We start from the raw sequence: 461,373 nt of genomic DNA on the forward strand, positions 1-461,373 counted from the left end.
GGAGGCTCGAGAGGGTCGCGTTGAAGACGGCGACCGGCACGTTCCCGCGCGCGGCGGCCGTCATTGCGACGGAGGAGGAGACCGTCGACGGCAGCGCACATAGGTAGAAGAAGCCGAGCCGGAGGTCGGGTGCCAGCCAGCGGCCGGCGAGCCAGAGCATCCCCAGGCCGAGGATCGGGAAGAAGAGGAACGTGCAGCCCTGAACCAGGAGATGCAGCGGCCAGCGCAGCGTCCCCGCCTTGAGGGCGTCGAACGAGAGCGCGACGCCGTGGAGGAAGAAGATCAGGGCCACCCCGGCCTTGTTGAGGATCTCGGGGTGCAGGAACCCCCCATGAGCCCCGGGGCCGGGGACGACGCAGGCGAGGCCCACCGCCACGAGCATGCCGATCAGGAACCAGTCGGATTTCCACTTCATGTCGTGACGATCTCGAGGGCGGGTTCAAGGGGAGGCCGGGCGCCGATCACGAGCCGGGGCGGGCGTGGAGCGCCACCAGCGAGCGGGCCGTCCTCAGGCCGTCGACCGCGGCGCTGACGATGCCGCCGGCATAGCCGGCGCCCTCGCCGCAGGGGTAGAGGCCGGCGACTGCGGGGCTCTGCCTCGAGATCGGATCGCGCGGGATGCGGACGGGCGAACTGCCCCGCGACTCGGGGCCGGAGAGCGTGGCGCCTCGGAGGAAGAGCCCCTGGAAGCGGCGATCCATGATCGGCAGGCCGCGCTCGAGGACTTGCAGCACGATCGGTGGCAGGATCGCGCCGAGGTCGATGGGCACGGTGCCGCGCGGGTAGCTGCTCGGGAGCTTGCCCCGGCTCGGGCGATCGGCGAGGAAGTCGCGGGCGTACTGGATCGGCGCGGCGTAGCTGCGGCCGCCGACGAGGTACGCCAGACGCTCGGAACGCTGCTGGAAATGGACGCCGGCCAGGGGGTGGCGGCTCCCCGTGTCCTCCGGAGAGATGGTCACGACGAGTCCGCTGTTGGCGAAGGGGGAGTCGTGTCGGCTCTCGCTCATCCCGTTCGTGCAGAAGTAGCCGGGCTCGCTCACGCTGGGCATCACATAACCGCCGGCGCACATACAGAAGGTGAAGAGGTCTTTATCCCCCGCCCTCGCGACGAGGTTGTAGTCGGCCGCGCCCAGGGCCGGGTGCTCGGCGTTGGCACCGTAGCGGGCGACGTTGACCTGCTCCTGCGGCTGCTCGATCCGGACGCCGAGCTGGAAGGGCTTGGCCTCGAGCGGGACCCCGCGGCGCAGGAGCATCCCGTACGTGTCTCGGGCGCTGTGGCCGACGGCGAGGATTGCCACGTCGGCCCTGATGTAGCCGGAGCTGGTGCCGAGGCCCCGGAGGCGGCCGTCGACGATGTCGAGGTCCTCGACCCGGCAGGAGAATTTGACTTCGCCGCCGAGCTGCTCGAGCTTGCGACGCAGGGTCCGGACCACGAGCGGGAGCCGGTTCGAGCCGAGGTGGGGCCGCTGCTCGTAGACGATCGAGGGCTTGCCGTGGCAGTCGGCCAGGATTTCGAGCACGCGCTGGATGTCGGGGCCGGTGTTGCGGCTGGTGAGCTTGCCGTCGCTAAAGGTGCCCGCCCCGCCTTCGCCGAAGAGGTAGTTGCTCTCGGGGTCGAGCGCCCCGCCGGAGTCGAAGCGGCGGACGTCGGCCACGCGGTCCTTGACCTCGCGGCCTCGCTCGAGGACGAGCGGGCGATAGCCGTCGAGCGCGAGCAGGTATCCGGCGAAGAGGCCGGCGGGGCCCGCGCCGATGACGACCGGGCGATGTTCCATCGGGGCCGAGCCCGGCTCCGGCCAATCGAACCGCTCGGGCTCGAACCGCTCGACCCCCGAGCCATGCTGGCCGGCGATCCGGCCGTCTTCCTGCTCGGGCAGCTCGACCTCGGCCGCGTAGATGAAGTGCAGATCGTCATGCCGACGCGCATCGAGGCTCTTGCGGAGGATCCGCCAGCGCCTGATGTCCTCGCGGCCGACACCCAGCCGGGCCGAGAGCTTCTCCGGGAGGGCCTCTTCGGTCTCGTTCAACTCGAGCCGGACGTTGGAAATCTTCAGGGTCATGGAAGGAGGTCGAAGCTTTCAGTCAGGGTGCTGGCGGCGGTCGCACGAGATCGGTCGGGAAGGTCCATCGGAGGACGCCTTTTCCCGTCATTATACCTACGCGCGTCGAGGATCACGACGCACGTCGCGGCCGGGGAACGGGAACGGCTCAGGGCTTGGTCGGGCCGAAGCAGATGAGGGTGATGTCGTCGGCCTGGGCGTGCCCGGCCGAATACTCGCGGATTTCCTGGAGGATGGCCCTGCCGACGGCCTCGGCCCCGCCCGTCGACTCGGTGAGCCTCTTGAGGAGCCGGCGGTTGTCGCGGGAGTCGTATAGCTCCTCGCGCATGTTGCGCGAGTCGGTGACGCCGTCGGAGTAGACCACGGCGATGTCGCCGGGTGCGAGCACGATCTCGGCCTGCTTGTAGTCGGAGCGGTCGATGATGCCGAGCGGGAAGCCGGCGATGTCCTCGCCCACTTCTTCCACCACGCCGTTGGCCCGGCGGACCAGGATCGGCAGGTGCCCGGCCGAGGCGAACGTGAGCCGGCCGGTCGTCTGGTCGAGGACGCTCAGACTCAAAGTGATGAATTTCTCCTCGATCCCCGCCGCGTAGAGGAGCCGGTTCAGCTCATTGGCCGCGGTCGCCACCGAGTCCTGGGTGAGGATGCAGAAGCGGGTGTCGCCCGAGAACTTGGCCATCATCAGGGCGGCCGCGACCCCCTTGCCCGAGACGTCGCCGAGGGCGATCGCCAGGCGCGTGTCGGAGAGCTTGACGAAGTCGTAGTAGTCGCCGCCGACCTCGTACGCCGGGTGGTAGTGGGCGAAGAACTCGTACCCGGGGACCTTGGGCACGGACTGGGGCAGGAACCGCTTCTGGACCTGCTCGGCAAGCTTCAGGTCGCGCTCCATCCGCTCGCGCTCGATCAGGGTCTCGTGCATCGCCGCGTTCTGGATCGCGACGGCCGCCTGGCTGGCGACGGCCGCTAGGACGTCGAGGTCTTCCTGGAGGAACTGCTTGCGGTCGCTCGTGTCGAGTTGGAGGATGCCGAGTGCCTGGCCGTCCGGGGCGAGGAGCGGCACGCACATGACCGACCGGATCTTCAAATCCGCGATGGAGGCGCTGGTGGGGAGGTTCTTGTCGTTGCCGGCGTCCTGGCTGAGCACGGCCTTCTTCTGGCCGAGCACGTAGTTGACGATCGACCGGCTGATGCTCATCGGGATCTCGTCTTCCGGCACGGAGGCGAAGGACGAGGTCTTGCGGCTCGGGCGGAACTTGAACGCCTTGCGGACGAGCCGGTTCGTCGCCGGATCGTTGAGGATCAGGAAGAGCCGCTCGGCCTGGGGGAAGAGCTCGAGCAGCGAGTCGAGGATCTTCGGGGCGACGGCGTCGATCTTCAGCTCGGTCGAGAGGTTGCGGGTGATCTCGAGGATCGCCTTGAGCTTCACCTCCGGGCGCACGGCGCTGGCCATCGCGCTGCTGCGCGAGGCGTCGAAGGTGTGCATGTTCGGGTCGTCGGCGTCGTCCCCCTCGGTGACGAGCATGATGTCCCCGTCGCCCCGGCTCGACCCTTCCTTCGGCGGTGCGTTGAAGTAGATGAACTCCACGTCGCAGATGTTGATGCGGTCGCCGGGGCTGAGGTGGTGATCCTTCCCCGGCTCGACGCGCGTGTTGTTGACCTTGGTCAGGTTGCGGGAGTGGAGGTCGGCGAGGAAGAACTTCTCGCCGACGCGCCTGATCTCCGCGTGTCTCCGGCTGACGCCGTTGGGGTCGAGCACGATGTGACACTCGGGAGAACGGCCGATGACGGTCAGGTCCCCCTTCAACTCGATGATCTGACCGGCGGCGTGGCCGGTAACCCGTTTCAAGATCGCCATGGAATCAGCTCCGTGACGCGACGGTCCGCGGAAGGGATGACCGGGATGATGACTTCGCTCTCGATCGGTTCGATCGCTGGCACTCACTCGTATGTTACTTCGTCCGCCGCGGGGCCGTCGGGCCCATCGGATCGCGGAAGTCCTGATTCAGGTTCTTCCGGATGATCTGATCCCGGGTCGCCTGGAACTTGCGCTGGAGGACGGTCGAATTCGCCTTCCTCGCCGCGACGAGCGCCTCGTCGGCGACGGCCAGGGCGAGGTCGAACAGGCCGGCATCGGTGAGGGCGGCGACGCCATATTCCTTGTTCTCGAACTGGACGGGCACCCCGTCGAGGTCATCGTCGACCGCGCTCAGGGCGGCCTGGACCAGGACGGCGAGCTCCTCGCCGAGCGTCTTGCCCGCCTTCCAGCCGCCGATCTCGGGGGCGAGGGAGCGCAGGCGTTCGACATCGTGTTGTTTCAGCAGTTCCCTGGTGAGCTGGATGTAGGCCTTCGTGCAATAGTCGCGATCTTCGGGGTAGTACCCGGGGACGGCCAGCCAGGCCGCGACGCGGTCGCCGTGGTTGCCGATGAGCTGGGCGTGGTGGTACTGCGCCTCGGCGTCGGGCTGCTTCTCCACCAGCGACGACCATTCGGGGACCATCCAGAGCCCCGGCATGCCCGTCGACGTCGGCGCCGTCTTGGCGAGGAGGTCCGGCGGCCTCGTGAACCAGCCCCAGGCGAGCCCGGCGATCAGCGCGATCGTCGCCAGGGCAATGCCATGCCGGCTCCCGAACGAGGGTCGAGGGGCCCCGTCGACCTCGGTGGCCTGTATGGCCGGAGGCGCCGTCCTGATCACGCCCGACGGAGGGGCCGCGGGCGTGACGGCGGTGGAACCGTGGGGGACGACGCTCATGCTGGGCGACGTGATCGCGATCTCGGGCTCGCCGACCGCCATCGAGACGGTCTGCATGGTCTCGCGGATCTTGTTCAGGTCGCGGAGCAGCTCGGCGGCCGACTGATAGCGCTGGTCGGGCCTCTTGGCCATCAGCTTCATGACCAGGTGGTCGAGCTCGACCGGGATGTCGGGCCGATGCACGATCAGGCGGACGGGCGTGTCCTTGACGTGCTTCATCGCGACCGCAATCGCCGACTCGGCCCGGAACGGCGGGGCGCCGGCGATCATGTGGTAGCTGGTCACGCCCAGCGAGTAGAGGTCGCTGCGGTGGTCGAGCGAATGCCCCTGCGCCTGCTCGGGGCTCATGTAGATGGGGGTACCCATCGTCACGCCCGGCTGGGTCAGGTGCAGGTGGTCGGAGTCCTGGTCGCGGCAGAGGCCGAAGTCGGCGACCTTGACCTGCCCCTTGCGCGTCAGCAGGAGGTTCTCGGGCTTGATGTCGCGGTGGACCAGGCCGATCTCGCCGGCGGCGCCGATGGCCACGGCCGCCTGCTTCATGATCCCGAGGGCCTGCGAGAGTTCGAGCGCCCCCTTCTTCTGGAGGTACTCACGCAGGTTCGTCCCCTGCACGTACTCCATGGCGATGAACCGATAGCCGTCGACCGAGCCGAGCGTGTAGACGTGGACGATGTTCGGATGGTTGAGCTTGGCCACCATGGTGGCCTCGGCCTCGAACCGGCCGATGTAGTTCGGCTTGGAGAGGAGGTCCGGGCGCAGGACCTTCAGGGCGACGGGCCGGCTCAGGCTGAGCTGGCGGGCGAGGTAGACCTCCCCCATCCCTCCGCGACCGAGCAGGCGCTCCACCTGGAAGTCCCCGAGGACCATCCCGGTCAGGTCGCGCGCCTCTTCGGTGGCGACTTTGAGCGTTGGTGGGTGAGGCTTCTCCGACTCGCTCATGACCCCCCCGGCATCGGTGGGAACATCGCATCCCCCCATCATCAAGACTCTTCGCGCACGCCCTTCCAGTGTACGTCAAGGCCGGCGAGCGCGCAAAGTCAGAAGCCAGCCCCGAGTGCGGCGATCCTCAACCCGACTTCCCGGGTCAAGATATCTGGAAGGGACGGGTTGCCCCCTTCCTCGTCGGAACTTTGCGACTGCTACGCTGGAAGCCTCGATTTCGTTCGGATCATACCGACTTTCTCCGCCTCGTTCCCAGACGTTCGCCCTCCGGGTTAACGCCTCTCCGTCGAAAAACTTTGGAGGAGACAATCTTAAACGAATATCGAGCCCCGACACTCCCCGATCCGCGCGTCGAGACGCCATCCAACTCCGACGCCCCGATTCTGCTCAAGTGCATCGATGCGTTCGTGTTTGGATGAGATTCGCACGCGTCAGGCCTTTGGAGCTGGGCGGGAGTTGAGAGCCGCCGCCCTCGTTTGCATTGACCGGGTAATGATGGTATGGAAGGAGACTCATGCGACACCCCTTCAGGACGTCTCCCTTGCAATCGCCACAACTCGCCCACGTGAAGGATCGCGGCGTGAGGTCTCGCGACCGATCCTCGACATCGAACCGGCTCGAGAACCTCTCCCATGGCTGATCGGAGCGAGTCGTCTCGCGACCTCCTCTTCGGCATGATCGCCCTGGAGGGGGGATACCTCGACCAGGCTCAGCTCGTGGCGGGGTTCCGGGCCTGGAAGGCCGACCCGAAGCGTTCGCTGGCGTCGATCCTGGCCGAACAGGGGACGCTGTCGGAGTCGACGCGCACGGTCGTCGAGGGGCTCCTCACCGAGCACCTCGCACCCCGGCCCCGTCGAGGCTCGAAGCGGAAGGCCAAGACTCTCGACGAGCCCATGCCGACCGTCACCCACGAGGGCCCGGCCTTATCGAAGACCGGCGAGGTCGCGACCGGCCTGGAGTCTCCGGCCGAGGCCTGGAGCGGGCGGTTTCGCGTCTTGCGACCGCATGCTCGCGGAGGGCTGGGCGAGGTCTTCCTGGCGCTCGACCCGGAGCTGAACCGGACCGTGGCCCTCAAGGAGTTGCAGGCGGAGCGGGCCTTCGACCCCGGCAGCCAGGCCCGGTTCTTGCTCGAGGCCGAACTCACGGGTCGGCTCGAACACCCGGGGATCGTCCCCGTCTACGGGCTCGGTCGCTACGCCGACGGCCGCCCCTACTACGCGATGCGATTCATCGAAGGGGAGACCTTGCGGGCGGCGATCGAGCGGTTCCACCAGGGGAAGGACCGCAAGGCCGCCGCGAATAGCATCGAGCGGGAGCTCGCGTTCCGCCGGCTCCTCGGGAGCCTCATCGACGCCTGCAACGCCGTGGCCTTCGCCCACAGCCGGGGCGTGGTGCATCGCGACCTCAAGCCCGAGAACATCATGCTCGGGCGATTCGGCGAGACCCTCGTCGTCGACTGGGGGATCGCCAAGCCGCTCCAGCAAGAACGCGCGGGGGGCGAGGACGCGAGAGACTGGCCGACCCTGGAGAGCCGCGCGGGGGAGGCCTCGCTCACCAGGCCCGGCGCCATCGTGGGGACCCCTCGCTACATGAGCCCCGAGCAGGCCGCCGGGGACCACGACCGGGTCGGAACCGCCAGCGACATCTATAGCCTGGGTGCCACCCTCTTCTGTCTGCTGACGGGCAAGCCCCCCTTCACCGACAACGACGTCAAGCGCGTCCTGCACAAGGTCAGTCACGGTATTTTCCCCGCGCCGAGGCGCCTGAAGCGCGACCTCGACCCCGCGCTCGAGGCGACCTGCCTGCGTGCCATGTCGTTGAAGCCCGAGGAACGCCACGCCTCGGCGCTCGACCTCGCCCGTGAGCTCGAGGCCTGGCTGGCCGACGTCCGCTATCGAGGGGAGCAGGAGCAGGCCCTGAGCCAGATGAAAGGGTCGCTGGCCCGTCTCTGCCTCGAACGCGCCTATGCCCTCTTCCAGCGAGAGATGCAGGCCGAGGGGATGCTCTGGCTGGCGAGGGCGCTCGAGCATGCCCCGCCCGAACTTGAGCGTCCCGTGCGCACGGGTCTGTACGGCTGGCACTCCGGCGAGAAGTTGCTGGAGCGATCGCTGAAGCATGGCAGCGGGGCCATCCACCACCTCACCTTCTGCATCGAAGGCAGGCGCCTGGCCACGGCCGGGATCGACGGCAAGGCCCAGCTCTGGGACGTCGCCACCGGCACCCTCCTCTTCGCCCCCCTCGAGCATCGAGGCCCGGTCCGCTCGGTCGCCTTCCACCCCGACGGCAAGCGCCTCGCGACGGCCAGCGAGGACGGGACGATCCGGCAATGGAGCCTCTCGAGCGGCGAGCCCGAGGGGGCCCCGCTTGTCCTCAAAGCCCCCGTGACCCTGATCGCCTACAGCGCCGACGGTTCGACCCTGGCGACGGCCTGCGACGTCGTCGGCACGTTCCTCTGGGAGACCGAGACCGGCCGGCCCATCTCCCCGGTCGCGAAGCACGGGAGCCCTCTGCGGACGTTCGCTTTCGCCCCCGACGGCGCGACGCTGGCCGTCCCGAAGGATGATCGGGGCGTGGCCCTCTACGAGACCGCGACGGGTCGCCTGATCGACCTGCCGATCCCTCACGAGGCCGAGGTCACGGCCCTGAAGTTCAGCCCCGACGGCCGCAGCCTCCTGACGGGGGGCCTCGATGGCAAGGCGCGGCTCTGGGACCTCGAAGGGGGCGTCGCCCGGGTGACGATCGACCACCGTTCGCCGCTCGCCTTCCTCGACTTCGACCCCGACGGCACGGTCATCGCCGCCGCCGGGGACGACTCGCACGCACGCCTCTGGAACGCGGCGACCGGCCGTCCGATCGGCGAACCCTTGACGCACGAGCTCCCCGTGAGCTGCCTGTCGTTCACCCCCGACGGCTCGACCCTGGCGACCGGCAGCCAGGACGGAACCGTGCGGCTCTGGGACGCCGCCACGGCCCTCCCGATCTCCCCCGCCCTGCTCCACCGCGGGGCCATCACCGCCCTCTCCTTCACCCTCGACGGCCGTCGGCTCGCGACCGCCTGCGCCGACGGCTTCGCCCGCTGCTGGCAGATCCCTATCCCGCTCGAAGGCCCCGTCGAGCGGATCAGTTGCTGGGTTGGCGTGACGGGCGACCTCGAGTTCGACGAGGGGGACGCTATCCGCCGCATGGACGGCGCCACGAGCTGGACCATGCGCCGACGCCTCGTCGAACTGGGCGGCCCGCCGGTCCGGGACGTCACTCGCTGAGGTCGCAACCTTGGCGAGAACCCGGCTCATGCCAGGCTGTCATCAAGACTTGGCCTTCTCTTCATCCTCGTCCGCGTCGTCGTCGTCTGCCTTCTTTTCTGAGGCCTTCGGCTTCTTCGGCTCCTCAACCTTGACTTTGGAGAGGAAGCTGACGACCCGCAGCTTCTTGGGGTCGGGCTTCAGGATGCCGAGCTCGATCTTGAACCGCCAGGACGGGAGGGAGATCAGGCCGGTGACCTTCTCGTCGGAGGTCGTGATCACGGTGCCGGGGATCTGCGGGCCGTTGGGGCTTTGCTGGATCGTGGCCCCCTTCTCGAACTGGATCGCCTTGACCTTCTCGGGCTTGATCTCGTACTCGCCGATATCCCCCTCGACCATGATGTTGTAGAGCGAGAGCGACCCCGAGACGACGCGGTCGCCGTCGAGCTCGGCCTTGATGTTCCACTCCTCGGGGGGCGTCTGGGGTACCATGCGGCCGTTCCTGGCCATCATGCCTCCCATGCCCATCCCCATGCCCATGCCTCCCATGCCCTGACCTCCACCCATCCCCCCGCCCATGCCTCCCATGCCGCCGAACTGGGCGTGGGCCGAGGTGGAGCCAAGCAAGACGACGACCAGGGCGAACAGGCTCGATCGCGACATAGTCAGAGATCCTTTTCCTGGAACGTGGGGACGCACAAGTCCGCTCGAAACGACGAGGACCCCGAGGGCGTCCATAACGGCAACGATGCGGACCCGCCGATCGGAGGACGACCACGAGGACGAGTTTCCCATGTCGGAGCCTCGTCCACGAGTCGGCTCTCACCCCTCGGGCCGCTTTGTCATGGAGGAGTGGTCGTTCAAGCGAGAGTTATTTCATCTTTTCCCGGGAACCGTTTCCGTCACTCCCTCGAAGCTTGGCAATGCTGACGCGTCCGGCACTCCCGAGACTCATGAGATCTACCCTGAAATTCTACACCGAATTCTCTCGTTGAATCCGAACCTTTCCGCCTCGTAGAACCTCTGTCGGAGAATAATCGTCCCCGCGAGGCTCGATTTGCCGAACGATGTTCCTTACATAATCGAAAATCGCGAACGATGAGATTGACTTTGAGTGCCGTCCTGACAAAGATTCTCCCGTGCGAGGAGAATCCAGAATGATCGACGAGATCGACCGTCAGTTGCTGAACTTCCTTCAGGCGGATGCCCGGATATCGAACGCCGAGCTGGCTCGCCGGGTGGGGATGGCCCCGTCCGGCGTTTTGGAGCGGGTCAAGAAGCTGGAGGAGCGTGGGCTCATCCGGGGCTTCGAGGCCAGGCTCGATGCCAGGAAGCTCGGATCGGGGCTCGTCGCCTTCGCGTTCGTGAAGTCGGACGACCGCGTGGGGGGCATCGAGTCGGCGCAGGCCCTGGCCGCGATCCCCGAGGTGCAGGAAGTGCACCACATCGCGGGCGAGGACTGCTATCTGATCAAGATCCGCGTGTCGGATGTCGAGGCGTTGGGCCGCCTGCTGCGCGAGAAGGTCGGGGTCATCCCGACCATCCGCTCGACGCGCACGACCATCGTCATGGAGACGCTCAAGGAGACGGCGACGGTGCAGATCCCGGGGTCGGGGTCGCCTGAAGGGGGCAGCGATGCAGTTTAGTCGACGAGAGTGGCTCACCATCGCGGCGTTTGCGGTGGTGTACCTGGTTTGGGGTTCAACGTATCTGGCAATCCGGATCGGCCTGGAGACCATGCCGCCGATGCTCATGGCCGGGGTCAGGTTCCTGATCGCCGGGACCATCCTCTGCAGTTGGGCATTGGCGAGGGGGGCGAAGTGGCCCACCCGGGGCCAGTGGCTGCGGTCCGCGCTGGCCGGCTTCCTCATGCTCGTACTGGGCAACGGCGGCGTGACCTGGGCCGAGCAGTACGTTCCTTCCGGCATCGCCGCGTTGCTGGTCGCCTCCGAGCCCTTCTCGCTGGTCTTGCTCTCCTGGGGCTTCTTCGGCGGGCGACGCCCTGGACTGAGGACGACGGCGGGCCTGATGATCGGCCTGCTCGGGGTCGCCTTGCTCATCATGCCGGAAGTGGGCGACGCCAAGACGGGGGGCCTGATGCTCGCAGGCTCGATCGCGATCATCCTCGCGGCCGTGGCCTGGGCGGCCGGTTCGCTCTACCTGCGCAAGGCGGACCTGCCCGAGTCCTCCACCCTCTCGACCGGCATGCAGATGCTGATCGCCGGGGCGATGCTCGGCTCCTTCGGCCTGTCCCGGGGCGAGGGGAACGCCTTCGACCCCGCGAAGTTCTCCACCCACTCGCTGCTGGCGTTCGGCTACCTGATCTGCTTCGGCTCGATCCTGGCCTTTTCCGCCTATAGCTGGCTGATCACGGCGACGACCCCCGCGCGGTTGAGCACCTACGCCTACGTCAACCCGGTGATCGCCGTGCTGCTCGGCAGCGTGGTCGCCCACGAGCCCATCGCCCCGCTGGCCTGGGTGGCGATGTTCGTCATCGTGGCGTCGGTGGCCCTGGTCACGACGGGCGAGGTCGAGGATCTTCAGGAAGGCCACGAGGATGAAGTCGTGGTCCTGCCGGGCACCCTGGGCGAGCAGACCTGATCGCCCGGGGCATGATCCCTTCAGCCCGATATCAAGAGCCGGAGACGAGCCCCGGGGATCCCGCGAGATCCTTGGGGTCGACTCTGACCTGCTGCGACTGGGCCCGACGCTGGATGGAGTCGGAGATCCGCCGTCCGAGGAGCCGTCCCGGCTGCTCGACGATGATGGACAGGATCCGCGCCGCAGTTATGGTCAAAGCGCAGGTGACGACCAGCGAGACAACCGAGACGAAGGGGTTGCCCGAGTATGAGGTGATCTTCTTCTCGACCAGGTTGAGCACCAGGAACTGGATCAGGTACATGCCGTAGGAGAGCCGGCCGATGGCGACGAGGGTCGGCCTTTGCAGCGTGCGCTGGATGGGGCCGTTCTCCATCAGGATGACCACCATCGTCACGGCGACCATGAAGCTGTAGACGAATCGCAGGCCGTGGTTCCAGGGGTCGGGGATCCGGCCGATGCCCATCTGGAAGAGCAGGAAAGCCGCCACGAACGCGATCGCCACGCGAGGCCGCCCAAGCCAGGCCAGGCGGTTGTACGTCGCCCGGTCCTCCAGCAGGAAGGCCGTGGCGCAGCCGATCAGGATGTGCGCGTAGGGCTGGATGAAGTACCCGAGCTTCGAGCTGACGAGCGCCGAGGCGATCGTCAGTCCCGTCAGCACGACGGTCCCCAGGAACCGAATCTTGCCGAGCCCCTTCAGCATGACGAACGCGAAGAGGGGCCAGACCAGGTAGAACTTCTCCTCGATCCCGAGCGTCCACGTGTGGCCGAACGGGGCGAGGCGGCCCGTCTCATAGAGCCCCTGGAAGAAGGGCCATTCCTGGAAGTAGATCAGGTAGTACGGGAGCGAGGAAGCCAGCAGCCCTCGCTTCTCGGGCGCGATGCCCAGCCCCAGGATCAGGACGCAATAGAGGGCCAGGACGAAATAATAGAGCGGGAAGAGGCGGAAAAAGCGGCGGATATAAAAGGCCTTGAGGTTGACCGCCCCCCTGGCCCGCTCCTCGCGGATGGCCAGCATCGTGATCAGGTACCCACTGAGCACGAAGAAGATATTCACGCCCAGCTCGCCGGAGAGCCATCCCCAGATCCCGCTCTTGATATGGAAGGCCACCACCATGAGCACCGAGATCGCCCGAATCCCGTCGAGTTCGGGGAAGTACGACCGGCGCTGATAGGCGTCGAAGCCGGAGGTGGGATTGGCGAGGCTATCGAAGGGCCCGCCCTCGACCGGTTGGGTATCAGCCTGCATTACGTCACCAGCACCTGTGCGGGGAGCCAAGTCGGGAGGCCGCGTAATTGGTGATTTCATTGATAGGTGGCCAAAGGGGATCCTGTCAAGATAGGCGGAGGGCGTCGAGCGTTATCGGGGCAAGAGTTAGCGGTGTGTTGTCTGATCTCACCGTGTGTTGACAGAACGCATTGATTGAAAATCATTTACTTGAATGCGCCAGGACTGCCGATGTGCGGATGCCGCCGCTCGATTTCGCCGTCGGTTTCCGGGGGGGAAGGGATAGCGTGTGTGCCCGAACCGGGGTGGTTCGGCACGGCCCCGGCGCCTCCTTCGGGACGGTTCACGGTCCTTGAGGGATCCTTTCCGATCTCTTACGATGGCGCCCACTCATAAAGCACTCTAGAACGCGGTTCGTGCAGAGGGGCGGCGACGTGATCAGATTTTCGAACGGGGCCTGTCTGGCCGGCCTGCTCCTCCTGCTGGGATCGGCGAGCACATGCCTGGCCCGCGACGGGGGCGGATCCGGCGTCTCAACCGACCAGTATCCGACGATCCAGGCGGCGCTCGACGCCAACCCGGGCAAGGTGATCGAGGTCTCCCCCGGCGTTCACGAGATCAAGGAGGCTCTCCGAATCTCGACCCCCGGCGGCGGCCTCGTTGGCTCGGCGACGATCGTCCAGACCGACCCCGCGCATAGTCTCGTGCGCATCGACCACGCCCAGGGTGCCATCCTCAAGGGCCTGACCCTGACTCGCCCCGAGGGACGCAGAGAGACCAAGGTCGAGGCCGTGGTCGCCCTCGACTCGCGCGACGTCTCCCTCGTCGACCTCCGCGTCATCGACAACCAGACGAGGGCCTCGGCGATCGAACTGCGGAACTGCGTCGACAGCCAGATCCGCGACTGCCTGGTGCAGAACTATCAGCGCGTGGATATCGACGACCGCACGGATACCCCCGACCAGGGCTATGCCTTCCGCTGCGTCATCGGCACGGGGATCCTGATCCGGGAGTGCCAGGGGATCCTGATCCAGGGGAACAAGGTCCGCGAGGATCGGCTCGTCGCCACGCCCGAGGTGAAGAAGGAATTCAGCCTGGGCAAGTACACCAAGAAGAACCCGGCCCGGGGCCGGATCACGAACGCCCGCGACTGGGAGCGAGGCGAGACGGACAACTGGATGCAGGGGACGGCCATCCACATCGGCTCCCCCGAGGTCACCGACGGCGTCCAGGTGATCGGAAACCTCGTGGAGCGCGCCGGCCAGGGGTTCGACATCCACGCCGACCACGTGACCCTCTCGCAGAACATCGTCAACGACGCCCTGATCGGCATGAAGGCGATGCACGGGTCGAAGCACGTGATCGTGATGGGCAATCAGTTCATCAAGAACACGCTCTGGAGCATCGGCATGATGCCGGGCGCGGCGTCGCTCCCCGCGAAGGCCGCCGAGGGGGGCAAGCCCGCCCGACCGGCGAACGTCGACGGCGGCTCGATCATCGCGAACAACATCATCACCGACTTCGGCCTCGGCCAGACGCGCTGGGTCTGGGGCGACGACAACCTCGGCTGCCCGATCCGGTTCGACCACGCCCAGGTCCCGGAGAACCCTCCCCTGACCGACGTGATCATCATGGGCAACGTCGTGTATGACACCGGCCGAGACACCATCATCAAGGACGGCAAGCCCGAGATCGTCCCCCCTCGCTACCGCTACGCCGTCCTGGTCGAACCCGGCCAGAGTGCCCCGCTCGGCCTCCACTTCTCGAACAACGTCTTCCACCCCGGCACGCAGGGGATCTCCAACGTCGACCTGGAACCTTGACGCCGGCTCCTTCGATCGATCGGGGCTCAGGCGTCGAGAGCCTGATCGCAATTCTCGCGCTGCCCGCAGTGGCGACATTGAGTCGCCCTCGGGCGGACCGGGATCGGCTCCTCGATCGCCGCCCTCGCCCGGCGGATCTCGTCGACCATCCTGAGCACCCAGGCCCGCAGGCTAGCGTCATTGTCGATCCGATGTCGCGACCCGTCGCCGCAGACGATGAACCCATGCGAGGGCCTCGACCTCATCTGCTCCTCGACGAGCAGGAAGTACACCCCCATCTGCGCCCTGTGCGAGTCCTGCACCCGGAGCGACGACTTCCACTCCTCGATGATGATCTCGCCGCCGAACCTGACGATCCGATCCGGCCGCCCCGTCAGCCCGTGCCGGTGAGACGTGAGCGTGACCCGATCGAGCGAGACCGTCCTCCCCTGCCCCAGCCCTCGACGACGGCGCAGCCGTCGCCCCCTGGCCCTCAGCAGAATACCCAGAACCGCCAGCGCGAAGGTGAGGCCGACCAACCATTCGGTCGGCAACTCCGGCTTGTTTATCGCCATGAGAGCACCAGCAGTCCCAACACGCCCAGGGCGATCAGCAACCCTCCCAGCGCGATCAGCAGCTGTGCCAGCCGCTCCACGCCGGCCTTGCGTCCATGATGCCTACGCCCTGCTTCCCGAGCCGCCCGATTGCTTGCGGGCAGCCCGAGCCCGAATTCGAGCCGCCACTGCTCGGGGCAATAGACGTAAGCCGCCACTTCCGTGGCCGAGATCAGATCCTTGGGGCGTCGTCGTCCTTGCGATCGCATGGGCATGCTCCTCAGGCCGAGGAGAATGCCCGATTTTTGCCAGTCTGTCCACCCATACATCAGATGGGATCGTCAGACCTGGATCGCATGCGAAGGAGAGGATATGCTGTTCGCAACGGTCAATTGATGGTGGCAACGTGACGACTGCGGGGACCGCCTGAGGAGTAAGATTTCATAGCTTGATGGGGATCTCAATGGGCGACATAGGATTCAGGAACGCTACCCTCACGGACGCGGAGCTGCTTTTCGCATGGAGGAACGACCCGGAGACGCGGGAGCATAGCCACAACACGGGGCTACTCGAGTTCGAGAAGCACGTGGCTTGGCTCGAAGCAACCCTGGCCAATCCTCGCCGGGATCTCAGGATTGCGGAATGGAAAGGGATTCCCGTAGGAACCGTTCGGATCGATCTGCTGGATGATGGCTGCGAATTGTCCTGGACGGTCGCTCCAGAATCGCGGGGGAAAGGTATTGGCAAGCAGATGATCAAATCTGCCGTGGAAGGTCTTTCGGGGGCAGTCTTTGCAGAGATCAAGGCGGGAAATATCGCTTCCAGCCGCATGGCGGAATACGCGGGGATGGAACTGATCAGCGAAAAGGACGGAGTTTTAACCTATCGCTCGTTGAAATGAGCTGGTGGCCATGCCGCCCGATGATTCGCGGGCACTCCCGGGGCTGAGATCAGGCCATTGGGGCGTCGTCGCATGGGCATGCTCCTCCGGCCGAGGAGCATGCCCGATTTTCGCGAATCTGTCTACTTGTACAGATAGCTGGCGTCAGACCTGGGCGGTGCCGCCGTCGACGAAGAGCTCGCTGCCGGTGACGAAGCTGGAGTCGCTCGAGGCGAGGAAGAGTGCGGCGGTCGCGATCTCCTCGGGGCGGCCCATGGTGCCTCGGGGGATCATCTTCACGAACTCGGCGAGGGCGTCCTTGGGCACGCCCTCGAGGATCGGGGTGTCGATGGTGCCGGGGCTGAGGACGTTCACGCGGATGTTGCGGTGCTTCAGGTCGAGGGTCCAGGTCCTGGCGAACGAGCGGAGCGCGGCCTTGCTCGCGCTGTAGACGCCGAAGGCGGGGAAGCCCATCGAGCCGGCGATCGAGCCGTTCATGATGATCGAGCCGCCGTCGTTGAAGAGCGGCAGGGCCTTCTGCACGGTGAAGAGCGTCCCCTTCACGTTCAGGCCGAACGTCTTCTCGTACTGCTCCTCGGTGATCTCGCCGATGGGGGCGAATTCGCCCGTCCCCGCGCTGGCGAAGAGGACGTCGATCTTGCCCTTTTCCGCCTTCACCGTTTCATAGAGCCGGTCGAGGTCGGCGAGGTTGCTGGCGTCGCTGCGTACGCCGGTGACGTTGCGGCCGATCGCCTTCACCGCGTCGTCGAGATTCTGCTGCCGACGCCCCGTGATGAAGACGTAGGCTCCTTCCTCGACGAAGAGCTTCGCCGTGGCCAGCGCCATCCCGGACGTCGCGCCGGTGATGACGGCGACCTTGCCTTCGAGCTTGCCCATGAGTCTCGGCCTCCTGTTGGTTGAGCCTTCTGCGGGTCTGGATCTCGGTCTCTGGCTGATATCGTTCTCGGCGATCGGGCCGGTCAGCGGCCGTGGAGGGTCAGACCTGCGCCATGCCGCCGTCCACCGTCAGCTCGATCCCTGTGATGAAGCTGCTGTCATTGGAGGCGAGGAAGAGTGCTGGCTTGGCGATCTCATCGACGTGGCCGATCCGGCCCAGCGGAACCACCTGCGAGAAGTTGGACTTGAACCCTTCAACCTGCTCCTCGCTCATGCCCGTCTTGCCGAAGATCGGGGTGTCGATCGGCCCGGGGGAGATGACGTTGACGCGGATCTTCCTGGCCTTGAGGTCGGCCGTCCACGTGCGGGCGAACGATCGGATCGCCGCCTTCGTGGCCGAGTAGACGCTGAAGGCCTCGACCCCCTTATAGCCGGCGATCGAGCCGTTCATGATGATCGAGCCCCCGTCGGGGACCAGCGGCAGGAGCTTCTGAACCGTGAAGAAGGTCCCCTTCACGTTGACGTCGAAGGTCAGGTCGTACTCCTCCTCCGTCACCTGCCCGAACGGCTTGACGACACCGAGCCCCGCATTCGCGAAGATGATGTCGAGCTTGCCGTGCTTGCTCCGGATGTGGTCGTGGAGCCGGTCGAGGTCGGCGAACTTGGAGATGTCCCCCTGCACCCCCTCGGCACCCTCGCCGATGCTCTTGACCGCGTCGTCCAAATCCTTCTGACGCCGGCCCGTGATGATGACCTTCGCCCCTTCCTGGGCGAAGAGACGCGCCGTCGCGAGGCCCATGCCGCTGTTGCCGCCCGTGACCAGGGCGACCTTCCCCGAGAGTTTTGACATCGCAATGCTCCCCCCAAGACGCCGGCGAAATCTTTTAGTTCCGAACTCCCGAACTTTAGGATTGATGGACTATAGGGTCAAGCGTCCCTACACTTTTTTCATGCGACCGCTCTATCATCCGCCCCTCTCCGAGATCACCGTGCGGGGGCTGCTCCATGCCCTGTCGGACCCGGTGCGCGTCTGCATCTACAGGCGGCTTTCGGGCGCGGATCGCGTCAGGAATTGCGTGACATTTGCGCATGTTGGGGACAAGCTGCTGCCCAAGTCGTCGCTTTCACAGCACTTCAAAGTCTTGCGCGAGGCCGGGCTCATCCGTAGCGAGCGCAAGGGGGTCGAGCTGCACAACCAATCGAGGGGCGACGAGCTCAAGGAGAAGTTCGGCCGGATGATCGACGCGATCCTCGAGGCCTACGAAGACGAGGCGGGCGCTTCGAAGACGTGAGCCGTCGCCTGCTGCCCTCGACTTCAATTCCCTGGCGCGTCCCAGGGGGGGGCCGCGAAGGTCGGGGGCGCGGGGGCGGGAGTTGGTGTCGGATCGGCCTCGTCCGACTCTCGGGTCCGGGGTTCGAAGTAGGCCGTGACGACCCCGCCGACGTAACCGAGCAGGAGCGTCAGGAGCATGTGGCCGATCCGCGTCGTCGCGACGACCTCGTGGCTCGACAGGCTCCCCTCGGTCGGCCTCCCGAAGTAGAACCAGACGGCGAGGTCGTCGAGGGCCCGCGACGTGATCAGGTTCTCACCCCTGCCGAGGTTGGCGAGCAGGAAATAACCCCAGCCGACGACGGCGAAGCCGAACCAGAAGGCCCCGCGACTCCTCGCGGCGATCGTGGAGACGATCAGGCTCGCCGCCACGATCGAATAGAGCCCCTGGTAATAGAGGAAATACGTGCTGTACCCATCATGGATCGATCGGACCGAGGCCAGCGCCAGCCCGATCGGGATCTGGGAGATCGTGAAGGCTCGGACGAAACGATTCGGTCCATTCATGGGCCATCCGACTCCCTGCTTATTAAATCCTCGTGGGGACCCCGATCGGAGAAGATCCCGAGAGATCGGCTTCGCGTGGGTTGTCGCTTCGAGTTCTGCTTTCCTATAACTTATAGGCGAACCCTGACGCACGGTGACACCGGAGTTATCGCGGGGCTCGATTTGGTGAGCCCTACTCACATTCCTGGCGATCGGGGGGCGTCATTTCGGGGGCTGGACCTTCTCGCTGCTGAAGACGACATAACGGCCGCCGGGCGAGAAGATGGGGTCGGAGAGGGCGATTCCGTATCCCTTCCTCTCGTACGGCCTGGGTTTCTCCGACCGTCCTGGGTGGAACGAGTAGAGCGTGCCCGCAGGGTCGTGCGATCGGGGCCGCCCGATGAAGATGCACAGATCGGTCTCGGGCGAGTAGATCGGATACACGGGCCTGGTCTCGAGCTCCGGGCCCCGCTTCCAGAGGACCTTCTTGATTTTGGCCTCCTCGGGCTTGGAGATGTCGACGAGCGCGATCGAGTCGGACTCGGCGTCGCCGACGGCCGCGATGAGGGTGTCGCTCCCGGTCCCGTACCAGGTGGGCGTGGTGTAGATCTTCGGCTCGGCGAGCGAGACCTGATGCGGCTCCCCCGTCTTGATGTCGATGAGCGAAAGCTGCGTCGGGTCGGCGAAGCTGACGATCAGGAGCCGCTTGCCGTCGGGCGAGATCTTGGGCCGGCCGAACTCGCAGAGGAACCGTCGGTTCTGCCCGGTCGCTTGCATGATCCAGGTCCCCGGCTCGGCGTTGGCCACGGCGCCCGGGTTCAGCAGGAAGATGACGCGGTCCCCTTCCGGCGTCAGCCCAGGGCAGTTGCCCGGCCCGAGGTCGCTGAGCTCCGGCGTCTTCTGGCCGGCCTCGAAGAGTTGCAGTCGCGACTTGTCGAAGGCATTGCCGGGGGCCGGGGTGACGTCGAAGAGGAGCCGCGTGCCGTCCTGGGACCACTCGGGGGACCCGCCGTAGACCAGGCCCTCGTCGGGCTCGTCGACGATGAGCGTGGCGTCGCCGGTCTCGGCGTCGAGCAGGTAGAGGACCCGCCCCTCCTTCGCCTTGGACGGGACCGCGGGGTGCGCCTTGAACTGCCCGGCGAGCTTCTCCACGGCCGCGGCTACGGCCTTGTTCTCCCCGATCGGCGCCGCCTTCACGCCCGGCGATTGTGGAGGTTCCGCCTCCAGGGCGGCGGCGAAACCATTCAATGCCAACGCGAGTCCCATCAGCGTTCCGACATGGACCTTGACGCGCATGGTGGATTTCCCCTGCAATGACCGGGTGGCCTCGACGGCTCGGCACCCGGCCTCGGTTTCTTCGCGGCGACGACCCTTTTTCAGGTGGGATCAAGAGATCCCGTTGAGATCATCGAGGATCGTCGAGTGAGTTGCAATCATCCCCTTGCGCGTGCCATCCTGCCCGGGGACGTTCGAGCCCAGGGGCCTTTCCTGCGGTTCAGGTGTCGAGGATGGGGTCGTGCAGGGGGTGTTCGGGCGAGCGGTGCCTTTCCCCCTTCTCCCCGGACACCCAGCCGAAGAGCTCCAGCTTCTGCGAGCGGGCCATGTCCTGCCAATGGCGGAGGTCGTGGGCGGCCCTCTCCCAGGTGATCCCGCGGATCTCCCGATATCGTCTTGTGGCCTCGAGCTGCTTTCCCGAGAGGATCAGGAGGTCGAGCTCGGCGATCCGCCCGGAGGCTTCCCTGACCTTGGGGTGATCGGGCAGGCCGTCTTCGGGGGGGATCCAGCCGAAGCGAGCCAGCTTCTGCGACCGCTCGAGGTTCTGCCAGCCCCGCATGGCGGCGACGGCCTCGTCCCAGGTGGATTTGCTGAGTTCCCGATAGCGCCGAGTGGCCTCGGCCTGCTTGTCCGCGAGGACCAGGCGGTCGACCTCGTAGACGTGCCTGGCCGCTTCCTTCGCCCTGGGGTGGTCCGGGAGGTCGTACTCGGGCCCTTCACTGAAGATGATCCACTGCTGCCTGGCGAGCTCGGTGCCGTGGTCCACGATCAGCTTGCCGAGCGCCGCCGGATCCATCTTCCCCCAGACATGGCCGCACGATGCGCAGGCCTGGACCCCCCGAATCGTGACGCCGATCCCCTGCTGCAGCAGGGGTAACTGGCGGTGGGGGAAGAAGTTATTGGGCCCCTGGCCGTTGGCCATCGAGCCGACATGCCCCGCGACGAGGTTCTCCGAATTGCAGGCCGGACAGCGAAGGTCTTCCACGGCGGTTCCGCCCCTCGGGTTCTCAGGTTCGTGTGGATGATGGCAGGTTCGATGTGACGACACCTGCCGGTCGCGAAGGGATTCGCCGGCCGAGCCCCCGCATTCGAACCCCGTCCCCGAGGTTTTCACCACAAGTACTCCCTCGGGAGCTCCGAATTGTTCCCGAAAAGTTTCTGAACGTATTGTCAAAAATCGACGGCACGTCAAAATTGATTCGAGGTTGGTTCGGATCGTCTCGTGAAGTAGGCGAGGATATCCGGATGCTGGATCTCCCGGGCCAGTCGGTCTTGCCGATCGGCTTGGCGTGTCTAGGCTTGTGGATTGACCTGGCGGCGAGTAGGTTCATGGTGCCTCGCAATGCTCATGTCACCTCTCGTCGCCTTGCGTTAATAGCGAATGCGCGATGAGCTCGGCGGCCCGGCGGCGATGGAGGGTGAACCCTTCGCGACCTTCGGGACTCGGCCCGACCGTCCGGATTTCTGAGATAGATCACGAAGGGGATAGCGCCGGCCCATGAACTCGAAGAATCGCCGACCATATCGAGCCCTCTGGAATCTGGCCGCCTGCCTGACTTCGGCCGTCGCCATGCTGGCCCTGGCCGGCTGCCAGAAGCCGCAAGCCGTGGCCACCCCACCCCCCCCGACCGTCGGCGTGATCGACTCGATCCGGAAGACGGTCCCGATCCTGGCCACGCCCAACGGGACGACCCGGGCGCTCGAGGACGTCACCATCCGGGCCCGGGTGCGCGGGTTCCTGCGGGAGCGGCACTTCCAGGAGGGGACGCTCGTCAAGAAAGGCCAGCTCCTCCTGGTCATCGACGAGGAGCCGTATCAAGTCGCGCTGAAGTCGGCCCAGGCCAAGCAGGCGGAGGCCGAGGCCTCCGTGAAGAAGGCCGAGCAGTCCAAGGGACGCGAGGTCAGCGGGGCCCAGCTCGCCCTCGACAAGGCCCAGCTCTTCCTGAACACGGTCGAGGAGAAGCGCAGCCGGGCGCTCCTCGTCCGCAACGCGGGGACCCGCGAGGACCTGGACAAGGCCGAGGCCGAGCGCAAGAAATTCGAGGCGCAGGTCGAGGCCGACAAGGCCAACCTCGACCAGGCAAACGCCGACTACGAGGTGGGGATCCTCAGCGCAAAGGCCCAGCTCGATGCCGCCAAGGCCGCCGTCCTCAACGCCGAGCTCGACCTCGGGTATTGCCGGATGTTCGCGCCGATCGACGGGCGCATCGGCGAGGCGATGGTCAAGGTCGGGAACCTCGTGGGGCCCGATTCGGGCGGCGGCGGCAGCTTCTCGGAGCTGGCCACGATCCAGCAGCTCGACCCGATGGGCGTCGACATCCGGATCAGCTCCCGATACCTCGACCGAGCCACGGAGCTCACCGGCAAGGGGCTCACCGCCCGCTTGATCCGCCCGGGGCTCGTGGGGGACCAGGAGCACCCGTTCGAGGGGCGATGCTACTTCATTGATAACAAGATCGATGAGACGACCTCGACCTTCCTCGCGAAGGCGACGGTGCCGAACCCGACCGGGAGCCTCCTGCCGGGCGAGTACGTCAAGCTCCGGCTCGTCGTCGACCGCCTGGACAACGCCGTCGTCGTGCCGACGCCGGCCGTGATGGAGACCGACGCGGGCGCGGTCGTCTACATCGTCGACAAGGACGGCAAGGTCGCAATCCAGCGGGTCGACGCCGCGCAGACGTACGAGGGCTATCGGGTCATCACCAAGGGGCTGGACGCGGGCGTGCCCGTGATCGTCGAGGGCCTGCAAATGATCCGCCCGGGCATACCCGTGAAGACTGAAGCGGCCGTGCTGCCCAGGCAGACCCAGGACGCGTCGAAGCGAGACACGCCGAGGCCGACGAGCGAAGAAGGGGCGTCCTCGGCCTCAAGGCCGGCGCCCGACAACCAGCCGGCGTCCCCCCCGACCCCGGGCGGCCCCCGCTCCGCCGTCGAGGAGGCCCGGCGCACCGATCGGCCCGCCGCGACGACCCCCGCCCAACCCCCGGGCGAGAACAAGCCGCCCCAGGAGTGACCGACGGCCCTCGACGCTCCGAGCCTCGACACGGAACCATCCCCAAAGTAAAGTGCCGCGAGCCCAACGCCCCCATGGTTAACTTCTTCATCCGCCGGCCGATCTTCGCCACGGTCCTGGCCCTGCTCATGCTGCTGATCGGCGGCATCAGCGCGATGACGCTCCCCATCGCGCAGTACCCGCAGATCGCCCCGCCTCAGGTCCAGGTGACGACGACCTACACCGGTGCCGACGCCCTGAGCGTGGCGAGGACCGTCACCACGCCGATCGAGCAGCAGATCAACGGCACGAAGGGGATGATCTATTACAGCTCCGACTCTACGAGCAATGGCGTCTCGAACATCGTCGCCACGTTCGACGTCGGATTCTCGCAGGACCTCGCCGCCGTCGACATCCAGAACAAGGTCCAGACGGCCGAGCCCCAGCTCCCCCCCGAGGTGAAGCAGTACGGCGTGACGATCAAGAAGACGTCGACCGACATGGTCTGCGTCGTGAACCTGATCTCGCCCGACGGCCGGTTCGACGCCACCTTCCTCGACAACTACGGCCAGATCTACATCTCCGACGTCCTCAAGCGCATCCCCGGCGTGAGCGACGTCAGCGTCTTCGGGCGCAAGTATGCCATGCGGATCTGGATGGACCCCGATCGCCTGGCGAACATGAAGATCGCCCCGACCGAGGTGATCCAGGCGGTGCAGCAGGAGAACGTCCAGGCCGCCGCCGGCAAGATCGGCGGCCAGCCCGTGCCGACCGGCCAGGACTTCGAGTTCCCGATCACCGTCAAGGGGCGGCTCGAGAAGGCGGCCGAGTTCGAGGAGATCATCGTCAGGCGTAATAACGACGGCTCGATCGTCCGGCTCCGCGACGTGGCCCGCGTCGAGCTCTCCTCGGAGAACTACGAGACCGCCGGCTACCTCGACGGCAAGCCCGCCGGCGCCATGCCCGTCTACCAGTACGCCGACGCGAATGCCCTCGCGATCGTCGCCCAGGTCAAGTCGCAGATGGACCGGCTCAGGAAGAGCTTCCCGGAAGGGCTCGACTATCAGATCGCCTATAACACGACCGAATATGTTCGCGAGAACATCGACGAGGTCGAGCACACGCTGATCGAGGCGTTCGCGCTCGTCATGATCGTCGTGTTCATCTTCCTCCAAGGGTTTCGCGCGACGATCATCCCGATGCTGGCGATCCCGGTGTCATTGATCGCGACGTTCGCGGCGATGTCGGTGTTCGGATTCTCGCTCAACTCGCTGACGCTCTGCGGCCTGGTGCTGGCGATCGGCCTGGTGGTCGACGACGCGATCATCGTGGTCGAGAACGTGGACAAGTTCCTCGAGCGCGGGATGCGGCCGATCGAGGCCGCGAGGGCGGCGATGGCCGAGATCACGACGCCGATCGTGACCATCACGCTCGTGCTGGCGGCGGTGTTCGTCCCCGTCGCATTCATCCCCGGGATGACGGGCCGGCTCTACAACCAGTTCGCCCTCACGATCGTCTTCTCGTTCGTCTTCTCGGCCTTCAACTCGCTGACGTTCACCCCGGCGATGTCGCGCCTCTTCCTCAAGGCCAAGCACGGCGAGACGAAGTTCTTCCTCTTCCGCTGGTTCAACGCGGGGCTCAAGTGGATCGAGGACTCGTACGACTCCTTCCTCGACTTCACCGCGCACCACTGGTGGACGATCGTCATCCCCTCGGCCGGCCTGCTCGCCCTGACCGGCTGGATGCTGGTGGAGCGGCCGAAGGCGTTCATCCCGACCGAGGACCAGGGGTACGTCATCATCGCGATCCAGACCCCCGACGGCACCAGCCGCGAGGCCACGGCGAGGGTCGTCAAGAGGATCGAGGAGATCGCCCGGAAGGAGAAGGGGGTCTTGCACACCGTCACGCTCGACGGCCTCAACGTCATCAGCTCGACGAACCAGAGCAATAGCGCGGTGGTCTTCGCCACTCTCGAGGAATGGTCGGAGCGTCGCGAACCCGAGCTCCGCGCCCAGGGGGTCGTCAGCAAGCTCCAGCGGATCATGTCACAGCAGATCCGCAACGCGATGGTCCTCGTCATCCAGCCGCCGCCGATCCGAGGTCTGAGCCAGACCGGCGGTTTCGAACTGATGATCGAGGACCGCTCGGGCAAGGGCGTCGAGTCCCTCCAGCGCGTGGTCGACCAGTTCCAGAACGAGGCGAGGAAGCGGCCCGAACTGGCCGGCGTCTTCAGCACCTTCACCGCGCGAGTGCCCCAGCTCAAGTTCGACCTCGACCGCACCAAGGCCCGCCGCCTGGATGTGCCGATCTCCGACGTCTTCGCCACGCTCCAGACGAACCTCGGCTCTTACTACATCAATGACTTCGACCTCTACGGCAAGGTCTGGAAGGTCATGCTCCAGGCCGAGGGGGACGTCCGGACGAAGCCCGAGGATATCCTGAACCTCTACGTACTGAATCGGCAGGGGAATCGCGTCCCGCTCAGCTCGCTGGGCGAGGTCCGCTACGCCCTCGGGCCGATCGACGTGCCGCACTACAACCTCTATGCGTCGGCCAAGATCAACGGCGGCCCGGCCCCCGGCTATAGCTCGGGCCAGGCGCTCACCGCGATGGAAGACGTCGCCGCCAAGGTCCTGCCGGAAGGCTTCGGGTTCGAGTGGACCGGCACCACCTTCCAGGAGCAGAAGACCGGGAACCAGGCGACCTCCATCTTCGCCCTCTCGATCCTTTGCGTCTTCCTGTTCATGGCCGCGTTGTATGAGAGCTGGGTGCGGCCGATGGTCATCATTCTGACCGTGCCCCTCGCCATGTTCGGCGCGGTCGTCGGGCTCTGGTTCTATAACATGCCGCTCGACGTCTTCGGGCAGATCGGCCTCGTCATGCTGATCGGCCTGGAGACGAAGAACGCGATCCTGATCGTGGAGTTCGGCATCGAGCTCCGAGAGAAGCGCGGGATGAGCATCATCGACTCGGCCAAGGAGGCCTCGCGCCAGCGACTGCGGCCGATCCTGATGACTTCATTTGCGTTCGTCATGGGCGTCTTGCCGATGGCCAGGGCCACGGGCGCCGGGGCGTATAGCCGGAACTCGCTCGGCATCGTGATCGCGTTCGGCATCGCCGTCAGCACGATCCTGGGCCGGTTCGTGATCCCGATCTATTACGTCCTGGGCGAGCAGATCATCGACTTCTTCGGCCGACTCCGCGGCATCGACAACGAGCCCGAAGGCAATGAGCATGGGCTCGAAGGTGATGACGATACCCCGCCCGGACTTCCGTCCGCGGAACCGACCCACGCCTGATCTCTGAGGGCGGGGCGCTCTGCCCCGCCCGCTTCATCCCGGAGCGTGCGGGCCTTCGGGGAATTCGGGTCAACCCTCACATCCCATGCGGCTCAGGCGATGAGTTCGCGGCGGAAGGACTTGAGCCAGGAGACGACCGGCTTGGGGGTGTGGTTGGTGCGGAAGAGGCCGGCGTGCGGGAAGAGGTGGGGCGGGTTATCGCTGGCCTGGGCCCACGTCACCGAGCGGACGAACGGCTTGGCCACGGCGAGGGCCACCCACTTGGACGCCCAGTGGGCCTGGGTCGCCTCGTCGGGCGGGGTCGGCCACTGCGATGTCTCAACCCGCACGGTCGGATCCGCCTTCGGGTCGGGCGTGCTGGCCGACGGGATCGCCATCGTGATGTAGAGCGGCAGGTTCAACAGCGCGTAGAGGTCGAGCAGCTTCGAGAAGTCGAAGAGGTCCCGGATGTGGCTCCCCGGGCTCGAGTAGCCCGGGGCGATCTCGAGCATGATCCCGGCCACGCCGATGTCGGCCCTGACGAGGTAGTCGGCCAGGTGCAAGGGACCGAGCTGGAAGGGGCTCGAGCCCATCCATTCCGCCCAGGGGCGCTCGACGCCGATCGTGAATTGGGCCGAGGGGTCGGCCTGGCGGGCCACCTGCACGGCGCGGGCGGTCAGTCGGATCTGCTCTTCCTCGGAGAGCCCGAGGAATTCGGTGCTGGCCGGGCGATGGACCAGGTGCCAGACCGGGACCTTCCCCCGGTATCGCGAGACCGTCTGGCGGACGAGGTCGACGACCAGGCCGAGGATCGTGTCGAAGTCCCCTTCCCAGAGCCAGATCCAATCCGGAACGGCGCTCGCGTGGAATTCGAGGAGCGGGCCGGCCTGCGGGGCGAGCCTCTGCTTGCGACACCAGGCAAGCTGGGCGTCGAACTCATCCCAGCGGAACTGCCCTTCGGTGGGTGCCAGCGACTTCCAGGTGCAGCGGGCCTGCGCCGAGCTGAACGTGCCGGCCAGCTCCGAGGCCCAGGGGGCCTGCTTGGGGTCGCCGTCGAGCACGCCGCCGAGCCAGGTCGGCAGCTTGGCCGAGCCGGCGAGCCTCGTGTGCAGGACCTGGCTTGTGTACGTGTCCACCAGCAGGTTGCCCGCCTCCCAGACGGTGGCGAGGCAGCTCTGCGCGGCGACGTAAGACGCGGCGAGGTCGGTCCCCGAGGTGGCCGCCTTCACGAACGAGCGGTGGGCCTTCGCCAGCAGGGCGGAGAGCTCTTGCGGCACGCGCAGGCCCATCTGCTGCCAGTCGGCCAGCTGGTTCCGGACCTCGTTGAGCTTGCCGCGGGCCAGCTCGACGGCCAGGTTATACGCGTCGACGCGCTCGGCCAGGGTCGCCGTGCCGACGATGGGGGCGCCGAAGCCGTCGATGGCCCAGGGGACGAAGAGCCGTCCGCTCTCGTTGCTGTCGCGGTGACAGGTGAGGATCCCGTTGCGGACCTCGGTGCTGAGCCGGCTCGGCGTCCGGTCCAGCCCCGTCACGTACGCCTTGCGCAGCTCTGCGGCCCGCGTCGCCGGCATGGGCGATGTCAGTCGAAACTTGAGCACGCCCATGCACCTTGCCCCGGTCCGCCACGGAAGAGTTATCTCAGCACATGATCGGCGAACTCAGGCCGATCCCTCAAGTCAGATCCCCGCTCCGGCCGCAAACTCGAGGAAACATTTGGCGAGGTCGGGTCGGAGAAGGCTACTCTGGCTCTGGGCCGCGAGGCGGATTCTCCGGTTTTGATGCCCTCGACGGTTCAGGCCCCTCGACGTGTCCGCGATCCACCCTGGGTGATCCGCCTTCGCCGGTCAGACTTCGCTCAGCCCTTCCAGGCCTCGGGATTGACGAGGTTGGGGGGACGCTTGCCCTGGAGCGCCGCCACCAGGTTCTCCCCCGCGATTCTCGACATAGCCGCCCGCGTCGCGACGGTGGCGCTGCCGAGGTGGGGCAGGAGCATGGTGTTGGAGCAATCGGCGAGTCCCTCTGCCATTTTCGGCTCGTCTTCGTAAACGTCGAGCCCCGCGCCCGCAATTTGGCCGGATTTGAGGGCCTTGACGAGCGCCTTCTCGTCGACGACCGGGCCCCTGGCCGTGTTGATCAGGTAGGCCGTGGGCTTCATCTTCGAGAGCGCCCGGGCGTCGATCAGGTGTTTGGTCTCGGGGGTGAGGGGGACGTGCAGGCTGACGAAGTCGCTCTCGGCAAGGAGCTCGTCGAGCGGGACCTGCCTGGCCCCCAGGGCGTCGAGTTCCGGGTTCGGCCGCCTGCCGTGATAGAGGAGCGGCATCCGGAATCCCTTGGCACGCTCGGCCACCGCAGTGGCGATCCGGCCGGGGCCGACGAGCCCCAGGGTCCGCCCGCTGACGTCGCCGCCGAGCATGTACATCGGCCCCCAGCCTGGGAACCGGCCCGCCCGCATCTCGACATCGCCTTCGGCCGCGCGCCTGGCGACGCCGAGGATCAGGGTCCACGCGATGTCGGCGGTCGCCTCCGTGAGCACGCCCGGAGTGTTCGTCACGAGGATCCCGCGCTTCGTGGCCGCGGCGACGTCGACGTTGTTGTACCCGACCGCCATGTTGGCGAAGACCTTGCAGCCCTCGGCGGCTTCGAGCACCGACTCATTGATCGGGTCGGTCAGGAGGCAGAGGACCGCGTCGCGGCCGGCGACCTTCGTGCGTAACTCCTCCGCCGAGAGGATGCGATCGTCCGGGTTCTGCTCGACGAGCTCGGCGACTTCCTTCACCAAGCTCGGTCCCGGCTCGGGAATCGGCTGGGTGATGTACACACGTCCGGGCACTGCGCGGCCTTTCTGCAGATCAACTCTGCCGGGGAAGCGTTCCAGATGGAACGTTGAGCATAACGGCGGCTCAACACGTTGCCTAGTGTCCAACTTCGCGGCCCGGGCCCTGTTCAAGTCGTCGGGCACGACCGATTGACGACGATCGTCGTCGCGAGGGCCCGTCGCGGTCGCCATGCGCGACCGCGACGAGGTCTCTCTCCGGGCTCAGTCCTGGACTTCGAAGATGGCCTCGATCTCGACGGCGATGCCGCCAGGGAGGGCGCCCATGCCGACGGCGCTGCGGGCGCCGCGGCCGGCCTCGCCGAAGACCTCGACCATGAGGTCGGAGAAGCCGTTGATGACCTTGGGATGATCGAGGAAGTCGGGGGTGCTGTTGACCATGCCCAGCACCTTGATGATCCGCACGACCTTGTCGAGCGAGCCGAGGTGGCTCTTCAAGGTCGACAGGATCGCGAGCCCGGTCTGCTTGGCGGCGGCCTGGCCGGCGGGGATGTCGAAGTTCGCGCCCAGGCGGCCGATGATCAGCGAGCCGTCAGACTGGAGCGGGCCGTGGCCCGAGACGTACAGCAGGTTCCCCTGACGGACCGCCGTCAGGTACGTGGCCACGGGCTTCGGGGCGGGCGGCAATTCCAGCTTCAATTCGGCGATGCGGGCTTCAGCACCCATGGGACGTATCCTAGCTCGTGTGGTTTCGATGTGACGATTGGCGGAGCGCGAACGCGGCCCGAACTTCCAGGAAGGCTAACGTTTGGCCTGCCGTGAATCAACCGTCTCGCCCGCACGCGGCCACGGCTCTCCGCATTCCTTAAGCGATTCGCACTTCCATCGGCCAGGCCCCTTGACCGTCGCCGCTCTGATGAAATACATTGGCTGTCTGTTGAGACTGAATCTCAATTTCAGAGGTTTCCCCATCGATCCCGTCCTGGTCCGACCGGGTCGAGACCTCCTGCCGCGGGATCTTGCCGCAATGACCTGAGCCTTGAGCCTGGTCCTTCAACTGAGGCCCTGGCTTCGTCGATCCCTTTCCATTTCGGGCGATTCGAGGCGTCGAGATCGGGCCAACCCCCCCCGGCCCGGTCGTCGGCCGCGACGGATACCCCTCTTCAATGATGCCGAGCGATAGGCGATCAAGGCCGCGTGCCGGCGCGGTCTTAGTCGAATCAGTGATTATCAGCCGAGCGAGGGTTCTCTCAATGTCAGACGTGGAAACGGCCTTGCCGGAGGCCCGCGAAGAAAGCCGGACCGTGACGAAGCGCTCGGCGAGTTCCCGGGCTCGCTTCAACCGCGTCATGAAGTGGGTGCGGCGGGCTCACCTCTATGCCGGCCTCTTCATGACCCCCTGGGTCTTCCTCTACGGGGTCACCGCCCTGCTCTTCAACCACCCGGATGCCTTCCCAGACGCCGACTTCGTCCGGTTCGGACGAGCCCAGACGGTCGGCACGGTGTTCGAGAAGGCCCCGCGTCCCAACGAGTTGGCGGCGAAGGTCGTCGATGCGCTGAACCAGCCAGGCCCGAACGGGGCCAAGGCCCCGGCCTATCGGCTCGTCCGGCCCGTGGAGGCCCGCTACGCCCGAGAATACTTCGCGTCGCTCAAGGGGGACGGCCAAGAGCAACTGCTCCGGATCGACCTGGAGAACGGAGAAGGCTCGATCCGGACGCAGGTCAAGACCACGGAGAAGCCCGCACCGTTCGTCCGCAAAGGAGGGCTCAAGCTGACCCCGCCGCCGATGGAGACCCTGACCAAGGGGCTGCCGGCGGCCATCGAAAAGCTTGGCGCCGGCAAGGATCAGGTGGTGGAGCGGACCCTCGCCCCCGACCTCTCCTTCCTGATGGAAGGGGAAGGCCGCACCTGGCGCGTGACCTACAACGGACAGACCGGGCTGATCTCCGGCCGCTCCGAGGCCGAGCGCAATCCCCTCTCGACCCGCGGCTATTTGCTCCGCCTACACGTCGCCCACCAGTATCCCTCCGAACTGAACTCGAGGTGGTTCTGGGCGCTGGCGGTCGACGCGATGTTCGTCTCGATGGTCGGCTGGGGGATCACCGGCCTGCTCATGTGGTGGCAGATGAAGAACGTTCGCAAGATCGGGATCGTCGTCCTGATCTTCAGCGTCATCGCCGCGACGGCGGTTGCGTTCGGCATGCACCGAGCCCTGACGGCCTGACCCTTTCCCTTCGCCCTCATCTCCGACGGCACGACACCCGGCCCGGCCGTCGGAGCCTCTCACCCTACCGGTTCAGCGATGCTGACCCTTCATGAAGGTGCTCAGTTGCTGCTGGGCGGGTTCCCACTGCCCTTCCCTGGCCTTGGCGATGACGGCGTCGAGGGTGCCCGAGGCCCCCTCCGAAAGCTTGCCCGAGCCCTTCAAGGCCTTGAGCCTGGCGCTGCAGTCCTCGACTTTCGGCAGTTCCCTGAGGCTGACGGCTGTGTAGAGGGCCTCGACGGTCTTGTATGATTCCTTGTCGTCGCCGATCTGATGCTCGCCGCATCCCGAGAGGCCGAGCAGGATGACCAGCGTCGCGACGAGGGTTGAGCCACTGGCCCGCTTGCCGACCCTCGCAGGCCGAGGATCGGCCGGATTCATACTTTTCATGTGCTGACGTGCTCGCCTCATCAATAGTCGCCGCTGATGACTTCGCCCTTGTTCCGCGTCGAGAGGGCGACCCAGGTCCAGGGGTAGATCGACTCCTTGATCCACTTCACCGAGCCGTCGCCGAAGAGGATGTTGCAGCCGTTGCCGTCCTCGGAGTACATCTCGTCGGTGTGGCGGAACGGGTGATTCGGGGCGTGGATGATGACCTGGGGATGGTCGTGCATGTCGGGCCCGCTGTGGGCACCCACGAGGTCGCCGCCGCTATTCGGGTCGGAGGGCAGCCCCGGCTTGGGCACGACGATCGAATAAGGCACGACGCCGACCCAGGTGTTGTCGGAGACGCACGACGAACGCTCGCCGATGAACACGGTGTTGGAGAGCCCGTCCGTGACCATCGAAACGGTGGTGTGCGAGTTCTTGTAGAAGGGCCCGTCGATGATGAGCGGGGGCAGGCCCGGAATCGGCTCGGCGATGTCCATGTTGTACGAGTATTGCTTGGGCCGACCCCAGGGCTGATTGATGCCGGCGTTCGTCACGTAGTGGCTGTGGGCGAACTTGATGGCGGGGTCGAACGGGCCTCCGTCATTGGGGGCCTGGGCGTCGCCGTTCGTGTACTTATGAAGGTTGAAACCGTCGCTCCCCCCCGTGGCCGAGGGGCACAGGAAGATGGACAGCTTCGTGCGGGCCGAAGTGCTGTTGTCGGGGGCCCAGCAGGCGACGTTCGTGTTGAAGCTGGCATAGAGCGGGGACTGCTCGACGAACGGGAGGATCAAGGTCCCCCAGGCGAAGCCGGGGAGCGTGTTGATCCCATCATCCGGGTAGCTGATCCCGAAGGCCGAGCCGACCGCCTTGGGATCGGCCACGTACGCCGGAGGATACACGCCGAGCGCCGACTCGTAGTTCGCCAGCCCCAGCCCGATCTGCTTCAGGTTATTCACGCACTGCATGCGCCTCGCCGAGATCCGGGCCGCCTGCACGGCCGGCAAGAGCAGCCCGATCAGCACGGCGATGATGGCGATGACGACCAGCAGTTCGATCAACGTAAAACCACGCCTCGCGGGTGTTCCCTGCGACTCCACGGCGTTTCTCCCCATGCAAGGTTGAGTTTTTGGTCTTCCTAAAACTGTCTTTGGGAGTGTATCGAGCCGTGTTGGGAAGATCAATCAGATTTTTTGGTGAATAGAAAAATTGGTCGTGGTTTGGCAAGAGACGGGTTTGGTGGAATCGAATGGATTTGCAAAACCATGAGGAGTCGGATTTTAGATCCGGGTCTTGGAAGACTTGAGGTTTGGGCCGGGCACGGGGCGATTTGCCGCTCAGGAACGTGTGGATATCGCCATCGCCTCCTCGAACGAAGTGCCGCCCGCCCGCTCGAGGTTCCCTTCGTCGGGTCGATCACGGCGCCTGGCGAGAAGGTTGTGAATCGCTGCGTTGCGGCGGATGTGAGGATTTCGGGGATCCGGCAAAGAAAGAACCCCAGGCTTGCAGCAAGCCTGGGGCGGGCAACGAACCAGTAGTGAGGAGGCTCGTTCGAGCGCGAGCGTGGGTTTACGGCTTCGCTTCGAGGAGTTTCGCGGCCGATTTGAGGGCTTCCTCGAAGGTCCCGACAAAGGCGACATTCCCCTGGCGGTCGAGGACCGCGGCGCTGGGGATGGAGTTGACGCCGAAGGCCTCGAACGTCGCCCCGAAGCTGACGTCATCGGCGGAGGCCCGGTCGATGGCGAGGGGATACTCGATCTTGTGCTCGCGGGCGAACTTCGCCACCGCGTCGGGCGTGCCGCTGCTGTCGTGGAGCCCGAGGAAGACGAGGCCCTTGTCGCGGAAGTAGTCGAACGCCTCGCGGACCCGAGGCACCTGTGCGACGCAAGGCCCGCAGCCGACCCCCCAGAAGTCGATGAGGACGACCTTGCCCGCGAGTTCCAGCGGCTTGGTCTCCCCTCGAGCATCGAGCCACGAGGCGGGTGCGATCGCCGGCGCGGGGACTCCCGTCTCGATCAAGGGGCGCCGCGGCGTCTTCGTCTCGCGGCGACGATCGGCGTAGGCCACCACGTCACCGACCTGAGCCGTCAGGAACCCTGCATAAGAGTCTGGGGATTTGGCTTCATTCCGATGATCCAGAACCATGGTTCCTGCCGGGGCTGCGAAGACGAAGGTCTCGGGGGGGATCGGTGAGTCGAAGTCGATGCGATCGATGCGACGGATCTCGAAGATATCGATCGACCCTTCAAGTTCTCTCCACTCCAGGGTGACGCTCGGAAGGATCAGACCATGCGGATCGGCTTTGGGGCCGAACTGCCAATTCTCCGAGTGCACACCACCGGGAACTTGTCGATGTGAGTAGCAGTAGATGAATCCCGTCTTCTCGTCCGCCAGAGTATGCTGCGTGTGGTGATAGTCCACCCCGCCGATGGTGTTGATGATCTCCATCGATGCGTCAATACGCCCCTCATGGTGTTTCACATTAACGGTTTCGTTCGTTCCGCCGTGGCGAGGCGGGTCGAACGGTGCCAAACAGTAAGTGGCCAGGGACATCTCCCCGAAGTGGAGACCGTCGTAGATATCAGCCTGGCAATTGCTATCGCCGTAATGGACCGCTTCTTGGGCGTTGAAGAACATTCGGGATCTGTCGTGGCCCGAAGGTTTAAGTTCGTCGGTTCTCGATTGGAAGCTTCGATTCCCATCGATTGCATGCACATAGGATGTAGTGGACAGGAGTAGTTTCCCTGGGAAGCGCGCCTCGAGGAGCGCCGGGAGGTCGTGATCCCGTTCCGGGTCAAGCGACCCGAGGAATCGACGCACCTCGTCGAGATCGATCTCCGGCATATACGAGCTGAACTTGCGGCCCTGGAACTGACAATGCCTGCTAAGACGGTCGTGGAGGCGTCGGCGATCCTGGGCTTGCTGTTTCGACGGATCGGCCTTCGAGTCGTCCTTCATTGCCTCTTTAGATTTCTCGAGGACGAACCGGACCGGGGTCGCGGTGCCGGCGGCCAGCGCCAACATCGGGGTCATCTGCTCGCTGTGTTGATAGGTTCGTGACGGATCCTTGATGCTGAACCGCGTCGGCCCGGGCGGCAGCACGGCGCGAATGACGCCTCGCCCATCGGTCGCCACATGATCCACGAATCCGACCTGGCTTTGCAGCTCGCGTGGTTTGCGGTCTGACGCGGTGACGTAGGAGATCCGAACCCCTTCGACTCCTGCCTGGGTCTCGCGGTCGATGGCCTTGATCTCGACGATCGCCCCTGGATCGACCTGAGTATTCAGGATCTGCTCCATGGGAGCCTCAGCGACCGTGAGGTTCTGCTCTTTCTGGAGCGAGCACATCCCAAACGGAGGTTCGAGCCTGAGCTGATACTCGGCGGGGACAAGGCGGAGCGTCGCCTTGCCCTCGTCGTCGGTCGTGGCGATGGCTCCGGCCATCCGCAGTTTTTGGCTGAAGGCACGGACCGTTACACCAGCGGCCGGGGCTCCGGATTCGGCATGATCCACCTTCAAGCGGACCAGGCGAGGGGCCTTGAACGTGTGGTCGAAGGTGCCGTCGGTGGCCAGGCTCAGTGCTCTGGCGACGGGCCGCGTCGAGGTAACGATGGTCTCGCTGATTAGGTCGTAGGTCGGATCGGGCGTCGCCTGGAAAATGAAAAGGGCTTCGCGAGGCAGGCTGTCGAGTCGGTAGGACCCATCTTCGGCGGTCGTCGTGCTTCGGATTTCTTCGGGCAATTCCTGGATGCCGTTGAAATCAGCTCCACGACTCCCATCGGGATTGAGCGCGATGCATTCATACATACCGGAACCCTCCGGTCTCCGTGGATCAATCACGTACCCGGCCTGGACCTTGACCCCGGCCATGGCCCGGCCGGTGTCGTCGACGAGCTTCCCGTGGATTGAGGCGGGAGGCCCGAAGCGCAGGTCTTGCTCGATGGGCTCGCCGAGGTAGGAGAGAGTCCCCGTTTCGATGGTCGGGGCCTTCATCGGGCGTTCGGCCGGGCGGTAGGTGTGGGTTGTCCGCCAGGTGAAGCCGAAGCCATCGGCGGTGCCGGAGACCTGGAAGATGCCTTCGTCCCCCTTCGGCACGGGATCTTCGGGGAACGACCAGACGGGAAGCGGCATCTCCTGCAGGCGGAATTTCCCCTCGGCGTCGGTCTTGGTGGTGCCCAGGAGGCGCGTGGGGCCCCTCCAGGTTCGATTTGCATCGGTGACGCGGATCACGGCCCCGGCGACCGGGCGACCGGCCTCGTCGAGGGCCCTGCCATGGATGGTGATGGGCACGAGCCGCCGATCGTCGGGGCGGCGTTTCCGGGCGGGCTTGGCCTTCGGTTCAGGCGAGGCCGGCTTCGAGGCGGGCGGGTCGGCCGCGGCGATCAAGGTGGGCTTGGCGAGAGGTTGCCGGGGCGTCGGCTCCTCGCCGCGGCGCTGCCCCAGGGCCGTCGTCAGGCCGAGCCCGAGGACGAGCGTACCGATCAAGGCCAGCGCGACGACCCGCAGGTGCGAGAACGCCAGCGACTTCATCACCCCTCGCGCCAGCAAGGCCACGGTGCCCGACTTGAGCGTTGTCTGCCGGGCGAACGTGGTGGCCGAGGCTACGAGAGCCTCGGGAAGCGAGACTCGGGCCGCGCCCAGCGAGATGCCCCAGCCGCTCGAGAGCGTGACGCCCCGCCTCGTGAGGCCGAGCCTCAGACGCTCGCGGGCCCGGGAGAGCCGGCTGTGGATCGTCCCGACGGCGCAGTCGAGCCGGCTGGCCGCCTCCTCGGCGTCGAGCCCTTCGAGGTAGCAGAGGACGATGGGAACCCGGAACTTCTCCGGCAGGCGGCCGATCTCCTCGTAAAGCTCGGGCCAGGGCTCGTCGCGAGCTTCTTCGAAGCTCGTCGAGGCGGCCTCGGCCCGCTGCCGTTCGTGGAGCCGGCGCCTGGCTTCTCCCCCCTTGAGATTGCTGGCAACGCGCTGGGCGACCCCGAAGAGCCAGCTCCCCAGGGCGTCGGGCTTCCTGATGGCGTGGGCCCGGCAGGCGAGGACGAGGAAGGTGGCCTGGAAGGCGTCGTCGGCCTCGTGGACGTCGTCGAGCACGCCCCGGCAGACCCGGAAGACCATCGGCCCGTGCCGACGCACGAGGGCCTCGAATCCCAGCTCCGAGGCCCTCCCCCCTTTGCTGGCGAAGGCGTCGAGGAGCTGCCGATCCGACATCCCCGCCGTCGACCCCGCCGCGAAGAGGGTTCGGATGTGTTCCTGAGACTGACAGGCCGGCTCGCTCGACATTGGTCCCGCCCCTCGACGAAGATCCGCGTTGCGTCCCCTCCACCTCAAGTAGTGTGACGACCCCCTCCGCGGCTTCCCGGAATTTGCGAGGACATCGGCCGATCGCCGCAAGCTCGCTACGAGGCAGCCAGTTCGGGCCGACGCCCGGCGCGGAAGGGCTGGAGCTTCCAGTACGTCAGGGATCGCCAGAGCCACTCGGCCGGGCCGAAGCGGAAGTGCCGGAGCCAGATGGGGCTCATCCAGAGCTGGAACGACCAGATCGCCACGACGATCGCGTAGAGCGCCGGGCGCCCGAGCGTGCCGAAGAGGTCGAACCCGTAGCCGTAGAAGATCGTCGTGCAGACGATCGAGTCGAACAGGTAGTTGGAAAGCGCCATCCGTCCCGCCGCGGCGAGGCGCCGGGTCAGCCAGCCCAGGGCTCCCGATTGATAAATCAGCATCACCGCGCCGATGTGGCCGAAGACGATCGGCATGCTGCCGTAGAGCGTCAGGAGTGGCCACCCCTCCATCGCGTGAGAGAGGCGATGATTGAGAAAGAACCGGTTCTGGATCTCGTGATAGGCGTCGAAGGCCAGAAGCGGCAGCCCGATGCCGTAGCCGAGCACCGCCATCCAGAGATACGTGCGCCTCGAGAGCGACGCGGAGAAGACCCCGAGCTTCATGAGCCCCATGCCCAGCAGCATCCGCCCCCCGGCGAACCAGAGCCCGCCGAAGACGAAGCCGAGGGTCTGCCCGATGAACAGGTCCTGGGCGCGATGGCGGACGATCTCGACATAGGTCGAGCGGTAGGCGGCGATCTCCTTGAGGAAGTCCTCTCGCTTGTTCTCATCTTCCTTCTTAAGTTCCACCCAGATCTCACTCGTCGCCTGCTCCCACCAGGGGGGCGTACGGCCGGCCTTGGTCTCGGCCTCGACGTGCGCGGTGGCCCGCTTCATATACGGGACGGCGTAGAGGTTCCCGAGGACGATGATCGGCACCAGGATCAGGTTCAGCGCAATCCCCAGCACGATCAACTTCCAGGGAGACGCGTGCCGGAACGGATAGAGGAAGAACCCGCATGAGGCGTAGAGCACCAGCACGTCGCCGTCCCAGATCAGGTACGAGTGGATGAGGCCGATGACGAGGAGCCAGAAGATCCGGCGATAGAAGAAACCCCGGATCCCGGCCTTGCGCCCGTCCGCCCTGTCGGACATCAGCACGAGCCCCGCGCCGAAGAGCATGGAGAAGAGCGTCATCATCTTCGTGTCGAAGACGAGGTGGTTGAATGCCCAGAGCGCCGTGTCGGCATGGCCCGCGTTGGGGTCGAGGATCGGGATCTCGTAGACCCCCCACGGCCAGGCGAAGCCGACGATGTTCATCGCGAGGATCCCCATCAGGGCGACCCCCCGGATCAGGTCGACCGACGCCACGCGCTCCGCGGCTTCCACCGGCTTTGCGGTTGTCGTTGGTGTCAGTGCCGTGCTTGCCGGGTCGTCGGTCATGAGCGGGAACCCATCGACGCTCGCGGGCGTCGCCATCGTCGTCGATGGTGAGGGGCTCGCGGCCGTCGGCTCTTGGTGCGACATCAACGCCTTCCTTTGCGGCTTGGCTCTGGGATGGGGAGAGTGCTGGCTTCCAGACGCGAACACCTGACCCCGGGTTCAGGGCTTCGCGGCCGGCTTGAGGATCTTCTGGTCGCGGAGCCAGTCTTCGCAGCGGCTCGTCCAGGCCGAGACGGGGTGTTCCCCCTTCCGCATGCCGAAGCCGTGCCCGCCCGTGGCGAAGACATGCAACTCGGCCGGGACTCCCGCACGCTTCAGCGCGAGGTAATAGGCCACGCTGTTCTCGGGGGTGTGGCGGTCGTCGCCGGCATGCGCCAGGAAGGTTGGCGGGGTCTTCGCGGAGACCCGGATCTCCTTTGCGAGCTCGCTCGTCCCCTTCGCCAGCAGATACGCAGGGTAGATCAGGGCGGCGAAGTCGGGGCGGCTGTTGACCTTGTCGATGTCGTCGATGGGCTCATAGCCGCGACGCTCATAGTTCGTCGAGAGCCAGGCGCCGAGGTGACCTCCCGCCGAGAACCCGAGGATCCCGACCTTCGCGGCGTCGATCCCCCATTCGCCCGCCTTGCTGCGGACGAGGCTCAGGGCCCGCTGCGCATCGGCGAGGGCCTGGGGAGGCGGCTCGTCCTTGGCGGTCGACCCCCTCCGAGGAATGCGATATTTGAGCACGATCCCCGTCACGCCGAGGGTGTTGAGCCACTTCGCGACCTGCTCCCCTTCATGGGCCCAGGCCAGGGAGTTGTAGCCGCCTCCCGGGAAGATGATCAAGGCGACCCCGCTGTTCGTTTCCGGGGCCGGACGGAAGACCTTGATCGTCGGCTTCGTCACGTTCGAATAGCGAACGATCGTCGCGGGGTCGGCGGCCTTGGTCTCGACCTTCTCCTCCCCTATGGATCCATCGTCGCCGGGCGCGGATCCCGGCCAGATGTCGAGCGTCAAAGGCTCGTCGGCCCGGCTCGCGCCGGCGAAGGCGATTGTGAAGATGATGAAGGTCGCCAGACTGCGCATGCGGGTGTCTCCCATGGGCTGGATTCAGGTCGGCCCGACGGCGGGGCTCGTCGGCTCGTCGGCCTGCGCGCGAGGGCTCGAACGAATAAGCCGTCGGAGCCCGAAGGCCGCGACCGCCGCCAGCGCGTACAACTCGAGCCCATCGACCCTCGGCAAGCGGTAAGGCCGCTGGGCTCGTTCATTGAGGACCTCGCGGATCATCCCACGGCCTCGAGTCTCGACAGGTCCGGCGGCTTCCGCATCAATGCGAAGGCGAGGGCCGAGAGCGAAACCAGGATCAGCAACGACCGGATTCGAAGGCCTGTCATGGTTTGGAACTCCTCGGGTGATGCCGCTTTGATCGGCTCTGCCTCGCATGTCGACGGCCCCGATCTTACTGCAAAGGGGCCCGCCGATCCCAGGGATCGACGCCGGGTCGCGGGGTCTTGACCTCTCTGATAGGATGGAAAACGTCGCCGAAGTGACTACCTGAAGGGGTTTACAGGGGGATGTTCGCACGATGAGTCGACCCGCTCGACCATTCACGATCGCGTTGGTGCAGATGCGGTGCTCGACAGATCCCGATGACAACTTGCGCCGGGCCTGCGAGATGCTGCGCGAGGCCGCCGCGAAGGGGGCGCAGGTCACCTGCCTGCCCGAACTTTTCCGCTCGCAGTACTTCTGCCAGGTCGAGGACTCCAAGCTGTTCGACCTCGCCGAGCCGATCCCGGGGCCGACCACCGAGGCCCTCGCGAAGGTCGCGAAGGAGACGAAGACGGTCGTCGTCGGCTCGGTCTTCGAGCGCCGGACGGCCGGGGTCTACCACAACACCGCGGTCGTCTTCGACGCCGACGGCTCGACCCGGGGCATGTATCGGAAGATGCACATCCCCGACGACCCCCTCTATTACGAGAAGTATTACTTCACCCCCGGCGACCTCGGTTTCCAGGCGATTGAAACTTCGGTGGCCAGGGTGGGCACGCTCGTCTGCTGGGATCAGTGGTATCCAGAGGCCGCGCGCCTGACCGCCCTCAAGGGGGCCGAGGTCCTCTTCTACCCGACCGCCATCGGCTGGCACCCCGCCGAGAAGGCGGAGTACGGCGAGGCCCAGGCCTCGGCCTGGGAGACGATGCAGCGCGCCCACGCGATCAGCAACGGCCTCTTCGTCGCCGCCGTGAATCGGATCGGCCACGAGGGGCCGAGCGAGGGGGGCCTCGAGTTCTGGGGCGGCTCATTCGTCGCCGACCCCTTCGGCCGGATCCTCGCCCGCACCAGCCAGGATAAGGAAGAGGTCCTGGTGGTGAAGTGCGACCCTCGCCTGATCGAAGAAACCAGGCGAAACTGGCCCTTCCTCCGCGACCGCCGGATCGACGCCTACGGCCCGATCACGCAACGCTTCCTGGATCCGACCTCATGAGCCAGCCCCCCGTCGAAACCCCCGCGTCGCTCGGATACCGGATGCCAGCCGAGTGGGAGCCGCATGAGGCTACCTGGATTGCCTGGCCGCACAACCGCGAGGACTGGCCCGGCAAGTTCGCGCCGGTCCCCTGGGTGTATGTCGAGATCGTCCGCCTGCTGACCAAGGGCGAGCGGGTCAACATCGTCATCAAGGGGCGGAAGCGTCGCGAGCGCGTGGCCGAGCAGCTCGACGCCCACGGCGTCGACATGGAGCGAGTCACGTTCTTCAAGGCGGCCACGGACCGGGTCTGGCTTCGCGACTCCGGTCCGACCTTCCTCGTCAATGACAGGGCCGAGGCCGACCGCGTCGCCCTGCTCGACTGGAAGTTCAACGCCTGGGCCAAGTACGACAACCACCTGCACGACGACAGGATCCCGTCGAAGGTGGCGGATAAGCTGGCCCTGAAGCGCTGGGAGCCTTATTTCGAGGTCGAGGGCCGGCCGGTTCGCGTCGTCCTGGAAGGGGGCGCGATCGACGTCAACGGCAAGGGGACGTTACTCACCACCGAGGAATGCTTGCTCAGCGAGATCCAGGCGCGCAACCCGCTCCTCGACCGCACCGACATGGAGCGTGTCTTCGCCGACTACCTCGGCGCCCGGCACGTCATCTGGCTCGACCGCGGCATCGACGGCGACGACACGCATGGGCATGTCGATGACCTGGCGCGTTTCGTGGATCCGACCACGGTCGTCACGGTGGTCGAGCACCGCGAATCCGACCCGAACTACGAACCGCTCCAGGACAACCTCAGGCGCCTGCAAGCGGCCCACGACCAGGACGGCCAATCGCTCCGCGTCGTGACCCTGCCGATGCCGTCGCCCGTCGTCTTCGAGGGGTTCCGGCTCCCGGCGAGCTATGCGAATTTCTACATCGCCAACGGCGTGGTCATCGTCCCCACCTTCAACGACCCCGCCGACCGCCTGGCGTTGAACACCCTCGCCGACCTCTTCCCCGGCCGCGAGGTCGTGGGCATCCACGCCGTCGACCTCGTCCTGGGCCTCGGAACCCTGCACTGCCTCTCCCAGCAGCAACCCGCTCCGCCCCCGCCGGTCGCCTGACCGACCGTGGCGGTTCTCGGTTTGAAGGCCGGCGGCTTACTTGTCGCCGGCCTTTTCCTTTGTCGGCTCGTCCAGCTTGCCTTCGCCCTTCTTCGCCTTCGCATAGGCCTCCCACGCTTTGTACTCGGGCGAGGCGACGAAGCCGGCGTATTCGGGGACGGTGGACAGGTCCTTGAAGACGATGCCGAATTGCTCGCGAAGGATCTTCAAGGAGCTGAGGGTGCTGTCGTACTTCTTGAGGGCGAGCGAGAGGTCGAGCTGGGCCTCATAGGCCTGGAAGAGGGTCGGTTCGCGCTTCATGGCTCGGGTGACGTCCTGCCAGGCGACATCGAGCTTGTTCTCGGTGCGGTGGAGGCCGACGCGAAGTACGTCAAGATAGGGGTCGCCTCCCAGCTCCTTGTCGACTCGATCGATGCAGGTCATGCACTTGTCAAATTCTTTGTTCAAGAGGAAATAATCGATCGAGAAGATGTCGACGCACGGGTCTTTGGGGTGCATGATACGGAAGGTCTGCAGCGACTCATGATAGACCTTGTCGTCGTTCGCCCCCTGGGCGGCCTGGATGCGCAATAGCAGCATGTACTTGTCTTTCCGGAGGCTGGGCGGCAGCTCGAAATAGGCGTCGAGGGTATCCTGGAACTTGCGCTCGTTGATGCCGTGAGTCATCTTCTTGACCGTGTCGAAGGACTTCACGAGGTCCTTCTCGGGGCCGCTGAACTTCGAGAACGGATTCTGCGGCACGCTGGCGGCGACTGGGAGGTAGAACCGACGCAGGGTCTGGCTCATGGTCTCGCCGGACAGGTAGACGTAGAGATCGGTCGCATGGACGCCTCCGTCGGGTTTCCTGGCGAGGTAGTACTCGTGATAGTTCACGCCCGACTCTTCCGGCAGGATCATCCGGAACAGGGCCGTCTTGCGCTGATCGCGCGAGTGGAGGCGGAGGAACGTGTAACTCCCCCCCCGGCTCACTTGCTCGGCGATGCGCTCGAAGATTCCCTGGTCCCCCTGGAGGCTTTTCAGACTTCTCTTGTGGAAGTCCTCGCGGAACTCATCGGTGGTGGGTATCCCATCGCTCATGGCCTCGAGCATGGCGTTGAAATCGAAGACTCGGTTGAAATCTTCGAAATCCTTGGCACCAATCGCCTCCGAGATCTTAGAGGCGAGTTCGAGGCACTCGGCATCCTCCAGCGGCTTGACCTTGCCCCCCTTCGGGGCGGTCACCTGCTTGATCTTCGAGTTGCCCGGCGACGCCTTGGTTTCCTGGCCCAGGGCGGGCCCGGAGGCCGTCGCGAGGACGACCGCGGCGAGGAGGGGGAACGCGTTGAGTCGAACTCTGCTCATGGGAACCTCCGTGATCGGCCCATACCTGATCAATCAGATCTCTCTGAGTTTGATTGACGCGGACTCAAGCCATGACCCGTCCAGGCCTTTCCGTATCGTATCGGACGTGCTTCCCTGGATCCTGAATCGTGGAGCTTGGCCGGGATCCTCTGCACGAAAGGGATGATTGCCCCAGAAAACGTACTTCAGGTGTCGGAACGATGCCAGGGCCCGTTGATTCGAGCGTTCTGCACTGCCTTGCGGCAGACGTGTGTTGAGATCGGGAAACATGGAGCATGGACGATCGACGAATACACCGCGTCGAACCAGGAGGCTCGAAATGTCATCGTATGGACACTTGAATGCGGGCTACCGCTTCTCGTTCGGAGTGTGGGTGTTCTCCGTCGACTCTCGCTGGCGAGTGCCCAGGAATTCATGAAGTCCCGCCTCCGCTGCGAACCGCTGGGGTCTGGACAGAGGGTTGGGCGGACGGCTAGGATGTGGAATTCAAGGAACGCCGGACTGGCGTTCGTCTTTTTTGCGCGGACCGCAAGGGTCCGAGCTCGGCTTGCTCTTAAGGATCGAGATTCTCATGGCCAATCGTCGTCCTCCGCACGGGGAGGGACAAAGACGCGGCCCCGCTCGTCGCCAAAGCCCGGCGGGCCCGCCCCGACCGGCTCAGTCGTCGTCGTCCAAACCCAGGCCCAAGGCCAAGCCTCGCAATGCCGAGGCCGATGGCGGGTTGGACCGGCTCCAGAAAGTGCTGGCCCATGCCGGGGTCGGCTCGAGACGCGCGTGCGAGGAACTCATCCTCCAAGGGCGGGTCACGGTGGATAATCAGGTGGTCCGCGAGCTCGGGACTCGCGTGGACCCCGAGAAATCGAAGATCGCCCTCGACGGCCAGCGGATCCAGCCCGAGCGGATGGTCTACTTCGCCGTTTCGAAGCCCAAGGGCTACGTCTCGACGAACAACGACCCCTCGGGCCGCCCCCGCGTCGTCGACCTGCTCCCCGAGATCCCCCAGCGCGTCTACACGGTGGGCCGGCTCGACGAGATGAGCATGGGCCTCATCCTCCTGACCAATGACGGCGAACTCGCCAACAAGCTGGCGCATCCGAAGTTCGGCGTCGAGAAGCTGTATCGCGCGGTGGTGGCCGGCACGCCCGAGCGCGAGGTGCTCAACAAGCTGACCGAAGGGGTCTGGCTCGCCGAAGGCAAGGTGAAGGCCAAGCGGGTCAAGGTCGTCGGCAAGAGGGGCCAGGCGACCATCCTCGAGATGGTCCTCGCCGAGGGCAAGAACCGCGAAGTGCGCCGGATGCTGGCGAAGCTCGGGCACAAGGTGATGTCGCTGACCCGCATCGCCGTGGGGCCGATCACCTTGAAGGGGCTCGCCCCCGGCGAACACCGTTCCCTCTCCCGCCTCGAGATCGAGCTCCTGCAGAAGGTCGCCGCCGGCATCGCCGTCGCGCCGCTGCGATTCTCGAACGCCCGGCCGACCCGGACGCCGACGAATCGGCCGCGTCCCGGTGCGGGTGCCGGCGAAGGCGGGCCCCGGAGCCGCGAAGGGGCCGAGCCTCGCTATGGTCACGACCGACCCGGTCCCAACGCGGGTCCGCCCAGGAACCGCGCGGGGGCCTCGAACGCGGGCAGGAGCCGTCGCCCCGGCGGTCCTTACGCGGGCGGGCCGGCGCGTCGGCCGAACGGCCCCGGTGCCCCTCAGGACCGAAGGCCTCGCCCCGCCCGGACGCCGTCGGGCCAGCCCTATCAAATGGACGAGATGGACGATGGGCCGCAGAAGCGAGTCCCCGTGACCCGACCCAGGGAACTGCCGCCGTCGCAGCGTCGAGCCGTAGCCGGTTCCGGCCCCGCCCCGCGACCCGGTTCCGGTCCTCGACCTGGCACTGGTCCCGGCCCGCGACCCGGCCCTGGAACTGGCTCGCGACCCGGCCCCGCCCAGAGACCGGGCGGTGAAGGCTCGCAGGGCCGTCCTCCGGTGCCTCGCCCTTCGGGCCCGCCCCCGTCGCAGCGACGACCCCAGCCCCAGTCGGGGCCGGCGTCGAAGCGTCCCAAGCCCCCAATCGACGAGCCCCCCACGCGGCGAATCATCGGGCTCGACACGGGCTCGGGTCCGCGTCGTCCCCGCCCCGAAGGGCGTCGCCCCATGCCGAAGGGGCGTTTCCCGAGGGCCTCGCTCGGCCCGAGGCGCCCGCGCCCCGCGGACGACGGCGACCAGTAAGATCCCTGAGCCTTCGCGTCGCGATCCAACCCGACCTGGCCTCGCCTCCTGGCAGGGCCGGTCGGGACCCTGGATTCGCCCCCTGCGGAACCCTCGCAACACCCCGGCGGATACCGTCCGGACGCCTTTGAGGGAATCCGATCGCCCTTATCTAGCTAGCCGAGGGAATCGAGCGTGGAAGCGGTTGCCCCTGCGTGCGTGGCCCAGCGGAGTGTGACGGTCCTCGAGAACGTCGAGGTCGCCCGCGACACCTACCGGATCCGGCTCGATGATCCCGAGATGGCCAGGTCCATCCTCCCCGGCCAGTTCCTCATGATCCGGCCGACCGAAGAGACCTCGCCCCTGCTGGGGAGGCCCTTTGCGGTCTACGACGTGGCCCGGGATTCGAACGGGGATCCCTGCGCGGTCGACGTCGTCTACCTCGTGATCGGCAAGGGGACGTCGGCCCTGGCCAAACGTCGGCACGGCGATCGGGTGACGACCTGGGGACCCCTCGGCCATGGCTTCGGCGCCCCGCCTCAGGGGGATGTCGTCTTCGTGGCGGGCGGGATCGGCCAGACCCCTTTCCTGGCGCTCGGCCGCTGGTGGCTCGGAGCCGCCGAGTATGGCGTGAGCCTGCCCGACACGCCTCGCGGCGGTCCCTATGCGACGTCGACCACCCTACTCTACGGCGTCCGCACCGCGGCGCTCGCCGCCGGGGTCACCGATTTCGAGGCTGCCGGGATTGCCGTCGAACTCGCGACCGATGACGGCTCGGCCGGGCATCACGGCTTCGTCACGCAGCTCTTGCAGGCGAAGCTCGAGCGAGGAGCGCGGCCGGCGATGGTCGTCGGTTGCGGCCCGCCCCCGATGCTCGCGGCGCTGACGAGGCTCGTCGAACAGTACGGCGTCCCTTGCCTGCTCTCGCTCGAGAACCACATGGCCTGCGGCTTCGGCGCCTGCTTCAGTTGCGTCGCGCCGATCCGTCAGGAGGATGGTTCGGTCGACCTCCGCCGCGTCTGTGTCGAGGGGCCGATTTTCCCCGCCGCCAGCGTCGCCTGGCCCGCTTGAGGTTGGAATCCGAAGGGCCCGAGCCTCAGCGTCGGGCCCTGGCTCGGATCTGGTCGCGGAGCTTGGCGGCGCGCTCGTAGTCCTCGTCGGCCACGGCCTCGTCGAGCTGCTCTTTGAGCGTCTTCTGGACCGAGAAGTTCTTGCGGATGTCTTGCTCGAGGATCCGGAGCTGCTCGATGAGCGGTTGATTGGGGGACTCCCCCGATTCCGCCTCGTCCTCGTCCTCATCCTCATCGGCGTCGTGCCTGGGCGGGGTCGTGAGCCGGTCGATCCCCTCGCGGACGATGTCGACGGCCTCTTCGGGCTTGCGCCGTTCGAGAGCGAGCGCGGCCAGGGCCTGGGTGCGGTGGAAGAGGACGAGGGGCCTCAATCGCTCGTGCGAGGCGATGTACTCCGCGTCGTTGCTGTGTTCCGCGATGAAGTCCATCATCGCAAGCGTGTGTTCGGCGTCGAGGAGCGCCTTGTCGTAGCGCTGCAGGGTCAGCCAGGCGAGCCGGCGATGGTGGAACTGCATCAGCTCGCGGTCGGCGGCCGTGCAGTGTTCGGTGGACATCGTCCACGCCGAGGCCCGGCTCGACTTGGCGTTCCCCTTCCCGGCGGCCCGATAGCGCAGGTATTCGAGGTAGGTGGCGAATCCGTGCGGCTTGAGGCCGTCCGGACGGCCGCCGATCTCCATCTGGAGCACGCCCAGCTCGACCCGGACCTGGATCACGGTCCGGCCGTCTCGCGCACGGACCTCGCGAGCGATGACCTCACCTGGCTCGGGTTCGTAGGGCCAACCCTGTAGCGTGTCGTCCAAGTCCCGGCGCATCGCCTTTTGACTCTCAGGGTGAGCTGAACCTGGAGAATTCCAATCCCCTTCACTCGCTTTGATTATATCAAGCCGACCCGGTCGAGCCTATTGGCATCTCGTATTCCTTCATACTGCCGGCCTGCGGAAGCATGACCTTCCCCTCGTGTTTTGGGTCGTTTCATCGCTCAATGAAAACCTTCGAAAAGTCCGGGACTAGGGTCTTGTAATTTGGCCTCCGCCGGCTGATAATGTTCTCTCTGGCTACGACAGTCAGTCGCCTCCCTAGCTCAATTGGCAGAGCAGCTGACTCTTAATCAGCGGGTTGTAGGTTCGAGTCCTACGGGGGGCACTAGCGCAGGGCCACGCGGGCCGGCGCAAAGCCCCGCAAGCCAACCTCTTGCGGCGAGAATCCCGAAAGTTATGAGAAAGTGTTGGTGGTGTGTAAGTCCACACTATCACACAGGTTTGCGATCATTTCTTGTCTCAGCAATATCAGTCGACGGATAAGGGCCGGGTCATCCCGGCCTTTCGTCGTTCATTGGTTCATTGGCGTCGCAGCCTCTCTTCTCCCCTGAAATCCATTGCCCCTCGATGCGAATGATTGGGACTGCAAACGCCTCGTTTGTACGGGGCGAGTGCGGCCGTGTCGTTGTTATCGGACTTTCATTTTGACATTTAGTTGAAATAGAGAAGTAAAGCTCTGAGAGGCCAGATCTCATTGGCCTGAGAGGCTACGAGGAACCTCGTGTCACCAGATGTGGCAAGGACGCGTGGGGCGTGGATTACCAGGCGGAGCCGGTCGAACGAGGTAGTCACGGCGTGGCTTGCTCGGCGGGTTGCTCGTTCCCCCCTCCCGGTTCGGTGATTGCCTCGCTGCCGACGGGCGGCTCGACGGGTGAGTCGTGCTCGGGCGCAGGGGGCGCGGCTTCGTGATGGAGTCGGAGTCCGTCATCGAAGGCGGCGAGGAACTCGGCGTAGAGCTTGGGCCCGATATCGGGGCCGTAGCGGATGATCAACTCGTCCTTGACCGGCCGCAGGATCAGGCGATCCAATTCGGAGGGGCACATCGCCAGCTCATCCACCAGTCCGCCCAGCGATTCGGCCCTCGCGATCATCTCACATTTGACTCGAGGGTTCTCCGTGTCGCGGCGATAGCAAATCATGATGGAGACGCCCCGGGCGATCACCGCCCGGATCTGCTGATCATTGTACATGCCGTGCATCCCCAGGGCGGATCGGAGGACTACGGGATGTCTTCCCTCAAGGAACTTGACGATATCGCTATGGCTAGCGAATTCGGGAAATCACCTAGACAGAAATTCGACAAGCTTTATATAAGTCTATAGGGTGTTGAGAATTTATAGTCGGATTGCCTTCGCTAAGGCAAGAGGACTTCGCCTTGCGAGCCACTCCCGAGGCGGATTCGCCGCATCATCGACGATGAGCTGGATCGTCCGACTGCCCGCACGCGAGATGAATGGGGCGTCGATCATGGCCGATCGGGGAGAAATTGGAAGGAGAAAGACTCTCTGCGGCCGAGGGATGGAATAGGCCCGGAATGCGTCATGTTATGAGTGGTAAAAATTATTATTTTTCATATTTTTTATACTTGTAAAGTTATGGTCGCGGCTTCATGGAGTCGCAACTTCGAACGGTGTGGATCTCGTCCATGCTGCCTTTCTCCCGCCCGTAATCAGGATTTATGATGACGACGTGAGCCGGGCCCCGCCCCTTGCGTTACGTCGACCGGCGTTGGATCATGACGGCGGTCCTGTTCGCCGGAGTGGAAAGTGGGTCACGTGCGGGGCGGGCCGTTTCGGCCTACCCGGTCCCCGATGCGTCGAATCTGGCCAGACTTGCCCTCGGGCTCGCGAGCGATCCTCGCGGCGCGAGGGGTATGACTTCCGGCGGGATATGATCCACGTGCATCATCCAAGAGGCCTGGCGCCTGGAATGGGAAAGGGGACGACATCGTGCGATCCGGTTCGACCTTGAGGACGGCTGCGGCGATCGCGGCGGGGGCGTTGTTCGGCTGGCTCGCGGCCAACGGGCAGCCGAGGTTCATCCGAGGCTCCGAGACCACCCCGAAGGCGACCCGCGTGGCCGTCGCCCCCGCGCCGGTGGAGGCGGAGGAGACGCCGCCCCAGCAGTGCTCCACGGCCTCGCGCCGGGAGATCCTCCTGGCCTCGGCCGCCGCGCAGCAAGGGCCATCGGCGGCTCCCAGGGCCGAGGGTGGCTCGAAGAAGCCGAACATCCTCGTCATCTTCGGCGACGACATCGGCACGACGAACATCAGCGCCTACAGCGACGGCCTGATGGGGTTCGAGACGCCGAATATCGATCGGATCGCCAACGAGGGGCTCCGATTCCTCCACTACTATGGCGAGCAGTCATGCACCGCGGGGCGTGCGGCCTTCCTCACGGGGCAGCACGGCATCCGCACGGGGCTCACGAAGGTCGGGTTCCCGGGCGCCCCGATGGGGATGAGTCAGCTCGATCCGTCCATCGGCGGCCTGCTCAAGAACCTCGGCTATGCCACGGGGCAGTTCGGCAAGAACCACGTCGGCGATCGCAACGAGACCCTGCCGACCGTCAACGGCTTCGACGAATTCTTCGGCAACCTCTACCACCTGAACGCCGAGGAGGAGCCCGAGCTGCCCGACTATCCCAAGGACCCGGCCTATCGCGCCAAGTTCGGCCCTCGAGGCGTGCTCAAGTGCAAGGCCAGCGACAAGGACGACCCCACGGTCGACCCTCGCTTCGGCAAGGTCGGCAAGCAGGTCATCGTGGATAGCGGCCCGCTCACGAAGAAGCGGATGGAGACGATCGACGACGAGACCTCCGCCGCCGCCATCGACTACATGAAGCGCCAGCACTCGGCGAACAAGCCCTTCTTCTGCTGGTTTAACGCGACCCGGATGCACCTGCGTACGCATGTCCGCCCCGAGCATCGCGGCCGATACCAACACGGCAACAGCGAGTACGTCGACGGCATGATCGAGCACGACGAGACCATCGGCTCGATCCTAAAATCCCTGGATGAGATGGGGATCGCCGACGACACGATCGTCGTCTACACGACCGATAACGGGCCGCACATGAACACCTGGCCTGACGGAGCGATGACGCCGTTCCGCTCGGAGAAGAACACCAACTGGGAGGGGGCCTTCCGCGTCCCTTGCATGGTCCGCTGGCCGGGGGTGATCAAGCCGGGGACCGTGACGAACGAGATGATGAGCCACAACGACTGGATCCCCACGCTCTGCTCCATCGCGGGCGAGCCGGAGATCGCCAGCAAGCTGGCGGAAGGGTACGCGGCCAACGGCATCAACTACAAGGTGCATCTCGATGGCTACGACCAGTCGAAGTTCCTCCGCTCTGTGACAGGCACGGCGGCGAACAACAACGGGGCCAAGAGCGCCCGCAACAGGTTCTTCTACGCCGACGACGACGGCCTGCTCGTGGGCCTGCGGATGGGCGACATGAAGTACGTCTTCGCCGAGCAGCGCCTCCAGGGGACGCTGGGCGTCTGGGCCGAGCCGTTCACCAAGCTCCGCCTCCAGAAGATCTTCAACCTCTACCAGGACCCGTTCGAGCGGGCGGACATCACGTCCAACACCTACTGGGATTGGCTGCTCAACCAGATCGGCGGCGTCTACGGGACGATGGAAGAGGTCGTGAAATTCGCATCGACGTTCAAGCAGTTCCCGCCTCGTTCGATCCCGCCGAGCTTCTCCGCCTACACGATCCTGGAGGAGACCTTGAAGGAGATCAAGGAGGCCAAGGAGCGGGCCGCCGAGAAGGTGAAGTGACGACCCGATCGCGTCCGCGTCGCCCAGGGTGGAGCGGACGCTTCGACTTGTCCCGCAGGCTCAACGACCGACGGGCAGCGTGAGGAATGGCCCGCCCGGTTGCTGGCGGGCGAAGTCGAGGCGGCTGAGCGACAGCGCCAGGGCGAACGTCGCCTTGCTCTGCTGATCGCGGTCGTCGATGTAATACCAGTAGTCGCGGTATTTCACGGCGACGAAGGCCGTCGGCGGCGGCTTGTGTCCCCGGCAGGCGTGAACGGTGAAGAGGTCCTCGGTGACGGCCCTCTCATCGAAGGGGAGCCCGTCCGGGCCCGTCGGGAGTCTCACGAGCCCCGCGTCGAGGTGGTCGCAGGGGACCTCGACGCCGTTGGCCAGGTAGAAGTAGACCTGCGCCGTCGACCGCAGGCTGACCTGGCATTGGTTCGAGGGAGGAGTCGGGACCCGGAGCGGGTCCGGCATGTTCCCTCGCACGACGACGACCTCGTAGCGGGTCCGGCCCGGCTGGAGATTCAGCAGGCCGACCATCTCCTCGATGACTGGGTGGCCGAGGGCGTGGGGATGCAGTTCGATGACGAGCCGGCGCTCCTTGCGGAGGAGGGACCAGGTCGTCCCGTCGCCGCGAGGTCGATATTCGAGGCTGTTCTTCGCCGCCTCGACGGCCGCCGTGGCGACCATGGCCGATTGCGGCAAGGGGCCTCCGACCTCGGCGAGGTGTTCCTCGGGTTTCACCTCGGCGAGGCCCAGGTCGTAGGACGCCTGGATCAATTCCGTCACGCGGCGGAATCGCGCGAAATCGGGGACGATGTCGCGCTGGGGGCCGCTGGCGGTGACTGCGTTCGGCAGGCCGTTGACCCGCTCGACCCAGAGGCGCAGGATCGTCGCCGCCGGCCAGCTCGTCTGCTGGAGCAGGATGAACGTCTCGATCGAGATCGGCGTGAGGAACTTCTCGACGGCCGCCCCGTTGTCCGACGGGAGCAGGGTCACGGTCGGCCGGTTGGCCCCGCTGACGTTGATGTCGGGAAGGATCGACGTGAAGGACCGGAATGTGCTGCCCGAGGGATTGGGGGCCTCGAAGAAGGGCCTCGCCTCGGCACCGCCCGCGAGCTCATACTGCGCGGCGATCGACGAGACGTTGAGGTTGAGCGGCACCTCGTTGTAGCGCATGTGGACGAGGTTGCGCAGGAGCTGCTCCTCTTCGACCTTCCGGACGGCCTCGTTGTATCGGCCGTGCGAGCGCTCCAACGCGAACGGCCCGAAGGCGCAGCCCGAGCAGGCGAGCGCGATACTCATCGCGATCGCGGCGGAGAGACGCGGGATGGTCCTCGGTCCTGGATGGAACACATCCCGATCCTTGGTCCGAGGCGTCACCGGCCGCGACTCGATCCATCGAGAGGCGTAGACCCCGGCGCCTGGGCATTGTCGGGAAACCGCCGGGGTCGTCAAGGCGAATCGGCCGCCTCGCGGCTCGACCTCTGCCGTCGGGCCTCGATCCCTCGTCAGATCGTCCTCAAGTCAGGCCTTGATGCTCCATTCGAGGGTCCCGCCCGCCCACATCGGGATCACGTTGCCGTAGGAGCTGGGGATGGCGAACGGCTCCCTCACGAGCCTGACGGTGCGTTTGGGCGGGGTGATGCCGTAGATCCGGCGGGCGTTGTCGCTGAGGAAGGCCTGGAGCATGTTCTCCTTGCCCGCACTCGCGAAGACCTGGGCATAGAGCTGGATGGCGATCGGCGCGGAGAAGACGCCGGCACAGCCGCAGGCCACCTTGCGGTCCTCGGTGTGCGGGGCCGAGTCGGTCCCGGCCATGATCTTCGCGGGGTGATCCGAGAAGCACGCCTGCAGGAGGGCGTCGCGATCCTCGGGCCGCTTGACGCAGGGCATGCAATACAGGTGCGGGTTGAACGGCGGGCCGAACCAGTCGTTGCCGGTCGTCATCAGGTGTTGCGGCGTGATCGTGGCGTGGACGTTCGGGAGGTCGAGCAAGGCGACGCTGTGGCGGTCGGAGAGGTGCTCGAGGATGACCTTCAGCTTCGGGAACCGGCGGACCCAGTCGCGGACGAACTTGCCGAAGAGCTCCTCGCGGTCGTGGTAATAGCCCTCGGCCTCCGGGTGGACGGAGAGGGGGATCCCGAGTTCCTCCATACTGGCGAGCACATCGTAGACGCCCGGGTCGGCCGGGTCGCAACCGTGGCTCGAGTTCGTCGTCATCCCCCGCGGGTAGAACTTGATCGAGAGGATGTGCGGCTTCGCGTCCGCCAGGAAATCCCGGGTATAGTGCGTCTGGAAGTAGAGGGTCGTATAGGCCTCGAATGGCTCGTCCGAGCCTTCCTTCGCCGCCTCGAGGATCGCCGCGCGGTAGGCGACCGCCGCGGCCGGGGAGTCGACGATGGGGGAGAGGTTCGGCATCGCCATCACGCCGGCCCACGACCGCGACGTGAGGGGCGCGACGAGGCGGAGCATCTCGTCTTGCCGGAGATGCGCGTGCATGTCGAGGGGGCTATCGATGACGATTTCGTCGACCATGTCTTCCTCGGGAGATTGCCACGGGGCGGGCCGCGATGGACGACCTTGCCTCGGCCTCGGCATCGCCGGGCGGCCGACTCGGCCCGAACTGACAATCGTGTCACGTTCCGCCCCGCGTTTCCACCTCAAGTCGACGCCGAGACCGCCCCGGATTTGATCGTCGCCAGATTCATGCGGGCGGCGTGAAGGCGTCCGGCCAGGAGTTCATCCAGCCCGCGAAGTCGGTGGGCGGGATCGGGCGGCTGAAGAAAAAGCCCTGGGCTCCGTCGCAGCCCATCGACGTGAGGAGGTCGGCGGTCTCCTGGTCCTCGATGCCCTCGGCGATGACGCTCAGGCCGAGGCCGTGGCCCAGCTCGATCACCGATTGCACGATGTGGGCGGTCTTGGCGTTGGTCGTGATGTTCTTCACGAAGGAGCGGTCGACCTTCACCTCGTCGACGGGGAGATCCTTGAGGTAGGCGAGGGAGGAGTAGCCGGTGCCGAAGTCGTCGATCGCGATCCGGACTCCCATCGCGTGGATCTGGCTCAGGACCTCCATCGCCCTCGACGGCTCCTCGATCATGGCGCTCTCGGTGATCTCGACCGTCAGCCAGGCCGGATCCGCCTCGGCGCCGCGGAGGATCCGGGCGATCGTGGGCAGGAGGTCGTGGTCCTGGAGGCTCACCGCGGCCAGGTTGACGGCGACGTTGAGCCCCATCCCCCTTCCCTGCCAGTCGCGGCACTGGCGGAGTGCGGCGTCCAGGGCCCAGAAGTCGAGGGGGCGGATCAGGCCCGTCTGCTCGGCCAGGGGGATGAAGGCGTCGGGAGGCATCAGGCCTTCGCGAGGGTGCGACCAGCGGATCAGGGCCTCCGCCCCGAACGGCTGCATCGTGCAGAGGTCGACCTTGGGCTGATAGTGCAGCAGGAGCTGGTCCCGCTCGACGGCCCGACGCAGCTCGGAGATCAGGGGGAGCCGCCCCGGATTGTACGGGGAAAGCTCGGGCGAGAAGACGGCGAGGCCGCGATGGGCCCGCTTGGCCGCGTACCTCGCCACGTCGGCCCGCCTTACGAGCGTGATCGAATCCCTGCCATGCCCCGGGAAGAGGGCGATCCCGATGCTGCCGCTGACCTCGAGGCTCTGGTCGTGCACCTCGATGGGGGGGACCAGGCATTCCAGCAGCTTCCTGGCGACCTCCAAGGCGCCCGCCTCGTCGGCGTCGGGGAGCAGGATCCCGAACTCATCGCCCCCGAGCCTGGCGATGGTATCGGCCCGCCGCAGCACCTGCCGGAAGCGCGGGTGGAGCTGCTGGAGCGCGAGGTCGCCGTAATGATGCCCGAAGGTGTCGTTGATCTCCCGGAATCGGTCCAGGTCGATCAGGAGCAAGGCGAGGGTCTGCTCGGGCTCGGTGGCGTTCCTGATCGCCTGCTCGATCCTGCGCTGGAGGAGCATCCGGTTGGGTAGGCCCGTGAGGGCATCGTGGTTGGCCTCGTGCCGCAGCCGCGTCTGGGCCTCGAGGCGCTGGACCTCGGCCATTGCGACGCTCACCAGCACGTTGCGCAGCGACGCCGCGGCCTCGACCTCGCGGGCCGACCACGGCAGCGACTGCCCCTGGAGGAGCTGCTTCCAAGCCTCGAACGACTTCCTCGGGCCGATCCGGGTCGATCCGTTCTCGACCGTCGTCGACCTGGTCGGGTCGCCCCCCCAGGTCACCGTGCGGACGACCTCGGGGCGGAACCAGAGGACGTGTCCCCGCTTCTCGCGGACGACCTCCACGGCCAGGAGGCCGCAGGCGAGGTCCTTCCACAACTCCGCGGGCGCGTAAACGGATGGGAGAGAGTGGGAGTGGAAGATCGGGGCCTCGGGACCGGCCATGAGCCACTGGCGGAGGGCCTCGAGCGCGTTGCGATCGGGGGTCGCCCCGGCGACCGCGCAGCGGTCCTCGAAGAGCACCGCGACCCCGGCCGCCTCGACGTAGTCGAGCAGGTTCGGGGCCGCCCCTGTCAGCGTGTCGCCGAAATGGTCGCCCGAGGCGATCGCTTCGAGGAACTTCGACTGGAGCGCCGTGCGTTCGTCCCGATACCGGGAGAGATCGGCGGCCTCCCTGGCCTCGATCTGCGCCGAGACGAGCCGGCCGAGCAGCTCGCAATTCTGGCGGGTCGAGTAGGCGAGGTACCTCGGGGCGTAATGATGGCAGGCGACCAGGGCCCACAACTGCCCCTCGCGGACGAGCGAGAGGCTCATCGAGGCCGCCACGCCCATGTTCCGCATGTATTCCAGATGGACCGGCGATACGCTGCGGAGCACGCAAGGGCTCATGTCGAGCTTATCGTCGCCGCCGAGGACCGCCGCGGGCTCGTAGGCCGCGTCGGGGATGATGCGTACGTAATTGTGAATGTAGAGCTGCCTGGCCTGCGGCGGGATGTCGCCGGCCGGGAAGTGGTGGCCCAGGAACGTCGCGACCGCCTCGTTCCTGGCCTCGGCGATCACCTGGCCGTTCCAGTCGGCGTCGAACCGATAGATCATGACCCGGTCGAAGCCGGTGAGCCGGCGGACCTCGTCGACCGTCGTCTGGCAGAGGGCCTCGAGACTCGCGGCCGCCTGGACCCGAGCGAGGGACCCCCGGAGGGTCGCCAGCGACGCCGCCTCTCGTTCCCGAAGGTCGAGCGACCGCGGCTCCAGCTCGAGGATGGTCTCATCTCCCCCGACGTGGAGGATCGCGTCGAAGTCACTCTGCGGGGAGGCGAGGAACCTGGCGACGGCGGGGTTGATCTCATTCGCGTCGCCCTGCCGCAGGGCCTCGACGAGGCGGCCGATCAGGCCTTCCTCGACGAATTCGGCCAGGGGCCGGCCGATGAGCCGATCGGCGTCGATGCCCAGGAACCCGGGCAGATTGGCGCTGACGCGAAGGATCGTCAGGTCGTCCGACCTCAACGTCAGGAGGAAACCATGCGGCTGGATCGCGCCGGGAATGTGGATCGGCTCCCGGTCGCATCTCGTCAGCTTGAGGTCAACGCGAGCGAATCCCGCATCCGACATGGAACGCATGCCCCCTCAGAAGATTCCAAGACACCGCTTGGCTTGCGTCTCCCTCGATACTCCTGTTCCGTCTTTCCAGGATTGCCATAATTGCAAAAAGCACCCCAGATTGCCAGAAGCACTTGCTCGTTTGACTGGAATTTCATGAGACCGGGGATCGAGGCTTTTGATATATCGACCCGGGTGACGATACATTGGCGTTTTTGGCTTTTCAAGGCATGAATGCCTTGCGAAGAGGCGAGAGGTGGGGTCGGTCGAGCCGAAAATGGCGAAAACCGAGCGGTCGGTCACGCCTGGGACCGACCGCTCGGTTTCTTGTTGGGAGGCTTCGGGATCCTGCTCGGATGCTTCGGATCAGGCGATGATGTCGTGGACGACGTTCCCTTTCACGTCGGTGAGGCGATAGTCGCGGCCGGCGTGGCGGTAGGTCAGGCGGGTGTGGTCGATCCCGAGGAGGTGCAGGATCGTCGCGTGGAAGTCGTGGACGTGGACGGGGTTCTCGGCGACTCTGGCCCCGAGCTCGTCGGTGCAGCCGTAGGTGTAGCCCCCCTTCACCCCGCCGCCGGCGAGCCATGATGAGAAGCAGGCGCTGTGGTGCCCGCGCCCCTTGGTGCCGTCGATGCCGGGGGTGCGGCCGAACTCGGTCGTCCAGACGACGAGCGTGTCGTCGAGCATCCCCAGCCGCTTGAGATCTTTCAGGAGCCCGGCGATAGGCTGGTCGATGGCCTTAGCCCTCGGGCCGTGGTCGGCCATGTCGCCGTGCGAGTCCCAGTTGGCGCTCGAACTGCCGTCGATCAGCTCGACGAAGCGGACCCCTCGCTCGACGAGGCGTCTGGCCACGAGGCACTGCCAGCCGAAGCTATCGGTCTGGCCTCGCTTGAGCCCGTAGAGGTCGAGGACCTTGTCGGATTCCTGGTTGATCTCGAAGGCGTCCTTCGCCTCGGTCTGCATGTGGAAGGCGGTCTCGAACGTCCGGATCCGGGCGGCGAGCTCCATGTCATTGCCGTGGCGCTCGCGATGGCGGCGGTTGAATGCCTCGGCCAGGCCCAGCTCCATCTCCTGGATCTTGGCCTGGGGCGTCCTGCGGTCGAGGTTCGCGATCGGCGTGGGGCCGGGGACGATCCGGACCCCCTGGTGGTAGGCCGGCAGGAAGTCATTGGCATACACCTGCGTCCCGGCGTAAGGCAGGTGGGGAGCCAGGACCATGAACGACGGCAGATTCTGGTTCATCGTCCCCAGGCCGTAGCTGACCCACGACCCGATGCTAGGCCTGGAGAAGAAGAACGAGCCGGTGTGGATCGCCAGGGTGGCCTGGTAGTGCTCGTTGTCGTCCGACTTCATCGAGCGGATCAGGCTGATGTCGTCCATGCAGTCCCGGATATGCGGGAAGAGGTCGCTGACCTTCGTGCCGCTCTTGCCCCCCGGCTGGTACTTCCACAGGGGCTTGAGCAGGACGCGCTGCTCGTTCGAGAGCCCGCCGCCGACGCCCGTCATCTTGCCGTCGGCGGCAAACAGCTTGGGCTTCTCGTCGAACGTGTCCATGTGCGACACGCCGCCGGTCGAGAAGAGGAAGATCACCCGCTTGGCCTTGGCCGCGAAGTGCGGCGACTTCGGGGAAAGCGGGTCGAGGGGCCCCGCGCCTGCGGCTCCTTGCGGGACCGACTCGGCGAGGAGCTGCGAGACGAGGCCCGGCAGCAGCAAGGAGCCGCCGACCATGCTCCGCAAGACCTCGCGACGTGGGAGATTCGGTTGCCGGTCTCGCATCGGGTTCCCTTCTTTCTTTCTCGCCTCGATTGATCGGAGTCTTATGTGAAACCGGTTGGAAATCAGTCGATGTAGACGAACTCATTCAGGCGGAAGAGGGCCCTGGCGAAGGCATGCCAGGCCTGCGGCTCGACCTGATCGGCGGCGGTGCCCGCGGAGTTCAGCTCCTGGCGGACCGACCGGAGGAAGGCCAGGCTCGTCTCCGCCTCCTCCGGCTCCGGCTTCCGCCCCAGGGCCAGGAGGTAGGCCCGCTCGAGGCGTGCGTGGTCGTCCCCCTTGATGTTCAGGAGTCGCGAGGCGAACTTGCGGGACTGCTCGTGGACGAACGGGTCATTGAGCAGGTAGAGGGCCTGGAGCGGGGTCGTGCTGGTGATCCGCTGGGGGGTGCTGACGCTGGGGTCGGCGCCGTCGAAGATCGCCAGGTACGGATGGCGCTGGATCCGCTGGGTCATCAGGTAGACGCTGCGGCGGTTCGTCTCATAGATGGCCTTGAACGGGTTGTGCTGGGTGTACTTCCACTGCGACTGCGGCGGGAACGGATGCGGGCCGCCGGGGCCCGGCTCGAGCCCCTCGGCGAGGGTCAGCAGCGTGTCCCGGATCGCCTCGGCGTCGAGCCTCCGCCTGGGGAATTCGCCCAGCAGTTCGGGCTTGGCCGGGGGCTCGTCCGGCTTCGCCTCGTGGTGGCTGGCGAGCCGGTACGTCCTCGAGAGCATGATCGTCCGGTGCATCTCCTTGACCGACCAGCCCGAGGCCACGAACTGATTGGCGAGCCAGTCGAGCAACTCGGGATGCGTCGGGGCCCTCCCCTGGCGGCCGAAGTCGTTGGGGGTCGGCACGATCCCCTTGCCGAAGTGGTAGAGCCAGAGGCGGTTGACGACCACCCTGGCCGTTAGCGGGTTCTTCGGGTCGGCGATCCACTCGGCCAGCTTGAGCCGGCCGCTCGTGCGGTCGTCGTCGGGCAGCTTGGCGCCGCCGAGGATCGTCGGGAAGTGACGGGGGACGAGCGCCCCCTTCTTGTTCGGATCCCCCTTGATCTGCACGAACGTGTTCTCGGCCGCGCCCGTCTCGGAGACGGCGTAGGCCTGGTCGAAGGGCAAGGCGTCCTTCTCGAACTCCTCGGCCTTCGCCTTGGCCTTCCTCAAGGCCTTGTCGAGCTTGTTGCGGGCGTCCCCCCTGGCGGCGTCGCGATCCTTCTCGACCCGATGGACCTCGGCGTCGAGCTCCTTCTGGCGAACCTTCTTCGCGGCGATGGCGGCGTCGACCTCGGCGGGCGGGACGAGCGGCACGAGGTCGCGCTGGGACTGCTCCAGCTCGATCCCCGGCCAGGGATAGCGCGTGTTCTGGAAGAAGCCGTAGAGGGCGTAATAGTCCTCGGTGCCCAGCGGGTCGAACTTATGGTCGTGGCAGCGGGCGCAGTTGATCGTGAGCCCGAGGAAGGCGCGGCCGACGTTGTCGATCGTGTCCTCGATCGTCAGGTGCTGCGGGTAGTCGGAGACCCTCGAGCCGAACCGCCGGGCGTTGGCGATGTAGCCCGTGGCGATGGTCTGCTCGTTCTTCTGCGCCCGGTCTGCCGCGGGCAGGAGGTCGCCGGCAAGCTGCTCTTTCACGAATCGGTCGTACGGCAGGTTCCGGTTGAAGGCAGCGATGACCCAGTCGCGATACTTGACCATCTGGGGGATCGGGAAGTCGGAGTTATCCCCGGCCGTGTCGGCGTAGCGCACGACGTCGAGCCAGTACCTCCCCCAGCGCTCACCATACCTGGGCGAGGCCAGCAGTCGATCCACCACGCGGGCGAAGGCGTCGGGGGCCTTGTCGTTGACGAAGGCCTCGATCTCCTCGGGTGTGGGGGGCAGGCCGGTGAGGTCGTAGGTTGCCCTGCGCATCAAGGTCGGGCGATCGGCCTCGCCGACGGGGTTCCTCCCCTCGCTTTCGAGTTTGGCCAGGATGAAGTGGTCGATCGCGTTGGCCGGCCAGTCCTGCTGGCGGACGGCCGGCGGCTGGGGCGGGCTGACCGGCTTGAACGACCAGAACTCGCGGGCCTTGGCCCAGTCGATCGCGTACTTCGACTTCTCCTTCTCCGTGGGCGCGGCGACCTCGGTCCTGGGGTCGGGAGCCCCCATCTTGATCCAGGCCTCGACGTCGGCGATCTCATTGGGAGAGAGCTTGGATTTGGGCGGCATCCGCAGGCCGGGGTCGGTCTGGCGGATGGCCGTCATCAGGAGGCTTGCCTCAGTGTCGTAGGGGACGATGGCGGGCTCGGTGTCGCCCCCCCGCTCCAGCGCCGGTCGCGAGTCGACCTGCAGGTTCCCGCCGATCTTCTTCGAGCCCGCGCTGTGGCACGAGTAGCAGTGCTGGACCAGCATCGGGCGGATCCTGGATTCGAAGAATTGCAACTGCTCGGGCGTCGCCGAGGAACTGGCTGATGTCCTGGGTACTTCCCCCTGCCCCGTCCAGACCTCGAGCCCCGACAGGTTCGCGTCCCCGCCCCTGGCCGAGAGCTTGATCCGACCCTTGCCCTGGGTGACGTCGACCTTCCAGGGGCCGAGCCTGGCCCAGATCCCCTCGCCGCGGCTGTTGTACGAGTCGACGACCGGCCTGTCGTTCACGAGGATTTGGAACCGGGTCGGGTCGTTGTCCTCCCAGACGTAGAGGAAGACCTGATAGATCCCGTCGGGGACATCCGTCAATTCCACGTCGATGTTATTCCCCCAGCGGCTGCTCCGGATCATCCGGGCGTGTTCGGGGTCGCAGTTCGGCTTGAGGCCGACCTTCTGATTCTCGAACGACTGGCCGTTGCAGAGATAGTGCTGGGCGTCCTTCCCCTCCCAAGCGTGCCCGTCGATGACGAGTCCCGGCCCGTTCAGGCAGATGCCGCGGTAGAACTTCGCCGCCCCGACCTCGTTCTCGGCCGCGTCGCCGGTCGACGGTAGGAGCGCCGTCAGCAGCAGGATGAACCACCAAACCCGGTGGAGACGCCTCGAAGTCATCGGAATGAGTCCCCGGTCTTTACCGCCGCTGGAATGGTCGTTGAGAGTCGTCGGCGGGGTTTCCAGGATCAATTCAACGTTTGACCACCCTCTGCCGCCATGCCAGAATGCGCAAATCTCTTGTCGATTTGCGACACGCCCTCGTGATGCCCCGGGTCGACTCATGCCCTCCGAAAGCATTCGTGTTGGCCTTGTGATGGCGCATACCCTGGCCTTCTACCGCGAGATCCTGCGCGGGATTAAATCGTTCGCCGAGGAGCGGAGCGACTGGATCCTGACCCCGATCGCCCCCGAGAAGCGGGCGATCGGCCTGGCGAAGTCGCTACGGTGTGATGGCTACATCGGGCACCTCTTCAACTCGCCGATCGCCGAGGCGGTCCTCGCGCTGGGGAAGCCGGTGGTCAACGTCTCCGGGGTCCTGCCGGGGTTGCCGATGCCTCGCGTGGTCGTCGACCACGAGGAGGTCGGCCGGATGGCGGCTCGCCACCTGATCGAGCGCGGGGTGCGGACCTTCGGGTTCGTCGGCTACCCCGAGCACGATTTCTCGCTCGGCCGCGAGCGCGGCCTGATCGAGATCGCGGAGGCTGCCGGGTTCACGGTCTCGGTCTTCCACGATGATGTCCATCGCATTCAGGATCCGACGGGGATGTGGTTCTGGAACCGCCCCCTGCTGCAATGGCTGACCTCCTTGACGAAGCCGGTCGGCCTCCTGACCAGCCACGACACGCAAGGCGCCCAGGTCTCGGAATACTGCCGACAACTCGGCTTCTCCGTCCCCGACGACGTGGCGATCGTCGGGGTCGACAACGACGACCTGCTCTGCGAGATGAGCCGGCCCTCCCTCTCCAGCGTCGCCCTCCCCGCCCAGCGGATCGGCTACGAGGCCGCGACATTGCTTGACCAGCGCATGCGGGGTCAGACCCCATCAACCTCAGTCGTCGTGCTCCCGCCCGTCGGCCTGGTCGTCCGGCAGTCCTCGGATCTGATCGCCGTCGCCGACCCCGACGTCAGCGACGCCGTCCGGTTCATCCAGGAGCATGCTCACCAGCCGATCCGGGTCCCCGACGTGCTCGAGGCCGTCCCCGTCGCGCGGAGGTCGCTCGAGCGCCGGTTCCGCAAGTGGCTGCAGCGGAGCATCTCCGAGGAGATCTGCCGGGTCCACATCGAGCGCGGGCGGGACCTGCTGATGAAGACGAACCTGTCGATGTCGGCCATCGCGGAGCTCTCCGGATTCACCGACGGCCGCCAACTGTCGATCGCCTTCCGCCGCGAGACCGGCATGACCCCCTCCGACTATCGCCGACGCTTCCGTCTGCGCCCCTGAGCCTCCCGACCTGCGATGGAATGCAAACGGCCGACGGCCCTTTTATAATGCCAGGCGAGGCCGCGGCGACATCGCCCGTAACCCAAGGGTCGTGCCCGGGCACCGCACGCGCGAGGTCGGCCTCCTATTCATTCACGAAGCATTTCGAGGGATCATCATGGGATTCATCGATATTTTTGAGCATCCGCCGATCGAACCCGTCCCCGGCTGCCGGATGAGGACGCCGTACGGCAAGAACCTCATGCTCTCCTACCTCGAGATGGACGAAGGGGCCGAGATCCCGTCGCACTCGCACCCCCACGAGCAGGGCGGGATGCTCATCAAGGGGGTCGTCGACCTCACCATCGGCGACGAGACCCGCCGCGTCTCGCCGGGCGCGATGTTCCTGATCCCCTCGGGGGTCCCCCACCGCGTCATCGTCGTCGAGGGGCCCGTCGTCATCCTCGACACCTTCAGCCCCATCCGCGAGGACTACGCCGAGCTCGCGAACCGATACATCCCCAACCGCCCGTGAGCGGCCCCTCCAGGCCCTGGCGGTCGCTTGATAGTTTTGAATGAAACTATTTGACTTCGGAAGTTCCTCGGCTTACCATTCGCCGAGGACAGTGATGGACGACCTTTGCGGGACATTCGGGCGGCTCTGGCGTCTGATGGGCCTGATCATGGAGGAGGCCGAGCCGGGCCTCGATGCGTTGGGCCTCCAGCCCAAGGCGTTTCTCCTGCTGGCCGCGGTCGAGGAGTCGCCGTATCCCGCAGAACTGGCCAGGATCTTGGGCCTGCCGCCCCCGACGGTCACGTATCTCGTGAAGCCGTTGGAGGCGAAGAACTACCTGCTCCGGACGAAGGAACCGGGGGACCTCCGCCGGTTCCGGCTCGCCCTGACGGACGAGGGCCGCGAGGCCGTGCGCCTCGGGACGGCGGCGATCCACGCGGCCTTCGAGGAGCGCCAGCGCCGGCTCCGCCCTGGGGAGATCCGGGTCTTCGACCGACTCGTGCAACGCCTGGCCTCGACGGATTCGGGGTCGGCCTGAATCAGGGTACGTATCGAGATATCTTCGAAACATGGAGTGAAGGGTAAAACATGCGATATCAGCTCCTGGGTCGGTCGGGCCTGCGCGTCTCCGAGCTCTGCCTGGGGACCATGACATTCGGCGAGGAGTGGGGCTGGGGGTCGGCCAAAGACGAGAGCCGCAAGATCCTCGACACCTTCTTCGAGGCCGGCGGCAACTTCATCGATACGGCCAACGTTTATACGAACGGCACCAGCGAGACCCAACTCGGCGAGTTCCTCGAGGGGAACCGCGACCGCGCGGTGCTCGCGACCAAGTACACCAACGCGATGCCCTCGCCCGACAACCACGTCAACTCGGCCGGCAACCAGCGCAAGAGCATGATGCAGTCGGTCGAGGCCAGCCTCAAGCGGCTCCGGACCGACTACATCGACCTCTACTGGGTCCACATCTGGGACCGGATCACGCCGATCGACGAGGTGATGCGCGGGCTCGACGACCTCGTGCGGCAGGGGAAGATCCTCTATGCGGGGATCTCCGACATGCCCGCCTGGCTGATCGCCCGGGCCAACACGCTGGCCGAGCTGCGCGGCTGGACCTCGTTCGTCGGGCTCCAGATCGAATACAGCCTCGTCGAGCGCACCGTCGAGCGCGAGCTCCTGCCCATGGCGCAGGCCCTCGGCATCGGCGTGACGGCCTGGTCGCCCCTGGCCGGCGGGCTCCTGACGGGCAAGTACCTCAAGGAGCGCGCGGAGGGGGCGGAAGGCCGCTTCGGCACCGACATGATGAAGCCCATGCTCCGGACGTCGGAGCAGGTCGACGCCACCGTCCGCGAGGTCCTCGCCGTCGCCAACGAGTGCGGCCGATCCCCCGCGCAAGTGGCCCTGGCCTGGCTCCGCCAGCGTTCGCAGCCGATCATCCCGATCGTCGGCGCCCGTCGGCTCGACCAGTTCAAGGACAACCTCGCGAGCCTCGAATTGAAGCTCGATCCCGCCCAGGTTGAGCGGCTCGACAAGGTGAGCCGCGTCGAACTCGGGTTCCCGCACGACTTCTACGATCGCGACATGGTCAACCAGATCGTCTACGGCGGCTTCCGCGACAAACTCGACGTTTGATGGTATGAGCCTGGGTTCCCCCCGGCGTTGCAACCGCCGGGGGACCGATCAGGCCTTCCCTCCTCCGCCCCGATCGGTTGGAATGCGGAGAATCCCCATTCGAGTTGATTGGACGCCTGCGCGAACTCGCGAGGCGTCGGGTGCGTTCTTTGCTCATCGCAAGGGCTGTAGGTCGTTCGATGGGGACGAGGAGGCTTCGCGTTGGGTTCATCGAGGCAGGAAGCGAACTGGAACGCCCTGAGGAGGTCGCCGGGCCTGGATCTCGAGGCCTGGACCTCGTCATGGACCTCGCACGCCCAGACGCGGCACACGCACAATCAGGTCCAGCTCAGCCTGACGCGCGAGGGCTCCGGCTCGTTCTGGATCGGCGAGAGCCGCACGGAATCCCCGCCCGGACACCTCGTCATCATCCCGCCCGGCCAGGTCCATTCCCTCTCCCCGGCAGCTTGCGAGGCCTGGCGGTTCGACACCGTCTATCTGCCCGAGGCCTCATTCGCGGAAGTCGCTCCCGGCACTCGCGCCGACCCGGCCCTGGCGAAGACGTTCCTCCGGGTCCATGACGCGATCGCCCGGGACACCTCGCGCCTGATGCTGGAGGTCGAGATCCTCGACCTCGTGGAGTCGCTGGTTCGCGGAATCCATGAGCGTAGCCTCATCGCCCCGAGGTTGCCCGAGCGCGGCCATGCCTCGCTCGAGCGCGTCCGTGACTATCTCGAAAGCTGCCCCTATGACGGCGTCGACCTGGCCCAACTCGCCGCGATCGCCGGCCTGAGCCCCTACCATTTCTCGCGGTCGTTCCGACGCGCCTTCGGCATGCCCCCGCACGCCTATCTCCTGCAGGCCCGAGTCTCCCGGGCTCGCGTCCTCTTGAGACAAGGGGAGCCCGTCTGCGAGGTCGCCGCCCGGCTTGGCTTCGCCGACCAGGCGCATCTGACCCGGCATTTCCGGCGTCTCACCGGGGTCACGCCGGGGCGTTATCGCGACGCCAGCAAGAACGTTCAAGACGGTCGCGTGGTCCCTTCCTAAACTTGGGCGATCCCACGAATCGGCCGGGCGACGGCGGGCAGTCCGTCCGCCGCAACGGGCCATTCCTCCGACCGCCAGGGCACGCGCATGAACGCCGAAACCCAACGCCGCCTGATCCTCGAGCAATTCACCAGGCAGGCCGTCCCGTTCAAGGAATTCCCGGCCCACTCCAACGAGTCGTCCCTCGAGCACGTCCTGCGGGCCTCCGCCGTGCAGCCGACCGACGCCGTGCTCGATGTCGCCTGCGGCCCCGGCCTCGTCGCGACCGCCTTCGCCAAGTTCGCCCAGCATGTAACGGGCATCGACCTGACACCCGCCATGATCGAGCAGGCAAGGGAACTCCAGGCCTCGCGCGGCCTGACCAACGTGGACTGGCGCGTCGGCGACGTCACCGCCCTGCCCTTCGAGGACGCCGCCTTCGACCTCGTCTTCACGCGCTATTCGTTCCATCATATGCTCGAGCCCCGCCGCGTGCTCGACGAGATGGTCCGCGTCGGCAAGCCCGGCGGCCGCGTGGTCGTGGTGGACGTCTACTCGCGAGATCCCGAGCAGGGAGAAGCCTACGACCGCGTCGAGACGCTCCGCGACCCCTCCCACGTCCGCGCCCTGGGCCTCGGCGAGTTCGCGGACCTCTTCCGCGACGCCGGCCTCGTCGACGTGGAGGTCGGCTTCTACGGCCTCGAGGTCGTCCTCGAAGACCTCCTCGCCGGCTGCTTCCCCAACCCGGGCGACGACGACAAGGTCCGGCAAATCTTCGCCGACGACATCGGCCACGACCGCCTGGGCGTCGGGGCCTATCGTAAGGATGGGCAGATCCGCTTCAGCTTCCCGATCGTCGTGCTCGTCGGCCGCAAGCCGGAGTAATCCCCCACGCCCCGACTCATTCGCCGGACCGAGCCCTCCAGACCGGAGGCTCGGTTCGCTCCCTTCGAAAATTCGACGATGCCGCCCCCTTCCCTCCTTGATCTTCCCGCCGATCTCCCTAAAATAGACAGACCTGTATGTATGGAGGGTCAATGAAGCGATCGTCGAAGCGGGATGAACTTGTCGAGACGGCGCGGGGACTCTTCTACGAGAAGGGGATCCTCGCCACCGGCATCGACACGATCCTGGCCGAGAGCGGCGTCGCGAAGATGACCCTCTACAAGCACTTCAGGTCCAAGGATGACCTGATCCTCGCCGTCCTCCGCGACAACGAGGCGAGGTGGCGGGAATGGTTCCGCACGGAGGTCGAGCGCCGGGCGAGCACGCCCAAGGAGCAGTTGATCGCCGTCTTCGAAGTCCTGGCCGCGTGGGTCAACGGCAAGGATTTCCGCGGCTGTCTGCTGTTCAATGCGGTCGCCGAATGTCGGGGCCTGGATCTTCGGATCCAGGGGGTCGAGCTCGAGTTGCGACAGGGCCGACGCCTCTTCCTCGAGAGCCTCGCCGCGGCCGCCGGTGTGCAAGATCCGACGCTTCTCGTCTCGCAACTGTCCCTGCTGATCGAGGGGACGATCTCGATGACCCTGATCCATCGCGATCCCCAGCATGCCGCGACGGCCTGCACGACCGCCGCGCTCCTCATCCGTGACGCCACGGCCCGGCCGAAGCGTCGCCCGACGAAATCCGCTTGAGATTCGCATGTCGGCGAATCTCAACCTGGCCTCAGTCAGTCCGTCAGAAGGTTTCCACTGCCGACGTTCTGGACAGACTTGTCTGTCAATTCGGGAGCTATCCATGCCGACCGCGAAAGATGCCATCCGAGCCTCGATGGGGATGGGCGAGTATCTGCTCAAGCTCTACTTCCAGGACCTCACCGACGAAGAACTCGCGGCCGTGCCGGTCTCGGGGATGAACCCCGCGGCCTGGCAGATCGGCCACGTGATCGCGGTCGAGCACGGGGCCATCGAGAAGGTCCGCCCCGGCTTCTGCCCGCCGCTCCCAGAGGGGTTCAAGGAGGCCCACGCCAAGGAAGTCATGCAGAGCGGAGCCTTCAAGCCCGCCCTCAGCAAGGAGGAATACCTCGACCTCTGGGCGAAGACCCGCGCCGGGTCTTACCGGGCCCTCGACGACTTGACCGATGAGGATATGAACGCGGAGACCGGGTCGAAGTTCGTCCCGACCGTCCTCGCGCTCATGAGCCTCGTCGGGACCCATGCGAGCCTCCACGCCGGCCAGATGGTCGCCGTGCGCCGGAAGCTCGGCAAGCCGGTCTTGCTCTGATCTTGCCGTTCTTGAGCCTCGCGTTTTCCCCGCAGGACGTGCCGCGCCGGCGAGTGCGGCCCGTCCTCTTTGCGTGTTCGAATCGTCGGTTCGATCCCGACGCAACTCGCCAAAGGGTGAGGATGTTTGGTGGATCCTGTTCCGAGCCCCTGGAGAAAAATTGCGACCTCCTCCTCATGACTCGGCCCCTCGAGCGTTAACGAGATAGCGACGATGCGGGCCATGACCGATTTCTGCGAACCCGGAACTTCGCCGCGACTCGGCACGTCCAAGGGAACGAGTCGCTTCGATGCTGGTGCCCGCGCTCCCGTCCTTCGAGGAGGTGGTCCGATGTTCAAGCGGTTTGCGATGCTGGCCCTGGCGGCCCTGGCGGTGCTGAGCATCGTCTGGGAGTCTTGCCGTTCCGTCGTCTCGGTGGCTCTCGCCGATGAGCCTCCCCCCGCTCAGAAGGAAGTCGGCGAGGCGAAGGCCGACCCAGCCCCCACGGTCTGGACCACGGCTGTCCCGCCCAAGGCCCTGAGCGATCACGTGGCGAAAGGCCTGGCCTGGCTGGTCGAACACCAGCACCCCAACGGCGGCTGGAGCCAGGGGGAAGAGGCGGCGACCATGCACCCCGGCGGCGGCAAGCAGTTCACCGACACCCCCAACGTCGCCGACACCTGCATCGCCGCGCTCGCCTTGCTCCGAGCCGGCCACACGCCGGAGAGCGGCACCTACAAGGAGGCCGTTGCCAGGGCGGTCAAATACGTGCGGTCCCAGGTCGACGCCTCGGCCCCCGACTCGCTGGACGTCTCAAACGTCAAGGGGACCCGCGTCCAGATGAAACTGGGTCCAAATATCGACACATTCCTCGCCTCGTTATTCCTCGCCGAGGTCAAGGGCCGCATGCGTGACGAGCAGGCCAACCGTGAGGTCAACCAGTCGCTCGACAAGGTCCTGGCCAAGATCAAGAAGCACCAGAAGGCCGACGGCACCTGGGATAACGCGACCGGCTGGGCCCCGATCCTCGCGCAATCGGTCGGCGGCAAAGGGCTGAACCGAGCCGCGCAGGCCGGTGCGAACGTCCCGGCCGAGGTCCTCGCGAAGACCGAGAGCTTCGCCGTGGCCCAGTCGAACGCCGCCTCCGCGAAGCCGGCCACGGCCGCCGCTCCCCCGGTCGAGACCGTGGCGCTGCTGGAATCCGCCCCCGGCGAGACCGCAGGTACCAGGACCGCCGGTCGGGCCAAAGTCTCCGGCATGTCCAGGGCGGGAGGCATGGGCATGGCGGGCATGATGGGAGGCGGCCGCGGCTTCGCCATGGACGGAGCCGCCGGCGTCGAGCTCTACGCACGGGCCTCGAACCTGAGCACCCTGCAGGACTCGGTCAACACCAACGAGGCGGCGGAAGCCAAGTTCCGCATGATGTACGACACCGCCAAGAACGACAAGGATCGCAGCTTCGCCAAACGCGGCCTGGACCGCGTCGAGAATACTCGCAAGGCCCATCAGGAATCGCAGAAAGCCCTGCTCGGCCGCCTCGACGACGCCGGCTTCGTCGCCGGCTTCGGCTCCAACGGCGGCGAGGAATTCCTCAGCTACATGAACATCAGTGAGAGCCTGGTTCTCAAGGGCGGCCATGACTGGAAGCGCTGGGACGACGCGATGGCCAGCAACCTCGACCGCATCCAGAACCAGGACGGTAGCTGGTCGGGCCACCACTGCATCACCGGCAAGACCTTCTGCACCTCCACCGCGCTGCTCGTCCTGATGGCCGATCGCACGCCCGTCCCCGTGAAGGCAAAGCCGGCCGCCGAAGCGAAAGAGTCGGTGCATTGAGCCTGTGCAGAAATCCGTTGAAAAATAGCCAAGAGTTAAGAAAATAGATAAGTAAATAAGTCGCCGTGTGAGGTGCTGGCAAATTTCGCTCAGCACCTCACGCGTTCCCAACTCCGTGGCGTGATCGGAATCTCATCATGGCAACGGGGTCAATGTATGAAGAGACCGTGCCCTCTTGTCGTCATTCCCTTCCCAAAGCATCGATCAGCCGTCGTCTCGCCCTCTCGATGATCTCGATGGGCCTTGGCGTGTCGGGTTGCAAGGCCCGCCGCAGGACGCTGCTCGAGGAGATGGACGCCGCCCTCGCCTCGGGCCTTCGAGCCCTCATTGGAGCTCAATCAAGCAATGGCTCCTGGTGTTCGAAGACCTATGGAGCCCTGAAGGACGGCCTCTCGCTGACGGGCCCCGTGCTCAAGGCGATCCTTTATGGCCCAAGCGTGCCAGGATCCGAACGAGCCAGGCGGCTCGGCGCCGAGTACCTCGCTCGCCGCGTTCGTCAGGACGGCTCGATCGACTACGGCCCGTTCGGCGCGATCTATCCCGTCTACTCGGCATCGACGGCTGCCATCGTCCTCAGCCGATACGACACGGGCAGTGGCACACGTCCGCGCGACGCCTGGCTCGCCGACCTGCAATCGAGGCAGCTCACCGAGGACCTCGGCTGGACCCCGGACGACCCGGCCTACGGCGCCTGGGGCTACGCGACCTTCCCGACGAGCAAACAATCCATCGATGCGAACGCAGGATCACCGGCCGACGCCGACCTCTCCTCCACCCTCTTCGCCCTCGGGGCCCTCGGGATCTCCGGTTCATCGAACGATACCCCGGCCATCCAGAAGGCCCTACAATTCGTGCAGCGCTGCCAGAACTTCGACGAGCACCATTCTCGCTTCGCCGACGGCGGCTTCTTCCTCTCCCCCACCGACCCCGTGCGGAACAAGGCGGGCGTGGCTGGGGTCGACTCAGATGGTCGCGAGCGTTACCACTCCTACGGCGGCCCGACCGCCGATGGCCTTCGCGCCCTCCTGCGCTGCGGGCTCTCGGCCAAACATCCACGCGTCATCGCCGCGCGAGCCTGGCTCGAGAACCACTTCGACCCCAGTCGCAACCCGGGGACCTTCGAACCAATACGCGAGGTCGAGCGCGACGCCACCTATTACTACACGGCCTGGTCGACCGCCCATGCCTTCCGGGCCCTCGGCACCTCTCACTTCCGCTCCCAGGGCCGCGATGTACCCTGGACCGAAGAACTCGCGAAGGCCCTCATCGAGCGCCAGAGGCCCGACGGCTTCTGGTCGAATCGCTGGCAAGCGTCCAAGGAAGACGACCCGCTCATCGCAACCCCACTGGCCCTCGGCGCCCTTGGGATTTGCCGGATGCTGACACCAACACATCCTTGATCAATAAGTATCGGATCGTGTGCAGGGCTCTCATAACGTGGTCGTGCGAATTGCCTTTCGCGAGCGTTGACGGTTGTGGGAGTCATGCCCGATGATGGCTGCCCGTGAAGGTGAGCACTCGTGGCATCGACCGCCTCGCGACCCCGATACCTTCGGATGCCGGACCAAAGCGATGGAGTTGTTACCGGCGATGAGACGACGTTTCGCGGTCGTGATGTACGCCCTCGCGGCGTGGTCCCTTGTCGAAGGGCCCGCGGAGGCTGGGATGCCTTCGCCGTTCGCGACGCTGGAGGATCTCGCCAGGCTTCGCCTCCAGAGCATCTCGTTCTTCCTCGCGACCTTCCTGGTGTGTGCCTGGCTGTTCCAGCGGATCTGGAATGGCCTGACCGGCGATTTCCCGAGACTGCCTCGGCTCTCCTTCCGCAGGGCGATCGGCGTCATGACCCTCTGGGGCCTGCTGTTCCTGATCGTTCTGACCATGATTTCCGGCGCCCGTGAGTTGTTGACGCCGGGAGCCTGGCGCAAGGACGGGCTCACCTACAAGCTTGATGAGGCCAAGACGAAACCGGCTCCAAACCCGGACCCTGCGAAGCTCTCCCTTCGGCGCCAGAAGTTGGAGAGCCTGGGGCTCCTCCTCTCGCATTACGCCGAGAGTCACGGCGGGCAATTCCCTCCCGACGCCCAGGTCGCCGAGATCCCCGAGAAGGCCTGGGTGGTCCCCGACCCGTCCGAGATGAAATATCGATATATCCAGGGGCAACGCCAGGGCGGCGATGAACGTCCCCTGGCCATCGAGCCTGCGATTTTCGATAAGCATCCCCTCGTGCTCTTCACGAGCCTGGCGGTCAGGCCGATGACGTTCGAGCAGATCAAGAACCTCCTGGCATCGGGAGGGAAGTGATGTCGAGACTCACCTTGATCATCATCGCCTTCGTCGTATCCATGCTCCTGATCTGCATGGGGATCATCCTCCCGTTCGACCTGGCCCTCAACCTCGCATTCGGCTGGGCTCCCTTCCTCTACCGCGTCATCCCCCAATTGACGCTGAATGTCGGCAGCGTCCTCGCGGCGACCGCGGCGGTGGTCGCGTTTGCGCTAGGCCTGCACGGGTTCCTGACCTGGCTCGTGCCCCGGTTGGCCGAGGCCGGTTCGAACTCGCAATGGCGTTGGAGGAAGCGCTGGACGGCCGCGGTCGTGGGAGGCGTGGTCATCCTGTTCGCCTCGGGCGTGGCGACGGTCGGGGTCGTCCATCAACTCGGCTGGCTGCTGGCGTCGAAGGACCGGCTCCTCACATTCGGAGGGTCGCCCGCCGTGAGCCGGGTTAGGTCGGTGAATAACCTCAAGCAGATAGGGTTGGCCTTCTACAACTACAATCAATCAATCGGCACGTTCCCGCCCGGCTCTACGTTCGACCGCACGGGGAGGCCCCTCCATAGCTGGCAGTCGCTCTTGCTGCCCTTCATGGAAGAGACCGCCCTCGCCGAGCAGATTGACTTCCTGTCGCCCTGGGATGAGCCTGTGAACGCGAGGGCATTCCAGACGCCGCTTCGAGGGCTCCTGAACCCCGAGTTCGGCTCCCCCGAGGAGAAGGATGCGGCGGGATATGCCCTCACGCACTACACGGCAAACGTAAGGGTGCTCGGGAATGACAAGGCATTGCGGATCGAGGACTTCAAGGATGGCACGAGCCAGACCCTGATGGCGGGCGAGGTTGCCGAGGGCTTCAAGCCCTGGGGCGATCCGATGAACCGGCGTGATCCCGGTTTGGGGATCAATCAATCGCCCGAAGGGTTCGGGAGTCCCCAGAAGACCGGCGCCCTGTTCCTCTTATCCGACGGCTCGGTCCGCTTCATCAGGACGGGCGTCAAGCCGAGCCACCTGAAGGCATTGAGCACCCCCGCCTCGGGCGAGGTGATCCGACCCGAGGACGAGTTCTGAATCAAATGATGTGATCAGTTCGTCATTAACGCCGTTTCCTGATCGAGCCGACATCGCAGGCGCCGGGCCTGCGATGTCGACGCGAGGCAAAGTCAGTCCTTGAGCCAGGCCTTGCGATGTGCCTTGGCTGGGTCGCCGGCGTCGGGGTCGATCTCCCACTTCCACGCCGTGACCGGCTCCTTACCGAACGTGGTCGCGATCCGCATGAGGCGGCCCCGGCGGGCGATGAGGATGGAGACGCGATCTTGCGGCCGGAATTGCTCCATGCGCCGGGACCACTGCTCGGGCAGGATGCGTTCTTCGTCGATGCCGACGATCTCGTCCCCCACGTTGAACCCGAGGGCGTGCCCCGGGGTCTCGCGCTTGACCCCCGTCACCATGAGCTTGCCCCCTTCGGGTTTGGTGACGAGGCCGAGCCAGGCCTTCTCGGGAGCCTTGTCGTTCACCTTGCCCTTGCTGCCCTTGCCGAAGCGGAGGCCGTACCAGCCGGAGGCCTGGGAGTAATCAAGCTCCTCGGTGGTCTCGAGGGCGAGGCGGAACCACTCCTTCAGATCGACGCCGGCGACTTCCTGGGCGGCGGCCCGGAACTCCTGCGGCGTGTACCCCTTCTCGCCCGAGTAGCGGGAGTAGACGAGCCGCATGACGTCGTCGAGGCTCTTCGCCCCATCGGTCGCCTGGCGGATCTTGGCGTCGAGCAGGAGCCCGACGACGGCCCCCTTGGTGTAGTAGCTGATCGCCGTGTTCGGCGTGTTCTCGTCGCGGCGGTAGTACTTGATCCAGGCGTCGAACGAGGCCGTTTCAAGCGGCTGCACAAGCCTCCCGGGCGTCTCCTGGAGCTTCTCGATGTCGCCCTTGGGCTGGTCGGAGTCAGAACCAGGCGGCGGCTGGTCCCCGGTCAAATACTCCTCGACCGTGCTGAGCCCGGCCCGACGCACCGTAAGGCGGTCGTAATAGCTGGTGATCCCCTCGGCGATCCAGAGGCTCCTGGTGAGGACTTCCCCCTCGTAGTCGAACGGCCCCAGCTCGACGGGGCGCATGCGCTTGACATTCCAGGTATGAAAAAATTCATGCGCGACCAGGTTCAGCCATGAAAGATAATCGGCGCGCCGACGAGTGGCCCAGCGGCTGGCCATCAGGAGCGTTGAGTTCTTGTGCTCGAGGCCGCCGGAGCCCTCGACCAGCATATTGAAGAAGACGTACTTGTCGTAAGGCAGGTGGCCCCAGAGGTCGCGCTCGGTCCGGACGATCGCCTCGACGTCCTTGGCCGACTTGGGCCCGTCCCAGATGCCCCCTTCCCCTTCGTTGACGAGGAAGTGCTTCTTGCCGTCGACCTCAAACTCATAGATCGCAGGGTTACCGGCGTAGATTGGGGAGTCGACCAGCGTGTCGAAGTCCGCGGCGACGTAGCGGTGGCCGGGAGGACCGGGGATGTCGGGCAGTCCCGTGACCGATCGCTTCCAGTTCGGCGGCAGGACGAGCGAGACCTCGTGCGGCCGGACGGTCGACCCGGCCAGGGTCAGGAACGTCGCCGCGCCGTTGAGCATGGTGAAGGATTCGTCGATCCAGTTCGACTGCACCGTCATCTCGCGGCCATAGACGCGATAGAAGACGCTGATCCGTTCGGCGTCGGGCGTCCCGATCTTCCAGCGGTTCTTGCGGGTCTTCTCGATGGTCAGGCTCTTGCCTTCGGGGGTCTTCGCCGAGAGGCCTTCGACGTTCCTGGCGTACTCGCGGACGAGGTACGACCCGGGCGTCCAGACGGCCATCATCAACTCGACCTCGGGCTTGCCGTCGGTGGGGACGGTGGCCTCGACCTCGACGTAATGCGTCTGGGGGGCGGGGAAACGAAGGGTATAGCGGATCGGCTCGGCGGAGAAACTCGGGCTCGAATGCAGGAAGAGGACCGCCAGGAGTGGGGCGAGGAGGTAGGCGAAACGCTGGGGCATCGGAACCTCAAAATCCCAGTTGATGAGTGTCTTTTGACGCCCGGAGAAGGCGAATCGGGCCCCGGGCGGGGAGGGCTTGCCCGGATTCGAGGCCGTTCGCCCGGGAGAGCCCCGGGACCTCGCCTTCTCGAACGACCACATGATACACGGTGATATCGCCGCGGGAATCGGGTCGGCCTGAATTCGGACTGGAGAGACAAGCCAATGCCGGGAGCGGAGATCGAGCGTGATCGAGCCGGATTTGGCGAGGACCTGCGAAGGCGGTCACGTTTCAGCCCATTCATACGTAGCAGAACAGGACACATTTGGTTCGGTGAGTGCGAACCCGGACCAAACTCGCCTCGTATGAGCAGGTAGAAGAACACGTTAAGAGCCTCTCGAATGAGGCGGGGATTCGCGGTCGGGGCGCAAGGGGGAGCACTCCGCCGAGGGCCGAGCTCGGTGCACAATCGGTGCCGTCGAATGCTCGCCCGCGGGGGTGGAAGGGGACTTCGTCGAGGGAGAGTGCCGGGGTCGGAGAAAGAAGAGATCAGGATCCTTGCAAACGTTGGCGAAAGATCGCCCCTCTCGCAAGTCGCGATAGCGAGGCACGGACAGTCGATCGGGAATTGGTCCGGGCGGAAGCGTGTTCCGGAGGATTCCGGCGGAACGCCGGCGAAGACCGGTCGGGAATCAGGGTGAATACGCGACCCATCAAACGACCAATATTCTCCCCCACGTCGTAGAAAGACCGAACGGACGCTCGACCGAAGTTATGGCGAGGCCTGGGCGTCTCCAATGAAAGATCAACTTCAGGGAGCCTGGCAATGCTAGTCCGATCGATGCTCTTGGCGGCAGTGGTGGCGGTCGCATCCGTAACTCCCTCGTTCGCTCGAGGCGGCGGCGGCCATGGCGGCGGCGGAGGCCACATGGGTGGCGGTCACGTGGGTGGTGGCCATGTCGGCGGTTATCACGGCGGCGGGGGTTATTACCACGGTGGTGGCGGCTACTACCATGGCGGTGGCGGCTATTATCGCGGCGGCGGCTATGGTTACCGCAGTGGCTACGGCGGCCTGGGTTACTACCCGTTCTATGGGCTCGGCTACGGCTTGGGCTATGGCGGGTATGGTGGATACGGCTACGGTTCTGGCTACGGGTACGGCAACAGCGGGTACTATTCCGGCTACTCGTCCCCGAGCTACAACTACTCAAGCGGCTACAGCGGCTATGGCACGACCGCCGGTGCCCCCTACTTCACGGGCCAGTATTACACCGTGAATGGCTACCAGTATCCCGTGTACTACAATCCGGCGAACGGGACGTATATCTACTATCCCTGACGTTCGCCAGTCCGACGGTTCTCACCGTCCATAGCGGCGACAAGCCCCGCCCGGTTCCCCGGTATGATACCGGGGAATCGGGCGTCTTTGTTTGCTCTGGGAAGCGCAAGAACGAGTGGATCGTGAAGTGTTGGAAGATGCTAAGCGGAAGCTCGAGAACAAAAAAAGCCGCCCCGGGTCACCTTTGGGGGTGACCGGGGCGGCTTGTGGGATTCCGGCGATGACCGACTTTCGCGCCAAGGGCACTATCATGGGCCTGACGGGCTTAACGGCCGTGTTCGGGATGGGAACGGGTGGGACCCCGTCAGTATGGTCGCCGGAAATTCGTCCGCCGGGCGTTGAGGCCCGGCGGACGCGTTTCGGTGGATCCGGTCACGCGTCGAATGGACCGCGGCGGGCGGGCACACCCGAGGACCTCGACGACAGCAGATCCTTATAGATCCGTATGTCACATGGTCCGGGTGATGTGTGAACCACACTCCGGATCTCATCCTTCGCCATCGGCTTCATGCGAAGCCGGTGGAGGCGGACGGATCGGGGTGGTCAAGCGGTCGGCTGTTAGGACCGGTCGGCTGCGGCGATCGCTCGCCGTGCACTCCCGGCCTATCGACCTGGTCGTCTTCCAGGAGCCTTCGCACTTTCGTGCCGGAAACCTCGTCTTGGAGGGGCTTCGCGCTAGATGCCTTCAGCGCTTATCCGGTCCCGACCTGGCTACCCGGCGATGCCCCGAGCGGGACAGCCGGCACACCAGAGGTCGGTCCTCCCCAATCCTCTCGTACTAGGGGAGACGCTCCGCAAGTTTCCTACGCCCACGGCAGATAGGGACCGACCTGTCTCACGACGGTCTGAACCCAGCTCGCGTACCGCTTTCATTGGCGAACAGCCAAACCCTTGGGACCTTCTCCAGCCCCAGGATGCGATGAGCCGACATCGAGGTGCCAAACCTCCCCGCCGCTAGGGACGCTCGGGGGAGATCAGCCTGTTATCCCCGGAGTACCTTTTATCTGTTGAGCGACGGCCTTTCCATCCAGCACCGCCGGATCACTAACGCCGACTTTCGTCCCTGCTCGACTGATGGGTCTCGCAGTCAGGCACCCTTCTACGTTTGCGGCTCGCGTTGCCCGATTGCCGACCGGGCCGAGGGTACCATTGCACTCCTCCGTTACTCTTTGGGAGGAGACCGCCCCAGTCAAACTGCCCGATGAGCATGGTCCCGGCCCGGGCTACGGACCGGTGAGGATCAGGGTCATTTCAGGGTGGTATTTCACCGATGGCTCACCGACGGCTGGCGCCGCCGTGTCGCAGCCTCCCACCTATGCTACACAGAAAGGACACTGACCCAATGCCAACCTGCAGTAAAGGTTCACGGGGTCTTTCCGTCTGACCGCGGGTACGTGGCATCTTCACCACGGCTACAGTTTCACCGGGTCCCTCGTGGAGACAGTGCTCCAGTCGTTACGCCATTCATGCAGGTCGGAACTTACCCGACAAGGAACTTCGCTACCTTAGGACCGTCATAGTTACGGCCGCCGTTTATCGGGGCTTCGGTCGGCAGCTTCGCTCGCGCTGACCGCCTTCCTCAACCTACCGACACCGAGCAGGCGTCAGACTCTATACGTCCTCTTGCGAGTTGGCAGAGTCCTGTGTTTTTGATAAACAGTCGCTAGAGCCGATTCTCTGCGGCTCACCTTGCGGTGAGCACCCCTTATACCGAAGGTACGGGGTCATTTTGCCGAGTTCCTTCACGAGGGTTCTCCCGAACGCCTTCGGATGCTCGCCTAGCACACCTGTGTCGGATTGCGGTACGGGCCGGTCATGTCGTCCCCGCGGGGCTTTTCGTGGCCGGGAATTCAAAGAGCTTCCAGATCGAATGCTGTCGGCCTTGCGGCACGGGGGTATCTAGCGCCCCGACTCTCCTCGTCCCGGCGTCCTCCGCGGCTCAACCTTCATGACGGGTGGCGGAATATTAACCGCCTGTCCATCGGCTACGCCCTTGGGCCTCGCCTTAGGTCCCGACTGACCCTGGGCGGATTGACCTTCCCCAGGAAACCTTGTGCTTTCGGCGGATGGGCTTCCCACCCATCTTATCGTTACTCGTTCCGGCATTCGCACTTGCCCGCGCTCCACCGGTCGTTTCCATCCGGCTTCGCGGCGGCGGGCAACGCTCTCCTACCATCGTTTCCGATCCGCGACTGCGGCGCGACGCTTAGTCCCCGTCATTTTCGGCGCGGGATGGCTCGACCGGTAAGCTGTTACGCACTTTTGAAATGGTGGCTGCTTCTAAGCCAACATCCCGGCTGTCACCGCGATCCCACTTCCTTTGCCACTGAGCGTCGACTTGGGGGCCTTGGTCGGCGGTCTGGGTTGTTTCCCTCTCGAACGTGAAGCTTATCCCCCACGTTCTGACTCCCGGGGTCCGCCCTGCGGTATTCGGAGTTGGGTTTCGGCGGGTAGGCGGGAAGCCCCCCGACCGAATTCCGTCGCTCTACCCCCGCAGGGTATGTCCCGAGGCTGGCCCTAAAGCCATTTCGGAGAGAACGAGCTATCTCCAGGTTTGATAAGACTTTGACTCCTCCCCACGGGTCCTCCCCCAGTTTTTCAACACTGGTGGGTTCGGTCCTCCACGGCCGGTTAGGGCCGCTTCAACCTGCCCATGGGTAGTTCACCTGGTTTCGCGTCTACTGCACTCGACTATGGCGCCCGATGAAGACTCGCTTTCGCTGCGGCTCCTCCCTGAAGGGATTAACCTGGGGCCGAATACAGTAACTCGCCGGATCATTATGCAAAAGGCACGCGGTCAGGCTGGCCGAGGCCAATGCCCTCCCACCGCTCGTAGGCACGGGGTTTCAGGTTCAGTCTCCTCCCCTCATCGGGGTTCTTCCCACCGTTCGGTCGCCCTACTGGGTTCGCTATCGGTCGTCATCGAGTGCTTAGCCTTGCGGGATGGTCCCCGCCGATTCAGGCCGGGTTTCACGTGCCCGACCCTACTCGGGTACCGGATAGGGGAACTCGCATCGTCGCCTACGGGACTCTCACCCGCTACGGTGTCCAGTTCCAAGGAACTTCGGCTGACGCTCATTCATCCCACGACTCCGGCCCCACGACCCCGGGTGGTGTCCCACCCGGTTTAGGCTGGTCCCCGTTCGCTCGCCGCTACTGAGGGAGTCTCGGTTGATTTCCTTTCCTCCGGGTACTGAGATGTTTCAGTTCCCCGGGTCTCCTCGGGCATTCCGGGATCGACGCTCGTTCGGCAGCTCCCCCGGACATTTCGCAGCCTTCCACGCCCGAATCTCTGATGACGCCTAGGCATCCCCCCCGTGCCCTTAGGAGCTTGACCACGCCGATCCGGCCGCCGCACGGGTGCGACAGTCGATCCGGCATGGGTCACGTTCCCGCTTGGTGAGTCGGCGTCTCGCGACGCGGCTTCACCACCGTGTAACGATACTTGCGAGACCTGTCCGCCTCTCGGCGTGTCAGTCTCGCGATCCGTAAGGGTTCCACTGTTGTGGAGATACTTGGTATGCCACTACCATTGCTACGGTATTCTTGCGTGACCAAATCACCGAATTGTCAAGGAGCGATCGGCGCCCGGCAACCCGGGGCCTACCTGGCCGCTGGCCAGGGGGCGAAGCTGTCTGATGACAGCACCGCCCCGCACCCAGCGGGACTTCGAATAAGCGATAGAGCAGAGGTGGGATGATCGCTCATCCCACCGTCACCCCATCAGATTTTCATCTGAGACGGTCGATCGTTCGTGGTGTTGCGTTACGGACCCGCGTGGGAAGCCGGCGTCAAGCGTCGAGAACTAGGGACGGTGCCGATGCGGCCTTTCCGACCGGACGACGCGAGATAACTCGCACCGCTTTGGCCCGGTCTCGGGCCGAGATTTTCCAAGGAAATCCTTAGAAAGGAGGTGATCCAACCGCAGGTTCCCCTACGGTTACCTTGTTACGACTTAGTCCCCATCACGGGTTTCATCTTCGGCGCCTGCCTTGCGGCTCCGGCGACTTCGGATGCCCCCGCTTTGGTGGCTTGACGGGCGGTGTGTACAAGGCTCAGGAACACATTCACCGCGGCATGCTGATCCGCGATTACTAGCGATTCCAGCTTCATGCGGGCGGGTTGCAGCCCGCAATCCGAACTGAGGGGCGGTTTTTGCGATTAGCTTGTCCTTGCGAACTTGCGACGCTCTGTCCGCCCCATTGTAGTACGTGTGCAGCCCCAAGCATAAGGGCCATGAGGACTTGACGTCATCCCCGCCTTCCTCCGGCTTAACGCCGGCGGTCTGTCTAGAGTTCCCGCCATGACGCGCTGGCAACTAGACACAGGGGTTTCGCTCGTTAGGGGACTTAACCCAACACCTCACGGCACGAGCTGACGACAGCCATGCAGCACCTGTGCACGTTGTACCTTGCGGCCTCACCGGCGTTTCCGCCGGCTAATCCGTGCATGTCAAGCCTGGGATAAGGTTTTGCGCGTAGCCTCGAATTAAGCCACATACTCCACCGCTTGTGTGAGCCCCCGTCAATTCCTTTGAGTTTCAGCCTTGCGACCATACTCCCCAGGCGGGGCACTTCACGGTTTCCCTACGGCAGGGAGCCCATCGGCGAGCCCCCTACCCAGTGCCCATCGTTTACGGCCAGGACTACCGGGGTATCTAATCCCGTTCGCTCCCCTGGCTTTCGCGTCTCAGCGTCAGTAAACGTCCAGGACCTCGCTTTCGCCACGGGCGTTCCTTCCGATCTCAACGCATTTCACCGCTCCACCGGAAGTTCCAGGTCCCCCTACGTTCCTCCAGAAGAGTCGTATCCGCGCCCGTTCCACGGTTGAGCCGTGGGATTTCAGCGACGGACGTGCCCTCCCGCCTACACGCGCTCTAAGCCCAGTGATTCCGAATAACGTTCGCACGGTTCGTCTTACCGCGGCTGCTGGCACGAACTTAGCCCGTGCTTCCTCCAGGGTTCAGTCAACCTTTCGGCTTCTTCCCCCTCGACAGGAGTTTACAACCCGAAGGCCTTCGTCCTCCACGCGGCGTCGCTCGGTCAGGCTTGCGCCCATTGCCGAAGATTCTCGACTGCAGCCTCCCGTAGGAGTCTGGGCAGTGTCTCAGTCCCAGTGTGCCGGGCCACGCTCGCACGCCCGGTAGGCATCGCAGGCTTGGTGGGCCGTTACCCCGCCAACTACCTAATACCACGACGGCCCGTCCCGGAACGCCGGAGCTTTGGCGAGGCCTCGATGCCGAGTCCTCGCGTCGCTGGGGATTACCCGCAGTTTCCCGCGGCTATACCCATTTCCGGGGTTGGTTACCGTCGCCTTACTCACCCTTGCGCCACTGGCCTTGCGGCCCGTACGACTTGCATGCCTAATCCACGCCGCCAACGTTCATTCTGAGCCAGGATCAAACCCTTCAAAATTGGTCCGACTCACCATCCGAAGATGACTCGCCGATCCTCTCCCTCTGGGTCGAGGAAATAACTGACTGGTCGCAGACGATTTTCATTGGGATTTGCATCCCGGAATCGTATGCCGGTTGGTGCTGCCGTCCCTGCCGCCATCCTCCCCAACCGGGAGGGGACGACCCCGACGGCTTCACGCCGGCTTCCCTCGAGGGTCCACAACGATCCACCACGATCGACCGAATTGTCAAAGAGAGCCCCCGACGATGTCAGCGGCCGGAGCGACCTGCCTCTTGGGGCGAGTCATTCCGGCCGAACACCAACGCAGGGATACGCGACCCACAGTTCAGTATCGGTTGTCCGTTACCGTCCTGTCGGCCGGTGGTCGTCACCCGCGTTGTCACAGGCGACAGGGATAATAATACCTGGGAATTCCCGGACGTCAACATGCCGGTCCCGAATTCTTCGTTTTTTCTTCTCGGGGCCCTCCCCTTCCCTGCTGGGAGCTTGGTGACCCCCTTCCCCGTGAGTCACTTTTTCCCCTCCTCAGGGGTCGCATTCCCGAGGAGCGGGCGGATCGCGTTGCGGAGGGAATCCTCGAGGTGCGGGCCTCCGCCGACGAAGAGACGCGAGATGGTCCCATCTTTGGCGATGACGACGGTCTGCGGTATGGCCGTGGCTGCGTACTTCTCGGCGACGGCTCCTGTCTTGTCCAGGGCGACCGTCACCTTGAGCTTGTGCCGCTCGAGCATCGACGTGATGGCCTTCGCATCTTCCTGGAGATTCACCGCAACGAGCTGGACCCCCTGATCCTCGAACTCGTGCGCGACTTTCTCCACCTGGGGCATGGCCTGGAGACAGGGGCCGCACCAGGTGGCCCAGAAGTCGAGGACGACGACCTTCCCCTTGGCCTCGGCCAGATGGAATTTCTTGCCTTCGAGGAGGTCGAGCGTGAAGTCGGGGGCGGGCTTGCCGACGAGGGGCGACTCAGTGCCGCCGTTCTCCCCTCCCGAGGATGAGCCACCGTCGTCCTTCACGAACTTCGGCTCGGGGGCATTGCGGAGCTTCCATTGCTGATAGGCGAGATGGGAGACCTCCTTGTCGATGGCCGAGCCGATCAGCAACTGGTCGACTTCATCCAGGCCGATCTTGCAAAGCCCTAGCACGTCGCTCTGGCCGCTGAGAGTCTTCCCTTCCACCTGTTTGGGATGGAAAGTCATCCGGGTGCCGTCGTTGCGGACGGCCTGAACCAGGGTGTTCTTGGGCGAGGGCTTGGCGTCGTCGGGCTTTTTCGCCCCTTCGATCTCGTCGGGGTGGAGCCAGATAATTCGGGCCACGCGATTGCGGGGGACCTGCTTCGTTTCCAGCCGGACCTCCAACTCGATATTCTCGTCGTCCATCTTCACGACGCGCCCGCGGAGGTAGTCGCCGTTCTTGGATCGAATCAGCTGGAGGGGCGGGCTCTCCTTCTGCATCCGGGGGAGCGTGAGGAGGCGATCACGTTTGGATCGGGTTAATTTGACGACGCTCACCGACTCGGGGGCGAGCTCGGCGGCCTTGATCTTGTCGTGGGGGACCAGGGCACTCTCGGAGACGGGCGTGCGGATCGAGACGCCGGTCTCGTCGATCTTGAGGACCTCGCAGGGGATGACATCGCCGGTGCGGAGGTGGAGCGCCCTGGGCTTCGTGCCCCCCTGCCGACCGAGCTGATTCCCCGAGTAGGCGGAGAGGAACCCCTGGAGGGCCCCCACTTGGGCTTGCCGCTGGATGACCACGTTCGGGTTGGCGTCGGGCTTGGGTGCGGGGGGCGGAGGTTCCTTGTAGATGATCCGGGCCGAGGCCCCCGCCTTGAGGGGGCTGCCCGTGGCGCTCGCCAGCGGATGCCAGACCAGGCAGGTCGCCCCCCCCTGCTCCCGACCATCCTCGAGTTTCCCGCTGATCCGCGTCCCCTCGGTTTCCAGGCGGGCTGGCGGCTTATTCTCTGCGTCCTTGTCGGTAGGGGTGGGCTGGGATCGGAGGACGACGAGCGAGCCGACGTCCTTCAAGGGGCGACCGACCTTCTCCTCGATCCCCGGCACCGAGAGCCAGAGCTTGCCGTCTTCCACCTTGTTGAGGTCTCCGCTCAGGCGGGTGCCGTCGCGGAACGAGGCGACGACGGCCCTTGCGGGCTGATCGGCCGGGAACGAGAGGAAGACGCTGCCGATCTCGTCGGCCTTGATCCGAGACTCTGCGGTGTCCTGGCGGACGACGAACTCCCTGGTCGAGGGATCATATTTCGAGATCTGACCATAAATCGTCGAGCCGTCGTTGCGGTGGACGCGGGCCTGATCGGCCTTGGTGTCGCGAGGGGCCTCGCCGTTCCAGCGGCCGATCTGGAGCCGTTCGAGCCGGACGTCCCCACGGATGTTGCCCAGGTAGATGCCGGGGAGGGTCATTGGCTTGGCGGGGGCGACCTTCATGTCGGCCAAGCGTGCGCCGCTGGGCGAGTAGACGACGAGCCGGCTCTTCTCCTGGTCGAGGTAGGTGACGAGGTGGATCCGCCCGGCGCCGTTCTCGACCTGACCGACGGAGACGACGTCGGCCTCGTCCTCGGCCTCGCGGTGGACGACGATGTCCTTGCCCCAGGCTTCGAAGCGGAAGGCCCGCGCGAGGTTCTTCTCGTCGCCATCGACCCCCAGCGCGAGGAGGAAGTCCGGCTTGTCCTTCCACGAGAGCTCGAACTCGATCGTGGCTCGCGAGGGCAAACCCAGATCCTTGCGGATGGACGTGCCCGGGGTGCTGGTGACGATCTGCCCGGTCTCCTCGCGCCAGGAATTGGCGGCGGGAGACGCCTGCCAGCCTTCGAGCCCGTTCGGCCCGAGGTAGATGAGGTCGGCGTTCAGGTTCCACCGCTGAATGCGATTGATCTGCGACCGCTCGACGTGCAACTGGCCGAGGTTGGGGATCTCGAGCACCGCGACCTTGTCGTCGAGGCCGGCGAGCGACCCGTAGAGGACGCCCCCTCCCGCCAGTTCGAAGCAGTAGTCGCCGGTCGGCTTGGGCGACTCTCCCCCCGAGGGAAATGCCAGGGACTGGACCGACTTGAGGTCGAATTCGAAGGGGGCGACGAAGGCGTCGGCCTGCCAGCGCACGACGTTGGCCTTATCGCTGTCCTTGATCTCGCCGGCGACGAATCCGCCGTCCGAGAGGTTAAGCACGGCCGATTTGGGGGCTGGAGCCGGCTCGCCGGGGGCCGCCGCGATCGAGCAGGCAGCCAGCAGGGCGAGGCCCGCGCCCCCTCGCCGGAAGACGCGGGTTCCCAGGATCAACAACACGCGTTGGTTTCGCATGGGGACTCCACGTTCTAGCGTTCGTAAATCGGGAGGAATCGGAAGTTGAGCGCCAGTGCCAGCAGGGACATCGAGGTGCCCAAGCCCGTGCCGTACTGGCCGGGGAAGCTGCCGTCGGCTTGCTGGGCCTGCTTCAACTGGCGGACGAGGAGCTTGTTCCATTTCTCCCAGGAGTCGAGGTCTCCCTGGAAGAGGGCCTGCGCCTCGTAGTAGCGGGTGTACTCGGGCCACTGAGGTGCCACCTGGTCGAGCTTCCCCTTGAGGTAGCCGAGCGTGGCGCGAAACTCGGGCATATCCTTACGCCTGGCGATCGCGTAGACGAGCGTTCCGATGGAGATGCGTGCGATCGATTCGTCGAATCCGCCGATGCCCCCGGCGTAAGCCACCTGCCCCGAGCTCGCGGTCATCTGCTTATAAAAGGCGATGGCCTTATCAATACAATCATCCGGGACCTCGATCCCCGCGTTCCGTGCTGCAAGCAGGCCCATCAGGACCGAGCCGCTGACCGAGGTGTCGGCGTCGGTCGACTCGGGGGAGTATCGCCAGGCCCCCGTCGGGTTCTTCTTCTGCGAGGTGATCGCCGCGCGGACGGCGAGTTCCAAAGCCTGCCCGACGGTGCGCTGGTTGGACTTCGGGTCGGGCCAGAGATTGCGGTCGTCGACGGTGCCATAGGCCTCGGCCAGGGCGAGCATGGCGAAGCCATGGTGGTACATGCTCTGGCCGATGTACCCGGTGCCGGCGTTCTGCGACATGATGATGCTGCGGAGGGCCTTGCGGACGTGGTTGCTGTAGAGGCCGAAGTTCGGGTCCTCGCCCGAGGCCAGCAGCGCCATCAGGCAGAGCCCTGTGATGCCGGGTCCGTTCTCCCCCTGCTGCCCGGCCCAATCGCCGTTGTCCGTCTGGGCGGTGGCGAGGTACTGGACACCGCGGTCGTACATCTCGCGGACGTCGCGCGGGACGACCTCGCCGTATCGGACGTTGGGGGCCTGGGCGTTCGCGTCACTCCCGACGACCAGGCCGATGAGGGCAAGTAGGAGGCCGGCCCGGGACAAGTTCCGGGGGAAGGTGAGCCTGCGTATCTGTCCCGACTTCATGGCAAAGACTCCGCTCCGCATGGGGGGCGATTCGGCCCTTCGTTCGCATGGACGACATCCCGCCCTGCCGGTCGCAGGATCACTGCGGGGTCGACTCCCTTCTCCGTGAGCATCTCGAGCCCGGGGCCGCCGCCTCCGTAGTTTTCCCGAGTTTGCCGCCGGAAGTGCTCCATCAAGTGCCACTGCTCGTCGTCGAGGATCGCCTTGACGGAGGCCTCGGGGAGCCGCCAGGCCTGCGAGACCAGGCTCATCGGATCCTTGAAATCAACATCGACTTGCTTGAGCTGATCGGCATGCTTGCGGAAGAGCGAGAGGAACTGGCCTCGCTGCTCGTCGTCGAGCCCGATGGCCGCGTCGAGGACGGAGATGGCCTGCTCCAGGGCCGCGCGGATCTGGAACTCCTCGCGGGCCTTGAGGCCCTCTTCATAGCGGCGGTATTGCTCGGGCGAGAGGATCGCCTTCGTCGTCTTGCCGAAGATCGACTTCGCGTCGAAGACTTCCAGGGGGGATCGATAGGTCAAAGCCTGGAGGTCCGAGGTGATCTGCGAGCGTTTCGCCTCATCCTTCAAAAATCGCCGGAAGAGGACCTTCTTCTCCTCGACGAGCTTGAAGTGGCGCTCAATGTCCCCCCTGCCGGAGAGCTCGAGCTTTCGCTTCTGGGCGGGCGAGATCCCGCAGGTCTGCTCGATGTAGTTGACCCGAAGGGCGAGCCCCTGCTCGAGTTGCCTTCGCAGGATCGGGGCCGAGGACTCGATCATCCGCATCCAGTAGTTGAAGACGCCCTCGGCCTGGTTGATCTCGGCGTCGACTTCGGGTTTGGCCGGGGCCTCGCCGTCGTCGGCCTCGAGGTCCGGATCATTCCCCGGTTTCCCCTCCGGATTCGCCGGTGCGGCCGCCTCGATCACGTCCTCAACCTCGATCGGTAGCTCCTGTTGGGCGAGGGCGGTACCCGTCGTCATCGAGAGCAGGAGCAGGATCGCGGCGAGGCCTGCCGGGCAGGCGCGGCCTGGCCCGTTCGAGCGAGAGGCTCGGAGGCGGACGCGCGGCTCGCGGCGTTTGAGGGGCCTCACGGGGTCACGTCCTGACCTGGCTGGGGTTCAAGTGCGGGGGGGGCCGGAGCCTGGACCGGCTTCGCCGGCTTGCCGACGTGGAGGTCCGACATGATCGCGACGACCTCGTCGTAGGGGCCGCCCAGTCCGTTTTGGAACAGGTTGAACTCGGGGTCGTCCCAGACGGCCTTCTGGGCCTGCGTGAGGAAGGGGAGGATATGTTTGTCCGGGATCTCCCAGGCCTTCTCATCCCCCTCCATCGCGGCGAAGAGGCTCGGCCACCAGGGTTCGGTCATATGACCGGAGAGTTCTTTCTCGATCGCCGCATGTTGCGCCTGGCCCAGGAAGAGCCGCTGATCGAGCTCCGCCAGGATCATGCGGAGGACCACTCGCCGATGGGACGCATCTCGCCTGTCCTTCTCGGCCGCATAAAGTCGACGCTGGTCGTCCGTGAGAATGGGGATGACATGCTTGAGGATATGATCCTGGATAGACTTCCGGTAATTCGGCCCGGGCGCCGCTTGCCCTTCGAGCTCCACCTTCTCCGCGGTGGGCTTCTGATGCTGATATTCTCCCAGGAGCGCGATCATGATCGCGGCGGCTGCCCGGTCGATCGACGCTTGCTGCTCCTTCGGAGGCTTGCAGGCCTGGCGGATCACGTTCAACTCGGCGAGGAGGACCGGGCGAATCCTCCCGAGGAAGATCTGCTCCTCGTCCTCAAGGATTTCCTGAATGGCCGGCGGCGGAACTTCGACCTCCACCTGGGGGGCGTCGGGCATGGGCGGCGGTTCCTCGGGATCCTGGGCCGAGGCCCACGCGAAGGGCGAGAGCATCAGCCCGAACGCGACGTTGCGAGCGATGTTGGCAAGCCTCCCCTCCGTCATGGCGTTGATCCTTCTCCAAGCCGTCGAGGTCGCCGCGATTGCGGCCCTTGCATCGAGTCGATTCGAGTAGGGGAGTTGCGAGGCGCCCGCCCTACTTCTTATTGACGTTCGCGACGAAGCCGCCATTCTGTAGAAATGGTCCCATTCCTCGAGCTTGCTGGATTTGGGCGCTGAGGATGCGCCACTGCACGGGGTCGAAGAGGGGGCGGAGCTTGTCTTCGGGGATCCTCGACGCCTGGTAGAGCACGGCGTAATAGTCCCACTGGCCGAACTTCAGCGGGGGCTCGACCTCGTCGGAGAGCAGCTTGATGAATTGGGTGCGTTGCTCGGCGGTCAGCCCGATCGCCGCGTCGAGCGTGCCGACCACGAGGTCGACCTTGGCCTTGTAGCGGAACCATCGGCGTTCCCGCATCAGTTTCTCGAACTGCTTGGCCTGGTCGCCGCTGAGCGTGTTGCCGACGGTCTTGGCGAAGATCGAGCCTTCGCCGAAGATGCCGGACTTGAAGGACATCTGCAGAGGCTGGATCTCCTGGAAGACCTCGCCCAGCTTGTTCTGATCCCCCTTGATCGCGTTGAAGTGCTCGCGAGACTTCTCGTAGCGGTCGAAGAAACGCTTTAGGTCCCCTTCTCCGGCGAGGTGCAGCTTCTCGCGCTGCTCGGGCGTGAGGGTGCAGACTCGCTCGAGATATCCCATCTGCAGCTTCAGGCCGGCGTCGATGTGCTTGCGTCCCTCATTGATCCCGCCGGTGTTGCCGAAGACCCATTGGTTGAACATGTGCTCGGTATAAATCGGCCGGTGGATGACGAAGGCGTTGTTCGCCCCCTGGGCCTGCGCCTGTTCGTCCTCGACGATGTCGTCGTCCTGGGCGTGAGCCGGCAGGCTCCCGCCGATGAGGAGGAAGGCCAGGAGGGCAGCCATCGAGCCGAGGGGCGTGGTTCGGATCATGCGAGTCTCTCAGTCGAGGAGGATCGGCCGGGCGATCCGATGTTGCCGCGCCGGGGATTACCTGGCCCCATTCGGGCTGGGCGGCTTGACATCGGAGTCTTCCTCCTGGAAGGCCGTCTCGGCGACCTGGATCTGCCTGGGATTGCCGATGCCGAGGAAGATGCGCTGATTCTTCGGGATCTTGTGATAGAGGACTTTCTGCATGTCGTCGAGATGCGACGAGACGAACCGATCGGGGATGTCGGGGAAGTAGCGGTCGAAGTACTGGATGTAATCCAGGGACTGGCACCAGTTGTCTTTCCAGTTCGCCGTGAGCTCGGCCGTGATCTTCTCGCGCTGCTCGACCGTGAGGATGAGGTCCTGGTCGAGCCTCGCCACGAGGTTACTGACGGCGATGGTCTTGAGGTTCTCTTTCCGCTTGGTGATCTCGTCGCGATAGCGGGCGAGCTGGGCCTCGGTCAACGCCGGCTTGAGCATCTCGAGGAAGATCTCCTCGATCACGGTCCGGGGGTCGGGGATGACCCCGGGCATCTGGCCCATGTTCATCTGCTGTTGGAGCTTGCCGAAGCGGGTGGCGAGCTCCTTGAGGGCGGGTTCCCCCTTCTCGGCCAGGATCTTGCGCTGGTCGGCGTCGGGCTCGCAGACCTTGCGGATGAAGTGCTGCTCAGAGAGCATCACCGTCTTGAACTGCTGGGTGAACTGCGCGATGAAGGGATCGAGGTTCTGGCCATTCACGATCCTGGCCCTACGCCCGACCACCACGTTGTTGAGCTGGATCTGCGCCCTCTTCATGGCGACGGCCGCTTCGGCAGGCTGGGCATTGACCGGACGGCCGGGGTTCGGCTTCGGATCACGGTCGGCGACGACCGCCTTGATCGGCGCGAGGAGCGCCTCCATCGCCTGATTGGCCCGTTCTTTATCATCGAGGTCGCGCGGGCGGGACAGGTCGAAGGCCCGCACAGGCCGGGCGGCTACCGCGCGGACGGCCTCCGTGCGTATCTCGATCATCTGTACTGGCGCGGGCACTTCCATCTTCTGCACTTGGGTGATGAGCGTGATCTGCCCCGAGGCCTGCGGCACCACGAGGTTCGATCCGAGGCCGAGGGCCAACGTCCCGAGGCAGACCGGGATTCGTGAGGGAAGTCTCATGATAAGGAACTCCCGACTTCGTCAACGGATCCGAGGAGATGAGCTCGCAAGATCCGACCGCCGGGCCGAGGCATCAGCCCGACGGTCCTGATCCGAACGGAACTCACTGGCCTCCCGGCGCACGATCGAGGCGGTTGAAGTATTCATCCAGGCCGGCCCGGAACTCCTCGGGCAGCGAAGCCCCCGAGTCCCCGGTGGCCTGGGAGATGCCGTGGTCCTCGCGGACTTCCTTCTGGTTGGTCCCGGTGCCGACGAGGGTCAGGGCCGAGTCCTTGGTGTCCCCGGTTCCGCCGCCGCCGGGGCTGGCACCGCCACCGCCGCCCCCCTTGGGGTTGATCCGACGCGACTGGAGGAGCAACTCGATCGCCTCGGTCTCGGCCGCGATCGCCGGGCCGCTCGTGTTGGGCTGGGCGAGGATCCCCTGGGCGTCCTTCATGACCATCGCCACCTGGCCGAGGAGCTGGATCTCCTTGGGGAACTCCTTCTCGCCGTCGGGCAACTCGCGAATGCGCTGGGTGACCTTCTCGGTACGGTCGCGGAGGCTGTCCTGGGTCGTAGAGAGCCCGTTCGCCTGCTTGCCGTACTCCTCGGAAGTGACCGCCGCGCGGGCCTGCTCGGTGACTCGGGTCTCCTCGCGGAGGTTGATTTCCGACTCGAGGATCTGGAGCACCTCGAGGACGACCGACGGCGGCAGGCTGGCCTTCGACTTGGAGCCCGGGCAGGCCCCGCAGTTCGACGGGTCGACGAGGTCCTCGGCCCAGCGGTCGAGCGTGTCCGACCAGTACTCGCACTGGGAGATGGCCAGGCCGTTCTCTCGCTTGAGGTCGTCGCCGAGCAGGCGGAGGTTGCCGATCACGTCCTGCGCCTTCATCTCGTCGAGCACCGACTTGAACTTCTGGAACCGGCGACGCTCGAAGTAGGCGTGCATGTCGTCCATGATGATCGAGACGTCATGGCTCCCCTTGGCCTCCTGCTGGGCCATCTCGCCGAGGGTCTTCAAGGGCTTCTCGGCGTGTCGTGACGAGGGGAGGCCGAACGTGCCGTCGACGTGGTCGGAGATCTTGCCGGCGATGTTGGCCTGGAGCCGAGAGGCTGCCTTCAGCCGCTTGACCAGGGTGCTCCCTTCGAGGTTGGCGAGAACCTTGTTCAGCTCCTCGGAGATCTTCTCGAACTCGGCGAGCAGATCCTGCTGCTTCTTGACCGCCTCCTCCATATCGGGGTTGGCGGGGGGAGTCGGCAGCTCCTCGCCCGGCTTGCTTTTGCCGGCCAGGGTGGTCGTCGGGAGCCGCAGGCTCGGGCTCGACGGCTTCTTTTTGCTAGCGGCCTTCGGATCCTCATTCTTGTCGGGGGGCTGCTGCGACGACTCGCCGTCGGCGATCAGGGGGATCTTCGTCTCGGGCTTCTTGGGGTCGGGAAGCGTTTCCGAGGGCTTGCCAGCGGGGTTCGATCGCGACTGCCCGGCCATCGGCCCTGTTTTGCTCTTGGCGTTGGCCGCCATCTGCTGGGGCGGGGCCTGGGCGGCCTGCTTGAGCAGGTCGGCGACGGAGGGCATGCGGTTGCCCGAGATGTCCTTGAGGACCTGGAGCATCTCGGCCCAGCGCTCGAGGTGCCCGACGCCGAACTCGGGGTTGCGCATGGCCTGCTTGACCAGATCCTCGCCCGAGACGACGAGGCCCGACAGCCGACGCCCGTTGGCCCGCTCGGCCGCGGATTGGGACTCGATCTTGCGGCGGGTGTCCGGCCGGTCGAGCTCCTCGGCGGAGAGGTCACGCAGTTGCTTGTTCGTTTCGAAGAGTTGCATCTCGCGGTCGCGGACTTCCAGCGACTGGCGATGCCACTTGCTCAGTTGCTCGGTGAGCCAGACGGCGTGCTGCTCGGCGTTGAGGACGTAGAGCATGTAGGCCGCCGAGTAGACGCGTCCCCGGCCGGGGAGATAGTCTTCGGTGAAGACCCGGACGTTGACCGGCTGGGGCTCGATGCCGAGTGCCTTGGCCGAGAACGTGCCGTCGACCTCGAGGTTCTCCTTGTCATTGCCACCGGCGGCGAGGGCTCGTTCCCCCTCGGCGGGCGCCGAGACGACTGCCCCCTCGACCCCCTGCCAGGAGATGCCGACCCGCTTGATGCCGAAGTCATCCTGAGCGCGGACCTTGAAGCCGAGCTGCTCGGTGTCGAGGACGACCTTCTGCCGGGGCAGGCCCTCGACGATCAGCGAGGGGGCCTCGTCGTCCCGGCCGGTGATGGTCAGCACGAACGGCTCTTTCCCCTCGAGCCCGAACTCGTCCTGCCAGCGGAACTCGATCTTCTTGGAACCGTCGACGTGCGCAGGGGGGCTCGTCACGCTGGCTCCCTCGGGCTGGACCTTCTTGCCATCGACCTGGCCGCTCGCGAGTTCCCGGCTCGCCGTGATCGAGATCCGGGCCTGGCTCCCCTTCACCAGGGAGATGGAGCCGCCTCGCACGTCCTTGCTCTGCGGCTGGGGTCGGCCGAGGTACTTGGGCAACGTCACGTCGGCGGCGACCGAGGTCAGTTCCGGCCGGAGCTTCGGCTCGACGCGGACCTTATGGACCGAGTCGCCGATCCGGACGACCATGTTGCTGGCCTGGAGCTGTGAGGGGAGATCGAACGTGTAGCGGCCATCACGTAAGGTGCCCACGACCGGATGCTGCTGGCCGATTTCGGCCAACCCTTGCTTCGGCTTCCAGGCTGTTTTCGAGGTGAGCTTCGCCGTGAAGGCGAAGGGCTCGCCGTGGGCGACATACAGCTCCTTGGGGATCGGCTGGAGCGCGGCGAACGTGTACCGGGCGGTGGCCTGCCAGGGGGCGATGAACCGGACCCAGGCGTTGGCCGCGGCGTCGGGGACGAACGAGAAGAGGGCCATGACCAGCGCGGTGGGCGCGGCGACGACCCAGGCCCAGGTCCGATGCCTCGGGTTCGGCACGGCGTTGCGGAAGTCGCGATGCTGGGCATCCTCGGCAACCTGCCGGATCGCCGCCTCGCAGAGGGCACGCGACCGGGCTTGCTCCGAGTCGTCGCGGACGAGCTCGATGATGCCGAGGAGCTGGTCGCCGACGTTCGGGTGCTTGCGGCTCAAGAGGCGGGCGAGCTGCTCGAGGTGCCGGTTCCGCCAGACCCAGCGGTAGGCCGCGATCGGCACGAGGGTGCATCCCAGGACGCCGATCGCGAAGAGCGCGAGGCGAGGCCAGTCCGGCGTATCCCAGACCCGGTCCAGGCCGAACATCACGAGATAAGATATGAGGACGACGAAGGCGGCCGCCGCCACGGCCTCGAGCATCTTGACCGACCAGACACGCTTGCGGAACCCGAGTAACTGGGCTTCCAGCGACTCCGGCAACTTCAGCCGATCATGCGATGGAGCGAGGCTCATGTCGACCTCACGATCTGATTTAAGTTAAGGGGGCGTCGCGACTTCCCTACAAAGTTCGTTCGACTTAAGGGGACCCGAGTGGGTCATTTGAGCGGGACGACGAGTGTCGTCGTGGAATTCAAGGGCCCTTCGAGACGTCCTTCCGCATTAAGCTGACTCGAATCGGGCCGCCAGTCATTGTGACCAGCCCGCCCCGATTCTGCGAGCCAAATCGAACGGAGTCGGATTCGAGGCTTCCGTTAGATCAGGCCGATCACTTTGCGGCCGACCCAGAAGACGCCGAGCAGGACGACGAGCCCGGCTGCGAACGCCGGGTGGCTCCACAACTGCACCCGGCGCACCGACGGGGGCGGGTCGGGCAGTTCGGCCAGGAGCCGGACGATCTCGTCGAGCTTGCTCAGTTCGACGACCTTCCCCTTCGAGACCCGGGCGAGTTCCTCGAGCACTTCCGGCCGCGCCGGCTTGCCGACTCGCTCGGCCGCGGCCCCCTGGACGAAGAAGTTGGCCTCCAAGGTGGCGTTGGTCTGCTTGCAGACGAGGGTGACCTGGTGCTTGCCCGGCTCGGTCGCGTCGTACTGGCCGCTGAAGACCCCCCACTCGTCGCCCCCCGACTGGAGCCGGATCGTCTCGGTGTTGCCCGAGGGGGCCTTGATCCGCGCCGAGACGTCGCCGCCATGAAGCGGCTCGCCGCCGCGGTCCATGACGTTGGCGTGGAAGGTCAGGGTCTGGTTCATCTTGGGCTGGTCGGGGACGTAATACAGCCGCATCGTCTCCCCCTTGGCCATGTTGCGCTGATAGGCCATCCAACGCACCACCTGCCCCCAGAACCGGTAGTGGTACTTGTCCTCGACCCCCTTGCGCCAGCGCCAGGCGCCGTCGGTCCCCATGAACAGGACCTTGCCCGCCCCGAACGTCCTGGTGACGAGCAAGGGCAAGCGCCCGTATTCATTAGTCGCTGACTCGTGGACGCAGAGGATGTCGCTCCCCGCCTTGGCCCGGAGCACCGGGGCATACCACTGGAATCCCGGCAGGCCTTCCCAGACCTCGGCGTTATCATCCTGGGTGTCGGCGAGCTTGGTGAGCAGGCTCTTACGCCCCAGTTCGGTCAACTCGAAATGGTTCGGAGTCCGCGATCCCCAGCCGCCCGGCTGCGACGTGTCGAACATGACGGGGCAGAGATCCCCAAGCTCGGTCTCCATGAGCGAGGATTCCCTCCCCTGCAACCCCGGCATGAAGACGAGGCCGCTCGCCTGGTGCTCGACGAGACCTTTGATCAGGCGGCATTGCTCGGCGGTGAGCTGGCCGTCGTCGAGGCCCACGTCGCCGAGAAACACGACGTCATATTTGGAGAGCTCGTCGAGCCCCGCCGGGAACTGCTTGATGTAGTCCTTGTTCCCGCCGCCCCCCTTGCTCAGTCCTGGGTGGAAGAGGAGGCAGGAGACCTCGATCCCTGGGTCACGCGAGAGGGCGTTGCGGAGGTAGCGGTACTCCCAGCGCGGGGTGGATTCGATCACCAGCACCCGGAGCTTCTCCTCGCGGATGGCGATGGGCGCGTTGATCTGGTTGTTATCCACCAGGGCTTCGTCGGCATGCTTGGGGACGTTGAGACTCAAGGTGAAGTCGCCGGTCGCCTTGGGCTTCCAGACGACCCAGTCGCTAGTCCGTCCCATCGGGGCGATGCGGATCTCTTTGGAGACCTCGTCGCCATCCGATGTACGCAAGGTCACGGTGGTCGTGTATTCGCGAGGCAGCGAGCTCTCGATGGTGAACGGGATCCGCACTGCCTTGCCGGCCACGCCGAACGTCGGCGCATCGAGGCTCAGTAGTTCGATATCCGGCAAGCGCGTCGGGCTGCCGACGGGGACCGTGAAGACGGGAACCCCCTTCAAGCGAAGCTGGGCCGCCGCCTGCACCGGGGGCTGGCCATCGTTCCAGTCGCCGTCGCTCGCGAGCACGACCCCTCGCAGGTTGCGGATCTTCTCGGGCGCCGAGGCGAGGGGATCGAAGAGGTCCGTTCCCCGGCCGGGCTGGGGGGCCGAGATCGGCTGGATGACGACGTTCATCCGCTCCTGGAGCTTCTTCCAGGAGCCCGGATCGGTGAAGGGTCGGAGGGCCTCGGCCCGGGTGAGTGCACTGGAGCCCCCCTGGTCGTTGCGGAGGACGTCGCGCGTGTCCATGCTGCTGGAGGCGTCGAAGAGGACGGCGATCGCCGGCTTCTCCTCGGGGCGGAACTCCTCGATCCACTCGGGCTGGTTCAGCATGACGGCCGCGAGTGCGACGATCCCGACGCGCAGGAGCTCGAGGAACCCCATCGCCGGGCGATATCCGCTCCGACGCCAGGCGACGAACGCGAAGCCGGAGGCGACGAGCACCATCAGGATCGACAGGCCGATCGACCAGGGGGTCCAGAGGAACGTGAGCGACCGCGACACGTTCATGACGCGACTCCCGGGGCCCGGACCGGCTTGGGCAGGCAGAGCCCGGCCTCGACCAGCATGGCCAGCATCGTGGCTATCAAGAACAAGCGCCAGACCTCCTGGATCAGGGAGCTGATATTCCCCGCCTTATCGTCGACGCGGGCGAATTCGAGCCCCCGGAAGAGGCCGTTGATCCGGTCGTCGGCCAGGATGCGGGCCCCGTCCTCCGCCGCCGGCCGATTCACCGCGAGCAGGCGATCGCCCGAAGCATAGACGCCGCCGTGGAGCACATAGTCGGTCGAAAGGGCGTCGTCGGCCCCGGCGAGCCGTTTCCAGCGGGCCGGGTCTTCTCCCGAGGCATCCCCCGCGACGAGCCGACGCGTGCTACCGAGGACCTCGGATCCCAGCGCCGAGGCTCGCTGGACGAGGACATAAAGCACCACCCCCCCCGTCGCCATCGACGAGTCGGCCGGGGCCGGGGTCGTCGCGCAGAAGTAGGCTCCCCCCCGGTTCGTCGCCACTCGGGCGAGGAGCGGGCTCCCCCCGCGCAGGCCGGCCAGCGGTGTGAACTCGCCGGTCAGGCCGCAGTAGCGACGCACCTGGAGCTGGCCGACGGGCAAGGCCGTGCCGCTTTGCGTGTTCGCGAGCAAGTCCTGATCCCCTCGCCAGCTCTCGACCGCGACCTCCTTGCCGTCGTCCTTCCAGCCCGACCAGCGCACGCCGAGGAACTCGGCCTGCCCCGGCTGCTTCGGCGGGAAGAAGAGGACGTAGCCACCGCGGTCGATGAAGGCCTTGATCTGCTTGGCCGCGTCCCCTTCGGGCAGAGGCGCCTGCCAGAGGATCAAGGAAAGCTTCTCCCACTCGACGGTGGGGAGCTGCTCCGTCGCGATGATCTCCGAGGCGGTCTGCACGGTCGGATCGGGCGCGATCGCCGCGGCCAGTTCGAGCGGGCGGGCCGCCTGCGGATCCTCGGCCACGACGATCGCCTTGCGCGGGGAGGGCTGGTCGAAGACGAACCAGGCGTCGTTGTCGCCGGGGTTCGCGTCGGCGGAGATCGAGACGCGCCCCCAGCCTTTTTCCTGGGTCCGCTCCAGCGGGATGCGGTGATCCTTCAGCTCGAAGTGCGGGCTGGCCATCTCGACCGTGACCTCGGAGCGGGCCCCGCCGATGTCGAAGTGGAGCGGCACCGAGAGTCGGTCGTTGCTCCCCCCTTCCCGGTTCAGTCTCACCGTCAGGAGCAATTCGGAGCCGTCGGCCGTCTTCTGGCGGCGCACGTTATCGACGCGTACCGAGAGGTTCCCGGGGTCGGACTGGGGATAGGCCAGGAGGTGGAATCGGATCGCCTGAGCCTGCTCGAGGAAGCTATCACGCAGGGCCTGCCAGTGTCCGCTCTCGGCGTTCCAGTCATTCTCGCGGATGTCGGAGCAGATCCAGACCTCGGTCTGCCCCGACTTGTTGGCCCGGATGTAGTCGCGGGCCGACTGGAGCATGGCCGGGAGGTCGGACGATGCGCTCGTCGCCTCGCTGCTGGGCGATTCCAGGATAGCGTCGATCTTCTCGATCTCGCGCGGCTTGTTCGTGGAGCTCTCGATCAAAACCCAGCGCGACGAGCCGACGGTCTTCAACGTCTCGACGAGTTGCCTGCGCCCGGTCTCGAGCTTGGACCCCCCTCCCCCGAGGCTCCGTTGCGTCATGCTCGGCGAGCGGTCGAGTAGGATGATCGTGGTGTCGACCCGGCCCCCGGCCGTGACCCCGAGCCAGCCGCCGGCGAGGGGCCGGCTGATCGCGAAGATCAAGGTCGCAATCACGAGCATGCGGAAGGCCATGATGAGCCACTGGCGGAGCCTCGCGTAGCCGCGCGACATCCGGTTCGCCGCCAGCAGGAACATCATCGCGGCCCAGGGCATGGTCTGGTAGCGGCGCTGATTGATCAGGTGGATGACGATCGGCAGCGCGATGAGCGGGAGCGCGGCCAGGAGCATCGGCTGGAGGAAACTCATCGCACCCCTTTCGCCCGCGTCCGGCCGACGAGGAACCTCATGAGGACCTGCTCATAATCTTCGTCGATGGTGACCCGGTGGTAATCCACGGCCGACTCGAGCACGACCTGACGCAGCGACTCGAGGTAGCCCCCCAGCGCTTTTTGATAGCGGTCGGCGATCTCGTTCGGCTCGGCGAAGATCGCCGGGCCCCCTTCCATGTCGAGGAACCGGATCGGCCTGCGGAACTGGAAGCGGATCTCCTGCGGGTCGAGCAGGTGGAAGACCGCCACGTCGTGGCGCCTGAAGCGGAGGTGCTGGAAGCAGCTTCGGAGCAGCTCCGGCTCGACGAAGAGGTCGGAGATGATCACGATCAAGGCCCGCTGGCGGATCGTCTCGGCGAGCTCGTGCAGGACGGGGACGATCTGGGTCTCCCCTTGCGGCTTGACCTGCTCGAGGATGTCGAACAGGCTCATCAGGTGCGCGGGGTTGCGCCGAGGGGGGATGTTGCGGACGAGCCCCTTGGCCACGCAGGAGAGCCCGACGGCGTCCCCCTGCTGCAGGGCGAGGTGCCCGAGCGCCGCGGCGATCTTGCGGGCGTACTCGATCTTGGATCGTCCCTCGGAGCCGAAGGCCATCGAGCCGCTGGTGTCGAGCACGACGCAGCAGCGCAGGTTCGTGTCGGCCTCGAACTCCTTGACGTAGAAGCGGTCGGAGCGGCCGAAGGCGCGCCAGTCGAGCCGCCTCAGATCGTCGCCGGGGACATATTTGCGATATTCGGCGAATTCGACGCTCGAGCCCCGGTGCGGGCTCGGGTGCCGGCCCGAGACGTTCCCCTGCATCGGCTTGCGCGCGAAGAGGGGTATGCTCGCCAGGCGAGAGAGGACCATCGGGTCGAGGAAGCTGCGGGGTCGACGGTCGGGGAACATCGTTGGGCTGGTTCCACCAGGAGGGCTTGGGCTGATCGGGCCGTTACGCCGGGCTCCTCGTCGCGTCTTCTATCTTCGTCGTCGCCGCCCGGTTCGTTCGATCCTCGCGAACCGAAACGGCTCCGCCCGACACCCCCGGATCAGCGGGGAGGTCGGGCGGATGTACTTTAGCCGGTCTGCTCGGCGAGTGTCTCCTCGACGAGCCGGCGGACGATGGCCTTGGCGTCGATCGCCTCGGCCTGGGCCGCGAACGTCGTGATCACGCGATGCGTGAGGACGGGGATCGCGACCTGCTGCACGTCCTCGAGCCGCACCATGTAGCTGCCGAGCAGGGCCGCGCGGGCCTTGGCCCCGAGGATCAGATACTGCACGGCGCGGGGCCCGGCGCCCCACGAGACCAAGGGCTTGAGCCAGGCCGGCGCGGTCGACCCGCCGGGCCGAGTCTTGCGGACCAGGCGAGCGGCATATGTATAAATGTGGTCGGGAACCGGGACGCGGCGGACCAGTTGCTGGAACTGGATGATGTCCGTCGGCGTCAGCAGGTGGTCGAGCTTCGGCAGCGGCGCCCCCGTCGTGGTCCGGGCGATCTGGATCTCCTCGGCCTCGGACGGGTAGTCGAGCTCGATGAGGAACATGAACCGGTCGAGCTGGGCCTCGGGGAGCGGGTAGGTCCCTTCCTGCTCGACGGGGTTCTGCGTGGCCAGCACGAGGAACGGGGGCTCGAGCGGGAAGCCCTTCCCCAGCACGGTCACGTGGTGTTCCTGCATGGCCTCGAGCATCGCCGCCTGCGTCTTCGGTGGGGCGCGGTTGATCTCGTCGGCTAGGACGATGTTGGCGAAGACGGGGCCGTAGATGAACTGGAACTCGCGGCGGCCGTCGGCCGTGTCCTGCAGGATGTCCGTCCCCGTGATGTCCATCGGCATCAGGTCGGGGGTGAACTGGATCCGGCTGTATTTCAGGGACATCGTCTCGGCGACCTTGCTGACCAGCAGGGTCTTGGCGAGGCCGGGCACTCCCATCAGCAGGGCGTGGCCGCGGGCGAAGAGGCAGATCGACAGGCGTTCGATCACATCCTTCTGGCCGACGATCACTCGGCCCAGCTCATTCTTCAGGCGAGCATAAGCCTCGCGCAATTGATCGATGGCCTGTACGTCGTTATCGCTGAGCGGCTCGTGCGGCGTCGAGGCCGGGGGTTGCGACATGAAATCGCTCCAGGGTTACGATCGAGGGCACCGTACCTTGCGGGGATCGTGTCGGCCGGGTTCATCCCCAAGAGGTTTGGGCCGGTCTATCCCAGGGCGTATCGAGACATTCCATGCTTCGACACGTATCATCGCTTCGCAAAGACTTTCGCGATTCAGGAGAGGCACGCCGATTATCAGTGATCCTTTGAAAGATTGCTAGCGTGGGGCTCCGAAATCTCTAACACCGGCGCGAGCGAGTCTCCCCATCGTGAATGCCAGGAGCCCGAGCCCGGGAGAGCCGGAGGCTTACTCCGGCTCTCCCGTTAGACGCGGCTCACTCTAGAGAGTTGCCGCCGTTGACCGAAATCTTTTGCCCGGTGATGAATTTTGCCCCCTCGGTGGCGAGGAAGGCCACGGTCTCGACGATATCCGCGGGCTCTCCCATGTGCCTCATGGGGACGGCGGCGGCGTAGGCGTCCTTCATCTTCTGCGAGTCGTCGACGTGCCGCTCGGTCGGGATCCAGCCGGGCGCGACGAGGTTGACGGTGATGCCCCACTCGGCGAACTCCCTCGACCACGAGCGGGTCAGGCCGAGCTGCGCCCCCTTGGCCGAGACGTAGTTCGAGAATTTGGGAACGCCCATCTCGAGCACCTCGGAGCCGATCTGGATGATCCGCCCGTAGCGCCGTTCCTTCATCGAGCCGATCACGGCCTTGGTGAGAAGCACCGGGCTCTTGACGAAAAACTCGAGCTGATCGAGGCAGTCTCGCCAGGTGAGATCCTCGATGGGGATGAACGGCTGCGGGCCGGTCGCGTTGATGACCAGGATGTCGATCGGCCCGAAGCGGGAGACGACGTTGGCCGCGAGCTTCTCGACCTCCGCCTCGTCGCGGACGTCGGCCTTGAAGATGTCGGCCTCGCCGCCGCTCTTGCGGACGGCCTCGGCGACGGCCTTCGCCTTCTCCGGGCTGCCGAAGTAGTTCACCGCGACCTTCGCCCCGCGCTCGCCGAGCGAGCGGGCCATGGCCTCGCCGAGACCACGAGAGGCGCCGGTGACGAGCGCGACTTTTCCTGACAGGACTCCTGGCATGGCGTCTCCCCCCTTCGATTCGATCTGATCCGATGGCTGATTGGTATAAACTACGTAAGCACGGGGAAACCCCCGCCAGGCCGGGGCGAAACGTCCGGGTCGGTCGAATACCAAAGACTACGGACGTCGTCGCTCAGGCGTCCAACGGAATCCCGAGCAATCCCGCGATTTCCGGGACCGACGCGGTGCCGGTCGTGCCGAGCTGATGCACGACGATCGAGGCCCCCGCCATGGCGATCTCCATCGCCTCGCGGAGGTCCGCCCCCCCGGCCAGCGCCGCGGCGAGGTTCGCCGTCACCGAGTCTCCGGCCCCGACGATGTCGATCGGCCCGCGAACCGGGTGCGACGCCACGTGCTCGGCGCCCTTGCCCGACAAGGCGCCCACGATCCCGCGCTCCGCCAGGGTCACGAAGACCGGCTGCCCGTTGCGCCCGGCGAGCGTGGCGGCCTGGGCCCGCACGTCGGCCAGGTCCGTCACCTGTGAGCCGAGCATCTGGCCGAGCTCGTTGGCGTTCATCTTGAAGCCGAGCGGCGGGTAATCCTTCACCCCCCTGCGGCTGTCGGCGAGGACGATGAGGTCCTTGCGGTCGCGGAGGGCCTGGAGCGCGGCCTCGCAGACGAGCGAGGTCACGACGCCGCTCTCGGGGATGTCCACCTGATCCATCAGGATCAGGACGTCGACCACCTTCGAGAGCGAGATGACGCGGGCGGCCAGCTCGCGCTGAAGCTCGATCGGCGTCGGGGTCCAGTTCTTGGAGTCGAACCGGTTCAGCTCGCGAGGGGGCTGTCCGGGCTCCATGACCAGGGGCTTGCAGTAGACCGGGGTGCGGCGGAGGTCGGACTTGATAAAGTGCTCGGAGTTCACGCCGGCCCTGGCGGCCAGGGCCCGGCGCAGCTCATAACCTTCGCCGTCGTCGCCGCAGAAGCCGACGGGGAAGATCTCGCCGATGCCGAGGGCGACCAGGTTATTCAGGATCGTCCCGGCGGCACCTGGGTTGGCCCGCACGGCCTCGACGTTGTACACGGGGAGGCCCGTCTCGATCGAGATCTCCCCCTTGGCGGGGTCGATCTCGAGGTAGCGGTCCAGGAAGAAGTCGCCCACGACGCCGATGCGGAGCGACGGATAACGCGCCGTGATGGCGGAGAAACGATCGCCGGTCATAGACGGTCCAACTCGCGATACAGATGGTGGACGAAGGTGGCGTTGTCGCACTGGGCGTAGTGCATGGCCCCTCCCATCCGGGAGTAGCTCTTGCAGAAGCGGAGGTAATAGGCCGGGTTCGTCTTGGGAGGCTCCCCCTGGGTCCAGTCCCAGCCGCCGCCGTCCTGCAGATCCACGATGTAGAAGGAGTGGCCTTTGACGACATCCTGCCCCGCCTGGAGCCTCAGGTTATTCACGCAGCTCAGGCTCTTCTCGAAAACCTGCGGGCCCATGATGGCCGAGCCGATCGAGAGCACGACCCCCCCCTCGAGGTTCGCCACCGAGCCGCCGAAGAGCTTGAAATCGAGCTCCGCCGCGCGGCCGATCGCCGACCCGCTGAAGACCGGGTGATTGGCGATGATGTCGTAGCCGATCCCCGGATGTACCGTCATCGGCACTTTATGTTTGTACGCCTGGGCCAGGATCGATGAGGTCTTGCGGCGATGCTCGATGTGGAGTGGACCCGAGGGCCAGCCCTGTTCGCCCATGGCCTTGAGCAAATCAACGCGGGCGCCCGTGAGGGGATGCCTCGGATCCTGGGCGATCGCCGCGGTTAGCTCATCTTCGGTCGGGACCGTGCCGCCGTCCTGGAGGATGTAGCGGCCGAGTGCCTGGCCGTATCCGAGGCCGTCGAGGGCCCCGATCATCAGGGCCCGGTGGATGTTGGTCGCCGTCTCGTCCCAGGTGCCGAAGTTGCCGCCGGCCACGCCATTCTCGACGCTCTCGGTCGAGGCGCCGAACCAGGAATATTCCCAGTCGTGGATCGTCCCGGCGCCGTTGGTGGCGAGGTGGGTGAGCCAGTCGCGGCCCATCATCCGCTCGAGCAAGAGTGCCGTGCCGTTGCGGAGCAGGTGCGCCCCGTAGATCAGCATCACCGTCGCCCCTCGCTTGCGGGCGCCGGCGATCGCCTCGGCGCACCCCTTGATGTGCCGCGCGGCCTCGTCGGAGCAAGGCTTCGGGGCCGAGTCGGGGTCGATCAGGATCTCGTCGGCCTTCGTCAAGCTCCGTCGCTCGGCGAGGGGGAAGACCTTCAGCTTCTTGAGGTCGAGGGGCTGCACGTTCACGGAACCTCATCCTCGCGGGCAATCATAATATCTGAATGTGGTTCAGCTTTGCCGGATGCGAGCATGACGGAGGCGCGAGCCCCGGATCCCTGGTTTCCCGAGGCATCCGGGGCTCGCTCTTCATGTGCCCGCCTGCTCGCCCGATCAGCGGCCGAGCAGGTAGTCGACGAACGCCGGTGTGTCGCGATAGTCGGGGATGACGGCGTCGGCGCCGACGCCCATCAGGCGCTGTCGCTTCCACTCGTCGATCTGACCGGAACCGTTGTTCGCCTCGTCGCTGGCGACGGCCACGGCGAGCCCGCCGACCTGCTTGGTGTTCTCGATCTCGACGTATCCGTCGCCGAACGAGAGGAGCTGGCGGCCGGTGATCGAATGCTCCTTCAAGATCCGGTCGATGACCATCTTCTTGGAGAAGTTCTTGTAGTCGTCCTGGGCGCCATAGATGTGCGGCCCGAAGAATTCGGTGATCCCGAGGAGTTCGGCCTCGTACTTGACGAACTGCTCGTCGGTGCCGCTGGCGAGGTAGAGCTGGAGCCCGCGATCACGCAGGTGGCTGAGCAAGGCCCTGGAACCGTGGACGAGGTACTCCTCGGCGAGGATCGAGCCCCCTTTGAGGCCGGTCGTGCGGGCCCCGATGTGGGAGTCGAGCCGGCGGAGGTACTCATGCTTGTACGCGAGGGGCTCGAGCGGCTCGCCGCCACGCTCGCGGATCCGGTCGGCGAGCTGGATCATCTGGTAGATGGTCTGCTTGCCGTTGAGCCGCATGATGTCGTCGAGCACGAGCTGCCTGGCGGCATCCTCGGTCTCCCCTTCGAGTCGAGGCAGGACCTCGATGAACATGGGGACCATGACCTCGGGCCACCCCTGGCGGATCAGGGAGAGGGTGCCGTCGAAGTCGAAGAGGACGTGGCTGATCTCGGGCCTGGGCTCGACGTGGGCCGGCAGTTCGATGCTAGGCCAGCGTCGCGCCCCCTTGGGCTCGGCGATCGAGTCTTGTGCTCCGCTCATGACCGGGCTCCCAGGACGTCCGCCTTTTCCATGAATGCGTAGGCCAGCATGTGGCAGATCGTCATCTGGGCGTCTTCGACGCGGCCGTAGTGGGTGTCTTCGATCACCAGGACGTGCTCGGCGATCTCCGCCAGGGCGCCCCGCTTGGCCCCGACGAGGGCGATGGTGGAGAGCCCTTGCTCCTTGGCCCACTTCGTGGCCTTCACCAGGTTCGGCGAATTGCCGCTGACGCTCATGCAGAGCGCCACGTCGCCCGGGTTGGCGTAGTTCTGGAGCTGCCGGAGGAAGACGTCCTCATACGAGTAGTCGTTGCCGATGGCGGTCATCCAGGCCGTGTTGTCGTTGAGGGTCAGGATGCGGAACCGGGTCCCGAGCTTGTCGGACGAGCCCTTGCCGACGTCGGTCACGAAGTGCGAGGCGTTCGCCGCGCTGCCGCCGTTGCCGAAGACGAAGACCTGGGCCTTGCGGCTCCAGGCCGAGTGCAGCACCTCGATGATCCCGGCGATCTGGTCGAGGGGCAAGGCGGCGTAGACCTCCGTCTGCTTCTTCGTGTAATCCGACAACCAACTCGTCAGCTCTTGCATGTGACTATCCACGTCTCTCGACGTCTCATCGTTCCTGGGGAAAGGCCTGTTGATCGAAGCTCCTGGCGGAGCGTTCCGGTCGAGGCGGGTGATCGATCGGGCCGACCGGGGGCGGAACGGCTTCGAGGGCCGTCTCATCCCCGATCGGCATCATGTCAAAAGGTGATTATCTGTTTAGAATTATCGGCCGCCTCGGGCTCAGACCTTCTCGGGGACGACGAACGGCTTGCGATACTCGCGGGTCAGCATCTTGTTCGCCTGCTCGTCGCCGACGAAGGTCTCGGCCGAGGGGTCGAACTTGAGCCGGCGGCCGAGCCGGTACGAGATGTTGCCGAGGTGGGCCAGGGCCGAGCTCGTGTGCGCGGTCTCGACAGGCCCGCGGAGGATCGACGGGTCGCGTCGGCGCACCGCGTCGATGAAGTTCGCGAAGTGCTTGCCGACCGGATCCCCGTCCTTGCCTTTCGGCCCGGGCTCGCCCTTGGGGCCGAGGTAGATGTCGTAGTTCGAGTAACCCTTGATGACCAGGTAGCCTTCGGAGCCGTAGAAGATGTTGCCGACGCCGGCCCCCCCCTCGGTATTCGTGTACCAGGGGCGGACCTCGAACTCGATCATCTGCTTCTGCTCGGGGAAGAGGTAGCTGCTGGTGAGCACCTCGGGGGTTTCCTTGTCGTCATCCCAGAGGAACTTGCCCCCCATGGCGACGACCTCGCTCGGCAGGGTCTCGAGCCCGAGGCCCCAGAGACACATATCCGTCTCGTGGACCCCCTGGTTGCCGACGTCGCCATTGCCGTAATCCCAGTGCCAGTGCCAGTTGTAATGCACGAGCCTCGTGGAGAAGGCACGCTCGGCCGCGGGACCTTGCCAGAGGTTCCAGTCCAGCGTGCCCGGCGCGGTGTCCGGGTCCTTGGCGTGGCCGATCGAGGGCCGGGAGCGGAAGACGAGACCGCGGGCCATGTAGACCTTGCCGATCGTGCCCTTCCGCAGGTGGTCGACGGCCTCGCGGATCGCGTCGGAGCTGCGGAGCTGGACGCCGTGCTGGACGATCCGGTTGTACTTGTGGGCCGCCTCGACCATCTTCCGGCCTTCGAAGATGTTGTGGCTGCCCGGCTTCTCGACGTAGACGTCCTTGCCGGCCTGGCAGGCCCAGATGGTGGCCAGCGAGTGCCAGTGGTTCGGCGTGGCGACGCTGACGACGTCGACGTCCTTGCGGTCGAAGACCTTGCGGAGGTCGGTCTCGGTCTCGACCTTGTAGCCGTACTCGCTCTCGAACTCCTTGGCCCGCTTCGCGAGGAGCTGGGCGTCGGGGTCGCAGAGGACGACGACCTTGACCCCTTCGGTCTTCATGAAGGCCTTGACGTGGGCACCCCACCCCCGGCCGTTGATGCCGAGGACGGCCGCCCGGATGGTGTCATTGGCCCCGCCGGCGGAGGCCCTCGCCGCCAGGCTCGCGGTGGCCACGGCCCCCGCACTCGTGCTGAAGAACGTCCTGCGGCTCAACTCGGACATGATGGCAACCTCGTATGGCCTTGCGACTCGTGACCGGAAGTCGTTGAACGCATTCTCCAGCGGTCCTCGGCATTGAACTGAATGTCGAGGAGGAAGGTGGCGATCGGCGTTAGTCCTGCGGAGGGCCCTGGATGCCCCAAAGACATCGCTTCGGTGGGAAAGCGGAGGTTCCCCGCGTTCGTCTCGCTGGCTCTCTTGAGAAATCGCGATCCTGTTCCTGGGAGATTCGACGGCCCATCGTTGGCCCCCTCAGTCTAGAGCCTCGGGCCTCCCGGGACAACAGGGCACCGGAGCCTCGCCAGCCTCCCCAAAGCTTCACAAAGTCCGCCTGGCAACTTCGGAAGGAATTCGTTCATCATCCCAGTCATGGGACCGAGATTCGTCGATCTAAAACATGTCTGGTATAGAAATACGCGGAATTCGGCCGACGGCGGGGCTCCGGCGTAGCTATTGCGATGGATCGTAACGGATGTGTGGGATGTGTTGTCGCAGGGCTCCGTCCAATCGAGGCAACGACATCCTGCCGGGGCCTTGGGCCGCCTCTCGGGTCGATTTCGCGGCCGCCATCCCGCGACCGATTCGAGATCAAACGCCGGATTGGCACAGGCTGTGCTGTCAACAATGCTGCGGTTTTGGAGGGGAGCGTTTCGCGATCTTACGCCGGAGTCCAGGGAGCGATGAAAGTTTTCCACTGTGGTCATTGCGACCAACTTGTCTTCTTCGAGAACACTACGTGCGTCAACTGTGACCACATCCTGGCCTTCCTCCCCGACGTGGCTGAGATGGGGGCCCTCGAGCCCGAAGATGCGAGCAAGGGCCTCTGGCGCCTGATCTCTTCGGATTCCAAGCCGCGCTCGTACCGGCTCTGCCAGAACTACAGCCAGGAGAACGTCTGCAACTGGGCGGTGCCCGCGGACGACCCGAATGCCTTCTGCCGATCCTGCCGGCTGACGCGCACCATCCCGATTATCCAAGGCCCCTCCGACCGAGAGAACTGGGCTCGGGTCGAGACGGCGAAGAGGCGTATGATTTATAGCCTCCTGCGCCTGAATCTGCCGGTGCTCACGAAGGCCGAAGACCCTGAGCATGGCCTCGCCTTCGACCTCCTCAGCGAGGTGCCGGGCGGGCCCCCCGTGATGACCGGGCACGATAACGGCGTCATCACCCTCAACATGGCCGAGGGCAACGACGCCGAACGCGAGCGCCGCCGCCTCCAGATGAACGAGCCTTACCGCACGCTCCTGGGCCACTTCCGCCACGAGATCGGCCACTACTACTGGAACGTGCTCATCGACGGCACCGATTGGATCGATCAGTATCGATCCCTCTTCGGCGACGAGCGAGAAGACTACGGCGAGGCCCTCAAGCGGCACCACGCGAACGGTGCCCCGGCCGACTGGGTGAACTCCTACGTCTCCGCCTATGCCAGTGCCCATTCGTGGGAAGACTGGGCCGAGACCTGGGCCCACTACATGCACATCTCCGACACGCTCGAGACCGCCGTGGCGTCGGGCCTGTCCCTCCGCCCTCGTCGCTCGGACGAGCCGGCGCTCAAGCCGAACATCAAGGTCGTCGGCAAGTGGTCCGCCTCGTTCGACGAGCTCATCGAACGCTGGTTCCCGCTGACCTACGCCCTCAACAACCTGAGCCGAGGGATGGGCCTCCAGGACATCTACCCGTTCGTCCTATCGCCCCCCGCCATCGACAAGCTCCGATTCGTCCACGAAGTCATCACGGAGACCGCCTCCACGGCGCGACCCGCTGCGCTGGCGACCGCCGCGAGCTGATTTGAAGTCGAACAGTGGCAACCAGCGGGCGTCGCATCTCGGTCTTCGGGCCGGGGCGTGACGCTCGGTTCGTTGAAGGCCTTCGTCAGACCGGCATACTCGTGAGGAGCCCCTTGATCGTCTCAGGGTCGACGGGCTTGACGAGGTGGTGGTCGAACCCGGCCTCGCGGGAACGGAGCCGGTCCGACTCCTGCCCCCAGCCGGTGAGCGCGACGAACATGGTCCCCTGCGCCTCGGGGGTCGGCCGGAGCTGGCGGACGACCTCGTATCCGTCCATGCCCGGCATCCCGATGTCGAGCAGGACGAGCTCCGGGCGGAAGTCCCTGGCCGTTTCCAGGGCCGACATGCCGTCGTAAGCGACCCGCACCTCCTGGCCGTGGAGCCGGGAGAGGAGCCGCGCCAGGGTCCTCGCCGCGTCCTCGTTGTCATCTACGACCAGGATCCGGCGGCAAGGCAAGGCCGAAACAGGATTTGCGACCTCGGTCTTTCGATCCGGCGCGGGAGCCGGGGTCGGGTCCTGACGCGGTGCGTCGATCGACGGGTCGTAGGGCAAGGCCGGCAGCCTGAACTCGAAGAGACTCCCTTGTCCCGGACCATCGCTCCGGGCCGTCACCACGCCGCCGTGGAGTTCGACGAGGGTCTTCACCAGCCCCAGTCCGATGCCGAGGCCCCCCTGGGCACGGCTCCCTCGCTTGCCGGCCTGGACGAACATCCCGAAGATATCCGCGAGCATCTCGGGTTCGATGCCGATGCCCGAGTCGCGGACACGGACGAGGGCATCGCCACGGTCACGCTCGGCGGAGATCCAGATCTTGCCGCCGACCTCGGTGTACTTGATCGCGTTGCTCAGGAGGTTGTCGAGCACCTGTTCCAGGCGGGTCGGGTCGGCCTCGAGCCGAATCCGCTCGCGAGGTAAGTCGACGGTCAGCTCCAGCTTGCGCTCGGAGAGGCTCCCTCGGCTCGCCTCGATGGCCTGGTTCAGGATGGTGCCGAGGTCCACGGTCTCCTTGCGGAGCTCGATTTTCCCCTGACTGATCCGGGAGACGTCCATGAGGTCGTCGACGAGCCGCGCGAGATGCACGACCTGGCGCTCGGCCATCGACCGCTCGGCCTCGAAGTCGCTTGGGTTCGCGAACGGCTGCTTCATCAGGTGGAGCGCGGTGCGGACGGGGGCCAGGGGATTCCGCAACTCGTGGGCGAGGACCGCGAGGAAGTCATCCTTGCGCAGGTCCGCTTCCCGCAGTGCCGCCTCGGCCCGCTTGCGCTCGACGATCTCGCGCTCGAGTTGCACCTGCTTCTCGCGGGCCTCCTCGGCGCTATCCTCGGCCCGGCGTCTGGCGGACCACATGAACCCGCCGAGGGTGGATATGGCCAGGCCGACGATCATGTACACCCAGAGCCCGACCTCGGAGGCGGGGTCCATCACCCAGAATGAGCCCATCGGCTTGAGGATCAGGAATCGCAGGGCCAGGCCGCTCATCGCGAGCGCCGCCAGCCCCGGCCCGAGGCCCCCCGTCCCGGCGCTGAAGACCAGGGCGATGAAGTAGAAGATGTACGGGAAGCGTTCGCCGAGGATGGGATTGAGGCTGACGCGGATCACTGTCGCCAGCGCCACGCTCGCCAATCCGGTCGCGTATCGGGAGAAGGCCGAACGCTTCGCCATCGCCATAAAGGTCTCTGTGGGAGTGGCCTGCATCGAGCGAGACTGCTTCGACCTCCGAAAGACCCCGGGAGATCGAGAGGGGGATCGCGAATCGTTTCGATTCGATTCTAGCAGGAAGAGGCAATCGCTGGATGGGCTGGGGGGCTTGAATTTCTACGTGTTTCGATCAGTCATCATGGACTCGGCTTGCGTCCATCGAAAGCCGAGCGAACTCTGACGCCTCCGCGGGAAAAGTCAAACAAAGTTTGGCTTGCCGATTCCTTTTTTCACCGGGTTCGGGTAGGAGGATACTTACCGGGTCATTATTTCGATGGGTCCACAATACCCCAGGGATGGCAAATCCTTGCGAGGAGATGGTCCATGGATCGCTATCGACGTCGAGAGTTTCTCGCGGACGTGGGGCGAGGCATGCTGGTCGCCAGTGTGGGTTCGGTCCTCGCGCAAGACCTGGGCCTGGCGCCTGCTGCCCTGGCCGACACGGAAACCGGCCGTCTGAGCTTCGGCACGCTCGAGCCGCTCGTCTCCTTGATGCAGGAGACCCCCGCCGACAAGCTCCTGCCCGCCGTTTTGGAGCGGATCAAGCACGGGACGGAGCTCCGCGAACTGGTCGCCGCCGCCGCCCTGGCGAATGCGCGGACCTTCGGCGGGCAAGACTATGATGGATATCATGCGTTCATGGCGCTGGCCCCGGCCTTCCACATGTCGCATGAGATGCCCGAGTCGGAACGGGCCCTCCCCGTCATGAAGGTCCTCTATCGCAATACCAACCACATCCAGAAGATGGGTGGCTGCGAGCACGAGGTCTTGCACGTCGAGAACGCGTCGGCCAAGCCCGGCGAGCAGTCCGCCGCCGAGACACTCCGCGACGCCGTGCGCCGGAAGGACATGGAAGGGGCCGAGCGGACTTTCGCCGCCCTCGCGCGAGGGCCCCTGAACGACGCCTACGACGACCTGCAATATATCGTGCAGGACGACGCCAACGTCCACCGGGTCGTCCTCGCCTGGCGGGCGTGGGCCCTGCTCGACCTCACCGGCAAGGAATATGCCCATACGATGCTGCGGCAGTCGGTCCGGTTCTGCGTGAACGAGGAATCCTCGGCCCGCCGCAACAGGATCGCCGAGCCGCTTCGAGAGCTGCTGCCCAAGCTACTAGACCGCTACGGCCTGGTCGGCAAGTCGGTCGGGGATCGCAAGCCGGACGACCAGTGGGTCGACCACCTCGCCCGGACGATCTACGCCGGGAACCGGGAGCAGGCGGCCGACACCATGGCGCAGGCTCTGGCCGAAGGGATCGCCCTCGAGTCGGTGGGCGAGGCCCTCTCGCTCGCCGCCAACCTGCTCGTGCTGCACGACCCCGGCCGGAAGAAGGAGGAGCCCGGCGGGAAGCCGGTCGGCAGCGTCCATGGGGCCTCGGTCGGCGTCCACGCCTCCGACGCCGCGAACGCCTGGAGGAACATCGCCCGCGTGAGCAACCATCGCAACTCGCTCGCCAGCCTCATCGTCGGTGCCTATCACACCGCCGGCCAGGCCGGATCGCTCAACCCCAAGGCGTACCCGCTCGAGGAGCATCGCGAGGCCGTCAAGGATGTCTCGCCCGACGCCCTGCTCTCGGAGGCCGAGGCCGCCATCAAGGCCAAGGATCAGGCTCGCGTCTGTGCCCTGATCCACCGCTACGGCGAACTCGACCGCCCGGCACGCCCGGCGTTCGACCTCATGCTCCGCTACGCGATCAGCGAGGACGGGGCCCTGCACGCCGAGAAGTATTACCGCACGGTGACCGAGGAATTCGCCTCGAGCCGCCCGTCCTTCCGCTGGAGGCACCTCACCGCCCTGGGCCGCGTGACCGCCAGCGAATACGGCTTCGCCGCCCCGGGCGTGGCCGACGCCCGCCGCCTCCTCGGGATCTGAACCGATCCGGCAACAAAACGAGGCCTCGCGACCCTGGTGGGGTCGCGAGGCCTCGTGATGATCCCGAGTTGCGTCGAAGGGCTCAGGGCTGCGCCGGGGCTTCGGCGGCGGCCTCGTCCTTGGTATCCTCGCCATTCTGCGGCCGGATCAGCTCGAAGTAGCGGCGGATCGTCTGGCGATGGCCGAGGGGGATCGGCTCGCTGTCGAGCACGGCCTCGGACATCTTGCGATACTTCTGATACGAGTCGCGATAGCCGCGGGCGGCGGTCTGCCGGCCCTCGGCGGAGTGGGTCGTCTCGACCTCCGACGGGCCGTCATCGCCGGGCTGTCCGGTCGTCTCCTTGATGTCGCGCTTCGAGGCGAGGTTCGTCTTGTCCCCGTCGATGTTCCCGCTGATGCCGAGGCCGGCACTCTGGTTGGGAGCGTTCGACTTCTGCTTCAGTCGCAGGCGGGCGGTGTTCTGGCAGTTGCCTTTGCACTCGCTGAGCTTGTCGATTTCCTTGGCGAGTACTTCAAACATCTTCTTCCGCTTGCCCTGCCCCTTGGCGAGCTTGGCGATCCCCTTGGCCCCCTTGCCGATCTTGCTGTTCTGGCCGTCCTTGATCCCCTCGGCCATCTCCGAGGCGGCCTCGCCGAGTTCACCCAGGCCGACCTCGCCCATCTGCTTGGCGGCTTCCGACAGCTTCTCCTCGACCGCCTTGGCTTCCTTGCGGTCGAGCTCGGGGTTCTCGAGCTCTTGCAGGGCCTTCGCGGCCTGCTCATATTTCCCGTCCTGGAGGGCCTTGCCGGCGGCCTCGAGGGCCTGGGCCGAGACCATGGCATCGCCCAGCGACTTGAGCTGGCCGTCGACGATCCCCACGTTGTACTGGGCCTGCTGGGCGGCGATCGCCGCCTGCATTTCGGAGAGCTTGGCCAGGGCCTCCTTGGTGTCGACGCCCGGCTCCTTCATCTCCTGGGCCTTCTGGCGGAGCTCCTTGATCAACTCCTTCAGGGCCGGGTCTTCTTCCTTCTTCGCCATCTCGTCGAGGGCCTTGAGATCCTCTTCAATCTTCACGGCCTCGAGCACGATGTGCTCGGGGGCCGGCGAGATGCTGGCGCGTGCGGGCTTGGGGGCGAGCGGCCAGGCGAGCAGGCCTACGGCGATCGCCAGGAGCCCCACCGCATACGGCACGACCCTGGGCATGCGGAACGGCACGACCGCGCGGGGCTCGATCCCTTCGAGGTGTTCCTCGGCGTCGGCGACCTGGAGCCGGTGCAGTTCGCCGGACTTCGCCCCCGTCAAGAAGGCGAGCGCGGTGACCGTACGATCCTTGAGACGATGATGGGCGTCGACCGAGGCCGCGGCCTGTCGCCAGCTACCGAAGCGGAGGGCGGCGACGAGCATCCCCAGGATAGGACCCAGGGCGAAGACCCCTGCGATGACCGACGGGGCGATCGGGCGACCGGTGATCCATTTGGCCAGGCCGAGCGCGACGCCGGCGGCCGAGGCGGCGAGCAACCCGAAGGCCGCTCCCCTCAATAGCAAGACCCCACGCTGGCGAAGCACGACGGGACGTAACCGCTCATGAATCCGCTGACGCATGGAAGGAGCCTCTTACTTAAATGGAAGCCTCGTCCGCAAAGATTGGCGGACGCCGATCATTCTCCCCGAGAGGTCGGGACAATTGTACGATCAGCCGCGGGCCGCGCGAAGGGGAGATCGGCCGGGGACCCGGCCGAAAACCAGGGTGAAATCAATACGCCGGAGTGCGACGTCGATCACAAAGATGAGCAAAGCTGCCACCAGCAGATAAGGCCAGAGCGGGACGGCTCGCAGGGCCGAGCGATCCGAAGGGGCGAAGACCTCCTCCGGCTTCGGGTCGTGCCGTCCCTGCGACACCTTCGAGACGGACTTGAGCAGGTCGACGTTCGTGGGCCTGAGCCGGAGCTCGTCCGGGTATCCCACGGAGAGCCCGCGCGACTGCTGGTAGAGCAACTGCCCTCGGTACTTCTGGGCGAACTCCAGGTGGTAGGAACCGGCCAGCGGCGTGTCGAACTCGGCCTGATACCGGCCGGGAGCCGTCTGGGCCATCGGCAGCTTGAGCTTGCCGAGTTGGGCGTCGATGACCGTGAGCTCGGTCTCGGCGTCGTTGAGGTATCGTCCCGAGGGGTCGATGGCATCGAGCGTCACCGCGGCGTGGCGGTTCTTGTGATCCACCTGGACCACGACCCCCTTGGCGTCCGACTTCCGCATCGCGTGGCGGATCACCTGGGCCCAGAACCGGCCGTAGCCGGGCCAGGGCAGCCACTCCGCCGCCCAGCGCGGCTTGGCGTCGGAGGTGAACGCGACGCTCATCCCCAGGCCGTAACGCCACCAGGTGAGCAGCGGGTCGCCCGCCTCGCTGGCGAGGATCAGTTCGCTCGTCGGCTTCGGCCGCGTGACGACGTAGCCGAGCAGCGGCGGGGCCGCGCCGAAGTCGAGCTCGGCGAGGGTCTGCGTCGGGCGGATCACCTGCGGGTTGAACGGGATCTCGTTGATGGCCGACTTGCTGGCCGCGACAGTCTCCTTGGCGAAGATCTGGGGGACCGAGGCTGGGTCGTCGGTGAAGTAATAGCGGCCGTTGCCGATCCGGGCGATCTCCTCGAGCAGGTTCTGGTCGGCCCCCTCCCCCACGCCGACGGTGGTGATGGTGATGTGGGCCGAGGCCATCGACGCGGCGACCCCTTCGAAGTCGCCGGGGGTCGAGATTCCGTCGGTGAGCAGGATCACATGCTTGAGCTTGGCGGGGACGCGCTGGAGGGCGTCGAAGGCCTCTTCCATCGCCGGATGCATGTTCGTGCCGCCGCCGGCCTCGATCGTGGCGACGCGGTCGATGACGAAGCCTTTATCCGTGCAGGGGTGCAGCTCGCTGATGAGGAAGGGCTCGCCGTCGAAGGCGATGACCCCGACCTTGTCGTTGGGCCCGAGCAGCTCGATCGCTCCCTTGGCGGCGTCCTTGACGAGCTCGATCTTGTCGCCACCCATCGAGCCCGACTTGTCGATGACGATCATCATCGCCAGGCTCGGCTTCTCCTTCTCCTTCTCGAAGTCGCTCCGCACCGGGAGGATCTCTTCGAGGGCCGTCTTGTAGTACCCGCCTAGCCCGAACGACTGGTCGCCGCCGAGCATGATCAGGCCGCCGCCGAGGTCGCGGACGTAGGTGCGGGCCAGGTCCATCTGCCGGGTCGTCAAGGACGTGGCCGGCACGTTGGAGATCATCAGGAGCTCATAATTCTGGAGGTCGGCCAGCGAGTCGGGCATCCCCTGCGGGGGCCGGACGTCGACCTGGATCTCCTGCTCCTCGAGGGCCCAGGTCAGGTCCTTGGCATCCTTGGGCTCGCTCTCGATCAGGAGCACGCGCGGCTTGCCCGAGGCGAAGACGAGGCCCGACTCCGAGTTGTTATCCTGCTGCTCGTCGCGGAAGTTGCGGGCGCGGGCGGTGTAGGTCGCGAGCCGATCCTGCTCGATCGACTGCTGGAACCGGAACCGGTTCTCCCCCTTCTTGATCTTCTTCCGCTCCGAGGCGACCTTGATCGCCCCCTTGTAGACCTCGATATCCCCCTCGTCGTCGTGGTTCGCGTCGACCACGACCTCGACGTAGAAGGGCTCGCCTTGCAGCACCTGCGCCGGGACCTTGACGGCGGAGACCTGGACCTCGGGCTCTTGTCGGGTCTTGAGCGGCACGGTGTCGATGGGCACGCCGGCTCGGAGCGCGGCCTTGACCGCGTCGCCGGCCGTCTGGTTGCCGTCCGTCACGAGGACGATCCTGGGGACGTGGAACGGCGGGCAGGCGGCCGTGGCCACCTCGATGGCGGCGGCCAGGTCCGTCCCCTTCGGCTCGGCCACGGGGTTCTTCTTCGTCGGGTCGTCGCTCACCACGCCGGGCGAGGCCGCGAACGGCACGACCGCCGCCTTGTGCCGCCCCTGGCTTTCCAGGGCCTTGCCGATGAACTTGTCCGCGTCTTTGCGCGAGTCGTCGCCGACGCTCAGGCTCTGGTCGACCGCGAAGACGACGAACTGGTCCTTCGTCGGGCTCAGGAGCGTCAGGCCCGCCAGCGACAGGACCAGCAGCGCGGCGATCAAGACACGCAAGGCCAGTGAGATCAGGCGCTGGCGCGTGGCGAAGTCGACGAGGCTGTGTCGGAAATAGTAATACAGGATCGGCAAGGCCAGCAGGCCGAGCAGCCAACCGGGGCGGATCAGTTCGAGTTGATATCCGAGGGCACCCATATTTAGCTAATCCAGCGCCTTTGATAGCAGACCCATTCCCCGGTCGCCAGGATCCAGGCCAGCACGATCATGGCGAACCAGATCGGCCACCCGCCGAAACCCGCCTGGGCGACATCCGCCTTCGCCTTCAAGCCTTCGGGGGCACGCAGGTCGCTCTCCCTCGCGTTGGCGAGGTTGCACGCGACCTCGAGCACCGATTTCTCAGCCTCACCCTTCTTGGCGTCAACCTTCGACTTGTCCGCATTCTCGCCGGGCTTCCGGACGAGGCTCCAGATCCCGCAATGGTCGAGCGGTCCGATCGTGGCCTTCTGTCCGTCCATGGGGACCGGCTGGCTGACGCCATCCGGTGCGCGGAGGGCGATCGTCCCTTGGCTATCCACCACGCCGGGCTGTGAAGGCAACTCCAACTCGGCCACCGCGCCCGTGGATCGAGCCTCGAGCAATTCCCCCTTCGTCCCCGCGAACCACCCGAGGGCGTTGGCGACGAGGATCGGGAAGGCCGTCTGCAGTGGTAGGTCCCCCTTGTCGAGGTTGACCGAGAGGACCAGCACCTTCCCCTCGGGCCGCTCGAAGGTGCACAGCAAGGGATCCCCCTCGACCGAGACCGCCAGCAGCTTGGCCGTCCCCTTGGGCGTGAGCTTGCGGGCTTCCGGCATCAAGACGTTGTCGAGCCGGACGTTCGCCATCAGCGGCGAGTCCTTGTCCTGCTTCGTCACGATCGGGTTCAGGAGCGTCTCGCCGAGATCCCAGAGGTCGCACGAGCCGGCCGGCTCGATGACGAGGACCGGGCCGCTCGGCAACTTCTCCGGCACCTTCTTGTGCAGGACGGTGATGGCCCCGACCGAGATGGACTTCGGCAGGTCCTTGCTCGTGTCGAGCTTCACCAGCGGGTTGGCCTCGAGCACCTTCTCGACGAAGAGGTTCCCGTCGGTCACGAGCTCGACCTGCTTGATCTCGCGTTTGGGAAGCAAGGCGGTTGCCTGGTTATCGGTCGCCAGCGCATCCTTGTGGTCGAGCTTGACGAGGAGCTTGCCCCCCTCCGTCGACGTCTTCTCGAACGTCTGGCTCCATTTGCCGTTCGGCGCAAGTTTCAAGGGGACGACGTCGATGATCTCCTGCTCGAGCGAGACTTCGAGGCGGCACTGCACTTCCTGATCGGACGAATTCGTGACCTCCGCCAGGATCTGATAGCCGACGGGGTCGAGCAGGCTCCGCCTGGCCTGGAGTCGGGTGATCCCGACGTTCCCGGCCTTCGTCCCGATCGAGACGATCTCCACGTCCTGATCCTTGGAGAGCCCTGTCGCGTCATCGAAGGCGGCGTCGCTGAGGATGACCACCTTGCGGTTCTTGTGGTCGGCAAGGAGCCTCCTCGCCAGGGCCACGGCCTCCTTGACGTGCGTCGGCCCATCGGTGGGCTGGATCGCGTCCACGGAGGTCCGCAACGTGCGCTGATGGCCCGTCAGGCCGCAGTAAACCCGGGGCTCCGAGCCGGCCGAGACGATCGCGACCTCGTCCATGAACCGCAGGTCGTCGATGATCGTCTTCGCCTCGGCCTTGGCCTTGGCCAGACGCGTCGGCGCGACGTCCGTCGCGTTCATGCTCGCCGAGTTATCCACGACGAGGACGAGGCGCCTGGCCTGCCTCAATTCCCAGCGGAAGAAGGGCTCGCAGAGGGCGAAGACCAGGAGCATCAGGAAGGCGAGCTGCACCAGCAGCGAGACGAGGTGCCTGAGCCGCTGCCAGATCGAGCGAGGGCGCTTCTCCTCGAAGATCTGCTCCCAGAAGAGGATCGTCGAGACCGGGACGCGGCGCAGCCGGATCTTCAGGATGTAGAAGATCACGATCGGGATCGCCAGGGCGGCCCAGGCCAGTGCGAGCGGATGAGTCAGGTTCATAATCGCGTCATCACGTCATTCGCCACGAAAATTGAAGGTTACTGGACGGCGCCCGCGGTGCGCATCATCTTCAGGATCAGATCGTCGAACGGGATCTCGGTCGAGCTCTGCGTGCACCCGAGCCCATACGTATGCCCATAATCGCGCACTGATGTCAGGAACTTGCCGAAGATCTCGCGGTACAGTCTAAGGCTCCGCTCGGTCACGGTCACCTTCCGCACCCCGCCCCCTTCGACATCGAGCAACTCGAGCTCCCCCTTCAGCTTCGGGTCGGCCTCGGCCTGGTCGTAGACCTGGACCAGATGCGGCTCATACCTGTGATGCCGGAGGAGATCGAGCCCGCGATGATAGCCGGAGGGGTCGAAGAGATCGCTGACGATCACCGCCAGCCCGTGCCTCTGGTTGCGATGCACGAAGCCCGAGATAACTCGGTTGAGGTCCGTGACCTCCCCTTGCGAAGAGAGCCCCTCGAGGAACTTGAGCAGCGACAGGATCCGCGACTTGCCTCGCATCAACGGCAGGTCGGCCACGATGTCCCCCGCGAAGGCGACGATCGCCACCCTGTCGAGATCCGCCAGCGCGATGTACGCCAGCGCCGCGGCGATCTGGCGGGCGAAGTTGAACTTGGGCGGGTCGCCGAAGTCCATGCTTTTTGAACAATCGAGCAAGATATAGACGTGAAGGTCTTCCTCTTCCTGGAAGCGTTTCAGGAGCAGCTCGTCGTGCCGGGCGTAGACGTTCCAGTCGAGGTAGCGAAAGTCGTCGCCGGGGGCGTACTCGCGGTGGTCGGCGAACTCGATCCCGCCGCCGAGCTGGCGGGTCCGCCGCTGGGCCAGGATCGAGCCGCGGAAGACCCGCTTGGAGACGAGCGAGAGGTACTCGAGCTTCTTGAGAAACTCGGAGTCGAACAGGGGCGCATCGGCTGGCGCCGTCTTCGTCGGGGCGGTCGAGCGAGCCACCGGACCTCCTGATTCCTCGCGTCTGTGCGGGCTACGCCAAATGGGGACGCCGCGTCATCTTGTTCGGATCGGCGCGGATGGGCTGATCCGAAATCGGCTCAGACGAGGGCCGGCGACTCGATCGAGTCGAGCGCGTCTTCGATGATGTCGTCCGCCTGGATGCTCTCGGCCTGCCCCTCGAAGTTGAGGATGAGGCGATGGCGGAGGGCCGAGGGGGCCACCGCGCGGATGTCCTCGCGGGCGACGTGGTAGCGGCCGTCGAGGATCGCCCGGATCTTGGCGGCGAGGATGAGAGCCTGGGCACCTCGGGGGCTCGATCCGTAGCGCACGTAACGCTTGGCCATCTCGGTGGCCTGCTCGTTCTCGGGATGGGTGGCGAGGACCAGGGCGATCCCGTAGCGGCGGAGTTCGTCGGCGATCGGGATCTGCCGGGCGAGCCGGTTCATCGCGAGGATCTTCTCGCCGTCGAAGACGGGCTCGGCGTGGGGGTCGACGGCCTCGGTCGTGCGGTCGAGGATCTTCTCGATCTCCTCGGCGCTCGGGAACTTGACCAGCAGCTTGAAGAAGAATCGGTCGAGCTGCGCCTCGGGGAGCGGATACGTCCCTTCCATTTCGAGCGGGTTCTGCGTGGCGAGGACGAAGAAGGGGCGTTGCAGTTGGAACGTCTTGCCGGCGACGGTCACCGAGCGTTCCTGCATCGCCTCGAGCATCGCCGACTGTGTCTTGGGCGTGGCGCGATTGATCTCGTCGGCCAGCACGAGGTTGGCGAAGATCGGCCCCTGCTGGAACTCGAACTTCCGGCCCCCTTCGGGGGTCTCGAGCACGACGTTGGTGCCGATGACGTCGGCCGGCATGAGGTCGGGGGTGAACTGGATGCGCTGGAACTTGAGGTGGAGGGCCTCGGCGAGCGTCCTCACGAGCATCGTCTTGCCGAGCCCGGGGACCCCTTCCAGCAGCACGTGCCCGCCGGCAATGAGCGCCGTGAGGGTCCCCTCGATGATCTCCCGCTGGCCGACGATGACCTTGCCGATCTCGTCTCGCAGCCGGTTGAATCCCGAGCGGAACTCCTCGACCTGCGCCTTGACCTCGTCCACATCCGCCATCGTCGACCCTCCTGACCTCGGGTTCGTTACCCCTGGGATTCCGACCGCTTCGGAGGCTCGGCCCGGTCCGCGACCTCATTTTTATGAGAGGTCTGGTCTCAAGCCGTGTTGAATTTTCCTTCGCGTTCCCATGTGGATTTTTTCGGAAGTTATCCCGAACGAATTCGTGAGTCAAACAAATTCAACTTCTGACGGACAATTTTTCTGACAGTCGTCAGAGGTCGGTTTTCGTAACCTCCTTGTGCGGCTCATCTCGAGCGTTCTGGAGATGTCTAATCCCGAATCCTTGCCCGTTCGGCGCATCGCCCTGACACCTTCGGCGTTTGCGAGGAAAGCCTATCCGAAGCCGTGCGGATTTGACTGGGATCATGGAGTGAGAGAGACAGATATGTGATGCTGTGGCGATTGGGCTATGGATGATCAGGCTTGTGCCCGATGTGGATGCATCTCCGGTCCGAACCACCGGGTTAGCGCCTCCGGCAATCCCTCCGCCGTCCCATCGTTCGAAGAACGGATCCAGGCGGCGTGTCCATCGGGACGGATCAGGACGCTCCCGATCCCCCGCCATTCCATCGGAGCCGCCTGGACGAACGCGACACGATCCGACCAATTCGAGGCGATGTCGCACAACTCGGGCTTTCCCCCGAGATCGAGCAGGACGCCGCGGCCGGGATGGAGCAGACTCGAGAGCTTCCGCGGCCCTTGGGCTGTCTCCAGCGTGACATTCGGCGCGAGTCGGCCGAGCATGGGGTGGGCATCGGCGTCCGGTACTCCCATGTCGTAGCGAGTGCCAACGCCCGTCACCATCTCGGCGAGGTGGCGTCGGACGGGCGCCAACGCGGCCAGTTCCGACATCAGCGCCCGGAGCGGGTCGAGCCGGTCCTGCGGCTCGGCGAGGGCGACCTGGGCCCTCGTATTGAGGAGCAACTTCGCCCCGACAGCATGACGCTCGGTGTGGTACGACTCCAGCAATTCGCGAGGGGCCTTGCCCTGGACGTTGGCGGCCAGCTTCCAGCCCAGGTTGAAGGCGTCTTGCAGGCCGATATTCAATCCCTGGGCCCCTGCGGGCGGGTGAATATGGGCGGCGTCGCCGGCCAGCATGATCCGGCTCGAGACGTACCGCTCCGCCTGCCTTGCGGCGTCCCCGAATCGCGTGAGCCACCTCGGTTCGACGAACTCAACCTCACGCCCGAGGGCCTGGCAAACGGCTTCGCGGAATTCGTCGAGCGTGACGGTCGCGTCGCGGTGCTTGGGCATCGTTCGCTCGGCCGTGATGACGCGGACGTAGCCCGGCCGGGGGATGACGACGACCGACCCATGCTCCGTGCGGTGCGAACCGACCGTGAGGCTCGTCGGGTCGGCCACCACCACGTCGCCCAGCAGCCAGGTCGTGGTCGCGTCCGTCCCCGGGAAGCCGATGCCCGCCCCCTTTCTCACCGTGCTCCGGCCGCCGTCGCAACCGGCGAGATATGATGCACGCAGCGCGTAGATGCCCTCGGGGCCGCGGACCTCGATCGACACTCCGCCGTCATCCTGCTCGGCTCCGATCAACTCGTGGCCCCTGCGGACCGGCACGCCGAGTTCGATGGCGTGGGCCTCGAGCAGTTGCTCGGTGCGTGTCTGCGGGATGCCGAGTGTATAAGGATGGTCGGTGTCGAGGGTTGCCAGGTTCAAGGGGGCCTCGAGCCCGGCGAAGCTCGCGATCGGCACGCGGTACCCCTCGGCCAGGAACCGATCCGCGAGCCCCCGGCGGTCGAGCAACTCCAGGCTCCGCGCATTCAGGGTGAAGCCCCGGCAGTAGGGAGGTTGCTCGGCATGGCGCTCGAGCAGGACGGCGCGGACGCCCGCGAGGGCCAACTCGCACGCGAGCGTCAGACCCGTCGGCCCGCCCCCCGCGATGGCGACGTCGAACGTTTCAACCCTTCGATCGTCGTTCATGACTTCCTCCCTGGCTTCGGCTTGCGTTGAGTCTGAGACTCCTTCTTCGGCGACGCTTCGTCTCCCGGGCCGTCGCCCGCCGTATCTCGGGCGGATGATGGGGTCTCGGGCGTTGGTAGGTCGTCGATGGCGCGTTCGGACTCCTCATGCCAGCGCAGCTCCGCCTCGATCTGCATCTCGCGGCGGCGGAACATGAGGCTATCCAGCGGCCCAATCTTCCCCTCGAGCCGGAGTCGGGACCCCTCGGCGCGGATGCCGGCGAGGGCCCCGGCGAGCTTCGACCTGCGCTCGGCGAGGAGTCTCAGCAACTCGGCCTTCGCCCAGGTCCGGCCGAAGATCAGGGCCACGCCGAACGCGTCGGGCCCGAACTGGAGTTCGCGGATCGCCTCCTCTCGAAGGAGGCCCAGGTTTCGAAGCCCCGCGTCGGTGATCCGATAGACGGTGCGGGTCGGCCTCAGCCCCACCTGCTCCGTCCGGACCGGCTCGACCAGCCCCTCTTCCGCCATGCGCCCAATTTCGCGATACAGAGCCCCGACGCTGACCCCGCCCCAGTTGGAGACATTCGTCTGCTCGGCCTCGCGTCGGATCTGGTGCCCGTGCCGGGGCCCCTGGCTCGCGAGCAGTCCCAGCACCATCAGTCGTGAGAGATTCATGAAATTAGTATCGGGAGACTAATCTCGTATGTCAATCGCTGCCGTCAAGGTTTGAGACGGGTTGAATCGGTGTCGATCGGGGTGGTCGAACCCAAGGCGGAGGCCCCCAAAAACCGTTCACAAGCGTCGCCGGTGTGTCCCGGGGAGTTATGGCCGATACGAAGGCGTCTAGTGCGAGCGAAGATCGTCCTTATCGTCAAGGATCGCCGTGCCTTGGGGAGCGTAACGGCGTCCGGAGAGTCACGGTGGAAATCCAGTCTGTGGAAATGAACAATGCGAATGAAATTGAGAAACGAGCATCTCTTGAAAATGCTCGGATGGGGTCGTTCTCGACAATTGACAGGGTTAGTTCAGGGGTTTACCTTGCAGTGACGAGGTATTGCGAGAACTGTCTTTAACGGTTTTACAATTCTTCAAGGAAGGTGACCTCCATGTCGCATCGACCCTGGCACATCTTAATTCTGCTGGCATGGTTGCTAATAAGTATGCCGTCAATTGCCTCGGCCCAGAGGCCCAGGAAAGAGGCCGAGCCGAGTGCGGAGATATCGGCCGAAGAGACGCGTGAGCGTACGATCATTGACCGGTTCGTCACGCTGCTGGAGAAGAACCCGAGGCGCGGCACGGCCCTCGACCGGATCTATGGCTATCACGTCGAACGCGGCTCGATCGACGCGTTCCTCAAGCCCTATCAGGATCGCGTGGCCAAGGATCCCGAAGACGGCGCCGCCTGGCTGATCCTGGGCCTGTTCGAGTCCCAGCGCGGGCGAGACGCCGCCGCCGTGGCCGCCTTCAAGCAGGCCGAGGCGAAGAGGGCGGCCGACCCCCTGCCCTGCTACTACCTGGGCCAGGCCCTCATCCTCACCGGTCAGCCGGAGGCCGCCGCCGAGGCGCTCGAGCGGGCCATCGCCCGCAAGCCGACCCGCGCGGACATGCTCGAGATCTACCAGGCCCTGGGGCGGTCGTATCAGCGGACCCGGCAGAATGAGAAGGCCCTGGCCGTCTGGAACCGGCTCGAGGCCCAGTTCCCCAACGACCTCCGGGTCAAGGAGCAGGTCGCCGACGCCCTGGCCGAGGAAGCCCAGCCTGCGCAGGCGTTGACCCGATACGAGGCGCTGGCCAAGGCCGTCAAGGACAAGTATCGCCAGGTCCGGTTCCAGATGGAGGCCGCCGAGCTGAAGGTCCGGCTCGCCAGGTCGGCCGAGGCCCTTGATGACTTCGAGCGCATGCTCGGCCAGCTCAATCCCGATAGCTGGCTCTATCGCGAGGTCCGCCGCAAAATCGAGGAAGTCTTCCTCCGCAACGACGACCTCGCCGGGCTCGCCGCTTATTACGAGCGCTGGATCAAGAAGACCCCGGACGACGTCGAGGCCTTCTCCCGACTCGGCAAGACGCTGGCGAACCAGGGGCGCACGGCCGATGCCCTCGTCTGGTTCGAGAAGGCCGTCAAGCTCGCCCCTTCCCGGAGAGAACTCCGCAAGGCCCTCATCGATCAGTTGATCCAGGACGGAAAATATGCGGATGCATCCAAGCAATATGAGGAGATCCACAAGGCCGACCCCAAGAACCTCGACGTGGTCCGCGAGTGGGGCCAGGTGCTCCTGAAGGACGAGACGAAGCCGGAGGCCGCGCGCAAGCAGACGGCCTCGGAGATCTGGATCAAGCTGACCGAGGGCAAGGAGCCCGACCCGCTGATCGTCTCCCAGGTCGCCGACCTCTTCCGCCAGGCCGAGATGCCCGACCAGGCGATCAACCTCTACAAGAAGGCGATCGCGCTGGCCCCCGAGGCCACGCAGTATCGCGAGTATCTCGGCGAGTTCCTCCACACCTTGAAGCGTCCCGACGAGGCCAAGGCCGTCTGGGGCGAGATCGCCGCCGGGTCCCGACACAACGCCAAGAACCTCGCTCGGCTCGGCGAGGTCCTCGCCGGGTTCGGCTATCGCAAGGAGGCCGTCGACGCCTTCGCCGAGGCCTGCAAGCTCGACGACAACGAGTACGACCTCCGGGTCAAGTATGCCGATGCCCTGTTCCAGCTCGATCGCCACGACGACACGCTCGCCCAGCTCGACGCCGCCGACAAGCTCGCGACCGACCCCGAGCAGTCGGAGGCCGTGCTGGAGCGTCGGATCAAGACGTACCAGGCCGCCAATGCCCTACTGGCCCAGGCCGATGCCTTGCAGAAAGAGCTCGACGGCGGCAAGGAACCGACGGCGACGCGATGGCTCCGGCTGGCTCGCTACCTCGAGGCCGAGCAGAAGCCGGCGGAGGCCTCGAGCGCGATCAAGAAGGCCATGCAGGCCGATCCGAAATCGGTCCCGGTGCGCACGGCCGCCTCGCGGATCTTCGAGATGGGCGGGGACCTCGGCGCGGCCACGGAGGTCCTCAAGGAGTTGACCAGGCTCGATCGTCGAGGACGATCGGGCTACTTCGCCAGCCTCGCCAAGCTCGAGGCCAGGCTCGGCCGTCGCGAGGCCGCGCTCGCCGCGGGACGCGAACTCCTGGCCGCCTCGCCCGGGAACCCGGAAACGTATCAAGATTATTCCGACCTTTGCTTCCAACTCGGCGAGGTCGAGGAAGGGCTCGACGCCCTCCGTCGCTCGGTGAGGGCCAACCCCTCCGACCCCAAGGTCGCCCTGACGTTGGCCGAGGCACTCGCCCGGCAATTCCGCACGGATGAAGCCATCGAGCTTTTCTGGCGAGCCTTCGAGAAGTCGGCCGAGCTCGACGCCAAGGTGGGCGTCATCGCGAGGCTCACCGAGCTCTACCTCCTGCGCAACCAGTTCGACCGCCTCGTCTCCAGGCTCGAGCGTCTCCAGGCCGAGCCCGACAAGCAGCGCGAGATGAGCCTTTGCCTGGCCCAGGCGTATGCCTCGGCGGGGGACCTCGGCACCGCCCGCCAGGAGCTCGAACGGCTCCTCGCGACGAACGCGCGTGACGCCCAGATCCTCGGCCAGCTCTCGACGCTGAGCGAGAGCGAGAGTGACCTGGCCGCCGCCGTCAAGTTCCAGAAGCAGCTCGTCGAGATCACGCCCACCGAGGACGCGCAGCTCCGCCTGGCCCAGCTCCACCTCCAGGCGGGCGAAGGGGCGGAGGCCGAGGCCATCTGGTCGCGACTCGCGGCCAGCGACAAGGATTCGGCCCGCTCGCTTCAGGCGGTCGATAGCCTCCTCGGGGCCAACAAACGCGAGGCCGTGCTCACGCTGACCGATCGACTGATCCGCCGGAAGCCCGACGACTGGGAGGCCCTCTTCCGCGAGGGGCTCGCCCTCTCGGGCCTGAACCGGGACGAGGAGGCGGCCCGCCGCTTCCGCTCGATCCTCGAGCTCCACACGAACGACGACGAGATCGGGGCGCTCGCGAAGTCGCGCATGAGGAACAATTCGAATCGCCCCGCGGGAGCCTTGCCCACGACTGCGGCGGCGGCCATGCGTATCCGCACGATCCCGCTGCAGGACCGGGTCTATAGCGCCAGTCAGGCCCGGATGGCGGTCGGCCTGGATAATCGGTACTCGTATGGGCTCTCGAGCAATTACGTCTGGTCTCCCTTCGATTACGGGCAGGCCCGGATGGCGGCGCTGGCCTGGCTCTATCACCAGGCGGAGAAGAGCAAGGCGCAGGACAATTACCTGAAAGAACAACTCGCCGCCCGCGACAAGAACCCCGGCGACCCTCGGCTTGCCTGGGATTGGTATCTGCTCCAGCTCGTCCTCCAGGATCAGACCCAGACGTATGACGCCGCCAAGGAACTCGCTCATCGGTTCCCGAGCGACCCGTCGGCACTCTGGGTCTACCTCAACTCGCTCTCGTCGCGCACCTCCGGCACCGGCGTGAACGTGCGGATGGCCGCTCGCGCGGGTTCGGCGTCCGACCCGACCCCCGCCCTGTCCGCCGAGGAACTCGACCAGGTCGTCTCGGCGTTCCAGGGGCTGCGAAAGCGTCGGCCGGACTGGATCCAGGGGACCGTGCTCCCCAACGTCCTCGTGGAATTGAAGCGGGCCAAGCGCACCGAGCAGGAGACGGCGGTCTATCGCGAGGAGCTCGACACGGCGCAGGATCCGGGGACCATCGCCTCGCTGATCCAGGCCGCCGGGACCCGCGGGGATGTCGACGCCCTGATTGCCCTGATCGACAGGTCGGAGAAGCTCCAGGCCAATCGCACGAGTTCCTCGATGATGTATTACTCACCGACGAGCCATCTCGCGGCGATCTCGCAGACGATCTCCGCCCGGGGCGATGCCAAGTCGTACGCCGACATCCCCAGGTTGATCGATCAGCAATTGCTCATCGCCCGCAGGGCTCGACAATCTGGCAAGCGCAATCGGACGGCCGCGAGGAGTTCGGCCAATGTCGCCATCAGTTCGCGGATCGTGATCTATCAGGCGAACGGCCAGGCCCGGAGCATGCAGGTCGACTATCCCACACCGAACGCCTATCTCGACCAGAGCGGGATCAGTACGCTCCGCAATGCCTTCGATATCTACAAACGTGACGACCTTCTGAGCGACCTGCTGGGCTATTACCGCAAGCGGGCCGAGAAGGCCGAGTCGGCCCAGGACCGCCTCGACGCCTCGCTCGTCCTGAGCGCCCTGGACTGGTGGGACGAGAACAAGGATACCGCCGTCGCCGACCTCAAGAAGGCGGTCGAGTTCTCGGGCGGAGACAACGAGCTTGCGCTCGCCCTTGCCGCCCTCTACGAGCGGCAAGGGGAGCCGGATGAGGCGATGGCGACCCTCGACGGCATCGAGGCGCTCGACAACACCACGGTGCAGAACCGCGAGCTCGCCGCGCTCCGGCTCGCCGTCTCGACGGGCAACCTCGACCGCGCCCGGCTCGCCTGCGACCGCCTGTTCGGCCTCCGGCTCGACGCGGCGACGCAGACGATGCTGGCCGGGCAGATGCACCAGCTCGGCATGCACGACCAGGCCGAGTCGGTCCTGGCCAGGGCCCAGCGCAGGGCCGGGCAGCAGACCTCGACCCTGGTCGTGCTCATGTCCGAGTATCAGCGGCAGGACAAGGCCGACCAGGCGACGCAGATCGCCAGCCAGATCCTCCGCCGGGGGAACCGACGCACGCTCCCCCCCGGCTATTACAACGAGGAGGAATCGGCCCGCGACGAGGCCATCCGCGTGCTGGGGCGCTCGGGCAAGCTCAAGGAGCTGATCGCCAGGCTCGAGGCCCAGGCCGAGCGCTCGCCGAAGTCGTTGCAGATCCTCCAGAGCCTCGCCGATTATTACAGGGCCGCCAACGACCGCGCGAAGGAAAAGGCGACCTATGATCGTATCATCAAGATCAAGCCCGATGATGCAAAACTGCGATTCCAGCTCGCCACCCAGCTCTCGCAGACGGGGGACTTCGCCGCGGCGGTCGAGCACATCCGCGAGGCGGTGAAGCAGGAGCCGATGCTACTGGCCAACAACGGCTTCGACTCGGTGATGAGCATCTACCGCCAGGCGAGGAAGATGGAGGAGCTGGCCACGCTCCTCGATTCGATCGACCTGAAGTCGATCAGCCAGCCCTATTACGTCGGCCAGATCCTCCAGGGCCTGCTGGCGGATCCGAAGACCAAGGATCAGGGCCGGAAGCTCCTCAAGAAGGCCTGGGATGTTTTCGCCGATCAACGTTCCCAGATCATGGCGTATCTGGATAACAATGAATCCTGGTGGAACGAGCCCGAGGCCTACGAGATGTGCGTCTCGGCGCTGATCCCCAACGCCGCGAAGGTCCGGCGCGATCCCTGGACGGGGCTCTATGAGATCTCGATGTACCAGGGGGACGGCCGGATCGTCGGCATGCTGACCCGGGTCATCTCGGCGGCGAAGCGGCTCAACAAGCTCGATGAACTCGGCCGGCAGGTCGACGAGAGCCTCAAGCAGTTCCCCCAGTGGTCGGGCGGGAAGGCCATGTCCGCCATCCTGCTGGCCCACTCGAATCGCGTCGCCGAGGCCCGCGCACGCCTCAAGGATCTCCTCGACGAGGAAAACAAGGGCGTGCCGACCCAGATGCGCTGGGTCGTGGCCCAGGAGCTGGAGGACGTCCCCTCGCTGCAAGAGGACGTGGTCAAGCTCTACGAGCGCGAGATCAAGGATTCGCTGACCTCGAATAACCGGAGCAATGGGCTGCAGTACAACACCCCGATCCTCCGCCTGATCGCGATCTACAAGCAGACGGGGAGGTCCGAGCAGGCTCGGAACTGGCTGCGGAAACTGTCGGAGGTCAAGCCCGACTACTCGGGCTATCCGATCCAGTACCTTGCCAGCCAGAAGGCCAACGATCTGAACGAACTCGCGGCGCAGATGCTCCAGCTCGACGCGACGATCGACGCCGTGCGGCTCTACGGCGAGATGTTCGAGGCCGCCGCCAACATCCCCGCCGACTCGAACTATTACCCCAGCCGCGAGAACGCCACGAACATGGCCCAGCAGGGGCTCGAGCAGGCGTTCAACTCGATCAAGGCCGACGCCCTGGGCGCCTGCTTCGCGGGGTTGCTCGAGCCGAAGCCGAACCCCAAGCCCGGCGAGCCGCAGCTGAACCTGATGCTCGGCGTCAGGCCTCGGGCGCTGGATCGGGCCGCGGTCTTCAGCTTGGCCGATGTCCTGATCGCGGCGACGACCACTCGACCGGAGGCCCGCGCGGCGGTCCAGGCCTCGCTGGCGAAGGCCGCCGAACGGGCCCCGGATGACATCTCGGTCCAGGTCGGGCTCGCGCTCGTCGCCTTCGCCTCCGGCTCGGCCGAGGGCATCGACCAGTCGACCAAGAACCTGGCCGACCTGATGGCGAAGACTCCCCTGGAAAACCTGCCCGCAGGAACCCGGGCCAACGCCCGGCAACGCGAGGAGGCCGCGAGGCAGATGGGCCTCTGGCTCGTGGCCCGGGCCTGCTGGACGGTGGATTCGGTCCGGGATCGCGGCGACGTCTTCGCGACCCGGGCCTTCGAAGCCGCGCAACGCCAGGTCGACACGTACCCGGCCCTGGCCATGCTCCGGGAGTGGGGACAGGTGGCGCTCGACCGCGGCGACCGCCCCACGGCCGAGGCCCGCTGGTCCAGGATGCTCGCCATGATCACCGTCAAACCCACCCCCGCGAAGTCGGCCAGGAAGCCGGCGAGGCCCGACGGGGTGCCCGTGCCTGCGCCGGCACCGGCTCCGGCGGCCCCCGCGCCGGCGCGACCGACGGTCGGGGTCAAGAAGGTGAGTCAGCTCGTCGTCACGACGCCCGCCGCGCCGCAGGCCGCGCCTTCCTCGATCTCGTCGCTGACCTCCGAACGGTTCGAGCAGGCCGCCCAACTCGCCAAGCTCGCCGCCGAGAAGGGGATGAATGACCTCTCGCTCCGCGCCGTCCGCGAGGCGATCAAGAGCGGTCCACCCATGAACCCGACCTTGCCCGACGCGTCGATGAGCATGTCCGTCCGATCCAGGAGGGGCATGGCGACGACGAGTGCGAATGCGGCCGACCCCCTGGTCGAGCGCCAGCTCACGACGCTCGTCCCCTTGTGGAAGCGGTCGGGCGTGACACCGGCGCAGATCTACGAGATCCTGCGCGACGCGGTCCTGCCCGAGTCGCGCCCGCAGGAAGTCTTCCTCTATGCCCAGCCGCTCGCGAATCCGGAGTCTTACGGCAACACGTCGCTGCCCGAACCGAGGAATCTCGGGTCCCTCCTGGTCCAGGCCGCGATCGACGCGAAACAGACGGACGACCTCCGGAAGGTGCTCGAGCCGCGACGGGGCCAACTCCTCGCCGAGCCTTCCGCCTCGGTGCTCCTGTCGCTCCTGGGGATCGGCCTGGAGGATGATGCGTTGGCGGGGCCGGCGCTCGATGCCCTGGTGACGCGGCTCCAGCGCGATTCGCTCCTGAACTCGGCGACGCTGGCTTGCCAGGTGGCGATCCCGGCGCTGGGCCGTCAGGGCCTCGCCCCTCGCGGCGAGGCCCTGCTCGAGGCCGTCCTGAAGCACCTGGGCACTCAGCCCGAGGAGGAGCCGCGCAACTCGTTGCAAAGGCTCCTGGCCCGCCACTGGTTCGCGAAGAAGGAGCTGGAGAAAGGCCGGAGGCTCCTCGAGCAGTCTCTCTCGGCGACCGAAGGGGGGCTGGCGGCCTCGCGGAACAACGTTGATTATGTGTTCTACCGACGCAAGATGATCTTTGCCAACTTCGCCGACGAATATGCCCGCGCCGGGCAAGTCGATGATGCCCTGGACCTCCTGGGTCGCTATAGCGACCTGCCGCAGAGCCGGTATAACTACGGCGACTCGCGAAGCCTGGGCGTCACGCTCGTCCGCCAGATCTCCCAACTCCCCGCCGCGGAACGATACGAGAGGCTCAAGGTTTGGACCCTGCCCACCGCGTCACGGACCACCGTGCGGCTGCTGGGAGAGTCGATGGCATACGAGCCACTCCCGGCCATCTTCACCCCCCAGCCGATCCCATCCGCCTGCTTTTCGGATTCGCTCAGTACGGCCGACCTGCTCCTCGAAGCGGCGAAGGAGGCCGGCAAGCTCGACGACCTCGACGCGGAGTTGCAGAAGGCCGTCGAGAAGAAGCAGGACGGGGCCGAGATGCTCTGGCTCCTGACGAGGATCGCCCGGGGGCAGGCCGACACGGTCGCCGACCGCCTCACTCGCCTGGCCGACGAGTACCGGACGAAGCTCGCCGAGAAGCCCGCCCCCGACGAAACGAACCGGTACAGCCCATCGCGGCCGACCTACGAATGGCCCGCTTACCTCGTCGCGAAGGCCTGCCTGGCCGACCCCAAACTCGCCGAAATCGGCGAACGCATGGGAAAGGACCTGGTCAAGCTCGCCTTCCCGCCAGCCCAGTTCGATGCCAACCTCGCGCAGTTCCTGCAACTCGACCTCGCCGAAAGCGCCTGGCAACGAGCCGCGGGCCAGGGGTCGAAGCTGGATCGCGACCCCGGGCTCTTGCACTGGCCGAACGATCATTTGTCGAATTCGACGCAGGGGGGATGGGCCTTGCAGGATGGGCTCCTCTCGTCCTTCGGGGGGACCCCGACGACGCTCCGGCTCGGATTCCCGGTGGCGGGGACGTTCACGTTCTCGTTCGACGCATTCCTGGATGACGATCATGGCGCCGGCATCGCCTATGGAGGGTTGAACGTCGGCGTCCAGGGCAAGGTGAAGAAGGTCCCCGTCCAGGGTGAGGCCCCCAGCGTGAGGCAGTGGGTGAGGCCCGGGGCATTCAACCGCATCACGATCGCCGCCGAGCCGGAGAAGGTCCGGGCCTTGGTGAACGGACACGTCATCCAGGAGACCAACCGGTCGGCCGACTCGGCCCCCTGGCTGGGCTTCCTACATTCGCCTAAAGCCGTCTACCGGAATCCGGAGTTCTCCGGCAGCCCGGAGATCCCGCGATCGGTCAGCCTCTTGAGCAAGGATTGGACGTCCTACTGGCATTCCCTGAGCTATCGCGACACGATCGCCCCCCAGGCCGAGAAGAACCCGTCGCTCCTGAAGCTGCCCGCCCCGCCGGTTCGCTCCGAGGATTACGACTGGGCGCTCGTCGGCGACGAGATCGTGGGCCGCAAGGTCGAGAGCCTCTCGGGCGTCCGCAAGGTTGTGCAGAGTGCCCTCGCCTACATCCGACCGTTCCAGGATGGCGAGACCCTGAAATACCAGTTCTACTACGAACCGGGGCAGGTCGCCGTGCATCCGGCCATCGGCCGTCTCGCTTTCCTGCTCGAGCCCGAGGGCGTGCGGCTCCACTGGATTACCAAGGAGGGAACCGACGACTGGACGGGGATCGAGCCCAATAACGCGGTCGACGTGCCGGGCGATCGGCGAGGCCCGTCTCCCCTGCCCCTGAAGGCCAAGGAATGGAACGCCATCAAGCTCGCCCTGGCCGATGGCAAGATCTCCATCACGCTCAATGATGCCCTGATCTATGAGCGACCCCTCGAACCCGAGAACTCTCGGACGTTCGCGTTCTATCACGAGAAGGATCGGACCCAGGTGCGCGTCCGCGGCATCGTCCGCGAGGGCGCCTGGCCGGAATTCATCCCCGCCGAGCTGTTCGCGCGGAAGGGCGAGGACGGTCCTCCCGAGCTCCGTCGGGCTCGCCTGGCCGTGATCGGCGAGGAGGCCCTCGTCAAGCAGGCCGATCAGGTCCTGAAGCGAGCCGCCGCGAAGTCCCCCGCCGAGCGTTATGAGATGCTGGCGGCCTGGGTCTTGCCCGGCGAGGATCACGCGACCTTCCGGCTCCAGGGGGATCTCACGCCCGCCGATCCTGCCCCGCCCGTCGCATCCGGCAAGGTCGCGGGGGGCTCGGTCGTCGCCCCGGCCCTCGAACTCGTCGCCGAGGCCAAGGCCCTCGGCAAGCTCCCGGAACTGCTCGAGCGGGCTCGAGGCTTCGGGGCGAAATCCGACCAGGACCGTCGCGGGCAACTCGCGATCGAGGCCCTGATCCTCGCGGCGCAGGGGAACGATGCCGCGGCCTCGGCCACGCTCGAGAGGCTCAACCCGCTCCTGGCGAAGGTCCCGGCCGACGCCCCCGAATGGCAACGTTGGCCCGAGATCGTCGCGGTCGCCGGCCTGCCCGAGTCGCTTCGCCAGGGGAAGGCCGCCTTGGCCCTGCTCGACGCCCTGGCCGACGCCCCTCTGAAGCTGGAGAAGGATGCGATCCCGCCGCGCTGGCTCCGGCATGCGAGGCATGAGCGGGCCCTGGTCCAGGCGGTGAAGCCCGGGGGCTCTCGCGAGATCACCGGCTGGCTCGCCGTGGCTCCAGGGTCGGCCGAGGCTCGCGGCAGTGGGCTCGCCGCACCGTTCTGGACGGCACGCGAAGGGCTCTGGACCCGCTCCCCCGGCGAGGCCGACGACAGCCTCATCTTCCGCACGCCCCTGAAGCCCCCCTTCGTGCTGGCCGCCGAGCTTCGCGCTTCGGATCAAGGGCAGACGATGCTCTCCTACGGTGGGATGCAACTTGGCCTCAACGCCAAGGGGACGGCCCTGCTGGCCTCGTTCGGCAGCGCGTCCTTGCCCGACGTGACCCTGCCGGAAGCGGCGAAGGGGAGCGAGGGCTGGCGGGCGATCCGGATCGAGGCGAAGGACGCCAAGCTGATCGTGTCGGTCGACGGAGCCAGGGTCTGCGAGCAAGCTTTGACCGGCTCCTCCGACCCCTGGCTGGCGATCGCGACCAGGGAACGCGGCTCGGCCTCGATCCGCAACGTGGCGATCTCGGGCGAGCCGACGGTGCCCGAGTCTATCGACCTCGGCGACTCGCTGAACCTCGCCGGCTGGTCGGCCCGCTATTACGACGAGGCCACGGCGGGGCCCCCAACAGCCTGGGAGAAGCGGGGCGACGAGATCCTCGGTGCCCGCCTCAAGCCGCCGCCCGATCAATCGAACGAGGCCATGCGATATTCCAGGAGTCAGGCCGCGGTACGTCCCGAACGCCATGCCGTGGTCGGGAGCCGTAGTGAGAGCCTCGTGCGTTACCACACGCCGCTCCGCGAGGACGGCTCCATCGAGTGTGAGTTCTTTTATGAACCCGGCCAGACCCTGGTCCACCCCGCTCTCGGGCGTCTCGCCTTCATCCTCGCCCCCAAGGGGGTGAGCCTCCACTGGCTGACCGATGGCGAATACGACCGCACGGGCCTCGCACCCGGCAATGAAACGCCAGACCCCTCGGGGCGTCGCGGCCCCGAGCAGCTCCCCCTCAAGGCGGGCGACTGGAACCGCCTGAAGCTGACGGTCGAAGGGAACAAGGTCGGCCTGATCCTCAACGACGTACCGATCTACGAGCGCGAGCTGGAGGCCGACAACTCGCGCCTCTTCGGCTTCTTCCACTATGCCGAGGAGACCGACTGCCGCATCCGCAATGTCCAGCGGCGAGGCAACTGGCCCCGCTCGCTGGGCAAGCCGGGCAAGGCCGCCCGTTGATCCGACCGGGAAACAAAGACGGCCCGGGCCGGCGAGTTTGATCCTCGCGCGACCCGGGCCGTCGTTTCATTTCAACACTTCAACAAGGTGCTCAGGCCAGGAGCTGCTTGACGACCTTGCCGTGGACGTCTGTCAGGCGGAAGTCGCGCCCCTGGAACTTGTAGGTCAGCTTCGTGTGGTCGATGCCGAGGAGGTGCAGGATCGTAGCGTTGAGGTCGTAGACCTCGACCGGGTCCTTCACGATGTTGTACGAGAAGTCGTCGGTTTCGCCCAGCGTGAGGCCCGGCTTGATGCCGCCGCCGGCCAGCCAGATGCTATAGCAGCGCGGGTGGTGATCGCGGCCGTAGTCGGTCGCCGTGAGCGCCCCCTGGGAATACACCGTGCGGCCGAACTCGCCGCCCCAGACGACCAGCGTGTCTTCGAGCAGGCCGCGCTGCTTGAGGTCGGTGATGAGAGCGGCGGAGGCCTGGTCGGTATCGCGGCACTGGCTCCGAATCCCGTTGGGTAGGTCGCCGTGCTGGTCCCAGCCCATGTGATAGAGCTGGATGAAACGGACCCCGCGCTCGGCCAGGCGGCGGGCCAGGAGGCAATTCGCCGCGTAGCTGCCCGGCTTGGTCACGTCGGGCCCGTACATATCCAGGACCGACTTCGGCTCGGCCGACATATCCGTCAGGTCGGGGACGGACGACTGCATCCGGTAGGCCAGCTCGTACTGGGCGACCCGGGTGAGGATCTCGGGGTCGCCGGTCTGGGTGTGGTGCAGGTTGTTGAGCTCGCCGAGGTCGTCGAGCATCTGACGGCGGGTCGCGGGGGAGCAGCCGGCCGGGTTGGCCAGGTACAGCACCGGCTCCTTGCCGCCGCGGAGCTTGACCCCTTGATATCGCGTGGGGAGGAAGCCGCTGCCCCAGAGGCGGTCATAGAGGGGCTGGTCCGTCCGCCCTCGGGAGAGGAGCACGACGAACGAGGGCAGGTCCTGGTTCATGCTACCGAGGCCGTAGGCCACCCACGAGCCCATGCTCGGGCGTCCCGCGAGCTGCGAGCCCGTCTGGACGAAGGTGACGGCCGGGTCGTGGTTGATCGCCTCGGTCTGCATGGACCTGACGATGGTGATATCGTCGGCGATCTTCGAAGTGTGCGGCAGGAGCTCGCTGAGCCAGGCCCCGCTCTGTCCGTGCTGCGCAAACTTGAAGATCGACGGGGCGACGGGGAAGTTCTTCTGCCCCGACGTCATCGTCGTGATCCGCTGCCCCATCCGGACCGAATCCGGCAGCTCGATCCCGCGCTTGTCGGCCAGGTGCGGCTTGTGGTCGAACAGCTCCATCTGCGACGGGGCGCCCGACTGGAAGAGGTAAATCACCCGCTTCGCCTTGGGGGCGAAATGCGGCAAGCCCGGCAGGTTGCCGATCGCCGCCTCGGGCGAGGCCCCGGCCGAGGGGCTCGCGCCACGGGCCTGGTCCTGGCCCAGGAGCGAGCCGAGCGCCATGCTGCCGAGGCCCACACCGGAGCGAGCCAGGAAGAGTCGTCGATTGAAGGCTTGCGCGGCCTTGAGCTCGTCCATGGTCGTCACTCCAGTGTGATGGTTTCGTCGAGGTTGAGGATGACGCTGGCGGTGGCGGAATAGGCCGCGAGGTCCTTGGCATCGATCCCCGGTATCAAGGGGCTGTCGCCGTGGCCGACGAACTTCGCCGCCGCGTCCGCGTCGGTCTCGTAGGTTTTCCGGTAGCGCTCGAAGCCTCGCTTGAGGACCTCGAGCTCGCGCGCCGTCGGGGGCCGGGAGATCGCCCGTCGGAATGCATACGCAATCCGGTCGTCGATGGTTTGGCCCCCCTCCGTCAGCATGAGCCGGGCGAGCTGCCGCGCCGCCTCGACGTAAGTCACGTCGTTGAGCAGCTCGAGCGCCTGGAGCGGCGTGTTGGTCCGGGGCCGCTTGACCTGGCAGACCTCGCGGCTCGGCGCGTCGAACGTCGACATCGTGGGGTGCGGGACCGTCCGCTTGCGATAGATGTAGAGGCTTCGGCGATAGAGGTTCGGCCCCTTGTCCTGCACATAAGGGGCTTCCCCCGCGCCTCCCGCCAGCTCTTCCCAGAGTCCCGCAGGCTGATAGGGCTTGATCGAGGGGCCGCCGAGCTTCTCGGTCAGCAGGTCGCCGATCGCCAGGGCGTTGTCGCGGACGACCTCGGCCGGGAGCCGGAACCGAGGCCCGTGGGCCAGGAGTCGATTCTCGGGGTCGCGCTGGGTCAGCTCGGCGCTGGCCTGCGACCCCTGGCGATACGTCGCGCTCGTCACGATCAGTCGATGCAGGGCCTTCACGTCCCAGCCGCTGCGGATGAACTGGATGGAGAGCCAGTCGAGCAACTCGCGGTGCGACGGCGGCTCGCTCTGGAGCCCGAAGTTCTCGGCCGTCTTCACCAGGCCGTTGCCGAAGTGCTGCTGCCAGAAGCGGTTGACCGTCACGCGGGACGTCAGCGGGTTCTCGGGCGCGACGAGCCAGCGGGCCAGCGCGAGCCGGTCGCGGCGGGCGTCGGAGGGGAGCGGCGGCAGGCAGTCGGGCACCCCCGGCTGGAGCTTCTCGGTCGTGTCCGGCATCTCGTACCGGCCACGCTTGAGCAGGAACGTGTCGCGAGGCTGGGGCTGGTCTTCCATCACCATGACGGTGGCCACCTGGCCTTCGAGCGCGGTCCGCTCCTGCCGGACCTTGGCCAGGGCGGCGTCGGCGGCCACCAACTCGGGCGAGAGCCGCTCTCTGGCGAACTTCGCCAGCCGAGCCTGTTGCGTCGGGGTCCGCTCATTGGCCGGTGTCCGGGCGAGCTGATAGGCCGGGGCATCGATCAGGGTCAGGACTTCCTCCCGGCTCAGCGTGCGTCGGTAGATCCGCACGTCGGCGATCTCGCCGTTGAAGGGAGAGCTCGCCGACCTCTTGCCGAGCCGGAGCGGCTGCGCGGTGACGATCGTATCCTTGAGGGTATCGGCCTCGACCGCGAGCTTGGCGGGCACGCCGTTGACGTAGACGACCACGCCCGCGGCCTTGCTCGAGCCGTCGTACGTGACGAGGACGTGCGACCAGGCATCCCTCGGGAGCGGCGTCTCGGTCGTGACCTTGATGGCGTTCTGCGGCCAGGCGTTGACGAGGTGGACGGCGAGCTTCGCGTCGCCGACCATCACGTCGATCCCTCGATAACCCCCCGCCTCATCCATCTTGCTCAGGATGGTCCCGTCGCCGACGGGCTTCACCCAGGCGCCGTACGAGAAGCGGCTCGTCCGCTCGAGGTCCACAACCTGGCCCGCGTCGACGAACGAGGTTGGCTGGCCGTCGAACTTCACGCCCTTGCCGGCAGGTCCTTCGACCCAGTTCGGCTGGCCGGCTCCCGCAAACGAGGGGTCGGCCGGATTGCCGACAGACGAGAGGGCCTGGAGCGAGCCGTCGAGGGGAATCCGCAGGGCCCAGTCCTTCGGGTCGGGGGAGTTCGGCGCGACGCGTTGCTCATAGATCCAGCGAGCCAGGCGGGCGGCCATCCCGGCCTCGTGCTGCTTGACCAACTGCTCCGCGGCGGTGATCGCCGACGCGAGTTGAGCCAGGCGAGCCTCTTCCTCGGCGCTGGGGACCTGGAGCATGGGCGGGACGTTCCCGCGGGTCTCTGTGTAGACCCCCTTCTCGTTGACACTGTTGAAGAAGCCGAGGAACTGATAGAACTCTTTCTGCGTGACCGGGTCGTACTTGTGGTCGTGGCAGCGGGCACACCCCAGGGTGAGGCCCATGAAGACCGTCGCCGTGGTCTCGACCCGGTCGACGGCGTTCTCGATCCGCCACTCTTCCTCGATCGAGCCGGCCTCGGTCACGGTCCGGTTGTTGCGGTTGAAGCCGGTCGCGATCCTCTGGGCCCGGGTCGCGTTGGGCAGGAGGTCGCCGGCGAGTTGCTCGATCGCGAACTGGTCGAAGCGCTGATTGCTGTTGAACGCGTTGATGACCCAGTCACGCCAGGGCCACATCGACCTCGCGAAGTCATTCTGATACCCGTTGGTGTCGGCGAACCTCGCCTGGTCGAGCCATTCCATCGCCTGGCGCTCGCCATAGCGGCTCGATTCGAGCAGCCGATCGACGAGCCGGTCGTAGGCGTCGGCCCTCGTGTCGGCGAGGAAGGCGTCGACCTCCTTGGGGGTCGGCGGCAGGCCGGTCAGGTCGAGCGAGACGCGGCGAATCAACGTGACCTTGTCGGCCTCGGGCGTCGGCCGGAGGTTCTCGGCCTCGAGCTTGTGCAGCACGAACTGATCGATGGGGTTCCTCGGCCAGGCCGCGTCCTTGACCTTGGGGGGCTCGGCGGCCCGGGGTGTTTCCAGGGCCCAGTGCTTGCCCCACTTCGCCCCCTGGTCGACCCAGCGCTTGAGGGCCTCGACCTGCTGGATGGTCAAAGTATGTCCGGACTTCGGAGGAGGCATGACCTCTTCCGGGTCTTTGCTGATGATGCGGTGGATGAACTCGCTCTCCCCGCTCTTGCCCGGCAAGATGACCGCGTCCTGAGTGCGCAAGGCCCCTTCCCTGACGTCGAGCCGGAGGTCGGCCTGGCGCGTCTTGGGGTCGGGACCGTGGCAGAGGAAGCAGTTGTCGGAGAGGATGGGCAGCACGTCTCGGCTGAAGTCGACGGAGCCTGAATCCTCAGCTCTGGAAGGAGTTACGGCTGCAAGCCAGGCGAAAGTCGCCAGGAATAGGGCGATCCATCGACGGCGATCGATTGAGAGTTCCGTTCGCATGACTTCCTTCGGAAGATTCACGAGGGCGGGGGCACGATCGGGGAGGAGCTTCGCCCCTTATTATCGTCGCAAGTGGGACTTCTCCACAACAGGGAAACATCCTTCGAATGAGGACTACTGCCGTCGTGGGTTTCGCGTCCCCGAAGGACTCGAGGACGCGTCGACGGGCCCGATTGAAGTCGAGGGAATTACGCGAATGCTCGACCGCTATGGTCTGTCTCCGTCTATGACAGAGAAAGGGTGGACCACTTTAAAAGTGGTACTATGTTATAGTGCTGATTTTCTAATGCTGATATCGCCGCGGATCCGGAGGATTATATCTCTCGAAGGGGAGAACCTCATGGATCAAGCGGGTGGAGGACGTAGGGTGGGGCGAAGCAGTGTAAGTCTCTGATGGGCGAGGTCGCGGGGTGTGGAGTTATGCCAGCGAGCGTGTTGTGGAGTCTCGTGGTTCGAGTCTGGTTGGGCGGGGTGGAGGCGGGGCGATTGGGACTTGCCTCGAGAGTCGGGCTCGAGCCCTATCACCGAAGGGGGTGGTCACCGGTGTGTGGCCCGAGGCAAGGGGAGAGGTCGCGTGGCATGACGTCAGACTTCCAGGGTGCGGCCGATCATCCGTCGGACGCGACGCAGGGCGTCTTCGATCTCGACGAGCCCGCCGACCTGGATCAGGGAGAAGATGATGCGGTCGATCTCGCCCTCGGCCTTCATCAGGATTCGATCTCGCTCGGACGTCCGCGACGGCTTCACCTTCGAGTGGTTGGTGTGGACGCCATTCGAAGACGCCAAGGACTTGGAGGCCGCGGGCGCGGCCGTCGAGGCTTCCTTGGTTGCGGAGGCGGAAGACCTGGTTGACTTCGACTTCTTCTCTCCGGAGGTGCCCTTCGTCCGAGAGCGGAGGTTCCCCGCGAGGCCGAGCTCGGCGCGAATCTTGTGGACGAGGGTCCCGCTGATGGAGCCCTCGTGCCCCGCATCCTTCCAGGCCTGATTGACGAAGACGGGGTTGGCCTTGGGGTTCTTCTGCAGCACGTCGACGACGAAGGCTGTCTTGTTGGTGCCGTTATTTGTTGCCGCGACCATGGATTCCTCTCCACAGGTTTCATGACAGGCCGACGAGAGCGACGAGTGTAGCATAGCTCACGCGGATAATTACACCGAAGTCTCCCTCAAAATATCAGAATCTGCCGTAAGTTTATTTATGGTCGTGTCATTTCGTTGAGATTAAAACGAGCGATGGTGCCTCCCTCTCCGACCGCCCATCCTAACGAATGTGAGCTTCGGAAGTCCGCCGCGTGAAAACCGCGTAAATTCAGCGGAATCCAGGTCTCCCCATCGTCCCGAGAGACCTCCCCTCCCTCTGGCCCGACTGTAACCCACGCGAAGGGGCCCGCGCCCGGCAGCGACACGATCGCGGAGCGAAAGCTAAGCCCAGGTTCCTTCGCGATCAAACTCCACGTCCGCCCGCCATCGATCGTCTTAATCAAATTGGGGGCCGGTTGTACAGCATTACGATAGTCGCCCCCCACGGCAATTCCATGGTCGGCGTCGCGAAAGGCGAGCGAGAAGATCCCTTTCGATGGAGAATTGGCCGGCAGTGGTGTTTCATGGACGGTCCATGTCCGCCCTCCATCGACCGAGCGGAAGACGCGAGACGTGGCAGCCCCGCCGGTGCCGAACCAGGCGTTGCGATCCCCCTGCACCGCGAGGCACGTCCCGCTCGCCGCGAAGGCCCCTTCCTTCGCCAGTGCCAGGGGCATCCCCTCAGGCGCGATCGGAGCCCAACTCTTCCCGGCGTCGTCGGTCCTGAGGATCATGAACCGGCCATCGACGGGGTCGCCCATGGCGATACCGTGCCGGTCATCCCAGAAGGCGATGGCGTCGAGGAAACCGCGGGGATCCCGGTTGATGAAGGACGCAACCCACGACCGGCCGCCGTCCGTTGTCGCGTAGATCCTCGACTGTTCGCCGGGGCCGATGGAGAGCAGGCAAGCATGATCCGCCGTGAAAGCATGAACATCACGGAAGTCGAGCCTGGACCCGTCGGGGACTTGCAGCCGCTCCCAGTGGTCCCCTCCATCGACGGTCCTGAGGCACGTCCCGTCCGCCCCGCTCGCCCAGGCCACCGACGGCCCGACCATGCACAAACCTCGGAGTCGGCTCGTCGTCCCGCTGGATTGGAGCGACCAGGGAGGCTCGGCCCCGGAACTCGTTGTGCTCACAACACATGCGATAGCCAGGAGGCACGCGGACCAACGCGAGGTGTATTGGAACTGGAGCATAATCAACCTCGGAGCGGACTCGGGATGCAGGATGCCGACGATCCTCGACGAAATGCCACCGTAGAGCAAGGAGGCATCCGTCAGTGACTCCACAGGATCACTGGTAAATCGGCAGGATGGCGAGAGGTTGGTGTGATGTTAATGAGATATGTGTTTTTAAATGTGTGTCGTATTCAGCGGGGGGATCATCATGATGGAAATATCATGAGCGATGATGTTCGGATTGCCTCATCGTCGTGATAGGCCGGATCGCGCCGGTTTCTCCGGGCTCGGCTCCGATCGCCGGCAGGCTACTCTTCCTCGAACCGGATCGAGGCTTCATACCGGGATCTCGTCGCCCTGCGATAGGCCCAACGCAGGATGATCAGCATCACGAAGAACAGGCAGACCACGGCGAAGACGGGGAGCAACACGGCGAAGATGGTGACGAAGATCGAGGCGAAGAACTCGAAGACGGACAGGACCGGGTTGGCCAGACCTCCGGTCGTTGCGGTGCTGGCCCCTCGGCCAAGCGCCAACGAAGACCTCATGGCCGCCGCGGTCCCGCCTCCCGCGATGATGGCGAGCGTGTACCGGGCGAAGGGATCGAGTTCGGCGATCGCCCCGGCCGTGAGGACGGTCCCCGCAACCGCCGAGGCCGGAAGGGCCATCGCGTCGAGCGCGTGGTCGACCATCGGGATCAAGTAGCCCAGGAACTCGACCGCGGTCGCGACCGAGAGCACGACCAAGGCTGGCGTCGAGCCCACCCACCGGAAGCTCTCATGCGGGCTGATGTAGCCGAGGTGCATCCCCAAGCTCATGATCAGCAACGGCACAAACACGCGGAACCCGCTGGCGGCGCTGAGGCCGATCCCCATCGAAAGGCCGATGATCGTTTCCATGACATCTCTATGGGTTTGGCGTCAAGCTTCATGCGTATGTCAAACTTTCAAAACTCAAGACTAACCATGGTCTTGATTCCCGTCCACTTCGTATTGATTGAAAGAAACCCAAACCATGCAAATGGTTGAGTTTGCCCTGAGTTGGCTCCAGCCCCTTTTGTCAGGGGTTTTGTGTTCCATGGACCTCAAAGAACTGATCTCTGAATGCTCTTTTCTATTTTCTTCCAATGAGGTTGTGCCAGCCGTAAGCGGAGATAACTCCACGATGCTTGTTGCACACTGTTGTAGCAGCCTTTGATTTCGCTCGCAGAAGCCTAAGTCGTGAAATCGGAATAACCTGCGATGTTCAGCCCGCTCGAGTTCGTGGAGAAAGACTGCGTGTTGCACGCATAGAGAATTGCCCTGGGAATTCTTGAGTCGCGCCTGCACATCAGATCGAGGACAATTGTATAAAATGGGCAAGTGCGGCCGAATGAGGGTGGGAATGTCGTCTAAGTTGGAGGCGAATCGTGATCGTCAAATGGCAAGTCCAATCAGAACTGGACGGGCTCACAGCAAGAGGTGCTGAGCGGCATAACCGTGAACGAACCTTGAGCTATATAGAGGATCAGGCGTCGTGTGGATCACGAAAGTAGAAATGATCAATCTTTTAATGAATTGGATTTGAAATTGAATTGTGGGTTGTGTGCTATGGCTTGCGAGCGTTCGGGGTCCGCAGGATGCGTTCGGGCAAAAAGGATGGGGTGGCCTGTCGCTTCGGAGACATTCCCGGCTCGTTTGGGATAGAATCGAACCTAAACCAATCGAATGAAGAAGGAGTCCGCGTGCGAGCGGACGCGGGAGTGGTACTGATGACGACGAAAGACGAGATCGTGAAGGATTGGTTGCCTCGATACACCGGGCGCCCGCTGGATTCCTTCGGGCGTTACATCCTGCTGAGCAACTTCTCCCACTACGTCGAGCTGTTCGCGGAGCGATTCGGGGTCGAGATCCTGGGGCGTGACCGGCCGATGCAGACGGCGACCGCCAGGGACATCACCATCATGAACTTCGGGATGGGGAGCGCCATGGCGGCGACGGTCATGGACCTTCTCTCGGCCATTTCGCCGCTGGGGGTGCTCTTCCTCGGCAAGTGCGGCGGCTTGAAGAAGGCCAAGGTCGGCGACTTCATCATGCCGATCGCGGCCATCCGGGGCGAGGGGACGAGCAACGACTACCTGCCCCCCGAGATCCCCGCCCTGCCCTCGTTCCGGCTCCAGAAGTCCGTCTCGGCGATGCTCGTCAAGCACGGCCACGACTACTGGAGCGGCACGGTCTATACCACCAATCGCCGCGTCTGGGAGCACGACGACAAGTTCAAGGAATACCTCCGTACCAGCCGCGCCTCGGCCATCGATATGGAGACGGCCACGATCTTCGTCGTCGGCTTCGTCAACCGCATCCCCAAGGGGGCCCTGCTCCTCGTCTCGGATAACCCGATGGTGCCGGAAGGGGTCAAGACCTCCCGCAGTGACATCGGCGTGACCGAGAAATACGTCAAGACGCACCTCGAGATCGGCGTCGATTCCCTGATCGAACTGCGCGACTCGGGCGAGTCGGTGGAGCATCTCCGCCTCGAGTGACCTGAACGACTCTTACCGCCGCGAGGCCCGCTTCTTCACGAACGTCGTCACGTCCTTTCGACCCGCGGGCGTCGCGAGGTAGCCGCCGAGATAGCCGGCCAGACCGACGCCGACGCCCGCCACGAGGAGGATCAACCGCTCGACCTTCGACGCCGACGAACTGGGGGAAGGGATCAAGAGCGAGCCGAGCCCGGTCGTCGCGAACAGGAGCGCCATGCCCATCAACGGGGGGAGTAGTGTGCGCCTGAGGTAGGTCGAGACGCGGATGTCGAGCGTGCGGAAGAGGTAGATCCCCGGGATCAGGAGGTTGGAGATGAGGGTCGTCGACACCGTGCCCCAGATCACCCCGACCACCCCGAGCCGGAGCGTCAGGTAGTAGCTCAGCGGGAAGTTGACGAGCGAGCCGATCAGCGGCGAGATCGACACCACTCGCATTTTGCCCACGCCGAGCGCCATCTGGGAATGCACCGAAAGCGCCAGCGGCAAGGTCGCGATGAGGAAGAGCCGGAGCCAGGGGGCGTACGGGGCATAGCGAGGGCCGACCCATAGCTCGAGGAAAGGCCTGGCGAAGATCCCCGCCAGCAGCGTGATCGGCAGCAGGAGCCCGATCAGGAGCCGAGGGGCGTCGTACTTCACCCGGTCGAGGCCCTTGAGGTCCCCCGCGGCCTCGAGGCTCGCGACGGCCGGTAGCACGAGATAGGCCAGGGTCCAGCCGAGCTGGCGGATCTGGATGAAGGGCTTGCTGATGTTCTGGTAGATCGTCAGCGACGGACCGGTATCCGCGTCCGGGAGCGCGTAGCCGAGGATCGTCGTGTCGAGCTTGTCGGCGAAGACGACGCTCAACTGCATCAGGAACATGTAGAAGCCGACATGGAACAGGGCGCCGAACTCGGCCGAGGTCGCCCCGCCGAAATGGGGCCTGTAGCCGAGCTCCCGGGTCATCACCCGCAAGCTGGGCCCGAGGGTCAGCGCGACCTGGACTATGGCGTGCGTGGCGATGATCCAGACGAAGTCGACGCCCAGCCTCAGCCCGACCAGCAGGATGAGGAACCGGAGCGCGAGGAAGAGGAGCTCGAGCCTGGGGAGGTACTCATAGCGCCTGGCGGCCTGGAGCACGCTCGACGTGACCGTGATCAGGCCGTACATCGGGGCGGATAGCGCCTGGACCCAGAGCAAGCCCACGATGATCCTGCGAGGCTCCCCCTGGAACTTGAGCGGCAGCCCGAAGTAAGCGACCGAGAGCAGGATCGCCACCTGGACCATCGTCACGGCCATGTAGAAGGTCGTCCCGCAGGCGATCAGCCGGTTGACGCGGTCGCGATCGTTGCGGGTCCAGGCCGCGGTCATCTCGCGCTGGAGGGCGGAGTTCATGCCGAACTCGAGCAGGAGCTGGACGAACCCGAACCCCGACGCGAAGACGAAGGCGTCGTTGGCCGGGAGCCCGATCGAGTTCTGGACGAGCGGGATACTCCAGAACGAGGTGACGATCAGCAGCGGGGTCTTGAGCGCGAGCCAGAACGTGCCGTGCAGGAGCTTCCGCAGGACCGGCGGAGGAGCGGATTGAGAAGGCGGGGACGCTGGAACTGTCATGTCGGCTCGGATCTCTTGCGGGGCGGAGGCACGGCGACTCCTGGACTTGTTTCGCGAGATGATATCCGCGACCGACCGTCGTCAGGCGCGTCGAATTCCTTCGGCGACGGCGATCAGATAATACGGCTTCTCGCCCCCCCAGACCGATCGGCGGCGGACCCGATAAGGGTCGAAGAGCCTGGCCGAGGGGGATTCCGCCGCGAGGATGCTCGCCCCGGCCGAGTCGCGCGCCTCCTTCGAGAGCTCGCTGCGCTTCGCCGGACAGAACCACGTCGATAATCGCCAGAACCCCTTGATCCGGAGCCAGGCCGATTGCTCGGCCGCGATCGACCTTAGGCTCCACCAACCGGCCGATTTGGGGAACTGCGTGAAGAGCTCGATCGTCTCGAAGTATTTCGAGAGCAGGACGACGAATTCGGCCTCGTCCAGCTCGTTCTCGTGGAAGGGGTTGTGCTTCCCCTGGTCGCTATAGACCGGGCGGTTGGGCGTGGAGACGATGAGCCGGCCCCCCGTGGCGAGGATCCGGACGCACTCGGCGAGGAACGCGGGCGGGTCGTTGAGGTGCTCGAGCGTCTCGAACGAGACGATGAGGTCGACCGACGCGTCGGGGAGCGGGATGGCCTCGGCGTTGCCCTGCCTGGCGTCGATCCCGTACTTGCGGTGCGCGTGCAGGCAAGCCTCTTCCGCGATGTCGACCCCGATGACGGAGGAGGCACCGGCCTGCGCGAGGGCTGCGGCCCCGTAGCCTTCGCCGCAGGCGATGTCGAGGACGCGCCGGCCTTTGGCATAGTCCCTGGCGAAGCGATAGCGGCCGACATGCTCCCAGAAGGTCCGGGCGCTCGCCCGCTCGGGGACCATCCGTTCGCCCGTGTAGTCCATCGCCGAGGCGTCGTCGTGCATGCGAAATCAGCCAGGAGCGTGACGATTCGTGGCAACCCGCGTCGAGATATGCCACGGGAACGAGGCCCTTCGGCGGGCGCATCATAAAGTAGAATAACACCCTGCGACAATGGGAGCCCTCGGAGAATCCTCGCCGAGCGTCGTCGCCGGCCGATCTGTGCCTCGATTGCCACAACGGTTAGAATCTGCCGGGAAGCTCGGAGGCTTCTCCCCAGGGAAGGCGCGATCCTCGACGATCCTCTCGGAAGGAAATCAAAGTGGTCCCCTCCTTCGACCAGATCCAGCGCGCGGCGTATCTACGCTGGGAGCGGCGGTCTTATCAGCATGGCCAGCACACGGAAGATTGGCTTGCTGCCGAACAGGATCTCCTGTTCAGCCTGAATTACGAAGTCTTCGCCTATTATCCGATCGCCGACGGCGAGAAACGCCTGATCGGCAACAAGGCCCGCCCGGTCTGCCGCTTCTGCGAGCGGACTGCGCCCGGCGTCTCGTTTCGTAATGATGCCCTCGCCCTGCCCCAGTTCCTCGGGAACACCTCCCTCTTCACGACCGAAGAGTGCGAGGAATGCCAGGGCCTCTTCGCCGAGGAGGTCGAGGGGGAACTCCAGGCCTTCCTCTCCCGTTTCCGCGCGGGCTCGTCGGCGGGGGCTCGCGAGCGTTCGCGCCTGCCCGTCCCCATCGCGGCGCTCAAGGGCCTCACCAAGCTCGGCCTCTCGATCCTGCCCCGGCGGGAGCTCCAGGGATTCGAGGGGGCGATCGAGTGGGTCAGTAACTCCGACCATGACTTCGACTCGAACCTCTTCACCGAGGCCCACGGGTTCTTCCACGTCCTGAACCAGCCGATCTCGCAGCCCTGGGTGGCGCTCGCCAGGCGGACCGATGCCGACGCCCCCATGCCCGCGATCTTCTTCTTCCTCGGCACGGGGCACCTCGTCGCGCAGGTGGCCTTGCCCCTGAACGACCAGGACGAGGAGCTCGACGGCATGGAGATCTCGGTGCCCACGGTCAGCTCGCCGCTGGGTCCGGATCGGATGGAAGGCATGGTCGCGCGGGTGTCATTGCCCATCGCGCTGGCGGGTGCACGCCCCGTCGCGTTCTCCCGCTAGATTTCGCATGTGGTCGCCTCCGAATCCCGCGAATCCCTTGTGAGGGCGAATCCCGCCGATCGACTTCAACTCGCCGTCGTGGTACCAAGGTAGGGCATCGAAAAGATGCGAGGCCCGAAAGGCCTCCCCACGTAGTCGAGGCTGACCGCGATTCCCACGCGGAACCGTGCGGTCGTCGGAATTCGAGCCCCCGAGGGAGACGGCCGATGCCGATGTTGGAGTATCCGAGGCTGTACTGGGCCCTGGCGATCGGCCTGGCCATCTTCTCCGCACGCGCGACGCTGGCGGCTTCCGGCGAGGAGGCGAAGTCCCCGGGCGTCATCAAGTCCGAGTTCCTCTACGAGAAGGCGTCATTCCCCTCCTGCCACGCCTCCACCATCGCCGAGTCGCACGGAGGCCTCGTGGCGGCCTATTTCGGCGGCACGGATGAAGGCAAGCCGGACGTCGGCATCTGGGTGTCTCGCCTCGGGCCCGAAGGGTGGTCGCAGCCGGTCGAGGTCGTCAACGGCAAGCAGGCGGACGGCAAGCAATTCCCCTGCTGGAATCCCGTGCTCGTGCCGATGCCCGACGGCCGCCTCGTGCTCTACTACAAGGTCGGGAAGACGGTCCCGGTCTGGTGGGGGATGCGGACCACCTCCACCGACGGCGGCAAGACCTGGGGCACGCCCGAACGCCTCCCCGAAGGGATCCTCGGGCCGATCAAGAACAAGCCGATCTTCCTCCGCGACGGGACCCTGCTCAGCCCCTCGAGCACCGAGCACGCGGGCTTCCAGATCCACGTCGAGCGCAGCCAGGACGCCGGGGCCACCTGGACCCGCACGGCCTCGCTGAATGACGGCAAAACCTCGGGCCTGATCCAGCCGACGTTCCTCACCTACCCCGACGGCCGCATCCAGCTCCTCTGCCGGAGCGAGCAAGGCCGGATCTACGAAGCCTGGTCCAGCGACCAGGGGGTCACCTGGACCCCGCCCGAGCCCACCAAGCTGCCGAACCCGGACAGCGGCATCGACGCCCTCACCCTCAAGGACGGCCGGTCGATCCTGATCTACAACGATACGCCCAAGGCGCGATCCCCCCTCAACGTCGCGACCTCCAGGGACGGCAAGACCTGGACCCCGGGGCCGGTCCTCGAGAACGTTCCGGGCGAATACTCCTACCCCGCCGTCATACAGACGGCCGACGGCCTCGTGCACGTCACGTACACCTGGAAGCGCAAGCGGATCAGGCACGTGGTCATCGATCCTGCCTTGATCAAGTCAGTGGAATGATAGGTTAATGCCGGGGCTGGAAGAGGCCTCGGCACCTTCAGCATCAGGTGAGTCAGCAGGGAGACGACAGATGAAAGCGAAAGTATTGTTCCTGGGGGCCGTCCTGGTCTCGGGCCTGGTCTCGCCCGCCCTGGCGCAGGATCAGCCGAAGGATGAGCGTATCTTCACCCGCATTCATGACGTGATCTACGGGCGGAAGTTCGGCACGGCGCTGACCCTCGACGTCTTCACGCCGAAGGCCGGGACGAACGGGCTGGCGATCATCTGGGTTGTCAGCGGCGGCTGGTTCTCGGCCCACGAGTCGATCACGCCCGGGTTCATCGATGAGTACCTGAAGCGGGGCTACACCGTCTTCGCCGTCGTCCACGGCAGCCAGCCCAAGTTCACGATCCCCGAGGCCATCGCCGACATGAAGCGGGCGGTCCGATACATCCGCGCGAACGCGAAGGAGTATCACATCGACCCCGACCACATCGGCGTGACCGGCGGCTCGGCGGGAGGCCACCTCTCCTGCATGCTCGGGACCGACAGCGATCCCGGCGATCCGAATGCGAAAGACCCCGTCGACCGCGTCTCGAGTCGGGTCCAGGCGGTCGCCTGCTTCTTCCCCCCCACCGACTTCCTCAACTACGGCAAGACCGGCGAGGACGCCATCGGCCGGGGCATTCTCGCCGGCTTCCACGCACCGTTCGACTTCCACGAGTTCGACCAGAAGACCAAGTCGTTCGTCACCATCACGGACGATGCCAAGATCCGCGAGCTCGGCAAGCAGATCTCGCCCATCGAGCATGTCACGTCCGACGACGCCCCCACGCTCATCATCCACGGCGACGAGGACAAGCTCGTCCCGATCCAGCAGGCCGAGACCTTCATCGCCAAGCTCAAGAAGGAAGGCGTCGACGAGAAGCTCATCGTCAAGGCGGGCGCCCAGCACGGCTGGCCCAACCTCCTGGGCGACATCCCGACCCTCGCCGACTGGTTCGACGACCACCTGAAGCCCAAGAAGGCGGCCCCGGAAACCGCCCCGAAATGACGTGAGCCTCTGCCCTCGGCTTCTTCGCCGAGGCTGGTGATGCACCGAGCGAATCGAGCGGGCCGCCGGGGCGATCATGCCGTCCCGGCGGCCCGTTCGTCGCGATGGCGCCGTTTTGAAGGGCTGCCAGGCGGGCTCCGTCCAGTTCCGCTCAAGGGCGGTGCCGGGCCCTGCCGACGTTCACGATAGCGAATTCACCTCGAAACACATCGCGATTCCTTTTGCCCTCGACGCAGCGAAAGGAACCGCTTTTTTTTACGCCTTCAGATTTGGATGGGTCGGATCCTTCTGGCGAGAGTCGGCCTATTTGCCTGGTTATCGAGGCTCCGCAGGTTGGGGAAGATCTTGGCGCGCGGAGTGCGAGCAATAAGTCCGTGGCCCGCGAGGGCCTTCGGGGATTCCCGGGGACGAGACGATTTGCTCGATTTCCGGATGACGAAGGAACCGAATTCCGTCGGACGCCGTAACAAAGGATAGGGAAGCCGGGGTCAGCCCCGTCACGTCGGCAGGTCGAGAGAGGGTCCGCTCTCGAGGTATGGGTCCGCCCGGAGGGCGAATCATCTCATCGTCCCGCAGCGACTTGCGAGCCGCAAGCGACGGCCCGGGCGTGGGGACTGCGTACCCGGCGATCGAAGTCCCCTCATTTCCGCGGGGGAAACCCCGAAACATCCGCGCCGAGCGCCGACGCCGATATTTCGGATGTCAGCATCGGGATTCGGCCTGGTCGAGGCTATCCATGAACCTCCTGAACCTGCGAGAGCCGGTCAGTGCGCTGACTCACGGGGCCTGGTTCCTGATGATCGTGCCGGCCGCCGTGCTCCTCTGCCGACGGGTCGCTGGCAACCCGGCCCGCTGGGCTTCCATGGTCGTATACACCGCCTGCCTCGCCTTCTGCGCCCTGGCGAGTACGCTCTATCACGCGGTCGTCGTGACCAGGGATCAGATCCCTTATTATCTTCTGCTTGATCATGTGGGGATATTTTTGTTGATTGCCGGCACCTTCACGCCGATCGCGGCGGCCATGCTGCATGGCCCCTGGAGGCGCTGGAGTCTGGTGGTGACTTGGGTGGTCGCGGCCCTCGGGATCTGCCTCAGGCTCTTCATGATGACCCTGCCGAACTGGCTGACCACGTCGATCTACCTGGCGATGGGCTGGGGGTCGCTGATCTGTTACCTGGAGCTGACGCGGCATTACTCCCAATGGACGTTGTGCCCGATCCCCATCGGCGGCCTCATCTACAGCATCGGCGCGGTCTTCCATGTGTTCCACTGGCCGGTCATATGGCCTGGATATGTGGGGGCCCACGACCTTTTTCACGTCTTGGTCATGGCCGCGAGTGCGGTGCATTTCGCCTTCATCCTCCGGGTCGTGGCGAATCTCGAGAGCGTGCCCGACCTTGCGGTCCCCGCTACTCCCGCCGAGGCCCCGGCGACTCGCCCCTTGGTGGCGGCGGAGGGGAACGCCTTCGTCATCGAGGTGCCGCGCCGATCCGGCGTCGAGAGGCCGCACGTCCACTTCCCCAACATGTTGCGGTCCAGGCGTCGACCCGGCCAGGCCGGTTGATCGAGCCGGTGAGCCCGGGGACGAACGAGCCGGACGTCAAATCAAGGAGGACGCCGACAGTTGCCTTGCGGCGGCCGTCGGCGTCCTCCTCGTTGCTGAAACGATCACGTTTTGGGATCGCGATGGGAGCGATCCGGCGATGCGAAGGAATCCCCTCCGTTTACTTGGCCGCGAGCGACAACTCTTCCATGGGGGCCGCTTCCGAGAGGGCGTTGGTGTCCTGGTCGGTCCGGCGCTTCATGAGCCAGTGGCCGCAAGGGACGAGCACGGGTCGGACGAGGATCGCGTCGATGGCGATCCCGACGACCAGGGCGAAGCCGAGTTGCCGGATCGACCCCAAGGGGCTGAGCATGAACGAGGCGAAGCTGCAGGCCGTGATCGCCGCGGCCGAGCTGATCAGGCCCCCCGTCGAGGCGATCGCCTGGGTGATCCCCTTGCGCAGGCCGAGCCCGCGGGTCTCTTCCTGGAGCCTTGACATGAGGAAGACGTTGTAGTCGACGCCGACGGCCACGAGCAGCACGAAGAGGAAATACGGGACCTTCCAGTCGAGCCCTTCATCCCCCAGCCCCGTCACGAAGACGAGGTGCGTGATCCCGAGTGCGAATGCGTAGGTCAGGAGCATCGTCGCCACGAGGTTGATGCAGGCCCAGGGATCCCGGAGCGCGAGCAGGAGGATCAGGAAGACCCCCGCGGGGACGATCAGCCAGGTCTGTTGCTGGTCGCGGCGGGTGAGCGAGCGGATGTCGGCTGACTCGGCATTGGCTCCGGCGATCCCCGCCTCGACGCGGAGCCAGGGAGACTCCTCGAGGTACTCGCTGAGCCGCCTGCGGAGCGTCAGGACCTGGTTCATCGCCGCCTCGGAGTTCATGCGCTCGCCCGGGATGACGTCGATCCGGGAGACGCGGCCGTCGGGCGAGATGTAGGCGTCGAAGCTCTTCTTGAGGTCGGGGTGCTCGCGCACTGTCTCGGGTGTGATCAGGAGCCGGTCGAGGGCGTGACGGCCCACGGGGTCGCTGAGGATCGCCGAGATCTCGTGGAGGGCCCGCCGGGATCCCGCTGCGATCTGCCCGGCTCCGTCGGCCGCGCGGGCGAGTTCGTTGAGCACGACCTGGCGTCGATCGCCTTCCTTGCCGGCTTTCTCGGGCTCCTTGGGGGCGAGCTTGTCGAGCCGTTGCCGGGTGCTCGAGAGGGCGGAGTCGGTCCACTTCACCACCGACGAGAGCGGGTTCGACGAGGCCGTCGTCGGCGGCGCTGCGGCTTTCGCTTGCGGCTGCGTCGAGAAGAATCCTCCGGGCAGGTTCCGGCCCAGGAATGACTCGAAGATCAGGCCCGTCTTGAACTTCTGGACCCCCTTGACGAGGCCGTCGTGGAGCTGGTCGGCCCCGTCGACCATCTTGGAGAAGCCTTCATTGACCGCTCCGAGCCTCGAACCGATCCGCGCCGGGTTGAGCAAGTCGGTGCTCCCCAGCGGCTGGGTCGCCGAGCGGACCTCGACGAGCTTGCGGTTGTGGCTGAGGAATCGGCTGGCGTCGTCGATCAGGGCGAGCCCGCGCGATTCCCGGAAGTTGGCGTCGGTCGCCTTGGGATGGGCCGAGATGACCACGGTGAGCGGGGAGAGGAACCCGCTGCCGAACTTGTCCGAGACCACCCGCAGGCTCTTCACCGACTCGGTGGAGGCCGGCATCTCGGTGAAGAGGTCCTGGGTATACTGGGTCTTGAGCCCGAGGATCGCGGCCGGGGTCATCAAGAGCAGCGTCAGCACCCAGGTCGTCAGCGGACGCTTCAGGACCCGATTCCCGACCTTGTGCCAGAAGCTCGAGTCGGGCCGGACCAGGGCATGGAAGGCCTTCGGGCGGTACCTGGCGAGCAGGAGCAGGAGCGCCGGGGTGAGCGTGAGCGTCGCCGAGACCGTCAGCGCGAGGCCAAGTGCGACGCTCGGCCCCGTGCTCGAGAAGAGCTTGAAGCGGGTCGTCCCCATCAGGGAGAGCCCGGCGATGACCGTCCCGGCGCTCGTGAGCAAGGCCCCGATGACCCCCCGGAGCGTGGCGTTCATGGCCCCCCTGAGGTCGCACTCGTCCCAGTGCTCGCCGAAACGCCAGGCCAGGAAGAGGCAGAAGTCCGTCCCGCTGCCGAACAGTACGACGACGAGGAAGAGCTCCACCAGCGGCGAGACCGCCCAGCCCTGCGTCGCGAGCCAGGCCAGCATCCCTCGCGCGATCGTCAGGCTGATCCCGATCGTCACCAGCGGGACCAGGGCCAGCAGGATCGACCGGTAGACGAAGAAGAGTACGACCAGCAGGAGGACCACCGTCGCGACCGCCGCGCGGTCGAGCGACTTCTGGACGTCGTCCATGTAGTCGCCGCCGATCACGGCGTCTCCGGTCCATGAGACCTCGAGCCCCGCCGGGCGGCTCGCCTTCACCGACTCCATCTGCTCCCGGAGCCAGTCGACCGCGTCGTGGGCGGCCGGGCTCACGAACGAGATCGAGAGCGGCACGGCGACGAGCTGGAGGGTGCCGTCGCCGCTGATGAGCCGCTTGGCGACGTCCGGATTCGCGTGCGGCCCCATGATCCGCAGGATCGACTTCGGCCGGCCGCCTGCCTCGAAAGCCTGGGCGAGCTTCGAGCCGTAGGCCTTGTCTTGCTCGGTCAACCCCTCGGGCCGATGGAGGACGGCGACGGCCATCGACTCATACGACTGATCCGGCCAGGACTTGGCGACGGCCCTGGCCATCCGTGCGCTCTCGGAATTGCTCGGCAAGAGGTTGGCTTGCCCCTCGGCGGCGAGCTTCGTGAGGTCGGGGGCCATTGTCGCCACGAAGACGGCGAGGAGGCACCAGGCCAGGACCACCATGCTCGGATGACGGATCACGACGCGGCGTATTGCCCCGAACCGCATGATAGTCACTCTCCTTCAGTCGACGAATCTGCGTTTCTACCTGGTGTCGACCGTCAAGTCCGTGCCTACTGGCAAGTTCCTGCTCTATCCAGTCTCTGGAGGGATCGTCGAAACGCCGGGAAAACATCAACGATCTGTCTTGCCCGCGTTCAACTTTCGACCACGAAGCTTATGGTCATCCGCGCTGGATTACAGAGGCGGAAAGCAAACGCCGACGGCAGGTTCTCGGTCGGATGCAACCGGCTGCGCGGATCGGCAATCTCGCGCACATTCAGTCGGTAGTTATCTTTCCCGCCGACTCACCCACTGCTTCCAATGATTTGGCCGAACCGTTAGTCATCCGCAATTCCTCTCGCGAGCCGCTCACCTTGGGGCAAGGAAATTCTGGCGAATCCAGGTTTCCAGATGGAACTCAAGCTGAGACATAGATTTGCAGTGGGATTCCCGTTGAGGTGGGCATCTCGAGACTCACGCTTCTGCAAGCAGGTCGTATGCCAAGCCGTCCTTGGTGGCGAATCGCAGTAACCCCTTCACTTGACATGAGTTAAGATGATGTAATTAGGGTGATTAGGTTGTTTGTATAGATTAGGTGGAATGCGGCGATCGTCTCGTGTTTTTCGGATGCCCTTCAGCCGGCATGCCTGGCCCGTTGGAATGGGCGGTCTTAGATTCAACGTCCTTACGTGGAATTTGCGTGACTCGTGAGCCAGGATCTTATCGATCGTTGGGATGAGGGGTTCATAGTCGTTCGGAAAAGATGTGTGCTAATCGCCCCTAACCTGATATGAGGTCATTGAATAAGGCTGAATCTGCGGCTGATTTTTGCGGGATTGCGGGAATCACGCGTGAGATTTCGAGGTCGGGCGGACATTAGACTGATGAACTGCCATGGACCAACATTCCGACGAGTTCATCACATTGCTGACAGCCTCGCAGGCTTCCCTCTACGGCTGCATTCTGGCGCTTTTGCCGGATCGCACGGCGGCGCATGACGTTTTGCAGGAAGTGAACCTCACGCTTTGGCACAAGGCGGGGGAGTTCGAGCCGGGGACGCAGTTCCTGGCCTGGGCGAGCCGGATTGCCCACTTCCACGTCCTGAACTACCGCCGCCGGGTCCAGCGCGATCGCCTGGTCTTCGACGAGAAACTCCTCACGCTGCTCGCCGACCGCCAGTTTCAGCGGGCCAGCCAGGAGAGCGGGCGCGAGGAAGCCTTGCGCCGCTGCCTCGACGAACTCCCCGAAGGCCACCGCGAGTTGATCGCGGGCCGATATGCCCCGGGGGCCTCCGTCCAGCAACTCGCCGAGGAGCATAGCAAGTCCGTCGGGGCGATCTCGCAGATGCTCTGTCGGCTACGCGAGGCCCTCCTGCGCTGCATCGAATCGAAGCTCCGCACGGAGCCTGGGACATGAGCAAACCTCAGCCACCCGTTCGCGATCGAGACGAGTTGCATCGGCTGTTTTCCAGCCTTTGCGACGGCACGTTCTCCGATCACGACGCTGCCAGACTGCCCGAGATGTTGAAGAGCGACCCGGTCGCGCTCGAGATATATCTTGATCATATGACCCTCGAAGCACACCTCCAATATGAGTTTGGAGGAGGAGCAGGCCCAGTTGCGTCGGCGCAGGCGGAAGAGGTGGGTGTTACGTTTTCGAGGGCGGAAGCGTCGAGGTTTACGCGGCAGCCGCGTCTGCGAGGGCTTGGCCGGGGCCTTGCCGTCGCGGCCTGCATCCTCATTGGGTTTCTGGGCGTCTATCAGGTCTGGCGGGTTTCCCGTGCGGAGCCGGCGGCGAGGATCCTGAACAGTGCGGGGGCGGAGTATGGCGAGCCGGGCATGGAGATCGCAGCGGGTTCTCCGATCCCCGAGGGCGAGGTCATCCTGACGCGAGGAGCGATCGCCCTGGAGACGAGCCGGAAGGCTCGGGTCGTGCTGGAGGCCCCGGCGACGTTCCGGTTCGCGTCGAGTCAGAGGCTCGTGCTCAGTCGGGGCCGGATGTCGGCGGAGATCCCGCCGGCCGCCAAGGGGTTCACGGTCGAGACGCCTTCGAGCGAGGTCATCGACATCGGCACGAACTTCGGCGTCGACGTGGCGGCGGGGGGCGTCTCGGAGGTCCATGTGTTCAAGGGGGAGGTCCTCGCCCGCGCGGGGCGTTCGGCGGATCGCCACAGCCTCCGCCAGGACCAGGCGTTGACCTTGAAGGCGGATCGCGCGACGCCTCGCGACGTGCGGGGCACGGCGTTCATCCAGTCGGATGAGTTTCAGCGCCTTGCCGCCGGCCTGCGGCCGGGTCGGGTCACCGGCTGGGCGAGGTCCCTGGCGACGCTCCGGAGTGAGCCGACGCTCTTCGCCCTGCCCGACCTCGCCGAGGTCTCCGGCGGCTCCTTCCGTCGCGTGCAAGGTCGCTGGCCCGGCTCAACGGCGATCGAATTCACCCAGCCGGGCGATTTCCTCCCCCTGCCCCTCGAGGGGACGTCGGATGCTCTGACCCTCGCGGCCTGGGTGCGGCTCGACCGTGTTCCTCATACCATCAACTCGCTGCTGCACGTCGACGGCTGGGGCCGGACCGGCCAGGTCCACTGGATGGTCGCCGAGAATCAGCGGATGCGCCTGGCCGTCTATGACGTGCCCCGAGTGAATCCGCCGACGGAGCAGCGTTATCCCGAATCGGAGCGTCCGGTGCTGGCCGCGACGGGGCGCTGGACCCACCTGGCGGTCGTGTACGATGCCCCGCGGCGTTCGGTCCGGTTCTATCTCGATGGGCATCTCGATAATGAGGTCGAGGTCGCCATGTCGGTCCCCGTGGTGCTCGGACCTGCTCGGGTGGGGAACTGGAATCAGGTCGACCGCATGTTCTCGGGGCGGCTCGATGAGCTGGTCGTGCTCGGCCGCGCCCTTTCCGATGCCGAGGTCCAGTCGCTCTATCGCGCCGGCAACCCGTACGGCCCCGTGGCCGAGAGCCCAATCCAATCCGCGTCCCGCTGGTGAGGCGAATCGCTATGCTCGGATTCCTGTTGCTGATGTCGACGGCCGCGGCCGATCTGCCTCCCGCCTCGCCACGCGCGGTCGATTTCGTCAAGGACGTCCGGCCGATCCTGGCCCAATCCTGCTTCAAGTGCCACGGCCCCGACAAGCAGCGAGGGGGGCTCCGGCTCGACGTCAAGGCTCTGGCATTGAAGGGGGGCGACAACTTCACCCCGGCGATCGTGCCCGGCAAGGGGGAAGAGAGCCCGCTGGTTCAGTTCGTCGCCGGCCTCGACCCCGACCAGAAGATGCCGCCGCAAGGGGAGCCCCTCTCGGCCGAGCAGGTCGGGATCCTCCGGGCCTGGATCGACCAGGGCGCAAGCTGGCCCGAGGCCGCCAGCGCGAAGGTCGAGGACCGCCCCGAGACGCACTACGCCTTCCAGCCTGTGCGACGCCCCGAGATCCCGAAGCCTTCCCATAAGGGTACGTTGGTTCGAAATCCGATCGACGCCTTCATCGCCGCGAAGCTGGATGCGTCGGGCCTGATGATGTCCCCCGAAGCCGATAAACGCACGCTCGTGAGGCGGCTCTACCTCGTGCTCCACGGCCTGCCGCCGACGCCCGAGCAGGTCGCCCGCTTCGTCGCCGACGAGCGGCCCGAGGCCTTCGAGGAACTCGTGGACGAACTGCTCGATTCCCCTCGCTATGGCGAGCGCTGGGGACGGCACTGGCTCGACGTGATTGCGTTCGGCGAGACACACGGCTTCGAGGTGAACACCCCGCGCGAGAACGCCTGGCCCTATCGCGACTACGTGATCGAGGCCTTCAACAAGGACATCCCCTACCCCCGCTTCATCCTCGAGCAGATCGCCGGCGACACGCTCGGCGAGGACCGAGCGACCGGCTTCCTCGTGGCGAGTGCGGCCCTCCTGCCCGGCCAGATCGGCCGCGACGAAGAGTCAAAGCTCAAGGCGAGGCAGGACGAGCTGAACGACATGGTCGCCGGCGCCGGAAGCGCCTTCCTTGGTCTGACCCTCCACTGTGCCCGCTGCCACGACCACAAGTTCGACCCCGTCAAGCAGTCGGATTACTACGCGATGCAGGCGATCTTCGCCGGCACTCGCCACGGCGAGCGCGAGCTTCGCCCCGCCGACTGGGACGCTCGGCTCAAGAAGATCCCCGAGCTCCGGGCGAAGATCGACGCCCTCTCGCATCGCCTGCTCACCTTCGAGCCCCTCGCCGACCCGAAGATGAACGCCGAACCTCGGCGCGTTCCCATCCACCCCCGCAAGAATGTGGACCATTTCCCACCGGTCCGCACGTCGAAGGTCCGGTTCAGCGTTCAGAAGACGACGTTCGACCGCTATGAGCCCTGCCTCGACGAGCTCGAGATCTACACCGCAGGGCCCGAGAGCCGCAACGTCGCACTGGCAAGTGCCGGCGCGAAGACCAGCGCCTCGGGCACGATCGAAGGCTCGACGATCCATCGCCTCGAGCATCTCAACGATGGCCGCTACGGCAATGAGCGGAGCTGGATCGGCACCGAGGTCGGCAAGGGCTGGGTGATAGTCGAGCTGGCCGAGCCGGCCGAGATCAACACCGTCGTCTGGGGTCGCGACCGCAACGGCGTCTACCGCGACCGCCTCGCCCAGCAGTATACCCTGGAGGTCGCCGACGAGGCCGGGGCCTGGAAGCTCGTCGCGGCCTCGAACGATCGCGAGTCCTGGCCGGGCGAGGAGGCCGCGCCCCGGGGCGTGGACCCATCTCGCTTGACGCCCGAGCAGGCCGGTGAGTACGCGGCGCTCTCGGCGCAGCTCTCCGGCCTGGAAAAAGAATTACGTGAGCTCTCGGCGATGCCCAGGGTCTACGCGGGCACCTTCACGGAACCCGGGCCCACGCATCGGCTGCAGCGGGGCGATCCCATGCAGGCTCGCGAGCAAGTCGCGCCGGCCGCGGTGGCATCTATTGGTAGCCCTCTGCAACTCCCCGCGGATGCCCCCGAACGCGAGCGCCGGATCGCCCTGGCGAAATGGCTGGGGGATCCCGCCAACCCCCTGCCCAGCCGCGTCCTCGTGAATCGGCTCTGGCAGCACCATTTTGGCTCGGGGCTCGTCCGCACCCCCAGTGACTTCGGCAAGAACGGCGCAAGGCCGACGCACCCCGAATTGCTCGACTGGCTCGCCTCCGAGTTCGTCGAGCGGGGCTGGAGCATCAAGGCCATGCAACGCCTGATCGTCACGAGCGCGACCTGGCGGCAGTCGAGCAAGCCGAGGCCTGAGGCCCTGGCGAAGGACGCCGCCACGCAGAACCTCTGGCGCTTCCCGCCTCGACGACTCGAGGCCGAGGCCATCCGCGACTCGATGCTCGCCGTCTCCGGCACGCTCGACCTCCGCATGGGAGGCCCCGGATTCCTCGCCTTCGCTCCCAACAACAACTACGTCCGTGTTTATGACCCCAAGACCGAGTACGGCCCGGCCGACTGGCGGCGGATGATCTACCAGACCAAGGTCCGCATGGCCCAGGACTCGACCTTCGGCGCCTTCGACTGCCCCGACGCCGGCCAGCGTCAGCCGGAACGGCCACGATCCACCACGCCCCTCCAGGCGCTCAACCTCTTCAACAGCCAGTTCGTCTCGCAGCAGGCCGGCCTCTTCGCCGAGCGGCTCGGCCGCGAGGCCGGCAAGGACGTCGACGCGGAGATCCGTCTCGCCTATCAACTGACGATGGGACGACTCCCCGACAAGCAGGAACTGCAGCTCTGCCGCGACCTCGTTCAGTCGCACGACATGACCGCGCTCTGCCGCGTCCTCCTGAACGCCAACGAGTTCCTCTTTGTGCCTTGAGCATCGCCAGTCAAAAGCGCGATCCAACCGTATCTATTTTCATTCACCGAGATAGACGGAACTTCCCCAATGCCGGACCCCACGCTCTCGCATGCCGGACGCCAGCTCCTCAGCCGTCGCCAGTTCCTTGAGCAGGCGAGCACGGGGCTCGGCGGCATTGCGCTCGCGAGCCTGCTGGCTAACCAGGGGCTCCTTGCTGCGGAGTCGGCTCCGGGCAAGACGCCGATCCGCCCGGATATCCGGCCCGAGAGCCCATTAGCACCGAGGGCCCCGCACTTCCCTGCCAGGGCGAAGCGGGTGCTCGTCATCTTCTGCTCGGGGGCCTGCAGCCAGCTCGAGTCATGGGATTACAAGCCCGAACTCGCCAGGATGGACGGGAAGCCGCTGCCGGGGTCGAAGAAGGATTTCCTCACGTTTCAGGGGGAGAACGGCAACCTCGTCCGCCCTCTCTATGACTTCAAGCCGAGGGGCGAGAGCGGCAAGATGGTCTCCGACCTCTTTCCCCACCTGGCGGAGCTGACGGACGACCTCTGCTTCATCCACTCGATGACGGCCAAGAGCAACACGCACGGGCCGGCCGAGAACCAGATGAGCACCGGCTTCACGCTCGACGGCTTCCCGAGCATGGGCTCGTGGGCCTCGTACGCCCTCGGCTCGGAGGCCGACGACCTCCCCGCGTTCGTCGCGATCCCCGACCCCCGGGGCGTCCCGCAGGCCGGCGTCAACAACTGGGCCAACGGCTTCCTCCCGGCCGTCTTCCAGGGGACCGCCTTCAACGCCCAGAAGCCGATCTACAATCTGGCGACCCCCGCCGGTGTCTCCACCTCGCGCGACAACGCCTCGCGCGACCTCCTCAAGAGGCTCAATGAGAAGCACCTCGAGCAATACCCCGGCGACTTCGAACTCGCCGCGCGGATCGCGAGCTACGAGCTCGCCGCCAAGATGCAACTCTCCGTGCCGGAGGTCGGCGATCTCTCCAGAGAGCCCGCCTCGACTTTGAAGGAATATGGGGCCGACGACCCCGACCCGGTCCGCAGCGGCTTCGCCAAGAACTGCATCCTGGCCAGGCGTCTGCTCGAGCGCGGGGTGCGCTTCGTCGAGGTCTTCAACGGCTCGTACGCGATGGGCGAGGGCGTGGGCAACTGGGACGGGCATCGCAAGCTGAAGGAGCAGTACGACATCCACGCCCCGATCCTCGACCGCCCCGCCGCCGCCCTGATCCGGGACTTGAAGCGTCGCGGTCTCCTCGAAGACACGCTCGTCGTCTGGACCACCGAGTTCGGTCGCATGCCCACCTTCCAGAAGGGGGCGAGCGGCCGCGACCACAACCCCGACGGCTTCACCGTCTGGCTCACCGGCGCGGGCGTCAAGAAGGCCTTCAGCCACGGCGCGACGGATGAGCTCGGGCACAAGGCCGTTCAGGACGTCGCCACGATCTATGACTTCCACGCGACCCTTCTGCACCTCCTCGGCCTCGATCACGAACGCCTGAGCTACTACCACAACGGCATCGAACGCCGCCTGACCGACGTACACGGCAAGGTCATCACCGAGATCCTCGCCTGAGCCCCGAGTCCATTCTTCAAGCCGCGCTGGCTGAACCGCAAAGTTGGCTCGTCGTCGAGCCGAACCGTGGAGACTTTCGAAGTATGTGGATCAAGCGACCTCATCTCCCGGGCGTTGCAAGCCTCGCGGCCATCCTGGTCATGGCGTGCTTTTCGCTCGCGAGCCCCGCGCACGCCTCGAGCTGGGATCCGACGGCCCAGGACTATTCGGGCCGAGTGGGCACGACGCTTTATGTGTCAAAGCGAGGGGATAACACGGATGGGCGGAGCTGGCGGACCGCCTTCCGCACGATCCAGGCCGCCCTCGACGCCGTGCCCGACGACAAGGGGGGACACCGGGTCATCGTCGCGCCCGACACATACGTCGAGGCCAACCTGGCCCCATCACGGAAGGGGGCGGCGGGCGCATACAACGCCCTGATCTGCGACTTCGACGGCCGGATCGGCTCGGGGGCGAAGGGATGGGTCGTGGTCGATTCCGGGGATCCGCAGAAGGGGTTCAAGAGCTGGGATTGGTGGAGCACCATCCGGGCGTCCGATAAGCATTGGCCCACGGGCAATAACGAGAAGACCTTCTCCAGCGTCGTCTGGGATCGCTGGCTTTTGCGACAGCTCTATGTCACCGGGAGCGACGCTGGTCTCTTCTGGGACCTGACCAACAAGAGCGGCGAGGGCTTCACGGTCGTCGTCGAGGACTGCGTTGGGATCGGCCGCGCGTTCGGCGGCGGGGTCGTCTATCCGACCGTGCGAGAAGGGGAGCCGAGCGTCTTCCGCCGGTGCTACTTCCTCGCCCTCGACTGGGTCGGCGACACGGCGGCCGTCTTGATGGGGGGCTGGGAAGACGCGATGCCGTCGCAGCCCCATGCCATCTTCGAGGATTGCACCCTGGTCCACTCCGACAACGCCGTGGCGATGTCGTACGCCAGCAAGGCCGCCCGGGCCAGGTTCGTCGGCTGCCGGATGATCGTGCTCAACTTCACCCAGCCGGAGATGGGGGGCAAGTCGACGGGGATCCTCTGCACTCAGGGGCATTCACCCAAAGGACGGCTCCACGTCGACCTCGAGGATTGCACGCTCGCCGGCTACAGCGTCCTCACGCCCGGCGACGACGCCAAGGCGATCAGCCTCGGCCTCAAGGGGAAGGTGCAGGCCTATGTCCAGTTCAAGCAACCCGTGCCCGCCGGCTTCGAACGCATCGGGGTCTGGCCGGCCGAGCTTTTTGCTCGCATGGCCCCGCCCTCGATCAACGGTTCTAACCAGGATGGGACGAAAGCAAGGCCCCGGCTGGTGAAGCTCCCCTTCGCGATGGCCCAGGCGATGGAGAACTCGCCGGTGGTCTTCCGCGGCCGTCCGTTGCTGGTGCTCAACCACCGCAACGACAAGACGGCACATACCGAGGCCTATTCCAAGAATATGCACCTCTACATCCGCGACCTGACCACGGGTGAGGAGATCGCCAGGTTCGGCGAGGGGCATTCGTTCGCCAATGCGATCGTCGCGGGGGATCAGCTCAACGTCTTCGCCAGCGAGGGGAACAAGGACTGGTTCCACAACATCTACCGCTTCTCGTCGACCGACCTGAAGGACTGGAAGCGCGAGCTGGTGCTGGAGAAGGAGCCGGGCGAGGCCCTGCTGAACGTCTCGGTCTGCAAGGACGACCAGGGCTATCTCATGGCCTATGAGTCGAACAAGCCGGTGAGCTTCTGCTTCAAGTTCGCTCGGTCGAAGGACCTCGCCCGCTGGGAGAAGCTCCCCGGCCTGGTCTTCACCGGGGTCAACAACGAGTACAGCGCCTGCCCCGTGATCCGCTACATCGAGGGCTATTACTACGTCATCTATCTCCACCAGGCGATACCCGGCCACAAGGGCTGGATCTCGTTCCTCGCTCGCTCCAAGAACCTGGAAAACTGGGAGCTGAGCCCATTGAACCCGATCTTGGAGGCGTCTGAAGGCGAGGGGGTCAACAACTCCGACGTCGACCTCATGGAGTGGGAGGGCAAGACCTATCTCTATTACGCCACGGGAGACCAGGCGACCTGGGGGGCGGTCCGCGTGGCCCAGTTCGACGGGACGATGAAGGAGTTCTTCACGGGGGCCTTCCCGTCTGATAAGCCGACGATCCAGGTCAGCGCCAAGCCTCGTTGATTTGCTTGTTTTGAAGATGTAATGCTCTGAAAGCAAGTAGGGCCTGACCGCTCGGTATAAGCGGCCAGGCCCTTCATCGTTGAAGATCGGGAGATCGCCGGGCGTGATTACTTGGTCGCGCCGGCCGGCGGGTCCTGGTTCTGGGCCCCGAGGTATTCGATCAGGTCGACGAACTCGGAGGGGGCCAGGGTGGACGCCGTGCCTTCGGGCATGCTGCTCTGGGCCCGCTGGGCTCGCTCCTCAATCCGGCTGAGGGGGATCTTGGTCGCGGCCTTGCCGTCGTAGATCTCGATCTCCTCGGGGGTCTCCTTGACGAGGAGCCCGGCGATCACCGCGCCGTCGGTCGTGATGACGACGGTCGAGCGATACTTGGGATCGACGTCGGCGTTGGGATCGATCAGCGACTGCACGATCTTGGCCCGCGGGGAACGCTTGGCGACCCCGGCGAGGTTCGGCCCGAAGTCGCGGCCTTCGCCGTTGCCGACGCGGTGGCACGAAGTGCAGTTGCGGACGAAGACCTCGCGGCCTCGATTGCCGTTCCCCTTCAGCATCGAAAGGCCGGTCATCGCCTTGTTCCGTTCTTCCTCCGGCCTCGGCTCCTGGCTGAGGAGCGTCTGGAGGAACGGCAGGGCGGCGGAACCCGACTTGGAGGCCGACATGATCTGCGTGACCATGTCCTTGGCGCGAGGGGGAGTCGGCAGGCGGCCGGTGAGGTAGTCGGTCCGCCAGACGCTCTCATTGGCGCCGAGGGCCTGCTGGATGGTGTAGTCGCACCAGTAATCGGCGGGCGCCTCGGTCATGGTCGTGAGGGCCTTGGCCGCGTCGGGGTGCGGGAAGAAGCTGAGGCCTCGGGCGGCCTCGGTCCTCACCTGCGGGTGGGCGTCCTTCGAGGCCGACGTCAGGAGCTCGAGGGCCTGGGGGATCGACTCTCGCTCGTCGGCCACGATTCTAGCCGCCGCCGCGCGGGCCTCGAACGGCTTCGCACCTTTGAGGACCTCGGCGAGTAAGGCCTGGTCGAGCTGGTGGTGCGACTGGAGGATCCAGAGGGCCTCGCAGCGGAGCCGTTCGAAGTCGGGGTCGTCGGCCTTGAGGCCCGCGAGCCAGGCCTTGACGGCCGCCACGACCTCGCCGGTCGGGCGGTCGCGGAGCTCGCGGCGGGCCCGGTAACGGGTGCGCCACTCGTAGATCCGCAACTGCTCGAGCAGCTCGGGGATGGGCTTGCCGAACTGGGTGATGGGGGTCGTGAAGGGGCGTTCGGGGTAGGTCAGGCGGTAGATCCGGCCCCGGACGTGGTCCCGGTTCGGGTCGCGCTGGCTGTACTGCATGTGGCCGATCAGGGCGTTGGCCCAGTCGCCGAACCAGAGGGCTCCGTCAGGTCCGATCTGCGGGTCGGCCGGGCGGAAGTGCTTGTCGCTCGACTGGATCAGGTCATCAGGGGCGCCGTCGGCGAGCTTGAGGCGATGGCCGGAGTAGCCGCCGCCGTCGTTTTTCAGCTCGAAACGGGGGAAGCCGTTCATGTTGATGACGCAGGCATAAGTGAACTGCCCCTGGACGCTGTCGGGGAAGTGCCGCGAGATGAGGAACTCGTTGCCGAGGGCGGGGCGCATGCCTTCGTTGTTGAAGACCATGTTGAGCCCGGTCCGGCCGCGGAACTGGGCGCCCGAGAGGGGCGTATCCCAGGCCTGGTTGGCCGTCGTGCCGTCGCCGACGATCCCCTGCCCCCAGTCATTGAAGACGTAGCACCACGAGTTGTACTGGCCGGGCAAAGCGAACTGGTTGATCTTGAACGAGCGGGGGTCCATCACGTAGGTCCCGCCCGTGCCGAGGCTCCGGTGCGGTCCCCAGGGGGTCTCGAGGGTGGTGCTGGTGGCGATCCCCTCGAGCATGTGGAGCTTGCCGCCGTGGCCCCACTCGAACGCGTTGCAGGTGTGGTGGGTGTCGTCGGTCGCCCAGCCGTCGAGCAGGTGGACCACCTGATCCGCCTTGTCGTCGCCGTCGGTGTCCTTGAGCCAGATCAGACGAGGCTGGTCGACGACGAGGACGCCGCCGTTCCAGAACTCGAAGCCGACCGGGCAATGGAGCTGGTCGTAGAAGACCTTCGACTTGTCGGCGTGGCCGTCGCCGTCGGTGTCCTCGAGGATGACGAGCTTGTCATTCGGCTTGGGGTCGCCCGGCTTCCACTGGGGGTAAGTCGGCATGCATGAGACCCAGAGCCGCCCCTTATTGTCGAAGTTGAGCTGCACCGGCTTGGCGATCTCCGGGAACTTCGACTCGTCGGCGAACGGGACGATCGCAAAGCCCGGCGGGACCTTCGTGGCCTTCACCAGTTCGTCGGGGCTCAGATAACGGAGGGTGTCGGCCTCGGAGTATTTCTGGCGGGGCTCGCCGAACCGGGTGGCGGGGACGAACGGCTCGCCGGTCTCGGAGTCGTCCACGCGATCGGCCACTTTCTTCTTCTGGGCGATGTCCCAGATGTAGCGGTCGCGCTTTTCGGCCATCTTGCGGATCTTCACGAACTCGCGGGGGAAGGTCTCGGTGTCCCAGGTGCGCCGGCCGCCGTAGACGTACCAGCCGTTGAGCATCCGATAATCTTGCAGGTGGACCCACGACTTGTCGTTGATCGCGGCGCGGAGCTTCTCATAAGACTCGCTCCCCACGCTGGCGGACGACGGCTCGGCGAACATGGCGTCGTCGAGCATGCGGGCGACCTCGCGGTCCCCGCGCTCGTTCAGGTGGCAGCCGTTGATGGTGAGCTGCAAGCCGGGGTCGACCGTCATCGATTCGAGCGACTTGCCCAGGACGTCGACGAAGGCGATCTGCCGCTTGGCCGCGACCTCGGCGGTGGCCTGAGAGTAGAGCTTGATCCGCTCGTTCTCGGCCTTGCCCTCGGGGAGGAGCGGGTCGCCGGTCGGCTCGAAGGCGATGGGAGAGGCCAGCACGAAGCGCGGGGGGGACTTGGCGTCGTCGCGCGGGTACTGCTCGGTGATTCGGTTGAGGAAGTTCTCATATTCGGCCTTGTACGCGTCCACGCCCGGGGCGCCGGCGTACGACTCGTTGAAGCCGAAGAAGCAGAAGTAGGTGTCGGCGCCGAAGGCGGCCAGGGGGTCGTCGAGGGCCGTGTAGTCGGCCGAGCGTTGCTGGATGGCGACCTCGTCGGCCGGCCTCGCGAAGTTGCGGATCACGAGCTCCTTGTCGGGGAACCGCAGGTGGAGCATCGTCTCGAAGTGGCCGAACAGGTTCATCCGCTCGGCGGTCGAGTTGCCGACGAACGCGATCCGCTCCCCCTTCAGGAATTCGAGGGGAAGCTTGCTCGGCGGGAGCGCCTGTCGCTTGGGACGCGGCGGGATGGCGAGGAGCTTCTTGGCGAGTTCCTTGGACGGTTCCTGGGCGTTGGCCGCGGGGGGAGGAGACGTCTCGAACAGCAGGCCGCCGAGTAGTAGAAGGATGACGCGCTTCGAGTGCTTCATGAGTCGAGAACCCTGGCGTGGTTCGCAATGATGGAAGGAGGGGCGGGCGTTCTGCGGCGAGATCGCCATTTCCGCGTCGCGCGGATTTCCGCCTCGTGCGGTTCCTTCGGGCGTGGGCCCGCAAAGAGCGACTGCCAGGTTATACGATAAGCGGTCGGAACGCCGCGCTCAATCAACCGCGCGTCCTGACTTCGTCGCCGCCGGACCACCAGACCCTTGGCGATCACACCCCGCAATGAATCAAGGCGTTTCGAGTGGACAATGCGCCGCGGAGGATCGGTTTTGGGCTCGGGAAATCTTGCCGCGAGGGGATTTGCAGGAGGCCGTATCTTGACCTGCCGTGCCGCCCAGGAATCGGGCGTGTGTGCGAGGAGGGGCGAGGCGTCGTTTTGGAGGGGCGAAGGATGGTCTCGGCCGGTAGTCGTCGGGCCGGATTGGGGGACGGTCGTGGCGAGGAGGTTCGGAGTCCGGAGTCTTGCGGGGGGATACAGACTTCGGACGCTCAGGCCAGCACGCCTTCGCGGTGGTTCGACTCGCGGAGATCGCACATTCCGGTCATCTGTTCGTAACGATAGGCGAGGTAGGCGAGTTGCCGGAAGTACTCGAGCTCCCCCGTGCGCTTCCTGTCCAGGATGAACAGTCGGTCCAGGATCTCGATCGCCAGACGATACGTCGCGTCGTCGTGGATCGACATCAGTGGGAATTCGGACACCAGTTCCTGATAGCGGACATCCTTCGAGACGCCGTCAAAACGCATGAATGGAACCCTCCGCTGGATTGATCTTGGAAGGATCGGGGCAGATCATGAACCTGTTGTCGCGGCGCTGGATGAGCAGATGATCGTGATGTCGCCTGAAGGCTGCGGAGACGTTGACGGCGATTCGGTTGCCGGCGTGGAGTGCGAGGGGCAGGAGTGACAGAGAGGCACTCCAGATCACGAGTTCCATCACGGTTCCACCCTCCCGACTGAGACGCCGCCGGGCCTCCGCCCGGTGATCATCCCGCCCTATCGGCACGCTCCGCCGTGCTTTCCTTGACCGTTCGCAAATACCCCGCGAATAATAGTGTCGAAACCCTTCATCATTTTTCGGAGGCCCGATGCAGCCCAAGGCGCGTCCCGAATTGACGCTCATCCTGGAACGCGCGCGGGCCGGTGACGATGGCGCTCGTGACGAAGTTATCTCGCGGATGTACCACGAGTTACGACTCGTCGCGGGCCGGATGATGCAGCGGGAGCGGGCGAGCCACACCCTCTCGCCCACGGCGGTCGTGCATGAGGCCGTGATGCGGATGCTGGGCGAAGAGGTCTTCGACCGGGCCCCCGACCGCAACTACCTTTTTGCCGCCGCGGCCCGCGCAATGCGAGAGATCTTGGTCGAGCACGCGAGGCGGAGGGCGGCCGGGCGACGGGGGGGGAAGTGGGAGCGGGTACCCCTGGACTCGCTCGTGGATTACTTCGAGTCTCAGGACCTTGACGTCTTCGCCGTCCACGAGGCCCTCACGCGGCTGACCGCGATGAACGAACGTCAGGGGCAGGCGATGACCCTGCGTTACTTCGGAGGCCTGACAGTCGCCGAGATCGCCGCGGCGCTCGGTATATCAGTGGTGACCGTCGAGAGAGACTGTCGTCTCGCGCGTGCTTGGCTACATGGACAGCTTCGGGACGGGAGATGCGAGTGAACCCCGAACGTTGGAGTCAAATCGACAACCTGTTCGATGCGTCGTTGCGGATCCCCCCCTCCGAACGTGATGAATGGCTCAAGGCCGCCTGCCACGGCGACCACCAGCTCCAATCCGACGTGCAATACCTGCTCAGCCAGGAGTCGGAGGCCAATCGCAGCGGCTTCCTGACCGAGCCCACCGCCATCAACCCTCGCCTCGACGTGACGGCGGAGTGGCATTCGTCGAACGGCGAGACCTCGGTCAAGGACAGCGAGGCCCGCAACACCCGGGAGTCCCTCGGGTCGAGCCAGAGCAAGAGCCAGAACCGAGGCGACGGCGGCTTCTCTCCCAAGGCGGTCATCGCCTCGGGACTTGGGAGTCGCTCGTCCGACGAAACACGGTCAGTCATCCAGTCACGCCTGCGTGAATTGCCGCTGATTCACGTGCTCATCTTCGGCGTGATGCTGTTCCTCAGGCCGATCGTCCTCGGCGTCAGCCCGTCGTCGATCCTGACCCCGTTCGTGATCGTGGCGCTGAGCCTGGTCGGCGTCTGCGTCCTGCTCACGACCCGGAGCTTCACCCTGGAGCGGCTCCGCATCATCGAGTTCGGCGTGATCGCCGCGCTCGCCTTCCTGCTGGTCACCTACGAGGCCCGCGCGCTGACGGACCCTTCGTTGCAGCTCAAGGATCGGATGTACGTTCAGTTGATCATGAAGAACGTCGTCCTGCTCACCTCGGTCTTGATGCTGACCGACGGCATCTACGTCCCCAAGGGCTGGAAACGGGCGGCCTGCGTGGCGGGGATGCTCGCCCTCCTGCCGATCGGCACCCTCTTCGGCGTGTCCCTGTTCCATCCCGAGTCGGTCCACTGGGTGGTCGAGCTGCGGAGCGACGGCCGGATGCCGCTGGTCGTCTTCTGCCTCGACGCCCTCTTTCTCGTCTCGCTGGCCGCGATCTCGTCCTTCGCCGCGCACACGATCTCCAGGCTCCGGCTGGAGGTCGTCGAGGCGAGGCAGTTCGGCCAGTATCGCCTGGGCCGCCTGATCGGGACCGGCGGCATGGGGGACGTCTACCTCGCCGAGCACCAGTTGCTCAAGCGAGACTGCGCCGTCAAGCTGATCCGCCCCGATGTCGTCCTGCGGGCGGGGACCCTCGAGCGTTTCGAGCGCGAGGTCCGGATCAACGCCACCCTCTCCCACCCCAACACCGTCGAGATCTTCGACTACGGCCGGACGGAAGACGGCACTTATTATTATGTGATGGAATTCTTGCCCGGGATGAGCCTCGCGGAGCTGGTGGAGCGCCACGGCCCCCTGCCCCCCGAACGCGCGGTGTACCTGCTGCGGCAGGTGGCGATGGCCCTGCACGAGGCGCACGGCGCCGGCCTGATCCACCGCGACATCAAGCCATCGAACATCTTCGCGGCCAAGCGAGGGGGCATGGACGACGTCGCCAAGCTGCTCGACTTCGGCCTGGTCTCGGCCTCGGCGATGACCGCGAATGCATCGCAGCCGAGCGACGAGGGGCAGATCCTCGGGACCCCGCTCTACATGTCCCCCGAGCAGGCTTCGGGCTCGCGCAAGCTCGACGCCAGGAGCGACATCTACTCGCTGGGCGCGGTCGCCTATTACCTCCTGACCGGACATCCTCCTTTCGAGGAGGCGACGGCCATCGAGGCGATCGTCGCGCATGTGCGCTACCCGGTCGTTCCCCCCTCGCAGGTCCGCGAAGGCTTGCCCGATGACCTGGAGCGGGTCGTCCTGCGCTGCCTGGCCAAGAACAAGCACGACCGCTTCGAAGACGCCGAGAGCCTCGAGCTGGCGATGGCGAGCTGCGAGTGCGCCTCGGGCTGGGACAAGCACCGGGCCGCCGACTGGTGGCGAGCGATCGCCCAGGAGCGCGACGAGTCGCAGAAGTCGGCCAACCCGTCGAAGTGGACCCCGTTCCAGACCACTTCGCACCATTCCCCGGCGCGGCGAGCCTGAGCGTGGTATTCAGGGCGTTCAGAGCTGTTCCGGGTGTTCGCCCACGTCGATGATGCTGCACGCCTGGATGACGTTGAGCCCGAGTTCCTCGGCCTTCCGGACGAGCTCGGGCGACTCCGATCCCGGATTCAGCCAGACCTCGTCGACCCGCTTGCGGGCGATCTGATCGAGCAGCTTGAGCCCGACGCCCGGCGGCACGTAGAGGCTCACTCGCTCGAGGTGCTCGTGGGGGAGGTCGTCCAGGCTTGGGAACGCTTGCAGGCCCTCAATCTCTTCAAGCTTGGGGTTGATCGGGAAGACCTCATAACCGGCGTTGCGGAAGGCCCGCACGGCCTTGTTGCCGAACTTACTGCGATCGGCGCTTGCGCCGATGACCGCGACCCGCGGTTTGCTCGGTACTGGATCTTCCATCGTCGTCGCTCCCTCGCCTTGGATCTTCGCTGCAAACTGGCCGGGCCTCATGACCTTTCTCAAGGCGTGTCGGGCGCGGCTATCGTGGCTTCGGGATCTTGCTTGTAGTAGGTCTTCAGCTCCTCGTAGAGCTCGGGGTGCTTGCGCTTGAGCTGAACGGGCTTTTCGAAGAAGCACTCGGTGGCGACGGCGAAGAATTCCGCCGGATTGGTCGCGCCGTAAGTGTCGAGGACGGTCTTGCGGTGGTGCTGCTCGTCGTCGCGGAGCTGATCGTATTCCGCCTGGAGCACGCGTGCCCAGGGGATGTACAGGCTCCGGCGCTCGAGGATCGGAGCCCCGTCGGCCGAGCCGTCTTCCTGGTCGAGTTGGTGGGCGAACTCGTGCAGGACGACGTTGTGCCCGTCGTGGATGTCGGCCGCTCCCCCGAGCACGTCGTCCCACGAGAGGACGACGACGCCGTCTTGCCAGGCCTCGCCGAGTCGCGCCTGCTCGCCTTCGAGGATCAGGCCCCCACCAATCGGCTCGATCCCCTTGGCGACGTAGGCACTCGGGTAGACGAGGATCGTGATGAGGCGCTTGTAGTCGTCGGTCTCCCGGTGCAGGAGCAGCAGGCAGGCCTGCGCGGCGATGGTGAGCTGGATCTCCTCCGTCATCTCCAGGCCGCCGCAGCCCTCGAAGGTCTTCTCGGCGAGGAAGACGTGGATCAGGCCGTGCAGCTCGTTGCGATCGTCCTGCGACAGCTTCAGATAATAAGGGACGTTCTTCTCGATGATCGCGACCCAGGCATCCGGGAACGGCAGGGCCCGCAGTTCTTCCCGCTTCTTATTTCGCAAGAATCCAAACATGAGCGATTTACCTTGGCTGTCTCGTCGATCGTCTTTCAGTAGAGCCGGCTCGTCGGGTAGTAGCGGCGGATGACCACGTCGCGGAGCTTCATCAGGAGGATCAGATTGACAAGCTTGAGCCAGATGAGCCAGGAGTCGAGGGCCGTCGATTCGCGGAAATCGCTGAATCCAAATGCGAGGAAAACCAAGGAGTAAGCGTATTCAAGTTTGGAACGATGGTGGATCAGGCTACGTCGCAGCACCAGGCACGCCAGGACGACCCAGGTGGCGCCTTCGAAGAGGTTGAACCCGTGATAGACGGCCTCGACCCATGAGGCCGTCTTCGGATCGTAGCGCCACCAGGATCGCAGCACCAGGAGATCCACCACATTCATCATACGGCGGATCTCCAGGCGATGTGCAAGCGGGGGTCAGCTCTTCTTCTCGGCCTCGGCCTTCTTGGCTTCCTCAGCCTTCTTCGCCTCTTCAGCTTTCTTGGCTTCCTCGGCCTTCTTGGCCTCTTCCTCGGCCTTCATCTTGGCCTCGGCTTCGGCCTTCTTCTTCTCTTCCTCAGCCTTCTTTTTGGCTTCTTCCTCGGCCTTTTTCTTTTCTTCCTCGGCCTTCTTCTTGGCCTCGGCCTCGGCCTTCATCTTGGCCTCTTCGGCCTTCTTCTTCTCTTCCTCGACCTTGCGGGCCTCGTCCTCGGCGATCTTGGCGGCGAGGTCGACCCGGGTCTTGGGCAGGGCTTCCTTGAGCTTCTTGGCCCCGTCGTTGCTGAACTTGGTGCCGAGGATGTAGACGTTCTGGAGGTTGGGGAGTTCCTTGTACTGGTCGATCCCGGCGTCGCTCACCTGGGTCCCGGCCAGGCTGAGGATCTCCAGGCCCTTGAGCCCCTTGAGGTGCTCGAGCGCGGCGTCGGTCAGTTTGGTGTCGACGAGATAGAGCTTCTTGAGCTCGGTCAGGCCCTTGATGTGGACGAGGCCGGCGTCGGTGATCGGGGTCCCGTTGAGCGAGAGCCGCCTGAGCTTCGTCAGCTTCTCGAGGTTGACGAGATCCGCGTCGGAGACCTTGGTGATCGCCAGGCTGACGTTGATGACGGGCTTGTCCGACGCCTTGTCGTCGCGCTCGACCTTGCCGCCGAGCTTCTGGATCTCGGCCACGGCCTTTTCCTGATCCGCGTTGTCGTCGCCGAAGGCGGGCACGACGGCGAAGGTGAACAGCAGGGGCATGAGGCGGGTCGCCAATCGAGGCAGGCTCATCTTGGATCTCTCCCTGGGGGGCATCGGCTTGGATGGACGGTCGCCGGGTGCCCGGTCGATCGTTCGGTAGGTACGTTCGCACTCGTCCCGGGCGTACGGCGGCGTGGACGATATTCCAAGATCATGCCCTGGCAACGACCCCACAATCCAGAGGTTTCTCCGGCGGGATGGACCCGACGCGCTGGACAGCCCGGCATCAACATGGTTTCGTACGGCTGAAGGAACCAACCGAACTCGACCCGTTTCGACCGTCCAGGACCCCACTTCAATGCAGCGCATCCCTCGCGAACAGGCCCGACTCTTCGCGTTCGATTGGCGGCACGAGCCCCTGCTCCGCGTGGCGCCGGGCGAGTCGTTCGAGATCGAGACGTTCGACGCCGGCCAGGGATATTTCAAGACGACCGCCGACAAGGCCATCCCCTCGCTCCGCCCCGGGTTCGACAAGTTCCCCCCCGAGGCCAACCCCATCGCCGGGCCGGTCTGGGTCGAGGGGGCCGAGCGCGGGGATACCCTTGTCGTCACGATCGAGGAGATCGAGGTCGACAGCTATTCCTGGACGGCCGTCGGCCCCAAGCGCGGTCCCCTGGGCGAGTCGACGCGCTGGCCGGAGCTCTCCGGCGAGTACACGACGATGATCTTCCCGCACCTGCCGGGCCCGAGCGGCACGACCCGGGACGGGACCCTCAAGTTCAACGACCGAATCTCCTGGCCGATCACCCCGTTCGTCGGCACGCTTGGCGTCGCCCCAGACCGCGAGGTCGCCACTAGCCTCGACGGCCAGGGGGAATGGGGCGGGAACCTCGACATCCGCGACGTGGCCCCCGGCAACCGCATCTTCGTCCCCATCTACCACCCCGGTGCCCTCTTTTATCTCGGCGACGTCCACGCGAGCCAGGGGGACACCGAGTTCACCGGCACCGCCGCCGAGACCAAGTCGACGGTCCGGCTCCACCTCGACCTTATCAAGAAGAAACGCGTCCCGTACATGCGGATCGAGAAGCCGGACTCGATCGTCGCGATTCACGCGGCGAGGCCGCTGGAACTGGCCGTCGAGACCGCCACGACCCACATGATGGACTGGCTCATCACCGAGCACGGCTACACCCCCACCGAGGCGTATTGCCTGGTGAGTACTTGCCCCGACTTCCGCATCAACGTCTACCAGATGTGCAAGATCGGCAAGCTCAGCTTCGTGGCCGGGGCCGAGATCCCCAGGACGTACCTCTCCGCTCGTTGAACCCTTCGCCGGGCGGACGATGACGGAGCCGGACTCGAACCCATAAAGCCATCGATCGAGGTCAGCCTTGCCCTTCCTGTTCGCCCTGACGTTGTGCCTCGGAGCGCTCCTGCTGTTCTCGGTGCAGCCGATGATCGCCAAGATGGTCCTGCCGCTGCTGGGGGGCTCCCCGTCGGTCTGGACCACCTGCATGCTCTTCTTCCAGGTCTCGCTATTGGCGGGCTACGCCTATGCGCACCTCGGCGCGACCTGGCTGGGAGTCCGTCGCCACGCGATCCTCCACGCGGTCGTCGTGACCCTCGTGCTGGCAACCTTGCCATTCGGCATCGACGAGGCAACGGCCAGCCGACTGACGACGGGCGGAAATCCCGTCCTCGCGATGCTGGGCGTGCTGACGCTGGTGGTCGGCCTCCCCTTCTTCGCCTTGGCGACGACGGCCCCCCTGCTCCAGCGCTGGTTCGCGCTCTCAGGACACCGAACCGCCGGCGACCCGTATTTCCTCTACGGCGCAAGCAACGCGGGCAGCCTCATCGCCCTGCTCGGCTACCCGATCGTCGTCGAGCCCTTAATGCCGCTCGCCCAGCAGACGCGCGTCTGGGCCTGGGGCTACTGGATCCTCGTCGCCCTGGTCTTCGCCTGCGGCCTGGTGACGCTCCCGCGCCGTGACCTGAAGGTGGAGGAACAGATCGCCGAACCTCGAGGGTCCATCCCGCTGCGGACCTGGGCACGCTGGATCGGCCTGGCGTTCATCCCTTCGAGCCTGATGCTGGGCGTCACGACCTACCTGTCCACCGATATCGCGCCGGTCCCGCTGCTCTGGGTGGTGCCGTTGGCGCTGTACTTGCTGACGTTCATCCTCGGATTCAGTTATGCGTCGAATGCGATGATGGCCGTGATGGTCCGCACCTTCCCGCCGGCGCTGATGCTCCTGGCGTTCGTCCTGGGGCTTGGCCTGGTGCAGCCGTTCTGGGTCCCGCTGCATCTGCTTGTGTTCTTCCTGGCGGCGATGCTCTGTCATGGCGAACTCGCCCGGAGCCGGCCCGAGGTCGGACATCTCACCAGCTTCTATCTCGCGATGGCCGTCGGGGGGGCGCTCGGTGGGATCTTCAACGGCCTGGCCGCGCCTCATCTCTTCGACCGCATCGCCGAGTACCCATTAGCCCTCGTGCTGGCCTGCCTGGCCCTGCCGGCGAGGCCGGGCAAGCTGGGGTCGCCGAGGGCCGAACGGATCAAGGCTCTCTTCTTCCCGGCGATCATCTTTGTAGGCGGCGCGGGGCTGGTGACGGGACGGATCGGGGATACGGGGACGGGCCCTGGCGTCTTCGCGTCGATGCTGGTCTCCGGCCTGCTCATGCTCGTCTGCTGGACCCATCGGAGCCGGCCCGTCCGGTTCGGGCTGGGGCTCGGGGCGATCCTGCTGGCGAGCGGGCTGTCGGCGGGGCTGAACGGCCGGGTCCTCTTCCAGACGCGGAACTTCTTCGGCGTCTCCCAGGTCACCGACGACGAGAAGAGCCGGAGCCATCGCCTCTTCCACGGGCGCACGCTCCACGGCCAGCAGAGCCTCGACCCCGCCTTGCGGCGCGAACCGATGAGCTACTTCGAGAAGAGCGGGCCGATCGGTCAGGTCTTCGAGGTCTTCCATGCCGATCACAAGGAGCCGAAAATCGCGATCGTCGGCCTCGGGATCGGGACCCTCGCCTCGTATGCCCAGCCCGGAGAGCGCTGGACGTTCTATGAGATCGACCCGGAGATCGTGCGGATCGCGTCCGAGCCCCGCTACTTCACGTTCCTGGCCGACTGTCGCGCCGACGCCTTGAAGACGGTCGTGGGGGACGCCCGGATCCGGCTCCGCGAGGCGAATGATGCGAACCACGGCCTGATCGTCCTCGACGCCTTCAGCGCCGACGCCGTGCCAGTCCATCTGCTGACTCGCGAGGCCTTGCAGCTCTACCTCTCCAGGCTGGCGCCCGGGGGCCTGCTCGCCTTCCAGATCACGAACCGTTACGTGGACCTGGATCCGGTCCTGGGGGCGCTGGCACGCGACGCCGGCCTGACGTGTCGGGTCCGATACGACCTCAAACTCAGTCAGGACGAGGCCAAGCAGGGCAAGCAGCGTTCGATCTGGGCGATCATGGCCAGGAGCGAGGCCGACCTCGGCCCGATCGCGAGCGACTCGCGCTGGCAGGTGCCGAGACGCGGCCAGGACGATGTCTGGCGAGACGATTTCTCCGACCTCGCCCGACACCTCCTGCTGAAGCCTCGCTGATCGTCGATCGGCCCCGATTGGTCAGATGGAGCAGCTCGTGCGGCCCCGCTTCACCAGGTATTGCTGGTGATATTCCTCGGCCCGATAGAAGTGAGAGGTCGGGGTGATCTCGGTGACGATTGGCCTGCGGAAATGGCCGCTGGCGTCCATCGCGGCCTTCGAAGCCTCGGCCTCGGCCTTCTGCTCGTCGTCGTGGTAGAAGACGGCCGAGCGGTACTGGGTGCCGTAGTCGGGCCCCTGCCGGTTCAAGGTCGTGGGGTCGTGGATCTTCCAGAAGAGGTCGAGCAGTTGCCCGTAGGAGACCTGCGCGGGGTCATACTGGACCTGCACGACCTCGGCATGGCCGGTCGTGTCGGAGCAGACGTCCCTGTAGGTCGGGTTCTCCATGGTCCCGCCGAGATAGCCTACGGCCGTCTCGCTGACCCCTTCGACCTTGCGGAAGGCCTCTTCAATCCCCCAGAAACAACCCGCGGCGAACGTAGCCGTCTTCATGACTTCGCTCCTCACGTACGTCTAGGGATCCTGGTCGCGTCTCAGGGCGATTCGCCGGCTCGTCCGTTGTCCCCGGGGGACTTCGACCCGACCACCCTGGCCTTGGGCTTCGACCGAAGGCACGTCGACTTCGGGGCCCGCGGCGAAACGATGCTCGCCGGGCCTCATCTCACGGAGTTGACGTGCGTCGAATCGCGACCCGTACCTCCGAGGTTACCACGTCCGGCGCCCGTTCGACAGTGCGGGACCGGAGACGCCCTCGTGACGATGCCCAACCTCGACATCTCCGGTCGTGCGATTTGCGGGCCGACCCCGCGAGGCGTCATGCAGCCTGCACGGGGAACCCCGCGCATCGCCGAGACCGCCCGACGCCGTGCCCCTCGTTAAATCCTTGGGGGCATTGCCATTGAGGTCAATCCCTCCCGTTCGGGCACGCGGCTTGCGATTCGATGGATGGTTCTCCATTCGAGGAACGGGTTGATTGTATGATTGAAACTGCAACCGTCTTGGTCGTGGGGCGTGACCCGCTGGCGTTGAGCCTCTATCGCGAGGGCCTGGAAGTCGGCGGACACACGATCGTCGCCGCGAGGGACGACGAAGAGGCCCTGCTCTGGCTCCACGGGAGCGAGCCCGGCCTGATCCTGCTGGATGTCGACTCGGCCGAACTGGGCCTGCTGGAAATGCTGCGGGAATCCGGGTTCGACGTGCCGGTCATCGTGCTGACCGACGAAGGTCGGGTGCGTGACGCCGTGGCGGCGATGAAGCTCGGGGCGGTCGACGTGCTGGCGAAGCCGCTGCCGTCGTCGCGCTTGAGAACGGCGGTGGCCGAGGCCCTCGCCCGTCGGGGAGCTGAAGATCCGCGAACGGACAAGGAGGCCGCCGTCACGACCGGGTCGGAGTTCCTCGCGAAGTTCAGACGGGCCAGGCTGGCGTTCCGCGACGGGGCCTTCGGCGAGGCCGAGGTCTTCCTCCGGCAGGCCCTGGCGGTGCAAGCCGACTCGGCCGAGGCCCACAACCTGCTCGGAGTCCTGCTCGAGAGTCGCAACCAACCGCGGGGCGCCTGGCGGCAGTATCGCGCGGCCCTGAAGGTCGACCCTCGCTATCGCCCCGCGCGGAACAACCTCAGGCGGATCACGCGGTTCGCCCTCTTCGGCGGCCGGCCCGGTCCGTTCGACACGGGGGAACTTCGGTGCGACCGAGCGGATTGAAACAAGCAGAGGATGAAACGCTCCTTGGCTCCAGATGTGGTCGCTTGATGCCGGTCGCATCCGTTACCAGGATTATGCGGGGCCTCGCGACGGAGTCGGCCTCCGTCGCGGCCCCGCTGCCAGCGTCAGGAACGTGGGCCGAGCCGGTTTTTCCAGTTCCCGAAGCTTTTGGGTTCGCGATTTACAACGTGCCTCGGGAGCGGCTATTGTTAAGGGGTCGTATAATAGCGGCGTGAGGGATGATCGTGTCGCGAAGTCGTGGAAACACGGCGGAGCGATCGGCCTCTCGAACATGCGTGTCGGTGCGTGGCACGACCGGAGAGGTCAACCCCCCTGCCGCCTGCCTGGTCTGGCCGGCACCGATGGACTAGGCTCCGGACGTTTCTTGGCGATGGTTCTTGAACGTCCAAGTGGCCGTCCCTGCCAGCTTCGTTGCTGGGGATGGATCAGGCTCGTGTCATGCACGTCACGGTCCAGTGCGTCCACTGCGGTCGACCGCTCAAGGCCCCGGTGGAAATGGCCGGCAGGGCGGTCCGTTGCGCCAACTGCGGCGGCCAGTTCATCCTGCCCGAAGACCTCGAGCACCCCTCGGGTGCCCTGGATCTCCGTTCTCCGTCCGCCATCGCCCGGCGCGAAGAGACGCTGAGCCGCTCGATGCTGATGGCCAGCCCCGGGCAGATCAATCCGTCCGCCTCCGGCGTGATGATCTGTCGACTCGAGCCCGAGACCCTGCGCTGGCTCGAGGCCTCCGAGTCGCTCCGCGACTTCCTCGGCTGTTCCATCGAGCAACTCCGCGGCCAGACCTTCCTCGGCCGGCTCCACCACGACGACCGGGCTCTCGCCGAGGACGAGTTCCACCAGGCGGCCGAGTTGGGGGAGCGTCACGACTTCGTCCTGCGCGTCGAGGCCCGCTCGGGCCAGTGGCACTACATGCGGGTTCACACCCAGGCCCGCTACGAACGCGACGGCCGGGTCAACCACTTCCGCTGCAACCTCAAGGATGTCACCGACCGCGTCCGCGCGGAGCAGGAGCTTCGCCGGCGTACCGATCAGTTGACCGCCGCCAACGAGCGGCTCCGCCAGGCGAACCAGAAGCTCAAGGAGGCGCAGAGCCAGCTCGTCCACTCCGAGAAGCTCGCGGCCCTCGGCACGCTGGCGGCGGGCATGGCGCACGAGATCAACAACCCGCTTGCCTTCGCCTCCAACAACGTCGCCGTCCTCGAGCGCGAGCTCGGCTCGATCCTGACCCTGATCGCCCGCTATCAGGACGGCCTGGGCTCACTCCAGACCGTCGACCCGGCGCTCGCCGGCGCGATCGTGGAGTATCAGGATCAGCTCGACCTGCCCTACCTTCAGCAGAACCTCGTCGGCATCGTCCAGTCGACGCGCAAGGGCCTGAAGCGGGTCGCCCAGATTGTCCAGAACCTCCGCGGATTCGCCCAGCTCGACCGCGCCGAGATCGGCGAGATCGATGTGAATGACTCGATCGACGTGACCCTCGGCATGCTCAGCGACCTCCTGGCGCGGCAGCAGATCAGCGTCGTCCGCGACTTCGGCGATCTCCCGCTCCTCGAGTGCGCACCCGCGCACATCAATCAGGTTCTCCTGAACCTCCTGATGAACGGCATGCAGGCCATCGAGGCCACGGGCAAGGCCTTCGGCAAGATCGAGATCTCGACCTGCCGCAACAACGATGAGATCATCATCAACATCGCGGACGATGGATGCGGCATCCCGCCCGAGATCCTCTCAAAGATCTTCGACCCGTTCTTCACCACCAAGCCTGTCGGGCGCGGGACGGGCCTGGGGCTGAGCCTCACCCACGGCATCATCGCCGAGCACGGCGGCCGCATCGAGGTCGAGAGCACCGTCGGCGTCGGCACGCGCTTCCGGATCCTCATGCCCAGCCGCCGCAATGCGAACCGACCCCGCAACCCGGCCGATGCCTGAGTTCGTCCCTCACGCGGGGATATCCGCTCGGAATGAGCGCGTCGCCCGGGTGAAGATGTCCGAAATCCAATATGAGATGACATCCGGATGCGTTGGGCCCGAGCGAGGGGCTCAACGCATCCGGGTGGCCTATTTGATCGAGAAGAGAAACCTTGGCCTCGATGCGGGATGGGCGACCCATCCCGCATCGAGGTAGTCCGTCAGGACTTCCAGAAGGCCCAACCGGACTTCTTGTCGTCCCCGCCAAAGGATCGGCCCTTGGCGATGGCCCTGAGGCCGGTGTCGATCGCGTTGAGGATCTTCAAGGTGTCCTTGTCAATCCGGATGCCTTGCGACCACGCCTGCTTCAGGTCGGCCAGGAGTTGCTCGAGTCGGCTCGAAGCCTTGGCGAACTGGCCCAGAAGGTTCAGTTTCTCGATCAGCAACTCCAGTCGGATCATCCAGTCGGGGTTGTTGCGGAAGTAGTCTCCCTGGTCCCTGCCCGCCGGGACTCGCCAGACGCCGGCCAACTCACCGGCAAGGTTGCGAGCTTCGTCCACGGGATCGATATCATCAGCCTCGATATCCGAAAGCATATCAAGATCTTCTGCACCAGCCGCCGGCCCCCTAGCGAGGGTAGAACCTCCCTGCCCTTGGGAATGTTGGCACCAAGCATCGAAGAGCTCTTCCCTCTCGGGCGGGCTGTAAGAGCTTGGCGGTGAACCATCGGAGCGATTCATCTTGAGAAATCGCTTTCTTCCCGGCACCGCTGAAAGCGGAGGAACCGGGGCCGCACAGGCGGCTGGCATGGCAATTTCAGCCCAGCCGCTGGGCATCTCGACAGGCTGGATGACCCGATGCAGTTCTCCGCTCCCCTCGATGACCTCGGCCCGGTCGACCGCGAGATACGCCGTGAATCGGCTCAAGACCTGGAATTGCTCCGAGAGGCCGACGATCTGCTTTTCCAGGGTCTCCTTCTGATCGCGCCCGTCGATGATATATTCGTCCTCGAGCATGCGTATCTTGCCGCGGGCCCAGACGGAGCCGATCGCCGGGTTCTCCCTCACCTGGGCCTCGACCTCGTTACCCCATGCGCCGGTCGGGCCTTCGCTCGCCTTCAATTTGAAGCGCGTCGGGGTCTTGCCCTGGTAGCGGCCCAGGACGAGAACCGGCACCCCCGCGAAGAGATCCGGGATCCGGCCGGGGACGATCGAGCCAGGAGCGATGGAGGTCCCTTCCCCCTCGACCTCGAGGCTCAGGTTCGTCAGCACGGGAGCCCCGATCCGACGCTGGATCGCGACCATCACGTCGTCGAGCCGATCCTCCGATTCGACGCACTCGCTCCAGCTTCGAGGCCCCCCCAACTCCGACAGCCGGCGCAGGAAGGTCTCGTTGACCGCTTGGTCGATCCCCACCGTGACGATGTGGATCCCCTTCGCCTTCTTGCCGAGCGTCTTGAGGAGTTGCCCCTCGTTCCCGACCTGCCCATCTGTCACAAGGACGATGACTCGCTCGCGGCCGGGCATGGGCTCGGCGAGGGTCGCCATCGCCTCGTTGAGCGGGGCTTCCATCTCCGTCCCGCCGCGAGAGTCGACTTTGGCCAGGTACTCGACCGCGCGGAACCGGAGCCGGTCGGTCGCCTCGACGAGCCTCGCGGTCGGGAAACCCTCCGGGCGTTCCAGCTCCGTGTCGAAGATGATGACGTTGAACCGATCGGCGGCCACGAGCGAGTCCACCATCCGGGCGATGGCGCGTCGGGCCGCGACCATCTTCCAGCCGGTCATGCTTCCCGAACGGTCGAGCACGAAGACGACGTCGCGTGGCGGGGGCGGAGCGGCCTCGACGGTCGGCGGGATGATCGTGACCGCGAAGGTCCCCTCCCCTTCGGCTCCTGGATGGACCGAGGCCGCCGTCGCGATCGAGTTGTCCCCGAGCCTGTACCTCAGGATGAAGTCCCGATCGAGCCTCTCACCGGGTGTCAGCGCGATGCGCCTGATGCCAGGGCGGGACTCGTCCAGCACCGCGTGGAGGCTGGACTTCACGCCGTCGACCGCGGCGAGCGTCTCGCGGATCTCGACGGCCAAAGACAGGCGGACGGGGTTAGGGAACCCGGGGAGCAGCACCGGCGGCGAGATCCGAGAGGCGTCGGGCACGGCGTCGGTATCGAACGCGACGCCATCGCCGACGCCGGGCCTCTCGACCGGGTTGCCCGGGATGTATCTGGGCGCGACGACCAGGGGGAACCGAAAGGTGACCTCCCCATCCGCGAACGGCAGCGTGCCGCAGAGGGTCAACTCGATCGTGGCCTGCTCGCCGGGCGGGAGGTTGCCGACCCGGAGCGTAAAGACCCCCGGGCGCTCCTCCTCGGCGATCCCCGCGCGATGGCCGTCCGATATGGCCTGGTCGTACTCCCGGCGAGCCTTGCCCCGCTCCTTGACGGTGCCATCCACCACGCGCCCGGCGACCTCCATGCGGAAGGCCGAGACCGCGGCGCGGTCGGGAAGCGGGAAGATGTACGTGGCCTCCAGCGGCACGTCCCAGGTGTTCACGAAGGTCTGGCGGATCGAGACGAGGGAGAGCAGGCCCTCGAGCCTGGCCTGGACGTCCAGGGCCCTGAGCGGCAGGACACCCTTGCTCGTCTCGAGGGCGCCGAAGCCGGATTCGCCCTCGGTAGACTCCCGGCCGTCGCGTTCGAAGATGGTGATGGCTCGCGTCATTCGTGAACTCCTTCGCGCCTGGTGAGCAAACCGCGTTTCCGTAGGGTTTCCATCAAGGGGCCCGCCGCCCGCCGGATGGCTTCGAGGTCGTCCTCGTCGAGGGGCCGCGCCGCGTTCAGCAGCAGCGAGATCCCCTCCTCGAGCTGGATACCCTGGAGGAGTGACAGCGCCGAGGTCGGCGGCGGTTCCCTCCCCGGCTCCGCCCGCGATTTCGAGCTCGGGACAACATTCGAGACCGGGACTTCACGCGACGTGGGTTCGGGAGCCTCCTTCCAGAATTCGACCGATGACGCCCTGGGTTTCTTCTCGGCAGGAGCCGCCTTCACAGGCGCTTCGGGGGTACCGTCGGAGATGACGTCGGGCAAGGCCGCGAGCCGGCCGAGGGCGTCCTCGGGCAAGCCGACGAGCGAACGCTGGACTTCCGCCAGGCTCAGTCCTTGCGCCTGGAGCCGCTTGATCGCCACCAACTGCATGAGATGCCGGGTCGAATAGTACGCCGTCCGCCCTCGCATCTCCGCCGGGCGATCGATCAGGCCGAGTGTCGTGTAGTAGCGGACCGTGCGCAAGTCGGGGATGTCGCGGACCCTTCCGTTCGACGCCCCCCGGTAGCTCGCCGCCAGCACGCTCGCCACCCGGGCCGTCAGCTCATCGATCGTCCAGAGATCCTGGCCTTGCTGTCTCATAACACTGTTATATGGGGTCTATGTAACACTGTCAAATAGGGTGCAGGTTTTTTTTGAGCGAAGCCTTCTTCGTGCGGCTCATGTCCAGCAGGAGGGACCGACTCTCAAGGCTGGCGTTTCCTCGCTGGCGTGAGTATCCCCTGGAAGATCAGGGCGTCGTAGGCTCGGGCGGGCACGACGTTGCGATTGGCGAAAATGCCCTCGACATGGACGCCATGCATCCAGTTGCGCAGGGGGCCGGGTTCGCGGATCTGTCGGAGGTCGGCCAGGTAGAGGGGGATGCCGGCGGAGCCTGCCAGGTCCTTGAGGCTGCCGCGGGTAGGCGGGGCGACCCGAGTGCGAAACTCGGCGGGCCAGCCCTCGTACTCGCCGCACTGCGAGCCGAGCACGACGAGTTCGTCGCCGAGCATCGAGCGGAGGTTGGTGCCGAGCGGGAATCCCCCCTCCATGGCTGCCGAGGCCTCGCCGGAGTCATTGGATTTCGGCTGCTGCGAGGACTGGACGTGATAGTTATGGGCATACAGGAACATCTTGCCCTTGGGGCCTTCGCGATCCAGGATCCAGGCGACGTTCTCGGCCATGGTTGCATCGCGCTGGTTCATCGCCGCGTCCCAACCGACGAAGCCGCCCCCCTTCGTCTTGCCGAGGCCGAAGTCGCGGGGGAGGGCCCGCTGGAAGGCGGAATCCTGCACCGAGGCGACGGACTGTCGCAAGGCCCACTCGTAGTCGTCGCGCGAGCTGGCGGCAACGTATCCCACGCGGTTCCTCCGGATCAGGGCCGAGAGGTCCACAAGCTTCGCCGCGACCCGGTCCTGCTCGGGCTGGGAGAGCTTGAGGAATGCAGTCGTGTCCACCTTCCCCTGGATTGCGGCGTAATCGGCACGGATCGTCGGGGCCTCCTTCGACGCGACGCGATCGAGGTAGGCGAGGACGGCATCGAGCGAGCGGTGCGCATTATCGAAGTACGAGCCGGCGAGGTCAAAGCCGTAGAGCCGCACTCGCCGCTCCGGTGCGACGCCCGCGTTGTACTCCCTGAGCCAGCGCACCAGCGCATGGTTCTCCTCGAAGGCTCCGAATCCATACGTGAACGCCGAGGTGATCTCTTCCGGGGTCGCCTCGATGCGCCCGAGGACGTGGTCGTAGAGGGTCTTCGACTGGGAGAGGCCCGCCTCCAGCGCGACCGTCGTGAAGTGGCATTCGGTCACGAGATAGCGGATGAATCGGTTCCGGAGCGCCATCTCCTCGTGGGCGCCGTGGATGGTCTCGCCCATGGCCACCACGCGGGCGGGACCGATCAGCTTGCCCAGGGGGGCGAGGTCCGACTGGTCGTCGCGAGACTCGACCGTCGCGAGGCGCCTGGCGTTCGCGCCCGCCCACACGCGGAACTCATCGCGAGCTGATAGGGAATCGTCGGCCTCGGCAAACGCCGACGCGAAGGAGATGGTCGCGCAGAGGTTGATGACGATCGCACGGATCATGAGTGTGTCTTCCCGAGGTCGTCTTCGGCCCAAGGCGTTTTGTTGGCGATTGAGACTCATTCTCAAAAAGTTTAGCGGTACTGATGTTGTCTGACACGTGAGAATGAGACGAAGATCGTCGCGAAACGGACAGGCCCTCGATTTCGCAAGGAATTGCGGCCGATTTGATGGCCCTCGAGTCTCGCGGCAGTGGGTCGAGCGGCGGGGATGATTGAGGGCGGTCGGAGCAACTTCACATGCAACGCGATGGCCGCGAAGGGAACCACCTCGGACGAGTTGGTCAGGGCCGTGTCGATGACCTGCTTCGCGATCGAGGCGACGTCGGGCTCGAACATGCTGGAGTTATGGAACAAGGGTCCCAGGGCATTAATCGCCGACGACTTGATTCTCGGCCTGGGGCCACTCCTCGCCGCCGCGAGCGTATCGATGATCTTCCGGTTCAAGGACGTATCGCCCGACCTGATGTCGGCCTCCAGGCAGACCTTGAGGGACACCATGGACTGGGCGGCGACCTCGGCGTGAGAGCGGCGATCAGCGCCGTGGTCGCGACCAGAAGGTCTGCGTCTAGGAGCTTGGCGAGTTCCGCAGCCGCCTGCCGACGCTCGTCGATCTCCCCCTTTTGCAAGACCCACGCCCAATGCTTGACCGGGGCGATGATCTCCCTGACCGTGCGCACCGACCAGAGGATGCCGCCGCAGGCCGTGACGATCACCATGAGGCCTCGCACGCCGACGATTCCTCTCCCTTTCCCACATTGCCCGGCGCGACCGCCGTCCCGCCCTCAGCGTTCAGGGCGGAGGTCCTTCGAGGGGAGAGCCATCCGCGGGTGAATCTCCTCGTTGATCCCTCAGTCGGCGATGACTCTCGCTCGGAGAAATGAAGACGTGTCGATTCCGAATGTTCCACTCGTGGGGTCAGATTGTGGTTGAGTTGGAGAGGAAATACAAGTTTCGGATTCGAGCTGGCATGGATGGCCTTGCGTCGCGTGGGGATCAAAAAAACCGGCCGACGCAATGATGCGAGGCCGGTCGGTTCGATGCGGGATGGAGATGGAAGCCCGAGGGATTCGAGGTCATTGCGACGAGGACGAATTTCCGCCGCCGGTCAGGTGGTCCCAGCTCAGGCTGTTGAAGAACGAGGAGGCGGCGTTCCCCACCTTGCTCGCGGCCGACTCAGCCGAGCTGACGACGCCGCCGGCGCCTCGCTCGACGTTCTGCGCCACGCCCGAGAGCGGGCCGTTCACGGCGTCGGCCAGGGTCGGGTAGAGCTGCATGTAGATCTGCCGCTGGCGGAACGACTTGGCCGGCGCGAAGCGGAGGTTGAAGGCCTGCATGAACGCGAGGAGGTCGCCCACGGTGGACCCCTGGTACTTCTCGAGCTCCGCGAGGATCTGGTCCACGTTCGTGCTGTGCAGCATCTTCGTCAGGCCGGCCAGCGACTTGATGTAGTCGCGCGCCGGGATGTAGTCGTCGCTATTGGTCGGGACGGCCTTCTCGAAGTGGACGCGGAGCATCTTGACCGCGTCGCCGATGGCCTGGATCGACCTGGGATGCAGGTCCCCCTGCTTGTCCTCTTCGAGGGCGGCGTTGATCGCCTTCTTGACCGCGTCGCGATCCTTGGCGAAGTCGTCGGTGTTGAGGGCGAGGGGCCAGCCCTCCTTGGTCGTGATCCGATCGAGGCAGATCGTCATGCCCTCGGAGGCGAACTCGAAGGGGATGTCCTGGATGACCTCGCGCGGCAAGGGGGTGCGGGTCTGCTTATACGCCGTGCGGAAGACCTCGGGGTGCTGGAGGATGTCGAGCAGGACGTTGAGAGAGTCGCCGTCCTGGATGTCGCGCGTCTCGGGGTGGTTGCGGAGCCGGTCGTAGATCTCGGCCTGGGCCTTGTCGTTGGTGGCCTGCCGCTGCTGCCTCATGAGGTAGTTCGAGACGTTGAGGGCGTGCTGCGATTCCCAGACGGCCTGGTTCCAGCGCATGACGCTGTCGGTATTGATCGACGCCGCCTGGGCATTCTCCAGGTTCCCCTGGCCGACCCCCGCACTGAAGGCGCCGAGGCCCCGGCCGATATCCCCCTGCACCGTCGAGCCTCCCCAGCCTCCCCAGCCGTAGCCATACTGGGCCGAGGCATCGCGGGGCGTGCCGATGGCGGCGAGGGCGATACCGAATCCAATGAGCAGATGTTGTCGCATTATGGATTTCCCTGCTTGGAGAGCGATCGCGGGCCGAGAGGTTCCGCGCGAGATCGAGCCCGGCCCGCGGTGGTCGTCGAACCTATCCACTCATCGTACCCCGACCGCTCTCCAACCGGGAATGCTCCGCCTTCGCACCCATGGCGATTTCGCGACGACCGATCAGGAGTCGCACGACTCAAAAATCGTCGCGACCCCCTGCCCCTGGCCGACGCACATCGTGGCAAGGCCGAACCTGGCCCCCTCGTCGCGCATCCGGTGGAGCAAGGTCGTGGCGATCCTCGCGCCGCTGGCTCCCAGGGGGTGGCCGATGGCGATGGCGCCTCCTCGCGTATTGACCTTCGACTCGTCGATGCCGAGGAGCTTGAGCACGCTGAGCACCTGCACGGCGAAGGCCTCGTTCAATTCGATGCAGCCGATGTCGTCGAGCGAGAGCCCGGCCTTCGCCAGGGCCTTCTTGACGGCCGGGACCGGGCCGATGCCCATCTCGGCGGGATCGACGCCCGCCACGCCTACCGACCGGATCTTCGCCAGGGGCTTCATGCCAAGCTCGCGGCAGGTCTCCTCCGACATGATCAGCAGCGCCGAGGCCCCCACGTTCGTCGGCGAGCTATTTCCCGCCGTCACCGAGCCGCCGGCCGGGTTGAAGGCCGGAGGGAGCGCGGCGAGGGCCTCCGAGGTCGTGTCGCGCCGGATGCACTGGTCCTCGACGATGAGGGCCTTGCGACCTTGGTCGTCGCGGCCCCAGGTGGGGATGACCTCCGACTTGAAGTCTCCTCGATCCGTCGCGGCGGCGGCGAGCTGGTGACTTCGAAGAGCGTAGTCATCCTGGGGCTGGCGGGGGATCCGATACTTGGCCGCCAGATATTCGGCGGTCAACCCCATGTTCATGACGCCCTCGGTGTGGAGTCGCGAGATGCCGGCATAGGGGTTGTAGTCCTTGCTCATCGGCACGTGATCCATGTGCTCGACGCCCCCGGCGATCTGCACGTCGGCGAAGTCGGCGGCGATGCTCATGGCCGCGTCGTTGATCGCCTGCAGGCTCGAGGCGCAGTTGCGGTTGATCGTCACGCCCGCGGTCTCGACGGGTAGGCCCGCCGCGAGCGCCGCGATCCGGGCGATGTCGAACCCCTGCTCCCCCTGCTGCTGCACGCATCCCCAGCGCACGTCTTCGATCCTGGCCGGGTCGATCCCGGTCCGTTCCACCAGGCTCCTGATCAGATCGGCGGAGAGATCCTCGGAGCGGACGTCGCGGAAGATCCCCTTGTCCGCCGAGGCCCGGCCCACGGGTGTCCGCACGGCATCAACGACGACCGCGTGTCTCATCGGAATCATCTCCTCTATGGACTCACGACCCACTAGACGGCGAAGCGATCGACCTCGGTCGGTCTACCTTCATGGATGTCCATACGCGGGAAATGGCGCGGGAGCCCGGAATCCGAGGGAAAGAACCTCAGGATCCGGTCCTCTTACTGTTAGCCGAACCCCGCGACGATCCAGCCTCTTTCGACGTGATACCGACCGATCGTCGGAGAAAACGAACGTGATCCCCTCTCCTGCAATGCTATGCCTTGAGGGGGCCCGGGACAACATTCCCGGGCCGCGAACGGCCGCAGGGACGGCCTCGCCTACACTCCTACGTCGCCGGAGTCGCTTATGGTACGGGGCGCGTCGCGAAATGTTGATGGGAAGGGTTCGATTGTATCGAACATGAGGGGCTGCGGGCTTGGTCGAGAGGACGAGTTCGCGGCGGAATCGAGCCCCTCGTCGTGGGCGCGAGTCCCGAATCCCCACGCCGCCGATGCGATGGGGGCTGTTCGGGATCCTCAGCCGGCCGTCTGGGCCGTCTGCTTGCCGTTGAGTCGCCAACGGCTGCCTTCGAGCGTCCAGTGCATGATGAGTTCGAGGGGTTGGATCGAGGAGCCATCGGAAGCCGCGCCGCTCGAGTCCGTCGTCGGGGCGGGCGTTGCGGGGCCCGGATAGACGAAGGCCCGGGATTCGCCGACCCGTTTCTCGTCGTCCTGGGACATGACGACCACCGTCAGGTGGGTGGTGTTCGTCTTCCAACGCTCGCGGGCCTTGACGAGCCTGGGATGGACGGCTTCATACCATCGTGCGACGTCCTCGGCGGTGCCTGACGACGCGACGGCCTTGACGGAGTCGAGGTCATCCGCGGTGAACTGGGTCGCGGCGAGATTCGTGACATCGGTCAGGTTCTCGGGCGCGGCGTTCATCAGGGTCCAGCCGATGCCGAGGACGACGATGACGGCCGCCGCGATGCCCAGTTGCTTGGGCGAGGCCGTCTTCAGGATCTCCCGAAAACCATCGAGCCCGCCGGTCAGGTTGTCCGCCAGATTCTCGATGCCCTCGGACGCGGAGGCGCGACGTTCCTCCTCGACGGGCTTCGGATTGACCTTAAGCACGTCGCCGAGGGGTTCCCCGAGGACGGTCCGCTCGGCGGGGGTCATGTGGAAGACCACGCGGCACTTCTTGCAGACGAGGCGCGTGTTGACCTTCTGCTTCGGGATCGTCCCGCCCCGGCCGCAACTGGGACATGCCAGTTCAAGCATCGACATACGAGCACCTTGGAGCTTGCCTACTCGTGATTCATACGCCCTGGGGCGATCTCGCACCCGGCGGAAGATAGCGGCTGAGTCTTAAGACTTTCTGAAGATACTGCGGAGGATTGGCTCAGACCTGGAAAGCAAGGCTATTCATGAATTTGCGATGAGCGAGATCGAAGTGAGATATGAAGCGACAAGTCGAGATCCGAGCGATCGGTCGGATTTTTCTCTCGATTTGTGGGCGGGTCGTTTAATAACCTAGGATTGCGTGCCTCGAAGGCGAGACGTTAAGGAGAGATTCGATGCGAAGTCGCGTCATCAGCAATATCCTGGGCTTGATCGGCGCGGTGATCGGCGGGATCGCGGGCGTCTTCGTCTTCAGATGGCTCCTCGGCCAGGGGCTCTACGGGCTGATGATCCCTGGGGCCCTTGTGGGCCTGGGGTGCAGCCAGCTCTCGCTCCATCGCTCGGTCCCACGGGGGGTTGTGTGCGGCCTGGGTGCGATCGGCCTCGCCCTGTTCTGCGAGTGGAAGCACTTCCCCTTCGTGGACAACAAGGAATTCGGATACTTCCTCGGCCATCTCAATGACCTGAAGGTTCCCACGCAGTTGATGGTGGTCCTCGGCGGTGTCTTCGCGTTCTGGTTCGCGAAGGATTCGAGCCCCTGGCTGGGGCGCTTGCTCCCCCACCCCGCCCCGGCGGCGCGTGAGGGAACGAAGGTTGAACCGCCCGCCGAATGAGGGGCCGCCCGGCTCCACGTTTCCTTTCGAAGCGGCGGCGCGCTAAGATTGGGGTAGAGCAGCCCTCCGAACATCCCCGGCCGATCGGTGCGACGATCGGTCCTCTCGTTGTGGAGGCCGTCATGTCCACGTCCGCCGCCGATCGCGCATCGTCTGCCGCCGCACAGCAAGACCTCGAACGGGCCAAGCAGGTCCGCCAGGCCGAGGAGCTACTCTTCTCCGGGCCGAAGGTCGAGGCCGGGTTCGCCAAGGCCTTATTCCGCGGCGAGTTCCGCGGCGACGTCCTCTTCCCCTATCCCGAGCTCAGTTCGGCCGACCAGGCCCGCGTCGACGAGGCCGTGACGAAGCTCCGCGCCTTCGCCAGGACGGGCATCGACGCCGCGGCCATCGACCGCGAGGCGGATATCCCGCCGAGCGTGATCCAGGGGCTCGGCGAGCTCGGGGTCCTCGGGATGACGGCCCCCGAGGAGTTCGGTGGCCGCGGGTTCTCGCAGTCGGCCTATTGCCGGATCATGGAGGTGATCGGGGGGCATTGTTCCTCCACGGCGGTCTTCGTCAACGCCCACCACTCCATCGGCATCAGGGCCCTGCTCCTGTTCGGGACCGCCGAGCAGAAACAGCGCTGGCTGCCGTCGTTGACGCGAGGCGAGAAGCTCGCGGCCTTCGCCCTCACCGAGGCCGAGGCCGGCTCCGACGCCAGCAACGTCCAGACGCAGGCCATCCCCTCCGAAGATGGTCAGACCTATCGCCTGACCGGCACCAAGCGGTACATCACCAACGGGGGGATTGCCGACGTCCTCACGGTCATGGCCCGCACCCCGGATCCCAAGGGGGGCGAGTCCAAGGTCACGGCCTTCCTCGTCACGCCCGACATGCCCGGCTTCGAGGTCGTCGAGGCCCGGATGCCCAAGTGCGGGATTCGAGGCACGGCGACGGCCAGGCTCGCCTTCCACGACATGCCCGTGCCCGCCTCGAACATTCTCGGGCCTTTGGGCAAGGGATTGAAGGTCGCGCTGACGGTCCTCGACTTCGGCCGCACGACCTTCGGCGCGAGCTGCACCGGCGCGGCCAAGACTTGCCTCGAGGCCGCCACCAGGCATGCGGCCAAGCGTCGCCAGTTCGGCCGGCCGCTCGCGGACCTGGAACTGATCAAGAAGAAGCTGGCCTACCTCGCGGCCACCGTGTATGCGATGGAGGCGACCACCTACGAGACGGCCGCCCTGATCGACCGGGGCGCCGAGGATTACATGCTCGAGACGGCCATCCTCAAGGTCTTCTCGACCGAGATGCTCTGGCAAGGCGTGTATGAAACCCTCCAGGTCCACGGCGGCCAGGGTTACTTCAGCGACGAGCCCTATGAGCGGATGATGCGCGATGCCCGCATCAACACGATCGGCGAGGGGGCCAACGAGGTCCTCAAGGCCTTCATCGCCCTCGTCGGCATGCGCGACGTCGGCGAGGGGTTCAAGGGGACGCTCGAAGGGCTCAAGTCGCCGACCCGGTTCGTTCCCACGCTCTGGAAATTCGGGCGAGAGCGCTTCGCGAGGATGGTCCGCCCGGCGACGATCCCGGTGGCCTCGAGCATGCTGCGTCCCCAGGCCGCTGCCATCGCCAGGCGTGTGAGCCGCTTCAACGCGGCGATCGAGCATTCCCTGATCAAGTACCGCGAATCGATCCTCGATCGCCAATATGTGCAGGAGCGAATCGCGGATGGGGCCATCGCGCTGGTGACGGCCGCGTGTACCCTCGCACGGCTCGACCGTTCGCTCGTCCGCGACGATGCGATCCCCGCCGAACGCGAGGCCGCCGAGCTCTACTTGCGCATGGCCAATCGCCGGTTCGACCAGGCCCTGCGCGACCTCGCGGATAACGACGATCACCAGACGAACCAGACCGCCAACCTCGTCCTGCGACAACAGGTGTCGCGGGGTTTTTGAGGTCTCGACCATCGGGAGGGATCGAAGGGTTCGCCGAGATGGACTCTTGACCGACGCTCCGGGACGTGGCGGAATCTCCACTGGCGTCCCGTTTGTGATGTCCGTCACGAGTCCGTCGAGGTTTGCATGAGAACCACCGCCTTCGCGATTGCGGCCGCAGCGTTGATCCTGGGCTCCTCGAGCCAGGCCGGGCAGATCGTCCTGGTCGCGGGGGGCGGGACGGGTGGAGATGGGTCGCCGGCCGACAAGGTCCAACTCACCAGCCCGTTCGGCGTCGGGTTCGACGGCGAGGGGTCGATGTACATCGTCGAGATGCTCGGCAACCGCATTCGCAAACTCGGGCCCGACGGTAAAGTGACGACGGTCGCGGGGACCGGCAAGAAGGGGGACGGCGGCGACGACGGCCCGGCGACCTCGGCCGAGTTCAACGGGATGCACCACCTCGTCGTCGCCAGGAACGGCGACGTTTACATCGCGGACACGTGGAACAACCGCATCCGCAAGCTCGACCCCCGCACGGGCCGCGTCACCGCGTTCGCCGGGACGGGCAAGAAAGGCTTCTCCGGCGACGGCGGCCCCGCGCTCAAGGCCGAGTTCGGCGGGGTCTACTGCCTGGCCCTCGACGACGCCAACAAGACGCTCTATCTCGCCGACCTCGACAACCGCCGCATCCGGGCTATCGACATGGCCTCGGGCATCGTCTCGACCGTCGCCGGCACGGGAAAGAAAGGGGTTCCCAAGGACGGAGCCGAGGCCACGGCTTCTCCGCTCGTCGACCCCCGCGCCGTGGCCGTCGATGGTAAAGGCTATGTCTACATCCTCGAGCGTAGCGGCAATGCCCTCCGCGTCGTCGACCCGCAAGGCAAGATCCGCACCGTGGCCGGCACGGGCAAGAAGGGGCACGACGGCGACGGTGGGCCTGCGCTCGAGGCCACCTTCGACGGCCCCAAGCACCTCTGCACCGACGCGCACAGTAACGTCCTGATCGCCGACACCGAGAACCATCGCATCCGCGTCTACCACGCGGCGACTGGCAAGCTCACGAACCTTGCCGGCACCGGGAAGAACGGGGCTTCAGGCCTCGGCAAATCCCCCGAGGAGGCCGATCTGAGCCAACCCCATGGCGTCACCTTCGGCCCCGATGGCCTGATCTATCTCTCAGACAGCAGCAATGACCGGGTCCTCAAGCTCATCCCCTGAGGACGGCCGTCGAGTCGACCTTGGAAAGAGCGGTGGCCTCCGAAGCCAAAGGTTACAGGTTGGCGTGCAGGCTCCATACAGGCGATGCGGCGGCGATCGTTGCGCGATAGAATGGCCGGGGATGACGGTCGATGAGGACCGGATCGCCGCCCGTTGACACGCCGAGATGCAGACATGATTAAGAATGTGCGGATCGCCGCCATCGCCGTCGACACCCAGCCGGGCAGGCTCGCGGAGAACCTCGAGAAGATCTCCGCATGGACCCGAAAGGCGGTCGAGGCCGGGGCCCAGTTGGTCCTCTTCCAGGAGCTTTCCCTCACCGGCTTCATCCCGAATCATCCCGTCGGGGATCACAACGCCTGGCTTCGCGAGGCGCTCTCGCTGGGCCAGGAGATGGCGGAGAGCCTCGACGGCAACGCGGTGCGGCAGCTCTCGAAGATCGCCGCCGAGCACGACACGATGATCTCGGCCGGCATGTTGGAAGATGCCGGGAACGTGCTGCACAACACGCAGGTTCTCGTGGGGCGTGCCGGGCTGATCGGGCACTGGCGGAAGATGCACGTCCCGATGTATGAGATGCCCTTCTATTGCGGCGGCGGCGTCCCCGACGTGGTCGAGACCCCGCTCGGCCGGATCGGCGCGAACATCTGCTTCGATTCCCTGATGCCCGAGTCGACGCGACTCCTCGCCGTCAAGAACGCCGAGATCGTCCTCTTCCCGTTCGCCTCCGACCCGCCCCCCGTCACGCCGCAAGGCTGGGCCGACTGGGCGGGGAATGCGTTGCGGTCTCGTTGCATCGAGAACGGCGTCTACGGCGTGGCCTGCAACTATGTCGGCAAGGTGTCGTGTGCGTCGGTCAGTCAGTTCTTCCCAGGCGGCGGGATGGCCCTCGACCCTCGAGGGAAGGTCATCAAGGAGTGGGAAGCTCCCACCGGAGAGCCCGGGATGATGCTCGTCGACCTCTCCGCGGAGACCCTCCGCCAGGCGAGGGCCGAGCCGGAATACCTCTTCCGCTTCCGTCGCCCTGAGCTTTATGGGTCGCTCGCCAGCATCCGTTGATATCTCCTCGGGCTCGAGGCCGCGGTCGCGGTTGACCGCGGTGGCGAGTTCCTCTAAGATCCCGCGCGCACCTCTCCATCCATCGAATCCTCACCCGAGGAGCAGGCCGCCCGTCACGAACCTCCTGGCAAGGATGTCAGTAACCATGCGCAAGGCCATCGGATTCGGACTCATCGCGACCGGACTGGCGACTCTCTCGGTCCTGCCCGCCCGGGCGCAGGCCCCGGCCATCCCGCCGCCTTCGCCGGCCGCGAATGCCAAGCCGGCCGCCACGCAGGCGGCACCGTCGGGCCCGATGATCGGATATGAGATCCGCTGGGTGTCGACCACGAGCCCGGATTGGCGCGGGAAGTTCGATGATCGGCTCAAGGTCCTGGCCAGGAAGTCGGGATCCACGGTCTGGGCGGTGGATCGGGCGGGCCTGAAGGCTGTGCTGGACGGCTTCCAGCAAGACACTCAGTGCAACATCCTCCAGTCGCCCAAGGTCACGACGCCCGTCGATCAGACGGCCCGCGTCGAGAACATGGAGTCGATCAACTACGTCGCCCACGTGAACCAGGTCCCGGCCAATCCCCAGGACCCCGCCTCCAAGCCGGCGTTCGACCCCGAGGTCGACAAGGTTCAGGACGGCATCCGGCTCCAACTCTCCTCCGGGAAGCTGACGCCCGACGAGGGGATCCGCGTCCATATCGCGCTGGAAGAGGCGAGGCTGGTCCGGATGCATACGACGAGGGTTGCCCGCCCGGCCGAGGCCAAGTCGGGGGAATCCGCCAGTGCGAGCGAGTCGCGGATCACCAAGCTCTTCCGAAATGAGGGGGCCCAGTCGGTGACCGCGACCATCCAGGTCCCCGAGGTCGCCTGGAACCTGATCGACGGGGACTGGACGATCCCCGAACGAGGGGCCCTGGTCATGAGTGCCGGGCCTCGCACGGTCACGGGCAAGAGGGGCAAGGAAGGCTACGCCGAGCGGGTCGTCTTCATCAGCTACGAACTCGTCGGGGCGTCGGAGAACTCCCAGGCCTCCACAACCGCCCCTCGCCTGCCCTAAGGCATCTGCCCGCCTCGTTTTTCCAGACCGATCGAAGTTGGAGCTGAGTCGCCCCGGGCGGCTCGGCTCGACTTTTTTTATCGGGATGGGATGGATCCGTTGCTTGACCGGGTCTGCCTGCGCTCCGATACTGATTCGCAAAAAATGCGGAGTGGGCTGATCCGAGGGCGAGACATGGTCGTGGTGTGCGTGATCCTGGTGGCCGGCTTCGCGCTTATGGGGGTCGCCGCGTACCGCTGGGGCCGTACGCTGGCCGAGATCGAGAGGGGCGTGAACGCCCTGCTCGACGGGAAGCCCACGCGGCCGATCTTGTCTCGTTCCATCGGCCCTGCGGGCCGCCTGGCACGGCGGTTCGATGCCGTGGCGCCGCAGCTCGAGGCCAGGATCGCCCTGCTCGAGCAGGACCGGCAGCAGCTCCGCGCCGTCCTCAGTGGGATGGCCGAGGGGGTCATCGCCATCGACGCCAGGCGACGCCTGGTCTTCGCCAACGCGACGGCGAACCGCCTCTTCTCGCTCGATGCCGTCTCCGTCGGCCGCCTGATCCCCGAACTGATCCGGAGCCCGCAGGTGCAGGAAGCCGTCGAGGCGACCCTCGGAGGCCCCGGCCCGTATCAGGGGGAGATCTCCTTGGCGACCCGAGAGACCCTCTTGCGCGTCCATTCTCGCGTGCTGGCCGTCTACGGGGCCCCCTTCCCCGGCCCGCCGCCGGGGGCCGTCCTCGTCTTCCATGACGTGACCGAGCTCCGTCGGCTCGAGCGGATGCGGCAGGACTTCGTCGCCAACGTCTCCCACGAGCTCAAGACGCCCCTCGCCTCGATCAAGGCGTACACGGAGACCCTGCTCGACTGGGCCCTGAACGACGAGAACGTCAACGTCCGGTTCCTCAATCGCATCGAGGAGCAGGCCGAGCGCCTCAACCAGCTCATCCTCGACCTCCTGAGCCTGGCCCGCATCGAGTCGGGGCAGGAAGTCTACGAGCACGTCCCCCTGGCCCTCGCGCCGATGATCACGTCCTGCGTCGGGTCGCACCGGGATCGTGCGGACGCCAAGGGGCTCTCCCTCGACCTCGACCTCGGGCCTGTGGACGACCAGATTCAGGTCATGGCCGACGAGGAGGCCATCCGCCAGATCTTTGACAACCTCATCGACAACGCGATCAAGTACACGCCCGAAGGGGGCTCCGTCCGGGTCCACGGCCAGCTCGGCCCCGATGGGGTCGTCGTCGAGGTCGCGGACACGGGCATCGGCATCCCCCGCGACGACCTCCCTCGCGTCTTCGAACGCTTCTACAGGGTCGACAAGGCGAGGAGCCGGGAACTCGGAGGCACCGGGCTCGGCCTCTCGATCGTCAAGCACCTCGTCCAGTCGATCGGCGGGCAGATCACCGTCTCCAGTCGCGTCGGGGCCGGAACTCAGTTCACTCTAACCCTTCCCCTATTCGTGCAACATAATGTCCGTAACTGATTACCGGCGACAGTATCGCTGGTGGATTCACTGATTCTTCACAAATTCTTCATGATTGTTCGGTAGAATTGGCCGGATAACACGCGATATCAATTGCGACTGAGCTGATAACGGGGTGAGGGAGGTTGGCCTCCCGGCTCGATGAAGATCTCGTCATTGCACGGGCCCCGAGCGCTGGACATCGTTAGAGGATACAAAGGGCATGCGTATCTCCGGGCGAAAGGGACTTTCGGCGACGCTGATCGCTCTGGCAATGGCCGGTTGCGGCGAAACGGGGGATGATCGGCCTGGGGCTCCGGCCGCGTCTTCGGCGGCCAAGACCGTCGAGGTCGATGGCTCCAGCACCGTCTTCCAGATCAGCCAGGCGGCGCGCGAGGCCTACGAGAAGGTCAAGCCCGATGTCAATGTCGTGGTCGACAGCCACGGCACCGGCGGCGGCTTCGCCAGCTACCTCAAGGGCGAGGTCGACATCGTCGACGCCTCTCGGCCCGCCAAGGCCGACGAGGAGTCGAAGGCCAAGGAACAGGGGCTCGAGTGGACCCGGTTCCTGGTCGGTTACGACGGAATCACCGTGGTCGTCAACCCGAAGAATACGTTCGCCAAGGGCTTCACCGTCGAGCAGTTGAAGAAGATCTGGGAACCCGGCAGCAAGGTGAAGACCTGGAAGGACGTCGACCCCTCCTGGCCCGACAAGGCGATCGTGCTCTACTGCCCGGACACCAAGTCGGGGACGTTCGAGTACTTCACCGAGGCCATCGTCGGCAAGGCCAAGTCCCAGCGCGAGGACGTCCAGGCCAGCTCCGACGACAACACCCTGGTCAACGGGGTCGCCGGCGACGACAACGGCCTCGGCTATTTCGGCTTCGCCTACTTCATCGAGAACAAGGATAAGCTCCGCGCCGTGCCGATCCAGAAGGGGGCCGACGCCCCTGCGGTGACGCCGACCCACGAGACGATCCTGGACAAGACTTATGCCCCGCTCTCGCGTCCCCTCTACATCTTCGCGAAGAATTCCGCACTCCGTCGGCCCGAAGTCCACGGGTTCGTGAAGTTCTATCTCGAGAACATCGAGGACCTGGCCAAGAAGGGCGGCTACGTCCCCCCGACCGCCCAGGATCGCGAGGCCAACGCGAAGGCCCTTCCCGCAGGTGGTGAGCCGGAGGCCCCGGCTGCCAAGGCGGCCCTGTGATCGAGCCCATCTCGGCCGCGAACGGACAGAATGGCGAGCAAGGTCCCGACCCCTGGTCGGGACCGTCGCACCTGCGGGCGATTCAAGAGTCCGCCGTGACACTCTTCCTGTTGCTCTGCGCCTCGATCACCGTGCTGACGACGGCGGGCATCATCCTCGTGCTCGGCTTCGAGTCCCTGGCCTTCTTCCGGATGTCGGGGATCAGCCTCTTCGACTTCCTCGCCGGCAGTGAGCTCCGGCCTGATGCGGAGCCCCCCACGTTCGGGATCCTCCCCTTGATCTGGGGGACCTTCGTGGTCGCGGGGGGGGCGGCCCTGATCGCCCTTCCGATCGGCCTTTTGAGCGCGATCTACCTCAGCGAATATGCCCACCGCGGCGTCCGCGCGGTGCTCAAGCCGGCGCTCGAACTCCTCGCGGGCATCCCTTCGATCGTCTACGGCTACCTGGCGTTCATGCTCGTCACCCCGATCCTCAAGTGGATCTTCGGGCATTGGGACATCAGCGTCGAGCCGCTCAACGCCCTCAGCGCCTGCATCGTCGTGGGTGTGATGATCATCCCCATGGTCTCGTCGCTCAGCGAGGACGTCTTCTCGGCGGTGCCGCGAGGCCTTCGCGAGGCCGGGTATGGCCTGGGCGCGACCAAGTTCGAGGTCTCGACGAGGATCGTGCTCCCCGCGGGGCTCTCCGGCGTTGTCGCCTCGTTCATCCTCGCCCTGAGCCGGGCCATCGGCGAGACGATGGCGGTCGTCCTCGCGGCGGGGATGCGGCCCCAGATCACGCTCAACCCCTTGACCTCGATCGAGACGATGACCACGTACATCGTGGCGGTGACCAACGGCGACGCGTCGTATGGGACCCCCAACTATCTCTCTCTCTTCGCGGTCGGGATCACGCTCTTTGGCATGACCTTGACACTCAACGTTTTATCGGGCTTGGTCTTGCGTCGTTATCGCGAGGTCTACCAATGAGCCAGGCGGTTCGAGGGACCTACGCGCCGCATCGCCGCTCCCGGCTGATCCTGGGCCCGCTCTTCGGCGTCGCCTGCTTCATGGCCACGCTCACCGGGGTCGTGGTGCTCTCGGTCCTCCTGGGATCGGTGCTCGCCGCCGCGCTTCAGAAGCCGGGCGGTGCCCCCTGGTACCACGTCGGCACCAATGCGAGCGAGTTGTTCCAGTTCCTGAAGTCGTTGCTGTCCAAGTCCCAGTCGATCGATCCGACCCGCGCCGGTTTCAAGGCGGGGATCGTGGGGAGTCTCTGGCTCCTGGCCATGGTCACGATCTTCGCGATCCCGACGGGGGTCGGCGCGGCCGTCTTCCTGGAAGAGTTCGTTCGTCCGGGACGCCTCCGGCGGATCATCCAGACGAATATCGCCAACCTCGCGGGCGTGCCGTCGATCGTTTACGGTATCCTCGGGCTCACCCTGTTCGTCCGGGGCTTCGGCTTCAAGTCGTTCGCCCTCGGGCGTTCGCTCTGGGCGGGGAGCCTGACCCTGAGCTTGCTGGTCCTCCCCGTGATCGTGATCGCCACGCAGGAGGCCCTCCGGACCGTGCCGCAATCGCTCCGGCAGGCGGCCCTGGCGCTGGGGGCGACGCGCTGGCAGATGATCCGCGACCACGTGATCCCTTCGGCGATGCCCGGCATCCTGACGGGGACGATCCTGAGCCTCTCGCGGGCGATCGGCGAGACGGCACCTTTGCTGATGGTAGGCGCGGCGGGCTCGATCGGCTTCCTGCCCAAGGGGCCGGCCGACCGATACACGGTCTTGCCCGTCGAGATCTATAACTATGCCAAGCATTCCAAGGTCGCGTTCCACACGGTCGCGGCGGGGGGCATCCTGATCCTGCTGGCCCTCCTGCTGTCCATGAACGCCACGGCGATTATCATCCGGAATCGATACGGCAGCTCTGCCCGAGGCTGATGCAATGAGCCTTCCCGATAGCCATGTCGCCTCGGTCGTCCCCGAGGGTTCCCCCGCCAACCCGGCGGTCGACCCCATCGTCATGGCTGCGCGGCAGCTCAACGTCTGGTACGGGAGCTCGCTCGCGCTCAAGAATGTCGACATCCAGATCCCCCGGCATCAGATCACGGCGCTGATCGGGCCGTCGGGCTGCGGTAAGAGCACCCTGCTCCGCTGCTTCAACCGCATGAACGACCTGGTCACGGGCGCGAGGATGGAGGGGGAAGTCCTCGTCGACGGCGTGAACATCAACGAGCCGGGGACCGACCCCGTCGCGTTGCGGCGCCGGATCGGCATGGTCTTCCAGAAGCCGAACCCGTTCCCCAAGAGCGTCTATCAGAACGTCGCCTGGGGGGCCCGCATCAATGGCTATCGCGGCGACATGGACGAGCTCGTCGAGCGCTCGCTCCGCCGCGCCGCGCTCTGGGATGAGGTCAAGAACAAGCTGCACCGCTCCGGCTTCGAGCTGTCGGGCGGCCAGCAACAAAGGCTCTGCATCGCCAGGACCCTGGCGGTCGAGCCGGAAGTCATCCTCATGGACGAACCTTGCTCGGCCCTCGACCCGATCTCGACGGCCAGGGTCGAGGACCTCATGGACGACCTCAAGAGTGAGTACACGATCGTCATCGTGACTCACAATATGCAGCAGGCCCGCCGGGTCAGCGACATGACGGCCTGCCTCATGCTGGATGAAGCGGCCAAGGACGGGCATCGAACGGGGGTCATCGCCGAGTTCACCTCGACGGACATCCTGTTTACTAACCCCAAAGACAGCCGGACCGAGGCCTATATCACGGGCCGGATCGGCTGACGTTTTTCGCGGTAACATCGATTCTTCACACGAACATCATCTTCCGTACTTGGGAGATCCGATGATGAGTATCGCCACAGCCCGTCCTAATGCCGAGATCACGCGAACCGCGCCACCCATGTCTAAACCCAAGATCCTGATCGTCGAGGATGAGCGCGCCCTCGTCGAAGTCCTGGCCGTCAACCTCGAGCGAGAAGGCTTCGACGTCCTCATGGCCCACGACGGCCAGGACGGCTTGCGCCAGGCGCAACTGAAGCTGCCCGACCTGATCGTCCTGGACCTGATGCTCCCGGTGAAGCCGGGCCTCGAGGTCTGCCGCGAGCTCCGCAACGGGGCGCGGACCCGGGAAATCCCGATCATCATGGTCACCGCCAAGGCCGAGGAGACCGACGAGCTCGTCGGCTTCGCCGTCGGCGCCGATGACTACGTCACCAAGCCCTACAGCGTGAAGATCCTGATCGAGCGGATCAAGAAGGAGCTTCGCCGCAAGCAGGCCCAGGAAGAGCCGGCGACCGGCGCCGTGATCGAGAGCCAGGGGGTCGTCATCGACCGCCACAGCCACCGGGCCCTCTATCGGGGCGAGGAGCTGCCGCTCACCCCGACCGAGTTCCGTCTCCTCGAGGTCCTGCTCCGCCAGGCCGGCCGCGCCTTCACCCGCTACGAGCTGATGGATGCCGCGATCGGCGAGGATGCCGTGGTCCTCGAGCGGACGATCGACGTCCACATCAAGAGCCTCCGCAAGAAGCTCGGGGATGCCGCCGATCTGATCGAGACGGTCCGGGGCGTTGGCTACCGGTTCCACGAGTCCCGCCTCGTCGAGTCTTGACCTGAGCCGATCCCGATATTAAAACCTCGACCCGATTTGAAACCCGCCACGACGCAGAGTTGGGGCGGGTTTTTTCGTCGACGCAGTGAGGAATTGGGCCGACCGATCTGGTGCGATCGGCGTCATTTGCGGCGGTCGGCGCTGGACAAGAGGACGATTTTTGGCAGGATGCTACTAATATTCTCCAGTAGGGTCTTCGCATTCGCTACGGAAGATCTGCTTTCGTCTCCGTTCGCATGCCAGGTGAGGGAACGATGTCCCATTCCGCCGTCCTTGTTATCGGATCCGGGTCGGCCGGATTGACCGCCGCGCTTTACTCCGCGCGTGCCAATCTGGCCCCCATCGTGTTGGAAGGTCATGAGCCCGGTGGACAATTGACCTGGACGACGGCGGTGGAGAACTTCCCCGGATTCCCCGAAGGAGTCCTCGGGCCCGACCTCATGGATAACATGCGGAAGCAGGCCCAGCGCTTCGGGGCCGACTGCCGCTACCAGACCGTGACCGAGGTCGACCTCTCTCAGCGCCCGTTCAAGGTGAAGGCCTCGGCCGATGCCCACGACCCCGACGCCGAAACCTTCGAGTACACGGCCGACGCCATCATCGTGGCGACGGGCGCCTCGGCCAGGACGCTCGGGCTCGATAAAGAGAAGCACTACATGGGTTACGGGCTCGGCACTTGCGCCACCTGCGACGGTGCGCTCTACCGAGGCCGCAAGGTCGCCATGGTCGGCGGCGGCGACTCGGCCGTAGAGGAAGCCACCTTCCTGACCCGCTACGCGTCGCAGGTCACCCTGATCCACCGCCGAGACTCCTTGCGGGCCTCGAAAATCATGCAGAAGCGGATCTTCGACAACAAGAAGATCGACTACATCTGGAACGCCAGCGTCGCCGAGTACCTCGGCGTCGACGAACCGCACCGCGCCCTGACGGGACTCCGCCTGAAAATGGCCGACGGCTCGACCCGCGACGTCAACTACGACGGCGTCTTCCTGGCGATCGGCCACTCGCCGAACACGTCGGTCTTCAAGGGCAAGCTGGCCCTGACGCCGGAAGGCTACGTCCTGACTCGCACCGCCTTGGCCTGGGACGGCATCGAAGCCCCCGCCGGCCTGCGAGACTCGATGGCGAACTACGGTTCCGCCACGAGCGTGGAAGGGGTCTTCGCGGCGGGCGACGTTGTTGACACCCACTATCGTCAGGCGATCACGGCCGCCGGCTCGGGTTGCGCCGCGGCGATCGACTGCGAGAAGTGGCTCGAGGCTCAGCACGCCCACGCCTGAGCGGGGTTGTCAGCCATCATCCCGGAGGCGGGTCGCGAGGCTCAAACCTCGATGATCTCCGGCGGGGAGGGCGCCTGGCGCGGACGCCGGCACCGATTCCTCCGCTGTTGCGTTGCAGGACGCGGATTTCCCACTCTTTCGGGCCGCGGCCGTCCCGGGTTGCTTGAGGGTGAGACCTCGCTTCAAGGTCCGATCGTTTCCCGAGGGGATTCACCCCTCGGTGGGAACGCGCCATGGTGGGGTGAGGGCCCCCGAGGATAGAATCGAGGGGAAAGACGCATCGTTTTGCCGATTGTGCCTCGCCTATCGATTGCCCCTGAATTTTTGGAGGGATTCGGCTACACTGGATTTTTCGGCGGCATTCGGGTGCCGAGGTGGATTGCCGCATCGAATCCTCTAAGGACGGTTTCTTTCTAGGGAATCAAGATCGTATGGAGAGTCGACCGCCGCAAGAATCCCCCCGCCGTCCTTCGGGCACGCGTAAGACCAACGGTTCCGGCGGGTCGCCTACGCCCCCATGGCTCTGGCTCCTGCTGATCGTCGGCTTCGCGCTGATCTTCTGGAATTTCTCGTTCAAGGGCGAGACCATGGTGGCGTACAGCCCCTGGTTCCTCGACCAAGTCGACAACCACAATATCAAGAGCCTCTCGATCCAGGAGAGCGAAGGCCGAGGCGAACTCCGCGAGCGCAAGCTCTACCCGACGCAGTCGTCCGGCGGAAGCTCCGCGGCGGCCTCGCCGATGGTCACGAAGTTCGTCACGTACTTCCCCTCCAAGGAATCGATCGACGCTGTTGTCAAGAAGCTGCGAGAAGAGAAGCTGGACGAAAAGGAGATCAAGAAAGGCATGGAGCCGGTCCGGATCGAGATCCAGCCGCCGAACACGGCGAATGGCCTCGTCTGGATTACCCTGCTCTTGCCGACCTTCGTGATCCTCGGCCTGATCTACTTCATGATGCGCCGGGCCCGAGACCAGTTCGACGGCGGCATCCTGGGCAGCTTCGTCAAGAGCCCCGCCAAGCGGCATGATAAGTCGAAGCAGCGCACGACCTTCGATGAAGTCGCCGGCCTCGAGAACGCCAAGAGCGAGCTCCAGGAGATCGTCGAGTTCCTCAAGAATCCCGAGAAGTTCCAGCGCCTCGGCGGCCGGATCCCGAAGGGGGTCCTGCTGATCGGGCCGCCGGGCTCGGGCAAGACGCTGCTCGCCAGGGCCGTGGCCGGCGAGGCGGGCGTCCCCTTCTTCTCGATCTCGGGCTCCGAGTTCATCCAGATGTTCGTCGGCGTCGGTGCCAGCCGCGTCCGCGACATGTTCAAGACGGCCAAGGAAAACAGCCCCTGCATCCTGTTCATCGATGAAATCGACGCCGTCGGCCGGGTCCGAGGCGCCGGTCTCGGCGGCGGGCATGACGAGCGGGAGCAGACCCTCAACCAGATCCTCACGGAGATGGACGGCTTCTCGCCGAACGAGAGCGTCATCGTCCTAGCCGCGACGAACCGCCCCGACGTGCTCGACCCCGCCCTCCTCCGTCCGGGCCGCTTCGACCGTCACGTCACGGTCGATCGCCCGACCAAGAAGGGTCGACTCGAGATACTCAAGGTCCACACGCGGAATATCCCGCTGGACCCGGACGTCGACCTCGAAGGGATCGCCCGCGGGACCGTCGGGATGAGCGGTGCCGACCTGGCAAACCTCGTCAACGAGGCCGCCCTGCTCGCGACCCGCGAGGACAAGAACCAGGTCGACATGGCCGACTTCGACGCGGCCCGCGACAAGATCATCATGGGGGCCAAGCGCGAGGAGTTCATCACCGAGAAGGACAAGCGTGCGACCGCCTACCACGAGGTCGGCCACGCCCTGGTCGGCTGGCTCAGCCCGCACACCGACCCCGTCCACAAGGTGACGATCATCCCCCGAGGCCGGGCGCTGGGCATCACCCAGTTCCTGCCCGACGAGGATCGGCTCAGCTACAGCGAGAGCCAGATCACCGGCAAGCTCGCCGTCCTCCTGGGAGGACGAGCCGCCGAACGCCTGATCTACGACGACCTGACCACCGGCGCGGCCGAGGACCTGAAGCAGGCCACGCGGCTCTCGCGGATGATGGTCACGCAGTGGGGCATGAGCGAGCGAGTCGGCCCGGTCTTCTTCCGGGCCTCCGAGGAGCACCCGTTCCTCGGCCGCGAGATGAGCGAGACCCGCGACCACTCCGAGCACACCGCCCAGGTGATCGACGAGGAAGTCGCCCGGATCCTTCGCGAGGCCGACAAGCGGGCCATCCAGTTGCTCGAAGAGCACCGCGAGGACCTCGAACGCCTCACCGAGGCCCTCATCGAGCGCGAAGTCCTGACCGTCTCCGAGATCGAGGAACTCATCGGCAAGCGAGCGGCCAAGAGCTACAAGGTCGACGGCGACGAGGTCGCCGCCAGCCTCGACAACCCCGTCTGACGGACGCAGGTTGGCCTCGCCCTTGATTTCCCCGGAAAACTCACGACCCCCGCCCGACCCGATCGGCGGGGGTCGTTTCATTTCAAGAACCCTGTGATTCGTCCCTCATGCGAGTTGGTGATCACCTCAAACTATCTGATTCCGGGCGATGTCGCCCGGCTTGGCGGAGCGTCCAACCTGGGGTGATGGACAGATAGGAGGGCGAGAGCGGGCGGGCGAGGCGTAAGTTGGCATGTTCGGAGTTGTCGCGGCCGGGTAATTTGGGTGATTATATCCTTCCCAAACGTAGTGATTGTTGCCGACGAGGGTCCGGAGCGTTCTCCTGGGAGAACCCACTCCTCAAGACTGAGACACCGAGCTGTCTCCAGCTTCAGGAACACGCGGACGAACTGCCGCCACGAACCTCGCCCGCGTTACCCACGTTCCCGCATGCCCCAAGATGGGGGAGTTTGAGACGATGTCCATGAGCGCGAGTCCGGTCGTGTGCGCTGGGGTGGTGGTCGCCGACCACCTTTGTACGCCGATCTCCCACCTGCCCGTCGCCGGAGAGCTGGTCAAGGCCGATGAACTGGTCCTGCACATCGGCGGCTGCGCTTCGAACGCCGCCGTCGTGCTCTCCAAGTTAGGAATCAAGGCGTCCGTCTGCGGCAAGGTCGGCGACGACGTCTTCGGCCAGTTCGTCGCCGAGACGCTGAGGAGCCACGGGCTCGACACCGGGACGCTGTTCATCGACAAGGAACGCGCCACGAGCCAGACCCTGATCATCAACGTCAAGGGCCAGGACCGTCGCTTCGTCCACTCCTTCGGCGCCAACGCCGGCCTCGTCGCCGAGGACCTCGACGCCGTCCTCGAGACCCCCCCGCGGATCCTCTACCTCGGCGGCTACCTGATCCTCCCCGGCCTCGACCCGGAAGGCCTCGCCCGACGCTTCGCCGCCGCCCGCAAGGCGGGGGTGACGACCGTCCTCGACGTGGCCGTCCCGGGCCCCGGCGACCACCTCGACAAGCTCCGCCCCGTCCTGGCCGAGACCGACGTCTTCCTCCCCAACACGGATGAGGCGGCCGTGATCCTCGGCGAGAGCGACGCCGTCCTCCAGGCCAAGGCCTTCCGAGAGCTCGGCGCCCGGCACGTCGTCATCACCCGCGGCGATAAAGGCGCCATCGCCCTCTCCGAGACGCTCCAGGTCGAGCTCGGCACCTACCCGATCACCTTCATCGACGGCTCGGGCGGCGGCGACGCCTTCGACGCCGGCTACATCGCCGGGCTCCTCGAAGGCCGCTCCGAGATCGAATGCCTCAAGCTCGCCAGCGCCATCGGCGCCAGCTGCGTCCGGGCGATCGGCACGACCGCCGGCATCTTCAACCGCGACGAGGCCACGGCATTCATGGCCCAGCACGATCTCGCGATCAAGGCGATCTGACGCCTTTCCCGCACGCCTCGGGTCGTCACCGGCGGCAATCTCGCACGCCGGTGAGGGCCCTCCCTGCCCCGCCTCCTCGCCTCAGATATCGAGGATCATCTCGGCGACCCAGTCGGCTCCATCCCGATCGATCTTCAGGGCGTGGCGCGTGACGGCCTTCACCTCGTGGTCGAGCACGTGCCGATCCCGGTCGATCGTCTCGCCGTCGATGATGGCCTCGAGCTTCCGGCCCTCGTCGAGGACCTTGACGTCGAACTCCGAGTAGAGCCGGTGCTGGGTCTCGCTCCGGAAGATCAGCTCGTTGAGCCAGAGCGCGAGGAGGTCGCCGGAATCTTCTCCTTCGAGCGCGAAGGATTCCCGCTCGCTCGCCTTCACGTCGCCTCGGTTGACGACGATGTAGTCGAACATGCCCTCGGCCGCCGTGCGGAAGAGGTCGTCCAGGTCCAAGGCGCGGATCCGGAGGCCGACGTCGGCGGTGTGGTCGAAGGTCTCGATGCTTCCCATGGGCCTTTCGCTCCCCGAGGCGTGTCGCGTTCTCTTGCTTTGAGACGTCCCCCGATGCGAGGGTTCGCAGGTCTTCGCCTTTACCTGCCTCGCCATCGAGCCTAGAACAAGGAGTCCTTGCCACGAGGGATTCGTGGGGGCGTACTCGAAGCTTGATGGAGGATCGCGCGATGTTGGAAATCGGTCAGCCCGCCCCGGACTTCACGCTGGACGACCAGCATGGTAACCCGGTCAGCCTGTCGGAGCTCCGGGGGAAGCCGGTCGTCCTCTATTTCTACCCCAAGGATGACACCCCGGGCTGCACCAAGGAAGCCTGCGCCTTCCGCGACGCCCGCGCCGACTACGAGGCGGCCGGGGCCCACGTCGTCGGCGTCAGCCCCGACACCGTCGCCTCGCACAAGAAGTTTGTCGACAAGTACGAGCTGCCGTTCACGCTCGTCGCCGACACCGACCACCAGCTCTGCGAGCAGTATGGCGTCTGGAAGGAGAAGAACATGTACGGCAAGAAGTCGATGGGGGTCGAGCGGACGACCTTCATCATCGACGCGGCGGGGAACGTGGCGAAGGTCTTCCCCAGGGTCAAGGTCGACGGCCACTCCGAGGCCGTCCTGGAAACGATCCGCTCTCTGACCTGACCGTGACGGCCTCTGCATCCTTCCCTAGAAAGGCGCAAGCTGAGGGCGGCCGAGGGGAGGTCCGCCGGTCGGCAGGATTCTCCTCGGTCACCCCTGATGGTTCACATCGAAGTCGGCAGTCCGATCAACCGACCAGGCGGGTCTCTTCGAGCTGAGTCGCCTCGGTCTCGTCGCGTCCCAGGTCCAGCTCGTCGCGACGGCTGGCCAGGTGGCGTTCGAGCTTGCGGAGGGCCTTATACTTCTCGTCGCTGACCCTGGCGACGGGCAGGTTCATCACCGAGCTGATCTCGGGGACGGTCCAGCCTCGGGTCCAGAGCTCGACGATGCGGTCCTGCCGTGCGGTCAGGACCGCCTGGCGGGCGTTCTCGAGGATCTCGCCGAGCTCTTGCCGCTCGCGCTGGCGCTGGTCGAGATCGGGACCGGGGGTCAGATGGTCGTCGAGGGCCTGATAACGCTTGGAGCGCTGGACGCGCTTGCGGACCATGTCGATGGCCCGAACGAGCTCGCGACGCTCGAGGGTGTCCTCGGCGAGCACGAGGTTCAGATCGAGCTGCCCGGCGCGGGCCTTGCCCAGCAGTCGGCAGCACACCTCCTGCGTGCAATCGTCCCAGAGGCCCGGGTCGAGCCGGGCGTTCTTCCAGCAGACCGTGCAGTAGCGCTGGATATCGCGGACGAGGTCGGATTCGGACGCGTGCGCCGTGAGCGCGGCCAGGCCGATGACCAGGGCCATCGCTGTCGGGCCGGCCCGCAGGGCTCGCTGCCCTTTCGGGGAAACCAGTGTGTCTTGCGGCATAATCAACGACTCCCGCAACTCAACCGTACCAGCCCGAAGCTCGTCGCTAAGTCCGACTGCAACACCGACACTCAACGATTGGACAACTCCGCCCCCGAAACTCGCTCGGAGGCGTGAAACAACCCGGTGATGCGGGCTTCGGAGCGATGAAGAGAGATCACCGAAGCCTCTTCCTTGAGGATCCGATCCAAATGCAGGGCAAGGCGCCCTTTACGTCGCACTTCGCGGAGTGGAGACGCGCGGTCGCTGGGGTCGTACGATATACCAACCCCGCTCCCGGGCGAGTCGATGGAGCTTGCGGTGAGGATGGACCACAACGGCTCTGCCCGCTCGCTGCAAAAGGGCGCGGTCGCTCCAATTATCCGCATAGGCCACCGAATCGTCCATCGAGATTTCGTGCGCTTCGGCCCACTTCTCGGCCCAGTAGAGCTTCCCCTCGCCGTAACATGGTGGGCCGGAACCGATTCCGATGAGTCGCTCGCGTTCGATGATCACCGGCGTCGTGATCGTGTCGCTGCATCCGAGGAACAAGGCCAGCGGCCGGATCACGATCCCCGGGGACGAGGAGACGAGCACGACCTGCGTCCCTGCCCCGCGCAACGCGTTGAAATGCTCGACGACCCCTTCATAGAGCCGGGGCCGCACGAACTCGACGAAGTTGTCGTAGGCGATCCGCTCCAACTCCACGACCGGGATCCGGCTGATGCTCCTGAGTCCGAAGGCGATCAGTCGGCCGTAATCGAGCCGCCCAAATCGGTGCTGCAAACCGTGATACATCGCGCGGAGGACGAACGACCGCTTGATCAGGCCCTTCCGCCTGAGGATCCGGGCGAAGAGGAACGTGGTCGTCTGCGCCAGCAAGGTCCCATCCACGTCGACGAAGGCGACCGACGGGGCCTTTTCGAAGGTCGGCCAGCTCATGTCGCGTCTCCCGAAGTGACCCAGCGGCCGATCTGCGAGGCCAGCTCACGCGACACGGTGGGATCGGCCGACTCGGCGATGACTCTGACGATCGGCTCGGTGTTGCTGGCCCGGACGTGGACCCAGCGATCCGACCAGTCGAGGCGGAGGCCGTCGCGGCGATCGGCCTTGGCCTCCGGATGAGCGGCCTCGAGCTTGTCCCAGAGCGCGGCGACCGACGCGGGCCCGCCGCCCGCCTTGAGCGGGTACTGATCCTTGATCATCGCGTACTTGGGCAGGCGTTCGACGATCTGCGAGAGCGGGTCGTCCGAGGTGGCGAGCAGGTCGAGCACCAGGGCCATCCCGACGAAGCTGTCGCGGACGAACCCGACGCGAGGGTCGATGACCCCGCCGTTCCCCTCGCCGCCCAGCATCGCTTTCTCGGCGAGCATGCGTTCCACGACGTGAATCTCGCCGACCGGCGTGCGATAGACGGGGCAGCCGGCCTGGACCGCCAGGTCTTCCGTCACCCGCGATGTGGAGAGGTTCAGGATCACGGGCCCCTTGGCCTGCCGGAGCCTTCGCGTGGCGGCGAGGGCCAGCGTCAGCTCCTCGCCGATATACCGACCCGTTTCATCGACGAGCGCCAGGCGGTCGGCGTCGGGATCCTGGGCGAAGCCCACGACGGCCCCGGTCGCCGGCACGATGGCTGAGAAGGCTTGCAGGTTCGCCTCGGTCGGCTCGGGAGGATGGTCGTAGCGGCCGTCGGGCGTCCCGCCGAGGACGACCGCGTTCACGCCGAGGGCTCGCAGCAGGGCAGTCCCGAGACGACCCCCCGCCCCGTGGCAGGCGTCGAGTACGACCGTATACTTGCGCTTGCGGATCGCGGCCACGTCCACGAGCTTGAGCACCTGGTTCAGGTGGGCATTGTCCGGGTCTTCGAGGGACCGGACCCGCCCCAGCGAATCCCAGTTGGCCCAACCGAACTCCTTGCGTTCGAGCCGCTCGAGGATCTCACGCCCCTTGGCGGCGGAGAGGACCATACCTTCGGGCTGAAAGAACTTCAAACCGTTGTATTGCGGGGGGTTATGTGAGGCCGAGATCTGGATCCCGCCCGCCGCCCCCTGGTCTCGCACGAGCCGGCCGAGCGTTGGAGTGGCGGTCGCCCCGACTTGCAGGGCGTCTCGACCCGTTGCCGTGACCCCCGCCAGCACTGCCGGCATGAACACCGGCGCGGTGACCCGGCCGTCGTGTCCGACGATGATCGGACCGGGGGCACAGCCCGCGGCATACGCCGCCGCAAACTCCACCACGATCGCCGGGTCGAGCCCGTTGCCGACGATCCCTCGAAGCCCCGACACGCTCGCAATTCGCGTCCCGCTCACGACACTCCCCAGTCCCGGCTTCGGGAACATGGAACCTGATTCGATGGTGCGTCTTCCGACCGACCGACGGATGGATTCGCAAGGATCGAGATCATCGCCCACGGCAGCCAGCCCATGCGATACGATGCGCACAGGCCTTCACCGTTGGCAATCCTCCCGTCCTTTCCCTGAGCAATGGCCCGGCTCTCGCGCCATCGCCACGCGAAATCCGCCCTTACCGCCTACCTGACCTCATGATGCCGACTCTATCGTGACCCGGCGCCTGGATGACACCCGCCCGACCGGAGCCGGGACCTGGATTTCCTCATGCCATCCACCATCAACTTAGAGAACCCACCGCCCAAACGGCAAGGATGAACCGGCGGCTTACGCGTTTCCCTGGAGATTTCCTTAAACTCTGGAAAATAGGGGAAATGCGTCCTTGTGTGATTTGTGTGACTTGGACGCGATAAACCTCTTTCAGAGGTAGGCATTCAATCTCTGCGAGATTCGGTATCGAAGGGAGAAATCTCCAGACCCCTCCGACGAGGACCTTTCAACGCGCGTCCTCCCCGCATATCATATTTTGGGAAGAGATGACACCGGCATCGGAGTTCTTTCGACCCGGCCTCATCCATTGTCAGGCTCCAAAGTAACGACCATGACCTGACCCCAAGCTGCTCAGCCAGAAACCGCACCAGAACCCGGCGTCGAACGTGCGCGCCGGCTCTCTGGAGGTGGTTTCCTTCGTTTCCCGGAAAGGAAAACGAGCATGAGCGGCAAGAATCATGACCGTCGCGAACGCGTGGCCGACCTCGAGGCCGGCTCGGGCTGGATCTCTCGGGCCGAGGCCCGAGAGATCCTCGGCGTCAGCGAGTTGGAGCTGCGCGAGCTGTCCCAGGGCTTCGACCTGAGCCGCAGGACGGTCTCGCTCTATCTGAGGTCGGAGATCCGGGCCCTCGCCGAGGCCGCCAGGAGGCTCCGCTGACGGCTTTCTCGCGGCCCGCCCGCGGTGGGCGGGCCATCTATCTCAGCCCGATCTGCCCTTTCCCGCTCGTTCCGTCCGGCCACGAAATCGGAACACTTGACCCGGCAAGGCTTACCGTTTAGTATAGCCCGGAATTGTATCTCAGGTGTATCTGTGAGGCCGGTCGGAGTGTTCCCTCCGATTGATATCTCGATCAACGGGCGGGAATCCATCACGTTACCGGACCCACGACGAATCCTCCATAGTCCAACCCACTCGACGCTTTGTATGATGTCGGGGAATTGGACACCCAAGGAGGGGAGAATCCTCGTCGTATTCCGAGACAAGCGGTGATCCCGGATACGGATTGAGTGGCTTCTCCTCATTTGAAGACTGTTCGAGACGACGACACGGCCGTCCGGTCGTTCGCGAGGTTGCGTGTCCCCTGGACGCCTCGCACCGACGGCGCGACGCGGCTCGAACCAAGAGGTAACGGAAATGGCAGTACCGAAGAGGCGGAAATCGAAGTCGGCTAAGGGAATGCGTCGCGCCCACGATTTCCTCACGCCCATCAACTTGACCATCTGCCCGGTGTGCAAGCAGTCGGTCCCGACCCACAGGGTCCACAAGGAATGCCTCATGGAGCACCTGAAGAGCGGGACCCCGGGACGGATGCCCCACTGATCCTGTCTCACCCATCAGCAATCAATCTCCGGCGCCAGCCGCGATCTCGACGATCCCTGGCGCCTTGATTTTTCCCCCCTTCCGATCGATGTCTCTCGAAAGCGTCTCGCCGACACGGCCGCAAGGTCGCCCCTCTCGCTCTCTCACGAGCGGATCTCCTTCCATCGTCAAATGTGTCTGGCTTGCACCTGTTGTCGCCACGGGGTAGGCTTTGCCGTTCGCTTTTGCAATCGACCGATCCTATGCGCTTCAACGGCCCCGAGTTGGGGAATGTCGAAGTCGTCGTCGGGTTGATCGCGGAGACGCCTGATCGCCTGGGATCTGTCGGAGCCCGGACCCTGGCCGTTCGCAGCTCCAAGGACGTCGGCATGGAGTCGGATCGGCGACAATATCACACCCTCGACGGCATGCGCGGGCTCGGCGCGATCGCCGTCATGATGCGGCACGCGGATACGATCTGCGAGCCGATCGTCATGCCGAGTTCGTACCTCGCCGTGGACGTCTTCTTCGTCCTGAGCGGGTTCGTCATCGCGTATGCCTATGACCCCAGGTTCGAACGGGGGATGTCAACCCGCTCGTTCATCGTCGGGCGGTTCATCCGACTCTATCCGCTCTATTTCCTGGGCACGCTGCTCGCGATCTTCAGCATGGCCGTGGCCCACGTCATCGGCGCGGGGGTGCTCAATGGCCAGGGGGTGATGCTGGCCTGCCTCGCAGGGCTGCTGATCCTACCCTCGCCGACGATCTCGCAGGCGGATCACGCGTTCATCGTGAATCGGCCCGGCTGGTCACTCTTCTTCGAACTCGTAATCAACCTCGCCTTCGGGCTCGTCTGGCGATGGCTCACCCGGCCTGTGCTGGCCGGGTTGGTCGTGTTATCGGGCATACTGCTCGGCGTCTCGGTCTTCAAGGCCGGGAGTTGCGACGTGGGTCCGGACTGGTCGAACATCCTCTTCGGCTTCCCGAGAGTGGCGTTCTCCTTCTTCGCGGGCGTCCTCATCGAGAGGACGCTCAAGAAGCCGCATCAGACGTCCTGGGTCGGCTGGCTGATCCCGGCGCTCATGATTCCGATCTTCGCCGTCGACGTTTCGAAGGATCTGCGGCCGTTCTACGACCTGGCGTGCGTCCTGGTCATCTTCCCCGCCCTGATCGTCTGGGGGGCGAGCTACGACCCGCCGCCGCTCGGGGCGAAGGCCTTCCGGTTCCTGGGCCTGATCTCGTATCCGCTCTACGCCGTCCACTTCCCCATGACCGAACTGGCCCGTCGCGCTTTGCGGATCCTCCACATGGATCCGACCCGCTACGCCCCCTGGCTCGGCCTGACGCTCACCGCCGCACTCGCCCTGGCGAGCTGGCCACTGGCCCGGCTCTATGACGAGCCGGTCCGTCGCGCCATCGCCTCCCGGATGAGGAGAAAGGGCCATGTCCCCTCGCCCGGCGTGCTGACTCCGGACTGATATCAAAGTCCCGGTACCGTTCCCAACGCCAATGAAAAAGGACTCGGAGCAGGCCAGGTCTTTGGCCTGCTCCGAGTCTTTGGTTTGGGCCTCAACATCACGGGCGAATCAAGGCTCAGAACGAGTCGGAGCTGATGACCTCGCCGCCGGCGACGCTCCCGAGCGACCGCCAGGTCACGCCGTTGACGCTGCTCTTGATGAAGTGGACGGAGCCGTCGCCGAAGAGCGAGTTGACGCCGCCGGGGTGATAGCTCCGGGAGATGATCGCGGCGTAGGTGGGGCCGCCCGACTTCTCCCCCTTGCTGATCAGGTCGACCTCGATCGCGGGCGTGCCCCCCATGATGACCTTGTTGGGGGGCCAGGCCGTGGTGAAGCCGGTCTCGGTCGAGGCGCCGTCAACCCATTCGGCGTGCCCGGTTGTCTTCAAGGTGCAGCTGCCCGAGTTGTATTCGGGGACGGCGGTGTACGGGTCGGCCGTGGGGGCGGGGATCGAGCCGGGCTCGGTCACCGAGGCCAGGGTGCAGTTCGTGAGGAAGCCCTGGTAGGTCTTCACCTCCGAGGCCATCACCGTGTTGCTCAGGCCGTCGGTGAACGCGGCCAGCCTGCGGCTCATGTTCGGGCCGAAGGCGCCTCGGCCCTGGGCCGAGCCGACCCCGCCGAAGACGTACCAGTCGCCCACATTCATGTTGTAGTTGGACACGCCAAAGCGACTCGTGGTCGAGACCTTGGGCTCGGGCTTGATCTCGCTCGGGCAGATCAGCGTTGAGATCGTGAGGGCCGGGACCGTGGTGTTCTCGGGCTTGGAGTAGGACAACGTGAAGTTGATCGAGTTGAAGGCGTTGTTCTGCTCGAAGTAGGGGAGCAGGCGAGCCTGGGCACTCCAGCCGTTCGACCAGAACGTCGAGCCGCTCTGCGCGACCACCACGGTGATGGGGAGGACCCCCTGGCTCGACTCGTAATTCGCCAGCGCCAGGCCCATCTGCTTCAGGTTATTCGTGCACTGGATCCGCCTCGCCGCCTCGCGCGCGGCCTGCACGGCGGGCAGGAGCAACGCGATCAGGACGGCGATGATCGCGATCACCACCAGTAATTCGATCAGGGTAAATCCGCGCGCAATCTTGCGTGGCATGGGGGGCTCGCGCTCCGAGGCGGGAGAAACTAGGGGGAGATTCCAGGTCGATCGAGGATCACCTGGAATTGAGACTCAGTCTCGGCGATGTGAGCAGTATTGCGACCGGATCGATACCATGTCAAGTGGCCGACTCGGAATAGGCGCAAGCCTCGGCGCAGGGCGATTCGGCCCTGCAGCGTAGGTTTTCGGCTTCGCATTACCCCTTCCGGTGGAGAGCGATTATCGGCAGAAGGGATGGGAATGGATCTCGATCTCAAGGGCCGAGGTCTTCGATGGATGCAGGGTGATCGGTCGGATTGTCGGAGTGGGGATTGGGGAAGTCGCCCACGACTTCTTGCCAGAGGGCCCGGGCCGATCGCTTCTCGTGTCGGGCCTGCTTCTCAAGCCGTTCGCGCTCGTGGAGGATCAGGCGGGTCAAATAGGTCCGCGCGTCGTTGACGTGGCTGACGAAGCCGGAGATGAGCTCCTCTCCTTCGAGGTCCCCCTCGGCGAACTTCTCAAGGGCCTCGCTCTTGAGCTCGCTGAGCGCGGTCTGGAGGTGGAGGAGCTCCTTGAGGTCGAGCCTCGCGCCGATCTCGAGCTCGAGGGCCCTGCGCTCGATCGAGGTGACCTTGAGCATATACGCCTCGAAGCCGAGCTCCTGCTTGCGGCGGTAGCGCTGCTTCCACCACTGCCAGAGGAAGAAGAGGCCGCCGAGGAGGGCGCCGACCAGGCTCGTCCCCTTCTCCATGAAGTCGACGATGTCCCCGGCGATGAGCGGCTTGTTGTGCTCGAGGTACTGCAAGCTCCCCTGGTGCCACTCGAACTCGGGGGGCTGGTCCATGAGCTTGATGTCGAGCGGCGGCCGCGCGAGCTGGGCGAAGGCCGGCGAGAAGACCGTCTCGATGATCCGCTCGACCGCGTTCGGATCCGCGTCCTCGCGGGCGACGAGCAGGAGCCTCGTGCCGAGGGTCGGCGTGGCGTTCGGGGGCACCGCGGGCATGATGCTGTACGTGAACGCGGGGATCTCGGTCATGGTGACGTGGGCCTTCTCCACGTCGTGATTCTCGGCGGCCGAGTCGAAGCCCGGGATCGCGTCGTGGAGCACGTCGAGCGTGAATGCCTCGCCGAACGAGAGGGGGACGAGCCGGTAATGGTGCCGGGCGATCAGGCTCCGGGCTACCGGCGACGGCAGGGCCGAGACCATGAAGATGGCGTCTGGCAGCTTGCCCTCATCCCGGATCGCCTCGAGCTCGCGATATGTGAGGGTGGAGATGAGGTAATCTCCATCTCCGCCATCGACCCGAGGGCTCAGGCCGGCGAACTTCAGGACCTCGCTGGAGAGGCTATACGTGCCGCTGCCGGGGTCGCTGAGGTTCACCGTCTTGCCCCGGAGGGCCTCGAGGCTCCTGGTGACGGCCTCGTACAGCTCCTCCTTCACGAGGAGGTGGAGCGGCTCGACGTGGAGCGTGGCGACCTGCCGGACGTGGCGGCGCCGGGTCGTGGCCAGGCCCCCCTGCACCAGCCCGAGGTCGATGAGCCCGGCCTCGACCCGGTCGAGGGTCTCCGACGACCCCGACGTGCCGACCACCTTGAGCCTGAGCCCTCGCCGGAGGGCGTCGGAGGCGAGCCGCTCGGCGATCTGATGCCGGAGCCCCTGGACGCTCCCCGCGCTGATCGAGAGGCGAGCGGCCCTGGGCCGGCTCTCGTTGAAGTAGACGCCGACCGCGATCGCCAGCGCCGTGACCCCGAGCGTGGCCGCCAGCCATTCGCGGCCGATTTTCCGGAGTCGTTTCTTCACAACCATCGGCAAACGCCCTCGAGGCCGTCCGGGCGTCGGGAAATGCCGGACGTCGGCAACCCCGCGCATCCGCTCAATCCCACTCACACCATCTCGCCCAGTCTATTCGAGGCGGAACCTGTGAGCGAGTCTGCGAGGTGATTCGTCGCCGAGCGACCGAAATTTACGATTCGAAGGCCCCGGACCGCCCGCAAGCGAGCCGACATAAGTCTTTTCGTAGCTATGGACAAACGTGGATTTTCGGGGCCGTCGTGGCGGCTCGGTTCGGTGCCCCTCTTGACCACTTGACCAACCGGTCTACTATGTTCGCATGAGCGCAGAACGAGTCGCCCGAGCTTCTGTGACGACGCGGACCGACCTCCTGGCGGCCGGCGTCTCCCTCATCCTGGAGAAGGGCTACAACCAATGCGGGATTGACGAGATCCTCAAGTCGGTGGGAGTTCATAAAGGTTCGTTTTACCACTTCTTCAAGAGCAAGGAAGATTTCGGGCTCCAGGTCGTCGATTACTATGCCGAGTACCGGCTGACGAATTTGGCCGATCATCTGAATGACGAGGATTACCCCCCCCTCGAACGGCTCCGCCGCTTCTTCGAAGAGGCCTGCCGCCGGCATCAATCGCTCGGGTATCGCAAGGGCTGCCTCTTCGGCAACCTCGGTCAGGAGCTGGCCGACCAGAGCGAGGCCTTCCGCATGCGGCTCGAAGAGGTGCTGGTCGAATACCGCAGGAAGATCGCGTGCTGCCTGCGCGAGGCACAGAAGGCGGGCGGCCTGCGGGCCGACTTCGACGCCGATCGCCTGGCCGGCTTCTGCCTGAATAGCTGGGAAGGCGCCGTGCTTCGCATGAAAGTTGCCAAGAATTTTGAACCGTTGGAAGACTTCCTGTTCCTGATGTTCGAGACCGTCTTGAAAACCTCTCCCACCGACGCTGCCTCCCTGCCAGAGCCTTGCCCTCGGCGTTGAGCCGAACCGAATCGTGTCGACAAGTCTCCATGTAAGGCGTGACGTACGCGGGCGGTCCCCCCATTGCCGCCGGTGCCGATCACCCAGAGGAAGGTCTGCAAAACCCCCATGTGGATCGTCAAGCTAGCACTGCGCCGGCCGTATACGTTCGTGGTGATGTCGATGCTGATCGTCGTGCTCTGCGGCGTGACGCTCACCCGCATGCCGGTCGACATCTTCCCGGAGATCAACATCCCGGTCGTCGCGGTGGTATGGACCTACCCCGGCATGTCGCCGGACGAGATGGAGAAGCGGATCGTCACGATCCACGAGCGGGCGATGACCACGACGGTCAACGACATCGAGCACATCGAGTCCCAGTCGCTCGTCGGCGTGAGCGTCATCAAGGTCTTCTTCCAGCCGGGGGCGAAGATCGAGGCGGGGGTGGCGCAGGTCAACGCGATCAGCAACGCCGTGTTGCGAGTCCTCCCGCCGGGCATCACGCCGCCGTTCATCGTGCGGTTCAGCGCTTCGAACGTGCCGATCTTGCAGATGGGCATCGGCGGCGAGGGGATCTCCGAGCAACAGTCCTACGACCTCGCCCAGAACTTCATCCGGACCCAGCTCGCGACCGTGCAAGGGGCCCAGGTCCCCCTGCCGCTCGGCGGCAAGCCGCGTCAGGTGATGGTCGACCTCGACCCCGAGGCCCTCTACGCCAACAATTTATCCCCATCCGACGTCTCGCTCGCCATCAACGCCCAGAACCTGATCTTGCCGGCGGGCTCGGCGAAGATCGGCCCCCGCGATTATCAGGTGCAGATCAATAGCTCCCCCGATGTGATCGAGGCCCTCAACGACCTGCCGATCAAGCACGTCGGGAGCGCGACGATCCATATACGCGACGTCGCCCACGTACGAGACGGTGCGGCGGTGCAGACGAACATCGTGAACAAGGACGGCAAGCGTGGCAGCCTGCTGACGATCCTGAAGTCGGGGGCGGCGTCGACGATCGACGTGGTCGCCCGCGTCAAGGCGGCGATGCCCCTGATTCGAGGGAGCTTGCCCGACGCCTTGCAGACCGACTTCCTCTTCGACCAGTCGGTCTTCGTGGAGTCGTCGATCGAGGGGGTGCTGCACGAGGCCGCCATCGCCGCCTTCCTGACGGGGTTGATGATCCTCCTCTTCCTGGGGAGTTGGCGGAGCACCCTGATCGTCACGATCTCGATCCCGCTGTCGATCATGATCTCGATCCTGATCCTGGCGGCCCTCGGGCACACGATCAACACGATGACCCTGGGCGGCATGGCCCTGGCGGTCGGCATCCTCGTCGATGACGCGACGGTCGAGATCGAGAACATCCACCGGAACCTCGCGATGGGCAAGCCGCTCAAGCGGGCGATCCTCGACGGTGCCGAGCAGATCGCCGTGCCGGCGTTCGTCTCGACGCTCGCCATCTGCATCGTGTTCATCCCCGTCTCGTTCCTCTCGGGTGCGGCCCAGTCGCTGTTCACGCCGCTCGGCATGGCGGTCGTCTTCGCGATGATGGCCTCGTACTTCCTCTCCCGTACGCTCGTGCCGACGATGATCAACTACCTCCTCGGCAAGGAGGTCGAGCTGTATCGCCAGAACGCCCACGAGCTCGAGGAGGAAGGGATCCACGTCGACTACGAGCCGGAGCTCGACGAGAACGGCCTGCCGAAGCCCCCGGCCAAGGGGGACATCTTCTGGCGGATCCACCGGGCCTTCAATCATCAGTTCGAGAAGTTCCGGAACGTCTATACCTGGATGCTCTCCTGGGCCCTCGAGAATCGCGGTTTCGTCTGCCTGGCGTTCGCGATCTTCGTCGGCGGGACGTCGCTGCTCTTCAAGGAGCTCGGCCAGGACTTCTTCCCGACGGTCGACGCCGGCCAGATCCGGATGCACGTGCGGGCCCCGTCGGGCACGCGGCTCGAGGAGACCGAACGCCTCTTCGCGAGGATCGAGTCGATCGTCCGCGAGGTCATCCCCAAGGACGAGGTGAAGACGATCCTCAACAACATCGGGCTGCCGTCCAACGGCATCAACCTCGCGTATGGCGACTCGTCGACCATCGGGGCGGCCGACGGCGAGATGCTCATCGCCCTGACGAAGGAACATCACCCGACGCCCGAATACGTGGACAAGCTCCGCAAGACGCTGACGCACGACCTGCCCGAGGCCTCGTTCGCCTTCCAGCCGGCCGACATCGTCGGGCAGATCCTCAACTTCGGCCTGGCGGCCCCGATCGACGTCCAGATCAGCGGCAACCGCCGGGACGAGAACTACAAGATCGCCCGCCGGATCGAGAAGGAAGTCGCCAAGATCCCCGGGGCCGTCGACGTCCGGGTCCACCAGATCGTCGACTCGCCCAAGCTCCAGATCAACGTGGACCGGACCCGGGCCGAGCGCGTCGGGATGACCCAGCGCGACGTGGCGAACAGCCTCCTCGTCTCGCTCAGCTCGAGCGGCCAGGCGGCTCCCAACTACTGGATCGACCCCCGCAACGGCGTGAACTACCCGGTGGCCGTGCAGACGCCTCAGCACCTCATCGACTCGGTCGAGGCCCTGAGGAACACGCCGATCATCGCCCCGAACGCGTCGATGGACTCGGCGCAGCTCCTGACGAACGTGGCGGACGTCGAGCGCGGGCAGTCGCCGGCGAGCGTGAGCCACTACAACGTCCAGCCCGTCTACGACGTCTTCGCGGGCGTCCAGGGGCGCGACCTCGGAGCCGTGGCGAATGACCTCTACAAGGTGATCGACGAGATCGCCGGGCCCGTCGACCCCGCGACCGGCCTGCGGACCAAGCTACCCAAGGGCTCGAAGCTGACGGTCCGCGGCCAGGTGGAGAGCATGCAGTCGTCGTTCCGAGGCCTGGCCTTCGGCCTGGTCTTCGCGGTGATGCTGGTTTATCTCTTGATGGTCGTGAACTTCCAGTCGTGGCTCGACCCGTTCATCATCCTCTGGGCCTTGCCGGGGGCGATCTCGGGCATCATCTGGATGCTCTTCGTGACGCAGACGACGTTGAGCGTCCCCTCGCTGATGGGGGCGATCATGTGCATCGGCGTCGCGACGGCGAACAGCATCTTGATGGTGACGTTCGCCAATAGCCGACGGCTCGTGGGTGACGACGCCCTGACGGCGGCGCTCGCCGCGGGCAGGACCCGGCTCCGCCCCGTCGTGATGACGGCCCTCGCCATGATCATCGGCATGCTGCCCATGTCGCTGGGCGTGGGCGAGGGCGGCGAGCAGAATGCCCCCCTCGGCCGCGCGGTGATCGGCGGCCTGACCGTGGCGACCTTCGCCACCCTGTTCTTCGTCCCCGTCATCTACAGCCTACTTCGGCGGACGCCGCCGAAATTCCAGTCGGAGGAGGATTGATCCCGTGACCACGGCGAATCTCGTCTCGGAATCCGAGCACAAAGGACACCGCGTCCTCGTCGAGCAGCCTGCGCCCGCTCGCAGGAAGGCCCGAGTCCTGCCCGCCCTGGCCGTCATCCTCCTCGGCGGCTCCTCGATGGCGGGACTCTATTACCTGGGCATCACGCCCAAACGTGAGCAGCGCGCGTCGCTGTTCGCGGAGACGACCAAGGCCATGGAGAGCCGGCCCCGCGTGAACGTGGCGATCCCGTTCCACCGCGACAAGCCGGCCGACCTGACCCTGCCGGCCGACATCAAGCCGTTCCAGGAGACGGATATCTTCGCCCGAACCGACGGATACCTGAAGAAGTACCTCGTGGACATCGGCGACAAGGTCGAAGCGGGCGCCCTGCTCGCCGAGATCGACACCCCCGAGCTCGATCAGGAGCTGAAGCAGGCCCAGGCCACCTTGCTGCAGTCGAAGGCCAATCGCGACCTCGCCCTCTCCCGGCTCGACCTGGCCCGGATCACCCTCCGCCGCACCCAGATGCTCATGGCACGCGGGGCCGAGACCCAGCAGGTGCTCGACCAGAACTCCGCCGAGTACAAGTTCGCCGAGGCGAGCGTCGCGACGGCCGAGGCCGACATCGCCGCCAAGGAAGCGAGCTCCCACCGGCTGGCCGAGCTCCAGAAGTTCCAGAAGATCTACGCGCCTTATAGCGGGACGATCACCGCGAGGAACATCTATCTCGGCGACCTCATCAGCGTCGGGATGGCCCGGCCCCTGTTCCGGATCTCACAGACCGACCGCCTGAAGGTCTACGCCAGCGTGCCCCAGGCGAACGTCACGCACATCAAGACCGGGCAGACGGTCGAGGTGCTCGTCCGCGAGTATCCCAACCGCGTGTTCGTCGGCAAGGTCGAGCGCACCGCGGGGGCCATCGACACGGCGTCGAGGACGCTCCTGACCGAGATCCTCCTGCCCAATCCCGACGGGGCCTTGTACTCGGGCATGTACGTGAAGGTGCGCTTCGACGACGCCGGCGGACGCCCCCTGCTCGTCCCCGCGACGACCCTCGTCATCAACACTCTGGGCACGCGCGTCGCGGTCGTCGATCAGACCGAGTCGCTGCGTTATCAGAACGTGCAGCTCGGCCGCGACTACGGCAAGGAAGTGGAGATCCTCCAGGGCCTCTCCGGCAACGAGCGTCTCATCCTCAATCCCACCGAGAACCTCGCCGAGGGCGTGAAGGTCGAGGCCACGCCGATGCCCGCGGCCCCAGCTCAGGGCTGAGCCTCGCCCGGGGAACGATCGCGTACAGGGAGAGCGGCTTTCGCCCCGAGACTCCATCTCGGGGCGATGGTCCGACTCTCCCTTTCGTGTTTCAATATGACAATAGCCGTGAATTGTGATCCCGCGTGAATCGTAATCGTGCGCGGACACGATTCACGCTAGCAGGTGATCGTCTGGAGATGTCCCGGGGTATGCCGCTGGCGAGGGGGTCAGCGGCTCGAAGCCTCTTTGGGCCGCTTGAGGTGGTTGCGGGCGTCGTCGAGGAGCCCGAGCTTGATCGGGAAGTGAGGGCGGCCGAGGGCCGAGCGGGCGAGGTCGTTGCGGACGGCTCGACGGCGACGGAACGAGGGGACCTCGCGAATGGCGTCGAGCTTGCCCATCAGGAACGGTTTGGCCCGGCCGCGGAGGAGTCGCCACAAGCCCTGGGCCGACACGAAGGCCAGGTGCGGCAGCATCGCCGCGCAGAGCCATCTGAGCGGCAGGTCGGTCCAGAAGAGGATCTCGGCGTTCCGCGACATCCGGCGCTGGAGCGCGGGGCGGCCGTGGTCATAGCTGGCCGAGACCTCGTGCAGGATCCGCGAGGTCGGTGCGTAGACGCACGAGTACCCCGCCCATCGCAGGCGAAAGGCGAGGTCGACGTCTTCATAATACGACCCGAATGATGGGTCATAGGCGCCGACGGCGCGAAGCACGTCGGCCCGGTAGAAGGCGCTCGAGCCGCTGGCGCCGAAGACGGGTCCGGAGGGATGCTCTTCCCAGAGGCTCGAAGGCTCGCCGTGCCCTCGCTTGCTCGGCCAGCCGACGATCGCGTAGCTGTCGCCGGCGGAGTCGACGCGGGAGGGGTCGGAACGGACCAGCACTAAAGGCGCGACCGAGCCGACCTGCGGGTCGGAGAACGGGGCGAGCCCCGCCTCGATCCAGCCTGCGGTCACCTCGGTGTCATTGTTCAGGAGCTGGATGAATTCGCCTCGCGCGGCCGCGATCCCGGCATTGGACGACGCGCAGAAGCCGCCGTTTTGCTCGAGGCGGACGTACCGCACCCAGGGGTGAGTGTCGGCGATCCACTGGGCGGTGCCGTCGGTCGAGGCGTCGTCGGCGACGACGACCTCGACGGCTAGGTCTCTCGGCAGATGTCGCTGGATGCTGGCGAGGCAGATTTCCAGCAGCGCCCGCCCGTTATAGGTCGGGATGACGACCGAGCAGACCGGGTGCGTCATCGAGCCGACTCCGGCCTTCGTGCCGGGGCCGCCCCTTTCCAGGAGATCTTGCCCCAGGCGACGTGCTGGATCGTCATCAGCAGGATCCGGAAGTCGAGCAGGAACGACCAACGCTGGATGTAGTCGAGGTCGTACTGGATCCGCTTGCGGAGCGACGTGCGGCCTCGCCAGCCGTGGACCTGGGCCCAGCCGGTCATGCCGCCGGGGACGGCGTGGCGGAGGTCGTAGTCGGGCACGGTCTCGCGGAACTGCTCGACGAAGACCGGGCGCTCGGGGCGGGGCCCGACGAGGCTCATCTCCCCCTTGAGCACGTTGAAAAGCTGGGGAAGCTCGTCGATATTGGTTCGCCGCAGCCATGCGCCGACCTTGGTGCAGCGGGCGTCGTGGTTGGAGGCCCAGATGGGGCCCGTGTTCCCCTCGGCGTCGCGCCTCATGCTCCGAAACTTGAACATGCCGAACGTCTGACCGCCCTTGCCCACGCGGACCTGCCGATAGAAGATCGGCCTGCCGGCGCTGATCAGGATGGCGATCGACACGACCGCGAAGAGCGGCGAGAGCAGGAACAGGCCGATGCCCGCGCCGACGACGTCGGAGGCTCGCTTGGCGAGCCGGTCCCACTGGATCGGCCAGGCGGGGGCCGGCCCTGCGAGCGTGCTGTCGTTCTGGAGGACGTCGACGCCGCCGGCGTCCCGGTTGATCCAGTGGACGGCCACGTCGGGGTTGTTGAGGAGGGCGATCCGCCGTCGCAGGCGAGAGGCGGGGCGTCCGGAGAGGGCGATGACCACGTGCGTGGCGCGGGAGCGGTCGACGAGCTCGTCGAGCCGGTCGATGCCGCCGAGCACGGGGACGGGGTTGTTCTGGGAGTGGACGGCGAGCTGGCGGCCGCGCCCGATCCCCCCGGAGTCGCGCGTGTGCCCGGCGTCGATGAAACCGACGACCGGTAGGCCCGCCCAGGGGCCTTGCCCCAGGCTCCGAGCCAGGCGGCGACTGTCCCGACGAGCCCCCACGATCAAGACGCGTCCGGTCGCAGGACGGCTCAGGCGCCGTACCCTTCCGGTGAGTTCAAGAGGATTGTTCATGGGTTCCCAACCGATCCCTCGGTCTCGGGACCAGGGACGCGAGCCAATCCGGGCCCGAGCCCGGCACGCCCCCAATCGGTCTCCCGGAGTCATCTGGCCTTCCATGGCAGGCTTCCCCGAGAAATGACTCAAGCTCTTCCATCGACCGAACCGACGCATTGTTTGAGTATTTTCGATAAACTTATCGAAGCTCTTCCGCATCCAGATACCGGTGGGGTCGATTGCGTGGATTCGAACGGGCACACGATCGAGGCCCCTCATGCCGGGGGAAAACCGTGGGTGACGGTCGTCATCGTCAACTACAACAGTTGGCCAGACGTCCGCCGCCTCGTGCTCGGACTGGCCGAGACTCCCGAGGTGGCCCGGGGTGACTGCGAGGTCGTCGTCGTCGACAATGCCTCCAGGGGCGAGGTCCCTCCCGAACTGCCGCGGCTCGAACCGAGGGTCCGCCTCGTCCTGAGGCCGGATAACGGCGGCTTTTCCGTCGGGGTCAACGCGGGCTGGAAGGCTTCGAACAGCCCCTGGATCCTCGTCCTGAACCCGGACATCGTGATCCCCGAAGGACGCCTCGGCCCGATCGTGGCCAGGGCGCGACACTTCGCGGAGAATCCCCGGGACGCGCCCGGGATCATCGGGTTCGGACTTAGAAACTCGGACGGCAGCCCCCAGCCCTCGGTCGGAGCCTTCCCCAACCTGGTCCGGACGGTCTGGGAGCAGTTGATACCCCGATCCCGGAGGAATTACCAGCCCGGTTGGCGAATCCAGGCCGGACCGGTCGATTGGTTGACCGGGGCCTGCGTCCTGATGAACGGTCGGATGCTGGAGTCGGTCGGCGGGATGGATGAAGACTTCTTCCTCTATTACGAAGAAGTGGCCCTCTGTCGCGCCTCGAAGAACCTGGGATGGCGGGTCGAATACGACCCGAGCGTGGAGGTGATCCACCTACATCCCTTGCAAAATCGGGCGATTTCCTCCAAGATGCGGGTCATCACCAGGCACAGCAAGCTGCTTTATTTCCGCAAACACTTGCCAGAATGGCAATTTCGCACGCTCGCCGGGGTCGTCAAGGCCGAGGCGGCGGTGCGAGCCTTGACGTGTCGGATGCTAGGGAAGGCCGAAGAACTCAGAGCGTGGCGGATGATCGCGCGGGTGGCCCAGGCCATCCTCGCCGGCGTCGAGCCCCGGGGTCGCGAAGTGTTGATGCTGGCCGAGTCCATCTCGGAGCCCGACAGCGAACCCGAATCGGAGCCTGCAACGAAACCGGCGACGATCATCTCGGCAGGGACGCGGCGTGGGCGCTAATGATTCGGCGTCTGCCCACCAACCACGAAAGGACGGACCGGCGTGTCGCTGATTCAACACGGGATTCGCGTCGGGCTCTTGATGGCCGGCGCGACGTTCCTGTTTACGTGGTTGAACTATCACTCCGAAGTGACGTTCGCCGACGGCCTCCGCTATATCAAGCAGGCCGAACGGATCGAGAAGGGGGCGTGGTCGGAAGGCCTGGTACGGTCGGTCGACCACCCGGTCCACCCGATCGCGATCGCCACCGTCCACCGGATCTTCGGCGGCGAGGGCCCGGTCTCGTGGCAGCGCGCCGCCCAGGTCGTCGCCATCGCGAGCTGCGTCCTGCTGGTGATTCCCCTTTATATGCTCGGCCTGGAGATGTTCGGGCCGACGGCCGCCTGGCTCGGGACGCTCTTATTCATCGCGAACCCGATACTCGCGTTCGTGGTGATCAACGTCCTGAGCGAGTCGACGTTCCTCTTCTTCTGGACCATGGGCCTCTGGGCGGCCCTGCGCTTCCTGCGTGAGGGCAAGTTCCTCTGGCTCCCACTCACGATCGCCTTCGGCGCAGTCGCCTACCTCGCGAGGCCGGAAGGGCTCCTGCTCCCCCTGACGCTGGTGGTTACCCTGCTGCTGCTCCCCCTGCACTGGAGTACCCGGATCCATTGGCCTCGCTGGTGGGCGGCGGTCGGGTTCATGGTCATCGGCCCCTTGCTCCTGGTCGGGCCTTACATCGCTTCAAAGGGAGGCCTCGGGACGAAGCCCTCGATCGCCAGGCTGATCGGGACCACGCCCGCCTCGGCCCCGCAGGCGCTCGAGCGTGAGCGCCCCCTCTCGGCCGATCAGACGGTCCTGGAGACATATCGCCAGTCGACGCGCCGGATGTGGAAGGTCGTGCGCACGTCGGTCTCGACCCCCTTGCTGGCGGCGGCCGTGCTCGGGATCTTCGCGGTACGGCCCTGGTCGTCGCGCGCCCAGGTCTGGCTCTTCCTGACGATCATGCTCGCGGCCTCGGCGGTTGGGCTGATCCGCCTGCACGCGACCGGCGGTTATTGCACGGTCAGGCATGCGATGATCCCCTGCCTGCTGCTGACGATGGCCGCGGCCAACGGGCTGAGCTGGCTGATGCAATCGGTCGTGATCCCGGGCAAGTGGTTCGGGCGCGGCGAGGAGCGGTTCAAGCTCGGGCCGGCGGTCTGGGCGGTCGTGCTGGCGGCCCTCGTGGTGACGCCCCACGTCAAGGCGATGACGCCGTTCGGCGGCAGCTTCGCCGCCTATCGCGACGCGGGAGACTGGCTCGCGCAGGAGACGGCGGACAAGCCCGGCAAGGTCCTCGACCTGACGAACTGGGCCCTCTACTTCAGCGACAAGCCCGGCCTGCAATTCGCCGACATCCACGACGCCCGCTGGGATCCGAACACCCGATGGGTCGTCGTCCGGGGGGCCCACCTCCGCGGCCGATGGAACTACATCCCCCTCGTCAAGGAACTGATCGGCAATCGCGAGCCGATCATGGTCATCCCCCCGCACGCCGCGCCGAAGCAGATCCAGCTCCGGATCTACGACCGCTCGATGCCCAAACCCGAGGCGGTCGCCGCCAAGCCGGCCCCGCCGACCAGGGCCGGTGGACCGTCCGAGCCCTTGAAGCGCTAAAACGTTGACAAGAAGTGCGGCGACGCACTTGTGAATTCGAGGGAGATCCTCATCGCGGGGTCTCCCTCGAGCGATCGAAGCCCGGCCGGTCTTCCCCAAGGATGGGGTCTGCGACACCGGCGGGGCTGCGAGACGATGCCCGGGGCCAGGCCCCGGATGCGTCGACTCGCAACAAGGAGGTAGATCGCCGATGCGCATTGCCTGGTTCTCGCATCGCTATTATCCCTGCATCGGGGGCTCCGAGAACTATGGCCGGGCCATGGTTCGTCGGTTCGTGGAGACGGGGCATGAGGCCGACGTCTTCACCACGAATGCGCACGACCTCTGGTACTTCACCGACCCGACGCGCAAGCAGGTCGACGCCCCCCGCGTCTCCAGGGTCGATGGTGCCCGCGTCGAGCGGCTCCCCGTGCGCCACTTCCCGCTCCAGCGCTATTTCGGCAAGCTCGCGAGCTACGCCCCGCACTGGCCGACGCGATGCCGCACGGCCTCTTATATGCCGATATTGCCGAGCCTGAATGAGATCAGGGGGGAGTATGACGCCGTCTTCGCCGTCGCCTTCCCCTACACGGTCTTCTCTTACGCCGCGCTCAGGCTGGCGAGATCCTCCGGGGCCCCCCTGATCCTGACCCCCTTCCTCCACCTGTCGACCCCCGGCGACCCCGTGAATCGGGGCTACACCAAGTCGCACCAGAGGCGACTTCTGCGCGAGGCGGACCTCGTGGTCGTCCCGACCGAGCGTGAGGCGAGCGTCATCAACGGCTGGAAAGTGCCGAGGGACCGGATCCTCACCATGGGCATGGCCGTCGAGCACGAGGCCGTGACCGGCGGCGATCGCGAAGGGTTCCGCAACCGGCTCTCGATCCCGGCCGACGCCAGGGTCGTCGGCCACCTGGCCACGCTCGACCCCAACAAGGGGAGCATCGACCTCGTCCACGCGGTCGCGCGTTTGAACGAGACCCGCGCGGATCAGCCGATCCGGCTCGTCATGGCCGGGGCCAGCTCGCCGCACTTCGAGCAGTTCCTGGCCGAGTACCCCGGCGGCATCCCGAGCTGGCTGATCGTGACGGGCACGCTGAGTACCGAAGACCGAGCAAATCTTTTCGCGGCGATGGACGTCTTCTCGATGCCCTCTCGCACAGACTCCTACGGGATCGTCTTCCTCGAGGCCTGGGCCAACGGCCTGCCCGTGGTCGCCGCCGACGCGGGGGGCGTCCCCGAGGTCGTCAAGCATGAGCAGAATGGCCTGCTCGTCCCGTTCGGAGCCGTCGACGAGCTGTCTCAAGCCCTGGCTCGCTACGTCGACGACCCCGAGCACGCGAGGACCGTGGGTGAAGCCGGCAGGGAGGGGATCGCCCGGGGATTCACCTGGGATGATCGCTTCCGCACCCTCTACGCCCAGACGCAACTGGCCATCAGCCGTCGTCGGAGGCGGGCGCCGGGGATGAAGGACGTCGCATAGCCCCATCCCGGCGCGGGGTGTTCTATCGGCCGCCAGGCGCCGATCAGGCGCTCTGGCGGAATCGGCGGAACTTGAGGATCAGGTTCTTCCAGGGCTTTCCGGAACCCTCGATCGGCTTGACCGCGGCCTGTGGCCTCGAGGCGTGGAACCAGCCCGCGATCGTGGGGATGTGCGGGCAAGGGATCGTCTCGACGTCGAAGCCCGACTCTCTCAGCTTGGCCGCGATGTCCTCGTGGATGTAGCGGTCGTGCCCTTCTACCTTCGCGTGCTCGGGCATCTTGTGGAAGAAGTGGTCTTCGCCCGGACCGTAGTCGTAGTTGTCCGCGAAGTTGTGATATTCGCCCGTGATGCTATCGATCAGGTGAAGGGTCTTCGACGTGAAGAGGATCGGGAACTCCGACCCCTCGCAGTCGATCTTCATCAGCCTTATCCGCTTCTTGCCGTTCTCGGTGAGCCGGAGCACGACCTCGTCGAAGGAGACCGCCTCGACGGGCTCGCCGCGATTGGCGTCGATCACGTGCCCCGCCGACTCATTCTCGCCTTCGAATGACGTGAATGAGAGGGTCTTCACGACCCGGTCGGATCGCCAGACCGCCTGATTATAGAGGGTGACGCGCCCTTGGTAACTGGCGAGGTTCTGACTCGCGCAGTCATAATTTTTCGAGAATGGCTCGAAGCCGTGGACGTGGTTGGCGCCCCGCTCGAGTGCCGCGAAGCAGAAGCTGCCGATATGTGCACCGATGTCGAGGACGATGTCGTCGGGCCCGAACGCGTCGGGCAGGCGGTATTCGTTGCCGTAGATGACCCCGCCGAAGACTTGCTCGTCGGTCGAACCCGGCCGGAAAACGAAGGGATGACTCATCAGACCTCCTTGTCTGACCAATCTCGACTTGGTTCGGAAGGATCGGATTCCCCCGAGTCGGAAAAACGATACAGGTTTCTTCAATCCTCCGGAAGCCCAGTAGGCCATGCTTCCGGCTTTGTTCTTCGGCCGGAAATCCAGGAATGACCGGACCATTCGACGATCGGCCTTGGGTTCGACCCGAGTTTGGGGAACGTGTGCGGACGGGATTCGCCGATCCCACCTTGGGGCGTCGAGTCTCGAGGTTATCTCGAGATCGGTAAGACATTTGCAGCCTCGCGATAGCGCGGCCACGACATTCGTCACGTTGGCGCGTTGGGAGGGACCACGCAACATGCGATTACCATCCAGGTCGAAGCTTGCGAAGCTCGCGGGGATCGGGCTCGCCCTGATCGCCGTGGCGCTGGGCTGCGTCTACTTCTGGGTGATCCCCGCGGTGATCGTCCAGGAGATCCAATCGAGGCTCGATGGCAAGGTCACGATCCGTGGCTGGTGGCTCAACGGCACGTCGGCCGGCGTGCGCGGGCTGACCCTCCACGAGGGGGCCGCGCTCGACTCCCCGGTCTGGCTCACGGTCGAGAAAGTCGGCACCGACTTGACCCTCGGCGGCCTGCTCCGCGGCCGGTTCACGCCGGGCAAGGTGAAGGTGACGGCCCCTCGCGTGACCTTCCGGCTCGATCGCGAGGGGCACTTCCTCAACCTGCCGAAGGTCAAGGGGGATGGCGGCGTCTCGGGCACGCTCCCGAGCATCGAGACCTCCCAGGCCCGGATCACCTTCCGCCGCGAGGATCGCCCCGTCGACATGGTCGTCTCGGGCGTCGAGGCCACCCTCGCCCCCGACGCCGACGGCAAGACCCTCAAGCTCGTCGGCGAGGCGCGCGACCCCTACTGGGGGAACTGGAACTCGACCGGCGACATCGAGCTCTCCGCCTCGACGCAGGGCAAGATCATCTTCACCGGCAAGCGCATCATCACCGACCCGGAGCGGATGACCCGCGTCGTCTTCATCCCTAAGGAAGCCTTCGAGCACGTCGCGCCGCAGGGCTCGGTCGACCTCTCGGTGGAACTCGATTGGGAGACGAACCCGGTCCCCGTGCTGCATACGAAGACGGTCGTCAAGCTCCTCGAATCGTCCGCGAAGTTCCCGAGCATGGACCTCGAGACGACGCAGACCCAGGGGACGATCCGCGTCGACGACGGCGTGCTCCGCCTCGAGTCGGCCCGAGGCCAGGCCCTCGGCGGCCAGGTCGAGGCGAATGGCTCGCTCGACTTCGGCAAGACTCCGCCGCAGGTGGCGCTCGACCTGACCATGATCGGCATCGACGTCGTCAAGACGCCCCCGTCCTGGCAACTGAAAGAGGCGGAGATCACCGGCAAGCTGACGGGCAAGGTGGCGCTCCGGGCCTCGCTCGACCCGGCGGGCGTCGACCTCTCCGGATCCTCGGGAGAGGCCGTCGTCGAGGGGGGCACCGTGCAGGGCATCCCGGTGAAGTCCCTCAAGCTCGCCATGCACGCCGAGGGCTCCGACCTCCAGTTCGACGCCAAGAATCCGGGGACCTCGAGCGATCGCCGGCCCTCGCGCGACGATTCGATCGCGTCGGTGTCGTCCGCAGGCCCGGCTATCACAGGAGCCGTCCAGGTGATCCGCACGGCCTTCATCGCCGAGGCCCAGGATCCGCCGCAGCAGGCCCGACCGCAGCCCGAGCCTCCGCAGTCACAGCCCCAGCCTGAGGCCAAGACGGATGAACCCGCGCCCAAGGCGTCCAAGCCCAAATTCGGGGGCTTCCACCTGCCGAAGTCGATCTCCACGCAGATCGAGCTCGAGGACGTGGATGTCCAGCAACTGATCGTCAAGGCGCAAGCCCTCGTCGGACTCCCCTTGCCGATCCCGATCACGGGCAAGCTCTCCATCAAGGCCGACGCGACAGTCCCCCTGGGGACGATCAGGGACGTGAAGACATATGCATTTCATGGAGACTTGACGCTCAAGGGGGCGTCGATCGACAAGGTCGACTTCGGGCTCCTGACCGCCCGGATCGACCTCACGGAAGGGGTCCTCGAGCTGAAGAAGCTCCGGGGCGTGCTGGTCGACCGCCCCGACGGCGGGCCCGACAACCCCCCGCCGCCGACCCAGGCCGCGGCGATCCCGACCGAAGGCCCCCTGCCCTCCGGCGGCTTCCGCTGCGACCTCCGCGCCGAGGTCGCCCCGCTGGGCAAGCTGACGGTCGCCGTCGAGGGGAATGAGCTGCCAGTCGGCGAGCTGGCCGCCCCCGTCCTGCCGAGGCCCACGCCGGCCTCCGGCAAGCTGACCCTCCAGCTCTCGGCCGACACGAACCTGAGCACCGCGACCGACCCGGCCTCGTGGTCGGCATCGGGCAAGGCCGAGAGCGTCAGGCTCACCTATCAGGCGACGTCGCTGGATCGCGTCTCGTTCGACTTCGGGCTCAAGGATTCGCGCCTGAGCGTCCCGAGGCTCGAGGCCAGGCTCGCCGACAAGCCCTTGAACGGGAAGGCCGAGATCGGGCTGGCGGCTCCTTATGCGTACAACGGCAACCTCGACGTCGCCGGCTGGGACCTCGCGAAGCTGAGCGGCCTGCTCCCCGCGCTCTCGGTGCCGACGTCCGTCTCGGGCGTCCTCACCGTCCACGCCGAGGCCAAGGGGACGATGAATCCGTCGGTGCTCGAGACACTGGGACAGGGGCAAGTCGCCGACTTCCAGGTCGGCGCGATCCCCCTCTCCTCGGTCCCCTTCCGCTGGAAGACCGAGGACAACGCGATCGTGATCTCCGACGTGAGCGCGAAGCCCTTCGGCGGCCAGATCACCGCCGAGGCCAGGGTGCCGATCTCGCTCGACAAGCCGGTCGAGGGCTCGGTGACGATCGCGGGGGTCGACACGGCCAAGCTGACGGAGGCCGCGCCCAGCCTCGACCTGAAGCTCTCGGGCAAGGCGGACGGCCGCATCGGCTTCGTCCTCCAGCCGCAGGCGAAGAAGCTCGACGCCGACGTCAAACTCAACTCCCCCGACCTGACGGTCCAGGGCCTCTCCGCCGAGAAGCTGAACGTCGTCGTCAAGGTCCAGGAGAACGTAGTCAAGTATGAGGTCACCGCCGACAGCCTCGGCGGCAAGGTGAAGTTCTTCGGCGACTTCCCGCTGAACTTCTCGCAGGACGGGGCCGCGCAGATCGCCCCCACCGGCGAGCTTCGATTCGTCGGCTTCCACCTCCAGCCGATCTGGAAGCTCCTGGGGACGGCCGGCGCCTTCGATCCGCTCTCGGGCCGAGGCGCCCTCAACGCCAACATCCGCCAGGTGTTCTCGGGCGCGGACAAGGGGCTCTGGGCCAGGGGCATCGTCGAGTTCCGCGACCTGGCCTGGGCTCGCAAGCTGGGTCTGGGGCAGCTCCGCGGGATCGTCGACATCTCGCCCTCGAGCGTGCGCGTCGATCCGATCAGCGGGGCGGTCCTGGGGGGGGCGGCGAGCGGCGTCGCCTGGGGGACGTATAATCCCACCGAGGCCCCTCGCGGCGGGTTTCGCGTGCGGATCGATCGGGCCGTGCTCCGCCAGCTCCTCGCCCCCTGGCCCGAACTGGCCCAGAACGCGACGGGGATCGCCACCATCCGGCTCAGCGGCGGGCTCGAGAAGGCTTTCTCAGCCTCGGGGGACGTCCAGCTCACCGACGCCAGGCTCGCGGGGGTGCCCGTCAGCAACCTGCATATCCCGGCCGAGCTCTCCTATGCTCCCGACGCCAGCCTGGGGACCGTCCACATCCGACAGGCCTCGGTCCGGCTCGCGGGGGGGCAGATCCGCGGCGAGGCGAATTTCCGGATCGGTCGCGACAGGACGTTCCAGGGCCAGGTCCAGCTCAACGGCGTCGACCTGCAGACCCTCGCCAGGATCAACTCCGACGCGGCCAAGGCCTCCTCGGGTCGGATCAACGGCCGGATCACGCTCTCGGGGCCCGATCCCACCGCCCCCCATCGCTATCGAGGCAAGGTTGACCTCGACCTCGACGACGCGTCGTTGCTGAACATCCCGGTCTTCCGCGAGATCGACCGCTTCCTGGGCGCGGCGAAGGGGGGGCTGTTCGAGGACGGCGACCTCTCCGGCACCATCGCGAACGGCCAGCTCATCGTCGAGTCGCTCTCGCTCCAGGGTCGGCTCGTGCAACTGCACGCCACGGGGACCGTGGGCTTCGACCAGCAGTTGAATCTCGAAGTGTTGATCAACACCAACCAGATCATCCCGGAGACCGGCCAGGCCCTCGTCTCGCTGATCCCCGGCCTGCGCGACACCATCGGCCGTCGCGACCAGGCGAGCCTCCAGGTGGCCAATTACCTCTCGAACCGCCTGCTCAAGCTCCGCGTCTCGGGGACGGTCAAGAACCCCACGGCGGCGCTCGATTCGTCGGTCCCCGTCGCCAACGCGGCCGTCGGATTCTTCTCCGGCGTCCTGAAGCTGCCCCTCGGATTCGTCAAGTAAGAGGGGGCCTCGCCGGCTCCATTTCAACAACCGGACGATCGCGTCGGCGCGGGACGATATGCGGATCGGTTAGTGCTTGCCGTGGGCGCCCGCCGCGCGCTGGGCGAGCATCCGAGGCGTGACCACCACGGGGCCAGGCCCTCGATCCTTCAGGCTGAGGGGCACCTGGACCACGAGCGTCTTGCCGCTCCAGCCGTCGTTGTCCTTGGCGGCGACGTTGATGTAATAACGGCGACCCGCCGCGAACTGCTCGCTCCGGCTCGCCTGGAGATTGATCGTGAATGAGTAGCTGAAGACGCCCCCGCCCTCGTTCTTCAGGTGGATCGGGCCGCTCGGCTCGTCCTTGTGGTACTCGTCCACGACGTTGAAGCTCGCCTGCTTGGGCCCCGGCAGGAGCGTGAAGACCGGCTTGTCGTTGACGAGCGCGAACTCGCGGAACGTGCCCGAGACGACCACGGGCACGTAGCCGCCATTGGGCGGCCAGAGCGTGGATGGCACGGCCGTGGCCACGGCGGGGGAGAAGTAGAGGAGCTGTCGGCTCTCGAGAGGCGCGAGTTGGGGCTCCAGGCGTCGCCGTCCCCGGCGGGCCTTGTTCCCTTGCGGATCCAGTCCCAACCCTCGAAACAGACGATTCAACATGGCCATGGCCGGGCGGAGAGTCGGGTGCATCCCTGCCTCCCTTCCTGAGGACGTGCGCTGGCTTCCCTTCCCTGGGATGAGCACCGTCCCGTCCGAGCGGGAACCATCGCGGCAGATGACATGTGGCTCCGCGTTTGACGCGAAGGCCGGCGCCGCGGGATCCGACTTCGATCATGAGGCCGGGCATTATAGCGGCAGACGCCAGGGATAGAACCCCGACTTTGCCGGTTGTCGCGGTCTTGTCGGTGGTAGGGTCAAGTTGCGGATCGGAAGATCCGATCTCAACAATAGCGGCGAAGGATCGACGCCCTGTCGAGGCCGTGACTTCGCGGTTGAGATGGATGCCCGAAGTCGGGCGAGGATTGGGAGCGGAGATCGAGCGTGGGAACGGGCTTCAAGGCGAGTCGTGCGGGGTCTGGCGAAGTCAAATCCTCTTCGCGCCATCGCCGAAATCCTGGGGCGATGCCCACGAGCCTGGAGGCCCATTCCCATCGTCGAATGTCGAGGCGGGTCGATCAGCGGCGTTTCACGTTAGGGTCGGTGTTCTCGACCATTGTCGGGCGTCCTGTGAAGGCGCCCGGCTTGCGAGTCTGGATCACGACGTCTCGGAATCGCGTGCGAGTCTCGAGGTTGATCGCTTCCTGCTTGCCGGTGACCTGGCAGGCCCAGTTGGGATACATCGCGACGAGGCGTCCCATCAGGGAGACGAACCAGCCGGCCTCGCGGACCTGGTCCTCCAGCAGTTTCTCGATCAGGGGGCGAACCGTCCTGGCGACGGCCTTCCACCCCTTGGAATCCACCTTCACGTACGCTTCCACGTCGTGCTGGACCCAGTGCTCGCCGCTGGCCTCCCGGAAATATCCCGTGTGGACGACCAGGACCACCCGGCCTTGCAGGTGCGCGGCACCCCTGGGGCTGGTGTAGTCGAGGTTGCACAGGAGCACGTTGAGCTTGGGCGAACGGTAGACGAACTCCCAGGTCGCCGAGGCTCCCGCCCCGTCGCTCCCCTGGTATCGATTGGGCGCGATCTGCTGCAGCCGCACGGGGGAGGTGCTGAGGTCCTGCCAGAGCGACAGCGTGATGCCCGGTTCGTTCAGCAGGAAGAGGTAGACTCGAGGGTTGCAGGGGAACGTCTCGGGAGCACCCTTGCGATGGAAAGTGTGTTCACGAATGACTTCGGAAACACTTTCCCTATTTTCAGGCGCAATCTGGTCGATGGGGACCACCTGCGCGGGATCGACTGTGCGTGTGGCGCTGTAACCGAGGTGGTTCGGCTCCCAGAAGAGGCCGCAGCATAAGACGGCCAACCCGAGGATCCTCGTTGCCAGCCTTCGACCGACCACGGGGGAATTCATGGCAACTCCGTTGAGGCGAATAGGCGACAAACGGCGAAGCAGATTGCTCGGGGGCTCCGCCCCGCAACCCCTTCGTTTCTCCTTTCCAAAGATCGGTCGAATCGCTCCGTTTCCTGATCGGTGATCCTCGATTGGGGCAATTATTAGGGTTATTGGGAAGAAGGGTGTTCTGGGTAGTTTGATCTTTTCGTCCCGGAGAAGCGGATCAAGTGATCTTGCCGGGAATCGGAATCGAACTAAGATCTGCCGCCAGTTGGACCAGGAGGTGTCTGTATTGCACGGAGGCTCCCCATGGCAGGGCGACAGGGACGAAGGATCTGGATTGCCGGTGTGCTCGGAGTGGTGGTCGTAGGCGGCCTGGTTGTGGGCGTCACACGCCCCGGGCGCCGGAGTGCGGCCCCCGCCGCGCCGGTGAATTTCGACGAGCGGACGCCGCTGTCCGTCTTGACCCCGGCGCTTCGCGATAGCGACGCCCGAGCCCTCTCGGCGCTGGAGCGGCGGGTCATCCCCAAGGACAACGCCCCTCTGACGGCGATCCCGGACGCGGAATCGAAGGAGTGGCTGGACGTCATCACCGGCCTTCGCGCGGGCTATCCTCAGTTCTCGGGACAGGGGCGTAGCGTGGCCCTGACCTTGGCGACGAAGATCTTCGATCGCTTCGCCAAGGATCCGGCCCCGACGAACTGGCCGGAAGTCCTCCAACCGCTCCGCGAGCTCCTGGTCGCCGGCCTGGTCGACGCGGACATGAATGCCCGCGTCACGGCGCTCACCGAGATCGGCCGCCTCTGGGTCTGGATCCCCGGCAACACCCCCGAGCCCGTGACCGAAGAGGCGCTGGTGGCCTGGAAGTCCGGCCTGCACGGGCCGGTCGTCCGCTGCCTGACGCACAAGGTGCCGCAGGTCCGGGCAGCCGCGGTCGCCTGCCTCGGCTATCTCCCGATCGACGACGCCGCCGCGCCGGCGATCCCCTACCTCGATGACATGGGCCAGGGCGCGGGCATCGTCCGCAGCCAGGTCCTGGTCTCGTTCGCCCGGAACCCCCGGCTGTTGACCGAGGACGCCATCCTCAAGCACCTCTACGACCCCGAGCCGGGCGTCCCCGAGATGGCCGAGTTCGTCCTCAAGACGAGGGGCTTGAACCAGGAGCAGATCAGCCTCGGCCGGATGATCTTCCACCCCAAGGCCGAGCTTCGCGCCTCGGTGATCCCGCTCCTCGTCGGCCGCACGGACATCGACCCGGTCATCTGGCTGCTCCACCTCTCGCGTGACGCCGAGGAATCCGTCCGCGCCAGCGCGGTCGAGGCCCTGGTGAGCCGCCCGACCCCCGAGGTCCGCCGTCGCCTCGAGGAGATGGCCAGGGACGACAAGTCGGCCACCGTCCGCCAGGCCGCCAGCAAGTTCGTCCCGACCGACTCGGAGAAGACCGCCGCCCTGCCCCCCCTGCCCGGCTCGCCGAGCCTCAATCCCAAGGCGAATTGAGCCGAGCAACGGATCGAGCCGAGATGATCCGAGTCAAAGGCTCGGATCGAAATGTCCTGCTTCAACTTCCTGTTTGAGGCAGGGTCGAGGGTCAGACCGAACGCCGAGGCCTGGCGGCAAGACGCCGCTCAAGCCTCGGCGTTCTCGCGTTTCCGGGGCGGTCGTCCGGCGAGGATGGAGTCGTTCAAGCCGCGTCGCAGTCGGGATCACCGCGCTCGCGACTCGGTCGGCCTCTTCAGGAATACGGGGATGATGGCGAGTCCCGAGGGATTTCGAGGAGGGGAGCCGCGGGGATAACCCCGGTGAGCATTGGCGAGTTCGGTAAGACTACAAACGCCAAAAACGCCCCGGGCTCGGTCGAGCCCGGGGCGTTAAGAGTCGCGGGAAGCTGGTCGAAGGGGTTAGGTCGACCGGTGTCGGGGAAGGATCAGGCCCGGCCAGGTACGGGCACGGCCGGACCTTTCTTCTTGACCTTCGGCATGTCTTTGGCCGAGATCGGCTTGGCTTCGAGCGTCGGGGCGACGCCCTTGAATTCGCCGGCGGGCATCCCGGCCTCGAGTTCGCCATTGTCGCTGCAGCCCATGACGCCACCCGCCACGAGCACCGCACCGATCCAGAGTCGGATGCATTTCATTGGAATCGTTAGCCTCGTCTTCTATGCGAATGCCGCGAGATTTTCGTAATCAGTTCGAACGCGAAGGCCCGTCGCTGCCGGCCTTGCGAACTGGATCGCGAAGGCCGGCCGTCGATGGGTTTCGGGATCGGCTCAGTACGCGTCGGAGCTGATCACTTCGCCCTGGTTCCTGGTGCCGAGCGCCCACCACGTCTGGGTGTTGACCGAATCCTTGATGAACTTGACCGAGCCGTCGGTCATGCAGACGTTGACGCCGCCGGAGTGGTTGCTGTTCGGCGGGATGTACTGGGTCCGGCCACCCCAGGCGGGATCGTAGGAGGCGGACGCCGTGCTGTTGCCGATGCAGGTCATGGAGTTCGGCACGCCGAAGTGGCTATAGCTGTTGACGACGAGGTGCCAGGGGAAGGTCATCGACCAGTAGGCGCCGGGGAGGTTGGAGTTATCCGACGCCTTGGTCGACGGCACCGCCTTGCAGTTGGCGATCATCTGGAGCGCGTTCGCGGCGCTTCCTGAGTTCGGCGGGGTGCTGGTGACGTCGATGATCCAGATCCCTCGCTTCATGTTCTGCCCGCCGGGGTAGACGGCCGGGCTGCCGGGCAGGCCGAGGAGCCGCTCGCTGAAGAGGCCCGTGTTCGAAGTGCCGTCGGTCACGCTCTCGAAGCCGAACGTCGCCATGTTGGCCTCCTGACCCCACCAGCCGTTGTAGGGCGGGTACGGGCAGGTCCCGTAGGCGGGGACGATCGTGCCGGACCAGTTCTGGACCACGCCCGGGCCGCCGACGTTCGCCATGTAGCTGATCGCGCCCCAGGGGGCCTGCGGGCGCTGCTTGACGCTCTCGGACGGGCAGAGATATCCCGCCAACTGGTTGTAAGAGACGGTCGTATTCTGGGCCTGGTCCGGGCCCTGGCTGAAGTTGAACGCATTGAACAGCGCCTGCTGCTCGATGTGCGGGATGATCGACAGCGACCAGCCCGGAGACCAGCCACCTAGACATGTATTCGCAAGGTACCAGCACTGAGCCGGAAGACAGTTATTCACGGAATGATAGTTGTGGACGGCCAGGCCGAGCTGCTTGAGGTTGTTGACGCACTGGGCGCGGCGGGCGGCCTCGCGCGCCGCCTGAACGGCGGGCAATAACAGGGCGATGAGGACGGCGATGATCGCGATCACCACCAGCAGTTCGATGAGCGTGAATCCCGAACGACGCGGCTTCATGGGCGACTCTCCTTCAAGAACAGGATGAAGCGAAGAGAAAGGACGGACGGCGAGCCGGCTCCTCGCGGCGAATCCCGGCGCGCAAGGCGAACGGGATCGCTGCGGGGCGATCGACGCGACAAACAAGGCGATTGCGTCTCCACAACGCAATAAAGAATGCTTGAAAAGGACGAAATATCACGTCATTTGGTCAAGAGACCCATAGGACGCGACAACCTTGCGTGCCACTCCGGGCCGATCGAGAGATCGGCGTCGCGACGACACCTCGGGGCGCACCCCTGCCGGCTTCGACGAGGGACCCCCTCGAATACGAGACGATCGATGATCGTGACCTTGCGTGAACCCAAGCCAGAGTGATGCCTCACCATGGCCGGTGGGCACGGGGGCGTACCCCCGTGCGCAGGCACCGTAGTCCATCACAAAACGGGATCAAACGTGCTGATTTGCCTGGACAATAACAAGGAGACGAGGCGGACGGTCGAGGGGCGATGCAACGTCCCGGGGGGAAACCCTCTCGGAATGAGTCTGGGGTTCGAACGACTCGGGATCGGCCCCCGAGTCGGGGAAGAGGCAGGCCCAGTGATCGACCTGGCGGTCGTCCTGCGACGGCGCCAGGGGAATCGTCGGCGTCTCCGAGCAGGAGAGTCCGAAGCAAGGAGAGCGTCGCTCCTCGGACCCCCGCGAGCGATCGGTCGTGACGCCCGTGATCGAGTCGATGGCGAACGACGTCAGGCTGGCGAACGCCCTGGAGGTATCGGAGTCCGCGACGACGCGACCGTGACACCCCGCTTGGGCAGCGCCCGGCCCGATCAGGCCGAACCCCGCAATTGCGAGGAGCGTACCGGCATGGAGTCGGATTGATCGCCAATGAATCGAGAAATTCATCGCCGTCACGTGATCTCCGGATGACCCGATCCGGACTATTCGTCGCAAGACAAGACAGGGGGAACAGCCGCACGACGAATTCCCTATGTATGACGATAGCGTGCATATGTGCGTATCGCAATAGAGTTGTCGCCGAAAAATTACATATTGTATCAGAATTACAGGTCGTCCTTCAGGGCTTTGTTATCGGGGTTGTCCGCGGCCTGGCCTGGTCATCGCGGTTGTTGATTCCAAAAAGTGTTCAATGAAAAGATAGACGTTGCTATTCGATTTGTGACGGTCATCAAGCTCGGGCCGAAGGCCGCGAGGCCGCCCCTCCGATGCTTCCCCTTCGGCTCAAACCCAGTAAGCTCGAGCCGAGCCGAGCCGAGCCGAGTCGAGTCGATTCCAAGGGGTAAAACGAAGGGACCTCGGGAGGATCGTGGCTCGTCCACGATCCTCCCGAGGTCCTGGGGTCCAGGTTGCCCGAGGAGGCAAACCAGATCCGGTATGTCACGCGAGCCTGGTTACTGGGCCCGTCCGCTTCGAGGCAGCCCGATCAGTGGGCGGGGCCGGCGATGGGATTCGCGTCGGTCGCAGGCAGTTGGTCCTTGGGCAGGTGCCTTGAGGCGATGGCGAAGAAGATGAAACCCAGGAAGAGGATCGGCACGACCGAGAGCATCCCGACAGTGAGGTTGTTGTCGCCGACGGGGCCCGCGCCGATGGATCGGACCAGGGCACCGATGGGGGACTGCGTGATGACGGTCTTTCCGAAGAGGTCGGAGAGGTAGCCGATCACGATCGGCGAGCTGATGTCGCCGAACAGATGGATCAGGAAGATGTTGACCGCATAACCGGCCGCGCGACGGTGGGGCGGCACGACGTTGGCCGTGATCGCGTTCGCCGGTCCGAGCACCATCGCCAGCAGGACCATGGCGACGAAGAGGATCCCCAGCGAGACGCTCACGCGAGGCTCCAGCATGCCCATGACCCCGAACGGCATCGCGGCCAGCACGGCCCAGGAGGCCATGAGCAAGTAGGCTCGCTTCGTGAACCTGAGCAAGAAGTCCGCCAGGGTGGTCCCCAGCGTGATCCCGACCAGGCCCGCGACGGCGGTGAGGACCCCGATGGTCAGGCCCGCCTTCTCGACCGACATGTGGCGAACCGTCTGATAGAAGGTCGAGCCCCAGACGGCATATCCCCCCGAGGCGTACGTCACGGCGGCCATGCCCGCCGTGTTGTAGAGGAACGTGCGAGAGCGGAAGAGCGCGAGGTAGTCGCCAAGGCCTCGACGCTGCGGTACCTCCGGCGCATGGCCTTCGGAGGCCCCGCGGCCGGGGTCGCGCATCAGGAGGCCGGCGAATGCGACGAGGAGCCCGGGCAGGCCGACCACCAGGAAGGCCGTCCGCCAGTGGAAGTTGCCGGCGACCCAGCCCCCGATCCCGTATCCGAGGGCGCCGCCAAGGGGCAGTGCCAGGAAATAGACGCCCATGACCCGGCCGCGGACCCTGGGCGGGAAGAGGTCTGCCAGCAGGGCGGGGGCGATGACGCCGTACGTGGCCTCGCCGATCCCCAGGAGGGAACGCCAGAAGAACATCTGTTCGAACGTATTGGAAAAGGCCGTGCCGACCGTCGCCAGGCTCCAGAGCCCGACGCCGAACGCGAGCATCCAGCGCCTGCTGTAGCGATCGCCGAACCAGCCCACGAATGGGGTGACGATCGTGTAGACGATCATGAAGGAGGAGCTCAGGAACCCGAGGCGGGTGTCCTGGATCTTGAGGGCCTCCTTGATGTGTGTCGCGACGGCGTAGAACGAATAACGGTCGACATAGTTCAGCAAGTTCATGCTGAACAGGACCGCCAGGGCGAAGTAACTGCCGCCCATCGAGGGGAGCACGCCGGATTTTCGCGGGGAGGCTAACGCCGGACCAGACGAAGGGGACTGCATGATGACGCGGTTGCCTCGGGAGGATTCAGGCGAATAGGCGAACGTCTTCGTTATACCGCCATTCCCGCCGACTGACGAGCCGTATGGTCGTCAGCGGGCTCCCCGGAGGCAAAGGCGCGGCGTCTCCACGCTCGGATTCACGGGCGCAAGCCGTCGCGAATCGTTATTTCAGGAGCGAGTGGGCTTTGCGTCTTCGAGGAACGCTCACGCCCCGGCCGGATCGAGGTGCCTCGACCCGGTCATTCGATCTGTCGGTTCCGACGGGTGCGAGGTCGGCTGGCCGTCTCGTCGCTCTCGGAGTTCTCGAGGTCGGCGTCCGGCTCGGCCTCCGCGCGGCTGCGACGCGGCTTGGGCTTGGTCGAGATGGCCTCGGCGTCGAGATCCTCTTCCTCGTCGTTGCGACGGGGCTTCGGCCGGCTGGCGGTCTCTTCCTTGACGATCTCGGCATCGATGAAGACGAGGAGTTCGGTCTCGGTCGGGGTCGTGCCGGGGATCCTCAGGTTCATGAACCCGTTCTTGGACTGGAGGATGCCCGGCTGGATGCCGGCCGAGATCAGGACGGTCTCGCCGAGCTTCCACCCTTTGACCGTGGTGTTGAGGCTGGTCTCGACGACCTCGGGGACGTCGACCCACATCTCGCTCGACCCGATCTCTCGGGGAGCGATGACCTTCACGCGGTGGAGGTACTTGACCGTGTTGGCGGTCAGGCGGACGGCCGCGTCGATCATGTCGCCGTCGAAGGTCAGCAGCGGGCTCAGCTCGAGGGTCACTCCTTCGCTGAGCTTGTCGGCCCTGGGCTGATAGCCCATGCCCGCCGCCGCCTCGCGCTGGAGGCCGCCGGTGAAGCCGCGCGTCTCCGCGGTCTCGATCTTCAGGGTCTGGCCGTTGATCATCTCCACCTTCTGCTCGGCCAGCATCTTATAGCCTTGGTGGACCTGCATCTGGGCCCGGACGGCGTGGGATTCTTCCGTGCTCATCGTCCAGATCTGCTGCCCTTGCGGCCCCGACCCCTTGGCCTTCAGGTGCGAAAAGACCGCGTAGCGCCAGCGAGGATTCACGGCGGCGACGTACTGGACGCGGATCGCGAGGCGGTTGCTGACCGCCTGGGTGAAGCGCTCGACGACCTCGTCCACCTGCTTGATGATCTTGGCGTCGTTCAGGACGTGGAGCTGGGTCCGGGAGGCGCTGAGGATGGCGAGCTTGTCGCCGTGCCAGGGGGCCGTCCCCGTGCGCCGGAAGATCCACTCGACGAGGGCGCTCTGCGGGTTGTTCGACTTCTGGCTGAGCCCCACGTAGTCGCCGATGTCGTACTTCTTCCAGATCTGCCCATCCTGGATGGGGATGCTCGAAGGGGAGACATCCACTTCCTTGGCGGTCTCGGTCGAGTCGCGAGGGGTCAGGTCGTCCTCGTCGCCGGAGCTGCGGACCGGCTGAAGGGCGATCCGTTTCGTGGATCCTTTCTTGCCCGAGCTTCGGCCCGAGGTTTGCGCGCGGAGACCGCGGGGAATCAATCCGCCCAACATCATCGTCAGGAACATAGCCGTGCGGCGGTCCATCCCAGGGGCCTCCTTGCCGTGCTGGCGACGGTCGAATATTCGATTAGGGTGTGCGGCGATCGAGGCGGATGGGATGCGGCACGGCATTTCCATCCTGGGTTATACGGGGCGCATTCCTGGCGCGCCGGAAACTTAGCAGAGGTGGCGAATAGGCTCAAGGCCAAAGCAACCTGGGTCGACGTTGCCGGTTCCCGCCCGGGTGGCCCGCCGACGCCCGTGCGCAGACAGGTGCTTGTTCTGGGGCCCTCGTCTCCGCCACAATCAATGAGTTGAGGATTTCGTATTCAGGGAGGGGAGCATGGGGGCGAAGTTCAAGATCCCGTTGACGCTGCTGGTCGGCGTCCTGGCCGCGGGTGGGGCGAGGGCCGACGACCCGACCGGGGCGGTGACGATCCGCTGGGTCCGCCCCGACGTCCAGCTCGAGAGGGCGATCGCCCTCTTTCAGGGGACGCGCGCCGCCAACCCGGCCGCGGCGCTCGCGGCCTGGCGGTTCGCGACGCAGGACGTCCGCGGGCTCGGCAAGCCGCTCGAGGCCCTGATATCGCTCTTCAACCCCGAGATGGTTCGCGAGTTCAAGTCACTCGATCAGGCCAAGGTCGGCATCGGGATCGACTCGGAGACGGGGAACATCCGCTGGTATGCCGTGGCCCCCAACGATGACGGCAACCTCGCCGCCCTCGTCACCGCCCTGATCCTGACCGACGGCGGCGACTCGGCCCCCTTCGACGGAATCGGCGTGGACCGACTCGGTCCCGAAGGCTCGGCGCTCGTGGCTCGCGTGCCGGGCGTACTGACCCTCGCCGGCTCGCGAGCCGACCTGCCCGAGGCGATCCGCCAGGCCGGGGCCGACATCGTCGGCCATCCCGAGGTCGACTCGGGGATGCTGATCCGGCTCGATCCTCGAAGGCTCGTGGCTAAAGGCTCCATCACCCAGCGCCGGGTCGTCGAGGCGCTCCGAGGGCTTGGGGTCGACGTCAGCGAAGGCTTGCTCACGGTCAAGGGGGACACCCTGACGCTCAACCTCGACTCGCAGCTCGAGTGGGATCCGCCCCAGGGGAAAGGCCTCGACCCGGCCTGGCTCGAATGGCTCCCGACCGAGAAGGCCCAGGCGGTCTTCGCGATGGAGGTCGAGCCGGACGCCGAGTCGCTGGCCTCGGCGTTCGCCTGGGCCGATCGGATCGAGCGAGCGGATCCGGCCAGGGCCCAGGTGGCGCCGCTCCGCGTCCGGCTCAATCTGCTCGCTGCCACGGCCTCCGTGCGGCCCGAGGTCGACCTCTGGCCGAAGCTGCGCGGGGTCTCGGGCTATGTCCGGACCGAAGTGGAAGGGAATGCCTCGGGGGGCATCCTGGCGCTGCACCTCGTCGACGAGGTGTCGGCCGGGCGGCTCGCGACCCAGTTCCTCCCGAAGGTGATGAGTCGACTGGATCGTGGTCATCCCAAGGAGGGCGCTGCTCTCGGGTCGCTGCCGTCGGATGCCCGGTGGCTCGGCAATGTCTCCGGGAAGCCGGTCAGCGTGCTTCGCCAGGGGGCGACGGTCCTGGTCGGCTGGGGCGACGGCCTGCTCGCGGCGTCCTTGGAGGCGAAGGCCCATCCCGGGCGCTCGGCGGCCTCGATCCTGAAGGCCCCCACCGACGCCACTTCCCCCAGGCGAGCCTTCGCGTTCTGGCCGGGCGAACTCGGGCCGTCGAAGCTCGCCGATGCGCCCCCGATCCGCTGGTGGGGATGGGACGACAAAAAGTCGACGCACGACCTCGTCCTCTGGGAGGGGCTCCACGGCATGATCGCCCGATACCTGGATCGACTCCCCCTCCAGCCCCCGGCCGACCATTAGGCCGGGCCGACTCCGGCGAGTAGACTCTTCCCGAGGTGGCGCCTGGGGCCACCCCATCGCCAAAATTCATCGAGGACGGATCGCGGAATGCCTGGCTCGTTGCGACTGATCGACCTGCACACCGACTGGCTCTTGCAGTACACCCCGGAGACGACGGTCTACGACCCTTCCCTGTACGAAGGGGTCTCGGCCCGCCTGCCTCAGGCGGATGGATATCTCCAGGGGACTCGGGCGGCCATCCTTTCCTGCTACCGGAGGGCCGACGACTGGGCGAAGCAGGCGGACCCATGGGCCGCGCTCGCCGCCCTGATCACGCGGATCGAGGCCGAGTTCCCCGGCCGGCTCCTGGCCGACCGCGACGATTACATCCGGTTCCTCGACGATCCCGACGGCCTCTGCTGGGGCGTGATCGGCATCGAGGGGTTCGATGCGCTCGTGCGCAGCTCAGCGGACCTCGAACGGCTCCCCCAACTCTTCCGCCGAGGCGTCCGGCTCTTCCAGCCGAGCTACATGCCCAGCGGAGGCCTGGCCGGCTGCTCGCAACCCGGCGACGATCGGGGCCTGACCGACCTCGGGCGGGCCTTCCTCGAGGCGCTCGCCGACATCGGCTCCGTCCCCGAGGCCCCGCGCCCGATCCTCGACCTGGCCCACCTCAACCCCCGATCCATCTCCGAGGTGCTCGACTGGTTCGAGGCCGACGAGGCCCGGCCCGGACGCCTGCTCCCGGCCTACAGCCACGGCACCCCCTGGCATGAGGGCTTCGACTCGCCGAGGGCCATCACGCTCGATAGCCTCAGGCGCCTCCGGGCCCTGGGAGGCTGCATCGGCATGGGGGTCAGCCCTCCCTTCTTCCAGTCGAGGGATCAGGTCAAGGCGGCGATCGAGCAGGCGGCGAGCCTGCCGTTCCTGGGCCAGCCCGGCTATGAGGGGATCGCGATCGGCACCGACTTCCTGGGCGTCGATCAGGTCCTCGACGGCCTCGGCGACGTCCCGGCGATCCTCGCCTGGCTCGAGGCCTCATTCCCGGCCGAGGTCGCCGCGCTTCTCATCGAAGGCAACGCACGCAAGCTCTTGACAGATATGCTGCGTGTTTAAATTTGCTCGGGCCGGTTCGCGGGCCTTCTTGGGCCTGCATCCTCCGGGGCCGGGCGAGATTCCCGGCTTCGGAGAAAATTCATCATTCACACATTCAAACCAAAGAACGAAAGGGGATCATTCCGGCGAACATTCCCGGGGGTGGCCGATCTTCGTCCGCGCCCGTCATGCCTCGCCTTGCCTCGCTTACACTACCAGGAGATCCCGCCGTGCTAGTCCAACCGCGACGCCGCGTGTCGAGCCCGGGTTTCACGCTCATCGAGCTGCTGGTCGTCATCGCCATCATCGCCGTCTTGATCGCCTTGCTGCTGCCCGCCGTGCAGGCCGCCCGCGAGGCCGCCCGCCGGACCCAGTGCATCAACAACATGAAGCAGATCGGCCTGGCCTTCCACAACTTCGAGGGGACCAAGGGGATCTTCGCCCCGTCGTGGGTCATCTCCCACGGGCTCCTCGCCCCGCCGAGCCAGCCGATCGACCTGACCACCTTGCCGACGACCGACCCGAACTACATCCCCCCCTGCCCGGTCCAGATCAACGAAGTTTGCGACCAGCAGCTCGACGTCCAGACCTGGACGACCCTGCTGCTCCCTTATTTCGAACAGTCGCAGATGTATGGTGCTTACAACATTTCGCAGCCGTTCCCCGCGCCCGTCAACACGACGGTCACGCGCGTCCAGCTCAACGTGATGTACTGCCCGTCGGCCCCGCCGTATCGGACCCAGGACTACTCCGACGGCATCACCCAGGCCCTCTACGGCGGGGGCTACAAGGCGACCCTCGCCGCGGGCGACTACTCGGTCGACGACGGCATCAACGACTCCTGGCTGACGGCCAATAACATCCCGCACGCCGCCGGCGTGGATTCGCTGGGCCTCTTGAAGGGCAACAAGGCGCGTCGGATCGCGGAGGTGACCGACGGCACGTCGAACACCATCCTGATGTCGGAAGACGCCGGCCGGCCTTACTTCTTCCTCAACGGCAAGCAGTACAACGTCGGCGACCGCATCCCGGGCTACCGAGGCGGCAACCCCGTCGGCTCCGACGTGGGCTCGGGCGCCGGCTGGGCCGACTACAATAGCGAGTATTACACCGACGGCGACGGCGGCCGCGAGCACACCAACTGGAGCAACAACAACGAGGTCTATGCGTTCCACCCAGGCGGGGCCAACCACGTCTTCGCCGACGGCTCCGTCCACTTCGTCAAGCGCTCCACAAGCCCCGCCGTCTTCGCCGGCCTCATCACCTACAACGGCGGCGAGGTCCTCTCGTCCGACTCGTATTGATCCCCCGCCCCGCCCGAATCCTGCCAAGGCCCCTCTGATCCGCCAGCCCCTCCCGGGTTGATGCGGGTCGAGGGGCACCCCAATCCGAATGGCCTCCGCTCAAAGGTCCCTCGGGAGGGTCGACGACGTGGTCGGCCCTCCCGAGGGATTCTGCGTCGCATTCGAACCGATCGACATCCTCTCAGTGTGCGAGGAACATGATGTGTGCATTTGATTTGTGTCGCCGGGCCGCGTTGCTGCTTCTCCTCGTGGCCGCGACCTCGATGTTCTCCGGCTGTGGCGGGACCCCCGAAGGGCAGGTCCCGGTCTATCCCGTCAGCGGCCAGATCCAGTATCAGGGCAAGCCGCTCTCCGGCGCGGTGGTGACGTTCCACCCCGAGGACGAATCCAAGGTCGCCAAGGATACGCCCCGGCCGATGGGGAGGACCGACGAGCAAGGGAAATTCGAGCTGACCACCTATGGCCTCTCGGACGGAGCCCCGGCCGGCTCATACCTCGTGGCGATCTCGACCCTCCCCCCGCCCCGGACCGAGACCGGCCTCTTCGCCAGCAAATCGCCGCTGGCTGTCGACACCCTCAAGGGGCGGTTCCTCGACCACAAGAAGGCGGGGCTCAAGGCCGAGGTGAAGGAAGTGACGAACCAGATCCCCGCGTTCGACCTGAAATAAGGCGGCCTCGGGGCCGGACCGGCGAAGTCATCCCTCCTTCGTAGCTTCGCGCCGACCTGCCGGGAACTGCCAGAATGGCGGTCAACCCTGCGGGACGTGCCCATAGCGGCAGAGTCAATTTCAAGGCGATGATCGGGTGATGTTGGCGTAAGTCTTTGGCCTTAGGGGAATTGAGAGTCGGATTGGGGTCTGGCGCATCGCTTGCATATTCACGGCGACGATGAATTTGCGCCTGCATCCGCGAAGACGAGGCGGATGTATTTGAAGATGGCCCGGGATCGAGGGCATTCCCGGGCCGAGTTGAGAAGGCGCAAGTTGTACAGCAAGGAGACCGGGTCGATGAATCTCAAGCCGTTGGGCGATCGCGTGGTGGTCGAGCGGGAAGAGGCGAAGGCAACGACCGCCGGAGGGATCGTTTTGCCCGACACCGCCAAGGACAAGCCGCAAAAGGGGAAGGTCCTGGCTGTTGGCGAAGGGCGGCTTACCAAGGATGGCAAGCGTCGCGAGCTGCAGGTGAAGGTGGGCGATTCGGTCCTCTTCACCTCCTACGCCGGGGACGAGTTCAAGCTCCCGGACGACAAGAAGGTGCTCCTCATGCGTGAGGACGACATCCTGGCCGTGCTCGACTGAGCGAGCTGAGCTACCGGACGCTACGCTACCGACCATCCACCTCCACCCGACATCGAACCGTATCCATATTGAAGAGGGAGTGACGGATCCATGGCTGCCAAGATGATCGCCTTCGATCAGGAAGCCCGCCAAGCGATGCAGCGCGGCGTCAGCAAGCTGGCCCGCGCGGTCAAAGTGACGCTCGGCCCCCGCGGCCGCAACGTGATCATCCAGAAGTCGTTCGGCTCGCCCACGGTCACCAAGGACGGCGTGACCGTCGCCAAGGAGATCGAGCTCGAAGACAAGTATGAGGACATGGGCGCCAAGATGGTCAAGGAGGTCGCCAGCAAGACCTCCGACGTCGCCGGCGACGGCACGACGACCGCGACCGTCATGGCCGAGGCGATCTACAACGAAGGCCTTCGGGCCGTCGTCGCCGGCGTGAACCCGACCCTGCTGAAGCGCGGGATCGACAGGGCGGTCTCCGACATCGTCGCCGAGCTGCACAAGCTCAGCACCAAGGTGTCGAACACCAAGGAGACCGAGCAGGTCGCCACCGTCGCGTCGAACTTCGACTCCGAAGTCGGCAAGATGATCGCCGAGGCCACCGAGAAGGTCGGCAAGGACGGCGTGATCACGGTCGAAGAGGGCAAGTCGCTCAAGACCGAGGTCGAGTGGGTCGAGGGCATGCAGTTCGACCGCGGCTACCTCTCCCCCTACTTCGTCACCGACCCGACCTCGATGGAAGCCGTCCTCGAGGACGCCTACATCCTGATCTACGAGAAGAAGATCTCGTCGGTGAAGGACCTGGTCCCGGTGCTCGAGAAGGTCGCCCAGACGGGCAAGCCGCTCTTGATCATCGCCGAGGAAGTCGAGGGCGAGGCCCTGGCGACCCTGGTCATCAACAAGCTCCGCGGCACCTTCCGCTGCGTCTCGGTCAAGGCCCCCGGCTACGGTGACCGCCGCAAGGCCATGCTCGAAGACATCGCCGTCCTGACCGGCGGTAAGCCGATCTTCGAGGCCCTCGGCATCGAGCTCGAGAACGTCGCCCTGACGGACCTCGGCCAGGCCAAGAAGGTCATCGTCGACAAGGATAACTCGACGATCATCGAAGGCGCCGGCAAGACCGACGCGATCAAGGGCCGGATCGAGGCGATCCGCCGCGAGATCGCCGAGACCAAGAGCGACTACGACCGCGAGAAGCTGGAAGAGCGTTTGGCGAAGCTCGCCGGCGGCGTGGCCAAGATCAACGTCGGGGCCGCGACCGAGAGCGAGATGAAGGAGAAGAAGGCCCGCGTCGAGGACGCCCTGCACGCCACGCGTGCCGCCCTCGAAGAAGGCATCCTCCCCGGCGGCGGCGTCGCCCTGCTCCGCGCGGCGAAGACCGTCAAGCCGACCGGCCTGACGCACGACGAGGAAGCCGGCTACCAGATCATCGTCCGCGCCTGCTCGGCCCCGATCCACCAGATCGCCGAGAACGCCGGCCAGGACGGCGGCGTGGTCGTCTCCAAGGTGTCTGAAGGCACCGGCAACTTCGGCTACGACGCGCTGAAGGACGAGTACACCGACATGGTCAAGGCCGGCGTCATCGACCCGACCAAGGTGACCCGCTCGGCCCTCCAGAACGCCGCCAGCGTCAGCACCCTGCTGCTGACCTCCGACGCCCTGATCGCCGATATGCCCAAGGACGAGAAGCCCGCCGCGGGCGGCGGCCACGGCGGCGGCTACGACGACATGTATTGAGATCGACCCGATTCGTCCCCGACGAATCAGGCTAGAACTCCGAACGCGAGGCCCGGATGCAAATCTGGGCCTCGCGTTTTTTCGTTGATGGGTCCATCCAAAACTTTCGGAAGAAAGCGGGATAAAAAGCCCTCCAGGCCGCATAGTAGGGCAGGAAACGCGGCAAGGAGACCCAACGGGATGGCGGGCAGCACGAGGGGCGCGTCGGATTACATGCGAGGGCTCGGCTCGCTCTTCGAGTCGGGAGGCTCGGTGGGCCTGACCGATCGCGAGTTGCTCGAGCGATTCGCCCAAGGGGCCGGAGCCTCCGCCGAGGCCGCCTTCGCGACCCTGGTCCTGCGCCACGGGCCGATGGTCCTCGGAGTCTGCCGCCGAGTCCTGGCCGATCCCCATGACGTCGACGATGCCTTCCAGGCCTCGTTCCTGGTCCTGGTGCGCAAGGCGGGGTCGATCCGGGTCGACGACTCGCTGGGAGGTTGGCTCCACGGCGTGAGCCTTAAGGTGGCGAACCGGGCCCGATCACAGGCACTCAAGCGTCCCCATCAGGCCGGCGAGTCGGCCGAGTCGTGGGAAGCCCCGTCGAGCCTCCCCGACGAACTCGGCCCGATCCTGGACGCGGAGATTTCCAGGCTGCCCGGGCCTTATCGCGAGGCCCTCCGCCTCTGCTATCTGGAAGGGCTCGCGCTGAAGGACGCGGCCGCGGAACTGGGCTGCCCCATCGGCACGGTGGGGAGCCGCCTGGCGCGGGCGAAGGACCTCCTGCGCTCGCGGCTGGTCCGCCGCGGCCTCTCCCGATCCGCCCTGCTCCTCCCGGCTTATCTGGCTCCGAGTCGACTCCGGGCCGCCGCCGTGTCAGAAGCCCTCTTCGAGGCGGCCACCCGTTGCGCGACGAAAGGTGCGGCCGGGACGGTCCCGGCGACCGTCGTCGCCCTTGCTTCCTTCGCGTTGAGGAATGTTCCCATGTCGAAAGGACTCTTCATGGCTGCCGCCGTGCTCGTGGGCCTGGGATGCTTCGGGACCGGCACCGTCGTCTTCGGCCGCAGGGATGAGCCGAAGCAGGAAGCCCCGCCGGCGGTGAAGGTCGAACCGTCGCCGAAGCCGAAGGCCGTCGAGCCGTCTGTGGCCGACCGGTTCAAGCAGATCCGGGCCGAGTTCAAGGCCGAGCAGAGGAAAGTCGCCGAGGCCGCCGAGGCGGCCAAGACCGATTTCGAGAGGTGGAACATCTATGGGGATAGGGCCCCCGACGATGCCGCGTATTCCCGGAGGATGGTCGACCTCGCGTTGACGGCTCCGAAAGATCCGGCCTCCCGCGATGCCCTCGTCTGGGTCCTGGACAAGACGTATCGGACCGACGAAGGCCCTTACGGCATCCAGTTCGCCCGTGCCGCCGAGGCGCTGGTCAACCAGCATGCCGACGACCCCGAGGCGGTTCGGGTCGCCCTCCAGTTAGACAACCTCGTCTCCCGCCATCGCGATGCCCTAATGGAGGGCCTGTATGCCGGGGCCAAGGGGCGCGAGGCGAAGGGGCTGGCTCGGTTGGCCCTGGCCCAGTATCTCGAGGTCAAGGCTCTTTTTGTCAAGGGCGCTCGAGTTTCCAAGGAACCAAGACCCATCCAGTTCCAAACCTATGACGCCGCCGGGAAGTTGGTGAATAAGTCCGTGCTCCCATCGAACGATGCCGAGGGCTACCGCGTCGGCCTCCGCCTACTCGACCCCGAGGCCGTCCTCGTCGAGGCGGAACGACTCTACCGGGAGGTCATCTCCGACTATGGCGACCTCCCCCACATCACGACGAGGCTCCGCGAGCTGGAAGCCCTGCTGAAAGAGCCCGTCCCGAAATGGGACGACAAGCCGTTGACGGCCGAGGAGATCGAGCAAGCCCGTGCCATGACGACCCGGCAAAAGACGCTGGCGCAGGTCGCCGAGGGACATCTCGACGAGATGCATCACATCAAGGTGGGCCAGCCCGCCCCCGAGATTGAAGGGACGGACCTCGACGGCAAGACCCTGAAATTGTCCGACTTTCGGGGCAAGGTGGTCGTGCTGGTCTTCTGGGGTTCCTGGTGCGGGCCCTGCATGAGGGAAGTCCCGCACGAACGGGAACTCGTCGAGAGATACAAGGGGAAGCCGTTCGCCCTCCTGGGGGTCAATTGCAGGGAGAAGGCGGAGGCCGCGAAGAAAACCGTCGAATCCGAGAAGATGGCCTGGCCGCACTGGCACGACGGTGACGTGGACGGTGGGCCGATCGTCGAGAAATTCCACGTGCGGCAATATCCGACGATCTTCGTGATCGACGCCAAGGGGATCATCTGCCACAAGGACGCGATCGGCGAAAGTCTGGACAAGGCGGTCGAGTCGCTGATGCGTCAGATGTAAGGACAGGACTCTGACGAAACGATGGTGGCGGTGTTCAACGCGTCTTCCATCTCTCGAAGCCAGCCCCGGGCAGACGCTCGGGGCTGGCTTCGTGCGATGTCGTGAGGTTGTCACTCCGCATCGGGTCCGGACGTTTCGAGTCACCTGAAACGCAAGCGCCCCGGGGATGGTATTTCCGATGGCTCCTTCGGGAAGCTCGGCGGGACCTGGTTCGTCGAGGGCGAGAGCCAACAACGTTAGTCGGCCTTGAAAAATAGGAGAATCGAAGACGTCTGCATAAAAATCGAGGCGAGGTGGTCCGGATCGATCGGGATGGGGTTCAATGCTTCGCCTGAGGTCGGGGCGAGATCGTGATGGTTGGGATTCTGACCTGGGCACACAAAAGACAAAAGAGTGTCATGGATGGTCGGAAGAGGATAAGATGGTGACTGGAGAGCCGGCGGCGTGATTTAGCCGACGAAGTGACGAGATTGATCAGGCCGGCTCGAGGGTAGGGTCCGAGTTTCAAGGTGGTGTGCCGCCCCTTGGCGAAGTCGCCGTTGAAGTCGACGCCAGAGGGGCATCCTGCGGAAGGGGCAATCCGCAGAGGTCTTCGGCCCGCCGAGTTGGGTCCGTGCGGGTTCGTCAACTAGGTTTGGCATCTTTGGGTTGGGCCTGGAGGATTTGATGTCTCCTCTGCGCCGGTCTGGGTCTGAGAGACTTCGGCCTCGTCGGGGCGGGAAGGAGCCCGGCCGTCGGGCGCGACCGTGCGGGCCTCGACCCCTGCGATGGGAGTGGCTCGAGGCCAGGACGCTGCTGACGACCCTCACGGTGACGGACGTCAACGACGACGTCCACGACATCGGGTCGCTGCGAGGGGCCATCGCCGCGGCCCCCGACGGCGCGACGATCGTCTTCGCGCCGAGCGTCTCGTGGAAGACGATCACGCTCGACGACGGGGAACTCGTCCTCGGCAAGAACCTGACGATCGTCGGCCCTGGCGCCGACAAGCTCAAGATCAGCGGGAACGCGCTGAGCCGGGTCTTCGAGGTCGTCGCGGGGGCGAACGTCACGCTCACGGGGCTGACCATCATGTCGGGGAACGCCAAGGGGGGGAACGGCGGGAACATCGCGAACGCAGGGACGCTGACCATCAACGCCTGCGCCATCCTCTCCGGGAACGCCTACCTCGGCGGCGGCATCGACAGCACCGCCAACGCGAGCCTGCTCGTCAACGCGTCGACCTTCAGCGGGAACAACGCGTTCGATGGCGGCGGGATCTCGAGCGCGGGGAATGCGTCGATCACCAACAGCACCTTCCGGGGAAACATCGCCACCAACCTCGGCGGAGGGATCTTCAACCGGATCGACGCGACCCAAGGGCCGGCGTCGAGGCGGATGGTCCTGGTCAACGACACCATCTCGAACAACAAGGCCGGCAACACCTACGTCAACGACGGCGGCGGCCTCTACCAGGACGGGACCGGCCCCGGCGGGTCGACCTTGTTCGCGAACACGATCGTCGCCGCGAACATCGGCGGGGACGTGCTGAACATCTCGGGGGCCTGGATTTCGTCCCTGGGGCACAACCTGATCGGCACGGCCGACGGCAGCGCCGGCTGGTCGGCGTCGGACCTCTTGGGGACCACCCAGTCTCCGCTCGACCCGGGGCTCGGCCCGCTCCTGGCGAACGGCGGTCCCACGCAGACGATGGCCCTGCTCCCCGGGAGCCCCGCCCTCAACGCGGGCAGCAACGCCCTGGCCCCCGCAGGCGGGACCGATGAGCGGGGCGTCCCCCGGATCTCGCAGGGGATCGTCGACATCGGCGCGTACGAGTACAACCCGCCCCTGACCGCCTCGGGCATGCCCCTGAACTACGTGCGCGGGCAGTCCTCCAAGCAGAGCCTGGCCCGGTTCGTGGACGGCGACGCCAACGCGCCTGCCGGCGCCTACACCGCCACGATCTCCTGGGGGGACGGCACCAACACCAATGCCTCGGCGAGCCAGGGGACGATCGTGTTCGACGGCTCGGGCGGGTTCCTCGTCACCGCCGGGCACGCCTACCAGAAGGCCGGCTCCTACAGCATCAAGGTCACGATACGGGACGACGGCGGCAACTCGACGACGGCCCTCGGGGTCGCGAATGTCATCAACGCGGAGGCTTCGGGGCCGAATCCGTCGGACCTGACGGTGCAGGACGCATCGGCCTCGGTCGGCGTCCCGTTCAATGGCCTGGTCGCGTCCTTCGGCTCGTCGATCACGGACGCCTCGCCGGGGGATTTCGCCGCCACGATCCTTTGGGGGGACGGCAACGTCTCGTCGGGGACGATTACGACTGACGGCTCCGGCCAGTTCCGCGTCTCGGGCTCCAATACGTACCGCAAGGCCGGGACGAACCCGGTGACGGTGCAGGTCCAGGGGCTCGGGACGTATTCCATCTCGGCCCAGGGGAGCCTCGTCGTCTCGGCGGCGACCCTGGCCGATTCCTCGACCCCGACCACTTTCAGCGTCCGGCAGGAGGCCAACACGGGGACGCGGGTCCTCGCCACCTTCACCTCCTCGAATCCGCTGGCGAACCTGGCCGACTTCAACGCCAAGGTGGACTGGGGCGGGAGCCTGGCCGGCGTGCCCTTCGTCTCCATCGTGCCGGTGGGGACCTCCGGCGGGGTCTCGACCTGGCGGGTCATGGGGAACGCCATCTACAGCGAGGTCGGGACGTACCCGATCTCGGTCTCGGTCGTGGACTCCGATGGCGGCCAACTGACATCGAAGCAGACGACCGCCAAGGTGACGTCGAACCTGGGGAACGCGCCGCTGATACCCGTCCGCTCGATCCTGACCGGCTCCCTCGTGGTCACGGTGACGGCGGCCTCGAACGTGTCGCAGGCGCTGGGGTTCCAGATCTTCCTCGGCGACGGAAAGCAACTGCTCGGCGCGATCTCGCCGACGACCTCGGCGGCGGGTGCGGTCCAGAGCTTGACGATCCCGGTGGTCTCGGGCGAGAACCTCGTGATCCAGGTCATGGGGCAAGGCACGTACGAGTTCAACCTGCGCGTCACCTACCTGGACCCCTTCCAGACGCCCAACATCCGGACCCTCTTCATCCCCACCCAGAGCGACCCGAACTCGATCGCCGTCGGGGACCTCAACGGCGGCGGCCCGGACGTGATGATCTCGAGCACGACCGATTCCGACGCGGTCGATGTCCTGCTGAACCTCGGGAATGGCGTCTTCGGAGCCCCCAGGTCTTATGACGCGGGGCCTGGGATTAACGGCAGCCTCTCCCCGGCCGGCCGCGACATCACCCAGACCGACCTCACCGGCGATGGGACCCCCGATATCGTCCTCCCCAACGCCCTCTCGGGCGACGTCTCCGTCCTGGTCGGCAACGGCGACGGCACCTTCCAGCCCGAGCGTCGCTTCGATGCCCTGCGGAACGCGGGGGTCCTGGTGGCGGGGGACCTCCGGAATCAAGGACGATCCGACCTGATCGTCCTCCAGGATCAGCCCTCCACGCCGGGGGCTCGGATCCAGTTCGCCGTCCTGATCGGGCGCGGCGACGGCACCTTCCTGCCGCCGGTCATCTACACGACCCAGTTCGCGCAGGGCGTCGGGCCGATGGTCGTCGGCGACTTCGACGGCGATGGCAGGGCCGACCTCATCGTCTTCGGCGAAGATGATCCCCAGGCGCAGCTCTTCCTCGGCAACGGCGACGGGACGTTTCAGGCGGGCACGAGCTTCTCTCTGAATGAGGGGGTCTCCGTCGCCAGGGCGATCGACCTCAACGGGGACGGCCGGCTCGACCTCGTCACGGGGGGGGCGACCTCGGGGATCGTCTCCGTCCTCCTCGGCAATGGCGACGGGACCTTCCAGGCTCCGCAGGCCTTCCGGGCGACGATGCCGGGCTCCTCGTTAGGCGGAGGGGTGATCATCGGAGGCCTGGCGCTCGTGGATTACGGCAGCCCGGGGTCGGGCTCGCTCGGCGACCCGGACGGCCACCTCGACATCGTGGTGACGACCGAGTCGGCCGATGGCCTGGGCCCTGCCCGCGTGATCCTGCTGCCGGGTCTCGTCGATGGGGCCGGCAAGTACGCGGGCTTCGGCGCGGGGGCGACGCTCGCGAACGTCGGGAAGGCCGGCCAGATCGCCGTGATCCAGGCGGGCGGCGAGCGGGATTCGACCGACCTCATCGTGACGGACGCCGGGGGCGTGACCCTGATCTTCGGCAAGCCGCTGACGTTCCCCTCGAACTCGACCCCGCAGACCGCCAGGGACCTCGGCGGCGACGACCATATCGTCACGCCCCCTCAGGTCATCGCGCCCAGCCATCCGGCGTCCTACTTCACGTACACGGTCCCGACCGAGGTCGTGGCCGGCAGCGGCGACCAGGTCGTCGACGTCTCCGCGCTCTTCTTCAACCAGAAGGGGCCCGGCCTCCAGGTCGAGGTGCTCGACACCGCCGGGAACGTGCTCGGCTCCGGGAGCCGGTTCCGGCTCGTGGCGCAGCAAGGCGAGGTGCTGACGATCCGCGTCTTCGGCCTGGATGCCTCGAGCTTCGGGATCTACACGCTCAACATCGCCGTCCTGCCGCAACTCGTCTCGGTCCAGGCCCTGTCGCCCTTGCCCGGCGGGCCCGCGACGAGCCTGGTGCTGACCTTCCAGGGAGATCGCCTCGATCGGGCCTCCGCCGAGGACGTCGGGAATTATACGGTGACCTGGTACTCGCCCGACGGGCAGACCTTCCGCGTGATCCCCATCGGCGTCGCCGGCGCGAAGTCGGTCATCTACACTCCCCATGCCGAGGTCGGGGTCAGGGCCGGCTACTACTTCCCGACGGTCACGCGACAGACCGTCACGCTCCTGTTCGACCAGGTCCTCCCCGCGGGGACGTACGTGGTCGCCCTCGCCCCGGGCCTCCGCGCGGCGGATTACCTCGCGGGCGTGGGAGACCTCCTGGCCGGGACCGGGGTCTACGGCGGCCGCTCGATCGTCTCGCTCGGCCAGGGGGACAAGGCGCCGATCGCCAATGGTGCGGTCTCGGTCTGGCGTGACCTCGTCGTCCAGCCGACGTCACTGGGGGACCTCTCGGCCGTCTCCTCGGGGACCCCGTTCCTGGTCCAGTTGCAGGACGACCTGACGTCGATCATCAACCTCTTGCGATCGCTGGGGGTCAGCACGTCGGAGATCACGGACGAGGTCAACCGGCAAATCCAGGCGAGATTCGCCCCCACAATGGCCCTCGCGGCGGCCGGCATGCCTCTGGCATTCACGATCATCTGGTTCGACCCGGTGTCGTTCGACCTCGAGACGCCCCGCGGAGACGAGGTCGCTTACGACCAGAAGACGGGGGCGTACAATAACAGTCTCGGCCAAACTTACGTCTCGGTCGGCGGCAATGTCGAGGTTGTGGTGCTCGCCAACGTCTCCGGGAGCTTCCAGCTTGGCGTAAGTGATATCTCGCAGAATGCTGGAGGAGGAGCGGTGCTCCTGAGCCCAGGGTCGAGCCAGACGCTCAATTTCACCGACGGCTTCCTCAGCCAGCCTCAGGGCATCAGCTTCGCCCTGACCCTGCCCGGGCCCGGCGGCTCGGGTCAGGGCGGAGGCGGGCAGCCGATCAACCCGAATGGCGGGGGTGGAGGAGGATCGAACTCGGGGGGCGAGCCCGGCGAGGCCACCTCCGACTTCGCCGCGGGGCCCGGCAACCTCGCGTCGGGGGGGCGACAGGCGACGCCGACCTCGCCGCGGCGCAGGGCCTCGGCCTGGGGCAGCAACTGGCCCTGGCGATTTCGACCTCGCTCTCGGTCGTCTCCACGTCGACCGGCAACTCGACGGGGACGGCGGGCGGCGGCGTTACCCAGGCGCTCATCGCCAACATGAGCCGCGTGATCCGAGGCGCCGGGCTGGGGCTCCCGGGCAACAAGGGGAGCCGCTTCCGACGGCTCCTGGCCAGCGTGGTCAGGGGGCTGGATGAGTGGTTGGGCGAGGATCAGGGGGGCCTGGTCCCCTCGGCGAGGTCGACCCTCCGGCTGATGTCCGGCCTGGGGGCACTCCGGAGGGCCTTGGCCCGGGGCGGGCCGATGGAGCAGCTCCTCTGGGATCAGGTTGTCGGGGCCCTGAACGATCCCGAGCCGCAGCAGGCGGTCGGCGCCCGAGGACCGAACAGGGTCGACCGTATCGGCCGGGGGATGCCGTCGCGACGCCCGATCCCGGCCGCCAACCAGGCCCCCGCCCCGAGCCCGATCGCCGTCGGCGACGCGGCGTTCCTCTGGGATGAAGGGCTCGGCCGGGTCTTCGAAGAAGCGGCCGACGACGCCTCGGGCGGGTCCAAGGCCTATGCCTCCGCGCTGGTGCTCGCCGTCGCGCTTGTCGGGCAGCAGCATCGCCAACGTCGCCGCTCTCGGGTCGAATCGACGGCCGGGGAACGTTCGCCCGAGGTCCCATCGGCCTGATTCTCGAGACGAGGTGTGGACATGCCGGCGGACTCCTCGCCAACACAGTCGACCGATGAGACGCTCCGGGGCGAGTCCGAAACCTTCGGCCCCCGGTCCCCCCTACCGGCTCGGACCGAGCTCTCGGAGGGCGGTGCCCGGCCCGACGAACTGCCGAGGACCGAGGGGGGCGTCGCCGAGACCCTGGCCGATGGGCGCACCCGGGGCGACCTGCCCACCGTCGCCATGCCCGGGTGCTGGGACGAGACGATCGCGGACGCCGAAGGCCCCGAGGGATCCGCTCGCCTGGCCGAGACCGAGGTCTATTCCTCGGAGGCTGGGGGCGGCGACACGGGAGGGAACCAGACCGCGGCCGCCACGTCCCTGCAATCGGGAGAGGATGGTCCGACGGTGCGCGTCGGCCCCCCAGGGCGAGTGTCGTCGGACCGAGGAGGGAGACAGGGCGACGCCTCCCATTGCGGACGCTTCGTCTTGAAGCGATTCCATGCACGCGGCGGGATGGGGGAGATCTGGCTCGCCGAGGACCCGACGATCGGCCGCGAGGTTGCGCTCAAGCGGATGCTCGGCGGCCGTTCGGAGCAGGTCCAGCGCTTCGAGGTCGAGGCCCAGGTCACCGGCCAGCTCGAGCATCCCGGCATCGTCCCCGTCCACGAGATGGGCTACACCGACGATGGTCAGCCCTTCTACGTCATGAAGTTCCTCCAGGGCCGCACCCTGCGCAAGGTGATCCAGGACTATCACGCCGAGAAGTCGGCGAACGGGCATCAGCGGGAGGTCGAGCAGTTCCGCCTGCTCCAGATCTTCGTCTCCCTCTGCCAGACCGTCGCCTATGCCCACAGCCGTGGCGTCGTGCATCGCGACCTGAAGCCGGACAACGTGATGCAGGGGCAGTACGGCGAGACGATCCTGCTCGACTGGGGCATCGCCAAGGTCCTGGGCGAGCCGGAGACAGCGTCCGGAGGGCTCTCCTCGTCCTATGTCCGCCTGACGGAGAGCGCGGCCTCGCAGGAAACCCGCGCGGGGACGATCCTGGGCACCCCCGTCTACATGGCCCCCGAGGTCGCCACCGGGCACAACGAGGAGGTCGACCACCGCAGCGACGTCTACCTGCTCGGGGCGATCCTCTACGAGATCCTGACCGGCCAGCAGCCCCGGAGCCTCAAGACGGCGTATGAGCTCGTCCACTACGCCAGGGCGGTCCCGATCGTCCCCCCCCTGTCCGTCTGCCCCGACGTGGCGAAGCCGCTCGACGCCATCTGCCGCAAGGCGATGGCCCTTGCCAAGGCGGATCGCTACCAGTCCGCGATGGAAGTGGCGGAGGAGGTCCAGCGCTTCCTGGCCGGCGAGCCCGTCCTCGCCTATCCCGAGAAATTCCCGATGCGAGCCTGGCGCTGGGCGAAGCGGCATCGCAAGGCCATGGTGAGGTCGGCGACGGCCGCCCTGGTCGTCGGGGTGGTTTTCTTCGCCGGGGCCCGGATCCGGCAGGCGGAGATCGAATCGCAGAGGCTCCAGGTCCGGGAGTCCGCCCGTAGAGACGTCGCCGAGTTCCGTCGCCTGGCGGACGAGGCCCGCTTCTATGCCGCGACCACGGATTCGATCGCCGAGCACGCCCCCTACTTCGACCCTCGGCGTGGAGACGCCGCCGCGACGGCCGCCCTCGGGATTGCCTCCCGCTGGGGAACCGACTGGGGCCGATTGCCGCTCGACGACCTCCGCGACGGCCTGAAAGTCGACTCCAGGGAGTTGCACGCCCTTCAATCCAAGCTCGAACCCTCGCAAGAGCCGAGGACGGCGCTCGACCATTTCTTGCTCGCCGAGGGGTATCGCAAGGCGTCGAATGCCGCCGCCGCGAGGCAGGCGGGGGAGGCCGGGCGTAAGGACTGGGAGGCGGATCCCGCCCGGCTTGATCGGGCGATCGGCCACTATCGCCAGGCCCTGACGCTCAGGCCCGACGACTACTGGAGCCACTACCAACTCGGGCGTTGCTACCTCCGCCTCGGCCGCTTCGCCGAGGGGGTCGAGGCCCTCGGGGTCTGCATCGCGCTCCGCCCGGGGGCTCCCTGGGGATACAGCGCCAGGGGGCTCGCACTTGCCCTCCAGGGGGACCACGGCCGCGCCGGGCTCGACCTCGACCAGGCACTTCGGCTCGACCCGGACTTCAGGCCGGCGCGGCTGAATCGGGGGGTGAGCCTTTGGCTCCGGGGGAAGCCCGACGAGGCTTTGCGCGACTTCGAGGCTGTCCTGGCTCCCCCCGTCGAGAGCCAGCTCATCGAGGCCGCCTACTACCGGGGCCAGATCCGCCTCCAGCGCGGCGAGGTCGACGCGGCGCTCGCCGACTTCGACCGGGTGGCGGAGGCGAACCCGGCCTTCGCGCAGGTCTACCGCCATCGGGCCCGCATCCACCTGGCGCGAGGCAACAAGGACCTCGGGCTCCGGGACATCGACCGTTATGCGAGGTCGCTCGGCGGCGGCTCGGAGGAGCCCGAGACCTGGCGATCCCACGCAAGTCGCGGCCGGACCCTGCGCCAGATGCACGCGGAGATGTCGAAGCGGATGAAGGACGAGCCCACCGGCCGCGAACTCGCGAGGCTGGCCCTCGACGAATTGAACGAGGCGGTGACCCTCGGCGGCAAGGAGGCGGCTCTGTTCGATGACCTCGGGGCCATGCTCGAGCTCAACGGCGAGGCCGAGAAGGCCGTCGAGGCCTATTCGAAGGGATTGGAGCTCGCCGCCGACGACGTCAGGCTCCTGAACAAGCGGGGCTGGGCGAATCAAGTCCTGGGCCGTTGGGACGAGTCGCTCTCCGATTTCCATCATGTCACCAGGGTGTCGCCCGAGAACGCCGAGGCCCACTCGGGGCTCGGCTACGTGAGCGCGCTCCGCAAGCGGCCCTCCGACGCCCAGCGCGAGGCGGACCTCGCCCTGCTGTACGGCGGCGACGACTCCAAGGTCCTGCACAACGTCGCCTGCATCTACGCCTCGCTCTCCGAGATTGCCCTGCGGCAAGCTCCCGTGTACCAGGACGTCGCCATCTCCCTGCTCAAGCGGGCCGTTGATCGCTGGAAACAGGGGAAGACCCCGCCGAGCGAGTTCGACCTGATGGCGCAGGAACCCGCCTTCCGATCGTTGCGGAGTCGGCCCGAGTTCCGGGCGATCCTCGAAGACGCCGAGGCTACCCGATAGGAGCCTTGGCGAGCCATCCCCTCGCCGTCGGCTCCTGAGTGGTTCGAGCGAGTGCGATCAGGGCTGCATGGTTCGCAGGTGACTACCCGTCGTTCGGGTGGTCGAGCTCGAGTCAGCTCGCGTTTGAAGGCCATCTTTCCTCAGCGTGGGCGAGGTGCTCCACGAGCAGAGCGTTGACCCGGTCGGCCCACTGAATCGGAAGGCCGTGGGAGGCGTCGCCGTACTCGACGTAGCGGGCACCTGCAATCTTTTCCGCCAGCATCCGGCCCGCCCGCGGCGGTGCGATCGGGTCGTGGGTTCCGGTTACGACCAGCGTCGGCACGTCCTTCAGTTCGCCCAGCCGATCCGTCATGTCGCTCGCCCGCATCGCCTTGAGTTGTGCATCGACGACTGCCGGTTGGTCGGCCAGGTCGTGACCGAACAGCGGGGCAAGTCGCTCGGCCATTGCGTCTTCGTCTTCACCGATCAGGGTTTCCGCAGGCATGATGAGCCTGAGGAAACCACGTCGACGCATCTTCCTCGTCCCGATTCGGGTTCGACTCCCCGCCCAGATCATCCTGAGCGTGAGCGGCGCCGCGGCTCGGCCGCCTGGGAACGTGCAGAGAAGCGACAGGCTCCGAACCCGCTCAGGCTTCGAGAGGGCGAATCCCAACGCGACGAGTCCGCCGAGCGAATGACCGACGATGTGTGCCGAAGAGAAGCCGGCCGCGGTGAGAACCGCCAGCGAATCGTCGATCATGCGATCCACGGTGAGGTTTGAGTCCGCAGGCTGACTCCTCCCCATGCCCCGGTTGTCGAAGGTGATGCATGTCAAGCGCGAAGAGAGAGGCTCAACCTGGGGAAGCCATCCGTCCCCGTGGACCCCGACGCCCTGGATGAATAGGATCGGAGGACCCTCTCCTCGAACATCGTAGGCGAGCCTCGAGCCTTCGTGCTCGACCACCTTCCGGGTGACATCCATTCTGCCTCGTGAGTTCGAGATACCGGAAGCGGCTGAGGGCAACGGCCATCACCCCACTGCCTCGCGTCACTATTCCCCGTCGGCTTCAATTCATACCACGCCCACGTAGCATCGGGTATAGCAAAGACCGGGGGATAGCATGCCCCATCGTTCCACCATCGATATCTCGCGGCTCCTCAGGTCGACTCCGCGTCCGCCCCGTGTTCGCAAGCTTTTGGTTGGCCCGTTCCTGACCGCCGGGACAACTCCTCGCAGGGATTATCGGAACATATGGAAAATTATATCAATAATATGCTCGTTTGTTTTCCTTGATACATGGGTCAGGTCCAATCTGCGGCGAGGTCAGTTCCAGGCCCGATCGCGGTGGACTTCTCGAGTTCATGGGTGGATCGGTGTTCAAGCGGTGCAGTTCTGCGGGCTTTTCGGTAGATTGGCGTCTTAAAAGGTCTAATGCTTAATGTTGGATGTTTAAATGGGGGGGGTGCTGTGAAGTAAGGCTTGATCGCGATTCCGAACTTAGGCGGGAATTCGGAGTGGTGGAGGGGAGTGTAATTCGGGTGGAGTTGTGTTGCGGGAGTGGATTGGTGCGTTGCCGAAGTACAACGTGCTTAAGTCGCATGTTTATTGTACGGAACATGCCGTTCTGGCGTTGTCCGGCGATTCCCCGCACGTATCTCTCGAAAATTCGGGAATATGTGACGAATAGGGGGCGGGAGAGGCTTTTTTTTACGGGTCTTGCGCGTCGAAGTTTGTTGACTTTTTTTCTACTTACTTTTGACATGGGGTGGAAACCATCCTAACATTTCGCTGTAGATTCGCCCTCGACATTTTGCTGGAATGGTAGTGCTGAGACGCTGACTTAAACGGCTCCAGTGTCGAGGACGAATTAAACATGACCTCCCCCAGCTACCTTCTTCAACTTCGAAATCCCGACCACTCAATGCCGGATGAAGCCGAGACGGCGATTCGTCTCGGGTAGCGGGGCCCGACGAGATCGCGGCTCCCCTTTCCATGACCTGACCGCGATGGCGCGGGTGTGGACGACGTGCGATGTCTCGCGCGTTATCGGGATGGAGCAACGACACGATGGCGGATGCCTCGTCGAGATCGTCTGGAGCGGACCGGTTCCGGTTCGAGGAGAGTGTCGAATCCCGGCCCGATTATTCGGGGACGGGGGATTCGGTTCATTTCTCGTTCGGCTCCGGCCTCGCCGACGACCTCGAGGGGACGGCCCGGTCGTATCTGCGATTTCGGCTTGATCACGACGCGTCGGAGGGCCCGGCTGCCCGGGCGGCGGTCGAGGATTGGGGGCGCTCGGTGGGGGCGGACTCGATATCGGTCCGGATCTTCTGCGATCTCCATCTGTCGGATCCCACGGGCGCGCTTGGCCTGGCGAAGGCGGTCTCCACCTTGCCGGACCCCGGGGATGAGTTCCTCGGGTTCCGCGTCATCGAGGAGCTGGGGCGAGGCGCCTTCGGGCGTGTCTACCTCGCGCTCCAGGGAGACTTGGCCGACCGGCCCGTGGCGCTGAAGGTCTCGGCGAGCCTGCCGGGCGAGTCGCAGACGCTGGCCCAGCTCCAGCACACGAACATCGTCCCGATCTTCTCCGAGCATCGGTCGGCCCCCTTCTACGCCGTCTGCATGCCCTACTTCGGCGCGACCACGCTCTCCGACCTCGTGCAGAGCCTGGGGCGGCGCAAGGACATCCCCGACTCGGGGACCGCGTTGCTGACGACCCTCGCCTCTCGCCCGAAACCGTCGGGGCTGGAAGGCGCCTCGCGGGCGCACCCGTCCGGCGCGGCCAGGGCGAGCATCAAGGTCGGCGACGGCGGGCCCCGTCGAGCCGACACTCTGGGCGACTCCGACGAGATGCCGACCCCGCTCAGCTTGCTGACCTCCGCCTCCGAGACGCTTCGGATGCTCGGGGGGCTCTCGTATGTCGAGGCGGTCCTCTGGTTGGTCGCGCGGCTGGCCGACGGGCTGGATCACGCCCACGGGCGTGGGATCCTCCACCGCGACCTGAAGCCGGCGAACATCCTGCTGACCGACGACGGCCAGCCGATGCTCCTCGACTTCAACCTCTCGATCGACACGAAGCTCCCGGCGGCCGCGGCCGCCTCGGTCGGCGGCACCCTCCCCTATATGGCGCCCGAGCATGTCCGGGCTTTCCTGGGAGAGGACGAGGAGGTCGACGGCAGGTGCGACCTCTACTCGCTCGGCGTCATCATGTTCGAGCTTCTCACCGGACGGCACCCGTTCGCGGACGAGCGGACGCCCTCGATCGAGGCGACCGCACATGTCATCGCCAGGCGACAAACCTCCGCCCCGGCGCTCCGGACTTATAACCACCAGGTCTCCCCGGCGGTCCAGTCGATCGTCTGCCGCCTTCTCGAGCCCGACCCCGCCCGGCGCTACCTCTCGGCGAGGGCCCTCCGCGAGGACATCGATCGCCACCTGGCCCATCGCCCCCTGCTCCACGCCCCCGAGCCCTGGGGGCCTGAGCGGTTCAAGAAGTGGGTCCGACGCCACCCTCGACTCGCCCCCACGATCGCCCTGGCGGCCTCGCTCCTGGTGACGACGGCACTCGCCGCGGGCTTCCTCGTCCGCGGTCGGCGCATGGCTTTGCACGAGGCCAGGCTCAATCGCGACGGCTTTAACGCGGAACTCGACGGGCTCCGGACCAGGATCGATGCCGACGACCCCACGCCGCAGCGCCGTCGAGAGGGCCGCGACCTTGGCCTGAAGGCTCTCGACCGCTACGCCGTCCTCAAGGATCCGGACGGCTGGAAGCGCCGACGGGATGTCGCCCTGCTCGACCCCTCGTCTCGCGACGAACTCGGCGGCGACATCGGCGAGACCTTGCTCCTCCTCGCCCTGGCCACGACGCCCAAGACGGACCCCAACGGGGCCCTGAAGAAGGACGAGGCCGCCGCGGCGAAGGAGGCCCTGAACTACACGCGCCTCGCCGAGTCGTACTTCCCGCCAGGCCGCCTGCCCCCGACCTACTGGGAGCAGCGGGCCAAGCTCGTGAAGCTGCTCGGTCGCGACGAAGAGGCGTTGGCCCTCCGGGTCCAGGCCTCGGCGGCGCGCCCGAGGACCGCGCGCGACTATTACCTCTCCGCGATCTCGCAGGTCCAGCGCGGCGATTACGAGCGGGCGTTGCCACTCGCCGAGCGCGCGACCCAGCTCAGCCCGCAGGACTTCTGGGCCTGGTTCTGGGCGGGGCACTGTTACGACAACCTCGGGCGCGACTCCGACGCGATGGCCTGCTTCACCACCTGCGTCGCCTTGCGTCCCGACTACGCCTTCGCCTGGTACAACCGCGGGACCGCCGAACTCCGTCGCCGCAAGCCCGAGCGGGCCCGCTACGACTTCGGCCGGGCCATCGAGCTCAACCCGAACTGGTACGAGCCGTACCTGAACCGCGCCGAGGCCCTGACGGAACTCGGCAAGCCGGCCGAGGCCGCCGAGGACCTCACCCGGGCCCTGGAGCACGAAGGCCCCGAGGTCCGGCTCCTCTTCATGCGCTCGAATGCCAGGAAAGAGGCGGGGGACCTCGACGGTTCGAAGCGCGACTTCGAAGCCGCGATGGCCAAGGAGCCGACCGACGACATGGGCTACGTCGCCCGCGCCTCGGCCCGCTATCCCGACGACCCGAAGGCGGCCCTGGCCGACCTCGAGAAGGCCGAGGCCCTCAACCCGAAGTCGCTCTCGGCGCTCCAGAACCACGCGTCGATCCTCTCGGACATGCCCGAACGGATCGACGAGGCGATCGCCCTCCATACCAAGATCCTGGGGCTCTTCCCCGACGCGGTCGAGGTCCGCAGCGGCCGTGGGGTGCTCTTCGCCCGCAAGGGGAAGCGGGATGAAGCCTTGAGAGACGCCCAGCAAGCCCTGCTCCGCGACACCAGGCCCGTCATCCTCTACCAGGTGGCCGGCATCTACGCGACGACCTCCAAACAGGTCCCCGACGACCGCTTCGAGGCCTTCCGCCTCCTGAACAGGGCGCTCCGGGAAGGCTTCGGATTCGAATACCTCGACATCGACCCCGAGCTCGACGCCGTGCGCGACGTGCCCGAATTCCGGGCCCTGGTGGCCGCCGCCAGGGAACGCGCGGGGATCAAGGCCCCTCCGGCCGACACCATCGGTCGCGAGTGAGCGTCGAAGTTTCTTTCAAATTGATACGTGACAAGGCGATTGCGATGAACACCAAGGGTTGCGGTAAGCCTTCTCGAGTCGCCTCGACGGGTTCCTAGGGCCGATCGGGCGGCCAGCCGATGATGATGGCCGTTATCGAGGTCCGGGAGAGTCGAAACTAACTGAGGATTACAGGGGAGGAAGTGTGCAGCAGACCATCTCCGGCGTCAGGAGCCAGGCCACCAAGGCGGTGGGAGATTCCGTCGTAGCCGACATCGATGAGAGGCAAGATCCCTGGGAGGCGCTCGAGCGCTTCGTCGAGCGCCTGCGCAGCTCGGAGCAGGAGTCGAGGCAGCGTCGCTACGCCCTGGAACTGGTGGTCGAGGGGGGGGCGGCCGAGACGGCCTGCGTCTTCGCCGAGGACGCCATCCACGAGCTCGCCGGCGCCGAGGTCTGCTCGGCCGAGGAATGCCTGGCGATCGCCCTCTCCCTCAAGGATCGGCTCCCGGGCCCCGGCGAGCCCCCGCTCGTCGACAAGATCACGGTCGATCCCGACCGGCCCGACCGCGGGTCGGTCAGCGTCGTGATGGCCCGCCTCGGCCGGTCGCGACCGTCCTGGATCCTCGCGCTGCGGCGTGACCGGGGGCTGCCGCTGGGCCCTTCCGACGCCCGCCTGATCGACCTGGCGGCCCGGATGCTCGCCGATCGCCAGCACCACGCCAGGACTTACGACCGCCTGAAGGACACGCTCCTCGGACTGATCCGCTGCCTGACCGCCGCGATCGACGCCAAGGACCCGTACACCTGCGGGCACAGCGAGCGCGTCGCCCGGATCGCGACCCGGATCGGGAAGCAGATGAAGCTCCCCTCGTCGGATATCTCCGATCTCTACGTCGCCGGCCTCCTCCACGACGTCGGCAAGATCGGCATCCGCGACGACGTCCTCTGCAAGCCGACGGCGCTCACCGCCGAGGAATTCGCCCACATCCAGGAGCACCCCGGGATCGGCGACCGGATCATCTCCGAGATCCGCCAGTTCGCCTACCTTCGCCCGGCCGTCCGCGGGCACCACGAGCGCTGGGATGGCCGAGGGTACCCCGACGGGCTCGCGGGCGAAGGGATCCCGGCGATGGCCCGAATCCTCGCGGTGGCCGACTCTTGCGACGCGATGATGTCCGCCCGCCGCTACCGCACGGCCATGCCCCGCGAGCGGATCGAGGCGATCCTCAGGGAGGGTGCGGGGACGCAGTGGGATCCCAAGGTCATCGAGCACTTCATGGCATGCCGCGAGGACATTTACCCGATCTGCCAGATCGGGCTGGGCGACTCGCTCGCCGCCGCCATCGAGCGGGCCGCGGGCCAGAAAGACATCCCAAATCTGCTGACACAAGCCCTCAGCCCGAATTCATACGGCACCGGCCCCTTACAAGCTTCGTGACGTCAGGTTCCTCGCGCAAAGATTATGGCGGTCGTGACGGAAAAATATGTTCTATGGTTGGATAAAACAGAGATATTTGCGAAATCCATCGAATCCAATTTGTGTACGGGTGTTACCTTGAGAAAACTCCGACGAAACGCCTTCTTGAAGCTCGAGCGGCTCGAAGAGCGTACCGTACTCTCCACGTACGGAGTGGCCTGGCCCGATCCGCAGCACCTGACCATCAGCTTCGTTCCGGATGGCACCCAGGACGGAGGTTCCACGAGCAGCCTCTACCAGACCCTCGGGGCGACGAACGCCGACGCCTGGCAGTTGACGGTCCTGCGGGCCTTCCAGACCTGGACGAACTACGCCAACCTCAACATCAGCGTCACGGGCGACAGCGGCCTGCCCTTCGGCACTCCGGGCTCGCTCCAGGAAGACACCCGGTTCGGGGACATCCGCGTCGGCGCCGTCCCGCAGTCGGACAGCACGGCCGCCCTGACTCAGGAGTTCCAGTACGGGGCCGGCACCTGGGCGGGCGACGTCAACCTGAACAGCCTCGACAACTTCACGCTCGACCCGGCCGGAAATCCCGGCTCGTATGACCTGTTCAGCGTCGCCTTGCACGAGGCCGGGCACGCCCTCGGCCTGCCCGACAACGATGACCCGACGTCGATCATGTACACCAATTACAACGGTGTGACGTCGGGCCTCTCCGCCTCGGACATCAAGGCGATCCAGGACATCTACGGGCCAAGGACCCCCAACGGGTTCAACGGCGCGACCGGGAACAACTCGCAGTCGACCGCCGCCGCGATCACGCCGGTGAACCTGCTGGGCACCAATGGCACCCTGCCCAACGTGACGGTCGGCGCCGCGATCACCTCGCCCCAGACTGTGAACTATTACAAGGTCACCGTCCCCGGGCTCATCCCCTACGCCATCCAGCTCAACACCTCGGGCCTCAGCTCGCTCCTGGCCAAGATGTCGGTGAAGAGCGCCTCGGGCCAGACGATCGCCACGGTTTCCGCGACCGACCCCCGGAACGGCAACCTCTCGGTGACCCTGCCCCTGACCCTCTTCCCCACGACGTATTACATCGCCGTGCAAGGGGCGTCGTCGGACGTCTTCGGGGTCGGCAGCTATCAGCTCCGCGCCTCGACCCCGACGGCCCTGGTGTCGAACCTGCTGACCTGGACTAGCGACCAGGTTATCAACGGCTACCTCAACATCGACCTCGGCCTGAACAGCACGCCCGCCACGGCGACGAATCTGCTGAAGGCCGGGACCCAGAGCGGGCCGACGACCTACACGATTCGGGGGAGCGTCAGCTTCCCGGGGAACATCCACGACTACTCGGTGGTCGTCCCCACCACGTCCTCGTCGGCGCCCGTCACGATGACGGCCTCGGTCTGGGGCGTGACGCTCAACCCGGTCGACGCCGTGGTCAAGGTCTACGACTCGTCGGGCCAGCAGGTCCAGGGCAACGTCATCCAGCACTCCGGCAACACATACGTCGTCCAGATCCCCAACGCGACCCCGGGCGCCCGCTACGACCTCGTCGTCGGGGCGTATCAGCCGACCGACCTGACGCTCCTGGGCAACTACCAGCTCGCGGTCAACTTCGGCACCGTCGCCGAGTCCCAGGCCACGCTGTCGAGCGGGACCTTCGCGAACACGGGGGGGAGCTACGCCGATGCCCCGGGCTCGACGATCTCGCTGACCTTCGACCACGACACGCTCTACAACTTCGTGCTCTCGGCCGCCACGGCGGGGTACGACCCGAGCGCGTCCGTGATCATGACCATCACGAACGAGTTCGGTAAAGTGGTGGGCCGCCTGGTGACCCGGGCGAACCAGGTGCAGAGCCTCGCGATCTGGCTTGCCCAGGGGACGTATACGGTCTCGGTCCAGGGGGCCGATCGCGGTCGCTATCCGGATTACCCGCTCTCCTGGTCCCTCGTCGGCGAATCGCTCAGCGACCCGATCAGCACCCTCAAGAAGGGCAACAGCAGCCCCACGACCTCGAAGACCAACTGACGGCTTCGAGCCTCCATGAGACTGGAGCCTTTTCGCCCGGTCGGGCCCCTCCTACGGGTTCCGATCGGGCGGAGGCTCACCCATCCATCAGGCCCCAAGTCTTTTGATCATGGATGGCCTTCTCGACCCAGAACTCGGCGTAGCTTTCGAAGGTATACCCGCGCCGAGGATCATAATACTCGGCCGCCTTGATCACGCCGCAGTTGGCGAAACGGATCGCCTCCGGGTCGCTGCCAGCGATGGTCTCGGCCATCCGCCTCGCGAAATCCCCGAACGAGGCGACAAGCTCCGCACGCACCGCGTCGATCCGGCGCAGTTCGTCCGCGATCGCGTCTTCCAACGCGATGAAATCGCGGAGTCGGAGCCTCAGCAGGGATTCGAGCCTGTCGATCTCCTCGCTCGACCCCACTTCTTCTGATAGTTGCCTGGCCTGGTCCAGCAGCGGCTTGTCCGGCTGGCGAACGAGGCGTTCGTAGCTGCGTAGGGTGAACCGGAACTTGAGAAAGAGCCCCGCGAGTTTATCCTGCTCGCGCGCGTACTCGTCCTCATCGAACCACAATCCGCCCGGCTCCCAGAGCGAGGCGCACCGGATATCCTGGGCTCTCGTCCGTTTATTGAGCTCAGGGAGATCGGCAAGGTATGCGGCGGCCTGATCGTCATCGTCGAAGGGGATGACCAGGCTGTTCGACTCGAAGGGATCGGGCTTGTCGAGCAGCCCGAATGCCTTGCCGACATGCAGACGCGCCGCCATCCCCATGCGGAAGACGGCGTCGCGGATCCTCTCCTGGGCCTGCTCGATCTCGAACCAGCGGGGGTCTTGCGGGGTTTCGTCCACGATCCGGGTCCTCGTCGAGGCGTCGCGGTCGGCCTAGGGATTGGATCGGAGGTCGGCGAGCATCGCCTCGGCTCCCTGGTATCGATCCTCCGGCCGCAGGCTCATGGCGCGAAGGCAGATCGCCTCGAGCGGCGCGGGAACGTCCGGCTGGAGAGAGCTCGGCCTCGCGGGGTTGCCGGCGAGGATCCGCTCGCGGAGCTCGGCCGGGGTCGGGGCTTCGAAGGGGCGACGGCCGGCCAGCAGCTCGTACAGAACGACCCCGAGGGCGTAGAGGTCGACCCGGCTGTCGATGCTCGGATCCCGGGCGAGGAGCTCCGGCGCCATGTACGGCAAGGTCCCGGCGTGGCCGTCATCCCCGCTCAGTTCCTCCTCGAGCCCGGCGATGCCGAAGTCGGTCAAGTACGCCTGGCCCGTCGTGTCGATCAGGATGTTCGCCGGCTTGACGTCGCGATGGACATATCCACGCGCATGGGCATATTGCAGGGCGTCGGCGATCTCGGCGACGATCCGCCCGGCCTCGGCGGGGGGGATCGTCCCCGACTTGAGGCGGCTCGCCAGGTTCTCGCCGTCGATCCACTCGGAGACGATGAAGCAGCTCGCGCCGTCGCGGCCGACGTCGTGGACGGGGACGATGTGCGGGTGCCGCAGCTTCGCGACCTTCTTGGCCTCGAGGCGGCACTGGTCGACCTCCTCTCCCGTCACGGGGCGGTCGATCCTGGGGATCTTCACGGCCACCGGCCGCTCGAGCCAGACGTCGAACCCCTGATAGACCCAGGCGAAGCCACCCATGCCGACGAACGTCTCGAGCCGGTAGCGGCTCCCGAGGACGCGCGGGAGGTCGATGGGGGGATGGCCCTTGGCGTCGAACGGGGGGGCCGAGGCATTCGTGGCCGTGATGACCTCGTCGAGCCAGGCCGCGTGCCCGAGGGTCTCGAGGTGTTTGCGCAGCTCGTCGAGCCGCTCTGGGCAGGCCTGGCAGATCTCCTCCAGATCGGGGGATTGCCCCCGCCCCCTGGCCTCTTCCCAGCGGACGATCAGGTCGAGCATCTCTTCGCGGCTGCTGGTCATCGTCACCTCACCTCGATTCGATCAATCCAGTACGGGCTTTTCCCCGCGAAAGGCCTCGGCCATCAGGAGCTTCGCCGAGACCCACCGGCGCTGGATCGTCTTGGTGGCGACCCCCAGGGCCTCGGCCGCCTGAGCATGTGAGAGTCCTTGATACCAGAGCAGGTGGAACACCTCGCCTTCTTCCGGAGGCAGGCGCCCGACCGCCTCGTGGAAGGCCGCCCAGTCCTCCAGGGTCTCGGGGCGACCCGAAGTCGAACCCGAGCCCTCGGCGACCTGGGCGAGTCGCGCGTCGGGGCTCGTGCCGTCGGTGTGGTGGTTCGCCCCGAGCCCTTCGGGGCCGTGGTAGCTCCGCGCCAGGTCGATCAACTCGCGGCGGATCTGGCTGGCGACGAGGTTGTCGAAGTGGCGGACGCTCTCCGGCTTCACGTCCTCGAGCCCCCGGTTCAGGCGGAGCAAGGCGGCGTTCATGAGGTCGTCGGTCTGCTCCCATCGCCTGACGTGCGGATAACGCCTGAGCATCGCACGCGCCAGGGCCGTGAACCGCACCTGCGCCAGCCTGATCAGGTCCTGCCGGGCCGACGCGTCCCCCTTGCGGTGGCGGTTGAGCAGCCCTTCCGCCTCGTTGGTCTCGCTCATCAACGGCCCGCTCGCCCGAGGCTGGATGGAGTTGGGAGATATCGGGAACGCCCCGCTCCCCAATCTTAGCGAATTGTGCAACGGGCGATGTCCACCTCGGGGCCTGGCTCTCGCATTATCCTCCGTGACGAGTCGGCCCGAGTCCCAATGCCCGTCGAGGCAACGAACCCGGGCCGCTGACCTTCCATCAACTCACGAAAGGACGTGCGTCGTGGCCAAAGTCATTCAGCCGACCGAGTGGGATAGCGAAGTCGTTCAGTCCGAAGTCCCCGTCTTGGTCGACGTCTTCGGGACGTATTGCGCCCCTTGCCGGGCCCTCGCCCCGACGATCGACAAGCTCGCGACGGAATTCGAAGGCCGGGCCAAGGTCGTCAAGCTCGACGTTGAGGCCGACCGCGAACTCGCCGGCAAGCTGCATCTCTCCGCCGTGCCGACGGTCCTCGCCTTCCGAGACGGCAAGGAAGTGGGCCGGATCGTCGGTTTGAGGTCCGAAGGGGCCTATCGCGAACTTCTGGGCGTCTGATCCAACCTCGGATCGGAGCCAATCTAAAGACGTGCGGATTCGGATCCTCGCAAGGCAAAGCCGCCTTGCGAGGATACCGGCGTTTCAGGAGAGGGGCGAGGTGGGAAACTCCTCCGTGGGCTCGAGCGAATGCCTGGGGTTGGCGGAGGACGGCTCGGACGGTACGGGGCTGGACATCGGGTGGAAATAGCCGACCGTTGGCGGGCTCGTGATCCCGCCGGAGAGGATCGCCTGTATGGTCTGGTTGACTGTCCAGTTCAGGTCGGTGACCTCCTCCTCGGGCACGAAGAGAGTGAAGCCGGCGGGGGGGACCACGCCCGTCAGCACGCAGACGGTGAGGATGGTGCGCCCGGTCTTCTCGTCCCGGAGTGAGTTGGTCACGAAGGCGAGCGCCCGCATCCCCGGGTGGGGGAACTCGACGAGGACGACCCGCTTGAACTTCTGGGGCAATCCCTGGTTGCTCAACGACTGTGCGACGTTGCGCAGGCTCTTGTAGATGATCGTGACGATCGGCACCCGCAGCAAAATCCAGTCGACCGCGCGGAGCAACGACGAGCGGACGAAGAGGCCGAGGAAGTAGAGGAAGGACAGGGCGAGGAAGATCGCGATGAGCGGCGCCGCGAATCGTTCCCACAGGGGGGTCGGCCTGATGCCCATGAGTTGCTGATAGAGCCAGGTCATCGGGGTGAGGACGAGGCCCAGCAACGTCGAATAGAGCCAGTAGATGATCCAGAAGGTGAGCACGATCGGGAGGGCGAGCAGGAGCCCGCCGATGATCCGCGTGCGGATGGCTCCCGCGACCGTATGGAGGAAGCTCACGTCCTCGGCGTCGGCGGTGAGGTCTTGATGCGGCGAGGGCTTGGGCTCCATCAGTCTTTGATTCCGGATGAAAGGGACGATGGGATGGCGACGTGACCCTAAGTTATTCCGCGATCCGGCCATTGGCAATCGCCCAACCGCCCCGGCCGGGCTCCTGGTTTATAAGAGGGGCCGCCGAGAACTCCCCGAAACGCCTCCGGCCCGGTAGACTGGAGGAGCAACGGGTAGCCTCCAGCGCGGGGCTCGATCGAGAAAGGCCGCCAAGGCCGAGCCGGACACCGAAGCGAGACGCGATGTCAAGCACGACCAAGACGGTGGAACTGGGGGGAGTGACCCTCCACCTCAGCAGCCCCGATACGACCGAGCAAGGGTGGATCGGCCAGGACGAGATCTTGCGGCAACTCCTGGCCTGCTGGCTGGTGGTCGACCCGCGCGACCGTCCCCTCTCCCCCAGGCTCATCGGCCCCCCCGGGATCGGCAAGACGACCCTCGCCATGGCCGCCGCAGGGCTCCGCAAGCAGGCCCTCTATATCAATCAGTGCACGGCCGACACCCGGCCCGAAGACCTGATCGTGACCCCCGTGCTCGCCGAGAGCGGCAAGATCACGTATCACGCCTCGCCGCTCGTCTCGGCCATGCTCACGGGCTCCGTCTGCGTGCTCGACGAGGGCAACCGGATGAACGAGAAGTCGTGGGCGAGCCTCGCCCCCCTGCTCGACCATCGCCGCTACGTCGAGAGCGTCGTCGCCGGCGTCTCGATCCCCGCGCACCCCGACTTCCGCGTCTGCGTCACCATGAACGAGGACGAGTCGACCTACGAGGTCCCCGACTACATCCTATCGCGGCTCCAACCGACCCTGGCCCTCGGCTTCCCCGACCGCGACGACGAGATGGAGATCCTCAAGTACCACCTCCCGTTCGCCAAGGAAGAGCTCCTGGCGATCACGGTGGACTTCCTCCAGCAGGCCCACGCCCTCAAGCTCGACTTCTCCCCCCGCGACGGCATCAACCTGCTCCGGTTCGCCATCAAGCGAATGAGCCAGGACCCCGAGCACCCGCTCGGCCGCGACGAAGCCTGGCGCGAGGCCCTCTTCTGCGTCCTCGGCGAGGAAGCGGCCGACCTCGAAGATCTTGCCCGCCGCAAGCGACGCGCCATGGGCGGCCAGCACGCGCCGATGGGCCTCGGCGACCTCTTCTTCACCCACGGCGACCCGCTCCACCCCGACGCCGAAGATCTGGACGTTGACGACGAGGACGAAGAGGAAGACGACGACGATATCTGAGCGAGCCTCCCTCGAGTTGAGAGAGCCCCATCTCGCGTGAGCGAGCCTCGCGTCAACCGAGTCCGAACCCGGCAGAGCCCCCATGAGCAGCCAACCCCGCCCCACCGCCGACGACTTCCTGACGATCGGGCCCAGGATCCGGGTCCTGCCCATCATCCACGGCTCGGGGGATTTCGCGATCCGGGTCCGGGAGGAGCTGCTCTCTCGCCCGTACGACTGCCTGGCCGTCCCCCTGCCTCCGTCATTCCAGGATGACGTCGAGGAGGCGATCGAGCGGCTCCCCGAGATCTCGGTCGTGGCCCAGCTCGACGCCGACCCGGACGACATGACGCACGGCTTCAGCTACGTCCCCATCGACCCCTGCCAGGGGGTCATCGCCGGCCTCCGCGTGGCGATGGGCGAGCGGATGGCCCGCGAGTTCATCGACCTGGAAACGCCCAAATTCGAAGGGAACCTCGGCGTCTTCCCGGATCCGTACGCCCTCAAGAAGGTGAGCCCCGAAGGGTTCGCCGCGGCCGTGCTGCCCGCGATCCCGCCCCCCACTGAAGGGCAGCACGCCGACCGGATCGCCTGGATGGCCTCCCGGCTCAAGGAGATCGAGACGAAACATCGCTCGATCCTCCTCGTCTGCTCGCTCCTCGACTGGCCCTGGATCCGCGACGCCTACATGCGAGGGACGCAGGCCCCCGAGCCCGAGACCTTCTTCGCGCCGATCCTGTCCTTCAACGTCGAGCCGAGCACGCTCCTCTTCCTCCTCGGCGAACTGCCGTATCTCACCGGCCTCTATGAGCGGGGTCGGAGGGAGCTGACCCCCGACGACAACCTCTCCGTCGACGGCGTCAAGGAGATGGTGCTCCAGGCCCGGGACCGCCTGAAGAAGGACCTGCCGCGGGTCGCCAGGCGCGTGACGCCGCACCTGCTCTCGGTCTTCTTCCGTTACGTCCGCAACCTCTCCTTGATGGAGAGCCGACTCACCCCCGACCTGTACTCCTTGGTGATCGCGGCCAAGCAGACGGCCGGCGACGACTTCGCGCTGGCCATCGCAGAGACGGCGCGGACGTATCCCTACGCCGGGATCAACAAGGACAACCGGGAAAACGACCCCTTCGGGGAGCCGGATGCGCCCCTGCGCATGGGGCTAGATAAGGCGGACGTGCCCGGCTGGGGAACCGCCAGGATGGTGAGCCGGCTCTCGGGCCAGGCCATCTCCTGGCGCTCCTGCGAGTTGAAGCCGAGGCCCGCCGAGCGCGACAAGCAGACCTGGAAGCAGCGCTGGAATCCGCTCGGCATGTGCTCCTGGCCCCCCGAGGACGACCGCATCGAGAGCTTCCATCGCCACGTCCGCGACCAGGCCAAGGCCATGATCGGCGCCGACCTCGCCCGATCCGAGAAGTTCACCACCAGCGTGATGGACGGCATCGACATCCGCGAGACGTTGCGGAACTGGCACAAGGGGGACCTCTACGTGAAGGTCATCCCCCCGAGCCGGGGGACGATCGAGGTCGTCGTCTTCCTCTTCGACGTGCCGGCCGACCCCCGCCTCTACACGAACCGGGCCACCTGGTACGCCGAGCACTCCGAGGAGTCGACGCTCGCCTTCTACGCCACCGACCACATGAAGAACCTGATCGGCCCCGGCATCGCCCAGGCCGACTACGGCGGGGCCTTCTTCCTCTTCCCGCCCCGCTCGATCCCCGAGATCTGGACCGACCCCCGCCTCGACTTCGCCGACACGCTCGAGGAGCGCCTGCTGGCCGCCGCCTTCATGCACAGCAAGGAGCGGCACGTTGCTGTCGTGAGCCCCAAGGCCCCGGCCGCCTCCTGGCGACGGCTCGCCCGCCGGTTCGACCGCAAGATCGTCCACCTGCCGCTGCACCGGTTCGGTGGCCAGCTCGTCGAGCAGCTCCGTCGGTTCCACGTCCTCAACGGCCGCGTCGTCCGTTCGTATGCGTCCGACTTCATCCGCGACAGTTGATCAACCGCCCCGCCTCGCCCCGACCCGAGCAGGAGGAAACGCCCCGATGACCCCCTTCGCCACGCTCCTCCCCTTGGTCCTCCTGGCCCTCGACGCGCCGGCGGATCCCGCCCCTGCACCGGCTCCCGCACCCGAGGCCGAGGTCGTCCCCTTCGAGGCCCCCAAGTTCGGCGTGAAGGTCTCTCTGCCGAAGGAGTGGCCGATCGCCGTGCGCGAGGAAGAAGATCGGGTCTTCGTGGCGATGATCAAGCAGAAGGATCCCGACCGCCCCGGCGTCATCGCCTGCGAGCTTGGGCTCGCCCCCGAGAACCTCGACGAGTACCGGACGCGGATCGAGGGCAACGCCAAGCGTGGGAATCGACGGGGCGGGACGCTCACGAAGAACGAGGTCGTCAAAGGCCCCAAGGGAGAGCGGCTCGAGACGAGCTGGGAATTCCGCCCGCCCACGGGCGTCCTCTGGCACGAGCTGATCGTCCGCCTGATCGCCAACCGGCAGATGTACACATTCACGCTCAACGTCGATGACGACTCGTATCCGGTGGCCCGAACTCGTTTCGACGCCCTGATCGCCTCGGCCGAGTTCTCGGCGCCGAACACCGGCGCGGACCTCCTGACGAAGGCGAACAACCGCTGGGTCCAGCGCGAGTTCAAGTTCGCGCTCGACCTGCCTCAGGACTGGCAGCCGGTCCTCGCCCCCTCGGAGGTCGCCCTGCTCTTCGCCAACGCGCCCGCCACCGGGATCTGGTCCGACAACGTACTCGTGCTGGCAAACCCGCACCGGGAATTGGACCTGAAGGGCCTCGCCGAGAGCCTGCCCGACCAGCTCCGCAAGGTCGAGCCGAACTGCGAGGTCCTCGTGTGCGAGGTCGTCAAGCAGGGGAAGACCGAGGCCCTCGAGACTGTCGTCCGCACCCAGCGCGGGCCGTTCTCGATGACGATCCTCGAGCGTCGCTTCCGCGGCGAGCGCTTCGATTATGAGGTGAAATACACCATCGAGTCCAAGCGCTTCGATGAGCTGGCCCCCGCCTTGCGCAAGAGCCTCGATGGCTTCGAAGAGTTGCCCGGCACCGTCCCTGGCGCCGCGGGCAAGGCGGCCTGAGAGGGGGCCGCCCCGCTTCGGTCGATGATCAATCAATCGGCCAGGTCGATGTCGATCTGATTGTCGCCCGGGACGACCTTGCGCGTGATTGGGGTGGTCGTCGGATCGGAGTAGACCTTGGGCACGAGCATCTTGAACTTGGCGGCCGCGGGCTTGGGGGCCGGCGGGGCGTTCGGATCCGCGACCTTCGCGGCCTTCGCCGCCTTGGAGGCCTCGGCCTTGGTCGGCTTGGCCTCCTCGCTGCCGTCGATGGAGACGACGACGACCTTGTGCTCGCCGATGATTGCCCCTGCATCTGCCTCCGACTTCAGCTCGTAACTCCCGTCGGGCTGGATCGAGCCCGAGGCGGGCTGCATCACCCCGTCCTTGGGGGGCTCGACGGGGACGAACAGGACCGACCCCAGGGTGACGGGCTTGCCCTTGTACGTCACCTTGCCATGAACCTTCGCATGTTCATACTGGGATCCCGATCCGCAGCCGGCCACTCCCAATCCCGCCATGACCGCGACGACCAACGCTCGACGAGGGGAAAGCCTCGCCCACCGACTCCTGCTCATGAGAGTCTCGCCCCTGTCCAGAGAGATCTCGGCGGCACCCGGCCGCCTCGACCGATGTTGTCTGCTGATATTTTAGGGTGTTTGTTGAAAAGGGGCGGCCTCCGTCGCGAGGCCGCCCGGGGGGGGGCGAATTCGTGATTACAACGCGTCGGCCGAGAAGACCTCGCCGTTGGCGATGGTGCCCACCGCCCACCAGGTGAGGTAGTTGATCGAGTTCTTCACGAACTTGACCGAGCCGTCGGAGAAGAGGCAGTTCACGCCCCCCGGGTGGCGGCTGCTGGCGGTCAACAGGGCCCCATTCATGTCGGAGTTGTTCGTCACGCAGCTCCATGTGTTCGGGGTCATGATGTTGGTATAAATGCCACCGGTCCGGCCGAGGCCCAGGTGCCAGTAGCTCCCCATCGAGCTATCGGTGTTCGCCGGCGTCCCCGAGAGGGAGAGGTCCGCCAGGTTCGAGGCCGTGGGGGGGAGCGTCATGCACGAGAGGTAGTCGACCATCGGGCTCGCGTTCGGGTACCAGTTGCTCGTGTTCGAGACGCTCGAGGTCGGCTTCAGCGGATCGAGGCCCGAGTCGACCCCCTTGACCCGCTCGCTGAAGCAGACGGTGTTGCTCGTCCCGTCCTGGATGTCCCGGATGCCGATCTTGCCGCCGGCGCCCCCCTGCTGCCCCAGGTCGATGCCGACGCCGCGGAAGTTGTCGCCATACTTCATCGTGTATGCTTCCGACCCTGCACACATCGCGTAGTTGTTGTGACCCGTCCCGTTGGACAAGCGGTCGATGTCCGACGGGCAGATGAGTGCCGCGAGCTTGGTGTTGAAGACGGTCTGATTCTGCGGCGTGATCGGGATCGCGAAGCCCGTGGTGAAGTTCGTCGCGTTGAAGAGCGGCGTCTGCTCCAACTGGGAGAGCATCATCACCGGGGCCGACCAGTCGTTCCAGTTGTACCCGACGTGGGCGGGGGGGAGGCACTGGTTCGCGCTCTCGTAGTTCGCGACGGCCAGGCCGAGCTGCTTCAGATTGTTCACGCACTGGGCACGCCGGGCCGCCTCGCGGGCCGACTGCACTGCAGGGAGGAGTAATGCGATCAAGACTGCGATGATGGCGATGACCACGAGCAATTCGATCAGGGTGAAGGCACGATTCGCTTGGCGCATGAAGGCACTCCGGCGGCCCCGGGGGGGGGAGCCGATACTAGAAGGTTATTCGTCAGTCCCGTCCGTCAAAAAACCAATAGAAAATGCAGATGAATAGAAGTTCGCGATGCTGGACGAACTCGATGTCCTGGTCGTTCGCGAGGATCGGGGGCAATCAGCAAGATCCGACTCGGCGGTCCCGCCGAATCGGACGCATCCGTACGCTCGCCAACGACATGTCGTTGCGGATTTGCCCTGTCGTTCGACGAAATCGCCGCCAACGTTGGCATCATCAGACGTTTGAGACGATATATCGAGATGAACTAGATTCTAGGGATCTTTCGCGACGTAGCTTCCCAATCGGAGGCCAGACGACGCAGCCCTGATATGCCGTTTCATGGTCGCACTATGGAAACCAGACCCGTCTCTTTTGTATCTGGTGAATCAGATTGGTGTCAACTAGGTATTCTCTTAAATTAGCGAGTTTTTGAGCGAAAGTCGGGCCTCGGCCACCGGGATTTGATCAAATCATGGCGAGGACTCGAGATTGTTGGACAATCGTTCTCGCGGAAACTCGAGGATTGGCCTGCGTAGTTATCTGGATGTAGGAGTGTAAACGCCTTTCTCCATGAATCCGCGGTCGATATATCCGGAGAGTCGCTGACCCTTATCGGCGGGTTGTAAGTGCAATCGCATTTAGCAGGATGGGACGATCACCCCTCGCCCTCAATCGGGTATGGTTCATGACTCGAGATGACGGTAGCCGGTCGAATTATATAAAATCATAGGCTGCGATGTTTGTGCGTCCATGCATGTTTGATTAGGCGAATTGCCTCGATATGAAGTACTAATGTGTTAGTTGTGCGTTGGGTATATTGCGACCATGCATTGTTCGCTTGTTCGGTTGCGGCGAAACCGGTGGGATCCCTCTTGGAATTCGGGAACACGACGACACCTGGCTGGCTTTACTGTCATGAGATGATGATGGTCCAGGAGAGATTGACGTGGCTCCATTGCATGACGAGGCGGGATTGCGCGACCTCCGAACCCTGCTCTCCGCGGGGAACGTCGAGGGCTTGTCGGATCGACAGCTTCTGGAGCGTTATGTCTCGGGCTCGGGGGACGTCGCCGAACGTGCCTTCGCGAGCCTGGTGGAGCGTCACGGGCCGCTCGTCCTGCGGACCTGCCGCGGCGTGCTGGGCGAGGTCCACGAGGCCGAGGACGCGTTCCAGGCGACCTTCCTGATCCTCTCGCGTCGGGCCGGTTCCCTCTGGATTCGGGAGTCGCTGGGCCCCTGGCTGCATCGCGTCGCCACGAGGGTGGCCTTGCGCGCCAGGTCGAGGATGGAGCGTCGGCGCAAGGTCGAGCTGCGATCCATCGATCGGCCCTGGCGAGAGCCCGAGTCGCAGGGGACGGCCGATCGCGAGGTCGAGCTCGTCCTGCATCAGGAGCTCGATCGCCTGCCGGAATGCTATCGCGCGCCGATCCTGCTGTTCGACCTCGAAGGTTCCACGTATGAAGAGGTCGCCCGCCGTTTGTGCTGCCCCGTCGGCACGGTGAAGAGCCGGCTGGCTCGAGGACGCGAGCGCCTCAAGGCTCGCCTGCTCCGCCGAGGCCTGGCACCGGGGGCCATCGTCCCGGCCTCGCTCCTGGATGCCGGGGCACAGGTCGTCGTCCCCGGGTCGCTCGTCGGCCGGACCGTGGGGGCGGCCCTGAATTGGGGGAAGGCGGTGCCGGGAGGTTTCTCGCCACTCGTCGTCGAACTCGTCGAGGGGATGCTCGGGGGGATGTCTCTGGCTCGATTCAAGGTGCTGCTGATTGCACCAATCGCCCTCGCGACGCTCTGGGGAGGCCTCTCGCTCGGCCGCGATTCGGAGCCGCAACCGGCCACGCCTGGGGCTCAGAAGGCGAGGCCCGAGCCCGCGAAGCCGGCGGCTCCAACGCTCGAGGTCGCCAAGGCCCCGGCGGCCACGTGGTCATGGCGAAGCTTAGAGCCTTACGAGCCCCCCGATTACGCCCGGTTCTTCCCCGACGACTCCGAGGCCGGTAAGCGTCTCGACGCCCTGTGGAAGGCTCCCGACCGCGAGCAGAAGCCGGATGCCGAGATCCTCGCCACCACGCGACAGGGGTTGAGACGCACCCAGGTCCGCGCGGAAATCGTCCGCTGGATCGGTCAGAAGTATGTCTGGGGCAGGTCGCCCCAGAATCCTGACGCCGTCGAGATCATGTACCACGCCTCGGATTTCCTGGACGATGAACCGACCGAGCATGAGACCCGCGGGTGGGCCGTCTACTTCGGGCTCACCGTGGTTGAGCCCAAGCCGCCGGCAATCCTCCACGCCCTGGCCGACTTCTGCATGCGAGGCGACGACCCCAACGACCTCGGTCGGATCGGCTGGGGGACTAGCTCTCAGAACGCCGAGATCATGGCCTATTTGAAGCCGTATCTGGAGTCGGCTCAGCCTCGCACGAGGGAGAAGGGCCAGGACGTCGCCAGGATCCTCTCGGGGGAACTCGACGCGTTCGAGTGGGCCGCCGGGGAGCGGAAGCGTCGCGCCCGGGAGCACTTCGCCGGGCAGCTTCCCAGAATCAAGAAGGTGCTCGTTGATGGGAATTCGGCCGAGCGGACCGAGGCCCTCCGCCGGATCCAGGCCGAGTCGATCGCCCTGATCATGGACGCGTCGTTCGTCCCCGCGTTCGCCTCATGCGCCAGGGACGACGATCCCGGCGTGCGACGGCTGGTCGCCCAGGTCTTCCCCGGCCTGATCGCCGAGGCCGATGCGAAGACGAGCGAGGCCCTCGATCTCGTCGTCGCGCTCGCGAACGACAAGGTCCACGAGGTCCGCTACGACATGATCTATTATGGGGTTTCGTGGATGGGTGGGAAGCTCCGCGACGATGTCGTCGGCTCGCTCGTCGCCTTCGTGCTCTCGAACGGCTATCTGGACATGCAGGCCCGCATCGTCCAACGCCTCAAGGAGAATCAGGCCGCGGCGTTGCCGCTCGTCGAGAAAGCCTTGCAAGAGGGCAACCCCGCACAGATCAAGATCGTCCGGCAGGTCTTCCGCGACCTCACCGGCCAGGCACCCCCCGGCGAGGAGGGCCGCCCCGGCGCGAAGCGTGAGTATGAAGAGGCTTTGATTGATTTGCATGAGCACCTTGGCCGCGTCTATCCCAATTTCAGTCTCAAGGGGATCGACTGGGCGGCCGTGGGGCGGGAACTCATCCCGAGGGTCGCGATGGTCGGCGACGACCAGCAGTTTGGGCTGCTCGTGGAGGAGATGGTGGCTCGGCTCGAGGATACGCACGCCCAGGTCATCGAGGGCAAGGCCAGGCCCCCTGCCCCGAAGCTCCCCGAGTGGGATCCGGGGTTCGCCTGCCTGATCGACGCTCGCGGTCGGCCCGTCGTCTACTCGATCCTCCGAGGCTCCCCCGCCGAGAAGGCAGGGATTCGAGTCGGCATGGCGGTCGTCTCGGCGAATGAGGTCCCGGCCGAAACCTTATTGAATGAAGGAATGAGCCGATTAAAACGCTATTTTGGTTACTCGAGTGATCGATCCCTCAAATATGACGCCGTGCGGGGCCTCGTGCGGCAGGAGCCGTTTGGTTCGAAGGTTGCCCTCGTCCTGGAGGATCCTCGGGGGCAACGCGAGACCGTCGAGGTCGCCGCCGAGTGCGGGCCTCGCTACCTGCCCAGGATGCCTGTGCCGAGGAAAGGGGTCGACGACTCGGCCAACGTCTCGTGGGCCCGCCTGTCCGATGGGATCGGCTACCTCTACGTGAGGCGGATTCAGAATGGCCTCGAGGCTGCCCTCGAACTGGCCCTCAAGGGGCTCGGGGACATCCGAGGCCTGGTCATCGACGTACGCGGCAACAGCGGCGGGGGATTCGACGTGAGGACCGCGTTCCGGAACTTCGATCCGGCCGCCAAGGATGAATCGTCATTGACGCGCTACAAGGGGCCGATCGCCCTCCTTGTCGATGAGCGGACGACCAGCGCCGGCGAGGGCTGGGCCTCTTGGTTCATCGCCAGGAAGCGGGCCAGAGTGTTCGGCACCACTACGGCCGGGGCCTCGGCACGCAAGGAGGTGTACACGATGCGTCACGGCCTGTATCGGGTGGTCGTGCCCGTGAAGGCGTATGCAGGGTTCCTCGACCGCCCGATCGAGCGTCGAGGGCTCGAGCCCGACGTGCCGGTCGTATGCAACGCGGAGGATCTCGAGAAGGGCGTGGATACCGTCGTGACCGCCGCGGTTGACTGGTTGCGAAGCCCCCAGGAGGACAACCCCAACTCTCCCGCGAAGTGAGACCGCACGCATCACGCCGAACCTGGCTACCCGGCAAGGACTTACGGACGCGGGATTGACCACCCCGAGGCAAGACGGCGATAATGAATCCCGTCGGTCGCAGGCCCATGAGGGGGTGGGCGCTGCACAAGCCCCTGTGAGGGTGGAGAATAGGGTCGGTGATCACGCTCGAGAATTTTGCGGAGGTCGGCGCGCAGTTCCAGGGCGCTTACCTCGCCGTGGGTAACTTCGACGGCGTGCATCGCGGTCATTCGCACCTGATCGGGCGGCTCCGCAAGATGGCGGATGCGGCCGGGGCGATCGCGCTGACCCTGACGTTCGACCCGCACCCCGTCCAGCTCCTCAGGCCTGACCGCGCACCCGTGCCCCTCGTCTGGACCGAGCGTAAGGTGGCCCTGCTCAAGGAGGCGGGGGCCCACGAGGTCGGCGTCTTCCGCACGGGCCCCTGGCTCCTCGGCCTGACTGCGCGGGAGTTCTTCGAACGCGTGATCGTCGGCCAGTTCCGCGCCAGGGGGATGGTCGAAGGGCCGAACTTCGCCTTCGGGCGCGACCGAGGGGGCGACGCCAACCTCCTCGCCTCCTGGTGTCGCGACTCGGGGCTCGACTTCGAGATCGTCGAACCAACCGACATCGGCGGCCAACTCATCTCATCGACCCGGATCCGCCAGTGTCTCAGCGACGGACTGGCCGAGGAGGCGGCGCGGCTGCTCGGCCGTCCCCATCGGATCCGAGGGATCGTGACCCACGGCGCAGGCCGAGGCGCGGGGCTTGGGTTCCCGACCGCGAACCTGGATGAGGTCGACACCCTGATCCCGGCCGACGGCGTCTATGCCGCTCGGGCCTACATCGAGGGCGAAGGGCCCGGCATCGCGACGGCCTGCCACGTCGGGCCGAACGTGACTTTCGGAGAGCAGATCCGCAAGGTCGAGGCCCACCTGCTCGACTTCGACGGGGACCTCTACGGCCGCAACGTCGAGCTCGAATTCCTCACGAGGCTCCGGACCTCTCGCCCGTTCGCCAGCCTCGACGACCTGCTCGATCAGATCCGGTTCGACGTCGAGCAGACGCGGGCCCTCTGCGCACGCTGAGGGACGCGGGGCCGCATTCGCCGTGGATCTCGGCGGAGGACGACCCCGGCGATCGTCGGCTCAGGTCGAGGACTCGAGCCCCTGGAGTTCATCCGTGGTGCCGATCTCGGCGATGCCCGGTCGTTTCCCGAGCAGGCCGAAGAGGTTGCTCTCGATGTTGGCGCAGATGCCGTCCAGCGGCAGGTGGCCGATGTTCTGGGGGCCGAACGGATTCTGCAACTCCGCGCCGATGTCGTCGAGCGACAGGATCGGGTAGGCGATGAGGATGGTCACGATCGGCGTCAGCCAGCCGATCTTGTCCAGGAGCGCGAATGGCAGGGATGCGAGGAAGAGGAAGATGAAGCGGCGGATGTTGATGGCGTAGGCTCGCGGCAGGGGTGTCTTGAGGATCCGCTCGCAGGCGCCGTAGTGGTCGACGAGCAGGCCGCGGGCCATCTCGCTCTGGAGGAAGGCGAGCCGATCGATGGTCGGCCTGTCGAGGGCCTCGCGGAAGATCTCGGCGAGCCGGAGGGCGACGTAGCTCGGCATGTGCTCGGCGCCGGCGACGATGGCCGTCTGCTCATCGCCGAGGACGGCCTTCACGCGGGGCATGTTCCGTTCCCCGCGCAGACTATGGCGGATGACGTGGGGGAAGGCCGCGGCCCACCTCACGACCCGTTCGCGCCAGTCGGGATCCTCGGGGCCGTAGGCGAGGGCGCTGATGACGAGGTTGCGCGACTGGTTGACGATCGCTCCCCAGAGCTTGCGGCCTTCCCACCAGCGGTCGTAGCCGGCGTTGGTCCGGAGCACCAGGAGGGCACCGAGGGCCGCACCGGCCACTTCATAGGGGGCGACCTCGATCCCGAGCGTGATGTGGACACTGAGCTCATTGATCGCGGTCACGATCAGGGCGATCATGCCGAAGGTCAGGACCCGGCGCGAGACCCGGCCCGTCACCGAGCCCCTGATGGCGAACGCGTCGGTCCAGAATTTCCGCGAACCGTCTTCACGCGAGATGTCAGCGACTTGGGCGCTCAAAACTTCAGCACTCCGTCTCGTGGTAGGAAGTCGTCAAGCATCGCGGCAAGCTCCTGGGAGTTGGGGATCTCCTTGAATCGGAGCACGGGACCCGACAACTCCTTGATCTCCTCCTCGTCGACCTTGAGGCGGTCGGAGATCGCCAGGATGTAACGCTTCGGGCCGTGCTTGGGCAGGAGCCGGAGCAAGCGCTCGAGGCTGGTCCTCTTCCAGAACCCGACGACCTCGACGAGGACGTCGATCCCGCTCGCGCGATGCACGAAACGATAATCGGGAACCCAGACGCCTTCGCGACCAAGTTCAATCACTTCCGTCGATTCGGTCACGTCCCAGCCGGGGGCCACCTGCCGGAACCGGTCCAGGAAAGCGTTCACCTCGGGAGGAGTATACACACCGGTGTCGGCCAGGTGGGAGACGAGGCCATCGCTCGACTCCAGGTGGAAACTCCTCGGCTCTCGCTTCGGGCCCCAACGCAGCTCGGCGTCGAGGATGAAGTCGGAGCAGAGCAAGAGCGTCGGCAGGAAGAGGGCCATCTGGAGCCCGTACTTGTTCGTGGCGCTGAAGAGGCTGAGCGGGCCGTCGATCTGCAGCGTGTACCCGTCGCGCATGCTCCCCTCGACCTTGTAGAGCAGGCGGTGGAATTTGAGCTGGCGGAAGAGCTGGCGATATCGGGCCGGCTTCTCGTTGCGAAGCTGCACCGTGATGTGGACCGAGCGCAGCAGGACGGACTGGGCCAGGGCCACATTGTAGCGGTCGACCAGGCGCTGGGCCGAGAGGTCCTCGAACGAGAGCATCCGGTTCTCGTCCTTGAGGTCGGCGAAGAGCGCCGCCACGACCTGATCGGCCGAGACCCCGAACTCGGCGGCGACGGTGCCGAGCACCTTGTCTCTCTCGAAGTGCTCGCGGAGGCCGAACCCCTGGCCCTTCAACGTTTGACGGTACTCGGCGGCCGCCGAAAAGACTTTCTCGCGGAGGACTTCGGGCGCGATGTCCGACACGACGGCGAACTCGGTCCGATCTTCGAGGACCTTGGCCAGGCCGCGATGGGCGAGCGTGGCGATGCCTTCTCCCAGGAGCTCGTTGATCTCCGCCTCGACCTCCCCGCGGGTCATCCCGACCCCTTCCCGGAAGATCATGAGGAGGCTCTCCGCCACCTCGAGCCATTGCGGGAGCTCGCGCTGGGGGAGATAGAGGGGCATGATCCGCCCCTTGGAGTTCGTCTTCACGCGCACTAGGTTGCCGGTCAGCATGGTCACTCGGAAGGATCGGCGCGGCGGCTCGGCATTCGTCCGTCTCGGCGATCGTGAAATGCCACGATCACGATTCGGCGAACATACATTTCGAAAACGTGTTCCAGGGTTATTCTAGCGGATCTTCGGAAGGATTATCGAAGAGATCCCAGCGGCACCCTGTCAAGACGCCATGATCTTCTTCAAGATCAGCATCAGTAACGAGATATGGCAAGAAGCACCGGCAACAAGATGTGAGTGGAGCCAGTCCTGCGGCTCGCGAGCACGCCGGGTCGAGGGGAACGGGCGTGAAATGACCGTCGAGGCGAGCCTCTTTTCTCGGCCGAGGCATTCAAGAGGTCCTGATTTTCAGTGATCCCGATCGATTCTTCCGCGATCGAATGGTCGAGTGCTCAGGAGAGTCGCCACCAGCGTTTCCGGGGGCTTCGATTCTCATCCGTGAGTCGAAAGTTGATGATCCGAAGCGTGGCAGCATAGCGATTCGACGGCTTTTCGGACATCAACGTGTCGGTTTGGCGAACAGGAACCGGCAACGTCGTCCGTTCCAACTTCCCTTTGTCGGCGTGACTCATCGTGTCTCGCAGTAGAAGAGGCAGAGCGGCAGAGGGTTGGATGACAAGTGCGAGTCGAAGGATGGCTTGTCGCGATCGGCCTCGATGACGTCCCGGGTGGACTAGCTATGTCCATACGCGCTGTGCTGTCGGCGACGGTTCGAGGTGAACTCCTCGACGGTCCCTCGACTCACCACCTCATAAAGGTGGGCCTCCTTGTCACCCGACTTGCGGAGGATGCGTCCCAATCGTTGAACGTGCTCGCGCACCGACCCCGACCCGGAGAGGATGATCGCCACGTTCGCTTCGGGGACGTTGACCCCTTCGTTGAGGACTCTGGACGTTGCGACGATCGGGTATGACCCCGAATTGAACCGCTGCAAGATCTCCCGACGCTCCTTGGTGCTCGTCTGATGGGTGATGACGGGGACCAGGAATTGTCGGGCGATCCGGTAAACTGTGGCGTTGTCGTGGGTGAAAATCAAGACGCGATCCCCGTTATGACGCTCGAGCAGGCGGCCGAGCAGGCTCAGCTTCGCGGGGGCGGCCAGCGCGAGCTCGCGCTGGCGTCGATGGGCGAGGAACGCCTGGCGTCCTTCCGGCGACCGATGCGCCTGGATCAGGAACTGCCGCCAGGCGTTGGGACGCCTCATGTCGATCCCCTGGTTCTGCAGGAACGTCCGATACAACTCGCGTGCCGACTCGTATTCGTTGCGCTGTTGTTCGGTGAGGTCGACGTGGACCGTCTCGACCCGATACTCGGCGAGGAACTCGCCCCGGAGCTGGGTGATCTCCCGGCGATAGACGATCGGCCCGATCAGGTAGTCGAGCTGCGTGTGGGCGTTGTCCGAGCGTTCGGGAGTGGCCGTCAGGCCGAGCCGGAAAGGGGCGATCGACTCGATGGCCGCCATCCCGTAGGTCGGACCCGGCAGGTGGTGGCACTCGTCGAAGACGAGCAGGCCGAACTTGTTGCCGAGCCTGGCCATGTTCTGGTAGGCCGAGTCGTAGGTGGTCACCGTCAGCGGCTCGAGGTCGTAATAGCCGCCACCCAGCAGGCCGACCTCGGTCTCGAAGGCGAGGCTGAGCTCGTCGTACCACTGGTTCATCAGGTCGATCGTGGGCGTGACCACCAGGGTCGGTCGCCCCGCCTTGGCGATCGCGAGGTTGGCGAGGTGCGTCTTGCCCGTCCCGGTCGGCAGGACGACCACACCCCTCCTCCCCGCGGCGCCCCAGGCTTCCAACCCCTCGAGCTGATGCGGGAAGGCCTGCTTCTCGATTCGGAGGCGCCAGGGCTTGGCCTCATAGGAGCGGGCCTGGTCCGAATAGGGGATCTTGCGCTCGATGAGGGCCTCGACGATGCCTCGATACGAGATCGCCGGGGCGCGGAAGGCCTGGATCCGGCGGTCGAACTCGACGCCGGGGAGTCCCCAGGTATCCCCCTCGGGCAGCCCCTCGATCAGGAGGCTCCCTTCCTCGTAGCCGATCCGGATCTTGCGCGAGTCGTCCTGGACGGGTGCGGTAACGTCGGCCTGGCTCATGGACGGTCGACCCCCGCCTCGCCCTGCCCGTTCGTCCGGAACGACCCGGCTGCCGAGGTCTGACGCACGAACCTGGGGCCTTGCGGCGATCTGAGGGGTGGGATGTCCATCGACAGGTTCCTTTCCGACGACTGGATGACCCCTCGATTCCCTGCCGCGAGGCTGCCGGTCGCCCCGATCGGGAGGTCGCTTGCGCGTTTCGGTGTACTCCAGTTTACACGATGGCGGGGCGAGACTCCACGCGGGATGGTCGGGCCCGCCGAGGAATCTCCGAAGGCTCGAGTCTCAGACCTTGAGGGAGGCTCGCTCCTCGCGGGTCAGTTCGGTCCAGGCGCCGGGGGCGAGGTCGCCCAGTTCGACCGGGCCCATCGCCACGCGGACGAGCCGTAAGGTCGGGAAGCCGACGGCCGCGGTCATGCGACGGACCTGACGATTGCGGCCTTCGCGGATTTCGAGCCGAATCCAGGCGGTCGGGACGTTCTTGCGGAACCGGATCGGGACGGGCCGCTCCGGCAATCCGGGATCCTCGTCCAGGAGCTCGGCTCGAGCTGGCCGGGTCCGGCCATCCTTGAGGGTGACGCCTCGTCGGAGGGCCTCGAGGGCCGGCTCGTCGGGGATCCGCTCGACCTGCACGAGGTATGTCTTGGGGTGCTCGAAGCGAGGGTCGGTGAGCCGGTGGGCCAGCCTGCCGTCGTCGGTCAGGAGCAAGAGCCCTTCGCTGTCGCGGTCGAGCCGCCCGACCGAGTAGACCCCCGGCAGCGGGATGTAGTCCTTGAGCGTCGCCCGGCCGGCCTCATCCGTGAACTGGGTCAGAACGTCGAAGGGCTTGAAGAACTTCAGGTATTTCATCAAAGCATCGGAACGGGTTGTCTGAGTCAGGATCCGGGCCGTCGGGGTCGCCTGGGCCATCTCATCCGGGGACCCCGACTCGCCCGGTCAAGGGTATCCGATTCGGCGGGGCCGTTGAAGCCGGAGTCGAGGGGGGATCGAGCCGAGCCGGCTCCCGAAGTCATGGCTCCGTGCCCAAGTGGCATCGGGTCAACCCGCAAAACCCTCGCAACGGCCCCAGGGTGCCCCATCGGGCCGGGGCCACATCAACATTGAAAACAAAATGGAATGTCACGATGTGGCCGATCGACGACTCATCAAGGTGTTTCGGAAAACCCTGGTGAAATCGTATTCCTTAGATGTGCTGAACTACCTCAGAGACATGCGTGTGCGGAATCGAGACGCAACCGTGACGTGGTGCATGTTCGCGTGCGGGGTGCGTTGAAAGGGCCTTCCCGAATCGAGGTGGGGCGGAGGTCGAGGAAGGGGTGCGTCTACTTTGGCGGGCGAGACCTTGGCGTCGGCGAGTGGGCCAGTATGCCACGAAGGAATTCGCATATCGGTCCGAAAGAACTCGCTCGGAATTTCTAATGAAAATTCCTTGACGATAGTTCGGACAGCTCTTTAGAATCAGCAACGCTTCAAATCACGATGTCAGGGACACCACCACTCTCCGTCCGCTGGCAATGTGTACCTGGCCGATTCTCGAGTTAAGGTACGGATTAACGATCTCCCTCGGACCGCCCCCTAATCATCTCAATAGTCGGGGTGAGTCCACACGCCGTTGCACGCCTTCGCCCAATCGCGGGCGAGGCCACCTAGCCCTGAATTCGTTCGTAATCAGGTTCTCCTGGGTGTTTCGCCTTGCGCCTCGGGGGCGATGACTGCCCTCCTCGAGTACGCCGTACGTATCGATCGATTCGTCATCATTCTGGAAGGTGATTTCATGCACACGTCTACCGTTCGCGGCAGAAAGCGTGGCTTCACGCTGATCGAGTTGCTGGTGGTGATCGCGATCATCGCCGTGCTGATCGCCCTGCTCTTGCCGGCCGTGCAGGCGGCCCGCGAGGCGGCCCGCCGCATCCAGTGCACCAACAACATGAAGCAGATCGGGCTGGCCATCGCGAATTACTCCGACCTCTACGGCACCTATCCCCCGGGCGGGATCACCAAGAATGGCGACCCCTGGGCGTCCGGTGCGAACTCGCTGAACTGGAGGGCGATGGTCCTTCCCCTCATGGAAGGGACGAACATCTACAACTCCCTTAACTTCAGCGTCAACGCGAACGATGGTGGCGCCTCCGCCGCCGCATTTTTCACGGCGTACTCGACGACCATGAATAGCTGGCTCTGCCCCTCCGACGGCGAGAACGGCGGCGGCAAGCTGCCGAACGGCCAGGTCGGCTCGGGCAACCCGAAGGGCCAGTACTGCAACCAGGTCATCGACCCGACGACCGGCTCGGCCACGACGTGGTGTCCCGTCTCGAACTACGCCGGTAGCTTCGGAGACAACTACTGCGGCGGCGTCCTCTGCAACAACCTGCCCTGGGAGACCCCCTGGAACGGCTCCCCGCCCGCCGGCCGCCCCCGGATCGGCTGGAACGGCTACTGGGGCACGACCTTCGGCCTCCCCGACGGCTTCACCAAGGGCGCCGGGGTCATGCGAGGCTTCTTCGATTACCGCCTGACCACCGGCCCCGCCAGCCTGGCGAGCGTGACCGACGGCACGAGCAACACCGTCGTGGTCGGCGAGATGATGCCGAGCCGCGCGGCCGACAGCAACTTCTGGTTCCAGAATGGCGGACTGGCCGGCATGACCGTGCCGCTTGGCTGGAACTCGAACACCGTCGACGCGAACAGTTCCTCTTGCGCCGGGCAGTGGCAGAGCGCCTCGGCCCCGCTCGGTTGCCGGTTCGGCGCCGCGGCCAAGGGCTTCGTCAGCCTGCACCCGGGCGGCGGCAACTTCCTCTTCGCCGACGGCTCCGTGCACTTCCTCAAGGCCAGCATCAGCCAGGCTACCTACTGCGCCCTCGGCAGCCGGAACGGCGGCGAAGTGCTGAGTGCCGACTCGTTCTGACCTCGAGTTGAATCGAGATCGGTCGAGACGGTCGCATCGAGATCGTAGTCGTGTGTCGAGGATCCGTGGAACCAACACACCTGGACCGGGGCCCTCGGGCGGTTTACTACCCCCCGAGGCCCTGGTCCGTTCCATCATCGGGAGACGATTTCCACCTATGAACGGGATCAGGATAGCAGCACGAGCAAGGCATGGGGCGTTTTGCGCATCGGCCCTGGCCATCCTCCTCGCGGCCTCCGGTTGCGGCGACGGCACGGGCCTGCCGAAACGCTACCCCGTCTCCGGGACGGTGAAATACAAGGGGGCGCCGGTGGAGAACGGCAAGATCAGCTTCATCCCGGACGATCCGGAAGGCCGGACCGCGTCGGGCAATATCGAGAAGGGGAGCTTCTACCTCACGACGCTCGTCGAGAGCGACGGTGCGCTGCCGGGGAAATACAAGGTGACGATCGAGTCCCGGGTCATCGACGACACCGAGTTGAAGGCGGTTGCCAAGGGCGGGCAGTTCCATCACGATAAGGCCTTCGCCAAGTCCGTGAAGACGGCCAAGATCATGGTGCCGACCAAGTATTCCTTGCCGGATACCTCCATGCTCACGGCCGATGTGAAGCCGCAGTCGAACAGCTTCCCCTACGATTTGTCCGACTGACGACCCGGCGGGGAGCCCGCAAAGGCCGGGGCCTCGTGGATGGCCCGCGCGTCTTCCGCTTTAACGATCGACTCAAACGTCATGATGGTCCGGTCGCCGATGAGAATCAGGCTGCGGTGGTGGGTCCTGCTCTTTCTCCCGATTGGTTGCACCGTCGAGACCGAAGTGCCTCGCGCCTTCTTCCCGGTCACGGGCGACGTGAGTTATCAGGGGTCGCCCGTCAAACGCGGGACGATCAACTTCATACCCGAGGCCCCCCCGCCCCAGGGGGTGCCGGCCACGGGCGAGATCGTCGACGGTGCCATCAGGAACGTGACGAGTCGGACGCAGGGGGACGGGGTCAAGCTGGGTAAATATCGGGTCACGGTCATCGCCTACGACGAAGCCTACGTCAAGGATGCCGCCTTGCGCGGTCCCGAAGGCCCCGACCCGGCCAATGTGAAGGAACTCGCCGCCACCACCAAGGCGCTGATCCCGCTTCGCTACGGCAACGCCCGGGACTCGGGGCTGACCGCCGTCGTGTCGCCCGATGGCAACGACTTCAAGTTCAAGCTGGTAGATTGAGGCCGGCATCGATCGGCCTGGACAATCCGTGCTCAACCGAAGGGGGAGTTCCTCGAATTGAGGAAGTCCCCCTTCGCACTTCCGGCGGCCGTCTCCTGTCGATGTGCCGCTGGAGCCACGCGGCCGGAATCGACCGGGCCAAGAGATGGGAAAACGAAAGCGGCCGGGGCGTCGCAAGGGGACGCCCCGGCCTCCGGGATGTTGATTGATCGCAACGCAACGCCGAGGTCCGTCAAACCTCAGCCGTGACCGTAGCCGCGGTCGAAGGCCTCGAGGTCGCGTAGATAAGCGGTGTACGTCGTCCGGAAGGTATCGGCGTCGACCGACCAGCGAGGGGAGTCCTCGGTATGCCGGTGGCAGTGCTCTTCCAGGAGTCGGTGCAGGAACTTGAAGAGTTGCCGGGGAGTCCGGAGGTTCCCGAGCGAATCCTTGAGGGAGTCGTCGCTGATCGTCTCGTCGATGAGTTGGCGGAGTCTCGGGCCGCCGCCATTGGCGGAGGGTTCGGAGGCGCAAGCGCGGAGGCGGTCGCCGGCGAGGTCGTACAAGGACGGCCCCGTCCAGCGCAGCGGCTTGATCATATTGAGCTTGTCGGGGCGGGCACGTTCGTAGAAGTCTTTATCTTCCTTCTCGAGGTAGTACGCCAGCTCGATCGGGAGCAGGAGCTTGACGCCGATGCCCTTGTGTCGCAGGAACTTGTGGTCGAGCAGCGGCCAGATCAAGGCCCGCATCTTGCGAGGATCGCCCTCGATGAGCTGGGGCTCGTCGACCCGGTCGATGAGGACGATGATGCCCGAGTAGCCGAGCTGGTTTAAAACCACTTGGAACTTGCGGAGCAGCTCGTAGCGTTCCTCGCCCCCGGTCTGGGAGGCGGTGGGGGTCGGCTGACCTCCCAGTTCGCTCGGCTTGAACCAGAGGAGTTCCCAGCGGAGCGCGGCCGGATCCCGGCTCAGGACGCGGAGCCCCTTGCGGATGTCCCGTGCGAACCACTCGGCCCGGGCGAGCCGCCAGCCCCAGTAGAGCCAGCTCAGGAGGATGGGGACGAGGAGCCAGGGGAGCAGGCTCCAGGTCCGGAGCCAAGGGAAGGCGGCGATCAGGAGCCCGACGATCAGGGTCGTGCCGAAGCCGACCTGGAGGTCGCGTCGACTCCAGAGAGGACGGAACCCTGAGCGTCGGCGGAGTCGGCTCCAGCGACGTTCGATGGGCTCGCCCGTGGACTGGTCGTAGAGCGCGGCCAGGAGGAGGAGGTCGCGCCTCTGGTCGACGGTCAGGGCCGAGAGGTCGACCCGATCCGCCGAGAGGCTGTCGATGAGCTGCGTGACCCCCTGGGCCAGGATGGCATCCATGTGATCCTGGAGCCGCCAGCGCGAGAGCGCCTGGGCCGCGTCCTTGGCCTTGACCGCCGCGCGGAAGTGGTCGAGGTAGGGGTTGAAGTCGTCATACGAGATGACGAAGACACGTTCGTTGGGGTGCTGCTGGTTGTATTTTTCGAGCTCGGTGGTGACCTGGAGCCGTAGCGCGGTTTTGCCGCTCCCCTTCTCGCCGAAGACGAGTGCCGTCGACGGGTCGGCGGGGTTCCCGAAGAACTTGTTCCAGGCGGGATGATGGATGGTGGAGAGGCAGCGCTGCTTGAAGACCGTGTCGGTCTGCGCGTCTTCCTCACTGAACGGGTTGCCAGCAATCCCGTGATGACTCAGAAACTGTTCGGTCTTCATCGTTCCTTCGATTCCCCGTATCGTGCGACGTAGGATCGATCCTTGCCGCCGTTTTGAAGTCTTACCCGATTGGGTGCCTCCACCGCAATCGCATGCGGTTGCCGGGACCGATCCTGTGCGCAGGCCCTTGACGCCAGGCATACCTTCGCCTGCCGCCGACGGGTCGAGTGCATACCAAGGACCAGGCCAGCCTGGGGACGATCGACGACGCGATGAATCCGAAACCCTGATCCCCCAAAGACTCTTCGGCGAAATGGGGTCGGTATTTCGGCTGCTCGGATGGATGTCGGCCCGATTCCTGGCCACGCTCATCGGACAGGAGCCTTCTCCGGCACCTCGACGAGCCGAATCGCTCCTCATAATTAATGATCGACCCGAGACCCGGGCCGAACTCAGGCGACGCGAGCACGACCGCGCATCACATCCCGGACGTGATGCTGCAAACCTCGCGCATTCGAGGCCGGTTCTTCATCGAAGAATCCGCCGGCGACGAGACGCGAGGGACCTCGCGGCGCGATCCCATGGAGATGTGCCGGGAATGAACGAGTCCGCCTGGTCGACGTTTCGTGCTGACGTATGGGCGAACACTGACGGCTACTCGTCCCCACCCGACGATCGTTCACGCTTCAGGACCCGCGAAACCTGCATCGCCTTCCACTGATGTCCGCGCCTGGTGAGATGGCCGGCCTCGTTAAGCCGGTCGGCGATTTCCTGGAGTGTGAAACCCGCGTTGCGCAACTCGGCGATCATCGGGACGATTTCCCGGTACGCCTCATTAGCTTGCTCGCGACGAACCTGGCTCGCCCGCTCGACGCCACGGCTCCGCGCCTCGGCCGTGAGCGTGGAACTTCCGGGTCGTGCGGCACCGAGCTTCCCGCCTCGCGCCTTGTAGGCCGCCAGGGCCAGCTTCATCCGATTGGAGGCAACATCCGACTCGTATTCGGCGAGCGCGGCCAGGACTTCGATCGTCCGTTCGTTGGCGTGGGGGAAGTCGCACGCGAGGAACGGGATGTGCGACCGGTGGAGCGTTTGTAGGAAGCGGACATCCTTCGACAGCCCCGAGAGACTCGCCACGATGAGCGACGCATCGAGTTCCTTGACCGAAGCAATGGCCTGGAGGAACTTCGGCCGCTGGGTTTTCCCGAGGTTCTCATCCTCGCGAAAGGACTGGACCACGGCCCCGCCCGCCTCGCGGACGTGCTCTTCGACGCAGTGCTCCTGCTCCTCGAGTGGGACGCCATCAACCCGGAAGTATGCAACGAAATTTCGCCCCTGATTCATTGCCTCGCGCCTCGTGGAACGTATCTTGCTGTTGGTGTTATATCCTTGAGCGAGCAAAGTTAGACGAGGGGCAGGTTTCGCCCCTGCGTGTAAGGAACCGCAATCTCAATGCCGGAGCGAGTCTCGTGACGGCGCGACCTTAATATCAAGGGTAGTTAGACGCGATGACGTCCGAGAACTCCGATAAAGATGACCCCTTCGAAAGCATCTCGACCGGCGTCCCGGGGCTGGACCACATCCTCGGAGGCGGCCTCCTGGCGCACCAGCTCTACATCGTCGAGGGGGACTCGGGGGCCGGTAAGACGACCCTGGCACTCCAGTTCCTCCTCGAAGGAATGCGACGTGGCGAGAAGACGATCTGGTGCACCCTCTCCGAGACCGAGAGCCAGCTTCTGACCACCGCCCGGTCGCATGGCTGGGACCTGACCGGGATCGAGATCTGCAACCTCGCCATGACGGAGGCCAGCCTCAAGGCGGACTCCCAGTACAGCTTCTTCTCGCCGGGAGACATCGAGCTCGACGACGTGACGAAGGCCGTGACCTCGCTCGTCGAGCGAATCAACCCGTCGCGCGTGGTCTTCGACCCGTTCTCCGACGTCCGGCTCCTGGCGCAGGACCCGCTCCGATATCGCCGGCAGGTCCTCTCGTTGCGAGAATTCTTCGCCGGGCGGCGCTGCACGGTGCTGCTCGTGCAGGAGTTGCCCCGCGGAGCCCTCACCTCCGACGACAATTCGGCCGAGGGGGTGGTCCAGGGGGTGATCTCCCTGCACCAGTCGGTCCCGGACTACGGGCGGAAGAGGCGTCGGCTCAACGTCCACAAGCTCCGCGGGGTCCGCTTCCGCGACGGGTTCCACGACTTCTCGATCGAGACAGGGGGCCTGCGGGTCTACCCCCGTCTCGTCGCCTCGGAACACTTCGACTCGTTCACGAATGAAACGATCTCGAGCGGCGTCCCGGAGCTCGATGCCCTGCTCGGCGGCGGTCTGAACCGGGGGACGAGCCTCCTCGCGATGGGGCCGGCCGGCGTGGGCAAGAGCACCCTCGCGGGCCAATTCGCCGCGGCGGCGCTCCGCCGGGGCGAGCGCGCCGCCTTCTTCCTCTTCGACGAGACGTCACGAGCTTTTGTGGCCCGCAGCGAGGGGCTCGGCATGGGCCTCTACCAGTATATCAAGGCGGGTCAGGCGACCCTGCGCCAGGTCGACCCGGCCGAGTTCACCCCGGGCGAGTTCGCCCACCTCGTCCGCCGGGTCGTCGAGCAGGACGACACGAAGCTCGTCGTCATCGACAGCCTGAGCGGCTACCTGAACGGCATGCCCGACGAGCGATTCCTCAGCATGCACCTGCACGAGTTGCTCACTTACCTGAGTTATCGCAACACGCTGACGATCCTCACCGCGAATGAGCATGGCATCGTCGGCGAAGGGCTCCACGGGGCGGTCGACGTCAGTTATCTCGCCGACGCAGCCCTGATGTTGCGCTACTTCGAGGCCTTCGGGGGCGTCCGCCGCGCAATTTCGGCGGTGAAGCGACGCATGGGGCCTCACGAGACCCTGATCCGCGAGCTGACGATCGCGCCCCCGGGGATCAAGATCGGCGGCCCCTTGAAGGACTTCCACGGGGTCCTCACGGGCCAGCCGGCCTTTATCGGCAGCTCGCAACACCTGGGCGCGAACGAGGCCGGGGTCGGCGAGGTGGGTCGTGGGTAACCCACAGCCGATCGAGCCGGTCAGGCTCCTCGCGAGCGGCCGAGATGCGTCGCTCACCTGCGAGGTCCTCGCCAGGGTGGAAATCGCCTGCGAGGTCACCAGGACCGTCGAGGATCTCTGCCGAGGGCTGGAGGACGTCCAGGTCCTCATCCTCGCCGAGGAGTGCCTCACGCAGCCTCGCGTCGCGGCGATCGCCGAATGCATAAAGGCGCAACCCGCGTGGTCGGATCTGCCGGTCATCGTCGTCGCGAAACCGGGCGGGCGCGGAGGCCGTGTGATGGGTGCGATGGGCGTCCTGGGCAACGTCACCGTGCTGGGCCGGCCCCTCAGCGTCGACGAGCTCATCACCGCGGTCCGCGCCGGGATGCGGGCGAGGCGCCGGCAGTTCGAGGTCCGGGACCTCCTCCTCGACCGCGAGGACGCCGACCGTCGCAAGGATGAGTTCCTGGCGATGCTCGCCCACGAGCTGAGGAACCCCCTCGCCCCGATCCGGAACGCCGTCGGCATCATGCATATGCTCGACGTGAACAACCCCGACTTCGACGACGTCCGGGACGTCCTCGAGCGGCAGGTCCGGCACATGTCCCGCCTGACCGACGACCTGCTGGACGTCGCCCGGATCACGAGGGGGAAGATCGGGCTGCGCACGCGGGTCGTCGACATCGTCGAGATCGCGAAGGATGCGGCCAGGATCGCCGCCCCGACGATGAAGGCCCGAGGCCACCGCTTCGACCGCGAATGGCCCGAGGCCCCGATCCGCATCGAGGCCGACCCGACGCGGATCGAGCAGGTTATTTCCAATCTCCTATCGAATGCCGCGAAATACACCAAGCCCGGCGGGCTCGTGAGGCTCGTCGTCGAAACGCAGCCGCCGCACGTCGTCATCAGGGTCGAGGATGATGGCGTCGGCATCGATTCTCGGACGCTGCCGCACGTCTTCGACCTCTTCGCGCAGTCCGATCGGCCCCTGGACCGAACTCAAGGAGGGCTGGGGATCGGGCTGACGATGGTCAAGAAGCTCGTCGACTTGCACGGCGGCCTCGTCGAAATCCAGAGCGAGGGCGAAGGCCTGGGCACCGAGGTCGTGGTCCGCCTGCCCCTGAGCCGCAAGGCCGCGTCCGACCGCCGAGACGCCGAACCCCGCGAGGCGTCGACGAGGCAAGCCCTGCGCGTGCTCGTCGTCGAGGATAATCGCGATGCGGCTGATATGCTCGCCTGTTTGCTCCGATGTCGCGGATACGAGGTCCGGGTCGCCTACGACGGCCCCGAGGGGGTCGCAACGGCCCGGGGATTCCAGCCCCAGGTCGTGATCAGCGACATCGGCCTGCCGGGGATGGACGGCTACGAGCTGGCCAGGCGGCTCAGGGAGGATCCGGCCCTCGGCCACACCCTGCTGGTGGCCGTCAGCGGCTACGGGGCCGACGACGACGTGTCGCGGGCTCTCTCCGCCGGCTTCGACCACCACTTCGTCAAGCCCGTGGATCCCGACTCACTCACGACGCTCATCGGCCGGGCCGGCGGGGGCGATCCGCATGCCATCGAGGTGAGGAACGCCTCGTGAACGACGGATCCGTGCCGGGACCGGGCTTACTCCGCGAGAAGCCTGGAGAAGTGCTTTCGTTTGCCTGAACTTGGGTGTAACGTAGGCATCTCCGAGAACCGGAACGCGTGCGGAATTTGAAGAGGGGGGCGAGGGTGCCTGGCATCCGATGGACGAGGTCCATCCCCTCTCCCCGAGCGTCGATCCGGTGGCATCTTCCCCCCGTTCTTCCCCAACAGGCTCGCTTCGCGGTGCGACATGATACGATTGGCCTCCGAAGTCGGGGTGATTTCGCGGTTCTGTGCGGTCTTCCTACTCCTGGCGATCGGGTGTGATGGGACCAAGGCCCCTGCCCCGGCGCCGACTCCTGGCGTCGCCGAGAAGGCGCCGGCTGATGCACCGCCACTTCAACTCGCCGCCGCCAGCGACCTTCAGAAGGCCCTCTCGGCCGTGGCCAAGAAGTTCACGAGCGACACGCTGATCGAGGTGAACATCACCTTCGGCGCCTCGGGCAACCTCGCCGAGCAGATCCGGGCGGGGGCCCCCTTCGACATCTTCTTCTCGGCCAACATGAAATTCGTCGAGAAGCTCGCAGAGGAGGGGAAGATCCTGAAGGACTCCGTCGAGCCCTACGCCCGGGGCAAGCTCGTGCTGGGCGTCCGCAAGTCGTCGGCCGACGCGATCCACGAACTCGCGGACATCACCAGGCCCGAGATCAAGAAGATCGCCCTGGCCAACCCGGCGACCGCCCCGTATGGCACCGCAGGCAAGCAGGCGCTCGAGCGTGCCGGGCTCTGGGAGAAGGTCGCCCCCAAGATCGTCCAGGCGGACACCGTCCGGCAGGCTATGCAGTTCGTCGAGTCGGGCAACGCCGAGGCCGGCATGGTCAGCCTCGCGAGCGGGGGCGACGCCGAGATCGCGATCGTCGACCTCGACCCGAAGCTCTACGATCCGATCATCCAGGGGCTTGGGATCCTCTCCGAGAGCAAGTCGCAAGACGCCCAGGCGTTCATCAAGTTCGTGCAGGGGGACGCCGGCCAGGCGATCCTCGCGGAGTACGGCTTCACCAGGCCCGAGCCCCGCGAGGCCGCGCCCGAGGCGACCGTGCCCGAGAAGTAAGCCCCGTGACACAACGTTTCGAGGGATGATATGAAGATGTTGCTCGGTCTGAGTGGGATAGCGTCGGCCTCCCGTCGTCGCGGCGCGGTCGGGTGCGAGGCCTTGCTCGCGCTCGTCGCGGCCTTCATCCTCGTGTCGGCGACCGCCGACGACAAGGCGGTCGTGCGACCGGCCGCGGAGGCGAAGGATCACCTCGATGAGGAGGGGACCTACGAGCTCGTCGTCCGAACGACCAAGAACGCGGAACCGCGCAAGGTCTACTACCTCGACTCCGAGGAAGACTTCCACGACGAGAAGAACCTGGCCATCGTCATCACCTACGCCGACGCCGAGAAGTTCGAGAAGCTCGGCATCAAGGATCCGTCGACCCACTACAAGGGGAAGACGATCCGGGTGAAGGGCAAGGTCATCAACGAGTCGTCGCAGACCCGGATCCACGTGACCGAGCCCTCCCAGATCGAAGTGGTCGAGGCTGCCAAGCCTGCGAAGACCCCCTGACGCCGACGGGCCCGACGCACGTGCTCCCCTCGATACCCAGCCCCCTCCTGCTCTCGCTCAAGGTGGCGTCGATCGCGACGCTCTTCATCGTCGTCGTCGGCGTCCCCCTGGCCCTGATCCTCGCCCGGGGCCGCTTCCCGGGCCGGGAACTCCTGGGGGGCCTCGTCACCCTGCCCCTGGTGCTGCCCCCCACGGTGCTCGGTTATTACCTGCTCCAGTTGCTCGGCCGCGAGACCTGGTTCGGTAGCTGGCTCGAGCGGACCTGGGGCTTCACCATCGTCTTCCACTGGTCGGGTGCGGTCGTCGCCGCGGCGGTCGCCGCCTTCCCGCTCTTCCTGCTCCCCGCCCGAGGCGCCCTCGAAGGGGTCGACCCGGCGCTCGAAAACGCGGCGAGGCTCCTGGGCCGGGGCGAGCTTTCTGTTTTCTTCTCGATCACCATCCCCCTCGCCTGGCGAGGCCTCGCCGCCGGCGCGATGCTCGCCTTCGCCCGGGCGCTCGGCGATTTCGGCACGACGATGATGGTGGCCGGCAACATCCCCGGCGTGACTCAGACGGCCTCCCTGGCGATCTACTACGCCAATGACGTCCGCGACACGAGGACGGCCCTGATCCTCACGCTCTGGCTCTCCTCAATTGCGATCGCCGTGCTCTGGGTCGTCCATCATGGCCTGCCATCGAGGGGAGTGAGGCCTTGAGCCCCGCCGAGCCTCGCTTGCTGGTGGAGGTCTCCCGGCGCGTCCACGCGAAGCTGACCCTCGACGCGAGCCTGAGTCTGGGATCCGAATGCGGGGTCCTCTTCGGTTCCTCGGGGGCCGGCAAGACGACGCTCCTGCGCCTGATCGCCGGGCTCGAGACCCCGGACCGTGGCCGCATCCGACTCGGCGACGACGTCCTCTACGACTCCGACGCGAAGCTCGATCGCCCGCTCCGTCGTCGCGGGATCGGCATGATCTTCCAGGATGACCTCCTCTTCCCGCACATGAACGTCGCGGCTAACATCCGCTATGGCCTCAAGGGTCGGGGCCGGGCCGAGGCTGACGCGAGGCTCGCGGAGATCGCCTCGCTCTGCGGGGTCGAGGCGCTCCTGGATCGCCAGCCGATGACCCTCTCGGGGGGCGAACGCCAGCGCGTCGGCCTGGCGAGGGCCCTGGCCCCTCGCCCTCGGCTCCTGCTCTGCGACGAGCCCTTCTCGGCCCTCGACGTCATGAACCGGCACATCCTCGTCGAGCGGCTGAAGACCATCCAGCAAGTCGAGGCGGTCCCCATCCTCTACGTCACGCACAGCCCTGCGGAGGCGGTTGCGCTCGGCACCCAGCTCTTCTGGGTTAGCGAGGGTCGCATCGTGGCTCGAGGCAATCCGCTCGACGTCCTCGCGTCCTCCCACGTCAAGGGGACGACCCGTCTCAACGGGATCAGGAACCTCATCCGAGGCAGGCTCGAACCCCCCGATCAGGCGGGCGAGAGCCGGTTGCGGCTCAGTCTCGACGAGCAAACGGTTCTCGTCATTCCGGCCGTCTCCGATCATCCCCCCGGCGCCGAGCTGACAGTCGAGGTGCGGGCCGATGACATCCTGCTGGGGTGTCGAGCCGTGTCTGGACTGAGCGCCCGGAACGTGATCCCGGGCGTGGTCGAACGGCTGGTGCCGCATGGGGACGAGACGGAAGTGCTGGTTCAGACAGGCTCGGTGACCTGGATCTCCAGCGTCGTGAATTCGGCGGTTGACCTGCTCGGGCTCGAGCCGGGGACCGCCGTGAATATGATCATCAAGGCCAGGAGTTGCCGGGTCCTGGATGCCGGCTCGGTCGAGGAATAAGCGGAACTCTCATGGAAACGCTGGACGCGACGATACACTTGGCCTTCGCCTTCGACATCGGCTATGAGATCGACCTCGAGCACGCGCGGACCGTCCTACCGGGCGAGTCCGGCCGACTCGTCCGGCGCCGCAGGACGCCCGAGTCGATCCAGTACCGCCCTGCCCCTTTGCGCATGGCGGTCGACGCGAGCGGGATCCAGCTCCCCAGGACGGCCGCCGCCTTCTCGCCATTCGCCCCTCGTGCGGAGCTGACCGTCTTCGACTTCGGCGCGATCTCGCTGGCCGTGCAATTCCCCGTGCGTCTGACGGCGGGCGAGCTGCTCGAACTCGCCGGCGAACTGGCCGAGACCGCCACGCTGAACGCGTCGGCCAGGCAGGTGGTGACCCCCTGGATCGACCGCCTGCGCCCGGCCGTGACCGACTTCGAGTTCAGCGACATCAGCGAGGAATACATCCTCTTCCAGCTCGGGAAAGTCGGCCCGGACTGGTTCGAGCAGCATAAGCATTGGATCGCCGGATTGGTCCGGCTCGAGTCGGAGCCCCTCAGCAAGGGGGAGATCGCCGAGGCCACGCGATTGAGCCTCTCCTACACGCCCAACGACCTCCTGACGCTCGACTGGGCCGCCGGATTCGTCGCCGACCCCGACTGCGCCGACACGCTTCAAGTCATCGAGTTCGCCAACGTCCAGCTCCTGGAATTCCGCCACATCGACGACCGTTTGGACGACCGCCTCGAGGCCGCCTACCGGCAGATCGTCCCCGAGCGCCGGGACCGCAAACGCCACGCCTTCTGGCGCTCCCACAACGACGCCATCCGCAGCGTCCGCGAGCTCGAGATCGAGGCCACGAGCCTCTTCGAGCGTGCCGACAACACCCTCAAGCTGATCGGCGACCAGTACCTCTCGCGCGCCTTCGACCTCGCCTCGACCCGGTTCCACCTTCGGGACTGGGAGCAATCCATCCGTCGCAAGCTCGACACCGTGGGCAACGTCTACGACCTGCTCGTGCAGCAGTCGGGCGGGCACCGCATGGAGGTCCTGGAACTGATCGTGGTCGTCCTGATTACCCTCGAGATCGTGCTGGCCCTGTTCCGCCACTGAGCGACAAGGGCCGACTCTTGGAGTCGTGGGCGGAATTGCCCTCGGCCCGACGATCCGCTAAGGTACACGGATGATACGCCTGGGACTCTGCTGCATCTTTCGCGACGAGCCGATCAAGTTCCGGAACACGACGGCCACGTCCCTGGCTCGCAAGCCAAGAGCCGACCAACTGGCCCAGCTCGGCCAGTTGTGCCTGACGAATGCCGACGCACTCCTCGCCGCCCTGCGGTTCTGCGACTCCAACGGCATCGGCTGCTTCAGGGTCAACAGCCAGATCCTCCCGTTGAAGACGCATCCCGTCGTCGGATACACCGTCGAGGAATTACCGGGGGCCGACCTGATCCTCGAGCGCTTTCGCCTCTGCGGCAGCTTCGCGAGGGAGAAAGCCCTGCGAGTCTGCTTCCACCCGGATCAGTTCGTCGTCCTGAATTCGCCGAGACAGGAGGTCGTCGAAGCCTCGGTCCGCGAACTCGAGTATCAGGCCGAGGTCTCGGAGTGGGTCGGGGCCGACGTCGTGAACATCCACGGCGGCGGGAGCTATGGCGATAAGGCCAAGGCCCTCGAAACCTTCGCCCGCAACCTCGGGCTCCTGAGCGACCGGGCCCGGAGTCGCCTGACCGTGGAGAACGACGACAAGACGTACACGCCGATGGACCTCCTGCCCGTTTGCAAGGCCGAGGGGATCCCGCTCGTCTACGACGTCCACCATCATCGCTGCTGCCGCGACGGGCTGACGGATGCCGAGGCCACCGAGGCCGCCGTCTCCACCTGGGATCGCGAGCCCCTCTTCCACATCTCGAGCCCGATCGAGGGGTGGGATGGGCCCGGGCCTTCGAGGCACAGCGACTTCATCGACATCAAGGATTTCCCGGCCTGCTGGCTGGGCATGGACCTCACGGTCGAGGTCGAGGCCAAGGCGAAGGAACTGGCCGTCATCCAGCTCGCGCAGGCGCTCCCGAGCCTGGGCTAATTGTATAAGCAAGTCGTATTGAATGGACCTCCTCCCGACTCTCCCAGAGGAGTTAGAAAATGCTCATTCGTGCCCGTGATCTTTTCGTTTGCGCCCTCGTCATCCTCGCGAGCCTCGCGATGCGAACCGCGAGCGCAGAGTCGTTGCCCTGGATTCGGGTCTCCGAGGATCACCGGGGCTTCGTCCAGGAGGGTTCGGGCAAGGCGTTCCGGCCTTTGGGGTTCAACTATGATCACGACCCGACGGGCTGCTTGATCGAGGATTACTGGGACCAGGAGTGGCGCGCCGTCGAGGCCAGCTTCCGCCGGATGAAGCAGTTCGGGGCCAACGTCATCCGCATTCACCTCCAGTTCGGCAAGTTCATGAAGGATGAGACCACGCCCAACCAGGCGTCACTCGACCGACTCTCGCAGCTCCTCAAGCTGGCGGAGGATTGCTCGCTCTATATCGACCTGACCGGCCTCGGGTGCTACCACAAGAAGGACGTACCCTCCTGGTACGACAAGCTCGACGAGGCGAAGCGCTGGAATGCCCAGGCCTACTTCTGGCGGGCGGTCGCGAGCACCTGCGCCAAAAGCCCGGCGATCTTCTGCTACGACCTCATGAATGAGCCCGTCGTCCCCGGCGGTCGTCGCGAGGACGGCGACTGGCTCGGGCCCGACTTCGTCGGCAAGCACTTCGTCCAGTTCGTCACGCTCGACCAGCGCGATCGGCCCCGGCCCGAGGTCGCGAAGCTCTGGATCCACCGGCTCGTCTCCGAGATTAAACAGGTCGATACCAAGCACATGATCACGGTCGGGCTCGTGGACTGGAGCCTCGACCGCCCCGGTCTGTCCTCGGGGTTCGTGCCGGAGAAGGTCGCATCGGAGCTCGACTTCGTCTGCGTCCACCTCTATCCCCAGAAGGGGAAGGTTGACGAGGCGTTGAAGGTGCTGGAGGGCTTCGCGGTCGGCAAGCCGGTCCTGATCGAGGAGACGTTCCCCCTGGCATGCCCCCGCGAAGACTTCGAGGCATTCGTCGACCAGGCCGGCAAGGTCGCGGCCGGCTGGATCAGCTTCTATTGGGGCAAGCCCCCAGAGGAACTCAAAAAGTCGTCCGACATCGGCGAGATCCTCCTGCTCCAGGAGCTGGAGATCTTCGAGAAGCACGCGAAGGCTCTTGCCCATTGATGCGCTGTGTTTCGAAGGTGTGATCCCAGAATCGAGCGAACCCCTGGAGTCGCTTTCCGGTTAGAATGGGGCGGAATCGAGGGCCGCGCCGTCCCCATTCGTGAGTGATCGGTCGTGCCGAGCGGCGGCGGGCGACTCGAGGATCGAGGAGTGATTGGACGTGGCGACCGACGATCCCGGATCGGTGACGCGCTGGATCGGCGACCTGAAGGCGGGCGACGACGCCGCGGCCCAGCCCCTGTGGGAGCGTTACTTCGAGCGGCTCGTCCAGTTGGCTCGCGCCAAGCTGCGGGCCACGCGCAGGCCGGGGGCGGTCGAGGACGAGGAAGACGCCGCCTTGAGTGCCTTCAATAGCTTCTGCACGGGGGCCGCCCGCGGCTCGTTCCCCCTGCTGAGCGACCGGGACGACCTCTGGCGGCTCCTGGTCGTGATCACCGCCCGCAAGGCCTGCGCGCAGGTCCAGCGGCGCACCCGGAAGAAGCGTGGCGGCGGCCAGCACGTCCTCGACGAGCGGGCGCTCGCAGGCGCCGAGCCCGACGCCAACGCGAACGCCCTCGACCTCGTCATCGGCGACGAGCCGACCCCCGAGTTCGCCGCGATGGTCGCCGAGGAATACCGCCGACTCCTCGAGGCCCTCGACGACGACACCCTGCGCCGGGTCGCGCTCGACCGCATGGAGGGGTACACCACCGACGAGATCGCCGAGCGCCTCGGATGCGCGAGGAGGACCGTGGCCCGTCGGCTCGACCTCATCCGTAAGATCTGGACGACGCCGGAGGAGGAGACTCCGTGAGCCCCGCCGAGCCGACCCCCTCGACCGATCCCATGACCCTCTCGAAGGCGCGTCGGATCAACGCGAGCTGCGAGCGCTTCGAGCGGGCCTGGCGCGCGGGGGCTGGAGTAAGGATCGAGGAATTCCTGGCGGAGTCCTCCGCCTGCGATCGCGCCGACCTTTTGCGCGAGTTGCTCCTCCTGGAACTCGACCTCCTCGCCGAGGCCGGCAAGGCGGCGGAATTCGACGACTACCGCGATCGATTCCCGGAAGACGTTTTGCTCGTTCAGGAGGCCTTCGCGCGATCGGTCGCGGAGCCGACGATCGGGCCTGGCGCCAAGGGGGGCCTGGAGTCGACGATCTTCCTGCCGCGCGAGGCCTCATCTCCCTCGGGGACCTCGGGCCCGGTGATCTCCAGGTTCGGCGACTATGACCTGATCGAGGAACTGGCGAGAGGCGGCATGGGGGTCGTCTACAAGGCCCGGCAGCGGAGCCTCAAGAGGACGGTCGCGCTGAAGATGATCCTCTCCGGCCAGTTCGCTTCGCCCGGCGAGCGCGAGCGGTTCCACCAGGAGGCGGAACTGGCGGCCAACCTCGACCATCCCCACATCGTCCCGATCTTCGAGGTGGGGGAGCAGGACGGGCATCATTACTTCAGCATGAAATTGATCGAGGGGGGCAACCTCGCACGCCGGATCGGCCAGTTCACGAGCGACGCCAGGGCCGGCGCCCGTCTCCTGGCCACGGTGGCCCGCGCGGTGCATCACGCCCACGAGCAGGGGTTCCTGCACTGCGACCTGAAGCCGGCGAACATCCTCCTGGATGCGCAGGGATCGCCCCACGTCACCGACTTCGGCCTGGCGAAGCGGGTCCAGGACGATAGCGCCCTCACGGCCACCGGCGCGATCATGGGGACGCTGAGCTACATGGCCCCCGAGCAAGCCCTCGGCCGGCGTCGCGAGCTGACCCCCGCCGCCGATGTCTACGCGCTCGGTGCCATCCTCTACGAGCTGCTGACCTCGCGCCCGCCGTTCCGGGCCCCGACCGAGATGGAGACCGTGGCCCAGGTGCTCTACAACGAGCCGACTCCCCCCGGCCAGGTCCGCCCCGGTGTCGCCGCCAACCTCGAGAAGATCTGCCTCAAGTGCCTGGAGAAGTCGCCCAGCGACCGCTACCCGTCGGCCGCCGCGCTCGCCGAGAACCTCGACCGCTACCTGCGGGGCGAGGACGTCGAGGGGACCGGGCTAGGTCAGCGAATGCGGCGATGGACCCGGCGCGAGCCCGAGCTCGTCGCGAGGTTGGGGGGCCTGGCCCTGATCGCGGGGCTCACCCAGTTCAACTATCACTTCACCTTACGTCCGCACCGGCCGACGCATCTGAACGTCATGATGGTCCTGGGCCTCTGGGCGGTGCTGGTCTTCGCGTTCCAGCAGGCCTTGAGGCGAGGCTGGCAGGCCGCCGCGATCCGCTACCTCTGGGCCGCGACCGACATCCTGCTCCTGACCCTCCTGCTCAAGATCCTCAACGGGTTCGAGAACTCGCTGCTGGTCGGCTACCCCCTGCTGATCGCGGCCTCGGGGCTCTGGTATCAGGTGCGCCTGGTCTGGTACACGACGCTGCTGGCCGAGCTCGGTTACGGCTATCTCTTCATCGACCGGTTCCTGATCCATCGGCCGACGGTCGGGCCCGTGCAGTATCCGAACATCTTCATGGCGGCCCTGCTCGTGACAGGCTTCGTCGTCGCCCGGCAGGTCAAGCGGATCTGGGCGCTCAGCAGTTATTATGAGCATCGACCCGTGGTTTGATGCGTCGGGTGTGTCGCCAAATCGCGCACGGGCGGCCCGCGTCCTTGACGCTGCGGGGCGTCGGCCGCTACAGTCCCTAAGACCGTCGACGCCGATCGTCGGACGAGGTCGAGACGCGACCGTCGCGGGCGGGTTCCCCGCTCCACTCATCTCTCCGCCGCCCGAAGACGAATCGCATCGAATTCGGATTCAAATTCAGACTCGTTAAAATGTTGAGGTTTGGCATGGGGCGCGACGCAACGCTGAAGCGGATCCTGGATGGTGGCATCGTCGCCGTGGTCCGCGCCGAGTCGGGAGAGTCGCTGGTCAAGGTCGTGAAGGCCCTGGCCGAGGGGGGCGTCACGGCCGCCGAGATCACGTTCACCGTGCCCGACGCCGTCGAGGTCATCAAGCAGGTCCGCAAGGAGATCGGCGACGAGATCGTCCTCGGCGCGGGGACGGTGCTCGACACCGAGACCGCCCGCGTGGCGCTCCTGGCGGGGGCCGAGTACATCGTCTCGCCGATCGTCAATCTCGACGTGATCCGCCTCTGCCGTCGCTACGACAAGGTCATCATGCCCGGCGCGTTCACGCCGACCGAGGTCGTCGCGGCCTGGGAAGCCGGGGCTGACATCATCAAGGTCTTCCCGGCCGATATCGGCGGCCCCCCTTACCTCAAGGCCCTGCGCGGTCCCCTGCCCCAGATCCGCCTGATGCCGACCGGCGGCGTAGACCTCGACACCGCCGAGAATTTCCTCAAGGCCGGCGCCTGCTGCCTCGGCGTGGGTAGCTCGCTCGTCGAGCCCAAGGCCGTGGCGTCCGGCGACTTCGCCCGGCTCCGCGACCTGGCCTCGCAGTACGCCGCCATCTACAAGAAATTCCGAGCGGCAACCGCCTGATCCCCTTCAAGGCGTCGCCTCGGGCGATCCAGACGAAACTCTCTCCGCCATCTCCCCTTCATCCCTCGTCTCCGCTTGGCGAGCCCACTCGGCTCGCCAGGCTCTTCTCGGCGGTCGTCCCCTCCACATCTGCGACGACCCGACGATTGAATCCTCCACCACTACTTCCCCGTTCTCCTATCCTTGAATGGGGTCGCGGTCTGGGATCGTCGTGCTCGTCCTCGGGAAACCCAGAACGTCGTCACCATAGTGGTTCTCGATCCGCAAATTGGGAGCTTCAGGACTGCGGCGATCGTCCTGGGTCTTCTGGGAAAATGGTTATTCTTGGTGAATTGAAGAGACCTGGAGGTATTCGAGGTTTGTGAATCCTCGGCGAGGTGGTGATCTGTCGAATCTTAGCCTTGGTCCATTTCGTCTTCGCCGACTATGCTCGGCACGAAGGGGAGAAGCCAGTTCATGGTCAACGCCAAGGCTTAATGAGATGCCATCCGGGCTGCCTGCTGTCAGATAACTGGCTTGAGTCGATTCCGAGTTTTTCTGACAGCCTTTGCGAGGCAATCGCTGGATGTCTCGGCTTGACGGAACTGGGTAGGTGTCAGCCGGGTGAGGTTGCGGGCGATCGCCGGAACGCCCCATTGAGCTGGATGAGGCGACCTATTTCGTTCCCTTTGCGATGATACAAGTCTAAGCAGTCCAAAGATATGTGTACCGAATTTCTCGGTGATGCCGAATCGGGAACGGGTCCCATCGAGTGGACACGATCGCGCCCTTCGTCTGATTAGCCGTTATAACCCGAATCCTCCTTCGATTCATTTCAAGGCGACCGCCGCTTGGGACCGATAACACCCGCATAAGCCTCTTGGCGCGCCGAGGGTTCGGGGACGAGGGCCTCGACGGGAGGCCCCAAAAGGGGCCGGTGAGGGGCGGAACGATCCTGATTCTGGGAGGGAGTCGGTCGGAAAAGAGCCCTTTCGCGGAGCGATTGGCCGGTGAGTGCGAGGCCGCGTTTTCGTGGCAATCTCGACGCGAGACCCGGACGGCAGGAGATGGCTTTGCGGATCGCGTGACTTCGGGCGGATCGGCCGCAACACTGGACGACGCTTGAAGTTCCGCGAGACCTTGAGGACGCCTGGATTCCGTTGGCGAGTCGGAGGGAGTGGTTGTGATCGATAGCGTCACGCTCTGGATCAGTAACCTGATGCTGGGAATGGGAGGACGACTGCTGGGGGATCCCGAGATCCTCGACGCGGTCGTCCGCGCCGTTCGCGCCGGCCGAAGTGTGCCGAGGGTCGTCCCGGTCACGAATGCGGTGGGCTCCGGGATCGTCCCGGCCAACCCCATGGCGCGTCAGCTTGCGGACGTCCACGGGATGGCCCACCGGCGACTCGCGCCCGAGAGCGACGCGGTTCATCTCCGCGTGGCAGGTCTGTCGATCCGGATCAAGTGACCGGGCGGATCTGGAACCTCTTGGGTTCGGTCCGGGGATACGCCGTCGGTTAGGCTCGAGGTCAAGGACCCTCGAGTCGAGGAGGAAGCACGTGATATTGCGGGAGTTTCGGGCAAGATTGGCGATCGTCGGCCTGGGGATGACCCTGGCCCTCGGTGCCATTGCGCCTGGAGCCCTCGCGGCGCCGAAGACCGGCGGCATGCGGTCTTCGCAGCCTCGCCTGATCTACCACAAGAGCCGGTCGTTCCGGGTCCCCTTCAACGTCGACCACGAGGACCAGGCCCGGCTCAAGGAAGTCCAGCTCTGGTATTCCGAGGACAAGGGAGACTCGTGGAAGCAAGGGCCGACGGCCACGCCCGACCGGCCCTCGTTCACCTTCAAAGCCCCTCGCGACGCCGAGTACTGGTTCACCGTGCGGACCCTCGACATCAAGGGCAAGCTCTACCCGGGCGACGATGACGAGGTCGAGCCCAAGATGAAGGTGGTCGTCGACTCCACGCCGCCGATCCTCCGGCTCGACTCCCACGGGCGCAAGGGGACGAAGGCCTCGGTGCGCTGGGAGGTCAAGGACCGGAACCTCGACCAGAGCACGTTGGTGATCGAGTACCAGCCCGAGGGCATCCACGAGTGGCGGCGGATCCCCAAGGTGAACTTCGCGCTCCTGGGGAGCGTCGAGTGGGATGCCGGGACCGCCGAGGCCCTCCACGTCCGCGCCAGCATCTCCGACCGCGCCGGCAACACGACCGAGGAGAACGTGGACCTGCCGGAAGGGAGTTCCTCGAATCCCGGCGTGATCACCAACGACCTTGCCGGTGGCGAGCCTCCCCCGATCAGCCAGATCTCCTCCAGCTCGAGCTTCCCGCCTGTTGAGGAAAATCCGGCCCCCGCCGAACGTCAGCAAGATCCGTTCCCGCCGGCCGCCGAGGCGCAGCCGGCCAACGTCGCGGGCGGGGCGGGCGACGCTGGGCAAGATGCCTTCGGTGACCCAGGCTCATCGGAAGGCGGGGCGCCCGACGCCGGTGGCGCACCGGCCGGCAACGGCGGGTCGCGCTCGCTCCTGGTATCGAGCCCTCGCTTCCCGTTGGCCTACGACGTCGAGGACGCCGGCCCCAATGGACCAAGCTCGGTGGAGCTCTGGGTGACGCAGGACCGGGGCCGGACCTGGACGCTTCAAGGGAAGGATCCCGATCGTAGCACTCCCTTCCCCGTCGACCTTGGCGGTGAGGGGACGTTCGGCCTCTGCCTGGTCGCCCGCTCGGCCTCCGGCCTGGGCGACAACCCGCCCCAGCCCGGCGACCCCCCGCAATTCTGGGTCGAGGTCGACCAGACTCCGCCTGCCGTGGAACTGATCAGGACCCAGGTCGGGACCGGCAAGCATATGGGCAAGATCGCCATCTACTGGCGTGCGACCGACATCCACCTGAGGGCCAAGCCCGTGCAGATCGCCTGGCGTGCCGACCAGCAGGGGAGCCGCTGGAACGTCGTCACCACCCAGGGACCGATCGAGAATACGGGCTCATTCGTGTGGACGGTCCCGGCCAACGTGCCGCCGAAGTTCCATCTCCGGATCGAAGCTGTGGATGATGCCGGGAACAGAGGCGTGGCTGAGACTTCCGAATCCGCTCCAGTCATCGTCGACCGCACTCGTCCCAAGAGCCGGATCCTCGGCCTCCATCCGAGCGCCAACGCCGCCGGTAACCAGCCGAGGTCCACGCGGTAGACGGAGTGACCGCTCTTGCTGAACCCCAACAAGCGAGCGAGGCCGGCGAGCCTCGCCCGTCGGGGCAAAGCTCACCGGCCTCGCAAGTCTTGGCTTACGACCGATCCCGTCAGGCGGCGGGGCCGAGCAGATCCTTGACGGCATCGCGCTCGTCCTGGAGCTCCTTGGCGGAGGCGTCGAGGCGGGCGCGGGCGTCGTCGTCGATGGGAAGGTTCTGGACGATCGACCAGCTCTTGCCGTCGGTCGAGGTCAGCGGGAAGCTGTAGATCAGGCCGGCGGGGATGCCGTAGCTGCCGTCGGAGACGACTCCCGCGCTGAACCAGTCGCCCGATTTGGTCGGGAACGAGGCCGAGCGGACGCTATCGAGGGCGGCGTTGGCGGCCGACGCGGCGGACGAGGCGCCTCGGGCCTTGATCACCGCCGAGCCACGCTTGGCGACGGTCGGCACGAACGTATCGGAGAGCCAGGTCGGGTCGTTGATGACCGAGGTCGCCGGCTTGCCGCCGATCAGGGCGTTCTTGTAGTCGGGGTACTGCGTGTCGCTGTGGTTGCCCCAGATGGTGAGCTGGGTCACTTCGCCCACTCCGACGCCCGCCTTGATCGCGAGCTGGGCGGCCGCCCGGTTCTGGTCCAGCCGGGTCATGGCGAACCAGCGCTCGGCCGGGACCTTCGGGGCGTGCGAGCGGGCGATCAGGGCGTTCGTGTTGCACGGGTTGGCGACGGTCAGGACGCGAACGTCCGGGCCCGCGGCCTCGTTGATGGCCTTCCCTTGGCCCGTGAAGATCGGGCCGTTGGCGCGGATCAGGTCGGCCCGGCTCATGCCTTCCTTGCGCGGCAGGCCGCCGACGAGGATGACCCAGTCGGCCCCATCGAAGGCCGTCGTGGTCTGGTCGGTCGCCACCACATCCTTCAAGAGCGGGAAGGCGCAGTCGTCCAGCTCCATGAGCGTGCCGTTGAGGCTCGGGAGCGCCGGGGTGATTTCCAGGAGCCGGAGCGAGACCGGCTGGTCGGGACCGAACAATCCCCCCGAGGCGATCCGGAAGATCAAAGCGTAGCCGATCTGGCCTCCGGCTCCCGTAACGGCGATGCGGATAGGTGCGCTCATTGCTCGATGGATTCCTACGAAAACAAGACTCTCGCACAAAGACTCACGGCGGGGGGTGACCCAAGACCCCCATTCTAACGGCATTCGACCCACCGAAACACCCTGATGCGACGGGAGCCGGGCTCAACGCCGGTTCACAGCTCCGACGGCAGGCCGGGGTCGGGTTTTGACGTCTTGGGGGCCGCGCGGAGCTTGGCGTGCATCAGGGCCATCTCACGAGGCAGGTGCCTCGCTCCCGCGATGAGCACGATCGCCGACAGCAGCAGCGCGGGCACGACGATCAGCAGGGCGGCCACGATGTTCTCGGGAGGATGCCCCGACACCTGGGTCGGCACCGCGCCGATCGACTTGAGGATCTTCCCGTAAGAGCTCGCCATGGTGAGAGGATCCCCCAGCCAGTCGGCGGCCCTCCCGATCAAGGCGGGCGACCAGATGTCGCCGAGGAAGTGGATCGCGAAGACCGAGATCGCGTAGGCGGCCGCCCGCAGGTTCGGCTGCACCACGTTGGCGATGATCGCGTTGCAAGGCCCCGTGTTGATGAACATGAGGGTCTCGGCCGCGAGGATCGCGCCGAAGATGACTCTCTCCGAGGTCGAGAAGAGCGCGATCAGCACGAACGGGATCGACAGGAACATCGCGATACCGGGTACGAGGAAGAGGGCCTGCGGCTTCGTCTTCGCCATCTTGTCGGAGAGCCAGCCGCCGGCCGACATCCCGATGACCGAGGCGGCGAGGGTGACCAGGCCGAGGATCGTCATGGCCCGGTTCTGTTCGATCTGCCGGGTGTTGAAGAGGTAGATCGGCACCCAGACGAGCAACCCGCCGATGGCGAAGGTGTACATCGCCATGCCGAAGACCGAGTAGGTGTAGGACGAGTTGACCATCAGGTCGATGTAGTCTTCCTTCGTCGCTCCCGCCTTCTCGTGCGCCTTGAGCCGATCCTCGGCGATCCCCTCGCTCGCGCCCCGGACGGGCTCGGGAAGGAAGAACGCGAAGATGGCGGCGAAGAGACTCGGCAGCCCGACGACGTAGAAAGCCTGGTGCCAGTGGTGAGTCGTCGCCATGTAGGCCCCGACCTTCATCCCCATCGCCGTGCCGATCGGCATGGCCAGGTAGAACGTCGACATGAGCCGGGACCGGCTATTCTTGGAGAAGAGATCGAGCAGGATCGTCGGCGCGATCACGCCGTAAGTGGCCTCGCCGATGCCGAGGAAGCTCCGGGCCCAGACGAGGTGGCCGTAATCCGTCGCCAGCCCGCTCCCCAGGGTCGCCAGGCTCCAGACGCCCACCCCGATCCCCAGCAGCCGGTTCCGCCGGTAGCGGTCCCCCAGCCACCCCATGATCGGGCTCACGACCGAGTAGCTGATCAGGAAGACCGTCGTCAGCAGGCCCCATTGGGTATTGTTGATGTGGAACTCGTCCCTGATCTGCGGCTGCATCGACGTCAGGACGCTACGATCCAGATAGTCGAGCAGGTTCATCGTAAATAGAACGACAAATGTCGTCTTGGCCCAGGCCACCTTCGTGGGCGACTCCTTCGCCTCCATCACCTCATCCCCCGCATGCAACATCGCGTCCGCTCCCCTTCGCCGTTCGACCCTCGGGAACTTGCCGATGCTACGCCACTTCCCCGGGCGCCGTCCAGTAGGCACAGGCCGGCGATGAGAACCTTCGACGCCGGGACGCCCTGAGGAGCCGGATCATGGCGGTTCGATGCTCGATGCGATGTCGGCCGTGATTGGAGTTGAGTTAACACTGAAAATATTAAGAAATGTAAATGTGAAATTGCTAATGAATTTCATGTGCCATGCCGGGAGCCGGCCTTTCCCTGGACCTCTCTTGACAGGCAAGTGTCCAGGTTTATAGTAAAGCCTGATTGGTGTACGTGTGTATCGTTTTGGCTGGCCCGCTTGTCGAAAGGACCCTGGGATGGTCGTCCCGATCTACGCAGACCCTGCCGGCGGGTTGCATCTGGTCCCTCCCCCGCATCATCGGCTCGTGGCCTATGTCCAGGCTCCCGAGGGGAGCCGGATCTCGGAGGCCCGTGGCATCGGCTGGCACCTGGCGGTCCCGGCGGCATCGGATGGGTCGCAGCATCGAGCCTGGGCGGCGTCGCTTGTCCTCAGCGCCGCTCACGAGCTGAGCCAGGGCTTCCGCCTGGTCTGAAGGCGGGTCGATTGACGAGCCGAAGTGCGAGGCGGAGGTTGAAGGGCGATTTGGCGAGGTCGAATATGGCGGCCGAGGCGATGGGATTTCTTCGAGGCCCAGGTCAGTCGCTGAAGCTTGGCTGGATCTCGAGCGAGACGCGGTGGCCAGCCACGTTGATGCTGAGTTCCCTGGCCTGGTCCACGGGCTCACCCTTGTGCATGTATCGCACGACGGTATAGCGGTCCTGGGCCCCGCCGCGGCGGGTGGCCACGATGGTCGTGACCGTCCGCAGGAGCGAATATTCGTTGCCGAAGGGATCGACGGCGACGACTTCGTCCGTAACTTCCTCGCTCACCGGTGTGAAGAATGAGGAAATGGTCATCTTATCCCTAAGAATTAGGTTAGAAGCCCTTATGTTATTCAAGCGTGCGTTCGCCCTAAGATGCCGGCAGTGAGCGAACGATTGCTCTCTCATGAGAGGGTTATTTCAACGGCCCGAATCGCTATCGGCGATTCGGGCCGTCACCACACCCATAACTCGAGAATTCGGTCCCCCACTCAAGGTGCTGGAAGTTTGGAGATTGCTTCGAGCTTGGGTTCATTCATGAACGACCGCCATCTTGGCCCGAGAGCCTGCACGGCTCTTGTCGAGGCCTTGGGGCTTGCCAGGCCTAAGTTGGTGTCAAAGAAAAGGCGTACTTAATTTGTTCATGGCTTATCTGTAAGTCTAAAGGGCAACTGAGGTGCCGTCTATGAGGCAGATTGTGAAAATGGTTGAATGGTATCGATTGTGAGAGGTTGTTTGGTGGAGCGGGTCGTGTTTTCTTAGGGGCCAGGTGGGCGTTATCTTTTCATGCTCGCCCGGAAGGATGCTTTATCGAACGGTCTGGCTCCGGCGGGCTCTCTTTTGGTGAGCAGATGGGCTCAATTGATTTATGGTGTGTATTTGCGTAATTATGTAAAATCTTCTCCTATTGTTGTCGCAAGTTATATTGCTGCAGAATGATGTGACGTCTGGGCTTCGGCCAGGATCGAGCTGATCGGGAGGATATCCGTGTTGTTGCGGCAGCCTCGGCGCGGGGTCTACCTTGCAGGCCATCATGAATGAAGGCGATGACGTCGAGGGTATCTCCCTCGACGTCATCGCCTCTTTCCCTGGAGCAGGTGATGTGTCGTCGTCGCGGGTCGCGTACCCGAGGCGACAAAGTCGGCAGTGACTTACAACAGATCCGGGTCGTCAATTTCATCATCCGACTCCGTCCGGATGCGGACGAGGAGCCGGAACGCCTGGATGAATCGCTCGAAGCTCTCGGGCGAGATGGACTCCGGCGTGCGGAGCCGGATCGTCTTCCCCGCGTCGCTACCCCAAAGGGTCAGGTCGAGGCGAACCCCTCGTTCCTGCGCGTATGAGGGAGCCCGGGGAGCGGCGATGGGCGGGGCCTGGACAGGGATCTCGGCGCGCACAGGCTGGGGCTCGGCAGGGGCGACGGGTGCCGCTGCGGCGGCGGGGCCGTTGCCGATCCGGAGGATCTGGTCCGGGCCGAGGACGCCCGCGAAACGGGCGGACTCGCAGAAGGCCTCGGCGGCCGTGCGCTTGGCCGAGGACGTAATCTGATGGTTGTGGTAGAGGATATTGCCGAGGATCTCGATCTCCGGCACGCGCTTGTTCGTGAAGCGGTCGACGAGCTCGGAATAGAGCGGCGGCTTCACGAGGGCCTGGCGATGCAGCCTGGGGATCTCGGCGAGGTCCACCGGGTGGAGGATCTCCCTCGCGAGCGACGTCAGCTCGTAGCCGGCCGACGTCAGGTTCAGCAGCCCGAACTGCCTGGCGGCGCTCAGGCTGGCGGAGAACGTGTTGGTCTTGATGTTCTTGTAGCCGAGAGCCGAGGCGATCTCGGGCGCGGAGAGGCCGTCGAGCCCCTTGGTGTCCATCGACTCGCAGAGCTTGAGGCTTTCCGCCAGGCTCATGCCGGGATAGCGCATGCTGCGCTCGCGTTTCTGGCGATGGGATGCGGAGGCCTGCGCGGAGTCGTCGTCGGGCAGAGACATGCTGACGTTATTCCTCGAGCCTGGGATGAGCCAAGGCGAAACGAGTCAGGTTGGGGATCCGGGAGGGGATCCCCCGCTCTTATGTCAAATGGTCGTCTCAAGTTTAGCAGAAAAGACGAAGACTGATCGGGATATTGCAATTCGAGTACCGAGGCCCGGGAGGTCGATCGAGGCCGTCCTCCCGGGAGCCATGATTCATCGACGGGTCCGGCGTCTCGCTCGTCATGACGCGATGCCGACGGAACCGGAACTCAGCGAGTCTCGCCGGAGGGCTTCGCGTTCGGATCCTTGAGGGTCTCAAGATACCCGATGAGGTCGGCGAAGTCCTGGGGGGTGAGCCCCTGGGCCAGGCCCGAGGGCATCAGTGAGACGTCGCTCCGCTTGCGTTCCTCGATCTCGTCCTTGGGGATCCGGATCCGCTTGGCGTCGGCGTCCTCGATCTCGAGGGAGTCGCCGTCCGTCTTGACGATGCCGGTCAGGACCCGGCCGTCGGTCGTCGCGACCACGATCGGCTCGTAGCCGGACGAGATCTTGGCCGACGGGTTCAGCACCGAGTCGATCAGCTCCTCGCGAGGATACTTGGCCCCCACGCTCGAGAGTTCCGGCCCGACCTTGCCCCCCTCGCTCCCGACCGCGTGGCACTTGATGCAGGCGAGGCCCTTCAGGTCGTTGAAGATCGCCCGACCGTGCTCGACGTTGCCCTTCCCCTTCTGCGAGAGCTGCTCGATGGCGAACTTGCGGAACTTCTCGGGGTCGTAGCCTTCGCCGCTCGGCTTGGCCTTGAGGAAGGCGTAATCCTTCGAGGTCGTCGCCGCCACCGAGAATTGCCAGAAGGCGCTTCCGTTGCCGCACTTGATCAGGATCCGGTTCGTCCCTGAGTTCAACTGGGCCTGGAAACGCTCCTTGCCCGCCTCGAAGCCTCGGCGGTCCTGGAAGTCATAGACCTGCTTGCCGTTGAGCCAGACGGTCAGGGTGTCGTCCGAGCCGACGGCGAACTCGGCCGTGCGCTCGTCCTGGCTGTTGAGCTCGGCATAGCCGAAGACCGACGCCCCTTCGAGCGTCATGTAGATCTTGCCCAGGTCGATCTGGCCGTTGGCATCGATCGCCTTGGCCCGCTTCCATCGCACCGACTCGTCCTTGCGGCCGGTGTACTTCGCCTTGAGGTCGACGGGCCCGGCCACGTCGAACGGAGGCTTGGCATCCATGGCGAAGGGGCCGAGGAGCTGCCAGTCCATGATCGGCTCGAGGGTGGCGTAGATTTTCTTGAGTTCCGGTATCAAGGTCGATGACAGCTCGTGACGCTCGGCGAGCTGGTCGAGCAAAGGCGCGGCCTCGCCTCGGATCTTGGCGATCGCCTCGCCCGAGGCCTTGCGGAGATCCGGGCTCACATCCCCGAGGCCGCGGAGGTAGACCTGCAGGGCCTTGAGATCCGGCATCGCCGCCAGGGCCTTGATGGCCTCGAACCGGGTCTCGTCCGAGTTGCTGGCCTGCATCAGGGCCGGGATCGACTCGCGATCGGCGAGGGCGCCGAGGGCCGCGATCGCGGCCTTCCTGGCGTTGGGGGACGAGTCGGCCAGGAGTGCCCGCAGGGAGGCGGCATACTTCTCGGGCCGGCCGATCTTCCCGAGGGCTTCCGCGGCCGAGGCGCGAACCGAGGCGGACGGGGATGCCAGTTGCTTCACCAGCGGGGCGATCGCCGGTTCGGCCTTGGATCGACCGAGCGCCGCGATCAGGTGGATCTGACGCGGTTCGCCCAGGTTCCCGGCTTCCAGCAACGCGATCAGGCCTCGGATCGCCTCGTCGCCGCCGATCTTCTCGACGGCCGCGAGCGCCGCGTCGCGGACGCCGTCGGAGGACTTGGGCTCGCGGAGGGCCGCGACGAGTTCGGGCACGGCCTGCTTGTCCTCGAGCTCGCCGAGGGCCTTGGCGATGCTGATCTTCACCTCGGAATGATCCTCGGCGCCGAACCGGGTGCGGAGGGCCGGCAGCGATTCCAGGTCGCGCGTCTCCTTCACGGCGGTGATTGCCTCGAGCCGGATCAGGGTGTCGGGGTCGTTCAGGCGGCCTCGGATCGCGTCCAGGACGACGGTCGTCCCTTGCCAGTCGTCGACCTTCTCGGGAGGCTTGCCATCAGCAGGGCGGGTGCCCCACCACTTGCCGTCCCAGGGCTTCGCCTTGCGGTGGACCTGGCTCAGGTAGAGGATCGCCCGGGCCCGCTCGGCGGCGGGACGGGAGGGATCCGACGCGTATTGCGCGAGGACCCCGGCGGCGTCGGCGTCGTATTCGAGCTCGAGGGCGGCCAGGATCGCCAGGCGGGTCTTCGAATCCTCGCTGCTGAGTTCCTTCGCCGTCGCCTTCCAGTCGCCGATCCGACGCAGGGCCTGGCGGGCGCTGAAGGCGATGAACGCATCCTTCTCGGTGAGGTGGGCGACGAGCGAGGGGATGGCCTTCGGATCACCGATCCGGCCGAGCGCGATGGCCGTCTGGAGGCGGACCGTCGGGTCGCCCGACTTCTGCAGGACGGCGACCAGGGGCCCGACCGCCGGCTCGAACTGCCTCTCGCCGGTAGCCCTGGCGGCCTGGGCGACGACGTCGGCCGGGAAGTCGATCGGTTGGGGGACGATGCCGCGGGCCTCAACCTCGGTCCCTTCATAGGGCTTCGGGTCGCCGGCGTGAGACTTCAGGATCGCCAGGAGCGGGAGCAGGCCTTGGGGCTTCGAGCCCGCGATGCCGTCGAGGGTCCAGACGAGGTGCCGCTTCGCCAGCTCGGGGGTCTCGGGCGTGAAGAGCGCCTTGAGGACGGAGCCGTAGGCCTCGGCCCCCTTGTGGATCAGGGCCGTCTGGGCCCGCATGCGCTCCTGGAAGGCGGGGTGTTCGAGCTGCTTGATCTGGGCGTCGACCGGGTCGGAGTCGCTGCCGAGGGGCGGGACCTTCGCCTCCTCCTTGCAGGTGATCGCGTAGACGCGACCGACCTTCTCGGTCTTGCTGCCCCAGCCCCCCATGCCCCAGTCGGCGACGTACATGGTCTTGCCGTCGAAGGAGATGGCCAGGTCGATCGGGCGGAAGTTGTCGACCCCGTTGGGGGCGGCGAAGTCGATCTCTTCGACGACCTTGAAGGTCGAGCCGTCGGGGGCGAACTTGAAGGCGTGGACCTTCCCCTTGCCCCACTCGGCCCAGAAGCCGACCCCTCGGTATTTCTCGGGCCAGGCGGCCTCCTTATAGACGACGGCGCCGCAAGGGGAGCCGCCGCCGTACTCGGCCATCCTCGGGAGGTGGCGATCGGGGCGAGGGTGGTAGTCGTACGGATAACCATAATAGCCGCCGTCGATCTGGTGGGTCACGCGGGTCCACCAGCCGAGGCCGTCATCCGTGTTGTCATACGTCAGGATGTTGTCCTGCGCGTCGAGGTTGGCCTCGAGGTGGTTGCGGGTCCCGGTCGAGACGACCTCGAGCCCCGTGCCATCCGGTCGGCAGCGGCAGGTCCCCCCGCCTTTGATCTGGATCGAGCGGCCGTCGGGGCCGGTCGCCTTGGGGATCCCTTTGTCGCCGACGGAGATATAGATGAAGCCGTCCATGCCGAACTGGATGCCCGAGACGATGTGGTCGTTCAGGCCCTGATTGGCGGTCGGGCCGAGGTCCTTGAAGAGGTCCTTGCGTTCCTCGGCCTTGCCGTCGCCGTCCTTGTCGGCGATGACGGTGAGGAAGGGCATGTGCGAGACGTAGAGCGAGCCGTCGTGCCAGGCCATGCCCTGGATGGCGCGGAAGCCCTCGGCGTAGACGACCGGCTCCTTGCCTTCGAGGAAGAGGAGGATGCGGCCGTTGTTGGATTCGTAGGGGCCGACCTGGTCCATCGGGTCTTCGGCGACGAAGAGGGCCCCGCCGGGGCCGGTGGCCACCTGGCACGGGTAGAGGACGGCCGGCACGGTCGCCACCAGTCGAGCCTCGAATCCTTCGGGGACCTTCGGCAAGGCGGCCTGGGCCGTCGCGGACGAGCCCAGGATCAGCAGAAACAGCGTCGCGGGCCAGACCCGGCGAGGGTGAGCGAGCTTCATGCGTGAGAGTCCCGATTCTCGAATGAGGATGAATGGGGGGGCCGCCAGGGCAGGTTTCACGAAGCACGAAAGTGCATCCGCTGCAAGGGCTTCGTGAACAATGGGAGGGATTGTAGCCCGACACCTTTTGGCGTTTCAATGCGGTAGATCCGGCGCACGCGACCGAGTCCGGTCTTGCGAAAGGCGGGGTTATCTCCGCCGTCGAGCCCCGCCGACGCGGACGTATGTCAAATCCTTGGCCGGACGCCGTTCGATCCGCCGGGGTCGGCCCGACCTTGGAAACGCCCTGACCGAGCAAGATTAGGCGTGCGATGTTTCCGGGTTTCGGCAATCCTCTGCGCGTGCTATTCCCTCGCTTGACAGTTGTCTCCCGGTGAACCCATACTTACGAGGCAGAGTCCCCTGGCCTAGAAAGCATCGGGCTCACGTCCTGATTGGCAGAGAGCGTCTCGCGTCAGTTCGGCCTCTTACGTGTGCATGGAAGAGATTGACGCGACCTTTGCCAACCGATGGCAACGCCGTTGTTGCGAAGAGGGATTGTCATGCGAGAGCCCGCCATGCTGGCGGATCACCTCGATCAGCAGAGCGACGCGATCCTCGGCGTCTGGCGCAAGACCGTCGAGCGCGTCGGGGACATCTCCGAAGTCGAACGACTCTCCTACGGCGAATTCCTCGACCACATCCCTCAACTGCTCGATCGCCTGGCCGAACGGCTCAGGGGCGGGCATTCGGATGCGATCGCCGAGGGCAGGAAGCACGGCCAGATCCGCTGGCAGCAGGGCTACGACATCGCCGAGCTCGTCAGCGAGTTCGGCCACCTCCGAAGCGCCCTCGTGCTCTCGACGACCGACTTCGCGCGGCAGCATCGCTGGGATATCACGATGCTGGAGCAGACCTACGCGGTCATCAATGACGTCATTGATGAGGCCACGGCCGAGTCCGTCAAGCAGTTCCAGGAAGACAGCCGGGCCGAGACCGCCAAGGCGCTCGCCGAGGTCAAGAAGCGGCAAAATGCCATCGAGGAGGCCTGGGTCACGGCCAACCTCGAGAAGTCGAAGCTGCGGACGATCCTCAGCAGCCTCCCCGTGGCCGTCTGGGTCGTCGATGCCGATGGGCGGCTCATCGGCGTCAACGATGAGGCCGTCAGGCTGCGCGGGCTCTCGAACAAGGACGAGTTCGACAGGATCGACGTGCACGAGCTCGGGAACGAATACCAGACCCTCCGTCTCGACGGCAGCCCCTACCCGCTCGAACAGATGCCCATCCTCCGGGCCCTCGGCGGCGAGGTCGTCGACCCCGACGAGATGCTCTGGGTCAAGGATGGCCAGTCGCAGATCGTCTCGATCAACGCGGCCCCGCTGACCGACAACGCCGGCGCGATCGTCGGTGCGGTCGCCGTGATCCAGGACATCACGCGCCGGAAGCAGGTCGAGGCCCAACTCCGTCGCGAGCGAGACTTCTCCAGGGCCATCACCGACACCCTCGGCGAGGGCCTCTGCACGATCGACACGCAGGGGCGGCTCACCTTCATCAACCCCGCCGCGCAGGCGATCCTGGGCTGGCCCGAGGCCGAGATCCTCGGGCGCGACATCCACGCCACGATCCACTACGAGAAGCCGGACGGGAGCCCCTACCCCCGTGAGGAATGCCCGATACTGGGCGTCTTCCAGACGGGGGAGACCATCCACGGCGACGAGATGTTCATCCGCAAGGATGGCACCCGGATCTTCGTGGCCTACACGGCGTCGGCCATCACGAGCGACGGGCAGATCGTCGCCGTGGCCAAGGCCTTCCGCGATATCACCGAGCGCAAGCGGCTCGAGGCCCAGCTGGCGGCCTCCGAGGCGCAGTTCCGCTCGATCGCCGAGAAGTCGCCGGTGATGATCTGGCGCGTGGACGTCGACGGCTTCCTCGACTATGCCAACCAGACCTGGCTCGACTTCCGAGGCCGCCCCAGCATGCCGGGCGCCGCGTTGGGGGAGAGCTGGGCCGAGGGGATCCATCCCGAGGACCGCCACCGCTGCCTCGCCCACTTCCACGAGGCCTTCGCCAAACGCGAGCCGTTCGAGCTGACCTTCCGGCTGCTCCGGTTCGACGGCCAGTATCGCTGGATCAGCGACCGCGGCACCCCTTATGAAGGCTCGAAAGGCCGATTCTTGGGCTACCTCGGCTCGAGCCTCGACATCACCGAGCGGATCGAGCTGGAGACCGCCCTAGAGCAGCAGCGGGTGTTCGCCGAGGAGGCGTCGAGGCATAAGACCCAGCTCGTCTCGGCCCTCTCGCACGACGCCAGGACGCCGCTCAATGCCGTCGTCCTGGCCGCGCAACTACTCGAGCTCCACTTCAACGACGACGTGGACGGCGAGGTCGAGAACTGCCTGCGGACCATCCGGCACTCCGTCAAGAACGTGCTGGACTTGCTGGGCGACCTCCTCGACCTGAGCAAGATCGACGCGGGGGCGGTCCCGGCCGAGCTCTCAATGTTCCCCATCGACCTCGTGCTCAAGGAATGCCTCGCGAGCATCGAGCCCCAGGCGAGGGTCAAGCATATCGAGATCCGCTATGAGCCGGGCCCCTTGAGTGACAAGAGCCTGGAGACGGATCGTTCCAAGCTCAAGCAGATCCTCAGCAACCTGCTCTCCAACGCGCTCCGATATACCGAGACGGGCTTCATCAGGCTCTTCGGGGAGCTGACCGAGGACCAGCTCCGGATCGGCGTCCAGGACTCGGGCATCGGCATCGCGGCCCAGGATCAGGGGCGGATCTTCAACGAATTCGCCATGATCGACCATACCGAGCGTCCCGAAGGGGGCACCGGCCTGGGCCTCGCGATCTGCAGGCGCCTGGCGACGCTGCTCAACGGCCAGATCATGCTCGAGAGCGAGCCAGGCCTCGGCAGCACGTTCAGCCTGGTCCTGCCGGCCTCCGTGGTGACCCGCACCCTGCCCCCCCGGAAGGAAGCGGCCATCGAGGCGAGTAACGCCGAGCTCGGCACGATCTTAATCGCCGAGGACCACCTGGATAGCCGCCAGACCCTGGCGAGGGTCCTCAAACGCATGGGCTATCGGGTCATCGAGGCGAGTAACGGTCGGGACGTCCTGACGGTCGCCGCCCAGGAAGACCTCATGGCCGTCCTCATGGACGTGAACATGCCGCTCATGGACGGCATCGAGGCGACGCTCACGCTCCGGGCCGATCCCAGGTTCGCGCACCTGCCGATCTTCGCCCTGACCGGCGACGTCACGCTCGTGAATCAGCATCGGATCGGCGAGGCCGGCGTCAACGGCTACCTGGAAAAGCCTGTTACCTGGGATGCGCTCCGCCAGGCCCTCGGTACCCTCGGAGCCCGTCGCGAAAGCTGATCCGGCTTTACGTCAGGACCTTGACGATTCCGGCGATGATGGCGAGCGTCACCAGGGCCAGAAGGATCGGCCTCCAGGGCCGCAGCCGCAGGCTCTGAGCGACGATCGTCTTGAGGATCCTCGCGCCGTCGCGGAAGGCATTCAGCTTGCTCGTGGTCCCTGCAATTCGAGGGCGATAGGGGACGGGAAACTCGCGGGTCGGGAGCTTGAGCGCCACGGCCTCGCTGGCGAGTTCCGTCTCGATCTCGAACCCCTCGGAGCGGAGAGAGACGGCCGAGAGGAAGCGTCGGCTGAAGACGCGATAGCCCGAGAGTAGGTCGCCCGCGCTCTTGCCGATGAGGACGCGGAAGGCCCCGCGGATCAGGACGTTGCCGAGGCCTCGGAGTGCCGTCATGGCCCCCGCCTCCTCCGTCGGTCGACGCGCCCCGACCGCCATGTCGATCGAGCCGTCAAGGACGGCGGCGAGCATCGGCCCGATTTCATCGGCCGGATAGGTGCCGTCGCCATCGACCAGGATTACGGCGTCGCGGTCGACGAGCTCGGAGAAGATGGAACGGACCGCGTGCCCTTTCCCTTGCAGGGGGACCTCGACCACGCGTGCGCCGGCCTCCCTGGCGATGGAGCCGGTGCCGTCGCGCGAGTTGTTGTCGAAGACGACGACCTCGGCCTCGGGGAGGACCTCACGCCAGGACGCGACGACGGTGGCGATCGCCGCCGCCTCGTTGTAGCAAGGGATTGCCACGGAGACACGCGGTTTGGGGTCGGCGGCGAGGTCGGACAACGGCGTCGTTCTCGGTGGAAGAATGTTCGGGTCGAATGCGCCGCCCAATGGATTCGGGCCCCACAAGTCTATCCCACGCCCGGCCCGGCGACAAAGCGACGGCGATCTTCATCCCGGAACTGAGGGGCTCCGCCCGCGATAACGAACGAGGCACGGTTCCGGCGCTGGGCCGGAACCGTGCCTCGTCGTCGTGGGATCGTCGGGGCCTTTAGCGCGAGGCGCTCTTGGCCTCGTCGCCGCTGAACTCCAGGGGGCGTTCGGCCACCAAGGTGGTCACGATGGAGCTATTCGGACCGCCCGGGATGCGGACGAGCAGCTCGCTCTTGCCCTTCGGGACGTGGACGGTCACGGTCCGGGGCTCGCCCTCGCGGTGCGCCGGCAAGGACAGCTCGGACCCGCGGAACCAGGCCTTGATGTCGGCCTTGGAGTCGAAGACGACCCTGGCATCCTGCTCGGTGGCCGAATGGATCGGCACCCAGACGTAACCGGCCGCCTTGTCGTCGGCTCCGAGAATGTTGGCGAGGTCGGCCCGCCCCTCGGCATTCGCGTCGAGCCGACGCCAGGAGAGCTTCTGGCCGGAGGCCCCCGCGACGGTCGAGGTGATATCGACCCCCTTGCTCGTGTCGATCGCCGTCGAGCCGTTGGACTCGGTCACCGGGCCGATGGCCTGGTACTGACCGACGACGCTCACCGGCTGGCGGAGGGTCGTGAGGAAGGCGAGCAGGTCGACGATGTCCTGGTCGCTCATCGTCTCGGCGAGCCCTTCGGGCATGAGCGAGACATCGCTATTCGCCCGCTCCTCGATGTCGGCCGGCCGGACGGTGACGCGCTGGCCGTCGGCCGTCTTGAGGACGAGGCGATCCGGGGAGTCCTCGACGGGCAGGCCCGTGAAGACCTGGCCATCCTTCAGTCCCACGATCAGCGAGCGATAGTTGTAGCCGATCGCCGCGCTCGGATTCAGGATCGAGCGGAGCAGCTCATCCTTGCCGTACTTGGTGCCGATCGTGGAGAGGTCGGGGCCGATCCACTCCCCCTGCCCCTGGACCCGGTGACACGAGCCGCAACGGAGCTGGCTCGACGCCTCGGCCTGCTTGGGTCCGGCGGCGAAGAAGATCTCGCGGCCATGATCGGCGTTGCCGTCGCGGCGGATCAACTCGCCGAACGGAGGCAGAGGACGGCCCCCCTTCGTCTTCGGGAGCGGCAGGACCTGCGCCGCCTCGTCGCGGACCTTGCGGTCGGGGGTGGCGTTGAGGACCGACGTCGCCTCGGTCTTGAGGTCGGCCGGCAGGGTCCCGGCCTTGGCCAGGTCGAGGACCTTCTGGCCCCCTCCGCTCAATCGCGTGAGGGTCCGCAATGCCTCGCGACGGAGCCCGAGGGGCTGTTCGTCGGCCGTGATGAGGGCCAGCAGTCGGCCCCCCGACTCGCCCGTCCGCGGCAGGGTCCGGATCGCGGCCTCGGCGAGGCTATTGGAGTGGTTCTTCCCCTTGGTCTCGTCGATGAGCCGATTCAGAACGCCGGCCGAATCGCTCGATGGAATACGCCCCAGGGCCTCGACCGCGGCCACCCGGACCTCTTCGGGGGCCTTGGCGTCACCAATCCGATCCCGGAGCGCCTTGAGGAACCGGGGATCGCCCGTCGCCGCCGCGGCCTCGATGCCGGGGAGCTGTGTCTCGGGGTCGTTCAGGGCCTCGTCGATCGCGTCGACGACCTTGCGATTCCCCTTGGCACCCTGCCAGGCCCCATCGAGCTTGCGTGAGAGGAAGCTGAGGGCCTTCCGGCGTCGCGCCGGGTCCTGCCCCTTCGCGGCCCAGCCGGCGAGGACCTCGGCGGCTGCCGGCTCGCTGACCTGGGCGATGATGTCGTCGGCCGCCTGCTGGAGATCGGGCGTGCTGAGGTGAGGGGTCACCTTGGCAAGCCAGGGGAGCACCTCGGCGCGATGGATGCGCCAGGCCAGGCCCAGCGACTTGCTCAACGCCGAGGCGGGCATGTCGGGCGTCCCGACGACGATGTATGCCTCGTTGCGATCGACCGGGAAGTACGGCGGCAGGGCCACTTCTCGGCCCTCATCGACCTTCTCGAGGTCGCCGTACAGGGTCCCGTCGAAGAGTTCGGCCAGGAAGGCCGGCTCGCGAGTCTCGATCGCGAGGCCGAGGGCCTCGAGGTACCAGCGGTCGACGCCGTCCCACGACTTCGCCAGGGCCTTGAGGGCGCCGCCCACCTTGTCGGTGGGGATCATCCGCAGGGCCAGGATCAGCTCGCGGCGGACGCCGGCATCGGGGTCGGCCGCCATCGGGAGCAAGACCCCGAGATGAGCCAGGGCGGGAGCCGGATGCTTCGCCGTGGCGTCCTTGTATTCGACGTGTCCGTTCTCGCGGGCATCGCGCCCGAGGATGCGGACGGCCTGCTCACGGATGCGGGGATCTTCATGCTTGAGGGCGGCCTTCGCGGCCTCGTCCCCCTGGATGGCATGGATGACCCAGAGGGCCCGGGCCTTCTGGATCGGCTCTCCCGTCTCGTACATCACGCGAAGCTGGTCGAGGATGGTCGAGTTCGCGTCATGCGCCCGCTCGATGATAGCCCGACGCGCGGCGTCCTGCGTGGCGACGACCGGCGAAGACAGGCCCGCGATCAGGCCTCCGTCGCTGGCGAAGTCATGCTTGCCGGAGACGGGCTTCGCCCCCTTGGGGACGACCCGATAGATCCGACCGTTATCCTGGCCCGAGAAGGCGTGCCCGCCGACGCCCGCGTCGTACCAGTCGGCGACGAACACCGCGCCATCGGGTGCGGCGGTCATGTCGACGGGTCGGAACCAGGGGTCGTCGCTGGCCAGGAAGACCTTGTAGTCGGTCCGGAACGAGGCGCCATGCCGGGTGATCGGGAAGTGGTTGATCTGGCGGCTGCCGGCATCGGCCTCGAGCACGGCCCCCTGGTAGGCCTCGGGGAAGAGCTTGCCTTCGTAGACCATGATCCCGCAGGGGCTGCCGTTGCCGGTCCCGACGAGCTTGGGGACGTTGCCCGGGACCTCTTCGCCCCAGTGCCTCGGGCTGCCGGGCGTGCGATAGCCATAGTGGCCGCCGTCCATGATCCAGATGACCCGGCTGCCGCGGTTACCGTCGTCGTCGTTGTCGCTGGTGAAGACGTTGCCGAAGGCGTTCAGGCTCGTCTCGTAATTGTTGCGCTGGCGGTCGGCGAGGATCTCGAACTCGGTGCCGTCGCGGTTGACCCGCATCGTGTTCGCGAGCTGGTCGCTCCAGACGTGCCGGCCTCCCTTGTCGACGACGTCGAAGTTCTGCACCTTCTCGGAATGGTCGTGCTGGACCGAGCAGCAGCCGTCGCCGTGGGTGAAGTAGAGCTTGCCGTCGAGCCCGAGCGCGACGCCGTGGACGCCGTGGTCTGAGTCGACGCCGCCGAAGCCGGTCAGTAGCGGGTATCGCTTGTCCGCCTTGTCGTCGCCGTCGGTGTCCTCGAGCACGAGCAGGTCGGGGCTATTCCCCACGTAAACCTTGCACCCGACGTATTTGCCTTCTTTGTTGTATCGCTCCTCGACGGCGATCCCCATCGGGACGGGGAAGATGTGGTCGGCGAAGACCGTCATCTTGTCCGCCAAGCCGTCGTTGTTCGTGTCCTCGAGGATCTTGATGCGGTCGCCGACCACATCCCTGGGGAACCGCTTGTTCCCGCCCCGGCTGAGGCGATAGTTGAGCCCCTCGGTGATCCAGACGCGACCCCGGGAGTCGACATCCATCGTGGTCGGGTTCTGGACCATCGGCTCCGAGGCCCAGAGCGTGGCCTCGAGCCCCGCGGCCGGCTTGAGCTTGCGGGCCGACTCTTCGGGCTTGAGCTGAGCGTTCGCCGGCGGCGGGCTGGAGAGAAGCAGGCCGCCGAGGATGAGCGCCATCCCGGCGAGGCGAGGCCTCGGCTTGTCTGAGCGTTGCGACATGGGCGGGACCCTTCTGTCCATGGTCGTGGATCGTCGGAGGAAGGGGCAAGGCCGTCGGCCATGCCATCCTCGAGCCGGCGCGTCGTTCGCGCGAGGCCTGTTTGTCTCGTAATAGACGAGGCGATGGGTTGTATTGTGTCGCGAGGGTAACACCCCGTCCAGACGGTCGCGCCGCACCGAATCCACACCCTTCGATCCCGTTCGGCATCGCGGATGCTCCGAGAAAGTGGGGCGTGGGATTTGACTTGGGGCGAGGGCCCCTCATCGCCCCGGCCGGAATTCGGTAAGATGAGGTGGTTGGGATACGGCCATGAAGGTCCCAAGCGCGAGAAACCTGGACCTGCCCGGCGGGTTGGGTTGGAACGCCTGGAATTGTTGAGGAATTGGTGCGATGTCGACCTGGAAGACGATCTCCGCGCATCTGCTGACGGCGGCGGCCACGTTCATGCTCTTCCTCTCGCTCTTCGGCGCGAGACTTGGCCTGCTGCGCCAACCTCCGCTGGCCCAACTCCCCCGCCCGGGCCGCCCCCAGGCTGCGGCCCCGACCCAGGGGGATTACAAACTCCCCGCGGTGGCCCCTCCCACGCTCTCGGCGGAGCTGACCAAGGGATTGGACGTCGAGGAACAGATCAACGTCCACGTCTATGCGGCTGTGAACAGGAGTGTCGTCAATATCACGACGGCCTCTCAGGCGAGCGGGTTCTACGGTGAGGAGACCAGCAGCGGCACGGGCTCCGGCTTCGTGATCGACCGCCAGGGGCATATCCTGACCAACTACCACGTCGTCGAAGATGCCGAATCGGTCCAGGTGACCCTCTTCGACGGCACCACGCACGAGGCTCGCGTCGTCGGGCATGACGCCTCGAATGACGTGGCCATCGTCCAGGTCAAGTCCCCGGCCGAACTCCTCTTCCCCGTCGCCCTTGGCGATTCCTCTCGCCTCCTGGTCGGGCAGAAGATCCTGGCTTTGGGAAACCCGTTCGGCCTCGAGCGAACGCTCACGACCGGGATCGTCAGCAGCCTCGATCGCTCCTTGCGAGCCAAGAACGGCCGGATGATCAAGGGGATCATCCAGACCGACGCGGCGATCAACCCCGGCAACTCGGGCGGGCCGCTGCTGAACTCTCGCGGCGAGGTGATCGGCATGAACACCGCCATCATCAGCCAGGTGGGGCAGTCGGCGGGCATCAGCTTCGCCGTGCCGATCAGCGCGATCAAGCGGATCATCAAGCCCCTGATCGAGCATGGCCGCGTCATCCGCGCCGACCTGGGGATCACACGAGTCTTCAGCACCAACGACGGCCTGGTCGTGCTCGGCGTGTCGGAGAACGGACCGGCCGAGCAGGCGGGCGTCCAGCCGATCCAGATGAAGATTGTGCGATGGGGATCGGCCTTCGTGAGGCGCCTCGACCCCGAGTCGGCCGACATCATCGTTGCAGTCGACGGCAAGCGCGTCCACAACGTCGACGAACTCCTGACCGAGGTCGAGTCGCACGCCCCCGGCGAGGTTGTGAAGCTCAACGTCGTCCGCAACGGCCGCAAGGTCGACATCCCGGTCAAGCTTGGGCAGTCCTGATCGCCGTCGGTCAATGGCTCCGCGAGAGTGTCTCGAGCCTCGGCTCGGCATCGAACGGAGCCCCGACCGGCTCGACCAGGCTATTGTCGTGGACCAGGACGCCACGCTCGCCGACGAAGAAGCACTGGCCGCTGGCGACCTCGAGGTTGAAGACCGGCTGGACCGGCTCGTTCCCGATCGACGTGACCTCGGCGATCCCGTCCAGGGCGCGGAGTTGGTCGCCGGGCTTGAGGTCGCGAGCCATCACCCACCCCGCGCCGGCCTTCCAGAAGCGGTGGATCGGCGTCGAGACGATGGATTCATCCCCCGCCTTGACGTTCAGCGTGGGGCTCGGCTTGTTGTGATAGACGGCCAGGACCGCCTGGTAGCTGAGGGCGCCCGTCTGCGTGTCCTGGGTCAGCAGCTGATCGCCCACGCGGATTTTCTCGATCGGGCGCAGGCCCTCGAGCGTGAGGACCGGGGTGCCGGCCTTGAAACAGTTGTGGCCGATGCCCGTCGAAGTGGTGACTGTCGTGGTAGGGTTGCCGGCCTGCTGGGCCTGGGCGGGCGGCGCGAGCACCCCCTGGGGTACGTAGGCGAGCGGGACGTCTTCCACGAATGTCGGCCTGTCTTGCGGCGTGTCGTTATAAGCATAACCTTGCTGGTCGACCCACCACTTCATCCAGCCCTTCTGATCCGGGCCGAGATCCTGCCCGGTGACTTCTCCCAAAACTCGCAAGACACGCTCGTTTGATTGCTTTGCAAAGGCGTTATAGTCGTCGATCTGCCTCGCATCGTCGATGAGTTGCTGGGATGCTGCCATCGCCGACATCTGGTACTGAAGATAGATCTGACCGATCGGTATCTGGATCGTGTGCTCGATCGGGGTACGCGTGGTCTCGGTCGTGGTCGTCGTCCGGGTCCATCGGAAGCGAGCCAGGGCGTTGGTGCCGTATGGGCCGAGGTCCTGGCTTTGGGATGTGGTCTTGATTCGGACATCCTCGGTGATCCCGAGGAACCTCGAGACGACCGGCAGGCCCCAGGCGTCGAACGTCACCGGCTCGCCCGGATAGAGGCGGAAATCGGGGAGCGGCGGAGGAGAATAGAGTCGTTGGACGTTGAATTGCTTCCCTTCGACGAAGAGCGCCCCGGGTGAGCCGGGTCCGCCCACCGGCCGGACCTCATACTTGATCGGATCCCGGATCATCGAGATCAGGAGCGAGACGAATTCTCGGGGGTCGCGTCGTTTCAGGGTCTCGGTCGCCGTGCGCCGGACCTCGGGGTCGTCGTTGAACACGGCGAGCATCGCCAGGGCCCGTGACGAGGACGGCGAGTCGATCTGGCCGAACAATCGCACGGCGATCTTCTGTTGCGCCGGCTTCCCCTCGGCGAAGATCGACCAGATCGAGCTTACCGCGCGAGGGTCTTCGACCTCGGCGAGTGCGGCCTCGGCCTCCGCTCGTTTATCCTTCTGGCTCAGCCATTGGCTCCACTTCTGCAACAAGGGACGCCAGGACTTCTCGGCCTGCTTGCGGGCCTCGACCTCGGCCTTCTCCTCGGCGATCTGCTCTACGGTCATCCAGCGGCCGTTGTGCTTCTTGCAGCCGAGACGCTTCCAGGCGGCCTCGCGGCCTGGATCGAGCCGGACGACCGAGGTGTAATGCGCCATGGCCTCGGGTTTCAGCCCGCGCTCGTCGCACCAGATGGCCAGTCGCCAGTGGGCCTCGGCCGTGTTGGGGAGTCGCGTACGTCGGACGTTGTACTCGGCAGACGCCGCCGCTCGCTGCTCGTCCTTCCGGAGTTGGTCAGTGAGGAGGTCGGGGCGCTGCCAGCGGCCGTCGAAGTTCACCAGCCCCATCAGGCCTCGGGCCGTGGCGTGCGAGGGGTTTCTGAGCACGGCGAGGGCCAGATGCTTGAGCCGCTCGGCGGGTAGGCAGTGGGCCTCGCACCAGAGGGCGAGCTTGACGTGGGCGTCGGGGTCGCCGCCGACGTTCTTCCCTGCCGCCTCGTACTCCGCAAGGATCCGGGCCTGATCCGCCCGGGCCTGCGGGCCTGCGGCCGTCTCCGAGAGAAGCCCCGTGCAGGCGAGGAGGATGAGAGGATACATCGCCGGACTCCCAGGGAGAGGAGGAGGCCGTTGTCCAATCGCAACGGCCGAGCGTCCAGGATCGGCAGGTGATGAGCCGACCCCTTCGTTGTCGAAATTCATTGTACGGAGGCCGGCCACGATTCGACGTGAGCCCTACTCACGATCCACCCCGGCCGGTTCGAGTACCCTCGAAAATGGCCCGGCGGGATGTCGCTCGCGGAGGAAGGTCGCCTTGGCGGTCAACGTCTTCAACCAATCGGCCCGATTCGCCGTCCAGCCCGACCCAACCGGGTTCTTCCGCTGGCTCTTCCCGGGCCTGGAACCGACCCTGTCGTTCCAGGGCTGGCTCGATACCCGGACCCTCCCCTTCCCGGGCGAACCCGACCGCATCTGCGACACTGTGGCCCACCTCGCCGTCGACCCGGCCAAAGGACCCTCCTGGGCGGTTGTCACCGAATTCCAGACGGATCCAGAGCCGGATATGCTCGACCGGCTGCTCGAGTATCTGGCCCGGCTTCGTCGAGGGCTTCGCCAGGGGACGGAGCGTCGAGATCCGTTCGTCGTGGTCGCCGCCCTGGTGAGCCTGAGGGGCGGTCCCCAACCGGGGACGCTCGAGATGGCATTGCCGAACCTCGCTGTCCCTTCCCTCGCCTTCTCCGCGGCGGTGCGTACCTTACGCGAGGATGATGCCGCGGCGACGCTCGACGGGATCGCCGCCGGCTTGATCTCGCGCTCGATCCTCTCATGGATAACGCTGATGCGAGGGGCCGACGATCGAGGTATCATTCAACGTTGGAAAGAGCTTGCCGACGCCGAGCCCGATCCCAGGAATCAAGCGTGTTACGCCACCGTGGCACTCGTCTTCGCCGAACTCAACGACCGTGCCGATCTCTGGCGGACCGAATTGGAGGGATGGAACATGCGCGAATCGACCCTCGTAAATGAGTGGAAATCCGAGGCCAAGCTCGAAGGCCGGCTTGAGGGGAAACGTGAAGGGAAGTTAGAAGGTGAGCGAGAGGCTTTGCTCCGCGTCCTCAGCCTCAAGTATCCCGGGGCGGTCCCCGCAGAGATTACTGCGGCCATCGCTGCCATCGATGACCTTAGCGATTTCGCGGTCTGGTTCGATAAGGTCATCCGGTCGAGCACGCTCGAAGAGGTTCTCGCCTGGGTCTCGTCATCAAAGCCGAATTCTCGCCCTCGATGAATTCTCGCCAAAAGGACGTGAGCCGCCCGAGTGCCTGGGGTTGGCTCACGCTTTTCCTCCTCGCCGTGGTTCAAGCCGCATACGCCGAGGCTCCGCCGAAACCTTCGATCGTCTTCGAGGAATGCGCCGAGGCCCGCGGCGTCCTGTTCCGATTCGATGCCGGCTCGCGTGGGAAGCATGACCTGCCCGAGGTGATGGGGGGCGGGGTCGCCTGGATCGATGGCGACGGTGATGGCTGGCTCGACCTCTACCTCTGCAACGGCGGGCCCATCCTCGCCGATCCCGCCAGGCACGATACGCCGTGCCGTTACTTCCGCAACGACGGCCGCGGCCACTTTATCGACGAGACCGAGAAAGCCCATGCCCCGGGGCCTGGTTACGCGATGGGAGCCGCCGTCGGGGATTACGATGGCGACGGCCGGGACGACCTCTTCGTCACAGGCTGGCGCGATCAAAGGCTCTACCGCAACGAGGGCCGCGGCGTCTTCCGGGATGTCACCGAACGGGCGGGGCTGAACTCCAAAGCGTGGAGCACCTCCGCCGCCTTTGCCGACCTCGATGGCGACGGCGACCTGGATTTGTACGTCGCCAACTACCTCGACTTCGACCCGAATAAGACCCCCTATTGCGCGGCCCCCGATGGGAAGCGAGACTACTGCGGCCCCGAGGAATTCTCGGCCCAGCCGGATCGCCTCTACCGCAACAACGGGGATGGCACCTTCACTGATGTCGCTGAAGTGGCCGGGGTCATAGACCGCGATGGCCGGGGCCTCGGCGTCCTGATCGCCGACCTCGTGGGCGATCGAGGCCTCGACATCTTCGTGGCCAATGACGGGACGAACTGCTACCTGTTCGAGAACAAGGGTGGGCTGCGATTCGAGGAAGTTGGACTGCGGGCCGGGGTCGCATTCGACGGCCAGGGCCAGGCGTTGGCCGCGATGGGAGTGACGTTGGGCGACATCGACGCCGATGGCCATTCGGATCTCATCGTCAGCAACTTCCTTGGCCGCTCGACGATCGCCTTTCGATCACTGGGGGATGGCCGCTATGCGGATGCCTCGGCCGAATGGGGGCTGCCGCGAGCGACCCGGGATGTGCTCGGCTTCGGTCTGGCGCTGGAAGACTTCGACGGCGACGGCCGCCTCGATCTCGTCCAGGCCAATGGCCACGTGGTCGATCGAGCCAGGCTGGGAGTCCCGTTCGCGATGCGGCCTTCGCTGCTGCGAAATGACGGAAACAAACTCGTCGACGTCGGCACGACAACCAGCCCCTGGTTCCAGAGCCCTATCCTGGCCCGGGGCGTGGCCGTGGCGGACTTCGATCACGACGGTCGGCCCGATGTCGCGGTGAATGTCCTCGACGGCCCTGCTGCGATCCTGCGCAACACGTCGTCGAGTGGGAACTGGCTCTCGCTTGATCTCATCGGAAAGCCAGGCTCCAACCCGGTCGGTATCCGAGTGCAGGCGACCATTGGTCGGCGAACCTTCGTGCGTCAGGTCGTCGGCGGCGGTAGCTATCTCTCGGCCTCGGATCGTCGAATCCACCTCGGGATTGGCTCCGCGACGCAGGTTGAGGAAATGAAAATCTCCTGGCCGTCGGGTCGGACGGAAGTCTGGAAGGGCCTGGAGAGCGGCCGGCCGCATCGCCTCGTGGAGGGCAAAGGCCTGACGCCCCGCTGAGATCACGCCATCGACGAATTTCGACGCGACGACACCATGCGAACATGCGTCGGTCGGGTTATACTGGTCCGAGAACATGGGCAACGTCAGAGCGGGCTCTCGCCTCGCGAAGTCGAAGTCAAACGGATATTCAGAGACGCGGAGGTCAATCGCTCGTGTCCACGCATGTCGAACCGAGGCCTCAGCCGTCTCCAACGGGCTCTCACAAACGCTCCGGTCTCTGGATCCCGCTCCTGATCGCCGCGATCGTGGCGGCGGGCTTCTACTGGCGGAATCGAGCCTCGAGCCCCTCCGCTGAAACGAACGCGAGCCCTTCGGCGACCGAGGCGAACTCGGCTCCGGACGCCGTGCGCGTCGAGGTCGTCACCCCGCAGCGAGGCGGCCTGACGCGGACCTCGACCCAGATCGGCTCGGTCCACGCGTTCGAGCACGCCGACCTCTACGCCAAGGTGAGCGGGTATCTCAAGACGCAGGAAGTCGACATCGGCAGCCGGGTCAAGAAGGGCCAGGTCCTCGCCACCATCGACGATCCCGAAGTGGTCAAGGACGCCGACCGTGCCGCGGCGGCACTCGAGCAGGCCAAGACCGTCGTCATGCAGGCCCAGGCCCGGATCGAGACGGCGCAGGCGGATGAGCAGGCCGAAATCGCCGCGGTCTCCAAGGCGGAGGCCGACGTCGCCGGGTTTGTCGCCAAGCGGAAGTATCGCCAGAAGGAGCTGACCCGCTATCGCGAGCTCCTCACGCGGCAGGCCGTGCCCCAGCAGATCGTCGACGAGTATGAGGACAACTACGACTCGGCCCTCGCCGACGAGCGATCCGCCGAGGCTGCGGTCGCGTCGGCCAAGGCCCAGTTGAACGCCGCCCGCGCCAGGATCGATCAGGCGAAGGCGGACCTCGCCCAGTCTAAGGCCAGCGTCGACGTCAACACCGAGACCCTCGCCAGGGACCGGGTCCTCGTCGACTACACCAGCATCAAGTCCCCATATGACGGCGTCGTGACCGACCGCGTCTATCACATCGGGGCCTTCATCCGATCCGCGGCCGAGGGGGGTACCGACCAGCCCCTCTTGAAGGTCGCCCGGACCGACAAGATGCGCGTGGTGACCTACGTGCCCGACCGGGATGTCCCCTTCACCGACGTCGGCGATAAGGCGATCATCACCCTCGACGCCCTGCCCGATCAGAAGTTCGAGGGCACCGTCTCGCGGTTCTCCTACACGGAAGTCTCGGAGAGCCGCACGATGCGCACCGAGGTGGACCTCGAGAATCCCAAGGGGACCCTCCGCGAGGGGATGTACGGCATCGCCACCATCATCCTCGAGCAGGATACGTCGAGCCTGACGATTCCCACCGGTGCCCTGACCACCAAGTCCATCGGCGGGACGGCGACCGTCTTCGTGGTGCGGGACGGACGAGCCAAGGAAGTCCCCGTCACGACCGGGACTGACAGTGGTATCCGCGTCGAGATCCTCAAGGGACTCAAGGTCGAGGACCAGGTGATCACGTCTCGATCCGGCGTCGCCGATGGGGTTGCCGTGACGATCGGCACATCCAAAGCCGGGTGATCGTCGGGGTCGAGTTGCATGCAGACATTCGAAGGGGATCGCGCCTGGCGCGATCCCTTCGCGTTTTCTCGACGGTTACTTGAGCGTCGAGCCGGATGCGGCGTAACTGAGCCAGTAGATCGGATAGGCCATGATGGTCTGCTGGCCATACCCGTCGATCGCCATGAACTGGTAGCTGTTGATGCCTCGGGTGAGCGAGACGTTGACGGAGAAGTTGCCATGGGCATCGGCCGGGAGGGCGGCACCGGTGAAGGTGTAAGTGCCCTCCGTGCCGTCCATAAAGACCATCGCCCCGGGCGTGGTGTGGCCCAGGATCGTCACGTCCTTGAACCGGGTCTTGCCGCCCGAATTCTTGGGGGTCGAGCCCCTGGCGGCGTCCTGGGGGGCGAGCGCGAAGGTGATCGTCAGGGGGATCTTCGGAGTCGGCAGCTGGAGGTTGCGCAGTAGGAGTTGCGCATCGCCGATGCCGACCTGGCCGTTGTGGTTGGCGTCGGCCGCGGGGTTGTAATTCGCGTCCTTGGTCGTGCTGTTGTAGGCCTTCGCGAAGGCCACCTCATCGGCGAGCGTGACCTGGCCGTCGCCGTTCACGTCGCCGGGGAGCGTGGCACCGACCTGGAACGAGCCGGTCGAATCGTCTTGCCCCGTGACTCCCGTCGTGACGGTGCCGGGGTTCCCGGCCCTGATGAAGACGGCCGCCGCCTCGTGACGGCCTGGCACGAATGGGGCGCCTCGGCGGATGGCGAGCGCCCTGCCGTTGGTCCCCGTCGCCCCAGTCACCGCCGGCTTCAGGCTGCTTTCCTCGCCGGGCGACACGAGCTCCGAGAGGATCGCCGAGCGTCGGCCGCTGAGATTACGCTCGCTCAGGGGGACCGAGGCGTGCGCGATCGCCCGGGGGCTTTGCACCACGCCGGTCGCCACGGCCAGGGTATTGGCCGGCACAGCCGCGCTCGGCACGATTCGGACCTCGAAGACGTCGAAGGTCGGTTTGTATCGCATCTTCAACGAGGACACGTGAGGATCTCCTGAAGTCGGGTGCCTCGGCCTTCGCCGGGCCTGGGCCGTGTCGAGCCAGCGTCATCACCGATGGGCACGCTCAAGGCACGGGAGGAAGCGAAACCTGGATCGGGTTCGGCGGCGGCCCGGGCACCCCGGCGGGGATGGCGGGGTTCGCCATGCCAGGCGGCAGGGGTAACGGTGGATAGGCGATGGGCGCCGGGGGCAGCGGGTCGGTGGCGGGACGCTCCAGAGGCGGGGGAGAGCCGAGCGACACGAAGAGCTGCAACTGGGCGCGATTATAGTCGAGGATCGCGGCAAGGTGGTCCTGCCGAGCCTGCGAGAGCAACTCGAGGCTATTCGTCAGCTCGATCGGCCGCCCCACCGTGTTCTTGAGCCGGTCCAGGTCTTCCTTGAAGCCCTGGGTCGCCGTGTCGAGCTGGCGGGCCGTCGCCACGACCCGACCTTGAGCCGCCCCGGCCCTCGCGAGCGAGGCCGCGACCTCGCGACGGATCGTGGTGATCGTCCGCGAACGATCCCCCATCGCCTGGCCGACCTGCGCTCGCTGCCGGCGCTGGATCGCGAGATTGCCCAGGCCCAGGTTCTGCAAGGTCCAATAGGCCATGACGTCGATGTCGGTACGTCCGCCGACATTGCCCACCAACGGCGGCGCGATGTTGCTGCCGCCGCCGAAGGCACCGCCGCTGACGCCGAGCCATAGCGTCGGCAGCCAGGGGCGGGCGAGCTCCTTCTTTAGCCGGGCCTCGGCCGTCTCGATCGCGGCGGTCCGGGCACCGATCTCGGGGCGACGAACCATCGCGGTCTGGATCAGGCCTTCCACCGGGCTTCGCGGGTCGATCAGCTCGATGGGGGCGATCCCGGGCACCTGTGGATGGACCCGCACGACCGGGTCGAGGTGCAGCCTTCGCGAGAGCCGGGCCGACGCGACGGCCGCGTCTTCCTCGGCCCGTTCGACCTGCCTCCTCACGAGCTGGTGCAAGGTCGCCGCACGATTGGCGTCGGAGCGGAACCCTTGCCCCGTGATGGCGTACGACTGGGTCAGCTTGGCCGCCTTGAGGATGTCGGCTTCGGTCTCTCGCCTGAGCATCAACGAGGTCTCGGCCGCGGCCAGCTCGTAATAGGCCGTGGCGGCGTCGAGCAGGACGGAGTTCGCCGTCGCGATGGCCTCGAACTCGCTGCGCTTCACGTTCTGCTTGGCCGCGAGCGGCTCGAACAGGGCATCGGTGAGGGGCGTCGAGATGTTCAGGCCAGGAACCGCCACGGTCGTCTGGCCGACGGCGAAAGCACCGCCGCCCATATAGATCGACTGGTTCGAGACGCTGTAGATCTGACCCGTCGACCGCTGATAGACGCCGGTGTGGCCGTGGTATGTCACCCCCGCGTTCACGTTGGGGACGAGGAGCACTCGGGCAGATTGCTGGAGCCCCAACGCCTCGACGATCCGCTGGCGGGCCTCGGCGATTTGCGGGTTCTCGACCTCGGCCAGTCGGAGCGCCGTGGTGAGGTCGATCGGATAGTCGGAGGCCGCGGGGGGTACGACGGGCGCGTTCGACGTCTCGAGCAACTCCACGGGCTTGGTGGCGTTCGGCTCGACGGCGATCTCACCGGGCTTCGAGCCGGGAGTTGCCGATGGATCGGGGCCCGGCTGGAGGTTGGTACGGGTCCGCTCGACGCCGGGATCCCTGGCGGTCTCGGTGCCGGGCGTCGTCGGGGCCGTGACCATTCGGGGAAGCTCGGGGGGCGCCGTCACGCTCGTCGTTGAGGCGTTCGCCTGGATCTGGTCGGTCGGCGGGATGACGCCGGCGTACTGATGGGCCGAGTGCTGGGTCGCGCATCCCGCCAGGTCTGTCGCGAGCAGGGCCATGATCGCCCAGCTCCGCCAGCGCCGCGGCGGGCAGCCGCTTCGAATTCGAGGGAGCCTCGGGGATGTCATCCTGATTCCTCCGTGCCGTTCCATGGCTTATCGCACCGCCCGACGCGGGTTCGACGCCGCGATCGGCCTGCTGCTCAACGCCGCCGCGGCGGCTGCCGGGGCTGCGGGGCGGACATTGGGAGCGGCGGGGCCGTTGCTGGTGGCGCGCTGACCCGGCGCCGTCACGCCGGCCGTCGGCACGGGGCGGGCGAGCATGGCCGCGGGGGGCTGCCCCAGCGCGACGTAGAGGGCGAACTGGGCCTCGTTGTAGTCGACGATCGCATCGAGATATTCCTGCCTGGCTCTCGCGAGGAGTCGCATGCTGTCGAGCAGCTCGATCGGCAGGCCGACCGTGTTCTCGAGGCGGGCGACGTCCTCATTGAAGCCGTCGGTCCCGGTCCGCACGGCCCGCTCGGTGGTGCCGATCTGGGCGTAGCGTGCATGAGTCCTGGCGTAGGCTTCGGCCACCTCGACGCGCACGCGGTCGAGCACGGCGATCTCCTGGAACTGGGCGACGCCCAGCCGGCTCCTCGCCACCCGGATCAGCGCGGCGTTGCCCACGCCCAGATTCTGGAGGGTCCAGTAGGCGTAGACGTCAATGTCGGACCGGCCGCTGAAGTTGCCGAAGATCGGACGGACGAGGTTGCTGCCGCCGCCGAATCCGCCCGCGCTCAGGCCGAGGAGGACCGTCGGGGAGAACGGCAGGACCTTGCTCCCCTCGAGTGCCAGCATCGCCTCCTTGATGGCGGCCCGGCGCTCGGCGAGCTCGGGGCGTTGCATCAGGGCGATGGCGATCAGCTCATAGACGGGCATCGGGTCGGGGACGATCGGCCGGGGGACGACCCAGGCGTCGGTCGGATGGAGCCGGATTGACGGGTCGAGGTTGAGCACCTCGCAGAGCCGGGCCGAGGCCGTCAGCACGAGCCCTTCGGTCGCCTGGAAGTCGGCCTCGCGCTTGGCGAGTTCGGTCGCCGCGCGGTCGGCGTCGGACTTGCGCCCCTGGCCTGTCTCGGCGTAGGCGGCCGTCAGCTTGGCGACGAGGCGGGCGTCGTCGCGGACCTGCATGGCAATGGCCCGCGAGCCTTCCGCCCGGAGCAGTCCGCAATAGGCGAGCGTCGTCTGGAGGAAGGCTTGGTTGCGGATGGCCACGGTTGCGAACTGGCGCTGGGCCTCGACCTGTCGGGAGACGAGGTAAGCGTAGACGCCCGTCGCCACGTTGCCGGTGAGGATGAGCCCGGGGATGTTGACCGAGCCGCCGCCGATGCCGAACGCACCTCCGCCGACATAGACCGAGCTGCGATTCACCGAGAGGATGTTGCCGCTCGACTGCTGCAGATTGCCGGTGTGCGTGTCGAATGTGACGCCGAGGTTGATGGACGGCAGGATCATCGCCGCCGCCTGCTGCTTCAACGCCGTCGCCTCGGCCACCCGCTGCTGGGCGATCAATAGCTCCGGATTCTGGACCCCGGCCAGGTGCAGCGCGACGTTCAGGTCGAGCGGCTGCACCGTGGGATCCAGGATCGAGGGCGAGACCGGCAGCAGGGACGTGGAGGAGGCCTTGAGTTTGGGTGAGCCGGGATCGGACGGCAGGGCCGTCGGATCCGGGACGGCATCGGGACCGGGGCTTGCCGGGGCATCGAGGGGAGATGGCAACTCCCCGGGGGTGGCAGCTCGGTCGGGCGAGTTAGGTCCCGGCGCGGAGACCGGATCCTGGCTCCCGCCCGCCTCGCTCGGCCTCGGGCACGTTGCAAAAGCGACAACCAGGCCCATGGCCGTGAGCCACCAGCGTTTCCGTCTGACAAGGATGCCGATGGTCCCCATCGCGTCCTCCGATACCGAGTCGTGAAACGACAAGGATGTTCATGTGCAGGACACAGCCATCCTGGCCGCGCAGTGGCTTCCGGGCATCTCTCCGGCAGGCGCAATCCGCCGCCCGACCGAGAGACGTCCGACGATGGGCCGGGCACCGATGACTCACCGACGAAGCGACCCACGCTCCGTCGCCTCGAACCCGAGGACTTCGAGCATGGAGTGGGCGTTTCGTCGGGTCGGCTCGCGAGGTGAGGCGGATCACACGCAGGTGATCGCCCGAACCCGCAAACCTACGAAGTCAAGCCGTGCCGGCCTTCTTCACCAGAAATATCGACCGCCATCGAATTCCTACTCGATTCAAAATGGGGATCAGCAGCAAAAGCGGCAATTTGTGTATGACTGGGTAAATTGGACTTTACCCACGCCTCATAAACGAGGCTCAAACCCAACTCTCGCCGAGATTTGTGATCGTTTAGGATAGGGTGGCTCGTACCTCAACGAGTGCGACATCATCGAACACGGGGAAGACAGGAGGTGGATCATGGCGGAGGAGGGAAAGCCGGTCGCACCGATGGCGAAGACGACGAAATGGACGAGCGACCACCTCGCCAACGAGCGGACGTTCCTGGCCTGGGTCCGCACGTCGCTGGCCCTGATCGGGCTGGGGTTTGTGTTGGCCCGGATGGGGCTCTTCCTGGGGCAGATCGTCGCGCTGCGGGCACCGGGCAACGACCGCCTGACCTCGGGGGGGCACGAGTTCATCCTGGCGGGGATCGTCTTCCTGATCCTGGGGGTGGGCTGCGCCGCCTGGTCGGGGTGGGGATATGATCGGGTACGCAGGTCGATCGACGCCGGGAGTTACGAGCCGGCCTCGCGGGCGGTCCTGCTGATGACCTCGATCGTGGTGGCCGGAGGATTCGCGATCGTCGTCCTCGTCGTCTGGCGGACATCCGGCCTCTGGCGATAGCGCCGGGGTTCGATAGGAGGGGCGGGCTCGCCGGTTCGGCCCCCGGATCAGAAGAAGAGCTGGAGGCGTGCGATGAAGGAGTTGTTCGAGAGGGACCGCTTCCCCGGGGCGTACTGCACGGGATTGTTGAAGTCGGCGTGCTCCCACATGAACATGAACTTCAGATACTGAGTCAAGTGCCAGTTGAAGCCGAGGTCGGCGAGGGAGACCCGGTTCGCCCACGAGTTGGGGTCGGCCAGGCCGTGGGTGAAGACCTCGTTGCCCAGGTCGAGGTACTGATAGCGGCTGGTGAGTTCCCAGGCGCCCGTGCCGAACTTGCCCTTGCGGAGGTCGAAGGGGCGTTTCGGCTTCACGATGCCGAGGCTGCTCCGGGTCTCGCCCGTGAGCAGGTAGCCCCCCTCGACATAGAAGCTGTTGATGGGCAGGTGGGTGCGGTTGCCGACGTTCGTGGAGAGGGCGTAGTCCTGGAAGCCGCTGCCCCATTCCCCGGTGATCGCCAACTGCTTGTAGAAATAGGCGGCGTGCAGGTCCCACAAGGCCACCGGGCCGGTCTCGCGGACGTTGTTGTTGAAGTTCAGGAACGGGACGCCCGCCACCGAGTTGCCCGTCGTCGGCACGATCGTGCGGAGCGTCTGCGGCACGGGGTTGATCGAGTTGTTGTTGCCCGTGAAGACCGAGCCGCCGAAGGCGAAATTCTCGAGGATCGAGCCCTCCGCGTTCCCGAACGGCTTCCAGCTCACCAGGGCGGAGAAGAACTTGTCGTCGCCGTTGGCCACATACCCGTTGCGTGTGCCGTTGAAGATGCCCGCCGCGTAATCGAAGTGCTTGAACAGGCGGCCGTAGGTCATGACGCCCAGGTCGCGGTTCTGGCCGAAGTTGTTGAAGAAGACCGAACGCTCGGGCATGACGAGCCCCTGGATCGGCTTCACCAGGAACTCATACGTGAACGGTGTCTTGAACCGGCCGATGCGGAGCTGCAACCTCGGGTCGTAGTTGAAGTCCACGAACACGTCGAGCAGCGAGAGGGAGTCGAAGCCGTTGGCGAACGACAGGAAGTAGCCGACCGGCTTCGTGATCCGCCCGCTGAACATCCACCACTGACGGGGGAAGGCGAAGGTGTCGTGGATCGGGTTCTGATTGTTGGGGATGTATCCGCGATAGTCGAACTGGGTCAGGTTGTGGAACTGGAGGAAGAACTCGTCGTCGTCCGTCTTGATCTCGAAGCCCGGCCCGAACTTCACCTTCCCCGGTCGATTATCCAGCGTGGCGGGGGAGTCGAAGCGGAGCGACGGCGGCGGGTTCGGCGGGAACGACTGTCCTGGAGCCGCGGCGCCGCCCGACTGCGAGGGTGTGGCGTTTGCCGCCGCCGTGGCGGTGTCGCCGGAACCGGCCGAACGCGGGGCGTCCGGGTCAGTCGCTGTTGACCCTGGCGCGTCTCCGCCCGCATCGGTGCCGGCCGGGGCCGAACCGGCGGGAGCCGCCCCCGGTGCCGACATCGCCTGTACCTGGGTCGAGAGCTGCTGGACCATCGACTCAAGCTGCTGGATCCTGGCCTCAAGCTGGGCTTCCCGGGTCGCCGGCGGGGATGCCGCGCCCGAGGGATCACCCGCCGCGGGTACGCCGGGTGCGGGGAGCGGCGGGCTCGCTGCAGACGCCGGATCTGGCGCAGGGGCTGGCGGGGCCGTCTGGGCGAATGCGCCCATTCCCGCCAGCGAAGCCCAGGCGGTGATCCCGAGGAGGAACCACCGGGCCCTCTGCCCTGGATTGACGAACTGCATAGTTTCTTGCCCCCACCCCTCGGCCGGCGCGACGACCATCGCCGCCGAGATCATGCTTTGATCAGACTCGAAATCTGTTATCGACCGTCATCCGACGCGAGCTGTAGCGGAAGTGGCGAATCTTCGGATTAAGCTCGATAATAGGGGTTATAGCGATTGGTGTGGCGATCTCTCCGATTCCTTGCCGTGTCGTCGCGAGCATCTCGACTTCCGAACTGGAAGGGATTGCGAACGGGGTTGCCCGCGTGGGTCTAACGAGGCATCCTGGCGGGGAGAAAGGCGGAATCGCTCTGCGCTCGGGTGCGCGAGGAACTCTCCACAAGATCGACGCCGAACCCGGCGGCCGGGATGGTCTCGCCCGCAGGGGCTGCCCGGAAATCATGCCCGAGGGTGGAGGATGACTCCCCGCTTCTCGGGAAATGACGACGGAGTGATGATCCGGAGCGTTCCTGCGACGCACACCCCCCAACTCCCAGGATCAAGGAGAGGACGAGGCCCGCATTCGCGTGCCAGGTCGCCGAGGTTCGTTGCCCGTTCAAGCTCATCCTGACCTCCGCTCCGCAAGAGTCCAAGGCGAGGCGATCGCCATCGGCAGGGGCGAGGTTCCTGCCTCGACATGCCTCCGCATCCTCATGCTTTCGACATCCGAGACGGGCGACTGGAGGTTCCTTCCGTCCAGGGGGTTCGGAGGTTGATCCTGCTCCTCGACCGAGATGGGCGCCTTCGTTGACTGGATGATATGGCACGATATGATGGATTACGCCGTCGTCCGACCCGGTGCCAGTCGAGCGAACCTCCGAGCCAGATTGTCATTAGGTCGCATGCCTTGATTTTCGAGAACGACAAACGTTGATGCTCGAGACCTGATGATGACGTGGTCTCGAGCCTCGCGGGGTCGATTTTCGACGTCCGCCCACGTCATGCCCGATCGGACGTTGACGCGTTGCGTCGCCTCCTGGGTCGGCCGGGCTTTGCCTCGCATCGCGTGCCTCCCCTGCCCCTCCGATACCAGGAACCCGTCGGGCCATGAATGGAATAATTCGCGCGTCCCTGAAGAATCCGTATGCGGTCACGGTGCTCTGCCTGACCCTGGTCCTGCTGGGGACGGTGTCGATCTCGCTGATACCCATCGACATCCTGCCGGTCTTCAAGAGCCCGGCCGTCCAGGTGCTGACCTTCTATGGCGGCATGCCGGCGGGGAGCGTCGAGAAGGACATCTCGAACCCGATGGAACGCTGGGTCGGCCAGGCCTCCGGCACCTCGCGGCAGGAGTCGCGCTCGATTGTCGGGGCGAGCATCGTCCGCGACTACTTCCAGAGCAACATCGACCCCAACGGCGCCCTGACTCAGGTCAACTCGCTGGCGCTGGCGTCGTTCCCCACCCTGCCCCCGGGGACCTTGCCGCCGGTTGTCCTCCCCTTCGACCCGACGAGCACGACCCCCGTGGGGATCGTCGCCGTCGACAGCCCCGACGGCTCGCAGAACGAGTCGATCCTCTACGACGTCGGCCGCTTCGAAGTCCGCAACATGCTGATGAGCGTCAACGGCGCGGTGGCGCCGGTGGTCTACGGCGGCAAGATCCGCGCGGTGCTCGCCTACCTCGACCGCCAGCGGATGCAGGCCCGAGGGCTCTCGCCGCTCGACGTGATGGACGCCCTCGACAACTACAACGTCTTCCTGCCGACCGGCGACATCAAGATCGGCAATACCGACTACGCCATCGACTCCAACTCATTGTTCAACTTCGCGGATGAGATGGGGACGATCCCGCTCCGCTCGCAGCTCGGCAACACCGCCTTCCTCCGCGACGTGGCCACCCCCGCGGATGCCTCCTTCATCCAGACGAACATCGTCCGGATCAATGGCAAGAAGGAAGTGTATGTTCCGGTCTTCCGCCAGCTCGGCGCCAGCACCCTGAGCGTGGTCAACACCATCAAGAACTCGCTCGAGGAGTTCACCGGCCGGCTCACCCGCCCCGGCATCAACCTCCGCTTGGTGATGGACCAATCGGTCTATGTGCGGCAGTCGATCTCGAGCCTGGTACAGGAAGGGGTCATGGGGGCGGTCCTCTGCTCGATGACGATCCTGCTCTTCCTCGGCCAGTGGCGGATGACGGCGATCGCGGTGATGACGCTGCCGATCTCCGTCCTCTCGGCGATCATAGGCCTCTACGCGGCCGGGCAGACGATCAACGTCATGACGCTCGCAGGCCTCACGATGGCGATCGGCCCGATGGTCGATAGCGCGGTGATCTGCCTCGAGAACACGCACCGGCATCTCGGCCTCGGTGCCGAGCCGTCGGAGGCCGCCTACCTCGGCGCGAGCGAGGTGGCCCTGCCCGAGCTCGTCTCGACCCTCTGCACCTTCCTCGTCCTCTCGCCCCTGGCGTTGATGCCGGGGATGGGCGAGTTCCTCTTCCGGCCTCTGACGTATGCCGTCGCCTTCGCGATGTGCTCGTCGTACATCCTCTCCCGAACCCTCGTCCCCTCCTGCTGCTCGCACTGGCTCAAGCCGCACGGCGAACATTCGGAAGGCGAGCATGGGAACGGCGGCAAGGGCCTCTTCGCCCGGATCTATAGCGGATGGATGCGGGGGATCGACGGATTCTTCGAGGGCTATGCCCGGCTCCTCGACGTGGTCCTGCGGTTCCGGGTCCTGGTCGTCGCGGTCGGGTTCGGCCTGCTCGCGGGGACGATTATCCTCATGTGGCCGATCATGCGTCGCGACTTCTACCCCGAGGTCGACGCCGGCGCGTTCGACCTCCTCGCGCGGGCGCCGAGCGGCACACGGATCGAGGTGACAGAGCAGCGCGTCGCGGGGATCGAGAAGCTCATCCGGAAGCTCGTGCCCAAGTCGGACCTCGAGCTGATCATCTCCGAGCTGGGGGTCAACGCCGACTGGTCGGCGGCTTATACGCCGAACGCGGGGCCGATGGACGCGGTCATCAAGGTTCAGCTCACCGCCGAGCGCACCAGATCGGCGCAGGAGTACGTACACGTGCTCCGGACCGAGCTGCTCAAGGATCATCAATATGACGACATGGACTTCAGCTTCGATGCCGGCGGCCTGATCCGGGGCGCCATGAACGAAGGGAAGTCGACGCCGCTCAACGTCAAGATCACCGGCAGGGATCTGCCGATCGCCCGCTCGATCGCCGAGTCGATCCAGGCGAAGGTCATGCGGGTCGAGGGGGTCGTCGACGCCCGGATCACCCAGCGGCTCGACTATCCGGAATATGTCATCAATGTCGACCGCGCCAAGGCCGCCGACCTCGGCCTGACCCAGATCGACGTCATGAAGAACGTGGTCGCCGTCTTCAATTCGAGCATCCAGTTCAACAAGCGCAACTTCTGGATCGACCCCATCGGCGGCAACCAGTATTTCGTCGGCGTCCAGTACCCCGAGAAGGACATCCAGTCGATCGACACCCTCATGAATGTGCCGATCACCGGCAAGGACTCGAACCGGACGGTCGTGCCTCTCAGCAACCTCGTCACCCTCCAGCGCACGACGGTCCCCACCGAGGTCACGCACAACAACATCCAGCCGACGATCGACCTCACCATGGGCGTCCACGGCCGAGACCTCGGGCACGTCTCCGACGACGTGACGAAGATCGTCGCGGCCTACGGCCAGCGGATCTCGACGGAGGATGCGAGCTGGCTCCCCTTCGACCTGCGTTCGAGCAAGAAGGAGATCCTGAAGGGTTCGAAGATCGTGCTGAGCGGCGAGTACGCCAAGATGCAGGAGACCTTCCGCGACCTCGGCTTCGGCCTGATCGGCGCGTCGGTCCTCATCTACTTTCTGATGGTGGCACTCGACAAGTCGTGGATCGTGCCGCTGACCGTCATGATGGTGGTGCCGATCTGCCTCGTCGGCATCTTCCCGATGCTCTACCTGACCGGCACGGCGATCAACATCCAGTCCCTCCTCGGATTCATCTTCATCGTGGGCATCAAGGTGGCGAATACGGTCTTGATGACCGACTTCGCGCAGGAGTTGCGGCACCTCGAAGGCCTGACGCCGATGCAGGCGATCCGCAAGTCGGCCTCGATCCGCGTCCGCCCCGTGACCATGACCGCCATCGCCGCCTTCTTCGCCATGATCCCGGGTGCCCTGGCCCTCGAACGAGGCAGCGAGGCGAACGCCCCCCTGGCCCGCGCGATCCTGGGCGGCCTCCTTGCGGGCGAACCGGCGACGCTCTTTGTCCTCCCCTGCCTCTACTCGCTGCTCGTCCGGGATCCCAAGGGCTCCGCCGCCGAAAATGGTCTCATCGAGAACGAGGTCGAGAACGCACCCGAGGCCGAAGGGCCGACGGAAGGCTGAGGAAGCCACTCGCACCCGGCCCGCGAATCGAGCGACTCGGTTCGCGGTCGATCGGCGGCCCCCACGCCATTCCCAGTGACGTCAATCTCGAGAGTTCCAGTCTGCTTCGAAACACAAAGAGGAGTGCCCCGGGCGAATCTTCCGGGCACTCCTCTTTGACTTTAGCTCAGGGCTTTCGCGATCGAATCGCTCAGGCGCCGGGGCGGCGGAACTCGGGCTTGTAGTCGAAGGGCTCGCCGGTCAGTTCCTTCCAGGCCTTCTTCTGGTCGTCGGTGAGGAGGGCGGTGGCCTTCTCGAACGATTCCTTGCGGAGGGCGGTCATCTTCTTCATGGCCCCTTCGCGGTCGTCCTGGAAGGAGGAGCGGAGGTCCTGCATCGAGGAGCGGACGTCCTCGCCGATCTCCTTGATCTTGGACTTCTGGTCGTCGGTCAGCTTGAGCTTCGACACGACCTGCTCATCGCTGAAGGCCTCGAGGCCGCGCGTCTGGATGGAGATCTGCTCGAGGCGGGTGAGCTGCTCGGGGCTGAGGATGCCCTTGAGAGCGGCCTTCGTCTCGTCGTTGATCTCCTTGGCGATGGCCATGCCCTTCTCGCGGCGCTCGTCCTGCGAGAGGTCCTGGAACTTCTCCATCATCTTCTTGCCCATGTCATCGGCGAGCGTCTTGACCTTTTCCGTCGCCTCGTCGCTCAGCTTCAGCTCTTTCTGGACCCCCGAGTTGCGGATGAGGTTGGCCGTCCCCTGGCCGAAGCCCATGCCCATGCCACGACCACGACCCGGACCCTGGGCATCCGCCGTCGTTGCCGCGAAGACGACCGCGAGGAATGCCACGGACAGACTGCCGAACTGGCGCATCGCACGCTCCTGGTTCTGAGGAAGCAAGGAATCTTGGGAGGACGGTGTGGGCAATATCTTCGCTCACGACCTGGCGTGAGCACTGCCTGGACCCCGGGGCCGCCCGCAAAGCTGGTTGCGAGTCGGCCCCTCTCTGTTAGCGTCGTTTTGACGGGCAGCGGCACGGGAACGCTAAGAAAGCGGGTAAAGTTTCGTCACCATTGTGACGACGGGGCCGCCGAAGGAGGCTCGAGGTTTTCAGGCGGCAGGCCAGATGCGCTGAATCGCTGAGGCGATCTCGATGTAGATCGGGATTCCGACCGTCACGTTCCAGGAGAAGGTGAGCCCGAGCGAGGCAGCCAGAGGGAGTGTCGGGCTGGCCTCGGGGATTGCCAGGCGCTGCACCGCGGGGACAGCTATGTAGGAAGCGGCGCCGCAGAGAACGGCGAAGAGCACGTAGGTCCCCGGCTGGAAATGGGTCCCGGTCAGCATGCTGTACGTGTGGGCGATGACGATCCCCAGGGGTGCGAACAGGTTCGGCGCCACAAGGCCGAAGATGATGTACCCGAGGCCCGCCGCCTTCAGGTCCTTGAGCTTGCGCGAGGCCGTCATGCCCATCTCGAGCAGGAAGAGGCAGAGGATCCCCTGGAAGAGGTCGACGAACAGCAAGTCGTCGTCCTTGGTGACCTTCCCTCCCTGGAGCCCGCTGATGAAGCCGATGGTGATCCCGCCGAAGAGGAGGTAGAGCCCCGAGTTCAAGAAGACCTCGTGCAGCAGTTGCTTGCTGAGGATGCTCTTCTTCTTGAGCTGCTTCACCGGGATTTCATCGTCGGGCGCGTTCTCGAGCGACAGCTTCCGGACCTCTTCGAGCTCATGGTCGTGATGGCCGTGTGCGCCGATTCTGGCCGAGGGGATGGCCCTGGGGTTATAGCCAGGCTCGCCCGGCATGTTGCCGAGAGGATCCATCCCGTTGTGCCGCAACTTCGAGACGAGGTAAAGAGCGACGAGGCAGCCGGGGATCTCCATCACCGCCAGCATGACAGGCATGTAAGCGTCGAACTTGATGAGGCTGATCGTCAGCACCCCCTGGCAGATCGCGAAAGTCCCCGCCGAATCCGAGCCGTAGTATCCCGCGACCGTCGCCTTATCGATCTTGCGCATCCGGGTCAGCAGGCTCAGCAGCCAGTACGCGATGATCCCCACGAAGAAGTTCGTGACGAACCCCGTGAGCATGAAGCCGAGCACGGGCCCGAGCACGTGCGCCTCGAGGTGGGCGAGCTCCTCTCCTCCCTTCCATCCGATCGCCAGGAGGAGGTAGATCACCAGGGCCTGGTAGACCGTATAGGGGAACTCGAGCTGCACCTTGAGGATGGGCACCAGGAAGCCCATCGCGAAGAAGAGGAGGAGCGGCTTGAAGAGGTTATGCGTGAAGTTATACCAGAACTTTTGCAGTGGAGATTTCTCGGGTCCGGTGGGGATTGTTACCGCGTCGGCCTCCCTGGGCACGATCCCATCCCCCTCCTTCTCCAACGCCGCGGCGCTCGGCGCTTCCTTCTTGGTCGACGTCGCCTCGGCGTCCGGAGCCGCCGCACCATCGGCCGGCTTGGTGGCCGATGATGGCTCCTCGGCGAGTACGGTCGAGGCGGCGGCGAATATCGCCATCCATCCGCCGACCACCATCAAGAGAGCGTAGCGTCTGATCCTCATTCCTCGTCACTCCTCGATATTCCTCAAACGCCGTCTGCGTCGCGGCTCAACCAAAGTAAGAACCGGGCAAGGCCCATGGGACCGGCAAACCTGGATCGGCAGGCCTCCATCGATGGGGCTTCGCCATGAGCCAGCGGCCCCGGGCTCGGATGGGCGGAGAGGATGATCCCCGCCTATCCGCTCGCACGGTGGCATCAACGACGGTTTCGATTTTCAAATCTCGACCCAGCGACGCCGTCTACGACTCCGCGTCGTATCGCCTCGTCTGTGCTCGGCCCGAAGCGGCATCGCCCAGGCGGATCGATCTCGATCGAACCATCCCCCCCCTCCTCGCCGAAGCCGGACGCCGGGTGCTTTGATAGCCCGTGGTCCGTGGCATCCAGGAATGACCGAGCGGTCACGTCGCGCAATCCGAGCCAGGGCACGATCCTGTGCTTCGAATCTTGAGACCCGCCGAGGATGGTTCGAAACTCGTTGCGCCATCGTGGGGGGCTCGAGGATTCCCGAAAGGCCGGCCGGCACGCAAGGGGGGGCGAAACCGTGAGAGTCAGTCTCGACTTGCGGCAAGCTCAGAATTTCGGAACCCGAAACGGGCGCTCGTCGTCGTTAACTTATCGGCGTCGGTTATGCATCGCAAGGTGGAGCCCTTGCGGTGACACCGGGCACGCAACCTGCGCACCGTCAGGGAGCGAGCCGATGACGCTCGATCACACGAGTCGATGCCGGATCCGTCCGCCGCCGATTGCGATGGGGATAGTCGTCGGGAAATGAGAGGGGGAATGGGGGGGAATGGAGTTGTCTGACGTGAGACTTCGAGGTGTCGGTCGGGCATCTCGCTCGTTGTGCTCGTTCCAAAAGCCTTATTCGGTTAGCCAGGAACGAACGCGGTTAGTCGTGCCGGGAATGGATGTGAAAGAGTCTCAAACCGTCTTGCGTGATTGCAGGGCGTGTGGATGAGGGACTTGGTTGTGACGCCCGTGTCGCATCCGCCCGAAGATCCGGCCTATCTCAGTCCCTTGGCCTCCGCACATCGGATCGACCCAGTTGTCCTTCGAGCGATGATCCTCGATGGCTGCGGAGAACCTCTTCGAGGCGTCGCCGTCGGTTGGTTCCTGCCCTGCGTCGAGGAGCGTTTGGCGTTCCTCGGTCGCCCCCAGGTGGAGGGCGGAGAGCGAGCGGTGCAGGATGAGGCGCGAGGTTCTCATTGCCCTGGTGGTGCCGGTTTCCAAGATAATGCCTCCTGGGTGAGCTGAGCTGTCGAGGCTCCGATTCGTCTTTCGACCTCCGGTCGCGACCACCCTCGGCCCCGCGGGGGGACCGAGGATGTAACTCCCAGCAGTTAGATCGGCCGTCGCGACCGGGAGGCTTCGACTTCGTCGCCGACTGTCAGATCGCCGGCGGCGAAGTCGTTTTCTTCGCCATTATCAGTTGCCGCCGCGGCTGCCGCGTTGGCCGAACTGACTGTTCCCGACCCCTCGGAGCGTGCTGGCACCCGGGGTGATCGTTGTGCTGCGGTTCGAACCGAGGCCCATCCTGGGAAGGGAAAAGCTTCGAGTCTGGCCTCCGGCGTTGGTCGAGTGGCCAGCGGCCGACACCCCAACCTGCCCGCCGGTCGCGCGGCTTCCCATTCGCCCGTTGAGGACGAAGTTGTTGAGGCCCTGGATGCCGGACAGGCCCGCTCCCGTGGTGGATAGGCCTCGATGAGTGGCCTTCACGGTCGTCGCAACGGAGGCCTGGCCGGGGGTCACGGTGCTGGGGGTGGAGTTGAATTGGCCGTTCGTCGGGATGGGGGCACTGGTGGTGCTGAAGGTCGGGGCGTTCGTCGGGATGGGCGTCGCCGTTGTGCTGGATGTGGTCAGGACGGGCGTCGCCGTTGTGCTGGATGTGGTCGGGACGGGCGTCGCCGTGGTGGGGTGCGTCGTCGGGGCACCGCTGGCGTTGGCGAGAATGGACGACGGATCCACCGTGCCGCCCGGCCCGCCAGATCCGTCCGGCCCGCCGCGGAAGAGCGAGGCCTGATCCGTCGGCCCGCCCGAGTCGGCCCCGAACGGCATCGCCTGGGCCATCATGGGAACGCCACCGAAGCCGAATCCGCCCATCGACATGCCCGTTTCTGGACCGAAGATGAGGGAGAACGGGTTGTTCGAAGGATCGAGCGTGGCCTCGTCGCTGCTGGTGCTGGTGCTGTCGCTCCCATCGCCGGGGTTGCCGAGCGCGGTCTGGATCGCCGCGTGATCGGCCGCGATCGTCGTCAGGTCGTCGTTGGTGACGTTGGAGTCCGTGACGATCGTCTCGAGGTCCGTGATCGTCTGGTTGATCAGGTCCTGGTCGGTGATCCCCGCGCTGTTGAGGACGGCCGTGAAGTCGCTCTTGAGCTGCGTGGCCTGGTCTGCGGTCGGCAACTGCCCCTTGAGGGCGTTGATGTCGTTGATCAGCGTGTTCACTTTGTTGGTGTCCGGCGCGGAGGTCGCGGCGTCCTGGAGCTTCTGGACATCCTTGCGGACGGCGGCGAGCGCGGCGGGCGTCACCTCGGACTTGTCATTGATCGCCTGCATGTCGGTCTGGAGCTTGTCGAAAGCTGCCTGGGTCGAATCTCCGGAGCTCGAGGAGGAGTTGCCTGGATCGGACGTGGGATTCGACGGGTCGGTCGAGGACTTATCGCCCGAGTAGAGCCAGCCGAAGATCCCGCTCTGCTGCGGGACGAACGAGGTCGCGACCAGGTTCGACGTGGCGGCCATCCGGTCCTGGGGGCCGCCATCCCACCCTTGCCAGTTGCCCGGGACCACGCCTCCGTCGGGGGGAGTGGTGGGCGCCATGGCGGTCGTGGACACGTCGGCCGGCAAGGTCGTCGCGGTGACGTCAGTCTGAGAGGGGCTGGCCGTCGAGAGGAGTTGGCGAGTTTCGAGCATCTCGCAAATGGGAGCAGTCGTGACCGTCCGGTGACGGATGGTGCCTTCGACCTTGGTTCCCACCGCGAGCTTGACCAACTTTTGCAACGACGATTCCATTCTGAACCTCATCCTGAGCTTGGACCTCGGGACCCCTGCATCGGCCGCCTGCCGAATTCACGGAGATCCTCGTCATCGAGTCGTGGTGCCGGGTCCTGCGGATGTGATCTCGACGTTCCTGTTATTGGCTTTTCGTTCGGTTCACTCTGTTAAGATTCGTGAGTTAATGTCAATTATCACGACTTTGAGGACGAGATGCTCCTCGCGCGAGGCTTTGTGGTTGATTGCATTAAAGTTTGGCTATTCCTATCCAATGCGCCCGGCTCCTTCATTTTCTCGAGGTCCCCAGGCCCTTTAGTATGGGACAATCAATAATAAACGGATACGTTTAGTAGAAAAAAAGATCGCAATTTAGGGAGTCGGATAGATTAGGATTTTCTTTTGTAATTGCTGCATTCGGCACTTCCGGTCGCAATGCAAATTGATTAGCCTCATTCGCGTGAGGCCGTCCGCCTCGAAGCGAACCATGCTGGTTTATGGGGCGTGAAAGCACTTGGAGGCGTCGATTTCGCCCCTCTCGGGCTCGCCCGATGGCGATCGACATCTCGGCTGCATTCGATGCCGACTCGCGACCGGTCCTCCACCGAGGACCCTATGGGGACAGAACCCGAATCGGGGTCGGGGCGTGAGGCATTGCACGGCCAGCACGAGGCCATGAGCCTTCGCGCTTGGTGTGCAACCCAGGGATCGGGGACCCTGTTTCGCGTGATTCCCAGGCGGATTCGACATCCCATGCCGGCAGTGGCGATCCGCCGTTGCGGGATCGGCTTCTCGCCAAGGGACGCTGGCTCAGGCGACTGAGCCTGCATCCTCGCGGTTCGGCGAGCCTCGAACGAGAGTCGGATTCGCGCACGACCGCCAGGCCGCCGGGCTCCCAAGACTCGAAGTTTGAGTCGCCGGGCCTGACGAGAAGAATGCGAGAGAGGCTTTCGCCCGCGATGAGGCCCAAAGCTCGGTGAGAGAGGGCCGAGAAGTATGTTCAGGAAAGGGTAGCTGCCAACAACTGATTTAGGCGATGGTGCCGCTCGGCTTGATGAGGAGGATTCAAAAATTCTGGCACCCGTTTGTATCGAGCTGTCCGCATAAAATATCCAGATACTGTGGTTGCCGAAAGCCGCAAGGTTTACCGGGGCGCAGTCTGTCCCCAGGTTTGCCACGATGCGTGAGATTCCTTGAAGCCCGCATCAACTTTGGTTGGTGAAAGTTTCGACATCCTTTGCGATCGCCTGTCTCGAAGGTTGAGTCGATGCAGTCTTCCATGGGACAGCCCTTGGGAGCGAGCCTTCAAGATTCGCTCCTGTTAATAACCCAGATGTGAGAATAACTGGAAAAGAATGACACAAAGTCGTCGGGCCGACGTAGTCCTGGGAAGATCCCCTCGACACGGTCGGACAGACGCTTGACAACTCACACTTTCAAAGGAGGAAAATGTGCCGACCTGCTTGAATGGTTAAATAGTCTTGGAGACAAAAGGTAATTTCACGAAATTGGCGAAATCCGCGGCCCTTGCCGAGGCATTTATTTCTAACCCTGGTAAGACCTTCTGTTCCGACGTCGGACTAAGACAGCCTCGCCGCCCCTTGACTCGAGGCGGACACTTCGGGAGACCGGATGCGTTATTCGCCCGCTATCAAAAGCCCACTTGCCGAGCTGGCTTGGCAAGAACGGAAATCGAGGACGAATCCTTGAGGCCTGGGTATTTACATCAATCTGCAAAAAGACCCTTGGATATTCGTTCGCAATGACCCGGATGGCCTAAATTTGTATGGCCTCATTCGTGAGGATGCTTTTACGAATCCGTGTCGAGTGGACTTCGAGGACTCAGGACCCAGTCACGGAAAGGCGGGACCTTGCATGCGTGGAAATGGCCGAATTTGTCGATCGATTCGCGAGGAATCGTGAGGCGTATCTGAAATCGGCGACGGGGTGTGGACCGACGACGTTCCCAGACTCAGTTCAGGCCAGGGAGCCCTAAACCCGTTCCACCCCCTCGAAATGATCCCGACATGCGGGCTCGCCTCGCGGCGGGATTCCAACTGCCCCCACCGATCCGATGTCCGAGTCACCCTCTCCGGAAAAATCGACGGCGAGGTTTTCCAAAAGAACGCGTCAAGATCGAGGCTCTTTCGGGAATATTGATCGTCGTTAAGTTCTACTGAGTAAGGAGTTGCGAGTGAAATTCTGGATCCGGAAAAAAGAATGTCGCGATCGCCTCTCGATCACGGTTCCTAAGGGTGGCGTGAGGTGATACCGAAGTTCACGGTGCGACCTTCGCCAGGACGAGGTGAACGTGTTCGCAACCCAAACGGCCATCGAGAGTCTGGCAAGTCGAATCCAGCAGGCGTATGCCCTGCGGCAGCCCGGCTGGTATTCGGGATGTTCGGCACCGGGAGTTTGGACCGCCGCGGCGACGACGCTGTATCGGATCCATCGCGAGGATCCTTCGATCCCGCTCGATCCGGAGTTGTACGTGGCGTCGCAGTCGGTCGCCGCGACCTTGCCCGACCCCTGGGCCGAGATCGCCCAGATGTCGGCCGGGCGTCGCTACCGGAAACAGGTCCGACGAATCATCGGCACCCTGCGTTGCGAACTACGTTCGGAGATCCGCCTCGCCAAGAAAAAAATACACCGCGGTGAGAATATCGCGAAGGTCCTGCTCTCCAGGAGCGAGGTGCTCTCGCCGCTCAGTCGATTCATCGTCGCCAGGAAGGCCGGCCGAGATGACCTGGCCGAGCGATTGAGGCCGGAAGCCATCGATCAGCACTGGATCTGTCCGCTCTACCGGCAGGCCAGCCGCGGTCTCGTGCCCTCCGCCTTCTATCCGGTCGCCGACCGGGATGACGACGAGATCCTCCTGGATCTGATGACCGACCCCGTTGATTCGCACTACCTCTGGAATTGATGAGGGTGGGAGATCCGACGCGACGAGCGAGGACGTGAGGGTCATCTCACGTCGGATAGGAAAGCCTCTCGTCGCGGATTGAGGTCAAGGAAGAGGCCCTGTTCGTCAGATGAATGAGGACGGACCGTCGGCGTAACGTCTGCGTCGAGGGTACGCACCTCTCGTGCGGGCTCGATGTTCGAGCTCACAACCTCAGCAAGTGCCGACCATCACCGGCGCACCGTGCCCCTGCGCCCATCGCGAGCCGCGAGGCCGACGTTTGGGCAGGTGTTGATCCGGAATTCGTAAATCACCTGGAATCGAAGCGACAAGATAAAGGAGTTTGCTCGTGCGAAGCCGACGTTTCCGCCCCACTCTGGATGTGCTCTCCAGCCGTATTGCCCCCTCGGGCGTCGGTGCCCTCGACGCCGGCACCAGCACCCCGCCCCCCGCGGTCAGCACCAACTCGGGCGGCTTGACCGACCCGCCGCCGATCGCCGTCCCCGCCCCGCCCGTCCCCCCGCCCCAATGAGAACCATGCTCCGGACGACATCGTTGAAGACCGACCCAGAGGTCATGTGGACCGAAAACTCCTCACGGTTCTCCTCCACATGACCCTGACGAGGCCGACTGCCAAGTTTTCACGATGTTTTTTTTCGACAACGACACACGTTCTGAGGTCGCCAGTTTCGGCTGCTTTTTGTTTAATTAGCTAAGTAAAGTAAGCTGGGAAGCTGTTTTCTGGCCTCTCATGCGGTCTGCCCTTCCTCTTATACATCTCTGCACACACTCCCCACTCGCCCTTCATTAATTTGGCGCGATCGGAGACTTTCTCCGCCCTCTCCCTTGGGATACAATATTTCTCGTGGTGGGAGATAGGGTGCCGGTTGCTAGAGCTTCCTTCTGCACTCGAAGGAGTGTTCGCTCGCTCGATCTTCCCCATCTGCACATTGGGGAGGTTCGTTGCGATGACACCGCCACCCCTCGACCCAAGTACACTCTTGGCCCGAGCCAAAGCGGGGGATGAGGAAGCCTGGGAAGAACTCTTCCATACGTTCTATCCCAAAGTCGTCCGGGTCGTGCGCCGAAAGCTCGACCGTCCCCTCCGCTCGCTCTACGACTCCACCGATTTCGCCAGCGATGTGATGAAGAGTCTTGCCGCCAATCTGGAACGACTCGACTTCCCATCCATCCATTCGCTCATGGCGTTTCTCGCCCAGGCCGCCGAGCAGAAGGTGATCGACGAGTATCGCAAGCGTCACACCCTCAAGCGTGATATCACTCGCGAGAGGACCCTGGTCGGCTCCGACAGCGAAGGCGATGCGAAAGCGGTCGAGGTGGCTTCGGGAGATCCAACCGCCAGCGAGATCGTGGTGGCCGATGAAGTCCGGGAAGGGTTACTGGCCCGTCGAGACGAAGAAGAGCGCAAGATCATCGACCTGAAGCATCAAGGTTATTCCAACAACGAGATCGCCGAGCAGATCGGTTGGAATATCAGGAAGGTCCAGCGCTTCTTCAAGGACCTCGAGGATCGCATGCGCGACATGGGGAGCCCGCAATGATGACCGGCCTCGCCTCGGTCCGCGAGGCGCGAAGCATCCGACAAGGGGCGACGACTGCCCGCTCGTTCGAAGACGAATGGCGGTATGGCGAACCCTCGCTCGAGCGCTTCTGGGAAGACGCTCGCGCTTCGGGCTCGGCGACGATCTCCGTCCTCGTGGAATTGGTCAAGGTCGACCTCTCGTGCCGTTACGCCCGCGGCCAGAAGCCCCAGGTGGCCGATTACCTCAGACGCTTCCCAGAACTCGAAGCCCAGGACGATCGGGTCCTCAGCCTCATCTATGAGGAATTCTGCCTCCGCGAGGAGTCGGGAGACACCCCCGACGCCGATCAGTTCTGCGATCAGTACGAGCCCTGGCGAGAATCCTTGGTCTCGCAACTCCGCTATCACCGGCTCCTGAGCCAGGTCGTCAGCCCGCAGAAGCCGGCCCCTCGCTTCCCAGAGCCCGGCGAGGACTTCGAGGAATTCCACCTCGAGTCGCTCCTCGGGCAGGGTGGTGCGGGACGCGTCTACCTCGCCCGCGATAACTCGCTCGCGGGGCGACGGGTCGCGCTCAAGGTCTCGCTCGACACGGGGCATGAGCCCTCGATCCTCGCCAGGCTCGAGCATGACCACATCGTGCCGGTGCATTCGGTGGTCTTCCAGAGCGAGACCTCGCTCCGAGGCCTCTGTATGCCCTACCGCCCGGGGCTGCCGCTCGACCAGGTCATCCGCAAGTTGAGCCTGAAAGGCTTCCCGAATCAGGCTACCGCGCTCCTCGAGGTCGTCTCCGAGACCGAGGCTTCGAAGGGGAACTCGGTCGCCAATCGACCCGGATGGCAAGGGTTTCCGATCCAGGGGACTTATGTCGACGGCGTCGCCTGGTTGGTGGGGACCCTCGCCAGGGCGCTCTCGTACGCCCACGACCAGGGTGTGCTCCACCGCGACGTCAAGCCGGCCAACGTGCTGCTGACTTTGCGAGAAGGACCCCAGGTCCTCGACTTCAACCTCGCCCACGACCCCAATGCGCCCGACCAGGCGGAGTCGGCCCTCCGGGGCGGCACCTTGCCTTACATGGCGCCCGAGCAACTCGAGGCCTTCCTCGACCCGGAAGCCTGGGGGAAGGTCGGCGCCTCGGCCGATCTCTACTCGCTCGGCCTGGTCATGCACGAGTTGTTGACCGGGGAAGCCCCCCAGATCGCCGACCAGAACCTCCCCCTGCCCCGGACGATCCGGGCGCTCCTCGACCAGCGCATGATGGATCCGGTCTCGCTGAGCCGGGCCCTGAACCCGAACGTACCTCACGCGCTCGAGGCGATCACCGCCAGGTGCCTCGCGGCCTTGCCTCAGAACCGATACGCGAGTGCGCTCGAACTCGCTGAAGACCTCGAATGCTTCCTCAAGCGTCAGCCATTGCGACACGCGAAGAACCCGTCCGCCCGCGAACGGGTCACGAACTGGAGCCGCCGGAATCGGACCCGGGTCATCGGGTTCGCCGCCATCCTTCTCGTCTCCAGCGTCGTCCTGGCCCGGCCGATCGCGAGCACGCTCGTCCCGGTCGAGCGCCGCGAGGCCTTCCTGACGGCCGTGAAAGGCGTGGATTCGGATCGGTCACGCGAGGCCATCCCGCAGCTCGAGTCATTCGTCAAGGATTCGCCCACGTCGCCGTTGCCCCATTTCTATCTCGCTGTCGCCCTGCGATCCAGGGGCGATGACGACGGGGCGAGCCAGGAGTTCGCGCAGGTCTTCCTCAACGCCGGCGAGCCGAAGCTCCTGGAATGGGGCCGGAAGAACCAGCACGTCGCCGAACACCTCGAGGCACTCGGCCTCGCCTTCCTCGAGAAGAACCAGTTCCCGATCGCCGAGAAGGCCTTCTCGGTCGCCCTGAAACTCAGCCCGGACTCGACGGCGGCCCGCGGTGGAATGGTCAAGGTTCATGTCTTCAAGAGAGAGTATGAACCGGCTTATGAGATCCTCGCGGGGTTGGTGAAGGAGGCGGAGGCCAGGGATTCGAAGCAGGATCGGAACGTGATCGTCGACTGGTACACCGAGCGTGCGCAGGTCGCCGTGCTCTGGATGTCCGAGCTGCTCCAGCGCGATCCCAAGAACGGGGCGGCGACGGCCAGGGTTCGCTACGCCGAGGCCCTCGCGGACCTGGATCGCGTCGACGCCAGGCTGAATCCGCTCGACCTCGAGCGCATCTTCCTGGCGAAGGCGACACGGGGCGAGACGCTCATCGCGCTCGGGAACCTCGACATGGCGGACAAGCGCACCAAGGATTCGTCCGACCACCTGATCGCAGCCCGGACCCTGATCGAGGAGGGGCTCGAGCCGCAAAGCGTGAAGGAACGACAGGACCGACTCCGCCTGCGCCAGCGGCTCGAGGACGCGATCGGCCGGCTCAAGGGCCTCGCCGTCCGAGACACTTTGCAAGACAAGAACCTCGCGCCCAGCGCGAATTGAGGACACGCCGAGATCGCTCCGATCCCTACGCCTTCGGCTCGGTAGGCGCCGACCTCGGGTGGAACTGGGAGTGGACCTTGCGGAGTCGGCTGAGCTCGACGCGGGTGTAAATCTGGGTCGTCGCGATGGAGGCGTGGCCCAGCATCTCCTGCACGGCGCGGAGGTCTGCGCCTCCGGCGAGGAGATGGGTCGCGAAGCTGTGGCGGAGCGTGTGCGGGCTGACGTCGGCGTGCAGGCCGGCCGCCAGCGCGTGGTTCTTCACGATCTGCCAGAGCCCGATGCGTGAGAGCGGTCGGCCCGACCTCGAGACGAAGACTTCGGCCGTCTCGGGCCTTCGCGCGATCATCGTCGGCCGATCCCTGGTGATGAAGTCCTCGAGGGCCTCGCGGGCGCGGACCCCGAGCGGGACGATCCGCTCCTTGTCCCCCTTGCCGATGCAACGCGCGATCCCGTCCTTGAGGTCAATGTCCGAAGGACGGAGCCCGACGACCTCGGACGCTCGGCATCCGGTGGCATAGAGCGTCTCGAGCGCGGCGCGGTCGCGACGGCCGAGCCGTGTTTCGCTACTCGGAGCCGCGAGAAGCCTGTCCACCGCGGTGGGCCCGAGGACCGTCGGCAGCCGATCCCAGACCGCCGGGGCGATCAGGAGCTTCGCCCGGTTCTCCGTGAGCATGCCGTCGAAGATCAAGAAGCGAAAGAATGTGGACAAGCTCGCGAGATGTCGCCCGACGCTGGTCGGGGCGAGGCCTTCATTGGTGAGGTACTCGACGTATCCGGTGAGGTCGGCGATCTCGAGGTCGGCTAGCGGTCGAGGCGCCGACTGCTTTCGCCAGCGGATGAACCGGCTGATGTCCGACCGATACGCGGCCAGCGTGTGCGGCGAGACCCCGCACTCGGCCATCAGGTAATGGAGGAACGGGCCGAGCGGGTCGCTGGGGGGCGAAGGTCGAGATGCGGCCGGCATGGTGTCAAAGCCTCAACGGACGCGACTTCGTTTCCGTCGCGACGGCGACGTCCTTCTTTTCCCATCGGCCGATCCTTCGACGCCGCTTGATCGCGAGCCGCCCGCGACCCTCGGGCGCACCGGCAAGGTCGGATAAAGCGTTGCTCTCGTCAGACTCTGGCTCGCGACTCCGGGCTCCGACTCGCCCGGTTTGGGGAATCTTGCCGGCGAGGTCCCCTTGGAGCCGACCGCCCGAGTCTGGTAGGTTGTGCCCCTTGGGAAACCGGCCGCGACAGGCCGAACTTGGTTGACGTCTGGGGAGATGAGACAGCGATGAGTGATGCGTTCGATCGGGCCCGTTTGATCGAGCTCCTGAAACGAGACAGCCTGAAGCTCGGGACGTTCACCCTCGCGAGCGGCCGCCAATCTCACTACTACGTCGACGGTCGCAAGGTGACCCTTTCGGCCGAAGGGGCCGCCGTCATCGGCGCCGGGGTGCTCGACCAACTCGCCGACCTCCCCGACGTCGTCGCCGTGGGGGGCCTGACCATGGGGGCCGACCCGATCGTGGGGGCGACGCTCGCCGTCGCGGGGGCCAGGGGGCACGGCCAGTTGCGTGGGTTCCTCGTGCGCAAGGAGGCGAAGGCCCACGGGACCGGCCAGCTCGTGGAAGGGCCGGTTGAGCGCGGCTCGGACGTCGTCATCGTCGACGACGTCGCCACCACCGGCGGCTCCTCGCTGCAGGCGGTCGCGGCCGTCGAGGCACTCGGCTGCACGGTGAAGCGCGTGATCGTGGTCCTCGACCGGCTCGAAGGGGCCGCCGCCGCGTTCTCGGCGAAAGGCCTCGATTTCCGCTCGCTGGTGACGATCCGCGACCTGGGAGTCGAGCCCCTGTCCTGATCGGATCGAGCGGAATCGGATCGGCCCGAGGTGCGCGTCGATGATGCGACGGTTCCAAGGTTTCGTGACAACCCTCACAGGGAGGCGGGGCGTGGAGACGAGCCTGCATCGCGAGTTGAAGGAGCGATACGCCGAGAGCAACGGGGGCCGATCCGAGGTGGTGCTCAAGGGGTTCCGCGTCGATGCCCTGAGCGCCGACGGAACGGTGGTCGAGGTGCAATGCGGGGCCCTCGGCCCGCTCCGGCCGAAGCTGAGAAGCCTGCTTTCGGATCACGTCGTCCAGGTCGTCAAGCCCGTCGTGGTCGCGCGACGGGTGGTCCGCCGGGCTCGTCGCGACGGCGCCGACGTCTCGGCTCGGTTCAGCCCGAAACGGGGCCAGATCTCCGACGTTTTCGAGGATCTTGTCGGACTCATCCGTTTATTCCCGCATCCGAACCTGCGGCTGGACGTGCTGGCCGTCGAGATCGACGAGGTGAGGGTCCCAAGGCGTCGATGGCCGGGGTACCTCGTCGTCGATCGCTCCCTACGCGTGGTTTGTGAGACTAAGACGCTGCGTGCGCCGGAGGACCTGCTCGGCCTCCTGCCCGATGGCCTGCCCGATCCATTCACCACGCTGGACCTGGCCGAGCACCTCGAGAGGTCCGTTCCCTTCGCCCAGCGCGTCGCCTACTGTCTACGGCTGGCAGGTGCGGTGGAATCCATAGGAAAGATCAAGAACCGCCACATCTATGGTCGGCCGAGCCCGGCTACAGATGATCGCGCCCTTCAAGCCACGGCACGCTAAGAATCGCCTTGCTTCATCCGACCCGTCCCCGCACGCGGTTCTTTCAATCTCGGCCGCGAATCCAGCAAGCAACGAGAGATCTCTTAGATCCTGGGGAGGCCTCGAGAGCCAAATTAGTCGAAGCTTGTAGATGTTTGCGATAACTCGGATGTCGGTCATCTCCTGTCAAACTAGCTATTCTTAAGCCACTTCCCTCGCTCACTCCGGGGACTCCTGCCGGCCGATCGGGTCAACAACGCATCCGGCGCGAGCTGGAGGGGGGAAGCCCCCTGCTCTCCTATCTAAGCTCTCGGTTGCCGGTCCACGCTGAGTCATAAACGGTCATTGGCTGCACTTACCGGCGTACTTTTCCGGCGGGAGGGTGCACTGCATGAGGTAAGTGACGACCCGAGAGTATCTCGGTCGTTGTGGGATTCCCTCTGGCGAACGTCAGGCGTTGCCCGACGAAATCGAGTCCTGAGGGCATTCCCCCACTCAACGATAATTCTTGGGGTCCATTGGGAAATTTGCTGCGACTGCAGTGCATGAGCAACCACGGTTTCACTTGATGTTTTACTTGCGCGGTATTCCTACCCCAATTTGGACACTCCGTTTCGCGAGACGGAAAGCTCTGAAATGTAGGGAAATTCCTGATAGCTGCTGAAAAATCCGATAGATTTGTTGCTATTTTGAAACATTTCGACTTCTTTAATCGGGAATTTCCCGACAAGATTGTCTCTTGGAATTTCACCTCAAGCCCTCAATTTTCGTAATTTCGAGAATTCGACCTGCTTATCTTGATCGTGTTAAAACAACATTTGGCCAGAGTCTAGATGGATGAATTTGGGGACGAGTTGAACGATTTTTAGAGAGGATGAGCAGATGAGTTCCTGAGTAACTTCTGTGTTTCCTTGTGATCGGATTTGAATCTTTATTCAGATATGAGGGGCTTGAATCGCGTCATGAAGCCCATTCTGCATGCATCCAAACACGGATTCGTGATGCCCTCGGTTAACCAGGTCCTGACCCTAGTGTCGATGCCTAAGTCCTTGTCTCAACCTGGGTACTTTCTCCTAAGGAAATCGCCGACTCTGCGTACTTAAGAATCTGCCAACCGACCGGCAGGCATCGATCCGTTCAGCACGATGCCTGTCCGTAGTGGAGGTGGTTGGACGCGGGTTTGGCCCATGATGTGGCCCTGTGGAGCCTTAGACAGCAAAACAATTGACAAGATTCGTGTCATCAAACGTGAGAACGTTTGTGTAAACAAATAAAATGCATGTTCAGTCTTAGTAGAAAAGAAAGCGGACCTATTAAGGAAATTTTAGGCTAAATCTCAACTCATTCATAAGAAAACCCGCTCTGCCCATTTCGAGAGAATTCGGGGCATTGGCAGTCGTTCTTGTCCAAGAAAAATCGCTTTAGAGTGGTGGTCAAATAACAAAATCATCGTAAATAATAGGTGGTCGGAGGTCGAGGCCTTACGACTCGCAAACATGTTGTTGAAATCGACGAGTGTTGTCGCAAAAGAGAAACCTCGACAAATTTTTAGGATGGAATGTTCGTCATATGGGGTGTATCCTGACGAAGGGTTAAGCAGTTTTTGTTGGCGATGGAACATAGGGTCGGGTTAGAACTCGGATTGGCGTTAGAGTGGGTCGCAATTCTTAATCATCGACTAATAAGTTCCGGTCTCGCGTCTCTGATCTGGCCCCGTGGGTCGGGGATACATGACACGGTCGGTTGGCCTGCTTTTCTGGCCCAGCCCAACTATTAAGACTCGGGCGGGTCTCGTCTCCGCCATAATCTATCTAGAGGGGGCAACCTCGATGTCGGATTCATCGACGATTGCAGACTATTCTATTGCCGCCGTATCCAAGCTCACGGGAGTGAGCTGTCACGCTCTCCGCGTCTGGGAGCGTCGATATCAATTCCCGGTGCCGCATCGCTCGTCCTCGGGGCACCGCCGATATTCTCGCGACCAGGTCCAGGTCCTGCGCCGGGTGTCGGAATTGTCCAAGGCGGGTCACACGGTGGGGGACCTGCTGGTCGCCGCCCGCGACGGCCGCATCCGGGTCGATCCCCAGCGCCAGGCGGATTCGACCACGGTCGCCGATCCGGCCGTGGGCGAGCTCGTCGATCGCCTGATCTCGGGGGATCTCGTCGGGGGCGAGGTCTGCTACGAGACCCTCTCCGCCAGATATTCGGTCGCCGAAACCGTGGTGCACGTGATCGTGCCGGCCATGGTCGACGCGGGCGAGCGATGGTATCGGCACGAATGCGAGATCCACCAGGACGCCCTGGTCACGGGATTCCTCAGGCGCAAGCTGGACGTCCTGATCGACGAGGCCCGCCGCCTCAACACGAGGCCCTCCCGCACCATCATCATCGGCACGGTGGAGGGTGACCGGCATGAGGGAGGCGCCATGATCTTGCAGCTCTATCTCGAGTTGGCGGGATGGCGTGTGTTGAACATGGGGGTCGACATCCCGGTCGTCGAATACCAGAAGGCGGTCGAGCTACGCCGTCCCGACGCCCTGGCGCTCTCGTTCGTCCTCTCGCGCAACATCAACAAGCGGTTCCGGGAGCTCGCGAGGATCAAGGACATACCGGTCTTCGTCGGCGGGCGGAGCATCCTGAACTACCAGCGACTGGCGCGGAAGAATGGGTTGATCCCGGTCGCCGGCCCCATCACCAAGGGCGTCGATCAGCTCCTCGAGGCCTACGAGGTCTGGGCGACAACCCGACGAGTTCCCAGCACCCTGAACTGAGCCGGGTGCCGGCAACTCAAGGACGAGATCGGCTCGAGATAGATCGGCGTCCCCCAACAAAATAGTGTGCGTCGCCGCGGCGGCCAGCGTTGTGACGCTCCGCTGCGGACGGCGTGCGCCCCGACCTAACGGGCTGCCGCATCCAATCGATTAAGGCAGAACTTGTTGTGAAAAGTGAAAATGTTTGGTGGGTTCTTGGAAATTTATGCTTGGGGCCGGAGTATTCTCCAATCCTCGCCGCCTGTTCGAAGTGGTGGGGGACCGTCGTCTTGGAGATTGCGGATTGAAGACTTGTTTCTGGATTCCTATCTCGCATCCCTGATCCGGCCCCGCGGGTCGGGGCCGGCCATAAATACTCGGGCGGCGCGGCTCCGCCACTAATCATCGGACGAGAGCCGACGGGTCCAGGGGAGCCATCCTTGCGAACGGGTTCGAAATGGAAAGGGCGGCGTCCCCCGAAACCGGGGGACGCCGCCCATTTTAGCGTTGGGGGATGAGCCGCCGGCAAGGCCGGGCGGCTCGATCAACGCGAAGCTAGATCAATACTGCGGGGCCGCCTTGACGGGGGCCTGGGGGGCCGGGGCGATGTACGGAGCGGCCTTCGCCGGGGCCTGGGGAGCCGGCAGGACCTTGGTCGGGGCCGGGGCGACCTTCGTGGGGGCCTGGGGGGCCGGCAGGACCTTCGAGGGGGCCGGGGCGACCTTCGTGGGGGCCTGGGGAGCCGGCAGGACCTTGGTCGGGGCCGGGGCGACCTTCGTGGGGGCCTGGGGAGCCGGCAGGACCTTGGTCGGGGCCGGGATCACCTTCGTGGGGGCCTGGGGAGCCGGCAGGACCTTGGAAGGAGCCGGGGCGACCTTCGTAGGGGCCTGGGGAGCCGGCAGGACCTTGGTCGGGGCCGGGATCACCTTCGTGGGGGCCTGGGGAGCCGGCAGGACCTTGGAAGGAGCCGGGGCGACCTTCGTGGGGGCCTGGGGGGCCGGCAGGACCTTCGAGGGGACTTGGGCCGAGGCGTAGGTCGAGTGATGGCCCAGGCCAGTGGCGCTCAAGGCAAGGATCAAAACCGCACTGGTCATCTTGATATCCTCAAGTTCTAGTGTGAGGTTGTCGGTCGACAGTCTCGATCGAGTCGGTAAACAGACAATCCCCTGATGGCTCGGCACGGTCGATGCTTGACAGCGTCCGAACGCCAACACCACCATCCATGTCGGGTACCTGCCTCGTGCTCCGAATCAGTTCTTCACACGAGGCGAGGCTTGTCCCCAAACCCGCGAACGGGGACGCTTCTCTCGATGGCCTCAGGACAGTGGCGGAAGCCTGAAGCCGGGCTTTCTGGTCCGGCTTTCGCTCTCCACCCCAGGGGTGGCCAGGCATGGTTATCGGCAACTCCGGCGGCGGCATTTACTTCTTTGGTAAGTTCGAGAAGATACCGCTTTGGCGAACTATAGGGCCTCTGCCGAGTTTCAAGCCTCTTGGTCGCGACACTTCCGGAATTCGCTCCTCGACCCTTCGAGAGGATGCCGAACCAACTTGGGTATCGAGCAGATGGTGATATTCCTCAGGATTTCGCGCCGGCCTTGGCCGCCGGTCGTTGAGAATGAGGGAGTCAGCGGGACGTACTCTACCGGTATTCGGGAGGCAGCATGCGTATCGGCAACAGGCTTGGCGGCTCGATCGTCTGGTCGCTCTTCGTGATTGCCACGGCGCCCGCATCCTTATGTGCGGCGCAAGCCACCAAGCAGGTTCAACCAGTCCCCATCGGCGGCTCGCTGACCGACCAGTCGGGAGATCGCTCCTACGGCGTCTACATCCCGACCCGGTTCGGCGGTGACCTGACGATCAAGACTTCGAAGGGCACCCTGGGCAACATCGTCGGGCCCGACGGAAAGACGCGCGATAACGGCGGTGAGATCGGGATGAACCAGCAGGGCTGGTACACCTTCACGGTCTCCGGCGCCACCGAGCCTTATACGGTGGAGACCTCATTCGTCCAGGTCGGGCAGAGCACTCGGAAGCCCTGGAACTACTACTACTGGCCGACCAAGTCGGACGCCATCCACGAGCCCTGGGCCGGCGGCAACGGCCGCGTCGACACGGTCCGCCCCTACGGCGACGACCTGATGGTGGCCGGCTACGGATCGCCGATCGCCCCCGGCCAGGACATCGTCCGCGCCGGCCCGAACGGGATCCTCGAGACCCCCGTCCCCGCGGGTGACGACTCGACCTGGTTCCCCAACCTCTATGACGACCTGACCTTCCGGGGCGCGAACGGTACGATGTACCAGACCCCCTCCCCGATGCTCAAGTACGACCAGCTCTTCAACAGCTCGGCCCGTGCCTGGGAAGCCGCGAACAGCCAGAACCAGGATATCAGCCGATGGCCCGGCCACTGCCTCGGCGGCGCGGTCTCCTCGATCCTGCTGAATGAACCCGTCCCCGCCCCCGGCTCCGGCCTGACGCAGGACGAACTCAAGGCCCTCTGGGCCGAGCTCGGCGAGAACCACTACAACCACCAGATCGGCGACTTCGCCAACGAGATTCCCGCCGGCCCGCCGCGTCCCGGATACGACGTCACCGACGCCTCGGTCCCCCGCTTCCACAACATGCTCGAGAAGCACATCCGCGGCGACAAGATCGCGCTGCTGGCGAACCTGCGGGCCTTCCCGCCCCGTGGCACCCCCAACGAGGTCTGGAACCACGGCGTCGGCAAGTATACGGCCGAGTTCCACTCGATCCCGGGCAAGGGCGAACGCGCCGTCCTCTTGAAGGTGACGGTTGAAGGCAACTCGGGCTCGTGCCTCAATGGCCAGGACAGCAAGCCCCGCCTCGTCAACTATGAGTACACGCTCGTCTACGGCCTCGACGGCAACGTCGACCAGACGAACACCAACGGTTCCGACTGGATCTCGGTCGGCGGCGAGGCGATGTACGCCCCCCTGAACCTCCTCCAGGTTGTCCAGTCGCGTTGGGCGGGCCACAACCCGTATATCAGCGAGTCGAACATCCGGTCGGTCGACCTCGCCAACGGTGGCTCCCGCACCGCCTTCTCGGGCGCCCCTCCGCAGTTCCGCCCGGTCGGCAACTATGAGTCGGGACGCCCGGCCATGTTCAGCCGTCGCGACGGCGACACCACGAACGGAGCCCAGCCGCCGCGCCGCGGCGGCCTCCTCCGCTTCTTCAGTGGACGATAAGAAGATCCTGCCTGCTCGAAGTCGCCCGGTAGAGTGAGTGACCATGCCCCGACTCCTGACCCAGCGAAAACCTGGTCGTCTCGAGAGGGGCATGGTCGTTTCAGACGGGGACGAGGGGTGGCCGGAGAGAGTCCCGAGACCACCAACTCTCCGATTTCGGTATTTTCGTCACGGCCGTTCAAGTTTCCCGGAATGCCTAGTCGATACCTTGCCTGTAAGGACAAGTCCGCCGTTTTTCGCCAGCCAGGGCGATCGGTGTGACAGTTCTAATCCCTCGAACTTGACACGCTTAATCGATAGACGACCGTGGGGGACATTTCCAATGACCCGAGAACAAGGTCTTCAAGCTTGGCCAAGCATCCGCCCCACGCGGTTTGACGCGTCGAACTCGGTCCCCGTCCTGATCCAGGTCCCGACGATTGGTTCGGGCCCTCATCGCGCTCCGAGTTCCCCTCACCGCGGGAAGGTCCGCCGAACCACCCGACGTCGAAGACTCCGTCGTGAGGTCCGCTGGACTGCCTATACGCTACTTGCCACGACGCCGCTGACCCTGGCCTTCCTCCTGTTCGGAGGGGCCCCGCCGGCCGTCTCGATGGCCTCGTCCCCGTCCCCGAAGGTTCCGGTCGTGGCCTCGGCCGCGCCCGAGTGTGACGGCTGTTCGGAGATGCACAGGCCTCCGTCGATCTCGATCACGATCGAGCCGGCCCCCGCCGCGACTCCCGCGATCGTCGATGTTGAAGCGCCCGTCGTCTTCCCCGGATATCTGCTGCCAGACGACGAACGCGAGGAGAACCCCCATGCGGGAAGTTGACCAGGCGCTCGCCCGCGTCTACGCGCAGCGGACGAACGCCGAGCATGGCGGGGTCCCCCCTGCTCCTCACCTCTCGCCTCGCCCTGCTGAAGCCAAGGTCGCGAACGTCGAGACGGATTCGCACGAGCCGGAGGCCTCGACGTCGGCGGCCCGTTTCGTCGAGGCGTCCGAACTCCAGTGGCCGGCCACCGTGAGGACTCTGGAACGCCAGTACGGCGACCGCTTCTCGCACATGGCCGACGCCCTGATCCAGGCTCGCGACCAGAAGGCCCTGAAGGTCTTGCTCTTCACGAGCTGCCACCGAGCCGAAGGTCGGACGACTTTGGTGCTCACTGTTGCGCGAGCACTTGCGCGAAGACCCGGGCGAACCCTGCTCGTCGACGCCGATCTCGCGGGTCCCATGCTGGCCCGACAACTCGGCCTTCGGCCCAAAGTCGGGCTCGAAGACGTCGTCGAGGATGGGATTGCCCTGTCCGAAGCCTTGATCGACGCCCCCGATGACCATCTCACGATCCTGCCGATCCGGGCTCCGATTGCCCGTCCGAAGGATTTCCTAGCGAATCCCGCCTGGTCGTGCGTCCTCGCCCGCTTGCGGCGCGAGTTCGACCTCGTCCTGCTGGATGGCAGTCCCCTGTTCGCCGGCCTGAGCGCCACGGTGCTGCATCGCTCGATCGACGCCGCCGTGCTCGTCCATAATAGCTCCTTGACCGGCGAACGCGGCCTGCTTCGCGCTCGCGAGGTCCTCGACTCGGGCGGGATCCCGCTCCTCGGCCTCGCCGAGACGTTCGTCTGATTTGATTGCGGTCCTAGAACATCGGGTCAGTGACTCCGTCCAGGATGGGCGGAAGGGTTCCGGCAGCAGGGAGGCCGAACGTTGTACGAATCTCACTTCGGCCTCGAGCGTCGTCCCTTCTCAGAGACGGTCCATCCGTCGGCCTACATCCCGATCACGAGTCGAGAGTCCGTCGTTCGCCGCGTCCGCTATGGTCTGGAACAGGGCCAGGGGCCCGTCTTGATATTCGGGCCGCCTGGTTCGGGAAAGACCCTGATCTCGCGGGTCATCTCGCAAGAGTTGGGGGGGGCGTCGGCCCACGTCACATTCCCGGCCTTGCCCCCCCTCGAGCTGCTCAAACTGCTCGCCCAGGAACTCGGCGTCGAGATCGGCGATGATGCGTCACCCGCGTCAGCCCTCCGCCGCCTGCGCGACTGGCTTTCGGGGTGTTCCGCTCGAGGGATCCGCCCGCTCCTGGTGGTCGATGAAGCCCATCTGATCGAGGACGTCATGGCGTTCGAGACGCTGCGGCTCCTCCTCAACTTCGCGACTCAGGGGCCTTCGGACCTCGCCCTCTTGCTCGTCGGCGGGGCCGAGGCCCTCCTCCGGATGCCTCCCAGCCTGATGGACCGGCTTTCGGCTCGATGCCTGCTTGGCGCCTTCACGGAGTCCGAGTCGGCCTCCTATGTCATGGGGCAACTCGAGGCCGCCGGCGCGACGTCTCCGCTGTTCGATTCCGAGAGCCTCGCGATCCTCCACCGGGCCGCCGACGGCCTCCCGCGCCGGCTCAATCGGCTGGCCGACCTCGCCTTGCTGATCGCATACGCCGAAGGTCATTCCGTCGCCGACGGCCATGCCGTCGCCATCGCGAGCCGCGAATTCGAGCTCGACCCGATGATCGCCTGAGCGATCCCTCGTTCGATGGCGTGAACTCGACAATAATGGTCGAATTCGTGAGGCATCCCCGAGCCCTGCGCCGGGACGCCCATCGGAATGCCCCTTGCAAGTTGACTTGCTGGCAGGGGTAGACCAACCTCTACAATGCCACCCGGAGCCGGATCGTCACGATCCGCCTACGGACGGGCTCCGATTTCCGCTCAGGGCACGCGACGAGACCTGCACCGATGAACGACCCCCTCGCCGAGAATGGCCGACAGAGCCTCGTCGATCTCCCCGAGACGACGGATCTCGCCCGACGCTATCGGGACGTCCGGCGACAGACCGAGGACCTCTGCTCGACGCTCGAGGTCGAGGACTACGTCGTCCAGTCGATGCCCGACGCCAGCCCGGTCAAGTGGCACCTGGCCCACACGACCTGGTTCTTCGAGACGTTCATCCTCAAGGCGATCTCGAAGCACGATACCGAGGTCCTGAGCCGATCAAATTATCTATTCAATTCCTATTATAATGCTTTGGGCGAGCGGATCGCTCGCGGCGAGCGCGGCCTTCTGACGCGCCCCACCGTCGCCGAGGTCTACAAATATCGCGCGGCGGTCGACGAACGCATCCTCGACTTCCTCCAACTGAGAAACGGCGACGCCGACCTGATCGAGACGATGGCCCCGCTGATCGAGATCGGCCTGAACCATGAGCAGCAGCATCAGGAACTCCTCCTGACCGACCTCAAGCATGCCTTCTCCCGCAACCCGCTCCGCCCCGTCTATCGCCAGCGTGACGAGGTAGCGAGTCGCGAGGTCCCTCGCCTCGGCTGGGCCGGCTACCAAGGCGGCCTGCGTCAGATCGGCTTCGAGGGGGCCGGCTTCGCGTTCGACAACGAGTCGCCCCGGCACTCCGTCTACGTCGAGCCGTTCGAACTCGGGGATCGACTCGTGACGAACGCCGAGTACCTCGCGTTCATCGAAGATGGCGGATATGAACAGCCGCGATTCTGGCTCTCCGACGGCTGGAACACCCGCGTCGCCCGGGGCTGGAGCTCCCCCCTCTACTGGGAGAAGGGCTCGAACGGCTGGAGCCTGATGACGCTCGCCGGGATGCTCGAGGTCGATCCGGCCGAGCCGGTCTGCCACGTCAGCTTCTACGAGGCCGACGCCTACGCGAGCTGGGCCGGGGCCAGGCTGCCGGGCGAGGCCGAATGGGAAATTGCGGCCGAATCGATCCGCCCCGCCGGGAACTTCGTCGAGAGCGGACGGCACCACCCGGCGCCTCTCGTCGGTTCGGCCGACGAGGGCACGCCCCGCCAGCTCTTCGGCGACGTCTGGGAATGGACCCGGAGCCCTTACTCCCCCTACCCCGGATTCAAGCCGGCCGCCGGTGCGCTCGGGGAGTACAACGGCAAGTTCATGTGCAACCAACTCGTCCTGCGCGGGGGCTCTTGCGCCACGCCCGCCTCGCACATCCGGGCGACCTATCGCAACTTCTTCCCGCCCGACGCCCGTTGGCAATTCTCCGGCATCCGGCTTGCCAGGGACGTTTGAGGGTCGATTCGCCCTCGCTCGACGTTGAAGGTGGGACACATGGCCATGATTCGCCATGGTACACCTGGACATCTCCTGGTAGTATGGTCTACGACAATGGTAACGGCTTTCCAGGATGTCTGACGCCCCTCGGCGCAAGCAGGTCGGGGCGTTCGAGTGAGGAGGAGGGGCGGGAGCCGCCTCGATCGAGCTCGGATGCAGAACCTCTCCACGGAAGCAAACGCCGCGCTCGACTCGCTCTCGGGCCCGGTCCGCGACTGGTTCGCCGCCACCTTCCCCGGCGGCCCGACCCCCGCACAGCAACTCGCCTGGCCTGCGATCGCCGCGAGGGACAACGTGGTGCTCGTCTCCCCCACCGGCTCGGGCAAGACGCTGGCGGCCTTCCTCGCGGTGCTGGACCGGCTCTATCGCGAATGGATGGCCGGCGACCTCGCCCCCGGCCTGCGCGGCGTGTATGTGTCGCCGCTGCGGAGCCTTGGCTATGACATCGAGCGCAACCTGTCGTTGCCCCTGGATGCGATCCGGCAATCGCTCAAACTCGACCGGAGCCCGATCACGATCGGGGTCCGCACCGGGGATACCTCGGCCTACCAGCGCCGGAAGCTCCGCGATGACCCGCCCCACCTCCTGATCACGACCCCCGAAAGCCTTTCGCTCATGCTCAGCCAGTCGACCTGGCAGGAGAAGTGGAGCGGGGTCGAGCAGATCATCGTGGACGAGGTCCACTCCCTCGTGCCGACCAAGCGCGGGGCAGACCTCGCCGTTTCTCTCGAACGCCTGGCGGCACAGGCGAAGGTCGACCCGAGTCGCATGGGGCTCTCGGCGACTTGCCGACCCGCCGAGCCGGTCGCGCGGTTCCTCGTCGGGCCGAGCCGGCCTTGCCGGGTCCTCGAGGCAGAGCCCCCCAGCGGCTCGCAACCCCTTGAATTGAATGTGGAGTCGCTCATCAAGTCGGACGAGGCCCCGCATCGAGGCCTCACGTACCGCAGGCTGGTGCGCCGGCTCGAGCGGGCGATGGAGCAAGAGCGGACGACCGTCATTTTCGCGAACACCAGGGCTCTGACCGAGAAGATCACCCACGACTTGCGCGGGGAGAAGGTCGAAGGGGCCGAGCGCGTCGCCGCGCACCACTCGGCCCTGGACGCGGCCCGCCGGCGTGAGGTCGAGGCGGCCCTCAAGGCGGGGGACCTGCAGGCGGTCGTGACGAGCACGAGCCTCGAGCTCGGCGTGGATATCGGCACGGCCGACCTCGCCGTTCAGGTGGGCCTGCCCGGCGGCGTCTCGCGCTGTTTGCAGCGCGTCGGGCGCTCGGGGCACCGGGTGGGCGTCGCGTCCCGAGGGCTCCTGCTCGCCGCCACGCCGGCCGAGCTGGCGGGGCTGGTGGTCACGGCCCAAGAGGCCCGCGCGGGGAACGTCGAGCCGCTGGACGCCGTCGCCGCGCCGCTGGACGTGCTCTGTCAGCAACTCATCGGCATGGCCTGCGCGGGCGAATGCTCGAGCCAGTCGGCCTTCGACCTGATCCGCAAGGCCGGTCCCATGGCCGAGCTCTCGCGTGATGACTTCAACGCGTGCCTCGCCTTCCTCGCCGGGGAGCTCGCATCCCCCGCCGGGGCTTACGAGCCTGAGCCGGGTTCGACCCCGAAGTGGACGTCGCCCCGGATCTGGAAGAAGTCGGGGTTCTTCGGCATCAGGAACCGCCGCGTCATGCGGTGGTTCTGGGGGAACGTCGGCACGATCACTTCGGAGGAGTCGGTCCGGGTGCTGGCCGACGGCGTCGATATCGGAACGCTCGAAGGCTCCTATGCCGACAGACTCCAGGCGGGGGATCGGTTCATCCTCGACGGTCGGGCTTTGGAGTTCGTCAGGCTCGATGGGCTGGTCGCCATCGCGAGGTCGTCGGGGGGCGAGTCTGCCCTGCCGCGTTGGACGAGCGATCGTCAGGGGCTCTCGGCGAAGCTGGCGGCGGCATTGACCCTCTTCCGGGAGCACGCCGCGGGTCTGCTGCTCGAAGGGCCCGAGGTCCTCACGCGTTGGCTCCGCGGGTCGCATCAACTCGGCAACGAGGCTGCCGAGGTCCTCGCGCAGCTCTTCGAGTCCCAGGCGCAGATCAGCGAGATCCCCTCCGCCGAGACGATACTCATCGAGGAGTCGCCCCACGACGAGGGCTGGTCGTACACCTTCCACACCCCCTTGAGCCGATCGGCCTGCGAGGCGCTCGGGCGGGCCGTCGCCGCGAGGCTCGGCCGCAAGCATCGCCGCGACCTCGCGATGGAGGTGGCGGACCTCGGCTTCGCGATCCGCTTGCCCGAAGAGGCCCGGCTGTCGCGCCACGACTTCGAGGGGATCCTCGCGATCGACCAGTTCCTCGACGACGTCATGGAAGGCCTGGATCGCGGCGAACTGGCTGCGCGTCGATTCCGCCACATCGCCGGGACCGCCATGATGATCCTGAGGAACCCCGAGAACGGCCGACGCCGGGTCGGCGGCTCGCTCTGGGTCAGCACGCGGCTCTATCCGCTCATCAAGGCGGCCTGTCCCCAACACCCCTTACTCAAGGAGACTCGGCGGGAAATCCTCGAAGACCTCCTCGATACGCGTCAGGCCCTGGCCTGGATGCGGAAGAAGCCCGAGGTCCGGTTCCGGGAGCTGAATCGCCCATCGCCGTTCTCCCTCGCCTGGGTCGATCCCGCGCAGTCCGAGTCGCTCCAGTTCGAGTCGCCGACCGACGCCCTGCGGCGGCTCCACGCCCGACTCATGTCCGCCTCGACGCCGCAGGCCAAGCCAGGATAATGATTGTTGGTTCATATGAGATTGATAAGATCGCACTGAACTGCATGTAGTTTCGTGAAGATGGCGGAATTAAACAGCGCGAGTCGTCAGGGAGGCCATCCATGAGCCCGGCACCGAAGCGGAAAGCCTCGTCCAAATCGGGGGCGGCGAAGACAGTCGCCGGCTCGGGCCGAGGCTTCCAGCAAGGGCCGATGTACTCGTGGGACGGTTGGCTCCTCACGCCCGAGGGGGCGGCCGTGCACGAGCGGGAGGAACTCGCCGTCATCGCCGACGTCCACCTCGGCTACGAGTGGGCCCGGGGCGAAGGGGGCGACTGCGTGCCCGAGCACTCCTTGCGTGAGACGATCGCGAAACTCTCGACGATGCTGACGCGGGCGACCATCCGACGCCTGGTCGTGGCGGGAGACCTTGTCGAATCGCATCGTCCCTGCCCCCGGACCGCCAAGGATGTGCGAGGTCTGAGGGACTGGCTGGCCGAGCGCGGCGTCACCATCTCGCTCGTGGCCGGCAACCATGACCGAGCCTGGAGCAAGGGGATGCCCAGGACGTTCGAGGTCGACGGCTGGACCATCGCCCACGGCCACGAGCCGGTCTCCGCGCCGAAGACCATTACCGGGCATATCCACCCGGTGCTGAGGGCCTCGGGCCTGACGGCTCCCTGCTTCCTCGTGGGCCCGACCCGGATCGTGCTGCCGGCCTTCTCGCTCAATGCGGCGGGCTGGAACGTGGTCAACGCCGCCCTGCCCTCCGCCCTGAAGGCCGACCCTCTGCGATGCGTGGCGGGCGTGGGGATGGAATTGCTCGACTTCGGGCCCGTCGCTGCCCTCGGGCAGGCCCTCGCCGGTGCCTGAGCCCACTCCATCGAGCGTGAAGTCGGCGCGAAAACGCGGATCGTGGCGAAAATGGCGGTCGTGCGGCCTTGGGTTGGCCGATAACTCTAATGTGTCGAGCGAGGTGCCGGAGGTAGGCCCTCTCGCCACGGAGGAGAGTCGGATCCCATGAGCAAGCCTTACCCTTGCGGCGGCCTGGGCCGTCGTGCGTTCCTGGCGGGAGCGGCCTCGCTCCCGATCCTCGCCGGGCTTCACGTCTCCGCCTCGGAGCCGGTCAAGCCCGCCGACGCCGCCAAGCCGGACGCGACGAAGCCCGACGCCGCCAAGGCCGACACCAAAAAGGCGGCCGCCAAGAAGAAGGCCAAGGCCCCTCGCAAGCCCGAGGAGAAGCTCGGCATCCCCGGCCCCTACCCCGGCCGCGTCATCGAGGTCCACAACCCGGCGATGGTCGTCCAAGGCGTGAAGAATCGCGCGGCGATCAAGGCATCGGTCGCGCGGGGGATGAAGGAACTGACAGGCGCCGACGATGTCGTCGAGGCCTGGCGCTCCTTCTTCGAGCCGGGGGACGTGGTCGGGATCAAGATGAACCCGGTGGGCAACCCGCTCGCCAACAGTTCGGTCGAGCTGATGCTCGAGGTCATCGACGGCCTCAGGATGGCGGGCGTCAAGCTCAACGACATGTTCGTGTTCGAGCGATATAAGCAGGAGTTCATCGCCGCCGGGATGCACAAGGCGGTCCCTGACGGCGTCCACTGGGGCGGCCTTACCCCCGAGGATGAGCCCTCACAGCTCCAGGTCCTCTGGCCGGGCAACGACCCGGTCGCCGGCTACGACCCTGACGAATACATGACGATGGAGTTGATGGGCAACGGCGCCGACCCCAAGGACGACCGCAACGTTCGCTCGCACCTGGGCCTGCTGGTGACGCGCCGGGTGAACAAGATCGTCCTCCTGCCGGTTCTGAAAGACCACGGCTCGGCCGGCGTGACGGGCGCGCTCAAGAACATGAGCCACGGGCTCGTGAACAACGTCGCGCGTTCGCACAGTACGCCGAACAGCAACGTCTGCAACCAGTTCATCCCCCAGGTGGTGAACCACCCGGTCATCCGCAAGAAGTGCGTGCTCCAGATCCTCGACGGCATCAACGGCGTCTATCAGCTCGGGCCCTTCGGCCGGAACCCGAAGTTCGTCTGGGAATACAACTCGCTCCTCTTTGCGACCGACCCGGTGGCCCTCGACCATGTCGAGTGGAACATCATCGACGCCAAGCGCAAGGAGGAGAAGCTGCCCCCGGTCGCCGCGACGGGCAAGACGGCCCTCGACCCGCTCGGGACCGAAGGGTTCGACATCCGCCAGCCCCAGCACATCGTCCTCGCCTCGCACCTGGGCCTCGGTAACTTCGACTTCAAGTCGCCGCTCGGCTCGCGCTTCTCGATCGACCACAGGATGATCAAGCTCGGCTGATCGACCGCGAGCTTCGCGGATTCGAAATAGCGAACGGCGGAGTCCAGGGTGATGGACTCCGCCGTTCGTGTTGGCCGTGATCCGGAGATTCGGCTCGGATTTTATCGGAGTCCCGATCAGGGGCAGGTCAAGCAGGCGGGGACCGCCACGGGGACCATCGTGCACTGCTGGACGGCCACCTGTCGGGGCACGACTCGGGCGACGCAACGATTGACGGTGACGGGAACCTGTTCGGGGACGAGCACCGGCACTTGTCGGCTGGCCGTCTCGGCGACCATGCGGCAGGTGGTGACGGGCACCGTCTCCGTCCGCTCCTCGGCGACCATCTGGCATGTCGTGACGGGGATGTTCTCGACGTGCTCCTCGGCGACCATGCGGCAGGTGCGGACCTCGTAGGGCTGGACCCGCTCCTCGGCGACCATGCGGCAGGTGGTGACGGGGACGTTCTCGACCCGCTCCTCGCAGACCATGCGGCAGGTCCGCACTTCATACGGCTGGACCCGCTCCTCGGCGACCATCTGGCATGTCGTGACGGGGATGTTCTCGACGCGTTCCTCGCAGACCATGCGGCAGGTGCGGACCTCGTAGGGCTGGACCCGCTCCTCGGCGACCATGCGGCAGGTGGTGACGGGGACGTTCTCGACCCGCTCCTCGGCGACCATCGTGCAGGTCTGGACCGGCACCTGGCGGACCTGGGTCTCGCGGACGTATCGCGTCTCGCTCACGTTACGCACGACCTGCCGGGGGACGTAGACCGTCCGGCAAACCGTCCGGGGCGGGGTCTGCACGGCGACCGTGGCGACCGTCGCGTACTTCTTGCGGTGCAGGCAGCCGAAGAGCTTCTTCGGCTTCTCGCAGCCGCAGCCCGGATCGATCGGGGCCACGACCGGCTGCTCGATCACCGGGCCGGGCACGGAGACGGCCTGGGTCTCGTAGTAGCCGCATTCCTGGACGACCTGGCGGACCGTGGTGACCGGGCGGCAGACCGTGTACGGCTCCTCGACCATGCTCGTCTGGACCACCGGCTTCATGACGGTGTAGCGGCGCTGGGTGTTGACGGTCTCGTAGACCGGCTTCATGACGGTGTAGCGTCGCTCCATGGCCTTGGTCTCGTAGACCGGCTTCGAGACCGTGTAGCGGCGCTGGGTGGTCGACGTCTGATACACCGGCTTCATGACGGTGTAGCGTCGCTCCATGGCCTTGGTCTCGTAGACCGGCTTCGAGACCGTGTAGCGGCGCTGGGTGTTGACGGTCTCGTAGACCGGCTTCATGACGGTGTAGCGTCGCTCCATGGCCTTGGTCTCGTAGACCGGCTTCATGACGCTGTAACGGCGCTGGGTGGTCGACGTCTGGTAGACCGGCTTCATCACCGTGTACTTGCGGGCGACCTGGGTGGTCTCCTGCACGGGGCGCATGACCGTGTAGTTCTCGGTCCGGTACCCTTGGCGATAGCGGGTCTCCATGACCGTGTACGGCTGGCTCTCGTAGACCGTCTCATAGACGGTCTGCATCACGGTCTGGACCTGCGGGACCAGCGAGACCACGTTGACCTGCGTCTGCATCACGGGTGCCGGCGCGCAGCTCGTACAGGCGCCACCGCCGTAGCTAGCCCAGGCGGGGCTCGCGAGCCCCCACACGGCCAGGGCCGCGCCCGCTATCGGGCGCATCAGTTTCAAGGACTCCGACATGCGTGTCTCCTCGACAGTAAACGGGCATCCGTGATGGTTGCGTCAAGTGGTGTGTGTCAAGCGGCCCGAAGGAGAGCTGTCTCATCCCTGAGAAATCCTTCCCGCTACTCAAGATCTACCTAGATTGCCCCAAATGTGTCTGCCAAGGTGCTCCTTCTGAGCAACCAGCACGAAACAACCCTTCAGACACTGCTAATATAACATGGGTAAACTAGGTGCTTAGCGGGAAAACGAAAAAATCCCAATGTCCTGCGACCTCGATGCCGATAAGATCCGTTTTGGTTCCACTATGTTAGCTTGCCAGGGTCGCATCTAACCCAATGGCAACGCGTGTGCCGATCGCATTTTACCCCCCGCACATCCCCCTCCTCGCGGGCTGAGACAGGATGAAACGTCGCGAGGTTCAGCCCATTCTCTTTGAGAAAACTAGGTGGGTCAGCTCGATGTGGTCGCGGCCGATTTGGACCCAGTCCTCCAGTAAAACGCTTGCTGGATAGGGGTTTAGAGGCAGATGGTTTGGTTGAAATTCAAACTTGTTTTGCACGAGATGTCATTAAATATAGCCCTGGTTGGGCGGACCGAGAGCCTCGTCAGTTGTCAGGAGGATTCGCGCAAACGTCATCTTTCCTGAATCCAGATCTTTGAAGTGGGCTTGGCTGGGTTTTGTAAACTTTTCATCGAGTGGTTGTCGGTTTGCCATCGGGCTGTCGTTTGCCCGGGTATCGGAACCTCAGCCCTATGAAGTCGGCCGAGTCTGACCAGGTGGTCCGAGCCCTTTGTCATCCCTCCTGCCCCGATACATTGGGAGACGCTCGCGCTCGCACGCTCGATCTACTGCCGGTTGAGGACATCGTGATATCACCGTCAGGTGGTTGTTTTTTACCGCGGTTCCGGTCCAATCTAGCCACGATACGTTTCAACAAACCGTAAGTGAGGAGCTAACCATCGTGACCGGGCACACGGACCGCAGGGATTTCCTGAAGCGGATGGGCGGGAGCGTGGCGGCGATGGCGGCCGCGAGTCCACGGGCGTTCGGGGCGAATGAGCGCATGGTCGTGGCCGTGATCGGCTGCGGAGGGATGGGGAGCAACCACCTGAAGCTCCTCTCGCGCAGGGATGACGTGGACCTCGCGTACGTCTGCGACGTGGACAGGTCGCACCTCGCCGAGGCCGGCAAGAAGGCGGAAAGCGCCGGGCGGAATCCGAAGCTGGTGCAGGACCTCCGCAAGGTGCTCGACGACAAGGCCGTCGACGCCGTCTGGGTCGCCACGCCCGACCACTGGCACGGGCCGGCCGCCATCCTCGCCTGCGAAGCCGGCAAGCACGTCTACGTCGAGAAGCCCTGCTCGCATAACATCCGCGAGGGCCGCCTGATGGTCGAGGCGTCCCGCAAGCATAAGCGGGTGATTCAGGTCGGCATGCAGAGCCGGAGCACCGACTTCATCCGCGAAGGGATTCAGCGCCTCCGCGAAGGGGAGATCGGCGAGGTCCTCGTCGCCAAGGCCTGGAACAGCCAGAAGCGGTCGAACATCGGCCACGCCCAGCCTTCCGAGGCTCCTCCGGAACTCGATTACGACCTCTGGACCGGCCCGGCCCCGATGGTCCCGTACCAGTCGAATCGGTCGCATTACAATTGGCACTGGTGGTACGCCTTCGGCACGGGCGACATGGGGAACGACGGGGTCCATGAGCTCGACATCGCACGCTGGGGCCTGGGCGTCGACACGCCGCCCGCGAAGGTCGCGGCCATCGGCGGCAAGTACGGCTTTGACGACGACCAGCAGTTCCCCGACACCCAGTACGTCGTCTTCGACTTCCCCGGCGACGGCCAGGTCGGGCACAAGAAGCAACTCGTCTTCGAGCAGCGGATCTGGTCCCCCTACCCCGAGCACGGGGCCGAGAACGGCAACGCCTTCTACGGCACCAAGGGGATGATGATCCTCGCCAAGAATGAAGGCTGGACGATCCTCAAAGGGAAGTCGCGCAAGGGCTCCGTCTCGGTGCCCGACCACCATCAGAACTTCCTCGACAGCATCCGCGACGGCACGAAGCCGAACGGCGACATCGAGCACGGCCACCGCTCCGCCTCGCTCTGCCACCTGGGCAACCTCGCCGCCCGCCTCGGCCGCACGCTCGAGTACGACGGCAAGGCCGAGGCCGTCACCTCGGAACCCGACGGCGCTCGCCTCGTCAGCCGCGAGTATCGCGAGGGGCACTGGGCGATCCCCAAGGGAGTTTGAGCTCTACCTTGCAACAGCACGAACCCGGGCCGGCCGCGGCCCCGGTTCGGCTTGACCCCGAAGGATGATCGCCAATGATTCGAAATTGTAATTTTGAGCACGTGATGACTTGGTTTGATGTTGGGATTGGGACTTCGCCCACGGATGACAAATCGGCTGGCGATTGACTATGGTATTGGGAGATTTTCAACCGTGCACGGGATCGACGTCCGATCTCGGGCCGCGCCGATCGGACGTGATGACTCGCGAGACCTTTGATGAATGAATCGGCCCGCCTCCGCCGGAGACAGGTCCTGACCGTGGCCCTCGTGGTCGCGGGATATTCGGGCTACTACCTCTGCCGGTCGAACCTCTCGGTCGCCATCCCGGAGATCATCAAGGAGCTGGCGGCCCGGGGCTGGGATCCCGGCCGCGCGAAGGAAGCCCTGGGGGCGATCGTCTCGATGGGCATCCTCGCCTATGCTATCGGGAAGCCTTTCGCCGGGGCCCTGGCCGACTTCCTGGGGGGGCGCTTCAACTACTTCGGCGGCATGCTGGGGGCGATCCTGATGACGGCCCTCTTCGCGATGGGGGGAGGGATGCCGATCTTCGCGACGGCCTGGTTCGGCAATCGCCTGCTCCAGTCGTTCGGCTGGGGAGGGATCATCAAGATCACCTCGCGCTGGTTCGGCTTCTCGACGTATGGCACGGTGATGGGTGTCATCAGCCTCAGCTATCTCTTCGGCGACGCGGCCGCGCGGGGCTTCATGGGACTGCTCTTCGCTCGCGGCTTGAGCTGGCGTGCTGTCTTCATGGTCGATGCCGCCGTCTTGCTCCTCTTCTTCGCGATCAACGCGTGGCTCCTGGTCGAGGATCCGACCCACCTGGGGTTCAAGGAACCCGACGTGAACCCGGATAACGTCTACGGCGAAGGGGGGCAGGACGCCGTCCCCGCCAACCTCAGGTCACTCCTGGGGCCGCTGTTGAGGCGTCCGGCGTTCTGGATCGTCTGCCTGCTGTCGGTCGGTCTGACCTTCCTGCGAGAGGCCTTCAACAACTGGACCCCCACCTACTTCGTGGACAGCGTGGGGCTCAGCCAGGCCCAGGCGACCTCCGCCAGCGCGCTCTTCCCACTCGTCGGCGGCGTCTCGGTGATCCTCTCGGGGTATCTGAGCGATAAGCTCGGCCGCGGAGGGCGCTCGACGATCATCCTGGTCGGGCTCTGTCTGGCGGGGAGCGTCCTGACCACGCTGGGGGTGGTGAACTTCGCGGGCTCGACCCGGTGGCCGATCATCCTGGTGACGAGCGTCGCTTTCTTCCTGCTGGGCCCGTATTCTTACCTCGCCGGCGCGGTCTCTCTCGACCTCGGCGGCAAGCAAGGGGGTGCGACGGCCTCGGGGTTGATCGACCTCGCCGGGTACTTCGGGAGCATCGTGGCCGGTTGGGGTATCGCCCGTGCCTCGATCATCTTCGGCTGGCGCGGCGTCTTCCTGATCCTGGCGGGGATCGCCTGGGTCTCGAGCGTCGTCGCCGCCATCTATTACTGGGAGCAGCATCGCCGCCCGGCCTCGGGCGACGTGGTCGAGGTGAACGCATGATCGAACCGAAGTATGAAGAGATCGCCAGGCTTTTCGAGACCCAGGGGCACTCCGCCTACTTCGGCGAGGCCGTCTCACAGACCGAGCACGCCCTGCAGGCCGCCGACCTCGCCGAGCGCGAAGGGGCGTCGCCCGCGCTGATCGTGGCGGCGCTCCTGCACGACGTCGGCCACCTGCTGGGCGAGTCCGACATCGACCCGGCCGATCATGGGCAGGACGGCCAGCACGAGGAACTCGGCGTCGCCTGGCTGAACCGTAGCTTCGGCCCCGAGGTCACCGAGCCGATCCGCCTCCACGTCGTCGCCAAGCGTTACCTTTGCCGGGTCGAGCCGGGTTACTTCGACGACCTCTCCCCCGCCTCGAAGCGCAGCCTGACACTCCAGGGGGGGATCTTCTCCGCCGAGGAGGCGAAGGCCTTCGAGTCGAACCCGCACTTCGAGGCGGCGATCCGCCTGCGACACTGGGACGACGAGGCCAAGGTACCCGGCCTCGTCGTCCCCGGGGTGGAACATTACCGCGATCGGATCGAGGCCACCCGGCTCAATCCTTGAGCCCGTTCGTCCGCGGTTATTCCAGGGGATCAACGGTCGCGGGCGACTTCCGGAGGGCGAACTGCCAGAGGTAATAGACGGGGATCCCCGCCACGATCGTGAGCAGCGTATAGGTCGAGACCCGCGCCCGCTGGCTGAAGGCCGCCAGGGTGAGCAAGGCCGTGAAGATGAGGAAGATCGCCGGCGTGACGGGATAGCCGGGGGTCCTGAAGGGGCGAGGCAGGTCCGGCCGGCGGATTCGGAGCACGTAGATGGCGCTGATGGTCAGCATCGAGAAGATCGCCAGCCCGACGCTCGCGTAAACGAGCAGGCCCTCGAAAGACCCGCTCCAGAGCACGGCCAGGCTTACGGAGACCTGTAAAGCCGTTGCGACGGCCGGCGTCCCGCTCTTCTTCGTGAGCCGGCCGGCGAAGGCGGGGAACTGGCCCGCCTGCGCCATCGCGTATACGACCCTCGGGCCGGTGAGGACGTAAGCACTCATCGACGAGAGGAGCATCAGGCCGATGGCGACGGATAAGGGGTTCGCCCACCTCGCGCCGTAGAGCTTGAGCGCCGCCAACTGGGAGATCGGGGCGACGACGTCGGGCGGGAAGGCTTCGCGGTTGGTCGGAGCGTCCACGATCGCCTTGACGTCGGCCGCCGACAGAGCCAGGGCGTAGACAACGTTCAGGCTCACGTAGAGCACGACGACGATCGCGGTCCCGATGAGGATCGCCAGCGGGAGCTTGCGTCTGGGGTCGACCACCTCCCCCGCGAGGTACGAGGACGCGTTCCAGCCGACGTAAGCGTAGCTGATATAAACGAGCGAGAACATCATCGGCAGGAACGACATGTCGGCGATCGGCGGCCGATCGTCGAGATGGCCATGGTTCCGCCAGCCCGCGGTCAAGCCCGCGATGACGAATCCGGTCAGCAGGACGAGCTTGAGTGTGGTGATCCAGACCTGCACCCGCGCGGTCCTCGACCGGCTCGACGTGTGGATCGCGGCGAAGAGGAGCAAGAGCAAGGTCGCGAGACCTCGTTGCGCGATGTCCCTGGTATCCCCCTCGAACCGGATCGGGGCGAGGAGGAACTTCGAGGCGCCGAAGGCCGAGGCCGCCGCGGGGGTGGCGAACCCGATGAAGAACGAGACCCACCCGGAGAGGAAGGCGACCACCGGTCCGTAGGCCTCGTACAGGTAGACGTAGTCGCCGCCGGTCCTCGGGAGCGCCGCGGTCAACTCGCAGAGCGTCAGGGCCCCGCAGGCCGCGACGATGCCTCCGACCACCCAGAGGCCGAGCATGAGCTGGTTGCTCCCGACGGCGTAGACCGTATAGCCGGAGGTCGTCAGGACCCCGGTGCCGACCATGCTCGCCACGATGATGAATATGGCGGTCGCCAGGCCGAACTCGGCGGGCATCGCCTCGGGCTTGGCAGTCACGGCGCCCGGTTGCGGCTCGGTGGTGGACATCAGCGTCTCCAAGGTGCCCTGCTGGGGGATCGAACGTGCCCTAGTGATCGCCGAGCGGGGGGCGAAATTCAAGATGTGAATGCTCCGGCCTGGGTTCGCATCCAGCGCGATGGGCGACAACATGGCCGTTCGAAATACGGCGACGGCCGGCGCGGAGCCCTTTCGGGACCGTTCCGACCGTCGTTTGAGCGAATCGGTTTCTTCGAAACTTAGAGGCTCAGTTCCGGAAGCCGGGCTCGTTCGCGGGTTCGGGAGGCGGGGGCGTGCTCTCGATCGGGGCGGCTCGGCTGGAGCCGGCAGCCCTGGCCTGTACGGGGACCTCGCGGGGGAGGCGAGACAGCGAGGCGGCGGCGGCGTCGCGGACGGCCTGCTTCTTGTCGTAAACCGTGGCACGCTCGAGGTAGACGGCCACCTGCGGGTCGCCGATCTCGCCGAGGGCGTTCGCGGCGGCGACGCGGACGTCGGTGTAGTTGTCGTACTTGAGCCGCTCGAGGAGCGCGGGGATGGCGCGGGGGTCACGCATCCGGCCGAGGTTGTTGCAGGCGTCGCGACGGGTCGAGCTGTGGTAACTCTGCAGCCGCTTGACCTCGTCGTTGACGAGGTCCACCACGACGGTCGGCGGCGGGGGCGGGGTCGCCGAGTACGGCTGCGGCTGGTTCACGACGACGACCGGCGGCTGGGCCGGCACGGCGTAGACGGGGGCCGGGGCCGGGGCCGACATCGCCGAGCCGGCGACCATGCCGAGCCCGAAGAGGCCGGCGCCGCCGAGGATCGCGGCCCCGGGGCTGATGCCGTTGTTCACCTCGACCACGGCCGGACGCGGTCCCCAGCCTCGCCAGGCGGGCCCGGGGCCGAAGGCCGGGCCGGGGCGGAAGCCTGGGGGCGGGCCCATCGGCCGGGGCCCAGCCCGGTGAGCGAAGACGTCGCTATGCATCGACCCGCCGGGTCGCGTGATGTTCACCTGGCGCTCGACGAAGCCGGGGCCTCGCTCGGTCGTGATGCTCCGCTCGATCGTCCGTCCTCGGGGGCCCGTGATCGTGACGTCACGCTGGCGCTCCACGACTTGTGCCCAGCTCGTTGTACTTCCTGCGCCCAAGGCAATCAACAAACCGGCGCCAATCCATCGCTTCATGCCATAGACTCCTTCAAGTCCGTCGTCGGAGTGCTTGCGCTGGTCTAACCCGCCAGACGGCTCCGTCAGCGGGCGGGAATTGTCATGGCCCCTGCCTTTTTTGTGAAGGCCAATCACCCTGGCGGCCGATATTGACGGGTTGCTGTCAACCCTCGCCGTAATTGGGGCCACTCCCAGTACGTTAGATCGCCCGCGTTGAGCGAATGCGAAAGTTTGCGCATCCGTTTTCTTGTTTTCGGCATTTAGCGCTTGCGACGTTTCTTCTTTTTGTCGTCCCCCTTCAGAGGATTCGCGACCCCCTTGCGGGCCGGCTTCTTGGGGCCTCGGGGGACCGGCCTCGGTGCTCGGGGCCTCATCGGTTCCGCCCCGGCCTCGATGGGCGGGGCATCCGGCTTGACCAGCGCGAGGTCGAGGATCCGGCGGTCGACGTCGATGTGCGCGATCCTGACCTCGACCTTGTCCCCGAGCCGATACCTGCGCCCGCCCCGGCGACCGATCAGCGTATGCGTCTCCGACTCGAGGTAGTAATAGTCGTCGTCGAGGTTCGTGATGTGGATGAGCCCCTCGACGGGGAGCTCGACGAGCCTGCCGAAGAAGCCGAAGTCCTCGACGCCGATCACGACCGCCTGGAAGGTCTCACCGATCCGCGTCTCGAGATAGGTCAAGAGCTTGATCTTGATCAGCTCGCGCTCGGCCGTCTCGGCCCGGCGCTCGGTCTTCGTGCAGTGCTCGGCGAGGACGACCAGTTCGTCGTGGTTGCTCTTGGGCTTCTTGCCGGCGATCAGGGTCGTGAGCTGGCGGTGGACCTGGAGGTCGGGATAGCGTCGGATCGGCGAGGTGAAGTGGCAGTAATCCTCGCTCGCCAGGGCGAAGTGCCCTTCGGGCTCCGGCGTGTACACGGCCTGCTTGAGGCTGCGGAGGAGACCGTAGTGGACGGCGTGCTCCTCCGGCTTGCCGGTGGTCTCGGAGAGGACGCGCTGGAGTTCGAACCGGCTCTGAGGCTTGTCGATCTTGATCCCGAGGCTGCCGACGAACTCGGCGAACTCGCGGAGCTTGAGCGGGTCGGGGTCGGCGTGGCCTCGACGCAGGAATCCGACGTGGTTCGCCGTCAGGTGCGAGGCCACGGCCTCGTTGGCGGCGAGCATGAACTCCTCGATGACCTGGTGGCTCTCGTCGTGCGAGGCCAGGTGTGCGCCGACGACTTGTCCCTGGTCGCCGAGATCGATCTCGACCTCGGGCATGCTCAGCTCGAGGGCGCCTCGATCGAACCGGCGACGACGCATGATCATCGCCAGCTCGAGCATCTGGCTCACCATCTTGGCGACTTCGGGGGTGACCCCTTCGTGGGCCTCGTCGGGGGCCTTCATCACCGCGAAGGCTTCCTCGTAGGAGAACCGATGGTCGACCCTGATCGCCGACCGGGCGAAGCTCATCCCGGTGCGGACTCCCTCGGCGTTGAACTCGAGCAGGGCGCTCACCGTGTAGCGGACGTGCCCGGCCTGGAGGCTCGCGAGGCTGTTCGAGATGATCTCGGGGAGCATCGGGATCACGCGGTCGGGGAGATACACGCTCGTCCCCCGGCGCTTGGCCGACTGGTCGAGCTCCGATCCGCTCTCGACGAAGTGGGAGACGTCGGCGATATGGACCCCGAGGCTCCAGTAACCGCGCTCGTCGCGTTCGAGGGTGATCGCGTCGTCGAAGTCGCGGGCCGTGGCCGGGTCGATCGTGACCGTGAGCACCTCGCGGAGGTCGAGCCGCTCGCCGATCTCGTCCTGCTTGAAGAGCTTCGCCTGCCGCCTGGCCTCGTCGAGCACGACGTCGTCGAAGACATCCGGGATGTTCAGGGCGCGGATGACGGCGAGGGTGTCGACGCCTGGGGCGCCTCGGGGGCCGAGGATCTCGGTGATGACCCCTTCCCCGTCGACGTAGGGGCTCGGGTAGCGGACCATCTCGAGGGCGACCTTGTCCCCCGGCTTGGCCCCCTTGGCGCCGGGGTCGCCGACGTAGATCGGGTCGTTGAAGGTGGTGCCGTCGATGCGGACGAAGCCGGCGCCCGACTGCTCGAAGTAGGTGCCGACGAAGGCCCCCGAGGCGCGGGCGAGGACCTGCACGATCCGCCCTTCCGGGTTCATGCCCGGCCCCTTGGGCTTCTTGACGATCCGGACGGCGACCTCGTCGCCGCTCGAGGCGTCGCGGCCGGCGTCGGGGGGGATGAAGATCTGGTCGGTCCGCTCGGTCGTGCCGTGCGGCTTGACGAAGCCGAACCCCTTGGCGTTTCGCCGGTAGATCCCGGTCACCGTCCCCTTGGTGTTGGGCTTGCTGAGTCGCTTGTCCTTGGCGATCTCGAGCTGCCCGTCCTTGATGAGCCACTTGGCCGTGCTGCGGAACTCGGGATAGGCATCCGCGTCGACGCCCATGAATCGGCCGAGCGCCTTGAGCGTGAGCGGCTTGTAGTCGGGCTGGGAGACGGCCTTGAGGATCCGTGTTTCGAAGTCTGTCTGGCTCATGGGTTGTTCCTCGGCGCGGGGCGTGCTTCCGTCGCTCGTGCCGCCGACTCGCCCCTGGCGGCGAAGACCCTTGCGACGAGGCCTCCGAGCTGGGCGAGGACGAGGACCAGAAACAGGCGGGCGATCTGTACCAGGTTGCCGACCTTCACGCTCCGCTCGGCGAGGAGGTTGGAACTGACGTAGGTCTTGGGGACGGGCCCGGCGGTATTCATAGGACCCGTCGGCACGACGGCGGGTTCGGTGAGGGCCTTCTCGGCGAGGTCGAAGAGCCCGCTCGTGAGGTCGGAGCTGAATTGACCGGCGATCCAGGAGCCGTTGATCAGCAAGAGCGAGACCCAGCCGAACAGGGCGAAGCCGCCCCAGTAGATGCGATCCCCCCCCTTGCCGAAGAGGAGCCCGGCGAGGCCGGTCAGCAGGAGGGCCAGGACGACGATCGATGAGACGTTGGTGAGGAGGACCGTGGGAGCCCTGACCGCGGCCAGGGCCATCGCGGCGACGAAGACGAGCCCCATCAAGCTCGAGATCGAGACGTATCGAGGGTTCATCGGCCTCTCCCCGCCCTCGACGAGGGCGCGCCCGTCCGCGTCACCGACCTCCGAGATTTGCCGCCGATGTAGAGAGATGTTCGCGTGAAATCCTGAAACGTCAGGGTCCATCCCCGACGTTCAAGTCTATCACGCCCCTTGCGGTCGTGCGGAAGTCGCCCGGAGGAACCCGGGAACGATGAGCCTGAACAGGTTGGCCCGGCCATCGACGACCGCCGGGCCCTCGGATGGGTCAGGCTTCCGTCCCCTCGTCCCCGACCGTCCCCCCATTCGGGCCACCCTTGAAGAGCCTCCGGCCGAGGTTCTGGTGGAAGGGGGTCCAGGCCGACTCCCGGGAGGGATCGTCGCGGATTTCGCGCCCGAAGGTGTGGATCTTGGCGTCGAGGTTGTCGAGGTAGTGGAGCGCGATCGCCTCGAGCGTCATGGGCAGCTTGGGGCTGCCGAACTCGTGCGTGCCGTGGTGGCTGACGATCATGTGCTTGAGCCGGAGCGAGAGCTCGTTGGGGAACGGCTCGCCGGTGAGGTCCGACGTGCGCTCGACCTTGTCGCGGAGCATCTCCACGCCCATGACGAGGTGGCCGACGAGCTGCCCTTCGTCCGTGTAGCCGAAGGCGCGGTCGTAGCTAAGCTCGTCGATCTTGCCGATATCGTGGAGGAAGATGCCGGTCAGCAGGAGGTCGCGGTCGAGCTCCGGGTAGAGGTCGGCGATCCGATCCGCGGCCGTCAGCAGGGTGACGACGTGCTCAAGTAGACCCGAGTGATAGGCGTGATGGTTCTTGATCCCGGCCGGGGCCGTGGTGAACTTCCGCACGAACTCGTCGTCGATCAGGAAGCACTCTGCCAACGCACGCAGGTGCGGGTTGGTCATCGAGAAGAGGATCTCTCGGAGCCTGGCGGAGAGCCGCGCGACGTTCTGCGTGCTCTGCGGCAGGAAATCCTCGGGCTCGATCCGGGAAGGATCGACGACCTCGAGGTGCGAGAGGATGAGCTGCAGGGCGCCCTGGAAGACCTGGGTCTTGCCTTTGACGTGGAGGTAGTCGCCCGCCTCGAAGGTGCGGGCGAGTCCCTCGCTCGCGTTCCACAGCCGCGCGCCGACGCTACCCGTCTTATCACGCAATTCGAGATGGAGGTAGAGATTGCCTTGACGATTCGCCCGGAGCTGCTTGTCTGCGACCAGGAACGATTCGTCGACGGAATCTCCGTTGCTCAACTGATTGACATAACGACGGGTCATGCGGAAATTTCGACCGTGGGTGCGGAACCTTCGCGAGGTGGGCCAGGGATCCGGGTACGAGACGGGGAGCGGTATCGAGAGCAGGGCCGTCGCCGGCCCATGAGTCAGGGAGGAAGACGTATCGATCGGAACCGGGTTGGGCCCGCATCTTACTCCGCGACATCTCCCGGGTTGTCCTGCGACCCCGGGCATCTCAACCACTCCTGACCCGTTTGGGGGCGAATACCTGACTCGACGGACGAGGTTCGATTAGTGATCAGGCGAGTCCGACGCTGAAGGCGTGATTGTAGGAGGGGAAAGCGCCCCCGGTCAAGGGACCGGAACCCCGCCCCGCCTTCAGCGACAACCAAGGACGATGCGGCCCGCCATCCGGCCCAAAAAAAAGGGGCCGCGGCGATCTGCCGCGGCCCCTCGTCGCGAGCGATTGCGATGGCATCCCGGGGGATTTCCCCGGACTGGAGAGCATGGCCCGCTCGCGGGCGAGGCCGAGGTCGGGAATCCTCGGCCTGGGGATCGGCCCCCTGCCCTCGAGGCCGGCATCCTTCGGGACGGACGGCGGGCGTCGACGGAGGGGCCGAATGAGATCATAGCGGAGCGGATCAGTCGGTCGTCGTATTGTTCGAGTAGCCGACCGTGGTCGTGGTCGCCGGGTAAGGGAACGGCAGGTTGGTCGGGCTGGTGGTCGCCACGCCCGCCGGGGGCAGCCCTGAGTCGACCGGGCCGACCTGGTGGATCAGGCTGAACGCGCCGATGGAGGACCGCACCCTGCCGATCCGGCCGAGTTGCTTGATCTGGTTGTTGGGGTCGATGACCACGCCCAGGTAATACTTCCCAGGCCGCGTCGGCAGCGTCACGGGCGAGCCGCTGATCGTGACGATGTTGTTCGGCTGGTTGATATTCTGGGAGTTGTCGAGCGAGTCGCTCTTCGAGGGGGCGGTGGAGATCGCGGGGATGTTCGCGACCTGGTAGAGCCCGACGATCGAGCTGCCCGGCCCGAACTTGCGATCGACCGACGCGACGAGGGCGACGGTCACCGGCCCCTGGATGCTGGTCGCGGTCGTGCCTACGTTGGCGACCTGGATCGTGGGGTCGATCGTGTCGCCCGGCTGCATCACCGGCGGCACGTCGAGGCTGACCGCCTGGAGCTGCGGCAGCGGGGCCTCGATCCTGACGCGCGTCGAGGCCGCGGTCGTATTGTTCTTATAATTCACCTCGGTGAACGCCAGGTCGGGGTTCACCTGGAAGCGCAGGAAGATCGCCCCGCCGTCGCCCGCGAATCCGCGCGGCTGGGTCGGCAGGCTGATCGTCGAGCTCACCTGCTGGAACGTATTCTGGCGCGTCATGGGGATGTCGAATGTCCCCACCAGCACCTGGCCTCGGCTCGAATTCGCACGGGGGCTGGCGTAGACCGCCACCGTGGTCGCCGGCGCGTCGGCCGAGCTGACGTCGCCCGGCGCCTGGGCGAACGGCTCGGGCAGGGTGCTGGCCCCGGTGTTTCTCACCGTGACCGACACGTCAACCGACCCGCCCCAGGACGCGGTGGGGGCGGCATAGCCGGTGATCGACAGGTCGGGGAGCGAGTACCCCAGGGGGGTATACGCCATCAGCTCCCGTTTTTCCAATCCCTCGAGCCCCTCGAGCGAGGTGAGGGTTGGGCGGCGTCGGGCTCGATTGTTTTGGCGCTCGCGCCTGGAATCCCATGGCAACACCGATCACCTCCCTGCGGCCGGAGTCTCCGGCATCCCTCACCGATCGAGGAATGCTGAAGCTACTCAACAACCATCATCAACAATGTTGACTCTCGGCGAGACGACTCCATCCGCGAGGCCCAGAGCCCGAACGACCAACGACATCCTTTGGTGTTATTTTGTCGTCGCGACTTCCCCCGGAAATTGCGGCGATTTCGAGTCCCGGGAGGGTTTCCAATCCTCGCAGGAGCGACGTAACGCCCGCATGGGACGTCGGGCCTGGCGCGGCTGTTCCTGTCGGCGCGGTCCCGCCGTCGGGTCCGCGTTCCGTCGATGGGGCCCTTTGTGGTAGATTACTCGCCTCCGCCCTCGGGGCGGGGAGTCCGGATACGGGCGCAAGGCGGAACCTCGAGGGGTTGCCGCGTGTCTCGATGACCGGACCCGGGACGCGAAATGGCCCCGGCCCCCCTCCCGGGCTCGTACTCGTATTCGTTCCGATCACATCCGCGAATCTCGACCGGGCCGCTGTTGGCGGGTACCCGGTCCCGAAGGCCCAAGCAGGAGTGCCCCCGTGCGTTGGTCGAAAGCGCTGATTCCGACCCTCAAGGAAACCCCGGCGGATGCGGTGGCACCGAGCCACGTCCTGCTGCTCCGCGCCGGGATGATCCGACAGCTTGGCGCGGGGGCGTACACCTATCTCCCACTGGGCCTGCGCGTCCTGAACAAGGCGATCCGCGTCATCCGCGCGGAGATGGACGCCGCCGGGGCCCAGGAACTCCTGATGCCCGCCCTCCAGCCGGTCGAGCTCTGGAAGGAGTCGGGCCGCTACTCCACCTTCGGCGACCTGCTGATGCAGCTCACCGTCGGCGGCAACCAGACGATGGCCCTCGGGCCGACGCATGAGGAAGTGATCACCGACATCGTCCGCGCACTCGTGCGGTCATACCGGCAGCTCCCGGTTACCCTCTACCAGATCCAGACCAAGTTCCGCGACGAGCCGCGCCCCCGGTTCGGCATCCTGCGGACCCGCGAGTTCCTGATGAAGGATGCGTACAGCTTCGACGCCGACGTCGAGCAGTTGAACGCCAGCTATGACGCGATGTACGAGGCCTATTGCCGGATCTTCGACGGCTGCGGCATCCCCTACGTCGTCGTCGAGGCCGAGAGCGGACCCATCGGCGGCGACAGCTCGCACGAGTTCATGGTCCCCTCCTCCACCGGCGAAGACACGATCATCCAGTGCCTCAAGTGTGGATACGCCGCCAACCGCGAACGCGCCGAGATCGGGCCGATCACGGCCAAGACCGCGCCGGACGCGTCGGCCCCGCCCTACGAGAGCGTCTCGACCCCGAATTGCCGGACGATCGAGGAAGTCTGCAAGTTCCTCAAGGTCCCCGAGACCGAGTCGGCCAAGCTGCTCGTCTTCCTCGCCGATGACAAGCCCGTCGCGGCGTTGATCCGAGGTGACCATGAGGCCAACGAGGCGAAGGTCCGCCGGGCCTTCGGTGCCTCGACGCTCGTCCCGGCCGACACGGCGACCCTCGAGAAGGCCACGGGCGCCCCGATCGGCTTCCTCGGCCCCGTCGCGATCAAGATCCCGCTCGTCGTCGACTCGTCGGTGGCGGTCATGCCGAAGGTCGTGGTCGGCGGCAACGCGGTCGACGTCCACCTGACCGGCGTCGTCCCGGGCCGCGACTTCTCGCTCGACAAGGTGCTGGACCTGCGCAACGCCGACGAGGGGGATCCTTGCCCCCGCTGCGGCGAGTCGATGGCGGTCAAGCAGGGGATCGAGATCGGCCACGTCTTCAAGCTCGGCACGAAGTATTCCAAGGCGATGGGGGCGACCTACCTCGACGAGAAGGGGGCCGAGATCCCGATCATCATGGGTTGCTACGGGATCGGCGTGAACCGGATCGTCGCCGCGGCGGTCGAGGCCGGCCACGACGCCAACGGGATCATCTGGCCCCTGCCCCTCGCACCGTATGAGGTCCTGATCGTCCCGCTCCAGACCCAGAGCGCCGATGTGATGGCCGCCGCCGAGTCGCTCGAGCGTCAGTTCGAGGCGGCGGGCCTCGACGTCCTCTTCGACGACCGCGAACAGCGCCCCGGCGTGAAGTTCAAGGACGCCGATCTGATCGGCATCCCCCTCCGCGTCGTCATCGGCGAGCGTGGCCTCAAGGAAGGGAACATCGAGGTCAAGTGGCGGACCGATGAGGCCGCCCACACCGTCCCGGCCGCGACCGCCGGCGAGGCGATCCTGGCCGAGGTCGAGGCGGCCCGCCAGAAGCACCGAGAGCTCGGTGCCGAGCGTCGCAAGGCCCGCAGCGAGGCCAAAGGGCGATGAGCGGCAACCGCCCCCCGAAGCTCCCCCTGGTCCTGCTCGGATTGATGACGATCCTCACTCTCGCGGGGCCGATCGCCATCACCCTGGTCATCCGAGGGGGTCAGCACCGAAGCTGGCCCCCGGATCGGCCGATCGAGTGGGCCACCCTCCTGGTCGTCGTCGCCGTCTTCGTGGTCCTGATGTCCCTCTGCCTGGGTATGGGGATTGCGCACTGGAGACGGCTCGTCGCCGCCCAGCCGGCCAAGCCGACGAACGACCTGCCCGCGTCGTAAGGAGAGATAGCGACGGCCAATCCGCCTCGGCCGTCGCACGAGACCGGGAGGGAGCATGGGCTCCCCCGGTTGCCGAATCCTTCAATTCTGGCTAAAATGACTGCAATGATGGGGCTGTCGGTGCGGGCGACGTTCGCATCGACTTTCCCGAGTTGACGTTGAGTCGAATTTGCTTCACGGAGAGAGGTAGGGTTCGCAATATGCCGACCGAGGCGTCCCGCTTGGAAGCGATCCGGGAGAAGGTCGAAGCTGGCCAGCGGTTGAGCTTCGAGGACGGCCTCGCGCTCGAGGAGTCGAACGACCTGTTCGCCATCGGGACGATGGCCAACATGGTCCGCGAGCGCTACAACGGCAACTTCGGCTACTATAACGTCAATACACACATCAATCCGACTAATGTTTGTGTGTACAAGTGCGACTTCTGCGCCTTCCGGGCCGACCTGGACTCGGAGCGGGCGTACGTCATGGACCGCAACCAGATCGTCGAGCGGGCCAAGCAGGCCCACGAGCGCGGGGCGACCGAACTGCACATCGTCGGCGGGCTCCACCACAAGCTGCCGTTCGACTACTACGTGGATCTCGTGCGCTGGATCAAGGAAGCGTACCCCGAGATCCACATCAAGGCCTACACGGCCGTCGAGATCGAGTTCTTCGCCAAGATCGCCAGGACGGACATCAAAGATGTGCTCGTCCGCCTTATCGACGCGGGGCTCGGCAGTCTACCCGGCGGCGGGGCCGAGATCTTCCACCCCGAGGTCCGCAAGGAGATCTGCGGGGCCAAGGCCTCGACCGAGACCTGGCTCGAGGTCCACCGCACGGCGCACCAGCTCGGCCTGAACTCGAACGCGACGATGCTCTACGGTCACATCGACAAGGCGAAGCACCGGATCGACCACATGATTCGGCTACGCGAGCTGCAGGACGAGACCGGCGGCTTCCAGACGTTCATCCCCCTGGCCTTCCACCCCGATAACTCGAGGATGGACGAGCTGCCCAAGCCCTCGGGCGTGATGGACCTCAAGACGATGGCCATCAGCCGCCTGATGCTCGACAACTTCCCGCACATCAAGGCCTACTGGGTCATGCTCGGGATCAAGACGGCCCAGGTCGCCCTCTCCTTCGGCGCCGACGACATCGACGGCACCGTCGTGCACGAGAAGATTTACCACGAGGCCGGGGCCGATACCCCGCAGGAGACGACGGTCGCGGAGATCGAGCGCCTGATCCGCGAGGCCGGCCGCATCCCGGTCGAGCGCGACACGCTCTACCACCGCGTCCAGCGTGAAGGGGGCCGGTGGAGCTCGGGCAGCCACATCGACGTGGTCGCCATCGCCGGGGCCGGCACGGGCGCACGGGACTGATCAAGGGGATTGCCGAGCTTGGATTGACCGATTTCAGGACTTGTCCTAAGATCCGGCCCTCGGTCTCAGTCCCTCGACGGCGAAGGTTCGATCCTCGGGGGACTCCGACGAAACTCGAGACTCTTGGCGAACAGCTCAAGGAGGAGCTCCGCGATGAGAGACCATAACAAGGCGTTTTGCCGGCTCGTTTCCGAGACGTTCGACTGCCCGAAGCCGGTCATCGAGTTCGGCTCGTACCAGGTCGAAGGCCAGGTCGAGTACGCCGACCTCCGCAGCCTCTTCAAGGGCAAGGACTACGTCGGCTGCGACATGCGCCCTGGCCCCGGCGTCGACCGCGTCGAGGACGTGAGCGCGATGACCTTCGAGGATGGGGTCGCGGGGACCGTCCTCTGCATCGAGACGTTCGAGCACGTCTTCGAGGTCCGCAGGGCGTTCGACGAGGTCTACCGGATCCTCAAGCCGGGCGGGATGTTCGTCATCACGTCGCCGCTCAACTTCCGGATCCACGGCTACCCCGACGACTACTGGCGGATGACGCCGAACTGCCTTCGTCGGATGCTGACCCCCTACGGGGCCCGCCTGACCGGTTACCAGGGCTATCACAAGTTCCCGCACTCGGTGATGGCGATCGCCGTCAAGGGGCCGGTGCCCGAAGGCTGGGTCGCCAAGGCCGACAAGCTCGCGCTCGACTACCGGGCCTGGCTCCGCGAGACGGAAGCCAGCATCCCCCTCGCGCAGAAGGTTCGGCGCGGGATCTCGCAGGTCTATCGCTCCAAGGGCGAGCGGCAGCACCTCTCGGCCTACTACTCGGCCGAGTTCACGCTCGACGTCGCCTCGGCGAATCCGCTCGCGAACGCGAGCTGAGCGGCACCTCGCCCGAAGCGTGTAGTCTTGTCGAGAAACCTGGGATCCATCGCTCAGCTCAAGGGATGAGGACCGGCCCGATGCCGACGACTCTCGAACGACTGGTCATACTCGGTCTTGATGGCGCGACCTGGAACGTCCTCGACCCGATGCGGCGTCGAGGGTGGATGCCCAACCTCGACGCGCTCCTGTCGAAGTCGGCCCGAGGCACCCTCCGCTCGATCATCCCCCCGGTGACGACCGCCGCCTGGACGTCGATGATGACAGGCTGCGGCCCGGCCAAGCACGGGGTCTTCGACCACCGCTACTTCGACGTGGCGGCCGGCCAGATGAAGGTCAACCACTCGGGCCGGGCCCGGGTCCCGACCTTCTGGCACATGCTCTCGCAGGCCGGGCGATCGGTCGTCAGCCTCAACCTGCCGGGGACGTTCCCGCCGCTCGACGTGCGCGGGGTCGTCGTCTCCGGGATGGATGCTCCCCACCTCGAGGCCGCGCTCTCGGGCTCGCCCGCGTTCGCAGAGCGGCTCAAGGCCGAGGTCCCGAACTACAGCCTCCGCTATTTTTGGAAGCGCGTGCCGGAGACCCTGGCCGAGCTCACCGAGAATGCCAGGCTGACCGCCGAGAGCTTCAAAGGCCGTGCACAAGGCGGCCTGCTCGCCGACCAGATGGTCCCCGACTGGACCACCCTCATGGTCCAGTTCCAGAACCTCGACCCGTTCCAGCACCGGGCCTGGCGGTTCCTGAACGTCGACGAGACCGGCCTCGACGACCCCGCCTGGAATAACGCGGCGGGGGACGTGATCCGAGGCCTCGACGTCGCCATCGGCCTGCTCGCGGAGCTGGCCGACAAGCGGGGCGCGGGGGTGCTCGTCGTGAGCGACCACGGCTTCGGCCCTTGCCTGGGCCGGATCCACGTGAACCGGATCCTGATCGAGGCCGGCGTCGCCAGCGTCCCCGGCCTGGGCGGGAAGATCAAGCGACGGACCAAGCAGGCGGCCGAGAATATCAAGCTCTGGGGGGCCAAGCGGGGCAATCCCGAGGCCCGATCGTCCTCGTTCGACACGTCGGTCGAGGCCCAGTTCCCGTTCGACTGGAAGCGGACGCTGGCCTTCGCCCCGCACCAGGACACGGCGGCCATGGTGTACCTGAACTCGGCCGACCGCCGGGCGGGTGCCCCGCTGACCACGCCTCGCGAGGTGGACGACGCCCGCAAGTCGGCCGTGCAGGCGCTTGCCGCCGCGCGTCATCCCGAGACCGGCGTCGCGCTCTTCCCCAAGATCATCGAGACGGCGGAAGCCTACCAGCTCGACCCCGCGAAGGAAGGCTATCCGGACCTGATCGCCCTGCCCGAGGAGTCGTACTGGGTCCGGACGAAGCTCACGGCCGGCAAGGCCTGGGTCGAGGCCGATGCGAACCTCCCCGGCACGCACAGGCCCGAAGGGGTCGTCGCCCTGGCAGGCGCCGGGATCGTCGCCGGGACCCAGATCGACGCCGACCTGATCGACGTCACCCCCACGGTCCTCAAGCTCCTGGCCATGCCGATCCCGTCGCACATCGAGGGCAAGCCCTTGGCATGCCTCTCCGAACTGCCGACGACCCGACTCGACCCGCCGACCGAGGCCGTCTCCGGACCTCATCATTCCCAGTTCGAGTACACCGCCGAAGAGCAGGCGATCATCGAACAGCGCCTGGCCGATCTCGGCTACCTCGAATGAGATCCTGCGGATAACAAACAAAGAGACCCCTGGAGTCGGCCAACGCCGGTTCCAGGGGTCTTTGTGTTTCAAGATCGAAGCGTCGACGGCACAGTTCAGATCAGGTCGAGCCGTCGTCGGGGGCTGCGGGCTCGCGAGCATGACGAGCAGACGCCCGTGATCACGAAGCGGTGCCCCGCCGCGCGGAAGCCGTGCTCCATGCTGATGGCCTCGCGGACCCGGCGGATCTCGTCGTTCCGGAATTCGACGACCGCGTTGCACTCGGTGCAGTGCATGTGGTCGTGCGACGGATAGCCGTAGTCGTGCTCGTAGGCCGTGCGGTTGGTGAGCCGGAGCTCGCGCAGGAGGCCCGCCTCGACCAGGAGCCGCAAGGTCCGGTAGACGGTCGATCGGCTCACGCGACGATTGGCGTTGTGCAGGTCGAGGATCAACTCGTCGGCATCGAAATGCTTGTGCGAGTCGAAGATGTGCCGGACCAGCACGCGACGCGGCTCCGTGAGTTTCTCTCCTCGGATCTCGAGAAACTCACGGAACTTATCTTCCGGGCTCCCGGAGACGGTCAGCGGAGTGAGCGGCGAGGTGTCAGACACGGGTGAATCCCTTGAACGACGCGCCGGCCGCGGCCGAAACTCCCGGCGGGACAAGCGTGCTTCGAATCAAGAATGATTCTTAATTGTAGCCTGTTCGTCGCCGGGGTCCACTCATGCTGACGGGAAAAGACGTTAGTTGATGGGCGTCAAGGAGATGGTCGGGCCGGTCGGGTTGACGGCAGCGGGGGCCGCCGGGGTTCCATTGGGGAATGCCGGGCCCGCCGTGGCCTGCGAGGGGGCTGCCATCCGCGAGAACTTACCTTGGAGATTGTCGAGCGCGGCGTGGAGATGCTTCACCGTGTGGTCGCACCCCTGGGTGTTCCCCGAATAGGAGAACGAATTGGCTCGGAGCCGGCCGAGGCTGCGCTCGTAGACGACGACGTGGACCTGCTCGACGAAGTCCGTCGCGGGGGAGCCGCAATGGCCTTTCGTCCGATAGAGTTCCGACGCGGCCAGGGCGTCGGTGAGCGGTTTCATGTCGGCGTCGCTGGCGTGATGCACGCCGTCGCTGTCGATGACGGTGCCGTCGGCATAGACCTGCAGGAACATGCCGAACTGGTTGCCGTCATTCGATCGTGCCAGCGAGATGCGGGTGACGATCGGATCCGACTCGGTCGCCGAGCGACTGACCCGGGGCTGGGGGACGAGTCGAGGGCCCGCCGGGCTGGCGTTCGAGGCGGTCGGCGCAGGGAACCCATTGGCCTCGGGGCCGACGGGGTGAGGCTCCGAGAATTCGGTGCCGAGTCCGCCGGGGGCCGTCGATCCGGGGTTCGAAGCGGGAGCGGGCGTCGGGGTCGACGTCGGTGCGGAGGAGGAAGACGAGGAGCTCCCGCCGAATCGGAAGAGCCTGGCCAGGCGGCTCGGCTCTTCCCCGAAGCTCGAGTTCCATCCCAGTGCGATCGTGATGACGCCGGGAGCGACGAGGGTCGCCCCCAGCAGGGTCTTGGTTCCGGGACGCATGCCGACCTCCTTGCCGGTTAGCTCTCGGCGACGGCATGCCTCGGTGGCTCACATCGAGACGACGCGATAAGCCTCCTCCACCGTGGTCACGCCCTGGAGGATTTTATCGACCGCGCTCTGCTTCAACGTTTGCATTCCCAGGTCGATTGCCACGCGTCTGAGGATCTCCTTGGGTATCTGCTGGAAGATCAAGTCGCGGAGCTCGTCCTTGATCTCCATGATCTCGTAGATGCCCGCACGGCCGAGATACCCCGTGTGGAAGCAGGCGTGGCAGCCGAGCCCGCGGTGCAGGACAAGGCGTTCGTGCTCGCTCGGGTCGAGGTCCAGCGAGGCCAGGATCTTGGCGTCGGCGGAATATGAGACGCGGCAATACGGGCAGATCTTGCGGATCAGGCGCTGGGAGACGATCCCGAGGAGGCTGTTCGAGAGCAGGTAGCCCGGGATCCCGAAGTTGTAGAGATTGCCGATGGTCGAGGCCGAGTCGGAGCCGTGGATCGAGCTGAACACGAGCACGCCCGTCAACGCCGCACGGATGCCGATCTTGGCAGTCTCGTCATCCCGGATCTCGCCGATCATGATGACGTCGGGATCCTGGCGGAGCATGGCACGCAGGCCGTCGCTGAACCTGAGCTCGCGGTCGACCTGGGTCTGGTTGGCCCCGGGGATCCGGTTCTCGATCGGATCCTCGATCGTCATGACGTTGCGCGAGGGGGAATTCACCTTCGCGAGGCAGGTGTAGAGCGTCGTCGTCTTACCCGAACCGACGGGCCCGGCGACGAGCGTCGCGCCGTAGGGCTGCGCGACCAGGCGCTCGAGCTGCGCGACCTGCACCGAGGTCATGCCGAGTGAGTCGAACCCCTGGGTCGGATCCATGATCTCATGAATCCGCACCACGATCTTCTCGCCCCAGGCGGTCGGGCAGGTCGAGATGCGGAGGTCTCGCGATCTGCCGCCATGCTGGATGCTGATATGCCCGTCCTGGGAATGGCGGCGATCGACGATATTCAGGTTCGAGAGGATCTTGAGCCGGCTGATGACGGGGGTGGCCACCTCGTTGTCGAGCTCGAGGATGCTCTGCAGTTGCCCGTCGACCCGGAACCGGACGCGCACGCCGTCTTCGTGCGGGTCGAAGTGGATGTCCGTCGCGTGCAACTCGCAGCCGGATTCGAGGATCTGGGCGACGAGGATGGGCAGCGGTGCCGTCGTCACCATGCCCGCGAGCATGTTGCGGATGTCGAGCTGATGCTTGGCACGATCCGGCGAGATCAAGGTCGCCACGGGGCCCTGTGTCTGGGCCGCTTGCGAATCCAGATATACGCCGCCGGGATTGGCGAGGAGCGTCAGGCGCTCGAAGGCGAGCATGTTCAGGCGTTCGGGCGAGATCAGGCTGAGTTCCAGGATCGACTGCCGGAGGTCGAGTTGATTCTTCTCGGCGTAGAGCCGTGCCGTCGTGATTTGGTGATCGGTGAGCAGCCCGCTCGAGATCAGGGCGGTCACCAGGCTTTGATCGCCGGGGCTCAGCTTCGCGTCGATGCCATTCGTTTTCGAGGGGTCCGGCCAGGGATGCTGATGATTAGCCGGAGATCCAGTGGTCCGCGTCTGCGTCGTCGTGGGTTCCACGCTTGGCCTCCAGACGGGGCCAGTCCCTGTAACCGCCAAACGTGTTATAAATAATAGGCTCGAAGGGAACGGACGGACCGATTAGGACGGTCTGGCTGACAGCGGGCGGGCCGCGGGACTGGTCGTCGAGGTGTCATTCTTCACTGGCGTGACGCGAGTTTCCAGTGAATTTTTCGCGAGTTGCGTGGAAACATCGTAAAAAAAAGGACTGGCGACCGATCGGGCGATGTGACGGGCATCGAAGCAGTCGATGCCGTTCATCAGCCGATCGGTCGCCAGGACCAAGGCCGGGCGGAACCTAGCCGGGATTACCAGCCCTGGAGCTCGTCGATCAGGCGATCGAGAGCGAGTTCCAACTTCGCGGGGGTCTCATAGGAGCCTGCGGCGATCTGACGCCGGATCTCCTCGACCTTCTCGTGACGAATCTCGGGAAGCCGGCTGATCCCGTCGAGCATCTGGCCGAGCGGCGAGATTTCGACCTGATCGCGAGGCGAACCCGCGTGCACGGTCTGGCCGGCGTCCACACTAAAAGCGGCCAGCCGCGGATAGATGGGTTGGGGACCTTGCATTCCCCCAGCGCCGTAGACTTCCATGTGTGCCTCCCCTGTTGATGCTCTGGCCGGCGGCTCCACCGTCGGCACGCCCGGACTTACTGTTCTTTCCCCACGAAGGCCATCGTTTTGAGGTCGGGCCGGCAGATTGAGGTCCGCCGGTGTGTCCTTCCCTCAGTCCTTCGCGGTGGTGCCCAATGGTCTCGGGCGTCCACACCTATAGTATCGGCCGGAAGATGGAACGGATTTAACCAAAGGCACGAAAATCGGGCCATCATTCTGAGTTATTGTTGGCGGGCATTTCGCATGCCCCTCGCCGCGGTCCTCTGGGCGGGCTTCAGGGCTTCCGCCAGCGATCCGGCCGTCGCCCCTAACCGATTCGTCACCTCATTGATGCTCTGGTGGAGCTGGGCGATTTGCTTGCGCTGCTCGGGTGTCGATGCGTTGGCGGACATGGCATCGAGCGTCTTCACCAGGTCCGTCAGCTCCTGGGCGCCTTTGGTGAAGACCTGGGCCGTATCATACGCGGTCGAGGCCCGCAGGTCTTCAGGACCTGGCTTGTACAAGGGGCTCAGGTAGAACGGATTCGCGTAGATCTTCTGAACGAGCTTGCTCGCCCAGTCGGTGGCGTCGCGGACGTTCGCGACGGTCCGTTCCAGGTCGGCCCGGTTCCTCGTGACGATCTGGAGCCCCTGCCCCGCGAGCTGGTCGGCCTGATAGAGGAGCCGCTCGGCACGACCTCGGATGTTGTTCAGGCCGTCGACGACGGCCTCGACCTTCGCCCGGTTCTTGGCGGCCACGTCCTGCGCGGTGGCCGTGAGGTCCCGCACGCTGGCGACGGTCGCCTTGATGTTCGGTCGGTTCTCGGAGAGGACCCCTTCGGCCACCTCGGTGATCGTGTCGAGCCGCTTGAGGGCGGACTCGACGCCGGGCCCGGCCGCTGCGATCCGCTTCGAGAGTTCCTGGATGTTCCCGGCGGTCGACTCGACGGCTGGGCGGATCGTGTCCGCCGCCTCGCGGAGGCCGGCCGCCGTGTCCTGGAAGGTCCCCATGATCAGCTTGATCCGGGGGCCGACGGAGTCGATGGTCTCGCGCACCTCGGCGATCGTGTGGCTGATGTGGCTCCGCTCGACGGGCCCCATGCCGACCTGCTCGAGGATCGGGTCGAAGAAGTTCGACTCCACCCCCTGGATGACCTGCCCGGGGACGAGGGCCACGGCCGACTTGCCCGACGAGACGATGTTGACCCGGCTCGAGCCGGCGAGGCTCTCCTGGATCGTGATCTTCACGTCCTGCCGCAGCTTCTTGGCCAGGCGGACCGGCAAGGAGATCTTGAGCTTGGCCCTGAGCGTGCCGTCGATCTCGGTCAGGTCGATGTCGCTGACGCGGCCGGCGTCGATGCCCGCGATTCTCACGGCGCTGCCGACCCGGATCCCCTGCCCGTCATTGAAGATGACGTCGATCGTCCGGTTCGAGGATAGATAGCCGGGGCCGCTGCTGGCCATCCCGAGCAGGCCGAGTAGCCCCGCGATCGCCGCGACGATGAAAAGTCCGACCGCGACCTCGCGGAACGAGGAACGATTTGGCATCGGGGTTCCCTCCCCAAGGAGACGAGGCACGGTCCACCTTCCCGCCGTCAAACCGACGGAGGATTCAACAACGTGGGGCCGAACGGCGGCCCGGCGTGATAAACGAGCAGGAACCAGCCGCTGTTGACGATCAGCATCGCCAGCGTGGCGAGGCAGGCCGCCCGGAAGGCCGAGAAGACGACCCCCTCGAAGCTGGTATCCGGGGATTCCCTGAGCCCTTCATGGCAGGCGAACGCCGCGGCGAAGAGGGCGTAGGCCATCCCCTTGAAGACCACGCCGATCACGTCGCGCACCCAGAGCATTTCCGTGAACATGTGGAAATAGGAGTGCGTCGAGACGCCCAGCAGCTCCTGCGCGACCTGCCAGCCCACGACCGTCCCCACCACGATCGCCCAGAGGCAGAGGATAGGGCCCGCCACAAGCGCGGCGATGAGGCGAACGGCGGCCAGGCGCGCCGCCGAGGGGCTCGAACCTTCCTCCCCCTCAAGGCCGGGGACGATGCCCCGATCCGGGATCCGCACGCGCCGGACTCGCGATTCCCAGGTGGCCCGACCGCGCAGCTCAGAGGTCAGGAGCGGGGCCAGGACCCCTGCGAGGATCAGGCCGGTGACGAGGGGCGCCACGTTGCGGACGAGCCCCACGCCGACCACCGCGCCCGTGCCGTCGACGAACGTGCCGCCGTAGTAGGCCTGCATCGAGAGGAACGAGCCCATCCCGACGTGGGCCAGGCCGACCAGGGGGATCCCCAGGAAGAGATAGGTCCAGGTCTGCCTCAGGCAGGAGGAGATCAGCGGGGTGTCTTCCTCGCCCCGGCGGAAGGCCGAGCCGAAGGCCGACAGGCTGAGGGTGCCGACGCCACCGAGGTAGCTCAGGCTCCCCAAGGCTCCTCGGCCGATGAATCCCAGGGGGGATAGCACGGAGGCTTCGAAGAGCGAACTGGATGCCATGGCGTCGGTCCTCCATGACCGGTCGCGAGCGTGCGAAATCGAGCCTTGCGGCTTCACTGGTGCGACACTTTAAGGATTTTGTCGATTCCTGGCCAGAGCGGGTTTCTGGTCGCCCCACCACTGCTTCCAGCGGGCCACGGCCTGGTTCCGCTCCCCGAGTTCGCCCCAGGGGACGTAACCGAAATCCTGGCCGGTCCGCTTCTTCAGCTCCTCGTGCGCGGAGAGGCGCACGACCGGGTCGGTGTCGCTCAGGCGGTCGATCAAGGCCGGGATGACGCGAGCATTGGGCAGGTTATTGCCGAGGCCGACGGACCTCGCGCGGGTGATCGCCGCCGGGTTGTTCAGCGACTTGAAGCCCTTAGGGGCGATCCCGCAGCCGTCCGCCAGCAGCAGGAGCGCCAGGACGAGCCAGACCGGTACGCGGGTCTTGACCCGGCCGATGAAATGCCGGTCCCGTCGTCCCCCGGTGCCGGGGGCCGCTGTTTCTCGGAATGCGGGCTGTTGATCCGTTTGTTCGATCATGGCAGGGCCCGCCTTGGCCCGACCGAAAAGGCTGCGACGCGCCGGACTGCCTCGCCATCAAGGGCGTGGATGCGACTCGTCGCCGTTGTAAAAAGGAGTCATCAACTGGATGCGCGGTGCGGACCCTACTCCAAGTCGGAAAATCGAGCAATGCCAGTTCCTTCACTCGAAATGACGGGGCGGGCCTGCTCGTAAAATGCCCCGCCGGCCATCGGGATGCGTCGGGGCGGCTCCGGAGGAGTGTCAACGCAATGTCGCGCCGAGCTTGCGGATCTGGCCGACGGCAAATTCGGCCGACTCGCGAGAGACGTCGAGATGGGTACACATCCGCACGACCTGGGGGCCGAGGGCCGAGACGAGCACGCCGACTTCGCGGAGCCTCGCGACGACATCGGCGGCGCTGCCGAGCCTGGGGTCGACCGTGACCCAGACGAGGTTGGTCTCGACGGGGCCCGATTCCAGGCTCAGACCGGGGGTCTCCTCGACCGCGTCGGCGAGGATCTTCGCGTTCGCGTGGTCCTCGGCCAGTCGCTCGACGTTGTGCTCGATCGCGTAGAGCGCCCCCGCCGCGATGATGCCCGCCTGCCTCATCCCGCCGCCGAAGACCTTGCGGATCCGGTGAGCCTTCGCGATCTGCTCGCGAGTCCCCACGAGCGCCGAGCCGACGGGGGCACCCAGGCCTTTCGAAAAGCAGATGGAGATCGTGTCGAAGTGGCTGCACCACTCGCGAGCGGAGATCCCCGAGGCGACCACGGCGTTCATGAGCCTGGCACCGTCGAGGTGCATGGCGAGGCCATTGGAGCGGGCCCAGGACGAGATCGCGGCGATGCTCTCGATCGGGTGGACCTTGCCGCCGCCTCGGTTGTGCGTGTTCTCGAGGGAGACGAAGCGGGTCTGGGCGTAGTGGCCATCGTCGGGGCGGATCTTGTCCTTGAGGTCATCGAGCCCGAGGATGCCCGAACGCCCCGGCAAGGTCCTCGCGGTGACGCCCGAGAGCCTGGCGATTCCGCCCCCCTCCCAGACGTAGAGATGCGCGGTGGTCTCGCAGAGCACCTCGTCCCCCGGGTTCGCGTGGACGGCCACGGCGATCTGGTTGGTCATCGTGCCCGACGGGGCGAAGAGGGCCGCTTCTTTGCCGAGAAGTTCGGCCGTCTTCCGCTCGAGTTCGAGGACGGTCGGATCTTCGCCGTAGACGTCGTCGCCGACCTCGGCCTCGGCCATGGCGCGTCGCATCGCGGGGGTCGGCCGGGTGACGGTGTCGGAGCGGAGGTCGATTGGGGGTCGGCTCATCGGGCGGGACTCCGGAAGGAGGCGGGAGGATTCTGGTCGACCGCCTCGGGCGGCGCTGAGGGGTCCTATTCTACTCGGCCCGAGGACTTCGCGGTCAACCGGCTCCGCGTCGGGTTTCGACTCGCATTGAGGAGGGCTTGGAGGTCGGCGGCGAAAAAGTGGAGGCGAGCGGCCGACGCGCGGGATAGAATGATCGCGTCCGACTTCAGGGAGAACTCCGTTCCGATGGCAACGACGCTCAACATCAGCAGGATCGATTGCGCCAGTGACGACGCGCGCGAAGCAATCCTCGAATTACGCAGGCAGCTCAGCCCCAAGGGTAATGTCGTCAGCCCTCAGGGGCGTGCCCGGACCATGGAGGTGTTCGGCGAGCCGCTGACCCCGCAGGAGGTCGTCGAGCGGATCTGCGCCGACGTCCGCGACCGGGGCCTCGAAGCCGTGCTCGAGTACACCGCCAAGCTCGACGGTGCCAAGCTCGACGCCGTCTCCGCGCGCGTCTCGCGCGACGAGCTCCGCGCGGCCCACAAGGCGGCGGATCCGGAATACCTCAAGACGATCAGCCGGGTCCGCGAAAACATCCTGGCCTTCCAGCTCGGGATCTTGAACCGGGACGCCGTGCTGAGGCGCGGGGTCGATACCGAGCTTCGGCTCCGCTATCGCCCCTTGCAGCGGGTGGGCGTCTGCATCCCGGGAGGCGCGGCGGCCTATCCGTCGTCGCTCCTGATGACGGTCGTGCCCGCGCAGGCCGCCGGCGTGGAAGAGATCGCCGTCGTCGTGCCGCCGACGCCGTTCGGTGGCTATAACACCGACCTGCTCGCCGCCTGTTATGCTCTCGGCGTCACCGAGGTCCACCGGATCGGCGGGGCCCAGGCGATCGCCGCGCTGGCGTATGGCGTCGAGGGGATCCCGGCCGTCGACAAGATCGTCGGCCCCGGCAACCTCTTCGTCGCCCTCGCGAAGCGCTTCGTCTACGGCGAGGTCGACATCGACAGCATCGCCGGCCCGAGCGAGGTCGTCCTGATCGCCGACTGGACGGCCGATCCCCGCTTCGTGGCGGCCGACCTCATCAGCCAGGCCGAACATTCCCCGGGCGCCAGTGTCATGATCACCTGGGAGCCCGACCTGATCGACCGCGTCGCCGACGCGCTCGCCCAGCAGCTCTCCCAGTTGAGCCGCGGCGACCTCGCTCGGGACAGCCTCGAGCGGTTCGGCGCCCTGATCCTGGTCCGTGACGAGGACGAGGCTGTGACCCTCACGAACCTGATCGCCCCCGAGCACCTGCACGTCTCGACCTCCGACCCGGAACGCCTGGCCGAGCGGCTCACCAACGCCGGGGCCATCTTCCTAGGTCACGAGACGCCGGTGGCCGTGGGCGACTACGCCGCGGGGCCGTCGCACGTCCTCCCCACCGGGGGCACGGCGCGCTGGGCCTCCGGCCTCTGCTCCAACGACTTCCTCAAGCGCACGAGCCTGATCTTCGTGAGCCGCGAAGGCCTCGCGCAGATCGCGCCCGACGTGCGGCTCCTCGCCGACAAGGAAGGGCTCACCGCCCACCGCTACAGCGTCGACGTCCGGCTCGAGGATGACCAGAGGGCCTGAGCTGTCGCGACCCCAGGATGCGTCCGAGGCCATGACGGCGCGGGGCGTTTGCCGCCCCGCGGCCCATCCTTCCATCGATCCATGCCGTTTCATCCCTAAAATTTCAGGAAGTGTGCGTTTGCACGCTTGATGCTGCATGACCGCGACCATCCGCCCCTGTCGCGCCGAGGACGCCGAAACGCTCGTCCGCATGGTGTTCGAACTCGCCGAGTACGAGAAGCTTGAGGAGTATGCGCAGGCGACCCCCGAGTCGTTCCGCACGCACCTGTTCGGGCCCAGGCCGTCGGCCGAGGCGATCCTCGCCGAGGTGGACGGGGAGTCGGTCGGCTTCGCCCTCTATTTCTCGACCTTCTCGACCTTCCGGGGCCAGGCGGGCCTCTACCTCGAGGATGTCTACGTCCGCGAGACCCATCGCGGCCGGGGGATCGGCAAGGCCCTGCTGGCGAGCGTCGCCAGGGTGGCCGTCGACCGCGGCTGCGGCCGGCTCGAGTGGTCGGTGCTCGACTGGAATGCACCCTCGATCGGCTTTTATCGATCCCTGGGCGCACGCCCGATGGACGAGTGGACGGTCTACCGGATCGACGACGAGGCCCTCGCCAACCTGGCGGCCTCGACCTCCCCTAACTCGAAGTGATCGCCGCATGAGCCGCTCGTATTTCCTCCCGCACATCGACCGCATGGCAGGCTACGTGCCGGGCGAGCAGCCCCGGGACGGCGTCTACATCAAGCTGAACACGAATGAGAATCCGTATCCCCCCTCCCCTCGCGTCGCCCCGGCGCTCGCGGGGGCCATCGACGACCGTCTCCGGCTCTACCCCGACCCGATGGGCACGGCCTTCCGCGAGGCGGCGGCCAGGAAGCACGGCGTCGACCCTGGGATGATCCTCGCCGGCAACGGCTCCGACGACATCCTCACGATCATTACCCGCGCCTTCGCCGGCCCGGGGGACCTGATCGCGTATCCGACCCCCAGCTACATCCTCTACAAGACCCTCGCCGAGCTGCAGGACGCCCGCGTCGTCGAGGTCCCCTTCCGCGACAACTGGGAACTCTCGGCGGACGACTTCGCCGTGCCCGGCGCGAAGCTCACATTCCTGGCGAACCCGAACAGCCCCTCGGGGACCTCGCTCAGCCCGGCGCAGGTCGGCGAGCTCGCCCGCAAGATCGACGGCCCACTCGTCGTTGATGAGGCCTATGCCGACTTCGCCGAGAGCGATTGCGTCGGGCTCGTCGCCGAGCATCCGAACGTGATCGTCACGCGGAGCTTCAGCAAGGGGTACAGCCTGGCCGGGATGCGGCTCGGCTACCTGATCGCCCAGCGCCCGATGGTCGAGGGCCTGGCGAAGGTCAAGGACTCGTACAACTGCGACAAGCTCAGCCTGGCCGCGGGCGTCGCCGCGATCGAGGATCAGGAGTATCTCGCCGAGACCCGCGCCAAGATCCTGGCGACCCGTACCAGGCTCACGAAGGCCGCCCGCGACCTCGGTTATCACGTCCCCGAGAGTCAGGCCAACTTCGTCTGGTGTACCGGGGGCCCTCCGGCCAGTGAGATTTACCAGGCCCTCAAAGAGCGAAAGATCCTGGTCAGGCTCATGCGCTACCCGGGCCTGCCCGATGGCCTCCGGATCACCGTCGGCACCGACTCGGAGATCGATAAACTCCTCGAGAACCTCGTCCCGCTGGTGAAGGGTTGACCCCGATCACTCAGGGGAAGAAGGTGGGGAGCGTCAGCAACTGCCCGCCCGGGTACATGCCCGGGTAGGAGTCTCCCTTGGAGCGCGAGACGGCGTGGCCGTCGAGGTAGAGGGCGTTCGCGTTGCCGTGCCGGTTCCAGGCGACCCAGGTGTCGAGGGTCTGGGTCCCCATCCAGATATCGTAGTCGTCCTGCCTCGGCTCGGCGTTGGGGTCGATGTCCATCTGCTTGCCGTCGCGCTCGTTGAAGGCCACGAAGTTCGAGGTGCCGATCTCGTTCTGGAACCTGGGGAACGACCAGCGCCCGTAGCGCCTCGTCTTGTGGCTCAAGAGCGAGTTCATCAGGTAACTCGTGCGGTTGGCGATGCCGGCGGGCTTGTTCGTGTCGGGGTCGATGTAAGGCTCGATCCTCGAGATATCCGACATGCAGCGGAAGATCTTCTCGTCGGCGACCTGCGTCCCCCCCTTCGCGATCGCCTCGTTGGCGTAGAGCGGGTTGACGTATGGCATGATCTTGTCTTCCCAGTAGATCTCGGCGAACGACTCGGCCGCATCGACCTGAGAGCTGACGTCGGCGTCGAACGGATGGTGCAGGAAGAACTGGCCGTTCCAGTCGTCGAAGTACTGCATGACTCCAAGGCCGATCTGGTGGAGATGGCTCTGACAGTCCATCCGACGCGCGGCCTCCCGGGCCCCCTGGACCGCCGGCAGCAGCAATCCCACGAGCACGCCGATGATCGCGATCACCACCAGCAGTTCGATCAGCGTGAAGCCGGGTCGGCCTGGACGCTTCATGGCAGTCTGCCTCGCTCGCGAGCTCGGGGGGGAACTCAGCCTTATTACGATTTTTCGAAAAGTAATATTACCGGAGTTCCCTTGCAAGTGGCTGGCGGTCGTCTCGAGGAATCTTTTCGGGGGGGGCGTCGCTCACGATGACGGTCGGTCGGAGAGACTCGCGCGGTCGCGGCCGAATTCTGCTAGAGTGATGGGCCTTGAAACTCCTCGAACGAGCGTGGTCGGGTCGAGGCCGAAGCGAAACCGCCGGGAAGTGAGCCGAACGCCGTGGCGAACCGTACAGCCGAGATCGTGCGCAAGACGCGAGAGACCGACATCCGACTCACCCTCGACCTCGACGGCCGCGGGCAATGCCAGGTCGCGACCGGCGTCGGGTTCCTCGACCACATGCTCGAGCTCTACGCGCGGCATTCGCTGATGGACCTCACGGTCACCTGCAACGGCGACCTGCACGTCGACGACCACCACACGACCGAGGACATCGGGATCTGCCTGGGGCAGGCGCTCGACCGGGCCCTGGGAGATCGCGCGGGGATCAGGCGCTACGGCCACGTCGTCCTGCCGATGGACGAGACGCTGGTGACGTGCGCGGTGGACCTCGGTGGCCGGCCTTACTGGGCCTGGAACGCCCCGTTCCCCTCGCCCAAGATCGGCACCTTCGACACCGAGCTCGTGGCCGACTTCTGGCAGGCGTTCTCGACCCAGGGGCGGATGAACCTGCACGTCCTGCTGCACTACGGGCGGAACAGCCACCACATCAGCGAGGCGATCTTCAAGGGGCTGGCCAGGACGCTCCGCATGGCCACCGAGCGCGACCCCCGCAACGACGGGGTCCCGTCGACCAAGGGCTCCCTCTGACCCCGATCGCGGACCGCGCGGATCCATACCGACCCGAGTGAGGCCGTCCCCCAATGTCGAAACCGAAGAATCCGCAACGATCCCTGCTGATCAACGCATTGCTGCTCGTCATCGCGTTCGGCCTGCTCGGCCTGGTCATCTACAAGAACCGGGGGCCGATCCGGGACGTCTTCAGCCGGGACCTCGACCCCAAGCTGATCGCGCTCGCGTTCGGGATCTACCTCGCCAGCCTCTTCCTGACGTTCGTGCGATGGAACTGGCTCGTGCGGGTGATCGAGCCGAGCTTCCGGCTCCGCGACGCCCTGCTGCTCGGGTACGTCGGCAACGTGTACAACATCGTGATCCCGGGCGCCGTCGGGGGCGACCTCATCAAGGCGGCCTTCCTCGCCAAGATGAAGATCAACACGACGAAGGGGATCGCGTCGATGGTCCTCGACCGCATCCTCGGCCTGCTCGGCCTGTTCATCCTGGCGGGCGTCGCGGGGATCTTCGCCTGGTCATTCGCCCCTCCGGTCGTCCAGCGCCTGATCCTGATCGTCTGGGCCTTCCTCGCCGCCGGCTTCCTCGGCCTCGCATCGATCTTCACGCAGGCCCTCTTCCGGCTCTTCCCCCCGCCTGCCCCGGGCGTCGACGGCCAGCCCCACCCCCACAGCAAGCTCGCATTCCTGTTGAATGAGCTGCGGATGATCTCCGAGACCTATCGAGGCCGCCTCGGCGTCGTCTTCGGATCGTTCCTGCTGTCGGCGGTCTGTCACGGGCTGAACGTCCTGGCCTTCTACACGATCAGCCGGACGATGTTCCCCGTGGGGCTCCCGTCGATCGCGGACCACTTCCTGATGGTCCCGCTCACCCTTTTCACGACGGCCGTCCCCCTCCCCTTCGGCGCGATCGGCCTCACGGAAGGGGTCAGCGACCAGCTCTTCAAGCTCGTCTCGCACCCGTCGGGCGCGCTCGCCATGATGGGTTTCCGCGTGCTGATGTACGCGGGCGCCCTCGTCAGCCTCTGCGTCTATCTCTCGAACCTCGGCCTCGTCCGCAGCCTCACCGAGACGGCCGAGCACCTCGAGGAAGAGTTGATCGAGGATTGAGCCAGAGGATTGAAAGACAAGGCCGACATCCGGGCGAGAAAGCTCACTCGCCCGGATGTCGGCCTTTGCGTTAACGGATCAGATGGTGAGCACGCGGTCCCTTGCGGTGACTTCCCACTCGGCCACGACTTCGCCGTTGTCGATGACGTAGGCCTTGCGATGGAGGGCGAAGGTCGGGCAGATGTGCATCGGGATCGCGAGGACGGGCGTGCCGGGGGGGAACGCATCGGCATGGGGCGTCGTCACGACGAGGTGCTCCTCGTTCTGCTTGCCGAGCGTCGCGTCGGGGACGCCGAGCAGCGCGACGCGAGGCCCCGCGGGGTCGGCCGCGACGGCCTTGTGCCCGAGGTCGAGGCAGATGCTGTCCGGCCCCGGCCGGCTGATCACGCGGGTCAGGACGACCGCGGCCGGCGTGTACGGGAGATCCGGGAATTTGGTCGCGTAGCTGACGTCGTGGAAGGCGGACGTGCCCGGCGAGAGCTCGACCCCCGGGGCGTCGAGCGTGGCGTGGACGGGGAAGCTCGGCGTCCCCCCCATCACGAGCCGATTGACCGGGATCCCCTTGGCCTCGATCCGGTCGCGGAGCTTGAGCGTCCGCTCGACCCCTGCTTTGACGAGCCGCCGACGCTCTTCCAGGTCGGTCTCGTGGATGTGGCCGTCGTAGGCGTGCAGGCCGTCGAACTCGAGGTTGGGCAGGCTCGTGACGAGCTCGACCAGCTCGAGCGCAGCTTCGGGCGCGATACCGGTGCGTCCCATGCCGACCTCGAGATCAATCAGGATGGGGATCGGCTTCTCGACCCCTTCGAGCCCGGCGGAGAGGGCCTTGGCCGACTCGGGGTGATCGACGAGGGTGCGGAAAGTCGTCAGCGGATAGGCCTTCGCCAGCTTCGCAAGGCGCTTGACGTTGGGGCCGACGAGCGGGTAGGCGATGAGGACGTCGTTGCCCCCGGCCGCGGCGATCATCTCGGCCTCGGCGATTGTGGCGCACTTATGCTTGTGGATCCCCATCTCTTCGCTCAGGCGCACGACCTCGGCCATCTTGTGCGTCTTCACGTGCGGCCGGAGCCGCTCGGCACCGCCGGCCATGCCGATCATCGCCTCGAGGTTCTTCACGAGGATCGGGCGGAAGATCAGCAGCGAGGGGCTGAGCAGCGCGGAGGGGTCATTCAAGACATAAGGCGATGACATCGTCGAGGATTTCTCCGTTCGCGATCCGGGGCCGAGGCAGATGTGAGGGTCGAGTGGTCGTCCGACGGCCCGTCGAGGACGGCGCCATCGGACTCGTTGTCGAGATGACGTGATCCGCGGCGTCGATTACTCGAAGCCCATCTGCTTGTTGTAGGCGATCGCCTTGGCGTGCTCGGCCTCAGGGATCTTGCCGCAGCGCTGATAGATGACGGAGAGGGCGGTGTAGCTGAAGGTGTCTTCGGGCTCGAGCTCGACCACCTTCTTGGCGTGGGCGATGGCCTCGTCAATCTCGGCGACGTCGGCATAGAGCTTGGCCAGCATGCCGTGGCCGATGACGAAGGCGGGGTCGGCCGCGACGGCTTCCTCGAGGATGGCGATGGCGCCCGGCTTGTCGCCCTTGTCGCGGAGGTCTACGGCCTGGTCGTAAAGTTCGTTGGGGGTCGGCATGGGTCGGATCCGCTGCGTGTGGCAAAAGGCGTTCGATGAGTCGGGGATATTGTAGGTAAGTCGAGGGGGCCTCGGCCAGTCCGACCGGCTCGAGCCCCCTCCGCGCGTCTCCGTCGGGACGTCAACGACCGCCGGCGTTCTCGGACCGCAGGCTCTCCTGCGCCGTGCGGCTGCCGAGGAATGCGAGCAGGTCGGCGAGCTCGTTGAAGGAGAGATGACCCACGACGCCGGCGGGCATGAGGCTCGTCTTGTCGGGGCCCTTCTCGTCGACCTCGGCCGCCGGGATCTTCACCTCGCGGCCCTGGGCGTCCTTGAGGACGACGGCCTCGTCGGTGTCGCTCAGGAGCAGGCCGGAGATGACCCGGCCGTCCTTCGTGGCGACCTTGAAGGTGCCGAAGCCCTCCTTGATCTCCTTCGACGGATCCAGGATCGACTCCACCCGCTTGTCAAACGAGAGGGTCTCGTAGATCCGGGTCAGGTCGGGGCCGACCGCGCCGCCGAGCCCTTCGAGGCGGTGGCAGGTCGTGCAGTTCGTCTTCTTGGTATCGAGATATAAGGCCTTGCCCCGGCTGGGGTCGCCTCGCCTCTCGACGTAGTTTCGCAGCCTCGCCGCTTCCTGGCCGGTCGGTGCGGCGAGGACCGTCTTCTTGAGGAGCGTCTCCATCGCCGCCTGGATCTCCGGGGTGGCGTGGGGCCGGACGGCCTCGATCACCCGGGAGAGGTCCTCGGAGGGGAGCTTGCCCCGGTTGAATTGCTCGGCCACGGCGAGCGCGGTCTCGGGCTTCTGGCCGAGGACGGAGATCGCTTCCTGGCGGAGCTTCTCGTCCTTCTCCAGGAGCAGTGCCTTCGCCCGGGTCGCCGCCGACGGAAAGTCGAGCGCGGCGAGGGTCTGGAGCAGCTCAATGCGGAATGGGGTGTCGTCGCTCGTGGCGAAGAGCTCGCCGAAGAGGGGGACGAGGCCGCGATCCTCGTAGGAACGGAGCGCGGTGATCGCCAGGCGACGCTCCTCGGCCGAGCGATCACCGGCCTTCGCCAGCGCCACGAGGGCTTCCTTCACGGCACCGGAGCGGATCTCGCTCGCGAGGACGAGCGCGGCCCGACGGACCGCCGGGTCGCCGTCGAGCACGAGCCCCTTGAGGATCGGGGCGACGGCCAGGGCGGCCTTCTGGTGCATGGCGGTCAGGACATGGATCGCCTCGGCGCGGGCGGCTCCGTCGGCCTTGGGCGTGTCGCGGAGCCATTCCGCGATGCGATCGGGGTGGACGAGCGTGACCTGCTCGCGGAGGGCCCGGAAGAGGCCGACGCGGGCGCCGGCCGGGATGTCCTCGTGGCTGGTCGCGAGGCGGACGAGGGTCGCGATCCCCTGCGAGCCCCGCCACCCTTGCACGGCGAAGAGCGCGGCGGCCCGGAGCTTGGGGTCCTCGCTCGTGATCGTCTGGGAGAGGGTCTCGGAGATGTCCGGGTCGCTCAGCTCGAGGGCCCGGGTGAATGCGTCGCGGAGGAAGGCATCGGCCTCGAGGTTCTCAGCGGCCAGGGCGAGCAGGATGTAGTCGTTGATCCCCTTGGTGAACTCGGCGGCGAGCTTGTCGATGGGCGAGTTCGAGGCCTTGGCGATGGCCAGCGTCTTGTCATGGGCACGCTCGGCGCCGATGTACATAACGAGCGCCCGCAGGACGGCGGGGTCGATCTTCGCGAGCTTCTGGAGGGCGTCGGCCCCCTGGAAGTCGGCGAAGAAGGGAAGCAGGTCGACGGTCGGGGTCTTGCCGTTCGCCGATCGGGCCGCGTTCTCGAGGGCCAGCCGCTTGAGGTCGTTGTCGCTTCCCTTGATGATCGCGTCATAGACGGGATAGGCCTGGATCGGATCCACGGCCGCAACAACAGCCAGGGCATGACGCCTCGCCGAAGGGGCCGCCTTCTCGTCCTTCGCAAGGTCGGAGAGCTTCGCGAGGTTCGCGGGCTTGCGGCGGATCAGCTCGAGCCCCGTCCTCCGGCGCAGGACCTCGTCGTTCGAAGCGAGGTTCTTCAGGAGGCTCTCCTCATCGGCCTTCGTCAAGCCGACGAAGCGGTCGCGAGGCAAGGTGGCGACGGCCGGCTCGGCGTCGGTGCCCGCCCAGGTCATCCGGTAGATCCGGCCCGTCTGTCCATTGCCGGAGAGCCGCCCGGCACCGCCCGAGTCGGTCCGCCAGTCGAGGATGTAGAGTGCGCCTTCGGGTCCGACCTCGGCGTCGGTCGGGCGGAAGAGGCCTTCGTCGGAGGCGAGCAACTCGAACTCACGGTCGAGCTCGAAGGTCGCGCCGGCCGGCTTGACCTTGTAGGCCCGGACGAGTTTGCGGAAGACGTCGGGGTAGACGAGCAGGTTCTGCGTGCTCGCCGGGAAGGCGGCCGAGTTCAGGACGCAGAGCCCGGCGGGAGCCCCGCGCCCGGTCTCGGTGACCCAGCCGAGGCGGCCGGGCCTGCCGCCGTTCCAGGTGGCCCGCTCGAAGTCGGGGGCGCAGCAGCGGGCCCCTTCGCGGAGCCTCCAGCCGTAGTCGCCGCTGTTGACGGCATGCAGGATCCGGCAGCCGGTGAAGCCGGGGGAGCCTTCGTTGTCGTTATCCGTGTGGAAGACGCGGAAGGCGTCGTCGAAGGCGACGTTGCCCCAGGGGTTCCGCATCCCATAGGCGAAGTTCTCCATCTTTGAGCCGTCGGGCCTGCAGCGGAAGACGCCGCCGCAGCGCAGGACGGTGGCGGTCGAGCCGTCGGAGCCCTTGGCGTGGGCGTCGCTATCGCCCGTCGTCAGGTAGAGCCATCCGTCGGGGCCCATCGACATGCCCGAGACCCGGTGGTGAGAGTTGTCGTTGCCGAATCCCGAGGCGATCACCTCGCGTGTCTCGAACTTGCCGTCGCCGTCCTTGTCCTTGAGGCGCACGACGTCGTGCTCGAGGGTGAGATACGTCCAGCCGTCCCAGAAAAGGATGCCGGCGGGGAGGTCGAGATGGTCCATGTACATCTCGGCCTTGTCGAACGTGCCGTTGCCGTCGGTGTCGGTCAGGACCTTGATGTGGTCGTTGAACTCGCGCCCTTCTTTCCACTCGATGACGTAGAGCCGGCCGTCGTCGCCGAAGGTCATGGTCACCGGGTTGACGACCAGGGGTTCGGCCGCGGCGATCTCGACCTTCCACCCCGGCGGGGTTCGGTAGCCGGCGAGCCTCGGGTCGGCCTCGGCCCCGAGGGCGGGGCCCATGAGGGACGCACAGGCCGCGATCAGCCCGAAGGCTGCGAGCGAGAGGGTGCGAGACCTCGGTCTCGGGTTCGTTGGTTGCTGCGTCGCAATCACTGCCTGGACCTCCGGCGTCATTTGTCGGCCAACTTCGGGAGCAATGCGAAAGGCCATCCCGAACCCGGGGGTCGGCACACGCCTTGGAATTCCGGGACGGCACACCCTTTGCCCGTTGGGTCTGTGTTGAGGCTCAACTATGATGAAGCCGCGGGGGATTCTCAAGGCTCGAGATCGGTCACAGCAAGACTCGCACCCCCGGCCAGGCGCCTTTCGTGTCGAACCGGTCGGCGTCCGCGATGGCGGGCCTGGCCTTCGGCGTCTCATCTCGACGAGCGAGTCGACGCGACACCCTGGAGGAAGTTGCCATGCTACTGGCTTACGATGACCACGGGCCCGGGCCCGTGGTGGTATTGCTGCATGGTTTTCCGCTGAATCGGACGATGTGGGCAAAGCAGTTGTCCGACGTCGGCTCCATGTACCGGATCATCGCGCCCGACCTCCGCGGCCACGGCAAGTCCGCCGCGCCCGACGGCGTCTACACGATGGACGAGATGGCCGACGACGTCATCGAGCTGCTCGACGCCCTCCAACTGACCGAGCCGGTCGTGCTCGGCGGCCTCTCGATGGGGGGATACGTCGCCTTCTCCCTGATCGCGCGATACCCCGAGCGCGTGCGAGGCCTCATGCTCCTCGACACGCGTGCGAAGAACGACTCACCCGAGGCCGCCGCCAATCGTGAGCAACTTGCGCAGAAGGTCGAGGCGAGTCACAGCACCGAGCCCGTGATCGAGGCGATGCTCCCCAAGCTCCTGGGAGAGTCGAGCCGCGAGGCGCATCCGGATCTCGCCGCGAAGGTCCAGAGAATGATCGAGAAGACCCCGACCCGCACGATCGCCGGGACCTTGCGCGGCATGGCGATCCGCCCCGACCGGACGCCCGAGCTCGGCAAGATCGACGTCCCCACGCTCGTGGTCGTCGGCGAGCAAGACGCCATCACGCCCCCCGACGAGATGCGATCGATGGCCGACCAGATCCCCCGATCCCGGTTCATCACGATCCCCGATGCGGGGCACCTCGCGCCCATGGAGAACCCCGGCGCGACTAACGACGTTATACTCGAGTTCCTCTCGCTGGCGACGAACTCCCTGGCGGGCGTGGGCGGCTGAGCCGAGCCAATCACCACGGGAATGTAAAAATTCGGGCATGAGCATGCGTCCGAAAACTTGCCGGAGTGTTTACTTCTTGCAACGTGCTCGCGCAGGCTGGATAATCTTCGTTACGACGTAATTCGTTCGAAGCTTTGATCCGAGCCCGTGAGGCACCATAAGGTCGATGGCGGATGTGGATGCAGGAGATTTCATCGCGACTGCGGCCGGCCTGGACGAGCTGGTCGCAGATCTCCGCGCAGCGGGCCGATTCGCCTTCGATACGGAGTTCGTCTCGGAGGAGACGTTCGAGCCGGTCCTCTGCCTGATCCAGGTCGCCACGCGAGACCGCCTCGCGATCGTCGACCCGCTGGCGATTCGCGACCTCTCGGCCTTCTGGGAGGTCGTGAACGACCCTTCCATCGAAGTCGTGATGCACGCCGCGCGAGAGGACCTGCGGATCTGCAAGTACAAGACGGGCAAGGTCCCGAGCCGGGTCTATGACGTCCAACTCGTGGCCGGCCTCGTCGGCTACGGGTATCCCCTCTCGCTCGTGAATCTGATCGGCCAGGCCCTCCGGGTCTCGGTTTCGGGGGGCGAGACGCGGACCGACTGGCGTCGCCGGCCACTCTCGCCGGCCCAGATGCGGTACGCCCTCGACGATGTCCGCTACCTGCTCGAACTCGCCGACCTCCTCGCGGCCCAATCCGCCCGCTGGAAGCGTACCGAGTGGGTCGAGGCGGAGTTCGCCGACTTCGTCGGGGAGATCCAGAACCTCGCCGAGGAAGAGCGCTGGAGACGCCTGCCCGGGCTCCATCAGTTGAATCGCCGGAGCCTGGAGGTCGCCAGGCGGCTCGCCGAGTGGCGGCACGACGAGGCCAGGCGGGCCAATCGCCCGCTCCGCCAGTTGCTCCGTGACGACCTGCTCGTCGCCATCGCCAAGCGGCAGCCGGCGAATCGGAAAGACCTGGAAGCCCTCCGCGACTTCAATCGGCCTCACCTGCTGAACAAGTCCCACGAGATCCTCGCGGTGATCGCCGAGGCCCAACTCGTCCCCCACGATGATCTGCCCGAGCCCCCCGATCGCCACGAGGACGGACCAGGGCTCACCATGGTCGTCAACCTGCTCGCCGCCGCGCTCGCTCAGTGCTGCACCCAGCACAAGGTTGCATCGGGGTTGGTCGGCGCCTCGCACGACCTCAAGGAACTGATCCGCTGGCATGCCCACGGCTGCCCGGAAGAACACAGGCCCGACCTCGTCCGCGGCTGGCGTGCCGAGGTCTGCGGCAGCGCCTTGACCGACGTCCTTTCGGGGCGCTGCACCCTCCGCGTCGTGAACCCGCTGGCCGACGTCCCCGTCGTGCTCGAGCCGTGGTCGGGGCCGGGATCTATGCGGGTGGCCTCTTCGAAGTCCCAGCCCCCCGCCGAAGCGGAGATCGAATCTTGAAGTCGACGATCAGTTGCTACACGAACAACTACGGCCCTTCGGGCGTCTGGGTCGCCGTCGAGCAGATCAATGCCGCGGGGATCGACCACCTCGAACTGGCCCTCCGCGGCCATAACTTCGGCGGCCTCGTGATCCCCGAGTCGGTCGTCGTGACCGAGAAGGCCGATGACGCCACCGCGCAGTCGTTCGTCGATCATCTCGCCAAGCACAATGTGAAGGTCAGCGGCTGCAACGTCGGGGGCGCGGATATGCGGACGCGCGAGGGGGCCGACCTCACCGCCCGCCGCATGGACTTCGCCGCCCGCTGGTTCGGCGTTCCCGTCGTCGTTTCCGGCGCCGGCCAGCCCGTCGACGATCACGAACGCGAGAAAGTCGTTGCGCATCTGCGCGAGCTGGGCGACCGTGCCGAGGGGCTCGACCTCGTCATTGCCCTCGAGACCCACAAGGGCCCGACTCAGAACGCCGACGCGATGCTCAGGCTGATGGACGAAGTCGACCACCCCCGCGTACGTCTTAACTTCGACACGGGCAACATCGCGTACTACAACGAGGGACTCGACCCGGTCTCGGAGCTTGCCAGGGTCAAGGATTACGTCAAGAACGTCCACGTGAAGGACAACCGTGGCGGCCTCGAGGACTGGTACTTCCCCGCCATCGGCGAGGGGGGGGCCGTCGACTTCGTGAGGATCCGCGAGGTCCTCGAGAGCATCAACTACCACGGGGCCTGCACGATCGAGATCGAGGGGATCGGCGGGGAGGAAGAGCCGGGGCTCGAGGCGAGGCAAGGCCGGGTCGCCCGCAGTGTTGTACACTTGCGTCGGTGCGGATTCTGACCCACGGCGACGGGATGTCGAATATCGGTCTCTCTCGGCCTGGGGCCTGCAACGCGCCCGCGGACGCCGCCATCATCGAGCGTCCACGACGGTCTCCCCACGAGAGAAAGAGCCACCCCCATGAAACGGGTGTTCGTCATAGCAGCCTTCGGGATCGCGGCGCAGGCCGCCCCCTGCCTGGCGCAGGCCCCTGCGCCGGTCCTGATCGAATCCGGGACGTCCCTCCTGATCGCCCCGGATGAGTTCACCCCGCCCAATCCGCCGATCTTCGGGCCCGATCTCCGGATCGTCCCCGCCCATCGCCTGGCCATGATCGAGGCGAATCGCCCGCTGCCGGCTTCGGATCCGCTCGTCATCGCGACCGCGGAACGGCTCGAACGCCTGACCGCCACGTACTTCGAGGACGCCCCGAGGATCGTCGAACTGACCGCTCAGGCGGTGAAGTCGATCCGAAGCACGAATCAGACGGCAAGCCCGTTCGAGGTCTTCGACGCCGCCCTGACCTGGAAGCCATCCGTTCGCATCGGCTCGAACTACCCTCGCCGGTTCTCGCGGTTCCTCGCCGAGTACCGTCGCCTGCGGATCGACGAGAAGAAGAGCCACGCCGACACCTTGAAGGCTCTCGAAGTGAAGGCCTCCCGCTAAACTCGGTGTCTCAGGGCCAGCCCCGCGCGACCTTCGCCATTCACGGTTGAGGGTCGTTCGGGGCCAGTCGGATCGCGTTCACACCCGCCCCCCGGATCACCCCCATCACCTTCTGAACGGCCTGGAATGGTTCGGCCGCGTCCACATCGAGGATGGCTGAGGTCGCCGGGTTGGCCGCGACGAGTTTTTTGAGGGATTCCGCCAGCGAGTCCTCGGTAACGGCCTGGCCGTCGAGCTTGAGACTCCCCTGGGCCAGCGAGATCACGTGCTGGCCCGTCTTGGGAGCGGCGTCGAGCGGGATCTCTTCCCCCTGGGGGGCGAACTTGCCCCCCTCGCGGATGGCGAAGAAGCCGTAAGAGCGGTCGAGCATCCGCAAGGTGCCCGCCATCGCCCCCTTGCCCTCGGTCCACAGGTGTCCGTCGAACTCCTGGCGGCTCCGGGGGAATCGGATCGTGAACTCGGCCCTGGGAGGAATCTCGCGGGCGACCTGACCGTCGACCTCGTACGAGGTCCCGTTGAGATCGGAACGGAACCAGCCCGAGATCGCCCCCTGTGGGTCGACCTTGAGGTCGAGCGTCCCCGACCATTGCCCATTGGCATAGAGCCGGAACCGGCCTGCATAGTCGGTGGCGAGGACCGTCCTGCCTGTCGAAGGCCCTCCAGCAGCCTCCCCCTTCGTCGTCACCGGGGCCCGCTTGAGCGTGCTGATCTCTACGCTGCCGAGGGCGACGAGACTGGGGCTTCCGTTCGCGGCCTCGAACTTGAGGTCTCCCCCCTGGCCTTCCGGGACGACCTGGCCGCTGTCCAGGTCGAACTGGAACCCATCGAACAGGAGCAACTCCTTGCCGTGGGCGAGCCGCGTGCTCAGGTTGCCCGACTCGAACGTGTCGAAGCGTTCCAGCATCAGGACGGGGAGCGGCTTCGCCTGGTTCCCGGGCTGCTTGCGAAACGCGGGGGACACAAGCAGGCGGGCGAGGTTGCCCTGGTCTGTCTTCACGATTAGGAAGGCCGAACGGACGTCGGCGAGGGCCGTCGGCAGGGCGTCGAGGTCGACGATGCTGAGACGCTTGTGCGAGGCGACGTCGCCCGATTTCCGCAAGGAGGCCAGCGCCTCCCCTTCGAGTCGGTCGAATTCGTCCGCTCGGCTCGGACCTTGACCGGATCCCAGCACGAGGCCAACGAGAACCGCGACGAGCCTCTGATAACGCATGCGAACTGTCCCCGAACCAGCCTGAGTGTGTTGCGAATCGGTTCGAGGCCCATTGTCTCGCGGAGGATGCCCGCGGCCAAGGGCTCGACGCCCGCAATCAGTCATGGACCGGGGCAACGGGTTCGGGCCATCGTCACTTCAAGTCGAAGTTTTGCGGCCTGGGCTGTTCCCCAACCGTGGCATCGAGTCCGGAGGACTCGAAAGTCGTGTACTTTTTCGGGATCAATTCCCTGGCCGGCCTGTAGTTGGGAGAGCCGGGCATGACGGTGGGATCTTCGTCCGAGGAACTCACCGAGACGCGATGATGCCCGATGATGGCCCCGTCATCCTTCTCGAATGTGCTCAGGGTGTAGCTGCCGTCCGGCTGGATGTCGCCAAGCGCCGGCCTGCCGTCGTCTGGGCGGAAGGTGATGGTCCCCCTGGTCAGGGGTCGGCCCTGATAGGAAACCTTCCCCTTCACTTCCACCGTCTTGGGATGGGGTTCGGCGGGCGGAGTGCAGCCCGAGATGCCCAGGAGTGGCACGAGTGAGATGAGGCCGATGGCGAGGGGGGCCGTTTTCATCAGGCGATCAATATAGGTCGGAGCTGACCGACTCGCCCCCTTCGCGCGAGCTCGCCGCCATATAAACGGCATAATTCACCGTATCCCTGATGAAGCGGACGGAACCGTCGATGTAGGCGAAGTTTGCGCCGCCGTAATGCTTACTCTGGAATCCCCAGCAGGTAGAATACCGCCTGGGGTCGGTGTTGAGCTTCGTGTTCAGCGGGATCGAAGTCACCGCCACGGCATGGTTGCTCTGTCCCCAGCTATTCCAGCGGCACTGGTCAGGCAAGGCCTCGCCCGCCAGGAATGTATTGCTGGCCCCATCCCCCACGGCGGCGATCGACACGACCTGGGTGGCCCGCCAGAAGATCCCGCGGGCTTCCGAGACGTCCCCCAGGAACGGATACGGGGTGGGGAAGGCATTGCCGGGCGGGTTGTCGCCGAGGTTCCCCTTGTAGCAGGTCACGCCGACCGCCCAGTCGCGTTGGGGGAACGGAAGCGTGCTGAAATCCGCCTGGCCGGCGAGTTTTGCCTGGCCGGGATAGCTCGGGCAGAGATAGGCGTTGACCGGCGTCATCAACACGGTCGCGTTGCTGTCGGAGCACCAGGGGACGCCGTGCATCGGCCCGATGCTGTTCCAGAAGTTGTAGGCGTTGAAGAGTTTGGGCTGTTCGAGCTGGGGCAGGATCTGAACCATCCAGCTCACCCGGTGGTCCTGCTGCGTGTTCCAGGCCGGGTAGTAACCAATCTGCGGCGGGAAGACGAGATTGGTATCGTGATAACTCTGGACGGCGAGCGCAATCTGGCGGAGGTTATTGACGCAGGTCGATCGCCTCGCCGCTTCGCGGGCGGCCTGGACAGCGGGCAGCAAAAGGGCGACCAGGAGCCCGATGATCGCCACGACCACCAGGAGCTCGATCAGAGTGAAACCCGGCCGAGACCATCGCGACCGCATGAATGACTCTCCTCTCGCTGCGTTGCGATCCGGGATCATACGGCGTGCAAGTCAGCTAACGCGAAACTGGGGGATTGCGCCAACGCCGGCGCAGTAGCATGGCGACGGAATTATAGCGATACGATAAAAAATATCGGATCCACAATCGATCCAAAAAATATCGATTTTCTCGGGGATACTGGCGACTCGGCGTGGAGCTGGGTGCCCGAATACCTTGGGAGATGCGGATTGGAGTCAGATCTTCCACGCTGCCGGCACTCGGACGCCTGCAAGCATTGTAGCATAGACGTCCAGGGGGCGTGTGAACGTTCTTTGGGATTCCGGGAAGGATGAAGTTGGCGTGACGACCGGAAGCGACACGAGTCGGCTCTTGCCCGGCCGCGACCCCCGCTATCGCCTGCTCGACGCCTGGCGAGGGCTCGCCTGCTTGATGGTCGTCCTCCATCACGCAGGCTTCTCCGTAATCCTGGATTCGACCGCGACGATCGGCCTCGAGTCCTGGCTGCGCTGGGGGGCGGCGACGTTCTTCTGGCGGATGAATCTGGGCGTCCCCCTCTTCTTCGTCATCAGCGGGTATTGCATCGCGGCGAGCGTCGATGCCGCCAGCCGGCGAGGCCTCGGGGCCCTGCGGTTCCTGGGCCGGCGGCTCTGGCGGATTTATCCCCCCTACTGGGCCGCCCTGCTCTGGTTCGTCGCCGTCACGGCGGGCCTGGACGCTCTAGGATTGGCTCGCTACCACACGGGGCTGCATGCCCTGCAACTCGACTCGCCGGGTGACCTCGATGCGACGCAATGGGTGGGGAACCTGACGCTGACCGAGGAGTGGCGCCCGCTCGTCTGGAAGCCCCCGGTGGCGAAGGTCTTCACGCGAGTCGCCTGGTCGCTCTGCTACGAGGAGCAGTTCTACTCCGTCTGCTTCCTCGCCCTGCTCCTCGCCCCGCGACGGTTAATTGGCGTGCTTGCTGCGGTGACGGGGTCGGCTTTCCTCATTCGGATTGCTGCGGCCGACATCGGGCGGATCGAGTCGATCCAGGGCTCTTTCCTCTACCTCTGGCATGAGTTCGCGATCGGCCTGGCGGTCTACTGGCGCCTGAATTGCCCAGGATCGTCGACCGTGCGGCGGGTCGTCGAGGGGATCTTGGTCCTCCTCGGGCTCTCGGGTCTTTTCGGGAACCTCACCAGCCCGGCCGCCTATTCCATCACGATGGCGAGTCTTTTCGGGCTCATCCTGATCGGTTCCAAAAGATGGGATGCCGCCAGCGAAGGTTGGGCCTGGCTCCGCCCGTTCCGGGCCTGCGGGCGTCGATGCTATAGCATCTACCTCGTCCACCTGCCCGTCTGCACGGCGGGGAATAACTGGCTCTATGAGATGGGTCTCACGAGTTTCTGGACCCGCGTGCTGGTGATGGTCCCCCTGGTCTCGAGCCTCGCCGTCGCGGTGAGCTGGGCCTTCTTCTGGGGCGTCGAGCGGCACTTCCTCAACCTGCCGGTCGTCTCCGGCAAGAATCAGGCGGGGATGCCACCAACGTCGAGCCCGCTTGCCGGCGAGGCTGCACCTGCCTCGACCTGAGCCTCGATTTCGGGTTGAGACGAACTCGCGACTCCCTGCGTGCTACCATAGAATAAAGAGAGTGCGAGACGAACTCGCCCCCCGCCAGGCTGGCCCGCTCGTAGTAAGGCAAGAAATCGTCGAGAGAAGAGCGAATAGGCTCAAGATCGCCACCAGGTGCGGCCGATGAAATCGATACGGCTGCGTCAATTTGGTCGACAAGAACCGGCCCCGGCCGACGAATAGTCGAAAAACGATTCGCCGAATTTGCAACTGAGAGAAGGGGCGCGAATATGGGATTAGACCTGGCTCTGGGTGGGCTGGTGCTGATCATGGCCATCCGAGGCTACCTCAAAGGGTTTGTCCTCCAAGCGATCCGCCTGGTGGGCCTGGTCTGCTCCGTCTATGCTGCCGACCCGATCCGTAACTACGCTAAACCCCACATCCTGCCGTCGCTCCCATCCTTGCAGCCCGACCTCCTCGAGCGCGGACTCTGGTGGGGCTCGGCTATCATCACCTATCTTGTCCTGGTCGGGCTTTGCACGTTGGCCGTCAAGCTCTATCGACGCCAGTCGACCGGCGTCGAGGAATCCAACCGCAACGACCAGATGGCCGGCGCATTGCTGGGGCTCGCCAAAGGGCTGATCGTCGCGGCCTTCGTCGCCAACGGGTTCCAGACCCATGCGATCGAACACATCAAGAATATCCCCTGGGCCTTGAGCCAGGCGGAGAAGTCGAAGGTCCTGGTTTGGAACGAGAAGTATAAGCCGGCCCCCAAGATCTGGGCCTCGCCGCCGGTGAAGATGTTCGTCGCCCACATCAAGAAGATGGGCTTCGGCAACCACGGCGAGCCCGCCGAAGACAAGCCCGCCGTCCAGACGGCCAGCCGCACCCCGCAGCTTCAGTGGTCGGCGGGCAAGGCCGAGGGGGCGGACAATGGCGACCTCGACTCCGAACTGACCGAGGCCGTCAAGTCGGTGGAAGAGGCCTTGCGGACCTCCAGGGCCGACGCCTCGAAGTGAGGTTGACCCGCCAGCAGACCTCCGGCACACTCTCGCTCGCCCGGGCCCGGATGCCTCGGATGCAGGAGTGTGCGGGAGGACCAGGATGGCGCGTTCCCTGCCCCGAGGATGGGGCTTCTTCTTGATCCTCGGCTTCTTCCTGACCCTCCGCGGCTATCACAGCCGCGACGGTGACCAGGCCTATCGCCTGCCCCTCCTGCTCCGCCAGCAAGACCCGAGCCTCTTCGAGCACGACCCCTTCGTCCGCGCCTTCGACGCCTTCAACCCCCACCGCGGCTATCTGAAGCTGCTCGAGGTCGCGAGCCTGCCTCTCGGGCTCTCCGCGGGGCTCGCTCTCCTCTTCGTCGCGACCTTCGCGCTGACCTGGCTGGGGCTGACCCGCCTGGCCCGCGCCTGCTGGCCCGAATACGGAGGGGCCGCGGCCGTGCTGACGGTCGTTCTCGTCCTCGCGGCCAAGGCGGGGAACATCGGGACGAACCACTTGTTCGAAGCCATGCTGCTCGATCGGCTCATCGGGTTTGCGCTCGGTTGGGTCGCTTTGGCGTTTGCGGTGGCGAGGCCGTCGCGGGGTTGGTGGGCGTCTCCCCTGGCTCTTGGTACGGCGGCGTTGGTTCATCCGAGCGTGGGCCTGCAACTTGGTCTGATACTCGGCGGGAGTTGGGTCGTCTGGGCCTGCCTCTCGAGGCGGGCCGGCGTGGATTGGAAGACGGCCCTGTTCGCCCTGCCGACCCTGGGCGTTGCGCTCATCCCCGGGGTGCTCTTGAATCTGGGTAGCCAGGAGCGTTTGCTGTCGGGTCTGCCGCTGGACGAGTTCCGGCTCCTGAGCCTGGAAGTCCAGGGGCCGCAGCACATGCTCCCGCACCTCTGGCGATTCCCGCAGTGGATTGCCTGGGCCTGTTTCCCCGCCTTGGGGCTTCTCTCGCTGCGTTGGACCGAGGCGGCGGAGGTTGAAGCGGCTGAGGACACGATCGACCCTTCGAAGGCTCGGTTCCGCCTAGGAGTTACCCTCGTCGTCACCCTGGTCGGCCTGGGCATGGCCTGGGTCGGGGTCGAGGTGCTCCAGGATTTGCGGATCACGCTCTTTCAGCCGTTCCGGATGGCGACGGTCTTCCGGGGCCTGGTGCTGGTGGCGTTGTCTGGGCGGTTGCTGACGCTCTGGCGCTCGGGGAGTTACCTGGATCGTTGCCGCGCGATGCTCCTGGGCGTCGGCCTGGTGGGGGATCGCGCCTTCGTCGTTGCGACCTTGTTCGACGTCTTGATCGAGGCGCTGGATCGCGTCGGAGTGGCGAATCGGACCCGGGTCGTTGCCGCAGGGATGTTCCTCGTCGTGGCACTGCGATTCCTGTCGAGGCATGACACGGAATCCGGCCACATCCCGCTGCTCGCGGGCCTTGTGTGCCTGGTGCTCGTGACCCTAGTCCAGAGGCGATGGACCCCCGCCTGGAACCGCCGCCGCGTGGCCTTTGCGCTCGTCACGGCCTGGTTTGTGCCGGTCGCAGCCCTGGTGGCGGGGGCGTTGGGAGATACGAAGAGCGCCTTGGTTTGCGGCCTGGTCGAGCGCTGCAGGTTCGGCGAGGTCGCCACGGATGACGTGGAGCGGCTGGCCGTCTGGTGCCGCGAGAATACGCCGGAATCAGCGAGGTTCATCGGACCGCCGGGGCCGAAGACGTTCCGCCTCTGGTCCAGGCGTAGCCTGGCCTTCAACCGCGCGGCGAGCCCCTATCACGCGGCCGGTTTGGCGGATTGGTCGGCTCGGTTCCGCGATCACGTCGGGTTCGATGGCTCGACGACGGAGTTCGTCCGCGCCTATCAGGTGGATCGGCACGGGTTGGAGAAGCGCTATCAAGGGATGGGGGACGTTGAGCGTGCCCGGCTCGCCTTGCGAGAAGGAGCCGACCACGTCATCTCTGCCGCCCCCGCGCATGGCGAGGACGTCGCACGCGAGGGGCCGCTGGAGTTGCTGCACGTCGAGGGGCGTTACGCCGTCTACCGGGTTCGCCAGGACGAGGCCCTGGCGAACCGTGATAAGTCAGATCGGCGCAACTGAGAAGAATCCTGCTCAAGAGGCCGAGGTCGCCACGGCGTCGGCCGGGACGGGGTAGTCGCGGGCGAACTCGCGGATCTCGCCCCGGACGCGATTGGTGACGGCCTGGTTGTCGGGGTCGGCGAGAACCTCTACCATCCAGGCCGCGACCTGGCGGATGGCGTCTTCCTTCAGGCCGCGCGAGGTCAGCGCGGGGGTACCGACGCGGACGCCGCTCGGGTCCATCGGCTTGCGCTTATCGAACGGGATCAGGTTTTTGTTCACCGTGATCCCCGCGCGGCCGAGCGTGGCCTCGCCGATCTTGCCGGTGAGCCCGCGCGAGGTCATGTCGATCAGGACGAGGTGGTTGTCCGTCCCGCCCGAGACGAGCCGGAAGCCGGCGCGGGTCAATTCCTCCGCCATCACCTGGGCGTTGGCCACGACCTGCTTGGCGTAATCCTTGAAGTCCGGTCGCAGGGCCTCGCCGAAGCAGACCGCCTTGCCCGCGATGACGTGCATGAGCGGGCCGCCCTGCAGGCCGGGGAAGACGGCCGAGTCCAGCTTCTTGCCCCACCCTTGCTTGCACATGACGACGCCGCCACGGGGCCCGCGCAGAGTCTTGTGCGTGGTGGTCGAGACGAAGTCGGCAACGGGCACGGGGTTCGGATGCAGGCCCCCCGCGACGAGCCCGGCGATGTGCGCCATGTCGACGAAGAAGGTCGCCCCGACCTCCTTGGCGATCTCGGCGATGCGGTCGAAGTCGATGATCCGCGAGTAGGCGCTCGCCCCCGCGAGGATCAGCTTCGGCTTGTGCTCGCGGGCCAGCGCGGCGAGGTTGTCGAGGTCGATCCGCTCGGTCTTGGGATCGACGCCGTAGCCGATCGTCGGGTACCAGCGGCCCGAGAAATTCAGCTTCATGCCGTGCGTGAGGTGGCCCCCCTGGGCCAGGTCCATCGCCAGCACCTTGTCGCCGATCTCGAGCGAGGCGAAGAAGACCGACTGGTTGGCCGAGGCCCCAGAGTGCGGCTGCACGTTGGCGTGCTCGGCGCCGAAGAGCTGCTTGAGGCGGTCGATCGCGAGCTGCTCGACCTTGTCGACGAACTCGCAGCCGCCGTAGTAACGCTTGCCCGGCAGGCCCTCGGCGTACTTGTTGGTCAGGACCGAGCCGACGGCCTCCATCACCGCGGCGCTCGTGTAGTTCTCCGAGGCGATGAGCTCGAGCTCGTCGCGCTGGCGTTCTTCCTCAGAACGGATGGCGTCGTAGACGTCTTTGTCGTTCTGCTTCAGGAGATCCATCGATCAACCTCTGTAAGGCGAAAACATGGAGAGGTATGTTCAAAAATCGTGTTTCTGGCCGCCCCGCGTCTGCTCCCCCCGGTCAGCCCCGCGGCGACCAGCGCCAGCGGTAGGGGAGGCGTTGGGTCGCCGTGGCCGCGTCGATCCGGGCGAGGGCCTGGACCCGGAGCCCTCGGCGGCCGGCCTCGGCGAGCGAGGTCTGGCAGGGCTCGCCCGGGAGGAACTCGAGCCGGCCCGCGCCGAGCACGTTCCCCCCGAAGATCACCCGTGACTCGTCGGCGTCGACGATCGCCCCGGTCCCTAGCGGGACGAGGTACGTCGCGGCGAAGGCCGAGATCGGCCCCCGGCAGCGGTCGGCGGTGTCGAACTCCACCTCGACGAGCCCGGACGGCTCGCGGCGGACCGTGAGGACCGCCGAGAAGTGGTGCGGCGTCGACTGGCCCGTCAGCAGGAGCCGGGCACCTTCGTCCATCGGCTGGACGTGGATCTCTTGATAGGCGGGGCTGACGACCCGGGTCGGGTCGCCCCCCGCGATCTCGCCTTCCATCGACTGCGCCACCTCGCGGAATCCCCCCTCGGAGGCGGGATCCGCGACTTCCAAGGTGTGGACCCAGCGCTCGCCCGACTTCAGGAAGGTCAGGCGGAGGACCGCGGCGTCGATGACGATGCGGCCCTCTTCCTGCTGGAGCCGGATGGGGGTCTCCGGGGTAGCGGGCTGTCCCTCTCCGGTCATTTACTTCTCACCCGAAGCGGCCAGCTTCATCCGGAGATAGGCTTCGATGAAACCGTCGAGGCCCCCGTCGAGGACGGCCCTCGGGTTCCCGACCTCGTGGCTCGTCCGCAGGTCCTTCACGAGCTGGTACGGTTGGAGCACGTACGAGCGGATCTGACTGCCGAAGCTGATCTCGCCCTTCTCGTCGTACTTCTTGGCGAAGTCGGCCTCGCGCTTCTCTTCCTCCATGCGGATGAGCTTGGCCTTGAGCTGGGCCAGCGCGTTGGCGTCGTTCTTGTGCTGCGACCGTTCGCTGCGGGACTCGGCCGCGATGCCGGTCGGCAGGTGAGTGTAGCGCACGCCCGACTCGGTCTTGTTCTGGTGCTGGCCACCAGGACCGCCGGACCGGAACGTGTCCCGCTTCAACTCGTCGTCGCGCAAGACGATGTCGATCGTATCGTCGATCTCGGGGAGGACGTCGACCGAGGCGAAGGACGTCTGCCGACGACCCGCCGAGTCGTACGGGCTGATCCGCACGAGACGATGTACGCCCGTCTCGCACTTCAGGTAGCCGTAGGCGTACTCGCCCTTGATGTGGATCGTCGCCACCTGGATGCCGGCGGCGCCCCCTTCTTCGCGGTCGGTGATCTGCGTCGAGAAGCCCTTCGATTCCGCCCACATGAGGTACATGCGGAGGACCATCTCGGCCCAGTCGCAGGCCTCGGTCCCGCCGGCACCGGCGTGGATCGTGATGAACGCGTTGCAGTGGTCGTTGGGGCCCCCGAGCATCGAGCGCAGCTCGAACGCCTCGAAATCCGCCTGGGCCTTCTTGGCGGCCGCACGGATCTCGTCGTCGAACTCGTCGTCCTCCGCCTCTTCGGCGAACTCGACGAGCGTCTCGAGGTCGTCGGATTGCCGAAGGAGCTCTTCGAAGGGCTTCAAGACGGCGTTGAGCGTCTTGAGCTCCTGGATGATTTCCTTGGCCTTATCCTGATCGTTCCAGAACGCAGGACCGCCCATCTCCTGCTCGAGCTCGTCGCGGCGATCTTTTTTGTCGCCCAAGTCAAAGAGAGTCTCGTAAATGGACGATCCGCTCGATCACGCTCTTCGCGCTTCGCTTCAACTCCATATCCACGACGAAAGACTCCCGAGACTAGGGCTGTCGTTGGCGGTAAAATGGGCCGCAGCCCGGCAAACAAATTGCCGCGGCCTCGCAACGAACCATTAGACCCAATCGCCCCTGCGGCGACCAGACGAACCTCCGACTCTTGGACCGAACCGACCCGCATCACCGACACCGTCCGGCGAGAGGACGCCTGGCCCCATCCCCGACCGGCGGCCTGCATCTCGGGCATGCGCGGACCTTTCTCGCGGCCTGGCTGGCGGCGCGGGCGTCTGGCGGCTCGCTGCTCATCCGGATCGAGGACCTCGACGCCTCGCGCACCCGCGGCGAGGCCAAGGCGGGCTGTCTGATTGATCTGAGCTGGCTCGGGCTCGACTGGGACGAAGGGCCCGACATCGGCGGCCCTTCCGCGCCTTATGTCCAGTCGGAACGCCTGGCGACGTACGCCGATGCGCTCGAGCGGCTCAAGGAGCGGGAGTGCGTCTACCCCTGCACCTGCACGCGAGCCGACATCGCCCGGGCTGCCTCGGCGCCTCATCTCGAGGATGAGGGGCCTGTCTATCCCGGAACCTGCGCCAGTCGATCAGCCGCGGATGCTGAGTCCCTCGGAGACCGCCCCTTCGCCTGGCGGTTCCGTGTGCCGGCCGAACCCATCGGCTGGGACGATCTTGTCATCGGTCCGACTTCAATCGACCTCTCGCGGGCGGGGGGCGACTTCATCGTGGCCCGCTCGTCGGGTCCATTCGCCTACCAACTCGCCGTGGTCGTGGACGACGCCGCGATGGGCGTGACCCAGGTGATCCGGGGCGATGACCTCGTGGCGAGCACCCCTCGCCAGATCCTGCTCTTCGAGGCGTTCGGGTTACCTCGTCCGGAGTTCGGCCACGTCCCGCTCGTGTTCGGGGCCGACGGCCGTCGCCTCGCCAAACGCGACGGCTCGATCAAGCTCGGGACACTCCGTGAGTCCGGCCTCGATCCGAGACGCCTCATCGGCTGGCTCGCCAAATCCTGGGGGCTGGCCGAGGAGGTCATCCCCTCGACACCCGGCGATTGGGTGTCGAGATTCTCGCTCGCCCGCCTGTCCAGGGAGCCCTGGACCGTGAGCGCCGAGGCATGGCAGGAACTCCTCGGGCCGGGAGTCATCGGTCCTCCTCAGGCCGGCTGACCCCTCACGCCAGGTCGTCCGCTGCGATAGGGCTTGCCGGCTTACCGAACTTGGTGTGGCGGCGGCTGTAGGCGAGGTAGATCACCAGGCCGACGGCCAGCCATACGATGAGCCGGATCCAGTTGTCCCGGCCGAGCATGAACATCAGGCCGCCATTCACGGCGATGCCCAGGCCCGCCACGAGCGGCAAGGCGGGGACGCGGAACGGTCGCTTGATGTCGGGGTTGGTGTAGCGAAGGATCAGCACCGCCACGCACACGATGACGAAGGCGAAGAGCGTCCCCACGCTGACGAGGTCGGCGAGGAAGTTCAGCGGGATGAGCGAGGCCCCCAGCGCCACGATGACGCCGACCAGGATCGTCGATTTCCAGGGGGTCTTGTACTTCGGATGGACGTCCCCGAAGAAGCTCTCGGGGAGCATGCCGTCGCGGGCCATGGCCATGAGGATCCGAGGCTGGCTGAGGTTGGCGACCAGCAACGAGCTCGTCAGGCCCGCGAGGATCCCGACCGAGATCAGGCCGTTGGCGAACGTCAGGCCCTTGTGCCGGAACGCGGCGGCCAGCGGCGCCTTCACGTCGATCGACCCGTAAGGGACCATCCCGGTGATGACGGCCGAGACCCCAATATAGAGCGTCGTGCAGATGAGCAGGGCGGCGATGATGCCGAGGGCCAGGTCGCGTTGGGGATTCCTCGCCTCCTCGGCATGCGTCGATATGGAGTCGAAGCCGATGTAGGCGAAGAAGACGCGCGAGGCCCCTTCGAACACACCGCGCCAGCCCTTCTCTTCGTGAACGAACGGCTTCCAGTTGGACGGGTCGACGTAGGCCGCGCCCACGCCGATGATCGTGAGGATGATGCCCACGTTCAGGATGACCATCGCCGCGTTGAAGCCCGCGCTCTCCCGGATCCCCACGACGAGGATCCAGGTCACGAGGACCGTGATCAGCACCGCCGGGAGGTTGAACCAGGCATTCACGATCTCGCCCGAGGCGAGCTGGACCCGGTTCCACGAGGCCCCCGTCTGGAAGCTGAAATCCCAGGGGGCCGCCAGGAGCCTGGGATCGATCTCGATGTGGAGGAGGTGTCGCGTGAACTCGACGAAGTAGTTCGACCAGCCGTTCGCGACCGCCGCCGAGCCTATCGCGTACTCGAGCACGAGGTCCCAGCCGATGATCCAGGCGAACAGCTCGCCCAGCGTTGCATAAGCATACGTATAGGCGCTGCCCGCCACGGGCACCATGCTCGCCATCTCGGAATAGCAGAGCGCCGCGAGCCCGCAGCCGATCCCGGCGAAGAGGAACGAGAGGATGATCGCGGGGCCGGCGAAGTTGCGGGCCACCTCGCCGGTCAGGACGTAGATCCCCGCCCCGATCGTCGCCCCGACGCCGAGCGAGGTGAGGCTTATCGGGCCGAGGGCCCTGTGCAGCCGCTCCTCACCCGACATCTCGTGGATCAGCGTGTCGATCGGCTTCTTCGTGAAGAACGATGACATCATCCGTTTCATCGATCGAATTCCTTGTCGAAAGCCTGCGAGAGCCGCCAACGCGCCGGGCCTGGGCCAACGGCACGATGCGACGGAATGGAGGACGGATGACTCATCGGGTCAGCAGCAGCGAGGGCCGATCCCCGGATATGTCGGCGGTGGGATCGGTGCCTGGCTTGAGATCCATCGAAAAGAAGAGACCCGGGGCCAGCCTGTCTTGTCAATGGGAAACCAGAAAGCATGATCGCTTAATAGGATTTGAAAAATATTATGAGATTGCGAGCGATCGGGTTTGTCTGCTTGAGCAAGCGAGGGCCGAGAAGGCGAGCGGCCCCGGCGATCGTTGATGCGATCCGGGGCCACTCGGCCTGGTTTTCCAGGTATCCTACGGTACGTTATTCGCTCGACTTGGCGACCGACTCGAGCAGCCGGAGGACCTCGGCGCGGATCTTCGGCTCGGCTTCGATCTCGAGGCAGCTCGAGCGGGCACGCCAGGTCTCATAGCCCCCCATCGCGTGCCGCTCGGGAGGCGGAAGGTATCCGTTGTAGCCGTTGGCCAGCTCGATGGTGAAGGTGGGCTTGAGCGGGCTACCCTTCTTGATCGCGAGTCCCGTCTCGGAGAACACCTCGCAGGGGATGGCGGCGATGCCGAGGTCGCCCAGCTTCAGCGCCTGGAGCTTGAACTCGACCTCGGGGGGCCCTTCGCTCAGGAGGACCGATTCTCGCGCGTAGATCTCGTTATAGTCCCGGAGCACCCTGCCCTGGGCCTTGCTGAGGACTTCCTTCGCGCGAGCCACCTCGTCGGCTGAGGGGAGCCGCAGCTTGAGTCGCATCTTGACCTCCTGCATGACGAATTTCACGTCGTCGCGGAAGGAGAGCGACTTGTAGACGTCGAGGGCCGTCCCGGCGACGCTCTCGGCGACCGTGTCGATCGTCACCGGCTTCTTGGGCTGGCTGTAGTCGTAGCAGTGCATGTTCGCGGCCGTGCCGTTGGAGAGCATCCCGACGAACGGGGGGTCGACCGACTCGGCGCCGACGAGTGTCTTGATCCGCTCGGAGAAGCGGCCGAAGTAGTCGGCCGAGGCCGAGGCGGCGGGGATCCCGTAGCCCGCGTAGTGCATCGAGTAGTTGGCGAGGACGGAGATGGGACGTCCCGAGGACGACTTCACGGCGAGGATCGAGACGTCGGCATCGACGGGCGAGGTCGGCTTGATGGCGTTCGGGTTCTGGTAGCCCGGGTGCATCTGGACCTGGTCGTTGGTCGTCCCGCCGAAGGGGTTCGTCTGGGCCGTATTCGGCTTCATGATCCAGTCGCGGCAGAAGACCTGAGAGGTGTTCTGGCCGACGCCCCAGGCGACCTGCGCGGGCTCGAGCTGCTTGTAGGCACGCTCGACCCCCTCGACGATCTTGTCGGTGAGGAAGGCGACGTACTCCTTGTCGGGCTCCGTCTGGAAGGCCCCCGTGACGGCGGGTGCCGTGTGGGTATGCGTCGCGGACATCATCATCCGATCGGTCCGGATCCCGGTCGACTTCTGGATGCGTTCCTTGGCCGCGTCGAAGATGGCCCGCGAGACCACGCAGCTATCCACGACGACGAACGCGATGGGGGCCTTGCCGTCGTCGAGCACGAGGCAGCGGGCGTGGAGCTTGTCGAACGCCGACATGGCGCGCTGATCGACCATCTGCCCGTTCATGGAGATGGGGAACTTCTGCGGGGTGATATCCGCCGCGTATGCCCCGGCGCGGAAGCCTTCGGCGGCCCTCACGTCCGATCCAGCCAGCGAGGCGAGGACGAAGGTGCCGAGCGCGACGCCGAAGATCGACCGAAGGCCCGCGTGCGCCCGGCCTTCTCTGCCTCTTGATTCATGCCATCCAGTCATCGATCCCTGGTCTCCCCTGTCGAGGCGTTCCATGAGTGGGAGTCGTCCGAGACGACGGTTCGGAACCAGGGTAGCCGGTCCCTTCACCGGATCCTAATGGTTTTCTGGCCTGGTTTTGGTCCTGGAGTCGTCCCATCCATCCCGGGGCCGCAGGGCGGACTTGAAGGCTGATAGTCTGATATGCAAGTCGACTTGAATTTCGTGTCGGGAAGTGCAAACGCCCGCCGACGCGGCGTCGGCGGGCGTTTCGGAGGATCAGGTCGGGTCGAACGACTTCGTTCGATGACCCCCTTCGGCGCTCATTTGAGGGATTGGAGCGTCTCGCGTTCGAGCACCTGCCGGGGCTGAGGAAGCTCAGCATAGAGCTTCGCGAAGTGCTCGCGGTTCTCCGGGCTCGCGGCGACGTACGTCCTCAGGCCGCGGATGACGTCGGCCTTTTCGACCTCGGGGCGGTCGAGGTGTTTGAGCCTGGAGGGCAGGAATTCCTTGCCAGCGTAGCGATCCATCAGGCGGCCGAGCTTGGCCGGTGTGAGCTGTCCTCTGGCGATCGCGCCCGTCGAGACTCGCTTGTAGAAGTCGTTGCGGGTCAGCAGGAGCTCGTACTTCCGATGGTCGACGCTCGGCGTGGGAGCCCCCTCGTCGATGATGGTGATCGACCAGGGTTTACTCTGGCTCAAGGGGAGTTCGGCCACCTTGGCCGTGCCGGTGCTGCCCGGCACGTTGCGGACCAAGGTTCCTTCGGGCACGGGGAGCTTGAAGAGTTCGTAGTCCTCCTTGTGGAGGGCCTCCAGCAGGGTGAGGCGCCCGTCCTGGCTCTTCATCAGCTTGGACGGGTCCATCGTGAATTCGGGCGGGAACTGCGAGGGGTCGAAGGGTCGGACCCACGACTTCCCGATCTGGTCGATGGGGACCAGGACGTCGGCCGTCGACCAGTAGACCGAAACCGGGCAGGTGATCGTGGAAACCTGGGCCACGGGGGAGTCGGCGAACCAGGTGGGGTCGTCGTAGTCGCCGCCGTAGACTGAGAGACTCGGCGTTAACATGCTCGCGACGGCGAACAACGCCGGGACCTTCGCGGGCGCCTCGCCATGCGGCCCGGCCATGGCAAGCTGCTTGAAGGCATAAGCACCATTGTATCCCCAGTTGACGGGGGGCACGTCTGGCGCGGCGCCCGCGAGCGGGAAGGTCTCGGCCGCCAGGAGCAGCGTCATCCAGCCCCCGGCGCTCCCCCCCGCGATCATCACCCGGCTGTCGTCGACCCAGGGCATGGCGCGGGCGATGTGCAGGAAGGCGACGTCGGGGTTCATGGTGCGGATCAGGGGGTTGGTTTCCAACTCCCTGGCCGAGGCGACGATCCAGCCTCGGTTGATGTAATCCTGCTCGGCCCCTTCGGGCAACTCATAACCGGCGATGAATAGGAGCGGTAGCTTCCTCGATTTGTCGGTTCGCAAGGACTCGGGGAAGAAGAGCTTGACCTTCGACTCCTTCTCCTTGCCATTGGGGTCGAGGTAGTTCAGAGTCGCGAGTACCTTGCCGGGCGCCGGGCTCGCGGCCGTCGAGATCGCGTCGCCGGTGACCTTGAGCCGCTTCGGGAAGAGGTTCTGAAGCTCCCGCCCGAGGGCCTTGACCCACGGCGGGCTCTGGAAAGCAACGCCCCCGTCGTCCTTGACGTTCGAGGCGAGCCGCAAGGTCCCCCACTCCCCGGGTTGGTCGAGCCGAGGCCCGTAGAGGCCCCCCATCCGGGTCTTGGTGATCGGCACCTGGAAGCCGTCGAAGTAGCCGACGTTGAACCGGATTGCGTCGCCGGGCTTCGCTCGCAGGTCGTTGGAGTCCCCGGCGTCGAGCCGCAAGGCCCACTCGAACGAGCAGATTCCATTGTTGCGCGACATGGCCCCGAGCCCGTCCTGCTTCGGGTCATCGCCGTCGTCCTTGCCTGGGGCGACGATGAACTTGTCGCGGTAGAAGCCCTGGGCGATCAGCTTGCGATCGTCCCCGGCGAGGACCTTGTCCCCCTTCGCGAAGGCGAGGATCGCCGCGTCGAGCATCAAGGGGGAGACCGACTTGTCGATGGTCGCGTCGGGGACCTTGAGCGCGATGTAGAGGGCGTTGGCCGAGTTCATCGCCCGCAATTCCGCGCGTCGAGACTCGTTGCCGGGCGGCTCGAGGCGGATCAGGCTCATGTCGAACTCGAGCTTCCCGGCGGCAGCCCACTCGTCATCGTGGATGATGCCGTCGATCGTCGGGGCGGCCTGGCAGTTCCCCGCCTCGATGACCTTGGGCACCCCTGCTCTGGAGAGATTCACGAACAGGACGAACACGAGCAGACCCGCACCCAGGGCAAGCGGCGACTTCTTCAACGTCATGTGACGACCTCGGAGTCGAGAGGGGGCCTCGCCGAAGCGCGAGGCCCCATTTTCCGAGGATCTTACCCTCACAGACACGCGATGGTTTCAGCGAAATGTGACCCATCACCCACGCTCGCGTCGACGAGGGGTATCCGCCGGGTCGCTCGCGTGCCCGACGCCTCAGCGAGATCCGGGCGTGTTGATCTCGGTCAGGGTGACGGTCGTCGTCAGGCCGCCGGCGGGGACGCGGGTCTCCGACTTGAGGATCTTCTGGGGGACCTCGTCGGAGTACCAGGTCCGGGTGAACGTCTCGCCGACCTCGACGCGCCCCTTCGTGTCGTACCAGCGGGCCTTGAAGTCGCGGTCGGCCACGCGGATCGTCTCCTCCCCTTCCTTCAGGATCCCGGCCGGCTTGCCGACCGACTCCTTCTTCACGCCGGGGAGCAGGAAGAACTCGCGCTTGATCTCGCGCCGGCTCGGGGCCGACTCGACCTTCGCCCCGGTCGCGTCGCTGATGGTCGAGGTCTCGACCACCGCCTTGTCCTTGGTCAGATCCAGAAGCTTGTACCTGGTGATGGTCTCGAGCGTCTTGCCCCGGGCTTCGGTCACCGAGACGTGCGTGATCGACGTCCCGACGGGGTGCCCTGCCCAGCTTTTGTAGACGGGGCTGTCGATGGACTCGCCGGCCGCGAGCGTGGCGAGTTGCGTCGTTGCGAGGATCGCGAGGATGGCGAAGGAAGGAGCACGCAGCATCGGATTCGACTCCGAGAGGGGGGACTCATCGGGCGTCGCACGACGACCGACGGCGAAGTAAACGGATGCTCGCCCATGAGCGGGGCCGCCATCATATCAACCGGTTTCGCTGATTCAAATGGTTCATCAAACATTCATGATTACGGATTCAAAATCGGATTTGCCTTGGACATGCCGATTCCTCGTGGGCATGATTCATCCTCCAAATCATGCATTGATATCAACGAGATTTTCTAAATTTTCATTTGGCGCTCGCTCAGGCTTAATGTGGCGAGATTAGATTCTCCATCGCATGAGCCTCCGTCATCTTTCCGGATATGAGAAGTAATGAGGAAATCTCCCCCCATGCGTCTCAAGCGATGCTCCGCGCCCCTTCGAAGCGGCTTCACCCTGATCGAGCTGCTGGTCGTCATCTCCATCATCGCAGTGCTGATCGCCTTGCTCCTGCCCGCGGTCCAGTCGGCCCGAGAGGCCGCCCGCCGCGCGCAGTGCACGAACAACCTGAAGCAGATCGGCCTGGGGATGATGAACTTCGAGAGCACCTACAACGAGTTCCCCAAGGGCCCGTTCGACGGCCACCCCCATGCGGTGGACGCCTCGGGCAACCCCGACCCCACGGGCTCGAATTATGACGAGCCCCCCGGAAGCCCCGAGGGCTCCACGACCTGCTGCAACGCCGCCAACCCCGACGGCTACAACCAGTTCTTCAAGATCCTGCCTTACATGGAGCAGCAGGTTGTTTACAACCTGGCCAACTTCGCGATCCCGCCGATCCAGTCGGGCCTGCGGCCGAGCGGCACGGTGAACTACGGCGGCGAGGACGACATCGCCCGCGTGGCCATCGCCGCCTACTATTGCCCGACGCGCCGGGCGGTGCAGACCTACGGCACCGACCCGGTCACGGCGAAGTCGAAGATCGACTATGCGGGTTGCGCCGGCTTCTTCCAGGGGATGACGTACACCTGCACCAGCAGCCCCACCGACTCGACCTGGACCCCCGCCCCGCCCAACGGCCTCCTGCCGAACAGCGACGAGCGATCGACCGTGAACCTGGGGAACACCGGCGGGCGCAAGGGCGCGATGGTGCACGGGGCCCGGTACGTCAGGCGCCTGGCGGACTTCACCGACGGCACCTCCAATTCGATCGTCGCCGGCGAGAAGAGCCTCCCGCCCGACCGCCATGGTGCGGACGGCGGCGACAACGAACGCTGGCAGAATTCGGGCTGGGACGAGGACAACCTCCGCTGGCACTTCGTGCCGGTCCCCGACGCCCTCGCCCCTTCGCTCACCGGCTTCTGCCAGACTCCCCCGAGCCCGAAGACCGGCGGCAACCTCTGGAGGCGCATGTTCGGCAGCTCGCACCCGGGCGGAATCAACGTCGTGCTCGGCGACGGCTCGGTCCGCTTCATCAAGTTCAGCGTGAACGCCAGCACGTTCCGCCGCCTGGCGGTCATCGACGACGGCGAGCCAATCAGCGCCGAATCGTATTGATTGATCCTCTCCCGTGTTGCCGTCACACCGAGGCCATCGAACATGAGAACGAACCTTTACGCAGGGATCCTGCTTGGGCTCGGCCTGGCCGGCTGCGGCGGCGGGAATGACGCGATCACCGACCCGTCCAAGCTGACCCCGCTCACCGCCGAGCACGCGGCGGCGATCCGCGCCGAGGACAAGCAGGTCGAGGACGAGGAGGGTCGGAACACCCCTCCTCCCGGCACGACGACGAAGGGACGCAGGCGCAAGTCGGGGAGTTGAGCACACGCTCGAAACGACCCGAGGGCAATACAAATAAGGCAATAGGGGGCGGTTCGGCCGTCTCCTATTGCCTTTCTCGTTTCAGGAATCGCTAACCTGCCGATGGACGAGACATGGTCACTCGACTGGGTTGTCCCGGTGGAAAGCTATGCCTTCAGCAGGCCGGCTCGGCCTTGGCCCGGAATGACTCGAACCGGTCGAGGTCCCCGGTGTCCCGGAAGATCGACATCGCCTTCTGCAGGCAGCAGCGGCAGGGGACGTCGCTCGGGTCGACGTCGCGGACGAGGTCGTAGGCGTCGCCGCTCCAGCCGAGCGAGTCGAGCAGGACCGCCAGGGTGATCCTGTACAGCGAGACCTCGGGGGCCAACTCGTGGGCCCGGATCACGGAGGGCAGGATCGCGTGCGGCGAGTCGCCTAGGCGCCTGCGATAGAAGGCGACGCCGAAATGGGCCTGGTGATGGTCGGGGTCGCGTCGGATGACCTCGCGGCAGGCCTCGAGGGCCGCCTGATACTCGCCCAGGCTCCCGAGCCCCGTCGCCACGGCGGGGAGGAGGTCCTTCGGGAAGCCGGAGTCGGCCAGGATCTCCTGGAAGAGTTCCGAGGCACGCTCGGTACAGCCGGTCCTCGCATAGCACTCGGCCAGGACGCAGCGGGGCGCCGGGCCGAGCGGAGCCAGGAGAGCCGCCGATTCGAGCGCGGTTCGCGCGCCGAGGAAGTCTCCCAGGCGGTGACGGAGCAGGCCCTGCAATTGCCGGAGCCTGCCATCCTCGGAATAACTCTGCACCGCGTCGTCGGCGAGAGCCTCCGCCGCGGCCAGGCGGTCCATGCCCGAGGAGACGAAACAATCATCCAGAACGTCTTGGGGCAGAATCATCCCGGGTCCCTCATCCCCCAATGACACCCTAAAGGATCGGCTCGAATATCGCCATATGGCGACGGCGGGACCACGCCTCGAGTCGATCCTCTTCCCGATGTCGAACTCGCTGCACCTCGCGACGGGAGGGGCTCGAGTGGATTGTTGACATTGAGATTCAATCTCAGTAAACGAGAGTCTATGAGGCGAGCCTGAATCTGTCAAGTGACGGGCGGCCCGGGAGTGGTTTCGACGTCATTTGCCCTCGGAGGCCCATTTCTTCATCAGGGCGATGTTCTGGCGCAGGAGGTCGGCCTGTTCCCCTTTCTGCTCGCGGAGGTAGAGGCCGAGGTCGCTGTCGAACATGGCCTGCCGCTCGGGCTCGCGACCGCGATCGCCGGTCGCCTCCTCCCATCGCCGGAGTTGGCTTCGGAGGGATTCTAGGGTCTTCTGATGCTGGGGTTCCGCCGACAGGTTCTTCAATTCTTGTGGGTCGGCCTTGAGGTCGTAGAGTTCTTCCGAGGGGCGTTTCGGGGCGAAGAGCAAGGCTTCCTGGAGCGGGTCGAGCTTCCCTTCGGCGTGGAGCTCTCGCAGCCGCTTCACGATCGGCTTGTTGTCTTTATAGCGGTTCGGCTGGAGGTGTGGGCGCTCGGGGAGGTAGTTGCGGATATACTTGAATTCGGCCGTGCGGACGCTCCGGATGTGGTCCACGGTCTCGTCGCAACGGTCCCGCGCCGAGAAGACGGCGGTCCTGGGCTGATAGGATGACGCGAGGATATCTTTGCCCTGCATCTTGGCCGGGATGGGGATCCCGGCGAGCGCCAGCGAGGTCGCCGCGAGGTCGATGTGCTCGACGAGGTCGGCTCGCAGCTTCCCCGCCGCGATCCCGGGGCCTCTGACGACGAGCGGGACGTGGATCCCCTCGTCATAGAGGAACTGCTTGCCCCGGGCGTGGCTGATCCCGTGGTCGGTCATGAAGAAGACGATTGTGTTGTCGAGTAGCCCTTCCCTCTTGAGCCGCTCGAGCACGTCGCCGACCTGCTTGTCCGTGTAGCGTACGGCGTCGAGGTAGCTGGCCCAGTCGTTGATGAGGACGGGGTCGTTCGGGTAATAGGGCGGGAGCTTGACCTTCGCCGGATCGGTGGGCTCACCGAGTTCCTTGCGGACGGTCGCCTCCCAGTTCTTTCCCTCGCGATATTTGCCGCCGTGGAGTTGGACCTGCATGAAGAAGGGCTGCCCCGGCTTCCGGCCCGACCAGTCGTTGCCGTCGTAGATCGCGCGGTCCCAGTCGAAGTTGTAGTCGGTCTTGGCGAGTTGCCTACCCTTCGCGAGCGGCCCGCCGATGCAGGTGTAATAGCCCTCGCTCTTGAAGATGGCGGGGACCGGCTCGACTCCTTCGGGCAGGCGGATCCGCTCGTCGCCGCGTCCGCTCCGGTGGTTATGCGCCCCGATCGACGTCTGATACATCCCGGTGATCAGGGCCGAACGGCAAGGCGAGCAAACCGGAGCCGTCACGAAGGCCTTCGAGAACCTGGTCCCCTCCCGGGCGATTCGATCGACGTTCGGCGTCCGGATCGCGGCCTCACCATAGCAGGAGAAATTCGCCGACATGTCGTCGACGATGATCCAGACGATATTCGGACGAGTCTCTGCGCCCTTGCTCGGAGCCGTCGACCCGAGCGCGAACGCCGATGTCGCGAGGAGCGTAAGGACGGGAATCAACCTGTGTCTCTTTGCATTCATGAGTGTGCCGTTGGCTCGAGGATGGAGAGATGTCCGCTCGGCTCTCTTCGGGAGAATCGTCGGGCGTCGGGCCTCGACGAAGGATGCGTGGATTGAGGGGATTTCCTGTGGCAGGCGGCCTGTCAATCGTGTGGGCGAAGCCTTTGCGGTCTGGTTCCCCGTTGTCCGCGCCTGTAGAATTTATGTTTTGCCGTGGGTTGGTGCTTGCGGCAGTTTGGCCGGATCAGTTCCACCACACAAGGATCTCGGATGAAGTTTTTCATGGTCGCCGCGGCCGGGCTTGGCGTTCTCGCGGCTTCGGCCATCGCTGGCGTGGGCGAGGAGCCCAAGGCGAGCGGGCCGCTCAAGGATCTGAAGCAGAAGTTCAGCTACAGCATCGGAAACCGGATCGGCAAGCAGATCAAGCTCCAGGGCGCCGAGGTCGATCCCGACGTCTTCCTCCAGGGCCTCAAGGATGCGCTGGCCGACAAGAGCCTGCTGAGCGAAGAGGAAAGCGCGGCCGTCCAATCCGAGTATCAGAAGAGCCTGTTCGCCAAGACCTTCGGCAAGAACAAGAAGGCCAGCGAAGACTTCCTCGCGGCCAACAAGAAGAAGGCGAACGTCAAGACGACCGCCAGCGGCCTCCAGTATGAGGTCGTCCGCGAGGGCAACGGCAAGTCCCCGAAGGTGACGGACACCGTGACCGTCAACTACGAGGGCAAGCTCGTCGACGGCACCGTCTTCGACAGCTCTTACAAGCGAGGCGAGCCCGCCAGCTTCCAGGTGAACCAGGTCATCAAGGGTTGGACTGAAGCCCTCCAGCTTATGAAGACCGGCGCCAAGTGGCGTCTGTTCATCCCGAGCGAGCTGGCCTACGGCGAGAACCCCCGTCCGGGCGGACCGATCCGTCCGTTCGACGCCCTGGTCTTCGAGGTCGAGCTGATCAGCATCGACTGAGCCTGATCCTGAGCCCGGCCCCTTTCGCCGGTTTTCAGACATCCTCGGGCTCGATTGGAACGATCGGGACGGCCTCCCAGGCGCGATGCCTCGGGGGCCGTCCGCCGCCCTGTGGAACCCGTCGGAGCCTGTGCGGCCTGTCGGATCACGAGCGTCCTCGAAGCAGGAGACGTTCTCGATGGCACGCGCGAATCTGTCGATCCCGGCCCCGACCCGACGCGCCCGATCACCGCACCCGGACATACCCTCCTGCCTGCCGACCCTATCAGCCTTTGGCCACGACAGCCGCCAGGGCTGCACCCGCCCACCTTCGCGTAGTGCCTCGCATCCGTTTCGCGAAGCTCGTCTAGACGCTCTTCGGCTCGAGGGCCGACCCGAGGCCGCACCGCGACGACGCGTGCGCCCGATCGCCCCACACCCGAGCCGCTCGCCCCAGAGCCCAGGAAGGATTGCCCTCATGAAGTGTGGCCATCAGCTTCCCCCGACCGATCCCCGCTCGGCTCGAGTCGAACCCCCTCCTGAAATCGCCGTCGCATTGACTTGCGAGGATCGGAGAACGGTCCCGAGTCGTCGGTCGTCTCCGGCACGTTGGTCTCTCAGGGGCGTGCTGGCGTTGCTCGTCGGGGCGATAGGCCTGTCGGGCGGCGTGCGGCTCCATGCCGAGGAGACCGCGGCTCCCGAAAACAAGGGGGCCGATCCGGCGGCGATCGAGTTCTTCGAGAAGGAGGTCCGCCCCCTGCTCGTCTCGCGTTGCCAGCAGTGCCATGGCGACCAGAAGCAGAAGGGAGAACTCCGGCTCGACACGAGGGAGTCGGCCCTGGCCGGCGGCAGCACCGGCCCGGCCGTCGTGCCCGGGAAGCCGCAGGAGAGCCTGCTCGTCGAGGCGATCAACTACGGCGACGCTTATCAGATGCCGCCGAAATCGAAGCTGCCCGAGAAGGAGATCGCCACGCTGACGCGCTGGGTCGAGCTCGGAGCTCCCTGGCCTCAGCATGGCCCGACCTCGGGCGGGGCCAAGGTCCTGCCGTTCGACATCAAGGAACGCTCCAAGCACTGGAGCCTCCAGCCGGTGAAGCCGAGCACACCCCCCGAGGTCCGCGAGAAGGCCTGGCCAAGCTCCCCGATCGACGCCTATCTCCTCGCCGCGCTCGAGGCCAAGGGGCTTAAGCCGGCGGCCGAGGCCGACAAGCAGACGCTGATCCGACGCGTCACGTTCGACCTCACCGGCGTGCCGCCGACCCCCGCCGAGGTCGAGGGCTTCCTGGCCGATCATGCTCCCGACGCCTACGGCCGGCTGGTCGAGCGCCTGCTCTCGTCGCCCCGCTACGGCGAGCGCTGGGGGCGGCACTGGCTCGACCTCGTCCGCTACGCGGAGACGTCCGGCCACGAGTTCGACTACGACGTGCCCGACGCCTTCCGCTATCGCGACTACGTGGTGAGGGCCTTCAACGCCGACCTCCCCTACGACCAACTCGTCCGCGAGCACTTCGCGGGCGACCAACTCAACCCGCCCCGCCGCAACCCGGCCGAAGGGTTCAACGAGTCGATCATGGGGACCGGCTTCTTCTTCCTGGGCGAAGGGACGCACTCGCCGGTCGACCTGCTCGACGACGAGGCCACGCGCGTCGACAACCAGATCGACGTCCTCTCCAAGGCCTTCCTCGGGCTGACGATCGCCTGCGCCCGCTGCCACGACCACAAGTTCGACGCGATCTCGACCAAGGATTATTACGCCCTCTACGGCTACTTCCAGAGCTCGCGACATCAGCACGCGTTCATCGATCCTCCCTCGCGAATCGCCGACAAGGCCGCGGCCCTCGCCACGCTCAAGGAGTCGATCCGCAAGGAGGTCGACATCCCGAAGGCGGCGCAGGCCGCTCCCAGGCCGAACGACTCCTCGATCCTCTTCGAGGATTTCGGGGCCGAGACCTTCCGCGATTGGGTCGCGACCGGCGACGCCTTCGGCACGGCCCCGACCCGATCCGGTGACTTCCTCCTGAAGCTGACGCCGACGAGTGCCCAGGCCGTGCCGGTTGCCTCGGGCCAGGCCCATAGCGGCCTGGTCTCGGACCGGCTCCAGGGGGTCCTGCGATCGAAAACGTTCCCGATCGAGCGTCGGTTCATCCATTACCTGGCCTCGGGCCGGGGCGGGCGGATCAACCTGGTGGTCGACGGCTTCGAGAAGATCCGCAGCCCGATCTACGGCGGGCTCACCACCCCCGTCGGCGACGACCGCCCGCGCTGGTACACACAAGACGTGAGCATGTGGCACGGTCATCGCGCGGCGATCGAGCTCTCCGACGGCGCGACGGTCGACTATACCGGGGCGCGGAGCCGCTACAACGACGGCTCGGGCTACCTGGCTGTCGACGAGATCCGGTTCTCCGACGAGGCGATCCCGGGGCCACTGCCCGAGCCCGAACGCCCCATCGACCTGCCGCACGACGGCAAACCCGCGCTGGCCGCGGCGGTCGACGAGTACCGCAAGCTCGAAGCCTCGATCCCCGCGCCCAACCTCTCGCTGGCGATCGCCGACGGATCCCCCGAGGACGAGTCGGTCCACATCCGCGGAAGTTCCAAGATGCTCGGCGACAAGGTGCCTCGCCGGTTCCTCGAGGCCCTCTCGGGCCCCGAAGCCGGAGCCTACGAGTCGGGCAGCGGCCGGCTCGAGCTGGCGGAGCGGCTGGTCGACCCCGCAAACCCGCTCCTGGCCCGGGTCATGGTCAACCGGATCTGGAAGCACCACTTCGGGCGAGGCCTCGTGTCTACGCTCGACGACTTCGGCAAGATGGGGGAGACCCCGTCGCACCCCGAGCTCCTCGACTACCTCGCCGCCAGGTTCATCACCGATGGCTGGTCGATCAAGGGGATGCATCGGCTCTTGCTCCTGTCGAGCGCCTATCGGATGAGCAGCAAGCCTGACGCCGAGGCCGATCGCGTCGATCCGGCCAACGTCCTGCTCCACCGGATGAACGTCCGGCGGCTTGAGGCGGAGTCGATCCGCGACACGTTGCTCGCTGTCTCAGGCCGGATCGATTCGAATATGTTCGGGCCGAGCGTGCCGACCTATCTCTCAGCCTTCATGGAAGGCCGCGGGCGGCCCGATGCCTCGGGGCCTCTGGACGGTGCCGGGCGTCGGAGCCTCTATCTCGGCGTGCGACGGAACTTCCTGAACCCGATGTTCCTCGCCTTCGACTTCCCTTCGCCTTTCTCGACGATGGGGCGTCGCAACGTCTCCAACGTCCCGGCCCAGGCCCTGACCCTGCTCAACGACCCGTTCGTCCTTGGCCAGGCGAAGATCTGGGCCGAGCGGCTCACGGCCGAGCAGAAGGGGAAGCCGGCCCGTGAGGTCGTCCAGGGGGTCTACCTGACCGCCTTCGGCCGACCCCCGACGGATGAGGAGGCGATGGAGGCGATCGGCTTTCTCGACGAGCAGGCGAAGCTCTACGGCCAGGCCGGCGACGCGAATGCAAAGGCCTGGGCCGATCTCTGCCATGTGCTGATGAACGTCAAGGAGTTCATTTACGTGAACTGATCCTCGCGAGGCCGGGCGTCGGCCGTGTCGACGCCCCTCGCCGTGGCGGTTCCCCTCACTCCCTCGAACACCCCGGGTACAGGTTGGCCATGCACTGCAATCAATTCGGCCACGCTCCCCTCTCTCGCCGCGAAATGCTGACCCGTTGCGCCAACGGCTTCGGCGCGATGGCATTGACGTCGCTCCTGGGCGACCGCGCGTTCGGCGAGGTGATCACGTCCGGCTCGAAGGATCCGCTGGCCCCTCGCACGCCCCACTTCGCGGCGAAGGCCAAGAGCGTGATCTTCCTGTTCATGGACGGCGGTCCGTCGCAGATGGACACGTTCGACCCCAAGCCGAGGCTCGACCGCGAGCACGGCCACCCCATCAAGGTGAAGACGCAGCCGACGCAGTTCAACGACGTCGGCAACGTCCTCAAGTGCCCCTGGCCGTTCCGGCAATATGGCGAGAGCGGGATCCCCGTCAGCGACCTCTTCAAGAACGTCGCGGAGTGCGTCGACGACCTGGCGATCATCCGATCGATGGTCTCGAACTTCTCCGAGCACACGGCCGCCAATTACTTCATGCACACGGGGAGCGGCCTCCAGGGTCGTCCCAGCCACGGCGCCTGGACGACGTACGGGCTCGGCAGCGAATGCCAGGATCTCCCCGGCTTCGTCGTCCTGAATGGCGGCCTGATCCCCCCCGGCGGGCTCGACTGCTTCAATAGCGGGTTCCTCCCCGCGAGCTACCAGGGGTCGATCTTCAAGGCCTCGGGCGAGGCCGTCGCGAACATCAAATCGCCCGACGCCTCGCCGGAGCTCCAGCGCCGCAAGCTCTCGCTGATGCGGACGCTTGATAAGGGCGTCCTCGGGCGGATGGGGAACCACGACAGCCTCGAGACCTCAATCGCCAACTACGAGCTGGCCTTCCGCATGCAGTCGGCCGTGCCCGACTTGCTGAGCCTCCATGGTGAGTCCGACGCGACGAAGGCCCTGTACGGCTTCGACGACCCGTATGTACCCACGCAGATTTATGCGAGGCAGTGCCTGCTCGCCCGCCGGCTCGTCGAGCGCGGGGTCCGGTTCATCGAGTTGCTCTGTCCGAACGTCGGCGGGGACCGCTGGGACCAGCACTCCGACCTCAAGAACGGGCATGAGAAGAACGCCCGCGCCGTGGACAAGCCGATTGCGGGCCTGCTCAAGGATCTCAAGGCCCACGGCCTGCTCGACTCGACGCTGGTCATCTGGGGGGGCGAGTTCGGCCGGACGCCGATGGCCCAGGGGAGTGACGGTCGCGATCACAACCCTTATGGATTCACCATTTGGATGGCGGGCGGCGGCATCAAGGGCGGGACCATTCACGGCGCCACCGACGACTACGGCTATCACGCCATCGAGGACAAGGTCGAGATCCACGACCTCCACGCCACGATGCTCCACCTCCTCGGCATGGATCACACGAAGTTGACCGCCCGCTTCGGCGGCCGCGACATGCGGCTGACAGACGTCCACGGCGAGATCATCAAGCCGATCCTCGCCTGAACGGATGAAGACGGCCCAGTGTGCGGATCGGGTTTAGCGGCTCGATCCACACTCGTCAGGCGCGACGGACGGTGAGCTCGAAGCCGTTGCCGACGGGGACGTGGCAGCTCGTGACGCCGGGCAACTCGCGGAGCCTGGCGACGAACCCGGCGAGCTCCTCGGCGTGCGTGGTGGTGTTGTCGGTCACGATCACGTACGAGGGGGCCAGCTTCGGTATCAAGAGGTCGAGATAGTCGAATGACTGGCTCTTGTCGGCGTCGATGAAGGCGAAGTCGAAGGGGGTCGGGGGCGAAATCGACTTCAGGAGCTCGAGCGCGTCCCCCTGGTAGAGCGAGACCGAGTCGACGAGTCCGGCATCGGTGAGGTGCCGGGTCGCGGCGGCGAACTTCTTGGGGTTCCTGTCCAGCGAGTGGACGTGCCCGCCGTGCTCGCGCGTGGCGGCGGCGAGGTGGAGCGTCGAGAAGCCGTAGCTCGTGCCGATCTCGCAGATCGAGACGCAGCGCCCGGCCTTCACGATCTGGGCGAGGAGAGCCGCCTCGTCGCGAGGGATCTGGTAATGGTCGTCGACCTCGTCGCGGAGCCGATCCACCGCGTCGATCACTCGCTTGACCTTGGGGCTGAACATCGTCGGGAGCCCTCGCCTGGATGGGGCCTGCTCGTGGCCCGGGAGCTATTCGACGACCCGGACGTGCTGCACCTTCTTGTCCTGGAGCCAGCCCAGGAAGTTCTCCTGCTCCTCGCTGATCTCGACCTCCGTCATGTTCGCCGTGTCGAGGGGCGAGACGAGGTAGATGACCCCGTCATCCAGCACTTTCGCCACTTCCGCCTCGGCGAACCAGTATTCGTTCTCGGCCAGCGGGGGGATCCCCGGCGCGCCCGGCGTGCTCATGAAGTAGACGAGCTGGGAGCGGAGGCGCGGAGAGATCGGCCTCGGGCCAACCTCGGGACGATCCAGAGGGACGAGTTGAGGTAGAGACATTGTTACCGCATTCGAGTAGGAGTCGCACGTCCAGGAACGACCGAAATTTTCGCCCCCGAGGCCGGGGCCGTCAAGGGCTCGCCCCGAGGTGTTCGGCCCGCTAGATCGAGAGGGGATCGGCGAGCGGGTCGCGCAGGTTGAGGTAGGTAACCCTGGGCAGGCCCCCGACCTCGATGCAGAAATGCGGGTCGACGACCCCGAGCCTGGCGGCCGCGTGGCGGTCGCTGCCTTTTGGCAATGGGGTGCTCTTGAGCATGACGAGTTCGGACGCGTGGAGGTAGTCGGCCAGCCTCGCGGCGATCGAGTCGGAGGTCACATCCCACGACGCGGGGAGCGGCGAAAGGTCGAGGACGTCGACCTCTTCGAGGAACCGGCGCGGGGCGAGGATCGGCAGCAGGTTGTCTTCCCAGCAGGGGGCAAGATCCTCGATCCGGTCGATGACCCGCGTGTGGGAGATGATCGCGGCGAACAGGTGGGCCGTCAGGTCGAGCGCACGGAGCGCGAGCCGATGCGCGACATCGTCGCCCACATGATGCGCCCAGTCGAGGACGCGGACGGCATCCGCCGCCCTGCCCCCGCCCACGACGGTCAGCGGCTTCCGCCCGGCGTACTGCGCGAGGAAGGCTCGGAACCGATCGGGGAGATCGGGCCAGTCGAGCAGGCTGCCGCCGACCTTGATGACGACGGGTCTGTTCACGAATCGACGCTCTCCGAGTCCGTTTCCGAGTCGGGGTCGAAGCGCTCGCGGGCCAGTGCGAGCAAGGCATAGGCGCAACCGGCGACGGAGGCGACGGCGCCCCAGGCCTCGCGTAGGCCGATGATTGTACCCCCAGGCTCGAGGATCCTGCGAGCGAGATCCCTGGCCAGGAACTCCCCGGAGCCGGAGACCACGGCCGACCTCGGACGCCCGACCGTGCCCAGGCAGGCCCTGTCTACGGCGGCCTGGAGCCGGCTCAGCAGACACTCGTCGGCCGCCCGCGAGAAAGCGAGGGCATCGGCCTCCGAAAAGCCGTCGTTGTCGGCCCCGACCATCCTCGCCAGGCGATGCCTCGCGGCCGCCAGGGTGGCGGGCCGACCGTCGGCCGTGGCGGAGTCCTTGGGGTCGGGAGGGATCGAGCCGAGCGTCAGGTAGACATCCTGCGTCGTCGCGAAGAATTCGGCCGCGAGGCCCGTGGGCTTGCCGCGGTGGGGAAGCTCGGTCGCCAGGGCGCAGACGGGGGTGCGCCGGATCCCGGCGTAGACGAGCTCCCCGGTCTGGAGCCGGTCGGTGTCGGTCCGTCCTCGCGCGGCGGGTCGGCCGTCACTCAGGGGGATCAGGTCCGTGGTCGTCGTCCCCACGTCGATGAGGATCCCCGGGCCTTCGGGGACGAGCCTGGCGGCGTACGTCGCCAGCGCGACCCAGTTCGAGGCCGCCGCGATCAAGGGGGTCCGCTTGACCGAGGCGTGGTCGTGAAAGGCTCCGTCGATGCCCCAGACCTCGATCGGGAGGTCGGGGAACGCCTCCTTGACCGCGTCGAGAACTGCGATCACGCCGAACGACTTGGTGGGATAGCAATCGCAGAGCTCCGCCGTCATCGTCAACGCGACGCGATCGACCCGGGGGAAGGTCCCCGCGAGGTTGGCGAGGATCTGCCCGAGGTCATCGGGGCGCTTCCAGAGCTCGAACGGGAGCGTCCTGGCCGCGCTCGACGAGTGGGCCGCCTTGATGTTGGCGCCGCCGATATCGAGGGCGATCCATGCGGGATCGTCGGGGGTCACGACTCGACTCCTCCAGGCTCAGGGGTGATCGTCCCGTCGGCGCGGAAACGGATCGGCGGGCGGGAGTGGACGACCACCGCGAGCCCCCCCGACTCGGGGCCGATTTCTCCGGTGATCGCATCGAGCCATGCTCGGGCGAGCATGCCCGCGGGCAGGATGTGGGATAATCCCACGTAGGAGGTCGTCGGGCGCGGGTTCACCTCCACGATCGTCGCCTCCGCTTTGGCCTCGTCCCAGAGGTAATCGACGCCGACGAAGCCGGCAAGCCCCGGGATCGCGTCGACCGCCGCCAGGACGTTCGCATCGATCGCGCGTGGGTCGGCCGGGAGTCGGCCCCCGCTGTAGGCGAATCGCCCCGCGCGGATCGACACGTCCTGACGCCCGAGGGCGATCAGCACCGCGCCGTCCTTCCCCACGAGGAGGCTGGCGCTCATGGGGATGCCGTCGATCAACGGTTGGATCAAGGCTGCCGATCCCGTGAATGTCCCGCCTGACGACCACGAGGCGTCGGAGACCAGGAACGTGTCGACGGATCCAGCTCCGTCGATGGGCTTCAACACCGCTGGATAGGGGAAGTCGTCGGGCAATCCTAAAGCGGGCTCTACCCTTTGACTACGGGGTGTCGGGATCTGGCGTTGGTTCAAAAGCTCGCTCACGCGGAGTTTGTCCCCCGCGACCGCGATGGCCTCGGGCGTCGAGCCGAGCGATTTCGCCCCGATTTTCGCGAGGAGGGCCGCCCGTTCCTCGAGGAGCCCACTGCTTTCCGGGGCGATCACTGCGGTAAAATCCGACCTCGAAGCGAGCTGCCTGAGCTGCTCCCATTCCTCGCCGGGGCCGATCCGGATCGTCTCCCAGGGCCCTGGCTCGTCGGGCAGGCCCGCGTCCAGGGTCATGAGAACCCGGATGCCCGGGATGAGTGAGAAATCCCGGCAGATCGCGCGACGCATGGCCCCGCCCTCGGCCGCCCATGAGGCCGGGAGCATCTGCCCGGCGAGCCCGCCGCCCGTCACCCATTCGTGGATGAGGATGGTTCGCATTTCCCTCGGAGTCGTCGTCTTGGCCATGTCCTTGCAGATCCTCCCCGTGCTCGACATCAAGGGCGGGATTGCCGTCCATGCCGTCGCCGGTCGTCGGGAAGATTATCGGCCGCTGCGGAGCCGATTCCACCCCGAATCGGACCCGGTTGGCCTCGCCCGGGGATTCGTCGAGATTTTGAATCTTCGCGGCCTCTACCTCGCCGACCTCGACGCGATTGGCGGGGCACCTCCTAGCCTGAGTCTCTACCAAAGCTTGCAGGCTCTGGGGCTCAATTTATGGGTCGATGCCGGGATTCGATCGGTCGCGGACGTCCCACCTCTACTAGAGGCAGGGGTTGCGACGATCGTCGTGGGCCTCGAATCCGTCTCGGGCCCCGAGGAACTGGCGAGGATCCTGGAACTGGCCGGTCGCGATCGAGTCATCCTGAGCCTCGATCTTCGCGAAGGCCAGGTGGTGACGGCCCTCGGGTCGAATTGGGGCTCGACGACTCCGCGGGAGGTCGCCGCCTCAGCGATCGTCGCTGGCCTGCGACGGCTCCTGATCCTGGACCTTGCCCGCGTCGGCACCGGGCGAGGCACCGGCACCGGCCCGTTGCTCGGAGAGCTTTCTCGCGATCGCCCCGAACTGGCGCTGGCCGTCGGCGGTGGAATCGCCGGGATCGGTGATGTCATCGGCCTCGAGCGAGCCGGGGCGACAACCATCCTGCTAGGCTCGACGCTCCACGATGGGCGCATCGGCCCTCGAGAACTCGCCGAATTGACGGGGCCCCGCTGAGCCTCACGAATGCCGTTCGACCTGACCGATCTGGCCGAAGCTCTCCTCGACCTCGACTCGCAGGATACGGGGAGCCTTCAGGCCCCGGGCTTC

At 65.8% G+C, this 461,373-nt stretch carries 320 protein-coding genes, 1 tRNA gene and 3 rRNA genes (2 of these 324 only partly in view); 160 read left to right on the forward strand and 164 right to left on the reverse strand.

The genetic code is table 11. The features are described from left to right. The 4 genes from ACOYYX_RS24900 to ACOYYX_RS24915 form a co-directional block, all read right to left on the reverse strand. Positions 1-415, reverse strand: partial view of a bile acid:sodium symporter family protein gene (locus tag ACOYYX_RS24900; protein ID WP_422924730.1) — the 5' portion only. 566 nt of this gene lie to the left of the window's left edge; only the first 415 of its 981 coding nucleotides appear in the window; its start codon is at positions 413-415; the stop codon falls past the left edge of the window. A gap of 46 nt (positions 416-461) precedes the next feature. Next, positions 462-2,060, reverse strand: a complete 1,599-nt coding sequence (locus tag ACOYYX_RS24905; protein ID WP_422924732.1) for an NAD(P)/FAD-dependent oxidoreductase — start codon at positions 2,058-2,060, stop codon at positions 462-464. A 148-nt stretch (positions 2,061-2,208) separates the two neighbouring features. Next, on the reverse strand, positions 2,209-3,915 hold the full coding sequence (locus ACOYYX_RS24910) for a SpoIIE family protein phosphatase (RefSeq protein ID WP_422924734.1): 1,707 nt from the start codon (positions 3,913-3,915) through the stop codon (positions 2,209-2,211). Between the two features lie 94 nt (positions 3,916-4,009). Beyond that, positions 4,010-5,749, reverse strand: coding sequence for a serine/threonine protein kinase (locus ACOYYX_RS24915; RefSeq protein ID WP_422924736.1), 1,740 nt, complete (start codon positions 5,747-5,749; stop codon positions 4,010-4,012). A 635-nt stretch (positions 5,750-6,384) separates the two neighbouring features. On the opposite strand from ACOYYX_RS24915, the gene ACOYYX_RS24920 reads away from it, so the two are divergent. After that, a complete protein-coding gene (locus ACOYYX_RS24920) occupies positions 6,385-9,015 on the forward strand; it encodes a WD40 repeat domain-containing serine/threonine protein kinase (protein WP_422924738.1) in 2,631 nt (876 codons plus the stop codon). Between the two features lie 42 nt (positions 9,016-9,057). On the opposite strand, the gene ACOYYX_RS24925 is transcribed toward ACOYYX_RS24920, so the two are convergent. Continuing rightward, positions 9,058-9,657, reverse strand: coding sequence for a hypothetical protein (locus ACOYYX_RS24925; protein WP_422924740.1), 600 nt, complete (start codon positions 9,655-9,657; stop codon positions 9,058-9,060). Positions 9,658-10,151: 494 nt separating this feature from the next. Between ACOYYX_RS24925 and ACOYYX_RS24930 the strand changes: the two genes are divergently transcribed. Beyond that, a complete protein-coding gene (locus ACOYYX_RS24930) occupies positions 10,152-10,640 on the forward strand; it encodes an Lrp/AsnC family transcriptional regulator (RefSeq protein ID WP_422924742.1) in 489 nt (162 codons plus the stop codon). After that, the gene (gene yedA / locus ACOYYX_RS24935) at positions 10,630-11,595 is read left to right on the forward strand and encodes a drug/metabolite exporter YedA (RefSeq protein WP_422924744.1); all 966 of its coding nucleotides are present in this window, start codon (positions 10,630-10,632) and stop codon (positions 11,593-11,595) included. The genes ACOYYX_RS24930 and yedA overlap by 11 nt, the downstream gene beginning before the upstream one ends. A 31-nt stretch (positions 11,596-11,626) precedes the next feature. On the opposite strand, the gene ACOYYX_RS24940 is transcribed toward yedA, so the two are convergent. Continuing rightward, the gene (locus ACOYYX_RS24940; protein ID WP_422924746.1) at positions 11,627-12,841 is read right to left on the reverse strand and encodes an acyltransferase family protein; all 1,215 of its coding nucleotides are present in this window, start codon (positions 12,839-12,841) and stop codon (positions 11,627-11,629) included. Between the two features lie 413 nt (positions 12,842-13,254). Here ACOYYX_RS24940 and ACOYYX_RS24945 point away from each other — a divergent pair, with 413 nt between their 5' ends. Next, the gene (locus tag ACOYYX_RS24945) at positions 13,255-14,643 is read left to right on the forward strand and encodes a hypothetical protein (protein WP_422924748.1); all 1,389 of its coding nucleotides are present in this window, start codon (positions 13,255-13,257) and stop codon (positions 14,641-14,643) included. A gap of 26 nt (positions 14,644-14,669) precedes the next feature. Here ACOYYX_RS24945 and ACOYYX_RS24950 read toward each other — a convergent pair whose 3' ends face one another. Further along, positions 14,670-15,197, reverse strand: a complete 528-nt coding sequence (locus ACOYYX_RS24950) for a CRISPR-associated protein Cas4 (RefSeq protein WP_422924750.1) — start codon at positions 15,195-15,197, stop codon at positions 14,670-14,672. Then, a complete protein-coding gene (locus ACOYYX_RS24955) occupies positions 15,188-15,445 on the reverse strand; it encodes a hypothetical protein (protein ID WP_422924752.1) in 258 nt (85 codons plus the stop codon). Before ACOYYX_RS24955 ends, ACOYYX_RS24950 begins: the two co-directional genes overlap by 10 nt. A gap of 194 nt (positions 15,446-15,639) precedes the next feature. Here ACOYYX_RS24955 and ACOYYX_RS24960 point away from each other — a divergent pair, with 194 nt between their 5' ends. Further along, positions 15,640-16,077 (forward strand): GNAT family N-acetyltransferase, encoded by a 438-nt coding sequence (locus ACOYYX_RS24960; protein WP_422924754.1) that lies wholly within the window; start codon positions 15,640-15,642, stop codon positions 16,075-16,077. A gap of 144 nt (positions 16,078-16,221) precedes the next feature. Here ACOYYX_RS24960 and ACOYYX_RS24965 read toward each other — a convergent pair whose 3' ends face one another. Further along, complete coding sequence (locus tag ACOYYX_RS24965) at positions 16,222-16,953, reverse strand: SDR family NAD(P)-dependent oxidoreductase (protein ID WP_422924756.1); 732 nt, start codon at positions 16,951-16,953, stop codon at positions 16,222-16,224. Positions 16,954-17,053: 100 nt separating this feature from the next. After that, positions 17,054-17,803 (reverse strand): SDR family oxidoreductase, encoded by a 750-nt coding sequence (locus ACOYYX_RS24970; protein ID WP_422924758.1) that lies wholly within the window; start codon positions 17,801-17,803, stop codon positions 17,054-17,056. A gap of 100 nt (positions 17,804-17,903) precedes the next feature. Here ACOYYX_RS24970 and ACOYYX_RS24975 point away from each other — a divergent pair, with 100 nt between their 5' ends. Beyond that, entirely contained in the window at positions 17,904-18,245 is a 342-nt protein-coding gene (locus ACOYYX_RS24975; protein ID WP_422924760.1) for an ArsR/SmtB family transcription factor, read from the forward strand. Positions 18,246-18,268: 23 nt separating this feature from the next. Here ACOYYX_RS24975 and ACOYYX_RS24980 read toward each other — a convergent pair whose 3' ends face one another. The 3 genes from ACOYYX_RS24980 to ACOYYX_RS24990 form a co-directional block, all read right to left on the reverse strand. After that, positions 18,269-18,790 carry a hypothetical protein gene (locus ACOYYX_RS24980; protein WP_422924761.1) on the reverse strand — a complete coding sequence of 174 codons (522 nt, stop codon included), beginning with the start codon at positions 18,788-18,790 and terminating at the stop codon, positions 18,269-18,271. Between the two features lie 201 nt (positions 18,791-18,991). Continuing rightward, entirely contained in the window at positions 18,992-20,065 is a 1,074-nt protein-coding gene (locus ACOYYX_RS24985) for a TolB family protein (RefSeq protein ID WP_422924763.1), read from the reverse strand. 199 nt (positions 20,066-20,264) lie between these two features. Further along, entirely contained in the window at positions 20,265-21,029 is a 765-nt protein-coding gene (locus tag ACOYYX_RS24990) for a hypothetical protein (protein ID WP_422924765.1), read from the reverse strand. A gap of 513 nt (positions 21,030-21,542) precedes the next feature. Here ACOYYX_RS24990 and ACOYYX_RS24995 point away from each other — a divergent pair. Both ACOYYX_RS24995 and ACOYYX_RS25000 read left to right on the forward strand, forming a co-directional pair. Then, positions 21,543-23,057 (forward strand): efflux RND transporter periplasmic adaptor subunit, encoded by a 1,515-nt coding sequence (locus tag ACOYYX_RS24995; RefSeq protein WP_422924767.1) that lies wholly within the window; start codon positions 21,543-21,545, stop codon positions 23,055-23,057. A gap of 74 nt (positions 23,058-23,131) precedes the next feature. Further along, positions 23,132-26,335, forward strand: a complete 3,204-nt coding sequence (locus ACOYYX_RS25000; protein ID WP_422924769.1) for an efflux RND transporter permease subunit — start codon at positions 23,132-23,134, stop codon at positions 26,333-26,335. 92 nt (positions 26,336-26,427) lie between these two features. Here ACOYYX_RS25000 and ACOYYX_RS25005 read toward each other — a convergent pair whose 3' ends face one another. The 3 genes from ACOYYX_RS25005 to ACOYYX_RS25015 all read right to left on the reverse strand — a co-directional run bounded on the left by ACOYYX_RS25005 (position 26,428) and on the right by ACOYYX_RS25015 (position 29,813). Further along, entirely contained in the window at positions 26,428-27,918 is a 1,491-nt protein-coding gene (locus tag ACOYYX_RS25005) for a hypothetical protein (RefSeq protein WP_422924770.1), read from the reverse strand. A gap of 251 nt (positions 27,919-28,169) precedes the next feature. Further along, positions 28,170-29,144 (reverse strand): 2-hydroxyacid dehydrogenase, encoded by a 975-nt coding sequence (locus ACOYYX_RS25010; protein WP_422924772.1) that lies wholly within the window; start codon positions 29,142-29,144, stop codon positions 28,170-28,172. Between the two features lie 207 nt (positions 29,145-29,351). Next, on the reverse strand, positions 29,352-29,813 hold the full coding sequence (locus ACOYYX_RS25015; RefSeq protein ID WP_422924774.1) for a RidA family protein: 462 nt from the start codon (positions 29,811-29,813) through the stop codon (positions 29,352-29,354). Between the two features lie 527 nt (positions 29,814-30,340). Between ACOYYX_RS25015 and ACOYYX_RS25020 the strand changes: the two genes are divergently transcribed. Continuing rightward, positions 30,341-31,312: a hypothetical protein gene (locus tag ACOYYX_RS25020; RefSeq protein WP_422924776.1), complete on the forward strand. Its 972-nt coding sequence runs from the start codon at positions 30,341-30,343 to the stop codon at positions 31,310-31,312. A 72-nt stretch (positions 31,313-31,384) separates the two neighbouring features. Here ACOYYX_RS25020 and ACOYYX_RS25025 read toward each other — a convergent pair whose 3' ends face one another. From ACOYYX_RS25025 to ACOYYX_RS25050, 6 genes are all read right to left on the reverse strand, one after another. Continuing rightward, positions 31,385-31,741 (reverse strand): hypothetical protein, encoded by a 357-nt coding sequence (locus ACOYYX_RS25025; protein ID WP_422924778.1) that lies wholly within the window; start codon positions 31,739-31,741, stop codon positions 31,385-31,387. 20 nt (positions 31,742-31,761) lie between these two features. Next, positions 31,762-32,820: a DUF1559 domain-containing protein gene (locus ACOYYX_RS25030; protein WP_422924779.1), complete on the reverse strand. Its 1,059-nt coding sequence runs from the start codon at positions 32,818-32,820 to the stop codon at positions 31,762-31,764. A gap of 469 nt (positions 32,821-33,289) precedes the next feature. Then, the gene (locus tag ACOYYX_RS25035; protein WP_422924781.1) at positions 33,290-36,994 is read right to left on the reverse strand and encodes a sigma-70 family RNA polymerase sigma factor; all 3,705 of its coding nucleotides are present in this window, start codon (positions 36,992-36,994) and stop codon (positions 33,290-33,292) included. Positions 36,995-37,110: 116 nt separating this feature from the next. Continuing rightward, positions 37,111-38,559 carry a DUF418 domain-containing protein gene (locus ACOYYX_RS25040; protein ID WP_422924782.1) on the reverse strand — a complete coding sequence of 483 codons (1,449 nt, stop codon included), beginning with the start codon at positions 38,557-38,559 and terminating at the stop codon, positions 37,111-37,113. Between the two features lie 75 nt (positions 38,560-38,634). Then, the gene (locus ACOYYX_RS25045; protein ID WP_422924784.1) at positions 38,635-39,540 is read right to left on the reverse strand and encodes an alpha/beta hydrolase; all 906 of its coding nucleotides are present in this window, start codon (positions 39,538-39,540) and stop codon (positions 38,635-38,637) included. A gap of 24 nt (positions 39,541-39,564) precedes the next feature. Further along, on the reverse strand, positions 39,565-39,741 hold the full coding sequence (locus ACOYYX_RS25050) for a hypothetical protein (protein WP_422924785.1): 177 nt from the start codon (positions 39,739-39,741) through the stop codon (positions 39,565-39,567). A gap of 298 nt (positions 39,742-40,039) precedes the next feature. Here ACOYYX_RS25050 and ACOYYX_RS25055 point away from each other — a divergent pair, with 298 nt between their 5' ends. Both ACOYYX_RS25055 and ACOYYX_RS25060 read left to right on the forward strand, forming a co-directional pair. After that, on the forward strand, positions 40,040-40,936 hold the full coding sequence (locus tag ACOYYX_RS25055; protein WP_422924787.1) for a carbon-nitrogen hydrolase: 897 nt from the start codon (positions 40,040-40,042) through the stop codon (positions 40,934-40,936). Further along, positions 40,933-42,036 carry an agmatine deiminase family protein gene (locus ACOYYX_RS25060; RefSeq protein WP_422924789.1) on the forward strand — a complete coding sequence of 368 codons (1,104 nt, stop codon included), beginning with the start codon at positions 40,933-40,935 and terminating at the stop codon, positions 42,034-42,036. Before ACOYYX_RS25055 ends, ACOYYX_RS25060 begins: the two co-directional genes overlap by 4 nt. Positions 42,037-42,072: 36 nt before the next feature. Here the strand turns inward: ACOYYX_RS25060 and ACOYYX_RS25065 are convergent, their stop codons facing one another. Beyond that, positions 42,073-43,377, reverse strand: a complete 1,305-nt coding sequence (locus ACOYYX_RS25065) for a hypothetical protein (protein ID WP_422924791.1) — start codon at positions 43,375-43,377, stop codon at positions 42,073-42,075. Positions 43,378-43,948: 571 nt separating this feature from the next. Here ACOYYX_RS25065 and ACOYYX_RS25070 point away from each other — a divergent pair. Continuing rightward, positions 43,949-45,592 carry a pseudouridine synthase gene (locus ACOYYX_RS25070; protein WP_422924793.1) on the forward strand — a complete coding sequence of 548 codons (1,644 nt, stop codon included), beginning with the start codon at positions 43,949-43,951 and terminating at the stop codon, positions 45,590-45,592. A gap of 174 nt (positions 45,593-45,766) precedes the next feature. Then, on the forward strand, positions 45,767-46,642 hold the full coding sequence (locus ACOYYX_RS25075) for a dihydroorotate dehydrogenase electron transfer subunit (protein ID WP_422924794.1): 876 nt from the start codon (positions 45,767-45,769) through the stop codon (positions 46,640-46,642). A 25-nt stretch (positions 46,643-46,667) separates the two neighbouring features. Here ACOYYX_RS25075 and ACOYYX_RS25080 read toward each other — a convergent pair whose 3' ends face one another. After that, a complete protein-coding gene (locus ACOYYX_RS25080) occupies positions 46,668-47,441 on the reverse strand; it encodes a UvrB/UvrC motif-containing protein (RefSeq protein WP_422924796.1) in 774 nt (257 codons plus the stop codon). 270 nt (positions 47,442-47,711) lie between these two features. Between ACOYYX_RS25080 and ACOYYX_RS25085 the strand changes: the two genes are divergently transcribed. Continuing rightward, positions 47,712-47,784, forward strand: a tRNA-Lys gene (locus tag ACOYYX_RS25085). A 463-nt stretch (positions 47,785-48,247) separates the two neighbouring features. On the opposite strand, the gene ACOYYX_RS25090 is transcribed toward ACOYYX_RS25085, so the two are convergent. Continuing rightward, on the reverse strand, positions 48,248-48,649 hold the full coding sequence (locus tag ACOYYX_RS25090) for a hypothetical protein (protein ID WP_422924798.1): 402 nt from the start codon (positions 48,647-48,649) through the stop codon (positions 48,248-48,250). Positions 48,650-49,615: 966 nt separating this feature from the next. Here ACOYYX_RS25090 and ACOYYX_RS25095 point away from each other — a divergent pair. Continuing rightward, positions 49,616-51,247: an arylsulfatase gene (locus ACOYYX_RS25095; RefSeq protein WP_422931662.1), complete on the forward strand. Its 1,632-nt coding sequence runs from the start codon at positions 49,616-49,618 to the stop codon at positions 51,245-51,247. Positions 51,248-51,307: 60 nt separating this feature from the next. Here the strand turns inward: ACOYYX_RS25095 and ACOYYX_RS25100 are convergent, their stop codons facing one another. The 5 genes from ACOYYX_RS25100 to ACOYYX_RS25120 form a co-directional block, all read right to left on the reverse strand. Continuing rightward, positions 51,308-52,585, reverse strand: coding sequence for a hypothetical protein (locus tag ACOYYX_RS25100; RefSeq protein ID WP_422924799.1), 1,278 nt, complete (start codon positions 52,583-52,585; stop codon positions 51,308-51,310). Positions 52,586-52,756: 171 nt separating this feature from the next. Further along, positions 52,757-53,767 carry an amidohydrolase family protein gene (locus ACOYYX_RS25105; protein WP_422924801.1) on the reverse strand — a complete coding sequence of 337 codons (1,011 nt, stop codon included), beginning with the start codon at positions 53,765-53,767 and terminating at the stop codon, positions 52,757-52,759. Positions 53,768-53,936: 169 nt separating this feature from the next. Beyond that, positions 53,937-56,783 carry an EAL domain-containing protein gene (locus ACOYYX_RS25110; RefSeq protein ID WP_422924803.1) on the reverse strand — a complete coding sequence of 949 codons (2,847 nt, stop codon included), beginning with the start codon at positions 56,781-56,783 and terminating at the stop codon, positions 53,937-53,939. A gap of 354 nt (positions 56,784-57,137) precedes the next feature. Further along, on the reverse strand, positions 57,138-58,547 hold the full coding sequence (locus ACOYYX_RS25115) for a DUF1501 domain-containing protein (RefSeq protein ID WP_422924804.1): 1,410 nt from the start codon (positions 58,545-58,547) through the stop codon (positions 57,138-57,140). A gap of 62 nt (positions 58,548-58,609) precedes the next feature. Then, positions 58,610-61,534, reverse strand: coding sequence for a DUF1553 domain-containing protein (locus ACOYYX_RS25120; RefSeq protein ID WP_422924806.1), 2,925 nt, complete (start codon positions 61,532-61,534; stop codon positions 58,610-58,612). A 196-nt stretch (positions 61,535-61,730) separates the two neighbouring features. Between ACOYYX_RS25120 and ACOYYX_RS25125 the strand changes: the two genes are divergently transcribed. The 12 genes from ACOYYX_RS25125 (at position 61,731) to ACOYYX_RS25180 (ending at position 73,364) form a co-directional block, all read left to right on the forward strand. After that, complete coding sequence (locus ACOYYX_RS25125) at positions 61,731-62,858, forward strand: substrate-binding domain-containing protein (RefSeq protein WP_422924807.1); 1,128 nt, start codon at positions 61,731-61,733, stop codon at positions 62,856-62,858. A gap of 157 nt (positions 62,859-63,015) precedes the next feature. Then, positions 63,016-63,372, forward strand: coding sequence for a cupin domain-containing protein (locus ACOYYX_RS25130; RefSeq protein ID WP_422924809.1), 357 nt, complete (start codon positions 63,016-63,018; stop codon positions 63,370-63,372). A gap of 94 nt (positions 63,373-63,466) precedes the next feature. Further along, positions 63,467-63,889: a MarR family winged helix-turn-helix transcriptional regulator gene (locus ACOYYX_RS25135; RefSeq protein WP_422924810.1), complete on the forward strand. Its 423-nt coding sequence runs from the start codon at positions 63,467-63,469 to the stop codon at positions 63,887-63,889. A 50-nt stretch (positions 63,890-63,939) separates the two neighbouring features. After that, a complete protein-coding gene (locus ACOYYX_RS25140) occupies positions 63,940-64,983 on the forward strand; it encodes an aldo/keto reductase (RefSeq protein WP_422924812.1) in 1,044 nt (347 codons plus the stop codon). A gap of 201 nt (positions 64,984-65,184) precedes the next feature. Then, positions 65,185-66,009 (forward strand): helix-turn-helix domain-containing protein, encoded by an 825-nt coding sequence (locus ACOYYX_RS25145; protein WP_422924814.1) that lies wholly within the window; start codon positions 65,185-65,187, stop codon positions 66,007-66,009. A gap of 87 nt (positions 66,010-66,096) precedes the next feature. Further along, positions 66,097-66,873, forward strand: a complete 777-nt coding sequence (locus tag ACOYYX_RS25150) for a class I SAM-dependent methyltransferase (RefSeq protein WP_422924816.1) — start codon at positions 66,097-66,099, stop codon at positions 66,871-66,873. Between the two features lie 152 nt (positions 66,874-67,025). Further along, a complete protein-coding gene (locus ACOYYX_RS25155; RefSeq protein ID WP_422924818.1) occupies positions 67,026-67,622 on the forward strand; it encodes a TetR/AcrR family transcriptional regulator in 597 nt (198 codons plus the stop codon). A 103-nt stretch (positions 67,623-67,725) separates the two neighbouring features. Continuing rightward, entirely contained in the window at positions 67,726-68,211 is a 486-nt protein-coding gene (locus tag ACOYYX_RS25160) for a DinB family protein (RefSeq protein ID WP_422924820.1), read from the forward strand. 330 nt (positions 68,212-68,541) lie between these two features. Beyond that, on the forward strand, positions 68,542-70,026 hold the full coding sequence (locus ACOYYX_RS25165; RefSeq protein WP_422924822.1) for a hypothetical protein: 1,485 nt from the start codon (positions 68,542-68,544) through the stop codon (positions 70,024-70,026). 236 nt (positions 70,027-70,262) lie between these two features. Continuing rightward, on the forward strand, positions 70,263-71,426 hold the full coding sequence (locus ACOYYX_RS25170; protein WP_422924824.1) for a prenyltransferase/squalene oxidase repeat-containing protein: 1,164 nt from the start codon (positions 70,263-70,265) through the stop codon (positions 71,424-71,426). Positions 71,427-71,616: 190 nt separating this feature from the next. After that, positions 71,617-72,327: a hypothetical protein gene (locus ACOYYX_RS25175; RefSeq protein WP_422924826.1), complete on the forward strand. Its 711-nt coding sequence runs from the start codon at positions 71,617-71,619 to the stop codon at positions 72,325-72,327. Next, positions 72,327-73,364: a DUF1559 domain-containing protein gene (locus ACOYYX_RS25180; RefSeq protein ID WP_422924828.1), complete on the forward strand. Its 1,038-nt coding sequence runs from the start codon at positions 72,327-72,329 to the stop codon at positions 73,362-73,364. Before ACOYYX_RS25175 ends, ACOYYX_RS25180 begins: the two co-directional genes overlap by 1 nt. 92 nt (positions 73,365-73,456) lie before the next feature. On the opposite strand, the gene ACOYYX_RS25185 is transcribed toward ACOYYX_RS25180, so the two are convergent. Further along, positions 73,457-75,310, reverse strand: coding sequence for a M61 family metallopeptidase (locus ACOYYX_RS25185; protein WP_422924830.1), 1,854 nt, complete (start codon positions 75,308-75,310; stop codon positions 73,457-73,459). Positions 75,311-76,116: 806 nt separating this feature from the next. Between ACOYYX_RS25185 and ACOYYX_RS25190 the strand changes: the two genes are divergently transcribed. Continuing rightward, entirely contained in the window at positions 76,117-76,629 is a 513-nt protein-coding gene (locus ACOYYX_RS25190; protein ID WP_422924832.1) for a hypothetical protein, read from the forward strand. A gap of 212 nt (positions 76,630-76,841) precedes the next feature. On the opposite strand, the gene rrf is transcribed toward ACOYYX_RS25190, so the two are convergent. The 20 genes from rrf to ACOYYX_RS25290 all read right to left on the reverse strand — a co-directional run bounded on the left by rrf (position 76,842) and on the right by ACOYYX_RS25290 (position 106,823). Further along, positions 76,842-76,950 (reverse strand): 5S ribosomal RNA (rrf, locus tag ACOYYX_RS25195). Between the two features lie 218 nt (positions 76,951-77,168). Continuing rightward, positions 77,169-79,966, reverse strand: a 23S ribosomal RNA gene (locus ACOYYX_RS25200). Between the two features lie 569 nt (positions 79,967-80,535). Next, positions 80,536-82,043: ribosomal RNA gene (locus ACOYYX_RS25205) — 16S ribosomal RNA — on the reverse strand. Together the 16S, 23S and 5S rRNA genes form the textbook arrangement of a ribosomal RNA operon. Positions 82,044-82,555: 512 nt before the next feature. After that, the gene (locus tag ACOYYX_RS25210; protein WP_422924834.1) at positions 82,556-85,354 is read right to left on the reverse strand and encodes a TlpA family protein disulfide reductase; all 2,799 of its coding nucleotides are present in this window, start codon (positions 85,352-85,354) and stop codon (positions 82,556-82,558) included. 14 nt (positions 85,355-85,368) lie between these two features. Further along, entirely contained in the window at positions 85,369-86,448 is a 1,080-nt protein-coding gene (locus ACOYYX_RS25215; RefSeq protein ID WP_422924836.1) for a squalene--hopene cyclase, read from the reverse strand. Beyond that, positions 86,445-87,518 carry a hypothetical protein gene (locus ACOYYX_RS25220; RefSeq protein ID WP_422924837.1) on the reverse strand — a complete coding sequence of 358 codons (1,074 nt, stop codon included), beginning with the start codon at positions 87,516-87,518 and terminating at the stop codon, positions 86,445-86,447. Before ACOYYX_RS25220 ends, ACOYYX_RS25215 begins: the two co-directional genes overlap by 4 nt. Continuing rightward, a complete protein-coding gene (locus tag ACOYYX_RS25225) occupies positions 87,515-88,381 on the reverse strand; it encodes a hypothetical protein (protein ID WP_422924839.1) in 867 nt (288 codons plus the stop codon). The genes ACOYYX_RS25220 and ACOYYX_RS25225 overlap by 4 nt, the downstream gene beginning before the upstream one ends. Positions 88,382-88,472: 91 nt before the next feature. After that, positions 88,473-89,327, reverse strand: coding sequence for a hypothetical protein (locus ACOYYX_RS25230; protein WP_422924841.1), 855 nt, complete (start codon positions 89,325-89,327; stop codon positions 88,473-88,475). A gap of 57 nt (positions 89,328-89,384) precedes the next feature. Continuing rightward, the gene (locus ACOYYX_RS25235) at positions 89,385-90,476 is read right to left on the reverse strand and encodes a hypothetical protein (protein WP_422924842.1); all 1,092 of its coding nucleotides are present in this window, start codon (positions 90,474-90,476) and stop codon (positions 89,385-89,387) included. Positions 90,477-90,579: 103 nt separating this feature from the next. Beyond that, positions 90,580-93,861 carry a hypothetical protein gene (locus ACOYYX_RS25240; protein ID WP_422924844.1) on the reverse strand — a complete coding sequence of 1,094 codons (3,282 nt, stop codon included), beginning with the start codon at positions 93,859-93,861 and terminating at the stop codon, positions 90,580-90,582. A gap of 239 nt (positions 93,862-94,100) precedes the next feature. Next, a complete protein-coding gene (locus ACOYYX_RS25245) occupies positions 94,101-96,299 on the reverse strand; it encodes a hypothetical protein (protein ID WP_422924846.1) in 2,199 nt (732 codons plus the stop codon). Then, the gene (locus ACOYYX_RS25250; RefSeq protein ID WP_422924848.1) at positions 96,296-98,278 is read right to left on the reverse strand and encodes a BatA domain-containing protein; all 1,983 of its coding nucleotides are present in this window, start codon (positions 98,276-98,278) and stop codon (positions 96,296-96,298) included. The genes ACOYYX_RS25245 and ACOYYX_RS25250 overlap by 4 nt, the downstream gene beginning before the upstream one ends. Further along, on the reverse strand, positions 98,275-99,186 hold the full coding sequence (locus ACOYYX_RS25255) for a DUF58 domain-containing protein (protein ID WP_422924849.1): 912 nt from the start codon (positions 99,184-99,186) through the stop codon (positions 98,275-98,277). Before ACOYYX_RS25255 ends, ACOYYX_RS25250 begins: the two co-directional genes overlap by 4 nt. Before the next feature lie 167 nt (positions 99,187-99,353). Further along, a complete protein-coding gene (locus tag ACOYYX_RS25260; RefSeq protein WP_422924850.1) occupies positions 99,354-100,388 on the reverse strand; it encodes an AAA family ATPase in 1,035 nt (344 codons plus the stop codon). 316 nt (positions 100,389-100,704) lie between these two features. Next, on the reverse strand, positions 100,705-101,460 hold the full coding sequence (locus ACOYYX_RS25265) for an SDR family oxidoreductase (RefSeq protein ID WP_422924851.1): 756 nt from the start codon (positions 101,458-101,460) through the stop codon (positions 100,705-100,707). A gap of 133 nt (positions 101,461-101,593) precedes the next feature. Continuing rightward, on the reverse strand, positions 101,594-102,622 hold the full coding sequence (locus tag ACOYYX_RS25270; RefSeq protein WP_422924852.1) for a bifunctional heptose 7-phosphate kinase/heptose 1-phosphate adenyltransferase: 1,029 nt from the start codon (positions 102,620-102,622) through the stop codon (positions 101,594-101,596). Beyond that, positions 102,619-103,725 carry a hypothetical protein gene (locus ACOYYX_RS25275; RefSeq protein ID WP_422924853.1) on the reverse strand — a complete coding sequence of 369 codons (1,107 nt, stop codon included), beginning with the start codon at positions 103,723-103,725 and terminating at the stop codon, positions 102,619-102,621. The genes ACOYYX_RS25270 and ACOYYX_RS25275 overlap by 4 nt, the downstream gene beginning before the upstream one ends. Before the next feature lie 144 nt (positions 103,726-103,869). After that, positions 103,870-104,733, reverse strand: a complete 864-nt coding sequence (locus tag ACOYYX_RS25280; RefSeq protein WP_422924854.1) for an HAD family hydrolase — start codon at positions 104,731-104,733, stop codon at positions 103,870-103,872. Next, positions 104,730-105,317, reverse strand: coding sequence for a D-sedoheptulose-7-phosphate isomerase (locus ACOYYX_RS25285; protein ID WP_422924855.1), 588 nt, complete (start codon positions 105,315-105,317; stop codon positions 104,730-104,732). The genes ACOYYX_RS25280 and ACOYYX_RS25285 overlap by 4 nt, the downstream gene beginning before the upstream one ends. A gap of 198 nt (positions 105,318-105,515) precedes the next feature. After that, positions 105,516-106,823 (reverse strand): Gfo/Idh/MocA family protein, encoded by a 1,308-nt coding sequence (locus ACOYYX_RS25290; RefSeq protein ID WP_422924856.1) that lies wholly within the window; start codon positions 106,821-106,823, stop codon positions 105,516-105,518. 677 nt (positions 106,824-107,500) lie between these two features. Here ACOYYX_RS25290 and ACOYYX_RS25295 point away from each other — a divergent pair. Then, the gene (locus tag ACOYYX_RS25295; RefSeq protein WP_422924857.1) at positions 107,501-108,610 is read left to right on the forward strand and encodes a zinc-binding metallopeptidase family protein; all 1,110 of its coding nucleotides are present in this window, start codon (positions 107,501-107,503) and stop codon (positions 108,608-108,610) included. A gap of 85 nt (positions 108,611-108,695) precedes the next feature. Here ACOYYX_RS25295 and ACOYYX_RS25300 read toward each other — a convergent pair whose 3' ends face one another. Next, positions 108,696-110,273 (reverse strand): ATP-binding protein, encoded by a 1,578-nt coding sequence (locus tag ACOYYX_RS25300; protein WP_422924858.1) that lies wholly within the window; start codon positions 110,271-110,273, stop codon positions 108,696-108,698. A 360-nt stretch (positions 110,274-110,633) separates the two neighbouring features. On the opposite strand from ACOYYX_RS25300, the gene ACOYYX_RS25305 reads away from it, so the two are divergent. Further along, positions 110,634-112,181: a hypothetical protein gene (locus tag ACOYYX_RS25305; RefSeq protein WP_422924859.1), complete on the forward strand. Its 1,548-nt coding sequence runs from the start codon at positions 110,634-110,636 to the stop codon at positions 112,179-112,181. Positions 112,182-112,263: 82 nt separating this feature from the next. Here ACOYYX_RS25305 and ACOYYX_RS25310 read toward each other — a convergent pair whose 3' ends face one another. The 7 genes from ACOYYX_RS25310 to ACOYYX_RS25340 all read right to left on the reverse strand — a co-directional run bounded on the left by ACOYYX_RS25310 (position 112,264) and on the right by ACOYYX_RS25340 (position 122,978). Further along, positions 112,264-113,763, reverse strand: coding sequence for a hypothetical protein (locus ACOYYX_RS25310; RefSeq protein ID WP_422924860.1), 1,500 nt, complete (start codon positions 113,761-113,763; stop codon positions 112,264-112,266). A gap of 90 nt (positions 113,764-113,853) precedes the next feature. Further along, positions 113,854-116,430 carry a VWA domain-containing protein gene (locus ACOYYX_RS25315; protein WP_422924861.1) on the reverse strand — a complete coding sequence of 859 codons (2,577 nt, stop codon included), beginning with the start codon at positions 116,428-116,430 and terminating at the stop codon, positions 113,854-113,856. Positions 116,431-116,432: 2 nt separating this feature from the next. Beyond that, positions 116,433-118,325, reverse strand: coding sequence for a vWA domain-containing protein (locus ACOYYX_RS25320; protein WP_422924862.1), 1,893 nt, complete (start codon positions 118,323-118,325; stop codon positions 116,433-116,435). A gap of 38 nt (positions 118,326-118,363) precedes the next feature. Further along, positions 118,364-119,284: a DUF58 domain-containing protein gene (locus ACOYYX_RS25325; protein WP_422924863.1), complete on the reverse strand. Its 921-nt coding sequence runs from the start codon at positions 119,282-119,284 to the stop codon at positions 118,364-118,366. A gap of 98 nt (positions 119,285-119,382) precedes the next feature. Further along, complete coding sequence (locus ACOYYX_RS25330) at positions 119,383-120,387, reverse strand: AAA family ATPase (protein WP_422924864.1); 1,005 nt, start codon at positions 120,385-120,387, stop codon at positions 119,383-119,385. A 420-nt stretch (positions 120,388-120,807) separates the two neighbouring features. After that, entirely contained in the window at positions 120,808-122,325 is a 1,518-nt protein-coding gene (locus ACOYYX_RS25335; protein WP_422924865.1) for an FAD-dependent monooxygenase, read from the reverse strand. Beyond that, complete coding sequence (locus ACOYYX_RS25340; RefSeq protein ID WP_422924866.1) at positions 122,322-122,978, reverse strand: PadR family transcriptional regulator; 657 nt, start codon at positions 122,976-122,978, stop codon at positions 122,322-122,324. The genes ACOYYX_RS25335 and ACOYYX_RS25340 overlap by 4 nt, the downstream gene beginning before the upstream one ends. A 431-nt stretch (positions 122,979-123,409) precedes the next feature. Here ACOYYX_RS25340 and ACOYYX_RS25345 point away from each other — a divergent pair, with 431 nt between their 5' ends. Continuing rightward, positions 123,410-134,860: a DUF1583 domain-containing protein gene (locus ACOYYX_RS25345; protein ID WP_422924867.1), complete on the forward strand. Its 11,451-nt coding sequence runs from the start codon at positions 123,410-123,412 to the stop codon at positions 134,858-134,860. Positions 134,861-134,951: 91 nt separating this feature from the next. Here the strand turns inward: ACOYYX_RS25345 and ACOYYX_RS25350 are convergent, their stop codons facing one another. The 5 genes from ACOYYX_RS25350 to ACOYYX_RS25370 all read right to left on the reverse strand — a co-directional run bounded on the left by ACOYYX_RS25350 (position 134,952) and on the right by ACOYYX_RS25370 (position 142,763). Further along, positions 134,952-136,418: a DUF1501 domain-containing protein gene (locus tag ACOYYX_RS25350; RefSeq protein ID WP_422924868.1), complete on the reverse strand. Its 1,467-nt coding sequence runs from the start codon at positions 136,416-136,418 to the stop codon at positions 134,952-134,954. A 5-nt stretch (positions 136,419-136,423) separates the two neighbouring features. After that, complete coding sequence (locus tag ACOYYX_RS25355; protein WP_422924869.1) at positions 136,424-139,606, reverse strand: DUF1553 domain-containing protein; 3,183 nt, start codon at positions 139,604-139,606, stop codon at positions 136,424-136,426. A 585-nt stretch (positions 139,607-140,191) separates the two neighbouring features. After that, entirely contained in the window at positions 140,192-140,683 is a 492-nt protein-coding gene (locus ACOYYX_RS25360) for a hypothetical protein (RefSeq protein ID WP_422924871.1), read from the reverse strand. 116 nt (positions 140,684-140,799) lie between these two features. Beyond that, a complete protein-coding gene (locus ACOYYX_RS25365) occupies positions 140,800-141,741 on the reverse strand; it encodes a WD40/YVTN/BNR-like repeat-containing protein (protein ID WP_422924873.1) in 942 nt (313 codons plus the stop codon). A gap of 431 nt (positions 141,742-142,172) precedes the next feature. After that, positions 142,173-142,763 (reverse strand): DUF4126 domain-containing protein, encoded by a 591-nt coding sequence (locus tag ACOYYX_RS25370; protein WP_422924875.1) that lies wholly within the window; start codon positions 142,761-142,763, stop codon positions 142,173-142,175. Positions 142,764-143,614: 851 nt separating this feature from the next. On the opposite strand from ACOYYX_RS25370, the gene ACOYYX_RS25375 reads away from it, so the two are divergent. After that, on the forward strand, positions 143,615-144,385 hold the full coding sequence (locus ACOYYX_RS25375) for an AMP nucleosidase (RefSeq protein WP_422924877.1): 771 nt from the start codon (positions 143,615-143,617) through the stop codon (positions 144,383-144,385). 12 nt (positions 144,386-144,397) lie between these two features. Here ACOYYX_RS25375 and ACOYYX_RS25380 read toward each other — a convergent pair whose 3' ends face one another. After that, complete coding sequence (locus ACOYYX_RS25380; RefSeq protein ID WP_422924879.1) at positions 144,398-145,975, reverse strand: polysaccharide biosynthesis C-terminal domain-containing protein; 1,578 nt, start codon at positions 145,973-145,975, stop codon at positions 144,398-144,400. A gap of 81 nt (positions 145,976-146,056) precedes the next feature. Then, positions 146,057-146,875: a class I SAM-dependent methyltransferase gene (locus ACOYYX_RS25385; protein ID WP_422924881.1), complete on the reverse strand. Its 819-nt coding sequence runs from the start codon at positions 146,873-146,875 to the stop codon at positions 146,057-146,059. 257 nt (positions 146,876-147,132) lie between these two features. Here ACOYYX_RS25385 and ACOYYX_RS25390 point away from each other — a divergent pair, with 257 nt between their 5' ends. The 4 genes from ACOYYX_RS25390 (at position 147,133) to trhA (ending at position 151,846) form a co-directional block, all read left to right on the forward strand. Further along, the gene (locus tag ACOYYX_RS25390) at positions 147,133-147,981 is read left to right on the forward strand and encodes a DUF2934 domain-containing protein (RefSeq protein WP_422924882.1); all 849 of its coding nucleotides are present in this window, start codon (positions 147,133-147,135) and stop codon (positions 147,979-147,981) included. Positions 147,982-148,193: 212 nt separating this feature from the next. Next, positions 148,194-149,249 (forward strand): sialidase family protein, encoded by a 1,056-nt coding sequence (locus ACOYYX_RS25395; protein WP_422931663.1) that lies wholly within the window; start codon positions 148,194-148,196, stop codon positions 149,247-149,249. A 70-nt stretch (positions 149,250-149,319) separates the two neighbouring features. Further along, complete coding sequence (locus ACOYYX_RS25400; protein ID WP_422924884.1) at positions 149,320-150,282, forward strand: prolyl oligopeptidase family serine peptidase; 963 nt, start codon at positions 149,320-149,322, stop codon at positions 150,280-150,282. A 736-nt stretch (positions 150,283-151,018) separates the two neighbouring features. Next, the gene (gene trhA, locus ACOYYX_RS25405) at positions 151,019-151,846 is read left to right on the forward strand and encodes a PAQR family membrane homeostasis protein TrhA (RefSeq protein WP_422924886.1); all 828 of its coding nucleotides are present in this window, start codon (positions 151,019-151,021) and stop codon (positions 151,844-151,846) included. Between the two features lie 160 nt (positions 151,847-152,006). On the opposite strand, the gene ACOYYX_RS25410 is transcribed toward trhA, so the two are convergent. Beyond that, complete coding sequence (locus tag ACOYYX_RS25410; protein WP_422924888.1) at positions 152,007-154,745, reverse strand: MMPL family transporter; 2,739 nt, start codon at positions 154,743-154,745, stop codon at positions 152,007-152,009. Positions 154,746-155,633: 888 nt separating this feature from the next. On the opposite strand from ACOYYX_RS25410, the gene ACOYYX_RS25415 reads away from it, so the two are divergent. The 5 genes from ACOYYX_RS25415 to ACOYYX_RS25435 all read left to right on the forward strand — a co-directional run bounded on the left by ACOYYX_RS25415 (position 155,634) and on the right by ACOYYX_RS25435 (position 164,258). Continuing rightward, the gene (locus ACOYYX_RS25415) at positions 155,634-156,155 is read left to right on the forward strand and encodes a sigma-70 family RNA polymerase sigma factor (protein WP_422924890.1); all 522 of its coding nucleotides are present in this window, start codon (positions 155,634-155,636) and stop codon (positions 156,153-156,155) included. A gap of 422 nt (positions 156,156-156,577) precedes the next feature. After that, positions 156,578-157,729 carry a LamG-like jellyroll fold domain-containing protein gene (locus ACOYYX_RS25420; RefSeq protein ID WP_422924892.1) on the forward strand — a complete coding sequence of 384 codons (1,152 nt, stop codon included), beginning with the start codon at positions 156,578-156,580 and terminating at the stop codon, positions 157,727-157,729. 11 nt (positions 157,730-157,740) lie between these two features. After that, on the forward strand, positions 157,741-160,548 hold the full coding sequence (locus tag ACOYYX_RS25425; RefSeq protein ID WP_422924894.1) for a PSD1 and planctomycete cytochrome C domain-containing protein: 2,808 nt from the start codon (positions 157,741-157,743) through the stop codon (positions 160,546-160,548). Positions 160,549-160,617: 69 nt separating this feature from the next. Then, the gene (locus tag ACOYYX_RS25430) at positions 160,618-162,114 is read left to right on the forward strand and encodes a DUF1501 domain-containing protein (RefSeq protein ID WP_422924896.1); all 1,497 of its coding nucleotides are present in this window, start codon (positions 160,618-160,620) and stop codon (positions 162,112-162,114) included. 83 nt (positions 162,115-162,197) lie between these two features. Beyond that, complete coding sequence (locus tag ACOYYX_RS25435; protein ID WP_422924897.1) at positions 162,198-164,258, forward strand: hypothetical protein; 2,061 nt, start codon at positions 162,198-162,200, stop codon at positions 164,256-164,258. Positions 164,259-164,365: 107 nt separating this feature from the next. On the opposite strand, the gene ACOYYX_RS25440 is transcribed toward ACOYYX_RS25435, so the two are convergent. The 3 genes from ACOYYX_RS25440 to ACOYYX_RS25450 all read right to left on the reverse strand — a co-directional run bounded on the left by ACOYYX_RS25440 (position 164,366) and on the right by ACOYYX_RS25450 (position 168,672). Further along, on the reverse strand, positions 164,366-167,725 hold the full coding sequence (locus ACOYYX_RS25440) for a PVC-type heme-binding CxxCH protein (RefSeq protein WP_422924899.1): 3,360 nt from the start codon (positions 167,723-167,725) through the stop codon (positions 164,366-164,368). A gap of 502 nt (positions 167,726-168,227) precedes the next feature. Then, positions 168,228-168,482 carry a hypothetical protein gene (locus tag ACOYYX_RS25445; RefSeq protein WP_422924901.1) on the reverse strand — a complete coding sequence of 85 codons (255 nt, stop codon included), beginning with the start codon at positions 168,480-168,482 and terminating at the stop codon, positions 168,228-168,230. Further along, complete coding sequence (locus tag ACOYYX_RS25450) at positions 168,472-168,672, reverse strand: hypothetical protein (RefSeq protein ID WP_422924903.1); 201 nt, start codon at positions 168,670-168,672, stop codon at positions 168,472-168,474. Before ACOYYX_RS25450 ends, ACOYYX_RS25445 begins: the two co-directional genes overlap by 11 nt. Before the next feature lie 151 nt (positions 168,673-168,823). On the opposite strand from ACOYYX_RS25450, the gene ACOYYX_RS25455 reads away from it, so the two are divergent. Together ACOYYX_RS25455 and ACOYYX_RS25460 are read left to right on the forward strand one after the other, a co-directional pair. After that, a complete protein-coding gene (locus tag ACOYYX_RS25455; protein WP_422924905.1) occupies positions 168,824-169,405 on the forward strand; it encodes an ECF-type sigma factor in 582 nt (193 codons plus the stop codon). Further along, entirely contained in the window at positions 169,402-171,372 is a 1,971-nt protein-coding gene (locus tag ACOYYX_RS25460; protein ID WP_422924906.1) for a serine/threonine-protein kinase, read from the forward strand. Before ACOYYX_RS25455 ends, ACOYYX_RS25460 begins: the two co-directional genes overlap by 4 nt. An 18-nt stretch (positions 171,373-171,390) precedes the next feature. On the opposite strand, the gene ACOYYX_RS25465 is transcribed toward ACOYYX_RS25460, so the two are convergent. From ACOYYX_RS25465 to ACOYYX_RS25480, 4 genes are read right to left on the reverse strand one after another with little or no spacing between them, the layout of a single operon-like run. Further along, positions 171,391-171,783 carry a CoA-binding protein gene (locus tag ACOYYX_RS25465; protein WP_422924908.1) on the reverse strand — a complete coding sequence of 131 codons (393 nt, stop codon included), beginning with the start codon at positions 171,781-171,783 and terminating at the stop codon, positions 171,391-171,393. A gap of 59 nt (positions 171,784-171,842) precedes the next feature. Further along, on the reverse strand, positions 171,843-172,628 hold the full coding sequence (locus tag ACOYYX_RS25470; protein ID WP_422924910.1) for a zinc-dependent peptidase: 786 nt from the start codon (positions 172,626-172,628) through the stop codon (positions 171,843-171,845). 35 nt (positions 172,629-172,663) lie between these two features. Further along, on the reverse strand, positions 172,664-173,005 hold the full coding sequence (locus ACOYYX_RS25475; RefSeq protein WP_422924912.1) for a hypothetical protein: 342 nt from the start codon (positions 173,003-173,005) through the stop codon (positions 172,664-172,666). A gap of 33 nt (positions 173,006-173,038) precedes the next feature. After that, entirely contained in the window at positions 173,039-173,866 is an 828-nt protein-coding gene (locus tag ACOYYX_RS25480) for a hypothetical protein (protein ID WP_422924914.1), read from the reverse strand. A 268-nt stretch (positions 173,867-174,134) separates the two neighbouring features. Between ACOYYX_RS25480 and ACOYYX_RS25485 the strand changes: the two genes are divergently transcribed. Both ACOYYX_RS25485 and ACOYYX_RS25490 read left to right on the forward strand, forming a co-directional pair. Beyond that, positions 174,135-175,103, forward strand: a complete 969-nt coding sequence (locus ACOYYX_RS25485; RefSeq protein WP_422924916.1) for an acetamidase/formamidase family protein — start codon at positions 174,135-174,137, stop codon at positions 175,101-175,103. A 67-nt stretch (positions 175,104-175,170) separates the two neighbouring features. After that, positions 175,171-177,369 carry a spermidine synthase gene (locus ACOYYX_RS25490; RefSeq protein WP_422924918.1) on the forward strand — a complete coding sequence of 733 codons (2,199 nt, stop codon included), beginning with the start codon at positions 175,171-175,173 and terminating at the stop codon, positions 177,367-177,369. 21 nt (positions 177,370-177,390) lie between these two features. Here the strand turns inward: ACOYYX_RS25490 and msrA are convergent, their stop codons facing one another. Then, positions 177,391-177,861: a peptide-methionine (S)-S-oxide reductase MsrA gene (msrA, locus tag ACOYYX_RS25495; RefSeq protein ID WP_422924920.1), complete on the reverse strand. Its 471-nt coding sequence runs from the start codon at positions 177,859-177,861 to the stop codon at positions 177,391-177,393. A gap of 485 nt (positions 177,862-178,346) precedes the next feature. Between msrA and ACOYYX_RS25500 the strand changes: the two genes are divergently transcribed. Beyond that, on the forward strand, positions 178,347-179,069 hold the full coding sequence (locus tag ACOYYX_RS25500) for a response regulator (RefSeq protein WP_422924922.1): 723 nt from the start codon (positions 178,347-178,349) through the stop codon (positions 179,067-179,069). A gap of 459 nt (positions 179,070-179,528) precedes the next feature. Further along, entirely contained in the window at positions 179,529-181,019 is a 1,491-nt protein-coding gene (locus ACOYYX_RS25505) for a sensor histidine kinase (protein ID WP_422924924.1), read from the forward strand. Positions 181,020-181,219: 200 nt separating this feature from the next. On the opposite strand, the gene ACOYYX_RS25510 is transcribed toward ACOYYX_RS25505, so the two are convergent. The 3 genes from ACOYYX_RS25510 to ACOYYX_RS25520 all read right to left on the reverse strand — a co-directional run bounded on the left by ACOYYX_RS25510 (position 181,220) and on the right by ACOYYX_RS25520 (position 185,876). Next, on the reverse strand, positions 181,220-183,715 hold the full coding sequence (locus ACOYYX_RS25510; protein ID WP_422924926.1) for a VIT domain-containing protein: 2,496 nt from the start codon (positions 183,713-183,715) through the stop codon (positions 181,220-181,222). Continuing rightward, a complete protein-coding gene (locus ACOYYX_RS25515) occupies positions 183,712-184,398 on the reverse strand; it encodes a MerR family transcriptional regulator (protein ID WP_422924928.1) in 687 nt (228 codons plus the stop codon). The genes ACOYYX_RS25510 and ACOYYX_RS25515 overlap by 4 nt, the downstream gene beginning before the upstream one ends. 104 nt (positions 184,399-184,502) lie before the next feature. Continuing rightward, positions 184,503-185,876, reverse strand: a complete 1,374-nt coding sequence (locus ACOYYX_RS25520; protein ID WP_422924930.1) for an erythromycin esterase family protein — start codon at positions 185,874-185,876, stop codon at positions 184,503-184,505. Positions 185,877-186,083: 207 nt separating this feature from the next. Here ACOYYX_RS25520 and ACOYYX_RS25525 point away from each other — a divergent pair, with 207 nt between their 5' ends. Beyond that, positions 186,084-186,398, forward strand: a complete 315-nt coding sequence (locus ACOYYX_RS25525; protein WP_422924932.1) for a hypothetical protein — start codon at positions 186,084-186,086, stop codon at positions 186,396-186,398. 550 nt (positions 186,399-186,948) lie between these two features. Here ACOYYX_RS25525 and ACOYYX_RS25530 read toward each other — a convergent pair. The 3 genes from ACOYYX_RS25530 to ACOYYX_RS25540 form a co-directional block, all read right to left on the reverse strand. Further along, a complete protein-coding gene (locus ACOYYX_RS25530) occupies positions 186,949-188,064 on the reverse strand; it encodes a hypothetical protein (protein ID WP_422924933.1) in 1,116 nt (371 codons plus the stop codon). A 162-nt stretch (positions 188,065-188,226) separates the two neighbouring features. After that, positions 188,227-189,390: an acetyl-CoA C-acyltransferase gene (locus tag ACOYYX_RS25535; RefSeq protein WP_422924935.1), complete on the reverse strand. Its 1,164-nt coding sequence runs from the start codon at positions 189,388-189,390 to the stop codon at positions 188,227-188,229. 500 nt (positions 189,391-189,890) lie between these two features. After that, positions 189,891-190,640: a hypothetical protein gene (locus ACOYYX_RS25540; RefSeq protein ID WP_422924937.1), complete on the reverse strand. Its 750-nt coding sequence runs from the start codon at positions 190,638-190,640 to the stop codon at positions 189,891-189,893. A gap of 290 nt (positions 190,641-190,930) precedes the next feature. Between ACOYYX_RS25540 and ACOYYX_RS25545 the strand changes: the two genes are divergently transcribed. From ACOYYX_RS25545 to ACOYYX_RS25610, 14 genes are all read left to right on the forward strand, one after another. Beyond that, positions 190,931-191,368, forward strand: coding sequence for a hypothetical protein (locus ACOYYX_RS25545; RefSeq protein ID WP_422924939.1), 438 nt, complete (start codon positions 190,931-190,933; stop codon positions 191,366-191,368). A 122-nt stretch (positions 191,369-191,490) separates the two neighbouring features. Next, positions 191,491-193,305 carry an acyl-CoA dehydrogenase family protein gene (locus ACOYYX_RS25550; RefSeq protein WP_422924940.1) on the forward strand — a complete coding sequence of 605 codons (1,815 nt, stop codon included), beginning with the start codon at positions 191,491-191,493 and terminating at the stop codon, positions 193,303-193,305. 126 nt (positions 193,306-193,431) lie between these two features. Continuing rightward, a complete protein-coding gene (locus tag ACOYYX_RS25555; RefSeq protein ID WP_422924942.1) occupies positions 193,432-194,505 on the forward strand; it encodes a hypothetical protein in 1,074 nt (357 codons plus the stop codon). A 174-nt stretch (positions 194,506-194,679) separates the two neighbouring features. Continuing rightward, positions 194,680-195,564: a carbon-nitrogen hydrolase family protein gene (locus ACOYYX_RS25560; RefSeq protein ID WP_422924944.1), complete on the forward strand. Its 885-nt coding sequence runs from the start codon at positions 194,680-194,682 to the stop codon at positions 195,562-195,564. A gap of 145 nt (positions 195,565-195,709) precedes the next feature. Beyond that, the gene (locus ACOYYX_RS25565; RefSeq protein WP_422924946.1) at positions 195,710-196,612 is read left to right on the forward strand and encodes a hypothetical protein; all 903 of its coding nucleotides are present in this window, start codon (positions 195,710-195,712) and stop codon (positions 196,610-196,612) included. 174 nt (positions 196,613-196,786) lie between these two features. Further along, positions 196,787-198,076 (forward strand): sensor histidine kinase, encoded by a 1,290-nt coding sequence (locus tag ACOYYX_RS25570; protein WP_422924948.1) that lies wholly within the window; start codon positions 196,787-196,789, stop codon positions 198,074-198,076. Between the two features lie 202 nt (positions 198,077-198,278). Continuing rightward, positions 198,279-199,265 (forward strand): PstS family phosphate ABC transporter substrate-binding protein, encoded by a 987-nt coding sequence (locus ACOYYX_RS25575; protein ID WP_422924949.1) that lies wholly within the window; start codon positions 198,279-198,281, stop codon positions 199,263-199,265. Then, complete coding sequence (gene pstC, locus ACOYYX_RS25580) at positions 199,262-200,233, forward strand: phosphate ABC transporter permease subunit PstC (protein WP_422924951.1); 972 nt, start codon at positions 199,262-199,264, stop codon at positions 200,231-200,233. The genes ACOYYX_RS25575 and pstC overlap by 4 nt, the downstream gene beginning before the upstream one ends. Next, complete coding sequence (gene pstA, locus ACOYYX_RS25585) at positions 200,230-201,183, forward strand: phosphate ABC transporter permease PstA (RefSeq protein ID WP_422924953.1); 954 nt, start codon at positions 200,230-200,232, stop codon at positions 201,181-201,183. The genes pstC and pstA overlap by 4 nt, the downstream gene beginning before the upstream one ends. Before the next feature lie 4 nt (positions 201,184-201,187). Further along, positions 201,188-202,033, forward strand: a complete 846-nt coding sequence (gene pstB, locus ACOYYX_RS25590; RefSeq protein ID WP_422924955.1) for a phosphate ABC transporter ATP-binding protein PstB — start codon at positions 201,188-201,190, stop codon at positions 202,031-202,033. A gap of 118 nt (positions 202,034-202,151) precedes the next feature. Continuing rightward, positions 202,152-202,859 (forward strand): winged helix-turn-helix domain-containing protein, encoded by a 708-nt coding sequence (locus ACOYYX_RS25595; RefSeq protein WP_422924957.1) that lies wholly within the window; start codon positions 202,152-202,154, stop codon positions 202,857-202,859. 254 nt (positions 202,860-203,113) lie between these two features. Next, the gene (gene trxB, locus ACOYYX_RS25600; protein WP_422924959.1) at positions 203,114-204,139 is read left to right on the forward strand and encodes a thioredoxin-disulfide reductase; all 1,026 of its coding nucleotides are present in this window, start codon (positions 203,114-203,116) and stop codon (positions 204,137-204,139) included. Between the two features lie 431 nt (positions 204,140-204,570). Further along, entirely contained in the window at positions 204,571-206,580 is a 2,010-nt protein-coding gene (gene ftsH / locus ACOYYX_RS25605) for an ATP-dependent zinc metalloprotease FtsH (protein ID WP_422924961.1), read from the forward strand. A 457-nt stretch (positions 206,581-207,037) separates the two neighbouring features. Beyond that, positions 207,038-208,000: a carbohydrate kinase family protein gene (locus ACOYYX_RS25610; RefSeq protein WP_422924963.1), complete on the forward strand. Its 963-nt coding sequence runs from the start codon at positions 207,038-207,040 to the stop codon at positions 207,998-208,000. Positions 208,001-208,081: 81 nt separating this feature from the next. On the opposite strand, the gene ACOYYX_RS25615 is transcribed toward ACOYYX_RS25610, so the two are convergent. Next, complete coding sequence (locus ACOYYX_RS25615; RefSeq protein ID WP_422924965.1) at positions 208,082-208,504, reverse strand: archease; 423 nt, start codon at positions 208,502-208,504, stop codon at positions 208,082-208,084. Positions 208,505-208,674: 170 nt separating this feature from the next. Here ACOYYX_RS25615 and bcp point away from each other — a divergent pair, with 170 nt between their 5' ends. Then, positions 208,675-209,139: a thioredoxin-dependent thiol peroxidase gene (gene bcp / locus ACOYYX_RS25620; RefSeq protein ID WP_422924967.1), complete on the forward strand. Its 465-nt coding sequence runs from the start codon at positions 208,675-208,677 to the stop codon at positions 209,137-209,139. Between the two features lie 124 nt (positions 209,140-209,263). On the opposite strand, the gene ACOYYX_RS25625 is transcribed toward bcp, so the two are convergent. The 3 genes from ACOYYX_RS25625 to glmM form a co-directional block, all read right to left on the reverse strand. Beyond that, positions 209,264-209,932: a sigma-70 family RNA polymerase sigma factor gene (locus ACOYYX_RS25625; protein WP_422924969.1), complete on the reverse strand. Its 669-nt coding sequence runs from the start codon at positions 209,930-209,932 to the stop codon at positions 209,264-209,266. A 210-nt stretch (positions 209,933-210,142) separates the two neighbouring features. After that, positions 210,143-210,853, reverse strand: coding sequence for an HAD family hydrolase (locus tag ACOYYX_RS25630; RefSeq protein ID WP_422924970.1), 711 nt, complete (start codon positions 210,851-210,853; stop codon positions 210,143-210,145). After that, on the reverse strand, positions 210,850-212,217 hold the full coding sequence (gene glmM, locus ACOYYX_RS25635; protein ID WP_422924972.1) for a phosphoglucosamine mutase: 1,368 nt from the start codon (positions 212,215-212,217) through the stop codon (positions 210,850-210,852). Before glmM ends, ACOYYX_RS25630 begins: the two co-directional genes overlap by 4 nt. A 751-nt stretch (positions 212,218-212,968) precedes the next feature. Between glmM and ACOYYX_RS25640 the strand changes: the two genes are divergently transcribed. The 3 genes from ACOYYX_RS25640 to ACOYYX_RS25650 all read left to right on the forward strand — a co-directional run bounded on the left by ACOYYX_RS25640 (position 212,969) and on the right by ACOYYX_RS25650 (position 215,304). Further along, positions 212,969-213,184 (forward strand): hypothetical protein, encoded by a 216-nt coding sequence (locus ACOYYX_RS25640; RefSeq protein WP_422924973.1) that lies wholly within the window; start codon positions 212,969-212,971, stop codon positions 213,182-213,184. A gap of 477 nt (positions 213,185-213,661) precedes the next feature. Then, positions 213,662-213,847: a 50S ribosomal protein L32 gene (gene rpmF / locus ACOYYX_RS25645; protein WP_422924975.1), complete on the forward strand. Its 186-nt coding sequence runs from the start codon at positions 213,662-213,664 to the stop codon at positions 213,845-213,847. A 242-nt stretch (positions 213,848-214,089) separates the two neighbouring features. Then, positions 214,090-215,304, forward strand: coding sequence for an acyltransferase family protein (locus tag ACOYYX_RS25650; RefSeq protein ID WP_422924977.1), 1,215 nt, complete (start codon positions 214,090-214,092; stop codon positions 215,302-215,304). A 115-nt stretch (positions 215,305-215,419) separates the two neighbouring features. Here the strand turns inward: ACOYYX_RS25650 and ACOYYX_RS25655 are convergent, their stop codons facing one another. Then, positions 215,420-216,433 carry a DUF1559 domain-containing protein gene (locus ACOYYX_RS25655; protein WP_422924979.1) on the reverse strand — a complete coding sequence of 338 codons (1,014 nt, stop codon included), beginning with the start codon at positions 216,431-216,433 and terminating at the stop codon, positions 215,420-215,422. 256 nt (positions 216,434-216,689) lie between these two features. Next, the gene (locus ACOYYX_RS25660) at positions 216,690-218,222 is read right to left on the reverse strand and encodes a TAXI family TRAP transporter solute-binding subunit (protein WP_422924981.1); all 1,533 of its coding nucleotides are present in this window, start codon (positions 218,220-218,222) and stop codon (positions 216,690-216,692) included. 304 nt (positions 218,223-218,526) lie between these two features. Here ACOYYX_RS25660 and ACOYYX_RS25665 point away from each other — a divergent pair, with 304 nt between their 5' ends. The 3 genes from ACOYYX_RS25665 (at position 218,527) to ACOYYX_RS25675 (ending at position 223,828) form a co-directional block, all read left to right on the forward strand. Then, positions 218,527-219,177 (forward strand): TetR family transcriptional regulator C-terminal domain-containing protein, encoded by a 651-nt coding sequence (locus tag ACOYYX_RS25665; RefSeq protein ID WP_422924983.1) that lies wholly within the window; start codon positions 218,527-218,529, stop codon positions 219,175-219,177. A 108-nt stretch (positions 219,178-219,285) separates the two neighbouring features. Continuing rightward, positions 219,286-222,555 (forward strand): efflux RND transporter permease subunit, encoded by a 3,270-nt coding sequence (locus ACOYYX_RS25670; RefSeq protein ID WP_422924985.1) that lies wholly within the window; start codon positions 219,286-219,288, stop codon positions 222,553-222,555. Positions 222,556-222,559: 4 nt separating this feature from the next. Continuing rightward, positions 222,560-223,828 (forward strand): efflux RND transporter periplasmic adaptor subunit, encoded by a 1,269-nt coding sequence (locus ACOYYX_RS25675; RefSeq protein WP_422924986.1) that lies wholly within the window; start codon positions 222,560-222,562, stop codon positions 223,826-223,828. A 209-nt stretch (positions 223,829-224,037) separates the two neighbouring features. On the opposite strand, the gene ACOYYX_RS25680 is transcribed toward ACOYYX_RS25675, so the two are convergent. Both ACOYYX_RS25680 and ACOYYX_RS25685 read right to left on the reverse strand, forming a co-directional pair. Further along, complete coding sequence (locus tag ACOYYX_RS25680) at positions 224,038-225,045, reverse strand: glycosyltransferase family 2 protein (protein ID WP_422924988.1); 1,008 nt, start codon at positions 225,043-225,045, stop codon at positions 224,038-224,040. Further along, positions 225,042-226,124: an exopolysaccharide biosynthesis polyprenyl glycosylphosphotransferase gene (locus ACOYYX_RS25685; RefSeq protein ID WP_422924990.1), complete on the reverse strand. Its 1,083-nt coding sequence runs from the start codon at positions 226,122-226,124 to the stop codon at positions 225,042-225,044. The genes ACOYYX_RS25680 and ACOYYX_RS25685 overlap by 4 nt, the downstream gene beginning before the upstream one ends. A 279-nt stretch (positions 226,125-226,403) precedes the next feature. On the opposite strand from ACOYYX_RS25685, the gene ACOYYX_RS25690 reads away from it, so the two are divergent. From ACOYYX_RS25690 to ACOYYX_RS25700, 3 genes are all read left to right on the forward strand, one after another. Then, entirely contained in the window at positions 226,404-227,426 is a 1,023-nt protein-coding gene (locus ACOYYX_RS25690) for a glycosyltransferase family 2 protein (RefSeq protein ID WP_422924992.1), read from the forward strand. A 42-nt stretch (positions 227,427-227,468) separates the two neighbouring features. After that, the gene (locus ACOYYX_RS25695; protein WP_422924994.1) at positions 227,469-229,064 is read left to right on the forward strand and encodes an ArnT family glycosyltransferase; all 1,596 of its coding nucleotides are present in this window, start codon (positions 227,469-227,471) and stop codon (positions 229,062-229,064) included. A gap of 190 nt (positions 229,065-229,254) precedes the next feature. Then, positions 229,255-230,526 carry a glycosyltransferase family 4 protein gene (locus ACOYYX_RS25700; protein ID WP_422924996.1) on the forward strand — a complete coding sequence of 424 codons (1,272 nt, stop codon included), beginning with the start codon at positions 229,255-229,257 and terminating at the stop codon, positions 230,524-230,526. A gap of 43 nt (positions 230,527-230,569) precedes the next feature. Here the strand turns inward: ACOYYX_RS25700 and ACOYYX_RS25705 are convergent, their stop codons facing one another. Then, the gene (locus tag ACOYYX_RS25705; protein WP_422924998.1) at positions 230,570-231,388 is read right to left on the reverse strand and encodes an FkbM family methyltransferase; all 819 of its coding nucleotides are present in this window, start codon (positions 231,386-231,388) and stop codon (positions 230,570-230,572) included. Between the two features lie 334 nt (positions 231,389-231,722). Between ACOYYX_RS25705 and ACOYYX_RS25710 the strand changes: the two genes are divergently transcribed. Next, the gene (locus ACOYYX_RS25710) at positions 231,723-235,865 is read left to right on the forward strand and encodes an AsmA-like C-terminal region-containing protein (protein ID WP_422925000.1); all 4,143 of its coding nucleotides are present in this window, start codon (positions 231,723-231,725) and stop codon (positions 235,863-235,865) included. 69 nt (positions 235,866-235,934) lie between these two features. Here ACOYYX_RS25710 and ACOYYX_RS25715 read toward each other — a convergent pair whose 3' ends face one another. Next, complete coding sequence (locus tag ACOYYX_RS25715) at positions 235,935-236,534, reverse strand: hypothetical protein (protein ID WP_422925002.1); 600 nt, start codon at positions 236,532-236,534, stop codon at positions 235,935-235,937. A 485-nt stretch (positions 236,535-237,019) separates the two neighbouring features. Further along, positions 237,020-237,859, reverse strand: a complete 840-nt coding sequence (locus ACOYYX_RS25720; protein WP_422925004.1) for a hypothetical protein — start codon at positions 237,857-237,859, stop codon at positions 237,020-237,022. A 291-nt stretch (positions 237,860-238,150) separates the two neighbouring features. Between ACOYYX_RS25720 and ACOYYX_RS25725 the strand changes: the two genes are divergently transcribed. Continuing rightward, positions 238,151-239,338 (forward strand): HEAT repeat domain-containing protein, encoded by a 1,188-nt coding sequence (locus tag ACOYYX_RS25725; protein ID WP_422925006.1) that lies wholly within the window; start codon positions 238,151-238,153, stop codon positions 239,336-239,338. A 427-nt stretch (positions 239,339-239,765) separates the two neighbouring features. Here ACOYYX_RS25725 and ACOYYX_RS25730 read toward each other — a convergent pair whose 3' ends face one another. From ACOYYX_RS25730 to ACOYYX_RS25745, 4 genes are all read right to left on the reverse strand, one after another. Continuing rightward, a complete protein-coding gene (locus tag ACOYYX_RS25730) occupies positions 239,766-239,972 on the reverse strand; it encodes a hypothetical protein (protein ID WP_422925008.1) in 207 nt (68 codons plus the stop codon). A 132-nt stretch (positions 239,973-240,104) separates the two neighbouring features. Continuing rightward, positions 240,105-241,187, reverse strand: a complete 1,083-nt coding sequence (locus ACOYYX_RS25735; protein WP_422925010.1) for a DUF1559 domain-containing protein — start codon at positions 241,185-241,187, stop codon at positions 240,105-240,107. A gap of 1,423 nt (positions 241,188-242,610) precedes the next feature. Continuing rightward, positions 242,611-243,948: a spinster family MFS transporter gene (locus ACOYYX_RS25740; RefSeq protein WP_422925012.1), complete on the reverse strand. Its 1,338-nt coding sequence runs from the start codon at positions 243,946-243,948 to the stop codon at positions 242,611-242,613. A gap of 290 nt (positions 243,949-244,238) precedes the next feature. Beyond that, positions 244,239-245,555, reverse strand: a complete 1,317-nt coding sequence (locus tag ACOYYX_RS25745; RefSeq protein ID WP_422925014.1) for a hypothetical protein — start codon at positions 245,553-245,555, stop codon at positions 244,239-244,241. A gap of 298 nt (positions 245,556-245,853) precedes the next feature. On the opposite strand from ACOYYX_RS25745, the gene ACOYYX_RS25750 reads away from it, so the two are divergent. The 10 genes from ACOYYX_RS25750 to ACOYYX_RS25795 all read left to right on the forward strand — a co-directional run bounded on the left by ACOYYX_RS25750 (position 245,854) and on the right by ACOYYX_RS25795 (position 264,771). Further along, positions 245,854-247,386, forward strand: coding sequence for a hypothetical protein (locus ACOYYX_RS25750; RefSeq protein WP_422925016.1), 1,533 nt, complete (start codon positions 245,854-245,856; stop codon positions 247,384-247,386). 87 nt (positions 247,387-247,473) lie between these two features. Further along, positions 247,474-248,481: a membrane dipeptidase gene (locus ACOYYX_RS25755; protein ID WP_422925018.1), complete on the forward strand. Its 1,008-nt coding sequence runs from the start codon at positions 247,474-247,476 to the stop codon at positions 248,479-248,481. 209 nt (positions 248,482-248,690) lie between these two features. After that, a complete protein-coding gene (locus ACOYYX_RS25760; protein WP_422925020.1) occupies positions 248,691-249,764 on the forward strand; it encodes a DUF1559 domain-containing protein in 1,074 nt (357 codons plus the stop codon). Positions 249,765-249,997: 233 nt separating this feature from the next. Continuing rightward, a complete protein-coding gene (locus tag ACOYYX_RS25765) occupies positions 249,998-250,432 on the forward strand; it encodes a hypothetical protein (RefSeq protein WP_422925022.1) in 435 nt (144 codons plus the stop codon). A gap of 339 nt (positions 250,433-250,771) precedes the next feature. After that, positions 250,772-251,062, forward strand: coding sequence for a co-chaperone GroES (locus ACOYYX_RS25770; RefSeq protein WP_422925024.1), 291 nt, complete (start codon positions 250,772-250,774; stop codon positions 251,060-251,062). A 90-nt stretch (positions 251,063-251,152) separates the two neighbouring features. Continuing rightward, entirely contained in the window at positions 251,153-252,784 is a 1,632-nt protein-coding gene (groL, locus tag ACOYYX_RS25775) for a chaperonin GroEL (RefSeq protein ID WP_422925026.1), read from the forward strand. Between the two features lie 180 nt (positions 252,785-252,964). Next, positions 252,965-255,160, forward strand: a complete 2,196-nt coding sequence (locus ACOYYX_RS25780; RefSeq protein WP_422925028.1) for a sigma-70 family RNA polymerase sigma factor — start codon at positions 252,965-252,967, stop codon at positions 255,158-255,160. Between the two features lie 810 nt (positions 255,161-255,970). Further along, entirely contained in the window at positions 255,971-261,016 is a 5,046-nt protein-coding gene (locus ACOYYX_RS25785; protein ID WP_422925029.1) for an FG-GAP-like repeat-containing protein, read from the forward strand. Further along, positions 261,013-261,588, forward strand: coding sequence for a hypothetical protein (locus ACOYYX_RS25790; RefSeq protein ID WP_422925031.1), 576 nt, complete (start codon positions 261,013-261,015; stop codon positions 261,586-261,588). The genes ACOYYX_RS25785 and ACOYYX_RS25790 overlap by 4 nt, the downstream gene beginning before the upstream one ends. A 21-nt stretch (positions 261,589-261,609) precedes the next feature. After that, positions 261,610-264,771: a protein kinase domain-containing protein gene (locus tag ACOYYX_RS25795; protein WP_422925033.1), complete on the forward strand. Its 3,162-nt coding sequence runs from the start codon at positions 261,610-261,612 to the stop codon at positions 264,769-264,771. A 112-nt stretch (positions 264,772-264,883) separates the two neighbouring features. Here the strand turns inward: ACOYYX_RS25795 and ACOYYX_RS25800 are convergent, their stop codons facing one another. Continuing rightward, a complete protein-coding gene (locus ACOYYX_RS25800; protein WP_422925035.1) occupies positions 264,884-265,732 on the reverse strand; it encodes an alpha/beta fold hydrolase in 849 nt (282 codons plus the stop codon). Positions 265,733-266,782: 1,050 nt separating this feature from the next. On the opposite strand from ACOYYX_RS25800, the gene ACOYYX_RS25805 reads away from it, so the two are divergent. From ACOYYX_RS25805 to ACOYYX_RS25815, 3 genes are all read left to right on the forward strand, one after another. After that, positions 266,783-269,890: a protein kinase domain-containing protein gene (locus tag ACOYYX_RS25805; RefSeq protein ID WP_422925036.1), complete on the forward strand. Its 3,108-nt coding sequence runs from the start codon at positions 266,783-266,785 to the stop codon at positions 269,888-269,890. Between the two features lie 184 nt (positions 269,891-270,074). Next, the gene (locus tag ACOYYX_RS25810) at positions 270,075-271,307 is read left to right on the forward strand and encodes an HD-GYP domain-containing protein (RefSeq protein ID WP_422925038.1); all 1,233 of its coding nucleotides are present in this window, start codon (positions 270,075-270,077) and stop codon (positions 271,305-271,307) included. Positions 271,308-271,451: 144 nt separating this feature from the next. Then, positions 271,452-273,329 (forward strand): matrixin family metalloprotease, encoded by a 1,878-nt coding sequence (locus tag ACOYYX_RS25815; RefSeq protein WP_422925040.1) that lies wholly within the window; start codon positions 271,452-271,454, stop codon positions 273,327-273,329. A gap of 76 nt (positions 273,330-273,405) precedes the next feature. Here ACOYYX_RS25815 and ACOYYX_RS25820 read toward each other — a convergent pair whose 3' ends face one another. From ACOYYX_RS25820 to ACOYYX_RS25830, 3 genes are read right to left on the reverse strand one after another with little or no spacing between them, the layout of a single operon-like run. Then, positions 273,406-274,164, reverse strand: a complete 759-nt coding sequence (locus ACOYYX_RS25820; protein WP_422925042.1) for a hypothetical protein — start codon at positions 274,162-274,164, stop codon at positions 273,406-273,408. 33 nt (positions 274,165-274,197) lie between these two features. Then, positions 274,198-275,232, reverse strand: coding sequence for a serine/threonine-protein kinase (locus ACOYYX_RS25825; RefSeq protein ID WP_422925044.1), 1,035 nt, complete (start codon positions 275,230-275,232; stop codon positions 274,198-274,200). 21 nt (positions 275,233-275,253) lie between these two features. After that, positions 275,254-275,868 carry an RNA polymerase sigma factor gene (locus ACOYYX_RS25830; RefSeq protein WP_422925045.1) on the reverse strand — a complete coding sequence of 205 codons (615 nt, stop codon included), beginning with the start codon at positions 275,866-275,868 and terminating at the stop codon, positions 275,254-275,256. Between the two features lie 211 nt (positions 275,869-276,079). Between ACOYYX_RS25830 and ACOYYX_RS25835 the strand changes: the two genes are divergently transcribed. Continuing rightward, on the forward strand, positions 276,080-276,391 hold the full coding sequence (locus ACOYYX_RS25835) for a thioredoxin family protein (RefSeq protein ID WP_422925047.1): 312 nt from the start codon (positions 276,080-276,082) through the stop codon (positions 276,389-276,391). Between the two features lie 84 nt (positions 276,392-276,475). Here the strand turns inward: ACOYYX_RS25835 and ACOYYX_RS25840 are convergent, their stop codons facing one another. Then, complete coding sequence (locus ACOYYX_RS25840; RefSeq protein WP_422925049.1) at positions 276,476-277,261, reverse strand: DUF502 domain-containing protein; 786 nt, start codon at positions 277,259-277,261, stop codon at positions 276,476-276,478. A 242-nt stretch (positions 277,262-277,503) separates the two neighbouring features. Between ACOYYX_RS25840 and ACOYYX_RS25845 the strand changes: the two genes are divergently transcribed. From ACOYYX_RS25845 to ACOYYX_RS25855, 3 genes are all read left to right on the forward strand, one after another. Further along, positions 277,504-278,493 carry an AAA family ATPase gene (locus tag ACOYYX_RS25845; protein WP_422925051.1) on the forward strand — a complete coding sequence of 330 codons (990 nt, stop codon included), beginning with the start codon at positions 277,504-277,506 and terminating at the stop codon, positions 278,491-278,493. 82 nt (positions 278,494-278,575) lie between these two features. Then, positions 278,576-280,468 (forward strand): hypothetical protein, encoded by a 1,893-nt coding sequence (locus tag ACOYYX_RS25850; protein WP_422925053.1) that lies wholly within the window; start codon positions 278,576-278,578, stop codon positions 280,466-280,468. Between the two features lie 46 nt (positions 280,469-280,514). Continuing rightward, entirely contained in the window at positions 280,515-281,567 is a 1,053-nt protein-coding gene (locus tag ACOYYX_RS25855; RefSeq protein WP_422925055.1) for a hypothetical protein, read from the forward strand. 32 nt (positions 281,568-281,599) lie between these two features. Here ACOYYX_RS25855 and ACOYYX_RS25860 read toward each other — a convergent pair whose 3' ends face one another. After that, positions 281,600-282,124: a hypothetical protein gene (locus ACOYYX_RS25860; protein ID WP_422925056.1), complete on the reverse strand. Its 525-nt coding sequence runs from the start codon at positions 282,122-282,124 to the stop codon at positions 281,600-281,602. Positions 282,125-282,262: 138 nt separating this feature from the next. Continuing rightward, positions 282,263-283,279, reverse strand: a complete 1,017-nt coding sequence (locus ACOYYX_RS25865; RefSeq protein ID WP_422925057.1) for a DUF1559 domain-containing protein — start codon at positions 283,277-283,279, stop codon at positions 282,263-282,265. A 983-nt stretch (positions 283,280-284,262) separates the two neighbouring features. Between ACOYYX_RS25865 and ACOYYX_RS25870 the strand changes: the two genes are divergently transcribed. Together ACOYYX_RS25870 and ribF are read left to right on the forward strand one after the other, a co-directional pair. After that, positions 284,263-287,565: a sigma-70 family RNA polymerase sigma factor gene (locus ACOYYX_RS25870; RefSeq protein ID WP_422925059.1), complete on the forward strand. Its 3,303-nt coding sequence runs from the start codon at positions 284,263-284,265 to the stop codon at positions 287,563-287,565. Between the two features lie 158 nt (positions 287,566-287,723). After that, complete coding sequence (gene ribF / locus ACOYYX_RS25875; RefSeq protein ID WP_422925061.1) at positions 287,724-288,653, forward strand: riboflavin biosynthesis protein RibF; 930 nt, start codon at positions 287,724-287,726, stop codon at positions 288,651-288,653. A gap of 60 nt (positions 288,654-288,713) precedes the next feature. Here the strand turns inward: ribF and ACOYYX_RS25880 are convergent, their stop codons facing one another. The 4 genes from ACOYYX_RS25880 to ACOYYX_RS25895 all read right to left on the reverse strand — a co-directional run bounded on the left by ACOYYX_RS25880 (position 288,714) and on the right by ACOYYX_RS25895 (position 293,858). After that, the gene (locus tag ACOYYX_RS25880) at positions 288,714-289,670 is read right to left on the reverse strand and encodes a bestrophin family protein (protein ID WP_422925063.1); all 957 of its coding nucleotides are present in this window, start codon (positions 289,668-289,670) and stop codon (positions 288,714-288,716) included. Continuing rightward, positions 289,667-290,920: a DUF790 family protein gene (locus tag ACOYYX_RS25885; protein WP_422931664.1), complete on the reverse strand. Its 1,254-nt coding sequence runs from the start codon at positions 290,918-290,920 to the stop codon at positions 289,667-289,669. The genes ACOYYX_RS25880 and ACOYYX_RS25885 overlap by 4 nt, the downstream gene beginning before the upstream one ends. A 673-nt stretch (positions 290,921-291,593) precedes the next feature. Next, on the reverse strand, positions 291,594-293,009 hold the full coding sequence (locus ACOYYX_RS25890; RefSeq protein ID WP_422925065.1) for a DEAD/DEAH box helicase: 1,416 nt from the start codon (positions 293,007-293,009) through the stop codon (positions 291,594-291,596). Between the two features lie 285 nt (positions 293,010-293,294). Beyond that, positions 293,295-293,858, reverse strand: coding sequence for a pseudouridine synthase (locus ACOYYX_RS25895; protein ID WP_422925066.1), 564 nt, complete (start codon positions 293,856-293,858; stop codon positions 293,295-293,297). A gap of 925 nt (positions 293,859-294,783) precedes the next feature. Here ACOYYX_RS25895 and ACOYYX_RS25900 point away from each other — a divergent pair. The 3 genes from ACOYYX_RS25900 (at position 294,784) to ACOYYX_RS25910 (ending at position 297,127) form a co-directional block, all read left to right on the forward strand. After that, positions 294,784-295,914 (forward strand): DUF1559 domain-containing protein, encoded by a 1,131-nt coding sequence (locus ACOYYX_RS25900; protein ID WP_422925068.1) that lies wholly within the window; start codon positions 294,784-294,786, stop codon positions 295,912-295,914. Between the two features lie 157 nt (positions 295,915-296,071). Then, entirely contained in the window at positions 296,072-296,563 is a 492-nt protein-coding gene (locus tag ACOYYX_RS25905; RefSeq protein WP_422925069.1) for a hypothetical protein, read from the forward strand. 99 nt (positions 296,564-296,662) lie between these two features. Continuing rightward, complete coding sequence (locus tag ACOYYX_RS25910) at positions 296,663-297,127, forward strand: hypothetical protein (RefSeq protein ID WP_422925070.1); 465 nt, start codon at positions 296,663-296,665, stop codon at positions 297,125-297,127. A gap of 239 nt (positions 297,128-297,366) precedes the next feature. On the opposite strand, the gene ACOYYX_RS25915 is transcribed toward ACOYYX_RS25910, so the two are convergent. Together ACOYYX_RS25915 and ACOYYX_RS25920 are read right to left on the reverse strand one after the other, a co-directional pair. Beyond that, positions 297,367-298,839, reverse strand: a complete 1,473-nt coding sequence (locus ACOYYX_RS25915; RefSeq protein ID WP_422925072.1) for a hypothetical protein — start codon at positions 298,837-298,839, stop codon at positions 297,367-297,369. A gap of 594 nt (positions 298,840-299,433) precedes the next feature. Continuing rightward, positions 299,434-300,120, reverse strand: coding sequence for a recombinase family protein (locus ACOYYX_RS25920; RefSeq protein WP_422925073.1), 687 nt, complete (start codon positions 300,118-300,120; stop codon positions 299,434-299,436). Positions 300,121-300,284: 164 nt separating this feature from the next. Between ACOYYX_RS25920 and ACOYYX_RS25925 the strand changes: the two genes are divergently transcribed. The 14 genes from ACOYYX_RS25925 (at position 300,285) to ACOYYX_RS25990 (ending at position 316,657) form a co-directional block, all read left to right on the forward strand. Then, on the forward strand, positions 300,285-301,826 hold the full coding sequence (locus ACOYYX_RS25925) for an ATPase domain-containing protein (protein ID WP_422925075.1): 1,542 nt from the start codon (positions 300,285-300,287) through the stop codon (positions 301,824-301,826). Further along, positions 301,819-303,387 carry an ATP-binding protein gene (locus ACOYYX_RS25930; protein ID WP_422925077.1) on the forward strand — a complete coding sequence of 523 codons (1,569 nt, stop codon included), beginning with the start codon at positions 301,819-301,821 and terminating at the stop codon, positions 303,385-303,387. The genes ACOYYX_RS25925 and ACOYYX_RS25930 overlap by 8 nt, the downstream gene beginning before the upstream one ends. A 237-nt stretch (positions 303,388-303,624) precedes the next feature. Then, positions 303,625-304,485: a molybdate ABC transporter substrate-binding protein gene (gene modA, locus ACOYYX_RS25935; protein WP_422925079.1), complete on the forward strand. Its 861-nt coding sequence runs from the start codon at positions 303,625-303,627 to the stop codon at positions 304,483-304,485. A gap of 36 nt (positions 304,486-304,521) precedes the next feature. Beyond that, positions 304,522-304,983: a hypothetical protein gene (locus ACOYYX_RS25940; RefSeq protein ID WP_422925081.1), complete on the forward strand. Its 462-nt coding sequence runs from the start codon at positions 304,522-304,524 to the stop codon at positions 304,981-304,983. A gap of 20 nt (positions 304,984-305,003) precedes the next feature. Then, a complete protein-coding gene (gene modB / locus ACOYYX_RS25945; protein WP_422925083.1) occupies positions 305,004-305,678 on the forward strand; it encodes a molybdate ABC transporter permease subunit in 675 nt (224 codons plus the stop codon). Continuing rightward, positions 305,675-306,796 carry a molybdenum ABC transporter ATP-binding protein gene (locus tag ACOYYX_RS25950; RefSeq protein ID WP_422925085.1) on the forward strand — a complete coding sequence of 374 codons (1,122 nt, stop codon included), beginning with the start codon at positions 305,675-305,677 and terminating at the stop codon, positions 306,794-306,796. The genes modB and ACOYYX_RS25950 overlap by 4 nt, the downstream gene beginning before the upstream one ends. An 11-nt stretch (positions 306,797-306,807) precedes the next feature. Continuing rightward, entirely contained in the window at positions 306,808-307,896 is a 1,089-nt protein-coding gene (locus ACOYYX_RS25955; RefSeq protein ID WP_422925087.1) for a hypothetical protein, read from the forward strand. 70 nt (positions 307,897-307,966) lie between these two features. Further along, positions 307,967-308,866: a UV DNA damage repair endonuclease UvsE gene (gene uvsE / locus ACOYYX_RS25960; RefSeq protein ID WP_422925089.1), complete on the forward strand. Its 900-nt coding sequence runs from the start codon at positions 307,967-307,969 to the stop codon at positions 308,864-308,866. 59 nt (positions 308,867-308,925) lie between these two features. Continuing rightward, entirely contained in the window at positions 308,926-310,035 is a 1,110-nt protein-coding gene (locus ACOYYX_RS25965) for a cellulase family glycosylhydrolase (protein ID WP_422925091.1), read from the forward strand. A gap of 160 nt (positions 310,036-310,195) precedes the next feature. After that, positions 310,196-310,828 (forward strand): ECF-type sigma factor, encoded by a 633-nt coding sequence (locus ACOYYX_RS25970; protein ID WP_422925093.1) that lies wholly within the window; start codon positions 310,196-310,198, stop codon positions 310,826-310,828. Further along, positions 310,825-312,612, forward strand: a complete 1,788-nt coding sequence (locus tag ACOYYX_RS25975) for a serine/threonine-protein kinase (protein WP_422925095.1) — start codon at positions 310,825-310,827, stop codon at positions 312,610-312,612. Before ACOYYX_RS25970 ends, ACOYYX_RS25975 begins: the two co-directional genes overlap by 4 nt. A 224-nt stretch (positions 312,613-312,836) precedes the next feature. Further along, entirely contained in the window at positions 312,837-313,490 is a 654-nt protein-coding gene (locus ACOYYX_RS25980; protein ID WP_422925097.1) for a bifunctional 4-hydroxy-2-oxoglutarate aldolase/2-dehydro-3-deoxy-phosphogluconate aldolase, read from the forward strand. Between the two features lie 1,162 nt (positions 313,491-314,652). Continuing rightward, positions 314,653-314,937: a bifunctional adenosylcobinamide kinase/adenosylcobinamide-phosphate guanylyltransferase gene (locus ACOYYX_RS25985; protein WP_422925099.1), complete on the forward strand. Its 285-nt coding sequence runs from the start codon at positions 314,653-314,655 to the stop codon at positions 314,935-314,937. 118 nt (positions 314,938-315,055) lie between these two features. Further along, complete coding sequence (locus tag ACOYYX_RS25990; RefSeq protein ID WP_422925101.1) at positions 315,056-316,657, forward strand: hypothetical protein; 1,602 nt, start codon at positions 315,056-315,058, stop codon at positions 316,655-316,657. Positions 316,658-316,766: 109 nt separating this feature from the next. Here ACOYYX_RS25990 and ACOYYX_RS25995 read toward each other — a convergent pair whose 3' ends face one another. Both ACOYYX_RS25995 and ACOYYX_RS26000 read right to left on the reverse strand, forming a co-directional pair. Beyond that, complete coding sequence (locus tag ACOYYX_RS25995) at positions 316,767-317,762, reverse strand: malate dehydrogenase (protein ID WP_422925102.1); 996 nt, start codon at positions 317,760-317,762, stop codon at positions 316,767-316,769. Positions 317,763-317,896: 134 nt separating this feature from the next. Further along, positions 317,897-319,333 carry a spinster family MFS transporter gene (locus ACOYYX_RS26000; protein ID WP_422925104.1) on the reverse strand — a complete coding sequence of 479 codons (1,437 nt, stop codon included), beginning with the start codon at positions 319,331-319,333 and terminating at the stop codon, positions 317,897-317,899. 358 nt (positions 319,334-319,691) lie between these two features. On the opposite strand from ACOYYX_RS26000, the gene ACOYYX_RS26005 reads away from it, so the two are divergent. Beyond that, complete coding sequence (locus ACOYYX_RS26005; protein WP_422925106.1) at positions 319,692-319,928, forward strand: hypothetical protein; 237 nt, start codon at positions 319,692-319,694, stop codon at positions 319,926-319,928. A 103-nt stretch (positions 319,929-320,031) separates the two neighbouring features. On the opposite strand, the gene ACOYYX_RS26010 is transcribed toward ACOYYX_RS26005, so the two are convergent. The 3 genes from ACOYYX_RS26010 to ACOYYX_RS26020 form a co-directional block, all read right to left on the reverse strand. Further along, on the reverse strand, positions 320,032-320,292 hold the full coding sequence (locus ACOYYX_RS26010) for a hypothetical protein (protein ID WP_422925107.1): 261 nt from the start codon (positions 320,290-320,292) through the stop codon (positions 320,032-320,034). 836 nt (positions 320,293-321,128) lie between these two features. Continuing rightward, positions 321,129-321,959 carry a hypothetical protein gene (locus ACOYYX_RS26015; protein WP_422925109.1) on the reverse strand — a complete coding sequence of 277 codons (831 nt, stop codon included), beginning with the start codon at positions 321,957-321,959 and terminating at the stop codon, positions 321,129-321,131. Between the two features lie 251 nt (positions 321,960-322,210). After that, positions 322,211-326,011: a PVC-type heme-binding CxxCH protein gene (locus ACOYYX_RS26020; protein ID WP_422925111.1), complete on the reverse strand. Its 3,801-nt coding sequence runs from the start codon at positions 326,009-326,011 to the stop codon at positions 322,211-322,213. Between the two features lie 542 nt (positions 326,012-326,553). On the opposite strand from ACOYYX_RS26020, the gene ACOYYX_RS26025 reads away from it, so the two are divergent. Next, on the forward strand, positions 326,554-329,373 hold the full coding sequence (locus ACOYYX_RS26025; protein WP_422925113.1) for a PAS domain S-box protein: 2,820 nt from the start codon (positions 326,554-326,556) through the stop codon (positions 329,371-329,373). 7 nt (positions 329,374-329,380) lie between these two features. Here ACOYYX_RS26025 and ACOYYX_RS26030 read toward each other — a convergent pair whose 3' ends face one another. After that, positions 329,381-330,154 carry a glycosyltransferase gene (locus ACOYYX_RS26030; RefSeq protein WP_422925115.1) on the reverse strand — a complete coding sequence of 258 codons (774 nt, stop codon included), beginning with the start codon at positions 330,152-330,154 and terminating at the stop codon, positions 329,381-329,383. 208 nt (positions 330,155-330,362) lie between these two features. Next, positions 330,363-334,094 carry a PVC-type heme-binding CxxCH protein gene (locus ACOYYX_RS26035; protein ID WP_422925117.1) on the reverse strand — a complete coding sequence of 1,244 codons (3,732 nt, stop codon included), beginning with the start codon at positions 334,092-334,094 and terminating at the stop codon, positions 330,363-330,365. Between the two features lie 391 nt (positions 334,095-334,485). Here ACOYYX_RS26035 and ACOYYX_RS26040 point away from each other — a divergent pair, with 391 nt between their 5' ends. Beyond that, positions 334,486-335,670, forward strand: a complete 1,185-nt coding sequence (locus ACOYYX_RS26040) for a S1C family serine protease (RefSeq protein ID WP_422925119.1) — start codon at positions 334,486-334,488, stop codon at positions 335,668-335,670. A gap of 10 nt (positions 335,671-335,680) precedes the next feature. On the opposite strand, the gene ACOYYX_RS26045 is transcribed toward ACOYYX_RS26040, so the two are convergent. Next, a complete protein-coding gene (locus ACOYYX_RS26045) occupies positions 335,681-337,756 on the reverse strand; it encodes a polymorphic toxin-type HINT domain-containing protein (RefSeq protein WP_422925121.1) in 2,076 nt (691 codons plus the stop codon). A gap of 214 nt (positions 337,757-337,970) precedes the next feature. On the opposite strand from ACOYYX_RS26045, the gene ACOYYX_RS26050 reads away from it, so the two are divergent. The 3 genes from ACOYYX_RS26050 (at position 337,971) to ACOYYX_RS26060 (ending at position 342,186) form a co-directional block, all read left to right on the forward strand. Continuing rightward, positions 337,971-338,942 (forward strand): hypothetical protein, encoded by a 972-nt coding sequence (locus ACOYYX_RS26050; RefSeq protein WP_422925123.1) that lies wholly within the window; start codon positions 337,971-337,973, stop codon positions 338,940-338,942. Next, positions 338,939-340,621, forward strand: coding sequence for a CRTAC1 family protein (locus tag ACOYYX_RS26055; RefSeq protein WP_422925124.1), 1,683 nt, complete (start codon positions 338,939-338,941; stop codon positions 340,619-340,621). Before ACOYYX_RS26050 ends, ACOYYX_RS26055 begins: the two co-directional genes overlap by 4 nt. Positions 340,622-340,776: 155 nt before the next feature. After that, on the forward strand, positions 340,777-342,186 hold the full coding sequence (locus ACOYYX_RS26060; protein WP_422925126.1) for an efflux RND transporter periplasmic adaptor subunit: 1,410 nt from the start codon (positions 340,777-340,779) through the stop codon (positions 342,184-342,186). A 75-nt stretch (positions 342,187-342,261) separates the two neighbouring features. On the opposite strand, the gene ACOYYX_RS26065 is transcribed toward ACOYYX_RS26060, so the two are convergent. The 3 genes from ACOYYX_RS26065 to ACOYYX_RS26075 form a co-directional block, all read right to left on the reverse strand. After that, positions 342,262-343,197, reverse strand: a complete 936-nt coding sequence (locus ACOYYX_RS26065) for a dockerin type I repeat-containing protein (protein WP_422925127.1) — start codon at positions 343,195-343,197, stop codon at positions 342,262-342,264. Between the two features lie 82 nt (positions 343,198-343,279). After that, the gene (locus ACOYYX_RS26070) at positions 343,280-345,133 is read right to left on the reverse strand and encodes a TolC family protein (protein ID WP_422925128.1); all 1,854 of its coding nucleotides are present in this window, start codon (positions 345,131-345,133) and stop codon (positions 343,280-343,282) included. A 27-nt stretch (positions 345,134-345,160) separates the two neighbouring features. Continuing rightward, complete coding sequence (locus ACOYYX_RS26075) at positions 345,161-346,933, reverse strand: TolC family protein (RefSeq protein ID WP_422925129.1); 1,773 nt, start codon at positions 346,931-346,933, stop codon at positions 345,161-345,163. Positions 346,934-347,465: 532 nt separating this feature from the next. Between ACOYYX_RS26075 and ACOYYX_RS26080 the strand changes: the two genes are divergently transcribed. Next, entirely contained in the window at positions 347,466-347,891 is a 426-nt protein-coding gene (locus tag ACOYYX_RS26080; RefSeq protein ID WP_422925131.1) for a YidH family protein, read from the forward strand. 47 nt (positions 347,892-347,938) lie between these two features. Here the strand turns inward: ACOYYX_RS26080 and ACOYYX_RS26085 are convergent, their stop codons facing one another. Then, on the reverse strand, positions 347,939-349,723 hold the full coding sequence (locus ACOYYX_RS26085) for an OprO/OprP family phosphate-selective porin (RefSeq protein WP_422925133.1): 1,785 nt from the start codon (positions 349,721-349,723) through the stop codon (positions 347,939-347,941). Positions 349,724-350,695: 972 nt separating this feature from the next. On the opposite strand from ACOYYX_RS26085, the gene ACOYYX_RS26090 reads away from it, so the two are divergent. After that, entirely contained in the window at positions 350,696-353,995 is a 3,300-nt protein-coding gene (locus tag ACOYYX_RS26090) for an efflux RND transporter permease subunit (protein WP_422925135.1), read from the forward strand. Between the two features lie 190 nt (positions 353,996-354,185). On the opposite strand, the gene ACOYYX_RS26095 is transcribed toward ACOYYX_RS26090, so the two are convergent. From ACOYYX_RS26095 to ACOYYX_RS26110, 4 genes are all read right to left on the reverse strand, one after another. Further along, positions 354,186-354,848, reverse strand: a complete 663-nt coding sequence (locus tag ACOYYX_RS26095; RefSeq protein WP_422925136.1) for a hypothetical protein — start codon at positions 354,846-354,848, stop codon at positions 354,186-354,188. 237 nt (positions 354,849-355,085) lie between these two features. Beyond that, positions 355,086-356,534 carry a sodium-dependent bicarbonate transport family permease gene (locus ACOYYX_RS26100; protein ID WP_422925138.1) on the reverse strand — a complete coding sequence of 483 codons (1,449 nt, stop codon included), beginning with the start codon at positions 356,532-356,534 and terminating at the stop codon, positions 355,086-355,088. A 920-nt stretch (positions 356,535-357,454) separates the two neighbouring features. Then, positions 357,455-357,763, reverse strand: a complete 309-nt coding sequence (locus ACOYYX_RS26105; protein WP_422925140.1) for a hypothetical protein — start codon at positions 357,761-357,763, stop codon at positions 357,455-357,457. Between the two features lie 195 nt (positions 357,764-357,958). Beyond that, positions 357,959-359,530: a hypothetical protein gene (locus ACOYYX_RS26110; RefSeq protein ID WP_422925142.1), complete on the reverse strand. Its 1,572-nt coding sequence runs from the start codon at positions 359,528-359,530 to the stop codon at positions 357,959-357,961. A gap of 2,302 nt (positions 359,531-361,832) precedes the next feature. On the opposite strand from ACOYYX_RS26110, the gene ACOYYX_RS26115 reads away from it, so the two are divergent. From ACOYYX_RS26115 to ACOYYX_RS26130, 4 genes are all read left to right on the forward strand, one after another. Further along, positions 361,833-362,444: a hypothetical protein gene (locus ACOYYX_RS26115; protein ID WP_422925144.1), complete on the forward strand. Its 612-nt coding sequence runs from the start codon at positions 361,833-361,835 to the stop codon at positions 362,442-362,444. Positions 362,445-362,772: 328 nt separating this feature from the next. Further along, the gene (locus tag ACOYYX_RS26120; protein ID WP_422925146.1) at positions 362,773-362,955 is read left to right on the forward strand and encodes a hypothetical protein; all 183 of its coding nucleotides are present in this window, start codon (positions 362,773-362,775) and stop codon (positions 362,953-362,955) included. 436 nt (positions 362,956-363,391) lie between these two features. Beyond that, complete coding sequence (locus ACOYYX_RS26125) at positions 363,392-363,985, forward strand: RNA polymerase sigma factor (RefSeq protein ID WP_422925148.1); 594 nt, start codon at positions 363,392-363,394, stop codon at positions 363,983-363,985. After that, positions 363,982-366,426, forward strand: a complete 2,445-nt coding sequence (locus tag ACOYYX_RS26130) for a protein kinase domain-containing protein (RefSeq protein ID WP_422925150.1) — start codon at positions 363,982-363,984, stop codon at positions 366,424-366,426. Before ACOYYX_RS26125 ends, ACOYYX_RS26130 begins: the two co-directional genes overlap by 4 nt. Positions 366,427-366,451: 25 nt before the next feature. On the opposite strand, the gene xerD is transcribed toward ACOYYX_RS26130, so the two are convergent. Beyond that, positions 366,452-367,390, reverse strand: a complete 939-nt coding sequence (gene xerD / locus ACOYYX_RS26135) for a site-specific tyrosine recombinase XerD (protein ID WP_422925151.1) — start codon at positions 367,388-367,390, stop codon at positions 366,452-366,454. Between the two features lie 312 nt (positions 367,391-367,702). Between xerD and pyrE the strand changes: the two genes are divergently transcribed. The 3 genes from pyrE to ACOYYX_RS26150 all read left to right on the forward strand — a co-directional run bounded on the left by pyrE (position 367,703) and on the right by ACOYYX_RS26150 (position 371,803). After that, positions 367,703-368,269 carry an orotate phosphoribosyltransferase gene (pyrE, locus tag ACOYYX_RS26140; RefSeq protein WP_422925153.1) on the forward strand — a complete coding sequence of 189 codons (567 nt, stop codon included), beginning with the start codon at positions 367,703-367,705 and terminating at the stop codon, positions 368,267-368,269. 91 nt (positions 368,270-368,360) lie between these two features. After that, positions 368,361-369,053, forward strand: coding sequence for a hypothetical protein (locus ACOYYX_RS26145; protein WP_422925155.1), 693 nt, complete (start codon positions 368,361-368,363; stop codon positions 369,051-369,053). A gap of 1,808 nt (positions 369,054-370,861) precedes the next feature. Next, a complete protein-coding gene (locus ACOYYX_RS26150; protein ID WP_422925157.1) occupies positions 370,862-371,803 on the forward strand; it encodes a MerR family transcriptional regulator in 942 nt (313 codons plus the stop codon). A gap of 539 nt (positions 371,804-372,342) precedes the next feature. Here ACOYYX_RS26150 and ACOYYX_RS26155 read toward each other — a convergent pair. Beyond that, entirely contained in the window at positions 372,343-372,876 is a 534-nt protein-coding gene (locus tag ACOYYX_RS26155) for a hypothetical protein (protein WP_422925158.1), read from the reverse strand. 567 nt (positions 372,877-373,443) lie between these two features. Here ACOYYX_RS26155 and ACOYYX_RS26160 point away from each other — a divergent pair. From ACOYYX_RS26160 to ACOYYX_RS26195, 8 genes are all read left to right on the forward strand, one after another. Further along, positions 373,444-374,991, forward strand: coding sequence for a hypothetical protein (locus ACOYYX_RS26160; protein WP_422925160.1), 1,548 nt, complete (start codon positions 373,444-373,446; stop codon positions 374,989-374,991). Positions 374,992-375,313: 322 nt separating this feature from the next. Continuing rightward, positions 375,314-375,802, forward strand: coding sequence for a hypothetical protein (locus tag ACOYYX_RS26165; protein ID WP_422925162.1), 489 nt, complete (start codon positions 375,314-375,316; stop codon positions 375,800-375,802). Further along, positions 375,789-376,595, forward strand: coding sequence for a CpsD/CapB family tyrosine-protein kinase (locus ACOYYX_RS26170; protein WP_422925164.1), 807 nt, complete (start codon positions 375,789-375,791; stop codon positions 376,593-376,595). The genes ACOYYX_RS26165 and ACOYYX_RS26170 overlap by 14 nt, the downstream gene beginning before the upstream one ends. Before the next feature lie 81 nt (positions 376,596-376,676). Continuing rightward, a complete protein-coding gene (locus ACOYYX_RS26175) occupies positions 376,677-377,480 on the forward strand; it encodes an ExeA family protein (RefSeq protein ID WP_422925166.1) in 804 nt (267 codons plus the stop codon). 218 nt (positions 377,481-377,698) lie between these two features. After that, positions 377,699-379,009, forward strand: coding sequence for an ergothioneine biosynthesis protein EgtB (gene egtB, locus ACOYYX_RS26180; RefSeq protein ID WP_422925167.1), 1,311 nt, complete (start codon positions 377,699-377,701; stop codon positions 379,007-379,009). Positions 379,010-379,204: 195 nt separating this feature from the next. After that, a complete protein-coding gene (locus ACOYYX_RS26185) occupies positions 379,205-381,799 on the forward strand; it encodes a DEAD/DEAH box helicase (protein ID WP_422925169.1) in 2,595 nt (864 codons plus the stop codon). A 101-nt stretch (positions 381,800-381,900) separates the two neighbouring features. Continuing rightward, positions 381,901-382,650 (forward strand): metallophosphoesterase, encoded by a 750-nt coding sequence (locus ACOYYX_RS26190; protein ID WP_422925171.1) that lies wholly within the window; start codon positions 381,901-381,903, stop codon positions 382,648-382,650. A gap of 147 nt (positions 382,651-382,797) precedes the next feature. Further along, positions 382,798-384,093 carry a DUF362 domain-containing protein gene (locus tag ACOYYX_RS26195; protein WP_422925173.1) on the forward strand — a complete coding sequence of 432 codons (1,296 nt, stop codon included), beginning with the start codon at positions 382,798-382,800 and terminating at the stop codon, positions 384,091-384,093. Positions 384,094-384,209: 116 nt separating this feature from the next. Here ACOYYX_RS26195 and ACOYYX_RS26200 read toward each other — a convergent pair whose 3' ends face one another. After that, the gene (locus ACOYYX_RS26200; protein WP_422925174.1) at positions 384,210-385,781 is read right to left on the reverse strand and encodes a hypothetical protein; all 1,572 of its coding nucleotides are present in this window, start codon (positions 385,779-385,781) and stop codon (positions 384,210-384,212) included. A gap of 947 nt (positions 385,782-386,728) precedes the next feature. On the opposite strand from ACOYYX_RS26200, the gene ACOYYX_RS26205 reads away from it, so the two are divergent. From ACOYYX_RS26205 to ACOYYX_RS26215, 3 genes are all read left to right on the forward strand, one after another. Next, positions 386,729-388,021, forward strand: a complete 1,293-nt coding sequence (locus ACOYYX_RS26205) for a Gfo/Idh/MocA family protein (protein ID WP_422925175.1) — start codon at positions 386,729-386,731, stop codon at positions 388,019-388,021. 257 nt (positions 388,022-388,278) lie between these two features. Further along, on the forward strand, positions 388,279-389,598 hold the full coding sequence (locus ACOYYX_RS26210) for an MFS transporter (RefSeq protein WP_422925177.1): 1,320 nt from the start codon (positions 388,279-388,281) through the stop codon (positions 389,596-389,598). Beyond that, positions 389,595-390,149: a phosphonate degradation HD-domain oxygenase gene (locus ACOYYX_RS26215; protein ID WP_422925179.1), complete on the forward strand. Its 555-nt coding sequence runs from the start codon at positions 389,595-389,597 to the stop codon at positions 390,147-390,149. The genes ACOYYX_RS26210 and ACOYYX_RS26215 overlap by 4 nt, the downstream gene beginning before the upstream one ends. A gap of 16 nt (positions 390,150-390,165) precedes the next feature. On the opposite strand, the gene ACOYYX_RS26220 is transcribed toward ACOYYX_RS26215, so the two are convergent. The 6 genes from ACOYYX_RS26220 to ACOYYX_RS26245 form a co-directional block, all read right to left on the reverse strand. Further along, positions 390,166-391,671, reverse strand: coding sequence for an APC family permease (locus ACOYYX_RS26220; RefSeq protein WP_422925181.1), 1,506 nt, complete (start codon positions 391,669-391,671; stop codon positions 390,166-390,168). Positions 391,672-391,816: 145 nt separating this feature from the next. Next, entirely contained in the window at positions 391,817-392,731 is a 915-nt protein-coding gene (locus ACOYYX_RS26225) for a HEAT repeat domain-containing protein (RefSeq protein WP_422925183.1), read from the reverse strand. A gap of 242 nt (positions 392,732-392,973) precedes the next feature. Then, entirely contained in the window at positions 392,974-395,238 is a 2,265-nt protein-coding gene (gene rnr, locus ACOYYX_RS26230) for a ribonuclease R (RefSeq protein ID WP_422925185.1), read from the reverse strand. Next, positions 395,235-395,783, reverse strand: a complete 549-nt coding sequence (locus tag ACOYYX_RS26235; protein WP_422925187.1) for a hypothetical protein — start codon at positions 395,781-395,783, stop codon at positions 395,235-395,237. Before ACOYYX_RS26235 ends, rnr begins: the two co-directional genes overlap by 4 nt. A gap of 232 nt (positions 395,784-396,015) precedes the next feature. After that, on the reverse strand, positions 396,016-397,017 hold the full coding sequence (locus ACOYYX_RS26240) for a 3'-5' exoribonuclease YhaM family protein (protein WP_422925188.1): 1,002 nt from the start codon (positions 397,015-397,017) through the stop codon (positions 396,016-396,018). 599 nt (positions 397,018-397,616) lie between these two features. Continuing rightward, positions 397,617-398,621 (reverse strand): hypothetical protein, encoded by a 1,005-nt coding sequence (locus ACOYYX_RS26245; protein WP_422925190.1) that lies wholly within the window; start codon positions 398,619-398,621, stop codon positions 397,617-397,619. Between the two features lie 655 nt (positions 398,622-399,276). On the opposite strand from ACOYYX_RS26245, the gene ACOYYX_RS26250 reads away from it, so the two are divergent. The 5 genes from ACOYYX_RS26250 to ACOYYX_RS26270 all read left to right on the forward strand — a co-directional run bounded on the left by ACOYYX_RS26250 (position 399,277) and on the right by ACOYYX_RS26270 (position 405,261). Next, the gene (locus ACOYYX_RS26250) at positions 399,277-401,049 is read left to right on the forward strand and encodes a proline--tRNA ligase (protein WP_422925192.1); all 1,773 of its coding nucleotides are present in this window, start codon (positions 399,277-399,279) and stop codon (positions 401,047-401,049) included. Then, positions 401,046-401,321, forward strand: a complete 276-nt coding sequence (locus ACOYYX_RS26255; protein ID WP_422925194.1) for a hypothetical protein — start codon at positions 401,046-401,048, stop codon at positions 401,319-401,321. Before ACOYYX_RS26250 ends, ACOYYX_RS26255 begins: the two co-directional genes overlap by 4 nt. A 200-nt stretch (positions 401,322-401,521) precedes the next feature. Continuing rightward, a complete protein-coding gene (mqnE, locus tag ACOYYX_RS26260) occupies positions 401,522-402,682 on the forward strand; it encodes an aminofutalosine synthase MqnE (RefSeq protein ID WP_422925196.1) in 1,161 nt (386 codons plus the stop codon). Between the two features lie 153 nt (positions 402,683-402,835). Further along, entirely contained in the window at positions 402,836-403,546 is a 711-nt protein-coding gene (locus tag ACOYYX_RS26265; protein WP_422925198.1) for a methyltransferase domain-containing protein, read from the forward strand. A gap of 80 nt (positions 403,547-403,626) precedes the next feature. After that, the gene (locus tag ACOYYX_RS26270) at positions 403,627-405,261 is read left to right on the forward strand and encodes an alkaline phosphatase family protein (RefSeq protein ID WP_422925200.1); all 1,635 of its coding nucleotides are present in this window, start codon (positions 403,627-403,629) and stop codon (positions 405,259-405,261) included. A 95-nt stretch (positions 405,262-405,356) separates the two neighbouring features. On the opposite strand, the gene ACOYYX_RS26275 is transcribed toward ACOYYX_RS26270, so the two are convergent. From ACOYYX_RS26275 to ltaE, 8 genes are all read right to left on the reverse strand, one after another. Next, on the reverse strand, positions 405,357-405,851 hold the full coding sequence (locus tag ACOYYX_RS26275; protein WP_422925202.1) for a Fur family transcriptional regulator: 495 nt from the start codon (positions 405,849-405,851) through the stop codon (positions 405,357-405,359). A gap of 132 nt (positions 405,852-405,983) precedes the next feature. Then, positions 405,984-406,811 carry a hypothetical protein gene (locus ACOYYX_RS26280; protein ID WP_422925204.1) on the reverse strand — a complete coding sequence of 276 codons (828 nt, stop codon included), beginning with the start codon at positions 406,809-406,811 and terminating at the stop codon, positions 405,984-405,986. Positions 406,812-406,859: 48 nt separating this feature from the next. Next, positions 406,860-408,431, reverse strand: a complete 1,572-nt coding sequence (locus ACOYYX_RS26285) for a GspE/PulE family protein (RefSeq protein WP_422925206.1) — start codon at positions 408,429-408,431, stop codon at positions 406,860-406,862. A 308-nt stretch (positions 408,432-408,739) separates the two neighbouring features. Next, a complete protein-coding gene (locus ACOYYX_RS26290; protein WP_422925208.1) occupies positions 408,740-409,024 on the reverse strand; it encodes a flagellar biosynthesis anti-sigma factor FlgM in 285 nt (94 codons plus the stop codon). 242 nt (positions 409,025-409,266) lie between these two features. After that, positions 409,267-410,571, reverse strand: coding sequence for an MlaD family protein (locus ACOYYX_RS26295; RefSeq protein ID WP_422925210.1), 1,305 nt, complete (start codon positions 410,569-410,571; stop codon positions 409,267-409,269). A 47-nt stretch (positions 410,572-410,618) separates the two neighbouring features. Further along, on the reverse strand, positions 410,619-411,518 hold the full coding sequence (locus tag ACOYYX_RS26300) for an ABC transporter permease (RefSeq protein ID WP_422925212.1): 900 nt from the start codon (positions 411,516-411,518) through the stop codon (positions 410,619-410,621). A 69-nt stretch (positions 411,519-411,587) separates the two neighbouring features. Beyond that, positions 411,588-412,040 carry a hypothetical protein gene (locus ACOYYX_RS26305; protein ID WP_422925214.1) on the reverse strand — a complete coding sequence of 151 codons (453 nt, stop codon included), beginning with the start codon at positions 412,038-412,040 and terminating at the stop codon, positions 411,588-411,590. A gap of 243 nt (positions 412,041-412,283) precedes the next feature. Continuing rightward, positions 412,284-413,330: a low-specificity L-threonine aldolase gene (gene ltaE / locus ACOYYX_RS26310; RefSeq protein WP_422925216.1), complete on the reverse strand. Its 1,047-nt coding sequence runs from the start codon at positions 413,328-413,330 to the stop codon at positions 412,284-412,286. Between the two features lie 225 nt (positions 413,331-413,555). On the opposite strand from ltaE, the gene hisD reads away from it, so the two are divergent. The 3 genes from hisD to hisC all read left to right on the forward strand — a co-directional run bounded on the left by hisD (position 413,556) and on the right by hisC (position 416,623). Further along, positions 413,556-414,929, forward strand: a complete 1,374-nt coding sequence (hisD, locus tag ACOYYX_RS26315; protein ID WP_422925218.1) for a histidinol dehydrogenase — start codon at positions 413,556-413,558, stop codon at positions 414,927-414,929. Positions 414,930-415,065: 136 nt separating this feature from the next. Then, positions 415,066-415,563 (forward strand): GNAT family N-acetyltransferase, encoded by a 498-nt coding sequence (locus tag ACOYYX_RS26320; protein ID WP_422925220.1) that lies wholly within the window; start codon positions 415,066-415,068, stop codon positions 415,561-415,563. Between the two features lie 7 nt (positions 415,564-415,570). Then, positions 415,571-416,623, forward strand: a complete 1,053-nt coding sequence (hisC, locus tag ACOYYX_RS26325; protein ID WP_422925222.1) for a histidinol-phosphate transaminase — start codon at positions 415,571-415,573, stop codon at positions 416,621-416,623. Between the two features lie 10 nt (positions 416,624-416,633). Here hisC and ACOYYX_RS26330 read toward each other — a convergent pair whose 3' ends face one another. Beyond that, positions 416,634-417,416, reverse strand: coding sequence for a DUF1559 domain-containing protein (locus ACOYYX_RS26330; RefSeq protein WP_422925224.1), 783 nt, complete (start codon positions 417,414-417,416; stop codon positions 416,634-416,636). Positions 417,417-417,683: 267 nt separating this feature from the next. Here ACOYYX_RS26330 and hisB point away from each other — a divergent pair, with 267 nt between their 5' ends. Both hisB and ACOYYX_RS26340 read left to right on the forward strand, forming a co-directional pair. Beyond that, positions 417,684-418,274 (forward strand): imidazoleglycerol-phosphate dehydratase HisB, encoded by a 591-nt coding sequence (gene hisB / locus ACOYYX_RS26335; protein WP_422925226.1) that lies wholly within the window; start codon positions 417,684-417,686, stop codon positions 418,272-418,274. Positions 418,275-418,327: 53 nt separating this feature from the next. Further along, positions 418,328-419,362 carry a lysylphosphatidylglycerol synthase transmembrane domain-containing protein gene (locus tag ACOYYX_RS26340; protein WP_422925228.1) on the forward strand — a complete coding sequence of 345 codons (1,035 nt, stop codon included), beginning with the start codon at positions 418,328-418,330 and terminating at the stop codon, positions 419,360-419,362. Between the two features lie 78 nt (positions 419,363-419,440). On the opposite strand, the gene ACOYYX_RS26345 is transcribed toward ACOYYX_RS26340, so the two are convergent. From ACOYYX_RS26345 to ACOYYX_RS26355, 3 genes are all read right to left on the reverse strand, one after another. Further along, positions 419,441-420,550 (reverse strand): D-TA family PLP-dependent enzyme, encoded by a 1,110-nt coding sequence (locus ACOYYX_RS26345; RefSeq protein WP_422925230.1) that lies wholly within the window; start codon positions 420,548-420,550, stop codon positions 419,441-419,443. A gap of 126 nt (positions 420,551-420,676) precedes the next feature. Continuing rightward, on the reverse strand, positions 420,677-420,997 hold the full coding sequence (locus ACOYYX_RS26350) for a tetratricopeptide repeat protein (protein WP_422925231.1): 321 nt from the start codon (positions 420,995-420,997) through the stop codon (positions 420,677-420,679). A 121-nt stretch (positions 420,998-421,118) separates the two neighbouring features. Continuing rightward, positions 421,119-424,313, reverse strand: a complete 3,195-nt coding sequence (locus ACOYYX_RS26355) for a PVC-type heme-binding CxxCH protein (RefSeq protein WP_422925233.1) — start codon at positions 424,311-424,313, stop codon at positions 421,119-421,121. Between the two features lie 308 nt (positions 424,314-424,621). On the opposite strand from ACOYYX_RS26355, the gene ACOYYX_RS26360 reads away from it, so the two are divergent. The 4 genes from ACOYYX_RS26360 (at position 424,622) to ACOYYX_RS26375 (ending at position 428,326) form a co-directional block, all read left to right on the forward strand. Continuing rightward, the gene (locus ACOYYX_RS26360; RefSeq protein ID WP_422925235.1) at positions 424,622-425,422 is read left to right on the forward strand and encodes an alpha/beta fold hydrolase; all 801 of its coding nucleotides are present in this window, start codon (positions 424,622-424,624) and stop codon (positions 425,420-425,422) included. Positions 425,423-425,588: 166 nt separating this feature from the next. Continuing rightward, complete coding sequence (locus ACOYYX_RS26365) at positions 425,589-426,848, forward strand: ribonuclease D (protein ID WP_422925236.1); 1,260 nt, start codon at positions 425,589-425,591, stop codon at positions 426,846-426,848. Then, the gene (locus ACOYYX_RS26370; RefSeq protein ID WP_422925238.1) at positions 426,845-427,681 is read left to right on the forward strand and encodes a sugar phosphate isomerase/epimerase family protein; all 837 of its coding nucleotides are present in this window, start codon (positions 426,845-426,847) and stop codon (positions 427,679-427,681) included. Before ACOYYX_RS26365 ends, ACOYYX_RS26370 begins: the two co-directional genes overlap by 4 nt. A 120-nt stretch (positions 427,682-427,801) precedes the next feature. Beyond that, entirely contained in the window at positions 427,802-428,326 is a 525-nt protein-coding gene (locus tag ACOYYX_RS26375) for a hypothetical protein (protein ID WP_422925240.1), read from the forward strand. Positions 428,327-428,366: 40 nt separating this feature from the next. Here the strand turns inward: ACOYYX_RS26375 and ACOYYX_RS26380 are convergent, their stop codons facing one another. The 3 genes from ACOYYX_RS26380 to ACOYYX_RS26390 form a co-directional block, all read right to left on the reverse strand. Beyond that, entirely contained in the window at positions 428,367-429,536 is a 1,170-nt protein-coding gene (locus ACOYYX_RS26380) for an ExbD/TolR family protein (protein WP_422925242.1), read from the reverse strand. A gap of 133 nt (positions 429,537-429,669) precedes the next feature. Continuing rightward, on the reverse strand, positions 429,670-430,098 hold the full coding sequence (locus tag ACOYYX_RS26385) for a hypothetical protein (protein ID WP_422925244.1): 429 nt from the start codon (positions 430,096-430,098) through the stop codon (positions 429,670-429,672). 7 nt (positions 430,099-430,105) lie between these two features. Next, positions 430,106-431,035, reverse strand: coding sequence for a DUF1559 domain-containing protein (locus ACOYYX_RS26390; protein ID WP_422925246.1), 930 nt, complete (start codon positions 431,033-431,035; stop codon positions 430,106-430,108). Between the two features lie 340 nt (positions 431,036-431,375). On the opposite strand from ACOYYX_RS26390, the gene ACOYYX_RS26395 reads away from it, so the two are divergent. From ACOYYX_RS26395 to ACOYYX_RS26405, 3 genes are all read left to right on the forward strand, one after another. Then, positions 431,376-432,605, forward strand: a complete 1,230-nt coding sequence (locus ACOYYX_RS26395; RefSeq protein WP_422925248.1) for an acyltransferase family protein — start codon at positions 431,376-431,378, stop codon at positions 432,603-432,605. A gap of 272 nt (positions 432,606-432,877) precedes the next feature. Further along, on the forward strand, positions 432,878-433,606 hold the full coding sequence (locus tag ACOYYX_RS26400; protein WP_422925249.1) for a CvpA family protein: 729 nt from the start codon (positions 432,878-432,880) through the stop codon (positions 433,604-433,606). A gap of 85 nt (positions 433,607-433,691) precedes the next feature. Beyond that, positions 433,692-435,653 (forward strand): DUF6798 domain-containing protein, encoded by a 1,962-nt coding sequence (locus ACOYYX_RS26405; protein WP_422925251.1) that lies wholly within the window; start codon positions 433,692-433,694, stop codon positions 435,651-435,653. A gap of 12 nt (positions 435,654-435,665) precedes the next feature. On the opposite strand, the gene glyA is transcribed toward ACOYYX_RS26405, so the two are convergent. The 3 genes from glyA to prfB all read right to left on the reverse strand — a co-directional run bounded on the left by glyA (position 435,666) and on the right by prfB (position 438,766). After that, positions 435,666-436,925 (reverse strand): serine hydroxymethyltransferase, encoded by a 1,260-nt coding sequence (glyA, locus tag ACOYYX_RS26410; RefSeq protein WP_422925253.1) that lies wholly within the window; start codon positions 436,923-436,925, stop codon positions 435,666-435,668. Positions 436,926-437,007: 82 nt separating this feature from the next. Then, positions 437,008-437,658, reverse strand: a complete 651-nt coding sequence (locus ACOYYX_RS26415; RefSeq protein WP_422925254.1) for a hypothetical protein — start codon at positions 437,656-437,658, stop codon at positions 437,008-437,010. Continuing rightward, a protein-coding gene (gene prfB / locus ACOYYX_RS26420; protein WP_422931665.1) for a peptide chain release factor 2 occupies positions 437,659-438,766 on the reverse strand; the annotation gives its coding sequence in 2 pieces (ribosomal slippage) (positions 437,659-438,702 and positions 438,704-438,766; 1,107 coding nt in all). A 139-nt stretch (positions 438,767-438,905) separates the two neighbouring features. On the opposite strand from prfB, the gene gluQRS reads away from it, so the two are divergent. Further along, a complete protein-coding gene (gene gluQRS / locus ACOYYX_RS26425; RefSeq protein ID WP_422925256.1) occupies positions 438,906-439,925 on the forward strand; it encodes a tRNA glutamyl-Q(34) synthetase GluQRS in 1,020 nt (339 codons plus the stop codon). Between the two features lie 4 nt (positions 439,926-439,929). Here gluQRS and ACOYYX_RS26430 read toward each other — a convergent pair whose 3' ends face one another. From ACOYYX_RS26430 to ACOYYX_RS26445, 4 genes are all read right to left on the reverse strand, one after another. Continuing rightward, the gene (locus ACOYYX_RS26430; protein ID WP_422925258.1) at positions 439,930-441,429 is read right to left on the reverse strand and encodes an amino acid permease; all 1,500 of its coding nucleotides are present in this window, start codon (positions 441,427-441,429) and stop codon (positions 439,930-439,932) included. Positions 441,430-441,803: 374 nt separating this feature from the next. Further along, positions 441,804-443,288: a neutral/alkaline non-lysosomal ceramidase N-terminal domain-containing protein gene (locus tag ACOYYX_RS26435; RefSeq protein WP_422925260.1), complete on the reverse strand. Its 1,485-nt coding sequence runs from the start codon at positions 443,286-443,288 to the stop codon at positions 441,804-441,806. A 299-nt stretch (positions 443,289-443,587) separates the two neighbouring features. Further along, a complete protein-coding gene (locus tag ACOYYX_RS26440; RefSeq protein ID WP_422925261.1) occupies positions 443,588-445,651 on the reverse strand; it encodes an acetylxylan esterase in 2,064 nt (687 codons plus the stop codon). A 162-nt stretch (positions 445,652-445,813) separates the two neighbouring features. Next, positions 445,814-446,386, reverse strand: a complete 573-nt coding sequence (locus ACOYYX_RS26445) for a hypothetical protein (protein WP_422925263.1) — start codon at positions 446,384-446,386, stop codon at positions 445,814-445,816. Positions 446,387-446,731: 345 nt separating this feature from the next. Here ACOYYX_RS26445 and ACOYYX_RS26450 point away from each other — a divergent pair, with 345 nt between their 5' ends. Beyond that, positions 446,732-447,877 carry a DUF1559 domain-containing protein gene (locus ACOYYX_RS26450; protein WP_422925265.1) on the forward strand — a complete coding sequence of 382 codons (1,146 nt, stop codon included), beginning with the start codon at positions 446,732-446,734 and terminating at the stop codon, positions 447,875-447,877. Between the two features lie 42 nt (positions 447,878-447,919). After that, positions 447,920-448,141, forward strand: coding sequence for a hypothetical protein (locus tag ACOYYX_RS26455; protein ID WP_422925267.1), 222 nt, complete (start codon positions 447,920-447,922; stop codon positions 448,139-448,141). A 154-nt stretch (positions 448,142-448,295) separates the two neighbouring features. On the opposite strand, the gene ACOYYX_RS26460 is transcribed toward ACOYYX_RS26455, so the two are convergent. Next, the gene (locus ACOYYX_RS26460; protein WP_422925269.1) at positions 448,296-449,015 is read right to left on the reverse strand and encodes a tetratricopeptide repeat protein; all 720 of its coding nucleotides are present in this window, start codon (positions 449,013-449,015) and stop codon (positions 448,296-448,298) included. Between the two features lie 234 nt (positions 449,016-449,249). Beyond that, the gene (locus ACOYYX_RS26465) at positions 449,250-450,716 is read right to left on the reverse strand and encodes a sulfatase-like hydrolase/transferase (protein WP_422925270.1); all 1,467 of its coding nucleotides are present in this window, start codon (positions 450,714-450,716) and stop codon (positions 449,250-449,252) included. A gap of 270 nt (positions 450,717-450,986) precedes the next feature. Between ACOYYX_RS26465 and ACOYYX_RS26470 the strand changes: the two genes are divergently transcribed. The 3 genes from ACOYYX_RS26470 to ACOYYX_RS26480 all read left to right on the forward strand — a co-directional run bounded on the left by ACOYYX_RS26470 (position 450,987) and on the right by ACOYYX_RS26480 (position 456,731). Next, the gene (locus tag ACOYYX_RS26470; protein ID WP_422925272.1) at positions 450,987-451,673 is read left to right on the forward strand and encodes an FKBP-type peptidyl-prolyl cis-trans isomerase; all 687 of its coding nucleotides are present in this window, start codon (positions 450,987-450,989) and stop codon (positions 451,671-451,673) included. A 604-nt stretch (positions 451,674-452,277) separates the two neighbouring features. Next, complete coding sequence (locus ACOYYX_RS26475; protein WP_422925274.1) at positions 452,278-455,208, forward strand: PSD1 and planctomycete cytochrome C domain-containing protein; 2,931 nt, start codon at positions 452,278-452,280, stop codon at positions 455,206-455,208. Positions 455,209-455,297: 89 nt separating this feature from the next. After that, positions 455,298-456,731 (forward strand): DUF1501 domain-containing protein, encoded by a 1,434-nt coding sequence (locus tag ACOYYX_RS26480; RefSeq protein ID WP_422925276.1) that lies wholly within the window; start codon positions 455,298-455,300, stop codon positions 456,729-456,731. Positions 456,732-456,786: 55 nt separating this feature from the next. Here ACOYYX_RS26480 and ACOYYX_RS26485 read toward each other — a convergent pair whose 3' ends face one another. The 5 genes from ACOYYX_RS26485 to ACOYYX_RS26505 form a co-directional block, all read right to left on the reverse strand. Then, positions 456,787-457,356, reverse strand: coding sequence for an O-methyltransferase (locus tag ACOYYX_RS26485; RefSeq protein WP_422925278.1), 570 nt, complete (start codon positions 457,354-457,356; stop codon positions 456,787-456,789). Positions 457,357-457,401: 45 nt separating this feature from the next. Then, positions 457,402-457,710, reverse strand: a complete 309-nt coding sequence (locus ACOYYX_RS26490) for a hypothetical protein (protein ID WP_422925280.1) — start codon at positions 457,708-457,710, stop codon at positions 457,402-457,404. 100 nt (positions 457,711-457,810) lie between these two features. Continuing rightward, positions 457,811-458,407, reverse strand: a complete 597-nt coding sequence (locus ACOYYX_RS26495) for a uridylate kinase (RefSeq protein WP_422925282.1) — start codon at positions 458,405-458,407, stop codon at positions 457,811-457,813. Next, positions 458,404-459,468, reverse strand: coding sequence for a hydantoinase/oxoprolinase family protein (locus ACOYYX_RS26500; protein ID WP_422925284.1), 1,065 nt, complete (start codon positions 459,466-459,468; stop codon positions 458,404-458,406). Before ACOYYX_RS26500 ends, ACOYYX_RS26495 begins: the two co-directional genes overlap by 4 nt. Further along, positions 459,465-460,532, reverse strand: coding sequence for an ATP-grasp domain-containing protein (locus ACOYYX_RS26505; RefSeq protein ID WP_422925286.1), 1,068 nt, complete (start codon positions 460,530-460,532; stop codon positions 459,465-459,467). The genes ACOYYX_RS26500 and ACOYYX_RS26505 overlap by 4 nt, the downstream gene beginning before the upstream one ends. On the opposite strand from ACOYYX_RS26505, the gene ACOYYX_RS26510 reads away from it, so the two are divergent. Beyond that, complete coding sequence (locus ACOYYX_RS26510; RefSeq protein ID WP_422931666.1) at positions 460,531-461,280, forward strand: HisA/HisF-related TIM barrel protein; 750 nt, start codon at positions 460,531-460,533, stop codon at positions 461,278-461,280. The two genes, ACOYYX_RS26505 and ACOYYX_RS26510, sit on opposite strands and share 2 nt — an antisense overlap. Before the next feature lie 3 nt (positions 461,281-461,283). On the opposite strand, the gene ACOYYX_RS26515 is transcribed toward ACOYYX_RS26510, so the two are convergent. Next, positions 461,284-461,373 carry the 3' portion of a 6-pyruvoyl trahydropterin synthase family protein gene (locus ACOYYX_RS26515; RefSeq protein WP_422925288.1) on the reverse strand. Its footprint extends 402 nt past the window's final position, so only the last 90 of its 492 coding nucleotides appear in the window; its start codon lies beyond the right edge, outside the window; it ends in the stop codon at positions 461,284-461,286.

This window comes from Singulisphaera chitinilytica, assembly GCF_049331405.1.
Lineage (GTDB): Bacteria > Planctomycetota > Planctomycetia > Isosphaerales > Isosphaeraceae > PoT.

What these genes read in the sequence shown, in the direction of transcription:
- ACOYYX_RS24965 (WP_422924756.1), bottom strand. Translation starts at nt 16,953, where the DNA reads ATGGGCAAGCTCGAAGGCAAGGTCGCCGTCATCACCGGCGCGACGTCC.
- ACOYYX_RS25280 (WP_422924854.1), bottom strand. Translation starts at nt 104,733, where the DNA reads ATGAGCGGAGCACAAGACTCGATCGCCGAGCCCAAGGGGGCGCGACGC.
- ACOYYX_RS26155 (WP_422925158.1), bottom strand. Translation starts at nt 372,876, where the DNA reads ATGACCAGTGCGGTTTTGATCCTTGCCTTGAGCGCCACTGGCCTGGGC.
- ACOYYX_RS24940 (WP_422924746.1), bottom strand. Translation starts at nt 12,841, where the DNA reads ATGCAGGCTGATACCCAACCGGTCGAGGGCGGGCCCTTCGATAGCCTC.
- ACOYYX_RS25230 (WP_422924841.1), bottom strand. Translation starts at nt 89,327, where the DNA reads ATGATCCGAACCACGCCCCTCGGCTCGATGGCTGCCCTCCTGGCCTTC.
- ACOYYX_RS24920 (WP_422924738.1), top strand. Translation starts at nt 6,385, where the DNA reads ATGGCTGATCGGAGCGAGTCGTCTCGCGACCTCCTCTTCGGCATGATC.
- ACOYYX_RS26390 (WP_422925246.1), bottom strand. Translation starts at nt 431,035, where the DNA reads ATGCGGTCGCGATGGTCTCGGCCGGGTTTCACTCTGATCGAGCTCCTG.
- ACOYYX_RS26235 (WP_422925187.1), bottom strand. Translation starts at nt 395,783, where the DNA reads ATGAACCCTCGATACGTCTCGATCTCGAGCTTGATGGGGCTCGTCTTC.
- ACOYYX_RS25245 (WP_422924846.1), bottom strand. Translation starts at nt 96,299, where the DNA reads ATGAACGTGTCGCGGTCGCTCACGTTCCTCTGGACCCCCTGGTCGATC.
- ACOYYX_RS25860 (WP_422925056.1), bottom strand. Translation starts at nt 282,124, where the DNA reads ATGAGCAGGAGTCGGTGGGCGAGGCTTTCCCCTCGTCGAGCGTTGGTC.
- ACOYYX_RS25065 (WP_422924791.1), bottom strand. Translation starts at nt 43,377, where the DNA reads ATGAGCAGAGTTCGACTCAACGCGTTCCCCCTCCTCGCCGCGGTCGTC.
- ACOYYX_RS26095 (WP_422925136.1), bottom strand. Translation starts at nt 354,848, where the DNA reads ATGCGCCAGTTCGGCAGTCTGTCCGTGGCATTCCTCGCGGTCGTCTTC.
- ACOYYX_RS25615 (WP_422924965.1), bottom strand. Translation starts at nt 208,504, where the DNA reads ATGGGAAGCATCGAGACCTTCGACCACACCGCCGACGTCGGCCTCCGG.
- ACOYYX_RS25545 (WP_422924939.1), top strand. Translation starts at nt 190,931, where the DNA reads ATGCGAAGTCGCGTCATCAGCAATATCCTGGGCTTGATCGGCGCGGTG.
- ACOYYX_RS25015 (WP_422924774.1), bottom strand. Translation starts at nt 29,813, where the DNA reads ATGGGTGCTGAAGCCCGCATCGCCGAATTGAAGCTGGAATTGCCGCCC.
- ACOYYX_RS25995 (WP_422925102.1), bottom strand. Translation starts at nt 317,762, where the DNA reads ATGAGCGCACCTATCCGCATCGCCGTTACGGGAGCCGGAGGCCAGATC.
- ACOYYX_RS25455 (WP_422924905.1), top strand. Translation starts at nt 168,824, where the DNA reads ATGCAGCCCAAGGCGCGTCCCGAATTGACGCTCATCCTGGAACGCGCG.
- ACOYYX_RS25125 (WP_422924807.1), top strand. Translation starts at nt 61,731, where the DNA reads ATGGCGCATACCCTGGCCTTCTACCGCGAGATCCTGCGCGGGATTAAA.
- ACOYYX_RS25185 (WP_422924830.1), bottom strand. Translation starts at nt 75,310, where the DNA reads ATGCCCCAGCGTTTCGCCTACCTCCTCGCCCCACTCCTGGCGGTCCTC.
- ACOYYX_RS25845 (WP_422925051.1), top strand. Translation starts at nt 277,504, where the DNA reads ATGTCAAGCACGACCAAGACGGTGGAACTGGGGGGAGTGACCCTCCAC.
- ACOYYX_RS26075 (WP_422925129.1), bottom strand. Translation starts at nt 346,933, where the DNA reads ATGGGGACCATCGGCATCCTTGTCAGACGGAAACGCTGGTGGCTCACG.
- ACOYYX_RS25480 (WP_422924914.1), bottom strand. Translation starts at nt 173,866, where the DNA reads ATGAGCCTGCCTCGATTGGCGACCCGCCTCATGCCCCTGCTGTTCACC.
- ACOYYX_RS26360 (WP_422925235.1), top strand. Translation starts at nt 424,622, where the DNA reads ATGCTACTGGCTTACGATGACCACGGGCCCGGGCCCGTGGTGGTATTG.
- ACOYYX_RS25840 (WP_422925049.1), bottom strand. Translation starts at nt 277,261, where the DNA reads ATGGAGCCCAAGCCCTCGCCGCATCAAGACCTCACCGCCGACGCCGAG.
- ACOYYX_RS26215 (WP_422925179.1), top strand. Translation starts at nt 389,595, where the DNA reads ATGATCGAACCGAAGTATGAAGAGATCGCCAGGCTTTTCGAGACCCAG.
- ACOYYX_RS25855 (WP_422925055.1), top strand. Translation starts at nt 280,515, where the DNA reads ATGACCCCCTTCGCCACGCTCCTCCCCTTGGTCCTCCTGGCCCTCGAC.
- ACOYYX_RS25115 (WP_422924804.1), bottom strand. Translation starts at nt 58,547, where the DNA reads ATGCGAGACCGGCAACCGAATCTCCCACGTCGCGAGGTCTTGCGGAGC.
- ACOYYX_RS24975 (WP_422924760.1), top strand. Translation starts at nt 17,904, where the DNA reads ATGCGACCGCTCTATCATCCGCCCCTCTCCGAGATCACCGTGCGGGGG.
- ACOYYX_RS25000 (WP_422924769.1), top strand. Translation starts at nt 23,132, where the DNA reads ATGGTTAACTTCTTCATCCGCCGGCCGATCTTCGCCACGGTCCTGGCC.
- ACOYYX_RS25300 (WP_422924858.1), bottom strand. Translation starts at nt 110,273, where the DNA reads ATGGCGAAGCGTTCGGCCTTCTCCCGATACGCGACCGGATTGGCGAGC.
- ACOYYX_RS25445 (WP_422924901.1), bottom strand. Translation starts at nt 168,482, where the DNA reads ATGCGTTTTGACGGCGTCTCGAAGGATGTCCGCTATCAGGAACTGGTG.
- ACOYYX_RS26300 (WP_422925212.1), bottom strand. Translation starts at nt 411,518, where the DNA reads ATGGCATCCAGTTCGCTCTTCGAAGCCTCCGTGCTATCCCCCCTGGGA.
- pstA (WP_422924953.1), top strand. Translation starts at nt 200,230, where the DNA reads ATGAGCCAGGCGGTTCGAGGGACCTACGCGCCGCATCGCCGCTCCCGG.
- ACOYYX_RS25005 (WP_422924770.1), bottom strand. Translation starts at nt 27,918, where the DNA reads ATGGGCGTGCTCAAGTTTCGACTGACATCGCCCATGCCGGCGACGCGG.
- ACOYYX_RS25680 (WP_422924988.1), bottom strand. Translation starts at nt 225,045, where the DNA reads ATGACGCACCCGGTCTGCTCGGTCGTCATCCCGACCTATAACGGGCGG.
- ACOYYX_RS26150 (WP_422925157.1), top strand. Translation starts at nt 370,862, where the DNA reads ATGTCGGATTCATCGACGATTGCAGACTATTCTATTGCCGCCGTATCC.
- ACOYYX_RS25430 (WP_422924896.1), top strand. Translation starts at nt 160,618, where the DNA reads ATGCCGGACCCCACGCTCTCGCATGCCGGACGCCAGCTCCTCAGCCGT.
- ACOYYX_RS25890 (WP_422925065.1), bottom strand. Translation starts at nt 293,009, where the DNA reads ATGAGCCAGGCCGACGTTACCGCACCCGTCCAGGACGACTCGCGCAAG.
- ACOYYX_RS25525 (WP_422924932.1), top strand. Translation starts at nt 186,084, where the DNA reads ATGATTGAGGGCGGTCGGAGCAACTTCACATGCAACGCGATGGCCGCG.
- ACOYYX_RS26200 (WP_422925174.1), bottom strand. Translation starts at nt 385,781, where the DNA reads ATGTCGGAGTCCTTGAAACTGATGCGCCCGATAGCGGGCGCGGCCCTG.
- ACOYYX_RS26035 (WP_422925117.1), bottom strand. Translation starts at nt 334,094, where the DNA reads ATGTCGCAACGCTCAGACAAGCCGAGGCCTCGCCTCGCCGGGATGGCG.
- ACOYYX_RS25235 (WP_422924842.1), bottom strand. Translation starts at nt 90,476, where the DNA reads ATGAGACTTCCCTCACGAATCCCGGTCTGCCTCGGGACGTTGGCCCTC.
- glyA (WP_422925253.1), bottom strand. Translation starts at nt 436,925, where the DNA reads ATGGATCTCCTGAAGCAGAACGACAAAGACGTCTACGACGCCATCCGT.
- ACOYYX_RS26350 (WP_422925231.1), bottom strand. Translation starts at nt 420,997, where the DNA reads ATGCCGACCCCCAACGAACTTTACGACCAGGCCGTAGACCTCCGCGAC.
- ACOYYX_RS25150 (WP_422924816.1), top strand. Translation starts at nt 66,097, where the DNA reads ATGAACGCCGAAACCCAACGCCGCCTGATCCTCGAGCAATTCACCAGG.
- uvsE (WP_422925089.1), top strand. Translation starts at nt 307,967, where the DNA reads ATGATACGCCTGGGACTCTGCTGCATCTTTCGCGACGAGCCGATCAAG.
- ACOYYX_RS25485 (WP_422924916.1), top strand. Translation starts at nt 174,135, where the DNA reads ATGCAGCGCATCCCTCGCGAACAGGCCCGACTCTTCGCGTTCGATTGG.
- ACOYYX_RS25800 (WP_422925035.1), bottom strand. Translation starts at nt 265,732, where the DNA reads ATGGATGTCACCCGGAAGGTGGTCGAGCACGAAGGCTCGAGGCTCGCC.
- ACOYYX_RS26290 (WP_422925208.1), bottom strand. Translation starts at nt 409,024, where the DNA reads ATGGAAGTCTACGGCGCTGGGGGAATGCAAGGTCCCCAACCCATCTAT.
- ACOYYX_RS26000 (WP_422925104.1), bottom strand. Translation starts at nt 319,333, where the DNA reads ATGTTGCATGCGGGGGATGAGGTGATGGAGGCGAAGGAGTCGCCCACG.
- ACOYYX_RS24905 (WP_422924732.1), bottom strand. Translation starts at nt 2,060, where the DNA reads ATGACCCTGAAGATTTCCAACGTCCGGCTCGAGTTGAACGAGACCGAA.
- ACOYYX_RS25595 (WP_422924957.1), top strand. Translation starts at nt 202,152, where the DNA reads ATGTCTAAACCCAAGATCCTGATCGTCGAGGATGAGCGCGCCCTCGTC.
- ACOYYX_RS25215 (WP_422924836.1), bottom strand. Translation starts at nt 86,448, where the DNA reads ATGAAGTCGGGACAGATACGCAGGCTCACCTTCCCCCGGAACTTGTCC.
- ACOYYX_RS25920 (WP_422925073.1), bottom strand. Translation starts at nt 300,120, where the DNA reads ATGAATCAGGGGCGAAATTTCGTTGCATACTTCCGGGTTGATGGCGTC.
- hisD (WP_422925218.1), top strand. Translation starts at nt 413,556, where the DNA reads ATGGCAACGACGCTCAACATCAGCAGGATCGATTGCGCCAGTGACGAC.
- rnr (WP_422925185.1), bottom strand. Translation starts at nt 395,238, where the DNA reads ATGAGCCAGACAGACTTCGAAACACGGATCCTCAAGGCCGTCTCCCAG.
- ACOYYX_RS25710 (WP_422925000.1), top strand. Translation starts at nt 231,723, where the DNA reads ATGCGATTACCATCCAGGTCGAAGCTTGCGAAGCTCGCGGGGATCGGG.
- ACOYYX_RS25700 (WP_422924996.1), top strand. Translation starts at nt 229,255, where the DNA reads ATGCGCATTGCCTGGTTCTCGCATCGCTATTATCCCTGCATCGGGGGC.
- ACOYYX_RS26185 (WP_422925169.1), top strand. Translation starts at nt 379,205, where the DNA reads ATGCAGAACCTCTCCACGGAAGCAAACGCCGCGCTCGACTCGCTCTCG.
- ACOYYX_RS25450 (WP_422924903.1), bottom strand. Translation starts at nt 168,672, where the DNA reads ATGGAACTCGTGATCTGGAGTGCCTCTCTGTCACTCCTGCCCCTCGCA.
- ACOYYX_RS25805 (WP_422925036.1), top strand. Translation starts at nt 266,783, where the DNA reads ATGTCTCGCGCGTTATCGGGATGGAGCAACGACACGATGGCGGATGCC.
- ACOYYX_RS25895 (WP_422925066.1), bottom strand. Translation starts at nt 293,858, where the DNA reads ATGAAATACCTGAAGTTCTTCAAGCCCTTCGACGTTCTGACCCAGTTC.
- ACOYYX_RS25120 (WP_422924806.1), bottom strand. Translation starts at nt 61,534, where the DNA reads ATGACTTCGAGGCGTCTCCACCGGGTTTGGTGGTTCATCCTGCTGCTG.
- ACOYYX_RS26430 (WP_422925258.1), bottom strand. Translation starts at nt 441,429, where the DNA reads ATGAAACGGATGATGTCATCGTTCTTCACGAAGAAGCCGATCGACACG.
- ACOYYX_RS25210 (WP_422924834.1), bottom strand. Translation starts at nt 85,354, where the DNA reads ATGCGAAACCAACGCGTGTTGTTGATCCTGGGAACCCGCGTCTTCCGG.
- ACOYYX_RS26490 (WP_422925280.1), bottom strand. Translation starts at nt 457,710, where the DNA reads ATGTCTCTACCTCAACTCGTCCCTCTGGATCGTCCCGAGGTTGGCCCG.
- ACOYYX_RS25900 (WP_422925068.1), top strand. Translation starts at nt 294,784, where the DNA reads ATGCACACGTCTACCGTTCGCGGCAGAAAGCGTGGCTTCACGCTGATC.
- ACOYYX_RS25560 (WP_422924944.1), top strand. Translation starts at nt 194,680, where the DNA reads ATGATTAAGAATGTGCGGATCGCCGCCATCGCCGTCGACACCCAGCCG.
- ACOYYX_RS26195 (WP_422925173.1), top strand. Translation starts at nt 382,798, where the DNA reads ATGAGCAAGCCTTACCCTTGCGGCGGCCTGGGCCGTCGTGCGTTCCTG.
- ACOYYX_RS25730 (WP_422925008.1), bottom strand. Translation starts at nt 239,972, where the DNA reads ATGAAATGCATCCGACTCTGGATCGGTGCGGTGCTCGTGGCGGGTGGC.
- ACOYYX_RS25250 (WP_422924848.1), bottom strand. Translation starts at nt 98,278, where the DNA reads ATGAGTTTCCTCCAGCCGATGCTCCTGGCCGCGCTCCCGCTCATCGCG.
- ACOYYX_RS25350 (WP_422924868.1), bottom strand. Translation starts at nt 136,418, where the DNA reads ATGGACGAGCTCAAGGCCGCGCAAGCCTTCAATCGACGACTCTTCCTG.
- ACOYYX_RS26265 (WP_422925198.1), top strand. Translation starts at nt 402,836, where the DNA reads ATGAGAGACCATAACAAGGCGTTTTGCCGGCTCGTTTCCGAGACGTTC.
- ACOYYX_RS25225 (WP_422924839.1), bottom strand. Translation starts at nt 88,381, where the DNA reads ATGACGGAGGGGAGGCTTGCCAACATCGCTCGCAACGTCGCGTTCGGG.
- ACOYYX_RS26225 (WP_422925183.1), bottom strand. Translation starts at nt 392,731, where the DNA reads ATGAAGCGATGGATTGGCGCCGGTTTGTTGATTGCCTTGGGCGCAGGA.
- ACOYYX_RS25310 (WP_422924860.1), bottom strand. Translation starts at nt 113,763, where the DNA reads ATGCGTCAGCGGATTCATGAGCGGTTACGTCCCGTCGTGCTTCGCCAG.
- ACOYYX_RS24910 (WP_422924734.1), bottom strand. Translation starts at nt 3,915, where the DNA reads ATGGCGATCTTGAAACGGGTTACCGGCCACGCCGCCGGTCAGATCATC.
- ACOYYX_RS25475 (WP_422924912.1), bottom strand. Translation starts at nt 173,005, where the DNA reads ATGATGAATGTGGTGGATCTCCTGGTGCTGCGATCCTGGTGGCGCTAC.
- ACOYYX_RS25105 (WP_422924801.1), bottom strand. Translation starts at nt 53,767, where the DNA reads ATGGTCGACGAAATCGTCATCGATAGCCCCCTCGACATGCACGCGCAT.
- ACOYYX_RS25140 (WP_422924812.1), top strand. Translation starts at nt 63,940, where the DNA reads ATGCGATATCAGCTCCTGGGTCGGTCGGGCCTGCGCGTCTCCGAGCTC.
- trhA (WP_422924886.1), top strand. Translation starts at nt 151,019, where the DNA reads ATGAACCTCCTGAACCTGCGAGAGCCGGTCAGTGCGCTGACTCACGGG.
- ACOYYX_RS25715 (WP_422925002.1), bottom strand. Translation starts at nt 236,534, where the DNA reads ATGCACCCGACTCTCCGCCCGGCCATGGCCATGTTGAATCGTCTGTTT.
- ACOYYX_RS26015 (WP_422925109.1), bottom strand. Translation starts at nt 321,959, where the DNA reads ATGTCTCTGCCCGACGACGACTCCGCGCAGGCCTCCGCATCCCATCGC.
- ACOYYX_RS25130 (WP_422924809.1), top strand. Translation starts at nt 63,016, where the DNA reads ATGGGATTCATCGATATTTTTGAGCATCCGCCGATCGAACCCGTCCCC.
- ACOYYX_RS26505 (WP_422925286.1), bottom strand. Translation starts at nt 460,532, where the DNA reads ATGGCCAAGACGACGACTCCGAGGGAAATGCGAACCATCCTCATCCAC.
- ACOYYX_RS25530 (WP_422924933.1), bottom strand. Translation starts at nt 188,064, where the DNA reads ATGCGACAACATCTGCTCATTGGATTCGGTATCGCCCTCGCCGCCATC.
- ACOYYX_RS25355 (WP_422924869.1), bottom strand. Translation starts at nt 139,606, where the DNA reads ATGCGAACGGAACTCTCAATCGATCGCCGTCGATGGATCGCCCTATTC.
- ACOYYX_RS25315 (WP_422924861.1), bottom strand. Translation starts at nt 116,430, where the DNA reads ATGGGTGCCCTCGGATATCAACTCGAACTGATCCGCCCCGGTTGGCTG.
- ACOYYX_RS25135 (WP_422924810.1), top strand. Translation starts at nt 63,467, where the DNA reads ATGGACGACCTTTGCGGGACATTCGGGCGGCTCTGGCGTCTGATGGGC.
- ACOYYX_RS25190 (WP_422924832.1), top strand. Translation starts at nt 76,117, where the DNA reads ATGCTAGTCCGATCGATGCTCTTGGCGGCAGTGGTGGCGGTCGCATCC.
- ACOYYX_RS25165 (WP_422924822.1), top strand. Translation starts at nt 68,542, where the DNA reads ATGTTCAAGCGGTTTGCGATGCTGGCCCTGGCGGCCCTGGCGGTGCTG.
- ACOYYX_RS25020 (WP_422924776.1), top strand. Translation starts at nt 30,341, where the DNA reads ATGTCAGACGTGGAAACGGCCTTGCCGGAGGCCCGCGAAGAAAGCCGG.
- ACOYYX_RS26455 (WP_422925267.1), top strand. Translation starts at nt 447,920, where the DNA reads ATGAGAACGAACCTTTACGCAGGGATCCTGCTTGGGCTCGGCCTGGCC.
- ACOYYX_RS25505 (WP_422924924.1), top strand. Translation starts at nt 179,529, where the DNA reads ATGCACGTCACGGTCCAGTGCGTCCACTGCGGTCGACCGCTCAAGGCC.
- ACOYYX_RS24915 (WP_422924736.1), bottom strand. Translation starts at nt 5,749, where the DNA reads ATGAGCGAGTCGGAGAAGCCTCACCCACCAACGCTCAAAGTCGCCACC.
- ACOYYX_RS25240 (WP_422924844.1), bottom strand. Translation starts at nt 93,861, where the DNA reads ATGAGCCTCGCTCCATCGCATGATCGGCTGAAGTTGCCGGAGTCGCTG.
- ACOYYX_RS25345 (WP_422924867.1), top strand. Translation starts at nt 123,410, where the DNA reads ATGTCGCATCGACCCTGGCACATCTTAATTCTGCTGGCATGGTTGCTA.
- xerD (WP_422925151.1), bottom strand. Translation starts at nt 367,390, where the DNA reads ATGCCGGCCGCATCTCGACCTTCGCCCCCCAGCGACCCGCTCGGCCCG.
- yedA (WP_422924744.1), top strand. Translation starts at nt 10,630, where the DNA reads ATGCAGTTTAGTCGACGAGAGTGGCTCACCATCGCGGCGTTTGCGGTG.
- ACOYYX_RS26450 (WP_422925265.1), top strand. Translation starts at nt 446,732, where the DNA reads ATGCGTCTCAAGCGATGCTCCGCGCCCCTTCGAAGCGGCTTCACCCTG.
- ACOYYX_RS26165 (WP_422925162.1), top strand. Translation starts at nt 375,314, where the DNA reads ATGACCCGAGAACAAGGTCTTCAAGCTTGGCCAAGCATCCGCCCCACG.
- ACOYYX_RS25910 (WP_422925070.1), top strand. Translation starts at nt 296,663, where the DNA reads ATGAGAATCAGGCTGCGGTGGTGGGTCCTGCTCTTTCTCCCGATTGGT.
- ACOYYX_RS25160 (WP_422924820.1), top strand. Translation starts at nt 67,726, where the DNA reads ATGCCGACCGCGAAAGATGCCATCCGAGCCTCGATGGGGATGGGCGAG.
- ACOYYX_RS25055 (WP_422924787.1), top strand. Translation starts at nt 40,040, where the DNA reads ATGAGTCGACCCGCTCGACCATTCACGATCGCGTTGGTGCAGATGCGG.
- ACOYYX_RS25915 (WP_422925072.1), bottom strand. Translation starts at nt 298,839, where the DNA reads ATGAAGACCGAACAGTTTCTGAGTCATCACGGGATTGCTGGCAACCCG.
- ACOYYX_RS25540 (WP_422924937.1), bottom strand. Translation starts at nt 190,640, where the DNA reads ATGTCGATGCTTGAACTGGCATGTCCCAGTTGCGGCCGGGGCGGGACG.
- ACOYYX_RS26415 (WP_422925254.1), bottom strand. Translation starts at nt 437,658, where the DNA reads ATGACCGGAGAGGGACAGCCCGCTACCCCGGAGACCCCCATCCGGCTC.
- ACOYYX_RS26005 (WP_422925106.1), top strand. Translation starts at nt 319,692, where the DNA reads ATGGTCGTCCCGATCTACGCAGACCCTGCCGGCGGGTTGCATCTGGTC.
- ACOYYX_RS25320 (WP_422924862.1), bottom strand. Translation starts at nt 118,325, where the DNA reads ATGAACCTGACTCATCCGCTCGCACTGGCCTGGGCCGCCCTGGCGATC.
- ACOYYX_RS25465 (WP_422924908.1), bottom strand. Translation starts at nt 171,783, where the DNA reads ATGGAAGATCCAGTACCGAGCAAACCGCGGGTCGCGGTCATCGGCGCA.
- ACOYYX_RS26170 (WP_422925164.1), top strand. Translation starts at nt 375,789, where the DNA reads ATGCGGGAAGTTGACCAGGCGCTCGCCCGCGTCTACGCGCAGCGGACG.
- ACOYYX_RS25180 (WP_422924828.1), top strand. Translation starts at nt 72,327, where the DNA reads ATGTCGAGACTCACCTTGATCATCATCGCCTTCGTCGTATCCATGCTC.
- ACOYYX_RS25630 (WP_422924970.1), bottom strand. Translation starts at nt 210,853, where the DNA reads ATGAGCTGGCCGACCTTCGAAAAGGCCCCGTCGGTCGCCTTCGTCGAC.
- ACOYYX_RS25470 (WP_422924910.1), bottom strand. Translation starts at nt 172,628, where the DNA reads ATGTTTGGATTCTTGCGAAATAAGAAGCGGGAAGAACTGCGGGCCCTG.
- ACOYYX_RS26305 (WP_422925214.1), bottom strand. Translation starts at nt 412,040, where the DNA reads ATGATCGAACAAACGGATCAACAGCCCGCATTCCGAGAAACAGCGGCC.
- hisC (WP_422925222.1), top strand. Translation starts at nt 415,571, where the DNA reads ATGAGCCGCTCGTATTTCCTCCCGCACATCGACCGCATGGCAGGCTAC.
- ACOYYX_RS25850 (WP_422925053.1), top strand. Translation starts at nt 278,576, where the DNA reads ATGAGCAGCCAACCCCGCCCCACCGCCGACGACTTCCTGACGATCGGG.
- ACOYYX_RS25335 (WP_422924865.1), bottom strand. Translation starts at nt 122,325, where the DNA reads ATGAACGACGATCGAAGGGTTGAAACGTTCGACGTCGCCATCGCGGGG.
- ACOYYX_RS25170 (WP_422924824.1), top strand. Translation starts at nt 70,263, where the DNA reads ATGGGCCTTGGCGTGTCGGGTTGCAAGGCCCGCCGCAGGACGCTGCTC.
- ACOYYX_RS26240 (WP_422925188.1), bottom strand. Translation starts at nt 397,017, where the DNA reads ATGACCCGTCGTTATGTCAATCAGTTGAGCAACGGAGATTCCGTCGAC.
- ACOYYX_RS25885 (WP_422931664.1), bottom strand. Translation starts at nt 290,920, where the DNA reads ATGCTGACCGGCAACCTAGTGCGCGTGAAGACGAACTCCAAGGGGCGG.
- ACOYYX_RS25735 (WP_422925010.1), bottom strand. Translation starts at nt 241,187, where the DNA reads ATGAAGCCGCGTCGTTCGGGATTCACGCTCATCGAACTGCTGGTGGTG.
- ACOYYX_RS25295 (WP_422924857.1), top strand. Translation starts at nt 107,501, where the DNA reads ATGAAAGTTTTCCACTGTGGTCATTGCGACCAACTTGTCTTCTTCGAG.
- ACOYYX_RS25285 (WP_422924855.1), bottom strand. Translation starts at nt 105,317, where the DNA reads ATGCAAGAGCTGACGAGTTGGTTGTCGGATTACACGAAGAAGCAGACG.
- ACOYYX_RS25905 (WP_422925069.1), top strand. Translation starts at nt 296,072, where the DNA reads ATGAACGGGATCAGGATAGCAGCACGAGCAAGGCATGGGGCGTTTTGC.
- pyrE (WP_422925153.1), top strand. Translation starts at nt 367,703, where the DNA reads ATGAGTGATGCGTTCGATCGGGCCCGTTTGATCGAGCTCCTGAAACGA.
- ftsH (WP_422924961.1), top strand. Translation starts at nt 204,571, where the DNA reads ATGGAGAGTCGACCGCCGCAAGAATCCCCCCGCCGTCCTTCGGGCACG.
- ACOYYX_RS26055 (WP_422925124.1), top strand. Translation starts at nt 338,939, where the DNA reads ATGAATTCTCGCCAAAAGGACGTGAGCCGCCCGAGTGCCTGGGGTTGG.
- ACOYYX_RS25365 (WP_422924873.1), bottom strand. Translation starts at nt 141,741, where the DNA reads ATGGTCGGGCCGTCGGTGGCCTGGGCGAGCGGGGCGGACGGGACGTGC.
- ACOYYX_RS25435 (WP_422924897.1), top strand. Translation starts at nt 162,198, where the DNA reads ATGTGGATCAAGCGACCTCATCTCCCGGGCGTTGCAAGCCTCGCGGCC.
- ACOYYX_RS26245 (WP_422925190.1), bottom strand. Translation starts at nt 398,621, where the DNA reads ATGGCGTATACCCCCCTGGGGTACTCGCTCCCCGACCTGTCGATCACC.
- groL (WP_422925026.1), top strand. Translation starts at nt 251,153, where the DNA reads ATGGCTGCCAAGATGATCGCCTTCGATCAGGAAGCCCGCCAAGCGATG.
- ACOYYX_RS26160 (WP_422925160.1), top strand. Translation starts at nt 373,444, where the DNA reads ATGCGTATCGGCAACAGGCTTGGCGGCTCGATCGTCTGGTCGCTCTTC.
- ACOYYX_RS25050 (WP_422924785.1), bottom strand. Translation starts at nt 39,741, where the DNA reads ATGATCCGCGAGGTCCTCAATGAACGAGCCCAGCGGCCTTACCGCTTG.
- ACOYYX_RS26435 (WP_422925260.1), bottom strand. Translation starts at nt 443,288, where the DNA reads ATGACTGGATGGCATGAATCAAGAGGCAGAGAAGGCCGGGCGCACGCG.
- ACOYYX_RS25440 (WP_422924899.1), bottom strand. Translation starts at nt 167,725, where the DNA reads ATGAAGCACTCGAAGCGCGTCATCCTTCTACTACTCGGCGGCCTGCTG.
- ACOYYX_RS25110 (WP_422924803.1), bottom strand. Translation starts at nt 56,783, where the DNA reads ATGTCGGATGCGGGATTCGCTCGCGTTGACCTCAAGCTGACGAGATGC.
- ACOYYX_RS24995 (WP_422924767.1), top strand. Translation starts at nt 21,543, where the DNA reads ATGAACTCGAAGAATCGCCGACCATATCGAGCCCTCTGGAATCTGGCC.
- ACOYYX_RS25745 (WP_422925014.1), bottom strand. Translation starts at nt 245,555, where the DNA reads ATGGACCGCCGCACGGCTATGTTCCTGACGATGATGTTGGGCGGATTG.
- ACOYYX_RS26190 (WP_422925171.1), top strand. Translation starts at nt 381,901, where the DNA reads ATGAGCCCGGCACCGAAGCGGAAAGCCTCGTCCAAATCGGGGGCGGCG.
- ACOYYX_RS25830 (WP_422925045.1), bottom strand. Translation starts at nt 275,868, where the DNA reads ATGAGCGAGACCAACGAGGCGGAAGGGCTGCTCAACCGCCACCGCAAG.
- ACOYYX_RS26480 (WP_422925276.1), top strand. Translation starts at nt 455,298, where the DNA reads ATGCACTGCAATCAATTCGGCCACGCTCCCCTCTCTCGCCGCGAAATG.
- ACOYYX_RS26445 (WP_422925263.1), bottom strand. Translation starts at nt 446,386, where the DNA reads ATGCTGCGTGCTCCTTCCTTCGCCATCCTCGCGATCCTCGCAACGACG.
- ACOYYX_RS25940 (WP_422925081.1), top strand. Translation starts at nt 304,522, where the DNA reads ATGTTGCTCGGTCTGAGTGGGATAGCGTCGGCCTCCCGTCGTCGCGGC.
- ACOYYX_RS25520 (WP_422924930.1), bottom strand. Translation starts at nt 185,876, where the DNA reads ATGATCCGTGCGATCGTCATCAACCTCTGCGCGACCATCTCCTTCGCG.
- ACOYYX_RS24950 (WP_422924750.1), bottom strand. Translation starts at nt 15,197, where the DNA reads ATGGCGATAAACAAGCCGGAGTTGCCGACCGAATGGTTGGTCGGCCTC.
- ACOYYX_RS25265 (WP_422924851.1), bottom strand. Translation starts at nt 101,460, where the DNA reads ATGCCAGGAGTCCTGTCAGGAAAAGTCGCGCTCGTCACCGGCGCCTCT.
- ACOYYX_RS26365 (WP_422925236.1), top strand. Translation starts at nt 425,589, where the DNA reads ATGGCGGATGTGGATGCAGGAGATTTCATCGCGACTGCGGCCGGCCTG.
- ACOYYX_RS25550 (WP_422924940.1), top strand. Translation starts at nt 191,491, where the DNA reads ATGTCCACGTCCGCCGCCGATCGCGCATCGTCTGCCGCCGCACAGCAA.
- ACOYYX_RS26210 (WP_422925177.1), top strand. Translation starts at nt 388,279, where the DNA reads ATGAATGAATCGGCCCGCCTCCGCCGGAGACAGGTCCTGACCGTGGCC.
- ACOYYX_RS25670 (WP_422924985.1), top strand. Translation starts at nt 219,286, where the DNA reads ATGTGGATCGTCAAGCTAGCACTGCGCCGGCCGTATACGTTCGTGGTG.
- ACOYYX_RS25660 (WP_422924981.1), bottom strand. Translation starts at nt 218,222, where the DNA reads ATGGTTGTGAAGAAACGACTCCGGAAAATCGGCCGCGAATGGCTGGCG.
- ACOYYX_RS25410 (WP_422924888.1), bottom strand. Translation starts at nt 154,745, where the DNA reads ATGCGGTTCGGGGCAATACGCCGCGTCGTGATCCGTCATCCGAGCATG.
- modA (WP_422925079.1), top strand. Translation starts at nt 303,625, where the DNA reads ATGATACGATTGGCCTCCGAAGTCGGGGTGATTTCGCGGTTCTGTGCG.
- ACOYYX_RS26280 (WP_422925204.1), bottom strand. Translation starts at nt 406,811, where the DNA reads ATGCGTCCCGGAACCAAGACCCTGCTGGGGGCGACCCTCGTCGCTCCC.
- ACOYYX_RS25790 (WP_422925031.1), top strand. Translation starts at nt 261,013, where the DNA reads ATGAGCCGCGTGATCCGAGGCGCCGGGCTGGGGCTCCCGGGCAACAAG.
- ACOYYX_RS26125 (WP_422925148.1), top strand. Translation starts at nt 363,392, where the DNA reads ATGACACCGCCACCCCTCGACCCAAGTACACTCTTGGCCCGAGCCAAA.
- ACOYYX_RS25500 (WP_422924922.1), top strand. Translation starts at nt 178,347, where the DNA reads ATGATTGAAACTGCAACCGTCTTGGTCGTGGGGCGTGACCCGCTGGCG.
- ACOYYX_RS26090 (WP_422925135.1), top strand. Translation starts at nt 350,696, where the DNA reads ATGAATGGAATAATTCGCGCGTCCCTGAAGAATCCGTATGCGGTCACG.
- ACOYYX_RS26470 (WP_422925272.1), top strand. Translation starts at nt 450,987, where the DNA reads ATGAAGTTTTTCATGGTCGCCGCGGCCGGGCTTGGCGTTCTCGCGGCT.
- ACOYYX_RS26025 (WP_422925113.1), top strand. Translation starts at nt 326,554, where the DNA reads ATGCGAGAGCCCGCCATGCTGGCGGATCACCTCGATCAGCAGAGCGAC.
- ACOYYX_RS26085 (WP_422925133.1), bottom strand. Translation starts at nt 349,723, where the DNA reads ATGATCTCGGCGGCGATGGTCGTCGCGCCGGCCGAGGGGTGGGGGCAA.
- ACOYYX_RS24985 (WP_422924763.1), bottom strand. Translation starts at nt 20,065, where the DNA reads ATGCGCGTCAAGGTCCATGTCGGAACGCTGATGGGACTCGCGTTGGCA.
- ACOYYX_RS25270 (WP_422924852.1), bottom strand. Translation starts at nt 102,622, where the DNA reads ATGACCGGCGATCGTTTCTCCGCCATCACGGCGCGTTATCCGTCGCTC.
- ACOYYX_RS25575 (WP_422924949.1), top strand. Translation starts at nt 198,279, where the DNA reads ATGCGTATCTCCGGGCGAAAGGGACTTTCGGCGACGCTGATCGCTCTG.
- ACOYYX_RS26400 (WP_422925249.1), top strand. Translation starts at nt 432,878, where the DNA reads ATGGGATTAGACCTGGCTCTGGGTGGGCTGGTGCTGATCATGGCCATC.
- ACOYYX_RS25400 (WP_422924884.1), top strand. Translation starts at nt 149,320, where the DNA reads ATGAAAGCGAAAGTATTGTTCCTGGGGGCCGTCCTGGTCTCGGGCCTG.
- ACOYYX_RS25510 (WP_422924926.1), bottom strand. Translation starts at nt 183,715, where the DNA reads ATGACGCGAGCCATCACCATCTTCGAACGCGACGGCCGGGAGTCTACC.
- ACOYYX_RS25070 (WP_422924793.1), top strand. Translation starts at nt 43,949, where the DNA reads ATGGCCAATCGTCGTCCTCCGCACGGGGAGGGACAAAGACGCGGCCCC.
- ACOYYX_RS25025 (WP_422924778.1), bottom strand. Translation starts at nt 31,741, where the DNA reads ATGAAAAGTATGAATCCGGCCGATCCTCGGCCTGCGAGGGTCGGCAAG.
- egtB (WP_422925167.1), top strand. Translation starts at nt 377,699, where the DNA reads ATGAACGACCCCCTCGCCGAGAATGGCCGACAGAGCCTCGTCGATCTC.
- ACOYYX_RS25780 (WP_422925028.1), top strand. Translation starts at nt 252,965, where the DNA reads ATGGCGGGCAGCACGAGGGGCGCGTCGGATTACATGCGAGGGCTCGGC.
- ltaE (WP_422925216.1), bottom strand. Translation starts at nt 413,330, where the DNA reads ATGAGCCGACCCCCAATCGACCTCCGCTCCGACACCGTCACCCGGCCG.
- ACOYYX_RS26295 (WP_422925210.1), bottom strand. Translation starts at nt 410,571, where the DNA reads ATGCCAAATCGTTCCTCGTTCCGCGAGGTCGCGGTCGGACTTTTCATC.
- ACOYYX_RS25610 (WP_422924963.1), top strand. Translation starts at nt 207,038, where the DNA reads ATGTCCATGAGCGCGAGTCCGGTCGTGTGCGCTGGGGTGGTGGTCGCC.
- ACOYYX_RS26010 (WP_422925107.1), bottom strand. Translation starts at nt 320,292, where the DNA reads ATGACCATTTCCTCATTCTTCACACCGGTGAGCGAGGAAGTTACGGAC.
- ACOYYX_RS25420 (WP_422924892.1), top strand. Translation starts at nt 156,578, where the DNA reads ATGGAGATCGCAGCGGGTTCTCCGATCCCCGAGGGCGAGGTCATCCTG.
- ACOYYX_RS25555 (WP_422924942.1), top strand. Translation starts at nt 193,432, where the DNA reads ATGAGAACCACCGCCTTCGCGATTGCGGCCGCAGCGTTGATCCTGGGC.
- ACOYYX_RS25755 (WP_422925018.1), top strand. Translation starts at nt 247,474, where the DNA reads ATGCCTGGCTCGTTGCGACTGATCGACCTGCACACCGACTGGCTCTTG.
- ACOYYX_RS25360 (WP_422924871.1), bottom strand. Translation starts at nt 140,683, where the DNA reads ATGGTCGCGGCAACAAATAACGGCACCAACAAGACAGCCTTCGTCGTC.
- ACOYYX_RS25720 (WP_422925004.1), bottom strand. Translation starts at nt 237,859, where the DNA reads ATGAATTCCCCCGTGGTCGGTCGAAGGCTGGCAACGAGGATCCTCGGG.
- ACOYYX_RS26020 (WP_422925111.1), bottom strand. Translation starts at nt 326,011, where the DNA reads ATGAAGCTCGCTCACCCTCGCCGGGTCTGGCCCGCGACGCTGTTTCTG.
- ACOYYX_RS26405 (WP_422925251.1), top strand. Translation starts at nt 433,692, where the DNA reads ATGGCGCGTTCCCTGCCCCGAGGATGGGGCTTCTTCTTGATCCTCGGC.
- ACOYYX_RS25770 (WP_422925024.1), top strand. Translation starts at nt 250,772, where the DNA reads ATGAATCTCAAGCCGTTGGGCGATCGCGTGGTGGTCGAGCGGGAAGAG.
- ACOYYX_RS25570 (WP_422924948.1), top strand. Translation starts at nt 196,787, where the DNA reads ATGGTCGTGGTGTGCGTGATCCTGGTGGCCGGCTTCGCGCTTATGGGG.
- ACOYYX_RS26040 (WP_422925119.1), top strand. Translation starts at nt 334,486, where the DNA reads ATGTCGACCTGGAAGACGATCTCCGCGCATCTGCTGACGGCGGCGGCC.
- ACOYYX_RS25535 (WP_422924935.1), bottom strand. Translation starts at nt 189,390, where the DNA reads ATGAGACACGCGGTCGTCGTTGATGCCGTGCGGACACCCGTGGGCCGG.
- ACOYYX_RS25640 (WP_422924973.1), top strand. Translation starts at nt 212,969, where the DNA reads ATGAGCGGCAAGAATCATGACCGTCGCGAACGCGTGGCCGACCTCGAG.
- ACOYYX_RS25725 (WP_422925006.1), top strand. Translation starts at nt 238,151, where the DNA reads ATGGCAGGGCGACAGGGACGAAGGATCTGGATTGCCGGTGTGCTCGGA.
- ACOYYX_RS25750 (WP_422925016.1), top strand. Translation starts at nt 245,854, where the DNA reads ATGGGGGCGAAGTTCAAGATCCCGTTGACGCTGCTGGTCGGCGTCCTG.
- ACOYYX_RS26045 (WP_422925121.1), bottom strand. Translation starts at nt 337,756, where the DNA reads ATGTATCCTCTCATCCTCCTCGCCTGCACGGGGCTTCTCTCGGAGACG.
- ACOYYX_RS26080 (WP_422925131.1), top strand. Translation starts at nt 347,466, where the DNA reads ATGGCGGAGGAGGGAAAGCCGGTCGCACCGATGGCGAAGACGACGAAA.
- ACOYYX_RS25925 (WP_422925075.1), top strand. Translation starts at nt 300,285, where the DNA reads ATGACGTCCGAGAACTCCGATAAAGATGACCCCTTCGAAAGCATCTCG.
- ACOYYX_RS24930 (WP_422924742.1), top strand. Translation starts at nt 10,152, where the DNA reads ATGATCGACGAGATCGACCGTCAGTTGCTGAACTTCCTTCAGGCGGAT.
- ACOYYX_RS26440 (WP_422925261.1), bottom strand. Translation starts at nt 445,651, where the DNA reads ATGACGTTGAAGAAGTCGCCGCTTGCCCTGGGTGCGGGTCTGCTCGTG.
- ACOYYX_RS25380 (WP_422924879.1), bottom strand. Translation starts at nt 145,975, where the DNA reads ATGACAGTTCCAGCGTCCCCGCCTTCTCAATCCGCTCCTCCGCCGGTC.
- ACOYYX_RS25515 (WP_422924928.1), bottom strand. Translation starts at nt 184,398, where the DNA reads ATGAGACAGCAAGGCCAGGATCTCTGGACGATCGATGAGCTGACGGCC.
- bcp (WP_422924967.1), top strand. Translation starts at nt 208,675, where the DNA reads ATGTTGGAAATCGGTCAGCCCGCCCCGGACTTCACGCTGGACGACCAG.
- ACOYYX_RS24955 (WP_422924752.1), bottom strand. Translation starts at nt 15,445, where the DNA reads ATGCGATCGCAAGGACGACGACGCCCCAAGGATCTGATCTCGGCCACG.
- ACOYYX_RS25175 (WP_422924826.1), top strand. Translation starts at nt 71,617, where the DNA reads ATGAGACGACGTTTCGCGGTCGTGATGTACGCCCTCGCGGCGTGGTCC.
- ACOYYX_RS25340 (WP_422924866.1), bottom strand. Translation starts at nt 122,978, where the DNA reads ATGAATCTCTCACGACTGATGGTGCTGGGACTGCTCGCGAGCCAGGGG.
- ACOYYX_RS26270 (WP_422925200.1), top strand. Translation starts at nt 403,627, where the DNA reads ATGCCGACGACTCTCGAACGACTGGTCATACTCGGTCTTGATGGCGCG.
- ACOYYX_RS25060 (WP_422924789.1), top strand. Translation starts at nt 40,933, where the DNA reads ATGAGCCAGCCCCCCGTCGAAACCCCCGCGTCGCTCGGATACCGGATG.
- ACOYYX_RS26070 (WP_422925128.1), bottom strand. Translation starts at nt 345,133, where the DNA reads ATGACATCCCCGAGGCTCCCTCGAATTCGAAGCGGCTGCCCGCCGCGG.
- ACOYYX_RS25395 (WP_422931663.1), top strand. Translation starts at nt 148,194, where the DNA reads ATGTTGGAGTATCCGAGGCTGTACTGGGCCCTGGCGATCGGCCTGGCC.
- ACOYYX_RS24970 (WP_422924758.1), bottom strand. Translation starts at nt 17,803, where the DNA reads ATGTCAAAACTCTCGGGGAAGGTCGCCCTGGTCACGGGCGGCAACAGC.
- ACOYYX_RS25415 (WP_422924890.1), top strand. Translation starts at nt 155,634, where the DNA reads ATGGACCAACATTCCGACGAGTTCATCACATTGCTGACAGCCTCGCAG.
- ACOYYX_RS25665 (WP_422924983.1), top strand. Translation starts at nt 218,527, where the DNA reads ATGAGCGCAGAACGAGTCGCCCGAGCTTCTGTGACGACGCGGACCGAC.
- ACOYYX_RS25260 (WP_422924850.1), bottom strand. Translation starts at nt 100,388, where the DNA reads ATGTCGCAACCCCCGGCCTCGACGCCGCACGAGCCGCTCAGCGATAAC.
- ACOYYX_RS26255 (WP_422925194.1), top strand. Translation starts at nt 401,046, where the DNA reads ATGAGCGGCAACCGCCCCCCGAAGCTCCCCCTGGTCCTGCTCGGATTG.
- ACOYYX_RS25650 (WP_422924977.1), top strand. Translation starts at nt 214,090, where the DNA reads ATGCGCTTCAACGGCCCCGAGTTGGGGAATGTCGAAGTCGTCGTCGGG.
- ACOYYX_RS24925 (WP_422924740.1), bottom strand. Translation starts at nt 9,657, where the DNA reads ATGTCGCGATCGAGCCTGTTCGCCCTGGTCGTCGTCTTGCTTGGCTCC.
- ACOYYX_RS25955 (WP_422925087.1), top strand. Translation starts at nt 306,808, where the DNA reads ATGGAAACGCTGGACGCGACGATACACTTGGCCTTCGCCTTCGACATC.
- ACOYYX_RS24960 (WP_422924754.1), top strand. Translation starts at nt 15,640, where the DNA reads ATGGGCGACATAGGATTCAGGAACGCTACCCTCACGGACGCGGAGCTG.
- ACOYYX_RS26375 (WP_422925240.1), top strand. Translation starts at nt 427,802, where the DNA reads ATGAAACGGGTGTTCGTCATAGCAGCCTTCGGGATCGCGGCGCAGGCC.
- ACOYYX_RS25040 (WP_422924782.1), bottom strand. Translation starts at nt 38,559, where the DNA reads ATGTCGCACCAAGAGCCGACGGCCGCGAGCCCCTCACCATCGACGACG.
- ACOYYX_RS25425 (WP_422924894.1), top strand. Translation starts at nt 157,741, where the DNA reads ATGCTCGGATTCCTGTTGCTGATGTCGACGGCCGCGGCCGATCTGCCT.
- ACOYYX_RS25825 (WP_422925044.1), bottom strand. Translation starts at nt 275,232, where the DNA reads ATGACCAGCAGCCGCGAAGAGATGCTCGACCTGATCGTCCGCTGGGAA.
- ACOYYX_RS25375 (WP_422924877.1), top strand. Translation starts at nt 143,615, where the DNA reads ATGACGACGAAAGACGAGATCGTGAAGGATTGGTTGCCTCGATACACC.
- ACOYYX_RS25370 (WP_422924875.1), bottom strand. Translation starts at nt 142,763, where the DNA reads ATGGAAACGATCATCGGCCTTTCGATGGGGATCGGCCTCAGCGCCGCC.
- ACOYYX_RS25305 (WP_422924859.1), top strand. Translation starts at nt 110,634, where the DNA reads ATGGATCGCTATCGACGTCGAGAGTTTCTCGCGGACGTGGGGCGAGGC.
- ACOYYX_RS25865 (WP_422925057.1), bottom strand. Translation starts at nt 283,279, where the DNA reads ATGCGCCAAGCGAATCGTGCCTTCACCCTGATCGAATTGCTCGTGGTC.
- ACOYYX_RS25565 (WP_422924946.1), top strand. Translation starts at nt 195,710, where the DNA reads ATGCGCAAGGCCATCGGATTCGGACTCATCGCGACCGGACTGGCGACT.
- ACOYYX_RS25980 (WP_422925097.1), top strand. Translation starts at nt 312,837, where the DNA reads ATGGGGCGCGACGCAACGCTGAAGCGGATCCTGGATGGTGGCATCGTC.
- ACOYYX_RS26385 (WP_422925244.1), bottom strand. Translation starts at nt 430,098, where the DNA reads ATGAAAACGGCCCCCCTCGCCATCGGCCTCATCTCACTCGTGCCACTC.
- ACOYYX_RS25705 (WP_422924998.1), bottom strand. Translation starts at nt 231,388, where the DNA reads ATGAGTCATCCCTTCGTTTTCCGGCCGGGTTCGACCGACGAGCAAGTC.
- ACOYYX_RS26510 (WP_422931666.1), top strand. Translation starts at nt 460,531, where the DNA reads ATGTCCTTGCAGATCCTCCCCGTGCTCGACATCAAGGGCGGGATTGCC.
- ACOYYX_RS25625 (WP_422924969.1), bottom strand. Translation starts at nt 209,932, where the DNA reads ATGCCGCAAGACACACTGGTTTCCCCGAAAGGGCAGCGAGCCCTGCGG.
- ACOYYX_RS26330 (WP_422925224.1), bottom strand. Translation starts at nt 417,416, where the DNA reads ATGAAGCGTCCAGGCCGACCCGGCTTCACGCTGATCGAACTGCTGGTG.
- ACOYYX_RS25385 (WP_422924881.1), bottom strand. Translation starts at nt 146,875, where the DNA reads ATGCACGACGACGCCTCGGCGATGGACTACACGGGCGAACGGATGGTC.
- ACOYYX_RS26380 (WP_422925242.1), bottom strand. Translation starts at nt 429,536, where the DNA reads ATGCGTTATCAGAGGCTCGTCGCGGTTCTCGTTGGCCTCGTGCTGGGA.
- ACOYYX_RS25655 (WP_422924979.1), bottom strand. Translation starts at nt 216,433, where the DNA reads ATGCCACGCAAGATTGCGCGCGGATTTACCCTGATCGAATTACTGGTG.
- rpmF (WP_422924975.1), top strand. Translation starts at nt 213,662, where the DNA reads ATGGCAGTACCGAAGAGGCGGAAATCGAAGTCGGCTAAGGGAATGCGT.
- ACOYYX_RS25290 (WP_422924856.1), bottom strand. Translation starts at nt 106,823, where the DNA reads ATGTCCGAGTTGAGCCGCAGGACGTTCTTCAGCACGAGTGCGGGGGCC.
- ACOYYX_RS25330 (WP_422924864.1), bottom strand. Translation starts at nt 120,387, where the DNA reads ATGGCGGATGTGGACGAGGTCAAGGCGCAGGTCGAGGAGTTCCGCTCG.
- ACOYYX_RS26460 (WP_422925269.1), bottom strand. Translation starts at nt 449,015, where the DNA reads ATGATTCTGCCCCAAGACGTTCTGGATGATTGTTTCGTCTCCTCGGGC.
- msrA (WP_422924920.1), bottom strand. Translation starts at nt 177,861, where the DNA reads ATGAAGACGGCTACGTTCGCCGCGGGTTGTTTCTGGGGGATTGAAGAG.
- ACOYYX_RS26340 (WP_422925228.1), top strand. Translation starts at nt 418,328, where the DNA reads ATGTCGAAACCGAAGAATCCGCAACGATCCCTGCTGATCAACGCATTG.
- mqnE (WP_422925196.1), top strand. Translation starts at nt 401,522, where the DNA reads ATGCCGACCGAGGCGTCCCGCTTGGAAGCGATCCGGGAGAAGGTCGAA.
- ACOYYX_RS26485 (WP_422925278.1), bottom strand. Translation starts at nt 457,356, where the DNA reads ATGTTCAGCCCCAAGGTCAAGCGAGTGATCGACGCGGTGGATCGGCTC.
- ACOYYX_RS25795 (WP_422925033.1), top strand. Translation starts at nt 261,610, where the DNA reads ATGCCGGCGGACTCCTCGCCAACACAGTCGACCGATGAGACGCTCCGG.
- ACOYYX_RS25255 (WP_422924849.1), bottom strand. Translation starts at nt 99,186, where the DNA reads ATGTTCCCCGACCGTCGACCCCGCAGCTTCCTCGACCCGATGGTCCTC.
- ACOYYX_RS24980 (WP_422924761.1), bottom strand. Translation starts at nt 18,790, where the DNA reads ATGAATGGACCGAATCGTTTCGTCCGAGCCTTCACGATCTCCCAGATC.
- ACOYYX_RS25035 (WP_422924781.1), bottom strand. Translation starts at nt 36,994, where the DNA reads ATGTCGAGCGAGCCGGCCTGTCAGTCTCAGGAACACATCCGAACCCTC.
- ACOYYX_RS26320 (WP_422925220.1), top strand. Translation starts at nt 415,066, where the DNA reads ATGACCGCGACCATCCGCCCCTGTCGCGCCGAGGACGCCGAAACGCTC.
- ACOYYX_RS26130 (WP_422925150.1), top strand. Translation starts at nt 363,982, where the DNA reads ATGATGACCGGCCTCGCCTCGGTCCGCGAGGCGCGAAGCATCCGACAA.
- ACOYYX_RS25155 (WP_422924818.1), top strand. Translation starts at nt 67,026, where the DNA reads ATGAAGCGATCGTCGAAGCGGGATGAACTTGTCGAGACGGCGCGGGGA.
- trxB (WP_422924959.1), top strand. Translation starts at nt 203,114, where the DNA reads ATGTCCCATTCCGCCGTCCTTGTTATCGGATCCGGGTCGGCCGGATTG.
- ACOYYX_RS25965 (WP_422925091.1), top strand. Translation starts at nt 308,926, where the DNA reads ATGCTCATTCGTGCCCGTGATCTTTTCGTTTGCGCCCTCGTCATCCTC.
- ACOYYX_RS25090 (WP_422924798.1), bottom strand. Translation starts at nt 48,649, where the DNA reads ATGTACAATGATCAGCAGATCCGGGCGGTGATCGCCCGGGGCGTCTCC.
- ACOYYX_RS26100 (WP_422925138.1), bottom strand. Translation starts at nt 356,534, where the DNA reads ATGAGGATCAGACGCTACGCTCTCTTGATGGTGGTCGGCGGATGGATG.
- ACOYYX_RS25685 (WP_422924990.1), bottom strand. Translation starts at nt 226,124, where the DNA reads ATGAACAATCCTCTTGAACTCACCGGAAGGGTACGGCGCCTGAGCCGT.
- ACOYYX_RS25045 (WP_422924784.1), bottom strand. Translation starts at nt 39,540, where the DNA reads ATGCGCAGTCTGGCGACCTTCATCATCTTCACAATCGCCTTCGCCGGC.
- ACOYYX_RS26345 (WP_422925230.1), bottom strand. Translation starts at nt 420,550, where the DNA reads ATGTCATCGCCTTATGTCTTGAATGACCCCTCCGCGCTGCTCAGCCCC.
- pstB (WP_422924955.1), top strand. Translation starts at nt 201,188, where the DNA reads ATGAGCCTTCCCGATAGCCATGTCGCCTCGGTCGTCCCCGAGGGTTCC.